Origin of the sequence: Paraburkholderia sp. BCC1885, from assembly GCF_900996235.1 — a bacterium.
Classification (GTDB): Bacteria; Pseudomonadota; Gammaproteobacteria; order Burkholderiales; family Burkholderiaceae; genus Paraburkholderia.
Map to the genome: position 1 here is coordinate 396,467 of NZ_CAAJGM010000111.1, position 458,155 is coordinate 854,621.

Annotated in this window: 405 protein-coding genes, 3 tRNA genes, 1 rRNA gene, 3 pseudogenes and 1 riboswitch (1 of these 413 only partly in view); of the genes and pseudogenes, 163 read left to right on the forward strand and 249 right to left on the reverse strand. The window is 63.0% G+C overall.

Annotated features, from left to right (window positions below; genetic code table 11):
* Positions 1-161: the start of a mannose-1-phosphate guanylyltransferase/mannose-6-phosphate isomerase gene (locus FQ755_RS10820; RefSeq protein WP_144153906.1), read on the reverse strand. 1,417 nt of this gene lie to the left of the window's left edge; the window shows 161 of its 1,578 coding nt (coding positions 1-161); its start codon is at positions 159-161; the stop codon falls past the left edge of the window.
* A 212-nt stretch (positions 162-373) separates the two neighbouring features.
* A complete protein-coding gene (locus tag FQ755_RS10825) occupies positions 374-931 on the reverse strand; it encodes a GNAT family N-acetyltransferase (protein ID WP_186308482.1) in 558 nt (185 codons plus the stop codon).
* A 1,056-nt stretch (positions 932-1,987) separates the two neighbouring features.
* Between FQ755_RS10825 and FQ755_RS10830 the strand changes: the two genes are divergently transcribed.
* The 5 genes from FQ755_RS10830 to FQ755_RS10850 all read left to right on the forward strand — a co-directional run bounded on the left by FQ755_RS10830 (position 1,988) and on the right by FQ755_RS10850 (position 17,417).
* The gene (locus tag FQ755_RS10830) at positions 1,988-2,722 is read left to right on the forward strand and encodes a Crp/Fnr family transcriptional regulator (protein ID WP_144153910.1); all 735 of its coding nucleotides are present in this window, start codon (positions 1,988-1,990) and stop codon (positions 2,720-2,722) included.
* A 7-nt stretch (positions 2,723-2,729) separates the two neighbouring features.
* A complete protein-coding gene (locus tag FQ755_RS10835; RefSeq protein WP_260858483.1) occupies positions 2,730-3,512 on the forward strand; it encodes a 4'-phosphopantetheinyl transferase family protein in 783 nt (260 codons plus the stop codon).
* 317 nt (positions 3,513-3,829) lie between these two features.
* On the forward strand, positions 3,830-13,906 hold the full coding sequence (locus tag FQ755_RS10840) for a non-ribosomal peptide synthetase/type I polyketide synthase (protein ID WP_144153912.1): 10,077 nt from the start codon (positions 3,830-3,832) through the stop codon (positions 13,904-13,906).
* 3 nt (positions 13,907-13,909) lie between these two features.
* A complete protein-coding gene (locus FQ755_RS10845) occupies positions 13,910-16,273 on the forward strand; it encodes a condensation domain-containing protein (protein ID WP_144153914.1) in 2,364 nt (787 codons plus the stop codon).
* A gap of 55 nt (positions 16,274-16,328) precedes the next feature.
* Complete coding sequence (locus FQ755_RS10850) at positions 16,329-17,417, forward strand: SGNH/GDSL hydrolase family protein (RefSeq protein ID WP_260858485.1); 1,089 nt, start codon at positions 16,329-16,331, stop codon at positions 17,415-17,417.
* A gap of 31 nt (positions 17,418-17,448) precedes the next feature.
* Here the strand turns inward: FQ755_RS10850 and FQ755_RS10855 are convergent, their stop codons facing one another.
* The 3 genes from FQ755_RS10855 to FQ755_RS10865 all read right to left on the reverse strand — a co-directional run bounded on the left by FQ755_RS10855 (position 17,449) and on the right by FQ755_RS10865 (position 20,481).
* Positions 17,449-18,525: a glycosyltransferase gene (locus FQ755_RS10855; RefSeq protein ID WP_144153918.1), complete on the reverse strand. Its 1,077-nt coding sequence runs from the start codon at positions 18,523-18,525 to the stop codon at positions 17,449-17,451.
* Positions 18,526-18,666: 141 nt separating this feature from the next.
* Entirely contained in the window at positions 18,667-19,704 is a 1,038-nt protein-coding gene (locus FQ755_RS10860; RefSeq protein WP_260858486.1) for a glycosyltransferase family 4 protein, read from the reverse strand.
* A gap of 111 nt (positions 19,705-19,815) precedes the next feature.
* Positions 19,816-20,481, reverse strand: a complete 666-nt coding sequence (locus FQ755_RS10865) for a glycosyltransferase family 2 protein (protein WP_260858541.1) — start codon at positions 20,479-20,481, stop codon at positions 19,816-19,818.
* On the opposite strand from FQ755_RS10865, the gene FQ755_RS38080 reads away from it, so the two are divergent.
* Positions 20,419-20,700, forward strand: coding sequence for a hypothetical protein (locus tag FQ755_RS38080; RefSeq protein ID WP_260858549.1), 282 nt, complete (start codon positions 20,419-20,421; stop codon positions 20,698-20,700). The two genes, FQ755_RS10865 and FQ755_RS38080, sit on opposite strands and share 63 nt — an antisense overlap.
* Positions 20,701-20,965: 265 nt before the next feature.
* Here the strand turns inward: FQ755_RS38080 and FQ755_RS10870 are convergent, their stop codons facing one another.
* The 7 genes from FQ755_RS10870 to FQ755_RS10900 form a co-directional block, all read right to left on the reverse strand.
* A complete protein-coding gene (locus tag FQ755_RS10870) occupies positions 20,966-21,799 on the reverse strand; it encodes a glycoside hydrolase family 16 protein (protein ID WP_260858487.1) in 834 nt (277 codons plus the stop codon).
* The gene (locus FQ755_RS10875; RefSeq protein WP_144153922.1) at positions 21,784-22,875 is read right to left on the reverse strand and encodes a glycosyltransferase family 4 protein; all 1,092 of its coding nucleotides are present in this window, start codon (positions 22,873-22,875) and stop codon (positions 21,784-21,786) included. Before FQ755_RS10875 ends, FQ755_RS10870 begins: the two co-directional genes overlap by 16 nt.
* A gap of 277 nt (positions 22,876-23,152) precedes the next feature.
* A complete protein-coding gene (locus FQ755_RS10880) occupies positions 23,153-24,322 on the reverse strand; it encodes an acyltransferase family protein (protein ID WP_186308483.1) in 1,170 nt (389 codons plus the stop codon).
* A gap of 61 nt (positions 24,323-24,383) precedes the next feature.
* A complete protein-coding gene (locus tag FQ755_RS10885; protein WP_144153926.1) occupies positions 24,384-25,682 on the reverse strand; it encodes an oligosaccharide flippase family protein in 1,299 nt (432 codons plus the stop codon).
* On the reverse strand, positions 25,675-27,087 hold the full coding sequence (locus FQ755_RS10890) for a hypothetical protein (protein WP_260858488.1): 1,413 nt from the start codon (positions 27,085-27,087) through the stop codon (positions 25,675-25,677). Before FQ755_RS10890 ends, FQ755_RS10885 begins: the two co-directional genes overlap by 8 nt.
* Positions 27,088-27,150: 63 nt before the next feature.
* Entirely contained in the window at positions 27,151-28,368 is a 1,218-nt protein-coding gene (locus FQ755_RS10895; RefSeq protein WP_144153928.1) for a glycosyltransferase family 4 protein, read from the reverse strand.
* Entirely contained in the window at positions 28,356-29,459 is a 1,104-nt protein-coding gene (locus FQ755_RS10900) for a glycosyltransferase family 4 protein (RefSeq protein ID WP_144153930.1), read from the reverse strand. Before FQ755_RS10900 ends, FQ755_RS10895 begins: the two co-directional genes overlap by 13 nt.
* Positions 29,460-29,859: 400 nt before the next feature.
* Between FQ755_RS10900 and FQ755_RS10905 the strand changes: the two genes are divergently transcribed.
* A complete protein-coding gene (locus tag FQ755_RS10905; protein WP_144153932.1) occupies positions 29,860-30,741 on the forward strand; it encodes a cupin-like domain-containing protein in 882 nt (293 codons plus the stop codon).
* A 1-nt stretch (position 30,742) separates the two neighbouring features.
* On the opposite strand, the gene FQ755_RS10910 is transcribed toward FQ755_RS10905, so the two are convergent.
* From FQ755_RS10910 to rnr, 8 genes are all read right to left on the reverse strand, one after another.
* A complete protein-coding gene (locus FQ755_RS10910; protein ID WP_144153934.1) occupies positions 30,743-31,582 on the reverse strand; it encodes a methyltransferase, TIGR04325 family in 840 nt (279 codons plus the stop codon).
* A gap of 36 nt (positions 31,583-31,618) precedes the next feature.
* Positions 31,619-33,781 carry a GNVR domain-containing protein gene (locus FQ755_RS10915; protein ID WP_260858489.1) on the reverse strand — a complete coding sequence of 721 codons (2,163 nt, stop codon included), beginning with the start codon at positions 33,779-33,781 and terminating at the stop codon, positions 31,619-31,621.
* A gap of 159 nt (positions 33,782-33,940) precedes the next feature.
* Positions 33,941-35,161, reverse strand: a complete 1,221-nt coding sequence (locus FQ755_RS10920; protein ID WP_144154642.1) for a polysaccharide biosynthesis/export family protein — start codon at positions 35,159-35,161, stop codon at positions 33,941-33,943.
* A 258-nt stretch (positions 35,162-35,419) separates the two neighbouring features.
* Positions 35,420-36,499: a sugar transferase gene (locus FQ755_RS10925; protein ID WP_144153938.1), complete on the reverse strand. Its 1,080-nt coding sequence runs from the start codon at positions 36,497-36,499 to the stop codon at positions 35,420-35,422.
* 654 nt (positions 36,500-37,153) lie between these two features.
* Positions 37,154-37,576, reverse strand: coding sequence for a type II toxin-antitoxin system HigA family antitoxin (locus tag FQ755_RS10930; RefSeq protein ID WP_144153940.1), 423 nt, complete (start codon positions 37,574-37,576; stop codon positions 37,154-37,156).
* Positions 37,577-38,209: 633 nt separating this feature from the next.
* Positions 38,210-38,905, reverse strand: coding sequence for a ribose-5-phosphate isomerase RpiA (gene rpiA / locus FQ755_RS10935; protein ID WP_144153942.1), 696 nt, complete (start codon positions 38,903-38,905; stop codon positions 38,210-38,212).
* A gap of 103 nt (positions 38,906-39,008) precedes the next feature.
* On the reverse strand, positions 39,009-39,758 hold the full coding sequence (gene rlmB / locus FQ755_RS10940; RefSeq protein WP_144153944.1) for a 23S rRNA (guanosine(2251)-2'-O)-methyltransferase RlmB: 750 nt from the start codon (positions 39,756-39,758) through the stop codon (positions 39,009-39,011).
* Positions 39,759-39,944: 186 nt separating this feature from the next.
* A complete protein-coding gene (gene rnr, locus FQ755_RS10945; protein WP_144153946.1) occupies positions 39,945-42,446 on the reverse strand; it encodes a ribonuclease R in 2,502 nt (833 codons plus the stop codon).
* A 259-nt stretch (positions 42,447-42,705) separates the two neighbouring features.
* Here rnr and FQ755_RS10950 point away from each other — a divergent pair.
* Positions 42,706-42,792 (forward strand) — tRNA-Leu (locus FQ755_RS10950).
* Between the two features lie 240 nt (positions 42,793-43,032).
* Positions 43,033-43,119, forward strand: a tRNA-Leu gene (locus FQ755_RS10955).
* Positions 43,120-43,254: 135 nt separating this feature from the next.
* On the opposite strand, the gene FQ755_RS10960 is transcribed toward FQ755_RS10955, so the two are convergent.
* From FQ755_RS10960 to FQ755_RS10970, 3 genes are all read right to left on the reverse strand, one after another.
* Positions 43,255-44,100 carry a hypothetical protein gene (locus tag FQ755_RS10960; protein ID WP_186308484.1) on the reverse strand — a complete coding sequence of 282 codons (846 nt, stop codon included), beginning with the start codon at positions 44,098-44,100 and terminating at the stop codon, positions 43,255-43,257.
* A 222-nt stretch (positions 44,101-44,322) separates the two neighbouring features.
* A complete protein-coding gene (locus FQ755_RS10965) occupies positions 44,323-44,931 on the reverse strand; it encodes a response regulator transcription factor (RefSeq protein ID WP_144153951.1) in 609 nt (202 codons plus the stop codon).
* Between the two features lie 273 nt (positions 44,932-45,204).
* Entirely contained in the window at positions 45,205-46,905 is a 1,701-nt protein-coding gene (locus FQ755_RS10970) for a tetratricopeptide repeat protein (RefSeq protein ID WP_144153953.1), read from the reverse strand.
* Between the two features lie 272 nt (positions 46,906-47,177).
* Here FQ755_RS10970 and FQ755_RS10975 point away from each other — a divergent pair, with 272 nt between their 5' ends.
* On the forward strand, positions 47,178-48,995 hold the full coding sequence (locus FQ755_RS10975; RefSeq protein ID WP_144153955.1) for a glycosyl transferase family 1: 1,818 nt from the start codon (positions 47,178-47,180) through the stop codon (positions 48,993-48,995).
* 104 nt (positions 48,996-49,099) lie between these two features.
* On the opposite strand, the gene FQ755_RS10980 is transcribed toward FQ755_RS10975, so the two are convergent.
* Entirely contained in the window at positions 49,100-50,200 is a 1,101-nt protein-coding gene (locus FQ755_RS10980; protein ID WP_144153957.1) for an OmpA family protein, read from the reverse strand.
* Positions 50,201-50,248: 48 nt separating this feature from the next.
* Positions 50,249-51,310, reverse strand: a pseudogene (locus tag FQ755_RS10985) (YadA family autotransporter adhesin); the annotation flags it as partial.
* Here FQ755_RS10985 and FQ755_RS38085 point away from each other — a divergent pair.
* Both FQ755_RS38085 and FQ755_RS10990 read left to right on the forward strand, forming a co-directional pair.
* Positions 51,274-51,681 carry a hypothetical protein gene (locus tag FQ755_RS38085; protein ID WP_260858491.1) on the forward strand — a complete coding sequence of 136 codons (408 nt, stop codon included), beginning with the start codon at positions 51,274-51,276 and terminating at the stop codon, positions 51,679-51,681. The pseudogene FQ755_RS10985 and the gene FQ755_RS38085 sit on opposite strands and share 37 nt — an antisense overlap.
* Positions 51,611-53,056 carry a YadA family autotransporter adhesin gene (locus FQ755_RS10990; protein ID WP_260858492.1) on the forward strand — a complete coding sequence of 482 codons (1,446 nt, stop codon included), beginning with the start codon at positions 51,611-51,613 and terminating at the stop codon, positions 53,054-53,056. The genes FQ755_RS38085 and FQ755_RS10990 overlap by 71 nt, the downstream gene beginning before the upstream one ends.
* Here the strand turns inward: FQ755_RS10990 and FQ755_RS10995 are convergent.
* The gene (locus FQ755_RS10995) at positions 53,043-54,587 is read right to left on the reverse strand and encodes an ESPR-type extended signal peptide-containing protein (RefSeq protein WP_144153961.1); all 1,545 of its coding nucleotides are present in this window, start codon (positions 54,585-54,587) and stop codon (positions 53,043-53,045) included. The genes FQ755_RS10990 and FQ755_RS10995 overlap by 14 nt on opposite strands.
* 1,111 nt (positions 54,588-55,698) lie before the next feature.
* On the opposite strand from FQ755_RS10995, the gene FQ755_RS11000 reads away from it, so the two are divergent.
* Positions 55,699-56,043 carry a type 1 fimbrial protein gene (locus FQ755_RS11000; RefSeq protein ID WP_144153963.1) on the forward strand — a complete coding sequence of 115 codons (345 nt, stop codon included), beginning with the start codon at positions 55,699-55,701 and terminating at the stop codon, positions 56,041-56,043.
* Positions 56,044-56,170: 127 nt separating this feature from the next.
* Here FQ755_RS11000 and FQ755_RS11005 read toward each other — a convergent pair whose 3' ends face one another.
* The 5 genes from FQ755_RS11005 to FQ755_RS11025 all read right to left on the reverse strand — a co-directional run bounded on the left by FQ755_RS11005 (position 56,171) and on the right by FQ755_RS11025 (position 62,274).
* Positions 56,171-56,755: a fimbrial protein gene (locus FQ755_RS11005; protein WP_144153965.1), complete on the reverse strand. Its 585-nt coding sequence runs from the start codon at positions 56,753-56,755 to the stop codon at positions 56,171-56,173.
* 208 nt (positions 56,756-56,963) lie between these two features.
* On the reverse strand, positions 56,964-57,956 hold the full coding sequence (locus FQ755_RS11010) for a fimbrial protein (protein ID WP_186308485.1): 993 nt from the start codon (positions 57,954-57,956) through the stop codon (positions 56,964-56,966).
* A 117-nt stretch (positions 57,957-58,073) separates the two neighbouring features.
* Positions 58,074-60,647, reverse strand: a complete 2,574-nt coding sequence (locus FQ755_RS11015) for a fimbria/pilus outer membrane usher protein (protein WP_144153969.1) — start codon at positions 60,645-60,647, stop codon at positions 58,074-58,076.
* A gap of 132 nt (positions 60,648-60,779) precedes the next feature.
* Positions 60,780-61,619 (reverse strand): fimbria/pilus periplasmic chaperone, encoded by an 840-nt coding sequence (locus tag FQ755_RS11020; protein ID WP_144153971.1) that lies wholly within the window; start codon positions 61,617-61,619, stop codon positions 60,780-60,782.
* 115 nt (positions 61,620-61,734) lie between these two features.
* A complete protein-coding gene (locus FQ755_RS11025) occupies positions 61,735-62,274 on the reverse strand; it encodes a fimbrial protein (RefSeq protein WP_144153973.1) in 540 nt (179 codons plus the stop codon).
* 333 nt (positions 62,275-62,607) lie between these two features.
* Between FQ755_RS11025 and FQ755_RS11030 the strand changes: the two genes are divergently transcribed.
* Positions 62,608-63,723, forward strand: coding sequence for an acyltransferase family protein (locus FQ755_RS11030; RefSeq protein ID WP_144153975.1), 1,116 nt, complete (start codon positions 62,608-62,610; stop codon positions 63,721-63,723).
* A gap of 48 nt (positions 63,724-63,771) precedes the next feature.
* Here FQ755_RS11030 and FQ755_RS11035 read toward each other — a convergent pair whose 3' ends face one another.
* Complete coding sequence (locus tag FQ755_RS11035) at positions 63,772-65,220, reverse strand: chloride channel protein (RefSeq protein WP_144153977.1); 1,449 nt, start codon at positions 65,218-65,220, stop codon at positions 63,772-63,774.
* A gap of 319 nt (positions 65,221-65,539) precedes the next feature.
* Here FQ755_RS11035 and FQ755_RS11040 point away from each other — a divergent pair, with 319 nt between their 5' ends.
* From FQ755_RS11040 to FQ755_RS11075, 8 genes are all read left to right on the forward strand, one after another.
* Entirely contained in the window at positions 65,540-66,757 is a 1,218-nt protein-coding gene (locus FQ755_RS11040; RefSeq protein ID WP_144153979.1) for an MFS transporter, read from the forward strand.
* A gap of 334 nt (positions 66,758-67,091) precedes the next feature.
* On the forward strand, positions 67,092-68,048 hold the full coding sequence (locus tag FQ755_RS11045; RefSeq protein ID WP_260858493.1) for a TetR/AcrR family transcriptional regulator: 957 nt from the start codon (positions 67,092-67,094) through the stop codon (positions 68,046-68,048).
* Positions 68,049-68,192: 144 nt separating this feature from the next.
* Complete coding sequence (locus FQ755_RS11050; protein WP_144153981.1) at positions 68,193-70,691, forward strand: acyl-CoA dehydrogenase; 2,499 nt, start codon at positions 68,193-68,195, stop codon at positions 70,689-70,691.
* 54 nt (positions 70,692-70,745) lie between these two features.
* Complete coding sequence (locus FQ755_RS11055) at positions 70,746-72,182, forward strand: 3-oxoacyl-ACP reductase (protein WP_144153983.1); 1,437 nt, start codon at positions 70,746-70,748, stop codon at positions 72,180-72,182.
* Between the two features lie 2 nt (positions 72,183-72,184).
* Positions 72,185-73,120 carry a MaoC family dehydratase gene (locus tag FQ755_RS11060; protein ID WP_409937362.1) on the forward strand — a complete coding sequence of 312 codons (936 nt, stop codon included), beginning with the start codon at positions 72,185-72,187 and terminating at the stop codon, positions 73,118-73,120.
* A 32-nt stretch (positions 73,121-73,152) separates the two neighbouring features.
* On the forward strand, positions 73,153-74,454 hold the full coding sequence (locus FQ755_RS11065) for an acetyl-CoA C-acetyltransferase (RefSeq protein WP_144153987.1): 1,302 nt from the start codon (positions 73,153-73,155) through the stop codon (positions 74,452-74,454).
* A 103-nt stretch (positions 74,455-74,557) separates the two neighbouring features.
* Entirely contained in the window at positions 74,558-76,327 is a 1,770-nt protein-coding gene (locus FQ755_RS11070; protein ID WP_144153989.1) for an AMP-binding protein, read from the forward strand.
* 53 nt (positions 76,328-76,380) lie between these two features.
* Positions 76,381-77,379 carry a DUF1571 domain-containing protein gene (locus FQ755_RS11075; RefSeq protein WP_260858494.1) on the forward strand — a complete coding sequence of 333 codons (999 nt, stop codon included), beginning with the start codon at positions 76,381-76,383 and terminating at the stop codon, positions 77,377-77,379.
* A gap of 66 nt (positions 77,380-77,445) precedes the next feature.
* On the opposite strand, the gene FQ755_RS11080 is transcribed toward FQ755_RS11075, so the two are convergent.
* The 6 genes from FQ755_RS11080 to FQ755_RS37275 form a co-directional block, all read right to left on the reverse strand.
* Entirely contained in the window at positions 77,446-77,844 is a 399-nt protein-coding gene (locus FQ755_RS11080) for a hypothetical protein (protein ID WP_260858495.1), read from the reverse strand.
* A gap of 73 nt (positions 77,845-77,917) precedes the next feature.
* Positions 77,918-79,495, reverse strand: a complete 1,578-nt coding sequence (locus FQ755_RS11085; protein WP_144153993.1) for an FAD-binding oxidoreductase — start codon at positions 79,493-79,495, stop codon at positions 77,918-77,920.
* An 84-nt stretch (positions 79,496-79,579) separates the two neighbouring features.
* Positions 79,580-80,044 (reverse strand): hypothetical protein, encoded by a 465-nt coding sequence (locus FQ755_RS11090; RefSeq protein ID WP_260858496.1) that lies wholly within the window; start codon positions 80,042-80,044, stop codon positions 79,580-79,582.
* Positions 80,045-80,332: 288 nt separating this feature from the next.
* Positions 80,333-81,130, reverse strand: a complete 798-nt coding sequence (locus FQ755_RS11095; RefSeq protein ID WP_144153995.1) for an anti-sigma factor family protein — start codon at positions 81,128-81,130, stop codon at positions 80,333-80,335.
* Positions 81,127-81,648 carry a sigma-70 family RNA polymerase sigma factor gene (locus FQ755_RS11100; RefSeq protein ID WP_144153997.1) on the reverse strand — a complete coding sequence of 174 codons (522 nt, stop codon included), beginning with the start codon at positions 81,646-81,648 and terminating at the stop codon, positions 81,127-81,129. The genes FQ755_RS11095 and FQ755_RS11100 overlap by 4 nt, the downstream gene beginning before the upstream one ends.
* Positions 81,649-81,672: 24 nt before the next feature.
* The gene (locus tag FQ755_RS37275; protein WP_186308486.1) at positions 81,673-81,822 is read right to left on the reverse strand and encodes a hypothetical protein; all 150 of its coding nucleotides are present in this window, start codon (positions 81,820-81,822) and stop codon (positions 81,673-81,675) included.
* A gap of 309 nt (positions 81,823-82,131) precedes the next feature.
* Here FQ755_RS37275 and hfq point away from each other — a divergent pair, with 309 nt between their 5' ends.
* Positions 82,132-82,602: an RNA chaperone Hfq gene (gene hfq / locus FQ755_RS11105; RefSeq protein ID WP_144153999.1), complete on the forward strand. Its 471-nt coding sequence runs from the start codon at positions 82,132-82,134 to the stop codon at positions 82,600-82,602.
* A gap of 18 nt (positions 82,603-82,620) precedes the next feature.
* On the opposite strand, the gene FQ755_RS11110 is transcribed toward hfq, so the two are convergent.
* A complete protein-coding gene (locus FQ755_RS11110; protein ID WP_144154001.1) occupies positions 82,621-82,848 on the reverse strand; it encodes a hypothetical protein in 228 nt (75 codons plus the stop codon).
* A gap of 171 nt (positions 82,849-83,019) precedes the next feature.
* Between FQ755_RS11110 and FQ755_RS37280 the strand changes: the two genes are divergently transcribed.
* Positions 83,020-83,193: a hypothetical protein gene (locus FQ755_RS37280; protein ID WP_186308487.1), complete on the forward strand. Its 174-nt coding sequence runs from the start codon at positions 83,020-83,022 to the stop codon at positions 83,191-83,193.
* A 152-nt stretch (positions 83,194-83,345) separates the two neighbouring features.
* Entirely contained in the window at positions 83,346-84,572 is a 1,227-nt protein-coding gene (locus FQ755_RS11115) for a low temperature requirement protein A (RefSeq protein ID WP_144154003.1), read from the forward strand.
* A 156-nt stretch (positions 84,573-84,728) separates the two neighbouring features.
* On the opposite strand, the gene FQ755_RS11120 is transcribed toward FQ755_RS11115, so the two are convergent.
* From FQ755_RS11120 to FQ755_RS11185, 14 genes are all read right to left on the reverse strand, one after another.
* Positions 84,729-85,451 carry a DUF2968 domain-containing protein gene (locus tag FQ755_RS11120; RefSeq protein ID WP_144154005.1) on the reverse strand — a complete coding sequence of 241 codons (723 nt, stop codon included), beginning with the start codon at positions 85,449-85,451 and terminating at the stop codon, positions 84,729-84,731.
* A gap of 58 nt (positions 85,452-85,509) precedes the next feature.
* Positions 85,510-86,901 (reverse strand): sigma 54-interacting transcriptional regulator, encoded by a 1,392-nt coding sequence (locus tag FQ755_RS11125; protein WP_144154007.1) that lies wholly within the window; start codon positions 86,899-86,901, stop codon positions 85,510-85,512.
* A gap of 10 nt (positions 86,902-86,911) precedes the next feature.
* Positions 86,912-88,738, reverse strand: a complete 1,827-nt coding sequence (locus FQ755_RS11130) for a TadG family pilus assembly protein (RefSeq protein WP_144154009.1) — start codon at positions 88,736-88,738, stop codon at positions 86,912-86,914.
* 1 nt (position 88,739) lies between these two features.
* Positions 88,740-89,111: a DUF3613 domain-containing protein gene (locus FQ755_RS11135; RefSeq protein WP_144154011.1), complete on the reverse strand. Its 372-nt coding sequence runs from the start codon at positions 89,109-89,111 to the stop codon at positions 88,740-88,742.
* 24 nt (positions 89,112-89,135) lie between these two features.
* On the reverse strand, positions 89,136-89,954 hold the full coding sequence (locus FQ755_RS11140; RefSeq protein ID WP_144154648.1) for a pilus assembly protein: 819 nt from the start codon (positions 89,952-89,954) through the stop codon (positions 89,136-89,138).
* 57 nt (positions 89,955-90,011) lie between these two features.
* Positions 90,012-91,028: a type II secretion system F family protein gene (locus FQ755_RS11145; protein WP_144154013.1), complete on the reverse strand. Its 1,017-nt coding sequence runs from the start codon at positions 91,026-91,028 to the stop codon at positions 90,012-90,014.
* Positions 91,028-92,059, reverse strand: coding sequence for a type II secretion system F family protein (locus FQ755_RS11150; protein WP_144154015.1), 1,032 nt, complete (start codon positions 92,057-92,059; stop codon positions 91,028-91,030). Before FQ755_RS11150 ends, FQ755_RS11145 begins: the two co-directional genes overlap by 1 nt.
* The gene (locus FQ755_RS11155) at positions 92,052-93,410 is read right to left on the reverse strand and encodes a CpaF family protein (protein WP_144154017.1); all 1,359 of its coding nucleotides are present in this window, start codon (positions 93,408-93,410) and stop codon (positions 92,052-92,054) included. Before FQ755_RS11155 ends, FQ755_RS11150 begins: the two co-directional genes overlap by 8 nt.
* A gap of 3 nt (positions 93,411-93,413) precedes the next feature.
* The gene (locus tag FQ755_RS11160; protein ID WP_144154019.1) at positions 93,414-94,655 is read right to left on the reverse strand and encodes a fimbrial protein; all 1,242 of its coding nucleotides are present in this window, start codon (positions 94,653-94,655) and stop codon (positions 93,414-93,416) included.
* Positions 94,656-94,803: 148 nt separating this feature from the next.
* The gene (locus tag FQ755_RS11165) at positions 94,804-96,240 is read right to left on the reverse strand and encodes a type II and III secretion system protein family protein (protein WP_144154021.1); all 1,437 of its coding nucleotides are present in this window, start codon (positions 96,238-96,240) and stop codon (positions 94,804-94,806) included.
* Between the two features lie 40 nt (positions 96,241-96,280).
* On the reverse strand, positions 96,281-97,213 hold the full coding sequence (cpaB, locus tag FQ755_RS11170) for a Flp pilus assembly protein CpaB (RefSeq protein WP_144154023.1): 933 nt from the start codon (positions 97,211-97,213) through the stop codon (positions 96,281-96,283).
* A gap of 91 nt (positions 97,214-97,304) precedes the next feature.
* Positions 97,305-97,802 (reverse strand): TadE/TadG family type IV pilus assembly protein, encoded by a 498-nt coding sequence (locus FQ755_RS11175; protein ID WP_260858497.1) that lies wholly within the window; start codon positions 97,800-97,802, stop codon positions 97,305-97,307.
* On the reverse strand, positions 97,799-98,296 hold the full coding sequence (locus FQ755_RS11180) for a prepilin peptidase (protein WP_144154027.1): 498 nt from the start codon (positions 98,294-98,296) through the stop codon (positions 97,799-97,801). The genes FQ755_RS11175 and FQ755_RS11180 overlap by 4 nt, the downstream gene beginning before the upstream one ends.
* Before the next feature lie 171 nt (positions 98,297-98,467).
* Positions 98,468-98,734, reverse strand: coding sequence for a Flp family type IVb pilin (locus tag FQ755_RS11185; protein WP_313957447.1), 267 nt, complete (start codon positions 98,732-98,734; stop codon positions 98,468-98,470).
* Positions 98,735-99,289: 555 nt separating this feature from the next.
* Here FQ755_RS11185 and FQ755_RS11190 point away from each other — a divergent pair.
* The 4 genes from FQ755_RS11190 (at position 99,290) to FQ755_RS11205 (ending at position 104,953) form a co-directional block, all read left to right on the forward strand.
* Positions 99,290-100,723 carry a collagen-like triple helix repeat-containing protein gene (locus tag FQ755_RS11190; RefSeq protein ID WP_144154029.1) on the forward strand — a complete coding sequence of 478 codons (1,434 nt, stop codon included), beginning with the start codon at positions 99,290-99,292 and terminating at the stop codon, positions 100,721-100,723.
* Positions 100,724-100,859: 136 nt separating this feature from the next.
* On the forward strand, positions 100,860-102,299 hold the full coding sequence (locus FQ755_RS11195; RefSeq protein WP_144154031.1) for a collagen-like triple helix repeat-containing protein: 1,440 nt from the start codon (positions 100,860-100,862) through the stop codon (positions 102,297-102,299).
* Positions 102,300-102,514: 215 nt separating this feature from the next.
* Positions 102,515-104,215 carry a ShlB/FhaC/HecB family hemolysin secretion/activation protein gene (locus FQ755_RS11200; RefSeq protein WP_144154033.1) on the forward strand — a complete coding sequence of 567 codons (1,701 nt, stop codon included), beginning with the start codon at positions 102,515-102,517 and terminating at the stop codon, positions 104,213-104,215.
* Between the two features lie 252 nt (positions 104,216-104,467).
* Positions 104,468-104,953: a DUF2147 domain-containing protein gene (locus tag FQ755_RS11205; protein ID WP_144154035.1), complete on the forward strand. Its 486-nt coding sequence runs from the start codon at positions 104,468-104,470 to the stop codon at positions 104,951-104,953.
* 158 nt (positions 104,954-105,111) lie between these two features.
* Here FQ755_RS11205 and FQ755_RS11210 read toward each other — a convergent pair whose 3' ends face one another.
* The 6 genes from FQ755_RS11210 to typA form a co-directional block, all read right to left on the reverse strand.
* The gene (locus FQ755_RS11210; protein WP_144154037.1) at positions 105,112-105,567 is read right to left on the reverse strand and encodes a transposase; all 456 of its coding nucleotides are present in this window, start codon (positions 105,565-105,567) and stop codon (positions 105,112-105,114) included.
* Positions 105,568-105,726: 159 nt separating this feature from the next.
* Positions 105,727-106,824 carry a cell division protein ZapE gene (gene zapE / locus FQ755_RS11215; protein ID WP_144154039.1) on the reverse strand — a complete coding sequence of 366 codons (1,098 nt, stop codon included), beginning with the start codon at positions 106,822-106,824 and terminating at the stop codon, positions 105,727-105,729.
* A 92-nt stretch (positions 106,825-106,916) separates the two neighbouring features.
* On the reverse strand, positions 106,917-108,347 hold the full coding sequence (gene lpdA / locus FQ755_RS11220; protein WP_144154041.1) for a dihydrolipoyl dehydrogenase: 1,431 nt from the start codon (positions 108,345-108,347) through the stop codon (positions 106,917-106,919).
* 174 nt (positions 108,348-108,521) lie between these two features.
* Positions 108,522-109,796: a 2-oxoglutarate dehydrogenase complex dihydrolipoyllysine-residue succinyltransferase gene (gene odhB / locus FQ755_RS11225; protein ID WP_144154043.1), complete on the reverse strand. Its 1,275-nt coding sequence runs from the start codon at positions 109,794-109,796 to the stop codon at positions 108,522-108,524.
* Between the two features lie 136 nt (positions 109,797-109,932).
* Positions 109,933-112,794: a 2-oxoglutarate dehydrogenase E1 component gene (locus tag FQ755_RS11230; RefSeq protein WP_144154045.1), complete on the reverse strand. Its 2,862-nt coding sequence runs from the start codon at positions 112,792-112,794 to the stop codon at positions 109,933-109,935.
* 341 nt (positions 112,795-113,135) lie between these two features.
* On the reverse strand, positions 113,136-114,962 hold the full coding sequence (gene typA, locus FQ755_RS11235; RefSeq protein WP_144154047.1) for a translational GTPase TypA: 1,827 nt from the start codon (positions 114,960-114,962) through the stop codon (positions 113,136-113,138).
* A gap of 451 nt (positions 114,963-115,413) precedes the next feature.
* On the opposite strand from typA, the gene FQ755_RS11240 reads away from it, so the two are divergent.
* Genes FQ755_RS11240 through FQ755_RS11255 form a run of 4 tightly spaced genes read left to right on the forward strand, consistent with a single transcriptional unit; the run spans position 115,414 to position 120,432 of the window.
* Positions 115,414-115,935 (forward strand): MarR family winged helix-turn-helix transcriptional regulator, encoded by a 522-nt coding sequence (locus tag FQ755_RS11240; protein ID WP_144154049.1) that lies wholly within the window; start codon positions 115,414-115,416, stop codon positions 115,933-115,935.
* Between the two features lie 52 nt (positions 115,936-115,987).
* Complete coding sequence (locus FQ755_RS11245) at positions 115,988-117,559, forward strand: efflux transporter outer membrane subunit (RefSeq protein ID WP_144154051.1); 1,572 nt, start codon at positions 115,988-115,990, stop codon at positions 117,557-117,559.
* A 55-nt stretch (positions 117,560-117,614) separates the two neighbouring features.
* Positions 117,615-118,838: an EmrA/EmrK family multidrug efflux transporter periplasmic adaptor subunit gene (locus FQ755_RS11250; RefSeq protein WP_144154053.1), complete on the forward strand. Its 1,224-nt coding sequence runs from the start codon at positions 117,615-117,617 to the stop codon at positions 118,836-118,838.
* A gap of 31 nt (positions 118,839-118,869) precedes the next feature.
* A complete protein-coding gene (locus FQ755_RS11255) occupies positions 118,870-120,432 on the forward strand; it encodes a DHA2 family efflux MFS transporter permease subunit (protein WP_144154055.1) in 1,563 nt (520 codons plus the stop codon).
* Positions 120,433-120,565: 133 nt separating this feature from the next.
* On the opposite strand, the gene truB is transcribed toward FQ755_RS11255, so the two are convergent.
* From truB to FQ755_RS11300, 9 genes are all read right to left on the reverse strand, one after another.
* Entirely contained in the window at positions 120,566-121,501 is a 936-nt protein-coding gene (gene truB / locus FQ755_RS11260) for a tRNA pseudouridine(55) synthase TruB (RefSeq protein ID WP_144154057.1), read from the reverse strand.
* Positions 121,502-121,557: 56 nt separating this feature from the next.
* On the reverse strand, positions 121,558-121,923 hold the full coding sequence (gene rbfA, locus FQ755_RS11265; RefSeq protein WP_144154058.1) for a 30S ribosome-binding factor RbfA: 366 nt from the start codon (positions 121,921-121,923) through the stop codon (positions 121,558-121,560).
* Positions 121,924-122,084: 161 nt separating this feature from the next.
* Positions 122,085-125,036 (reverse strand): translation initiation factor IF-2, encoded by a 2,952-nt coding sequence (infB, locus tag FQ755_RS11270; RefSeq protein WP_144154060.1) that lies wholly within the window; start codon positions 125,034-125,036, stop codon positions 122,085-122,087.
* Between the two features lie 93 nt (positions 125,037-125,129).
* Positions 125,130-126,605 (reverse strand): transcription termination factor NusA, encoded by a 1,476-nt coding sequence (nusA, locus tag FQ755_RS11275; protein ID WP_144154062.1) that lies wholly within the window; start codon positions 126,603-126,605, stop codon positions 125,130-125,132.
* Positions 126,602-127,060: a ribosome maturation factor RimP gene (gene rimP, locus FQ755_RS11280; protein ID WP_144154063.1), complete on the reverse strand. Its 459-nt coding sequence runs from the start codon at positions 127,058-127,060 to the stop codon at positions 126,602-126,604. Before rimP ends, nusA begins: the two co-directional genes overlap by 4 nt.
* Before the next feature lie 394 nt (positions 127,061-127,454).
* Positions 127,455-129,323: a 23S rRNA pseudouridine(2605) synthase RluB gene (rluB, locus tag FQ755_RS11285; protein WP_144154065.1), complete on the reverse strand. Its 1,869-nt coding sequence runs from the start codon at positions 129,321-129,323 to the stop codon at positions 127,455-127,457.
* A 60-nt stretch (positions 129,324-129,383) separates the two neighbouring features.
* Positions 129,384-130,556 (reverse strand): SMC-Scp complex subunit ScpB, encoded by a 1,173-nt coding sequence (gene scpB, locus FQ755_RS11290; RefSeq protein ID WP_144154067.1) that lies wholly within the window; start codon positions 130,554-130,556, stop codon positions 129,384-129,386.
* Positions 130,557-130,911: 355 nt separating this feature from the next.
* Positions 130,912-132,114 (reverse strand): pyridoxal phosphate-dependent aminotransferase, encoded by a 1,203-nt coding sequence (locus FQ755_RS11295; protein WP_144154069.1) that lies wholly within the window; start codon positions 132,112-132,114, stop codon positions 130,912-130,914.
* A gap of 126 nt (positions 132,115-132,240) precedes the next feature.
* Positions 132,241-133,143, reverse strand: coding sequence for a LysR family transcriptional regulator (locus tag FQ755_RS11300; protein ID WP_144154071.1), 903 nt, complete (start codon positions 133,141-133,143; stop codon positions 132,241-132,243).
* A 409-nt stretch (positions 133,144-133,552) separates the two neighbouring features.
* Here FQ755_RS11300 and FQ755_RS11305 point away from each other — a divergent pair.
* Both FQ755_RS11305 and FQ755_RS11310 read left to right on the forward strand, forming a co-directional pair.
* Positions 133,553-133,948, forward strand: a pseudogene (locus tag FQ755_RS11305) (transposase); the annotation flags it as partial.
* Positions 133,949-134,300: 352 nt separating this feature from the next.
* Positions 134,301-134,552, forward strand: a complete 252-nt coding sequence (locus FQ755_RS11310; protein ID WP_144154073.1) for a hypothetical protein — start codon at positions 134,301-134,303, stop codon at positions 134,550-134,552.
* A 324-nt stretch (positions 134,553-134,876) separates the two neighbouring features.
* On the opposite strand, the gene FQ755_RS11315 is transcribed toward FQ755_RS11310, so the two are convergent.
* On the reverse strand, positions 134,877-135,191 hold the full coding sequence (locus tag FQ755_RS11315) for a hypothetical protein (protein WP_144154075.1): 315 nt from the start codon (positions 135,189-135,191) through the stop codon (positions 134,877-134,879).
* A gap of 313 nt (positions 135,192-135,504) precedes the next feature.
* Here FQ755_RS11315 and FQ755_RS11320 point away from each other — a divergent pair, with 313 nt between their 5' ends.
* From FQ755_RS11320 to FQ755_RS11330, 3 genes are all read left to right on the forward strand, one after another.
* A complete protein-coding gene (locus tag FQ755_RS11320) occupies positions 135,505-136,182 on the forward strand; it encodes a YdcF family protein (protein ID WP_409937377.1) in 678 nt (225 codons plus the stop codon).
* A 400-nt stretch (positions 136,183-136,582) separates the two neighbouring features.
* Entirely contained in the window at positions 136,583-136,825 is a 243-nt protein-coding gene (locus FQ755_RS11325; RefSeq protein ID WP_144154079.1) for a hypothetical protein, read from the forward strand.
* A gap of 217 nt (positions 136,826-137,042) precedes the next feature.
* Positions 137,043-137,300, forward strand: a complete 258-nt coding sequence (locus FQ755_RS11330; RefSeq protein ID WP_074264996.1) for a DNA-binding protein — start codon at positions 137,043-137,045, stop codon at positions 137,298-137,300.
* Between the two features lie 110 nt (positions 137,301-137,410).
* Here the strand turns inward: FQ755_RS11330 and FQ755_RS11335 are convergent, their stop codons facing one another.
* Entirely contained in the window at positions 137,411-137,701 is a 291-nt protein-coding gene (locus tag FQ755_RS11335) for a putative quinol monooxygenase (RefSeq protein ID WP_144154081.1), read from the reverse strand.
* Positions 137,702-138,100: 399 nt separating this feature from the next.
* On the opposite strand from FQ755_RS11335, the gene FQ755_RS11340 reads away from it, so the two are divergent.
* A complete protein-coding gene (locus tag FQ755_RS11340; protein WP_144154083.1) occupies positions 138,101-139,393 on the forward strand; it encodes an EAL domain-containing protein in 1,293 nt (430 codons plus the stop codon).
* A gap of 61 nt (positions 139,394-139,454) precedes the next feature.
* Here the strand turns inward: FQ755_RS11340 and arfB are convergent, their stop codons facing one another.
* Positions 139,455-139,859, reverse strand: coding sequence for an alternative ribosome rescue aminoacyl-tRNA hydrolase ArfB (arfB, locus tag FQ755_RS11345; RefSeq protein WP_144154085.1), 405 nt, complete (start codon positions 139,857-139,859; stop codon positions 139,455-139,457).
* 194 nt (positions 139,860-140,053) lie between these two features.
* Between arfB and FQ755_RS11350 the strand changes: the two genes are divergently transcribed.
* Positions 140,054-140,695 carry a VC0807 family protein gene (locus tag FQ755_RS11350; protein WP_144154087.1) on the forward strand — a complete coding sequence of 214 codons (642 nt, stop codon included), beginning with the start codon at positions 140,054-140,056 and terminating at the stop codon, positions 140,693-140,695.
* 187 nt (positions 140,696-140,882) lie between these two features.
* Positions 140,883-143,414, forward strand: coding sequence for an FUSC family protein (locus tag FQ755_RS11355; protein ID WP_144154089.1), 2,532 nt, complete (start codon positions 140,883-140,885; stop codon positions 143,412-143,414).
* A 107-nt stretch (positions 143,415-143,521) separates the two neighbouring features.
* Here FQ755_RS11355 and FQ755_RS11360 read toward each other — a convergent pair whose 3' ends face one another.
* Complete coding sequence (locus tag FQ755_RS11360) at positions 143,522-143,719, reverse strand: hypothetical protein (RefSeq protein WP_144154091.1); 198 nt, start codon at positions 143,717-143,719, stop codon at positions 143,522-143,524.
* Between the two features lie 247 nt (positions 143,720-143,966).
* Here FQ755_RS11360 and FQ755_RS11365 point away from each other — a divergent pair, with 247 nt between their 5' ends.
* Positions 143,967-144,764: a sulfotransferase family protein gene (locus tag FQ755_RS11365; protein ID WP_144154093.1), complete on the forward strand. Its 798-nt coding sequence runs from the start codon at positions 143,967-143,969 to the stop codon at positions 144,762-144,764.
* A gap of 70 nt (positions 144,765-144,834) precedes the next feature.
* On the opposite strand, the gene FQ755_RS11370 is transcribed toward FQ755_RS11365, so the two are convergent.
* Positions 144,835-145,449 (reverse strand): thioredoxin fold domain-containing protein, encoded by a 615-nt coding sequence (locus tag FQ755_RS11370; protein WP_144154095.1) that lies wholly within the window; start codon positions 145,447-145,449, stop codon positions 144,835-144,837.
* A gap of 514 nt (positions 145,450-145,963) precedes the next feature.
* Here FQ755_RS11370 and FQ755_RS11380 point away from each other — a divergent pair.
* From FQ755_RS11380 to FQ755_RS11390, 3 genes are read left to right on the forward strand one after another with little or no spacing between them, the layout of a single operon-like run.
* Entirely contained in the window at positions 145,964-146,593 is a 630-nt protein-coding gene (locus tag FQ755_RS11380) for a transcriptional regulator (RefSeq protein ID WP_144154097.1), read from the forward strand.
* On the forward strand, positions 146,583-147,551 hold the full coding sequence (locus FQ755_RS11385; protein WP_144154099.1) for an ornithine cyclodeaminase family protein: 969 nt from the start codon (positions 146,583-146,585) through the stop codon (positions 147,549-147,551). The genes FQ755_RS11380 and FQ755_RS11385 overlap by 11 nt, the downstream gene beginning before the upstream one ends.
* A 50-nt stretch (positions 147,552-147,601) precedes the next feature.
* Complete coding sequence (locus FQ755_RS11390) at positions 147,602-148,564, forward strand: threo-3-hydroxy-L-aspartate ammonia-lyase (RefSeq protein WP_144154101.1); 963 nt, start codon at positions 147,602-147,604, stop codon at positions 148,562-148,564.
* Positions 148,565-148,625: 61 nt separating this feature from the next.
* Here FQ755_RS11390 and FQ755_RS11395 read toward each other — a convergent pair whose 3' ends face one another.
* Complete coding sequence (locus FQ755_RS11395) at positions 148,626-149,108, reverse strand: Lrp/AsnC family transcriptional regulator (protein ID WP_144154103.1); 483 nt, start codon at positions 149,106-149,108, stop codon at positions 148,626-148,628.
* A 130-nt stretch (positions 149,109-149,238) separates the two neighbouring features.
* Here FQ755_RS11395 and FQ755_RS11400 point away from each other — a divergent pair, with 130 nt between their 5' ends.
* Positions 149,239-149,910 (forward strand): cysteine dioxygenase family protein, encoded by a 672-nt coding sequence (locus FQ755_RS11400; protein ID WP_144154105.1) that lies wholly within the window; start codon positions 149,239-149,241, stop codon positions 149,908-149,910.
* Between the two features lie 30 nt (positions 149,911-149,940).
* Here FQ755_RS11400 and FQ755_RS11405 read toward each other — a convergent pair whose 3' ends face one another.
* Both FQ755_RS11405 and FQ755_RS11410 read right to left on the reverse strand, forming a co-directional pair.
* The gene (locus FQ755_RS11405; protein ID WP_144154107.1) at positions 149,941-152,544 is read right to left on the reverse strand and encodes a mechanosensitive ion channel family protein; all 2,604 of its coding nucleotides are present in this window, start codon (positions 152,542-152,544) and stop codon (positions 149,941-149,943) included.
* A gap of 134 nt (positions 152,545-152,678) precedes the next feature.
* A complete protein-coding gene (locus FQ755_RS11410) occupies positions 152,679-153,143 on the reverse strand; it encodes a hypothetical protein (protein WP_186308488.1) in 465 nt (154 codons plus the stop codon).
* Between the two features lie 246 nt (positions 153,144-153,389).
* Between FQ755_RS11410 and FQ755_RS11415 the strand changes: the two genes are divergently transcribed.
* Positions 153,390-153,971: a DJ-1/PfpI family protein gene (locus tag FQ755_RS11415; protein ID WP_144154109.1), complete on the forward strand. Its 582-nt coding sequence runs from the start codon at positions 153,390-153,392 to the stop codon at positions 153,969-153,971.
* Positions 153,972-154,049: 78 nt separating this feature from the next.
* Positions 154,050-154,376 (forward strand): hypothetical protein, encoded by a 327-nt coding sequence (locus FQ755_RS11420; protein WP_144154654.1) that lies wholly within the window; start codon positions 154,050-154,052, stop codon positions 154,374-154,376.
* Here FQ755_RS11420 and FQ755_RS11425 read toward each other — a convergent pair.
* Positions 154,363-156,009 carry a sensor histidine kinase gene (locus tag FQ755_RS11425; protein WP_144154111.1) on the reverse strand — a complete coding sequence of 549 codons (1,647 nt, stop codon included), beginning with the start codon at positions 156,007-156,009 and terminating at the stop codon, positions 154,363-154,365. The genes FQ755_RS11420 and FQ755_RS11425 overlap by 14 nt on opposite strands.
* 225 nt (positions 156,010-156,234) lie before the next feature.
* Positions 156,235-156,297, forward strand: a riboswitch (Fluoride riboswitch).
* Positions 156,298-156,370: 73 nt separating this feature from the next.
* Here FQ755_RS11425 and crcB point away from each other — a divergent pair.
* The 6 genes from crcB to FQ755_RS11455 all read left to right on the forward strand — a co-directional run bounded on the left by crcB (position 156,371) and on the right by FQ755_RS11455 (position 169,843).
* On the forward strand, positions 156,371-156,751 hold the full coding sequence (gene crcB / locus FQ755_RS11430; RefSeq protein WP_144154113.1) for a fluoride efflux transporter CrcB: 381 nt from the start codon (positions 156,371-156,373) through the stop codon (positions 156,749-156,751).
* Between the two features lie 509 nt (positions 156,752-157,260).
* Positions 157,261-160,047: a TonB-dependent receptor gene (locus FQ755_RS11435; protein ID WP_144154115.1), complete on the forward strand. Its 2,787-nt coding sequence runs from the start codon at positions 157,261-157,263 to the stop codon at positions 160,045-160,047.
* Between the two features lie 633 nt (positions 160,048-160,680).
* Positions 160,681-161,517 (forward strand): IclR family transcriptional regulator, encoded by an 837-nt coding sequence (locus tag FQ755_RS11440; protein WP_144154117.1) that lies wholly within the window; start codon positions 160,681-160,683, stop codon positions 161,515-161,517.
* A gap of 416 nt (positions 161,518-161,933) precedes the next feature.
* Positions 161,934-163,334 (forward strand): MdtA/MuxA family multidrug efflux RND transporter periplasmic adaptor subunit, encoded by a 1,401-nt coding sequence (locus FQ755_RS11445; protein WP_144154119.1) that lies wholly within the window; start codon positions 161,934-161,936, stop codon positions 163,332-163,334.
* Between the two features lie 17 nt (positions 163,335-163,351).
* A complete protein-coding gene (locus tag FQ755_RS11450) occupies positions 163,352-166,504 on the forward strand; it encodes an MdtB/MuxB family multidrug efflux RND transporter permease subunit (protein WP_144154121.1) in 3,153 nt (1,050 codons plus the stop codon).
* Between the two features lie 3 nt (positions 166,505-166,507).
* Entirely contained in the window at positions 166,508-169,843 is a 3,336-nt protein-coding gene (locus tag FQ755_RS11455) for an efflux RND transporter permease subunit (protein ID WP_144154123.1), read from the forward strand.
* A gap of 685 nt (positions 169,844-170,528) precedes the next feature.
* Here FQ755_RS11455 and FQ755_RS11465 read toward each other — a convergent pair.
* The 3 genes from FQ755_RS11465 to FQ755_RS11475 form a co-directional block, all read right to left on the reverse strand.
* Positions 170,529-170,993, reverse strand: coding sequence for a hypothetical protein (locus FQ755_RS11465; protein WP_144154127.1), 465 nt, complete (start codon positions 170,991-170,993; stop codon positions 170,529-170,531).
* A 71-nt stretch (positions 170,994-171,064) separates the two neighbouring features.
* Positions 171,065-171,628, reverse strand: a complete 564-nt coding sequence (locus tag FQ755_RS11470; protein ID WP_144154129.1) for a peroxiredoxin — start codon at positions 171,626-171,628, stop codon at positions 171,065-171,067.
* Between the two features lie 189 nt (positions 171,629-171,817).
* Positions 171,818-173,155, reverse strand: a complete 1,338-nt coding sequence (locus FQ755_RS11475) for an EAL and HDOD domain-containing protein (RefSeq protein WP_144154131.1) — start codon at positions 173,153-173,155, stop codon at positions 171,818-171,820.
* 372 nt (positions 173,156-173,527) lie between these two features.
* Here FQ755_RS11475 and FQ755_RS11480 point away from each other — a divergent pair, with 372 nt between their 5' ends.
* Both FQ755_RS11480 and FQ755_RS11485 read left to right on the forward strand, forming a co-directional pair.
* Positions 173,528-175,291, forward strand: coding sequence for a putative bifunctional diguanylate cyclase/phosphodiesterase (locus FQ755_RS11480; RefSeq protein WP_260858544.1), 1,764 nt, complete (start codon positions 173,528-173,530; stop codon positions 175,289-175,291).
* Between the two features lie 97 nt (positions 175,292-175,388).
* A complete protein-coding gene (locus FQ755_RS11485) occupies positions 175,389-176,846 on the forward strand; it encodes an HDOD domain-containing protein (RefSeq protein WP_144154135.1) in 1,458 nt (485 codons plus the stop codon).
* A gap of 114 nt (positions 176,847-176,960) precedes the next feature.
* Here FQ755_RS11485 and FQ755_RS11490 read toward each other — a convergent pair whose 3' ends face one another.
* Complete coding sequence (locus tag FQ755_RS11490) at positions 176,961-178,463, reverse strand: EAL and HDOD domain-containing protein (RefSeq protein WP_144154137.1); 1,503 nt, start codon at positions 178,461-178,463, stop codon at positions 176,961-176,963.
* 296 nt (positions 178,464-178,759) lie between these two features.
* On the opposite strand from FQ755_RS11490, the gene FQ755_RS11495 reads away from it, so the two are divergent.
* On the forward strand, positions 178,760-179,497 hold the full coding sequence (locus FQ755_RS11495; RefSeq protein ID WP_144154139.1) for an acetoacetate decarboxylase: 738 nt from the start codon (positions 178,760-178,762) through the stop codon (positions 179,495-179,497).
* Between the two features lie 138 nt (positions 179,498-179,635).
* Here FQ755_RS11495 and FQ755_RS11500 read toward each other — a convergent pair whose 3' ends face one another.
* The 11 genes from FQ755_RS11500 to FQ755_RS11550 form a co-directional block, all read right to left on the reverse strand.
* Positions 179,636-180,430 (reverse strand): ABC transporter substrate-binding protein, encoded by a 795-nt coding sequence (locus tag FQ755_RS11500; protein ID WP_144154141.1) that lies wholly within the window; start codon positions 180,428-180,430, stop codon positions 179,636-179,638.
* 219 nt (positions 180,431-180,649) lie between these two features.
* A complete protein-coding gene (gene astE, locus FQ755_RS11505; protein WP_144154143.1) occupies positions 180,650-181,696 on the reverse strand; it encodes a succinylglutamate desuccinylase in 1,047 nt (348 codons plus the stop codon).
* The gene (gene astB, locus FQ755_RS11510; RefSeq protein WP_144154145.1) at positions 181,680-183,020 is read right to left on the reverse strand and encodes an N-succinylarginine dihydrolase; all 1,341 of its coding nucleotides are present in this window, start codon (positions 183,018-183,020) and stop codon (positions 181,680-181,682) included. The genes astE and astB overlap by 17 nt, the downstream gene beginning before the upstream one ends.
* 9 nt (positions 183,021-183,029) lie before the next feature.
* Positions 183,030-184,493 (reverse strand): succinylglutamate-semialdehyde dehydrogenase, encoded by a 1,464-nt coding sequence (gene astD / locus FQ755_RS11515; protein ID WP_144154147.1) that lies wholly within the window; start codon positions 184,491-184,493, stop codon positions 183,030-183,032.
* 2 nt (positions 184,494-184,495) lie between these two features.
* Positions 184,496-185,536 (reverse strand): arginine N-succinyltransferase, encoded by a 1,041-nt coding sequence (gene astA, locus FQ755_RS11520; protein ID WP_144154149.1) that lies wholly within the window; start codon positions 185,534-185,536, stop codon positions 184,496-184,498.
* Positions 185,533-186,594, reverse strand: coding sequence for an arginine/ornithine succinyltransferase subunit alpha (gene aruF / locus FQ755_RS11525; protein ID WP_144154151.1), 1,062 nt, complete (start codon positions 186,592-186,594; stop codon positions 185,533-185,535). The genes astA and aruF overlap by 4 nt, the downstream gene beginning before the upstream one ends.
* A gap of 42 nt (positions 186,595-186,636) precedes the next feature.
* Positions 186,637-187,896, reverse strand: coding sequence for an aspartate aminotransferase family protein (locus tag FQ755_RS11530; RefSeq protein ID WP_144154153.1), 1,260 nt, complete (start codon positions 187,894-187,896; stop codon positions 186,637-186,639).
* A gap of 108 nt (positions 187,897-188,004) precedes the next feature.
* Positions 188,005-189,045: a GlxA family transcriptional regulator gene (locus FQ755_RS11535; protein ID WP_144154155.1), complete on the reverse strand. Its 1,041-nt coding sequence runs from the start codon at positions 189,043-189,045 to the stop codon at positions 188,005-188,007.
* Positions 189,046-189,080: 35 nt separating this feature from the next.
* Complete coding sequence (locus FQ755_RS11540; RefSeq protein WP_144154157.1) at positions 189,081-189,905, reverse strand: ABC transporter ATP-binding protein; 825 nt, start codon at positions 189,903-189,905, stop codon at positions 189,081-189,083.
* A gap of 56 nt (positions 189,906-189,961) precedes the next feature.
* Positions 189,962-190,675 (reverse strand): ABC transporter permease, encoded by a 714-nt coding sequence (locus tag FQ755_RS11545; RefSeq protein WP_144154159.1) that lies wholly within the window; start codon positions 190,673-190,675, stop codon positions 189,962-189,964.
* An 8-nt stretch (positions 190,676-190,683) separates the two neighbouring features.
* A complete protein-coding gene (locus FQ755_RS11550) occupies positions 190,684-191,373 on the reverse strand; it encodes an ABC transporter permease (RefSeq protein WP_144154161.1) in 690 nt (229 codons plus the stop codon).
* Positions 191,374-191,749: 376 nt separating this feature from the next.
* On the opposite strand from FQ755_RS11550, the gene FQ755_RS11555 reads away from it, so the two are divergent.
* A complete protein-coding gene (locus FQ755_RS11555; protein ID WP_144154163.1) occupies positions 191,750-192,361 on the forward strand; it encodes a class I SAM-dependent methyltransferase in 612 nt (203 codons plus the stop codon).
* A 12-nt stretch (positions 192,362-192,373) separates the two neighbouring features.
* Here FQ755_RS11555 and FQ755_RS11560 read toward each other — a convergent pair whose 3' ends face one another.
* From FQ755_RS11560 to FQ755_RS11575, 4 genes are all read right to left on the reverse strand, one after another.
* On the reverse strand, positions 192,374-193,327 hold the full coding sequence (locus tag FQ755_RS11560) for a patatin-like phospholipase family protein (protein WP_144154165.1): 954 nt from the start codon (positions 193,325-193,327) through the stop codon (positions 192,374-192,376).
* A gap of 9 nt (positions 193,328-193,336) precedes the next feature.
* Complete coding sequence (locus FQ755_RS11565; RefSeq protein WP_144154167.1) at positions 193,337-193,894, reverse strand: hypothetical protein; 558 nt, start codon at positions 193,892-193,894, stop codon at positions 193,337-193,339.
* Positions 193,895-194,424: 530 nt separating this feature from the next.
* The gene (locus tag FQ755_RS11570; protein WP_144154169.1) at positions 194,425-195,633 is read right to left on the reverse strand and encodes an acyl-CoA dehydrogenase family protein; all 1,209 of its coding nucleotides are present in this window, start codon (positions 195,631-195,633) and stop codon (positions 194,425-194,427) included.
* A gap of 77 nt (positions 195,634-195,710) precedes the next feature.
* Positions 195,711-196,736 carry an ABC transporter substrate-binding protein gene (locus tag FQ755_RS11575; protein ID WP_144154171.1) on the reverse strand — a complete coding sequence of 342 codons (1,026 nt, stop codon included), beginning with the start codon at positions 196,734-196,736 and terminating at the stop codon, positions 195,711-195,713.
* Positions 196,737-197,056: 320 nt separating this feature from the next.
* On the opposite strand from FQ755_RS11575, the gene FQ755_RS11580 reads away from it, so the two are divergent.
* Positions 197,057-197,971 carry a LysR family transcriptional regulator gene (locus FQ755_RS11580; protein ID WP_144154173.1) on the forward strand — a complete coding sequence of 305 codons (915 nt, stop codon included), beginning with the start codon at positions 197,057-197,059 and terminating at the stop codon, positions 197,969-197,971.
* Between the two features lie 106 nt (positions 197,972-198,077).
* Here the strand turns inward: FQ755_RS11580 and FQ755_RS11585 are convergent, their stop codons facing one another.
* From FQ755_RS11585 to FQ755_RS11600, 4 genes are all read right to left on the reverse strand, one after another.
* A complete protein-coding gene (locus FQ755_RS11585; RefSeq protein WP_144154175.1) occupies positions 198,078-199,679 on the reverse strand; it encodes a rhodanese-related sulfurtransferase in 1,602 nt (533 codons plus the stop codon).
* Complete coding sequence (locus FQ755_RS11590) at positions 199,676-200,284, reverse strand: cysteine dioxygenase (protein WP_144154177.1); 609 nt, start codon at positions 200,282-200,284, stop codon at positions 199,676-199,678. Before FQ755_RS11590 ends, FQ755_RS11585 begins: the two co-directional genes overlap by 4 nt.
* 285 nt (positions 200,285-200,569) lie before the next feature.
* Positions 200,570-201,430 carry a class II aldolase/adducin family protein gene (locus FQ755_RS11595; protein WP_260858503.1) on the reverse strand — a complete coding sequence of 287 codons (861 nt, stop codon included), beginning with the start codon at positions 201,428-201,430 and terminating at the stop codon, positions 200,570-200,572.
* A gap of 11 nt (positions 201,431-201,441) precedes the next feature.
* Positions 201,442-202,521: an LLM class flavin-dependent oxidoreductase gene (locus tag FQ755_RS11600; RefSeq protein ID WP_144154179.1), complete on the reverse strand. Its 1,080-nt coding sequence runs from the start codon at positions 202,519-202,521 to the stop codon at positions 201,442-201,444.
* Between the two features lie 264 nt (positions 202,522-202,785).
* Here FQ755_RS11600 and FQ755_RS11605 point away from each other — a divergent pair, with 264 nt between their 5' ends.
* Positions 202,786-203,754, forward strand: coding sequence for an ABC transporter substrate-binding protein (locus tag FQ755_RS11605; protein ID WP_144154181.1), 969 nt, complete (start codon positions 202,786-202,788; stop codon positions 203,752-203,754).
* 105 nt (positions 203,755-203,859) lie between these two features.
* Here the strand turns inward: FQ755_RS11605 and hpnK are convergent, their stop codons facing one another.
* Genes hpnK through hpnI form a run of 3 tightly spaced genes read right to left on the reverse strand, consistent with a single transcriptional unit; the run spans position 203,860 to position 207,416 of the window.
* The gene (gene hpnK, locus FQ755_RS11610) at positions 203,860-204,726 is read right to left on the reverse strand and encodes a hopanoid biosynthesis-associated protein HpnK (RefSeq protein WP_144154183.1); all 867 of its coding nucleotides are present in this window, start codon (positions 204,724-204,726) and stop codon (positions 203,860-203,862) included.
* Positions 204,723-206,168 (reverse strand): hopanoid biosynthesis associated radical SAM protein HpnJ, encoded by a 1,446-nt coding sequence (hpnJ, locus tag FQ755_RS11615; protein ID WP_409937391.1) that lies wholly within the window; start codon positions 206,166-206,168, stop codon positions 204,723-204,725. Before hpnJ ends, hpnK begins: the two co-directional genes overlap by 4 nt.
* A 33-nt stretch (positions 206,169-206,201) precedes the next feature.
* Positions 206,202-207,416: a bacteriohopanetetrol glucosamine biosynthesis glycosyltransferase HpnI gene (hpnI, locus tag FQ755_RS11620; protein WP_144154187.1), complete on the reverse strand. Its 1,215-nt coding sequence runs from the start codon at positions 207,414-207,416 to the stop codon at positions 206,202-206,204.
* Positions 207,417-208,273: 857 nt separating this feature from the next.
* Here hpnI and FQ755_RS11625 point away from each other — a divergent pair.
* Complete coding sequence (locus FQ755_RS11625) at positions 208,274-209,269, forward strand: LLM class flavin-dependent oxidoreductase (protein ID WP_144154189.1); 996 nt, start codon at positions 208,274-208,276, stop codon at positions 209,267-209,269.
* Positions 209,270-209,359: 90 nt separating this feature from the next.
* Here FQ755_RS11625 and FQ755_RS11630 read toward each other — a convergent pair whose 3' ends face one another.
* Positions 209,360-210,472: an alpha/beta fold hydrolase gene (locus FQ755_RS11630; RefSeq protein ID WP_144154191.1), complete on the reverse strand. Its 1,113-nt coding sequence runs from the start codon at positions 210,470-210,472 to the stop codon at positions 209,360-209,362.
* Positions 210,473-211,050: 578 nt separating this feature from the next.
* Between FQ755_RS11630 and glgC the strand changes: the two genes are divergently transcribed.
* The 3 genes from glgC (at position 211,051) to pdxY (ending at position 215,144) form a co-directional block, all read left to right on the forward strand.
* The gene (gene glgC / locus FQ755_RS11635; RefSeq protein WP_144154193.1) at positions 211,051-212,322 is read left to right on the forward strand and encodes a glucose-1-phosphate adenylyltransferase; all 1,272 of its coding nucleotides are present in this window, start codon (positions 211,051-211,053) and stop codon (positions 212,320-212,322) included.
* 57 nt (positions 212,323-212,379) lie between these two features.
* Entirely contained in the window at positions 212,380-213,840 is a 1,461-nt protein-coding gene (gene glgA, locus FQ755_RS11640; RefSeq protein WP_144154195.1) for a glycogen synthase GlgA, read from the forward strand.
* Between the two features lie 440 nt (positions 213,841-214,280).
* A complete protein-coding gene (gene pdxY, locus FQ755_RS11645; protein ID WP_144154197.1) occupies positions 214,281-215,144 on the forward strand; it encodes a pyridoxal kinase PdxY in 864 nt (287 codons plus the stop codon).
* Positions 215,145-215,266: 122 nt separating this feature from the next.
* On the opposite strand, the gene FQ755_RS11650 is transcribed toward pdxY, so the two are convergent.
* Complete coding sequence (locus FQ755_RS11650) at positions 215,267-215,461, reverse strand: hypothetical protein (RefSeq protein ID WP_144154199.1); 195 nt, start codon at positions 215,459-215,461, stop codon at positions 215,267-215,269.
* Positions 215,462-215,774: 313 nt separating this feature from the next.
* Here FQ755_RS11650 and FQ755_RS11655 point away from each other — a divergent pair, with 313 nt between their 5' ends.
* Together FQ755_RS11655 and FQ755_RS11660 are read left to right on the forward strand one after the other, a co-directional pair.
* Positions 215,775-216,236 carry a hypothetical protein gene (locus tag FQ755_RS11655; protein ID WP_144154201.1) on the forward strand — a complete coding sequence of 154 codons (462 nt, stop codon included), beginning with the start codon at positions 215,775-215,777 and terminating at the stop codon, positions 216,234-216,236.
* Positions 216,237-216,799: 563 nt separating this feature from the next.
* Complete coding sequence (locus FQ755_RS11660) at positions 216,800-217,954, forward strand: branched-chain amino acid ABC transporter substrate-binding protein (RefSeq protein WP_144154658.1); 1,155 nt, start codon at positions 216,800-216,802, stop codon at positions 217,952-217,954.
* Positions 217,955-218,025: 71 nt separating this feature from the next.
* Here FQ755_RS11660 and FQ755_RS11665 read toward each other — a convergent pair whose 3' ends face one another.
* From FQ755_RS11665 to FQ755_RS11675, 3 genes are all read right to left on the reverse strand, one after another.
* Positions 218,026-219,987, reverse strand: a complete 1,962-nt coding sequence (locus tag FQ755_RS11665; RefSeq protein WP_144154203.1) for a DUF3857 domain-containing transglutaminase family protein — start codon at positions 219,985-219,987, stop codon at positions 218,026-218,028.
* Positions 219,988-220,066: 79 nt separating this feature from the next.
* Positions 220,067-221,455, reverse strand: coding sequence for a DHA2 family efflux MFS transporter permease subunit (locus FQ755_RS11670; RefSeq protein ID WP_144154205.1), 1,389 nt, complete (start codon positions 221,453-221,455; stop codon positions 220,067-220,069).
* 87 nt (positions 221,456-221,542) lie between these two features.
* Positions 221,543-222,754, reverse strand: coding sequence for an aminotransferase class I/II-fold pyridoxal phosphate-dependent enzyme (locus tag FQ755_RS11675; RefSeq protein WP_144154207.1), 1,212 nt, complete (start codon positions 222,752-222,754; stop codon positions 221,543-221,545).
* A gap of 101 nt (positions 222,755-222,855) precedes the next feature.
* Between FQ755_RS11675 and FQ755_RS11680 the strand changes: the two genes are divergently transcribed.
* Positions 222,856-223,710 (forward strand): LysR substrate-binding domain-containing protein, encoded by an 855-nt coding sequence (locus FQ755_RS11680; RefSeq protein ID WP_144154209.1) that lies wholly within the window; start codon positions 222,856-222,858, stop codon positions 223,708-223,710.
* 94 nt (positions 223,711-223,804) lie between these two features.
* On the opposite strand, the gene FQ755_RS11685 is transcribed toward FQ755_RS11680, so the two are convergent.
* The gene (locus FQ755_RS11685; protein WP_144154660.1) at positions 223,805-224,479 is read right to left on the reverse strand and encodes a hypothetical protein; all 675 of its coding nucleotides are present in this window, start codon (positions 224,477-224,479) and stop codon (positions 223,805-223,807) included.
* A gap of 332 nt (positions 224,480-224,811) precedes the next feature.
* Between FQ755_RS11685 and FQ755_RS37285 the strand changes: the two genes are divergently transcribed.
* Positions 224,812-224,949, forward strand: coding sequence for a hypothetical protein (locus tag FQ755_RS37285; protein WP_186308490.1), 138 nt, complete (start codon positions 224,812-224,814; stop codon positions 224,947-224,949).
* A 218-nt stretch (positions 224,950-225,167) separates the two neighbouring features.
* On the opposite strand, the gene hutG is transcribed toward FQ755_RS37285, so the two are convergent.
* The 10 genes from hutG to FQ755_RS11735 form a co-directional block, all read right to left on the reverse strand.
* On the reverse strand, positions 225,168-225,983 hold the full coding sequence (gene hutG / locus FQ755_RS11690) for an N-formylglutamate deformylase (protein ID WP_144154211.1): 816 nt from the start codon (positions 225,981-225,983) through the stop codon (positions 225,168-225,170).
* Between the two features lie 88 nt (positions 225,984-226,071).
* Positions 226,072-227,478, reverse strand: coding sequence for a formimidoylglutamate deiminase (locus tag FQ755_RS11695; protein WP_144154213.1), 1,407 nt, complete (start codon positions 227,476-227,478; stop codon positions 226,072-226,074).
* Between the two features lie 22 nt (positions 227,479-227,500).
* Positions 227,501-228,727 (reverse strand): imidazolonepropionase, encoded by a 1,227-nt coding sequence (gene hutI / locus FQ755_RS11700; RefSeq protein WP_144154215.1) that lies wholly within the window; start codon positions 228,725-228,727, stop codon positions 227,501-227,503.
* An 87-nt stretch (positions 228,728-228,814) separates the two neighbouring features.
* The gene (locus FQ755_RS11705) at positions 228,815-229,423 is read right to left on the reverse strand and encodes a HutD family protein (RefSeq protein WP_260858505.1); all 609 of its coding nucleotides are present in this window, start codon (positions 229,421-229,423) and stop codon (positions 228,815-228,817) included.
* Positions 229,424-229,425: 2 nt separating this feature from the next.
* Positions 229,426-231,114 (reverse strand): urocanate hydratase, encoded by a 1,689-nt coding sequence (gene hutU, locus FQ755_RS11710; RefSeq protein ID WP_144154219.1) that lies wholly within the window; start codon positions 231,112-231,114, stop codon positions 229,426-229,428.
* Positions 231,115-231,180: 66 nt separating this feature from the next.
* Positions 231,181-231,876 carry a histidine utilization repressor gene (hutC, locus tag FQ755_RS11715; protein ID WP_144154221.1) on the reverse strand — a complete coding sequence of 232 codons (696 nt, stop codon included), beginning with the start codon at positions 231,874-231,876 and terminating at the stop codon, positions 231,181-231,183.
* A 29-nt stretch (positions 231,877-231,905) separates the two neighbouring features.
* A complete protein-coding gene (gene hutH, locus FQ755_RS11720; RefSeq protein WP_186308491.1) occupies positions 231,906-233,429 on the reverse strand; it encodes a histidine ammonia-lyase in 1,524 nt (507 codons plus the stop codon).
* Positions 233,430-233,756: 327 nt separating this feature from the next.
* Positions 233,757-234,128 (reverse strand): hypothetical protein, encoded by a 372-nt coding sequence (locus FQ755_RS11725; RefSeq protein WP_260858506.1) that lies wholly within the window; start codon positions 234,126-234,128, stop codon positions 233,757-233,759.
* A gap of 7 nt (positions 234,129-234,135) precedes the next feature.
* Entirely contained in the window at positions 234,136-234,978 is an 843-nt protein-coding gene (locus FQ755_RS11730) for a hypothetical protein (protein WP_144154223.1), read from the reverse strand.
* A 192-nt stretch (positions 234,979-235,170) separates the two neighbouring features.
* Complete coding sequence (locus FQ755_RS11735; protein ID WP_144154225.1) at positions 235,171-236,064, reverse strand: LysR substrate-binding domain-containing protein; 894 nt, start codon at positions 236,062-236,064, stop codon at positions 235,171-235,173.
* A gap of 106 nt (positions 236,065-236,170) precedes the next feature.
* Here FQ755_RS11735 and FQ755_RS11740 point away from each other — a divergent pair, with 106 nt between their 5' ends.
* On the forward strand, positions 236,171-237,079 hold the full coding sequence (locus FQ755_RS11740) for an NAD-dependent epimerase/dehydratase family protein (RefSeq protein WP_144154227.1): 909 nt from the start codon (positions 236,171-236,173) through the stop codon (positions 237,077-237,079).
* Positions 237,080-237,187: 108 nt separating this feature from the next.
* On the forward strand, positions 237,188-237,370 hold the full coding sequence (locus FQ755_RS11745) for a hypothetical protein (RefSeq protein WP_144154229.1): 183 nt from the start codon (positions 237,188-237,190) through the stop codon (positions 237,368-237,370).
* Positions 237,371-237,462: 92 nt separating this feature from the next.
* On the opposite strand, the gene FQ755_RS11750 is transcribed toward FQ755_RS11745, so the two are convergent.
* Positions 237,463-238,866: a hypothetical protein gene (locus tag FQ755_RS11750; RefSeq protein ID WP_144154231.1), complete on the reverse strand. Its 1,404-nt coding sequence runs from the start codon at positions 238,864-238,866 to the stop codon at positions 237,463-237,465.
* Positions 238,867-239,085: 219 nt separating this feature from the next.
* Here FQ755_RS11750 and FQ755_RS11755 point away from each other — a divergent pair, with 219 nt between their 5' ends.
* Positions 239,086-240,150, forward strand: coding sequence for a glycosyltransferase family 4 protein (locus tag FQ755_RS11755; RefSeq protein WP_144154233.1), 1,065 nt, complete (start codon positions 239,086-239,088; stop codon positions 240,148-240,150).
* A gap of 65 nt (positions 240,151-240,215) precedes the next feature.
* Here the strand turns inward: FQ755_RS11755 and FQ755_RS11760 are convergent, their stop codons facing one another.
* Positions 240,216-241,598, reverse strand: coding sequence for an NCS2 family permease (locus tag FQ755_RS11760; RefSeq protein WP_144154235.1), 1,383 nt, complete (start codon positions 241,596-241,598; stop codon positions 240,216-240,218).
* 524 nt (positions 241,599-242,122) lie between these two features.
* Between FQ755_RS11760 and FQ755_RS11765 the strand changes: the two genes are divergently transcribed.
* Complete coding sequence (locus tag FQ755_RS11765) at positions 242,123-243,100, forward strand: PRC-barrel domain-containing protein (RefSeq protein WP_144154237.1); 978 nt, start codon at positions 242,123-242,125, stop codon at positions 243,098-243,100.
* The gene (locus FQ755_RS11770; protein WP_144154239.1) at positions 243,097-244,347 is read left to right on the forward strand and encodes an MFS transporter; all 1,251 of its coding nucleotides are present in this window, start codon (positions 243,097-243,099) and stop codon (positions 244,345-244,347) included. Before FQ755_RS11765 ends, FQ755_RS11770 begins: the two co-directional genes overlap by 4 nt.
* A gap of 74 nt (positions 244,348-244,421) precedes the next feature.
* On the opposite strand, the gene FQ755_RS11775 is transcribed toward FQ755_RS11770, so the two are convergent.
* A complete protein-coding gene (locus FQ755_RS11775; protein ID WP_144154241.1) occupies positions 244,422-245,315 on the reverse strand; it encodes a LysR family transcriptional regulator ArgP in 894 nt (297 codons plus the stop codon).
* Positions 245,316-245,413: 98 nt separating this feature from the next.
* Between FQ755_RS11775 and FQ755_RS11780 the strand changes: the two genes are divergently transcribed.
* From FQ755_RS11780 to FQ755_RS11800, 5 genes are all read left to right on the forward strand, one after another.
* Positions 245,414-246,070: a LysE/ArgO family amino acid transporter gene (locus FQ755_RS11780; protein ID WP_144154243.1), complete on the forward strand. Its 657-nt coding sequence runs from the start codon at positions 245,414-245,416 to the stop codon at positions 246,068-246,070.
* 172 nt (positions 246,071-246,242) lie between these two features.
* Positions 246,243-247,148, forward strand: a complete 906-nt coding sequence (locus tag FQ755_RS11785; protein ID WP_144154245.1) for a LysR family transcriptional regulator — start codon at positions 246,243-246,245, stop codon at positions 247,146-247,148.
* A gap of 200 nt (positions 247,149-247,348) precedes the next feature.
* Positions 247,349-248,539, forward strand: coding sequence for a CaiB/BaiF CoA transferase family protein (locus tag FQ755_RS11790; protein WP_144154247.1), 1,191 nt, complete (start codon positions 247,349-247,351; stop codon positions 248,537-248,539).
* A gap of 22 nt (positions 248,540-248,561) precedes the next feature.
* Entirely contained in the window at positions 248,562-249,518 is a 957-nt protein-coding gene (locus FQ755_RS11795; RefSeq protein WP_144154249.1) for a hydroxymethylglutaryl-CoA lyase, read from the forward strand.
* Positions 249,519-249,901: 383 nt separating this feature from the next.
* Entirely contained in the window at positions 249,902-250,063 is a 162-nt protein-coding gene (locus FQ755_RS11800; protein ID WP_074265082.1) for a DUF1328 family protein, read from the forward strand.
* A 146-nt stretch (positions 250,064-250,209) separates the two neighbouring features.
* Here the strand turns inward: FQ755_RS11800 and FQ755_RS11805 are convergent, their stop codons facing one another.
* From FQ755_RS11805 to FQ755_RS11825, 5 genes are all read right to left on the reverse strand, one after another.
* Complete coding sequence (locus tag FQ755_RS11805; RefSeq protein ID WP_260858507.1) at positions 250,210-250,599, reverse strand: hypothetical protein; 390 nt, start codon at positions 250,597-250,599, stop codon at positions 250,210-250,212.
* A 12-nt stretch (positions 250,600-250,611) separates the two neighbouring features.
* The gene (locus FQ755_RS11810) at positions 250,612-251,253 is read right to left on the reverse strand and encodes a GNAT family N-acetyltransferase (RefSeq protein ID WP_144154251.1); all 642 of its coding nucleotides are present in this window, start codon (positions 251,251-251,253) and stop codon (positions 250,612-250,614) included.
* Positions 251,254-251,352: 99 nt separating this feature from the next.
* Positions 251,353-251,973, reverse strand: a complete 621-nt coding sequence (leuD, locus tag FQ755_RS11815) for a 3-isopropylmalate dehydratase small subunit (RefSeq protein ID WP_144154253.1) — start codon at positions 251,971-251,973, stop codon at positions 251,353-251,355.
* On the reverse strand, positions 251,966-253,384 hold the full coding sequence (gene leuC, locus FQ755_RS11820) for a 3-isopropylmalate dehydratase large subunit (RefSeq protein WP_144154255.1): 1,419 nt from the start codon (positions 253,382-253,384) through the stop codon (positions 251,966-251,968). Before leuC ends, leuD begins: the two co-directional genes overlap by 8 nt.
* A 35-nt stretch (positions 253,385-253,419) precedes the next feature.
* A complete protein-coding gene (locus tag FQ755_RS11825; protein WP_144154257.1) occupies positions 253,420-254,298 on the reverse strand; it encodes an alpha/beta fold hydrolase in 879 nt (292 codons plus the stop codon).
* A 91-nt stretch (positions 254,299-254,389) separates the two neighbouring features.
* On the opposite strand from FQ755_RS11825, the gene FQ755_RS11830 reads away from it, so the two are divergent.
* Entirely contained in the window at positions 254,390-255,286 is an 897-nt protein-coding gene (locus FQ755_RS11830; RefSeq protein WP_144154259.1) for a LysR family transcriptional regulator, read from the forward strand.
* A gap of 75 nt (positions 255,287-255,361) precedes the next feature.
* Here FQ755_RS11830 and rfbC read toward each other — a convergent pair whose 3' ends face one another.
* Both rfbC and FQ755_RS11840 read right to left on the reverse strand, forming a co-directional pair.
* The gene (gene rfbC, locus FQ755_RS11835) at positions 255,362-255,913 is read right to left on the reverse strand and encodes a dTDP-4-dehydrorhamnose 3,5-epimerase (RefSeq protein WP_144154668.1); all 552 of its coding nucleotides are present in this window, start codon (positions 255,911-255,913) and stop codon (positions 255,362-255,364) included.
* A gap of 128 nt (positions 255,914-256,041) precedes the next feature.
* Positions 256,042-257,289, reverse strand: a complete 1,248-nt coding sequence (locus FQ755_RS11840) for an oligosaccharide flippase family protein (protein WP_409937401.1) — start codon at positions 257,287-257,289, stop codon at positions 256,042-256,044.
* A 165-nt stretch (positions 257,290-257,454) separates the two neighbouring features.
* Between FQ755_RS11840 and FQ755_RS11845 the strand changes: the two genes are divergently transcribed.
* Positions 257,455-258,666, forward strand: a complete 1,212-nt coding sequence (locus tag FQ755_RS11845; RefSeq protein WP_144154263.1) for a glycosyltransferase — start codon at positions 257,455-257,457, stop codon at positions 258,664-258,666.
* A gap of 81 nt (positions 258,667-258,747) precedes the next feature.
* Here the strand turns inward: FQ755_RS11845 and FQ755_RS11850 are convergent, their stop codons facing one another.
* Positions 258,748-259,875, reverse strand: coding sequence for an acyltransferase family protein (locus FQ755_RS11850; protein WP_186308492.1), 1,128 nt, complete (start codon positions 259,873-259,875; stop codon positions 258,748-258,750).
* Positions 259,876-260,159: 284 nt separating this feature from the next.
* On the opposite strand from FQ755_RS11850, the gene FQ755_RS11855 reads away from it, so the two are divergent.
* Together FQ755_RS11855 and FQ755_RS11860 are read left to right on the forward strand one after the other, a co-directional pair.
* Positions 260,160-261,359: an acyltransferase family protein gene (locus FQ755_RS11855; RefSeq protein ID WP_144154267.1), complete on the forward strand. Its 1,200-nt coding sequence runs from the start codon at positions 260,160-260,162 to the stop codon at positions 261,357-261,359.
* 54 nt (positions 261,360-261,413) lie between these two features.
* Entirely contained in the window at positions 261,414-262,103 is a 690-nt protein-coding gene (locus FQ755_RS11860; RefSeq protein ID WP_260858509.1) for a class I SAM-dependent methyltransferase, read from the forward strand.
* Positions 262,104-262,127: 24 nt separating this feature from the next.
* Here FQ755_RS11860 and FQ755_RS11865 read toward each other — a convergent pair whose 3' ends face one another.
* From FQ755_RS11865 to FQ755_RS11880, 4 genes are all read right to left on the reverse strand, one after another.
* Complete coding sequence (locus FQ755_RS11865; protein ID WP_144154269.1) at positions 262,128-263,273, reverse strand: acyltransferase family protein; 1,146 nt, start codon at positions 263,271-263,273, stop codon at positions 262,128-262,130.
* Positions 263,270-264,448, reverse strand: coding sequence for a glycosyltransferase (locus tag FQ755_RS11870; RefSeq protein ID WP_144154272.1), 1,179 nt, complete (start codon positions 264,446-264,448; stop codon positions 263,270-263,272). Before FQ755_RS11870 ends, FQ755_RS11865 begins: the two co-directional genes overlap by 4 nt.
* A gap of 5 nt (positions 264,449-264,453) precedes the next feature.
* On the reverse strand, positions 264,454-266,220 hold the full coding sequence (locus FQ755_RS11875) for a GMC family oxidoreductase (protein WP_144154274.1): 1,767 nt from the start codon (positions 266,218-266,220) through the stop codon (positions 264,454-264,456).
* Positions 266,221-266,340: 120 nt separating this feature from the next.
* Positions 266,341-266,958, reverse strand: a complete 618-nt coding sequence (locus FQ755_RS11880; protein WP_144154276.1) for a DapH/DapD/GlmU-related protein — start codon at positions 266,956-266,958, stop codon at positions 266,341-266,343.
* Between the two features lie 285 nt (positions 266,959-267,243).
* Here FQ755_RS11880 and FQ755_RS11885 point away from each other — a divergent pair, with 285 nt between their 5' ends.
* Positions 267,244-267,675, forward strand: coding sequence for a hypothetical protein (locus FQ755_RS11885; RefSeq protein ID WP_144154278.1), 432 nt, complete (start codon positions 267,244-267,246; stop codon positions 267,673-267,675).
* A gap of 50 nt (positions 267,676-267,725) precedes the next feature.
* On the opposite strand, the gene FQ755_RS11890 is transcribed toward FQ755_RS11885, so the two are convergent.
* The 9 genes from FQ755_RS11890 to FQ755_RS11930 all read right to left on the reverse strand — a co-directional run bounded on the left by FQ755_RS11890 (position 267,726) and on the right by FQ755_RS11930 (position 280,146).
* Complete coding sequence (locus FQ755_RS11890) at positions 267,726-269,069, reverse strand: glycosyltransferase WbuB (RefSeq protein WP_144154280.1); 1,344 nt, start codon at positions 269,067-269,069, stop codon at positions 267,726-267,728.
* Between the two features lie 34 nt (positions 269,070-269,103).
* Positions 269,104-270,246, reverse strand: coding sequence for a glycosyltransferase family 4 protein (locus FQ755_RS11895; protein WP_144154671.1), 1,143 nt, complete (start codon positions 270,244-270,246; stop codon positions 269,104-269,106).
* 4 nt (positions 270,247-270,250) lie between these two features.
* Positions 270,251-271,207, reverse strand: coding sequence for a GDP-L-fucose synthase family protein (locus tag FQ755_RS11900; RefSeq protein ID WP_144154282.1), 957 nt, complete (start codon positions 271,205-271,207; stop codon positions 270,251-270,253).
* Positions 271,208-271,212: 5 nt separating this feature from the next.
* Positions 271,213-272,331: a GDP-mannose 4,6-dehydratase gene (gene gmd, locus FQ755_RS11905; RefSeq protein ID WP_144154284.1), complete on the reverse strand. Its 1,119-nt coding sequence runs from the start codon at positions 272,329-272,331 to the stop codon at positions 271,213-271,215.
* Positions 272,332-272,469: 138 nt separating this feature from the next.
* On the reverse strand, positions 272,470-274,698 hold the full coding sequence (locus FQ755_RS11910) for a polysaccharide biosynthesis tyrosine autokinase (protein WP_144154286.1): 2,229 nt from the start codon (positions 274,696-274,698) through the stop codon (positions 272,470-272,472).
* Positions 274,699-274,784: 86 nt separating this feature from the next.
* Complete coding sequence (locus tag FQ755_RS11915) at positions 274,785-275,963, reverse strand: polysaccharide biosynthesis/export family protein (RefSeq protein ID WP_409937403.1); 1,179 nt, start codon at positions 275,961-275,963, stop codon at positions 274,785-274,787.
* A 19-nt stretch (positions 275,964-275,982) separates the two neighbouring features.
* Entirely contained in the window at positions 275,983-277,383 is a 1,401-nt protein-coding gene (locus FQ755_RS11920) for an undecaprenyl-phosphate glucose phosphotransferase (protein WP_144154288.1), read from the reverse strand.
* 51 nt (positions 277,384-277,434) lie between these two features.
* Positions 277,435-278,913 carry a mannose-1-phosphate guanylyltransferase/mannose-6-phosphate isomerase gene (locus FQ755_RS11925; protein ID WP_144154675.1) on the reverse strand — a complete coding sequence of 493 codons (1,479 nt, stop codon included), beginning with the start codon at positions 278,911-278,913 and terminating at the stop codon, positions 277,435-277,437.
* A 228-nt stretch (positions 278,914-279,141) separates the two neighbouring features.
* Positions 279,142-280,146, reverse strand: a complete 1,005-nt coding sequence (locus FQ755_RS11930) for a GlxA family transcriptional regulator (RefSeq protein WP_144154290.1) — start codon at positions 280,144-280,146, stop codon at positions 279,142-279,144.
* A gap of 1,221 nt (positions 280,147-281,367) precedes the next feature.
* Between FQ755_RS11930 and FQ755_RS11935 the strand changes: the two genes are divergently transcribed.
* Positions 281,368-283,905 carry a hypothetical protein gene (locus FQ755_RS11935; protein WP_144154292.1) on the forward strand — a complete coding sequence of 846 codons (2,538 nt, stop codon included), beginning with the start codon at positions 281,368-281,370 and terminating at the stop codon, positions 283,903-283,905.
* Between the two features lie 202 nt (positions 283,906-284,107).
* Entirely contained in the window at positions 284,108-284,560 is a 453-nt protein-coding gene (locus tag FQ755_RS11940) for a GDP-mannose mannosyl hydrolase (protein ID WP_144154293.1), read from the forward strand.
* Between the two features lie 114 nt (positions 284,561-284,674).
* Here the strand turns inward: FQ755_RS11940 and galU are convergent, their stop codons facing one another.
* Entirely contained in the window at positions 284,675-285,568 is an 894-nt protein-coding gene (gene galU, locus FQ755_RS11945; RefSeq protein WP_144154295.1) for a UTP--glucose-1-phosphate uridylyltransferase GalU, read from the reverse strand.
* 353 nt (positions 285,569-285,921) lie between these two features.
* Here galU and FQ755_RS11950 point away from each other — a divergent pair, with 353 nt between their 5' ends.
* The 7 genes from FQ755_RS11950 (at position 285,922) to FQ755_RS11980 (ending at position 294,804) form a co-directional block, all read left to right on the forward strand.
* Positions 285,922-286,296, forward strand: coding sequence for a hypothetical protein (locus FQ755_RS11950; protein ID WP_409937452.1), 375 nt, complete (start codon positions 285,922-285,924; stop codon positions 286,294-286,296).
* 329 nt (positions 286,297-286,625) lie between these two features.
* Positions 286,626-287,549: a LysR family transcriptional regulator gene (locus FQ755_RS11955; RefSeq protein WP_144154299.1), complete on the forward strand. Its 924-nt coding sequence runs from the start codon at positions 286,626-286,628 to the stop codon at positions 287,547-287,549.
* Between the two features lie 28 nt (positions 287,550-287,577).
* Positions 287,578-288,252 carry a response regulator transcription factor gene (locus FQ755_RS11960; RefSeq protein WP_144154301.1) on the forward strand — a complete coding sequence of 225 codons (675 nt, stop codon included), beginning with the start codon at positions 287,578-287,580 and terminating at the stop codon, positions 288,250-288,252.
* A 226-nt stretch (positions 288,253-288,478) separates the two neighbouring features.
* The gene (locus FQ755_RS11965) at positions 288,479-291,736 is read left to right on the forward strand and encodes an efflux RND transporter permease subunit (RefSeq protein WP_144154303.1); all 3,258 of its coding nucleotides are present in this window, start codon (positions 288,479-288,481) and stop codon (positions 291,734-291,736) included.
* Positions 291,726-292,943 carry an efflux RND transporter periplasmic adaptor subunit gene (locus FQ755_RS11970; protein WP_144154305.1) on the forward strand — a complete coding sequence of 406 codons (1,218 nt, stop codon included), beginning with the start codon at positions 291,726-291,728 and terminating at the stop codon, positions 292,941-292,943. Before FQ755_RS11965 ends, FQ755_RS11970 begins: the two co-directional genes overlap by 11 nt.
* Complete coding sequence (locus tag FQ755_RS11975) at positions 292,936-294,366, forward strand: efflux transporter outer membrane subunit (RefSeq protein ID WP_144154307.1); 1,431 nt, start codon at positions 292,936-292,938, stop codon at positions 294,364-294,366. Before FQ755_RS11970 ends, FQ755_RS11975 begins: the two co-directional genes overlap by 8 nt.
* 165 nt (positions 294,367-294,531) lie before the next feature.
* Complete coding sequence (locus tag FQ755_RS11980; protein ID WP_144154309.1) at positions 294,532-294,804, forward strand: DUF4148 domain-containing protein; 273 nt, start codon at positions 294,532-294,534, stop codon at positions 294,802-294,804.
* Between the two features lie 14 nt (positions 294,805-294,818).
* On the opposite strand, the gene FQ755_RS11985 is transcribed toward FQ755_RS11980, so the two are convergent.
* From FQ755_RS11985 to FQ755_RS12000, 4 genes are all read right to left on the reverse strand, one after another.
* A complete protein-coding gene (locus tag FQ755_RS11985) occupies positions 294,819-295,205 on the reverse strand; it encodes a YybH family protein (protein WP_144154311.1) in 387 nt (128 codons plus the stop codon).
* A gap of 97 nt (positions 295,206-295,302) precedes the next feature.
* Positions 295,303-296,007: a response regulator transcription factor gene (locus FQ755_RS11990; protein WP_144154313.1), complete on the reverse strand. Its 705-nt coding sequence runs from the start codon at positions 296,005-296,007 to the stop codon at positions 295,303-295,305.
* Positions 296,008-296,116: 109 nt separating this feature from the next.
* Complete coding sequence (locus FQ755_RS11995) at positions 296,117-297,514, reverse strand: sensor histidine kinase (protein WP_144154315.1); 1,398 nt, start codon at positions 297,512-297,514, stop codon at positions 296,117-296,119.
* Positions 297,515-297,525: 11 nt separating this feature from the next.
* Positions 297,526-298,203, reverse strand: coding sequence for a response regulator transcription factor (locus FQ755_RS12000; protein ID WP_144154677.1), 678 nt, complete (start codon positions 298,201-298,203; stop codon positions 297,526-297,528).
* 468 nt (positions 298,204-298,671) lie between these two features.
* Between FQ755_RS12000 and FQ755_RS12005 the strand changes: the two genes are divergently transcribed.
* The 6 genes from FQ755_RS12005 to FQ755_RS12030 all read left to right on the forward strand — a co-directional run bounded on the left by FQ755_RS12005 (position 298,672) and on the right by FQ755_RS12030 (position 303,883).
* The gene (locus tag FQ755_RS12005) at positions 298,672-299,022 is read left to right on the forward strand and encodes a DUF4148 domain-containing protein (protein WP_144154317.1); all 351 of its coding nucleotides are present in this window, start codon (positions 298,672-298,674) and stop codon (positions 299,020-299,022) included.
* Between the two features lie 1,016 nt (positions 299,023-300,038).
* The gene (locus FQ755_RS12010; RefSeq protein ID WP_144154319.1) at positions 300,039-300,740 is read left to right on the forward strand and encodes an energy transducer TonB; all 702 of its coding nucleotides are present in this window, start codon (positions 300,039-300,041) and stop codon (positions 300,738-300,740) included.
* An 81-nt stretch (positions 300,741-300,821) separates the two neighbouring features.
* The gene (locus FQ755_RS12015) at positions 300,822-301,742 is read left to right on the forward strand and encodes a MotA/TolQ/ExbB proton channel family protein (RefSeq protein WP_144154321.1); all 921 of its coding nucleotides are present in this window, start codon (positions 300,822-300,824) and stop codon (positions 301,740-301,742) included.
* A 3-nt stretch (positions 301,743-301,745) separates the two neighbouring features.
* Positions 301,746-302,171: an ExbD/TolR family protein gene (locus FQ755_RS12020; protein WP_144154323.1), complete on the forward strand. Its 426-nt coding sequence runs from the start codon at positions 301,746-301,748 to the stop codon at positions 302,169-302,171.
* A gap of 67 nt (positions 302,172-302,238) precedes the next feature.
* Positions 302,239-302,667, forward strand: coding sequence for an ExbD/TolR family protein (locus FQ755_RS12025; protein WP_144154325.1), 429 nt, complete (start codon positions 302,239-302,241; stop codon positions 302,665-302,667).
* A 16-nt stretch (positions 302,668-302,683) separates the two neighbouring features.
* On the forward strand, positions 302,684-303,883 hold the full coding sequence (locus tag FQ755_RS12030) for a tetratricopeptide repeat protein (protein ID WP_144154679.1): 1,200 nt from the start codon (positions 302,684-302,686) through the stop codon (positions 303,881-303,883).
* A 312-nt stretch (positions 303,884-304,195) separates the two neighbouring features.
* Here the strand turns inward: FQ755_RS12030 and FQ755_RS12035 are convergent, their stop codons facing one another.
* The 12 genes from FQ755_RS12035 to uvrA form a co-directional block, all read right to left on the reverse strand.
* Entirely contained in the window at positions 304,196-307,405 is a 3,210-nt protein-coding gene (locus tag FQ755_RS12035; protein WP_144154327.1) for a multidrug efflux RND transporter permease subunit, read from the reverse strand.
* Positions 307,406-307,416: 11 nt separating this feature from the next.
* Entirely contained in the window at positions 307,417-307,971 is a 555-nt protein-coding gene (locus tag FQ755_RS12040) for a GNAT family N-acetyltransferase (protein WP_144154329.1), read from the reverse strand.
* Positions 307,946-308,518 (reverse strand): GNAT family N-acetyltransferase, encoded by a 573-nt coding sequence (locus FQ755_RS12045; RefSeq protein WP_144154331.1) that lies wholly within the window; start codon positions 308,516-308,518, stop codon positions 307,946-307,948. Before FQ755_RS12045 ends, FQ755_RS12040 begins: the two co-directional genes overlap by 26 nt.
* Positions 308,519-308,522: 4 nt before the next feature.
* Positions 308,523-309,887: a TldD/PmbA family protein gene (locus tag FQ755_RS12050; protein WP_409937409.1), complete on the reverse strand. Its 1,365-nt coding sequence runs from the start codon at positions 309,885-309,887 to the stop codon at positions 308,523-308,525.
* On the reverse strand, positions 309,884-311,320 hold the full coding sequence (locus FQ755_RS12055; protein WP_144154333.1) for a TldD/PmbA family protein: 1,437 nt from the start codon (positions 311,318-311,320) through the stop codon (positions 309,884-309,886). Before FQ755_RS12055 ends, FQ755_RS12050 begins: the two co-directional genes overlap by 4 nt.
* Positions 311,317-312,960, reverse strand: coding sequence for an ABC transporter ATP-binding protein (locus FQ755_RS12060; RefSeq protein ID WP_144154335.1), 1,644 nt, complete (start codon positions 312,958-312,960; stop codon positions 311,317-311,319). Before FQ755_RS12060 ends, FQ755_RS12055 begins: the two co-directional genes overlap by 4 nt.
* On the reverse strand, positions 312,960-314,072 hold the full coding sequence (locus tag FQ755_RS12065; RefSeq protein ID WP_144154337.1) for an ABC transporter permease: 1,113 nt from the start codon (positions 314,070-314,072) through the stop codon (positions 312,960-312,962). The genes FQ755_RS12060 and FQ755_RS12065 overlap by 1 nt, the downstream gene beginning before the upstream one ends.
* The gene (locus FQ755_RS12070; protein ID WP_144154339.1) at positions 314,026-315,078 is read right to left on the reverse strand and encodes a microcin C ABC transporter permease YejB; all 1,053 of its coding nucleotides are present in this window, start codon (positions 315,076-315,078) and stop codon (positions 314,026-314,028) included. The genes FQ755_RS12065 and FQ755_RS12070 overlap by 47 nt, the downstream gene beginning before the upstream one ends.
* An 8-nt stretch (positions 315,079-315,086) precedes the next feature.
* Positions 315,087-317,027, reverse strand: coding sequence for an extracellular solute-binding protein (locus tag FQ755_RS12075; RefSeq protein ID WP_144154683.1), 1,941 nt, complete (start codon positions 317,025-317,027; stop codon positions 315,087-315,089).
* Positions 317,028-317,362: 335 nt separating this feature from the next.
* A complete protein-coding gene (locus FQ755_RS12080) occupies positions 317,363-320,005 on the reverse strand; it encodes a TonB-dependent receptor (RefSeq protein ID WP_144154341.1) in 2,643 nt (880 codons plus the stop codon).
* A gap of 372 nt (positions 320,006-320,377) precedes the next feature.
* Positions 320,378-320,953 (reverse strand): helix-turn-helix domain-containing protein, encoded by a 576-nt coding sequence (locus tag FQ755_RS12085; RefSeq protein ID WP_144154343.1) that lies wholly within the window; start codon positions 320,951-320,953, stop codon positions 320,378-320,380.
* A gap of 510 nt (positions 320,954-321,463) precedes the next feature.
* The gene (gene uvrA, locus FQ755_RS12090) at positions 321,464-327,355 is read right to left on the reverse strand and encodes an excinuclease ABC subunit UvrA (protein ID WP_144154345.1); all 5,892 of its coding nucleotides are present in this window, start codon (positions 327,353-327,355) and stop codon (positions 321,464-321,466) included.
* A gap of 286 nt (positions 327,356-327,641) precedes the next feature.
* On the opposite strand from uvrA, the gene FQ755_RS37290 reads away from it, so the two are divergent.
* Entirely contained in the window at positions 327,642-327,788 is a 147-nt protein-coding gene (locus FQ755_RS37290) for a hypothetical protein (protein WP_186308494.1), read from the forward strand.
* A 51-nt stretch (positions 327,789-327,839) separates the two neighbouring features.
* On the opposite strand, the gene FQ755_RS12095 is transcribed toward FQ755_RS37290, so the two are convergent.
* Both FQ755_RS12095 and FQ755_RS12100 read right to left on the reverse strand, forming a co-directional pair.
* On the reverse strand, positions 327,840-328,202 hold the full coding sequence (locus tag FQ755_RS12095; RefSeq protein WP_144154347.1) for a single-stranded DNA-binding protein: 363 nt from the start codon (positions 328,200-328,202) through the stop codon (positions 327,840-327,842).
* A gap of 101 nt (positions 328,203-328,303) precedes the next feature.
* Positions 328,304-329,095 (reverse strand): SDR family NAD(P)-dependent oxidoreductase, encoded by a 792-nt coding sequence (locus tag FQ755_RS12100; RefSeq protein WP_144154348.1) that lies wholly within the window; start codon positions 329,093-329,095, stop codon positions 328,304-328,306.
* A 302-nt stretch (positions 329,096-329,397) separates the two neighbouring features.
* Here FQ755_RS12100 and FQ755_RS12105 point away from each other — a divergent pair, with 302 nt between their 5' ends.
* From FQ755_RS12105 to FQ755_RS12120, 4 genes are all read left to right on the forward strand, one after another.
* Positions 329,398-330,372 carry a LysR family transcriptional regulator gene (locus tag FQ755_RS12105; RefSeq protein WP_144154350.1) on the forward strand — a complete coding sequence of 325 codons (975 nt, stop codon included), beginning with the start codon at positions 329,398-329,400 and terminating at the stop codon, positions 330,370-330,372.
* A 116-nt stretch (positions 330,373-330,488) separates the two neighbouring features.
* Positions 330,489-331,283, forward strand: coding sequence for a hypothetical protein (locus FQ755_RS12110; protein WP_144154352.1), 795 nt, complete (start codon positions 330,489-330,491; stop codon positions 331,281-331,283).
* A gap of 242 nt (positions 331,284-331,525) precedes the next feature.
* Positions 331,526-332,080, forward strand: coding sequence for a carboxymuconolactone decarboxylase family protein (locus FQ755_RS12115; RefSeq protein WP_144154354.1), 555 nt, complete (start codon positions 331,526-331,528; stop codon positions 332,078-332,080).
* 177 nt (positions 332,081-332,257) lie between these two features.
* Positions 332,258-333,121: a helix-turn-helix domain-containing protein gene (locus tag FQ755_RS12120; protein ID WP_144154356.1), complete on the forward strand. Its 864-nt coding sequence runs from the start codon at positions 332,258-332,260 to the stop codon at positions 333,119-333,121.
* Positions 333,122-333,178: 57 nt separating this feature from the next.
* On the opposite strand, the gene FQ755_RS12125 is transcribed toward FQ755_RS12120, so the two are convergent.
* Entirely contained in the window at positions 333,179-333,586 is a 408-nt protein-coding gene (locus FQ755_RS12125; RefSeq protein ID WP_144154358.1) for a PPC domain-containing DNA-binding protein, read from the reverse strand.
* 86 nt (positions 333,587-333,672) lie between these two features.
* The gene (locus tag FQ755_RS12130; RefSeq protein WP_144154359.1) at positions 333,673-334,593 is read right to left on the reverse strand and encodes a LysR family transcriptional regulator; all 921 of its coding nucleotides are present in this window, start codon (positions 334,591-334,593) and stop codon (positions 333,673-333,675) included.
* Between the two features lie 145 nt (positions 334,594-334,738).
* Here FQ755_RS12130 and FQ755_RS12135 point away from each other — a divergent pair, with 145 nt between their 5' ends.
* On the forward strand, positions 334,739-335,680 hold the full coding sequence (locus FQ755_RS12135) for a DMT family transporter (protein WP_144154361.1): 942 nt from the start codon (positions 334,739-334,741) through the stop codon (positions 335,678-335,680).
* Between the two features lie 154 nt (positions 335,681-335,834).
* Positions 335,835-337,406, forward strand: a complete 1,572-nt coding sequence (locus FQ755_RS12140) for an amidase (protein WP_144154363.1) — start codon at positions 335,835-335,837, stop codon at positions 337,404-337,406.
* A 121-nt stretch (positions 337,407-337,527) separates the two neighbouring features.
* On the opposite strand, the gene FQ755_RS12150 is transcribed toward FQ755_RS12140, so the two are convergent.
* Entirely contained in the window at positions 337,528-338,790 is a 1,263-nt protein-coding gene (locus FQ755_RS12150) for a phospholipase D-like domain-containing protein (protein ID WP_144154685.1), read from the reverse strand.
* A gap of 247 nt (positions 338,791-339,037) precedes the next feature.
* On the opposite strand from FQ755_RS12150, the gene FQ755_RS12155 reads away from it, so the two are divergent.
* From FQ755_RS12155 to pstS, 3 genes are all read left to right on the forward strand, one after another.
* Positions 339,038-340,435 carry an MFS transporter gene (locus tag FQ755_RS12155; RefSeq protein ID WP_144154365.1) on the forward strand — a complete coding sequence of 466 codons (1,398 nt, stop codon included), beginning with the start codon at positions 339,038-339,040 and terminating at the stop codon, positions 340,433-340,435.
* A gap of 372 nt (positions 340,436-340,807) precedes the next feature.
* On the forward strand, positions 340,808-342,295 hold the full coding sequence (locus tag FQ755_RS12160) for an MFS transporter (RefSeq protein ID WP_222105728.1): 1,488 nt from the start codon (positions 340,808-340,810) through the stop codon (positions 342,293-342,295).
* Between the two features lie 69 nt (positions 342,296-342,364).
* Complete coding sequence (gene pstS, locus FQ755_RS12165; protein WP_260858512.1) at positions 342,365-343,456, forward strand: phosphate ABC transporter substrate-binding protein PstS; 1,092 nt, start codon at positions 342,365-342,367, stop codon at positions 343,454-343,456.
* Between the two features lie 67 nt (positions 343,457-343,523).
* Here the strand turns inward: pstS and FQ755_RS12170 are convergent, their stop codons facing one another.
* Positions 343,524-343,742, reverse strand: coding sequence for a hypothetical protein (locus FQ755_RS12170; RefSeq protein ID WP_144154367.1), 219 nt, complete (start codon positions 343,740-343,742; stop codon positions 343,524-343,526).
* A 157-nt stretch (positions 343,743-343,899) separates the two neighbouring features.
* Positions 343,900-344,589, reverse strand: coding sequence for a hypothetical protein (locus tag FQ755_RS38655; RefSeq protein ID WP_409937413.1), 690 nt, complete (start codon positions 344,587-344,589; stop codon positions 343,900-343,902).
* A 315-nt stretch (positions 344,590-344,904) separates the two neighbouring features.
* Between FQ755_RS38655 and FQ755_RS12180 the strand changes: the two genes are divergently transcribed.
* A complete protein-coding gene (locus FQ755_RS12180) occupies positions 344,905-345,852 on the forward strand; it encodes an aldo/keto reductase (protein ID WP_186308495.1) in 948 nt (315 codons plus the stop codon).
* 27 nt (positions 345,853-345,879) lie between these two features.
* Here FQ755_RS12180 and FQ755_RS12185 read toward each other — a convergent pair whose 3' ends face one another.
* Entirely contained in the window at positions 345,880-346,437 is a 558-nt protein-coding gene (locus FQ755_RS12185) for a YbaK/EbsC family protein (RefSeq protein ID WP_144154369.1), read from the reverse strand.
* Between the two features lie 240 nt (positions 346,438-346,677).
* On the opposite strand from FQ755_RS12185, the gene FQ755_RS12190 reads away from it, so the two are divergent.
* Complete coding sequence (locus FQ755_RS12190) at positions 346,678-347,547, forward strand: alpha/beta hydrolase (RefSeq protein ID WP_222105729.1); 870 nt, start codon at positions 346,678-346,680, stop codon at positions 347,545-347,547.
* 70 nt (positions 347,548-347,617) lie between these two features.
* On the opposite strand, the gene FQ755_RS12195 is transcribed toward FQ755_RS12190, so the two are convergent.
* The 4 genes from FQ755_RS12195 to FQ755_RS12210 are packed head-to-tail and all read right to left on the reverse strand — an operon-like array spanning position 347,618 to position 350,488.
* On the reverse strand, positions 347,618-348,376 hold the full coding sequence (locus tag FQ755_RS12195) for a GGDEF domain-containing protein (protein WP_144154371.1): 759 nt from the start codon (positions 348,374-348,376) through the stop codon (positions 347,618-347,620).
* Positions 348,377-348,387: 11 nt separating this feature from the next.
* Positions 348,388-348,774: a DUF1987 domain-containing protein gene (locus FQ755_RS12200; RefSeq protein ID WP_144154372.1), complete on the reverse strand. Its 387-nt coding sequence runs from the start codon at positions 348,772-348,774 to the stop codon at positions 348,388-348,390.
* Positions 348,775-348,794: 20 nt separating this feature from the next.
* Positions 348,795-349,358: a SiaB family protein kinase gene (locus FQ755_RS12205; protein ID WP_144154374.1), complete on the reverse strand. Its 564-nt coding sequence runs from the start codon at positions 349,356-349,358 to the stop codon at positions 348,795-348,797.
* A gap of 14 nt (positions 349,359-349,372) precedes the next feature.
* Complete coding sequence (locus FQ755_RS12210; RefSeq protein ID WP_144154698.1) at positions 349,373-350,488, reverse strand: SpoIIE family protein phosphatase; 1,116 nt, start codon at positions 350,486-350,488, stop codon at positions 349,373-349,375.
* Between the two features lie 475 nt (positions 350,489-350,963).
* Between FQ755_RS12210 and FQ755_RS12215 the strand changes: the two genes are divergently transcribed.
* A complete protein-coding gene (locus tag FQ755_RS12215; protein WP_144154375.1) occupies positions 350,964-352,100 on the forward strand; it encodes a glutathione-independent formaldehyde dehydrogenase in 1,137 nt (378 codons plus the stop codon).
* Between the two features lie 135 nt (positions 352,101-352,235).
* Here FQ755_RS12215 and FQ755_RS12220 read toward each other — a convergent pair whose 3' ends face one another.
* Both FQ755_RS12220 and FQ755_RS12225 read right to left on the reverse strand, forming a co-directional pair.
* The gene (locus tag FQ755_RS12220; RefSeq protein ID WP_144154377.1) at positions 352,236-352,577 is read right to left on the reverse strand and encodes a DUF4148 domain-containing protein; all 342 of its coding nucleotides are present in this window, start codon (positions 352,575-352,577) and stop codon (positions 352,236-352,238) included.
* 346 nt (positions 352,578-352,923) lie between these two features.
* Positions 352,924-353,382, reverse strand: coding sequence for a hypothetical protein (locus FQ755_RS12225; RefSeq protein ID WP_144154379.1), 459 nt, complete (start codon positions 353,380-353,382; stop codon positions 352,924-352,926).
* A gap of 86 nt (positions 353,383-353,468) precedes the next feature.
* On the opposite strand from FQ755_RS12225, the pseudogene FQ755_RS12230 reads away from it, so the two are divergent.
* Positions 353,469-353,775 (forward strand): annotated as a pseudogene (locus tag FQ755_RS12230) (Crp/Fnr family transcriptional regulator); the annotation flags it as partial.
* A gap of 64 nt (positions 353,776-353,839) precedes the next feature.
* Here FQ755_RS12230 and FQ755_RS12235 read toward each other — a convergent pair.
* Entirely contained in the window at positions 353,840-354,961 is a 1,122-nt protein-coding gene (locus tag FQ755_RS12235; RefSeq protein ID WP_144154700.1) for a sensor histidine kinase, read from the reverse strand.
* Between the two features lie 131 nt (positions 354,962-355,092).
* Between FQ755_RS12235 and FQ755_RS12240 the strand changes: the two genes are divergently transcribed.
* Entirely contained in the window at positions 355,093-355,509 is a 417-nt protein-coding gene (locus FQ755_RS12240; RefSeq protein ID WP_144154702.1) for a response regulator, read from the forward strand.
* Between the two features lie 182 nt (positions 355,510-355,691).
* On the opposite strand, the gene FQ755_RS12245 is transcribed toward FQ755_RS12240, so the two are convergent.
* Together FQ755_RS12245 and FQ755_RS37295 are read right to left on the reverse strand one after the other, a co-directional pair.
* Positions 355,692-356,228, reverse strand: coding sequence for a hemerythrin domain-containing protein (locus FQ755_RS12245; protein ID WP_144154381.1), 537 nt, complete (start codon positions 356,226-356,228; stop codon positions 355,692-355,694).
* A 127-nt stretch (positions 356,229-356,355) separates the two neighbouring features.
* Positions 356,356-356,532 carry a hypothetical protein gene (locus FQ755_RS37295; RefSeq protein WP_186308499.1) on the reverse strand — a complete coding sequence of 59 codons (177 nt, stop codon included), beginning with the start codon at positions 356,530-356,532 and terminating at the stop codon, positions 356,356-356,358.
* A 505-nt stretch (positions 356,533-357,037) separates the two neighbouring features.
* Here FQ755_RS37295 and FQ755_RS12250 point away from each other — a divergent pair.
* Entirely contained in the window at positions 357,038-357,592 is a 555-nt protein-coding gene (locus FQ755_RS12250) for a DUF4142 domain-containing protein (RefSeq protein ID WP_144154383.1), read from the forward strand.
* Positions 357,593-357,791: 199 nt separating this feature from the next.
* Here FQ755_RS12250 and FQ755_RS12255 read toward each other — a convergent pair whose 3' ends face one another.
* The 7 genes from FQ755_RS12255 to FQ755_RS12290 form a co-directional block, all read right to left on the reverse strand.
* Entirely contained in the window at positions 357,792-358,961 is a 1,170-nt protein-coding gene (locus FQ755_RS12255) for a zinc-dependent alcohol dehydrogenase (RefSeq protein ID WP_144154704.1), read from the reverse strand.
* Between the two features lie 482 nt (positions 358,962-359,443).
* Positions 359,444-359,647, reverse strand: coding sequence for a hypothetical protein (locus FQ755_RS12265; protein WP_409937453.1), 204 nt, complete (start codon positions 359,645-359,647; stop codon positions 359,444-359,446).
* 290 nt (positions 359,648-359,937) lie between these two features.
* The gene (locus FQ755_RS12270; RefSeq protein WP_144154387.1) at positions 359,938-360,687 is read right to left on the reverse strand and encodes an ABC transporter substrate-binding protein; all 750 of its coding nucleotides are present in this window, start codon (positions 360,685-360,687) and stop codon (positions 359,938-359,940) included.
* Between the two features lie 116 nt (positions 360,688-360,803).
* Positions 360,804-361,589, reverse strand: a complete 786-nt coding sequence (locus FQ755_RS12275; protein ID WP_144154389.1) for an SDR family oxidoreductase — start codon at positions 361,587-361,589, stop codon at positions 360,804-360,806.
* A 30-nt stretch (positions 361,590-361,619) separates the two neighbouring features.
* Complete coding sequence (locus tag FQ755_RS12280) at positions 361,620-361,934, reverse strand: non-heme iron oxygenase ferredoxin subunit (RefSeq protein ID WP_144154391.1); 315 nt, start codon at positions 361,932-361,934, stop codon at positions 361,620-361,622.
* Between the two features lie 23 nt (positions 361,935-361,957).
* Entirely contained in the window at positions 361,958-362,962 is a 1,005-nt protein-coding gene (locus FQ755_RS12285) for a 2Fe-2S iron-sulfur cluster-binding protein (RefSeq protein WP_144154393.1), read from the reverse strand.
* Positions 362,963-363,082: 120 nt separating this feature from the next.
* A complete protein-coding gene (locus FQ755_RS12290) occupies positions 363,083-364,027 on the reverse strand; it encodes a LysR family transcriptional regulator (protein WP_144154395.1) in 945 nt (314 codons plus the stop codon).
* A gap of 114 nt (positions 364,028-364,141) precedes the next feature.
* Here FQ755_RS12290 and FQ755_RS12295 point away from each other — a divergent pair, with 114 nt between their 5' ends.
* The 7 genes from FQ755_RS12295 (at position 364,142) to FQ755_RS12325 (ending at position 372,263) form a co-directional block, all read left to right on the forward strand.
* On the forward strand, positions 364,142-365,404 hold the full coding sequence (locus FQ755_RS12295) for an aromatic ring-hydroxylating oxygenase subunit alpha (protein ID WP_409937417.1): 1,263 nt from the start codon (positions 364,142-364,144) through the stop codon (positions 365,402-365,404).
* 3 nt (positions 365,405-365,407) lie between these two features.
* Positions 365,408-365,881, forward strand: coding sequence for an aromatic-ring-hydroxylating dioxygenase subunit beta (locus tag FQ755_RS12300; protein WP_144154397.1), 474 nt, complete (start codon positions 365,408-365,410; stop codon positions 365,879-365,881).
* A 49-nt stretch (positions 365,882-365,930) separates the two neighbouring features.
* A complete protein-coding gene (locus FQ755_RS12305; RefSeq protein WP_144154399.1) occupies positions 365,931-366,956 on the forward strand; it encodes an aldo/keto reductase in 1,026 nt (341 codons plus the stop codon).
* Between the two features lie 107 nt (positions 366,957-367,063).
* Positions 367,064-367,888 (forward strand): alpha/beta fold hydrolase, encoded by an 825-nt coding sequence (locus tag FQ755_RS12310; RefSeq protein ID WP_144154401.1) that lies wholly within the window; start codon positions 367,064-367,066, stop codon positions 367,886-367,888.
* A 64-nt stretch (positions 367,889-367,952) separates the two neighbouring features.
* Entirely contained in the window at positions 367,953-369,353 is a 1,401-nt protein-coding gene (locus FQ755_RS12315; protein ID WP_144154403.1) for an MFS transporter, read from the forward strand.
* Positions 369,354-369,518: 165 nt separating this feature from the next.
* Positions 369,519-370,562: a porin gene (locus FQ755_RS12320; RefSeq protein ID WP_260858547.1), complete on the forward strand. Its 1,044-nt coding sequence runs from the start codon at positions 369,519-369,521 to the stop codon at positions 370,560-370,562.
* A 105-nt stretch (positions 370,563-370,667) separates the two neighbouring features.
* On the forward strand, positions 370,668-372,263 hold the full coding sequence (locus tag FQ755_RS12325; protein ID WP_144154407.1) for a methyl-accepting chemotaxis protein: 1,596 nt from the start codon (positions 370,668-370,670) through the stop codon (positions 372,261-372,263).
* 510 nt (positions 372,264-372,773) lie between these two features.
* Here the strand turns inward: FQ755_RS12325 and FQ755_RS12330 are convergent.
* Complete coding sequence (locus tag FQ755_RS12330; RefSeq protein WP_144154408.1) at positions 372,774-373,016, reverse strand: helix-turn-helix domain-containing protein; 243 nt, start codon at positions 373,014-373,016, stop codon at positions 372,774-372,776.
* Positions 373,017-373,131: 115 nt separating this feature from the next.
* Here FQ755_RS12330 and FQ755_RS12335 point away from each other — a divergent pair, with 115 nt between their 5' ends.
* From FQ755_RS12335 to FQ755_RS12345, 3 genes are all read left to right on the forward strand, one after another.
* Positions 373,132-374,301, forward strand: coding sequence for a hypothetical protein (locus tag FQ755_RS12335; protein WP_260858513.1), 1,170 nt, complete (start codon positions 373,132-373,134; stop codon positions 374,299-374,301).
* Between the two features lie 54 nt (positions 374,302-374,355).
* Complete coding sequence (locus tag FQ755_RS12340; RefSeq protein ID WP_144154410.1) at positions 374,356-374,919, forward strand: hypothetical protein; 564 nt, start codon at positions 374,356-374,358, stop codon at positions 374,917-374,919.
* Positions 374,920-375,252: 333 nt separating this feature from the next.
* Positions 375,253-375,906, forward strand: coding sequence for a hypothetical protein (locus FQ755_RS12345; protein WP_144154412.1), 654 nt, complete (start codon positions 375,253-375,255; stop codon positions 375,904-375,906).
* Between the two features lie 233 nt (positions 375,907-376,139).
* On the opposite strand, the gene traD is transcribed toward FQ755_RS12345, so the two are convergent.
* Positions 376,140-376,469: a conjugal transfer protein TraD gene (gene traD / locus FQ755_RS12350; RefSeq protein WP_144154414.1), complete on the reverse strand. Its 330-nt coding sequence runs from the start codon at positions 376,467-376,469 to the stop codon at positions 376,140-376,142.
* Between the two features lie 205 nt (positions 376,470-376,674).
* Here traD and FQ755_RS12355 point away from each other — a divergent pair, with 205 nt between their 5' ends.
* Positions 376,675-378,111: a MobA/MobL family protein gene (locus FQ755_RS12355; protein WP_144154416.1), complete on the forward strand. Its 1,437-nt coding sequence runs from the start codon at positions 376,675-376,677 to the stop codon at positions 378,109-378,111.
* Here the strand turns inward: FQ755_RS12355 and FQ755_RS12360 are convergent.
* The 44 genes from FQ755_RS12360 to FQ755_RS12565 all read right to left on the reverse strand — a co-directional run bounded on the left by FQ755_RS12360 (position 378,103) and on the right by FQ755_RS12565 (position 408,913).
* Positions 378,103-379,575: a DUF6538 domain-containing protein gene (locus FQ755_RS12360; protein ID WP_144154418.1), complete on the reverse strand. Its 1,473-nt coding sequence runs from the start codon at positions 379,573-379,575 to the stop codon at positions 378,103-378,105. The genes FQ755_RS12355 and FQ755_RS12360 overlap by 9 nt on opposite strands.
* Before the next feature lie 267 nt (positions 379,576-379,842).
* Positions 379,843-380,403: a lysis system i-spanin subunit Rz gene (locus tag FQ755_RS12365; protein ID WP_144154420.1), complete on the reverse strand. Its 561-nt coding sequence runs from the start codon at positions 380,401-380,403 to the stop codon at positions 379,843-379,845.
* Positions 380,400-380,879, reverse strand: a complete 480-nt coding sequence (locus FQ755_RS12370; RefSeq protein ID WP_144154710.1) for a lysozyme — start codon at positions 380,877-380,879, stop codon at positions 380,400-380,402. The genes FQ755_RS12365 and FQ755_RS12370 overlap by 4 nt, the downstream gene beginning before the upstream one ends.
* Positions 380,879-381,097: a hypothetical protein gene (locus FQ755_RS12375; RefSeq protein WP_144154422.1), complete on the reverse strand. Its 219-nt coding sequence runs from the start codon at positions 381,095-381,097 to the stop codon at positions 380,879-380,881. The genes FQ755_RS12370 and FQ755_RS12375 overlap by 1 nt, the downstream gene beginning before the upstream one ends.
* Positions 381,094-381,423 carry a hypothetical protein gene (locus FQ755_RS12380; protein WP_144154424.1) on the reverse strand — a complete coding sequence of 110 codons (330 nt, stop codon included), beginning with the start codon at positions 381,421-381,423 and terminating at the stop codon, positions 381,094-381,096. Before FQ755_RS12380 ends, FQ755_RS12375 begins: the two co-directional genes overlap by 4 nt.
* A gap of 86 nt (positions 381,424-381,509) precedes the next feature.
* Positions 381,510-382,370, reverse strand: a complete 861-nt coding sequence (locus tag FQ755_RS12385; protein WP_144154426.1) for a hypothetical protein — start codon at positions 382,368-382,370, stop codon at positions 381,510-381,512.
* A gap of 43 nt (positions 382,371-382,413) precedes the next feature.
* A complete protein-coding gene (locus FQ755_RS12390) occupies positions 382,414-382,728 on the reverse strand; it encodes a hypothetical protein (protein WP_144154428.1) in 315 nt (104 codons plus the stop codon).
* A gap of 13 nt (positions 382,729-382,741) precedes the next feature.
* Positions 382,742-383,488 carry a hypothetical protein gene (locus FQ755_RS12395; protein WP_144154430.1) on the reverse strand — a complete coding sequence of 249 codons (747 nt, stop codon included), beginning with the start codon at positions 383,486-383,488 and terminating at the stop codon, positions 382,742-382,744.
* Positions 383,488-383,811 carry a hypothetical protein gene (locus FQ755_RS12400; RefSeq protein ID WP_144154432.1) on the reverse strand — a complete coding sequence of 108 codons (324 nt, stop codon included), beginning with the start codon at positions 383,809-383,811 and terminating at the stop codon, positions 383,488-383,490. The genes FQ755_RS12395 and FQ755_RS12400 overlap by 1 nt, the downstream gene beginning before the upstream one ends.
* Positions 383,811-387,086 (reverse strand): host specificity protein J, encoded by a 3,276-nt coding sequence (locus tag FQ755_RS12405; protein ID WP_144154434.1) that lies wholly within the window; start codon positions 387,084-387,086, stop codon positions 383,811-383,813. Before FQ755_RS12405 ends, FQ755_RS12400 begins: the two co-directional genes overlap by 1 nt.
* Positions 387,087-387,088: 2 nt before the next feature.
* Positions 387,089-387,664, reverse strand: a complete 576-nt coding sequence (locus FQ755_RS12410; RefSeq protein WP_144154436.1) for a tail assembly protein — start codon at positions 387,662-387,664, stop codon at positions 387,089-387,091.
* A gap of 23 nt (positions 387,665-387,687) precedes the next feature.
* Positions 387,688-388,440, reverse strand: a complete 753-nt coding sequence (locus FQ755_RS12415) for a C40 family peptidase (protein ID WP_144154438.1) — start codon at positions 388,438-388,440, stop codon at positions 387,688-387,690.
* A 6-nt stretch (positions 388,441-388,446) separates the two neighbouring features.
* Positions 388,447-389,127 (reverse strand): phage minor tail protein L, encoded by a 681-nt coding sequence (locus FQ755_RS12420; protein ID WP_144154440.1) that lies wholly within the window; start codon positions 389,125-389,127, stop codon positions 388,447-388,449.
* A complete protein-coding gene (locus FQ755_RS12425) occupies positions 389,124-390,413 on the reverse strand; it encodes a tail fiber domain-containing protein (RefSeq protein ID WP_144154442.1) in 1,290 nt (429 codons plus the stop codon). The genes FQ755_RS12420 and FQ755_RS12425 overlap by 4 nt, the downstream gene beginning before the upstream one ends.
* A gap of 5 nt (positions 390,414-390,418) precedes the next feature.
* Complete coding sequence (locus tag FQ755_RS12430) at positions 390,419-390,769, reverse strand: phage tail protein (protein WP_144154444.1); 351 nt, start codon at positions 390,767-390,769, stop codon at positions 390,419-390,421.
* On the reverse strand, positions 390,769-393,561 hold the full coding sequence (locus tag FQ755_RS12435; protein WP_144154446.1) for a phage tail tape measure protein: 2,793 nt from the start codon (positions 393,559-393,561) through the stop codon (positions 390,769-390,771). The genes FQ755_RS12430 and FQ755_RS12435 overlap by 1 nt, the downstream gene beginning before the upstream one ends.
* A 79-nt stretch (positions 393,562-393,640) precedes the next feature.
* Complete coding sequence (locus FQ755_RS12440; protein ID WP_186308500.1) at positions 393,641-394,024, reverse strand: HK97-gp10 family putative phage morphogenesis protein; 384 nt, start codon at positions 394,022-394,024, stop codon at positions 393,641-393,643.
* 13 nt (positions 394,025-394,037) lie between these two features.
* Positions 394,038-394,343 carry a hypothetical protein gene (locus tag FQ755_RS12445; RefSeq protein WP_144154450.1) on the reverse strand — a complete coding sequence of 102 codons (306 nt, stop codon included), beginning with the start codon at positions 394,341-394,343 and terminating at the stop codon, positions 394,038-394,040.
* A gap of 2 nt (positions 394,344-394,345) precedes the next feature.
* Complete coding sequence (locus FQ755_RS12450) at positions 394,346-394,732, reverse strand: hypothetical protein (protein WP_144154452.1); 387 nt, start codon at positions 394,730-394,732, stop codon at positions 394,346-394,348.
* A 61-nt stretch (positions 394,733-394,793) separates the two neighbouring features.
* Positions 394,794-395,228: a phage tail tube protein gene (locus FQ755_RS12455; RefSeq protein WP_144154454.1), complete on the reverse strand. Its 435-nt coding sequence runs from the start codon at positions 395,226-395,228 to the stop codon at positions 394,794-394,796.
* An 8-nt stretch (positions 395,229-395,236) separates the two neighbouring features.
* Positions 395,237-395,590 (reverse strand): DUF3168 domain-containing protein, encoded by a 354-nt coding sequence (locus FQ755_RS12460; protein ID WP_144154456.1) that lies wholly within the window; start codon positions 395,588-395,590, stop codon positions 395,237-395,239.
* Positions 395,583-395,930, reverse strand: a complete 348-nt coding sequence (locus FQ755_RS12465) for a phage head closure protein (protein WP_186308501.1) — start codon at positions 395,928-395,930, stop codon at positions 395,583-395,585. Before FQ755_RS12465 ends, FQ755_RS12460 begins: the two co-directional genes overlap by 8 nt.
* Complete coding sequence (locus FQ755_RS12470; protein WP_144154460.1) at positions 395,930-396,271, reverse strand: head-tail connector protein; 342 nt, start codon at positions 396,269-396,271, stop codon at positions 395,930-395,932. Before FQ755_RS12470 ends, FQ755_RS12465 begins: the two co-directional genes overlap by 1 nt.
* Positions 396,272-396,274: 3 nt before the next feature.
* A complete protein-coding gene (locus FQ755_RS37300; protein ID WP_186308502.1) occupies positions 396,275-396,439 on the reverse strand; it encodes a hypothetical protein in 165 nt (54 codons plus the stop codon).
* A gap of 70 nt (positions 396,440-396,509) precedes the next feature.
* Positions 396,510-397,784 (reverse strand): phage major capsid protein, encoded by a 1,275-nt coding sequence (locus FQ755_RS12475; protein ID WP_144154462.1) that lies wholly within the window; start codon positions 397,782-397,784, stop codon positions 396,510-396,512.
* Between the two features lie 2 nt (positions 397,785-397,786).
* Positions 397,787-398,629, reverse strand: a complete 843-nt coding sequence (locus FQ755_RS12480; protein ID WP_144154464.1) for a head maturation protease, ClpP-related — start codon at positions 398,627-398,629, stop codon at positions 397,787-397,789.
* A complete protein-coding gene (locus tag FQ755_RS12485) occupies positions 398,607-399,914 on the reverse strand; it encodes a phage portal protein (RefSeq protein WP_144154466.1) in 1,308 nt (435 codons plus the stop codon). Before FQ755_RS12485 ends, FQ755_RS12480 begins: the two co-directional genes overlap by 23 nt.
* A 7-nt stretch (positions 399,915-399,921) precedes the next feature.
* Entirely contained in the window at positions 399,922-401,637 is a 1,716-nt protein-coding gene (locus FQ755_RS12490; protein ID WP_144154468.1) for a terminase large subunit, read from the reverse strand.
* A 3-nt stretch (positions 401,638-401,640) separates the two neighbouring features.
* Positions 401,641-402,111 carry a terminase small subunit gene (locus tag FQ755_RS12495; protein WP_144154711.1) on the reverse strand — a complete coding sequence of 157 codons (471 nt, stop codon included), beginning with the start codon at positions 402,109-402,111 and terminating at the stop codon, positions 401,641-401,643.
* Positions 402,112-402,273: 162 nt separating this feature from the next.
* Positions 402,274-402,657 (reverse strand): HNH endonuclease, encoded by a 384-nt coding sequence (locus tag FQ755_RS12500; protein WP_144154470.1) that lies wholly within the window; start codon positions 402,655-402,657, stop codon positions 402,274-402,276.
* 5 nt (positions 402,658-402,662) lie between these two features.
* Positions 402,663-403,022, reverse strand: coding sequence for a hypothetical protein (locus FQ755_RS12505; RefSeq protein ID WP_144154472.1), 360 nt, complete (start codon positions 403,020-403,022; stop codon positions 402,663-402,665).
* Positions 403,023-403,133: 111 nt separating this feature from the next.
* Positions 403,134-403,601: a hypothetical protein gene (locus FQ755_RS12510; RefSeq protein WP_260858517.1), complete on the reverse strand. Its 468-nt coding sequence runs from the start codon at positions 403,599-403,601 to the stop codon at positions 403,134-403,136.
* On the reverse strand, positions 403,598-403,846 hold the full coding sequence (locus tag FQ755_RS12515) for a phage portal protein (protein ID WP_144154474.1): 249 nt from the start codon (positions 403,844-403,846) through the stop codon (positions 403,598-403,600). Before FQ755_RS12515 ends, FQ755_RS12510 begins: the two co-directional genes overlap by 4 nt.
* Complete coding sequence (locus tag FQ755_RS12520) at positions 403,843-404,094, reverse strand: hypothetical protein (RefSeq protein WP_144154476.1); 252 nt, start codon at positions 404,092-404,094, stop codon at positions 403,843-403,845. The genes FQ755_RS12515 and FQ755_RS12520 overlap by 4 nt, the downstream gene beginning before the upstream one ends.
* On the reverse strand, positions 404,091-404,438 hold the full coding sequence (locus FQ755_RS12525) for a hypothetical protein (protein WP_144154478.1): 348 nt from the start codon (positions 404,436-404,438) through the stop codon (positions 404,091-404,093). Before FQ755_RS12525 ends, FQ755_RS12520 begins: the two co-directional genes overlap by 4 nt.
* Complete coding sequence (locus tag FQ755_RS12530) at positions 404,435-404,773, reverse strand: nuclease domain-containing protein (RefSeq protein WP_144154480.1); 339 nt, start codon at positions 404,771-404,773, stop codon at positions 404,435-404,437. Before FQ755_RS12530 ends, FQ755_RS12525 begins: the two co-directional genes overlap by 4 nt.
* A gap of 98 nt (positions 404,774-404,871) precedes the next feature.
* Positions 404,872-405,237, reverse strand: a complete 366-nt coding sequence (locus tag FQ755_RS12535) for a DUF4406 domain-containing protein (protein WP_144154482.1) — start codon at positions 405,235-405,237, stop codon at positions 404,872-404,874.
* Positions 405,234-405,587, reverse strand: a complete 354-nt coding sequence (locus FQ755_RS12540; RefSeq protein ID WP_144154484.1) for a hypothetical protein — start codon at positions 405,585-405,587, stop codon at positions 405,234-405,236. The genes FQ755_RS12535 and FQ755_RS12540 overlap by 4 nt, the downstream gene beginning before the upstream one ends.
* A complete protein-coding gene (locus tag FQ755_RS12545; RefSeq protein WP_144154486.1) occupies positions 405,588-406,199 on the reverse strand; it encodes a DUF1064 domain-containing protein in 612 nt (203 codons plus the stop codon).
* A 165-nt stretch (positions 406,200-406,364) separates the two neighbouring features.
* On the reverse strand, positions 406,365-406,595 hold the full coding sequence (locus tag FQ755_RS12550; protein WP_144154488.1) for a hypothetical protein: 231 nt from the start codon (positions 406,593-406,595) through the stop codon (positions 406,365-406,367).
* Positions 406,592-407,050, reverse strand: coding sequence for an SAM-dependent methyltransferase (locus FQ755_RS12555; protein ID WP_222105731.1), 459 nt, complete (start codon positions 407,048-407,050; stop codon positions 406,592-406,594). The genes FQ755_RS12550 and FQ755_RS12555 overlap by 4 nt, the downstream gene beginning before the upstream one ends.
* Positions 407,051-407,112: 62 nt before the next feature.
* Positions 407,113-408,192 carry a helix-turn-helix domain-containing protein gene (locus FQ755_RS12560; protein ID WP_186308503.1) on the reverse strand — a complete coding sequence of 360 codons (1,080 nt, stop codon included), beginning with the start codon at positions 408,190-408,192 and terminating at the stop codon, positions 407,113-407,115.
* The gene (locus FQ755_RS37305) at positions 408,189-408,470 is read right to left on the reverse strand and encodes a hypothetical protein (RefSeq protein WP_186308504.1); all 282 of its coding nucleotides are present in this window, start codon (positions 408,468-408,470) and stop codon (positions 408,189-408,191) included. The genes FQ755_RS12560 and FQ755_RS37305 overlap by 4 nt, the downstream gene beginning before the upstream one ends.
* Positions 408,467-408,913, reverse strand: a complete 447-nt coding sequence (locus FQ755_RS12565) for a phage regulatory CII family protein (protein ID WP_144154492.1) — start codon at positions 408,911-408,913, stop codon at positions 408,467-408,469. Before FQ755_RS12565 ends, FQ755_RS37305 begins: the two co-directional genes overlap by 4 nt.
* Before the next feature lie 361 nt (positions 408,914-409,274).
* Between FQ755_RS12565 and FQ755_RS12570 the strand changes: the two genes are divergently transcribed.
* The 21 genes from FQ755_RS12570 to FQ755_RS12665 all read left to right on the forward strand — a co-directional run bounded on the left by FQ755_RS12570 (position 409,275) and on the right by FQ755_RS12665 (position 421,369).
* Positions 409,275-409,532: a hypothetical protein gene (locus FQ755_RS12570; protein WP_144154494.1), complete on the forward strand. Its 258-nt coding sequence runs from the start codon at positions 409,275-409,277 to the stop codon at positions 409,530-409,532.
* A 71-nt stretch (positions 409,533-409,603) separates the two neighbouring features.
* Positions 409,604-409,915 carry a hypothetical protein gene (locus tag FQ755_RS38660; protein ID WP_409937428.1) on the forward strand — a complete coding sequence of 104 codons (312 nt, stop codon included), beginning with the start codon at positions 409,604-409,606 and terminating at the stop codon, positions 409,913-409,915.
* Positions 409,908-410,417 (forward strand): hypothetical protein, encoded by a 510-nt coding sequence (locus FQ755_RS12580; RefSeq protein ID WP_144154498.1) that lies wholly within the window; start codon positions 409,908-409,910, stop codon positions 410,415-410,417. Before FQ755_RS38660 ends, FQ755_RS12580 begins: the two co-directional genes overlap by 8 nt.
* Before the next feature lie 501 nt (positions 410,418-410,918).
* Positions 410,919-411,629: a hypothetical protein gene (locus FQ755_RS12585; RefSeq protein WP_144154499.1), complete on the forward strand. Its 711-nt coding sequence runs from the start codon at positions 410,919-410,921 to the stop codon at positions 411,627-411,629.
* Between the two features lie 215 nt (positions 411,630-411,844).
* Positions 411,845-412,054, forward strand: a complete 210-nt coding sequence (locus FQ755_RS12590) for a hypothetical protein (protein ID WP_144154501.1) — start codon at positions 411,845-411,847, stop codon at positions 412,052-412,054.
* Between the two features lie 143 nt (positions 412,055-412,197).
* Positions 412,198-412,365 (forward strand): hypothetical protein, encoded by a 168-nt coding sequence (locus tag FQ755_RS37310; RefSeq protein WP_186308505.1) that lies wholly within the window; start codon positions 412,198-412,200, stop codon positions 412,363-412,365.
* A gap of 24 nt (positions 412,366-412,389) precedes the next feature.
* Complete coding sequence (locus FQ755_RS12595; RefSeq protein ID WP_144154503.1) at positions 412,390-412,599, forward strand: hypothetical protein; 210 nt, start codon at positions 412,390-412,392, stop codon at positions 412,597-412,599.
* Between the two features lie 130 nt (positions 412,600-412,729).
* On the forward strand, positions 412,730-412,891 hold the full coding sequence (locus FQ755_RS38095; protein WP_260858519.1) for a hypothetical protein: 162 nt from the start codon (positions 412,730-412,732) through the stop codon (positions 412,889-412,891).
* Positions 412,892-412,920: 29 nt separating this feature from the next.
* On the forward strand, positions 412,921-413,457 hold the full coding sequence (locus FQ755_RS12605; RefSeq protein ID WP_144154506.1) for a PRTRC system protein E: 537 nt from the start codon (positions 412,921-412,923) through the stop codon (positions 413,455-413,457).
* Between the two features lie 11 nt (positions 413,458-413,468).
* Positions 413,469-413,858 (forward strand): PRTRC system protein C, encoded by a 390-nt coding sequence (locus FQ755_RS12610; protein ID WP_144154508.1) that lies wholly within the window; start codon positions 413,469-413,471, stop codon positions 413,856-413,858.
* The gene (locus FQ755_RS12615) at positions 413,855-414,901 is read left to right on the forward strand and encodes a PRTRC system protein F (RefSeq protein ID WP_144154510.1); all 1,047 of its coding nucleotides are present in this window, start codon (positions 413,855-413,857) and stop codon (positions 414,899-414,901) included. The genes FQ755_RS12610 and FQ755_RS12615 overlap by 4 nt, the downstream gene beginning before the upstream one ends.
* Positions 414,898-415,611: a PRTRC system protein B gene (locus FQ755_RS12620; RefSeq protein WP_144154512.1), complete on the forward strand. Its 714-nt coding sequence runs from the start codon at positions 414,898-414,900 to the stop codon at positions 415,609-415,611. The genes FQ755_RS12615 and FQ755_RS12620 overlap by 4 nt, the downstream gene beginning before the upstream one ends.
* 4 nt (positions 415,612-415,615) lie before the next feature.
* Positions 415,616-416,407 (forward strand): PRTRC system protein A, encoded by a 792-nt coding sequence (locus tag FQ755_RS12625; protein WP_144154514.1) that lies wholly within the window; start codon positions 415,616-415,618, stop codon positions 416,405-416,407.
* Positions 416,404-417,141: a PRTRC system ThiF family protein gene (locus FQ755_RS12630; protein WP_144154516.1), complete on the forward strand. Its 738-nt coding sequence runs from the start codon at positions 416,404-416,406 to the stop codon at positions 417,139-417,141. Before FQ755_RS12625 ends, FQ755_RS12630 begins: the two co-directional genes overlap by 4 nt.
* Positions 417,138-417,497, forward strand: a complete 360-nt coding sequence (locus FQ755_RS12635; protein WP_144154518.1) for a hypothetical protein — start codon at positions 417,138-417,140, stop codon at positions 417,495-417,497. The genes FQ755_RS12630 and FQ755_RS12635 overlap by 4 nt, the downstream gene beginning before the upstream one ends.
* Positions 417,497-419,002, forward strand: coding sequence for a hypothetical protein (locus tag FQ755_RS37315; protein WP_186308506.1), 1,506 nt, complete (start codon positions 417,497-417,499; stop codon positions 419,000-419,002). Before FQ755_RS12635 ends, FQ755_RS37315 begins: the two co-directional genes overlap by 1 nt.
* Entirely contained in the window at positions 418,999-419,331 is a 333-nt protein-coding gene (locus FQ755_RS12645) for a hypothetical protein (protein WP_144154520.1), read from the forward strand. Before FQ755_RS37315 ends, FQ755_RS12645 begins: the two co-directional genes overlap by 4 nt.
* The gene (locus FQ755_RS12650; protein WP_144154522.1) at positions 419,312-419,572 is read left to right on the forward strand and encodes a hypothetical protein; all 261 of its coding nucleotides are present in this window, start codon (positions 419,312-419,314) and stop codon (positions 419,570-419,572) included. Before FQ755_RS12645 ends, FQ755_RS12650 begins: the two co-directional genes overlap by 20 nt.
* Positions 419,569-419,847: a hypothetical protein gene (locus FQ755_RS12655; RefSeq protein WP_144154524.1), complete on the forward strand. Its 279-nt coding sequence runs from the start codon at positions 419,569-419,571 to the stop codon at positions 419,845-419,847. Before FQ755_RS12650 ends, FQ755_RS12655 begins: the two co-directional genes overlap by 4 nt.
* Positions 419,848-420,107: 260 nt before the next feature.
* Positions 420,108-420,317 carry a DUF4224 domain-containing protein gene (locus tag FQ755_RS12660; RefSeq protein ID WP_260858521.1) on the forward strand — a complete coding sequence of 70 codons (210 nt, stop codon included), beginning with the start codon at positions 420,108-420,110 and terminating at the stop codon, positions 420,315-420,317.
* Positions 420,318-420,550: 233 nt separating this feature from the next.
* The gene (locus tag FQ755_RS12665; RefSeq protein ID WP_260858522.1) at positions 420,551-421,369 is read left to right on the forward strand and encodes a tyrosine-type recombinase/integrase; all 819 of its coding nucleotides are present in this window, start codon (positions 420,551-420,553) and stop codon (positions 421,367-421,369) included.
* Positions 421,370-421,444: 75 nt separating this feature from the next.
* Here FQ755_RS12665 and FQ755_RS12670 read toward each other — a convergent pair.
* The 4 genes from FQ755_RS12670 to acs form a co-directional block, all read right to left on the reverse strand.
* Positions 421,445-421,535 (reverse strand) — tRNA-Ser (locus FQ755_RS12670).
* Positions 421,536-421,638: 103 nt separating this feature from the next.
* Entirely contained in the window at positions 421,639-423,657 is a 2,019-nt protein-coding gene (locus FQ755_RS12675; protein WP_144154530.1) for a sodium:solute symporter family protein, read from the reverse strand.
* Positions 423,658-423,661: 4 nt separating this feature from the next.
* Complete coding sequence (locus FQ755_RS12680; protein WP_144154532.1) at positions 423,662-424,027, reverse strand: DUF4212 domain-containing protein; 366 nt, start codon at positions 424,025-424,027, stop codon at positions 423,662-423,664.
* Positions 424,028-424,199: 172 nt separating this feature from the next.
* A complete protein-coding gene (gene acs / locus FQ755_RS12685) occupies positions 424,200-426,182 on the reverse strand; it encodes an acetate--CoA ligase (RefSeq protein ID WP_144154534.1) in 1,983 nt (660 codons plus the stop codon).
* A 661-nt stretch (positions 426,183-426,843) separates the two neighbouring features.
* Between acs and FQ755_RS12690 the strand changes: the two genes are divergently transcribed.
* The 8 genes from FQ755_RS12690 to FQ755_RS12725 all read left to right on the forward strand — a co-directional run bounded on the left by FQ755_RS12690 (position 426,844) and on the right by FQ755_RS12725 (position 433,449).
* Complete coding sequence (locus FQ755_RS12690; protein ID WP_409937433.1) at positions 426,844-427,398, forward strand: TIGR00645 family protein; 555 nt, start codon at positions 426,844-426,846, stop codon at positions 427,396-427,398.
* 56 nt (positions 427,399-427,454) lie between these two features.
* Positions 427,455-428,978 (forward strand): fumarate hydratase, encoded by a 1,524-nt coding sequence (locus FQ755_RS12695; RefSeq protein ID WP_144154538.1) that lies wholly within the window; start codon positions 427,455-427,457, stop codon positions 428,976-428,978.
* Between the two features lie 239 nt (positions 428,979-429,217).
* Entirely contained in the window at positions 429,218-429,697 is a 480-nt protein-coding gene (gene bfr, locus FQ755_RS12700) for a bacterioferritin (protein WP_074297671.1), read from the forward strand.
* Between the two features lie 92 nt (positions 429,698-429,789).
* Positions 429,790-430,689 carry a glutamate racemase gene (gene murI / locus FQ755_RS12705; RefSeq protein WP_144154540.1) on the forward strand — a complete coding sequence of 300 codons (900 nt, stop codon included), beginning with the start codon at positions 429,790-429,792 and terminating at the stop codon, positions 430,687-430,689.
* A gap of 302 nt (positions 430,690-430,991) precedes the next feature.
* A complete protein-coding gene (locus FQ755_RS12710) occupies positions 430,992-431,228 on the forward strand; it encodes a bacterioferritin-associated ferredoxin (protein WP_144154542.1) in 237 nt (78 codons plus the stop codon).
* Positions 431,229-431,464: 236 nt separating this feature from the next.
* On the forward strand, positions 431,465-432,199 hold the full coding sequence (locus tag FQ755_RS12715) for an energy transducer TonB (RefSeq protein ID WP_144154544.1): 735 nt from the start codon (positions 431,465-431,467) through the stop codon (positions 432,197-432,199).
* Positions 432,200-432,282: 83 nt separating this feature from the next.
* Positions 432,283-433,014: a MotA/TolQ/ExbB proton channel family protein gene (locus FQ755_RS12720; protein WP_144154546.1), complete on the forward strand. Its 732-nt coding sequence runs from the start codon at positions 432,283-432,285 to the stop codon at positions 433,012-433,014.
* Between the two features lie 15 nt (positions 433,015-433,029).
* Positions 433,030-433,449, forward strand: a complete 420-nt coding sequence (locus tag FQ755_RS12725; RefSeq protein WP_144154548.1) for an ExbD/TolR family protein — start codon at positions 433,030-433,032, stop codon at positions 433,447-433,449.
* A 390-nt stretch (positions 433,450-433,839) separates the two neighbouring features.
* On the opposite strand, the gene FQ755_RS12730 is transcribed toward FQ755_RS12725, so the two are convergent.
* Positions 433,840-434,916 (reverse strand): LysR family transcriptional regulator, encoded by a 1,077-nt coding sequence (locus FQ755_RS12730; protein WP_260858527.1) that lies wholly within the window; start codon positions 434,914-434,916, stop codon positions 433,840-433,842.
* Between the two features lie 123 nt (positions 434,917-435,039).
* Between FQ755_RS12730 and FQ755_RS12735 the strand changes: the two genes are divergently transcribed.
* The 4 genes from FQ755_RS12735 (at position 435,040) to hemP (ending at position 437,373) form a co-directional block, all read left to right on the forward strand.
* Positions 435,040-435,912, forward strand: coding sequence for a pirin family protein (locus FQ755_RS12735; RefSeq protein WP_144154550.1), 873 nt, complete (start codon positions 435,040-435,042; stop codon positions 435,910-435,912).
* 105 nt (positions 435,913-436,017) lie between these two features.
* Entirely contained in the window at positions 436,018-436,416 is a 399-nt protein-coding gene (locus FQ755_RS12740; RefSeq protein WP_144154552.1) for an OsmC family protein, read from the forward strand.
* A 62-nt stretch (positions 436,417-436,478) separates the two neighbouring features.
* Complete coding sequence (locus tag FQ755_RS12745; RefSeq protein WP_144154554.1) at positions 436,479-436,961, forward strand: SRPBCC family protein; 483 nt, start codon at positions 436,479-436,481, stop codon at positions 436,959-436,961.
* 145 nt (positions 436,962-437,106) lie between these two features.
* The gene (hemP, locus tag FQ755_RS12750; RefSeq protein ID WP_144154556.1) at positions 437,107-437,373 is read left to right on the forward strand and encodes a hemin uptake protein HemP; all 267 of its coding nucleotides are present in this window, start codon (positions 437,107-437,109) and stop codon (positions 437,371-437,373) included.
* 294 nt (positions 437,374-437,667) lie between these two features.
* Here the strand turns inward: hemP and FQ755_RS12755 are convergent, their stop codons facing one another.
* The 5 genes from FQ755_RS12755 to uvrB form a co-directional block, all read right to left on the reverse strand.
* The gene (locus tag FQ755_RS12755) at positions 437,668-439,095 is read right to left on the reverse strand and encodes a 4Fe-4S binding protein (RefSeq protein WP_144154558.1); all 1,428 of its coding nucleotides are present in this window, start codon (positions 439,093-439,095) and stop codon (positions 437,668-437,670) included.
* Positions 439,092-439,937, reverse strand: coding sequence for an FTR1 family protein (locus FQ755_RS12760; protein WP_144154560.1), 846 nt, complete (start codon positions 439,935-439,937; stop codon positions 439,092-439,094). The genes FQ755_RS12755 and FQ755_RS12760 overlap by 4 nt, the downstream gene beginning before the upstream one ends.
* A gap of 86 nt (positions 439,938-440,023) precedes the next feature.
* Complete coding sequence (locus FQ755_RS12765) at positions 440,024-440,356, reverse strand: cupredoxin domain-containing protein (RefSeq protein WP_144154562.1); 333 nt, start codon at positions 440,354-440,356, stop codon at positions 440,024-440,026.
* Between the two features lie 42 nt (positions 440,357-440,398).
* Positions 440,399-440,944 carry an iron transporter gene (locus tag FQ755_RS12770; RefSeq protein WP_144154564.1) on the reverse strand — a complete coding sequence of 182 codons (546 nt, stop codon included), beginning with the start codon at positions 440,942-440,944 and terminating at the stop codon, positions 440,399-440,401.
* 407 nt (positions 440,945-441,351) lie between these two features.
* The gene (uvrB, locus tag FQ755_RS12775) at positions 441,352-443,445 is read right to left on the reverse strand and encodes an excinuclease ABC subunit UvrB (protein WP_144154566.1); all 2,094 of its coding nucleotides are present in this window, start codon (positions 443,443-443,445) and stop codon (positions 441,352-441,354) included.
* A 356-nt stretch (positions 443,446-443,801) separates the two neighbouring features.
* Here uvrB and FQ755_RS12780 point away from each other — a divergent pair, with 356 nt between their 5' ends.
* Positions 443,802-445,001 (forward strand): amino acid aminotransferase, encoded by a 1,200-nt coding sequence (locus tag FQ755_RS12780; protein WP_144154568.1) that lies wholly within the window; start codon positions 443,802-443,804, stop codon positions 444,999-445,001.
* Positions 445,002-445,170: 169 nt separating this feature from the next.
* On the opposite strand, the gene FQ755_RS12785 is transcribed toward FQ755_RS12780, so the two are convergent.
* Both FQ755_RS12785 and FQ755_RS12790 read right to left on the reverse strand, forming a co-directional pair.
* Entirely contained in the window at positions 445,171-446,409 is a 1,239-nt protein-coding gene (locus FQ755_RS12785; RefSeq protein WP_144154570.1) for a DUF3734 domain-containing protein, read from the reverse strand.
* 10 nt (positions 446,410-446,419) lie between these two features.
* Complete coding sequence (locus FQ755_RS12790; protein ID WP_144154572.1) at positions 446,420-447,217, reverse strand: 3-hydroxybutyrate dehydrogenase; 798 nt, start codon at positions 447,215-447,217, stop codon at positions 446,420-446,422.
* 255 nt (positions 447,218-447,472) lie between these two features.
* Between FQ755_RS12790 and FQ755_RS12795 the strand changes: the two genes are divergently transcribed.
* Both FQ755_RS12795 and FQ755_RS12800 read left to right on the forward strand, forming a co-directional pair.
* Positions 447,473-448,444 carry a potassium channel beta subunit family protein gene (locus tag FQ755_RS12795; RefSeq protein WP_144154574.1) on the forward strand — a complete coding sequence of 324 codons (972 nt, stop codon included), beginning with the start codon at positions 447,473-447,475 and terminating at the stop codon, positions 448,442-448,444.
* Positions 448,445-448,675: 231 nt separating this feature from the next.
* Positions 448,676-449,521 (forward strand): 23S rRNA (adenine(2030)-N(6))-methyltransferase RlmJ, encoded by an 846-nt coding sequence (locus FQ755_RS12800; RefSeq protein ID WP_144154576.1) that lies wholly within the window; start codon positions 448,676-448,678, stop codon positions 449,519-449,521.
* A gap of 83 nt (positions 449,522-449,604) precedes the next feature.
* Here FQ755_RS12800 and FQ755_RS12805 read toward each other — a convergent pair whose 3' ends face one another.
* The 3 genes from FQ755_RS12805 to cueR all read right to left on the reverse strand — a co-directional run bounded on the left by FQ755_RS12805 (position 449,605) and on the right by cueR (position 451,106).
* The gene (locus tag FQ755_RS12805) at positions 449,605-449,919 is read right to left on the reverse strand and encodes a hypothetical protein (RefSeq protein WP_260858530.1); all 315 of its coding nucleotides are present in this window, start codon (positions 449,917-449,919) and stop codon (positions 449,605-449,607) included.
* Positions 449,920-450,235: 316 nt separating this feature from the next.
* A complete protein-coding gene (locus FQ755_RS12810) occupies positions 450,236-450,382 on the reverse strand; it encodes a DUF3563 family protein (protein WP_144154578.1) in 147 nt (48 codons plus the stop codon).
* A gap of 301 nt (positions 450,383-450,683) precedes the next feature.
* A complete protein-coding gene (gene cueR / locus FQ755_RS12815) occupies positions 450,684-451,106 on the reverse strand; it encodes a Cu(I)-responsive transcriptional regulator (RefSeq protein ID WP_144154580.1) in 423 nt (140 codons plus the stop codon).
* Positions 451,107-451,252: 146 nt separating this feature from the next.
* On the opposite strand from cueR, the gene FQ755_RS12820 reads away from it, so the two are divergent.
* Positions 451,253-451,456: a heavy-metal-associated domain-containing protein gene (locus FQ755_RS12820; RefSeq protein WP_144154582.1), complete on the forward strand. Its 204-nt coding sequence runs from the start codon at positions 451,253-451,255 to the stop codon at positions 451,454-451,456.
* A 13-nt stretch (positions 451,457-451,469) separates the two neighbouring features.
* Positions 451,470-452,420, forward strand: coding sequence for a dTDP-4-dehydrorhamnose reductase family protein (locus tag FQ755_RS12825; protein ID WP_144154583.1), 951 nt, complete (start codon positions 451,470-451,472; stop codon positions 452,418-452,420).
* Positions 452,421-452,429: 9 nt separating this feature from the next.
* On the opposite strand, the gene FQ755_RS12830 is transcribed toward FQ755_RS12825, so the two are convergent.
* From FQ755_RS12830 to rrf, 4 genes are all read right to left on the reverse strand, one after another.
* A complete protein-coding gene (locus FQ755_RS12830; RefSeq protein ID WP_144154585.1) occupies positions 452,430-455,579 on the reverse strand; it encodes an error-prone DNA polymerase in 3,150 nt (1,049 codons plus the stop codon).
* A gap of 6 nt (positions 455,580-455,585) precedes the next feature.
* Positions 455,586-457,067, reverse strand: coding sequence for a Y-family DNA polymerase (locus FQ755_RS12835; RefSeq protein WP_144154587.1), 1,482 nt, complete (start codon positions 457,065-457,067; stop codon positions 455,586-455,588).
* A complete protein-coding gene (gene imuA, locus FQ755_RS12840; protein WP_144154589.1) occupies positions 456,997-457,704 on the reverse strand; it encodes a translesion DNA synthesis-associated protein ImuA in 708 nt (235 codons plus the stop codon). The genes FQ755_RS12835 and imuA overlap by 71 nt, the downstream gene beginning before the upstream one ends.
* 330 nt (positions 457,705-458,034) lie before the next feature.
* Positions 458,035-458,148: ribosomal RNA gene (rrf, locus tag FQ755_RS12845) — 5S ribosomal RNA — on the reverse strand.
* Positions 458,149-458,155: the final 7 nt, after the last annotated feature.

The following is a 458,155-nucleotide window of genomic DNA, read 5'->3' on the forward strand; positions in this document are numbered from 1 at the left end:
TCACCGAACAGGTTGATCAACTGTTTCGGACTTTGCTCGCGCGATAGCGGCCATAGCCGCGTGCCCGAACCGCCTGCGAGAATTACCGGCTGGACGGTGCCGCTGGCCAGCGCCTCGCATGCCAGAGCGTGTTGCGTAACCGGCAATGCTAAATCGTTCATTCGAGTCTCCCCAAAGCACAACGATCCGGGCCCCCGTGACCCGGATTGAATTCGACACCTCAAGCGTCATGAGTGGATTGGAGCATGCGCGGGTGGCCCGCCTCTGTACGCGCCACCACACTGCGAACCGCTCGTGCAAGCTGGGGGATTCATCATCCGCGTCATCACCCGCGTCATCGCTCATCAGCGCGCGACGCTCAGAACGACGGTGCTTAGAGCGACGACGAATTAATCAGATATCCTGATTGATTGTATAAGCCGTTCGGCGCGATGCCGGGCATGCGCCGTCCATGAGCCGGCAGCGAGCGCCTGTGAGGTGCCCGGCACGTCAGGCAGACGGACCACTCGCCGTGGGCGAGGAACGGTCCTTCTTCCTGGCGAAAGCCGAACGGTTCATAGAAGGCGCCCAGACTCGCCGGCGCGGTCATCCGCACCACTGCGCCGGGCCAGCGCTCGCCGGCCGCCAGCAGCACCCGTTCGATCAGCGCCTCGGCCGTGCCGTCGCTGCGCCTCGCCGGGCTGGTGAGCAGCTTGTCGAGCACCACATGCGCCGCGCCCGCAGCACCGGGCCGCACCCGCGCATAGGCGACGATGGGCATGGAGCGGGACATGTCTTCGGTGGCGAAGATGTGCAGCGCGGTTTCATCGTGGCCATCGGCATCGAGACATAGATGCGACTGTTCGATGACGAATACCGCACTGCGCGCCCGCATGATCAAATACAGCTCACGTACCGTGCATTGGTCGAATTCGAGCGTTTTCCAGTTCATCAGCATCCCCTGCGATTCATCCGACGAGACCTGTCCGTCGACATGAACCAAAGGTACGCCGCCCCACGGCTGCAACTCCGTTCGCAAGCACACCGACGCCGGGACGTCGCGACTGCAATCTTGCGCCATCCGTCACGCAGACGGATTCTCTCGCCGATGTTCCACCTGACCGAACGATTCGTTGCGCACGGTCGTCACGCGGTTTCACTGCGAGTGCCGAAGCAGTGAATGGCCGCTCATACCCAACTGTTAAATCGCGCCGTTTTACACGATAGATTCACATTGGCGAGCCGCATTTTTACGCCGCCGTCACGCGATTTCGTCACGCGTCAGGTCGTTCAGGAACGATCCAGGCACCTCGATGAACGCGGACGATACACATGCCGCAGGGAGTACGAGGTATGCGAAATCGATACACGTCGCGCTATTTTCTTTTGTTTAGTTCGCGCGCGGCATCATTGAACCGCGCCGCGACGCGCATGAAACCTCGCTCTACGTGAATTGCCCCAGTCGATTCGCAAAACGTGTTTCGCAATCTCGCGGCTCGCCAAAAATCGTTTCCGTGCGACAACCCACGCAATGGGTTGAACACATCTGAATCAATTCTGAGTCATCCCGGACGGCCACGATTTTCGCCCGTATCGCTGCCCTCACGGCATTTAACGTTCCGCCATCCGCACCGGAAAAATTCGATTTAATTCATAAAAATCAATCACTTGAAACGACAAATTTACGCCCTGCGAAGATTCCGGCCGCCACCATAGGGTGTGCAGAACTGAAACAAAAATACATATTTTGCGGCGCATTGCACCAATGCCAACTTCGCTGCGCCGCACCAGCGCTCACTTCTCAACCCGCTGGCACAGTCCTCGCTAAATGAGCAGCGCAACACTAGCGCCGGCGTACATAACCTTAAATAGCGCTGGCGTGCAAAGGCCATACGGGGCCCGCACTGTTTATCCATAGCCGCTCGCCAGGCGGCAACAGAACACGGATGCAGTGACGGCTAGAAAATCAAGGCGCTGCAAAAACGCAGCGCCGCGCGAGGACCGAATCATGCTCACACTTCAATCCGATCTGCACGGCAATCATTTGCTTGGCGCATTGCCCTCCCATGAGTGGCAAGCCATCGCCCCGCATCTCGAACTCGTCCATTTGCGCACGGAACAGCTTCTGTGCGATTCAGGGCAACGTATTCATCACGTTTATTTTCCGACCACCGCCATTATCTCCATGCTGTCGACGATGGAAGACGGCAGCTCGGTCGAGATTGCCGCGGTTGGACGTGAAGGCATGACCGGCGTGCCGGTATTGACAGGTGGCGAAACCATGCCGAACCGCGTGCAGGTACAAAGCGCCGGTTTCGCGTATCGCATGACGGCGCAGGCGCTCAGCCAGCAATTCGCACGCTCCGATCTGATCCGCCGCCTGATGATGCTCTACATGCACGCGCTGCTGACGCAAGTGGCGCAGACCGCCGCGTGCAACCGCCATCATTCGCTGAACAAGCAGTTGTGCCGCTGGCTGCTGATCGAGATCGACCGGGTCGCCACGAATGAGCTGACCGTCACCCAGCAACTGATCGCCGATATGCTCGGCGTGCGCCGCGAAGGCATCACCGAAGCCGCCGGCAAGCTGCATGATGAAGGCCTGATTCATCACAGCCGCGGTCATATCAAGGTGCTCAACCGCAAGGCGCTGGAAGCGCGCGCCTGCGAATGCTACGGGCTCGTCAAGCGCGAGTTCGACCGGTTGCTGCCGCGCCTGCATCAAGCCGAGACGGTCAGCTAGGCAGTCGATGTCTCTCGTCACGGATCGCAGCGAGGCCGGCATCGCGCAGGTCGAAGCCGGGCATTGCCTGTCGTCTTCCCGCCTGACGCTGCCTTCCGCGCAAGACGTGCAGGTGTGGCAATGGGATCTCGATGTCCACGCTCACGATTTCGACCGCTACTGGGCAACGCTATCGATGCAGGAGCGCGAGCGCGCCGACCGATTCCGCTTCGAACGGCACCGACGCCGTTTCGTGGCAGGGCGCGGCGAACTTCGGCGCATCCTCGGCCGCTATCTCGGGCTACGGCCTGAAGAGGTCGCGCTCGGCTATGGTTCGGACGGCAAACCTTTCTGCACGCGCCAGCCTGCGAGCCTGCCGGATGGATCGAGTATCTGCTTCAATCTCAGCCACAGCGGGAATGTAGCGGCGCTGGCCATCGCGAACGGTTTCGAAGTCGGCATCGACGTCGAACAGGTGCGCCCGCTCGATGACAGTGTGCCGCTCGAAGTCTTCTCCGCGCGCGAGCGCGCGGCATTCCGCGCCTTGCGTGAATCGGAGCGTCAAGCGGTCTTCTTCGAAAGCTGGACCCGCAAGGAAGCCTGCCTGAAAGCGCTCGGCACCGGCTTTATCCTGCCGCCCACGCATTTCGAGTTCGATCTTGCCCTTCACGGTGACACGACGCCCCATCGCGTCGGCGGCGCAGCGGAAGAAGCGGCGCATTGGCGCGTCCGTTCCCTGCCCTGCTGCCCGGCCTGCGTGGGTGCGGTAGCGGCCCGACGCGCCGACTGGTCGATCGTCAACATGCATTGACGGATCGCGCTCCCGCCAGACCTGACCCCTCCTTGCTTTTCCGGTTCAAGCGGCCCGCTCCGCTCCGAAAGCACGCGCGCTTCGACATGAAGTGTTGTTGCATCGTTCCTGTGTGCGACGGCGAACGGATACACAGAGCGCGAAAGATTAACTTTGACTTACAGCAGATTCGCGCTTGAGGAGAGACGGACCCGGCGCGGACAGCCTCGTGCTGCTTGCGCCTGCCGGGACCGGCCGCCGTTTTGTGCGCTTGCTGCTCGCTGATGGCGAGGCGTAGCTCAGTAGAGGGCCTTCATCCAAATATTAGAGAGCGGCAAATGTCACACAGAGATCAATACCCCGTCGACTTGCCGAGCGGGACGGGTCATAGGGCCGGGGTCGTCGCGCGCTTCGACGACGCATGCGCGGCGTTCGCCAGCCATCTTGCTGCGATCGATTCAACGGGTGAAGAAACCTATGCCGCCCTCGCCGAGCGCTCGGCGCGGCTTGCCACCGTGCTGTCCCAACAAGGACTCGAGCGCGGCGAGCGTTGCGCCGTCATGGTCCCGCGCAGCCGCGACACGCTCGCGTTGATGCTCGCAATCCTGCGTCTGGGCGCCGTCTACGTGCCGCTCGATCCGGCCTATCCGCGCGCACAGCTCGATTTCATCGTGGCCGATTGCACACCCAGGCTCATCGTCGCCGAAGCGGCGGTGCTTGCAAGCACCGGCGCGCTGGACGGCGTGAGCGTCGACCTTGCGGATCTGGTGGCCGCATCGCAGACTGCCGGGTTCGCTGCGGCGCAGGCCTGCGCCGGCGACGACCCCGCCTACATCATGTACACCTCCGGCTCGACCGGCAAACCGAAAGGCGTGATCGTGCCGCACCGCGCGATCCTGCGCCTCGTGCAGGGCCAGAGCTTCGCCGAGCTGTCGCCGCAAACGCGCTTTCTCAATCTCGCGCCGCTCGCCTTCGATGCCAGCACGCTGGAGATCTGGGGCCCGCTCCTGAACGGCGGATGCGCGGCGATCATCAACGAAGTTCAGCCTTCGCTCGACACGATCGCCGGCGAGATGGCCCGACTCGGCGTGACGAGTGCATGGTTCACGGCGGGTCTTTTCAATGCGCTCGCCGACTATCGGCTGGAGGCCTTTGCTCCGCTCAAGGAAGTGCTCACAGGCGGGGACGTGCTGTCGCCCGTTCATGTGCGCAAGGTGATGGAGGCGCATGCGGAGCTGCAGGTCGTCAACGGCTACGGCCCGACCGAGAACACGACCTTCTCCTGCTGCTACCGCATTCCGCGTGACGGCGCGGCTTTGCTCAATGGCGAGGCGATTCCCATTGGCCACGCCATCGCGGGTACGAGTGTGTATATCGTCGACGACCAGCTCGTGCCGGTTGGCGACGGCGAAGTGGGCGAACTCGTCGTGGGCGGCGACGGCGTCGCGCTCGGCTACCTCAATCGCCCGGAACTGACGGCGCAGAAGTTCGTCGACGACGTCTTCAAGCCCGGCGCCAGCCTCTATCGCACCGGCGACCTGGTGCGCCGACGCGCGGACGGCGCCATCGATTTTCTTGGCCGCAACGACCGGCAGATCAAGATCGCCGGCAAACGCATCGAACTCGATGAAATCGAGCATGCCCTGCGCGCGGCGCCCGGCGTCGCCGATGCGGCCGTGGCGGCGTTCGAAGGCCGCAACGGTAAGTCCATCGCCGGCTTCGTGAAGGCCGAGGCAGCGGCCGCCGGAATTTTCCTCGATCGACTGCGCGCCCATCTCAAGGCCGCCTTGCCGCACTACATGATGCCGGCGGAATTGCGCGTCCTGCCGGACTTTCCGCTCACGCCGAACGGTAAGGTCAACCGCAAAGCCCTGCTGGAAGGACTCGCCACGCCGGCTGCCACACCGGCCGCAAGCGGGCCGGCCGGCGACGACATCGCCGGCAAGCTGGCGGCGGTATTCGAGGGGCTGCTCGGCGGCCCCGTCGAGCGCCGCGCGAACTTCTTCGACCTGGGACTGCGCTCGCTCGATCTGATGCGAGCCCACGCCATCATCGCGCGCGACGTGGCGGCCAAGGTGGCGCTGGTGGATCTGTTCCGCCATCCGAATGTCGAGGCATTGGCCACGCATCTGCTCGCCACGCTGGGAACGACCAGGCATGAAGCCATTCGCCCGCGCCGCGACGTGCAAGGCGCGGACGTCGCCGTCATCGGCATGTCCGGACGCTTTCCGGGCGCGCGCAACGTGGCCGAACTGTGGGCCAACATCGTCGCCGGGCGCGACTGCGTCACGCGTTTCGACGTGGCGGAACTGGAAGACAGTTTCGACGACGCCGCCCGCCGCGAAGATCGTTATGTCAAGGCACGCCCGATCCTCGCCGACGTCGACCGCTTCGACGCCGGCTTTTTCGGCATGCTGGCGCGCGAGGCGGCGCTGACCGATCCGCAGCAGCGCCTGTTCCTCGAAATCGCCTGGGAGGCATTCGAAGACGCCGGTTACGATCCGGCGAAAATCGCCGGCGCGGTTGGGGTGTTCGCCGGCACCTCGATGAATACCTACTTCCTCAAGCATGTCCTGACCGACCGTGGCGTCATCAACGAATTCACCAGCCAGTTCCAGATCGGCGAGTACCAGAAGCTGGTCGGCGCCGGCGATTTCGTCGCCACCCGCACCGCCTACAAGCTCGGCCTGAACGGACCGGCCATCTCGGTACAGACGGCGTGCTCGACCTCGCTGACCGCGATCAGTCTCGCCGTCGAGAACCTGCGCTCGGGACGCTGCGACATGGCGCTGGCCGGCGGTGTCTCGGTTACCTTCCCGCAAAAGCGCGGCTATTTCTACGAGGAAGGCGGCATGGGCGCCCCCGACGGCGTGTGCCGCCCGTTCGACGCCGAGGCCAGGGGCACGGTGTTCGGCAGCGGCGCCGGCGTGGTGTTGCTGAAACGGCTCGACGACGCCATCGCCGACGGCGACCCGATCTATGCCGTCATCCGCGGCGTCGGCATCAACAACGACGGCTCCGGCAAGGTCGGTTTCACGGCACCTAGCGTCGATGCACAGGCCCGCGCCATCGCCATCGCCCACGCCGAAGCGGGCATCGATCCGGCCTCGGTGGGCTATGTCGAAGCCCACGGCACGGCGACGCCGCTCGGCGACCCCATCGAGTTCGCCGGTCTTGTGCAGGCGTTTCGCCTGGGCGGCGTGGAAGGCGGCCAGTTCTGCGCGCTCGGCTCGGCGAAGGCGAATGTCGGACACCTCGATGCGGCCGCCGGCGTGACGGGCTTCATCGCCGCCACGCTCGCCTTGCGTGAGCGGGTCTTGCCGCCGCTCCTGCATTTCCGTGCGCCCAATCCTGGCATCGACCCATCCAGCAGCCCGTTCTTCTTCAACGAGACCGCGCGCCCGTGGGCCGAGGGTCCGGTGCCGCGTCGGGCGGGTGTAAGCTCCTTCGGCGTCGGTGGGACCAACGTCCACGTGGTGCTGGAAGAAGCGCCCCGCCGTAACGACGTCGTGGACGAGGCGCAGGCCGCGCCGCAAGAGCAATTGCAGATCCTGCCGCTCTCGGCAAGGAGCCCAGCCGCGCTCGAACGCGCCAAGGCCAATCTCGCCGCGCATCTGGCGACCCATCCCGGCCTCGCACTCGCCGACGTAGCCGCGACGCTGCAAACCGGACGCCGCGACTTCGCGCATCGGGCCATCGTCGTCGCCGATAGCCTCGGCGAGGCCCGGGCCAGGCTGCAAAAAGGCGCGCTCGAAGCACAGGCTCCCGATCAGGCCGCCAACAGCACGCCCGCCGTCGTCTTCATGTTCCCCGGCCAGGGCGCGCAGTATCCGGGCATGGGCGAAGCGCTGTATCGCACCGAACCGGTCTATCGTCAGTGGATCGATAAGGGCGCCGAGGTGCTGGCGCCGCATCTCGGACTCGACATCCGTACCCTGCTGTTCAGCGAGATTCCGCACGGCGAGGACACCCCGCATCCGATCCGCTCGACCCTCTACGCGCAGCCCGCCCTGTTCCTGCTCGAATACGCGCTGGCGCAACTCTGGATCGCGCGCGGCGTCAAGCCGGCGGCGATGATCGGCCATAGCGTTGGCGAGTTGGTCGCGGCCTGCGTGGCCGAGGCGATCGGCTTCGACGACGCGCTGTATCTGATCGCGAAGCGTGGCGCGCTGATGCAGTCGGCCGAACCGGGCGCGATGCTGGTGGTGCGTCTATCCGAGGCCGAACTCGCGCCCCTGCTGCCTGGCGACGTCGACCTGGCCGCCCTCAATGCGCCGTCGTTGAGCGTCGTGGCGGGCCCCTTCGCGGCCATCGAAGCCTTCGAGGCCACACTCAAAGCGGGCGATATCGAGCATCGGCGGCTGCATACCTCGCATGCTTTCCACTCGCGCATGATGGCCGGCGTCGTCGAAGACCTCGCCACACTGGCGGATGGCCTGTCTTTCGCCCGGCCGAAGATCCCGTATGTGTCCTCGGTGACCGGCCAGTGGGCCGCAATGGATCAACCGGTGACGGGACGCTACTGGGCCAGTCATTGCCGCAATGTGGTTCGTTTCGGCGACGCGCTGGCCACGGTGACCGAAGCGGGCAAGCTCGAAGGCAAGCCCCTGCTGCTCGAAATTGGCCCGGGCCGCACGCTCTCGACCTTCGCCGCGCAAGGACTGCCCAAGGACCGCTATCAGGCTGCGCTTGCTTCGCTGCCCGATTTCGCGCTGCGTGAGCGCGAGCTTGCGGTCCTCGCCGAAGCAACCGGGCGGCTGTGGCTGAACGGGCTCACGCCGGACTGGAAGGCCGTTCAGTCCGAAGCCGCGCGCCGGATTTCGCTGCCGACCTATCCGTTCGAACCGGAGCGGCACTGGATCGACGCCCCCGCCGCCGTTTCCCCAAACAACACGACGACGAAGGCCGCGGCGGCGCTTGCCGCGCCCGCCTCGTCGCACGCCATCACCGTTATTGCCCAGACCGCCATGACTCAAACCGTCCAAATCGACCGCAAACCGCGTCTCATTGCCGAACTGGCGTCACTGCTCGCCGAGATGTCCGGCGAAGCGCCGGACACGTCCAATCCGGACGTGACCTTCTGGGACCTCGGTTACGACTCGCTGTTCATGGGACAGGTATCGCGCCAACTGCGCCGCCGCTACGACGTCACGATCAGCTTCCGGCAGATCATGAGCGACTATCCGACGCTGCCTGCCCTCGCACAGTTCCTCGACGGCGCCTTGCCGCCCGACCCGGAACCGCAGGCCGAACCGGCCGTGGCTGCGGCCGCCGTCGATGCCGCGCCGGTTACCATGCCCGCTGCCATGACGGCAATGGCTGCGCCCGATGCGGCGGCTACGGTCGCCGTTGCGGCAACGGCCGCGCCGTTCGCAGTCGCGGCGCCGGCTACCGGCGAGATTCAATCGGTGTTCCGCGATCAGCTCGCGGCAATGCAGTCGCTGATGTCGCGTCAGCTCGATCTGCTGCAAGGCGCGCCGCTGGCGCTCGCGCAGACCGTCGGCGCGAGCGCCGCGCCCGTCCCGACGCCTGCCGTACCCGCCATCCCCGCCGTGGCTCCGAAGCCAGCCGCAGCCGCAGCGGTCGCGAGCAGCGCGCGGCCCACCGTCCCCGAGATCAAGTTCGAAGAAAACCGCCCGACACGTTTCACCGCCTACAAGCCGGGCGCATCCAGCTCGGCGCAGATCACCGAGGCGCAGACCGCGTTCATCGCCGACCTGTCGGCGCGCTACTCGGCAAAAACCGCCGGGTCCAAGAGCCGCACGCAGTCCTATCGTGCCGTGCTCGCCGATCCGCGCACCGCCAGCGGCTTTCGCGAGGAATGGAAAGAACTCGTCTATCCGATCGTCGCCCAACGCTCCAAGGGTTCGAAAATCTGGGACGTCGACGGTAACGAATACATCGACGTGGTCAACGGCTACGGCCAGACCGCCTTCGGCCATACGCCGGACTTCGTCGTGGAAGCGGTCAACGCGCAGATGGCGGAAGGCTTTGCCATCGGACCGCAATCGCCGCTCGCAGGCGAGGTCGCCCAGATGTTCGCCGAGATGACCGGGCATCAGCGCGTCACCTTCTGCAACACCGGCTCTGAAGCCGTGATGGCGGCGATGCGCCTCGCGCGCACCGTCACCGGCAAGGAAAAAGTCGTCTGCTTCGACGGCGACTATCACGGCCAGTTCGACGAAGTCCTCGTCAAGCCGGGCAGCGAAGCCGGTGTGCCGCGCGCGTTCCCGCTCGCGCCGGGCATCCCGCAGAGCGCCGTCGGCAACATGGTGGTGCTGCCTTATGCGCGCGCCGAAAGCCTCGAATGGATCAGGGCCAATATCGACGACATCGCCGCCGTGCTGATCGAGCCGGTGCAGTCGCGCCATCCCAATCTGCGGCCGAAGGAATTCGTCCAGCAGTTGCGCGAGCTTACCGCGGCCAACGAATCCGCCCTGATCGTCGACGAGGTGGTGACGGGCTTTCGCGTCCATCCGGCCGGCATGCAGGGCTATTGGGGCATCAAGGGCGACATGGCGACCTATGGCAAGGTGGTCGGCGGCGGCCTGCCGGTGGGCGTGCTGGCCGGCAGCGCGCAATACATGGACGCGCTCGACGGCGGCCAATGGCAATTCGGCGACGCCTCGGTGCCCGAAGTCCCACCGACCTTCTTCGCCGGCACGTTCGTGCGTCATCCGGTGGTGCTGGCCGCGATGAAAGCCGTGCTTCTGCATCTGCAACAAGCCGGCCCGGCGCTGCAGGAAACGCTCGGCTCACGCATGGACGGTCTGGTTCAACGCATCAATGCGCATCTGGAGAAAGCCGGCATCGCCACGCGGGCGGAGTCGTTCTCGAGCTGGTTCTATATCAGCTTTGCTGGCGAAGACCGGCTGGGCAGCCTGTTCTATGCCTATATGCGCTACCTCGGCATTCACATCATGGAAGGCTTCCCCTGCTTCCTGACAACCAGCCATTCGGATGAGGACGTCCGCAAGATCGGCGATGCCTTCGTCGCCAGCATTTCAGCACTCCAAAGCGTCGGCATCCTGGCCGGCACGCAGCAGGCTCTTCCCGTCACGCCGCCCGCTGAACCGCAACCGCTGACCCAGTCCGCGCTCACCGAACCGCAGAAGGAAATCTGGATGTCGGCCCAACTGGGCAACGAAGCCTCGCTCGCGTTCAACGAATCCTTCACGCTCGAACTGACAGGTCATCTGAATGAGGCCGTGTTCGAACGCGCTTTCGCGGCGACGATTGCGCGCCACGATGCCTTGCGCGCGCACTTCTCGCGCGTCGGCGACAAAATGTTTGCGGATGCGGACACCACCGTCCCGCTGGAAAAAATCGACCTCTCGGGCCATCCCGATGCAGCCGGCGAACTCCAGGCCCTCATCGATGCCGAAGCGCGCGAGGTCTTCGATCTGACCCGCGCTCCGCTGGTGAGCGCCGCGCTGGTGCGGCTCGAAGCGCAGAAGTGGGCCTTCGTGTTCACCGCCCATCACATCATCTGCGACGGCTGGTCGATCAACATCGTGCTGCGCGATCTGGGCGCCCTGTACGCGGCCGGCATCTCGGGCAAGGCGCCCGAACTGGACGAGGTGCAGAGCTTCCTCGCGTTCGCCAAGGCCCAGGACGAAGCCGGCGTCGACCAGGAGACACGCGAATTCTGGCTCAACCTCCATCGCGACCCGGCGCCGCAACTCGATTTGCCCGGCGACCGTCCGCGCCCGGCGCTCAAGAGTTTCCGCGGCGCCTCGACGACCCGTCAGTTGAATGCCGCTCTGCTCAAGCAGGTCAAGACCGCTTCATCGAAGCAGGGCTGCTCGCTGTTCGCCACCCTGTTCGGCGCGGCCCAGGTGCTGTTCGGGCGGCTCTCCGGCAATGACGACGTCGTCATTGCCGCGCCGATGGCCGGCCAGACGCAAGCCGGCGAGGCGCTGCTGGTTGGGCATTGCGTCAACTTTCTGCCCTTGCGCGTGCGCTTCGAGCGCGACAAACCGTTCGCCGTGCATATGAAGGCGGTGCGCGATCACGTCTTCGATGCCAGCGACCGGCAGAACTACACCTATGGCGCGCTGGTGCGCGATCTCGGCGTCAAGCGCGACTTCAACCGATTGCCGCTCACCGATCTGCAGTTCAATCTGGAGAAGGTCGACGAATTGCTCGACATGGCCGGCGTCGCCACGCGCTTCACGCCGAACCCGAAGGCCTACAGCAATTTCGACCTGTTTTTGAACGTCATCGAATCGGCCCAGGGCCTGCGTCTCGATTGCGACTTCAACACCGACGTCTATGACGAGACCACCGTACAGCGCTGGCTCGGCTGCTACGAAACCCTGCTGACGGCGATCGCCCGCGACGCCGAAACGCCGGTCGCGGCCCTGCCGTTGCTCAACGAAAGCGAGATCCATCACCTTCGCGACGCGCTGAACGATTCGCAGCGCGACTACGATCTCTCGCAGACCACCCCGGCGCTGATCGCCGCGCAGGCGCGCCGCACGCCCGATACGACGGCCGTCTCCGACGCGACGTCGAGCCTCGCATATGGCGAGCTCGATGCGCGCGCCGACCTGATCGCGCGTGCGCTGGTGGCGGCGGGCATCGCGCCGCGCGAACGCGTCGCCATCGCGATGGACCGCACCGCGATGACCGTCGCCGCCATGCTCGGCGTATGGCGGGCCGGCTGCGCCTACGTGCCTCTCGACATGACGATGCCGCCCGCACGCCTGCGTCAGATTCTCGATGGTGCAGAACTCGCCGCGATCCTCAGCGACGCGGCAAGCCGCGCGGTGCTGGAAGCGGGCGAGCACCGGGTACTGGAGCTGGAGACGCTGCTCGCGTCAGGCCGCATCGACGAGGACAGCGACGACGAAGCCGTGGCGCTGCCTGTCGTGTCGGATGCCGATTCGGCCTACGTGATCTTCACGTCGGGCTCGACGGGTCAACCCAAAGGCGTGGAAATCGGCCATCGCGCCCTGAGCAACTTCCTGTTGTCGATGGCACAAACGCCGGGCTTTACGGCGCGCGACCGCATCGTCGCGGTTACTACGTTCTCTTTCGATATTTCCGGCCTCGAGCTATTCCTGCCGCTCGTCACCGGCGGCCAGACCTTTATCGCCGGGCATGAAGAAGTGCGCACCGGTTTCGAGCTGGTGACCCGGCTGAAGGAAGAAGCCGCCACCGTGTTGCAGGCGACGCCGTCGCTCTGGCGCATGTTGCTGGAGGCCGGCTTCAAGGCGCCGAAAGAGTTCAAGATTCTGTGCGGCGGTGAGGCCCTGCCGCGCGATCTCGCCGACGCGCTGCTGGCAACCGGCGCGCAGGTATGGAATCTCTATGGCCCGACCGAAACGACCATCTGGTCCGCCGCCGCGCGTGTCGTCGCGAACGGGCCGGTGGTGATCGGCGCGCCGCTCGCCAATACCGACCTGCACGTGCTGACCGACGACCTGCGACTCGCGCCGCAAGGCGTGAGCGGCGAGCTGTGGATCGGCGGCGAGGGCCTCGCGAAAGGCTATTTCAACCGCCCCGATCTCACCGATGCCGCATTCAGGACGGTGGCCATCGAAGGCGCCGCGCCGCGCCGCCTGTACCGCACCGGCGACCTTGCGAAGCGGCTTGCCGACGGCTCGCTGCAACACCTCGGCCGGCGCGACCAGCAGATCAAGCTGCGCGGCTTTCGCATCGAGATCGAGGACATCGAGGCGGCCTTGCGCAAGGCGCCCGGCGTGGCCGCGGCCGCCGTCGCCTTGCATGTCGTCGACGGCAATCCGCGCCTCGCGGGCTATCTCGTCGAGACGGCCATCGACAAGGCCGACCAGGCAAGCGTCGCGGCGCATGTCGCCGGACAGTTGCCGTCCTACATGGTGCCGACTTTGTGGATGACGCTCGACGCGCTGCCGCAGACCAGCAATGGCAAGCTCGATCGCAAAGCCCTGCCCGTGCCGACCGCCGACATGGTGGCGATGCCGGCTCCGGTGCGTCAGCCTCACGCCGCGCTGAAGGTGGTTCCGCTGCCGTCCCTGCCGGCCGAAGCGGCCGCTGACGAAACCATTGCTGACGAAGCCATTGCAGACGAAGCGACGGCAGACGAAGCCGTTGCAACTGAACCGGCCGTGGCCGAAGAACCCGCCTCCATGACGCCGACCGAGGCCAGCATCGCCGCGATCTGGGCAGACGTACTCGGCCTCCAGCAGGTCGGCATCGACCAGCAGTTCTTCAGCCTAGGCGCGGACAGCCTGCAACTGTTCCGCATCGTCGCGCGGATGAACGAGCGCGGCCTCGGCGTGGATGCGCGCCAACTCATGAAGAACGTCACGATCGCCGAACTGGCCGCGAGCCTCGACGGCAACGAGTCGACCGCGCCGGTGGAAGCGTCTGCCGCGACCCGGCCGTCGATCCTCAGCTTCAAGCGCAGAACTGCACAGGGAATCTGACCGATGAACGCAATAGCCTTGAAGATCGCCCCTGCTCACGAGATCGAGACCCGCTACGCCCTGTTTCCGGCGACGGCCTGTCAGGTCCGTTGCTGGGATGAACAGCGGGCGTCGCCGAAGGCCTCTGCCCTCAACATCGCCTTCCGGCTGCAATTGTCGGGACCGCTTCATGCCGTGAGTATCGAGCGGGTGCTGTGCGAACTGGTCGCGCGGCACGAGATATTGCGTACCGGCTTCCTGATGACGGGAGCGGGACTGCGCCAGCAGGTCTGGAGCGACGCGCCCTTTCGGCTCGACGTGGTCGATCTCGGCGGTCTCGAAGAAAAGGCCGCCCTTGCCGAAGCCGAGCGGGTGGGCGGACTTCAGGCTCGCACGCCTTTCGCGCTGTCGTCACCTTCATTTTTCCGGGCGGTGTGGCTGCCGAGGTCGGCCACTCAAGGCGAATTGCAGCTGACCTTCCATTCGCTGGTGATGGACGGCTGGTCCTTCGGGATCCTCGTGCGTGAACTCGTGGAAGGACTGGCGGCGCTACATGCCGGCGATGATTTCGCCTTCCCCGAGGCCGAGCTGCACCATGGCGACTACGCGCTGTGGAAGGAAGAGTTCCTCGCCAGCGGCGCGCTCGATCCCGCTCGCGCCCATTGGCGCCGTGAGCTCGCGGACTTCAGCCGCTTCGACGTTCCGGGCGATCGTCCGCGGCCGCCGCAGCGGCGTTTCCACGGCGCGATTCGCTCCATGCTGTTGCCCGGGGCGCTGAGCGAGCGTCTGATTGCCGCCGCCAAGGCCCAGGGCGTGACCCTGTTCAGCGTGGCAGCCGCGGGCCTCGCGCTGGCGCTGCGCGCGGCGGCTGGAACGGCCGGCCAGAGCAAGGTGATCCTTGGCACGCAGATGTCGGTGCGCGATCAGCAGGAACTCGAAGGCGTGGTCGGACCGCTCATCAACACGGTGATCCTGCGCCTCGATGTGCCCGACGGCAGCAACATGGCCGCCGTCACCGCGCAATGCGGCGCCAAGCTGAGCGACGCCATCGAGCATCTGCACCTGCCGTTCGAAGAGATGATGCAGATGGCAGGCGAATCGTCCGACATGGATCGGCCGCCGCTCTGCTCGGTCAACTTCGCGCTGCAACAGAGCTTTGTCGGCATGGGCGACGAGGTTCGCCGCGCGGATTTCGCCGCGACGACTTCGCCCTCGTTCAATGCAGGCGCGCTCTACGACCTCAACTTCTTCATGGTGCGGCGCCCGGATGGCTGGCGCATTTCCTGCGAAGGCGACACGGATCTCTATGACATCGAGACGATCGACCGGCATCTGGCCAACTGGCGCGACATGCTGGAGACCGTCGAGATCGATGCGAAACCGCCGCTGACATCCGAACCCACGCCCGGGCGCGAGGCGGCCCACGTCGCAGCAGTCGCCGCAGCCGTGGCAGGTGTCGGCGTGAGCGGTTTCATGAGCCAGGCCGAACTGGCGGCGAGAGCGCGCAATATCGTGCGCTTCAACGAGGACGCGCGAGGCAAGCCCATCATCGTGCTCAACAATACGGCCGTGTTCTATGAACTGGCCCGGCAGATCGGCGCCGAGCGGCCCATTATCGACATTCCGATGGTACCGGACGGCCCGCCGCGCGAATTCCCGCAGCGGGCTTTCCAGGACATTGCTGCGGACGCCGTGCGGCTGATCAGGCTGGCGCGGCCCCGCGGCCCGTATATCCTGATGGGACACTGTGTGCTGGGTTCGCTGGCGCTTGAGGCCGCCCATCAGCTGCGGCGCGAAGGTGAAACGGTGGAGCTCGTCGTCCTCAACGATTCCTGGTGCCCGGGTTATCGCGAATCGATGCCTTGGTACGATCAGCAGTTGCGCCAGATGCAGGTGCGCGCGGACAACATTCCGCGCGATTTCCGCAAGGCCATGCGCGGCGAGCTATCCATGGTCACCTTCCTGAAACAGTATCGGCTGGTCCGCTGGCTCGGCATTGCGGACCTCGCGCACAAGCTCGGCCTGATCAAGGGAAATGCTTCGGAACACATCGTTTCCGAGAATCGCTGGTACATCGACTATGCGCTGGCTCAGCAGGCGCGCTACCGGCCTGCGTCCTATGACGGCGACGTGCAGATCTTTCGCAGTGCTCAGGTGCTCAACGGGCGTCTGTTCGCGCGAGAACTGGGATGGCGTCCGGTGGTGACGGGCAAGCTGGTCGTCACCGACGTTCCCGGCCTGCACGACCAGATCTTCCGCGCGGCCGGCGCCGCCGTCATCGCGAAACAACTGCGTGAGCGCCTCGTCGGCGGCGAGGCTGCCGACGCACCCGCCCGTCCCGGCGAGCACGCGAGCCCGGCTACGTTCGTGAGCCATGCCGAAGCCTAGGCGCACCAGGGCCCGGTCCCTTCTCCGTACCGTGCTGCTGGTCGCGGCTTGCGGCATGTTGACGGTGGCCGGGCTGGTGTTTGGCCGGCTTGCCGTGCCCTACCTGAACCGTCGCCCGCCGGCCGCCGTCGAGACCGGCTCGGCCGTGCTCTCCGGCAGGTTGCGGTTCGCCGTGCTCGGAGATTCCGACAGCCAGTCCTACCATGACACGCAGTCGTCGAATGAACCGGGCATGCGAGGCGGCAACCGGCGCGCTACCACCTGGCAGTGGACCGAGATTCTGGCGCGGCTGCGCGGCAACCAGATCGATCTCGGCGAGTGGGGAACCTGGGGGACCGGAAAGTTTCGCGCCTACTTCGACGAGGCGGCCGGCCTTCCTGTGCGAACGCCTCCCAAAGACGACTACCGCTACAATTTTGCCGTCAGCGGCGCCACTTGCGGCCAGTTGATGCAGCATCCGCTGCGCGAGGCGATCCGTCTCGTCAGCCTGATGGACACCGAGCCCGAAGCCTGGAGAGGCGGCGTCGTGCTGATCCGGATCGGCGTCAACGATATTGGGGCGGATGGTGTGCTCGACGAGATGTCGCGCGATCCGCATGCGGCGCGGCCTGCTGCCCTGATCAACGCCTGTCTCGGCGAAATCGGCGCGGCGGTCGCCCTGATTCGCAACAGGCATCCGGACACCCATATCGTGCTGGTGGGCGTGCCCAACGACGCGAACTGGTCGGGCAATTTCGACAATTGGCGATCCGCGAAAGCCATGGCCAATCTCGACGCGGGCCTCGATCTTTTCGACAATGGCTTGCGCAAGCTGGCCGCGACGGATCGCCGGGTTGCCTTTCTCGACGATCGCGCCTGGTTCAGGAGCGTGTGGGGCACGCGCGATGAGCAGGGGCGTCCGCTCTACAGAACGGTGCATCTGTCGCCCGGCTGGGCCATCACCAACACGTCCGGCGACGATCCGCACAACGCCGTTCTTTCCGACGGCCATGCCGGGGTCGTCTGGAATATGCTTTGGACGCAGCACCTCGTCATCGCCCTGAACGCCGCGTTCGGACTGAAGCTCAAACCGATCACCGATGCCGAGGCTATCGGCTTTCTGCAACCGAGTTTTGCCGCCAGCGCGCAGCCGGTTCTGCAATGAACGAGCCGCGCGTGCGACGCCATGCCGTGCTTCAGGCAATTCTCTCGACCAGCGCTCTCCAACTGGCAAAGATCGGCTCGCGAGCAAAATTCAGCAAATGTGCGCGGGCCTGGGAAATTCTGCGGAACCGTTCGTTGTCCTGCATTTCCGCTAGCTTGCGCATACCGGCGGCGATCGACTCCCGATCCAGTGGATCGGCGTCGAGCATGGCCTCGCCGCCGACCTCGGTCAAGATGCTGGAACGGGACACAAGGCATGGCAGATCATGCTCGATGGCCTCGATAACCGGCATTCCGAATCCTTCCAAAAGGCTCATCAACACAAAGCCGGACGCATGGCGGTACAGCCAGCGAAGCTCGTCATCGCCGGTATATCCCGGCATCACGACGCCCGGGGTTTGCCGCGCCAGCTGGATAGCGGTATCGGCGCCGGGTTCGCGGCCGCCGGCAATCGCATAGCGCCAGCCGCGCTGGGCGAGCCCGCTTGCCGCGAAGGCCTCGATACAGGCGGCCTGGTTCTTACGGTCGCCGATACTTCCCACCGTCAGGAGAAAAGGGGCATCAAGCCCCTCCACCGGACGCCCTTCTCCCTCCGTGATACCCAACCGGGTCGGAATGTAGATGACCTCCGATGAAGCAAACCCTTCGCCGTACAGCCGATGAAATTCCCGCTGGGACGTCTTGCTGACGAATACCATGTGCGGCTTGACGCGCCGGATCTCGTCATAAGCCTGCCTGTACATCTCGCCCACCCCCGCGGCAAAGTATTGGGGATGCGTAATCGGGCCGACGTCATGGCAGAGCACGATATCCCTCGCCTCCAGGCGATGACGCACGACGCTCAGCGGGTCCAGATGCAGGGTGGCACGGGGATGGCGGATTGCCGGCAACCATGTGACCAGCGGAGAGCCGCTTACCCTTGCGACGGTTTCCGTGTGGGTCAGGCGCCCCACGACGCGACGCATGAAATCGTTGTGCGGGTAGGCCTGAAATCGCCCGTAGCGGACCTTGGCGATTCTGCTGCCGAGCGATGAAATGATGTCTCTACCTAAAAACAGCTTGCCGGTACGATCGTTCAGCGCCAGTGAGAAATCGACATCGATAGACATTCGCTGCTCCAGATAGCCTCCTCGGTTTCCCTCTCGGCAAACCGCGTTTAACGTCAATACGATTGTGTACTTCCGGCGCGCTGCCCCATTCCGGCACGGCCGTGTCACGCGCAAGCTGTCTTACGCGAAATTGCAGGCGCTTCAGGTCAGGGCGTTCATGGCCTCGGAGAGGTTGCGCGCCGCCCGTTCCCACGTAAAGAGACTCGCCTGGCGACGCCCGTTGCCTATCAGGGTACGACGCGCCGCTTCGTCGTCGAGCGCCGTGTGGATCCTGGCACTCCACGCCTGTGGGCTGAAAGGGTCCGCATAGAGCGCGGCGTCGCCGCAAACCTCGGGCAGCGCACCCAGCGGAGCCGCCACCACCGGGCAGCCCAGCGCCATGGCTTCCAGTGGCGGCAAACCAAACCCTTCGGTCAACGATGGGAAGGCAAGCGCGCCGGCGTTGACCATCAAGCCCACGAGTTGCGAATCCGTAATCCGGCCGGTGAACCGCACATTAGGCGGCACGACATGGCCCAGATTTTCAAAATCAGCCTGGGTGGCGCCACCGAACAGCACAAGGACTTCGTCCTTGAGCTCTGGTCGGGCGAACGCCTGCAGCAGGACAGCAATATTCTTGTGCTTCTGGGTGTTTGCGAGCGCCAGCACATAGCGCGCCGGCCTGAGGTTCAGGCTCGCGAGCAGCGTCTCGTCAGGCCGTACCTGCAAGACATGGTCGCAACCATTATGGACTACTACGATCTTGTCGGCGCTCGCAACGCCATAACGCACCAGTTCTTTTTTGGAGAACTCCGATACCGTAAAGATTATCCTGTGTCGCCTGCCAATAAAAAAAAAGATGAATTTGTAGCGCAGCCTGAACGATAGCGAATAGGACTCCGGCGTCGAATACACCTGCGCGTCATGGATCATCGTCGCGGAGTTGCGATGGAACAGCGGGCCGAGATTGCACAGGTTGAGAATGAAGTCCTTTCTGCGGGCCAGCGGAAAATACAATTGCTCCCACGCCATCTTCGGAATCCTGCGGACCAGCGGATTCTCCTCGACACAGGTGATGTTGTGGTACGACGGCACCTTGACGTTATTCCTGATCACGATTGCATAGTCCGATTCATTACCGGACTGCTGGGTAATCAAGGCATCGGTGGCGGCGATGATCTGCTCGGCAACCCTGTGCACACCGGTTAGCGCCGCCCCGAAAAATTTGCCGTTGAATGCTATTGTCTTATACATACCGCAACACCTGTCCCGGCATCCCGCTGTTCCCGCCACACGCGGATCGCGGCGCGTTCATAACTTTTCAGCGCGTTCGGGCGTCAGCCTGCCGCGCACGAAATCCCAAAAGCCGATCAGATTGCCGCTCAAACGCCCACGGCGATCGACCCAAGGCTCCGGCGCGATGCTGCGCACAATATTGCTCGCGACGTTGCGCGCCACATGATCGAGCGCATCGCGCAAAGGCATGGTCTTCTTTCTGACCAGATAGAGCGGATTGATGACCTGCGAATAGCCGAGCTTGCGCCCGGACACCCTGCCCCGCTTGACGCCCAGGTGCACGCCGAGCGCGGTATTGATGCGCACGATGCGGCATCCGCGATTGCGGATCTGGCCGCCGAAATCACGATCCTCCTGCCAGCCGTAGAGAACGAGGCGCTCGTCGAAGCGAACCCCGGCAATGCTGCTGGCGCGAAACGCCATGTTGCAGCCGTAAGGGCCGCCGGTCGTCACGGCGACCAGCGTTTCCGGGAGATCGTTCACTCTTGCCAGGATGGCACATCCCTCTTCGTAGGAATAACCCGGCCCGTGAATGCCATCCGCGAGTACCGTTCCGGTAATGCCGGCAATGGAGGGATCGCTATTCATTGCCCTGAGAATTTCGGCGATCCAGGTTTTGTGCATGAGGAAATCGTCGTCGAGGAAAATCACGACGTCGAAGTCGGCCGGTACGTGGTCCAATGCCGTATTACGTTGCGCGGAACTGCCGGGCTTTCCCTTGATCAGGAGCAGGCCGGGCCGAGTCGTCAGGCTGCCCGCGTCCTCGTCCGATACGCACGAGATGATGATCAGGTGCGGCTTTACCGTCTGCAGATCGACGCATTCGACAACGTGCCTGAGCAGTTCGGCGCGGCCGCGCGTGGCGAAGATCACGCAAACTTTCGGTTCATTGCTAGGTGATAGCTGGCTCATTTTCCTGGACATGGTTATCCGCGTTGATACTCGAATCCGTCATTGACATCGTTGGCGATCAATCTCGTCGCATGCCGTAGCCGGGCGCGATCGTGTGCAGTCAGCCGTTGCGATATCACGAACATGTAAGACGCACGATATCGGCGCGGCAGAAACGGCACTGCTGTTTACCGCACGCAATTTCCGCGCTCGCGCGGCATGCGTGTTCGCACGCCCATGGTTTTCGCACGCCCTTGCGGACTTACGGGCCGGGCTAATCCCGGGCGCATGACGCCGGATGACCCGGCGCGTAGACCCTGACGTATTTCACTTTGAGCACCGATGGGTTCGGCGTGTCCGAAATCGGATAGCCGGATCCCAGCGCAAGATCGACCATCGGATAAAGCGGGAATTGATGCTCGGGAGGCGTCGGCCTCTCCCAGACCGCGACGCGATCCAGAAACCACGTCATCCTGGTTGGCTCGACCAGCACGCCGTAGGTGTGGTACGCACCGACGAGCGACCCATGTGGAACCTGAATGGGCGTGGTGGCGTGTTGCGACCGGTCCTGCTGCCCCTGCGGATACCAGACATGCAACGCGGACATGTAGTTCGTGTCGTCGTGCCCGTAATACTCGATCACGTCGACTTCAACGCCCGGCAATTTCTCGCTGACCGGTTTGAGGCTCGATAGCCAGAATGCCGGCCACGTACCCGGTCCGGGAGGCATCCGCATCTTCGCCTCGAAGTATCCATACTGGACACCCTCCCCCCGTCCGCTTTCGTCGGCTGCCGCCATCAGGCCGGACTTCCATTGTCCGGATGCGGAGCGGCTTGCCGTGATGTGCAATTCCCCGTCGACTACCGAGAAGGGGCCGCCCGGACCCGGGTCGCTGAACGAGGCATCGCCGAAATCGCCGTTCCACGGCGTGTGTGCCGTCCAGCGGCCGTTACCCAATGCCCGGGAGGCGATACTGAAATCGTGAAAATCCTCGGAAAACACCAGCCGATACCGGCAGATATCCAACGACTCCCCGCGCCCGAAGGCTGTGCCATGCATGACGGCCAGAACGACGAGCAACAGCGCGGCCCTCACGAGCCGCCCCACTGCAGGATCTCGTGACTCAACTCCACATGCTGCCGGATATAGGTTTGCGCGCCGATATCGCCCCGCTCCGACATACGGGCTTGAGCGCGCGAGGCCCGCTCAAGCGCCTGCGCCGGGTCGCGGGAGATTTCCTCGAAGGCGGCGCGCAGCGCTTCAGGGTCGCCGGCGGGTACATAGCGGATTTCGTCGGTAGAAAAATACGCCGAGACGCCGCCGATGTCCGTTGCCACAACCGGCACCCCGGACAGCACGGCCTCCTGAATCACGGTGATACCGCTTGCGTGAAGATTTTTCTTGAGGGGGACACAAACCAGCGTCGCATCGTCGAACGCCTTGCGTAACTCGTCATTGCTGCGCGCACGGACCACTTCAATATTTTCCCGGTTCTTGACGAGCCCCTTCGGGACCGAACCCGAAAGAATTTTCAGCCTGTAGTTCGGCATGCCGCTCACCGCGTCCACCAAGGTTTTCCAGTCGCGATGACGGTCGTTGCCAAGCGCGAGGATACTGACGACCTCGCCGCGCGGGCGCTCGAGCGGCGCCTGCTTCGTCTCCGCCGGAATGCCGAATTTCACCAACCTGATATTCGCGGCAGGAAACAGTGCTTTCGCACGCGCGTAATTTTCCGGGGAGTGAAACGTCAGTACGTCGACCCGCGCAACGAGCCATCGAAACAGGGCCTTTTTAGGCAAACTGAGCGCGTCCCAGCTATCGATCAGCCAGACAGATTGGCCAATTATCCTGACCCGTTTGCCGAGAAGCCGTCCCACCATCGCGACGGCAAGATATTGCGACTCGGTGTGGGTCCAGACGATATCCGAGTTCAGGATGGCGGTACGGTTACGCCAGGCGTGAACCACGTCGGCGCCCAGAATCGCCCGCCAGCCGAGACGGAACAGTTTCTGGAGCCTGTTTTCCCGGCCCGACTTCGAGAATGTCACGCGGCAGCCCATCTCCTGGGCGCGCCCATATCCATAGGGCGTCGGATCGTTGATACCGACCAGGTCGCCGGACTCCCGCTTTCTGCTCCATTCCACGGCGTCTTTGTCGACCGCGAGGTGGACATAGACATTCATCGCAGATTGCCGCGACTCGCGCCCGCTCTGTGAAAAAGAGGTCCGTGCGTTTTCCGCCGATTCGACGGAGGCTGTCTCAATCGGGCAATCCGCGACGGTCAGCTTATCCGAAATCATCAGGATTCCTTTGTATCACTCATTTACATGGCGGGATTGACCAGCCACACCGTGCAATCCATACGCCCCTGAGTGTTGCAGATGTTCGCCGTGACGAATGTTCGCCGTCGCTCATGCCGCAAGCGTTCGCGCGTTCGGGGGATGCGTACCGCCGTCCGGCTTATTTCAGCCTGGCGACGACCCGTTTTCCCAATGCCTGCCCGGGTAGTTCAACCCACCGGTATCCCGCCACGGAGAGAACCAGCGTTAGCAGGACACAGGTTGCGGAAAAGAGGCTCGACGGCACCAGCGCACTCGCGAGACCCATGGCAAGCGGATGCAGGAGATAGGTCGAGAAACTGATGCTGCCTAGCCATCCGGTGACGCGATTGGTGACGAGCGGCGACTGACGCACACGCGCAATGCCCGCGACCAGCATGAACAGAATGGGCGCCGCCAGCCATGGAAAAAGCGCTTCATTCATGGTTATGTTGGGATGGCGGTAGTAGCCAAAGGAGACGATGTTCGAAATCGCCATGGTGACGATAAAGACACCGGTATCGATGCAAAGCCGCCGTAGCCCCAGTTGACCATTTTGAGCATGGAATGCCCGGCAACCCAGGATCGCCACGTAGATCATGCCGATCCGGGCGAGTGGCAGGCGATGTCCCAGCAGAAGAGAAACGACCACCAGGGCCAGTTGCACCAGCGGCGCGATGACGACGAGCCTGTCATCGAAACGACGGCCGAACGTCAACAGCCCAAGTGCGAAGATGGCGTACCAGGCGAACTCGATGCTGAGCGTCCAGGTCACGCCCAGCAGCGGTGTCGCGCCCAGATAATCCTGGGCCAGCAGGAGATTGGCCAGCCAGTCATGCAAGGTGGCGGACTTCACCGCGGAGAAGTCGGCGAGATTCGTGCCGTAGCCGAGCAGCGCCATGAGTGCAAAGGCCACCAGCACCAGAGGATAAATGCGAAAAACGCGCCGGATGACGAAGGTCTTCAAATCAAACCGGCGCCCCGCCGCCATGGGAATGACGAAGCCGCTGACGACGAAGAACAGGACCACGCCGAACACCCCCGGCGACAACATGGCGACGGCCCATTGACCAAATTTTCCGGTCTTCTCGACCACATGCTGAAACAGCACGGCGCCGGCGGCAATAAAGCGCAATGTGTCGAGAAAGGCCACGCGCGCGGCCGCCGCCACGGGCCGGCTCGTCGCGTCCGCGCCGGCGCCGGTGCCCGCCTCCGCTGTGGCAGGGGGTGTCGGGAGCGGGAAGATGCCAGCCTCTTCCAGTCGCCCCGGAAAAGGTTCTGCGGAGGAAACCAGCGGCTGATCAGGCGACATGATGGACTCCCGAAACCGTAAATCAGGCGATGCCATATCGATCAACGAACCATGCGGGCCGTTATTCGAGCCATCGACCGAATCTCGTATGCAACGAGAATTCTTCGCCGATTCCAAGAATTTCCCGCACCAGCCCGGCCCGCCAGACGCCGATCATCAGCATGGCCAGCAATGAAACCTCGCCCAGCACCCGAGCCTCGGCCATTCCCATGGCGCCGAAATATTTGGCTAACGGTATGGCCGCCGCCACATTCACCAAGGCGCCGATGATCCCGCAACGCACCAGCACCCGCTCCAGTTTGCGTGGAATCAGGAAGTACACGCCCAATATCTGCGTACAGACACTGACCGGCAGAACCAGCACCATGAAGTTCAGGACGGGCACCGCGCGGCTGAATTCCGGCCCGAATACCAGCGGCACGATCCATCCGGAAAGCGATCTCGTGACGATCACGCCGACCACCGCGCCCAGAAAGAACACGACAAAAATCCGTCGGGCGATCAGATTGGCGCGGGCGTTGTTGCGACCGACCAGATACATGACCTTGGGCACCAGAATCTGGCCGGCGGGCCCCATCAGGCTCAATGCGGCGCCGATCAGCCGTTCCGGCACGCCGAAGGCGCTCACCTCGGACGGCGCTGCCAGCAGAGACAGCATGTAGGCCGATGCGCCGATCAGCAGCATCGAGGTTCCACCGTAGATGAAGATGGTGGTCGAGCGCTTGATCACATCGACCGCCTTGCGCAGATGCGAGATGACCCCGGAGAACTCTTTTCGAACAACCCAATAAGCCAGCAGCGACTGAACCAGGCTGGACAAAAACGTCAAGGGAAAAACCAGATCGATGTCTTGCGGCTTGCGAATAATGGTGAATATCAGGGCAGACGAAAGCAGGAATCCCAGCACTTCAATCAGCACACTCGTCTGGGCCCGTCCGGTAGCCGTGAAATACCAGCCCAGGTTGAAGGCTGCCAGCATGCCGCCGGCGACCACCAGAATGCCGGCGCCCGGCACGTGGGACAAGAGCTGCGACTTGGCCGCCGCCAGCGCCCCGATGATCAGGCCCGGAATGCACAGCAACAGCCTCGCTGTGAACTGCTCGCGAAAAATCGGATCGCGTTCGCTATCGTTTTCGGTGTGAACGATGTCTCTCGATCCGACGGTCGAAAATCCATAGCCCACGAACATCCAGATGGTGTTGCCGAGCGACATCCCCGCCAACACCACGCCATATCCGCCGGTACCGAGCACTCTTCCGTAATACGGCACCAGAATCAACGGGTAGAGATAGCGAAAAGCATAGGAAAGGTAAACCGCCAGCAGCTCGATCTTCGACAACGGCATCCGGATCTTATTCATGAGCGCCCCTGGCAAGCCACTCCTCACGTTTCGGCGCGCGCTTCGGTACGCGTACCGACAGCGCCCCCACGGCCGCTGCCGATAGATAGAACAACGAACCAAGTTCGAACACCCCGGCCGAAGCCGAAGCGCAGATCAGGGTCGAAATCATGTAATGCCGCGCCGCATAGGAGACAGCGCGCTCGTCGAATGGGTAATCGGCGGATACTGGCACCAGCACGGAGCGGGCAACGAACATCCCGAAGCAGACCACGCCCACCACGCCAAGATTGGCCAGCAACACGACGAGGAAGCTCGATGCGCGAATGCTGCCGAGGCCAACGCCGATTCCATAGGTATCGAAGAAATTGGTTATGCCCTGCGTATTCCAGCTCATCCGTTCAACGCCGGATGAACTGCCGGCCTTGCTCAGCACCACGCTGTCGAAAAACCCTGAAAGCACGTTCACCACTGCGGGCATAAAAAGAATGGCGTAGATCGTTGCCAATACCCCCATGCAAACGGAGATGGTCCACATGCGCCGCTTGCGCGCGACGGCCGAGCTTGAAATAAGGCCGGGCTTGCTGAACAGCAATACCGCCAGGTATCCTCCCAGCCCGACGAACGCGGTCCCCGACGTGCTCAGCAACAGCAGCACGCCCGCCGCCACCGCAAGCGCGCCAGCTAGCCGGGGACGATAGCCGACCAGCCAGAGGTTGAGGCAAAACACAAAGAGCGGCAGCGTGAAGGCTGCATACGCGGAAGTCTCGCTGAAGGTTCCGCTGATACGCACCAGGCCGTCCAGTTCGACACCGCTAAGCATGGAGAACTGCGCGGTCTTGAAGATCGACAGGACGTCGAGGCCGACCGCGTGCGAAGCGATATCGACCACCCCAGCGATGACGTCGAGCAAAGTGAGCAGAAAAAAAGCGCCCGCGAGCGTCCGGTATGAGCCGCGATATTTGAGGAACGCATACATGCAGCAGTACACCACCACATCACTGACGCAATAGACCGATTGCGACAAATTTCCGGAGACGGGTCCGAGCGGCTGCAACAGCAGCAGGCCGGAATCCGCGGCGCCCCCGCGATCGACCGGAAACACGAGGGTCGAACCGCTCAGCAGGCGCGGCAGCAGGATGGCCCCGGCCGCCCCCCATATGCAATTACACAATAGCCAGAAGCCCGGTTTGTCGAGCGCGAACGCCTCTCCGAGTTTTTTCCCGCCCGCGAGGTTAAAAGCCCGCAGCGCGAAAAAGCCGAGAAAGAGTTGTGCCGGCATGACGCCGACACTGCCCAGCGACAGCGCCAGCGCGCAGCCGAACAGCGAATACACCACGATTGCGTAAATCGCGGTGCGATGCGACGTGTAGAGCGCCACCAGTCCAGTGACGAACACCACGATCCCGAATATGGTCAGTCCCACTTTCGCAAACCCCCATCCATGCGCAGCACGTTCATACGCGCGCGATCTTGTTGTGGCGCCGCCTTAGGCGGATCGCCAGCGCCGAAGCACCGGCGGCGTATCGGCAAACTCTTTTCCTGCATCCATCGCCTGCTCCACCACATCCATGAACTCGCGCTTGAACCGCTCCGCCGTGAAGCGCAAGGCGTTGCGTCGGCAAACCTCCGAACGGAACGCCGGACGCTGCTCGAAACGCTCCACGGCGTCGACGATGGCCGCCACGCTTTGCTCGCCGAAAAAGAGGCCCGTGCCGCGTTCGGGATCCGCCGAGTCGACGACGATTTCCCGCACGCCTCCCCGGCCGAGGGCGATGACCGGCGTACCGCACGCCTGCGCTTCGACCACCGAAATGCCGAAGTCTTCTTCCGCGGCAAAGACGAACGCACGCGCCCGTTGCATGTAGTCCACCAGCACCGCGTCGGGCTGGTAGCCGAGCAGGGTCACGTTGGGCGTCGCGCATGCTTTGGCGCGCGCGAAATCCGGGCCATCGCCGATCACGATGAGACGCCGCGACGGCATCGCCGCAAAAGCCTCGACAATGAGCGGAATACGCTTATACGGCACCATGCGCGACGCAATCAGATAGAAGTCCTCATGTTGCTCACCGAGGGCAAAGCGCTCGACGTCGACCGGCGGATACACCACGGTGGCTTCGCTGCCGTAGGCCTTACGGATGCGCCTCGCCACGAAGGCCGAATTGGCGACGAAGGCATCCACACCGTTCGCGGTGCGCTGATCCCAGATCCGCATGTAATGCAGCATCAGGCGCGCAATCCAGCTTTTCATGCCGCGCTGCATGCCGGCTTCGGCCAGATACTGATGCTGCAGATCCCACGCGTAGCGAATCGGCGAATGCACGTAACTCACGTGGAGCTGATGCGGTCCGGTCAACACGCCCTTGGCCACGGCGTGACTCGACGAAATCACCAGATCGTAGGACGAAAGATCGAACTGCTCGATCGCGAGCGGCATCAACGGAAGATAGGCGCGAAACGATTTGCGGGCGCGCGGCAAGTGCTGGATAAAGGAGGTCCGGGCGCGTTTGCCGCCCAGCGCGCCGCGTTGCGCTTCCGGGAAGAAATCGACGACGCTGTAGAGATCGGCCTGGGGGAACAGTTGAAGAATCTGCTCCACCACCTTCTCCGATCCCGCATAGGCAACCAGCCAGTCATGCACGAGCGCCACGCGGCCAAAACCGCGCGTGTCGTGAACGACGGTCGAGGCGAGTGTTATGTTAGCCACGGCGAAATTTCCTCGATTAGTTTGACGGCCGTGGCGCGCCAGGTCAGTTTTTCGGTCAGCAGCCGGCCCCGCTCGCGCAGTTGCGCACGCAGCATGGCGTCCCCGGTGATTTGCTCGAGCAGGCGCGCCAATTCTGCGGGATCGTCGGGCGAGGTGTAGAGAACCGCGTCCCCGCAAGCCTCCTGCACAGGCGGCAGGCGCGAGGCAATCACAGGACAGCCGAGAGCAAGCGCCTCGACGGGCGGCAGCCCAAAACCCTCGTAACGCGACGGGTAGACGAAGCACGCGGCACGCCGGTACAGCGACGCCAGTTCGCTGTCGCTCACGTAGCCGAGATGCTTCACGAATTCGGGCAAGGCCTCCTGGCTGGCGCCGTACACCTTCGCGTCGCCGCCGCCCACCACCACGATGTCGAACTGCGCGTCCCGGATCAGGCGAGCCGCCTCGCCCACCAGCCCGAAGTTTTTATGCCGGTTGCTGCTTCCCACCGCCAGCACGAACGGACGGCCGCCGAGCGTCGGCGCGATTGCGCCTTCGTCCTGTGGCACGCGTAGCATGTGCTCGCCGCTCTCCGGCACGACGCCGATCTTGCCGGCGGGAATCTGATAGGCGTCGCTCAGCTCGCGCCGTGAGAACTCCGAAACGGTGATCACTCTCTTCGAGACCCGGCCAATGCGTGGCGCCATCAGGCGATACCAGGCCACAAAAGAACGGCTATAGCTTTCCGGCACGCGCGCAGGCGCCGCGTCGTGCAACACCGTCACCTGACGCCCGTATAAAAGCGGCCCGGAGTTGCAGAGATTGAGCAGCAATTGGCCGCGGGCCGCGTGCGGCAAGGCCAATTGCTCCCAGCGCAGACCGCCGCCCTTGCCGGCTGCCCGCAGCCCGACGTGCCGAAACTGATTCGGCATCGCGGCAAGCGCCTCAGGCACGATGATTTCGGCACGCAGTCCGGCGACCAGCGGATCATGCAACTCGATCATTTGATCGAGCGCACGGATGGTCTCGAACGCGAACCGATCGACACCCGTCGCGCGGCGGCCGAGAAAGCGGCCGTTGATTAGCAGATTGGGGGCATGCAGGGATTTCATCACCAGATTCCAGGGCGCCGCTCGTGGGGTGGTCGTCATCCGTGTGCCACGGTTCGCTCGGCACGCAACCAGATTCGAAAGTTCACAACATGCAAATTATCTGGTTCAGAGTGTGACCGATCCGCCCTGCCGAGGAATGTACGCCCTCGCTCATACGCTGCCAGTTCGCCCCGGCGCGCAAGGCCCGATAAGCGAACCGGCGGCGCTCACGGCCGGACCTTGCAGACGCCGATTGACGTGACATGAGCGACGGCGAACATTCGCGAGCGCAAACATGGTCCACATTCGTCGCCATGCAAGCTGCATGGCGTGAACTGTCGAAGCCGCGCACGCCGTTCAGCTTCAGTTAGCCTGACGCGTTGCTCTTCCTGCGGCTACTTCATGTCCACGGAGCAAGTCTATGTTGACCAGCCTCTCCCCTGTCCAGACCAAGGAATGGAGCACCGTCGATCCGCTGGCGGATTGCCGTCGCGAGCTTCACAAAAAGGCGTTCGCCGCGATTCATCCGCTTGCGGGCCATCCGCTGTTCACCATCGACGCGCTGGCGAAGGTGGCCGAGCACGCTTCGAGGCGCCCGGGCGACCTGTATGTCGACGCCGGCGACCTCAGTTTCGCCGACAAATGGGGCACCACGCCCAAGCCGAACATGACGATCCCCGAGATCATCGACCGCATCGAAACCGCCGGTGCCTGGCTGGTGCTGAAACATGTCGAGACGGACGCGGCCTATCGGGTGCTGCTCGACGAATTCAAGGCATTCCTGCTCGAGATTGCGGGACCCGAGGGCGCGAAGATCCTGAGAAACGCCGAGATGATCGTGCTCATCACCTCGCCGCGTCGCAAGTCGGCTTTTCATTTCGACGCCGAGGTTAATTTCCTCGCGCAAGTTCAGGGATCCAAGGACATCTGGGTGTGCGATCCAGCCGACCGCAGCATGACTACTGAAGAAGAAATCGAGAACTACTACTCGGTCTCGAATAGCGCGGGCACCTTCAAACCCGGCGCCGAGAAAGCGGCCCGCCACTTTACGCTGCGTCCCGGCGACGCCTTGCACATTCCGACTTACGGCGCGCACTGGGTGCAAAACCACGACAGCGTATCCATCTCGGTCAGCCTCAACATGGAATTCCCGCAGCACTATGGCGACATTTACCGCGCCAACTATCATCTGCGCCGCCTTGGGCTGAAACCTCGGCCACCCGGCAATTCGGAGCTTGTCGACCGCTCCAAGGCCGCGGCGATAAGCGGCATGCGGCGGGTACGGGCCCTGATCAGGCGATAAACTACCGATACTCAAGCCACAGGCCCGCATAGGCTGCGACGCTGGAGGAAGGTCGATCCAGCACGGAAAGCCGGAGTTCGGGCGCCTGCCACTCACCCAGCACGCCATAGCCCAGCCGCTCGAACTGAGCAATCAGTTTCGAGCGATTGTAGAGCTTGCAACCGACGCGGATATGCCCCGCATCCTGGACCACCGCAAAGTCCGGACCGTCGATCAGCGGCGTCCGGTTGATCAGGATATAGCGAGGACGCTGGCCGATGCTTTCCAGCAACTCGGGCAGCGACCGGTCGAAATACTGCAGCGAGCCGCTGGCGATAAATAGATCGGCGCCACTCGCCTGCTGCAGATCGTCGGTAAACTGGAGATTGGGTACGTTACGGCTACTTGCCAGGGTTCGCCCGCGCGAAATGGTTTCCGGCAAATCGAAGACAGTCCAGACCACATCCTTCCTTAGCGGCAAATAATCTCTGTAGCAGTAGTAAAGATTGCCGACGTTGCCACCCAGATCGAAAATCTTTTTGACGCAAAGCAGCGGGTCGCGCAGGTAATAGAAGGCGGCATAGTCGCTCGGCCGCGCCATGCGATTGAGTTCGAGATGCAAGGCCACGTTAGCGGGATTTTCATGGCCGCCTCGCGCATACGGCTTGACTGCCCGCTTCACTTCGTCGAGCGTCCCGAAGCTGCGCCGGTATCCCAGCAGCCACCCCAGAATCACGCTCCCCACGCGGGTGCGTCCGGCCCCTTCTATCAATCGGCGACCGTACCCGAACCTGCCAAGCACGCTGAAAATCTTCGCAGTCGAGACGATCTGAAGGTCGCGTAGCTTATTTCGTATGCGCATCGAAGTGCTCCGGCCTGGGATTGAGATTCGCCAGCATCAGCTCGCCCGTCCCGCATCGTCGGCAAAGCCGGAATCCGGATACTTGTACGCGTCATACCCGGTGCCATAGCGGCCCGGCCGCGATGCCACGTCGTTAAAGATCACGCCCCGAACCGATACGCCGATCTGCTCGAACCGGCGAGTCGACTCGCGCAGTTCCTCCACGGTCGTCACGCCGTGGCGGGCAACCAAAAACACCATGCCCGCGACAGACGCCACAATGCCCGAGTCGGCCACCGGCAGGACCGGCGGGGCATCGATCAGGACTACGTCATAATCGCTATCGGCCTGGGTTGCAAACGCCAGGAAGTTGCGATGCTTGAGAATTTCGCTGGCGTTTTGTACATATCCACCGTTGGCCAGGAAGTCGACACCCGGCAGAATGTTTCGATGCACGGCATCTTCGAACGTGCGGCCACGCGTCACGATATTGGTGAGACCCGGGCTGCACGGAACCCCAAGATACTGATGCAACGTCCCCCTTCTCAGGTCGGCATCGACCAGCAACACGCGCTGCCCCGACGCGCCGATCAGAGTGGCGAGATTGACTGAGACGAAGGACTTTCCCACAATCGGAGTGGGCCCGGCGAGCAGGACAATCCGGTTAGTGGCATCCAGCAGGGCAAATTCGAGCGCGCTTCTAAAACTGCGCAGACTTTCGATCGCGGCGTCGCCCGAGGACGCCCGCGCCAGCACCAGGTTTAAGACGGTATTGCCCGACAGCTTGCGTGTCAGCATTTCCTGCGTCTTGCTGCGCGGAACCGTTGCGTAGACGGCCAGCCCCGTACCGGCTTCGATTTCGTCCTGCGCGGCCACCCCGTCGACCAGTTTCCGCTTGATCAATACGAGCGCGACGCCCACGAACAGACCGGTCATGAGCGAGCCCGCCACGGCAAGCGAACGCTTCGGCCGGATGGGACGGTCCGGCACGATGGCGGTATCCACGAGGCGCACATTCGATACTTTGCCGGCCTTGAGAAGCCGCAATTGTTCACGCGTGTTGAGCAGGTTCGTGTACAGATTGGTGTCGACCTGCACCTCTCTTTGCAAGCGCAGCAGATTTTGCTCCATCGGAGGCAATTGGCGCGTCACGGCGGCAATGCCGCCCACTTCTCTTTGAGCTTCGTTCAATTCGTCGTTGACCGCGATCACCGCCGGATTTTCTTCGGTATAGCGCGCGAGCAGCAAGGCACGCTGCTGCTGGAGATCGGCGACCTTGCCCTGCGCCATCGCCGAGCGCTGCAAAAGCGCCGCCGCTTCCGCAGTCAGATCCACCGTGCCGTTCTTGGCGCGGAAAGTGTTGAATTCGTTTTCCGCCGTCTCCAGTTTGGACTTCAGTTCAGGCAATTGTCCGTCGAGAAACGAAATCGACTTTTGCGCTTCTTCCTGAGTACGCAAGACATTTTGCTGCACATACGCCGCGCCGATTGCGTTGAGGATCGCGCTAATCTTCTTCGGATCCGTGCCCTCCAGAGCCACACCGATCACATCCGAGTCTTTACCCTTCTCCAGAATCAGCAAACCGTCCTGCACATTCTGGATCGCCGAAAGCTCAGAACTACGAACGAGTTCAAAACCGACGCCCGGCTTGCCGACGATCTGGTCGACGAGCAGATCGATCGTCCCTGCGCTGGTTTCCGCATGCAGCAGTTCACCCACTCGTCCCGACAGTTCGATGTCCTTGTACTTCAACGAATAATTGCCGTTCTCGCGCTGCGTCACGATGAACTTCGCGCCATCCAGTTCGTCGGGGACATCGAATTTCGACACGGAGATGTGCTCGCGGCCCCACGCATATCCGCCCATACCGGAATGGGTCAGGTCCTTCAACTGGCTCGCGAGCCACCGGCCGATCACGGGGAAATAGCGCGGCGTCGCGCTGATGTCGAGTTGCGCGCTTTTCACCGCGCCCGCGATCACCAGTCTCGAACGCAAGACCTCGATCTCCGCTGAAGCCGCCGTCTTCACGGCGAACATGGATTTCACGTCGCTCAGGGCGTCCTTGGCGGTGTTCGGGGTTTCCTCGACCTGGATCAGGATGTCCGCCTGATAAACCGGCGCCGAAAGCAGCGCATACGCTACGCCAAAAAAGACGAAGCAGGCCGTGACGATGACGATCATGCGGCGGTTCTGGTACAGCACGTCCAGAAGACTACCCATGTGATTCTCCTGCCCGGGTCCAGCATCGATCATCTCGAATGACGGTTTGCGGTAATTCATACGTCCTCCCCCTACATTGCCAGGCGTTCCCGCTCTGCCTGTTTTATTTTCAGCACTGCTGGATTGATTGCCGCCAAACCACGCAAAAAATCCTGCTCATCAATAACCGACCGCTCGTGTAGCCGCCGCCGCCTGGGTGCTCGGCACCAGCAGGCCAATCACACGGCTCCACCTCACAAGCGCCGACGCGTCGACGAACACGACGTCGTTGGGTCGTAGCTCGAAGCCATCCGCGGTCGCCATTGCCGCCGGCGAACCCGCGTTCAGATGGAACACCACCGGCTTGCCCGCGTCACGCCCGCGAACGACGAAGACCTGCGATGCATCGCCGGACGTTTGACTGATGCCCCCCGCGTCGCCTAGCGCCTCGTTCAGGCTCATCCGGCCATTGTTGAAAGTCAGGCTGCCGGGCCGCGTCACTTCGCCGAACACATACACCTTCGTGTCGGTCTGCGCGAAAACGCGCACCATGTCGCCCCTGCGCAGTTCGATGTTGTCCGGGTTCACACCCTTGGCGATCATGTCGGGAATGTCGACCACCACTGTCTTGTCACCTCGCGTAATCGCGACCGACGAGCGGTCGGCCGTGGGCATGAAGCCGCCGGCGCGATTGATGGCCTCGGGCAAGGTCATCGGCATGTCGTTCAGAACCAGCACGCCGGGATTCTTGACCGCACCGTCCAGATAGACGCGTTTGCTGCGGTAGGTCTGAATCCGCACCGTCAGTTGGGGCGCCCGCACGTAACGGCTCAACTTTTCGGCGAGCAGATCGCGCGCTTCCATTTCGGTGAGACCTTCGACCTTGATCGGACCGATATAGGCATACTGGATCCGGCCGCCCGAGTCGACCGTATAGCCTGAGGTCATCGAGTCCGAACCGTTTGCTTCCGGGCCGGCCGAAGGCGACGCGCCCGGCATGTTCAGTTCGGGGTGATCCCACACCACGATGCTCAGAATGTCGCCTGGCCCCAGCGTGTACGGAGCCGGCTTGGCGAACAATTGCGTGACATCGGGCGGAACGGTTTTCGAACGTTCGGACCGCTCCTTCTCGACCAGATCGTCAGTGATCTCGATCATCGAGCCGACCGGCGGAGCGTCGGCACTTTTGCCCGAGCGAGCGTCGGTCGAATGCACGGTGGTGCTCAAACCGCTCGCGGCCGAGGTCTGTTCCGACCCGGCGGATGGAGGCGGGGAATTAAACGACATCCCCGGCGACCACGAGCAGCCTGCGACGCACGCCGCGAGCGCCATGCCGCCTAGCACGGTCCTGAAGTGCGGCCGGCGTTTGCCGGCGTGAGACTGAGTCGAACAATCGCGCATGCCGGCTGCCTGCTTTGCCGGCAAGCCGCTCAACTCATCCGCGTTCCTGGTCCTTACCGAATTCAACTTGATACCTGACATCGTCGCTACTCCCTTCCGTCGCGCGTTCAACCTGAAGCCCCCGTTGCAACGCGCCCCGCTATGTAGAATTTATTGGCTGCTTTCGTCTGGACTGCGTACCATGTGCTTACCGCTGTTGCCACCCCGCCCCATCATTTCGTCTTTGATCCATACGTGACACGCATTCGTGACACGCCTTCAATAAGCGCCGCTTCCCTTGAAGACGACTTTGAAAGTCTTGAATAAAATCGTCACGTCGCGCAGCAACGACCAGTTCTGCACATACGCCACGTCGAGCGACACGCGCGTCGCATAGTCCGTCGTGCTGCGCCCGCTGACCTGCCACAGGCCGGTCATGCCAGGCTTGGCCATCAGGTAGTACATGACGCTCGCGCCGTAGCGCTCCAGCTCCTGATCGATCACCGGTCGCGGACCCACCAGGCTCATGTCGCCGCGCACCACGTTCCACAGTTGCGGCAATTCATCCAGGCTCGTGCGGCGCAGAAAACGGCCGATTCGCGTGACCCGCACATCGTTCTTCAGTTTGAAATCGCGCTCCCATTCGGCGCGGGCCAGCGGATCGCTTTCGATCAGAGCCTTGAGCACCTGATCCGCGTTGACGACCATCGAACGAAACTTCAGGCAACGAAACCGCTTGCCGTTCCGTCCCACGCGGACATGTCCAAACATGGCGGGACCACCGTCGCTCATCACCAGAAGCGCCAGCAACCCAAGCACAGGCAGAAACACCACTATCAACGATGCGCCCAGCACCACGTCGAAGCTGCGCTTGACGAAGTTGCGTGCCGCGCCGGCGTAATTAAGACCTTCCGCGGGCGCGGTCGTCTCACGCGGTGCGCGCAACGAGCCGCCACGCACCAGCCGCAGACCGGCCTGACGGGCAAGATTGAATTCAGCAAAAATCAGCGTATGCGAGCCGAGCAACGAGATGCCCGTCATCAGCGTCCAGTAGAGAAACCACGTCAGCGACAAGTGGTTCTCGCGATGAATCGCATACAGCAAAGCGAGGCCGCAAAGCTGCACGGCAAGCCAGGCAAATGCCGTTCGGCTTGCCGTGCCGACCACCGAGCGGGTTCGCTGCGGCGGATAGGTTCCGCAAGCGGGAAACACGGACAGCGCCAGGGCCGCGACAAACGCCACGACCGATGGATCGAGCTCGTGTGGATGGCCCACCTGGGGCAGATTCAGATGTAACGCGCCAAACGCACCCAATACAATCAGTGCGATGTCGATGACTCGATGGATTAGTACAGACATTTCGGTTACCCCAAACCTTAACGTTCCCGCGCCGAGCGCTTCGCTCGCCGCCGCACACGGCTGCCATGATTTCCGCCTGGCGGATCGCACGCCAGTAGCGCAAACCTCGCCTCCTTTTAACGCTGGTAGCGAGACTCCCCCTACTGTCCTCGCCGACGTTTTCCATCGACCGCACCTTGTTGAATACGAACACCGCAGCGTCACCGTGGGGCGTGCATGGCTGTCCACACGCCTTCTGTTTTCGGTGCACGCCGCCTTACGGTTCGTCCGGCAAGCAGTGCTTCATTCCATGTCGATAAACTACGTCCTCAGGTCCAAGGATTCCGTGCGGCATCACACCAACGATGCTGTTTCATTCGCAACACGGGAAATGCCCTAAGACACGACGACGCGGTTCAGGCGCCCGTTATGGATGCGCGCGGATCGGCTTCGCTCAGGCAACGAGCGAAGTTCGCGTTCTGGAGGCGTAGCGATGCGAAAACCACCAAGGGGCGGCCGGCCGTTCGGCGACGAACGGCGAACGGCGCTACTCAATTGGCTTCCGGCTCAGGAAATACGGCCTATTTTCTTTAGTAATACGAAGTATCAATGTTTTAAGTACGGTTAAAACATCCCTTTACTTCGCATTGTTACGTCATGAATTCTGGCGGAGCGTTACAGAAAAACCCTGACGTCCGTGCGAAAACGCACGGCGAGTGCCTTCGCCACATTCTTGCTGATCGCACGGCGCCCGGCGAGGATGTCGCTTACCACGGTGGGCGATGCGATATCCGCGAGGTCTTTTTGCTTGAGGCCGTGCGTTTCGAGCAGATGGCGCAGCACTTCGCGCGGCTCGGCTTCGGGCAGCACCACGTGGCGATTTTCCCAGACACCGATCAGGTCGGACACGACACCGAGCAGATCTGCAAGCGGATTGCCTGTGTCGCCCTGAAGATGATTCTTCAGCGCATGCGCGAGCTGTCCCATCTCCTCGTATTCCTGCTCGTTGCGAATCGGCTTGATAAATACCTTGCTCTGCAACGCAGCCCAGGCTTCAACGATATCGGGGACCTGGCCCGAAAGGCGATCGGCATTCATATTATTTGAATTTTCCTGTTCAGAAGTTTGTATTCTTTAGACATCGGTCAATGCCAGACCGAACGCACCGGCATGTTTGCGCAAGTCCCCTATGACGACACCGCGCGCCGTTCGTCCGCGATTCCTTCGGCATTGCCTGCTCCTCTCCATTACTTAGGATGACGAATTTTTTGCAATTCGCCGTCCCGTTCTGACCGACATATGGCGTCGTATCACCCGACGGATAAGTCACCTACCCCGCCGGAACGGGAGCGGTCCGCATGGTTCACACGCGGGTCACCGGAAAGTCATACCGGTCGCACCCAATACGCGCGGCAGTCCAACGCCACGCAACCGAGTTTAAAAGGAGCGCCGTCGGCCGAGCGTGCGCACGACCACACTCCGCTATCGAGAGATGACAAAAAGTGAAGGTTCGTGGCTGTGGCGTCGATGCCAATCACGATATGGGCGAGAACGGCCTGGCAGGCGGTCCGGGGCGGCTAGAGGCTTAAATGGGAGCGCAAGCGCAGGAATGAGCGCTATCAGGCCGCCTGCAAGACAGCGCTATGTGTGACTGGAGACAAAAAGGCATCGCGCTGCGCCCGACGCGCCGCGCGATGCCCTTGCTTGCATACCGCGTTACTCGCGGCGATCCTAGCCGCGGCTGTAGCGAACCGTTTCGACACCCGTATCCGTGCCGAGCAGACACAGATTCGCGCCGCGTTCTGCGAACAGACCCACGGTTACGACGCCTGGCCACGCGTTGATCCGTGCTTCGAGTGCGCGCGGATCGGCAATCTGCAGACCTTTGATGTCGATGATCTCGTTGCCGTTGTCGGTGATGAAAGGCGCGCCGTCCTTCGTCACGCGCACGACCGGCACGCCGCCCAATGCGGTCACGCGGCGGCCGATTGCGGTGCGGGCCATCGGCACCACTTCGAGCGGCAGCGGAAACTGGCCGAGCACGGCGACGCGCTTGCTGGCGTCCGCGATGCACACGAACACGTCCGACACCGACGCCACGATCTTTTCGCGCGTCAACGCCCCGCCGCCGCCCTTGATCATCGCGCCGCTGTGGTCGATTTCATCGGCGCCGTCCACGTACACCGGCAGCCCTTCGATCTCGTTCAGATCGAACACCTTGATGCCGTGCGATTGCAGCCGCGCCGTGGTGGCGTGCGAACTGGACACCGCGCCGCGATAGCGCTGCTTCGTCGTGGCGAGCGCGTCGATGAAACAGTTGGCGGTCGACCCGGTCCCGACGCCGATCACGGCGCCTTCGGGCACGTTCGCATTCACATAATCGGCGGCGGCCTGGCCGACCAGTTGCTTGAGTTCGTCTTGAGTCATGGCAATTGCTAAGAGGCGGAAAAAACGGAAGTCTACCGGACTAGCATGCGCCGCGCGGCTTGATCCGGCAAGCACGAAGGTTTCGTCAGCCCCCTCTTTGCCCTTAGGCCTGGACCTTGACGGAGCGTTGCCGCACCGCTTCGTACAGGCAAACACCGCTCGCCACGGAGACGTTGAGACTTTCGACGCTACCCGCCATCGGAATCTTCATGACGATGTCGCAGGTGTCCCGCGTGAGACGGCGCATGCCCTCGCCTTCCGCCCCCATCACCAGCGCGACCGGGCCGTCGAGTTTGGTTTCGTAGACGCTGGCGGTGGCTTCGTCGGCTGTGCCTACGACCCAGACGCCGGCGTCCTTCAGTTCGCGCAGCGCGCGCGCCAGGTTCGTCACCGTGATGTACGGTACGGTGTCGGCCGCGCCGCTGGCCACTTTCGCCGCCGTGGCGTTCAGGCCGACCGCCCGGTCGCGCGGCGCGATTACCGCATGCGCACCCGCCGCGTCCGCGACTCGCAGACAGGCACCCAGGTTGTGCGGATCGGTCACGCCGTCGAGCACCAGGATCAGCGGCGCGCCGGCGATGCCGTCGAGCAGTTCCGCGAGATTCTGCGCCAGCGGCAGGTCACCGGCGCGCGCGACCACGCCCTGGTGGCGCTCGGTGTGCGCGAGGCCCCACAGGCGCGTTTCGTCGGCTGCAATCAGACGCACGCCCGCTTCCTTCGCCGCGTGGAGAAACTCCGTCATGCGGCGATCTTTACGCGTCGCGTCGTAATACACCTCTTCGACCGTGGCAGCATCGTGGCGCAGACGTGCGGTTACTGCGTGGAAACCGTATAGAACCTTGAGACGTGACATGACTGAAACAACCTTTGATTGAGCGCTCCGCAACGCGGATGCACTACTGGGATAAATACAAATCAAATGCAGACCGCGCGCAACCGGCACATGAACATGTACCCGTTGCGCGCGGCGGACCCGCTGCGGCAGGACCTACGCGGCAACCGCGATGAATCGCGGCGCCGTGCACATCCTGCCGCGGAATCAGCGCTTCTTGCGCGCCTGTGGCTTCGACGACGCCGCCGACTTGGCCGAGGCGCCGTGCTTTCTGGCCGCCCCGCGCGCGGCGCGGGCTTCCTTGACGGCGAGCGTGGGCGCAGGCGCCGCCTTCTTGCTGCGACGCCCTCCCGCGCCGCCCTCGGCCGGCGGCAGCGAGCGAACCCGCGGACCACCCGGCTCGGAGGCGGATTTGTCGACCAGCGCCGGCCGCGAGCCCGGCGACTTGATGGGCGTATCACGCACCAGCCGGAAGTCGATCTTGCGTGCATCCAGATCGACGCGGCTCACCTGCACCCGCACCCGGTCCGACAGACGATAGCGAATACCCGTGCGTTCGCCGCGCAACTCGTTCTTGATCTCGTCGTACTGGAAGTAATCCGAGCCCAGTTCGGTGACATGCACGAGGCCTTCGATAAACAGCGCATCGAGTTGCACGAAGATGCCGAACGAGGTCACGCCGCTCACCATGCCGCCGTACTCTTCGCCGAGCTTGTCGCGCATGAAATAGCACTTGAGCCAGGCTTCGACGTCGCGCGAGGCTTCGTCGGCGCGGCGCTCGTTGGCCGAGCAATGCAGGCCGAGTTCTTCCCAGATCGCCACGTTGTTCGAACGCGTGCGGCCGCGCTTTTCGTCATCGGCCTGCTGCATGGCGCGGGCGCGCGGCGACAAGGCGGTGTTCAGATCGACGCCGTGCGGCGCTTCCGGCGTGTACTTGCGGCCCTGCAGGATCGCGTAGATCGCGCGGTGGGTCAGCAGATCGGGGTAGCGGCGAATCGGGCTCGTAAAGTGGGCGTAGGCCTCATAGGCGAGACCGAAGTGGCCAATGTTGTCCGGGCTGTACACCGCCTGCTGCATCGAGCGCAGCAGCATGGTTTGCAGCATCTGGGCGTCGGGACGGTCGCGAATTTGCGCCATCAGCGCGGCGTAGTCGCTGGCGTGCGGCGAGTCGCCGCCGCCCAGCGTCAGGCCCATGCCGCGCAGGAATGTGCGCAGGTTCTCGAGCTTCTCGGCGGTCGGGCCGGCGTGCACGCGGTACAGGCCGGGATGCTTGTTGCGCTTCATGAAGTCGGCCGCGCAGACGTTGGCGGCCAGCATGCATTCTTCGATCAGCTTGTGGGCGTCGTTGCGGGTGCGCGGGATGATCTGCTCGATCTTGCCCTGGGCGTTGCAGACGATGTAGGTCTCGGTGGTGTCGAAGTCGATTGCGCCGCGTTTCTGGCGCGCGGCGAACAGCGACTTGTACACGCCATACAGATTCTGCAGTTGCGGCAGCAAGGCCGCGCGACGCGTCGCTTCGGGACCCTTGGTGTTCTTCAGCACCGCGGCGACTTCGGTATAGGTCAGCCGCGCCGACGAATGCATCACGCCCGGATAAAACTGATACGCCTTGATCTCGCCGCGCGCGGTGATCACCATGTCGCACACCAGCACGCAACGGTCGACGTGCGGATTCAGCGAACACAGGCCGTTCGACAGCTTCTCCGGCAGCATGGGAATCACGCGGCGCGGGAAATAGACCGACGTGCTGCGTTCGATCGCATCGACGTCGAGCCCGCTCTTCGGATGCACATAGTGCGAGACGTCGGCAATCGCCACGATCAGGCGGAAGCCCTCGCCCTTGCCCACCGCGATCGGTTCGCAATAGACGGCATCGTCGAAGTCGCGGGCGTCTTCGCCGTCGATCGTGACGAGCGGCACGTCGCGCAGGTCGACGCGATGGCGAATGTCGGTGGGACGCACTTCGTCGGGCAGCCTGGCGGCGTCATCGAGCGCGGCCTGGCTGAACTCGTGCGGCACGCCGTACTTGCGCACGGCGATTTCGATTTCCATGCCCGGGTCGTCGATATCGCCCAGCACTTCCACCACGCGGCCGAGCGGCTGTGAATGACGGCTCGGGAAGTCCGTCAGTTCGACCACCACCACCTGACCGACCTTGGCCTTCTTGGTGTTCTGCGTGATGAGAATATCGTGGCCGATGCGCTTGTCTTCGGGCGCCACGATCAGCGCGCCGTTTTCGTTGAGCAGACGTCCGATCACGCGCTTGTTGGCGCGGTCCGTGACTTCGACGATATGGCCTTCGGGCCGGCCGCGCCGGTCATAGCCGACGATGCGCGCCAGCACGCGGTCGTTGTGCATGACCTTTTGCATCTCGCCGGTGGGCAGGAACAGGTCGTCCTGGCCGTCGTCGCGCACCAGAAAACCGTAGCCGTCGCGATGGCCCTGCACCCGGCCGCCGACGAAATTGGAGGGATGCGTAAGCTGGTAGAGATTGCGCTGATCGAGCCGGATCTGGCCGTCGCGCTCCATCGCCGCCAGGCGCTTGAAAAATCCTTCGCGCTCCTGGCGCTTGATCGACAACGCTTCGGCGATGTCGTTCGCTGCAAGCGGCGCTTCACTCGTGCGTAGCACGCCGAGGATTTCTTCGCGGCTCGGAATCGGATACGGATATTTGCTCAAGGGCTTGTCGATGATTTTTTCTCGTTGCATGGACGTCGGTCGGCGTAATGACGCGGCTGTTGCACCTGCGATTGACTGCTCGGGTCTGGCTCGTTCAAGGCTGAGTCCGACGGGCTTGTGCACCGTGCCAACGAACTACTGCGAGGCATTCTAACACCCGTATTGCGCGCTACGCGCCGTGTCAGAAGGCGCTCAGGGGCACAATCGGCGGGCGTTTGGCGGTTTTCTCGAAATGCTTGACAGGTACGATTGCGTCGCTATAATAGCGGTCTCTGTTCTACAGACACCTGCCCAGGTGGCGAAATTGGTAGACGCACTAGGTTCAGGTCCTAGCGGTGGCAACACTGTGGAGGTTCGAGTCCTCTCTTGGGCACCAGATTCAAAAGTAAAGCCGCTTCCGAGCGGCTTTACTTTTTGTGTGAGGCTTCACCGCGAGTTTGAATACATCCGAACGCGTGACGAAGTCTCTTTAGCAGAATTTAGCAGGACGGGAAGCCTCGTATCGAAGTTAATGCTTCGAATGGGCGGTCCAGACGGGTTTGAATGAAGCGAATGTTAAAGTCCCCATTGACACGCTAATTCATCCCGCTAAAATAGCGGTCTAGCTTCAAGACGTGCCCAGGTGGCGGAATTGGTAGACGCACTAGGTTCAGGTCCTAGCGGTGGCAACACCGTGGAGGTTCGAGTCCTCTCCTGGGCACCATGAGTTGTTCCGGCGTAAGCCGAAGAAGTTCGAGAAACCCCGTAAGATTCCTGTCTTACGGGGTTTTTTGTTTTCTGCTGCGCAAACGGTGTCTGCAGGCGGACGGCTGCCTCGGTCCTGCGTCCTGGTTCCTGGCTATTCGCCGCGACTGCCCAGAAAGGCATCCGGGTCGTCCATGACCCGGCGCTGCGTCATGTGGCCGTCCCAATGCTCATCCGACGACGGCGCGGCATACACCTCGACCGGCGCACGCTGATGACGCGCAGCCCACACGAGCGAACCGACCTGCTCGCCGCCCTGCCCGTTCGACGCAGCGCCGCGCGTCCACTCGGGTTGTGCCGACGCAGAAGGATGCACCACCGGACGAGCCTTCCGGTTCAGCCGCATGCGCGCCTGCACATGCGCGTCGCTCAGATGCGCAACGCCGACGCGCGCGCCCGCCTTTTGCGGCGCCAGGACGAATTTCTCCTGAGCAGCAAACGGCATGAGCTTTCGATTGCCGACCTGAGGTACGTCCCAAGTCTGACCGTCGGGTTTCGCGGTACCGGCAGAGGCCTGTGTTACGGCGGGTTCCAGCTTCGTCGCCGCACGCGGCGGCGTCCGCGGCGTTGTCTTCAGGGGTGTGATTGTCGACGGCCTCTGGCCGCTGACATTCGGTGCCATGATGAGGCCAGGCTTCACGGCCGTCGGCTTCGACTTTTCCATTTCAGGCATCGAGGAAGTCGCCAGCAACCATGACAGACCAATACCGTATCCGACAAAAATCGCCGCTCCGAGGAGGTAGTCGGAGCGCGACGACTTATGCCGCACCGTCTCCATAGACAGATAGCGTCGCACCTCCTCCATTGCCGCGTCGAAATTGCCGGCCTTGGCACGCGGTGGCGCGGGCTGATAGAAGAAGGTGTGCCGGACCTTGGTTGGACGCCGCCCGTCCCCCGACTCGTCATTCTGACGCACGGCCTTTTGCGCGGCTGCCTTCATCGCCGTCCCATATGCGCCGAACGGCGGAGGCACGCCGTCGAACGGACGCAGCAACGGGAGCGCGAGGTCGCCTCCGATCAAAGCAAAGGGTCCGTTCATGAGGTATTTCTCCAATGCGGCGCAGCCGCGTTTCAATTTGCGTAGCCGGCAATCCGGGCGCCGTCCGGGCCCGAATTGCCGCGATTTCGTGATGCCGGATTAAAAACACTTACGTCAGCCAAACTAACCGGCCAACCGTTGATTCATCGTGAATTCAATCAAACCCGCCACCGACGACACGCCTAGTTTCGTCTGGACACGGGTTTTATAGGTACTCACGGTTTTAGGACTCAGTTTCAGCAGTGCCGCGATTTCTTTGTTATTAATACCGCGCACGATATGGTGCAATACTTCGAGTTCACGCGACGACAGCGAGTTCAGGCCACTTTCTTCACCCTGCTCGGTGACATTTGCCGCGAAACAGTCATAGCCGTATAACAACGACTTGACTGCCGGCAGCAGTTCATTGACGTTCCGCACCTTGCCGAAATAACCATTGGCGCCCGCCAGCCGGGCATGCGGCGCCATCAGATGCTCCGGCTTGGCGGACAGCACAAAAATACGGATTTTCTGATTAACTTTACGGACATGCCGAATAACGGTTAGACCGTCAATTTTCGGCAATTCAAGATCGATAATCACCAGATCCGGGGCCGTGGAAAGAATCAGTTCAAGACCTTCGCTGCCATCTTCCGCCTCACCGATGATTTCGAGTTCCGGATCGGTGCATAGAAGCTGTGACACCACAGCGCGAATCAGCGGATGGTCGTCGACAATAACGATTCTTTTCACTTAACTATCTCCGGACGGTTCTGGCATGGGATTAACCGCGGATTTCAGGTTTCGGGAAATTTTCGGCGTTTTCTGGACGGGCGATTCCCTATGACTCCGCGGATACGACCGGTGGTTTTTTATCAACGCCACCGCGATCTCAGATTTAAATTCTGACGGCTTCGATCCCACGCGCACATCGGAATAAGCCGAAATCTTGTAGGACGCATGTAGGCGACGCTGCCACGCCTGATGGTCGGCAATCGGGCGTGGAGGTGCCGCGGGGAAACGCGCTTATGCCAGGCCTTCCAGCAATGCCTGTTTGAGACGGGTCACGACATCGCCCCATTCACCCAGCGTCTCCTGCCGGAATAAACGCGCCGTCGGATACCAGACGCTATCCGTGCGGTGCAGCATCCAGCGCCAATCCGGCTGGGCGGCCAGCAGAATCCAGACGGGTTTGCCCAGCGCGCCGGCGAGATGGGCAATCGAGGTATCGACCGTTATCACGAGGTCCAGCGCGTCGATCAACGCCGCCGAAGCGGCGAAGTCATGCAGTTCGTCGCCCAGGCTGTGGATAGGCCAGTCTGGGCCGACGCTCGCAATCTCGTTTTGCGCTGGCCCTTTCTGAAGCGCACACCAGCTTATCCCCGGTAGCTCGCCCAGCGGGGCAAGTGTGCGCAATGGCACAGACCGGAAAGCATCGAAATGATGCGCCGGATTGCCGGCCCAGACCAGGCCGATCTTGCGCATACCACCGGCTATCGCCTGCAATCGGGCCGACCAGTCCGAGGCCCGGGTCCGATCGGCGAACAGGTAGGGCACGGTCGTGGGAATCGGCGTACTGGCGGGAAGCACGGCCGGCACGCTCATCAGGCGGCACCAGTAGTCATAGCCGGCGGACGGCGGTTGACCCAACGCCTCATTCACGCCGGACGCCGAGCGGCATAGGTCGACCAGATCCTCCTGCAGCCAGACATCGACGCTCGCCCCCAGATCCCGCAGCACGGCGGCATAGCGGACGAACTGCAACTGGTCTCCGGCGCCTTGCTCACGCGCCAGCAAAAACCGCTTTCCCTGCAGCGGCTGCCCCTGCCACTCCGGAAAAGGCAGCGGCGCATAGTTGCGCACACCCCGCGCCGTCGTCTTGCGGTGCTCGAAGTGCCGCCAGCCTTCCGAATAATCTCCACGCCGCAGCAACAACATGCCCAGCTGATTATGGGCCTCCGACAAGGTCGGCTGAAGCCGGATGGCTTCTCGAAAATGCCGCTCCGCTTCCTCGTAGCGGGCGAGTCCTACAAGGGTGAATGCGAGATTGTTATTCAGAGGCGCCGAGTCGGGTTGCAGGACCAGCGCCTTCCGGTACGCGGTCAACGCCGCTTCGAAACGTCGTTGCGCATCGTAGGCATACGCCAGATCGAACCAGGCATTGACATCATCAGGCACGAGCGCGACCCGCCGTTCGAGATAGACACTCGCCTCCGCATAGCGATGGATCTGCCTCAACATCCTGCCCAGACGCAGCAGCAGTTCCGGCTCGTTTGGCCACACGGCAGCGGCGTTTTCGCAGCACGAAATCGCTTCATCGTAGCGACCGAGGCGCTCGAGCAGCGCAAGCAATTCATGGACGGCAACGGACGAATCCGCTCGCAGCTTCAGCACGCGGCGGTAGTGATCGATGGCTTCATCGACCTGCTGCAATGCCGTTAGTGATCTGGCGATGCCGAGATGCGCATCGGCAAGATCCGGTGCGACAGATAGCGCCCGACGATAGGCGTCAATTGCTTCGGAATGCTTATCGAGTGACGAACATGTCAAAGCGAGGCCGAGCAACGCCTGCACATGAGTGGGCTCAGCCGAGACGACGCGGCGATAAATCTGCTCCGCCTCGGCGAGGCGGCCCGCCCGATGATGCGACAGCGCCAACTCGAAAACTTCGGAGACAGCAATGGATTCGGGTTGCCCCGTCGGCGGGTGACACGGCTCAGATTGCATGGCTCATGGTGGGAATGTCGCGGGCAGTTCGCGCACGTTGCGAACCCATTGCAGTTTCGCACCTCGCCTTCCGGTTTTGCAAAAATTCTTCAGGACTGTCGTTGCAGTCTGTCAGCCTCTCGCATCGAAGCACGCCGGCATTTCTCAAAGAGAAACAATCGCAAAGGGTTGCTCAAACCGCATGCTTCTTTTGCCTAAAATGAATCGTCCAATTGCTGTACGTCGGCAAATCGACGTCACGCAATCCAATTCCCACTTACATCGCCAGACCCATGAATACCGACGTGTCGATTGACCACCTTGAACGACTTGTCTTCAGTCGCGCTTATGATCCAGCCGTTACGCAATTGGAGCGGCTGTTCGAGGCGCTTCAGACGAATGGGAAAATTTCGGCCTCTGGCATTGCGCACTTACCACTGGAACTGCAACGAGCAAGAATCTGCACGCGCGCGGCGGGTGCGGTGTCCGCGCTGTTCGCGGATTCTGCTTTCCGTCCCAATCCGGCCCAGGTGAAGTCCTTGTTCACGCACCATTCATGGTTCGGGACGATTTTCGCGGCCACGCCTTTTGGCAACGCCGACCATATCATCCGCACGCTGAATCCTCGTGGCCCTGACGACAAACACTTCCTGGCTGGCGATTCATTTGTCGAAAAGCTATGCCTGCTTTATTCGATCCAGTCGGACGTGGTAATCGATCTTGATGCCCTGTGGAGACACGACTCGCTACTTGCCGCAAAACTGGCGGTTGCCCTTGTCGCCTCGCCGTTTCTCGGAACGCAGACGGCGCATCTGAAGCGCGAGACCTTGCTGAAATGGCTACCTGAGAAGCTGGCGCAGATCCGGAATCTCGATGACCTGGCACCGGATATTCTGCCGGCCGCTTACATGCACTGCAGCTATGCAGACCTGCCCGAGCGGCATGCCATCAAGAAGGGAATCAATCTGCTCGTGCGCCGCAAGCTCGATCAGATCGGCTGGAGCAGCCCGGTTTCGCCAGCGCGGCCCAAGCGGCCCAAGCGGTCGAAGCCGCTGATGATCGTCGTAGTGGAGTGGTTTACTCGCGCGCACTCGATCTATCGCACACATTCACGAACGTTGGAAGCGGCGAGGCAGCACTTCGAGGTGGTGGGCTTTGGTTTTCCTGATGTCGTCGACGACGCGGGCCGCGCGATCTTCGACCAGTTTATCGAGCTGGGTGAGCAGAACGACATCGTTCACGCGCTGGACACGATCCGGAAATTCGCAGCCGCTCGACAACCCGACGTACTTTACATGCCAAGCGTGGGTATGTTCGTGCTCACGGTTTTCATGGCGAACCTGCGCGTCGCACCCTTGCAGATTGCCGCACTCGGCCACCCGGCCACCACGCATTCGGACATGATCGATTACATCAGCGTCGAGGAAGACTTCGTCGGCGATCCTGCGTGTTTCAGCGAGAAGCTGCTGACGCTGCCCAAGGACGGGCAACCGTACATCGCACGCGCCCGCCCCGATTTTATTCCGGGTGTTCCGCCGCGACGCGAAGCGGTGCACGTCATTGTCACCTCGACGCCCATGAAGCTCAATCCACGCTTTCTGGACGCTTGCCGGCGAATTGTTGAAAACGCGGGCATACCCGTCCAGGTCCACTTCATGACGGTGTTTCCCGCGGGTCTGCGGCTGGTACATATCGCGGAAACCATCCGGCAAATCGTGCCGGGCGCGATCGTGCACGGCGAACACGACTACCCATCCTATCTGCGGCGAGTGCACCATGCCGACCTGTTTCTGAGCCCGTTTCCGTTTGGCAATACCAACGGGATCATCGACGCGTTTTCGGTCGGCGTTCCAGGTGTTTGCAAGACGGGGGCAGAGGTGTTCGAACATATCGACGGCGCGCTGTTCGCCCGTGCGGAAATGCCCGCGTGGACCACCACCCGTTCCGTTGACGACTATGTCGAGGCGGCCGTGCGCATGATTACCCAGCATGACGAGCGCGAAGCATTACGCAAGCGATTGCTCGACACTCAGGCGGTTGAACGTTTTTTTGTGGGACGACCCGAGTCCTTCGGACAAAAGGTTGCGCAATTGCTGCAGCAGGATCGTTAAAGGGACCATCATGAATACGCGGTCCACCGCGCTGTACGGCCCTCGCGCCTGGCGAGGGCCGTCCTTGATGAAGCAACTACAACAGCGGCTTAAGCGCTACAGCCTCAATGCGCCCCGCTCTTGCCAACCAGACGGATTTCAACGCGACGGTCCGGCTGGAGGCAGTGAACCAATGCATCCTTGTCACGCATCGTGCAATCCGTTCCAGGATGTGCCTTACCGTAGCCGCGAGCTTGCGCGTCGATCGGCATGGTGACGCCCTTGGCCTGCAGATATTGCTTCACCGAGTTAGCCCGTTGCTGCGACAGCTTCAGGTTGTAGGCGGTACTACCCAGCCGGTCGGTGTAGCCGGAAATCTCGACCTTTTCGATCAGATCGGTGCCACGCAACTGCGCGCTGATCTCATCGAGCTTACGGCGGCCTTCAGTCTTGATGCCGGCCACATCGCCGCGATCAAATACGAAGAGCGCGTCGGCGGATAGCGAAATGACCTCGGGCAACGGCGCCGGTACGGGTGCCGGCGGTATCGGCAGCGTGCAGCTTGCCAACGCCTGATCCGAGTGCGCCAGTTGCGACTGGATCTTTTCCACGCGCTTGTTGGCGTCGCCGTATGCGCGCGTCCAGGCTTCATGTCCGGCATGCATCAGTTCCACTTCGGAACAAGCGATGAGTGCCTGAGCCTGCGGGCAATGCGGGAAACGCGGATCAGCGCTGATCTTGCTCAGCTGCTCCCAAAGATCCGGACGGAGCGTTGCGACAGTGCGCAGCGAGGGGTTCGCCGGTGTCAAACCGTTCCCCGTTTCGAGCGAACCTGTCAAACGAGACGCTTCACCGATGGCTTCTTCAACAAAACCCCAATTGTCATGCAGGGCATATTCCTCCTTGCCTGCATTGATCCAGCATTGAGCCTTCGAACCGAAGTAGTTGTCTTTCGCAGCACCCAGTTTGTCGAGTCGGGTCTGCAATGCGTCAAGCCTGTCGCCGCGATGATTCATGGGCGTATAAGTGTCGGTCCACTGCTTTACCGCTGCGCCAGCCGGCACGCTTTGCTGTGCGTTGAGGCCGCTTTGCAGGACTGTAGGGTCCTGGATATTCAACTGATCGCGCGTTGCGGAGTTCGCGCAGCCAGTAAGGGCGGCGGCAAGTGCCACCACCAGAATTGAGTATTTCATATCTTTCCCCGGAACGGGCGTCACGAAGTTCACACCGCGTGACGCCACTACTTCCGTAAGTTGTTGGGCTAGCCCGGTTGATTAGTCACCGAAAACGATGCCAATACCGGCGCGGACGATCGTGCTGTTGCCGCCAGCGGTGGACACGCCAAGGTTGTAGTTGACCGTGCCCTTCTGGTTCCAGCGCGACACGCCGACACCCACCGCTGCCGTGCCGCGGTATCCCGCGACGCCAGCGTTAAGCGTCGTGCGACCCGGCAGATACGGCGTCACGATCTGCAACGCGGACGCCGCAGCAATACCCTTGCGGGTGCTCTGGTCGAGGTCGTTAATCGCCTGGCTTGCCTGATTGAACTTCTGATCCGTGTAGCCGTTGGCCGCAGTCGTTGCCGAAGAAGCGGCTGCATTCAACTGGTCGAGGTTGACCGCGTCCGTACCCTGCGTACCCGCCGCCACGTTGGTGATCTGGCGTTCACCGCCGACCGTACCAACAGAGACCGAGTTCGCACGATCCGCCACCGAACCGGCACCCAACGCGACGGAGTTATCCGCTGTAGCCTGGCTGTTCGAGCCCAGTGCCGTGGAGTTGTTACCCGTCGCCACCGCGCTTGCACCCACTGCCGCAGCCTGCGTACCGGTTGCGCTCGCCGCCTGCGTATCGCGGTCACCATTGACGCTCACGAACGGGTTGACGCTGTTCGAAATGTCGTTGTTGACCTGATTGAGCGCATCGTTCAACTGACCAAGGTTCACCGCATCCGAATCCACCGCGCCGTTTGCGACGTTGTGAATGACCGTACCGCCCGCAGCGCCGCCACCCAACGTGATGCTGTTGTAGTTCGTCGTTCCGTCCGCGTTGTTGTCATAGGTCACGGCCGTGTTGGTGGTGCCGTTCGGGTTGATGATGCCAGCCTGCTTCAACTGCGATACGTTGACCGCATCCGTGTCCGCCGTACCCGCCGCGACGTTCGTGATCTGACGCTCCTGCCCTGCAGCGCCAACCGAAACGGTGTTCGCACGATCCGCTACCGAACCGGAACCCAACGCCACCGAGTTGTCGGCCAGCGCCTGAGCGTTGCCGCCAATCGCCACCGAATCCATACCCAATGCCGACGAATCAGCCAGCGTCGAGTTGGTGTGGAAACCCGACGTACAACATCGGCGGCAACACGTACAACAACGTGGGCGGTGCGCTGACGAACCTGGACGACCGCGTGACGAATGTCACGAATGTCTTGAACAACATCACCAACGGTGGTGGCATCAAGTACTTCCACGCGAACTCGACCGCAGCGGATTCGTCGGCTACCGGTACTAACGCAATCGCAGTAGGCCCCTCCGCGGTGGCAAGCGCGACTTCGGCTGACGCATTCGGTTTGAATGCCCAGGCGACAGGGAACAATAGCAATGCTATCGGCGGTGATTCCGTTGCGAGCGCGACGGGTGAGCCAGTTGCAGTCGGCGGTGGCGAACAGCACAGCCAACGGCGTGCAGTACGACGATTCGACCCATAGCACCGTGACGCTGGGCGGCAAGGGCTCGACGACACCGGTGAAGCTGCACAACGTGGCCGACGGTACGCTGGCAGCAGGCAGCACGGACGCGGTGAACGGTGAGCAGCTGTACCAGACGAACCAGAACGTGGCGAACATTGCAGGCAACGTCACCAACATCAACAATACGGTGAACAACATCACCAACGGTGGTGGCATCAAGTACTTCCACACGAACTCGACGCTGGCTGATTCGTCGGCAACGGGTACGGACGCGGTGGCAATTGGTGGCAACGCCAAGGCCACGGCGAACAACTCGGTGGCACTGGGTTCGAATTCCACGACCACGGCCAACCTGTCGGCTCCTGGCTATAACCCGGGCAGCAGCACGCTGTCGGGCACGGCTTCTGCCGCAAACGGCGAAGTGTCGGTAGGCTCGGCAGGCGCCGAGCGCCGCATCACGAACGTGGCGGCCGGTGCGGCACCCACGGACGCGGTGAACGTGAGCCAGTTGATGTCGGAAGACGCGAAGATCAACGCAGCGGGCGCGGACGCAGCTTCGTCGCTGGGCGGTGGTTCGACCTACAACAAGACGACGGGCGCGATCACGAACCCGACGTACAACATCGGCGGCAACACGTACAACAACGTGGGCGGTGCGTTGACGAACCTGGACGGCCGCGTGACGAACGTCACGAACGAAGTGACGAACATCACGAACGGTGGCGGGATCAAGTACTTCCATACGAACTCGACGTTGGTTGACTCATCGGCAACGGGTACGGACGCGGTGGCAATTGGTGGCAATGCTCAGGCAACGGCAGCGAACTCGGTGGCGCTGGGTTCGAACTCGACGACCACGGCCAACCTGAGCGCGGCGGCGTACAACCCGGGTTCGACGATCCTGGACGGCGCGACGGCAGTGGGCGAAGTGTCGGTGGGTTCGGCAGGTGCGGAACGCCGCATCACCAACGTGGCCGCCGGTTCGGCAGGCACGGATGCGGTGAACGTGAGCCAGTTGCAGGCAACGGTGGCAGCTAGCGTGGCCAACGCAGTAACTTACGACGATTCGACCCATACCAGCATTACGCTGGGCGGCGAGGGTTCGACGACACCGGTGAAACTGCATAACGTGGCGGACGGTGTGGTTGCGGCAGGCAGCACTGACGCTGTGAACGGCGAAGAGCTGTACAACGCGGCACAAAGCACGGCGGATGCGCTGGGCGGTGGCTCGACGGTGAATAGCGATGGCACGATCACGAACCCGACGTACAACATTGGTGGTGATACCTACAACAACGTAGGTGGCGCGCTGACGAACCTCGACGACCGCGTGACCAACGTCTCGAACGAAGTCAACAATATTTACAACGGTGGCGGCGTCAAGTATTCGTGATCGCGCCCGTCGTCTTGTTGTAGGTCGAACCACCGCCCAGCGACGAAGCTGCGTCCGCGCCCGCTGCGTTGATCTTCGCGTCTTCCGACATCAACTGGCTCACGTTCACCGCGTCCGTTGCCGCCGCACCGGCTGCCACGTTCGTCAGGCGACGTTCCTTGCCTGCCGAGCCTACCGACACTTCGCCGTTTGCGGCAGAAGCCGTGCCCGACAGCGTGCTGCTGCCCGGGTTATAGCCAGGAGCCGACAGGTTGGCCGTGGTCGTGGAGTTCGAACCCAGTGCCACCGAGTTGTTCGCCGTGGCCTTGGCATTGCCGCCAATCGCCACCGCGTCCGTACCCGTTGCCGACGAATCCGCCAGCGTCGAGTTCGTATGGAAATACTTGATCCCGCCACCGTTGGTGATGTTGTTCACGGTGTTCGTGAGATTCGTCACGTTACCCGCGACGTTCGCCACGTTCTGGTTCGTCTGGTACAGCTGCTCACCGTTCACCGCGTCCGTGCTGCCTGCTGCCAGCGTACCGTCGGCCACGTTGTGCATCTTCACCGGTGTCGTCGAGCCCTTGCCGCCCAGCGTCACGGTGCTATGGTCCGAATCGTCATACGTTACGCTATTGCCCGTGCCGGCTGCCACCGCCGATTGCAACTGGCTCACGTTCACCGCATCCGTGCCTGCTGCACCGGCTGCCACGTTGGTGATGCGACGTTGTGCAGTTGACGAACCCACCGACACTTCGCCGGCTGCCGTCGCGCCTGCCAAGGTACCCGTGCCCGGGTTGTACGCCGAGGCGCTCAGGTTGGCCGTGGTCGTCGAGCTCACACCCAGTGCTACCGAGTTCGCTGCCGTCGCCGTACCACCAATTGCGATCGAATTCGCAGCGGATGCGGTAGAGCTGGTGCCCAACGCGGTTGAATTTGCTCCGCTGGCAAGCGCCGAGCGGCCCACCGCCGCAGCATTGGCGGCCTGGGCATTGGCCAGGGCACCCATTGCGACACTCGCCAGTCCAGACGCAGCAGAAGTGTCACCCAGGGAAACGGACGAATTGCCGGACGCTGAGGCCTTGTACCCTATCGCAGCCGCAGCGATTCCGCTGGCCGCTGCGTCGCTGCCCACCGCCGTCGCGGAGCGTGCGGTTGCACTGGTCCGGACACCGAATGCGGTTTGGTCCCAGTCGCCGGCCGCCCCACCACTGATGTCAGTACCCGTGCCCGCGCCGCCAGCGACGGAAGAGGATCCGATCGCCACTGCGCTTACCCCTGTGGCATTGGCACAGTAGCCGGTGGAGGCGCCGTCGATTGCAATACCGCTGCTTGCAGCGCTACCGCCATTGTTGGTGTTAGTACAACCACCGATCATCGTTCCATTACCCGCAGCCAAGGCATCAACCGATACACCCGCGCTCATTGCCAGCATGGCAAGCGCCAGCACCTTCTTGTTCTTGCTCGCCTTCCCGCGGCTCTTCGCTACTTCCGATGCGGCGACATAGGTGCCAGTAGTTTCATTCCAAACGGTTTTGTACGACTTGTTCACAGTTTCATCCCATCATTAAAAAAGACTGATAACGAGTTCTGCTCAGCGAAAAATGCCCCTCATTGGGATTTACGCGGATCAGTTGGATGCCGAAGGAATGAAAAAGCGTGATCGTTCGAATAGAACTGCCTGACTATCTCACTAGCTCCATCGGCTCAGCAAATGAACTATATCCATCGGTCTTTTCCGGGATAATAGGAGCACTCCTAAAAAAAGATTATTTTGGTGACATTTTTTCATTTCTCACTGGATCGCAGTATGCTGCCGAAACGCCTTGCGGACGGGGTTTCACGCGATATGGCAGGGCACGGATGACGTAAAAATTTGCGTATTTCAGCCTGAGAAATTTGAAAAATTAGGTCACAGGAACGGGAATTTTTAAGACAAGATTCGCGCAAATTCATCGCGCAAAATTTGTCAATTTTTTGACAAATTCACCTGTCAAAATTTCATTTTCAATGAAAGACATAAAAAAGAGATCTCAGAGAATGGTAAATTCTCGATAATAAACAGGAAAATTCTGATTTTTATTCAGATCGTGCGTCCATTGTTTATCGTGCCGCCCCTTCTTTTATTCGCCTTTTTCAAAACGTCGGCGTCCCTGACGCCTATGCCGGCTCCCTCACCCGTCAGACGCGGCGAACTCAGGGCTCGGCCAGATCGGCACCGATCGACATGCGAGTGAAACGCAGTGCCATGACGAAGCGACGGCCAGCCAACCCATCAACTTTGTCGTGGGTGGCGGCCGCTCGCAGATCATGGATTCAGCCATCACGCGCATTTGGACGTTGTGAGCGTGCACATGGCGGCGGCCACTTCAAAGATCTATCCGTGAAGTGGCCTGGCAGGTCGATCAGTTTTTGCAACGATCAAGTGTCACGCCGCCACTTTTGGTGCGGTGAATCAGCAAGGCTCCCGCTTCGAACCTCATGGTTCCCCCCTAAGTACATGCCGCCCTTTCATTCCACTTGCATTAATGGGATAGCCATCTTAAATTTAAGCCAATCGTCTAACGAAACGGATACTCGTCTGGTGGCAATGGACGAGCGGCGCACCGGGGCCGCACCGGTCCCCGGTTGATAAAAGTAAGTCGTGGTTTTCGGAGAGTCCTATGCGTTTCGCCAATATCTTCGGCGTGGCTTTGGCCACAGCGCTTGTCGCAACACATGCGCACGCGCAGTCCGGAATAATTCAGTTTTCCGGAGCAATTGTTGACCCCGCATGTTCAGTGGCCGCGGGTGACATGTCGACGGGTGCTGCATTGCCTTCCAGCGGCGCTGGACATCTAGTTGTCAATTGCGCGCGACCGGCAGGTTTCACCGCTGCAATCGTTGATCTTCAAAATGGGCATGCTCAACAACTGGCTTCGCATGGGCATAGCTATGGCATATCCACGCTTCCTGTTCCGGACAAGAAAGGTTCACAGAACATGGTGGTCGTGGTCAGCTATCTTTGAGTCGGACGCAGGCCGCGTAAACCGCGCTACGACACATCTGGCGTCTCCACGCTGACGTGATGTGCAGCATCAAACTGAAGCAGGAATAGTCCTGCTTCAGTTTTTTGTACCAATCAAACCCTGCCGCCTACTGATAACTCATCACGAATTGAAGCGCTCCGTTGGCGGCGCCCGGCGTTACAGCGACCGCCGTCTGAACATACCGGGCCATCATTCCAACCGTGAAATCTGCAACCGCTGTTGGCGGACCCGCTGCACCCATAGCCACGGCCTGATTCAGTGGAAAAGGAGCCGTGCCGGCCGCATTGAGCATTTGAATGGCAACGCCCGTTGCTCCGCCGCTCGTCAATGCAAAGGTGCCGTTGGTCGCGGAGACGACATTGCTCGTCGGCTGCAGGTTAATGCTGATTTGCGCACCGTTGCAGTTATGAAGGAGAACCGAGACGGGCTTCGAAGGGCTGGTAGCGCCAATTCCGGTAAAGGTTTTCGCGGATTGATAGCTACCCAGACCGATGGTTTGATTGGCCGAGGCACTATCCACCGTGCAACCCGGCACTACTGGCCTGATGACCCTCGTTCCTGCTGAGACCGGTGTTCCCGTCATATTCCCCGAGACGTTATATCCAATGTCGTGCCAGATACTTTGCCATATCGTGCCGCCTGCCAGGGAGCCCGCACCCACGGTCCCGGTAACGACCAGATCGTATTTCACGGCAAAGGTTATCGCACTGAAGTTACTCGAATAGGTTGAGTAATACGCGTCCTACTGACCGCTGGTGAGATACGTTAGTTGAACACCATTTGTGTTTGTTGTACCGGTGATGCGAATACCGATGCCTGGAACATTGGTTTGCCACGCATGCGAGCCATCGGGCAAACTGAACCGCCCCGGGGCGGTTCATTGATTATATGTAATGCTACTATTGATAATTCATTGTAAACGTTGCAGTTGAGCTTACGTTTCCGGCTGTCACGGTTGCATTGCTTTTATAGTATCGCGCAGTCATAGGTATATTGACTTGCTGGGCGCTAGTGGTTGTGGTGATGTATATCGCGGAAAGTGTACCCAAAGTAATGGGATTCGATCCCTGCAATACCTGGACGCCAACCCCTGTGGCCATACCTGAACCCGTTTGATTGGCCAGCACACCAGGGGCATTTGACGCATCGGGCGTTCCATCAATCTCGTATGCGACATTGATGCCGGGATCACACGTCAAAGGAATATTAAACGCTGAAGGAGCGACTGTCGAGCCAATAGCAGACAAATCCGACGTTTTTATCTTATTCAACAAAACTGTAATATTATTTTGCGTTACTGTACAACCCGATACCTGAACGTTAATTGATGAATTAGTAAATGTTGTGGAAGTCATTTGAGACGATCCATACATTGAATTCACAGTCGGGTTCGGGAGGGTCATTGTTCCGGAGCCAAGCGTTCCAGTCTTGATAAACTGAATACGATATTGGGCGCCCGGAATATATTGGACGGCTGAAAGCGCGCCGCCATTGGTTCTTGGCCACTCCATCCACATGGTTCCCATGCTGGGGTTAACTGTATTAATGTCTGACGGCAAGTAATTTGGATTGTTTGACCAGACTGCTTTGATGCCTACGCCGGGCACTCCGGTTTGATACACGTGAGCAATGCCGGTTGCAATCATTGGAGACACGTAGCCATAGGTCCAAATTTCACCACCGCTGCAATAGGTCGACCCTCTTGCGCTCCCTCCCGTCCACCCTGAGTCGTAAAGAATGCTGCCAGTTGCCGAATCCCGCGCAACCGTTAAGGTTGCGGGCAAATTAACGGTTGTTACTATTGGCGTTCCAGCCGTGCATGCAAGTGCTGTTTTGCCAAGCGCAAACAAAGCAAGCAGTACAATATATTTGGTTATACGCATTTGATTCATCCCTTCATTCGTTGACTGGCCGTGCATCATTTACTCTGGCCATTATTGGAGCAATAACGCACGGCCTTGCCGTTACCCACCTTTCTCGAGCAGACCTCAGGCGGCCGGCCGCCTCAATCAATTCCCGCACATCGAATCGACCACCGTCCAGGTAACGGTCTTGCTATCTGCCGCCGCAGGCAATGCATAGGACAACTTGCACTGCTGATTCCCGGCGTCGCCCCACTTGACATTGAAGCTGCCGGCATCGCTCTTGAGCCCATGAATGACAATGCGGCCGGTTTGCGCCACGGTGCCGACTTCCTGCCCAGACGCATCGGTCACCTGAGCGCCAAACGGCACCGGCGAGCCGTCTGCCATCTTCGCCCGCATGATCACAGAGCGGCCACCGCCCTCGGTTTCGAACTTGAGCCACACAACCGCACCCGCCGTCGGCGCGGTATGTTGCGCGCTCTCCTTCAGTTCCACGCTGATCGGCAAGCCCTTCGGGTCGATCTCGACCTCGTTGTCCGAGAACGGCGTGAGGTTCGACACGATTGCGTGACCCCACGGATCGACCCGCAGGCCGCTGGCGTTCGCCACGCGTGCGCCGCCCGCATCTTTCGCTTCGACAATCGCAATGGTCTCGCCCATCGAAGGTGTAAATGCGACCCCTCCACCGTATGCCACGATGCCACCCGACAGACCCGCGCCATACTGCGCGTTATTGTTAGTTGTCGAAGCACTGCCCGTGATTGTTGCCACCGGCGATATGTATGCGGCGTTACCGCCCGCGCTGGTTACGGAACCACCCGCACCGCCGCCGCTGTTGCTTACGTTCAGCCCATACGTGAATGCATTGTCGACGCCCAACGATCCAGTGAGCGATTCCTGCGCCGTCGTCGCGCCCCTGGAATCGTGCTGCAGACTCGTGGACGAATACGGCGAATGGACGGCGTTGCCCAGCGGGACGGAGACCGTCAACATGACGGTGTTGTCCCATTTCGCCGTGGTCAGGTCCTGCTGCCGCGCCGCCGAAATGCCATAGTTAATCCGCTTGAAGTTATTGTTATAGCCAGCCTGGAATTGAGTGGTGCGGCCGGTGGCGTTCCAGTAGTCCTGCGTCGACCCCGACAGATAAAACGACCCCCATCCGCTCGGCAGGGTCTGGTTCACCGTTATCTGTAACTGGCTGCGCTGCACGTTGTTGATCATGAACTCGTTCAGGCCGCGCGAGCTCACGTCGCGCAATCGCATCGCGTCGGCCAGGCCCAGATAGCCGCTGCTCGAATAGCGATATGCGGCGACGGTCACGTTGGTGTCCGTCGGCGCGATCAACTTGCTGTAGGCGAGCCTCAAGCTCTGACCGCTGCGGCTTGACGCGTTGGGCAGATTCGTATTGGCCTGTGTGATGTCAAGCGCAAACGCGCCGAAATCCGTGGTCAGGGCTGAGCCCAGCAATTCGGCCACGTATCCGTCGGCCGCAACAAAACCGGCGTAGCCGGTAATTGCGTTTGTGAAACCGTGCTGCACCGTGCCCTGAAACAGCATCGGGTGGGCATGCACAAGCTGGTCACGATACTGGCCCGCGGTGAGGCTATAGCGCGTGATGCCCGGTCGCAGCGCGTTCACCGCAGGTGCGTAAGGCACCTGAGAGACGTGCTTGCTACCGTCAGCTTCGGTAACGGTCACGGTCAGATTGCCGCCGTAACCCGTCGGGTAGAGGTCGTTAATGACAAACGGCCCCGGCGCGACGTTGGTTTCGTAAATGATATTGCCGTTCTGGCTGACCTGCACCAGCGCATTGCTGTTCGCAATGCCGTGAATCGTAGGCGCATAGCCGCGCTGCGATTCCGGATACATCATGTCGTCCGTGGCCAACTGCACGCCCCGGAAACCATAGCTGTCGAATACCGTGCCGTCAGTGAATCCGTCGCCGATCGTCAGTTGGCTCTTGAGCGGGACAATTGAGCGCTGCAATTCGGTCTGGACATCCTGGTAATGCGTGCCGGCGTCGGTTCCGGATGTCAGATTGCCGTTGTGACGGAAACGCCACGGACCCAGATTCAGCCCGGCGGTCAATCCCACGTACCCTTGCGTGGAAGAGACTCCCTGCGCCTGCGCCTGATAGACGTTCGCATTGTATTGAAGCAGCGCAGCGGGCACGCCTTCATCCCAATAGCGCGGATCCACGTAGCCGCGCGCCTGACGGTTCATCGAGGCCTGCGGCACGCTGATATCGACACGCTGCTCGCCGTTGTCGAACGAAGCAATTGCGTCCGGCACGAGGTCAGGCAGCGGCACGCAGGCGCCGGCCTGCGTAATCTGGTCAGTGGCCTGCACCGAGAGCTTCGACAGGTCCACGCCAATACGTTCGAGCAGTGCGCGGTTAAAGCACGGCTGCACGTTGTTGACATCTGAGCCAACCTGCTTAAGGGTTATCTCCGCGCGGCCCAGCCAGCCCTGGTTGACATACAGGTCGGCCCGATACTCGCCCGGAGCGGCCAGGTTACCTTTTTCGAAGCGGCTAACGTCGACCGGAGCTTCACCCGGACGCTGCAGGAACAAATCATTGAATTCGACCTGCGCCGTTTGAGTAGCGCCGCTGGCGCCGGCTGCGAGCGCGTTCGTGCCTGTGACGAGCAGCAAGGCAACGGAACCAAGGGGACGCAGGCGAAAGGACAGAGGAAAAGCGTGATTTTTACTTTGCATCGTACTACCACAGCCAAATTTCTGGACAAAGTCGCCCCTGCCGTCAAATGCGGCATAAGCGTTCGTTTTCTAAAGCGATTACCGGGAAGCCGGGCACGCCGCAGCGGCGCGCTATTCGCTATGACGAGCGAGTCATTTAACCGACTCGCCGGCACCTTGAGCCGGCAGCACCTCGGTTGTGCTTTCTGTAGCGGACTGCGTCTTCGCTAGTTGCGCAGAGCCTTGCGTCAATGCCGCGTCGCCATCGATCGGGCCGCCAAAGTCGTTCAATGCGTGGTAATGCACCTTGGCATCAACGGCTCCAGCCACTTCGCCTTTCAGCGGAAAGGCTTTGGTTTCACCCGGCCCCACCATGCCGCCGTCGTCGAACCCGGCCGTCTTGCCAGCCGCACTGACTTCTATCGCAGTGAATGACACGTGGAACGGCGTAGGATTGTTCGCTTCAATTGCCAGTTGGTTTCCTGCCTGCGTCAGGCGCCAACCGATCTGTGCAGGCGCCTCCTCCGCCAGACCCTTCAGGCCAGTGGGACGGAAGAACAATTTGATTCTCGAACGGAACGCCAACTGAAGTTTGTTCGCGTCTGCCTCGTCCGGGCCGGGCTTGGGCGGCACTTCCAGCACATTGAGCCAGAACACCGATTCCTTGTCTTGCGGCAATGGCTCGCCGGTATAGACCACTCGCAACGTTTGCCCTTTGGCCGGGTCAATACGTGAAATAGGGGGAGTCACGACGAAAGGTACCTCGGCCGCCGAGGGTGCAATTTTTGAGTCGCCCGCGTCGATCCAGGCCTGTACCAGTGCCGGAGATTTACCTTCGTTCGACAGCTTGATTGTTTCTTCGGAATCTTTCGCGTTATAGACCACCCGTGTACCCGCGATAACCACCGATGCCTGCGCGTGAATCGCCCCTGCAAGTCCAAACGCCACACATGCCGTAGCAATGATGGACCTGAATAATTGTCTTTTTTTCAAGGCGACCCCGTCTAAATTTTAAGCAAAATTAAATTAGGATAGCGAAGCAGGAAAAAGCCCGCTTCGCCCCGAACAGAGTGAGGCCTGCTAACGCATACCCACCCTCTGCGCGTACTTACTGATACGACATCGTGTACATCACGCTCGAATTCGCTGCGCCGGCTGTTGCCGCGCCCGTTGCAACGTATTGTGCGTAGTAGTTCAGCGTTGCCTTGCCGCTGTTAATGGCAACCGACTTCGAGTTCTGCGATGCGTCGGCCGCGCCAGCCGTGATGTTGGTGAAATCGAAGTTTTGCAGGCCAATTTCAACGTTGGTTGCGCCGCCGGCGTTAACGACCAGGTTGCCAGTGGTGGTGTCGACCGTCGGACCTGCTTCGAAGAACGTATGGACGTTGCCCGAATTCGGCGTGCAGTTCGTCAGCGCGATGCTGAACGGCGTGCGGCCGGCGGTTTGACCTGCAGCGGCGAGCGTGCTTGACGACACCGTGGGCAGCGTGACGGTAAAGTTGTTGGAACCCGACCCATTGCCGTTGATGGTGCAGGTCTGTGCGGTGATCGTGCCGTTGAACGTGATCGTGCCGTCAGCAGCGGCAGCGAACTGCGATGCCATGGCAGCGCCGGCGAAAATCACGGCGGAAATCAGCTTGGTTTTCATTGTGGACAGGCTCAAAGAAATGGTTGAGAAAGACAAACGAAACAGGCTTATGCCCCCCTTTTCGTTCGCGGATGATTATGCATTCGCGCTGAGCGTGAATCGGCGCGACAATTCCTAAAATCGTCACCTAAACGGCTGACTGAATACATGCAGCCAAATCGCGCCCAAGCCTAGATTAACTCTGTCAGATTACCTCCGCGTCGACGCTCACCGTGGGACAGCGCACAGTCATTCGCGCTCGGCTGACCCATCCTGCAGGCTGGTGTTTTTATCGAAAGCCTGCTGCCCTGACCGCTCGCCTCGTGGGCCGTTCATCCTGAAGGAGACGCTGCGATGTATCCGCTTTCGCACGCGCTCGCGCGCAAACGAAACAACTTCGACCTGCTGCGACTATTCGGCGCCATGGCGGTGGTCTATGGTTACGCGTTCCTCATCCAATCGCCCGATGGCCGAGCCGATCCCGTCTGGGCCGCGTTCGGTTTCGACAGCACCGGCAGCCTCGGCATCTATGCCTTCTTTCTGATCAGCGGGATTCTGGTGACAGCGAGCTTCGAGCGGCAGCGCTCAGCCGGGCGCTTCGTCATGCTGCGGATTGCGAGAGTCTGGCCGCCGGTGATGGCCGGAATGCTGCTTGTCATTTTCGTGGTGGGTCCGGTATTGACCACCTTGCCGCTGCGCGACTATTTCGCCTCCAGCGCGAGCTGGGCCACCCTCGACAACTTCTCCAGCATCACACGCCACGAGTTCCGGCTGTCGCCTGGCGTGTTCACGCACGGCCAGCTTCCCGATGTCATCTCTCAGCCGCTGTGGACGCTGACAGAGTGCTACTTCATGGTGCTGGTTGCAGGCATGGCAGGGCTGCTGTCGAGCCGCTGGCGCATCCTCGGCGCCGCATTGCTAGGCGTCGCCGCGTGGAGCCTGCGCGTGCACTTCGACGGCCTGCATGATTTCGGGATCGGATTGCGGGACTTTTCGAGCAAGCCCGACGGCTACTCGTTCTGGCCGGAGTTCTTCTTCCTGCTCGGCATGGTGCTGTACGGCTGGCGCGACGGGATTCGCGTGGATGGATGGTCGGCCTGCCTGCTCGTGATGACGTTTCTGGCGTTTCGCGACACTGCCGGCGCGCAGCCGCTGTTCTATCTGACCTTCGTGTATGGGCTGCTATGGCTGGGTACGACGCCGATGCTGCGCCGGTTCGCGCCGCGCCACGACTACTCCTTCGGCATCTGTATATATGGCTTGATCGTGCAGCAGACGCTGGCGAGCATCGCGCCTCAACTGAATCATCTGGCCGCGCTGGCGATTGGCGCGCCGTTTATTTTCGCGTTCGCGTACCTGTCATGGCACGGCATGGAGCGGCCCGTCCTGAGCTGGTGCCGACGCCGGCTCGCACGTGCGCCGAACGCCGTGCGCGCCGCGCCGCTGGTCAGCGATGCGAGCGCCCGCTAAGCACTGGCAGCGCCCCGTCCAAAAGATTCTCAAGACTTCCCCGAGACTTCAAACCTTTGTACCGACGCCGGTCGCCGCGGTCTGGGTGGCCGCGGTCTGGGTGGCCGCGGTCTGGGTGGCCGTGGTCTGAGTAGCCGTGGTCTGAGTAGCCGTGGTCTGAGTAGCCGTGGTCTGGGCGGCCGCGGTCTGGGTGGCCGGAGCCAGTTTGACGGCCTCTGCGGCACGCAGGGTCGCCAGTAGCCTGAAGGTCGACACCGACCCCGCCACCGCGAGCAGAACCGGGATCAGGAAGTCGTGGCTCACGCGCGTGAATTCCAGCAAGAGCACCACTGCCGTAATCGGCATCTGCATGGAAGCCGCGAGAAATGCGCCCGCACCGACAATCGCAAACGCACCGGACGCCGTGCCCGGCCAGATCATGTTCCATACTCCGCCCAGCACGATGGCCAGCAACGCGCCATTCGCCAGCCCCGGCGTCAGCAGACCGCCTTCGGCGCCGGCACGCAGACTGCCCGCGGTGATGAGCACCTTGAGCACCAGCAGCGTGGCCGCGAGTCCAATGGTCAGGTCACTATTGAACGAGAGGCCCGCCGGCCCCTTGCCGTTGCCGAGCAGTTGCGGAAAGTAGATGGCGAGGCCGCCGATGATGGCAAAGTTGAGCAACGCGGCAACCGGCAGACGCCAATCCTTCGGCGCCGCGGCGCGGGCCCGCGCGGTGAGTTCAGTGAAGCCCCATGCCGCCAGCCCGAAGACCGGCCCACACAGCACGGCCCAGATAACCAGCGGCGCGCCGAACGTCAGTTGCTGCACTTCGTATTGATGTTCGTTGCCAAGTCCGAGCCACGCGACCACGGCGGCAATCGACGAAGTTGCAATCGCCGGCACCAGCGCCGCCCAGCCGAAGGTGCCGAGTAACACCTCGAGCACAAAGACCGCGCCGCCGAGCGGGACGTTATAGACGGCCGCCAGACCCGCGCCCGCGCCGCACGCCACCATGATCCGGCTTTCGGCCACCGAAAGCCCCGCGCGATGCGACAGCCAGCCGGCCCACACCGAACCGATCTCGCGCGGCGCCACTTCGCGGCCCAGCGGCGAACCGAGCGCGACCGTCACGATCTGCAGCACGGCATGCACCACCGTGCTGACAATCGGCATGCGCGGATCATTCGACTTGACCGCCTTCTTGATGCTGACGAGCGGACGCCCGAAGCGATACAGCGCGCCCCATCCAAGCCCGGCGACGAGCCCGCAGACCACCAGCACCAGCACACGCCGCTCAGGCGACGCGGCACTCACGCCTTGCAGAAAAGTCTCGTTGCTGATGACCTGCGACACGCTGTAGCCGTAGGCGATGTGCTGGATCCAGTGCAGCAGCAACGCCAGCGACATGCCGCCCAGGCCGGCGCCGATGCCGGTCAGGACCGTCACCGCCGCGAGTACGGCGAAGGAGCTGGGTTCGCGAGGCGCGGGCTCGCTGACGGTCGGCGTGGCGGACATGATTGAAATGAATAAAAGGAACCAGAGTTAGGACCGGATTCAGGATGCCATTATCGTATTACGCAGCAAACTATGAGGCAAATTGATTTTTCAACTTCACTAATGATCATCATGCATGGATACGTCGCATGACATTGCCGCAAATCGGCCCGAAACCCGCTCCCCGCTTAGGGACATGTACTAAGAAGCGCATTTCAAGCATGCAGACGCTTAATGGTCGGCGTACACTCCCTCGGAGCCCGCACCAGGGGGCGCGCGGGTCGCCGGATGGCCGCCCGCCGTTAGGCGCGGGTTGTTCGGAGACTTGGAGAAAAAACACATGAGTTGGACTCGGGAACAGAAAAACGTCACGATTGCGGCGTATCTCGGCTGGACACTGGACGCGTTCGATTTCTTTCTGATGGTGTTCATTCTGAAAGATATTGCGAGCGATTTCGGTACTGACGTCAAGACTGTGGCGTTTGGGATCACCTTGAGCCTGATGATGCGCCCCGTCGGCGCGCTCATTTTCGGCTGGCTCGCCGATAAATTCGGCCGCCGTCCGACGCTGATGGTCAACATCGCGTGCTATTCGCTGATTGAACTGCTGTCGGGCTTCGCGCCCAATCTCACCACCCTGCTCGTGCTGCGCGCGCTGTTCGGCATCGCCATGGGCGGCGAATGGGGCGTCGGCGGCGCGCTGACCATGGAAACCGTGCCGGCGAAATCGCGCGGCATCGTTTCCGGTCTGCTGCAAGCGGGCTATCCGAGCGGCTATCTGCTCGCCTCAATCGTGTTCGGCGTGCTGTTTCAATACATCGGCTGGCGCGGCATGTTCATGGTCGGCGTGCTTCCCGCCCTGCTGGTGCTGTACGTGCGTGCGCACGTGCCCGAGTCGCCGGCGTTCAAAACGCTGGAAAAGCGTGTCAGGCCAGGGTTGCTTGCCACGCTGAAGAAGAACATCGGCCTGTCGCTGTACTCGATCATCCTGATGACCGCGTTCAATTTCTTCTCGCACGGCTCGCAGGATCTGTATCCGACCTTCCTGCGCGTGCAGCAGCACTTCGACGCGCACACCGTTTCGCTGATCACCATCGTGTTGAATATCGGCGCGATCTGCGGCGGACTGTTTTTCGGTTTCATCTCCGAGAGAATCGGCCGCAAGCGCGCCATCTTCATCGCCGCCCTGATCGCCCTGCCGGTGCTGCCGCTGTGGGCGTTTTCCAGCACGCCGGTGCTGCTGGCGGTCGGCGCCTTCCTGATGCAGATTTCGGTGCAAGGCGCGTGGGGCGTGATTCCGGTCCACCTGAACGAAATCTCGCCGGATGAAATCCGCGCCACCTTCCCCGGCCTCGTGTACCAGCTCGGCAACCTGCTCGCCTCGGTCAACGCGCCGCTGCAGGCCGGGCTCGCCGAGCAGCACGGCAACAACTATGCGCTCGTGATGGCGGTGGTGATTGGTATTGTCGCCGTGGTGATTGCCGTGCTGATCCCGTTTAGCCGTGAACGTCGTGGCATAGATATGACACAATCTGCCAAAGAGGTCGCAGCGGTTTAAAATGACCTGCGGCGGTTTCAAACCGCCGAACGAACACGAGCAGCACGAAACTTATACAGGCGGCCACAGGCCGCCACGCCAGGCAGTATGACGAGGCCGTTCCAATTTCGATTGGAACGGCCTTTTTTATTTCGCGCCTGAAACGGCGTGCGGCGCTGGAAGTCACGTCGCGCGGCGCGCTCGATGCACCGCAGCCGTGCCTTTTTAGAGGAGTCCACCCACAGAGAACCTTGCCCAATGAACCTGATCCTTCTTATCCTGAAAAAAACGCGTGTTTCAAATGCGCATTTGAATCGCTTGTTTGCGGCCGGGCAACCGGCATAGGGAGCGCAAAATGGCAGTTCGCACGACAGGCCGGCACACCGGCGACACGAAGTCACGCATCCTCGACGCCGCAGAGACGCTTTTCATCGAATGCGGTTATGAGGCCATGTCGTTGCGTCAGATCACCTCGCGCGCCGAGGTCAATCTCGCAGCGGTCAACTATCACTTCGGCAGCAAGGAAGCGCTGATTCACGCGATGCTGTCGCGCCGCCTCGACCGCCTCAACCAGGAACGGGTCAAGCTGCTCGACCGCTTCGATACGATGCTCGGCCCGCGTCTGACCTGCGAGCACGTGCTGGGCGCGATGTTCATTCCGGCGCTGCGCCTCTCGCGCGATCCGCAGGTGGGCGGCAAGGCGTTCCTGCGACTGCTCGGGCGCGCATACACCGATCCGTCGTCGTTCATTCGCGACTTCCTGAACGGACACTATGCATCGGTAGCCGAACGGTTCTTCGAGGCGTTCCAGCGCGCCTTGCCGCACCTGCCGCGCGACGAACTCGGCTGGCGTCTGCACTTCGCGATCGGCGCGCTCTCGGGCGTGCTGGCCGGCACCGACACCGACAGCCTGATCACCGAGTTCTCGCAGGGCAAATCGATGAACGACCTGCAACTGATCGCCCGGCTCGCCTCGCTGATGGTGGCCGCGCTGAAAGCGCCGCTGCCGGACACCAGCCAGCTGGCCGCCTTCGCTGCCGTGCTCGGCGACGCCGCCGATGGTTCGCCGGAGGGTCCGCAAGGCGCCTGCGGCGGCTTGCCGGATACGGATACGCCCGGCGCCGCCGCCGAGACAAACAGCAACGACGCGGCAGCGCGGGCGACATCGCACGACGCATCAGGCGGGCCATCCGTTGAGACGCGCCATCAACGAGATGAAACCGCGCAGCGCAGCAGCGCCGGCGGCGACCCAAGCAGTGCTCCAGGCGGCACCACCAGCCCCTTGCGGCACCTCGCGCACGGCGCAGCCTGACCCAGGCGTGCCGGGACGTTTAGAGGTTTACGTCCCGGCGCCGCGGTGCAGCTGGCACCGCGTGTGCTGTCAAACCACCGAAGCGAGCCTTCCGTATCGTGCGGAAGCGTTCGCACGCACCATCAAAACAGGGAGGGAGACGTCATGTCGTGGTTCTTCTTAGTGCTGGTCGTCGCCGCGGCGGCGCTCGTCTATGTTCAGGCCCGCGCCTCGTGGTGGCTCGCTTTCCTCGTCGTGTGGGTCGCGGCCGCGCGTCTGAGCGGCGCGGCGGGACCGCTTGCCACCGTCATCCTCGCGATTGTCTTCGTGCTGCCCGCGCTGGTGCTGGCAGTGAAGCCGCTGCGCCGCGCGTGGCTCGCCAAGCCTGTACTCGATATTTTCCGCAAGATCCTGCCGGAGATGTCGCCCACCGAGCGCGACGCCATCGAAGCCGGCACGGTCTGGTGGGACGCCGCCCTGTTCTCGGGACGCCCGCACTGGGACACGCTGCTCGCGCACGGCCCGGCCACCCTCACGGCGGAAGAACAGTCGTTTCTCGACGTCGAATGCGAGCACCTGTGCGATCTCGCCAACGACTGGGAAACCACCGCGATCTGGCAAGACCTCTCGCCGCAGACGTGGCAGTACATCAAGGAGCGCGGCTTTCTCGGCATGATCATTCCGAAGCAGTACGGCGGCAAGCAGTTCTCCGCCTACGCGCATTCGCAGGTCATCATGAAGCTGGCCACGCGCTGCTCGGCGGCCGCCGTTTCGGTGATGGTGCCGAACTCGCTCGGCCCCGCCGAACTGCTGATGCATTACGGCACCGAGGAACAGAAGAACCACTATCTGCCGCGTCTCGCGCGCGGCGCGGAAATCCCCTGCTTCGCGCTGACGAGTCCCTACGCCGGTTCGGATGCAGCGGCGATTCCCGACATCGGCGTCGTCTGCAAGGGCAGCTTCGAAGGCCGCGAGACACTCGGTTTTCGTGTCACCTGGGACAAGCGCTACATCACGCTGGGGCCGATCGCGACCGTGCTGGGTCTCGCCTTTCGCGCGCTCGACCCGGATCATCTGCTCGGCCCGGCGGACGAACCCGGCATCACCTGCGCGCTGATTCCCACCTCGCACCCGGGCGTGAATATCGGCCGCCGTCACTGGCCGCTCAACGCGGTGTTCCAGAACGGTCCGAATTCGGGCAAGGACGTGTTCATTCCGCTCGACTGGGTGATCGGCGGCCGCGCCCAGGTGGGTAACGGCTGGCGCATGCTGATGGAATGCCTCGCTGCGGGGCGGGCCATTTCGCTGCCGTCGTCGAATGTGGGCATGGCGAAAATTGCCGTGCGCGGCACCGGCGCGTATGCCGCCGTGCGCCGCCAGTTCCGCACCGCCGTCGGCAAGTTCGAGGGCGTGCAGGAAGCGCTCGGCCGCATGGGCGGCAATCTGTACGTGATGGATGCGGCGCGGCGGCTCTCCGCGCATGCGGTCGACCTCGGCGAAAAACCCTCGGTGATCTCCGCGATCGCCAAGTACCACATCACCGAGCGCGCCCGCCAGGTGATCAACGACGGCATGGATGTCGCCGCCGGCAAGGGCATCTGCATGGGGCCGTCGAACTTCCTCGCACGCGCCTATCAACAGGTGCCGATTGCGATTACCGTTGAAGGCGCCAACATTCTCACGCGCTGCCTGATCATCTTCGGCCAGGGGGCGATTCGTTGCCATCCGTATGTGCTAAAGGAAATGGCCGCGACGCGCGAAGAGGACCACGGCAAGGCGCTGGTCGATTTCGACGCGGCGTTCTTCGGTCACGTCAGCTTCACCTTGTCGAACGTGGTGCGCAGTTTCGTGTATGCCGTCACGGCCGGCGCGTTTATCCGCAAGCCGCAGCGCGCCCATGCGCCGCTCGCCCACTACTACCGCGCGGCGACCCGCATCTCCACCGTGTTCGCGCTGCTCGCCGACGTCTCGATGTTCGTGCTCGGCGGCGACCTGAAACGGCGTGAGCGGATCTCCGCGCGTCTGGGCGACGTGCTCTCCCAGCTTTACCTGATCTCCGCCACGCTCAAGCGCTTCGAAGACGAAGGCCGCCAGGAGAGCGACTTGCCGCTGGTGCAATGGGGCGTGGAGGACGCGCTCAATCGCGCGCAAGAGGCGATCGACGGCGTGCTCGTCAACTATCCGAACCGCCTCGCCGCGGGTCTCGTGCGCGTGCTGGCGTTTCCGTTCGGCCTGCCGCATCGCGCGCCGGCGGATCGACTCGGCGGCGCCATCGCCGAGTTGATGCAAACGCCGGGCGCCGCGCGCGAGCGGCTCGTCTCCGATTCCTACGTGCCGCATCCCGACGTCGATCCGCTCGGCTACGGCGAATTGCTGTTCGCGCTCAATCCGCGCATCAACGCCATCGACCAGAAACTGCGCGAGGCTGTGAAGCAAGGCCGGCTCACGCCGATGCCGCAAAGCCTCGCGCATCTGGCCGCGTGGACGGAAGCGGCGCAACGCCAGGGCCTGCTCGACGCCGACGAGCGCCAGGTGCTCGACGACTACGCCCGCTACGGCGCCGAAGTGGTCAAGGTAGACGACTTCGCGCCCGACTTCGGCATGCTCGACGGTCTGCAAAAGCGCAAGGAAGCACTCGAAAAAGCGATGCAGCTTGCAGCTTGAGCATCGCGCCATGCACACTGAGGGAAACCCGACCGGCCAGCGGAGCAACAGAAGATGAAAGACAGCTACCTGAACTTCGTCAACTCGCCGTTCGGTGCGCGCCTCGCGCGCTCGATCGGCTTGCCGAAGCCCGAGGTATTGCGCCGCTATCGCGCGGATCGGCCCGAGTTCGAAGGGCTCGTGGCGATCGGCGCGGGGCGCGCGCCGCATCTGCTCGACGCGCTCGCGGGGGTGATCGCACGCAGCGGCTTTACCAGCGTGGCGCACGAAAGCGCGCTGGGGTGGATTCCGCTGGCGGCGCGGCATGGCCTGATGACCGGCCGCTTCGAGCCCGCCGATAGCGGCTCGCAGGGACGCCTCGTCGCGCTGCTGTTCGACGCCAGCGGGATCGAGGACAGCGGCGAGCTCGACAGCCTGTTTGCCTTCTTCCACGACACGCTGCGCTCGCTCGGCAAATGCGGGCGAATCGTCGTGCTGGGCCGGCCGCCGCAAGCCTGCGCGACGCCGCGGCAATGGACCGCGCAACGCGCGCTCGAAGGCCTGACGCGCTCGCTCGGCAAGGAGGCGCGGCGCGGCATCACCGCGAATCTGATGTATGTCGCGCAAGGGGCCGAAGACGAGGCCGAAGCAACCTTGCGCTTTTTCCTGTCGCCGCGTTCGGCGTATGTGTCGGGGCAGGTGGTGCAGATCGCGGGCGTCACTGCTTCGCCGCAAACCACAGCCACAGAGTCAACCACGGCCACGGCGATTGACTGGGCGCAGCCGCTCGCCGGCAAGCGCGCCGTCGTGACAGGCGCGGCGCGCGGCATCGGCGCGGCTATTGCGGCGGCGCTCGCGGCCGAAGGCGCGCACGTGATCGGCGTCGACATCCCGTCCGCCAGCGACGCGCTCGAAGCAACCATGCGCCCGCTATCCGGCAGCGCCCTCGCCTTCGATATCGCCGCGCCCGAAACGCCCGCCCAGATCGCCGCCGCGCTCGACGAACTCGGCGTCGATATCGTCGTGCACAACGCCGGCATCACGAAAGACAAAACCATCGCGCGCATGACTGAAGCGGCGTGGCATAGCGTGATCGACATCAACCTGGCCGCCCAGGAGCGTCTCGACGACGCCCTGCTCGCCGCCGGCACGCTGCGCGACGGCGGCCGCATCGTCTGCGTGTCGTCGATCAGCGGCATTGCCGGCAACATGGGTCAGACCAATTACGCGACCTCGAAAGCCGGCGTGATCGGCCGGGTGCAAAGCATGGCCGCGCCGCTCGGCGAACGGCGCATTACGATCAACGCGGTCGCGCCGGGTTTCATCGAAACCCAGATGACCGCGAAAATCCCGCTGGCGATCCGCGAAGCCGGCCGCCGCATGAATTCGCTGAGCCAAGGCGGCCAGCCGGTGGATGTGGCCCAGACCATCGCGTGGCTCGCGCATCCCGGCTGTGCCGGCGTCACCGGCCAGGTGGTGCGGGTGTGCGGCCAAAGCCTGATCGGAGCATGAGCATGGGCGAGCCCTCCGGCCTCGGTCAGCCGTACAGCGCGGCACGCCCGCGCACCGTGGTAATCGAGCAGTTGCCCGCGCCGGCCAGGCTGTATGGGCGCGCCCTGTCCGGCGTGCTCAAGCGCGGCCGCATCGCGCAGTTGCCGGCGCTGCGCCTCGTGCGCCCGGCGGCGCCGCTCGAACCGATTGCCATCGAACGCTATGCGCGCGTCTGCGGCTTTATTCCCGAGCACGGCGTGCCGTTGACCTTCCCGCATCTGCTCGCCTTTCCGCTGCATCTGCTGATGCTGACGGACCCCGCTTTCCCGTGGCCCGCGCTCGGGCTCGTGCATCTCGCCAACCATGTGCGTCTACGGCGTCCGCTCGCGTTCAACGAAGTGTTGCGTGTCGAAGTGGAATTCGGCGCGCTGCTGCGGCATGACAAGGGCCAGGCGTTCGTGCTGCACACGCGCCTCTATCGACGCGGCGAGGCGGTCTGGGACGGCGACAGCGTGTACCTGAAACGCGGCGCTGCACCGGCGGGCGATCCGCTGGCCATGCTGGAAATCAACCGCGACGATTTGCAACGCGTGGCGCGCTGGCAATTGCCCGCGCAACTCGGGCGCGATTACGCGCACGCCTCGGGCGACTACAACCCGATTCACCTGACGACGCTCTCCGCCAAGGCGTTCGGTTTCCCGCGCGCGATCGCGCACGGCATGTGGACCCTCGCGCGCGCGGCGGCCGCCTTGCAGCCGCCCAAGCCGCTCGCCGAGGCCGCCGTCAGCGCCGAATTCAAGCTGCCGATGCTGCTGCCCGGCGACGCCTCGCTATGGACCAGCATCCCGGCGACCGCCGCCGCGGCCACCGCGCCCACCAGCACGCGCGATCTCGAAGTACGCGATGCCGCCGGCGACAAGCCGCATCTGCGCGGCCGGTTTCAGTGGACCACTCAATGATCGATTACGCCCGCTTCTGAAAGGAGTTATGCATGTCCCACCCGCTTCCCGCTGTGCGGCGCGTCGCCATCCTGGGCGGCAACCGGATTCCGTTCGCGCGCTCGAACACCGCCTATGCCAACGCGTCGAATCAGGACATGCTGACCTTCACGCTGCAGGGGCTGATCGACCGCTTCAACCTGCATGGCGAGCGTCTGGGCGAAGTGGCGGCGGGCGCGGTCATCAAGCATTCGCGCGACTTCAATCTCACGCGCGAGTCCGTGCTCTCCACCACCCTCGCCAAAGAGACTCCCGCTTACGACGTGCAGCAGGCCTGCGGCACCGGTCTCGAAGCGGCTATTCTGGTCGCCAACAAGATCGCGCTCGGGCAGATCGAAGTGGGCATCGCAGGCGGCGTGGATACGACGTCCGACGCGCCGATCGGCGTCAACGAACGGATGCGCAAGATCCTGCTCGAAGCGAATCGCGGCAAGACCACCGGCCAGCGTGTCGGGGCGCTGAGCAAGCTGCGTCCGGGGATGTTGTTCAAGCCGCTGTTACCGCGCAACGGCGAACCGCGTACCGGCCTTTCCATGGGCGAACATTGCGAACTGATGGCCAAGCGCTGGGGCATCGCCCGCGAGGCCCAGGACGAACTCGCCTGCGACAGCCACCGCAAGCTCGCCGAGGCCTACACGCACGGCTTTCTCAACGACCTGATGACGCCGTACCGCGGCCTCGCACGTGACAATAATCTGCGCGCGGACCTGACGCTGGAAAAGCTCGCGGGCCTCAAGCCGGTGTTCGATCGCGACGCCGGCACGCTGACAGCCGGCAACTCCACGCCGCTCACCGACGGCGCCTCGGCCGTCCTGCTCGCGAGCGAAGCGTGGGCCGCCGCGCACGGCTTGCCGGTGCTGGCCTACCTGACGTGGTCCGAAACTGCCGCGGTCGATTTCTTCGACAAGAAAGAAGGCCTGCTGATGGCGCCCGCTTACGCCGTGCCGCGCATGCTGGCGCGCGCCGGCCTGACCCTGCAGGACTTCGACCTCTACGAAATTCACGAGGCGTTCGCGGCGCAGGTGCTGTGCACGCTCACCGCATGGCAGGACGACGAGTATTGCCGCACGCAACTGGGCCTGCCCGGCCCGCTCGGCGCCATCGATCGTGCGAAACTGAATGTCAACGGCAGTTCGCTGGCGACCGGGCATCCGTTTGCGGCAACCGGCGGGCGCATCGTCGCCGGGCTCGCCAAGATGCTCGCGCAACTCGACAAACCGGCCGGCACCGCACGCGGCCTGATTTCGATTTGCGCGGCGGGCGGCCAGGGGGTGGTTGCGATACTCGAACGTTAGCGGCCAGCAGGATTGTTGACGTGGTTGTTCACAGATTATCCAGCCATCCAAATAGCAGCTATAAACAGACATAGACGAAGCATTGCGCTTCAGGAGACAAGCCATGAACCAGCCTACCCAAGCGGCGCCGAATCCTTCCGTCGGACACGAGGCGCCGCCGCGCGCGCCGAACACCGACGGCATCTGGTACCACTCCTATCCGCCCGACGTGCCGCACGAAATCGACGTGCGGCAGTACGAATCGATCGTGCAGTTCTTCGACGAATGCACGGCGCAGTTCCGCGAGCGCGTCGCCTATGTGAGCGTCGGCGCGGATTTGAGCTACGGCGAGCTGGCGCGTAAAGCAACCGCTTTCGCGGCGTATCTGCAGAGTATCGGTGTCAAGCCGGGCGAGCGTGTCGCCATCATGCTGCCGAACACGTTTCAGTATCCGGTGGCTTTGTTCGGTGTCCTTAAGGCGGGTGCGGTGGTCGTCAACGTGAATCCGCTCTATACGGTGCGGGAGCTGGCGCATCAACTGAAGGACAGCGGCGCGCAAACCGTCATCGTGTTCGAGAACTTCGCGAAGACCGTCGAAGAGGCGCTGCCGGGTACGCGCGTGCAAAACGTGATCCTCACCGGTCTCGGCGACCTGCTTGCCGACGGCCTGAATCTGAAAGGACGGCTGCTCAATTTCGTGTTGCGCCACGTCAAGAAGATGGTGCCGAAATATCATCTGCCGAAGGCCGTGCGCCTGCTCGATGCACTCGCCATAGGCTATAACCGGCCGCTCACGCCGGTGCGCCCGAACCGCGACGATCTCGCCTTCCTGCAATACACCGGCGGCACCACCGGCGTCGCCAAGGGCGCGATGCTCACGCATCAGAACATCATCGCCAATCTGCTGCAGGCGAAAGTGTGGTCGCAAGGACAACTCACCGGCGAGATCGAAACCGTGCTCACGCCGCTGCCGCTTTATCACATCTATTCGCTCACCGTGAATGCGATGATTTTCATGGGACTGGGCGGGCGCAACATCCTGATCGCCAATCCGCGCGACACCAAACGTGTCATGATGATCATTCGCAACGAGAAATTCACCGGCATTACGGCGGTCAACACGCTATATAACGCGTTCCTCGAAAACGAAGAGTTCCGTAAGCGCGATTTCTCCGACCTCAAGCTGGCGATGGCCGGCGGCATGGCGACGCAAAAAGCCGTCGCCGAGCGCTTCAAGGCCGTGACCGGGCAGCCGATCATCGAAGGCTATGGGCTGACCGAGTGCTCGCCGATCGTCTCGATGAATCCCGTCGACCTGAAAAACATGCGCGATTTCGAAGGCTCGATTGGATTGCCCGCGCCCTCCACCCAGGTGCGCTTCCGTAAAGACGACGGCAGCTGGGCCAATATCGGCGAAGCGGGCGAACTGTGCGTCAAGGGTCCGCAGGTGATGAAAGGCTACTGGAACCGCCCCGACGAAACCGCCAAGGTTTTCGTCGACGACGGCTGGCTCGCCACCGGCGATATCGGCGTGATGGACTCGCGCGGCTTCATGCGGCTTATCGATCGCAAGAAGGACATGATTCTGGTGTCGGGCTTTAACGTCTATCCGAACGAGATCGAAGACGTGATCGCCATGCATCCCGACGTGCGCGAGGTGGCGGCCATCGGCATTCCCGACGCTGCGCAGGGCGAACGCGTCAAGGTGTTCGTCGTCTCGCGCAATCCGGCGCTCAGCGCCGAACAGGTCATCGCGCATTGCCGCAAGAATCTGACCGGCTACAAGGTGCCGAAGGTGGTCGAGTTCCGCGATGAGCTGCCGCAGACCAATGTTGGCAAAATTCTGCGACGTGCCTTGCGCGACGAGGAACTCGCCAAACAGAACGGTGCCTGACAGATAGCAGGATCACGATCGATTCCATGGATTCCGGATCTGGAGGAGAGGCAATGAAGCACCGTTTTTTCATGCACTCGAAACACGCTGGCAATCTGCTGCGCCCCTGGCTTGCCGCAACGGCCCTCGCCTGCGCCTCGACGCTGGCGTTTGCACAAGCCGGCACGCAGCCACCCGCGAATCCAGACGCCACGGCGACCGCGCCGGGCACTGCTGCAAACCCCGCCGCCAACTCCGCCGCGGACACCGCCAGCGCCGTGCAGGCGCCCGCCACGCCGCCTTCGCAGGCGGGCAAGCTGACACTCGACCAGCAGGTGCACTGGCTGCGGCAAGCCCAGCAAAGCGGCGCGCTGGAAAAGCTCGACGACGCCCAGCTCACCGCGCTGTTCCAGTCGCTCGATCCGCTCGCGCTGCCGCGTTATATCCAGGAAGGACCGAATGGCTATCCGTCGTATGAGTTCACGATGCTGCGCTGGGAACGCATCAAGGGTGACTGGCCGGACAAGCCCGATCACATGCTGGTGCGCATCGCGCACGACCCCTTGCGCATTTACGCCAAATGGCTGCCGGACGGCGGACACGCGGGTCAGGAAATCATCTACGACGAGTCCAGACGCAGCGACGAAATGTATGGACACCTGGGCGGCCTGCTAGGCGTAGTGCCGGTCTGGACGTCCACGACGGGGTCGCTGGCGCGGGCGCAATCGAATCATCAGGTGCGCGATCTGGGCACTAATTACATCGCCGGGCAGTATCTGAGCGAGGGCAAGAAGTACGTCGAAGCGGGCGTGCCACGCTCCACACAGATTGCCGTGCAGACCATCGAAGGCGTGCGGGTGGTCACCTTCACCTATGAGACGCCGATCGGCCAGCCGCAGTTCTATGCCAAGAAGGAGACGCTCGGGCTCGATCTGCGGCACCCGTATTTCCGCACGGTCGAGTCGTATGCGAATGACGGCAAGATCTTCGAGAAGATCGTCTTCGAAAACGTCACGCCGAAGAGTTTCGACGATGCGGCGTTCGATCCGAAGAATCCGGCGTATAAGTTCTGAGGTTCTACGAGGTCACGCTACGTGACGCTTGCTGCATGCTGCGTGCTGTGTGCTGCGTGCGGAGGCTCATGCGAGCCTTCCACGCCCGGCAGACGGCCCAAGCAGAAATGCCACTGGCGCGTGCAGTCCGGTGCAGCGTTCGCATTGATGCTCGGCCATGCGCCCCGAACGTAACGCCAACTGTCCCAGCACAAAGTAATCGGATGCACGCGCAAGGCCGACGACGAAACCCGGCGCCACCGCAAGACGCGGCGCGAGCGTCGTGTGCCATAGCATGCCGATGTCCGCGCCGCTTTCGAGGCTGATGTCGAAGATCGATGACCCTCTGCGCGCGGCGTCGCGCGCGAATGCGCGGCCGTCCCCGAGGCTGGTATCGACGAGCGCCAGCGTGCCGGGTGCCGCCACGGCCTGCGTCAGCCACGGCAACCCGACTGCCGCCGTGGAAAGCCACGCACCGGTCATCATAAAAGCGCGCCTGTCCATGGCTTTTAATCCGCTTCTCGCGCGTTATACGCCAGCGCCGCGGCCGTGCCGTCGCTCACGTATAACCCCGCCGATCCCGCCACTTCGCCGGCCACACGCCCTGCTTGCCGGGCGACAGAATGCCGGCCGGGTCGAGCGTGTCCTTGATGGTCTCCGCGAGGCGCAGCAACGCGCCGTCGTTGAAACTGTATTGAGCTGCGGCCAGGTCCATATACGCCAGATGTGACCGATATTCGCCGTAACCCGCCGCACGCGCGTCGCTCATCAGCACACGCAACAGATCGCCCGCGGCATCAGCCTGGCGCGCATCGTCACGATCGAAAATAGCCGCGAAGATATGATTCAGATGCCGCGTGCCGGCCGTAAAGCCGCCGTAGTAATCGAAGCCATATTCGGCTGCACGGGCTTTCGTCATCGTGTACTGGCGCATCGCATCGCGCCCGGTCGCCGGGCACACCGGCGAGAAGTCGACGTGCGCGCCCGCGCCGCCGCGCCAGTCGAGCATGCGAAACGCGGTCATGGCCGGAATGCCGGCGAGGTTGCGATCGCCACCGCCGGCAGGTTGCTCGTCGCCGCGATAACGCTGCGCTCGCAGGCGCGCGTGCGGCACCTGCGCGAAGGCGCGTTTCACGGCCGCGTATTGCGCGTCGATCACGTCAGGTGTGCCGTATAGCGCGAAATGCAGATTCCAGCGGCCAACGTCGAGCTTTTTGAGCATCGCGTCGATGGCCGCCTCCGGCATCGGCCCCGCGCCTTCGTACCATTGCGAGCGCGGCGTAAGGCCGGCCGCGCGGCGCAGACCGCCCTCGATCACGGCGTTGTTGCGGATGGTCTGATCGAGTCGCAAGGGCCGCAGAATGTCGACGATCGCTTCCAGATCCTCTTCATGCTGAAACTGGATTTCGCCGAGCAGATACGCCGGCGGCGCGGGCATCAGCCAGATGCCCATCTTCGTGACCACGCCATAGTTGGACTGCATGAACATCGCATCGAACGACGGCCCGAAGCCCGGCTGAAAAGCCTGCCACGAAGTGCCGATTTCAATGCCGCCCATCCCCGTGCGCACGACGTCGCCATTAGCCAGCACCACTTCCATGCCGCATTGATGGGCCGCATGATCGCCATAGGCCGTGTAGCCGAAACCGCGCTCAAGCGTGTTGCCGACCACGCTGCCCCAACCCGCGGCAGGCGGATCGACCCACAACTTGTGACCGTTGCTGCGCAGATACGCATACAGGTCGAAGTAGCTGACGCCCGGTTCGACCAGCGCGTAAGCCAATGTTTCGTTGACCTCAATAATGCGGTTCATCCGTTGCAGGTCCAGCACCACCGAGCCCGTCAGCCGCGGCGCGGCGCCGCCGTAGGCAAGGTTGCGGCCGGTGGAGACGGTCCAGAGTGCAATGCGGTACTGGGTGGCCACGCGCAACACGGCGCGCACGGCTTCGACCGAATCCGGCTGCACCGCGGCGGACGCGGCGAAGGCCGCCGCCGCGCCAGGCGCGAACGGATCGCGATAGGACGCAAGATCGGGCTCGGTGGCGATCACCTGCTGCTCACCCACGATCGCGCGCCATTCCGCGAGCGCCCGCTCGAACTGCGCCTCGGACACATCCGGCGGCAAAATACGTGTCAAGTGCTCTCCTTAAGCTGCGTGGGGCGGCGGACCGGCCGCCCCAGGCGCCGCTCAAGCGCCGCCGCCCTGCGATGCGCTTGCGCCTTAACGACGCCCGCCTCCGCCGCCCCATCCTCCATGCATTCCGCCGCCATGCCAGCCGGCGGAACCGTGCCAGCCGCCGCGCGCACCCACGCCGAACGAGGCGCGGCTGAAATGCACATAGCCGACGGGATAGCGATGATGAAACCGGTCGACGAAAATAAACGGCCCGCCGAACCCGACCGACACGACGCCGCCCCAATACCAGGGATCGTAGTACGGATAAAGCCCCGCCGGATACAGCGCCACGCTGTTGTCGCCGCCCTGCACGATCTGCCAGGTGCCGTCCGGCTGCAGGCACGCGAGACCGGTGATCGGCTGCATGCTGCCGCCGATTTCGGCCTGCCCAGCGATCGTCTGGCACGGCGGCCCTGAGTTGGCCAGACTGTCCGTGACCTGAGCCGCCACGGGTCCCGCGCACGCCAGCAACAGACCCAGTACGGCGCAACGTCCTTTGAGATTACGCATGATCTTGTCCTACCCGACGGTCCGGCGTTGCGACCACCCACGCGGTCGTCACCGTGAAGACCCCATCGTTTTGCCTCGCTTTCGTCTGCGCTGCCGGCTGCGTGCTCATGCATCAGTCGCAGCGGCAAAACAGACTCGCTATAACTAAACGACGCGCCGCCGAGCACTATTCCGCCCGCACGCCAACTGCGCGCAACGTGTGCGTTACGGCGTGTTTCAGGCGTCAAAATGACGGAATCCGGGCAGAAAGATGGCAGACGGACGGTCGCCGGCGCGGGCCATGCGGCGCTATTGCCAAGACGACGGCTTGCCGCCCAGATCGCCGCAGACGTCGATGGCCATCTCGCGCAGCTTGCCCTCCGAGATCGGTCCGGACATCGCGTAGCCCATGTGATCGCTGACCCAGTAGAAGGTGCGGCGGTTGCCGTCGCGGAACAGGCGGAACGCGGTTTCGTCCTCGGGAATGCCGGTCACATAGAGCGTGAGGCGCGCGCCTTCCTGGTTCTCGTACATGAACTGCGCCGCCGGTCCCGCTTCGCCCGGCAGCAGACGGCCGCCCACCAGCGAATAGCCGTATTCCTGCAGCGACGGCACCGAAAGCGGCCGGTTCAGGCGTTTGGACAACCAGGTGACGAGATGCTTTTCTTCGCTGGCGGCCACCTCGACCGGATGACGCTGCTCGGGCGTATAGACGGCGTAGGCGACGTCGGCGCGCTTCGCAAACGTCGCCGGCCCGAGACCGGGCAAACCGCCCGGCAGGCGCGCGGCTAGCGGCCCGAGCGCCAGCGCGAGCCCCGCACCGGCCACCAGCCAGCAGGCGGCGAGGCCGGCGCGCCGCCACAACGGCGCCCGCACGCGCACCAGCACGAACGACGGGTCTTCGGCCGCAGGCGCGCCGCACAGGGCTTTCAGCGCCGACTTCTGGGCGAGCCAGTCCTCGACCCGGGCAGCCGCGTGTGGATCCTGCGCGAGATGCTCGCGCACGGCGGCATGCGCCTCGTCCGGCAGTTCGCCGTCGACGAACGCCGACAGCGCCTGCAGGTCAGGCGGCTTGGGCACAGCAGGATCGCGGTCGTCGTGGCTCATCCCGGATTTCTCACTATCTTGAGCGGCGCGGACTTACGCGTCGGGCCTTCGGTCAACAGCACGCGCATGTGCTCGCGCGCACGCGACAAACGCGACATCACCGTGCCAACCGGCACGCTCAGCGCAACCGACGCTTCCTGATAAGTTAGTTCCTCCACGCACACGAGCAGCAGCACTTCGCGCTGCTCGAGCGGCAAGCAATATAACGCCCTTTGCAGATCGCGCAAAACCAGGCCGTCGACGACACCCGACGGCGCCTCCAGATTGCGCCACGGCGCGCTTTCCTCGTCAACCGCGATTTCGCGGCGAGCCCGCAACTGATCGATGTAAAGATGACGCAAAATCGTCAGCAACCACGCCCGCAGGTTGCTGTTTGGACGAAACGCCGCCCAGCGCGCCAAAGCGCGCTCGGCAGTGTCCTGCACCAGATCGTCCGCCCACGCGGCATCCCCCGTCAGTGCGCGCGCATAGCGGCGCAACTGCGGGAGCCACGAAATCACTTCCGCTTCGAACTTCACGCGGCGAACGTTACGCGCGGGCGGTCAATAACCGCCGGCGCCTGTGCTCATGCTGCCGCTGCTGCTGGTGGATGAACCCGACTCGCCGTCCGTCGCGCACCCCGTCAGGGTGAGCGTGGCCAGCGTCAGCGCAATCAGCGCGCACGCAGTCGAAACGATACGGAAAGGCTTCATATACTGTCTCCTGATAGGGGCAAGGCCGGCTGGCAACGCACGAAATGTGCGCCGCTATGGAGACTTAACGTAGGCAGAAGGCGTTTTATTCCGCCCACCTGGAGATAACAGTGTTGCAGGCTGCGCGCGGCCAGTGTTCCTCGGCCAGATCCCTAGCCAGATTCGTAACTCAACGTTACCGCGGGCAGTTATCAGATGCTTCTGAGCGCGCAAGCCGTTATAGTGGACCCACATCGCTCACCCGCCCGCGCTTTTCCTCGAAAAGGGTAGAATCGCGGCGAGCAACTGTCCTTCTTACCTGACTTGTCCATGGCATCCGCAGAATCGCATCCGCAAAACGACTTCATGAACGCAGCGCGCAAAGAACGAAAGCGCGTCGAAATCTATCTCGTCAACGGCATTCGCCTGACGGGATGCATTGAGTCGTTCGATCAGTATCTGGTGATGCTGCGCACGCCGGTCGGCCTGCAAGGCATCTACAAGCGCGCCATCTCCACCGTGCAACTCGACACCGGCACCCGGCCCGCGCCGCGCGCCGGACGCCCGTCGCACGGCGAGCACACCACGCGCGGCCCGCATGGTTCGCGCGAACCGCGTGAGCATCGTGAACCGCGCGAGCCACGCGAACCGCGTGAACCCTACGGCTCCCAGCCTGGCGGCGAGCGGCCGGCGTCGCCGGAGCGCACGCCCTCGGACGGTCCGGTGGTCGTCACGCGCCGCCGGCGTCTGTTCGGCACCGGCAATGGCGAAGGTAACGGCGGCGGCAACAGCCACGAATAAGCCGTCACGCGCGGCGGGCTACTCCACCGGATCGCCCAGCCGCCGCAAGATCTGCTCAATACGCAAACCCTGCTGGTGTGTCAGTTCGTAGCGGCATTGGATCGCCTGCACGCGGCGGCGCCAGTAGCCGGCACTGAACACGCGTAGCGTCGGTTGCCGCGTGGCCCAGTCGAGATGCTCCAGTTCCGCCTCCACGACGTGCGACGCGCTCAAGCGCGGCATCTGCCGCGACCGGTCCGATTCCATTGCGTCACCTCGATTCTTCCGCACGGTCTGCCTCTGCGGCAGGCCTCTGCCGCGACACACCCAAGACGAGCCACCCGCCGTCAATTTCAAGGTTTTATCTGGCGTCATGCAGCTTCGCGCGGCACCTTGCGCTATCCTGACTGCTCGATACCCCCTCACGCGGAGGACGCCATGTCCAAGCCGAAGCCCACTGCCCCGCCCGCCGCTGACACGGCCGAAGACCGCCTCGACGAGGCCCTCGACGAAACCTTCCCCGCCAGCGACCCGATCGCGATCGATTCGGGCGAACCGCCCGCCGCCGAGGAGTCGACGCCCGCGCCGGCCACACAAAAGAAGCGCCACTAGCCGCATCGGCGTCAGCGCCCGCCGCGTCATCGTGTAAAACGCGTGACTGCGCCGTCGCAGCCGCGCGAGCATTCGCGTGCGCGACGCCGCGAGACACGCGGCGCACGGCGCGCGGAATCAACCTGCCCGCTCCCGCCAGAAGGAACGACAGCATGCCCAACCCCGCCGCTCAACCATCCCGTCCGGCGCCCACCTCTGCGCGCTTCCTGCGCGAGCGTGACGGCCGCGAAGCCCGCGTCACCAATGTCGAACTGTTCTTCGACCTGATCTACGCGTTTGCGGTCACGCAGCTCTCGCATCGGCTGGTGCATCACCTCAGCGCTTTCGGCGCGCTGGAAACGCTGGTGCTGTGGTTCGCGGTATGGCTCGGCTGGCAATACACCTGCTGGGTGACCAACTGGTTCGATCCCGAGCGCCTGCAGATCCGGCTCCTGTTGTTCGCCGTGATGGTGGTCGGCATGGTGATGGCCGCGAGCCTGCCGCTCGCCTACGGCGAGCGCGGCCTCGTCTTCGCCATCAGTTATGTGACGATCCAGGTGGGCCGCAGTCTCGCAGTGCTGGTTTTTTTGGGCCGTCACCACGCGCTCACCGCCAACTTCCGGCGTATCTGCGGGTGGCTGGCGATTTCCGGCCTCGCGTGGCTCGCCGGCGGCTTGCTGGATGGGATGCCGCGTTTCGCCTGCTGGAGCGTGGCGGTGCTGTGCGAATACCTCTCGCCGATGTTCGGCTTCCCGCTGCCGGGGCTCGGCCGCTCGAGCGCCGCCGACTGGCGCAGCACCGAAGGCGGCCATATCGCCGAACGCTGCCAGGCCTTCGTGATTCTCGGGCTCGGCGAGTCGGTGGTGGTGACGGGCGGCACACTATCGGATCTGGGCAACTGGAACGCGCCGTCGATCATTGCCTTCCTCGTGTGCTTCGCCGGCAGTGTCGCGATGTGGTGGATCTACTTCGACACCAGCAGCAGCGCCGGCAGCCGCGCCATCGCGCGCTCACACGAACCCGGCCTGATGGCGGCGTATTTCCATTACGTCCACGTGATCCTGATTGCCGGCGTGATCGTTTCGGCCGCCGCCGACGACCTCGTGATCCTGCATCCACCCGAGCCCATCGACTGGCCGAGCGCCTGGCTGCTGCTCGGCGGCCCGGCCATCTATGTGGCGGGCAATGGCCTGTACAAGCGCGTGGTCTACGGCTGGTTTCCGCTCTCGCACTGGATCGGCCTCGCGCTGCTTGCGCTCGTCGCGCCGTTCGCGTTCCACACGGATCTACTGATGACGGGCGGCCTCACCACCGCCGTGATGATCGTAGTGGCCGGGTGGGAAAGCGTCTCGCGCCGCAAGACGGCGCCGGGCGAGCCGGAATCGCTCAGCGCGGAATAAATAGCCTCAGAAGATGCCAAGGCAAGGCGCGCGGCCGCAACACCCGCCTCGCCGCTGCCAAATACCGCGCCGCAAACAACAAAACCTCGCGCGGCGAACCGGGCGAGGTTTTGTTCTGCCGCCAGCCGCGCCGGCGGCGCGCGGCGCAGCGCTGCGTCAGTGTTGCGAACCCGGCAGACCGGTATCGAGCTGGCGCTGCAGTTCCTGCACCTGGCGTTGCGCTTCGCGCAACTGCGCCTGGGCGGCGGACTTCTGCTGCGCGAGCGCGGTGGCTTCCGCACGCGTCGTCTGCTGCTGCGTATTGACGATGGTCTGTTGCTGATGCGCCACGTCAAGGTCCGCCTGCAGGCGATTGGCGCGATCTTGCGACAACGCGATCATCCGTTCCGTGAAGGCCTTTTGCGCTTCCAGCCGGGTACGGCGAATCTCGATGTCCGACAAAGACAACGTTTGCCTGACGAAGTCTTTATAAATCATGTCGGCGCGCGTTTCGTCCTCGGTCTTGATGACCCGCCAGAAGGTCTTCTGCTGGAACAGCGCGACGTAGTAGGTCAGTTCCTTCGGGTAGAACAGCATGCTCGCGCCGTAGCTACCGTTGTAGGTCGTGCGCAACTCCCGCAGATCCGAACCCCGGATCATCTGCTGAAGCTCTGCCACGTTGCCGGCGGCGGATTGCTTCGCCTCGTCGGGCGTAAGCGCCGTCGACTGCCCGGGCTGTTCCTGGCTCGTGCCCGGCAATGCTGTCGTCGTAGCCGGCTGGGAAACGACGGCGGCGCTCGCCCCATTATCCGGCAGAGACTGTGCATAAAGGCCCCGCACGGTCCCAAGCGCAACCAGAGCGCCCAAGGCAATCTGTCGAAGTTTCGACTTATGGTCCATGTAAATCCTGCTTGAACAGTTTTTGTTTTAGTACATCCACCTCATATCCATCTCATTATTACTCACTTTCGCGTGTTTCGGGTTCCTCGTCGAAAATTTGGTACTTGCGCATTTTCTCCCACAACACCTTCCGGCTGATGCCTAGCGTGCCAGCCGTATCCTGCCTGCGCCAACCGTTTGCGTCCAGTGCGGCAAGCACGCGATTACGCTCGGTCATGTCCCATTTGCTGCGATCCACCAGCACTTCGGCGGCGCTCTCGGCCGGCACCGGCTGGTTGCTGCGGGCGAGCGCCAGCAGCCGTTGCAGACGCGCCGCATCCCAGCTGCCGACCTGGCGCACCGTCACGCCGATCCGCTCGGCGAGGTTGCGCAGTTCGCGCACGTTGCCGGGGAAATAGGTGTCGGCGACCGCGTCGGCCAGCCAGTACGGGATGTCGGGCAAGGCGGCGAGTTTCTCCGCCCCCACCACCGAAGCGATAAAGGCCTTGAAGATGGCGATCTTGTCGACCGCGCCGCGCTCCTCCAGCGACGGGATTTTCAGCTCAATCACCGCCAGCCGGTAGTAAAGGTCGGCGCGAAAAGCGCCGTCCTTGACGAGTTGCGGCAGGTGCCGGTGGCTGGCGGCCACCAGCCGGAAGTCGAGCTTGATGGGGGTGGCCGAGCCGATCCGCGTGACCGCGCTGTCCTCCAGCACGCGCAGCAGCTTGACCTGCTGATAAAGCGGCAGGTCGCCGATTTCGTCGAGGAATAGCGTGCCGCCGTCAGCCTGTTCGAAATAGCCTTTGTGGGCGACCACCGCGCCGGTGAACGAGCCTTTCGAATGGCCGAAGAACAGCGACTCGAACAGGCCGTCCGGAATCGCGCCGCAGTTCACCGGCACGAACGGCCCCTGGCCGTAACGGCGATGCTTTTCGTGCAGCAACTGGGCGATGCGCTCCTTGCCGACGCCCGTCTCGCCGTGCACCAGCACGCTGGTGTCGCAGTCGGCGAAGGTGTCGACTTCGTGCAGCAGCGCCTGCATGCATTCGGAATTCGCCACCAGCGCGCTCGATTCGAGCGTCTGCGCGGTGTGCGCGCGCATTTGCAGCACCAGCTTGGTGACCATGCCGCGCAGTTCCGCGCAGGTGAAATCGAGTGGCAGGATGTGCGAGTACTCGGACGGATACATGGCCGGATCGTGGTCGCGCGGCGCGGCGCCCACCCACACCACCGGTATGCCGTGCGCCGCCTGCCAGTCGCGCAGGATCAGCGCGCCGCTGTCGATAACCGAGACGCTGATGATGGCCAGCGACGGCCGCAACGCGGTGCGCTCGGGAGAGATGGCGAGATCGTCGGCGCGGATCACCTCGACGTCGAAGCTCGCCATGCAGCGCGCGACCCGGTCGACGATGTCGGCCTTGCCTTCCCAAACGTAGATATCGAGTTCGTCGATTTTGGCGGTGGTTCTCATTGGCGAGGAATCAGTAAACCAGTTGGGCCTGACCGCAGGCGAGTCCGAGGTCGTGGACCGTGCTGACGCCGATCTGGACACCCAGCAATTGCAATAGAGGGACGAGGAGTGCGTCGAGGGAGATCAGGACGGGGCTGAGCAACGTATTCACGGCAGTCAGCAGCGGCTGCAGTACCGCTGCGAGGACACTGCCGGGGTTAGCGCCCGCCACGGTCAAGGACAACGACGAAAGCAGGTTGTTGCTGATCTGTGTCAACAGGTAGCTGGACTCCGCACCCACGGCGTTGGAGTTGCTGGACTGATAGTCATCTGAATCGCCCCAGATGCCATTGAACGTCAACGGCGTCGGAGCAGGCGGCTGAACCTGGAATTGCAGCCCTTGATTGGTGGCGGTGTTGCCGACGGAAATATCGATCAGCGAAAGATTGAGCAACAGAGGCACCGAAAGACTGGCGCTAGTGATCACCGCAGGCTGACTACAGGTTGGCGCCGTCGTCGTATTGGCAAAATCACTGGCGACATCGCCGCCGACGCATACGTAAGCGAGGCCCGGTTGCGCGCCGATCACGCTCTGGCTCGTCGCCTTGCTGGCGGTGCATTGCGTACTCTGCAGCGTAGCCGTACCCGGTCCGACTTCAATATAGACGGGAAGGTTTAGCGCATTCACCGTCACCAGCCCCAGGTTCAGATTGACCAGATTGATGTTCAGATAAAGCCGCACATCCGCCGAATGCGCACTGGTTCGCCACGTCCCGTCGGCATTTTGCCCCGCCTCGCCCACCGCGATCACCGGCGGCTCAATAATCTTGACCTTCGCCGTCACGCTCGCCAGCGGCGCCAGATTGAGCGCCGTGCCGAGGTCGATGGCCGATTGGCCCTGCTGCGCGACCTCGGCGGCCACCAGCAGCGTGTCGAGCAGATTCACGGTGGCGCTGGCCGCGGCTTGCGGATCGTTGAGCGCCACGGCGAGCAAACCATTGGTGCTCCCCGTACTGCCGAGCGCCACGTTCAGACCGGGCGGAATCGCCGCCTGGATCGTGCCCAGATCGGTGATCGCGGTGACACCGAGCGTCGCGCTCTGGCCGGCGGCCGTAGTCATCGCCGATACGAGTTTGGCGAGCGATACCTGAGCCCCGAGCAACTGGCTCATCGAGCCGACGCCGAGCGCGGTCGCCAGATCGCCCAGCTTGATCTGGGTCGTCGCCAGCCCCTGATACGACGCCACGCTCAGGTTCAGATTGCTGCCGCCGAGCAAGCCGTTCAGCAGCCCGTTCAGTAAACCGCCCGACAGGCTCGCCACGGTCGGCGTCAGCGAAAACGAGCGGATATTGGTCGCCTCGGCGGTGGCCACCGCCTGCACCACCCGCGCCGGCCCCACAAAGAAATACGGCACGGTCTCGCTGACCGTCACCTGCACCGCGTTCAGCGGTGCGCCGCTGGTCGAGAAATACGATTGCCCCGCGTTGGCCGTTGGATCCCAGCGGCCGCAGACGACCGCCACGCTCGCGGTACTATTGGTCAGGCCGTTGCCCTTCACGGCATTGTTCTGCGCCGAGGCGGTGGCCGCGGCGCAACCGTTGCCATTGCTGATGGTCTGCGCGCCGGCCGACGCGGCCAGATCGGCGGTGCGCTGCATCTCGCGGCGCACGAAATAGAGGTTGCCGACGTCGATCGCCCCCAGCGCCGTCAGCATGACGCCAAGGCAGAGCGCCGCGACGATCGCGGTCACGCCGCGCTGGCGTCGCGCCGACACGTGGCCCGAGCGGCCACGGCGCGTGACACGCGCGAGGCGCACGAAGCACGCGGTCCGCGAGGAGGACGATGCGGAGGCCGGCATATCAGTTCGACGACGGCGCGCCGCCCAACGAAGCGCCGCCGTTGCCCTGTCCGATCGACGAGCCGTAGAAATCGGGGATCTTCGAATTGAACGACTCCAGATAGCGCTTGTAGGCGAGACTCGCTTCCGAGCCGAGCATCGGCTGCTCGGGCGCGGCCTGCGTATTGCCGCGCTGAAGCGCGAGCCACTGGCTCGTCGCATGGTCGATTTCGCTTGCGCGCACCGGCGCCGCCGACTGTGCGCCGTCGCTCTGCGCGCGCGCCGCCTGCATGCCGCCTATTGCCACGAGCGCGAGCACCAGCCACGCCGCTCCACGTCCGCGTCCGCGTCCGGCAAGATGCCGGGTGACCCGATTCGTTTGCTGTTTTTTCATGTTCCCTCCCCCTTGCACCGCCCGTTATTGCGAGAACCGCTGCAGCAGGCGCGGCGCGGGCCCGGCGGCCGGCGCGCTGACCACCGGCGTCGCCCGGGCTTCCTGCTGCACCTGCGCCGCGCGTTGCTGCGCCCAGCGGGCCGCCGTCACTTTGACGGCATCCCGGCGAATCGCCGCGCGCACCTCCGGCGTCAATTTCTGCTGATCCATCAGCGCGGCGGCGTGCGTCTCGTCGCCATTGGCGATCAGATACAGCGCCACATTGCTGGCAATCTTCTGATTGCTTCCGTCGAGTTGCGCCGCCTGCATGAGCGGCACCCGCGCGCTGTCGATGTCGCCTTCACGCAGCTTTGCGTAACCAAGATCCGACAGCGTCGACGGATCGGTCGGCGCGAGGCGCGCCGCCTCCTGCAACTGCCGCGCGGCGCCACCGAAGTCGCCCGCCGCGCCGGCAATCAACCCGAGTCCACGGTAGCCGCGCGCCGCCAGCGGCGTCTGCAGCAGCTTCGTGTAGGCGTCGGCGGCCGGACCCGGCTGGTCGGTCATGCGCAGCGCGTCCGCGCGCATCAGGATCGTGTCGGGCCGTGCGCCGTACTGCTTTTCGAATGCGTCGATGTGGGCGAGCGACGCGTAGTACAGCCCCTCCGTCTGCATCCGGCTGATAAGGTCGAGATACACAGCCGGCGTGTCCGGCGCGGGTTCGCGGCCAGCCTGCTGGATCTGCGCCTGACGTTCGGCCTGCGGCCCGACGCCATAGCCCGCCAGCGTCGAAGCACAACCGCCGAGCAGCGTCAGCGCCAAACTCGCGGCCAGATACGCGCCGCCGCCGCGCGCCAGCCGCATGGCAGCCTGGCGCCGCAGGAGAAAAATCGAGGTTGCGTCGTCATTCATTAGCATTGCCTAATGTTTCGTCATCACTAGCGAGTGCGTGACCGACAGCACGCCGGGACCGGCGGTCACGATCAGGAGCGCCGGCAGCAAGGTCAGGATCATCACGCCCGTCATCTTCACCGCGAGACGTCCGATCTGCTCACGCAGCATGGCGCGGCGGGTTTCGCGCAGGCGTTCGCCGAACTGCTTCAGCGGTTCCTGCACGGCGCCGCCGTGACGGTCCACCTGCACCAGCAGACGCACGATCGCGCGCAGATCTTCATTGCCATAACTCGTGGCGAGCCGCTGCAGCGACTGCTCGCGGGTGCGTCCGGTGGCGAACTGGCGCTGGGCAATTTCCAGCTCGCTCGACAGCACCGGCAGCACGCCGCGGAAATCGCTCACCATCACCTGCAAGCTCTGATCGATCGACAAGCCGACGCCCTGCAACAACCGCAACAGGTCGACCAGCATCGGCAATTCCTCGATCACGCCGCGCCGCCGCTTGCTGGCGCGCCGCTGGATAAACACCTTCGGCAGCATGAAACCGACGATCAGCGCGGCCACCACCAGGGCGATGTAGCGCCGCCCGTCGATTTGGCCGCCCGCGAGCGCGCCGGCGATAAACGGCAAGCCCAGCGCGCAACCGACCCGCGCAAACAGAAACAGCCCGCGCGCCCGCGTATCGACGAACCCGCATTGTTCGAGCATGCGGCGGTCTTCATCGGCAACCAGCTGCCGGCCGAACGGTGTGTCGAGCCAGCGGATGCCGGTGTGCGCGAAGCGTTCCAGCATCGCTTTCCAGCCGGTGGCACGCAGCGTCTTCTGAACCTTTTCCGGCGCATTGGCGAGCCCTTCCGCACGCCGGGCCGCGGCGCTGGCGGCGGCCAGCGCCGCGCTTTGCTGCGCGCGTTCGTCGAGCGCGTGCACCAGCGTGCGTTCGCTGCGGCGCGCGGCGGCCAGCTTCACCAGCAGCAACCCGCCCAGCAACAGCAGCGCCAGGGCAACCAGCGCGAGTGCAAGCGCGGCGATCAGATCGGCACGCATCAGGACCTCCGCAGCCGCGTCAGGCGGTACAGCAAAAAGGCGCCGCCAATCTGCAGCGCAAACGCCACGTAGATCAGCTCGCGGCCGAACGGATCGAACCACATCGCGCCGAAATAGCGCGGATTCGACAGCATCAGGAAGCCGCCGATACCGACCGGCAACAGCGCAAGAATCCATGCCGACAAGCGCGTCTCCGCCGACATCGCCGACAGTTCGCGCTCGGCCTGTTCGAGGTCGCGCATGAAGGACGCCATGCGGTCGAGCATGACATCGGCGCGGCCGCCGTATTTGACCGACAGACGCAACACGGCGCCCACCAGTTCGAGCTCCGTCGCGCCGTACAGCACCGCGGCCTGCGACAGCGCGCGGTCGATTTCGACGCCGGTGCGCAGCATCCGCGACACATAATCGAGGCACTCGCGCAGCGGCGTCTCGGTGTTCTGCATCGCGCCCTGGAACGCCGCCGGCACGCTATTGCCGAGGGTGATCAAACGCACGATGCCGTCGAGAAACGACGGCAATTGCCGCAAGATCGCCTGGCGGCGTTTCTGCGTGCGCATCGAGACGATGAAGGCAACGAAGCACAGGCAGGCCATCAAGGTGACGGCCGCGGCCAGCCAGCCGCCCTCGCGCGCCGCCCAGAAGCACAGCCAGATCGATACGCCGGCCACGATCAGGAGGGTCGTGCGCACGTTGGCAATGCCCGCGCGGCTCATGGTGTTGTCGATCTGGAAACGCGCCCGCGCCGTCAGATAAGTCAAACGCGCCCGCGCACCGGCTCGCGCTTCGGGTGCCGACGGCGCCACGCCGCCGTGGCTCGCGGCCGCCGGCCGCGACGCTGCCACCCGGGTCGTGCCGCCGACACCACTGACACCGCCGACACCGCCTGGCGCCGTCGACGCCATCCGGCTGTCGATAAACCGTTGCGTGCTCGCGCGCTCCTCGCGTTGCGCGCCGCGTTGCCATAACAGCAACGCCGCGGCCGCGCATAGCAGCGCGAGCGCCGCGAAGAGCACGGTGGAGCTAGACATTGAAGCCCCCGCCGAAGCCGCCACCGCCAAAGCCGCCGAACCGGCCGCCCTGCTCGGGTGTGCCGCCAAGCGCCTGCCGGAAACGCGAGAGCTTCGGCGAATGCGGATGGATGCCGAGCGAGACCCACTGGTCGAGTTCTTCGCCTTCCTGCGACAGGACCGGCTCGTAGCGGTATAGCTCCTGCGAGGCGATGATGTTGTCCGATAGCCCCGTCACCTCGGTGACCGACAGGATGCGCCGCCGCCCGTTCGACAACCGGCCGATCTGCACGATGAAGTCGATCGCGTTGGCAATCTGCCGGCGCAGGCTCGATTCCGTGCCCTGAAAGCCCGCGAAGCCCGCCAGCATTTCGAGCCGGTACAGACACTCGCGCGGCGAGCTGGCGTGCACCGTGCCCATCGAACCGTCGTGGCCGGTGTTCATCGCCTGCAGCATTTCCAGCACTTCGCCGCCGCGCACTTCGCCGACGATGATGCGGTCGGGCCGCATCCGCAAGGTGTTGCGCAACAGGTCGCGGATCGTCACCACGCCCGCGCCGTCGAAGCCGCCCGGCCGGCTTTCGAGCCGCACCACGTGCGGGTGGTTCAGCGAGAGTTCGGCGGTGTCTTCGATCGTCACCACCCGTTCCGCTTCGGGAATATGAAACGCCAGCGCGTTGAGCAGCGACGTCTTGCCCGAACTCGTGCCGCCCGACACCAGCACGTTGCAGCGCGCCGCCACCGCCGCTTCGAGCAGCGCGCCGATCTCCGCGTTGTAGGTGCCGTTGCCGAGCAGATCCTCGGGACGCATCGGGTCTTTGCGGAATTTGCGGATCGAGACGATCGGCCCGTCGATCGAGAGCGGCTCGATCACCACGTTGACCCGGCCGCCGTTCGGCAGGCGCGCGTCGACCATCGGATTCGATTCGTCGAGGCGTCGGCCGATCGGCGCGAGAATGCGCCGCACGATGCGCAGCAGATGCGCGTTGTCGGCGAAACGCACGGGGATTTTGGTGAGGATGCCGTGACGCGAGACGTAGACGTCGTTGTAGCCGTTGATCAGGATGTCTTCGACGGCGGCGTCATTGAGCAGGTCCTCGATCGGACCGAAGCCTGCCAGTTCCTTGGTGAGCGCCTCGGCGATCAGCCGCACCTCGCTCTCGTTGATCGGAATGCGCCGCAGCCGCACGAAGCTGTCCATTTCCAGGTCGACGAACTGGTTGATCGCGTTGCGCGACCAGCGGCCGAACTCGGCGCCGAGTTCCTCGATCCGCGTGAGCAGGTGCTCGTGCGCCGCGTTCTTGATGTCCTGGAACTGCTGGCTATGCGCGAACGCAGGCGCGTCGTCGGCAAATTCGATGTCTTTAGCCATCGTCTATGACCGCTTGTTGGAAGTTGGGATGAAGCGCTTGAAAGCGCCGAGCGCGGACTTGCCGCGTGCCTGCGCGGCGGCTCGCGCCGCGCCGCCGAGGCGCTCGACCAGCGGTTCGAGCGCGCGCACGTAGGGGTCGCGCGCGGACGCCTCGATCAGCAGTTGTCCCTGATTGACCGCCTGGCCGAGCGGCACGCGCCGCTCCGGCAGCGTGCCGAGCAGGGGGATGTCGAGCCGCTGGGCGATCTGCGCGGCGGTGAGGCCGAGATCGGGATCGAACTTGTTGACGAGCAGACGCACCTGGCTCACGTCCACGCCCTCTTCGCGCAAGGCGTCGAGCACGCCGACCGCCGAGACGATCGACGCCACGCCCTGGTCGCACAGCAGCCACGTTTCGTCCGCGGCCTTGACGACGTGGGCGATAAATTCGCTGTTGCTGAAACCGCCGAGATCGACGATCTGCTGGTCGAAGAAAGCACGCAGCCGGTTCAGCAGGCTGATGGAACTGGAGTAGGACACCTCGCGCATGTCGGCCAGATTCGGCGGCAGCGAGCTCAGCGCGAGACCGCTCGTATGATGCGAGAGCGCGGTGGTCACGAAGGTCTGGTCGAAGCGGCGCAGGTTGCGCACGGCTTCGACGAAATTGAATTCGCTGCGCGTGTTGAGCAGCAGCGAGCCGTCGCCGGCCGGCAAGCCCAGATCGAACAGCGCCGTCTGCCGGCCCTGCGACGCGTCGCGCCGGTGCAACATGGCCGAGAGATTCGCCGCCAGCGTGCTCACGCCCATGCCCACCCGCGCGCCGAGCAGCACCGTGAGATGACCGTGACGGCTGACCGGTTCGACCAGATTGTCGATCACCTGGCGCGTGATGCGCAGCGCGTCTTCAGCCGGCGCGGACAGATCGACGAAATCGCGCACACCGGCGCGCAGCGCGGCGAGCGCGCTTTCCGGCTCGGCGAGCGAACCGACCGCGACGATCTGCATGCCCGGATAGGCGGCGCGGGCCGCACTCGCCGCGGCGCTCGCGGCGGCCGCGCGGCCGCCGGTGAAATCGACGAACACCAGCGACGGGTTCAACGCCGCGATGCGCTGGGTCAGCATCGACGGATCGAGCGTCACCTGTTCGACCGCGCCTGCCGCCACCAGCGTATCGGCGAGCCATTGAACGTGCTCGTCGGCCAGCGACGCGAACACGAAGTAGTCGGTGATCACCCGTTCAGTCAATGAATGCGTTCTCGCGTTCATGTTGGACATCCCTTTGCGACCGGAACTTCAAGGCCGCCAAATCCTGCCGCTCACCTCTACGGCTGGCCGGCGCCCATGCGCCGTGTGCCATCCGCCCTTCCGGGCGCGACGTCGCGCGGCAGTCGCCGCGCCGCGTCGCGCACCATGCTCACTTCGAGAAACCCGGCGCGGCATCCGGCGACGCGACGCCGCCCAGCACCGAGCGCCACACCGCGCCGTCACGCTGCTCCGACTGCTCGCCGGGTGTCGAGGGCAACGCGGCGCCTCTGGCAATCGGCGAGACCAGATGCGGCGTGACGATGATCACCAGTTCCTTGTCGGCCTGCGAATAACTCAACTGCTTGAAGAAGGCGCCGATGATCGGCAGGTCGCCGAGCAACGGCACCTTCGACACATTCGAAATGGTCTCGCGGTCGATCAGGCCGCCAATCAGGAAACTCTCGCCGTCGCCCAGTTCGACCGTCGTGTCGGCGCGCCGCGTCGTGATGGCCGGCACCGAAATGCCGTTGATCGTGATGGCGTTCGTGAAGTCGAGTTCGCTCGCCTCCGGCGCCACCTTCAGCGCAATCCGCTCGGGGCTCAGGACCGTCGGCGTCAACGTCAGACCCACGCCATAGGGCTTGTATTCGATCGACACCGTGCCGAGCGCCTGCGGCACCGGCACCGGAATCTCGCCGCCGGCGAGGAAGCTCGCGCTTTGGCCCGACAGGGCGACCAGCGTCGGCTCGGCCAGCACGCGCGCGAGGTTGTTGCTTTCCATCAGGCTCAGGTCGCCACTGATGCCATGCGTAACCGAGTTGAACACCAGGTTAAAGGCCGACGAAATCGGCGCAGTGGAGTTGAAGGTCGGCGACGATCCGAAAGTTGCCGAAGTCAGCGCGGACGGCGCAAACGAGCCGAACGAGAAGCCGTTGTTCGACTTGAGGATGTTCAGCCCGATCTGCTTCAACACCGTCCGGCTGAACTCCACCACCCGCACGTCCACCTGCACGACGGAGCGCGTGGCCACCGTCGAAGCATCCACCACAATCCCCTCGCCACCGCCTGCCGCCCCTCCTGCCGGGCCGCCGCCGTCCTTCCCGCCTTTGCCGCCCGCCGCGCTATCCAGGCCGCTGCCCTGCGCCGCCGAACGGGCGCGTGCTTCGGTTTGCGCCACCGCAACGGCGCGCTCGTGCTGCTCCATCGAGGCCGCCGAACCCGAGATCAAGGCCGTGTCGCCCGCCGTCTTCACGTCCGGCGTGCCCGGTCCCAGCAAAGCGGTCGAAGCCGCCGTGGTCACGTTGACGGTGTAAGACATCGGTGCGTCATGGTTACGCTCCCAAAGCAGCAGATTGGTCGTACCCGGCGATTTGCCGATGAGCAGCACGCCGCCGCGCCTGTCGCCGCGCACGATCAGGACGTCGGCCACCGTCGGGTCGCCGACCGCGATCCGCTGCAAGCTATGGCCGAGCGCCAGCGACTGCTGCGAGCCCACCGTCACGCTGACCGTCTGCGACCCGTCGGCCGCCTCGCTAACCGGCGCGATAGCCAGCGACGCCACGCACAACCACGCCGCCATCCCGCACGCAAGAATCCGTTTTGTCATTTTCTTATGGGCTCAACCGCCCGCCCGTTCCCTGAAGCTGCTATCGGGCGACCGTTTCGGCGCGCCCACCCCGTATCACTTCGATACCATCGTTTGTCCTCGCCGCGGCCCGCGTGGTGGGTCGAGCTACCGGCGTGACCGGCTGTGCATGCGCGCCTGCATTGCCTGCGGCGCCGGCCAATTGATCGAGCGCGACGCCGGCCGCGGCGCGCGTCGAATCCTGGGTCGCATCCGCCGCCGGTGCATTGGCGGCAATCTTCAGCACGCCTGCCGGCTGGGCGAACGCAGCCGGATCGACTACTTCGTCATCCTTCGGATTGCGCAAGGCGAACACGAGACGTCCTGAGGTTTCAGCGAGGGTCAACTGGTCGACCGCGGCGACCGGCACGGCCAGCACCGCCGTGCGTATCATGCCGTTCGCGTCGCCCGGGTTGTCCGCGCCCGGCGTGGCATTGCCGAACGCCAGCACACGCACCTTCGACATCAGCAGACGCGCCTGGCTGCGGTCGACTTCAGCGCCGCTCGCGCCGTTGCCTTCGCGCTTGAGCGTAAAGAACACGTCGACCAGGTTGCCCGGCCGCAGGCGGTTGCCGACGGCGTTGCTTTCATCGACACGTACCGCCACCGCGCGCTGTCCCGGCTCGACCTGCTCGGCCATGCCCGACGACAACTGCGCCTCGAGCACCGGCGACTCGGCGCCGATGTCGGAAGTCGGCACGCGGCCCACCAGCATCGACGGATCGCCGAATGCGCCGTTCGGGTTGATCGGCAGCGACTGCACGCGCAGCGCATCGACGGTGATGGGTTTGCCCGCGGGCAGCACGCGCGTGGCCACCACGACCGGGAAGGTGGCCTGCGCCACCGGCGCGACGGGATGCGACACCGGCCGGCGCGACAGCGTCCACGCGAACACGCCGAGCAACAGCGCGAGCGCGATCAGCACACCGGCGAGGATGCGGGTCAGATTCGGCATGACGTCGCGCCCTGTCGTTGCCGCGAGATCTCACCGAAGGCAAACTGACGTCGATCACGCATGAACGGAAACCCCGCAGCCAATGCACACATCACAGTATGTTTTCCGGGTTGAGTTGCACGGTCGCGCTGCTCACCAGCGAAGCAGGCAAGGCGAAATTCGTGAGCGGCAAGGTGGGCACCAGCGGGCCGTTCTTATAGTCGTAGGTCAGCGTGACGATCACGCAGTCCATGGTTCCGTCATAGCTGCACGGATTCGAAGTGGAGACGCATTTAGCCGAACTCATCAACGTGGCCACGAGTCCCTGCGCCGTGCTGCAGGCGGCGGACGTGCGCGCCGCCAGGGCCGCGGCCGGGGTGGTGGCGGATTTGTAGTTGAGTGCGGAGCGCGCGCCTTCTTCGGCGGCCAGCGTCAGGTTCTGCTGCGCGACGAAGATCAGCGTATAGGTCACGATCCCGTAGAGCATGACGAAGAACAGCGGGAAAACCATCGCGAATTCGACGCCAGCGGTGCCGCGCATGCGGCGCGAGTGCGGCGCGGTGGTCCGACCGGATCGGCGCTTCGCCCGTTGATAAGCAGTCCGTTTCATTGCACACCCGCCGCGAAGGCGTGCCATGCCATCCAGCTCATGGCCGGTACGGTGAGGCAGGCTACATAGGGAGTGGCGCGCTTGCCGGCCACTTCGAAGGTCGGTGCGCCGGCGCGCCCGATGGCGGCCAGCCGTGTGCGGGTGGACATCAGCAACCAGACTGCATGGATGCCCGCCAGCAGACTCGCGGCAATCCATAGCCCAACCAGTGCATGCATGCCGCACCAGGCGCCCAGCACGGCGAATACCTTGACGTCGGCGGCGCCCATCACGCCCATCGCGAAGAACGGCAACAACGCGCCAAGGCCAATGAGCGCGCCAAGCACCGCCTGATCCAGGGAAATGCCGAATGGGCCGTGGCCGAGCGCGGCACACGCCAGCGCCGCTGCCAATCCGGCAACGACGAGCGCGTTCGACACGCGCCGGCTGCGGCAGTCGCAAACGGCAACGCTCGTTGACCACGCAACGAATAGAGAATCGCTAAGCAGATTCATGTCGGACTCGACGGACGAGATAAACCGATACGGGTTGCATGCGCAACCCGTATCCGCTTTATTTGGCAATGCTCTTCTGAGGCGCAACAAGGCAACCGGCACGCAGGCCGATGATTAACTCAATACGCTTGCAGGAATTGCCGCCGCCAAACCTTTAGCTGTGAATAGCGATTAGGTCCCCGTCGGAGTCAGAGCGGTGACGATGCTGGTGAATACACCTTGCAGCGCCGTCTCAACATTCTTCAGGCTCGTGACAAGAACCACCGCGATCAAACCGGCAACGAGTGCGTACTCGATTGCCGTAACCCCTTTGTTATCTCTCAGGAAACGTGTTGTGAACTTTCTCATTTTCGCCCTCGGACTGGCAGTTTGATTCGTATTAACGCTGCTCGTGATGACTGTGTAGTCGGTGCCGTGATCGATGATTCTCTCGTTCATCGAACCGGGTCTATCGCACCGCACACCTTGTTCATCGCAGCCGGCTTCAAAGCAGAAAAATAATCTGGGCCGTCTGTTCGATATCGCACCTCCCTCGTCAATCTTTGATGCTTCCGGCTTTTATAGCGTACCAATCGTATTAAAGCAATTGCCGACTGTTGCGTGCGCGCTATTTTGTTTGAAGCCATCTGTCTAGCTAGATTAACGGCAGTTCGTGCGTTGCAACACATAGGACTAACCATAGGTTAGATTCGCTCCACTAATTATCTGTTTCAACAGGCCGTTTCAAGCAATCCGCCTCACACGTTACGCATCCCACCGTAACGCGCAGTCCGGCTCGTTACGTTACGCGGAACGCGAAACGCATTTCAAACGCGCTTATTCAGGCGCGCTTCCGATTCGATAAGCACTCCATCAATCGCGCGCAAATCCCTATCGCGCCTCGTTCACAGCCCTTTGCGCAAAAGCCGCCGCGCATTCCACAGTTGAAATGGCACGGGTGTTGCAGAGACAGGCACGCGGCACCATCCAAAACACATGCGATTCGAGGGCGACATGAACATTCAAACGGCTAACCTCACGGTACGGGCAACATTCATCGCGGCAGCGGTGGCAGCGGCGCTGTCATTGAGCGCTTGCGGAGGCTCGGGAACCCTGAGTTCGGGGACGGGAAGCAGCGGTAGCGGCAGTGCCGGGGGCGCACTGACGACGAGCAGCGGCGGCGGTTCGATGGGTGCGACGTCGGGCGGATCGGCCGGCTCGGGCGCAGGCGACATCACCGGTGGCGGCGGCACGACGACGACTACGACGACGGGCGGCGGCTCCACCACCACGGCTACGGCAAATGCACTCGGCACCGTGGCCGGCAATGCGGGCAACGTCGTCAGCAACGTGGGTTCGACTGTCTCGGGCATCGGCTCGGTGATCGGTTCGCAATCGCTGCCGGGCGTCAGCGCGGCAACGACTCAGGCAGCCGCAGGTATCGTGGAGAACGTGGGCGCGGCCGTCTCCACGCTCGGCAATGGTGTGACCTCAGGTCTCGGACAACTCGGCACCGGCGGCAATGCAATCGGCACCACGGTGTCGAGCGTCGGTGGCGTGGTCGGCAATGTCGGCGGCGCAGTGACCAGCGCCGGCAATCTCGTGACGAGCCTCGGCAGCGGTCCGCTCGCTCCGCTTGCCGCGGTGACCTCGCCGCTCGGCGGCCTCGTCGACACGCTCGGCGGCGCCGTCACCCAAGGTGGCAGCACGCTGACCACCGCCCTCTCGACCGGTCCGGTCGAACAGGTCACGCAGACACTCAGCACCGCCATCACGCCGATCACGTCGATGGTGGCTTCGACCACGCAAAGCGTCGGCACGGCAACCGGCCTCGGCGCACCGCTCGCCGGTGTGCTGTCGACGGTGGGCGGCGGACTCGGCAAGGCCGGCAGCCTGCTCGCCGCAGCCGGCGGCAACCCGGTCACGACCGGTCTCGGCAATGTCGTCAGCAGCACCGGCACCACGGTCAGCTCGGTGGGCGGCCTGCTGACGGGTGGCAGCAGCAACCCGCTGGCGCCGGTGACCGGCCTGCTCGGCGGCCTCACATCGGTTGCCGGTGGCGGCGCCGGCAGCGGCAGCCCGCTCGCTCCGCTGACCGGTCTGCTCGGCAGCGTGACGGGCGCCGCAGGCGGCGCCTCCGGCAGCAACCCGCTCGCCCCGGTGACGACACTCGTGTCGAGCCTGACCGGCGCCCTCAGCAGCGCGACCGGCGGCAGCAGCAGCCCGCTGGCTCCGGTGACGGGTCTCCTTACCTCGGTCACCGGCACGCTGACCGGCGTCACGACGACCGCAGCCAGCACGGTCAAGAGCACCACGACGACCACCGCCTCGACCAGCCCGATTGCCGGCCTGTCGTCGACCAGCGGCAGCGGTTCGGCCGGCGGCCTGCTCTCGCCTGTGACCTCGCTGGTGAGCGGTCTGCTCGGCGGTGTGACGACGAAAAAGTAACGAGGCCAACGAGCGGCCGCGCATGCGTGGCCGCTCGCCTCACCTGAACTGGGCGGCGCCGCTCAGAAACCGTTGCACCGGCGCGCGGAAACCATTCATTCAGACTCAAGACTCACGAGAGACCGAGGAGCACCCTATGTCCACCCCACGTTTTTTTGTTCCCGATGCGGCCTGCGCGACACTCTCGTCGCTGCGCATGCCGCTCACGGCACTCGCCGTCGCCTGCCTCCTCGCCGCTTGTGGCGGCAGCGACGTCACCGCGCCGCCGAGCGCCTCCAACGCCGGTAGCGGCGCGAGCGGCGGCACCACCAGCACCACCGGCACGGGCAGTGGCGGCGGCACAACCACCGGCAGCACCGGCAGCACCACGACGACGGGCGGTTCGAGCGGCACCGCGGGGGCCGTGACGACAGCCGCGCAAGCCGTCAACGATCTCGGCAACACGATCGCGTCGCAGTCGCTGCCGGGTGTCAACTCGCAGGTGACGAAGGGTCTCGGCAACACGGTCTCGGCCACCAGCGGCACGCTGACGTCGCTCGCCAACGCGGTGAGCAACGGCATCGGCCAGACCGGCTCGACGGCCAATCCGGTCGGCACCACGGTCGCGGGCCTGGGCTCGGTGGTGTCGTCGACGAGCGGGGTTGTGCAGGGCTTGAGCACCACGGTCGGCGGCCTCGGCAGCGGCCCGCTCGCTCCGCTGGCGCCGCTCACGACGCCGCTCGCCAGCACGCTCAGCACCGCCGCCAATGCACTCGACACAGGCGGCACGACGCTTGGCAACGTGTTGTCGTCGGCACCGGTGCAACAGATCACCCAGCCGGTCAGCACCGCCATCACGCCGATCGTGCAGAGCGCCGGCATCCTGACGCAGACGGTCGGCACGACCACCGGCCTCGGCGCACCGGTCTCCGGCGTGCTCGCGCAAGTGGGCGGCGCGCTCGGCTCAGCCGGTTCGACCCTCGCCTCGGCGACAAAAAATCCGCTCGGCACCGACGTCGGCAACCTGGTCGGCTCGCTCGGCAACACCGTCACGAATGCCGGCGGCCTCGTCAATCCGAACGGCCCGAACGGCGCCGCGCCGATTCCTGGTCTCATCACCAGCCTGTTGGGCAGCACCAGCGCCGTCGTGGCTAGCGGACCGCCCACCGGCGCCGCCGCCGGCGGCCTGCTCGGACCGTTGAACGCCACGCTGACGAGCCTTGGCCTCGGCGGCACGCCGCTCACTTCGGTGACCTCGCTGCTCGGCGGCTCGCCGCTCTCCGCGCTTACCTCGGCCACGGCGGGTACGCCGCTCGCGTCGGTCACGGGCCTGCTCGGCGCCGCTCCGCTCGGCTCGGTCACCTCGACGCTCGGCGGCGCCACCGGCGGCTCCAACCCGCTCGCCGCAGTGACGGGCGTGCTCGGCACCGTCACCACCGCCGCCAACGGCACGCCGGCCGGCTCGCTGCTGAGCCCGGTCACGGGCCTGGTTGCAACGGTCACCGGCACGCTCACCGCCGCAACCGGTTCTTCCGGCGGCACCACCGGCGGCGCGACCTCGCTGCTCGGCGGACTGCTGCCGACACAACATAAGTAGTCCACATTAGTGTCCCTATGATTGACGTGTGAAAGCAACACGACATCTCAGTAGAAACACGCAGTCAGCATCAGTCACGTGCTCCGCAACGCACGGAGCACGTGACGTAACGCGCGCGGGCATGGCAGTATGCGCGAAGCCGCACACAGCGTTCACGATCAGCCTGGCCGGGCCACGCGGACGCACGATAAGAACAGCAATACGAGGGAATACCGATGAAACTCGGGTACGGCAGATGGACACTTCTGCTCGCGGTGGTCGCTGCGGGCGCAGTGCAGGCGCAATCGCGCCCGGTGGTGGGCGGCAACCCGATAGGGGGCAATCCGCTCGACTCGATCCCGCAGGTCAACGCGCCCGACAAAGGGCCTAATGTCACCGTACAGGTCCAGCAGCAGGCACCGCAACTGCAAGCCCTGCTCGCCACGCATCTGACGCCCACCAAGTTTCAGGTCGAAGGCGTCAAGTCCATTCCATTCGATGAAGTCGCGCAACGCTTCACGCCGCTCGTCGGCAAGGACATCACCATTGCCGACCTGATGCAGGTGGCCGACGACGTCACCAGGCTGTATCAGGCGCGCGGCTATGCGCTGTCGTTCGCCTTCATCCCGGCGCAGACCTTCGAGAACGGCGTGGTGCGCGTGACGATCGTTGAAGGCTATGTGTCGGAGGTGAAGATCACCGGCAATCCGGGACGCGAAGAAGACAAGATCCGCGCGATCGCCGAACATATTCGTGCCGACCGGCCGCTGCGTCACGCCACCTTCGAGCGCTACATCAATGTGCTGGGCATTTTGCCGGGCATCAAGGTGGCCGCCAACGTGCCGCCGCCGCAGAATACCGACGGCGCCACCACGCTCGAACTCAAGGTCGAACACAAGCCGGTCAACGTCAGCACCGGGGTCAATTTCAACCAGCCCGGCGTGCAGGGTCTGCTGACCGCGACCGAGAACGGCCTCACCTCGCTCGGCGAACAGTTGAGCGTCTCGGCGCTGTTGCCCAAGGGGCGCGACAACGTTACGTACCTCGCCGCGCACGCCGCAGTGCCGATCGGCAGCGACGGCCTCGTGGCGAAAATCGACGCCACCCACTACCGCGGCAATCCGGTGGATAACCCCGGCCTGCCCAACTACGTCGAGCGCACCGTGATCAACGACAAGCTCGCCGGCTCGCTCGCCTATCCGCTGCTGCTTTCGAATAGCCAGAGCCTGCTCGGCACCGTGTCGGCGTATGCCTCGCACGACGAAGACGACTATCACAACACCATCAACGGCGCGCAGATCGGCTTGCGCTCGCAAGTCCGCGTGCTGCAATTGCAGGCCGACTACACGAGCGTGCAGACCGGCCAGGTGCGCAAGGCGAGCGTCAACGTGGCGCAGGCCTTCAATATCCTGGGCGCGTCGAAATCCGGCGATTCGAACATCCCCGGCGTAGTGGAAACCAATCCCGTTTCGCTCACCTTCACGCGCACCGGCGCGAGTTTCTCGCAGACCAACGAGTGGCCGCTCAAGATCGGCACGGCCGTCGCCATGACCGGCCAGTACAGCCCGGACTCGCTGCCCACTTCCGAGCAGATCTCGTTCGGCGCGCAGCATTTCGCGCAGGGCTACGAGCCGGGTGAGGCGTCGGGGGATTCAGGCTGGGGCGCCTCGGTTGAAGTCAATCGACCTTTCACGCCGGGCTTCACCTATCTGCAGAGCTTCACACCCTACATCTCGTTCGACATGGCGCGCGTCTATCTGCATGCGGGCACGCCGTCGCCGTCGAAACTCTCGTCGATCGCCTTCGGTTTCCGCATTTCCGATTCGAAGTACTACACGCTCGATCTGTCGGTGGGCAAGGCGGTCGGCGATGCGCCGGTGGAAAGCACCTCGCGCAGTCCGCGGATCAACGCCACCTTCTCGTATAGCCTGAATTGAGCCTCCCAGGGCGGCGCGCTGCCCGCATGCGGGTGCGGGGGTACGCGGGTACGCGGTCAGGCACGCGGCGCCGGTTTGACTAGAGGGTCCACTATCAAACGGCGCGGGCACTTTCACGTATTCTGCGCTGACCAACCTGCAAGCCTGAGACAACCCGGAGCAACACGCGGCATGTGGAGGCAACGCATCGCCTGACATGCCAATAACGCCGCGCGACCATGATCGCGCCGACTTTTATCAAGGAGGAAGACAATGACGCGATTCACCCAACGCAGCCGCGCCCTGATGCTGCGCGGCGCCCGCCAGGCGGCGCTAGCCGGCGTGCTGCTAGCCAGTGCCGTGAGCGCCATGGCGCAGGCCGACAGCCCGGTCGGCACGTGGCAGACCATCGACGATCATACCGGCCAGCCCAAGGCGCTGGTACAGATCACCCAGGACAGCAGCGGCGCGCTGGACGGCAAGGTGATCAAGGGACTCGGCCCGAACGACCAGCCCGATCGCCGCTGCACGGAATGCACGGACGCGCGCAAGGATCAGTTGATCCTCGGCATGACGATCATCAACGACATGAAAAAGATGGATGACGGCTGGGATGGCGGCCAGATTCTCGACCCCGAAAACGGCAAGGTCTACAAGTGCAAGATGCACCTGGAAGACGGAGGACAAAAGCTGGTGGTGCGGGGATATATCGGCGTTTCGCTGCTGGGCCGGTCGCAGACCTGGATTCGCCAGCAATGACGCTTAATCGCGCTCAGATGCTGCCAGGTGAATGACTTTGCATGACGCACCGGCGCCCGGCTTGCGATAAAAAACCGTAGCCAGAAAAGAAAACCGGCCGACGATCGATTCGTGCGGCCGGTTTTTTATGCGTGGGCATAATCCATTCATTGAACTCGTCATGCAGCGCGCTTATAAGCCCCTGCAAGATTGAACAGGGAAGGCGACGCCGGCTGCGCCGGTGCCGGACTATAGACGGCCGGCAACGACGGCGCGATGGACGCAGCGGCAACGCGCGCCGCCTTTTCTTCCGGGCTGACGTGCATGCGCATACGGGCTTCCATCATGCCGCACAATTCGCCGCTTGCAGCACCGAACAACTGATCCATCACGCTCTGCAACACGCCCGAATCGTGCCACGCCTTGAAGCGGCGATGGCAGGTTTGATACGACGGGTATTTGCGCGGCATGGCGGACCAGGTGGCGCCGCTATACATCACCCACAGTACGCCGTTGAGCACGGAGCGCGTGTTGGCCAGCGGCCGGCCACGCAATTCGGAACGCGGACGCAGTTCGGGAAGCAGCGGTGCAACACGTTGCCATTCTTCATCATTGATATCACGGTACGGGGTCATGGATTTCTCCTTCGTCAAAATCTATGACTTAGAAGATATCGGCTTGCCCACGGACCGAATATAAGACCAATCCGAATCTTGAAAATGCGGCGCGGCCCGGCGGGAATAGGCCGCGCGGGTCTGATCTATCGCAATAGATAGCGGTTCGAAAGGAACCGCTCAGGTCAACGACGTATCGACGATCCGGCGCGGCGCGTCCAGATACTCCTTCGATTGCATCTCGACGATGCGCGATACCGTGCGCGTGAACTCGTTGGCCATCGGACCGTCGGTGTAGAGCTGCTCGGGCGGCACGGCCGCGGACATCAGCAGCTTGACCTTATGGTCGTAGAACACGTCGATCAGCCAGGTGAAGCGGCGCGCTTCCGAGGCCATCCGCGCGCTCATCTGCGGCACGCCCGACAACACCACCGCGTGAAAACGGCTCGCCAGTTCCAGGTAGTCGTTCTGCGAGCGCGGGCCGCCGCACAAGGTGGCGAAATCGAACCAGACCACGCCATCCGCCTTGCGCAACGCTTTTAGTTCGCGCTTCTCGATATGCAGGATCGGGCTTTCATCGGGCACCGCGGCGAGGCTTGCGAAGGCCGCGCGCAGCGCCTTGTCCGCCGCCGCGCCGAGCGGCGTGTGATACACCTCGACCTGGGCCAGCGTGCGCTGCCGGTAGTCGACGCCCGCGTCCACGTTAATCACGTCGAGCTTCGATTTGATCAGCTCGATTGCCGGCAGCATGCGGTCGCGGTGCAGGCCATCCGGATAGAGCATGTCAGGGTCGTAGTTGGACGTCATCACGAACTGCACGCCGTTCTCGAACATCTTGTCGAGCAGACGGTACAGGATCATCGCGTCAGCGATATCGGAGACGTGGAATTCGTCGAAGCAGATCAGGCGGTAGCGCTTGCCGATGCGGCGCGCCAGTTCATCGAGCGGATCGGCCTGGCCTTTCAGTTCTTCGAGCTCGCGATGCACTTCGCGCATGAACTCGTGGAAGTGCAGACGCGTCTTGCGCTGCACCGGCACCACGGTGAAGAAGCTGTCCATCAGGAAGCTCTTGCCGCGCCCCACCCCGCCCCACATGTAGACGCCACGCGGCAAGTCCGGGTGAATGATCAGCTTCTTGAACGCGTTCGAGCGGCGCGATTTGTATTCCACCCACTCTTCATAGCACCGCTGCAGACGGTCGACCGCCGCGCGTTGCGCCGGGTCCGATTGATAACCCCGCGTCTGCAGTTCTTTTTCGTAGTATTCGGTGACGTTCATTTTCTGGCTACAAAAAAGAAGGCGGGAGGGATTAAACCCGCCCGCCTTCGTCGTAAAGCTAAGCTGCTGCGATCAGTCAGGCGTGCGCGTGATTACATGTTCAGCGCGCGCTTGTCCACGGCGAGCGCCGCTTCGCGCATCACTTCGGACAACGACGGGTGCGGATGGCAAATGCGGCCGATGTCTTCCGACGCCGCCTTGAATTCCATCGCCACCACGGCTTCCGCAATCAGGTCCGAGGCGTTGGCCGAGATGATGTGCACGCCGAGCAGTTCGTCGGTCTTCGCGTCGGCGATCATCTTGACGAAACCATCCGCCTTGTTGATGCCGAGCGCGCGGCCGTTGGCCATGAACGGGAACTGACCCGTCTTGATCTCGCGGCCTTCCGCCTTCAGCGCCTGTTCCGTCTTGCCGACCCACGCGATTTCCGGTTCGGTGTAGATCACCCACGGAATGCAGTTGTAGTCGATATGCGGCTTCTGGCCGTCGATGATCTCGGCCACCAGCACGCCTTCGTCTTCAGCCTTGTGCGCGAGCATCGGGCCGCGCACCACGTCGCCGATTGCATAGACGTTCGGCACTGCGGTGGCGCAATGGTCGTCCACGTCGATGAAACCGCGCTCGTTGGCCTTCAAACCGATGGCTTCGAGACCGAGGTTGTCGGTGTTCGGCACGCGGCCGATCGACACGATCAGGCGGTCCGCTTCCAGCTTCTGCGCGTTGCCGTCCTTGTCCGTGTAGTTCAGCGTGACGCTGCTGTCGGTCGTGGTGACTTCACCGACCTTCACGCCCACGTGAATATCCAGACCTTGCTTCTTGAACTGCTTGGCGGCTTCCTTCGCGAGTGCCTGGTCAGCCGCGCCGAGGAATTCCGGCAGCGCTTCGAGCACCGTGACGTCCGCACCCAGACGACGCCACACCGAGCCGAGTTCCAGACCGATCACGCCGGCGCCGATCACGGCCAGCTTCTTCGGCACGGAATCGAAGCTCAGTGCGCCTTCGTTGTCGGCGACGATCTTGTTGTCGACCGGGATGTTCGGCAGATGGCGCGCCTTCGAACCCGTGGCGATGATCACGTTTTTGGCCGTAACCGTTTCCGTCTCGCCTTCGCCGCTCACTTCGATCTGCACGCCGGCGTCCGTCTTGCCGGTGAACTTGCCATGGCCCTTGAGCCAGGTGATCTTGTTCTTGCGGAACAGGAATTCGATGCCCTTGGTCATCTTCTCGACGATGCCTTCCTTGCGGGCCAGCATCTTCGCGATATCCACCGAAACGTTTTCCACGCTGATGCCGTGGTCGGCGAGGTGGTGCGAGGCGTTTTCGAATTCTTCCGACGACGCGAGCAGCGCCTTCGACGGAATGCAACCCACATTCAGGCACGTGCCGCCGAGCTTCAGCGCGCCGGCCGGGTTCTTCCACTTCTCGATACAGGCTACGCTCTTGCCGAGCTGCGCAGCGCGGATAGCTGCGATATAGCCGCCGGGACCGGCACCGATCACGACGACGTCAAATTCTTTGGACATGACAATCCTTTTGATGACGGGACGACGCGCGGCCACGCTTCGTGGCGCGCATCGTTCCAGTGCTACGGAATGCTAGGGACGTGCTGCTTGCGCTTTACTTATATGGCGCCGGCTGGTGCGATCACAAGCGATCAAAAGCGCGATCGCAAGCCGGCATCCATGCCGTTGCGCGGCTTACAGGTCGAGCAGCAGGCGTGCCGGGTCTTCCAGCGCGTCCTTCATGGCAACCAGCGACAGCACCGCTTCGCGACCGTCGATGATGCGGTGGTCGTAGGAGAGCGCCAGGTAGTTCATCGGGCGAATCACGATCTGGCCGTTTTCGACCACAGCGCGTTCCTTCGTAGCATGCACGCCGAGAATCGCCGATTGCGGCGGGTTGATAATCGGCGTCGACAGCATCGAACCGAACACACCGCCGTTCGAGATCGAGAACGTACCACCCGTCATTTCTTCGATCGACAGCTTGCCGTCCTTGGCCTTCTGGCCGAATTCGGCAATCTTCTTTTCGATGTCGGCGAGGCTCAGCTGATCGGCGTTGCGCAGGATCGGCACCACCAGGCCACGCGGCGAACCGACCGCGATACCGATGTCGAAGTAGCCGTGATAGACGATGTCGTTACCGTCGATCGACGCGTTCACCAGCGGGAACTTCTTCAGCGCGTGAACCGCCGCCTTGACGAAGAACGACATGAAGCCGAGCTTCACGCCATGTTCCTTCTCGAACTTGTCCTTGTACTTGTTGCGCAGATCCATCACCGGCGCCATGTTCACTTCGTTGAACGTCGTGAGGATGGCGTTGGTTTGCTGCGACTCGAGCAGGCGTTCGGCGATACGCGCACGCAGACGCGACATCGGCACGCGCTGTTCCGGACGATCCTTGAGCCATGCGTCGGCGGAGGCTGGGGCCTTCACGTCCGGCAGCGACGGCCTGGCGGCCTTCGGTGCAGCGGCCGGTGCCGGGGCAGCCTTGGCAGCCGGTGCGCCGGCGCTCAGCACGTCGCCCTTGGTGATACGGCCGTCGCGGCCCGTGCCGGACACGTCGCCGGCGCCCAGACCCTTCTCAGCCATGATCTTGCCGGCGGCCGGCGAGGCGGCGGTGTTTGCACCCGTTGCGGATGCAGCTTGCGCGGCAGGCGCGGCGGCCGGTGCGGGAGCCGCAACCGGAGCCGGCTTCACTTCTGCTTCGACGGCAGCGGCGCCAGCCGTGCCTTCCGTGTCGATCTTCGCGATCACCTGATCGGCGGTGACGGTATCGCCGTCGTTGGCGATCACTTGCGCGAGCACGCCGGCCGAGGGGGCCGGCACTTCCAGCACGACCTTATCGGTCTCGATTTCGATGAGGATCTCGTCTTGCGCGACAGCCTCGCCGGGCTTCTTCTTCCACTGCAGCATAGTGGCTTCCGAAACCGACTCCGAAAGTTGCGGGACCTTGACTTCTACAATAGCCATTTTGTGATTTTCCTGAATACGTATCTGGTGACAACGAACCGTCTGCGAACCTCGATCTGCCGCGTCTCACTAGGGGAGGCCGCGCCCGATGCGGTGCGGGAAAGCGCACTGCGCTTTCCCGGTCCGGTTCAATAAGTTATTTAGCGATCGACGCGCTCTTCAGACGGCCGAATGCACCTTCGATCAGCGCCTTCAGCTGCTCGTAATGCTTCGCGTAGTACCCGACTGCCGGTGAAGCCGAAGCCGGACGGCCGCTGTATGCCAGCTTCTGTCCGTCCTTCATGCCTTCCTTCAGGTGATGCTCGATGTAGAACCACGGGCCCTGATTCTGCGGCTCGTCCTGCACCCAGACCACTTCGGTCGCATTGTCGTACTTCTTCATTTCCGCTTCGAACTGCTTGTGCGCGAACGGATAGAGCTGTTCGATACGGACGATCGCGACGTCGTTTGCCTTGACTTCACGGCGATGCGCGATGATGTCGTAGTACACGCGGCCCGAGCAGACGATCACGCGCTTGACCTTCTTCGCTTCGATCGCTTCGTCGGTTTCGCCGAGGATCGGCTGGAACGCGCCCTTCGCCAGTTCGGACAGGTCCGACACGGCTTCCTTGTGACGCAGCAGCGACTTCGGCGTGGCGACGATCAGCGGCTTCCTGAACAGGCGGATCATCTGACGGCGCAGCAGGTGGAAAATCTGCGCCGGCGTGGTGGGCTGAACGACCTGCATGTTGTGATCTGCGCACAACTGCAGGAAACGCTCGATACGCGCCGACGAGTGCTCCGGACCCTGACCTTCGTAGCCGTGCGGCAGCAGCATCGTGAGACCCGACACGCGACCCCACTTCACTTCGCCCGACGAGATGAACTGGTCGATCACGACTTGCGCGCCGTTCACGAAGTCGCCGAACTGCGCTTCCCACGCGACGAACGTGTTCGGTTCAGCGGTCGAGTAACCGTATTCGAAACCGAGCACGGCTTCTTCCGACAGCACCGAGTCGATCACCGTGAACTTCGCCTGACCTTCAGCGATGTTCTGCAGCGGCACATACGTGCCGTCGTTCCAGCGTTCGCGGTTCTGGTCGTGCAGCACCGCGTGACGGTGCGTGAACGTGCCGCGGCCCGAATCCTGACCGGTCAGACGAACTGCGTAGCCCGACGCGACCAGCGACGCGAATGCCAGGTGTTCGCCCATGCCCCAGTCGAGCTTCGCTTCGCCACGGCCCATCGCGCGACGGTCGTTGATGACGCGCTCGACCAGCGGGTGAACCTTGAAGTTTTCCGGGATCGTGGTGATGCGCTCAGCAAGGCGCTTCAGTTCCGCGAGCGGCACTGCGGTGTCCGCGGCGTCGGTCCACTTGCGGTTCAGGAACGGCACCCAGTCCACCGCGTACTTGCTCTTGTAGTTCGAGAGCACCGGGTCGATGGTGTGATGGCCTTCGTCCATCGCCTTGCGGTAAGCCTTGACGTACTCTTCCGCGTCAGCGGCCGTGATCACGCCCTGCTGCACCAGCTTTTCAGCGTACAGTGCGCGCGTGCCCGGATGCTTGGCGATGGTCTTGTACATCAGCGGCTGCGTGACCGCCGGCGTGTCCTGCTCGTTGTGGCCGAGCTTGCGGAAGCAGACGATGTCGACGACGACGTCCTTGTGGAACTGCATCCGGAAGTCGATGGCGAGCTGCGTAGCCAGCACCACTGCTTCAGGATCGTCACCGTTCACGTGCAGCACCGGTGCTTCGATCATCTTGACGACGTCCGAGCAGTACAGCGTCGAGCGCGAGTCGCGCGGGTCCGACGTGGTGAAGCCGATCTGGTTGTTGATAACGATGTGCAGCGTGCCATGCGTGCCGTAACCACGCGTTTGCGCGAGGTTCAGCGTTTCCATCACCACGCCCTGGCCGGCGAAAGCCGCGTCGCCGTGAATCTGCACCGGCAGCACTTGCAGGCCGCTGTCGTCGCCGCGACGGTCCATACGGGCCTTGGCCGAGCCTTCGACCACCGGGTTGACGATTTCGAGGTGCGACGGGTTGAACGCGAGCGACAGGTGAACCGGGCCGCCTTCGGTCGAGACGTCCGACGAGAAACCCTTGTGGTACTTGACGTCGCCAGCCGGCAGATCGTCGACGTGCTTGCCTTCGAACTCGGCAAACAGGTCAGCCGGCATCTTGCCGAGCGTATTGACCAGCACGTTCAGACGGCCGCGGTGGGCCATGCCGATGACGATTTCCTGAACGCCACGAGCGCCGCCATGGCGCACCACTTCGTCCATCGAGGCGATGAAGCTCTCGCCGCCTTCCAGCGAGAAGCGCTTCTGACCGACGTACTTGGTGTGCAGGAAGCGCTCGAGGCCTTCAGCTGCCGTCAGGCGATTGAGAATGTGCTTTTTCTTGTCAGCCGAGAAGTTCGGCGTCGAACGGATCGACTCGAGCTTCTCCTTCCACCAGCGCTTCTGTTCCGGATCGCTGATATACATGTACTCGGCGCCGATCGTGCCGCAGTACGTGTCGCGCAATGCCTTGACGATTTCACGCAGCGAGGCGCGCTCGAAACCGAAGTACAGATTGGTTGCGCTGAACTCCTGGTCCATGTCGGCTTCGGTGAAGTCGTAGAACGCGGGTTCGAGTTCGGGAATGGCGGGACGTTCGCGGCGCTTAAGCGGATCGAGATTGGCCCATTGCGTGCCAAGGAAGCGATATGCGCCGATGAGGGACTGGACGTAGACCTGCTTGCGTGCGGTGGCGATATCGTCGCCGCCGGCTGCGGTGCGCGGGATGAAGGCGTTGGCCTTGGCGCGTTGGGCAAACGATTCGACGATCGGGCCGTGGGCCACGTCGTTGGCATTGCTGCCGTCCGATGCAGGAACGTTCTGCAACGCGTCGAAATAGCTGCGCCAGTTCTCGGGCACTGACGCCGGATTATCGAGATACGCTTCGTACATTTCTTCTACGTACGGAGCATTGCCGCCGAACAGATAGGAGTTCGACTGGAATTGCTTCATCATTTTTACGCTCACCTTTCTTCGAGTTTCTCGAGAAATAGCGGGTTACCGAAACCTTCCGCGACACGGCCTGACCGTTTGGCGGATTGCGCGAATCAAGTCTTGCTTGGAAGGACCTTAACTTGCATCCGCGCAAGCATATCACATAAGTGATAGTGCAGATAGCAGGCACAGTGCCGCGGAACCCTTTGCTGGCGGGCTTTCGCGGACCTTTCCAAGATACGCAATAGCGTTATTCAATCCCCGTCGAAATGACGCGTTGCAGAATCCGGAATAACAAAAGCCGCCCGAAGGCGGCTTTTGTGTTGCGCTGCACGATGGCAATGCGCGGCCCTGGCGGCTGATTAATCCACCGCGCCCTTACGGCTGGCGCTACGGCGCTCATGTTCCTTCAGGTAACGCTTGCGCAGACGGATGGATTGCGGCGTGACTTCGACCAGTTCGTCGTCGTCGATGAATTCCACCGCGTATTCCAGCGACATCTGGATCGGCGGCACGAGGCGCACCGCTTCGTCGGTACCCGACGAACGCACGTTGGTCAACTGCTTGCCCTTGATCGGGTTGACGACCAGGTCGTTGTCGCGGCTGTGAATGCCGATGATCATGCCCTCGTACAGCGGCTCGCCCGGCGACACGAACATGCGGCCGCGATCCTGCAGCTTCCACAGTGCGTAGGCCACTGCCGCGCCGTCGTCCTGCGAAATCAGCACGCCGTTGCGACGCTCGCCGACCGCGCCGTCCTTGACCGGCTGATACGAGTCGAACGTGTGGCTCATCAGGCCCGTGCCGCGCGTGAGCGTGAGGAATTCCGACTGGAAGCCGATCAGGCCACGCGCCGAAATACGGTACTCGAGACGCGTGCGGCCGCGGCCGTCCGACGCCATGTCGAGCATTTCGCCCTTGCGGCGGCCCAGTTCTTCCATCACGCCGCCCTGGTGGCCGTCTTCCATGTCGACCGTCAGGTTTTCGTACGGCTCGTGCTTCACGCCGTCGATTTCCTGCATCACCACGCGCGGACGCGACACGGCCAGTTCGTAACCTTCGCGGCGCATGTTTTCCACCAGAATGGTCAGGTGCAGCTCGCCGCGGCCGGCCACTTCGAAGGTGGTTTCGTCGCCGGTTTCCTTCACCCGCAGCGCGACGTTGTGGTTCAGTTCCTTGAACAGACGGTCGCGGATCTGGCGGCTCGTCACGAACTTGCCTTCACGGCCCGCCAGCGGCGACGAGTTCACGAGGAAGTTCATCGTCAGGGTCGGTTCGTCCACCGTGATCATCGGCAACGCTTCCGGGGCTTCCGGTGCGCAGATGGTCACGCCAATGCCGATTTCTTCGATACCGTTGATCAGCACGATGTCGCCGGCTTCAGCGGAGTCCACCTGGACGCGCTCGAGGCCCTTGAACGACAGCACCTGGTTGATCTTGCGGTTCAGGATTGCGCCATCCGGGCCCGAACGCACGGCCACCGCCATGCCCGGCTTGATACGGCCGCGCGTGATCCGGCCCACGCCGATACGGCCGACATAGGACGAATAGTCCAGCGAGGTGATCTGCAGTTGCAGCGGCGCTTCCGGATCGGCCGGGCGAACCGGCACGTGTTGCAGCACGGCTTCGAACAGCGGACGCATGTCGCCTTCGCGCACGTCGGGGGTCAGGCCGGCATAGCCGTTCAGGCCCGAGGCGTAGACGATCGGGAAGTCGAGTTGTTCGTCGGTGGCGCCCAGCTTGTCGAACAGGTCGAAAGTCTGGTTGATCACCCAGTCGATCCGCGCGCCCGGGCGGTCTACCTTGTTGACCACCACGATCGGCTTGAGGCCGAGAGCCAGCGCCTTCTTCGTGACGAAGCGGGTTTGCGGCATCGGGCCTTCGACGGCGTCGACCAGCAGCAGCACCGAGTCGACCATCGACAGCACGCGCTCCACTTCGCCGCCGAAGTCGGCGTGGCCCGGCGTGTCGACGATGTTGATGTGGGTGCCTTCGTATTCGACCGCGCAGTTCTTCGACAGGATCGTGATGCCACGTTCCTTTTCAATGTCGTTCGAGTCCATCACGCGCTCGACAACCGCCTGGTTGTCGCGGAACGTGGCAGTCTGACGGAGCAGCTGGTCGACGAGGGTAGTCTTGCCGTGGTCGACGTGGGCAATAATGGCGATGTTGCGTAGGGCGCGAGTCATAGGAACCTGAAGACAGTTGAGTGCGCCAGCTGCAGCATTGTGTACAAAGCCAACAAAGCCCAAAGCGCACTTTTGGGAACCCAATATTGTAGCACGCGTAGATTAAGGTTCTCTGGTATTCCCTTAGTTGCCCCTTATTTGCCCCGCATTTGTCGTCTCATTGGCCCTCGCTTTGCCTTCTCACGCACCGTCATCCATCCTCGCCGCACCCGCGGCGGCATGCCGTTCGCCTGACAGATTTTTCTTTCTTTTTCCCTCAGCGCCTTGCAGGCGGCCTGCCCCGACACGCCGCGATGGCGGCCCCTGTCGGGCCGCCCCTCGCATATTGGCGTGCGCATTTGAACCGGCCGGACTGAGAAAGACCCTTACCCGAACCGCAATAACGCTTGCCGCGTCAATTAACGGCCCTCTATAATCCTGCTTAGTCAACCATTGCAGTCGCATGAGAATCATGAGCGATCAGAACCTTACGGTGTCGTCGGAAATCAGTTCCTATCAATTAGGCGAAAGCGTCGGCTATCTGATTGCACGCGTGCGATCGACCATGGCGAACCTGGTCACCCAGCGCACCATGGCCGAGCTGGGCATCACCAGCCAGCAAGGCAGCATCCTGTTCATGGTGGCCAGCGGCAAGTGCCTGCTGGCGGCGGAACTAGCCCGCGAATATGGCATCGACGCCAGCGCAGTCACCCGTCTGGTGGACCGGCTGGAGAAACGCGGCCTGCTCAACCGGGTGCGCAGCGTCGAGGACCGGCGGGTCGTGCGGCTCGCCCTGACCCCCGAGGGCCACGCCATCGCCGCCCGCATGCCGGCGATCTTCAACGGTGTGATCGACCACCTGCTGTCCGGCTTCACGGCGGAAGAGGTCGGCTTTCTGAAGAGCATGTTGCGCCGCGTGCTGACCAACAGCGGCTGCGATCTATCCGGCATAACCCGTGATGCGACAACAAATTTGGACGCTAAAACGTCATAAGCTGTTTGCAGCGTCCACCATTACAATTTACTGACACTCAAAGAGTCGAGAGATGAAATCCCTTTCCCTGTCCGCGCCCGGGATCTCGTGCCGGGCCGCCGTCACCGCAGCGGTGGCGGCGCTTGCCTTCACGGGATGCGCGAACTACAGCGGTATCAAGAGCGACAAGCAGATGTCCTCGCCCACGCAGTACGAGTCCAGCCAGAGCGTGCCGTCGCAGGGCGGCCAATGGCCGTCGCTCGACTGGGCTAACCAGTTCGGCGACCCGCAGCTGCCGCAACTGATCGCCGAGGCGCTGCAAGGCAATCCGTCGATCGCCCAGGCGCAGGCGCGCATCGCCAAGGCCTCGTCGTATATCGAAAGCTCGCGCTCGGCGCTGTTCCCGAAGGTCAACGGCAGCTATTCGTGGAACCGCGAGATCTTCTCGGCCAACTCGATCTACCCGCCGCCCTACGGCGGCACCTGGTATAGCGAAAACAACGTGCTGGCGAGCGCCTCGTGGGATCTGGACCTGTGGGGCAAGAACCACCAGCGCCTCGGCCAGGCCGTGTCGCAGGAAAAAGCCGCCGAAGCGGAGATGCAGCAGGCGCGCGTGACGCTGGCGGCGTCGGTCGCCAGCACCTATAACCAGCTTGCGCAGCTGTACGCGCTGCGCGACATCGCCGCGCGTGAAATCGCCAATCGCCAGGATATTGGCCGCATCACGAATGGCCGCGTGGTGGCCGGCCTCGACACCAATGTCGAGCGCCAGACCGCCAACGGCAACATCGCTTCGAGCGAGGCGAACGTGACGGACCTCGACGGCCAGATCACCACCGTGCGCTATCAGCTCGGCGCGCTGCTCGGCAAGGGGCCGGACCGCGGCCTGCAGATCGCCAAGCCGGTGCTGACGGCCGGCAACGCCGTGACGCTGCCGGACAACGTCCCGGCCGATCTGGTGTCGCGCCGCCCGGACATCGTGGCGGCACGCTGGCAGGTCGAAGCCGAACTGCATGACGTGAAAGAAGCCAAGGCGGAGTTTTTCCCGGACATCAACCTGTCGGCCGGCATCGGTTTCGACGCGTTCGGCTGGGGCCGCTTCCTGACCTCGGCGAGCCGCAACATGCAGCTCGGGCCGGCGATCCACCTGCCGATCTTCGACGCCGGCGCACTGCGCTCGCAACTGAAGGGCCGCTACGCCGACTTCGACCTCGACGTGGCGAACTACAACCAGACGCTGATCAACGCGCTGTCGGACGTGGCTACGCAAATCGCCACGATCCGCTCGATCGACCAGCAGTCGGGCGACGCCCAGCGCGCGCTGGACGCCTCGGCCAAAGCGTATCAACTGGCGGTGATCCGCTACAAGGCCGGCCTGTCGGAGCAATTGCAGGTGTTGAATGCGGACCAGAACCGCCTCGCCGCCGAACAGACCGTGACGAACCTGAAGATGCGCCGCCGCGACATGCAGATTGGCCTGATCAAGGCGCTGGGCGGCGGTTTCGACGCCACGCAAACCGGTCTTGCCGTGCCTGCCGACAGTGAAGCCGCCGCGCAGGCCGCCCCTTCAGCCAGCGCACCGGCCGCCGCGGCGAACCCGCCGGCGGCATCCGCAGCACCGGCCGCGCAGGCCGCAGCGAACTGAATCCGAGTGCCCACCCGAATAAACGACGCAGATTGAAAGAATACGGAGCATATCAATGAGCACCCCCCAGCAACCTGCCGCCAGCGCACAACCGGCGAACAACAACAAACGCAAGCGCCTGATGACGCTGCTCGTCATCGTGATCCTGATTGCGGCAGTCGCCTACGGTCTGTACTACTTCCTCGACGCGCGCTTTCACGAGTCGACCGACGACGCCTACGTGAACGGCAACGTGGTGCAGATCACGCCGCAGGTGACCGGCACGGTCATCGCGGTCAACGCGGACGACACGCAGACGGTCAAGGCAGGCGACCCGGTCGTCGTGCTCGACCCGGCCGACGCCCGCGTCGCGCTGCAGCAGTCCGAAGCCGATCTCGGCCAGGTGGTGCGCCAGGTGCGCGGCCTGTTCGCGGACGACAACCAGTATCAGGCGCAAGTCGAAGTGCGCGAGGCGGATCTGTCGCGCGCCCAGGACGACCTGCGCCGCCGCATGATGGTGGCCCAGACCGGCGCCGTCTCGCAGGAAGAAATCTCGCACGCCCGCGACGCCGTGAAAAGCGCCCAGGCCGCGCTCGACGCCGCCCGGCAGCAACTCGCCTCGAACCGCGCGCTGACCGCCAACACGACGATCGCCGACCATCCGAACGTCCTCGCCGCGGCGGCCAAGGTGCGCGACGCCTACCTCGCGAACGCCCGCAACACGCTGCCGGCGCCGGTCACCGGCTACGTCGCCAAGCGTTCGGTACAGGTGGGTCAACGCGTCTCGCCGGGCAATCCGCTGATGGCGATCGTGCCGCTGAACGGCGTGTGGGTCGATGCCAACTTCAAGGAAGTGCAGCTCAAGCACATGCGCATCGGCCAGCCGGTCGAACTGACGGCGGACGTGTACGGTTCGTCGGTGGTGTTCCACGGCAAGGTGGTCGGCTTCTCGGCCGGCACGGGCTCGGCCTTCTCGCTGCTGCCGGCGCAAAACGCCACCGGCAACTGGATCAAGGTGGTGCAGCGTCTGCCGGTACGGATCCAGCTCGACCCGCAGGAACTCGAAAAACACCCGCTGCGTATCGGCCTGTCGATGGACGTCGACGTCAGCATCAAGGACGAAAACGGCGGCCAGCTCGGCGACGCGCAGAACACGGTCTATCAGACCAACGTGTTCGACAAGTACGGCGACGAAGCCGACGCCGAAATCGCCCGCATCATCGCGCAAAACGCCGGCCCGAACGGCGGTGCGCAGAAGTCGGCCGAGCGCGACGCGAAGCCCGCCGCCAAGGCGATGTAAGCCGCGCCACGCTCAAGAAGGTTTCCTAAACATGGCTCAGGCTCAGGCGCCCATCCCTCATCCGCCATTAGAGGGGGCGCAACTGGTGATCGGCACCATCGCGGTGTCGCTCGCCGTTTTCATGAACGTGCTCGACACTTCGATTGCGAACGTGTCGATCCCCTCCATCTCCGGCGATCTCGGCGTTTCGTCGGACCAGGGCACGTGGGTGATCACCTCGTTCGCGGTGGCGAACGCGATCTCCGTGCCGCTGACCGGCTGGCTCACCGAACGCATCGGCCAGGTGCGCCTCTTCATGGCGTCGATCATCCTGTTCGTGATCTCGTCGTGGATGTGCGGTCTCGCGCCCACCCTGCCCTTCCTGCTCGCCTCGCGCGTGCTGCAAGGGGCCGTCGCCGGGCCGATGATTCCGCTGTCTCAAACACTTTTGCTCGCCAGCTACCCGCGCGCAAAGGCGCCCATGGCGCTCTCGATGTGGGCCATGACCACGCTGATTGCACCGGTGGCCGGCCCGATTCTGGGCGGCTGGATCTCCGACAACATCTCGTGGCCGTGGATTTTCTACGTCAACATTCCGGTCGGCACGATCGCCGCCATCGCCACGTGGACGATCTTCCGCAACCGCGACTCGGTGATCCGCAAGGCGCCGATCGACGGCGTGGGGCTCGCCTTGCTGATCATCTGGGTCGGCTCGCTACAGGTGATGCTCGACAAGGGCAAGGACCTCGACTGGTTCGCCTCCACCACCATCGTGGTGCTGGCGCTGACCGCGGTGATCGCGCTGGCGTTCTTCATCGTCTGGGAGCTGACGGCGGAGCATCCGGTGGTCGACCTGTCGCTCTTTAGCAGGCGGAATTTCACCGGCGGCACGGTGGCGCTGTCGATCGGCTATGGCCTCTACTTCGGCAACCTCGTGCTGTTGCCGCTCTGGCTGCAAACCGATCTCGGCTACACCGCCACCAACGCCGGCCTCGTGATGGCGCCGGTCGGCTTCTTCGCGGTGCTGCTCTCGCCGATCACCGGCAAGATCTTGCCGCGCACCGATCCACGCTATATCGCCACGGCGTCGTTCCTGGTGTTCGCGCTGTGCTTCTGGATGCGCTCGCGCTATACGACCGGCGTCGACACCTATTCGCTGCTGGTGCCCACGCTGATCCAGGGCATCGGTATGGCCGGGTTCTTCATTCCGCTGGTGTCGATTACGCTGTCGGGCCTGCCGGGCAACCGGATTCCGGCGGCGTCGGGCTTGTCGAATTTCGTGCGGATCATGTGCGGCGGGATCGGCACCTCGATCTTCCAGACCGCCTGGGATCACCGCACGATCCTGCATCACGCGCATCTGAGCACGCAGGCCAACCTGTACAACCCGGTATTCGACCAGTCGATCCGGCAAATGGGCGCGGCCGGTTTCAGTCAACCGCAAGCGTATGGGCTCTTCAATAACATGGTGACGCAGCAGGCGGCACAGTTGGGCGTCAACGATCTGTTCTATGTCTCAGCAGGGATCTTCGTGGCGCTGATTGCGCTGATCTGGATTACCAGGCCGGAGCGTGCGGGTGGCGACGCGGGGGCAGCGGCTGCGGCGGCGCATTGATGCATTGATGTTTTGGCGCGTGAAGCGTGGTGTTCGGACCACGCCCGCTCGCAGCAAAAGAAAAGGCGGCGCCGCAGTGATGCGGCGCCGCCTTTTTTGTGTCTACTCAGCGCGTGACGATGAGCCCTGTCGTTCAGGACTGCGCCGTGACGACCAGCCGCTCCGGCGCCAGCACGCCCTCGCCTAGCCTCGCGACCCCCAGCAGCCGGCCCGCTGCCGCGTAGACCCGCACGCGTTCGGCAGTCGCCGCCTCGTCGTCCAACGTCAGATCGGCGAGCCGCAGACGCTGGCCGTGCAGAAAACGCCGTGTCGCGTCGGCATCGAGTTCGACCGAGGGGAAAGTCGACAGCAGCGCGTCCACGGGTTGCAGCCACCGGTCACGCTCGCCCTCGGCGGCGTCGGACAAGGCGTCGAGCGTGATCGCATGGTCTAGTGTCAGCGCGCCGACGCCGGTACGCCGCAACGCCACCAGATGCGCGCCGCAACCGAGCGCCTCGCCGATGTCCTCGGCCAGCGTGCGCACGTAAGTGCCCTTGCTGCAGGTCACGCGAAACGTGACGTCCGGCAATGCGCAGGCCAGCATCTCGAGCGCGTGGATCGTCACCTGGCGCCCTTCGCGCTCCACCACCTGGCCGGCGCGCGCGTACTCATACAAAGGCTTGCCGTCGCGTTTGAGCGCCGAATACATGGGCGGCACCTGGACGATCTCGCCGCGAAAGCGCGCCATTGCCGCCAGGACCGCCGGCTCGTCGCACGTCACCTCGCGGGTCTGAATCGCCTCCCCTTCGGAGTCGCCGGTGGCCGTGCGGATGCCGAGGCGCATGGTGGCCTCGTAGGTCTTGTCGGCTTCGAGCAGATCCTGCGAGAACTTGGTCGCCTCGCCGAAGCACAGCGGCAGCAGACCGGAAGCGAGCGGATCGAGCGTGCCGGTGTGGCCGGCCTTTTTCGCCAGATAGAGACGCTTGGCCTGGATCAGGGCGTCGTTACTCGACAGGCCGATGGGCTTGTCGAGCAGCAACACGCCGTCGAGCACGCGACGCGGCACACGTGGCCGTTGAGGTACGGTCATGGCAGAAAAATAAGGACGAACGGAGAATCGGCAACCATAGGTAAAACCACGCGCGATCAGTCTTCTTTCGCGCGGGTGGCGTTCGCCTCGTCGATCAGGCGCGACATTTCCACCGCCTGTTCGATCGTCTTGTCGTAATGGAAATGCAGCGTCGGCACCGTGTGAATGTGCAGGCGCTTGAACAGTTGATTGTGCAGATGGCCGGCCGCGTGGGTCAGCGCTTCAAGCGTTTGCTGCGGGTCGCCGGTCAGCGTCGTGAAGAAGACCTTCGCGTGCGCATAATCCGGCGTCAGTTCGACGCTCTGAATGGTGACCATGCCGATGCGCGGATCTTTGACATCGCGCAGCAGCTCGGACAGGTCGCGCTGGATCTGATCGGCGATCTGCACGTTACGATTGGGGGAAGAACGTTTCTTAGGCATGGTGAATCCGTAATCCGCTCTGGCGGATAGCAATGAGGTTCGCGCCGCGGCAGCGAGGCCGTCAACGCACGCGAGCACAAACAGGCGCAAGCGAGCCCGCAAAAAACAAGGGGCGGGAGGGGCGCAAGCGCCCGCCCCGCCCCTTCAGCGTTGCGCCTGACTTACAGCGAACGCGCCACTTCCGTGACTTCGAAGACTTCGAACTGGTCGCCTTCGATGATGTCGTTGAAGTTCTTGATCGACATACCGCACTCGAAGCCCTGACGGACTTCCTTGACGTCGTCCTTGAAGCGCTTGAGCGAATCGAGCTCGCCGGTATGAATCACGACGTTGTTGCGCAGCACGCGCACCGACGACGAGCGCTTGACGAAACCGTCCGTGACCATACAACCGGCCACCGCGCCGACCTTCGGCACCTTGAAGACCTGACGCACTTCGACCATACCGGTGACGACTTCGCGCTTCTCCGGCGCCAGCATGCCCGACATCGCGGCCTTCACTTCATCCACAGCGTCATAGATGATGTTGTAGTAGCGAATGTCGATACCGTTGGACTCCGCCAGCTTGCGCGCCTGGGCATCCGCCCGGGTGTTGAAGCCGATGATGACCGCCTTCGAAGCCGTTGCCAGGTTGACGTCGTTTTCGCTGATGCCGCCCACCGCGCCGTGCACGATCTGCACGCGCACTTCGTCGGTGGAGAGCTTTTGCAGAGACTGCACCAGCGCTTCCTGTGAACCTTGCACGTCGGCCTTGACGATCAGCGGCAGGTACTGCACTTCGCCTTCGCCCATCTGTTCCAGCATGTTCTCGAGCTTCGCGGCCTGCTGCTTGGCCAGCTTGACGTCGCGGAACTTGCCTTGACGGAACAGTGCGACTTCACGCGCCTTGCGGTCGTCCGGCATGACGATGACTTCTTCGCCGGCCTGCGGCACTTCCGACAGACCTTGAATCTCAACCGGGATCGACGGACCGGCCGACTTGGTCGGCTTGCCGGTTTCGTCGAGCATGGCGCGCACGCGGCCATAGGCGCTGCCAGCCAGCACGACGTCACCACGGTTCAGCGTACCCGACTGGACCAGGATCGTTGCCACTGGACCCTTACCCTTATCGAGCTTCGCTTCGATGACGAGACCCTTGGCCGGTGCATCGACCGGTGCTTTCAATTCCAGCACTTCGGCTTGCAGCAGCACGTTTTCGAGCAGATCGTCGATGCCTGCGCCGGTCTTGGCCGACACCGGCACGAACGGCGATTCGCCGCCGTATTCTTCCGGCACGACGCCTTCCGCGACGAGTTCCTGCTTGACGCGGTCCAGATTCGCATCCGGCTTGTCAATCTTGTTGATGGCGACGACGAGCGGCACGCCGCCTGCCTTCGCATGGGCGATCGCTTCCTTCGTCTGCGGCATCACACCGTCGTCGGCGGCAACCACCAGAATCACGATGTCGGTTGCCTTGGCACCGCGGGCACGCATGGCTGTGAAGGCCTCGTGACCCGGCGTGTCGAGGAACGTGATCACGCCGCGCGGCGTTTCCACGTGATACGCGCCGATGTGCTGCGTAATCCCGCCCGCTTCGCCCGCTGCAACCTTGGCGCGGCGGATGTAGTCGAGCAGCGACGTCTTGCCGTGGTCGACGTGACCCATGACCGTCACAACCGGCGGACGCGGCAGCAATTCTGCGTCGGACGAAACTTCGCCTTCCACCAGCATGGCTTCCGGATCGTCCAGCTTGGCCGCAACCGCGTGGTGGCCCAGTTCTTCGACGATGATCATCGCCGTTTCCTGGTCCAGCATCTGGTTGATGGTGACCATCTGGCCGAGCTTCATCATCGACTTGATGACTTCCGATGCCTTCACGGCCATCTTGTGCGCCAGATCGGCAACCGTAATGGTTTCCGGCACATGCACTTCACGCACGATGGGTTCGGTCGGCGCCTGGAACGTGGTGTTCTGATCCTGATGCTTGCCGCGCCCCTTCGGGCCGCCGCGCCAGCCGCGATCGACACCGCCGCTCGTATCGCCACGCGTCTTGATACCGCGGCGCTTGGCTGCGTCGTCTTGCCAGCCGCCCTTGCCTGCGCCCGGCTTCTTCTTGTCGCCCGCCGACGGCGCCGTCGTGGCAGCCGGTGCGGCCGCTACCGGCTTCTTCGCAGCCGGACGTGCCGGCGCCGCGCCTTCCGGACGAGCCGGCTTGTGCAGCGTGCCCTTGGCTTCCGCAGCCTTGGGCGCTTCCACCGGCTTGGCCGCCGGCGCCGGTTCCGGCGCCTTGACCTGCGCCTTGCGCGGCGTGTTCATCATCTCGCGAATCGCACGTGCTTCGGCTTCTGCCTTGGCGCGGCGCTTGCTGATTTCTTCCTGCTCGGCACGCGTTTTTTCCGCGGCCTGACGCGCGGCGTCTTCCGCCTTCTTCGCGGCTTCGCGTTGCGCGGCGCGTTCTGCTGCGGCGCGTTCGTCGTCCTGCTCGCTCGTGGCGGCTGCCGGCGCAGCCGGTGCCGCGGCGGCAGTTTCAGCCGCTTGCACGACCTGTTCAGCCTTCTTCTGCACGGCCACTTCCGCGGCGGCGGCAGCGCGCTTCTTCGCCGCTTCCTCTTCCGCACGGCGGCGTTCGGCTTCCGCAGCCTGCTCGCGCGCCTGGCGCTCGGCTTCTTCGCGTTCGAGCTGTTCCTGACGCGCCTTCAGTTCCTGAGCCTGCTTTTCGAGCAACTCGGCTTCGTGACGCGCTTCTTCCTCGCGACGCTGAAGTTCCAGCTCGTCCGTGTCGTTCTCGACCTCGGCCACATGATTCGATGCATCGCCGCCTTCGCCACCCGCTTCATCGCGGCGGACGAACGTGCGCTTCTTGCGCACCTCGACCTGAATGGTACGAGCCTTACCCGTCGAATCAGACTGCTTGATTTCCGACGTATGCCGTTTCGTCAGCGTGATCTTGCGCTTGTCAGCATCAGTTGAGCCGTGAGACTTGCGCAAGTGGTCGAGCAGACGCGCCTTGTCCGTCTCGGACAGGGTGTCGTCTTCGCTCGCTTTGGTAACGCCTGCTGCCTGCAGCTGCTCAAGCAGCACGCCGGCAGGCATTTTCAGTTCCGCGGCAAATTGGGCTACGTTGTTACTCGCCATTCATTCCTCTTAATGCAAGGACCGATTCCTTGCGGTTAGCATCGGGTCATGCGGCCTGACGGCCGCTTCAATTTAGTGCGCCATGGTCATTTCTCACTGGAACCAATGTTCACGTGCTTTCATGATCAACGCCTTAGCGGCATCCTCTTCCATTCCGGTCATCTCGACCAATTCATCTACAGCCAGCTCGGCCAGATCGTCACGTGTGTGAATCTGATGTTCAGCCAGCTTGGCGAGCAGGTCGGCGTCGATGCCGTCCAGGCTCTTCAGGTCGAGTGCGACATTCTCAACCTTTTCTTCGTTTGCGATTGCCATCGTCAACAACGCATCGCGTGAGCGATTGCGCAGTTCGTGCACGGTGTCTTCGTCGAACGCTTCGATCTCGAGCATCTCGTTGAGCGGCACATATGCGATCTCTTCGAGGCTCGTAAAGCCTTCGTCGATCAGGATGTCAGCCACTTCTTCGTCGACATCGAGACGCGCCATGAACAGGTCACGCAGAACACCGCGTTCCTGATTCTGCTTTTGTGCAGATTCGTCCGGCGTCATGATGTTGATCTGCCAGCCGGTGAGTTCGCTGGCAAGACGCACGTTCTGGCCGCTACGGCCGATTGCGACCGCCAGTTCGTTTTCGTCGACGACGACGTCCATCGAATGCTTTTCTTCATCGACGACGATCGACTGCACGGCTGCCGGCGCGAGCGCGCCGATCACAAACTGGGCGGGATCTTCCGACCATAGCACGATGTCGACGTTTTCGCCACCGAGCTCGTTACGCACCGCCTGCACGCGCGAACCGCGGATGCCCACGCAGGTGCCGATCGGGTCGATGCGCTTGTCGTAGGCGATCACGCCGATCTTGGCACGCACGCCCGGATCACGCGCCGCCGCCTTGATTTCGAGCAGGCCCTGCTCGATTTCCGGCACTTCCATCTCGAACAGCTTCATCAGGAATTCGGGCGCCGTGCGCGACAGTTCGATCTGCGGACCGCGCGCGGTGCGATCGACCTTGGCGATATAAGCGCGCACGCGGTCGCCCACGCGCAGGTTTTCCTTCGGAATCAGCTGGTCGCGGCGCAAGAGCGCTTCGACACGGCCCGATTCGACGATGAAATTACCCTTGTCGAGACGCTTGACCGTACCGGTCATGATGTTCTCGCCGCGTTCCAGGAAGTCGTTGAGGATCTGCTCGCGCTCGGCGTCACGCACCTTCTGCAGGATCACCTGCTTGGCAGCCTGCGCGCCGATGCGGCCGAACTCGATTGACGGCACCGGTTCCTCGATGAACTCGTCGAGCTGGATTTCGGGCTTTTGTTCGCGTGCTTCGAACAGCAGGATTTCCTGATCCGGCTCCTGCAGACCGGCTTCGTCCGGCACCACGCGCCAGCGGCGATACGTTTCGTGCTCGCCGCTTTCACGGTCGATATGGACGCGGATGTCCGCATCTTCTTCGAAGAGTTTCTTGGAGGCCGAAGCGAGAGCCGCCTCAAGCGCGGCAAATACCACGTCTTTGTCGACGTTCTTCTCGCGTGCCAGCGCATCCACCAGCATCAACACTTCGCGACTCATTGTTTGCGGCTCCTAAAGTCAACTTTCGGAACGAGGCGTGCTTTATCGATGTCCGCGAGCGTGAAATCGAGCATCGCGGCGCCTTCCTTCCCTTCAAATTCCAGACCGATCGTCTCGCCTTGCGGGGCATGCAGGATACCCCGGTACGATTTCCGTCCGTCCAATGGCTTTTTCAATGTAATGGCCACTTCGCTGCCTGCGAAGCGTTCGAAATCCGCCAGTTTTTTCAGCGGGCGGTCGAGACCCGGCGACGACACTTCAAGCCGCTCGTAATCGATGTTTTCGACCGTCAGAACGTGCTGGAGCTGACGCGTGACCTTCTCGCAATCCTCGATTGCGATGCCGGCCGGCTGGTCGATGTAGATACACAGCATGCCGCGCCCGGTGCGCTCAAGGTCGACGAGCTCGTAGCCGAGACCCACGACCGTGGTTTCAATCAGTTCCGTCAGTTGCACAGTGCCCTCTAAGATGTTCGCGCGGCAAGCCTGCCGGTTTTACCTGCAAACAACCTGCGGGCCGCGCGCCAAGCCGGCGCACGTTCCTGCTACCCGAGATGCCGAACCACAAACGAAGCGGCAAAAAAAAATGGGCGAAACGCCCATCATCTTATTGCCGGTGGTCGCATCTGAGCCGCACATGAAAAGCCGCACGCCCAGCGACTCTGCGATTGTAGCCATTTTTCGGGACAAACGCAAACCGGCGGCGCGCGCAAACTCCGCATTTCCGCTTGATTTCACTGCAATGTTTGGCGCAGATGGGGGCGCGAAGCGCCCTCTGCAAGCTATCCCGCGCGGCTCAAGGGGTTCGATCGAAACGGGATCGTGCCCCTATCCGGCAATGAGCCGCAGCCTAGCGACCGCGCGAGCGGCCACGCGGCGCGCCACCGCGATTGGCGCCGGCGCCCGGATTGCCGCCGCCCGAGCGATTCGGACCGCTGCCACGATTGCCGGCCGGACCACGGCCGCCACCGTTGCCGGGGTTGCCGCCCGGCGCACCGGCACGCTTGCCGGCGCCGCCGCCTGCGGCGCGATTGCCGTTGCCCGACGGCGCGCGATTGCCGTCGACATCACGTCCGCCGCCGCCACGCGGCAGGTTGGCGCCGCTGCCGCTGCTCATCGGGCCGGTGAAGCCCGTGCTGGCGCCGCGCCCGGCGCCACGGCCATAGCCGCCGCCCGCACCCGCGCCGCCGCCGAAACCGCCGCCCGCCGCGCCGCGCCGCGGACCGCCGCCACGCGGCGGCTGCTGGTCGAAACGGCCATGCGACATCAGCACCGGTTCGCGGTTGATGAAGCCCATCGAGGTCTGCATCGGATCCGGCTGCTTGCGCTCCGGGGCCGCACTGCGACCGCCCTTCTCTTCGCTGGTGGCCTTCAGCCCCACCGACGCCATCAGGGCGCGCACCTGATTGTCTTCCAGCTCTTCCCAACGGCCGCGCTTCAGACCCTTCGGCAGCGAAATCGGACCGTGACGGGTGCGGATCAGGCGGCTCACCATCAGGCCGGCCGCTTCGAACATGCGACGCACTTCGCGGTTGCGGCCTTCGGCCAGCGCGACGTGATACCAGTGGTTGGTGCCCTCGCCGCCGCCATCGCGGATGCGCAGAAAATTCGCCGGACCGTCTTCCAGTTCGACGCCGTGCAGCAGCTTCTGGCGCATCCCTTCGGCCAGCTCACCGACTACGCGCACTGCATATTCACGCTCGACGCTGTAACGCGGATGCATGAAACGGTTCGCCAGATCGCCCGAGGTGGTCAGCATCAGCAGACCTTCGGTGTTGAAGTCGAGGCGGCCGACCGCGAGCCACTTGGCGGTCTTCATCGGCGGCAGCTTGTCGAACACTGAAGGACGGCCTTCCGGATCGGCATGACTGACGATTTCGCCGGTCGGTTTGTGATACAGCAGCACGCGCGGCGGTTTGTTCTGCAACTTGCGCTTGACCGGCTTGCCATTGATGCGGACCTGGTCGGTCGGCATGATGCGCTGGCCGATATGGGCCGGCTCGCCATTCACCGACACGCGGCCGGCGATGATCAGCTCTTCCATGTCGCGGCGCGAGCCCATGCCGGCTTCGGCGAGCACCTTGTGCAGCTTGGGCGCGTCGTCGTCGGCCGCGAGCACGCGCTTGGGCGCGGCCGGCTTGCCACGGCGCAGCATCGGGGCGCGCACGCCGCCGGTGGCGCTATTGTCCGCGTCGAACGCGGGCGAGGTGACATACGAAAACAGATCGTCCTGGCCGACATCCGCCGCCGGGGCGGCTGCCGCTGCGGCCGGCGCTTCGCCGCGCCGGTTCTGGCGGCCACGGCCACCTTCACGCGTTTGACTACCTTCACGCGGGCCGGCTTCACGCGGACCACCTTCGCGGTTGGCGCCGCCTTCACGCTTGACGCCGGCATTGCGGCGCGGGCCTTTGGCGCCCGGTTCCTTGCGCGGCATGCGGACTTGCGCCACCACTTCGCCGTCCGGCGGTGCTTCCGTCACGACCGCTTCGGGCGCGCCTTCCGCCGCCTTGTTCTTGGCCCCCGCGCGACGGCGCGCGATCAGGCTGCGCGGACCGCGACGCAGTCCGCGGCGCGGACGTTCTTCGCCCTCGGCGCCTTCTGCCTGCGCCGGGCGATCGGAGTCGCCAGCCGCTGCTTGCGAAGTACGCGTTTCGCCGGCACGCGCGGTTTGCACGGCGTGCTCGGATTCGGACGAATCGGTATCGTGGGTATCAGTCAAAACAACCTCAAAATGTCAGGTCGCGCGCGCCCATTGCGGGCGCGGCAAATGTTCGTTACGTCAGGCGCTGCGCGACTCGTTTTCGTCGTCGGTCAGTACGCCCGCGTCCCGTGCGGCATCGCGGCGATCTTCGGAATCGCCGTGCACCACACGTGTCGAATTCGACTCGACAGCGTGCTCCGTACTGCTGAGCTCGCCCGAGTCGTGCGCGGGTATTGCGGGACCGGCCTGGGAGGCCGTATCCTGGTCTGGTGTTGCGGGTGCGGTGCTTGTGGCAGCGTCCGCTTCGGGTTCGGCGTGTGCGCCTGTCTGAGCTTCGGCGGGTGTTTTTGCCTCAGCCGCTGCAACGGCCACATCAACGGTTACCTCAACCACCTCAGCGGCCGGTTCATTGGCCGCCTCTGCCGACCCAGCTATTTCTGTTCCTGCCAAAGTCGCCGCTGCTTCGGCATGGTCGCCTGGCGAATGAACAGCCTCGTCAAATGTTGGCCCGATGCTGTCGTGAGCGCTGTTCAGCGCGGCTGCAACGGGCGCTTCGACTGCCGCCGGCAGCTCTTCTGCGCCACTGGCTGCTGCCGCTTGCGCGGAAGCGTCTGCGTCGGCATCTTCAGCCAGCTCATCCACGGCGATTTCCGCGCTCGCCTCTTCGCCGTCGCCCTGCGCGTTGGCATCCGGAAACTCGATCGCATGCTGGCCCAGCAGGTCGGCATTCAACTGCGCCGACGGATCGTCCAGCGGCGGCAATTCGTCGAGCGCCTTCAGACCGAGGTCATCGAGAAACTGCCGGGTGGTCGCGTACAGCGCGGGACGACCCGGCACGTCCCGATGGCCGATCACTTCGATCCAGCTACGATCCTCGAGTTGCTTGACGACCTGCGTGTTCACGGTCACGCCACGAATCTCTTCGATATCGCCACGCGTGACGGGCTGCCGGTACGCAATAATCGCCAGCGTCTCAAGAACGGCGCGCGAATATTTCGGCGGTTTCTCGGGATGCAAACGATCGAGATACGAACGCATCGCAGGCTTACTTTGAAACCGCCAGCCCGACGCTAGCCCGACCAGCTCCACACCCCGTCCAGACCAATCCCGCTTCAGGTCTTCGAGCAACGTGCGAACCGTATCTGCCGACACGCCGTCGGCAAAGAGCTTGCGCAGGTCACCGAGCTTTAACGGCTCCTGCGCGCAGATCAAGGCAGTCTCGAGGACGATCTTCGCCTCTTGGGTATTCATGCAGCTAGGTCAGACCCTGTGGTCAAAGAACCGGATCAAACAGACGATGTGGAACTGAAGACGCGCTCGCCCGATTCTGATCGGTCATATTGATGGGAGCACGCACCGGGGGGAGGCGAAACAGGCAATCGAGCCATACCCAGCCGGACGGAGCAGCGATATTCCTGAAAGGAATCGCGTGACTGAGCGCCATATTACGCAAAAACATTCAGTGCGTAAAGACGAATCCCGCCGATTGCACGCTTTTCGTCCCCGGTTTTCGTCCACTTTCACTCTTTACCGGCGCAGCGGTTCGGAAAGCGCATCAAACATGGGCCGCACGGCAGTCGGAGTGGACGCCTCGCCGCGGATCGGCTCAGTCCGCGGCATGCAGGCCGAGGAACCTCCGCAGCCGCGCGACGCCCGCATCCAGCCGGGCCGTGTCGCAGGCGTAGCACCAGCGCACGAAGCCCTCGCCTTCGGGACCGAAAGCGCTGCCCGGCGCGACGCCGAGCCCCACCTCGCGCACCAGCGCCTTGCACAGCGCGAGACTCTGCGCCGCGCCCGGCAAGGCGAAGAACAGATACATCGAGCCGGCCGGCGCCTTCACGTCGACACCCGGCAGCGCCGACAACGCCTGCACGAGGTGATCGCGCGAAGCCTTGAGATCGGCCACCAGTTGCTGCGTGAAAGCCTCGCCGTGCTGCACGGCGGCGACGCCCGCCTGCTGCACGAATGCCGGCGCGCAGGAGGTGTTGTATTCGACGAGCTTGCCCAGGTCGTCCATCAACGCGGCCGGAGCGACGATCCAGCCGAGCCGCCAGCCGGTCATCAGCCACGCCTTCGAAAACGAATTCACGCAGATCACGCGCTCGTCGCGCCCGGCCAGATCGAGAAAGGATGGCGCGCTGCGGGCCGGGTCGTCGGCGTAATAGAGACGCTCGTAGACCTCGTCCGCGACAATCCAGATGCCGTGACGGCGGCAATGCTCGAGCACCGCGCGTTGCTGCGCGGCGCTCATCACCCAGCCGGTTGGATTATTCGGCGAGTTGAGCATCAGCAGCTTCGTGTCCGGCGTGAGCGCGCTCAGCAGGCGTTCCAGGTCGAGCGTCCAGCCCTGTGCACCGTAATCGAGCGCGACGGTTTCGACGTGCGCGCCGAGAATCTTCGGAATCTCGACCAGGTTCGGCCACAGCGGCGTCACGGCTACTACCCGATCGCCGGCACCGACCACCAGTTGCGCCGCCAGCATCAGCGCATTGACGCCGGCGCTCGTGACGGCGACGTGGTCGACCGAGGTTGCGCCGTGCAGGCGCGTCACGTAGTCGGCGAGCGCCGCGCGCAACGGCGCAATGCCGAGATTGTGCGTGTAGAAGGTGGCGCCCTGAGCCAACGCCTCGCTCGCGGCGCTGCGGATGAACTCCGGCGTCACGCGGTCGGACTCGCCGAACCAGAACGGCAACACATCCGCGATACCGAAACCGGCATTGGCCACTTCACGAATTTGGGAAGGTCGCAGCGCGCGCACGGCGTCGCGTGCATTGGGCAGAAGGGGCGTCGGCAGGTCGGGTTCGCTCATCGAGGCATCCGGGTGGGTCAGTGGGTCAGGTCGCGGGGTCGCGGGCGCGCGCGGGGTATCGCGCAGGGCGACAGTTTAGCGCGCCGGGCCGTTTCAGAACCCTCGCACGCAAGCCGCGCTGGCTGACTAGCCCAGATCCTCCGCCCGCGCCGGCGACTGCCGGATCAAGCCCCACACCGCCTCCGCCGCCGGTGACAGCGACCGGTCGCGCCGCCGCACCAGCTCGACCGTGCGCTCGGCGCGCGGCACCAGCGGCCGCGCCACCAGCGAGGTATCCGCCGGCAACGGCAACGCCAGCCACGGAAGCACGCTCACGCCCACGCCCGCCTCCACCAGCCCGAATACGGTCGCCGAATGCCCCAGTTCCTGCACCACGCTGGCGCTCACGCCATGCTGGCTCATCGCCGCGTCGATGATCGGCCGGCTGCCCGAGGCGTAATCGAGCATCACCAGCCGCTCGCCCTCGAGATCGGTCCACGCCACCTGATCCTTTGCCGCCAGCGGATGATCGTCGCGCGAGACCACACAGAACGAATCGGTCATCAGCGGCTCGCTCAGCAGATCGTCGGCGGCGAACGGTCCGATTACGACACCAAAGTCCACCTCTCCCGACTTGACCTTGCGGACCACGTCGCTCTGCACGTCGTCGCGCAGCCCCATGGTAATAAAAGGGAACTGCTGACCGCAGGCCGCCACGACGCCGGGCATCAGCCGGCACGCCACCGTGGGACTCGCCGCCACCACCACCCGTCCGCGGCGCTGCTCGCCGATCTCGCGGATCTCGCGTAGCGCGTCGTCAAGATCAGTCAGAAGACGCGACACGCTTGACACCAGATTGCCGCCCACATCGGTCAACTGCACCTCCCGCGTGGTCCGGTCGATCAGCTTCAGGCCAATCTCCGCCTCCAGCTCGCGGACACACCGGCTCACCGCCGACTGCGTCAGCCCGATTTCGTCGCCTGCCCGGCTAAAGCTCTGCAAGCGCGCGACCTCAATGAAAACCCTTAGCTGGCGCAGCGTGACATTCATCCCGACTCCTCATCAATGGTGATGTTTGATGAGCATTGTATTGTTTCTTGACACACTACACACGTTTGTCATCGTTTCGCTGCGATGCAGCAATAAGGCGCAAACGCACGTTGCGCGGGCCTGATTGCACAAGATTGGTGATTGTCCCGATTTGCGGGACGGGGTTTTTGGATTCTTATACGCCCCTGACTAACGCCCGCGCTGGCCCGCTACTACGGGGCTTCGAGGAAGTTTTTAACAAGATGGCACACTTCGTGCATTTGGATGCGCACTGGGTCGGCGCCATGGACCTGACTGCACAACCAGAACCGTGGCAAGCCCGACCCCGCCTGGCACTCGCGATTGAGTGCATGGAGAGTGCGCGGCGCGGGGCAGCGCACCGGAGTTAGCTTCGCTGAGGTGAGACATGATGCTGTTCGACGATTTGAGAGACAACGAGTGGGCGCTGGTCGAGGCGTTGTTCTGTGCGGAGCCAGCACGGAGCGAACGACGTGGCCGGCCACGTGTGGAAGCGCGCGCGGTTGTCAATGCGGTTCTTTGGGTACTCTCGACGGGAGAAGGCTGGTCCAAGCTCCCCGGCCGTTACCCCTCGCCGCCGACCTGCCGCCGCCGTTTCGACGAGTGGCAAGCCGATGGTACGCTCGCCGAAATAGTCAAGCGACTCGGCACAAGCGGCCGGGAAATCTCGCTGCGCGGCCGGATTGGCGCAACGGCTGCGAAGCCGCCTGCACCGCCGAGCCGCGACCGCCTGCGCGGCGCATTCTGGACCAATCCGGAATCGTGGCGCGCGCCGGTCAAGATGGCCTGACACTGTTACTCTGCCGCCGGGCGCCTTCGGGCGCCCGCTGTCTATCTGGTGGACGTATCGGGTGAACGGAAACGCTGCAGCCGGAGATTTGCAAGCGGCGGTCAGCGGACCGGGTCTTCGCAGACGGAATATGGCCGCAAATTATCTGTCCGACCTGAGTAACGATGCACCGTCGAGGGCCCTGCGAGCCGATGCGGCAACCTGTCGGTGCCGTGCGGCAATCGCAATAAAGCGGCTCGCCGACATGTAGTGAAACATCCATTTACGATTACTTACAGCGCGCTTTCGCTCCTGGGCATACCGTACAAGTATGCACACAGACCTGAATCAGGTTTGAACGGAGCCCAGCATGAAACCAATGTCCCTGCTTCTGTGCGGCATTGTCGTTTCATTGACCGCCGCACCCACCTTCGCCCAGCAACGGCCCGCCGGCTGGAACTGGCGGCCTGACCGGGCCGCCACGGCCGAGGCCTGGCAACAGGGCGAGCGCCCTCGCGAATTCACGCCGCCGACGCCACGCGGCGATTTACGGGGCGATATCGCCAGTAATGTGCGCACGCGACCGGAACCGGCGCGCGAGGACGGTCAGCGTCGCCACTAACGGCGCGCCGATTCGATATTTGATTCCTTCGGAAAATCGCGGTGTGACGAGCGGGTGAATAGGCGAATAGCCCTGCGATGCAGCCAGAACTCGCGGGAACCACCAAAGGTTGAGCCAGTCTCACCCATGCCATTAGCACAGCGTGGCAGTAGTAATTCCGGTACGCCCGTATCCTTGCGATACGGGCTTTTTTTCGCCCGAAGGCGCAACGCCCCGCGGCGTTTGGCTAACGCCGACGGCTTGTATCCAGCCGCGGCGCGCGTGCCATCCACTGCGTGCCAGTTGCTGGCATGCCGGCGTATCGAACACCAGCAGCACATCTCGTTACGGACGGGCTTCCAGGTCGGCCGTGCGGTGCTCCGCCGCGACATAGCCGGTCATCTTGCGCGTGGTCCAGTTCAGCGAACGTTCGTCGCGTTCGAGACGGGCAAACTCGGCCCGCCCGCGATCGGTCAGCACGGCGATATCGACCGGCGCATGGAAACCCGGAGCGGGCGCCACGGTGCGCTGCCGAACCGTCTCCATCAAGCCGAGCGCGCGAAGATATTCGAATACGCCTGGACGTCTGGCCCACGGCACCTGACGGTATTGCGCCCGCCGTAGCGCCTCGAGAACTACTTCGTTGGAATACGTGGTCATCTCACTTCTTTCTTAAAGTGCAGCCATGACACATCTTTGCGCAGCACGTCACCGCGCCACCAGCGACGCGCGTAGCACCCACCCATGGCGGACAGACTCATCGCAAGGGCGATATCACTGTCTTCCGCCAGGCGCCACCTGTTATGCCTGTTTTCGGGGTCCCCGTTCGAACCGTATGTTAGCGTTCGCTCCACGTGCCTGTGATGCAACCGAGGCGGCGCGATTAGCGGCAGCGTGAATGCCCCAAAAACCATACGTTACCCCATTTAAATTGATTCTATTCACTTTATTGGCGCTTTTTTTTGCAGCAATCGTGCTAACGCGGCGTGCGCGCATTCCGCTCGCATTCGCCGCTTTGGCCCTGTTCTGGCTGCTCGCGGCAGGCTGGCTGAGCGCCCCGCTGCTCTACCTGGCGCAGCGGGACACGCAGTCCTTGGCGCCGCCCACGTATGGCGCGCGCACCGTGATCGTTCTGCTGGGCGGCGGCACCCGATACGACGACGCCCACAGGCTGGTGCCGCGGGCAGACGTGCTGCCACGAATCGCAACGACCGCGGCGATCTACTCGGCCTGCAAACAGACCGGCGCCCGTTGCGAAGTGGTGATCAGCGGCGGCAATCCGCAGCATCACGAAGCCGCGGAGGCGGATAACTACCTGCCCTATCTCCTGCAAAAACAGGTGCCGCGCGCGGACGTCGTGCTGGAAAACCGCAGCCTCACGACCTACGAAAATGCTCGCAATGTCGCCGCGCTTTTGCAAGCCGAGCGCTACGACGCGTTGATTCTCGTCACGTCCGCGTATCACATGCCGCGCGCGCTGCTCGATTTTCACCATTTCGGACTCGCCCCGCAGCCGGTCATTTCCAGCGCGCGACATGTGCAGGTTGGTGTGCTGCCACGTTACGAAAATCTGGTGAGCGCGAACATCGCGCTGCATGAATTGATCGGCCTTGCGCAGTTTTATGTGTACCGCTCGCTTGGCTGGTTTTGACTTCGACAGACATGGCCATGCAGCTTCACCGTGACGATATGCGGCGGCATGCGCGCGTGAACAGGGAACGCGTGCCATATGTCGCGACAATTGATCAGTTATGCCAATTTATTTTGCCTGCCCGCCTGAGGCCCCACACTCACCCCGCAAACGACACTTCCCCTATCCGCTCATATTGCAGCTTCTTCCGATGCCAGCGCGTTTGCCGGCGCCACACGGCAATAACGCCCGTTGCAGCGAAAACGCCTCGGCCGACGAAACGGCACAATTGCAACCAAATGTAACTATCTGTCAAAAATGTTGCAAAGCGTCGGTTGGAGCGGATATTGCTCGCTAGAATGCACTGGTCCTTCAGATCGGACAGGCATTACTGAGCCACAACCACTCTACGGAGGTAACGATGAAGAAAGTGTCCCTGGCGATCCTGGTTTCCCTCTCGGCCCTGACGGGCGCAGCCTATGCACAGACCGACAACGGCGTCACGATGAGCACCGATCCGGCCAAGGCCGCCGACGTCGAGCAACGTGCGCAGGACTTGCAGTCGCAGCAGCAAGCCGCCGAAAGCCGGCCGGCCATGTCGTCCATGCACCACAAGAAGGCGCCGCATCACAAGGCGGCCAAGGCGGAAGCGGCCAGCCAATAAGCCGGCCATCGCGCCTGGCCGCGCGCCGAGCCGGCGTGCCAGGCGGATGAGCGGCATTCTCGCGGCGCCACTCGCGGCCGCAGCGCAAAAGTAAAAAAAGCCGAAGCGGGCCATGCCTGCTTCGGCTTTTTGTTGTCCGGCGTGTACTGACGGTATGCTAAAGTCGCGCACCGAAGAACCACCCCCAACCCGTGCGCACCCTGGTGCGGAGGACAGAATGAGCAACATCCAGCTAGACATCGAATGGACCGAGGCAGCATCCCGCAAAATCGAAAAACTGATGCCGCGCGGCGGCCAGGAAGCGTATCTTGCGCTGCCGCCGGTTGAATGTCTCCCCATGGAAGGCGACGTGCTGTTTCTCGGCCCGGACGGCAAGCAGCAACCCTTTATCGTCGCGGAACGCCAGTACCATCATGATGGCGATGCGGACTGGACCATCATCCTGATTCTCGACGTCCCGCAGTCGACGCACTAGGCGTCATCGCTCACGCGACGGGCACGCGGCCTTGCGCCGCTGCGTGTCTGTCTGCCCGCGTGACGCATCAACCGTGATACGTCAGTCAGCCGTGACGCCGTGAGACAGGCTCAGGCGATCTTCGACAGCACGCGAATTTCCGAATGCTCGACCCAGTCCGCGATGGCTTCCCGATAGGCCGCGATATGCTCGGACTTTGCGTGGGCAGCCAGCGCTTCCTCGCTTTCCCAACGTTCCACGAACACGAAGCGGCGCGGCTCGCGCAGATCGCGGTGCAGGTCGTACTGAAGCGCACCCGCCTCCTTGCGGCTCGGCCCGACAATTCCTTCGACCGCCGCACGCAACTTCTCCTCATCACCCGGCTTCGCCACCGAGATTGCCACTACTGCGATTTCCGCCATGCTGAACTCCGTTCGGGAAAAATCGCAGCATACCTGCCGCACGGCAAATCTGCTCGCGACCTGACCGCCGCCCTCGCTGACAGGGCAGGTCCAACGCGCTGTCGGAACCGATTGCTGCGTCGCCGGCCCGCAGGTTCGCCTGGACTTTGGCGGGCATCCTGCAGGCGCGCGTGCTAGCTTTGAATCTGGCGGCTGGCAGCCTTCGTCCGTGTGTGATAACCCGTACATTCAGGCCAGTTTCGAACTGCTAGACTGTTTTTTGACCTATCCGTCAGGGGCCAGCGTGGCTGGGATTCATCTCCGTCTCTTCGGGCAGCGTCCTCGCCCCACCAGCGCCACGGCCCCGTGCCTGTGCGGTGCGGGACTTATTGCGCACCGCATGCCTGAGGCCACGCCATCATGCCCACAGTCGAAGAACTGACGCTCAGCGGCGTTCTGCCCCATCTCGTGCTCGAAGAGTCCGGCTGGACCGCCACGTGGCGGGCACTCACGCTGCACAGCGTGTTTCAACCGGTGCTGTCCATCACCCATCAACGCATCGTCGGCTATGAAGCGCTGTTGCGAGCCTTCGACCCGGTCGGCCTGCCCGTCACGCCCGACGTGCTGTTTGCCAGCACCCGCACGGCCGGCGAAGCGCGCGAGCTGGACCGCATCGCGCGCTGCCTGCATGTTGCCAACTTCATGGAACAGAACGTCGAAGTCGGCTGGCTGTTTCTCAATACGCGGCCGCAGGTATTCGAAACCGGCTGGCCGCAGCGCACCTTCATCGACGAATTGTCTGCACATTTCGGGCTGCCGCAGGAGCGCATCGTGATCGAGGTGCTTGAGCAACCGGCGGACGACGAGTCCGCAGTCGCCAGCATGCTGGACGCCTCGCAGCCACGCGACTTTCTGATCGCCATCGACGACTTCGGCACCGGCTTCTCCAACTTCGACCGCGTGTGGCGCTTTCGCCCCGACATCGTCAAGCTCGACCGTTCGCTGGTGGCGCGCGCGGGCAAGCGCCAGGGCGACGAGTCGCTGATCAGTCATCTGATCGCCATGTTGCATCAGTCGGGCACGCTGGTGCTGGCCGAGGGCGTGGAGACCGACGACGAGCTGATGATCCTGATGCAGGCCGACGTCGATTTCGTGCAGGGTTTCTGGCTCGGTCAGCCGAAGGGCTCCGTGCAGGCCGCGTGTGCGCGCGTGCCGGCCCTGATCGATTCCATGTGGCGCAAGTTTGCCGAATACGAACGCAAGTACGCGGGCCACCGGCAACTCGGCTTCGATGGCTTCGCCGAAGCGGTACTGCGGGCAGCCGCCACTTATGCGACGAGCGGCGACCTCGCGGAAGCCGCGCAGCGCGTGTTTCACATTCCCGAAGCGCGCCGCGTGTTCGTCACGGATGCGCAGGGCGAGCAGACAGCGCCATCCATCAGTGCACCCAATGTTCCGCCACCGCCCCAGCGGCTCGCGCCGTTGCTCGCGACCACCCGCAGCAACTGGTCACGCCGGGCCTACTTCAAGCACGCGCTGGCCGCACCCGGCCGCGTGGCGATGATGGGCCCGCACTATTCGCTGATCGACGGCCAGGATTGCTACACCGCCGCCGTCACGCTCGATCGCGGCGGCAAGACCACGATACTGTGCGTCGACTTCATGCCGGGCGCACCGCGCAAGCCAGCCACGCACGGCTCGCGTAAGCGCTAAAGCGCTGTCAGGATCGCAGCGGAACTGCTGTCACGTCGAGCGCATCGATCATGTCCAGCGCTCAATCCTCTATGCGCGAGCGCCCCGACTTGATCTCGCTGCGCCGCGCCTTGGTGTCGAGCCGGCGCCGGTTCGATGCCCGCGTGGGCCGCGTTGCCACCCGCGGCGTGCGGGTCACGCTGACGCTCTGAATCAGCTCGTCGAGGCGCGCCAATGCCGAAGCACGGTTCATCTCCTGGGTACGATGCTCCTGCGCCTTGATGATGACCACACCGTCACGCGTCAGGCGACGGTCTGATAACGCGAGCAAGCGCATCTTCAGGACCTCGGGCAGCGACGACGCGCGCACGTCGAAGCGCAGATGAATCGCGCTCGAAACCTTGTTGACGTTCTGCCCGCCCGCCCCTTGCGCGCGCACGGCGGTCAGTTCGATTTCATTGGGCGGGATCGGGTAACGGGATGTCATGGCATGGTATGGAACAACGAACACGCAAGTGTACACACGCGCCCTGTGAACGTCTCGCGCGTCAAAAGCCTGCGCCGGAATACGGACAGGCGTAGCACGCGGCGAGCCACGCCGTTGCACGCCGCACAATAAACGTTGCCGCCAGCCGGCGCCTCACCGATACTCGCCCCTATCGCTTCCGACGCATCTAAAACATGAAACTGCGCCCCGCCTTTGTGCTCGAACTTGCGGTCAATCTGCTGCTGCCGTGGCTCGCCTACAAGATCGCCCTGCCGCGCTGGGGCGAGACCGGCGGCCTGATCGCCTCGGCCGTGCCGCCGGTGATCTGGAGTCTCGTCGAACTGGCGCGCTTTCGCCGCGTCGACGCGCTCAGCCTCGTCGTGCTGATCGGCATCGTGCTGTCGATCGGCGCGATGGCGCTGGGCGGCAGCCCGCGCATGTTGCTGCTGCGCGAGTCGCTGGTGTCGGGCGCGGTGGGCGTGGCGTTCCTCCTCTCGCTGCCCATGCGCCGGCCGTTGATCTTCTATCTCGCGCGCGCCACGGTTGCGCGCGAGGTTGCGGGCGGTGGCGCCCGCATCGACGCCCTCTGGAACGAGCGCCCGGCCTTCGCCGCCTCGATGCGCCTGATGACCGCCGTCTGGGGTGTGGGCCTCACCACTGAAACCGCCATTCGCTCCTGGATGGCGTGGACATGGACAGTGGAACGCTTCCTGGTGGTCTCGCCGTTTGTCGGCTACGGCATCTATGGCGCGTTGCTGGCGTGGACGCTGTGGTATCGCAAAACCTTGCGCAACGGTTCCGGCAGCGCAGCGCCAACAGACACCATCCTTGGCTGAAAGGCTTCGCTTACCCTCACCGCGCTCAGCCGCTCGCTTCGGAAAACAGCATAACAAAGGCATCGCCACGGCGTAACTAGCCAAACGGCCGAGGTCAGGTGCACCCTAAAATCAGTTAGACTCATCCTCAATTTGGGGCTTCCCCGCAATCTCATTATTGTCGTGGTACGAAACCTCCAGGCAGTCGATGCGTTATTCGGTCGAAATCAAAAAATTCCTATATAGCCAGTACTTTTACGGCGGCCTGCGGATCGCGGTCGGCGTATCGCTACCGGCCGTTGTTTGCCTGCTGCTGTTCCATGAGCGGGAGCTGGGCTTCACCATTGCGACCGGCGCGCTCGGCGCGTGCGTGGTGGATATGCCGGGCCCGCTCAAGTACAAGCACAACGAAATGCTGGCGTGCAGCGTGATCGGCTTTCTGTCGGCGCTGGCAACCGGCATCGCCACCGTCAACCCGGTGGCGCTCTGGTGCACTGTCGTGCCGCTCACGTTCGTGCTGTCGCTGATCGTGGTGTACGGCAACCGCTGGCCGCAAATCAGCTTCGCGACGCTCTTCATGATGATCATGACGCTCGAGGAGCATTTCACGCCCATGCAGGCGCTCGTCAATGCGGCATGGATACTCGGCGGCGGTCTCTGGTACACCTATTGGTCGACCTTCGTGAGCCGCTGGCAGTTGCACCGCATCGAACAGCAGGCGCTCGCGGAAAGCGTGTTTGCCTGCGCCGACTATCTGCTCGCGCGCTCCGATTTCTACGACCTCGATAACGACCTCGACGACTGCTACCGCAATCTGGTCGCCAAACAGATCGTCGCGGTCGACCGTCAGGAGGCAGCGCGCGACATCGTGCTGCGCAATCTGCCCAAGCTCAAGCGCGGCAAGCTCGAGCCGCGCCGCGCCATGCTGTTCAATCTGTTTATCAATACGGTCGACCTGCACGAACTGTTCGTCGGCGCGCATACCGATTATCCGATGGTGCGCAATACCTTCGGCGGCTCGGACATGCTCACCTTCTATCGCGACCTGATCCGCAAGGCTGCGGCGGATCTCGAAGAGATCGGCCTTGCAGTGCTGCAAAACCAGCCGCCGCGCAATCGCGTCAATGTGAAAGCCGAACTGCGCGCCATCGAATTCGAAATCGAGCTGATGCGCAAGCACGATATGCCGGCGAAAAACCCGGAGGCTTATTCGGCGGTGTCGGCCACCTTCCGGCGCATCTGGAGCGCCACGCGGCTGATCGACAAAATGCGCAAGAGCCTCTCCAGCGAGGCGCGCACCACGGAAACCGAACTGCGGCTCGACCAGGCGCTATCGCGTTTCGTGTCGAGCCGGCGCGTGCCGTTCGGACAGATTTTCTCGAATCTGACGATGGCCTCGCCGAGCTTCCGGCACGCGCTACGCGTGACGATCGCGGTGGCCGTCGGTTTCTGGCTGGGGCGTCTGCTGCCGCTCACCAACGCGTACTGGATCGTGATGACTACCGTCATCATCCTGAAGCCCGGCTATTCGCTCACCAAGCAGCGCAACAGCCAGCGGATCGTCGGCACGCTGATCGGCTGCGCGGCCAGCATCGCGCTGATGGTGTTCGTCAAGGAACCGCACATCCTGCTGGTGGTGATGTTCGCTTCCATGGTGATGAGCTATAGCCTTCTGCTGTTCAACTATACGGCGAGCGTCGTGTTCACGTCGGCCTATGTGCTGCTGATGTTCCACCTGCTGGCGCCCGGCAGCATGCGCATCATCGGCGAGCGCGCCATCGACACGGTGGTTGGCTGCGCGATCGCAATTGCCGCCAGCCACCTGTTCCCGTACTGGGAATATCGCCTGATGGGCAAGCTCGTCAACAGCATGATCGCCGCGACCCGGCAATATCTGGAAGCCAGTTGGTGGTGGAGCGGCAAACCCGTCGAAGTCACCACGGCGGTCGTGACCGAGGCCGGTGCGCGCGCGCCGGCGGCGGCGATGGCCAATCCCGCGGGGAGCTTTGGGGCGGCCGGTTTTAGCGGCGCGAATTTCGCTGCAACCGGGTTAGCGGCGGCGGCCGGCGCCAAAGCTGACGCCCATGCACGTACTGCAATGGCCGGCGTCAGTTCCACTGAGGTGACGGCCGAAGGCGCCGCCCAAGCCGCGGCGAACGTCGCGGCCGCTGCCATTGTCACCGCCACGGCTCCCGCAACGGCAGCCACTGGCGCCACTACTCCGGCCGCAACGGCGGCCGCCATCGCGCTCGAGCGCGACTATCGCTACCGGCTCGCGCGCAAGAATGTGCACGTGGCGTTCGCCAATCTCGGCCAGGCGTTTCAGCGCATGATGCTCGAGCCGAAAGCGGCGCAAAAGTTTGTCCCTGAACTCAACGATCTGCTGGTGCGCAGCCACGTGCTGGCCTCGCAGATCACCGCGGCCGCCCCCTTGCTGCGTACTTCGGCGCAACAGCCCGAGTCCGTTTCACTGCAGCCGCTGCAGCGCGTGTTGAGCGTGGTACGGGACAACCTCAGCGAAGCCGAGGCCGGCGCCGCGCCGCCGCCCGATCAGGCCGACGTCACGAAGCAGCTCTCGCGTGAGCTCGATACCATGGTGGTCGAAGCCGAGAAATCGGCCGACTATTCGGCGGAAGCCGTGCATGAACTGAAACTGCTCGCGCATCAATGCAAACAGATGCTCGCAGCGGCCAATCAGATTCGCAGGGATGCCAGCGTGATTCGTCTGCCGGACGAGTGAGTGGGGATAAAGGCGGAAAGCGGCGAAACCACGGCGCCCCCGCACTTGCCCGCACTTGCCCGTCCCACCCTACGCGTATCGGCTCTTCACTCAAGCCCTGACGCTTTTCACTGCGAACCGCCGCTCGCCGCGCCCGCTGTTGCAGCCGCAGCCGAAGCCACGCTGGGCGGCGAAGCATTCTCGCGGTCGAAGTCGCGCTTGCCGCTGATCGCGTTATACAAAAGCGTCGCAATCACCAGCAACACCGCAACGACAATAAACACGGCGATGCCGAGGGTCGGGTTCTTCTTGCGCGGTGGGTTCATGAGGCGGCTCGATTCTCGCGTGATGTCCTGGAAGGCAGGCATTTTACGCCCAGCCGCCTTGCACGTCGCTTGCAAACTCCGAACAGCAACGTAACGGCAACAGCATACCGCCACGACCGTTCGAACCCGCACATTTGCACGTAGAAGAAAACCCGGATAAAGAGCAATTCTGTACTCGCTCGATCGCGCTAACCGCCATCGACGTCGCCGCCTATGCTCTAAAGCAGAGCATCGATGGGAGCGCGAAATGCAACCGGGTCCCCTGTTTATCGTCGGCGCGCCGCGTTCGGGAACGACGTTCCTGTGCGCGCTCCTCAATACTCATCCGCTCATCGAGCTCACCAACGAGTGCCGGATTTTCGCGCCGCTGAAAAATATGCTCGAGGTCGAAAGTCATCGGCCCGACCTGCTGGCGGCGGCCCATCGCGAGCGTTTCGAGTCGTTTGGCCGGCGCACGCTCGGCGCATGGGTCGAACGCTTTTACCGCGATGCGCTTGGCGTCGAGGCGCCCATCTGGGGCGACAAGCATCCCGCGTATGGCGACCCCACCGTGCTGTCGGGCCGCACCGGATCCATCGAATGCATGCCGCGCTCGGGGTCGTGCCTGCGGCTCATCCGCGACGCGCTGCCGCACGCACGCTTCATTCATATTCACCGCGATCCGCGCCATGTCGCGAACTCGCTGATGCGCAAACGCTGGGCAGCGTCGCTCGAAGACGGCGTGCGCGTCTGGGGGCAGTACGTTGAAGAGATCACCGGTTTTTTCGATGAGTTGCCCAATCAGCAGACGCTTACGCTCCCCTATCGCCGTCTCGTTGAAGACGGCAGCGCGACGGTCGAGAAAATCGGCCGCTTTCTCGGACTCGCCGACGCCTCGCCGATCAGCGATTTTCTCGCCTCGCAACACCGTGCACCCACGCCGTTCAGCGATCCGGTGCGGGATATCGGCGACCTTTATATCGTGCCGGACTCCGCCGACGCCGACGACCCGCTGCTCGAGATCGCGGGCCATGCGGCGGTGCATCTGGGATATGCGGCGGCGTGAAAACGTCCGGGCGCGGGTGGATGATGCCTGGTCGAGGCCTGGTCGGGGCCTGGTCGGACCTGGTTGAGGCCTAGCGGAACCGTTGCAAGGACGGATCCGTAACCGGCTGTTCCGGCAGATTCAGCATGCCCGGCAGCGAGCTCAAAGGCGGCAAACCGCTAATATCCGCCCAACGTCCGCCGCTGGCTTTATAGATGATGGTCGGCGTGCCGTCGAAGCCGAGATTCTGAAACGTCTTGATGTTACCGTTCAACTTTGTCTGCGTGGCGGGCTCCATCTTCGCCAATGGCGCAATGCCGCCGGATTCTTCCTTCTCGTTGAATTTCGTCTCCAGCTCACGCAGCAGCGCCGGCCCGTTCTGCGCCTCCAGCAATGCAGCGGCCTTGCCCGGCGAGTCGGGTTTCAGGAAGCCCATTGGAATCCAATGCACCTGCAAGCCGGCCGCCTCATACGGCTGCAATGCTTTCCACGCGTAATGGCAGAAGATGCAATTCGGGTCCATGAAGACATACACCATCGATTTAACGTCTTTGCCCGACGCCCCTTCGACGATTGCCGGCGCATTCACGAACGACGTCGCCGCCGACGCGGGCAAATAACTCGGCGCCGGCTGATCCGCCGCCATGGCAAAACCGGACAACATAACCGCGACTGAAGCAACGACAAGCCTTGCAGGTTTGAACATCGGACACTCCCATTCGGTACAAGACGGACTGTTTAACTGCAAAAGTGCGTCAATTGTAGCGATCTCAGCCTGAGGCCGCAGCGAGCGGCGCGCTGCAAGTTTTACACCCGCGCAACCAGGTTTCGTACTGCTTCCACGTGATCGATAAAATTTATTTGGATATCTAAATAAATTTTTATTTAGGGGATTTATCGCACATGACGCGCGCGCCAGCCGTCCGTTGACGATCGCCGGTGGTTACCGCGGCCTCAATGCGGCGCAAAGCAGGATCCCGCTCTCGCAGGACAGCCTCGCTTCGACGGAGTCGCTATCGCGGCAGACCACCAATCAGTAGCTCAAGAACCCGGAGAGCCAAAAGATCTGAGCCTGAAGTCCGGGGAAATCGCGATTCTGGATTTTGACCGCCTGCGGGCGGCAAGCCTCCGTGGGACCGAGCCGTGAGTCACGCACGAGTCTTTTCGCGGACCAAAACCGCATCATTGACAAATATTCCAATAATAGATATTGTGTCCAGATGGCAAAATCCTCCAAAGAACAGCAGGTCCTGGTCGACCAACTGAAGCAGGTGGCGAAAGGCCTCGGCGAGACCTTTGCGCCGTTCTGCGAAGTCGTGCTGCACGACTTGCGGCAGGCCGATCATTCGATCGTCGCCATCCACAACAATCTCTCGGGACGGGAAGAAGGCGACCCCACCACCGAGTTGGGTCTCGCGCGCATGGCAGACGAGACCTATCCGCAAATCATCGCCAACTATGCCAACCAGTTCGCGGACGGGCGGCAGGTCAAAAGCACCTCGATCGGCATCAAGGACTCCGACGGCCGCTACGTGGCCGCGCTCTGCATCAACGTCGATCTGACGCTGTTCGGCAGTCTGCAAAACATGATCGGCCGGTTCGTCGCGACGGATGACGCCTCCAATGTGGCGGAGTCCCTCGACCCGCCGGGCGCAGACAATATCCGGCAGCGTATCGACCAGTTCGCCGCCCGGCTCGCGACCACGCCGCGCGCCTTGAAGGCGGCCGAGCGGCGTGCGCTCATGAGCGAACTGCGCGAGTCCGGCAGCATGGAAGTGCGGCGCGCGATGGAAATTGTCGCGCTTCATCTAGGTGTATCGCGTGCCACGGTGTACAACGATGTCAAATGATGCACGCTTAGTCCTGCTGGATAAAAACGTCGTCGAGTCGCTGCTGATTCCCGACGATGTGCTTGCCGCCGTGCGTGAAGCCTTCGTTCTGCACAGCCGGCGGGAAGGACGCGTTTTCCCGCTCGTTCGTGAAGCGCTCAAGACGGGCGGCGTGTTCGGCATCAAGTCCGGCGACGTGCCGCAGCAAAACCTGCTCGGCTTCAAGGCTGCCGGGTTCTGGCCCGGCAACCGGGCGCTCGGCGGTGAACCGCATCAGGCCACCATCGTTTTGATCGATCCGGCGAGCGGCCGTCCGCTTTGCATCGTCGACGGCAATGCGGTCACCACCATGCGCACAGGCGCCGCGGGCGCTTTGGGGCTGCAGCGCCTGGCCCGTGCGGAGAGTTCGCGCGTCTGCGTGTTCGGCACGGGCGTGCAGGCCAGGGTGCAGTTGAGCTTTGCCCTGCGCTTGATGCCTCGCCTGCAGAAAGTCCGCTACGTGACGACATCAGGTCAGCCGAATCGAGACTTCGAGACGCGCTTCGCCGATCGTTGCGACATCGCCCTCGCGCCTGAACGCAACGCCGCGGTCGCCGAAAGCGACGTCGTGATCACCGCCACGCCAGGCGCCGGCGCGCTATTCGATGCCGACGCCGTGCAGCCCGGCACGCATCTGAATTGCGTCGGCGCCGACACCAAAGGAAAGCGCGAACTCCCCGCTGGGCTTCTGCAACGCGCACGCGTGTTCGTCGACGATCGCACCCAGGCCAGCCAGATCGGCGAGATGCAGTGGGCTGTCAATACGCCCTGCACGGAGCTCGGCGATCTGCTGACCGGCCAGGCGTTCAATCGCACGCGAGACGACATCACCGTTTTCGACATGACGGGTCTCGCCTTGCAAGACCTGACCGTGGCTCGCATGCTATTCGACCGCGCCAGCCAGCTCCAGCTTGGCACCGCCCTTTCGTGGCCGTGGTGACGGCCCGCCCTTACGCGTCGTCCGACGCACGAACCTTTGACGGACTCAACATGCTGAATCTCCCGACTTACCAGGACGTTGCCGACGCCGCCGGGCGCATCGCGGCCACCGCCAACCGCACGCCGGTCCTGACCTCGCGCACCGCCAACCAGGAGATGGGCGCGGAAGTTTTCTTCAAGTGCGAAAACTTCCAGCGCATGGGTGCATTCAAGTTTCGCGGCGCGATGAACGCGCTGTCGAAATTCGACGCGCGTCAGCGCGCCGCCGGCGTGGTGGCGTTCTCATCCGGCAATCACGCCCAGGCCATTGCGCTGGCGGCGAAGCTGCTGGGCATTCCCGCCACCATCATCATGCCGCTGGATGCGCCGGCGGCCAAAGTCGCCGCTACCAAGGGCTACGGCGGCAACGTCGTGACCTATGACCGCTACACGGAAGACCGCGAAGCGATAGGCCGCGAACTCGCCGAGAAGCACGGCATGACGCTGATCCCGCCCTACGATCATCCGGACGTTCTCGCCGGCCAGGGTACGGCCGCCAAGGAACTGATCGAGGAAGTCGGGCCGCTTGACGCCCTGTTTGTGTGTCTGGGCGGCGGCGGCCTGCTGTCGGGGTCGGCGCTCGCAGCGCGCGAGCTCGCGCCGAACTGCCTGATCTATGGCGTGGAGCCCGCGGCGGGCAACGACGGGCAGCAATCGTTCCGGACTGGCTCGATCGTCCACATCGACACGCCCAAGACCATCGCGGACGGCGCGCAGACCCAGCACCTCGGCGAATACACCTTCGCGATCATCAAGCGCGATGTCGACGACATCCTCACCGCCACCGACGACGAATTGATCGCCTGCATGCAATTCTTCGCAGAGCGAATGAAAATGGTGGTCGAGCCCACCGGTTGCCTCGGCTTCGCGGCTGCGCGCGCCATGAAGGACCGGCTGCAGGGCAAGCGGGTGGGCGTGATCGTGAGCGGCGGCAATGTCGATCTGCAACGCTATAGCGAGTTCCTCGCCGCTTGAGGGCTCGACTGCGCGACGGCGCGGCGCCTGTTATGCGCCGCGCCCGCCTCGCAACCTGCCGTCACCGGCCTTCCGCCACCGCCGTAGCCCGCACCGGCAGCGCGGTCGAATACTTGATCTGCTCCATCGCGAAGCTCGAACTCACGTCGTAAAGCGGCACGGCGGCGATCAACAACTTGTAGACGCGATCGTAGTCGTCGATATCCGAGACCACCACGCGCAACAGGTAGTCGGTCTCGCCGCTCATCCGGTAAACCTCCACCACCTCGGGAATCTCCTGGACAGCGCGCGTGAACGTGGCCGCCCATGCTTCGGTGTGCTGGTTGGTCCGCACCGCGACGAACACGGTGGTGCCGACGCCGAGCTTGCGCGCATCGCACAGCGCCACCTGTGCGCGAATCACCCCCGCTTCCTTGAGCCGCTGCAGGCGCTTCCAGCACGGCGTCTGCGACAGATTGACCTTCTGCGCCAGTTCGGCGATCGGCATGGTCGCGTCCTCCTGGAGCAACTCCAGCAGCTTGCGATCGATGATATCCATTCCCATGATTGCCCTCGAATAGGAAATTATTCTACTTTTAAACAACATGGGGGAATTATATGAAAACTCTTTCTCTGCGCAAACCGGTATAAATATTTCCGTCCGATAACCGTCTTCAAGCGTTTGCGCCGCCCCTATGAGCCACGAAATATCCCCGTCCGCCGCCGACCGTTGTACGATTTCTGTTGCTGAGGAAACGGCGCGCGCCTTATCCGTATCGGCGGCGGCGCCCATCTGCGCCGCGCCGGCCGTCCTGCGTCTGTGCGAGGCACTGGACGCGGCCTTCGAGCAATCCGCCCACTCCAACGATCCATCGCAACGCGCGTCCTTCGCCCTCGGCATCCGGACGGCGTTAGCCGAAGCCGCCGCCGATCCCGCGCTGCTCGCCCCCGCACAGCGCGAGGGAGCCGCGGACACCTACCGGCGCCACCTGCTCGCCGCCGATCCGCACGGCCGCTATGCCATCGCCGCGCTGGTCTGGATGCCCGGCCAGGCGAGCCCCGTACACGCCCATCAGACGTGGTGCGGCTATGCGGTGCTGGACGGCTGCTTGTCGGAAACGGTGTATGACTGGAACGAAGCGCAGCAGCGCGCGGTCGAGACACGTACCCAGCCGCGCGCGAGCGGCGCGGTATCGTTCGTGCGCGCGGGGCGCAGCGGCATCCATCGGCTCGGCAACGCGAGCGGCGCGCCGGCGGTCTCGCTGCATATCTACGGTGTCGAAGGCTCGCATATCGCCACGCACGTCAACGACGTGCTCGAAGTTGCCGCTCGCGCAACTCGCGCCGTGGAACCCGCCGCCGCCTGAAGCGGGATCATGAAAGTGCGGCGGGTACGCCTAGCTTTTGCCCGCTTCGCCCGCCGTGGGAATCTGCGGCGCCACCGGTTCGGGACCGGTTGAGGGCGGCGCCGGGCGCGGCTCGTGAGACACATCGCGGGCCGCCACGCTCAAACCAGCCGGCCGCATTGAACCGGTCACTCCGCCATGAGGCGCGTGATCTCGTCCGGCTGAAGACGCCGGCGAAGGCGCCGGCACTTCGTCATCCGGCAACGGCTGCCCTTCGTTATCCTTGGACGACGTGAACACCCGCATCTGCGGCACCGGAATCTCGATACCGGCTTCGTCCATCTTGCGCTTCAGCCGTAGGTTAAAGGCGCGCGCGACGCTCCATTGCTGCAGCGGCCGCGTCTTGATCTGCCCTTTCACGACCATCCAGTTCGGATCGAAGCGGTCGAGTCCCCATACTTCGATCGGACCCAGCATTTCGCGCCGGTAACGGAAATCGGCCATCAGATCGGCGCCCACCTCGCGGATGAGCTGGGTCACCTGATCGACGTCCGCGGAAAAACCCATGCGCACTTCGAACACCGCATAGGCAAAATCGCGCGACAGGTTTTTCACGATCTTGATCTGCGAAAACGGAATGGCGTGAATCGCGCCCTGCCCGTCGCGCAGACGCACCGTGCGGATCGACAGATGCTCGACCGTACCCGCATGCCCGCCATCGACGTCGATCCAGTCGCCGACCGAAATCGTATCTTCGATGATGATGAACAGGCCCGTGATCAGATCGGTCACGAGCGACTGCGCGCCGAAGCCGATAGCCAGGCCGATCACACCGGCGCCCGCGAGCAGCGGCGTCACGTTGATGCCGAGATTCGCTGCGGTGACGATGCCGGCCACCGTCACGAGCGTGACGAACAGCGCATTGCGCACCAGCGGCAACATGGTGCGCGCCCGCGTGCTGGCGTTGCGCGATTTGCTGCGCGAACCGCTCGGCGTGAGCGCTTCCCGGATCGCGGTGTCGACCAGAATCCACAGCAGCCAGGCAATGAACCAGGTGGTGAGAATCGCCATCACGGCATGAGCGATGCCGCGCGCCGCGACGTTCTCCTCGATCATGCTCGCGAGCGACACGCCCCACAGCCGCGCGGCCAGTTCGAGGAAGCCGAGCCAGATGAACAGCGTCACCAGCGTGCCGACGAATTGCAGCAGCCGGCGCAGATAAGGCGAGCGGCGATGCCGGCGAATATCGCGCGGCCGCGTCACCCGCAACACGACGGCCGACAGGAAAAACGCCAGCACGAGGAACAGCGCGGTCACCACCGAGATCTGCAGCACGTTCTCGTTCGAACCCGAGCCGCCGATGGTGGCAATCACCGAAGCGCTCGCCAGCAGCAGCACCGGCACATGCCAGAGCGAGGCGAGAACGTCGAACGCATCGGTCGCGGCTTTGTGGTCGTGGCGCGGCTCGTAGGCGCGATTGCGGATCAGGTGCGCCACCGGCCGGCGAAACGCCAGCGCAAAATAAGCGGTCAGCACGGCGGCGACCATGTTCGCCACGGTCGAAATCAGCTCGGCCAGATTGGGGCCGAGCTGATGCGCGACATCGTAGTTCACCGCGGCGTCGCCCAGCGCGGCGCACACACCGATCACGAACAGCAGTTGCCGCGCATGGTCGATCAGCACCCGCACCGCGACACGCCGATGTCCCGAGCCGAATAGCGAAAACATGATGAGACAGATGCCGGAAAACACCGCCCCGGCGACGATCGCATAGGCCACCACCATGCCCAGCGTGCGGCCGAGCGCGTCGGGCATGGCGCGCGCGAACACCAGCGCGGCCAGAAATGCGACGATCCACGGACCGACCCGGCGCAGCGCGAACAGCAGCAGCTCAATGCTCGACGGATTCGGCTTGAGTTCGAAGGTGAGACGGTAGCGTTCATGCAGGCGGCGCTGCAGATAGATCAGGGCCCATGCGCACAGTCCCCAGCCGGCCAGCATCGCGGCCATGTCGAGCAGGATCTTGCCGGGACTTTCGGGCCCCTGCCCCGTGACGATCGTGAACAGCTCATTGGCGGCTGCATTGAGGCGACCGCCCCAATAAAGCAGCGGCGTGCGGCCCTGATGCACGCCGGACTCGAACGAGGCGATACCCGAGGCGATGGCGCCCAGCAAACCGGGACTCGGTTGCGCGGGCGGTGCGGGCGCGACATTCCGGCTGACGTCGCGCAACTTCTTGAGCTGGGTGACGAGGGCGCTGCGCTGACGGTCGTTGTCGAGCGTCGAGATCACGCTGTCGAGCGAACGGGCCAGTTCGGCCTGGCTGGCCGGCGACGGCGCGGAAGCCGCTTCGGCTGCCGACGCGGCATCGGATGCCGGCGTCGCCGTGGCGCTGTTGATCAGGCTCTGCAGGGCCGGAATCACCGGCGTCGGAGCCGCCGCCTGGGCGAGCCGCGGCGTCGCAACCAGACACGCGAGCGCAATCAGGCAGACAGCGAGTGACCACGCGAGCGCCCACGGCCGCACCCGCATGGCGCGGCGCGGCCAAGGGTCGGCAGCCGAATGGCGGATAAATTGAAATGTAGTGCGAAATGCCCGCAGGCCGCCGGTCGACGGCGCAGCCCCGGACTCACACCGCTGGTGGCATGACTTCATGGCAATCCGTAACAAAACGGCAGACGCCAAGTGTAGCCGCACTTGTCTCGACAACGCGCATCCTTGCGTAACGGAATGTTAGGACGCTTGCGCATTGCGGTGCGCGAGGCACCGGTCTACCCGAACCGCGGGCGTCACTTGTTCATCTGCTTTTGCGCGTCGCTGCTGTCGGTGGTGTCGTTCGAGGCAGCGGATGCAGACGAAGCCGCCGTGGTATCGGACCATTGCTGCAGCTTGCGCCCCGCATTCTGCAAACCGGCGCCGGTCAGGGACGCCGCCTTGTTGAACTCCGCGCTGGTCTCGCTTGCCGCGCTCTGCAGATTGGCCTGCGCGCCCGAGGCGAGTGCCGACGGGTCGATGTTGATCGTCGTCGGCGCCGAAGCCGCCGAATCGATGTTCTGCCTGGCCGCATCGACCTGCTGGCCGACGTAGCTCGCGGCCTGGTCCAGAGACTGGCCGGCCTGTTGCGCAGCATCATTCACCTTGCCGGCGAGCTGGCCCGCCGAGGCGTCATTTTTCTGGCACGCGGCCAGCGCGCCGAGCAGGACCACGGCAAAGGCGGCACGGCGGATGAGGGGACGATGGTTGAACGAAGTCATTGATGAAATCTGAGCCGACTCGAGCGGCTTCCGCATACGTAAACGAGCCCATGATACGCCCTCGCGCCATCCGCCCCGCAGTTCCGGCGGCGGCCCGTCACGCGCGGCCCCCAGGAGGCTGCGCCGGCGGTGCGTCCGCCGCAAAGGCAGACGCCGGCAGCGGCGCGCGTCGTCTTGCTGTCAAAACGCATTGGAGTAGACTCGCTGGACGTCCGATGTGTTCCGCAGTTCAACAGGAGGCATGCGATGGCAGCGAAGAAAATTCTGTTCCTGACCGGCGATTTCGCCGAGGATTACGAAACCATGGTGCCGTTTCAGGCATTACAGGCAATTGGCCATATCGTCGACGCGGTGTGTCCCGGCAAGTCGGCAGGCGAGCGCATCAAGACGGCCATTCACGACTTCGAAGGCGACCAGACCTATACCGAGAAGCCAGGCCACCAGTTCACGCTGAACGCGAGCTTCGACGACGTCGATCCCGGCCAGTACGACGCGCTGGCGATTGCCGGCGGACGGGCGCCCGAATATCTGCGCCTGAACCAGAAGGTCATCGACATCGTGCGGCAGTTCGCCGAACAGCGTAAGCCGATTGCCGCGATCTGCCACGCCGCGCAACTGCTCGCCGCCGCCGACGTGATCCACGGCAAGCGGATTGCCGCCTACCCCGCGTGCGCGCCGGAAGTGAAGCTCGCGGGCGGCGAGTACGCCGACATTCCGGTCGACGCCGCCATCACCGACGGCAACTTCGTCACCGCGCCCGCATGGCCGGCGCATCCCGAATGGCTGCGGCAATTTCTGGTCGTGCTTGGCACCCGCATCGAACTCTAAAATGTAATTGAGAGTAATCCGATAGTTCATTACGAAGGGCCTCCTTATAGTCGACGGTTGACTTTGGAGCGCCTTTCGATGGAATTGACAGACTGGGTCGTCATCCTCGCGATCACACTTATTGCAATCACCTTCTTCTGCCGCCGCGCGCCGCGCCACTGGTCGCTTGAAAATCGCGCGCGCCGCGTCACCGCCGCCCGCCTGCTAGTGCAGGCGGCGCTCTGCCTGTGGGCCGCCTCGCTGCTTCTGGTACGCGGCCTGTTCGTGCTGGATGGCCTGCTGGGCTTGCGTCCGCAGCCGCAGATAGTGATGACGGGCGCGCTTGTGCTGGTCGGGTTCGGCTGCTATTGGTCGATTCGCGGCAGCAAGCTGCTCAAACCGCGCCGGCTGTTCACCGCGTACTGAACCCCGGCGCGCCCAGCGCCAGCATCTCCGGCTCGGCGCGCGGCGCAAGCAACTCCGCTTCCGGCAGCGAGAAATAGAACGTCGTGCCGACCCCCTCGGTCGACTCCGCCCAGATGCGGCCGCCGTGCCGCTCCACCACCCGGCGCACCAGCGCGAGGCCAATTCCCTCGCCGGTGGCGACATTGCCGTGCAAACGCTGAAACGCGCTGAATAAGCGTGGAATCGCAATCGCCGGGATCCCCAGCCCGTTGTCTCTTACATAAAAAATGCGCAACGTATGAACGCCGGGCGGCGCCGGCGTCGTGCCGATTTCGACGCGTCCGTCGCGCGACCCATCCAGATAGTTGATCGCATTGCCCAGCAGATTGGCGAACACCTGCTCGAGCGCGGTGGCGTCGCCCCATACCGCGGGCAGATCGTGAACCACGACGCGCGCGGCGCGCGTGCGGATCGATACCTGCATGGCGTCGATCACGCGCTGGACGATGTCGCGCACCTGCACCTTCTGGCGCCGGTACTCGACACGGCCGACGCGCGAGAGCCGCAGCAGCGCATCGATGATGTGCGAGGCGCGCAGCACGGCGGTCTGCAGATAATGCAAGGCCTCGCCGATATCCTCGTCGACGAGCCGCTCGATATTCTGCCGCCGCGCCGGCGTCAGCGACGACTGCCGGACCGCTGCGCGCAGATCGTCGCACGCATGAATCAGTTCCTTCGAAAAACCCTGCAGGTTGACGAGGGGCGCGCGCAGATCGTGCGACACGCTGTAGATGAACATCTCGTTTTCCTGGGTCTGCTGCCGCAAGGTCTCGTTGATGGCCGCAAGCTCGTTGGCGCGACGCGCGAGATCGGCCTGGAAGCGGGCCTGAATGCGCTCGGCCTCGATCAGGCGCCGGCTGGTTTCGTGCAGCGCCTGATCGAGCCGGGCGATCTCATCCGAACCGTGGTCGATCGGCGCCAGCGGCTCGTTGCCGGCGAGGCGTCCTGCATTGTCCGAAAGCAGCGCGAGGCGGCCGCGCACGCCGCGCGTGAAGAGCCATATGGCGAGGGCGACAAACAGCAGCGAGCCGAGCACGGCGGCCACCACCAGCACCTGCTGACGGCCGCGCGCCGCTTCGGCCTCGGTCGACCGCTGCGCGTCGAGCAATCGCTCCTCGTTCTGGAATGCTGCAATCTGGACGCGGAAACGGTCGAGCACATCGGTATTGGCGAGTTCCCGGAAGCGTTCGACGACGTCACGGCGACGGCCCGAATGCAGCAGATCCTGCACGCGATCCGACCATTGCCGGTACGCCTGCACCGTCTGGCGAATCTGCGCCGCGCGTTCCACCTGCGGCGGATCGTCGGCCACCAGCTCGGCCAGCTGGTCGATACGCCGGTCGATGTCCACCCACAGGGTGACGGGTGTGCTGACGTCGGCGCGATTGCTGAGCACCGCGCCGCGCAGACGCACCGAGTCGAGCAGCACCGGCTCCAGAATCGCCGTGGTCTGGCGCAGTACATCTTCGCTGTGAGTCGCCCAGCGCTCGGCCTGCTCGGCGTCGACCTGCGCCTTGACCAGGCCCGAAAGGAGCGCGAGCTCGAATACGGCAGGAATCGCGATTAGCAGCAATCCTTTAGTTGTCAGTCTCATGCGTGCGCGAAGGAGTTCGGAAACCCGGCAGGCCACGCCGGGCACAGCACATTATGTCGGCGTTTGTGCTGGATGACAAAGACTCCCGGCACGGAGAATTGCCGAATAGCGTGATATCCCGCCCACTATCTTGGCTGGCGCAACACGCCCTATGCGCGGGGCATGGAATGCGCCGGCGGCTTCGGGCCGGCCGCCCGTCCTGAAATGTTTGCAGCGATGATAAAATCGCGCGCTGGAGATGGCATTCTCCCTTAACCGCCCGCGTGGGCTGATGATGCCTGCATGTCCGGATGTCTGCGGATTCTATCTGTCTGCGTTCACCCGGTTTGTCGACCTGATGGCCTGACGAGGCATCTTTTCCATGTATTTATCGATTCTCGCGGTTGGGATTGGCGGCGCATTGGGTTCACTGTTCCGCTGGTTTCTCGGTATGCGTCTAAATGCGGTATTCCCCGCCCTGCCGCTCGGCACGCTCGCCTCCAACGTGATTGCCGGTTATGTGATCGGCGTCGCCGTGGCGTTCTTCGCGCGCGTGCCGTCGCTCGCGCCCGAATGGCGGCTCTTTGTCATCACCGGTTTGATGGGCGGCCTGTCCACCTTTTCGACCTTCTCCGCGGAAGTCGTGCAGCGTCTGCAGGAAGGGCGCCTCGGCTGGGCCGCGGGTGAAATTGCGATTCACGTTTCGACTTCGCTATTGATGACCGTACTCGGCATCGCCACGGTCTCGCTGGTGTCGCGATAAGGCATGCCCGAAAGGCCATGACTTACGGCGGGTTAGCACCGCTGCCTTTTCTACAAGCTGGGCGTGAACCAATAGCACTACGCGAATAGCACTACGCCCAGCCACCTCCTTGCGCCTCCCCCTCGCTGAAAAACGCTTTCTTGCAGCGTATGCATTGTCATTGCATTTTCCCATTGCGAGCGGTGAATCACGAATTCTATTTACGCAATACGCCGTGATTGAGTAACGAATTCTGCACCCCGGTTATTCCATTCATCTTAAAAAATTTACTTCTGTCAAATTTTTTTGAATGCGGCATTGTGCGGTCATCGTTTTGTTACGACCCGTTTGACACGCGTTCCCGATAGCGCGCGATAACCGGCGATATGCAAATCGAAAGTGAACTCAAGCATTTGGTAAGGATAACTAAAAATCATGACATTAGAAAGATCGTGAATGGATCAGCGTGGCCGTCCACAAGACGGTCCTTCGCACAACGGTGTGGCCTTACTAACAGGTATGGGGGAAAGATGAAGCAAAGAGTTTTGGCGACCGCCATCAAGAGAATCATTTGGGCTGAACTTGCATTGTCAGCCGCGTTCGCCGTGCCGGCGCTTGCGCAAAGCCAGCCGGCCGCAATAGGAGCAACGGGCGCCACGCCGCCGGCCGGAGCCACGGGCAGCGCGGCGTCCGGCGTGCCCGCTACCAGCACGGCACAAAACGGCAGCACGGGCACCGCGGGTACAAGCGGCGCCGCCAGCACAAACGGCACCAGCGGCAAGTCCGGCGCGGTCAAGCAGTTGCAAACGTTCCAGGTGACGGGCTCACTGATCCGCAGCTCGGACAAGGTCGGCTATAACCAGGTGCAGACTGTCAGTCAGAAGGACATTCAGGACAGCGGCGCGAACAGCGTCGCCGACTACCTGCGCTCCACCACGGCCAACTCGGCCAATAGCTGGAGCGAAGGTCAAACCGGCAACTTTGCGCCGGGTGCTGCGGGTCTCGCCCTGCGCGGCCTGAGCGAGAAATACACGCTGGTGCTGGTGGACGGACAGCGCGTTGCGCCGTTCGCGTTCTTCTCCAATAGCGTGGACAACTTCTTCGACCTGAACACGCTGCCGCTGAACGTCATCGACCGTATCGAAATCGTCAAGACCGGCGCCGTGTCGCAATACGGCTCCGACGCGGTGGCGGGTGTGGTCAACATCATCACGAAGCACGACTATCAGGGCCTGCAACTGGACGGCAGCTACGGCAGTTCGGTCAGCAACGGCGCGGGCAACGGCACCACCAAGTTCAGCGTGCTCGGCGGCTTCGGCGACCTGAACTCCGACCGCTTCAACATCACGGCGGCGGCGAGCGTCTATCAGGACGCCGGCTCCACGCTCGCCGATCGCGATTCGACCTCGGCGCAGGATTTCACCGGCAAGCCCGGCGGCCTGTCGCTGCTCGCGCCGTCGTTCTGGAACACGCCCAACGGTCCGCAGGCGTTGAGCAATTGTCCGTTCGGCGGCTCGGTGCATCCGGCGGCCAGCAATTTTCTCGGCGCCTTTTCAGGCGGCCCCGGCACGGTGTGCGCCTTCAATTCGGCGAACAGCACCTCCATCGAGCCGCAGACGCAACGTCTGAGCGCGAAGGTGCATGCGGACTTCAAGATCGACGATACGACCACCGCATTCGCCGACCTGTGGGAAAGCCACAACGAGACCACCTACAACCTCGGCCTCGACGGCAATATCGTGGGCAGCCCGCAAACGCCGACGCTGGTGCTGGGTCCGGGCGGCGCATTGGCACCGTTCAACAATGTCGTGCCGGTGACCAACCCGTTCAATCCGAACGGCGTGGCCACCCCGCTGACTTACGCGTTTCCGAACACCGTGGCCGAAAAAACGGATGCCAACTACTGGCGCGCCTCCACTGGCGTCAAGGGCTCGTTCACGCTGCCGTATGGCGACTGGGACTGGGCGACATCGATCAGCCACTCGCAAAGCACGGTCGACAACACCTATACGAACCAGTTGAACGTCAACGCGCTCAACAACATCTTCCAGAACGGCGTCTTCAACTTCGCCAACCCGGCCTCGACACCGAACGGACTCAACGGCCTCTACCAGAACGCGACCAACGAGGGCATCTCGAAGCTCGATACGGTCGACGCAACCCTCTCGACGCCGAACCTGTTCCATCTGCCGACCGGCGACGTAGGCCTCGGCTTTGGCGCACAGTTCCTGCATGAGAGCGAGTTCCTCAACCAGGGCAGCGAGTTCCTGACGGGCCAGGTGGCGAACCCGAATCTGGAGTCGGTCAACGGCGAGCGCAATGTGGCCGCCGTGTATTACCAGGTCGACGTGCCGATCGTCCGCAACCTGACCTTCAGCCAGTCGGGACGCTACGACCACTACAGCGATTTCGGCGGCGCGTTCTCGCCGCGCTTCGCCCTGCGCTACCAGCCGGTGCAGGCGCTGACGATGTTCACGTCGTACACGCGCGGCTTCCGTGCGCCGACCTTCGTGGAAGACAGCACCTCGCAGACGCTGGGGATTCAGGACCTGCCGAACGGCACGGTTACGACGATCACCCAAGGCAACCCGAACCTGCAGCCGGAACGGACCAAGAACTACGATATCGGCTTCCAGCTGTCGCCGACCCGCACGACCGACGTGGGCCTCGACTGGTACAAGATCCATATCGACAACGTGATCGGCGAGGCGCTGAATCCGTCCCAGGTAGTCACGAACCCGGCGAACGGCCAGATCCTCTTCGAAGATTTCCCTTACGAGAATCTCGGATCGCTCGATACCAACGGCTTCGAGGCCACCTTCCGTCAGTCGCTGCCGACGAAGATCGGTACCTTCACGCTGTCGGCGGACTGGGCTTATGTCAACGACTACAACCTCGATACGCCGAACGGCAAGATCAACGCCGCGGGCAATAACTTCACGCTGTCACAACCGTTCGGCGGCAGCTTCCCGCGCTGGAAGGGCAATACCACGCTCGACTGGAATTACCACCAGTTCAACGCGGCGCTCTCTTGGCAGTTCGTCGGCCCGTATGCCCAGGCGCTGGCTTCGGCCGATCAGGCGTTGAATTCCACACCGTCGGGCAAGGTCGGCTCGTATAGCGAGTTCAATCTGATGATGACGTACACGGGCTTCAAGCACTGGACCATCTATGGCGGCATCGACAATATCTTCAACCGCACGCCGCCGTTCGATCCGCTGTTCGCCGACAGCGAACTGGATCAAACCGGTTATGACCAGTCGCTGTATTCGTATATCGGACGCTTCGTGCAAGTGGGAGCGACGTATAAGTTCTAAGCACCGGTTTAAATAAGCCCTCTCGTTTTCGCTGCAGCCGCTCCGACATCCCCTTCTCACTTGTCACGCCGGAGCGGCTTTTTTTTATTTCCGCGAATTTCGAAAAAGCGTCAATATGCTGCGCGCATCGACTATCCTCAAAGTCAGGTCCTTACGGGATATTACAGCGCACTCAATTTCCCCTTTTCCAATCCCATTCGTGAATGCGCGAACGAAAAAAAAGGCGTCACGTGACCGTGACGCCTTAAAAGTTCTAGCCATTCCGAGGGCCGTGCTAGAACCTGAGAGAGGGGATTCGAAAGGGCTGCCTGACGGCGCCGTACCTGCACTAGAGTGCCACCGGCGCCCTGCTGCCCGGGCCTTACAGCATGCTGGGCGAGGCTCCAACTGCCGTGCGCTACTCACACGACAGCCTTCCTTTCGAAATAAGATTCCATTTTTTACGGTTATCCTGACTAAGTCAAGCAAAATCTATCGGAGCGGAGACTTGTTAGCGACAGCCTTCTATTACAATGAATTGTCATACCAAATTTAGCCAGCGTGCGTCATTATGGTGCAAGTTCGGCACCGCAATTTGCGGTTCGGCGGAACGGCACAAATGCATAAATTGAAACTCAGTTTCATATTAATGAGATGACCCACGAATCCACGCTGTCTCGCGGTACCGATGCCGCCAAAGAAAAAGACGGTTCAGGCGATGAAGTCACGGCGCTCGCCCGCGGCCTGACCGTGTTGCGTTGTATTGCGGCGGCGGATGCGCCGCTCAGCAATCGCGAACTGACCGAACTCACCGGCATTCCCAAACCCACTGTTTCGCGCATCACGGCCACGCTCGTGAGCGCGGGCTTCCTGTTGCGCCTGCCGGATAGCGAGCGTTTTGTACTGACCTCGTCGGTGCTGGAATTGAGCAATGGCTTTCTGCGCAACTTCGATATTCGCGCACGCGCAAGGCCATTCCTGATCGACCTCGCCGAACGCACCTCGCTCTCCGTGCATCTGGCCGTGCGCGACCGGCTCGACATGGTGGTGATCGACGCCATCAAGCCCCGTTCGGCCGTGCTGGTGTCGCGGCTCGAAGTCGGCTCGCGGATGAACCTGAGCCGCACCGCCGTCGGCCGCGCGTATCTGGCGGTGCTGGTGGAACCCGAACGCGAAAAGCTGCTGCTCGGACTACAGGCGGCCGAAGGCGACGACTGGGGGCATATTAGCGACCGGCTCGACCAGGCGTTACGCGAAACCGCGGTCCAGGGCTTCGCCATCGCCACCGGCGAATGGCACGACGGCCTCAATGCGATTGCCGCCGGGTTTGTCGGTCCATCGGGCGAGCGCTATGCCGTCAATTGCGGCGGCTCGGCTCATCAATGCCCGCGCGACTGGTTGATGTCGCGCGCGGCGCCGCTGCTGCTCGAGTGCATCGCCAATATCGCGCTCGAAATCGGCGGCACGCCTGGGCGGCGGCTCGACAATTGAGCGGTGCGCGCCGGCTTGTTCGCGGCCGGCCGGCACCCTCGCCGCGGGCCTCGCGCCGACACTCGCCGCGGGCGAAATTCCGCGTGCTGTAACGCGCGTAACCAACCGAAAAATACATCACTGGACGGTAACGAAGCCAGGGACGTAGGATCATGCTTTCGTCTAGCTTGCTGCCACCGATCCGCATGTTCAAAGCAGTCCGCGCGGGTCGCATCCGGCAGGCGCCGCAGTCCACGCGGCTGTCACGAAACCGCTTTGCAACTGGATTTTTCCCGCGTCTTGCGTCGCCACGCGCCGAGCATCTGCGTGACGTGTGCGGTCGACGCAGCCTGCCTGTCATGCCGGCGCGACGCATTTACCCCGAACCGGCATTTCGCACCCCTGCCTAACTCCACGCCAGCCACCTGAACGAATCGATGGACGAACAACAACAGCATCCGGAAACTTCACGCACACAAGCCCCGGCCGGCCAGCCGTCCGCCGGCGGGACCGGCCCGATGCACAGCGGTGGCAAACGGCATCGGGGGCGCACCGTCGGGCTGATCGTCGCGGCATTGGTCGTAGCGGGCATCGTCGTGTGGCGCTGGCATCCGTGGGGCGGCCCGGCCGGCGGTGCAGGCGTGGGCGCGCAGAGTGAACGCGGCGGCCGGCATGGCCGCGGCGGCGCAGGGTTCGGCAACCAGCCGCAGCCGGTGCACGTCGCCACGGCCACGCAAGGCGACATGCCGGTCGTGCTCACTGCGCTCGGCACTGTCACGCCGCTTGCCACCGTCACCGTGCAGACGCAATTGAGCGGCACCCTGCAAACGGTCGCCTTCCAGGAAGGCCAGATGGTCAAAAAGGGCGACCTGCTTGCGCAGATCGACCCGCGCCCGTATCAGATTTCGCTGGAAAATGCCGAGGGCGCGCTGGCTCGCGACCAGGCGCTGCTGCAAACCGCACGTCTGGACCTGAAGCGTTATCAGACGCTGCTGGCCCAGGATTCGATCGCAAGCCAGCAGGTCGACACCCAGGCGTCGCTGGTCCAGCAATATATCGGCACCGTGAAGTCGGATCAGGCCAACATCGATACCTACAAGCTCGATCTGATTTACGCGCGCATCACGGCGCCCGTGTCGGGCCGCGTGGGGCTGCGCCAGGTCGACCCCGGCAACTACGTCACGCCGAGCCTCGCCAACGGCATTGTCGTGATCACGCAACTGCAGCCGATCAGCGTGATTTTCACCGTCTCCGAAGACAGCCTGCCGCAGATCATGAAGCAGGTGCAGGCGGGCCAGAAACTTTCGGTCACCGCGTATGACCGCAGCAATACCACCTCGCTCGCGGGCGGCGCGCTCGAAACGCTCGACAACCAGATCGACACCACCACCGGCACGCTCAAACTGCGCGCCATGTTCAACAACGACGACAACCTGCTGTTCCCGAACCAGTTCGTCAACGCGCGCCTGCTGGTGAATACGATTCACGACGCCGTGATCGTGCCGACCTCCGCCGTGCTGAACGGCTCGATGGGTCAGTTCGTCTACGTCGTGCAGGATGACAGCACGGTCACCGTGCGGCCGGTCAGGATCGGCCCGGTGGATGGCGAACGCACCAGCATCGCCTCCGGCCTGCAAGCAGGCGAGCGGGTCGTGATCGACGGCTCCGACCGTCTGAAGGAAGGTGCGAAGATCACCATTCCTGCCGATCGTCCGCGTGGCGCGTCGGGTGCCGCGGGCGCTTCGGGCGCGCACGGCTGGCGTGGCGCGTCGGGAGCGTGGGGCGCGTCCGGCGCGCATGGGCATCATCACAGACACGCGGCGCAAGCCTCGGAATAAAGGCTGACTGAACCCGCATGAATCCATCCCGCGCCTTTATCCTGCGCCCGGTCGGCACCGCCCTTCTGATGGCGGCGATCATGCTGGTCGGGCTCGTCGCGCTGCGCTTCCTGCCGCTTTCGGCGTTGCCCGAAGTCGACTACCCGACCATCCAGGTGCAAACCTTCTATCCGGGCGCGAGTCCGGACGTGATGACTTCTTCGGTCACCGCGCCGCTCGAACGGCAGTTCGGCCAGATGCCGTCTCTGAACCAGATGTCGTCGCAAAGCTCGGCGGGCTCGTCGATCATCACGCTGCAGTTCAGCCTCGACCTGCCGCTCGATATCGCCGAGCAGGAAGTCCAGGCCGCCATCAACGCCGCCGGCAACCTGCTGCCGTCCGACCTGCCCGCGCCGCCGATCTACGCCAAGGTCAACCCGGCCGACGCGCCGATCATCACGCTCGCCCTCACCTCGCCGACCATGCCGTTGACGCAGGTGCAGGATCTGGCCGACACGCGCCTTGCGCAGAAGATTTCCCAGGTGGCGGGCGTGGGTCTGGTGAGCCTGTCAGGTGGCCAGCGTCCTGCGGTGCGAATTCAGGCCAACCCGCGTGCGCTGGCTGCCTACGGTCTGAATCTGGACGACTTGCGCACCACCATTTCGAATCTGAACGTCAATACGCCGAAGGGTAATTTCGACGGCCCGACACGCGCCTACACGATCAACGCCAACGACCAGTTGACCGACGCCAACGCCTACAAGAGCGCGGTGATCGCCTACAAGAACGGCCGGCCAGTCATGCTGACGGACGTCGCCACCATCGTGCAGGGCGCGGAGAACACCAAGCTCGGCGCGTGGGTGGACGGCACGCCGGCCATCATCCTGAACGTACAGCGCCAGCCGGGCGCCAACGTGATCCAGGTGGTCGACAGCGTCAAGGCGCTGCTGCCGCAACTGCAGGCGTCGCTGCCCGCCGCGCTGAACGTGAGGATCGTCACCGACCGCACCACCACGATCCGTGCCTCGGTGCGCGACGTGCAGTTCGAACTGCTGATGTCGGTAGTGCTGGTGGTGCTGGTGATGTACCTGTTCCTCGCCAACCTCTACGCCACCATCATCCCGAGCCTGTCCGTGCCGCTTTCGCTGATCGGCACGCTCGCCGTGATGTATCTGTGCGGCTTCTCGCTCGACAACCTCTCGCTGATGGCGCTTACCATCGCCACCGGCTTCGTGGTCGACGACGCCATCGTGATGATCGAGAACATCGCGCGCTACGTCGAAGAAGGCGAGACGGCGCTCGAAGCGGCGCTCAAGGGCTCGAAGCAGATCGGCTTCACGATCATTTCGTTGACCGTATCGCTGATCGCCGTGCTGATTCCGCTGCTGTTCATGGGCGACGTGGTCGGGCGTCTGTTTCACGAATTCGCGATCACGCTGGCCGTGACCATTGTGATTTCGGCGGTCGTCTCGCTCACGCTGGTGCCGATGATGTGCGCGAAGCTGCTGCGCCACACACCGCCGAAGGACGCCCACCGCTTCGAAACCAAAGCGCACGCCTTCATCGACTACATCATTGCGCGCTACGCAGTCGCGCTGACCTGGGTGCTGGACCGTCAGCGCTCGACCCTGTTCGTCGCCGTGCTCACGCTGGTGCTGACCGGCGTGCTATACGTGTTCATTCCGAAGGGCTTCTTTCCGGTGCAGGACACCGGCGTGATCCAGGCCATCACCCAGGCGCCGCAGTCGGTCTCATACGAATCGATGGCGGAGCGTCAGCAGGAACTGGCCGCGCAAATCCTGAAGAACCCGGACGTGGAGAGCCTGACCTCGTTCATCGGCGTGGACGGCAATAACATCACGCTGAACAGCGGCCGCATGCTGATCAACCTGAAGCCGCGCGACGACCGCAGCAACACCGCCAGCGACGTGATCCGGCAGCTACAAAAGGACGTGGCGCATATTCCGGGCGCGTCGCTGTTCATGCAGCCGGTGCAGGATCTGACCATCGACGCCACCGTCAGCCCGACGCAGTATCAGTTCATGCTGACCGATCCGAACATCGCCGAATTCGCCACCTGGGTGCCGAAACTGGTCGACCGGCTCAAACAGGCGCCGGAACTGGCCGATGTCGCCACCGACCTGCAGGAAAACGGCTCGTCGGTCTACGTGGAAATCGACCGCGCCAGCGCGTCGCGCTACGGCATCACGCCGGCCACGGTCGACAGCGCGCTGTACGACGCATTCGGCCAGCGCATCATCTCGACCATCTTCACGCAGTCGAACCAGTACCGCGTGATTCTCGAAGCGCAGCCACAGGTGCAGCATTACGCGGACTCGTTGAACGCGATCTACCTGCCCTCTTCCACGTCGACGGGCGGCCAGGTGCCGTTGTCGTCCATCGCGAAGTTCGTCGAACAGCCGGCGCCGCTGCTGGTCACCCACCTGAGCCAGTTCCCGGCCACCACGGTGTCGTTCAACCTCGCACCGGGCTCGTCGCTCGGCGCCGCCGTCAAGGCGATCAACCAGGCGGAGCAGGACATCGGCCTGCCGGCCTCGTTCCAGACACGCTTCCAGGGCGCGGCGCTGGCGTTTCAGGCGTCGCTCTCGAACGAACTGTTCCTGATCCTTGCCGCCATCGTCACCATGTATATCGTGCTCGGCGTGCTGTACGAGAGCTTCATCCACCCGATCACGATTCTCTCGACGCTGCCTTCGGCCGGCGTCGGCGCGTTGCTGGCGCTGCTGATCACGGGGCATGATCTCGACATCATCGGCATCATCGGTATCGTGCTGCTGATCGGTATCGTGAAGAAGAACGCCATCATGATGATCGACTTCGCGCTCGAGGCCGAACGCGAACAGGGCAAGACGCCGCGCGAGGCGATTTACCAGGCGTGTCTGCTGCGCTTTCGGCCCATCCTGATGACCACCATGGCGGCCCTGCTTGGCGCGCTGCCGCTGATGCTCGGCACCGGCGCGGGTTCGGAACTGCGCCGCCCGCTCGGGATTGCGATTGCCGGCGGCCTGATCGTGAGCCAGATGCTGACGCTGTTCACCACACCGGTGATCTACCTCGGCTTCGACTCGCTGGCGCGGCGCGTCCGCGCCCGCTTTCATCGTGACGATCACGACCGTCACGACCAGGACGGCCGCCCCACCCCGCCACCCGCCACCGACGCGGGGAACTAGGCGATGAACCTGTCGCGTCCGTTTATCGCCCGGCCGGTTGCCACGACGCTGCTGGCGATCGGCATTGCGCTGTCCGGCGTGTTCGCCTTTACGAAACTGCCGGTCGCGCCGCTGCCGCAAGTGGACTTCCCCACCATCTCGGTACAGGCCTCGCTGCCGGGCGCGAGTCCGGAGACGGTCGCCACCAGCGTGGCGAGCCCGCTCGAACGGCACCTGGGGTCGATTGCCGACGTCACCGAGATGACCTCGCAAAGCTCGGTGGGCTCGTCGCGCATCACGCTGCAGTTCGGCCTGAACCGTGACATCGACGGCGCCGCGCGCGACGTGCAGGCAGCCATCAACGCGGCGCGCGCCGACCTGCCCGCGAGCCTGCGCAGCAACCCGACGTATCACAAGGTCAACCCGGCCGACGCGCCGATCCTGATTCTGGCCCTCACGTCCAACACGCTGACGGCCGGCCAGTTGTACGACTCGGCCGCGACCGTCTTGCAGCAGTCGCTTTCGCAGGTGGACGGCATCGGCGAAGTCGACGTCAGCGGCTCGGCCAATCCGGCGGTGCGCGTGGAACTGGAACCGCAGATGCTGTTTCACTACGGCATCGGGCTCGAAGACGTGCGGGCCGCGCTCGCCTCGGCGAACGCGAACAGTCCGAAGGGCTCGATCGAGTTCGGCGCGAACCACGTGCAGCTTTACACCAACGACCAGGCGAACAAGGCATCGCAGTACAAAGACCTGGTCATCGCCTATCGCAATGGCGCGGGCGTCCACTTGTCGGATGTGTCCGAGGTGGTCGATTCCGTCGAGGATCTGCGCAATCTCGGTCTCTACAACGGCAAGCGCTCGGTGCTGGTGATCCTGTATCGCCAGCCGGGCGCCAACATCATCGATACCGTCGACCGCGTCAAGGGGATGCTGCCGCAACTGAAGGCGTCGCTGCCGGCGGACGTCGACGTGATCCCGACCGTGGACCGCTCCACCACCATCCGTGCCTCGCTGGTCGATACGGAGCACACCTTGATCATCGCCGTGGCGCTGGTGGTGATGGTGGTGTTCCTGTTCCTGCGCAACTGGCGCGCCACGCTGATTCCCAGCGTCGCCGTACCGATCTCGATCATCGGCACGTTTGGCGCCATGTATCTGATGGGTTTCTCGATCGACAACCTGTCCTTGATGGCGCTGACGATCGCGACCGGCTTCGTGGTCGACGACGCGATCGTGGTGCTGGAAAACATCTCGCGGCACATCGAAGACGGCGTGCCGCGCATGCAAGCCGCGTTCCTCGGCGCACGCGAAGTCGGCTTTACGGTGGTGTCGATCAGCATCTCGCTGGTCGCAGTGTTTCTGCCGATTCTGCTGATGGGCGGCATCGTCGGACGCCTGTTCCGCGAGTTTGCGCTGACGCTTTCGCTCGCGATTGCGGTGTCGCTGCTGGTCTCGCTCACGCTCACGCCGATGATGTGCTCGCGCCTGCTCAACGAGCCGCACGAGCGCAAAGAGGAAGGCCGCGTCGCGCGCTGGCTCGAACGCGGCTTCCAGTCCATGCAGCGCGGTTATGAGCGCACGCTCGGCTGGTCGCTGCGGCATCCGCTGCTGATCCTGCTGGTGCTGATCGCCACGGTCGTGCTGAACGTCTGGCTCTACGTGATCATCCCGAAAGGCTTCTTTCCGCAGCAGGACACCGGCCGCATGGTCGGCGGCATCCAGGCCGACCAGTCCACCTCGTTCCAGGGCATGAAGGGCAAGTTCGCCGAGATGATGAAGATCGTCGGCGAGAACCCGGCGGTGGATGGCGTGGTCGGTTTCACGGGCGGACGGCAGACCAACTCGGGCTTCATGTACGTGCAGTTGAAGTCGAAGCCGGGGCGCCGTGTCTCGGCGGACGAAGTGATCCAGCAATTGCGCGGACCGCTCTCCAATGTCGCGGGCGTGCGCACTTTCCTGCAGGCCGTGCAGGACATCCGCGTGGGCGGGCGGCAATCGAACGCGCAGTATCAGTTCACGCTGCTAGCCGATTCGACCTCCGACCTGTACACGTGGGGCCCGAAACTCACCGAGGCCTTGCAGGCGCGCCCGGAACTGGCGGACGTCAATTCCGACCAACAGCAAGGCGGGCTCGAATCGATGGTGACGATCGACCGCGCGAGCGCAGCGCGCCTGAACATCCAGCCGGCGCAGATCGACAACACGCTCTACGACGCCTTCGGCCAGCGCCAGGTGTCGACGATTTATAACCCGCTCAACCAGTACCACGTGGTGATGGAAGTAGCGCCGAAATACTGGCAAAGCCCGGACATGCTGAACCAGATTTACGTCAGCACGTCGGGAGGCAGCGCGAGCGGCGCGCAGACCACCAACGCGACAGCGGGCACGGTGACGCCGCCGGTCGCCAATACCAGCAGCACGAGTACGTCCGGCACGTCGGGCGCCTCGGGCGGCGGCACGGCGGGCACGACGGCATCGAGCGCGGCGGCGATCGCCGCGGATTCGGCGCGCAATCTGGCGATCAATTCGCTGGCAGCGAGCGGCAAGTCGAGCGCGTCGTCGGGCGCGGCGGTATCGACCGCGAAGGAAACGATGATTCCGCTCTCGGCGCTGGCGAGCTTCGGTCCGGGCAGCACGCCGCTGTCGGTGAATCACCAGAGCCAGTTCGTGGCGTCGACGATTTCGTTCAACCTGCCACCGGGCAAATCCTTATCGGACGCGACCCAGGCGATCTACGACACGATGGCGCAGATCGGCATGCCGGGCACGATCCACGGCAGCTTCCAGGGCACGGCGCAGGCGTTCCAGCAGTCGCTCTCGGACATGCCGCTGCTGATTCTGGCCGCGCTGGCGGCGGTGTATATCGTGCTGGGGATTCTGTATGAGAGCTACATCCATCCGTTGACGATCCTGTCGACGTTGCCGTCGGCGGGCGTGGGGGCACTGCTGGCGCTGCTGCTGTTTCAGACCGAGTTCAGCATCATTGCCTTGATCGCGGTGATTCTGCTGATTGGCATCGTCAAGAAGAACGCGATCATGATGATCGATTTTGCTATCGAGGCGTCCCGCCAGGGTTTGTCGTCCTACGATGCGATTCATCAGGCGTGCCTGTTGCGGTTTCGGCCGATCATGATGACGACCTGTGCTGCTTTGCTGGGAGCTTTGCCGCTGGCGTTCGGGAATGGCGATGGGGCGGAGCTGCGTGCTCCACTGGGCATTGCGATTGTTGGCGGTTTGATTGTTAGTCAGATGCTGACGCTCTATACCACGCCGGTTGTTTATCTTTATATGGACCGGATTCGGGTTCGGTGGGAGAGGCGCTCGCGCGGGCGGTTGGGGCGGGTGGCTGGGGGGTGATGGGGGGGTTGTTTTTTTGTCTTGCCGACGGGGTGGTGGGTTTTTTAGGGCGTTGGCCTTTCCTTGCTGTGTTAGTGGTTTGCTGGTGATGCCCCTGTGCGGGGCGGCACTTACTTTCTTTGCCGCCGCAAAGAAAGTAAGCAAAGAAAGCGGGCTTCACACCGCTAGCTTGTAGGTGTCCATCTCTTGCCTGATCTCGGAGTGGTCCGAGACGAGACCGTCCGTCGCATTTCCCATCTTCGTGACACAGCGCTCATTCATCCCGCGAGCACACTTCGCGTGCCGCGGATGGGTAGGCGTGGGAAAACTGGGTCTGCGTCTATAACGTTAAGACGGACTTTTATGCATTACACGACACACCAAAAGCCCGACGAAACAACCACAAAGCGCTATACCCAACGGCGGGGCGCGCAGCGCAACGCCGGAGCGGATGAGCCCTGTGTCATTAGGAGTTGGAGGCGCGAGGGCACATCTCGTCTTGGGCCGTTTCCCGTTGCAAACTGGGATGGCTCACTACCGGCTAGCGGTTGCAGCCCGCTTTCTTTGCTTACTTTCTTTGCGGCGGCAAAGAAAGTAAGTGCCGCCCCGCACAGGGGCATCGCCAGCAAACCAATAAGAATGCAAGGAAAGGCCAAAACAGCAAAAACAACCACCCAAGCGCCGCACAGGCAAAAAAAGCAAAACCTCAAAGCCTCTGCTCAATAGCCAACCCAAACACCCTCCCCCACCGCTTAGCCTCTCCCTCATTCCGCATGGGCAAATTCCACAGAGAGCGTTTAGCATCCCGAACTTTCAAGGCAAGCTGAAACCCGCCATCAATCCGCTCGACCTCAGCCCCTTGAATATCGGCAAAAATATAATCGCCATGCACACCGTGGAGGTCCACCGTACATAACCGCTTCCCGGCGGCGAGCCGGACAAATCCCCAGTCGGCCTTGAGCTCATGGGTCCAGTCGCCGTCATGGATATTGGCCGCCACTTCCCGCCGACGCCGCAGCCAATACACCACCGCCGCCGCGACCCCAGCAGCAGCAAGCACGGCCGCGCCAACCGCAACCCCAAGCCCAAAATGCGCCCACAAAGCATCGAACGACCACACCGCGCCATAAATCAGCGCGGCCAAAACGGCCAGACCCACAACGATAGGCATTTGGCATTACCCCGCAGAACGAACCGGCTATCAGCGTAGCACGGCAGGTCCGCGGGATCATCGGCAAGACACTATTGCGCCTTGTGCGTCGCCGCCCATTGCTTGACCGCTTCCAGCGTGTTCTCAACGTGCTTGTCCGGCGACAGGCTCGTGTATTCGTAAATGATCTTGCCGTCCGGTGCGATCACGTACGACACCCGGTTCGCCATCGGGGCATGCATCGGCAGGCCCGCGTCGTAGGCGCCGATCACCTTCGCGTCGGCGTCGGCGGCCACCGGGAATTTGCTGCGGCATTCGCTTACCGAGAACTTCGTCAGCGTGTCGATGTTGTCGTGCGAGACGCCAATCACCGTCGCGCCGTACTTCTTGTATTCGTCCACGGCATCCGCGAATTCATGCGCCTCGATCGTGCAACCCGTCGTGAAAGCCGCCGGATAGAAGTACAGCACCACCGGCCCCTTCTTCAGTTCGTCGGCCAGCGAGTAGGTGTAGGTCTTGCCGCCCAACGATGCCTGCGTGGTGAAATCCGGTGCGGCGTCGCCTGGCTTGAGCGTCGCGGACGCCGTCAGCGAATGCAGCGCAAACCCGGCCGACAACACGGTCGCCAGCAATACCGGCATGAACTTTTGTTTCATCTCAAGCCCCTTCAAGCGTTGACGCACGTTGGCCGTGCATTGGATGGAACCACACCCTGCCGCACCTCATGAGGCGCGTCAAGTCATGACTTATCCAGTATTGGACCACGTCCCGAAAAAGCACGCCGGATGACCCGGCAAGGGCTCCGCGTCCTCGCGGCCGTTGAGAAAATAGTGAGAAACCGCCGGCTACTCCAACCCCGCGTGCGCGCCAAACCACGCCGCCGCCGACAGGTTCAGTTCCGCCAGCACCTCGGGCGTCAGCGCCGCGAAGCCGGCCGGCGCCTCGGCGCTGCGGGCAAGCGAGGCCGGATCGGCATGCTTGTCCACGCCCTGGTCGGCGGCCGACGCGATCTTCAGCAGCGCCCCCAGCGCGCCGCGCTGCTCGACGATCGCATCGCGGATCTGCGCAGCGAGGCCGAGCTTGTCGAGCGCCTCGGCGGGCGTCGTGCCCAGCACCACGTGCACCAGGGAAAAGATCCCCGTCATGAAGGCAGCGTCGGCATAGTCTTCGTCTTTCGGACGCAGCCAGCGTGCCGCCAGTTCCATGAAACGCGAGCGCGTGCCGGCCAGTTGCACCAGCGGATCGGAGCGCCACGGCAGGTCGCCGCCGTCCGCGTACAGCAGCAATTGCGCCCAGCGCGCAATCTGCCGCGTGCCGGTGGCGATGATCGCCTCGCGCAACGAGGCGATATTGCGCCCCAGCCCAAACGCGCTCGAATTGACGAGGCGCAGCAGTTGCACCACCACGTTCGGATTGCGCTTTAACTCCGCTTCGAGCTCGACGATGCCGGCGTCGCTGGCAAGCAACGCGAGGAGGCGCAGCAGCGCCGGGCGCGACGAGCGGTTGCGCGGCGCGGTCAGCACCTGCGGACGGGCGAAGAAGTATCCCTGGAACAGGTGAAAGCCGAGATCTTTCGCCAGCGCGAAATCTTCCCGCGTCTCCACCTTCTCGGCAATCAGCGTCTTGCCCTCGGCGCGCACCGCCGCCGCCAGCTTCGGCAGAGCCGCGCGGGGCGTCGCCAGAAAGTCGATCTTGACGATGTCCGTATGCGGCAATACCGAACGTAAGCCGTCCGTCAACTCGCAGACGTCGTCGAGCGCCACCTGGAAGCCCGCGCGGCGCAGCTCGCCGAGCCGGCGCACGAGGCGCGCGTCGAAGCTGACGGTTTCGAGGATTTCCAGCACGAAGCGTTCGGGCGACATCAGATGGACGATATCGTCGAACAGCAGCCCACGGCCGATGTTCACATAGCCGCGATGCTGGCCGAGCACCGCCGAGACGCCGATTCCGCCGATCGTCCGCGCCACCACCTGGGCGGTCGCCTGAGCGTCGTCGCTGACTTCGGCATAGTTGTGGGCGCCGGCGCGAAACAGCAGTTCGTAGGCGTGCAGCGCACCGTCGCGGTCGAGAATCGGCTGCCGTCCCAGATAGACAAAAGGCGTCTCAGCCGCCGGCGTGGCGCCCTGCGCAGATTGCACCTCGGCATGCCCGGGCTTGCCCCGGGCAGAAAAAGGTTCAGACATGGCTCATCGGTGCATGAATTTAGAAAGACTGCGCAGCGGACGCGATAGGCCACGGCCGCCCTCGAATGTCAGGCTTGCTATCAATAACGGACCGCCAACGGCGCCACTTTAACCGAATCCACCAGGCATGGATCAGAAGCGCGGCCACAAATCCTTACCATCGGCTTTTTAACCCTAAGTTTTGCAGTAAAGCGCTAAAGATTTCGCCGTGCGGGTCGTTATCTCGTTTGATAGGCGGTCTCATACCTCCCGACCATCCGCGCCGGGCAGGCGGAGTGAGCCGTACCGCCTGCAGACGAACACAGGTTGCCAGCGAGAAACATGGAAGCGAACAGGATCACCGCGCCCCGTCTGGGCTCCTTGCGCACGGTCATGGACCGGGTTCGTGCGTTTGGCCGGCGCGCGGAAGTCTCACCCCCGCCGAGCGCCAGCCGCTCGCCCTTCGAGCAGGCCGTCGGTGCAGTCGACCTGCTTGCCCACGTCGACAGGGAACTGCATTTTCTGTACGTGTCGGAAGCCAGCCTGCGTTTTATCGGCTACCACCGCGAGTATCTGCAAACCATCACGCTGCACGACCTGGTCGCGCCCGCCGACGCGGAGCGCCTCGACGCCCTGCTCGCCCGCGCCTCGGCCACCGGCGGCGTGGAAAAGACCACGCTCGACCTGATCAAGTCGCTGACCTATCCGGTCACCGTCGAATTGCGGGTGGTCCGCAGCAGCCACAACGGCATCGAAGGCTTCGCGATTGCCGGCTTCGACGTCTCGGCCTGGCGCGCCATCGAAGAGCGCCTCACGCACGCCCTGCACCACGACCGCCTGACGGGTCTCGCCAACCAGTCCGCGCTGGTGCCGGCCCTGCTCGACGCCCAGCAGAAAGCCGACGCGCACGGCACGCCGGCCGCCCTGCTGCTGCTCGACATCGACGATTATCAGCGCGTGAACCGCGCGCTCGGCTACGACGCCGGCGACGAAATGCTGCGCGAAACCGCGCGGCGCCTGTCCAATACCGCGACCCAGGGCGAAAAGATCGCCCGCGTGGCCAGCGACGAATTCGCCATCCTGATGCCGGCCGCGGCCTCGCGCACCGATGCAGTCAGCGCCGCCGAAGCGCTGTCCCGGCGCCTGTTGACCGCGATCCAGCAGCCTTACGTATTCAACGGCCAGCAGGTGCATCTGTCGGCGAGCATCGGCATTGCGCTCTATCCGGACGTGCAGCACGCCAACGACACCGCCGCGCGCGACAACCACCTGCTGCGCTGGGCCGACCACGCCCTGCTGCAAGCCAAGGCGGCCGGCGGCAACACCCTGGCGTTCTACGTGCCGGACGACAACCCGGCCGACGCCGAACGTCTCAAGCTCGAAGCCGACCTGTACGACGCCGTGCGCAACGGCGAGTTCTCGCTGCATTTCCAGCCCATCACCAGCAGCCAGAGCCACGGCGTGGTGGGAGTCGAGGCGCTGATCCGCTGGCTGCATCCGGTGCATGGCCTCGTGCCGCCCTCGATGTTCATTCCGCTCGCGGAGTCGGTCGGGCTCATCAATTACCTCGGCAACTGGGTGCTGAAGATCGCCTGCATGCAGCTGATCCAGTGGGATACGCGCGGCATCCGGCTGCAATACGTGGCGGTCAACGTCTCGCCGCAGCAGTTCCGCGACCCGCGTTTCAAGGACAGCGTGCGCGAGGCGATCGAGCTGACCGGCATCGACCCGCGCCGCCTCGTGTTCGAGATCACCGAAAGCCTGCTGATGCACGACCCGGCGCACGCCAAGGGGCTGCTGGAAGAACTGACCGCCATGGGCATCCGCTTCGCGGTCGACGATTTCGGCACCGGCTACTCGAGTCTGGCTTACCTGCAGCGGTTCCCGCTGGCCAAATTGAAGATCGACCGAAGCTTTGTCGAGAATCTGCTAACCTCCCGAAACGATCAGGCAATCGTTAGCGCGGTTGTCGGGCTCGCCCAGACGCTCGACCTCGAACTGGTCGCGGAAGGCGTGGAAACCGAAGCGCAGCGCACGCTCCTGACCGAAATGGGATGCGATCATATTCAGGGGTGGCTCGTCTGCAAGGCGTTGCCATCCGAGGAACTGGCGCAGCGTTTCGAGGCCCAAACGCTGCATCTGCACGAAGCGGCCTGATGCAGCCCGGACAGAACAGGCGTTTGCGCATCGCACACCGGCGGCTTGACGCCGGTCTGCCACTCACTGGAACAGGTATGGCTTTAGCGGGAATCACATGGTAAAGGCAGCGGTGCTCGACAGGCTCTGGTCTCGAATGAGCGAGCGCGGCGATTTCCCGATGCTGTCGCAATCGCTGCGCACAACCATGGCTGCAATGAACAACGACGACCTTGATTTCTCGGGTCTCGTGCAGGTCGTGCTGTCGGATTTTGCGTTGACCCAGAAGGTCCTGCGCCTCGCCAACTCGGCGATGTACATGGCCTTCGGCGGCAACATCACCACCGTGTCGCGCGCCTTGATGGTGCTCGGCATGGATGCAGTCGGCCATCTGGTGGTCGGACTGAAGATCGTCGACCACTTCCATCACAGCGTGCCGCGCCGCATCGACGCGAAGCTCGAACTGAACCGCACGCTGCTGTCGGGCTGTGTCGCACGCAAGCTGACCGAGCGCGGCGATTTGCGCGCCGGCGAAGAGGCAGTGGTCTGCACGCTGATGCGGCAAATCGGCAAGCTGCTGGTGGTGTTCTATCTCGACGCCGAGTGGGACCAGATCCGCCGTCAGATCGAAACCAATGTCGACGAGGCGCAAGCCTGCGTGGCGGTGCTGGGCGTGACCTTCGACGAAATCGGCGCGGAAGCCGCGGTGCGCTGGCGCCTGCCGGACGTGATCCGCTCCGGCATGGGCGAGTTCGATCCGCTCGAAACCGACGAGCCGAAACAGGTGCTATGGCTGCGCGCCATCACCAACTATTCCACCGACGTCGCCAGCGTGCTGACCACGCCGAACATGCCGGAATGGCAGCGCGAAGCCCGCATTGCCGAGCTTGCGCACCGCTACGGCCGCGCGCTCAACACCGATCCTGAAACGCTGGTGGAAATGAGCGTCGCCCTCGCCCGCGAAGAAGACGGCGAAGGCGTGATGCGCGAAATCGTCGAGCTGCGCGCCAACGCCGACGCGATTGCCCGCGAGGCGCGCGATCCCGAGGCACGCATCAGCGCCGGCGTCGAAGACTTACGCGCGCTGAAATCCGGCAGCGCACTTGGGCCGGCGCTTGCGCTCGCCTCCGAAACGGTGCACGCCGGCCTCGGCTTCGCGCGCACCGTGATGTTCGTGCGCCACAGCAGCGGCACGTTCAAGGCGCGCATGGGATTCGGTCCGCAGATCGAGGAAGCCCTGCCTACCCTGACCTTCAACACGGCGTTCGAGCCTGACGTGTTTCATCTCGCCATCGCCAATTCGGTGGGTATCTTTATAGAAAATGCCCGCGACCCGAAGATGGTGGCGCGGCTGCCGGAGTGGTTCAAGCGCAGCTTCGCCGATACGCGTTCGTTCGTGCTGCTGCCGGTGATGGGAGAAAATCAGTCGACCGTCGCCCTGCTCTACGGCGACTGGTGCCAGGCCGACGAAGCCAGGCGGATTTCCCAGGGCGAGATGGCGGTGCTCAATGAACTGGCGCGGGAGTTAGGGCGTTTTTTTTCCCACGCGCCGATGCAGGAGATGGAGATGCTGTGAAGGGGTAAGCAGTCCGGCTTCCTGCCGGGCTGAAGCGCCGCGCACCGGAGTTCGGACGCGCCGCCTCCTTCACCGCCTTGTCGAGATTAGTCCACCGGGTTTAGTCCGCCGGGTCTAGTCTTCGATACGCTCCAACCCTTTTGCTTCGGCGCTGCGATCCGCAACGCCAGCCCACGCCGCCGCGGCCAGCCCCAGCTCCGCGACGTCGCTCACCGTCAACGGCGCGAGCCGCACGCACGCGGCTTCGATCTCCGTCCACGCGCCGCGCTCGAGCGCATCCACGGCGGACAGCAGCAGGCCCAGCACGCCTTCGCGATGCAAGATGGCCGATTGAATCGGCTTCGACAAGGTCAGCACATTGAGCGTGTTTTCCAGCGACCCGCCGAACACCGCATCCACGAATGAAAACACGCCGGTCAGGAAGGCCGCGTCGGCCTCGTCGCGGCCGGCTTCCGGCAGACGCAGCACAGCCAGTTCCATGAAGCGCGCGCGAGTGGCAGCCAGTTGCAGCAAGGGGTCATCTTCAAGCGCGACCTTGCGGCCGTCCGCGTAGAGCAGCAGTTGCGTCCAGCGGGCAATCCGGTTCGTGCCGGTGGCGTTGATCGCCTCGCGCAGCGTCGTCACCTTATGGCCGACCGCGAGACCACTCGAATTGGCCAGCTTCATCAGGTGCATCACCAGCACCGGGTTCAGCTTCAGCTCCGCCTCCAGTTGCGCCACGGTCGGGTCGCCCGCCAGCAATTGCAGCAGATTCAGCAACGCGTGACGCGGCGCACTCACGCGCCGCAAGGTGGCCGTGTGCGCGCGAGCAAAGAAATAGCCCTGGAATTTGTCGAAGCCGAGACTCTGGGCCGTTTCGAAATCCGCCTGAATGTCGATGCCGTCGGCGATCAACAACTTGCCCGCCGACTTCAGCACCGTGGAGAGCTTCGGCAACAGCGCGCGCGCGATATGCGGGAAGTCGATCTTGACGCCCTCGGCATACGGCAGCAGGCGAGCAAAGGTATCGTTGGGCACCTTCACGGCGTCGAGCACGAAGCGGTAGCGGCGTGCATGCAAGACGACGATGCGCGCGATCAGCTCGTCGTCCACCGCGATATCCGGCTGGATCTCGAACATGAAGCGCTCGGCCGGTACGCGTTCGATTGCGTCGTCGAACAGCATCTCGCGGCTCACGTCGAGATAGCCGGGATGGCCGTTCAGCGCGCCGCGCATGTTCGAATGCAACAAGGCGGCGACGATGGTTTGCGTCACCGTGGGCGGTGCGGCGGGACGCAGTTCGACGCCGGGGTCCGCTGCATCGGCTGCATCGGCTGCGCCGGCCGCATCGGCACTTGCATCGGCTGCGGCGTCCGTAGCCTTAGGCGCCCCGGACGACGCCGCCTGTGCCGATTGCGCCGATTGCGCCAATTGCGCGGCTGATTCGGCCGGAGCGCCATCCGCGCCCTCTGGCACCGGCGGTTTGTCCACGCAGTAGAGCTTGAGTTCGAAGCCGCATAGCATCCCGTCCCGATCGAGGATCGGCTGGCGGGCGAAACAGGCTGTGACTGATGCGCCGTCCGTCGTGCCGGGCATAGCGCCAGGCCGGCTAGGATCGTCGACTTCGATGCTGGTCATTCAAACTCCCCCGGTAAGCGCGGTGGCGCTTACTGCTGTTTTCTGTTCTGACTTGCGGCGTGATCGCGCCCGAAATTCAAGCGCGACGCGGCTGCGAACGCCGCCAGGCGCCACTTTGCGACGCCCGCCGATTTTAGCGCAGGCCGCAGCAATCGGGCATGGCAAGCCGGAAATTTCAGAAAATATTCAATTCCCCGTTCGAGACTGCGAGCGTCACGCGAATCGACGATACTCTTCTTGTGCAGTGCAGAAGCGTTCCAACCCGCGCAATCCTCGCTTAACCACCAAGGAAAACCATGGACGTCAAAAGCGTGCTAGAAAATGCCTTCGCCATGCCGATTACGAGCCCGGCGTTCCCGATCGGCCCCTACCGGTTCATCAACCGGGAATTCCTGATCATCACCTACCGCACCGACCCGGCCAAGCTGCGCGCCGTCGTACCGGAGCCGCTGGAAGTGGGCGAGCCGCTGGTGCACTACGAGTTCATTCGCATGCCCGATTCGACCGGCTTCGGTGACTACACCGAAAGCGGTCAGGTCATCCCGGTGTCATACAACGGCGTCGCGGGCAGCTATACGCTGGCGATGTACCTCGACGACCATCCGCCGATCGCGGGCGGCCGCGAACTGTGGGGCTTTCCGAAGAAGCTCGCCAAACCGGTGCTCGAAGTGCATACCGACACGCTGGTCGGCACGCTCGATTACGGTCCCGTGCGCATCGCCACCGGCACGATGGGCTACAAGCATCGCCAGCTCGATCTGGCGCAGCAGAAAAAGCGCCTCGAAGCGCCCAACTTCCTGCTCAAGGTGATGCCGCATGTCGACGGCACCGCGCGCATCTGCGAACTGGTGCGCTTCTATCTGCAGGATATCGACCTCAAGGGCGCATGGACCGGCCCTGCTTCGCTGCAGCTCTCACCGCACGCGCTCGCACCGGTGGCCGAGCTGCCGGTGCTGGAGATTGTCGAAGCGCGTCATCTCGTGGCGGATCTGACGCTCGGGCTGGGTGAAGTGGCGTTCGATTATCTGAAGTAGTTTGAGCGGAGGCGGCGCCCTTCAAAGCATGAGACGTGGCGCGTATTAACGCATTATCGGACGCATCAAAGACAACGGCCGCAAACGCGGCCGTTGTCTTATCGGCTGCCGGCGTGACGCCGTAGCGCGAGAACCGTCTTACTTCACCACCACCTTGACGCTGAAATACTTCGCCGCCAGACGGTCGATCGTGCCGTCCGCCTTCAGCTCTTTCAGCGCTTCGTTGAGCGCGTCCTTGAGCGGCTTGTCACTCTTGCGAAGGCCAAAGCCGACGCCACCGCCCAGCAGCTTCGCGTCGCTGACCGCCGGCCCGGCGAATTCGAAGCCCGCGCCTTGCGGACGCATCAAAAAGCCCTTCGATGCCGCTTCGGCGTCCTGGAATGCCGCGTCAAGACGGCCCGAGGCCAGGTCCGCGTAGATCTGGTCCTGGGTCTGATACGGCACGACGTCGACGCCAGCCGGCGCCCAGATCGCCTTCGCATACGTCTCCTGGATCGTGCCCTGCAGCACGCCCACATGCTTGCCTTTCAGCGAGGCCGGCGTGGGCAGCAGGCCGCTGCCCTTCTTCGCGATCATCTGGTTGGGGATGGTGTAGATCGGGTCGGTGAAGTCGATCGCTTCGCGGCGCTGCTCGGTGATGGTCATATCCGAGTTGATCGCATTGAATTTGCGCGCCTGCAAGGCGGGGATCAGACCGTCGAACGAATTCTCGACCCACACGCACTTCGCCTTGAGTTTGGCGCATACCGCATTGCCGATGTCGATGTCGAAACCTTGCAGCTCGCCGGCCGGCGTCTTCGATTCGAACGGCGCATAGGATGCCTCGACGCCAAAGCGGATTTCCTTGATGTCGGCGGCCGACGCGTTGCCCGCAGTCGCAGTCGCCGACGCAAAGACGGCCAGCGCGGCCATGTTTCGCCAATTCATTTTCATTCGATGTCTTCCTCTACTGGTATGAAATCAAACAGAGCTGAATCCGCGCGACATGATTGCCGCGCCAGATACGCGATTCAAACTCGCGCGGCGGCTGTCATGCAGCACAGCCGCCGCGAGGGCGGGATTGTACAGGGCTGGGAAACCGGTGCCACGGTGCGAGGTGCCGCGGTGCGCCGCGTGGATGCACCGAAGGGACTTAAGCAGACATAAGCAGACCTAAGCAAGCGCGGCCAGCGTCTCCCCGGTCGTCTCCACCACTAGCAAACCCGCGCGCAAACCCGGCTTGACCGTGGGATTCGGAAACACGATGCGCTCTTCCGCGTGATGCACCTCGTAGCGATACTCGCCATCGCGCGCCAGCAGGGTGCCCTGTTCATAGGGCGTGAAATTCGCCACGTCCGCGGCCACCAGCAGTTCGAACGCTTCGCTCTGCTTCGTCAGTTGATCGATCACGGTAAACACGCGCGGCAACGGAGCCGCCGCATCTCCTTCGACGCCTGCCAGCAGATGACGCAGCGCCTTGTCCGTGCCCGCAAAGCGCGTCAGATCGTTCTGGCCGAACGGCCTCACCTTGCCGAGTTCGAGCGTGCAGGCTTCGGCGCCGCACACCTCGGCGGTGAAATGCGAATACGTGTTGCCTTTGGTGGTGTGCAGCAGCACGGCCGCAATCGATGCATCGCGCAGCCATTCGAACATCGCCCGCGAGAGCGGCGCGCCCGTATGCGGCAGCAGCGCGAACTGCTCGAACACGGAAGCGCGGATGGCCGTGTGCATGTCGATGTGCCAGCGCGCACCAGGTGCACCCGAGGCATTGCAGAAGAACTGCGTGGCCGCCTGTTCCAACGCTGCGGCGCGCGGCGCTTCGTGACTATGCGGCGTCTGTTGGTGGCGGCCGCTGAAGAGGCGGTTCAGATCGTCGTCGAGATAACGGCAGGCCGAGCGCATCGCGTCGATGTTGCCGAGGATCACCAGCAGACGGCATGCGAGCGGCGCCTGCCCTTCGGCGATATCCCGCACCAGCAGCGAGAGCAATTCGATCGGCGCGGTTTCATCGCCATGGACACCGGCGGAGGCAAGCACGCTGCGCACGCCGGTCGAAGCCGCCGGTTCGAATTGCAAAATGCCGTCGTCCAGCCACGTCCAGCGCACGCCGTTCGCGCAGACACCCTGCGCCTCGTCCGCAGCCGGACGCGTTCCCGCCAGCGTGTACGCAAGAAAATCGTCGAGTAGTGCGTTCATGCCGTGCTCAGCGCTGGAAGTCATACAGCGAACCGAGGCCGAGAATCTGCGTCAACTCGTCGAGCGCCGTGCGCGATTCGAGCAACAGGCTCGGGTCGGTCAGATCAGCCGGCGCGAGACGATCGCGGTAATGCTTTTCGATCCATGCATCGAGCTGTCCGAACAGCGCATCGTTGATCCACACGCCGGAGCTCACTGCCGCCCGTTCCGCATCATTTAATACCACCCGCAGACGCAGGCACGCCGGGCCACCGCCATTTTTCATACTCTCGCGCAGATCGAATACCAGCACGTCGTCGATCGGGCCGCTACGCGATGTCAGGCTATCCAGATAATCGGCCACGCGTGCGTTCTCGCGGCACTCCTGCGGCACCACCAGCACCTGCTTGCCGTCCGGGCGCGTCAGCAGCTGGCTGTTGAACAGATACGACGTCACCGCATCCGCCACGCGCACCTGCGCGTCCGGCACTTCGATGACGTCGAACGTCGCGTTGAGCCCGGCGAGTTTGGTGCGCAACTCGTCGTACACGGCCGTCTGATCGACGAACGCGAGTTCATGGCAGAACAGCGTGTTGCGATTGCCGACTGCGATCACGTCGTTGTGAAACACGCCCGCGTCGATCACATCCGGATTCTGTTGCGCGTAGACGGTGGCCGCTTCAGCAAGGCCATGACGTTGCGCGACCGCGCGGCTCGCCTCGAAGGTCTGCCGCGCCGGATAACGCTTCGGCTCCGCTCCACGACGATATTCGCTACGGCCATAGACGAAGAATTCCACTCCACGCTTGCCATATTCCGTGCAAAAACGCGTGTGATTGGCCGCGCCCTCGTCGCCGAGCGCCGGGGTGCCAGGCAGCGCTTCATGCACCTCGAAATGGTCGCGTTGCGCGAAAATCGCCCGCAGCGTGCGGCGCGTCGATTCATGTTCGATTGCACGGTGCAGCTTGCTGCACAGATTGGCCGGGGTGAAATGCACGCGGCCGTCGTGCGTGTCGGCGGATGGGCTGACCGTCGCCGCATTCGCGGTCCACATCGCGGAGGCCGAACTCGCTGCGGCGAGCAACTCCGGCGCATCGCGCGCGACGCGGGCAATCACGGTGGCGTCGTCGCCGGAAAAACCGAGCTCACGCAGCAGGCGCATCGAGGGCCGCTCCTGCGGCGGCAGCACGCCCTGATGAAAACCGAGGTCCGCCAGTTGCTTCATCTTGCGCAGACCTTGCTTCGCGGCGGCCTTCGGATTGGCGACCGACTTCTCGTTGTTTTGCGACGCCACATTGCCGAACGACAAGCCGGCATAGTTGTGGGTCGGACCGACGAGCCCGTCGAAATTGGCTTCTGTGGCTTGCATCGTCGATCCTCAGAAATGAAGGCCCGGCGAGACACTCGCGGGCATTTGCAGTTGCGCGCTTTCGACCGAGGCCATCGGGTAAGCGCAATAGTCGGCAGCGTAGTACGCGCTCGGACGGTGGTTGCCCGAGCGGCCCGTGCCGCCGAACGGCGCCGCGGACGAGGCGCCGTTGGTGGGCCGGTTCCAGTTGACGATCCCGGCGCGAATCGCGCGCTGGAAATGCGTCCAGAGGGTTTCGTCGTCGGCGAGCAGACCCGCGGACAAGCCGAATTGCGTGTCGTTGGCACGCACGATGGCTTCGTCGAAGTTGGCATAACGAACGATCTGTGCGAGAGGCCCGAAGTGCTCCTCGTCGGGCAGATCCGCGAGGCCGGTGACGTCGAGAATAGCCGGCGTCACGAAACCGAGTTGCGGGTCGCGCTGCGCCATTGTCAGCAGCGATTTCGCGCCGGCTTCGAGCAATTGCGCCTGGGCTTCGACAAGCCGCTTCGCGGCGCGCGCCGAGATCACGGCGCCCATGAACGGCTGCGGCTCGGCGTTGTACTCGCCCACCGTGATACGCGAGGTGACGTCCGTCAAACGTTCGACGAAGCGATCACCGAACACGTCGTTGGGCACGAAGATGCGCCGCGCGCAAGTACAGCGCTGCCCCGCCGACAGAAACGCCGATTGGATCGTGTGATGCACCGCTGCGTCGAGATCCGCCACCGGCCCGATGACGAGCGGATTGTTGCCGCCCATCTCCAGCGCCAACACGATCTCCGGACGGCCGCCGAATTGCTTGTGCAGCAGCGTGCCGGTGTCCGAGCTGCCGGTGAAAAACAGGCCGTCGATCTGCCGATGATTCGCCAGCGCAATGCCGGTGTCCTTCTCGCCGTGCACGAGATTCAGCACTCCGGCCGGCAAGCCGGCATCGCGCCAGACTTCGACGGTCGCCTGGGCTACGCCGGGCGCCAGTTCGGATGGCTTGAAGACCACCGCGTTGCCCGCGATCAACGCAGGCACGATATGTCCATTCGGCAAGTGCCCCGGAAAATTGTACGGCCCGAACACCGCCACCACGCCATGCGGACGATGCCGCAGCACGGCCGTGCCATCGGCCATCGGCGCGCGCTTTTCGCCGGTTCGTTCGTTGTACGATTGAATCGAGATCTCGACCTTGGTCGCCATCGACGCCACCTCCGTGCGCGCCTCCCACAGCGGCTTGCCCGTCTCGCGGCCGATCGCTTCGGCGAGCGCCTCTTTACGCTCGCTCACCAGTGCGGCGAAGCGGCGTACAACGCCGCAGCGGTCGTCCAGACTCAACGCCGACCACGCCGCAAACGCCTGCCGTGCGCTACGCACCGCGAGGTCGACATCCTGCGCCGAAGCGCTGCGGCCTTCCCAAACCGTCGCGCCCGTGCCGGGGTTGCGCGAGGCGAAACGGTGTCCTGTGCCGGCGACCCATGCGCCGTCGATGAAAAGCTCGCTCATGATCATCCTTGTTTGTGTTTCAGCGGCAGCACCCGTACCGGGTCGCCTGCCTTCACGTCGAGGGCAGCGGCTTCGTCGGCGGTGAGACGGAACACGCCGTCCCGCACCACGCCCGCCGCCACGCCGACGCGAAAATCGCCCAGCGACGTGTTCGACACCAGCGACTTCGGTCCATCCTGCGGCGCGGGCGTCGCTCCCAGCGCGAAGATTTCGACCGGCGCCACCACGCTTTCGCGTACCGTGCGCAAGTCGGCAATATGGCATTCCAGCACCGGGCCCGCATCGAAGATATCGACATGGTTCTCGTAGCGCAGCCCTTCGGCTTCGAGCATGCGGCGCGCGGGGATCGTGTCGTTATGCGTGAGGCCAACGCAATCCTGCGCCTCCTGCGGCAACAGTTCGACGTACACCGGATAGCGCGGCATCAATTCGGCGAGAAAGGCTTTGCGGCCATGCGAGCTGAGATAATCGGCGGCGTTGAAATCGATCTGATAGAAATGCGAGCCGACCGCGCGCCAGAACGGCGAGGTGCCGTTGGCGTCGAAATGCCCGCGCAGTTCGGCGCACAGCCGCTGCGGAAAACGTTCGCGGAACTGCGCGAGAAACATGAAGCGCGAGCGCGACAGCAGGCCGCCCACGCCGCTTGCGCGATAACGCGGGCTGAGAAACAGCGAGCACACCTCCGTATAACCGGTCAGGTCGTGCGAGATGTTGAGCGCGCGCATGCGCGTCCAGATGCCGAGGTCCTGGCTCGCGTGCACCACCGTGCTCACGCGGTAGTTGTAAAACGGCTGCTGCAGACCCACTGCGGTTTCGATGCCGCATACGCCCGCCACGTCGCCAGTGGCGGTATCTTCCATCACGAAGAAATAGCCGGCCTCGTGCGGCTCCGCCTTGTCTTCCATGGTGCGGCGCGAGCGCGCGACACGCGCCGCGAGTGCATCGCGATCCGGCTTGAAGGTGGTGAGACCGGGACCGGTCTCCTGAGCGAGCGCGACGAGCGCGTCCACATCGCCCGTCTGCACGACGCGAACGACGATCATGGTGCCTCTCCCGAAAGTTCATCCGGCTGTTGCGGCGGTTGATGCAGCGGCACGCAGCGCACCGCGTCGCCATCCTGTACGCCGAGCGCCGCGCGCACCGTCTGGGGCAACGGCGCCCCGGCGTTCTTCTCTACAGGCAGCCCGGCCAGCACACAGCGAAACTCGCCCGCGCGATTGCTGGCGACCAGATAAGTGGCGTCCGGCCCGCTCGCCATAGCCGCACGCACGGCGCGCGTTTCGTTGCGCGCGACACAGGCGCTGCGCTCGATCTGCGCGGTCAGCACCGGACCCGCATCGAAGATATCGACGAAGCGGTCCGTCTCGAAGCCTTCTTCCATGTGAATGTCATAGGCGAGCAAGGCGCCGTCATCCGGCTCGCCCAGCACGCGCTGCGCCGACTCCGGCAGCAGCGGCACGTAGACCGGATAGCTCGGCATCACCTCGGCGATAAAGGTGCGGCTGCGACCGCCCGACTCGATTTCGATATCGGCGAAATTGCGGCCGAAAAACTTGCGGCCCACCGCTTCCCAGAACGGCGACACGCCGTCGTCGTCCGTCACGCCGAGCAGCAGCGAGAACACCTCGGAGGTGAAGCGCTTGCGATTGGCGGCGATATACATCATCCGCGCGCGCGACATCAGATGCGCGGCGGGCTCGCCGCGCAGCGACGGGTCGATGTAAAAACCCGCCAGCCGGCTTCTGCCCGTCAGTTCATGCGACATGGTCAGCGCGTGAATCTTGCGGTTCACATGCAATTCGCGCGAGGCGTGAATCAGCGCGTCGTTGCGAAATGCATAAAACGGTTCGGAATAACCCGCCGCGGCGACGATGCTGGCGGTGCCGAGCAACTTGCCGGTCTCGCTGTCTTCGAGCACGAAGAGATAAAACTCCTCGCCCGGAAAATCCACTTCTGCACGAAACGAGTCCTCCGACAGCGCGACGCGCGCTTCGAGCGCACGGCGGTCATGCGGCAGCGAGTGCAGCACGGGTTGAGCCGTGCGCGCCATGTGTTCGAGCGCATCGAGATCGGCGAGGCGGCCGGGGCGTACGAAGAGCATCGTCGTTCCAGTGGTTAGGGTGAAGCCGGTGATGAGGCGAGCCTAGCGCGCTGCTGCGTCAGTGGTTTCCGTTGCAGCGGCCGTGGCACCGAGCACCGCCGCGACCGCTTTCGCGAGCCGCTCGAAGCCTTCGCTCATGTCGTCGAGCGGCATCACCAGCGACGGCACGAAACGCACCACGTCCGGGCCGGCCATCAACATGATCACGCCATGCTCGCCGGCCGCAGTGACAAAATCCCTGGCGCGGCCTTTATAGGCATCGGCCAGTTCCGCGCCGATCAGGAGGCCCTTGCCGCGCACTTCCCTGAAGATGCCAAAGCGCTCGTTGAGCTTCGCGAGATGCCCCTTCAGCGCCACGCTGCGCGAACGCACGCCTTCCAGCAGCGTCGGATCGCTGATCAGTTCGACCACCTTCTCCGCAATCGCGGCGCCGAGCGGATTGCCGCCATAAGTGGTGCCATGCACGCCCACCTTGAAATGCGCGGCGAGCGCCTTGGTGGTCAGCATCGCGCCAATCGGGAAACCGTTGCCGAGCGCCTTCGCCGTGGTCAGGATATCCGGCGTCACGCCGGTGTCCTCATACGCGTAGAAAAAGCCGCTGCGGCCCACACCCGTTTGTACCTCATCAAAAATCAGCAGTGCGCCGTGCTGATCGCAGGCTTCGCGCAGCGCCTTGAGAAAAGCCGGATCCGCCGGGATCACGCCGCCTTCGCCCTGGATCGGCTCGACGATCACCGCGCAGGTTTTCGCGCCGATCGCCTTGCGGGCCGCTTCGATGTCGTTATAGGGCAAATGCACGATGCCTTGCGGCACCGGACCGAAGCCTTCCGAATACTTCGGCTGGCCGCCGACGCTGACGGTGAAGAACGTGCGGCCATGAAACGACTGCGTAAACGAAATGATTTCGTCTTTCTCGATGCCGTGCCGCTCGAAGGCGACGCGGCGCGCCAGCTTCAAGGCCGCTTCGTTGGCTTCCGCGCCCGAATTGGCGAAGAAGGCGCGATCGGCGAAGGTCAGGTCTTCGAGACGTTTGGCAAGACGCAACACCGGCTCGTTGGTGTAACCGTTTCCAATGTGCCAGAGCTTGCCGCCCTGCTCCGCCAGCACCTTCAGCAGTTCCGGATGGGCATGGCCGAGCGCCGTGACGGCGATGCCGCCGGCGAAGTCGATATAGTCGCGGCCTTGCGTATCCCAGACGCGCGACCCGAGACCGCGGTCCGGCACGAACGGGGCGGGCGCAAACACCGGCACCATCACTTCGTCGAAAGTCTGGCGCGTCACAGTCAGGTCACGGTCGTTCATGGCGAGTCCTCGTTGCAGGTAATGACGGTATAGCGTTAGTGTAGGAAACCGCGCGTGAAACGTCTTGCGCATACGCGACGGGTTCTATCGCGCTTGTGGCGCAAGCAACTACCGGCCGGTTTCATCGGGACGCTCGATCAGCGCGGCCGGACGCGGCTCGCTCGCCGCGCCGGTCTGTTTTTCGATCCAGTTGCGGCGATCCTCGCGCGGCGTGACGCCAAACCGCTCACGATACGCATTGGAAAAATGCGCCGCCGACGAAAACCCACACGCGAGACTGATCTGCATCACCGATTTGCTGGTGCGCTGCAATTGCGTGCGCGCCTTCGACAGACGCAGCCCCAGGTAGTATTTGGACGGCATCGAGCCGAGATACTGGCGAAACAGCCGCTCCAGTTGCCGCCGCGACACACCGACCAGGCCCGCGATTTCGTCGCTGGTGAGCGGGTCTTCGATATTCGCTTCCATCAGCAGCAACGCGTCGTTCAGGCGCGGATGACGCTCGCCGGGCGCGGTGACGAAGGGAATCCGCTGCCGCTCCTCGCCCGCGCGCAGCACGCCCACACCGAGCGTATCGGCGATGCGGTCGGCCAGTTCGGGACCGTGCTCGCGCGCGATCATCGCCAGCATGAAGTCGACGCTCGCCTGGCCGCCCGCGCAGGTGGCGCGATCGCGGTCGATTTCGAAGATCTGCTGGGTGACGATCGAGCGTTCGAACTGTTCGGAGAACTGCTGATACGTCTCCCAGTTGACGCTCACGCGATAGCCGGACAGTTGCCCCGCCATCGCCAGCCACCACACGCCATGATGGATGCCGGTGACGAGCGGCGTGCGCTGCCCGACCCGCGACAGGCTGGCGAGAAACAGCCGGTAGTCGGCGAACTGCTGAAACCGCTCGCTGACGACGATCAGCCAGTCGCAGGCAATCGCGTCACCGAATGCGGCGTCCGCGGGCCATTGCGCACCGCCCGCAAGGGGCACCGCACGGCCGTCCCACGAACACACCTGCCAGCGGTACAGCGCGCGGCCGTCGATTTCATTGGCGAGATTGAGCGCGTCGACAATCGGCCCGACGCCCGACATCGACACCGGCGGCAATGCAACGATTGCCACCTGCGTGGTGCGGGTCGGACTGGACGGTCGAGCCATCAGCGAAGTGCCATGCGGGAAGTGCGGCGAACGCGTTACTTGAGGCTGCCGGAGAGGAACTGCTTGAGCCGTTCGCTGCGCGGCGTGCTGAGCACCTCGGCGGGCAAGCCCTCTTCCTCGGTGCGGCCCTGGTGCAGGAACATCACGTGATTCGACACGTTGCGCGCAAAACCCATTTCGTGCGTCACGACGATCATGGTGCGGCCTTCTTCAGCGAGCTTCTGCATTACCTTTAGCACTTCACCGACCAGTTCCGGGTCGAGCGCGGACGTCGGTTCGTCGAACAGCATCACATCCGGATTCATCGCAAGCGCGCGCGCAATCGCCACGCGCTGCTGCTGGCCGCCGGACAGATGCGACGGATACTGTTTTTCCAGCCGCGGCGCGAGACCCACCTTCTCCAGATACTCGCGGGCACGCTCCTCGGCCTCGCGCCGCGATAGACCGAGCACATGAACCGGCGCCTCGATGATGTTCTCGATCACGTTCATGTGCGCCCACAGGTTGAAGTGCTGGAACACCATCGCGAGCTTGGTGCGGATGCGTTGCAGCTGCTTGTGGTCGGCCACTTCCAGATTGCCGCTGCGATCGGCCCTGGTGCGCACGGTCTCGCCATCCACGACGATTTGCCCGGCGTTCGGCCGTTCCAGAAAGTTGATGCAGCGCAGGAACGTGCTCTTGCCCGACCCGCTCGCGCCGATAATGCTGATCACGTCGCCCTTGTTGGCGTTCAGCGACACACCCTTGAGCACTTCGTTATCGCCGTAGCGCTTGTGGATGTCCTGCACGGCGAGCTTGCAGGCTTCAGTTTGAGTCGTGTGGAGCAAGTTGCTCTCCCAAGGTGAATACAGATGCGTCATGCAGCAAGCGAGACCGGCGCGACGCCGTCACGCGCGGCCCGAACCGGAGGCGCCGCCTAGCGCGGCCGCGCCGCCAGATACGCCAGCCAGTGCCGCTCGGCGCGCCGGAACAGCGCCACCAGCGCGAACGATACAACAAGATAGATCAGCGCCGCGATCCCGAACGCGCTGAACGAGTCATACGTAGCCGAATTGGCGTCGCGCGCCACCTTCAGGATGTCGGGCACCGTCGCGGTGAAGGCCACCGTGGTGGCATGCAGCATCAGGATCACTTCGTTACTGTACAACGGCAGCGCGCGGCGCAGCGCGGACGGCAGGACGATCCGGCGGTACATGGTGAACCAGCCCATGCCGTAGGCCCGCGCCGCCTCCACTTCACCGTGCGAAGTCGAACGGATTGCCCCGGCGAAAATCTCCGTTGTATAGGCACAGGTGTTCAGCGCGAACGCGAGAATAGCGCAATGGAAACCGCTGCGGAAGAACGCATCGAGCAGTTGATGCGAGCGCACGAACTCGAGGCTGTACATGCCCGTGTAGATCAGCAGCAACTGCACGTACAAAGGCGTGCCGCGAAACACGTAGGTGTAGACGCGTACCGGCGTGGACAGCCAGCGCTTCTTCGAGACCCGCGCCACCGCGAGCGGAATCGCGCCTACGAAGCCGATGCCGATCGACGCCACCAGCAGCCACAAGGTCACCGCGAGGCCGGACATACGCTGGCCGTCCCAGTAGAGAAACGCCCGGCCGAATTGCGCAAGAATTTCGCTCATGGTCTCTGTCAAAGCTCCGCGTGGCGCACGCCAATCGAATAACGCCGCTCCAGCCAGATCAGCACGAGATTCGACAAGGTGGTGATGGCGAGGTAGATCAGCGCGGCGATAAGGATGAAGAAAAACATGTTGAAGGTGCTTTTACCCGCGTCCTGCGCGGCCTTGACGACGTCGGCAAGACCGATGATCGACACCAGCGCGGTCGCTTTCACCAGCACCTGCCAGTTATTGCCGATGCCTGGCAGCGCGAAACGCATCATCTGCGGAAACAGGATGCGGGCGAACACGCGCGCCCCGCTCATGCCGTAGGCCGCGCCCGCTTCGAGCTGGCCACGCGGCACGGCCAGAAAGGCGCCGCGAAACGTCTCGGTGAAATACGCGCCGTAAATGAAGCCGAGCGTGATCACGCCGGCCACGAACGGGTCGATGTCGAATTGCGGCAGATTCAGCGCGTCGGTCAGATTGTTGACCGCGATCTGGATGCTGTAGAACAGCAGCAGCATCAGGACGAGATCGGGCACCGAGCGGATCAGCGTCGTATAAGCCGTGCCGATCATACGCAGCGGCCGGTTCAGCGAGAGCTTCGCCGCCGCGCCTGCCAGTCCGAGCAGAACCGCGGCCGCGAGCGACAGAACCGACAGCTCGATTGTCTGGATCGTACCGGCGAGCAGCACCGGACCAAAGCCATAAAGGAACACGTTTGTCTCCATCCAGGTTTGCAAAGCTCAGGCGGCGTTCGAGTGGCACGGCTGTCGCCGGCTGACGCATCCGCATTGGTGCGGATACTCGCAAGTGAAAATGGTTTGCTCAAACGGGTGGGTCATGACGTGTTGCGACGCAACATTGACTGATTCACCGCCAGCGCGGCGCGAGACCCCTGTTTTAGCGGGCGATATGTTTTTGAAGGCGCGTGGCGGCGCCAAGGTATGCGCCGCGATTTAGCAAGTTTCGGGTCGCTTTTTCGATAGACGAGGCGGCGCGCGGCGTACTGCGTTTTGGCGTCACGACCAGGGCGAACCCCGCTACACTGCGATGGCGGTAGCACTTGCACAACCTTGACCGAGGGCCTGCCGTATGACCTCCCGCTACGATTCCGCCACGCTCGTCGCCTACACCAATGACGCCGCGCGCTACAGTCAGGAATGGCTCGACCAGCCCCCGCCCAACGACCTTTACGCGCTGCTGGAAACGCATCTGGTGCCGCAAGGGACGACGGCCGAGATCGGCTGCGGCAACGGCCGCGACGCGGCGTGGCTCGCCGGACACGGTTACAACGTGAGCGGCTTCGATGCCTCGCCAGGCCTGCTCGCCGAAGCCCGTCGTTTGCATCCGGAGATCGTGTTTCGGGAGGCGACGCTCCCCGCCCTCGCGGAGATCGACGAGCGCTTCGACAATGTCGTGTGCGAGACGGTGATCATGCATCTGCCGGTCGAATCGATTCCGCTCGCCGTCGATAACCTGCGGCGTCTGTTGCGGCCCAACGGCGTGCTGTATCTGTCGTGGCGCGTGACCGAAGGCGCGGACCAGCGCCAGGCCGACGGCCGGCTCTACACCGCGTTCGAACCGAAGCTCGTGGTGGAGGCGCTGGTCGATTGCGCGATCCTGCTGTTCGAGGACGTGACGAGCGAAAGCTCGGGCAAGCGGATCTGCCGGGTGATTGCGTCGAAGAATGCCGGCGGGATCTAGGATCCGCCCGGTTTATTCGATCCCTAGCCGCGAGCGGATTGCCGGCAGCATCTGTTCGACCGCCGCGCGCCCTTCCGCAATCGCGGGCGCCGCGCGGTGAAAATCGAAAATCCCCATGCCGCCGAGACGTGGCTGAATCAGGATGTCCGCCGGCTCGCCCGCGAGGCGGCTGCGCGTGATGCGCACCTGCATGATGTCGATGCTCTGCGCCACCGAACTCAGCATCGACGGCACGCGCGCGCTCGGCGCCGGCGCCACCCGCACATCGTTCGACACCACGTCATTGGCTGGTGCGAGCCAGCGCGGCCATGGCTTGCCGTTTTTGCGCAGCGTGCCGGGCGGCGGCGCATCGGGGTCGAGCGGCGGCGCCGCGGCGGTGATGCCGCCGAAGTCGCGCCCGTTGAGAATGTCGTTATTCAGATCCACGGCGATCACGCAGTCGGCGCGCATACCGCGCGCCACCGACACCGGCACCGGATTGCTCAGGCCGCCATCGACGAGCCAGACGCCGTTGTGCCAGACCGGCGTGAAGATGCCCGGAATCGCGATCGAGGCGCGCACGGCGTCCACCACGCTGCCGTCCTGCAACCAGGTTTCGCGGCCCGAATCGAGTTCCGTCGCCACCGCCGCGAAGGGCATCTGCAACTGGCCGATCTCGCAACCGTTAAAGCGGTTGGCAAACACCTGAATCACCTTGCGGCCGCCCAGCAGTCCCCCGGAGATGCGCAGGTCGAGCAGCCGCACCACCGTTTGCCAGGTCAGGCGCGATACCCATTCCTCGAGCCAGTCGAGATCGCCGTTCGCATAGACCGCCGCGACCAGCGCGCCGATCGAGGTGCCGCACACCACGTCGGGCTTGATGCCGGCGTCATGTAGCGCGCGAATCGCGCCGATATGCGCCCAGCCCCGCGCGGCGCCGCCGCCGAGTACGAGACCGATGCGCGAATGAGGACGTCGCCGCAGCATGTTTTCTCCCTATCGTCCGCGAATCACGTCGGAACGCGACGTGGTGTAGACCTTGTGGAATGCGTCGAAGTGCACGTTGAAGATGCCCTCTTCGGTCACGCCGCCTTCGCGCCACTTCCAGCTCCAGACGGTTTCCGGCTTGAGCGGAAACACCGCCACCTGGCCCGGTTTGCCGAGCAGCCGCCGCACCTCGTCCTCGCTCATGCCCATCTGCACCTTGGCGAAATTGGCCGCCGTCAGCACCTGAGTGATGGCCTGCAGTTTGCCGTCGCGGTCGATGTCGACCATGTAGGTGTTGAGGCCCTGCGGGCCGCGCGGATATTCGAGGCGTTTGGAGCCGTCGGTGAAATCGCGCTCGGTTTCCGGCTTGCCCATCTGACGGCGAATCTGCTCTTCGGTCGAAACGCCGGGCGTGAGGTCCTTCAGCAGCAACGCGTCCGGTTTGACGGCGTTGAACAGATCCTTGAGTTTTTGCACGGCGCGTTGGCCCTGTTGGTCGTCGCAGCCCGCCAGCGCGAGCGACACGGCCAGCACGGCGACGGTAAGCAGGCGGAAGCGGAAAGCCATCTGTCGGTCGGAAATGCGGTCTGTTTAATTACGGTTGGACGACAGGATAGCAAAACCGCCGGCGCGCACGCAGCGAGGCAGGCAGCGGGGGTCGACGGGTAACGGCATTGAGCGAAGGCACGGCATGGGCGGCTGTGTCACGCGCCGTTGGTGCCGGGAATGGAAAACAGCGGGAAATGAGACGAAAAGCGGGGACGGAAGCGGGGACGAAAAGCGGCGCCGGCAAATCACCCGTGGCGCAGTCTGGAAACCCGCCGACTTTCGATCAGGACGCGAGGATGCGTGGCGAAAGACCCGCGGGCGGACGACACGCAGCGGCCTGCTCCGAACGAAGCAATCAGCCGCCGACCGCAGCTGATCATGCGCTTTCGCCCGAAACAGACCGCTGCACACGGCCGTCTGGTCCCTCGACTATTTTGCCCAGGTGGCGATAATTTAGACGCATTGCGCGGATAAGGCGAGCCAGCGTTTACACCGAATTGGCTGAAGAATAGCCGCTCGTTCGCGGCGCGACGACGCGCGGCTAACGTTTAACGGTTTAACGCCTGGCGGTTTGCGAAGCCCGCCCGTCCCGCGCCCTGCAAGACCGAATCGTTTTGCGGCGTATGGATGCGCGCGCACAGCACGTCGCGGTAATGACGTTCGAGCGGATTGTCGCGGCTCAGGCCCGGATTGCCGCTCGCCTCGACGGCGAGCTGCACGGCTTCGATTGCCTGATTCGTCACCGTGTATTTGACGAGCGGCGCTTCGTCGAGCGCGACGCGTTCGGCGTGCGCGGTGGCGTCGAGCAACACGCGATTGCTGAACAGCAGCGCGTCGATGCGGCCGAGTGTCAGCTGGAACGACGCCAGACTCGCAAGCGGCGCGCCGAGATTGGCGGGCACACGCGACGCGGCCCAGCCCGCGAACCAGTCGCGCGCGGCACGCGCCACGCCATCGTAGACGGCCGAAAGCAGCACGCTCATCCACGCCACGCCGAGCGCGTCGAGTCCGGCGCCCGCTTCGCCGGGCAACTGGATATCCACGGCATGCGCGGCCGGCACGAAGACGTTCTCGAAGACGATTTCGTGGCTGCCAGTGGCACGCATGCCGAGATGATTCCACAACTCGCCGACCCGCACGCCGGGCGTGTCGCGCCGCACCAGCCACACGCCGACGCGCGGCGGGGTCTCGTCGCTGCGCGCCCACACCGCGAGCCACGTCAAACCGGGGCTGCCGGTCGAATACAGCTTGCGCCCGTTGATGACCCAGCCGTCGCCGCTGCGCACCGCAAGCGTAGCGGGCAAGCCGCCGCGCGCGGGCGTGCCGAGTTCCGGCTCGACCCGCAACGAGTTGATCAGCGCGCCGTCGCGCACCGCTTCCCCGGCGACCCGTTCGCGCAGATCGCGAGGCCAGCGTGCATTGCCCTGCAGGCGATGATGAAACAGATACTGCATGACGAGGACGAGCGCCGTCGACGGCTCGCCGCGCGCCACCGCGCGCACCACCTTCAAGGCCTGCGACAGGCTCGCGCCCGCGCCGCCGAGCGATGCGGGCACCGTCAGCGACAGCAGGTCGTATCCGTGCAGACGGGCCAGATTGGCGTGCGGAAATTCACCGCTGCGATCGTGCGATTCGGCGCCGGCGGCGAATTCGGCGCTGAGTTGTGCCAGCAGGGCGTCAAACGCGCTGCTATCAAGCGGTGGGTGGCGGCGTGCCGCCGGGCGGACTCGGGCGGCGTCAAAATCGGGGGCGTTCATTCGGACTCCGTGGCAATGCGCATCAAGCCATCCGGCTATTTACTCAGGAATGCGTATGGATTTAAGGACGCAGCCTGCTATGGCAAAGGAAAACTGCGATCAAAACTCGCACGCACATCGAGATGCGTCGGGATCACGCTGGCCGCTTCGTAGGTATCGGCGGTGCGCTGCTGGGCGGCCACCACGCTGTCGTCGATTGCGACCGGGTGCACCTGGCCACGCTGATACACCGTCTTCAGCACATCAGGCGGCAAGCCGGTGACGCGCGATTGCATCGCCGCGACCTCGTCTGGATGCGACAGGGCCCACTGCTGACCGAGCGCCACGCGTCGCAGGAAGTCAGCGAGAAGCGCGCGTTTGCTGGCAATCGTGCGATCGGTGGCGACCTGATAGCTCAGGCCTTCCGACAAACCGACCCCGTTCGCGAGGATGCGGTCGTGATCGCGCGATTCGCCGAGCGCGGTGTACGGGTCCCACACGGACCACGCGTCCACGCTGCCCGACGCGAGCGCGGCCTTGGCGTCGGCTGGGGCGAGAAACACCAGCGTGACCTGCGAGAGCGGAATGTTGGCTTTTTTCAGCGCCGCCAGCGCGAGGAAATGCCCGATCGAGCCGCGCGTCGTAGCGATGCGCTTGCCCTTCAGGCTCGCGACGTCGGTCAGCGGCGAATGCGCGTTGACGACGATTGCGAGGTCCACGGGATGCGAGCGGGTCGCGGCAACTGCGCGCACCTGAGCGCCCGCGGCGAGTGCAAACACGAGCGGCGCATCGCCCAGGCCGCCTACGTCCACGGCTCCTGCGTTCAGCGCCTCGCCGAGCGGCTGCGCGGCCGGAAAGTTGAACCATTCGATCTGGTACGGCAGGTTTTTAAGCTGGCCTGAGGCTTCGAGAATGCCACGCGTCTGCAAGGCCTGATCGCCGACCCGCAACACCGGAAGGTCGGCTGCGAAGGCCGTACTGGTCCGCGGCGCGGTAAGGCTCGTTGCACAGAGCACGAGCGCGGCGCTTGCGAGTGCTTTGAAAAACACGCGCCGCGCGGCGCCAGCCGCAAGCTCTTTGATCTGTTTGGCAGACCTACGGAAAACAAAACGTGTCGTCGTCATATCGTTCGTTGCGAATCAGTGAGCGCTTCTGCAAAGCCCGTCAGGATGCCTCGACGCCGCTCATGGCGCGCATGAAGCCAGAACCAGCAATGACGATACGGCACGCACTTGTATAAGACAAACGCATTATTCTGCTAAGCAAATATGCAGATCTTGCGAGGTCGCGCACGTTGCGCGGCGGCTATTGCAGGTATCATCGAACGCACGCCTACGGGCCGTTTTATTTGCTGCCTTATTTGGCACCTTACTTGAGCGCTACGTGGCGCCTTATTTGGCACCTCATTTGGCACAACCGCGGCCCTCTTACCTCATCGCTCATCATGAAGATCGACGATATCGAAGCCTACGTCGCCGTCATTCGCGCCCAGTCGCTGCAACAGGCGGCGCAGGCGCTCGGGCTCACACAACCGGCCATCACGCGCCGGCTGCAGAATTTCGAGGAAGCCCTCGGCGTGGAACTGCTCGATCGCAATACGCGTCCGTTGCGAGCCACGGCGACGGGGCGCGTCGTCTATGAGCAGTGCCGCGTGATCCAGCGCGAGATCGGCGTGCTACGCGAGTTGGTCGCGAACGACACGCCGCCCGTCGGCGCGCTGCGTCTCGGCGTCGCGCAGACAATCGCCGACATCGCCCTCGCCGACGCAATGCGCGAGTTGCGCGCCGCCTATCCCGACCTGCAGCCGAGCGCGTCGAGCGGCTGGGGCAGCCAGTTGCTGCAACGGGTCGAAGCGGGCGAACTCGATGCCGCCGCCATCCTGCTGCCGGCCAACAAGAGCTTCGCCGAATCGCTTGCCGCGCGCTCGCTGGGACGCGTCAAGCTCGCGGTGGTCGCGCCCAAAGGCGTGCTGAAAAAGCGCGTGCATGCGCTGGCGGAATGCCAGTCGATTGGCTGGGTGCTCAATCCCGATGGCTGTGGCTTTCGTGAGGGCCTGCAGCGCGCACTAACCGGCCAGGGTCTCGCATTGAAACTGAATCTGGAGACGCTCGGCACGGAATTGCAACTGCAGCTCGTCGCCGATGGCAACGGGCTCGGTCTGGTGCCACTACCCTTGCTGCAAGCGAGCCGTCACGAGGCCAAACTGGACGTGCTCACGCTCAGCGATTTCAAACCGCTGACCGATATCTGGCTCGTGCATCCGCGCGTGCTCGGCAAATTGCAACAGCCGGTGGAACGCTTCGGGGCGGCGGTGGAACAGCAATTCAAGGCAGTGCAACTGCAGCAGCACGCGGCGTAAATGCCAAATGCAAAGGGCGCAGCCACCGCGTTCGCGGCTGCGCCCTTCTCACTTCACCTCTACATAAACGCGTTGCTGGCTCACCCGCGACGCCGCGCCGTGCCCCTTAGATCACATGAAACCCATGGGTTCCGTCACGCGCCAGCTGCGCGACGAGTCCGTATTCCCAGTCGAGATATGCCTGCATCGCTTCATGGGCGTTATCCATGCCCTCATAAGGACGGCGGTAACGATCGATGCGCGGCGAAGCGAGATGCGTCTCGCCGCTCTCGACAGGCAGCCCGGCCGCAATCCATGCCGTCGTGCCGCCCGTCAGCACCTGCACCGGCTTGCCGGTCAACGCGGCCAGATCCGGCGCCGCGAAACGCGCAAGGGCGCTCGTCCAGCAGGTCACGACATACCGCTCGGCATCCGGCAGGCTGGGCAATGCGTCGGCCAGTTGACCGCGCAACGCCCACCATGCCCCGGGAATATGCTGCTTGACGTAGTTGGCGCTCGCCGTGAAATCCAGCACGACGGTGCCGGGCGCTTGCAACAAGCTAGCCAGCGCCGCCGCCGAAATTTCTTCGACAGCTGGCGGCGGCACCGCGTTTCGCACCACCGGCACGGCGCCCTCTTCCGTGAAATCCGCAGGCGTCAGGCCGTCGATCACGTACACCTCGACGTTCATCTGCGCGAGCCACGAAGCCGTCATGTTGGCACGCACGCCGTCGCTATCCGCGAGAATCACGCGGGCGCCGCGCACCGGCGCGAATATATCGGTCTCCTGAACAAGCTGACCGCCTGGCGCGCTGCGAAACCCCGGCACGTGGCTCGCCTGATATTCCTGCGGCGTGCGCACGTCGAAACGGTAGATGGTGCGCACCGCTTCCTCAGCCCAGCGGCGCGCTTCGTCACGCGAGGTACGGCCCACTTCCGCGCGATCGGCTACTGCGCGCGCCGATGCCGCCGCGGTGGCGCGCACTGCGTGGTCGGCGACCGGATCGAAACGTTTCGCACTGCCATGCGCCAGCGACTGCCCTGCCAGCGTCCAGCCGATCGTGCCGTTACGTAACGCGGCGACGGGATTCGGCACACCCGCATTGATCAACGATTGCGCGCCGATGATGCTGCGCGTGCGCCCCGCGCAATTGACGACGATCTGCGTCGCCGGATCCGGCGCCAGTTGCCGCGCCCGCAACACCAGTTCCGCGCCCGGCACGCTGACGCTGCCGGGGATGTTCATGGTCTGATATTCGTCGAAGCGGCGCGCGTCGAGCACCACCACGTTCGCTTCGGCGTCGAGCAAGGCCTGCACTTGCGGCGCTTCGAGCGAAGGGGTGTGCCGCTCGCTTTCCACCAGTTCGCCGAACGCCTTGCTCGGCGCGTTGACGTCCTGAAACAGTTCGCCACCGGCCTCGGCCCAGCCGCGCAAGCCGCCGGCGAGCAGCGAGACATCGGTATAGCCCAGTTCGACGAAGCGGTTTGCCGCACGCACGGCGAGCCCTTCGCCGTCGTCGAACACAACAATCGGGACGCTGCGGCGCGGCAGGCGCGTCGGCGCTTCAAGTTCAAGTTTCGATAACGGCAGATTCGCCGCGAACAACGGATGGCTGCGCGCGTGCGGGTCTTCCTCGCGCACGTCGAGCAGCGCGATTTCGCGGCGCTCGAGCAGTGCGCGGCGCACGTCTTCGAATGAACGGGTACGGAATTCAGTTGCAACGGTCATGAGATGGCAATCTCCTTCGATACATTCCAGATATTCGGCAACACGTCGTTCGAGTACCCGGAGATAAATCCCTTGCGGCCGCCGTGCTCGGCATAAACCGAGCGCGACACCGCGCCGATATTTGCACCATAAACGTGAATGCTGATCGACACGCGGTCTTCGTAAGCATTGCTGACACGATGGATGTCGCCAATGCGCGGCGATACGGCATCGACGGCACCGGTTTCGAGCCGCCTCGCAGTATGTGAAGCAATCAACGTGCCTCGTGCATCCAGCTCATAGGGCTGGGCGATTTCCGCGCCGCGTAGCACGCCGATCAGGCCCCAGACGGTGTGGTCGTGCACCGGCGTGGCCTGCCCGGGGCCCCAAACGAAACTCACGACGGAAAAGCGCTGACGCGAGTCGACGTGCAGCAGGTATTGCTGATAGCGCGTGGGGTCGGGGCGTGCGTAAGCGTCGGGCAACCAGTCGTCGTGTGCGATCAGGTCGGATAGATGCGCGCCGCCCTTTTGAAGCAGATCGGCTTCGGGGGCCGCATCATCGAGCAGGGTGGCGATTTGCCCGATGAAGGTGCGCAAGCGGTCCGGCCGCGAGATTTGGCTCATGGTGTGATTGAGGAGTCGGAAGTCGAGGGACGCGGCGCAGCGTGCGCGCCGCCATGGCGCCTGGCCAGGTCAAGGGATCCACGCCGGAATTTTGATTACCGGCGGTCCGGCGTATGACGCGACGCGTGCGGCGCAAGGCCCGCAATGCGCAGCGTGGCGGCTTGGGCGGCACACCCTACGGCAGCCGCCAGCGGGTTTATCTGTTCAGGTCCATGCCCCACGCACGTATGCTGCAGCGTCGGCACGAAGGCCGCATGAAGAAAACTGCCGCCGCTCGCGGGGGGCTCAGTCGAAAACATCCGGCTCCGCTTCGACCAGCCCTTCCATCAGGCTTTGAAACGCAAACAATGCGCCGCCGGCACGTCCCACCTGCTCGTGGGTAAGCGAGGCAATCTCATGAGGAATGGATTGCGGCTTACCCGCCGCTTCCGCGAGCAATTGCGCGTGACACGCGTTGTCCAGCGCGATGTACCACCACGCCGCCGCTTCGACGGTCGGACCCGCCGTGAGAATGCCGTGATTCTTCAGGATCACGGCCTTGTTATTGCCCAACGCCGCGGCAATGCGCGCGCCCTCGTCAGTGTCGAGCACGACGCCGCGAAAATCGTCGAACAAGCTGTGGTCCTGATAGAACGCGCACGAATCCTGGGTCAGCGGGTCAAGCGTGCGACCGAGCGTCGACCATGCCTTGCCGTACAGCGAATGCGTGTGCGCGGCGGCCACCACGTCCGGCCGCGCTTCGTGAATCGCGGCATGGATGGCGAAAGCCGCCTGATTCACGGGTCCGTCGCCCACCACGATCTCGCCTTGCGCATTCACCAGCAGCAGATCGGAAATGCGAATGCGGCCGAAATGCTTGCCGAACGGGTTGACCCAAAAGTGGTCGGGCCACTCCGGATCGCGTGCCGTGATGTGGCCCGCGAGCCCCTGATCGAAGCCGTAGCGCGCGAACAGGCGAAACGCGACGGCCAGACGCTCCTGCCGGTAGCGGCGTTCGTCAGCGACGCTCGCACGCGGCGGGACTTCGTCGAACCAGTATTTGCGCAGCGGCACATGCCGTTGCACGGGCGCTTGCAGCGGCGAGGGTTGCGTCTGCGAGGTCAAAGCATCCGCGGGATGGGCGAGCGTCAGGGATAAATCCGTCATCATCACTCCGTTCAGGCTGCCGCGCGCGCGCCGAGCGCGATGCGTTCGCGTGTCGCGGGAATCAGGGCGCGGCCATAGTCGATCGCATCTTCGAGCGGATCGAAACCGCGAATCAGGAAAGTGCTTACGCCCAGAGCATAGTACTCAGCGAGCGTATCCGCCACCTGGTCCGGTGTGCCCACCAGCGCGGTCGAATTCGAGCGGCCGCCGATTTCCTTCGCAATCGCGGTCCACAACCGCTCATCCGCGCGATCCGCCGTACCGGCCGCCGCCAGCAAGCGGCGCGCGCCTTCGCTCTGCGCCGGTCCGCCGACGCCGAGCCCCTGGGCGGCGCGCAAGCGCTTCGTCTCTTCGAGAATATGCTCGGCGCGTTCCCACGCCGCGGCCTCCGTGTCGGCCAGAATCGGCCGGAACGACACCGAGAATCGCACCGTGCGGCCATGTCTGGCGGCTTCGGCGCGCACCCGCGTCACCTGCTCGCGCACCTGGGCCTTCGATTCGCCCCATAGCGCGTAGACATCCGCGTGACGGCCGGCAATTTCGAGCGCGGGCGCCGACGCCCCGCCGAAATACACCGGAATATGCGGCTGCTGCACCGGCTTTACTTCCGAGAAACCGCGTTCGAAGCGATAGTATTTACCCTCATGATCGAACGGCGTGTCCGAGGTCCAGATGCGACGCAGGATCGACACGTACTCGTCGGTGCGGGCGTAGCGCTCGTCGTGCGACAGGTAATCGCCATCGCGGCGCTGCTCGGCGTCGTCACCGCCGGAAATGATGTGCACGGCGAGCCGGCCGCCCGAGTAGTGATCGAGCGTGGCCAACTGACGCGCGGCCAGCGTCGGCGCGACGAACCCCGGCCGGTGCGCGAGCATGAAATGCACGCGCTGCGTGACGCTGGCCGCGTGCGCGACAGTCAACAGCGCGTCCGGACTCGTGGAATGATGCGGCACGAGCACGCGGTCGAAACCCGCATCCTCGTGAGCGCGCGCAAACTGCTCCACATAACCGATATCGATTGCCGGACCTTGCGGCGCGTGCGTTTCCGAGACCTTGCGGGTCTGGATCATGCCGATGAATTCGACTGCCACGATGTGTCTCCCAGATGATCGACAGAACGCCGGTGGGCACAGGGCACGATCCGGCGGCGACACCCATGACGGGGCGTCAGGCGAGCATCAAAGGTAGCACTGCAACATGCGTTCGTTAAATATTGATAGTCGATAAAGATATCGTAATTGCATGTTTGTGACGGGCGGGGGCGATTGCTAATCTCGCTTCGCTGCGGCGCGTTGCCGGTTAAGACAACGCCGCGGTGTTCTCGTCGATCCTCCCTTCTCGTGGAACCATGCCCGATGACTGCCTTTCGCCCCGACCGCCGCCGGATTTTGCGGACCCTCGCCGCGTGCAGTGTGGCGCCCGCCGCTGCATGGCTGGGCGCGGAGAACGCGCATGCGGCTGCCCCGGAACTGGTGTTTGGAGATCAGGCAGGCGGTTTGCGCGCACTGGCTGAAGCGGCCCATGCACTCGACGGTGCGCCCTATCCGTTTCGCTGGGCTAACTTTCAGGGAGCAGCGCCGCTGTTCGAAGCGCAGCGCGCCAATGCCGTGGACCTCGCGCCGGCTGGCGATTTGCCCGTGCTGGCTGCGGCGATCGGCGATCCGTCCTTGAAAATCGTCGCGACGCGGGTGGGGACGGCTAGCTCACTCGGCATTGTCGTGCAGGCGGATTCGCCGTTGCGGCATGTTGCGGATCTGAAGGGTAAGACGGTGGTGGTTTCGTCAGCACGTGGAAGTATTTCGCAGTACCAACTGTATGGCGCGCTCGCCGAGGCGGGACTCAAGCCTGATGATGTGAATGTACGGTTCGTGCTGCCCGTCGATGCGTTTGCCGCTTTCGAGTCGCGGCAGCTCGATGTGTGGGCAACGTTTGATCCTTATTACGGCGCGGCGGTGCAACGTGGCGCCCGGGTCTTGCGTGACGGCACGGGTATCAATACCGGGCTGGCGTTCATCACTGCGTCCGGCGCGGCTGCGGCGGATCAGGCCAAACGGCCGGCGCTGAGTGATGCCTTGCAACGGTTTCAGCGTGCCGGAGCGTGGGGAGCGGAGCATCCCGAGGCTTATGCACAGGTCTATGCCGGCTTGACCCGGCTGCCTATTGAGGCGGCTCGGGTTATTACCGTCAGGTCTGCGCTTAAGCAACGGCCGGTGAGTGATGCTGATATTGCCGCTTTGCAGCGGGTTGCCGACCATGCTTTTGAGCAAAGGATGTTGCCGGCTCGGGTGGATGTGCGGGGTGTTAGTTTGCAGGGCGTGGGATAGAGGCCGCCGGCAGACAAGATATTTATGGGGTTAGACGAGACGCCACGGCATGAAGTCAAACTGAAGCCTTTCGCGTTGGCAAAATTCGACGTCATTGCAGCCGCTTCATGACGACTGCACGCGCCGCTCATGCGTCATGTGAAATACATCGGCAAAGCCGCCGCGCGTGGCGCCCGCCGCTTCGATCGCCGCTTGCACGCGCGGCGACAGCAGCGCGGCCAGTTCGTCCGCGTGACGGTAATCGCGCATGCCTCGCGTCAATGCACCTTCGCCTTCCACGGCCGGGTGGCAGTAGATTTCGCCCACGCCGTCGGGCAAGCGCGCCAACCTATCGAGCAGCACGCCTTCGGTCATCCGTCCAGTATCGGCAATACCGATCACGTAGTCGTTGTGCGCAATGCCCTCCCGATCGAGGCGGTCGCGCACGAGGCCGATCCATGGTTTCAACCAGAACGGCTCGCGTGATTCGCAAGGCAGACGCATTGCGCGCATGCCGTAATCGCGGCCAATTTCGATAATCATGCCAAGCACCGTGGGATGCAGATGAAAATGCTTATGGGTGTTCACGTGATCGAGCGCCAGCCCGGTTTTCGAAAATGCTTCGAACTGCGCACGAATTTCCAGAGCCAGCTGTTTGCGAACCTGCGGCAGAAAGAAAAACCGCACACCGTCGCGCACCATGTTGTCGCCGAATCGTCCATGCGCGTCGAGCAGTGCCGGAATCGCCTCGCGCGGCAGGAGCGCCGCGCCATCGGCTAACACCAGATGCAGGCCCACGCGCAGGTCCGGCAGCCGGCGCGCACGCGCCACGGCATCGCGCGCGGCAGGCGCGGCGACCATCAGGCTCGCCGCCGTGAGCACGCCATGCAGATGGGCGCGCTCGACGGCCTCGTTGACCCGCTCGTGCAAGCCGAAATCGTCCGCCGTGATGATCAACGTCCGCTGCGAAAGCGGAGCCTCGCGCCGCATCATGCTTCGTGAGCGCGCAGGAACCGGAAGAACTCGACGCCTTCGCGCAGGCGCCGCTTCATCATGTCCCAGCTCATCAGCATCTCGCGCACAATCTCCCAGATTTTCGAGGGCCGGAAATAGAAGCGCTTATAAAAACGCTCCACATGGTGATAAATCTCTTCGCGCGAAAGATGCGGATAACCGATGGCAGCAAGCTGCACGCCTTCCTTGCTGACGAGATTGATGACCTTGTTCTCTTCCATCCAGCCGTTTTCCACCGCCTGCCGGTAAAGCGTCGTACCCGGATACGGCGCGGCGAGCGACACCTGGATCGTGTGCGGATTGATCTCTCTGGCGTACTCGATGGTCTTTTCGATCGTCTCCTGGGTCTCGCCCGGCAGCCCCAGAATGAAGGTGCCGTGAATCTTGATGTCGAGCTTGCGGCAGTCTTCGCTGAAACGCCGCGCGATATCCGTGCGCAGCCCTTTCTTGATGTTCAGCAGGATCTGGTCGTCGCCCGACTCATAGCCCACCAGCAGCAGACGCAGGCCGTTTTCCTTCATGATCTTCAGCGTCGCGTAAGGCACGTTCGCTTTCGCATTGCAGGACCACGTCACGCCGAGTTTGCCGAGGCCGCGGGCGATCTCTTCGACGCGCGGTTTAAAGTCGGTGAAGGTGTCGTCGTCGAACATGATCTCCCTGACTTCGGGCATGTTGTCGCGAATCCACTTCACTTCTTCCAGTACGTTTTCCACCGAGCGGGTGCGGTAGCGGTGACCGCCCACCGTCTGCGGCCACAGACAGAACGTGCACTTCGAGCGGCAACCGCGGCCCGTGTAGATCGAGACATACGGATGCTTCAGATAGCCGATAAAGTAATTGCCGATCTTCAGGTCACGCTTATAGACCGGCGCGACGAACGGCAGTTCGTCCATGTCTTCGAGAATCGGACGTGCCTCGTTGTGTTCGATCGAGCCATCCGCCGCGCGATAACTCAGGCCCTGGATCTGCGCGAGCGGTTTGCCTGCCGCGACTTCCTGGCAGGTGAAATCGAATTCCTCGCGGCAGACGAAATCGATTGCGTCGCTCGCCGTAAGCGAATTGTGCGGATCGACGGCCACCTTGGCGCCCACCATGCCGATCATGACCGACGGCTTGCGCGCCTTCAGGTCCTGCGCAAACATCGCATCCGTGGGAAACGACGGCGTGCTGGTATGAATGATCACCAGCTCATACTGCTGCGCGATTTCAAGCGCCGCGTCCACCGACAAACCATCCGCCGGCGCATCGAGCACGCGGCTCCCGGGCACCAGCGCCGCCGGTTGCGCGAGCCAGGTGGGATACCAGAAGGAGCGGATCTCGCGCTTCGCCTGGTAGCGCGAACCCGCGCCGCCATCGAAACCGTCATACGATGGAGCCTGCAGAAATAAGGTTTTCATGTGTGTTGCTCCGGCTATTTTCATTAATTCTAAAGACTACTAACGGATCAAACCACGCTATCCACGATCGGACATCTCCACAATCGAGGTCTGCGTCGGCGCGACCCGATTGACCACCGGCATCCGCGCACCGCGCCACACGACGTGCGAGCCGAATACCGCACCGAGCCATTGCAGCGCGAGCAAGGTGTCGCGCAAGGGCACGAGCGGCAGATCGCGCCAGAAGCTGCGCGAAATGCGCGCGCTGCGCGCATGCAGCAGCACGCGTGCGATGAATCCAGCGCCGGTGCTGACCGACAGCAGCAACGACATCAACGGATCACCGCTGCCTGCGCCGATAAACCCGCTGTTCAGCCCGGCCGCCAGCAATGCGCCGGTCAGCAGCCAGGGCGTGGTAAATGTGATGACCAGCGAGGCGAAGCCCGACGGATTCACCGAGCGGATCGTGCGCAACCAGCGCATCTCGCGTAGCCACAATGTGGTGAAAGTGGGCTCGATCACGTCGGTGGCCACCAGCACCGGCGACAATACGGTGTTCAGGCCGAGTGTGCGCGCGTGTTCGGCCAACCAGTAGTCGTCGGCGAGACAGTCTTTGAGTGTTTCGAAGCCGCCGATGTGCTCGAGCGTCGTCCGGCGCAACGCCAGGGTGGCGCCAAAACCGAAGCGCCGCGAGCCGCCGGCATGCGCGACGCGCACCGACGGCGCAAACCATTCGTTGATGAACATCGCCCCCACGCGCGGCCAGAAGCCACCCACGCTCTGCGCCCGGTAGAGGCAGGTGACGACGCCGGTATCGGCGTCGGCGAGCGGCGCCGTGACCGTATCGAGGTAATCCGGCCCGACGGCGATATCGCTATCGGCCAGCACAATCACGTCGTGACGCGCGCGCTGCGCCATGTTGATCAGATTGCTCACTTTCAGATTGCTGCCGTGGACGCGCGAATCCACTACGAGCTCAATCGCGCATTGCGGGTACGCGGCCTGCAAACGCCGCACCACGGCAATTGCCGGATCGGCCGCGGACGACACGCCAAACAGCAGTTGAAAGCACGGATGCGCCTGCTCGCAGAACGTCACGAGGTTTTCGTACAGACGCGGCTCGATCCCGCACAGCGGCTTGAGCACGCTCACCGAAGTCCAGCCCACATGACGCGTGCCGGGGCGTTTACCGAAAAACGGCATCGCCACCGCGGCAACGCCGGCATAGACCGTAGCGGCGCAGCAAAACATCGCCAGCAGCCACTCCATGGCAGAGAGCGAATGCACCGTCATTGGCCTGCGCTCCGGTTCGCTGCTGCCCACGATCCAACCAGCGCGGCTCCGGCGGCATCCGTCGACAAGACGCACAGATACAGAAATCCACTCGTTCGCACGTTCGGAACTCCTTCTGCCTTCTGCAGAACAATCGACTCGCATGAAGTCGAATTGTCTGAAAAACGCACGCAAAGGCTTTACCGTAATTTCCGGTAATATTCAAACGGCAATATGACAGATAATTGAAAGTGAACAGACAGAGATCAACCGCCAATTGCTGCCGTTAATCTGCCCACGCCTCTGCCAACGGCCGTAACGTCTCGAAACTAGGAGAATTAATGCACCGCTTACAGGCGAGACTCGGCCCCGGCCGCAAGCTCGGCGAAAACCAGGTTTCGTCAGGCTTGGCGCGCCTCTGAACGGTTATTGCAAGCATGCTGCCAGTCGCAAAAATTGTAGCAGCGCCTGAATGAATTTGCTCGCAATGTGTACTCGACAGATCTGCGCTTTATTGCCACGGCACTTAACTCTTTGCATTCGCATTTGCCCGGTAGTTGATCTGAGGATAATCGTCACATTCAGACAATAATTCTGTGTTTGGCGTGAACGATCTAATCGGTCCGGCCAATTGCAATACGTCGTCCTTTCGTGGATTGCTTAAAGCGTCAGGGTATTGATATGAAGAGCCAGCCCGGCTTGCGGCGCTTGCCAAGGCGCGCAACACCCTGCCGGGCATGTGGACTTGTGCAGCCGGCCAGCGAGAATGAACGCGCTTTGGCACAATCCGCTTTTGCCTTTGCTGTCGGCGGCCTTACGGCGTGCGAGCACCTCGCTCCATGCGAACCGGGCGGCGCAGGGCTTCGGACGAATTTGCCATGATCCCTTTTTCGGTTCTCGACCTCTCCCCCATCAACGCCGGCGCGAGCGCGGCAGAGGCGTTCGCTCACACGCTCGATCTCGCCCAGCACGCCGAAAAGTGGGGTTATCGGCGCTACTGGCTCGCCGAGCATCACAACATGACAGGTATCGCCAGCGCGGCGACCTCGGTGGTGATCGGTTATGTGGCCGGCGGCACGAAGACCATTCGCGTCGGTTCGGGTGGCGTGATGCTGCCGAACCACGCGCCGCTCGTGATCGCCGAACAGTTCGGCACGCTCGCCTCGCTCTACCCCGATCGCATCGATTTGGGCCTCGGCCGCGCCCCCGGCACCGACCAGACCACGGCGCGGGCCTTGCGTCGCGATCTGCAAGGCAGCGCGGACTCGTTCCCGGACGACGTCGTCGAGCTGCAGCGCTATTTCGCCGACCCGGTGGCGGGGCAACGCGTGCGCGCAGTGCCAGGCGCGGGGCTGCACGTGCCGCTGTGGCTGCTCGGTTCGTCGCTGTTCAGCGCGCAACTGGCGGCCGCGCTTGGCCTGCCGTTCGCGTTTGCTTCGCACTTCGCGCCGGACCATATGCTGACCGCGCTGCGCCTGTATCGCGCGCAGTTCCGTCCGTCGGCGGCGCTCGACAAGCCCTATGCGATGGTCGGCGTGAATCTGTTCGCGGCCGATACCAACGAAGCCGCCCTGCGCCTCTTCACGTCCTTGCAGCAGCAGTTCATCAATCTGCGCCGCGGCACGCCGGGGCAGTTGCAGCCGCCGGTCGACCGGCTCGACGCGCCGGAGATGGAACTGAACAGCGTCGCGCATTCGCTGGCGTGCTCGGTGATCGGCGATCCGGAGACCGTGCGGGCGGGACTGCTATCCGTGATCGAACAGACCGGCGCCGACGAATTGATGCTGACCGCGCAGATCTACGATCACGCGGCGCGGCTGCGCTCGTTTGAAATCGCCGCGCAGGTGCGCGAGGCGATTGTGAGCGGCAAGTAGGCCGTATCAAGCTGAGCGGCGCTTGCAAGGGCGACGCCGCGAGGCTGCCACCGTCCTGTGCCACGGCCAGGCGGCGCTCGCCCACTCCGCTTAAGGATTGCCCGGCAACGCCGCCAACCCATCCAGCAGCGCCTTGTGAAACGCTTGCGGATCCTGCATCTGCGGCGCGTGACCCAGATCCGCGAACTCGACCAGCGTCGCGTGCGGAATCGCCTGCGCCGCTGCCTTGCCGAGCTGCGGATAGTCACCGAGTTTCGCGCGCACCTCGGGCGGCGCGGCATCCTTGCCGATCGCCGTGGTGTCCTTCTGGCCGATCATCAGCAGCGTGGGCATCTGCAGTTGGCCGAGTTCGTACACCACCGGCTGGGTGTAAATCATGTCGTATAGCAGCGCGGAATTCCACGCCACGATCTGCTTGCCCGGCCCGCGATACATGCCCGCCAGCATCTGCACCCACGGCTCGTAATCCGCGCGCCACTGCCCCGCGTAATAGGTGGCCTGCTCGTAGCGGCGGATGCTGTCGGCGCTCGTTTTCAACTCGCGCTCATACCATTGATCGACGGATATCGACGGCACGCCCTTCGCCTTCCAGTCCTCGAGACCGATCGGGTCCACGAGCACCAGTTGCTGCGTCTGTTGCGGATACATCAGCGCGTAGCGGATCGCCAGCATGCCGCCGGTCGAATGGCCGATCAGCGTGGCGCGGCTCACACCGAGCGATTCGAGCAGCGCATGGGTATTGCGCGCGAGTTGCTGGAAGCTGTACTGATAGTGCTCAGGCTTGCTCGATTTGCAAAAGCCGATCTGATCCGGCGCAACCACCCGATAACCCGCTTCGCTCAGGCGCCGGATGGTGGGCCCCCACGTGGCGGCGCAAAAATTCTTGCCGTGCAGCAGCACCGCCGTGCGGCCGTTCGCGTGCTGCGGCTGGATATCCATGTAAGCCATGTGCAACGCGACGCCCTGCGAGGTGAAGCCGAACTGTTCGACCGGCTCCGGGTAATCGAAACCTTGCAGTTCGGGGCCGTAAGCGGGGCCGTCGTTGCCGGCGGCAGCAGCGGCACCGGCGCCGCTGGCAGCGGCTATTGCGGCGGGTTCGCTAGCGCTCGCGGCATGCGCCGCGCCGGTCAAAGCAAAGGAGGCAGCCGAAGCCAGCGCGCAGGCGCACAGCAAGGCAACCAAGGGATGACGGCGAAAGTTCATAGGCAATGGTGTCCGGCGGAATCGGTATGGGCTCGCGTGCAGGCCATCCCGGCGGCCTCATGCCCGGCGGCCAGGCAGCCACGCCTCGGCCAGGATCGAAGCCGCCGATTCTACGTGGCCGCACGAAATCCCGCTCCGGGCCCGGCTCACCTCGCGTCGCCGGCACCACGCCGGCATCGCCTCGGATCTGTGGCACACATATTGCGCTCCTCTACCGCGCTCTTGCGTATTAACCATCGCCGGGCTATGCGCCATGCCGCACGGACGCAACGCCCGCCGGCTGCGATCTTGTCAAGGACACCGATATATTGCGCCACGCCAGAGATAAGTCAGACATCCACACAATCCAGACTATTCGCGGGTGGCAGTTCGGTGCTAAAAATAGCAGGCCACCGTCAAGGCACGACGATACCTGGCAGCATCTGGACCAGAATCGACAAGAACAACAACCAGCATGACCATCCGGGGCACACCAACAGCAACCCGGGTTTGTAGCCAGATTGCATCGGCACAAGCCGGTTGCACGAGAGCGGAGTCAGGCGCCGACGCGCCCACCCCCTCGACAAAGGAGACACAGCATGGAAACTCCGGCAAGCCTCAACGATCTGCAACGCAGCACGCTCGCCATCGTTCTCGCGGGTGGACGCGGCACCCGGCTCGGGCCGCTCACCAACAAACGCGTCAAGCCGGCCGTGCACTTTGGCGGCAAGTACCGCATCATCGATTTCGCGCTGTCCAATTGTCTGAACTCCGGCATCCGCCGCATCGCGGTCGTCACGCAGTACAAGGCGCACTCGCTGATCCGCCACGTGCAGCGCGGCTGGGGTTTCCTGCGCGGCGAGTTCAACGAGTTCATCGACCTGTGGCCCGCGCAGCAACGCGTCGAAGGCGCGCACTGGTATCGCGGCACGGCGGACGCCGTGTTCCAGAACCTCGACATCATCCGCTCCATCCGGCCGAAGTACGTCGTGGTGCTGGCGGGCGATCACATCTACAAGATGGACTACACGCGCATGATCGCGGATCACGTCGAAAGCGGCGCGGACTGCACGGTGGGCTGTATCGAGGTGCCGCGCATGGACGCGGTGGCCTTCGGCGTGATGCACGTGGACGAGAAACGCCGCGTCACCGGTTTCGTCGAAAAGCCCGCCGACCCGCCGGCGATGCCGGGCCGCCCGGACATCGCGCTCGCCAGCATGGGCATCTACGTGTTCAATGCGGATTACCTGTATTCGCTGCTGGAAGAAAACATCTCCACCGCCGACACCGATCACGACTTCGGCAAGGACATCCTGCCGCGCGTGGTCACCCAGGGTCATGCGATTGCCCATCCGTTCAGCATGTCGTGCGTGTCGTCGGACCCGAACGTGGAGCCGTACTGGCGCGACGTCGGCACCATCGACGCCTACTGGGCCGCCAATCTGGACCTCGCCTCCACCATCCCGACGCTCGACCTGTACGCCCCCGACTGGCCGATCTGGACCCAGCAGCAGCAGTTGCCGCCCGCCAAGTTCGTGCGCGACATGAACGGCCTGCAGGGTTCGGCCACCAATCTGATCGTCTGCGGCGGCTGCGTGATCTCCGGCTCGCAGATTTCGCGCTCGGTGCTGTCGTCGAATGTGCTGGTGAATTCTTTCTGTAACATCAATGAGGCAGTCTTGTTGCCGCAGGTCACCATCGGCGCCAGTTGCCGCTTGCGCCGCGTCGTGATCGACCGAGGCTGCACGATTCCGGACGGGACGGTGATCGGCGAAGACCCCGTGCAGGACGCCGAGCGCTTTTACCGCACCGAAACCGGCATCGTGCTCGTCACGCCGGACGCATTGCGCGGCCACAAGGCGCAAGACTAGCGCGCCGGCCCGCACAGCCGCCGTCGTACCACGCCTGCCACAACCGGAAAACTGCCCATGACGATTCGCGCCCTGCACGTCGCAAGCGAGCTATATCCCCTCCTGAAAACAGGCGGTCTTGCCGACGTGGCGGGCGCGCTTCCGCCGGCGCTCATCGAGCGCGGCGCGGACGTCCGGGTGCTGCTGCCGGGCTTTCCGGCGGTGCTCGCCGGCCTCTCCGAGCTACGCACGGTGGCGCAGCTCGGGCGCCGCTTCGACGCGCCGCACGTGACCCTGCTGCAGGGTACGCTGCCTTCCAGCGACCTGGTGGTCTATGTGATCCGCGCCGACACGCTCTACGACCGTCCCGGCAACCCCTATCTCGACGCTGAGCACGTGCCTTACGGCGACAACGCCCAGCGTTTCGCGCTGCTCGGCTGGACGGCCGCGCAGCTCGCCCAGCAAATCGATCCGCAGTGGTCGCCGCAGATCGTCCACGCGCACGACTGGCATGCCGGCCTCGCTCCCGCCTATCTGCGGGCGGCCGAGCGCCAGCAGGGCCGCACGCTCGCGCACAGCATATTCACGGTGCATAACCTCGCCTATCAGGGGGTGTTCCCGGCGCATCTGTTCGGCCAGCTCGGGCTGCCGGCCGATTTCTTCCATATGCAGGGCATCGAGTTCTACGGCCAGTTGTCGTTTCTGAAAGCCGGCCTGTTCTATAGCGACCGCATCACCACGGTAAGCCCCACCTACGCCCGCGAGATCCAGACGCTCGCCCAGGGCGGCGGCCTCGACGGACTGCTGCGCAATCGCACCCATGACCTGTCGGGCATCCCGAACGGCGTCGATTACACCGTCTGGAACCCGGCCAACGACGCCCTGCTTCCCGAGCACTACACGGCGTCGCTGCTGTCCGGCAAGCACGCCTGCAAGAGCACGCTGCAAAAGCGCTTTGGACTTGCCGTCAAGAGCGACGCCCTGCTGTTCGGTGTCGTTAGCCGACTCACCGAGCAGAAAGGCCTCGACCTGCTGCTCGCGGCGCTGCCGGAGATCATCCGGCGCGGCGGCCAGCTGGTGGTGTTCGGCACCGGCGACGCGGCGCTGGAGAAAGGCTTGCAGCGGGTGGCGCACGCGCATCCGGAATCGGCGGCGGTGGAACTGGGTTTCGACGAAGCGCTGGCGCACGCCATCATCGCCGGCAGCGACGTGGTGGCGGTGCCGTCGCGCTTCGAGCCCTGCGGTTTGACGCAGCTCTATGCCCTCGCCTACGGCTCGCTGCCGCTCGTGCATCGGGTAGGCGGCCTCGCGGATACGGTGGTGGATGCGTCGCTGGAAAACCTCGCCGACGATCTCGCCACCGGTTTCGTCTTCGAGCGCTTCGAGCCGGACGCGCTGGGCGCCGCGATCCGCCGCGCTTTCGCGCTGTACGCGCGGCACACCGAGTGGAAAGCCGCCCAGCGGCGCGCGATGCGCCAGGACTTCGGCTGGGGCGCCTCGGCCGAGCGCTATCTGGCGCTGTATCGGGAGCTGGCCTGAGGCGCGGCCGCCTGACGCGCGCCGCCGGGACACGCTTCGGTCGTCGGGTGATCGCGCGGCAGTGATCCCGCGGTCACCCTTATATGACCGTTCGATGATGGCTCGGCACAACACTACGGGGACGGATCATGCCCGCCCGGCGAAAACTCATGTATCGTTGCCTGATAGGCATGCCGCATAGGGTTGCCGGATCGTAAGGACTGCTCGCCCGGCAGCGCAACGGTTGAACGTGTGCGTGCCGGCCTCGTCGTGTAACTCGCGCTGGCCAGGATGCCGGCGCCGTCCGGCGCGGCGGCGAGCCCTGCGGTTAGCTCCACGGTTAGCCTGGCAGCACCCAAACCAGACCCATCCATCGAACCGGCCGCGCGCGATCCGCAACGATCCCCGTGGCCATAAGCGACCATAAACGGCGCCCAACGGATCGCGCCGGCGAAGACATTATGAAAAACGTTCTGAGTATCCAGTCACATGTCGTGTTCGGGCACGCGGGCAACAGCGCCGCGGTGTTCCCGATGCGCCGCCTCGGCGTCAACGTCTGGCCGCTCAATACCGTGCAGTTCTCCAATCACACGCAATACGGCCATTGGACCGGCAGCGCCATCGACGCCTCGCAGATGGAAGAACTGGTCGAAGGCATCGGCGCGATCGGCGTGCTGCCGCGCTGCGACGCGGTGCTCTCCGGCTATCTGGGCACGCCCGAGCAGGCACGGGCCGTCATCGAAATCGTCAAGGCCGTGAAGGCGGCCAATCCGCGCGCGTGGTATTTCTGCGATCCGGTGATGGGAACGGCCACCGGCTGCAAGGTGGAACCCGGCATCCAGGAATTTCTCGTGCGCACCATGCCCGAGGTATCCGACGGCATGGCGCCGAACCACAGCGAACTGCAGCGCCTCGTCGGCCGGGAAATCGAAACCGTGGAAGAAGCCGTGACGGCGTGCCGCGAAATCATCCGCCGCGGGCCGCGGATCGTGCTGGTGAAGCACCTGCTCGACCGCAACAGCCCCGCCGACCGTTTCAACATGCTGGTGGTCACGCCCACCGAAGCATGGATGGGGCAGCGCCCGCTCTACCCGTTCGCCCGCCAGCCGGTGGGCGTCGGTGACCTGACCAGCGCGGTGTTCGTCGCCCGCCGGCTGCTCGGCGATTCGATCCGCGTGGCCTTCGAACACACGCTCGCGGCCGTCAACGCCGTCGTCAAGACGACCTGGCAGGCAGGCCGCTACGAACTGGAACTGGTCGCCGCGCAGGACGATATCGCGCGGCCGCGCGAGTGGTTCGACGCGTGGTCCATTGAATCGATCTAGCGTCTGCCGAAAGTGCGAATGCGGCTGGGATACCGCCTGAAAGGCCGCATCTCAAACGCCTCACCCCAGACGCCACACCTCAAACGCCACACCTCAAACGCCACGCCTGAAAAATACCGCGCTCAAAGCGCGCGAGCGGCCCAACCGAGCGGCTGCTGTGGCCGCGCCGGCTGCATTGCCAGGGCGTGCTGGCCGGCGATCTCGGCCAGCACCTGGGCCTTCGTCAAACCCGCAGCGTGTGCAATCGACGGCGCCACGCTCACCACGCCCGCCACGCCCAATGCGAGCGCGACCAGCGAAAACCAGACTCCCTTCATCGTCTTTCTCCACTCATGGTGTTTCTCCACATTAATCAGATCAATACGCCGCCCCCCGCATGACCCACGCGCGCGGCGCAACAGCCGGGCGGAGTTTACCGATCCGCGCGCCATCGCGCATCCCCTTTGGATGGAAAACACCATTCGCGCCGCGCCGGACAATCCCGTTCATGCACCTGCGCGGGGCATGCGGGGGCGCCTCGTCGCGAGTTGCCGCCCGTGATGCTCGCTTGTCAGCGGCTCGTCCTATAATGCGTGCCGCGTGGTGCACGCATCCCTTTTCAAGCACCCGCTACAGGCACGCGAGGCACAGATGGACGGTCATATCCGCAGCGAGCGGGAAGAGTATTTCGAAGAGTTGTGCATCAGCGTCGATGCCGACGAAACGCACGAGCAGGAAGCCATCGAGTTCTTCGAGAACCAGTTCGAGGAGAAGGATTTCGACCCGGCGCAATGGCTCGACATCGCGCTCTACTACTCGCCGGCGGTGGCGCGCGGCATCATCGACCTGGTCGGGCCGGACGACAAGGCGCGCAGCAATATCGCCGAAGTGATCGCGGACAATCTCGACATCTCCTACGGCGAGGACGAGTGCCAGCAGTTCGCCGAGACGATCCAGTTCGCGCTTGCCAACGGCGTGCCGGTGGACCTCGATCTGGTGCTCGACGGCTGCCAGCGCGCCATCGACGATCTGGAAACCTGGGCCGACGACGACACCAAAGAGCCGCTCATGCGTCTGCGCGAAGAAGTGCTGCGCCTGCAAGGCGAGCAGTAAGCGGCTAACCGCGGATTCCCCTTGATGCTTCTGCGCGAATGCGTAGAAGCAGCCGATCCCCGCACCTTTCCTCTGCTTTAACGCATCCTCTTGCGTCGCGCCCCGGCCCGCCACCGACACGTCCCGGCACGTCCCGGCACGCCCCGTGTGCCGGCATCCGCACGCCCCAGCAGATCAAGACACGCCCGCCGCCCGCCCCGTTCTGAGCCTATGCTGAAATGCTCATCCAAAGCGCCGCGATCTGCCAAGACGGCCTCAAATTGGCTTTCTATATTTCGGCCAGATCGATGGACACGTTGATGCACGTCTGACCGGGGCCGCAACTTTTCTCATACGACGCCTGGCGCGCCGCTTACCAGGTGTTCCCCGCAGTGCCGCGCACCGCTTATTTTCCATCGTTGTTTCCGAAGTACGATCGTCGGTACCCCGAAACAGTTCGGGACTCTCGAAGGAGACCTCACCGCACAACGCCGCGCCCGAGCGTGACAGCCGTACCCGGCCGCACGGCCGGCTGCACCTTGACCGATATTCATAACTCGAACCTGTCGATGGAAGGAGTGACCATGAGCTTTCGCAAGACGCTGAAACCCCTCGCCGTGATGCTGGGCGCGATCCTCGCCGTGGCGCCGCTGTCCGGCTTCGCGGACGACCTGCCGGTGAAGGTCGGCTTCGCCGCGCCGCTCACCGGCGTCAACGCCGGCTACGGCAAAGATCTCCAGAATGGCGTGCAGCTCGCCCTCGACGAAGCCAACGCGCAGAAGATCAAGATCGGCAACCAGGTCGCCAACTTCCAGATCGTCGCCGAGGACGACCAGGCCGACCCGCGCGTCGGCGTGCAGGCGGCGCAGAAACTGGTGGACTCGGGCGTCGCGGTGGTGGTGGGCCATTTCAATTCGGGTACGACGATTCCCGCCTCGCAGCTCTATGAAACGGCCGGCATTCCGGTGATCGATCCGGCCGCCACCAATCCGATCATCACCGGCCGCGGCTTTGCCAACGCCTTCATGGTGATCTCCACCGACGCGCAGAATGCCGGCAATGCGGGCGCCTACGCGGTCGAGGTGACCAAGGCCAAACGTATCGCGATTCTCGACGACCGCACCGCGTTCGGCCAGGGCGAGGCCGACGAGTTCGAGAAAGCGGTGAAGGCGCACGGCGGCAGTATCGTCGCGCACGAATACACCAACAACCAGGCCGTCGACTTCAGCACGCAGCTCACGGCGATCAAGGCCACCAACGCGGACCTGATCTTCTTCGGCGGACTCGATACGCAAGCTGCTGGCGTCGCCAAGCGCATGAAGCAACTCGGTCTCACCGCGCAACTGGTGGGCGGCGGCGGCGTAATGGATGACGATTTCATCAAGCTCGCAGGCGACGCAGCCGAAGGCTCGATGGCATGGGAATACGGCCGCCCGCTCGCGCAGTTGCCGGGCGGCAAGGACTTCTCCGCCAGGTTCAAGAAACGCTTTGGCGTGGACATCCTCTCCTATGCGCCGTTCGGCTATGACGCGGCATGGGCGGCGATCAAGGCCATGCAGCAGGCCAAATCGACCTCGCCGGCGGTATATCGTCCGGTGCTCAAGGCAATCAGCTTCGAGGGCGTGACCGGTCCGATTGCCTTCGAGGCCAACGGTTCGCTGAAAAACGCCGGCACGACGTTGTATCAGGTGAAGAACGGCGCGTGGGTGCCGATCGTCACCAAGGGCGGCGGCAACTAACCAGGCCCTGCGGGCGCGGGCGGCGTCCCCTGGCGGCCTCGCTCAGCGCCGTCGCGCTACGGCGAAACGGTTCACCTTTGCGCCGTCGATCCGGCCTGCTGCGCGAAGCGGTAGGTTGGCGGCGTCGCCCGCACCACCACTTGCGCCGAGGTATCGCGCTCGATCTTCACCAGCGACGCCTGCGCTTCGTTGAACATATCCGCCGAGCACACCTGGTGCGTGAACTTCGTATGCAGACGGCGGGTGATCTGCAGCACGCGTGTGCCTGGATCAAAAACGTAATGCGACGCGTAATCGAAGTAGGGGTCGTCGACGCTGGCATCGACCGGCAGATCGGTCACACGCACCGTCGCGGGCAAGGTGATCTGCGCGGTTTCGTCGAAATCGCCGCCGACGCACACCCACGGCTGCGTGCGTTGCGGTTCGGCCAGCCACGTCTGCACCTGGCTGGCAATGCCGCCCGAGAGACTCGTGAGCGCCGGCAAGGCGGTGGTGCCGTCGGTCCAGGTGAAGTGTTCGAGCGTGCCCTGGATCGTGGTGGCGAACGGGCCTTCGCTGGTCGTCACGTCGCTGGTGTGTAGCTGCGCGCTACCGTGCAGGCCCGTTTGCAAAAGCCGGCTGGCGGCAATCTGCTGCGCCCGCTGATGCGTGGCGCGGCGGAACATGTTGCGTTCGAGTTCGGCGGTGGCGCCCGCATCTTCCACCCGGTACGCGTAAGACGCCGCCCCGCTGTCGTTCACCTCGATCTGCAAGCGTACCGAGCGCGAGCGCGGCTGCACGGCGGGCGTGCGCGACATCACGCCGTCGTCGACCAGCAATACGGGCCGGTCCATCACAACCAGCGGCAGATAGCCGAAGGCGATGCCACCCGCGGTCGTGTCCGCATACAGCCCAAATTGAGGAATCCATACGATTGCGTGATTGATCGCGCTCTCGCCGTAACCCGGCACGTCCGGCAACGTGTAGTACGGCCCGAGGTTGAGCAGCACCGCCTCGCTATGAATGCCGACGGCCGCGAGCAGCGCGCCATACAGCGCCACGTGATCCTTGCAGTCGCCGTAGCGGTTGTGCAGAATATCGACGGCCCGGTGCGGCACCGCCGCGGTCTCGCCTAAAAACAGCGCCACGTAGCGCACATTCAGGCGCACCCAGTCGTACAGAATACGGGCCTTGTCGCGCGGATCGGCCGTGCCGGCTGTCAGCGTCTGCGCGAGCTGGACGATGGCCGGGTCGCTCATGGTGGCGTCCGTGGCCGGCCCTTTGTAGCGCGCGGCGAAGGTGGCGTAGTCGGGCACGGTCGACACCATCAGCCGGTCGCCCCACGTTTCATAGCCGACCGCGCCGGATTCGATGGGCGCATACGGCCCGTGTTTGTAGTCGAACTCGTAGCGCGTGCGGCCGTTTTCCGTGACCGGCGGCAACGCCGCGTAGCCGCGAGTGTCGGCATGCAGCGGCACGTCGGCGGGCAGGTCGAAGATCAGCCGCTGCAGTTCGACCGGATCGCGGGTCGGTTCGACCAGATACGAAAACGTGCCGGCCTGTAGCGCTTTCGTGCGCGTCTTGCGAAACGCCAGATGAACCCGCGAGCCCGGTTCGACGCCCGGAAAGATTACCGTGCGCAATACGCCGTCCTCGAAAGTGGGCGCGCCCGCCGAGCGCGGCTCCTGCACGTCGCGGATGCCATCCGGGCCGACCTTGCGAACCGTGCCGTCGGGGTCGATGGTTTCGGCGGCCAGCAACTGCACCTGCTCGATATCCTTGTTGAACCAGACATAGCGCTGCGCGATGTCGTCGACGCCGCTTGTCGTATTCGCACGCATGACCGTGTCGTCGCGCTCTTCGGCGGAACCGTCCTTCTGGATCACGAAGTAGTGAACGTCGCTTTCGACGGTGGACGGCGCCAGGTCAGTCGCCGCCGGAGCGTCGCTCGGTGCGATGGACGCACCGAATGCACCAAACGCACCGAATGCGCTGCACGCGCCGCACGTCAGCCAGGCGATTGCGGCGCACCAGCGCCGTGTAGAGCGCGTCATTGAGACCTCGTCCTGATGGGTAGAGTGTTTGTAGCACATCGGCGCGGCTCGCGTCCCCGCCCGCCTTATCGACGCCGGCCTAACGCGCCCGCAATTCCGCCCCTTCGTCATGTGCGAGCTTCGTAAAGAAGAACAGCGAGCAGAACGTCAGCACGCCGACCACCGCAAACGCCGGCGAGAAATCGCGTGCCGTGAGATGCGCCGCGCTGCCGCCATGCAGATGCGCCGTCAATGCCAGCAGCGAGGCGGCGAACGCAACCCCGACGCTGATCGACAGTTGCTGCGCCATGCTCGAAAGCGCGGTGGCGCGGCTCATCATCGGCTTGGGCATGTCGGAATAGCCGAGCGTGTTGAGCGTCACCATGCCGAGCGAATTGAACAGGCCGCCGAACAGCAGCACGACGAAGATCAGCAGATGCGGCGTGCTCGGCCGGAACAGCCCGTAGCCCGCGTAAAAGCAGCCGGTCAGCAAGGTCGCGCCGATCAGCAGCGTGCGAAAGCCGATGCGGCGAATCGCCTGCTGCATCACCGCCCGCACGCTCAGCGACCCGACCGCCGTCGCCACGCTCAGCGAACCCGATTGCAGCGGCGACAGCCCGAAGCCCAGTTGCAGCATCAACGGCAGCAGAAACGGCGAGGCGCCGATGGCGATACGCAGCGGCATGCCACCCACGACGGCGGTACGGTAGGCCTTGAACCGCAGCAGGCCGGGATCGATGATGGCGTCGTCGTGGCGGCGGCTGTAGCGCCAGTATGCGAGGATCGACAGCAGGCCGAGCCCGGCGAGCGCGAAGGTGACTTCCTGCGGCACCAGTCCGCGCCCCGCCGTATCGAGACCGCCGACCAGCCCCACAAGCCCGGTCGAAAGCAGAATGAAACCGGCCAGATCGAAGCGCTGGTAGACGGGCTCGTGGGTGTCGTCGATGAAACTCATCGCCATCAACACGCCCAGCACGCCGAAGGGAATGTTCAGCAGGAAGATCCAGCGCCATGAGGCGATGGTCACCACGAGGCCGCCGAGCAGCGGCCCGGCGAGCCGTCCGATGGCGCCCGGCACCGTGAACCAGACCATCGCCGCCACCATGCGCGCGGGCGGCACGCTGCGCAGCAGGATCAGGCGCCCCACCGGCACCATCATCGCGCCGCCCATGCCCTGCAGGACGCGGAACACGACCAGTTGCGGCATGCTTTGCGCGAGGCCGCACAGCGCCGAGCCGAGTGAAAACAGCGCAATCGCCGTGCAGAACACCCGGCGCGCGCCGAAGCGGTCGGCGAGCCAGCCGCTCGCCGGCAGAAACACCGCGAGACTCAGCAGATAGGAAGTGATCGCCAGATTCAGATGCAGCGTCTGCACCTGCAGCGAGCGGGCAATCGACGGCAACGCCGTCGCCATGATCGAGGTGTCGAGGTTTTGCAGGAACAGCGGACAGGCGACGATGATTGGGATGAGTCGGGAGCGATCGGTCATGCGCTCCCTTTTACCGCAAAACGCCGCGCCGGCACAACCTGCACCGACGCGGCCGCGCGGCGCTGCGTGCCGCGCCGCCTCCGCGCGTCAGGCCAGTTCCAGGGCTCGCCGTAAGGATAAGGCAATCCCCTGCGCCGCCACCCGCACGTCCTCCAGCGACGGAAACGTAGGCGCGATCCGCAAATGCCGGTCCTGCGGGTCGCGTCCATACGGATAAGCCGCGCCCGCCGGCGTCAGCACGAGGCCCGCCGCTGCGGCCAGCGCCACGGTGCGCTTCGCGAACCCCGGCGGCGTATAGAGGCTGATGAAATAGCCGCCCGCCGGCTCGTTCCACGTCACGCCTTCGAGTCCGCCCAGCTGCTCGCCGAACTGCGCCGCAATCGCCGCGAATTTCGGGCTCAACAATTCACGGTGACGCTCCATCAAGCGCTCCAGACCGGCGCGGTCGCGCAGGAACCGGACATGCCGCAACTGATTAAGCTTGTCCGGTCCGATCGTGCGCACCGAGACCCGCTGCTGCCACCAGTCGATGTTGCGCCGCGACCCCGCCAGAAAGGCCATCGCGCCGCCGCCGAGCGTCACCTTCGAAAGCGACGCGAACACCAGCGCGCGATCCTCGTGTCCGGCGGCGGCGCAAGCGGCGAGTACGTCGAGCGTGGTGTGCTTCTGTCCGGTCAGATGATGGAAGCGATACGCGTCGTCCCAGAACAGCCGGAAATCCGGCGCTGCGGCAGGCATGGCCGCGAGACGCCGCACCACCGCGTCCGAGTAAATCGCGCCGCTCGGGTTGCTGTAGAGCGGCACGCACCAGATACCCTTGATGGCCGGATCGCGCGCCATCTGGGCTTCGACGAAATCCATGTCCGGGCCGTCGTGGTTCATCGGCACGTTGATCATGCGGATGCCGAGCGCCTCGCAGATCGCGAAATGCCGGTCGTAACCCGGCACCGGGCACAGAAAGGCGACGTCGTCCCGCTTACGCCACGCCTCGCCGCCCGGCAGGCCGAACAGCATGGCGAACGCCAGCATGTCGTGCATCAGTTCGAGACTCGAATTGCCAGCTGCGACCACCTGGGCCGCCGGCACGTCGAGCAGCGTCGCGCCGAATTCGCGCGCCTCAGGCAGACCCAGCACGTGGCCATAATTGCGGCAGTCGATGCCGTCGCGCGACAGATAACCCACCGTACCCGCTTCATCGAGCAGCGCGCGCGAGAGGTCGAGTTGCTCGGGCGCGGGTTTGCCGCGCGACATGTCGAGGCGCATGCCCAGTTGCTTGAAGTCGTCGTAAGTCATCGCCATCGCGAGGGTCTCCGGGTTATTGAACCGAGCCAGTATGCCCACCGCCCCCCATTCAGACAAACGCGTTATATTGAACGTTTCGATCAGCTTTTCTGATACCTATGAAAGCCCTGGATCTTGACGTGCTGTCGATGGTGGTCGCCATCGCCGATGCCGGCAGCTTCGTGCGCGGCGCGGCGCTCGTGCATCGTTCGCAGTCCGCGCTCAGCATGCAGATCCGCACGCTGGAAAACGCGCTCGGCAAGACGCTGTTCGTGCGCGGCCCGCGCAGCGTCACACTCACCGCCGACGGCCAGATCCTGCTCGCCTATGCGCGCCGCATGCTGGCATTGCGCGACGAAGCCTGGGCGTCGATGGTGCATCCGGAGGTCAAGGGGCGGGTTGCGATCGGCGTGCCGGACGACTACGCGTCGTCGCTTTTGCCCTCGGTGCTGCGCAAGTTTTCGGCGAGCTATCCGAAGGTCGAGATTCAGGTGATCGGCCTGCCGAGTCACGCGCTCGCCCCGCTCGTCAAGGACAACAAGATCGACCTCGCCTGCGTGACGCGCATGCGCGGTCTGAGCGGCGCTTTTATCCGCTTCGAACCGATGGTGTGGGCCGGCGCCGTGGCAAGCGGCCGCGAGATCTGGAAAGAGCGGCCGTTGCCGGTGGCGCTGTTCGGCGCGGGCAGCGTCGCGCGCGCCAATGCCATTCATGCTTTGGAGCGCGCCAAGATCGCCTATCGCACCTCGTATGAAAGCCCGAGCCTGATGGGACTGTTCAGCATGGTCGAAGCCGGCCTCGCCATTGCGCCGCTCGCACGCTGCGCGGTGCCCGGCCATTTCGTGCAATTGGGACGGTCACATGGCTTGCCGGTCTTACCGGAACTAGAAATCGTGCTGGCCCGCAGCGCCCGCTCGAATCGGCCGCCATGCGATTTTCTGGCCGAGCAGATTCTCAGCGAGTTGCGCCTGTGAAGAAAATCGTGGCGGCGGCAGAGCACGGCACGGCACGGCACGGCACGGCACGGCCCAAGCATATGACCGCGCCGCAGCGAGCGGCTGCCTGGTCTTACTCGCTCTCGCCTAGCCTCACCAGCAGCGCCTGAAGTTTCTCCACATGCCGCATCAGCAGATGACGATGCTTTTCGATCTGCTCGAGCCGGCCGGTGAGATCGGCGTGCTCGGCCTGATCGGCATCGAGCTGGTCGGACGCGGCAATTACGTCCTCCACCTTGGCGCGCAGCACATTCAGTTCGACCGGCGGACTTGCCAGATGCCGCTCGAAACGGCGCACGTCCTGCACCGCCAGTTCGCGGACCTTGCGAAAGTGCGCCTGACGCCGATGCGCCTCGACATCGAAACTCTCCTCTTCGATACGGCGCACGGGCGCGGGTTGGCCGAAGATCGGCTCGGGCGGTCGCAACACCGATCGCTTGCGCGCCGGATGCGCGGTGCCGCGAAACCGCGCCAGCGGCGTTTCGTTGTCGATCGCCTCGCGGGCGTTGGCAGGAATCTCATGCTCGTCGTGCGCCGAGTTCATCCAGCCCGCCGGCAAACCGGTGACTGCTTCGACACCGCGCACGAACTCCTCGTTGAATTCGCGTTGTCCCGACAGCATCAGCTTCAGATAGCTCGCGGAGAACGTCATCATCCGCGCTAGGCGCGTTGCCGCGCCGACCTCCTGGGTCAGTACCACCAGATTTGCCCGCCAGATCGGAAGCAGCGACTCGTCGGAATCTTCCATTACTGGGTCTTCCATCTTTTCTCGTCCGATTAGTCTGTTGTGTCACACCTTCGCGCAGACTCGCAGCCCGCGCGTGACGTGTTGGTCAAAGGGTAGTCGCTTCGCCGTGCCACGCGCAACCGGTATGAGCCGCAGAGTGTGACCTAACGTAACTAGCGTAACTAACGACGACGGAGAACGGGCGCCGAGTCGAGTCCTTTCGGGGCCTGCGGGTTGACAAGACGTGCGCGGGCGCGTTCCTGCACTGGAGAGGGCGGCATTGTTCAGAGGGATGCGGCACGAATCGTGCTGCGTCAGGTTTGCTGTCAAACCCTCTGAACAAAGGAAACACAATGAAGAAAGCGATCCTTGCTTGCGCCGCGGCGCTGACCACCCTCTGCGTCATGGTGCCGGCCCATGCTGACGACCATCACCACCCGGTGTGCCATAAGGTCCACGTGCACGGGCATTGGGTGAACCGCTGCCATTGATTCCGACGGACGGTCCCCGCTTCGCGCGGGGACTTTTCTGTTGTGCGCCCGGTTTAGGGCGTGAAATCGTTCCGGTCTGGAGCGGCGTAACCGGTGTCGAGAGTTACAGTCAGCGCGTAAATAGCGAACAGCGCGCGGTAGAAATGCCCGCTTCGTTCGATCCGGACTAAGCCATATGGTGGCTTAAGGGTCAGGGCTTAAGGCCTAAAACTCAGGACTCACGCCACGCCCACATGCTTCATCGCCGTCTGCACCAGCTTATTCAGCAGCGGTTCGATCTTCGCCGCCAGCGTGGCGTCATACGCATACGGCATCTGCTCTTCCATATACGTCACTTGCGTCAACTCCAGCTGAACCGCGTGCACGCCTTCAGCCGGCCGGCCATATTGGCGCGTGATATAGCCGCCCTTGAAGCGGCCATTGGCGATGGCCGTGTAGCCGCCGCCGTGCTGTTCCACCACCGCGCTCAACGCTTCAGCGAGCCCCGCCGCGGCGCTCGCGCCGTTCGAGGTGCCGAAGTTGAAATCCGGCAGACGCCCCTCGAAAAAACGCGGCACGTGTGAACGGATCGAATGCGCTTCCCATAGCAGCACCTGGCCGTGCTTTGCCTTCAGCGCCGCCAGATGCGCGGCGAGGGCTTCGTGATACGGCTTCCAGTACAGCTCGCGACGGCGAGCGACTTCGGCGTCGTCAGGCAGATGTCCGTCGAGATAGAGCGATTCCTTGTCGAAGGTATCGACGGGCAACAGACCGGTGGTGTCCTGACCCGGATAGAGATTCGCGCCGTCGGGCGGACGGTTCAGGTCGATCACATAGCGCGCGTTGTGCGGCATCAGGATCGAAGCGCCCTGCTCGCGCGCGAAAGCGTACAGGCGGTCGAGATGCCAGTCGCAGTCTTCGGTGCGCTGGGCGATGGGAGTCATCGTCGCCGCGATGTCCGCGGGAATCTTCGTGCCCACGTGGGGAATCGAAATCAGCAGCGGCAGGCTGCCTTCGTGCAGCGAAAAAACCGGTGGTGTGTTCGAAGCAGTCATGTCAGTCCAGAAGCAGTGGAGATGCGGTATGTCAGCAGCTTACCCGAGTCGCGGCCTGGCGTATTTCAGGCGGGCAGCGCATGCCGCGTCATTTGAGCAATTCCGCCAGCGCGAGGCGATATTGCGCATAGGCGCGCTCTTCGTCGCGGTGCCGGCGATTCTCGACGACCTTCACGCCGCCCGCGTACACGTCGCGGATCGGCGTCTCGCCGTGCTCGCAAAACACGACGCCCGACAGCCAGGCCTGCGATGCGTGTTCAGCGATGCTCGCATGATCCGCGTCGAGCACCAGCAGGTCGGCGCGTTGTCCGGGCTGCAGGCCGTTGACTGCACGGCCGGTGGCCCGCGCGCCGCCGTCGAGCGCGGCGTCAAACAGACGATCGGCGACGAACGGCGCCTCAGCCGAGGCCAGCACGTTGCGTTGACGGCGCAGCAGGCGCTGACCGTATTCCAGCAGCCGCAGCTCGGCACGCCAGTCGACGCCGATATGGCTGTCCGAGCCGATCCCGAAGCGGCCCTTCTCGTCGAGATAAGTGTGCGCCGGGAAAATCCCGTCACCGAGATTCGCTTCGGTGGTCAGGCACAAACCCGCGACCGCGCCGCTGTGCGCGAGCGCGCGGGTTTCATTGGCGTCCACATGGGTCGCATGCACGAGACACCAGCGCGCGTCGACATGGAAACGATCGAGCAGCCATTGCACCGGCCGCGCGCCTTCGGTCTCGAGACAGGCATCGACTTCGGCGGTCTGTTCGGCGACGTGGATGTGCACCGGCGCGCCCGGCAGATCCGTATCGAGACCATCCAGCAAGCTCCGCAGCGACGGCTCCGAAACCGCCCGCAACGAGTGCGGCGCCACGCCGTAACGCAGGGCCGCGCTTTCGGGGCGTGCTTCGCGCAGCGTGCCGAGCAGATCGAGCAGGCTCTCCGGCGTGTTGATGAACCGGCGCTGATCGTCGCTCGGGGCGCGCGCGCCGAAGCCGCCGTACTGATAAAGCACCGGCAACATCGTCATGCCGATGCCGCTCGTCTGCGCGGCGTCCACCACCCGCTCGGCCAGCTCAGCCGGATTGCCGTAGCGGCTGCCGTCCGGCGTGTGATGCACGTAATGGAATTCGCACACCGAGGTATAGCCCGCTTTCAGCATCTCGATGTACAGCCACTGCGCCACTGCAGCGAGCCCCTGCGGCGAGATTTTCGCGGCGAAGCGGTACATGAGGTCGCGCCAGCTCCAGAAGTTGTCGGTGGCGTTGGCGCGGTATTCGGTGAGCCCCGCCATCGCGCGTTGAAAGGCATGCGAATGAAGGTTAGGCATGCCAGGTAAAACCGGTCCGGCGGCACGCGGCACATCCGCCGCCGGCAGCGCGGCAGCGCTTTTGACATGCGTGAGCGTGCCGCTCGCATCCCACTCCAGCAGCACGTTGCGGCGCCAGCCGTCCAGCAGATAGGCGTGGTCGGCGAACAATGCCTGGTTCGAGGTTCGAGTGGATTCAGTCATCTTCAGACCTTGATGGATTCAGTCAGCCGGCGTAAGCGCGTTTCGTATAGACCGTCTCGCCGCCGCGCACCACCCGCGCGCACAACGGACGGCCGATGCAATACGCCAGTTCAGCAAGCGTATCAACCGGCCATACGGCGAAATCCGCTGCACGGCCGACCGCCAGCGAGCCGTGACGATCCGCCTGACCGAGGGCGCGCGCCGCGTGCCGCGTCACGCCTTGCAGCACTTCGGGCACGGTCATGCGAAACAGCGTGGCGGCCATGTTCATCATCAGCAGCAGCGAGGTGGTGGGTGAAGTGCCGGGGTTGCTGTCGGTGGAGATGGCAATGGGCACTTCGTAGCGGCGCAGCAAATCGAGCGGCGGCAATTGCGTCTCGCGGATAAAGTAGTACGCGCCGGGTAGCAGCACGGCGACGGTGCCGCTCGCCTTCATCGCGGCCACGCCCGCTTCGTCGAGAAACTCCAGATGATCGGCGGACAGCGCGCGATGACGCGCCGCCAGTGCCGTGCCGCCGCTATTCGACAACTGCTCGGCATGCATCTTCACCGGCAGCTTGTAGCGCTCGGCGGCTGCGAAGACACGTTCGCTTTGTTCGAGCGAAAAGCCGATGCGTTCGCAGAAGACATCGACGGCATCGACGAGACCTTCATCGGCCAGTGCGGGCAACATCCGTTCGCACACCTCAGCGATGTAATCGTCGGGCCGCCCAGCAAACTCAGTTGGCAATGCGTGCGCGCCGAGAAAGGTCGTATAGACCGACACCGGGTACTGCTCGCCGAGACGGCGCGCCACGCGCAGCATCTTGCGCTCGCTCGCCAGATCGAGGCCGTAGCCGGATTTGATTTCGATGGCGGTGACGCCCTCGGCAAGCAACGGTTCAAGGCGCGCCGCCGCCTGGCGTACCAGACTGGCTTCGTCGGCGGCGCGCGTCGCCCGCACCGTCGAAACGATGCCGCCGCCCTGGCGCGCGATTTCTTCATAGCTGACGCCGGCGAGCCGTTGCGCGAACTCGTCGGCGCGCTGGCCGCCGTACACGAGATGCGTATGGCAATCGACGAGGCCGGGCGTCACCCACGCGCCGCCCAGGTCTTCGCGTGACCACGCGGTGTAGTCGGCGGGCAGTTCGCCGGCCGCGCCGAGCCAGGCAATCTGCCCGTCGCGCACGGCGATCGCGGCATCGGCCAGTGTGTGATCAGGATCGCCCTGCGGGCAAAGATTCAGGTTGTGCCAGACGGTTTGCTTCATCGCATGCCTGTTTTGCTTCGTTGCGCTTTCGCTGGGTTTTCAGTGCGTTTTCGTTTCACTTCTCGCGTTCGTTGCAGACGGGGACGCTCACAGGTACTGCAGGCGAATGGCGAGCAGCGCACCCTTCCCGCTTAGCTTGCACGTCAACGCCTCGGGTGCGTCGATACGCAGCGTGTCGTCCATGCCCAGCGTCACCGGCGCGGTGTCGCCCAGCGTCACGTCGAGTGATCCGGCTGCGCAAAACAGCAAGACGACGTCTGCGGATAACACGCGCGAGGAAACGCCTTCGGCATCGCCCTTGCTGCGCCATAATTCAAGTTCGCCGGTTGCCGCGCCACGCCGCACCATCAGGTTGAAGTCGCGCGTCGCACCGTCGACGAGACGTGCGTCGATCGCCGTCTCGCCCGCAAAGCGCGCGATGTCGAGCGGTTGCGTCAATGCATGCGTCGCACCTTGCTCTTCATCGAGCAGCATACCCGCGCCAGCTAACAGCACCAGCGTGCGGTCGATGCCGGCAAAACGCGAGAACGCCCCGGCCTGCGCGACGTCCGCAATGCTCACGCGCCAGACGAAAGCGTCGAGCCCCGCAGCGTGCGGAAACGCGGCGATCTCGCGCGTGAGGCCGCCGCCATTCTTCCATGGCGCCGCCACCAGATCCGCGCCACGCAGCAACGTCGCCACGGCGTTGGGCCTCACGATCAGCGGCCCAGCATCGGCAAGTGGAGGCCCACCTCGCGGGCGGTTTCCTGCGCGAGTTCGTAGCCGGCGTCCGCGTGACGCATCACGCCCGTGGCCGGATCGTTGAACAGCACGCGTCCGAGACGTTTGGCGGCTTCGTCCGTGCCGTCGGCGACGATCACCACGCCCGAGTGCTGGCTAAAGCCCATGCCCACACCGCCGCCGTGATGCAGCGAGACCCACGTCGCGCCGCCCGCGGTGTTCAGCAGTGCATTGAGCAACGGCCAGTCGCTGACCGCGTCCGAGCCGTCTTTCATCGATTCGGTTTCGCGGTTCGGGCTCGCGACGGACCCCGTATCCAGGTGATCACGCCCGATCACAACCGGCGCTTTCAGCTCACCGTTCCTGACCATTTCGTTGAACGCCTGGCCAAGGCGGTAACGATCCTTCACGCCCACCCAGCAGATCCGCGCCGGCAGCCCCTGAAACTCGATGCGGTCGCGCGCCATGTCGAGCCAGTTGTGCAGATGCGCGTCGTCGGGGATCAGTTCCTTGACCTTCGCATCGGTCTTGTAGATGTCCTCAGGATCGCCCGACAGCGCCACCCAGCGGAACGGGCCCTTGCCCTCGCAAAACAGCGGACGGATGTACGCCGGCACGAAGCCCGGGAAATCGAAGGCGTTTTCGACGCCCATTTCCAGCGCCATCTGGCGGATGTTGTTGCCGTAGTCGAGCGTGGCGGCGCCGCGTTCCTGCAGCGTCAGCATGGCTTGCACCTGATTCGCCATTGATTGCTTCGCGGGCTTGATGATGCTGTCCGGCGCCGTCTTTTGACGCTCGCGCCAGTCTGCCACGCTCCAGCCTTGCGGCAGATAACCGTTGATCGGATCGTGCGCGCTGGTCTGGTCGGTGACGCAGTCCGGCGTGATGCCGCGCGCGACGCACTCGGCGAACACGTCCGCCGCATTGCCGACGAGCCCGACCGACACCGGCTTGCCGGCTTTCTTCGCGTCTTCGACAATCGCCAGCGCTTCGTCGAGCGTCTTCGCTTTACGATCCACGTAGCGCGTTTTCAGACGCAGGTCGATGCGCGTCTCGTCGCATTCCACCGCGATCATCGAAAAGCCGGCCATGGTCGCCGCCAGCGGCTGCGCGCCGCCCATGCCGCCAAGGCCACCCGTCAGAATCCAGCGGCCCTTCGGATCGCCATTGAAATGCTGGTTCGCCACCGAGAAGAACGTTTCGTAGGTCCCCTGAACAATTCCCTGGCTGCCGATATAAATCCAGCTCCCCGCCGTCATCTGGCCGTACATCATGAGGCCCTTGCGGTCGAGTTCGTGGAAGTGTTCCCACGTCGCCCAATGCGGCACGAGGTTCGAATTCGCCAGCAGCACGCGCGGCGCGTCGGCATGGGTTTTGAACACGCCGACCGGCTTGCCCGACTGGATCAGCAAGGTTTCGTCGTCGTTCAGATCCTTCAGCGAGGCGAGAATCTGGTCGAAGCAATCCCAGTTACGCGCGGCGCGGCCGATGCCGCCATATACCACCAGCGCATGCGGATGCTCGGCTACTTCGGCATCCAGATTATTCTGGATCATCCGGTACGCGGCTTCCGTGAGCCAGCTCTTGCAGGTCTTTTCCACGCCGCGCGGCGCGCGGATGGTGCGGGTCGGGTCAAGACGCGGATCGATATGCTTGGGGTTGTTCATGGTGGCCCTCGGAGGCTGGAAAGTGCTGGGAAATCAGGTCAAAAAACGCAATTCGGAACAACGAAATCAGAAGTGTCCGGTGAAGCGATAACGGCTGCCGGGATGCCACAGATTGGCCACGGATGCGACCACGCTCTGCGACCACGTGCGCCGATGCAGCACGAGGCAGGGTTCGAGTTCGTCCATGGTGAGCAGTTGCCGGGTCTCGGCATCCGCCACGGACGCTTCAATGCGGTATTCGACGCGCTGCAGCGGCGCGACGCGAACGAGGTATTGGTTCGGCGTGGTGTTGGTGAAGTCCTGCAAGGCATACTCCGGGGCAACCGCCGGATTGACCCAGCGCTCTTCGAGCTGGACGGGTTCGTCATTCTCGAAGTGCAGCACGCGCGAGTGAAACACGGGGCTGCCGGCGCTCACCTGCATCTCGTCGGCGAGCGCCTCGTCGGCAATTGCTGCGCCGATATGCAGCACGTTCGCCTGATAGCGATGGCCGCGCGCGACGATCTCATCGGAGATGCTGCGGATCGCCACCAGGGTCGACTCGTATTTCGGCCGCGCGACGAACGTGCCCGAACCCTGCACGCGCGTGAGCACCTGCTCGGAGGTCAGCTCGCGCAGCGCGCGGTTGACCGTCATGCGCGCGACGCTGAATTCGCGCGCCAGTTCGTTTTCCGACGGGACCTGGTCGCCCTCGCCCCATTCGCCCGCGTGAATACGGGCGAGGATGAAGTCCTTGATTCCCTGATAGGCCGGTGCGTTCATGCTCGATCTGCCGTATGGGCTGCGTGTGCTTACTGTTCGGATGGGAACGCGAGCGGGCTGTGCGCGGCAATCGTGCCGTTCTGCACGAGACGCGTGACGGCGGCGATATCCGGCGCGAAGTAGTGATCGATCTCGTAGTGCGCGACTTCGTGGCGCACCGTGTTCATCACATGCTGCAGGCTGGGACTCGTCCGATGCGGCGCGCGCAGGTCGACACCCTGGGCGGCGGCGAGCAGTTCGATCGAGAGAATGTTGGCGGTGTTTTCGGCGATGTCGCCGAGCTTGCGCGCAGCAAATGTCGCCATCGACACATGGTCTTCCTGGTTCGCCGAAGTAGGCAGCGAATCCACCGAAGCCGGATGCGCCAGCGTCTTGTTCTCCGACGCGAGCGCCGCAGCCGTGACGTGCGCAATCATGAAACCGGAGTTCACGCCACCATCGCGGACCAGAAACGGCGGCAACCCGGACAAAGTAGAATCGATCAGGAGTGCGATTCGACGCTCGGCGAGCGCGCCGATTTCGGCTGCGGCCAGCGCGAGGTTGTCCGCGGCGAACGCCACCGGCTCCGCGTGGAAGTTACCGCCCGACAGCACTTCGCCGGTGTCCGGGAAAATCAGCGGGTTGTCCGACACGCAGTTCGCTTCGATCAGCAGCACGTCGGCTGCGTGACGCATCTGGTCGAGGCAGGCGCCCATCACCTGTGGCTGGCAGCGCAGGCTATACGGGTCTTGTACCTTGCCGCAATCGCGGTGCGAGAGATTGATGGCCGAGCCTTCCAGCAGCGAGCGGTAGGCCGCCGCCGCGTCGATCTGGCCTTGATGACCGCGCAGTTCGTGGATGCGATGATCGAACGGCGCGACCGAACCCGCTGCCGCATCCACCGACAGCGCGCCCGCCACCAGCGCGGTGCGGTACAGGTCTTCGATGGCGAACATGTTGTAGAGCGCGAGCGCGGTCGAGGCTTGCGTGCCGTTCAGGAGAGCCAGGCCTTCCTTGGCCTGCAGCGTGAGCGGCTTCAGGCCGGCGAGACGCAAGCCCTCGGTGGCGGCCATGCGCTCGCCCTTGACGATCACGTCGCCAACCCCGAGCAGCGCCGCCGACATATGCGCGAGCGGCGCGAGGTCGCCGGACGCGCCCACCGAACCCTTGACCGGAATCACCGGCAGCACGTCTGCATTGAACAGCGTGATCAGCGCGTCCATCACTTCGCGGCGGATACCGGAATGGCCGCGGCCGAGGCTCGACAGCTTCAAGGCCATCAGCAGACGCACGACCGGACGCGACATCGGCTCACCCACACCGACCGCGTGCGAGAGCACCAGATTGCGCTGCAGCAGTTCGAGCTGCTCATGCGGAATATGCGTGCTGGCGAGACGCCCGAAGCCCGTGTTGATGCCGTATGCGGGCTCACCTTTCGCGGCGATGTCGGCGACGGCCTGCGCGCAGGCGTCGATGGCGGCAAAGCTGGCGGGATCGAGTTGCAGCGTAACCTGTTCGCGAGCGATCCGGCGCAGTTGCGAGAGAGTCAGGTGGCCGGGCTTGAGAGTCATCATGGAAAGAGTCCTGTCTATACAATTTGAGAGAAGTCTAGCGGCCTCAGCTTGTATATACAACTCATTTTTAATAGACCGGCGTCAGGAGTTTCCCGGAGGCGGCGATGAGCCGGGCGATGCTTCTGGCATGGTTTTAGCAGGGATTCACGCGGGTGGTGCGGGATGTTGCGCCAGAGATGGGCGCACGGATCGTGGCGACGCGTCCAGCCAACTTGTATATACACATTAAGGAACGCGAATGGCAAGTGAACAAAATTAGCCGCAGGGCAGGCGCGAACTCAGCCGTGCCGCCTGCTCGCCCGATCTCATACCCTTGGCGCGTTTGAGTTAATCGCCCACCGAAGGCGTCACGATGAGGGAATCAAATTCAATCGCCAGTTCGGCGCCAAGGCTGGAATACAGGAATGCGACCTGGGAAGCCTTGCGTTTCGAAAGTCGCTCCCCCTTGTTAAGGGCAGCAATCACCGAGTCGTAATTTTTGTTGGCTGCATCGATAAGCCGCAGGCTGTACACGATGTTAAGCAGCCCAAGGCCATCGACACTAAAACACGTGACTCCGTCGAATCTTATTGTCGCGCGATCGCTTCCGAAATAAAGGCCCAATGTCAGTGAACGCGGCTCGTGATTCGGCCCGATACGTATGCTGTCAAGATACCAGTCGTGGAAATGATTCCAGCGTGCAAGGGTTGCGTCGGTCATTTCGTTATCAAGGGAGCAATGAAACGGGCGCGCCCTCGTCACGGTCATAACCGATCCAATTGTGCGCGTGTGGGTTAGGGTTCCCGTGATGCGCTTCCAGATCGAAGTCGACCAGTGGGGTTCCTTCCTGGCCATATCGCCGCATTTGCGGCATCGTGCCTGGCATACTGGATATCCATGATCCCGGCGTGCCATTGAAAGGCATGCCAGCAATATCATTACTCTCACCACTCGCCGCATCTTCGCGATACTCGAACGCCTGTGCGTCGCGAAGCAACGCGGGCGCCCCACCACCATCACTGGCAGTCGTAACGCCACGCGCGCCGATGATTTCGGTTCCTTGCGTAGCCGGATCATGAAGCACGGTCAGGATGGACCCATCGCCGATCGTCGACAGCGCGCGATCGGCGCTCCTGAAAGCGGGCCGGATCTGACTGCCGCCGCTCGACAGCCATCGCAATGGCGCCGGCGTGGGGCGAGACGCACGGCCTGGCGATCTGCATTCGCGATTGACGAGCGGCACCAACTGGCCGAGCGCCACGGCTTGCCTGAGCATGTATTCGACCGCCGCGTCATCAGTCGGCAAATTCCAATGGACCACATTCAGGACGTCGCTCAGAAACGCGCGAATCTCGCCTAGCTCGGCCGCGCCGCTGACAGTCCTTCGGTCCCAGCGCGGACGGAAATACCGGTCAAAGTCTCGCCGGTCATCTTCAAGCGCGGCGACTCCCACATCATTTCGCAAGAAACGTAATGCCTGCCTTGGCGAACTGTCGTATTGCGAAGCCGACATCAGCGTACATTGCCAACCGTTTTCCAGCGGGACCGAGAGCGTATTCCATTGCGACATGGGCAAACCTATCTTGCGCGTTTTAACAGGCAATTGAGCGCCCGGCTTTTTGCGTACCGATACCTCGCCAGGCTACGTCAATCTTGACGGCGTCACCCTAGCAGATAGTTGTATGCCCTTGTTTTTGGGATATTTGCCGCGATTCATTTGCGCGGCACGCCCAACATAACTATGGCGACGCCCCGTCCGCCCTCAAAGCCGCACCTTCCCGCCAATAAAATCGAGAAACGCCTGCACCCGCCCCGCCAGCGCGGCGCTCTGATAAAACACCGCGCTAACGGGTTGCCGGTCATCGATCAGTTCGTCTTCCAGAATTCGCACGAGCCGCCCGTCGTGCACATCCGCGAGCGTCATGAAATCGGACAGGCAGGCGATGCCGCTATCCGCCAGCGCCAATTGGCGGATCGTTTCGCCGCTCGACGCCGTCATGGCAGGCGCAATCTTCAGCATGGCGCGCTCGCCGTCGCGTAGCGGCCAACGGTTCAGATGCTCGGGCGCGGTAAAGCCGATCAGACGATGCTCGTGCCCGCGCAACGCCTGCGCCGATTCCGGCTCGCCGTGCTCCGCCAGATAGCCCGGACTCGCGACGATGCGCCGCTTGCTGCTGCCAAGCGAACGCGCGTGCAGCGTCGAATCCTGCAGCGCGCCAATCCGGATCGCAATGTCCACGGTCTGTTCGAGCAGATCGACGATGCGCTCGTTGCTGGTCAACTCCAGCTGGATCTCGGGATAGAGCGCCGCAAACGCCTTCATATGCGGCGCGATGCAGTGGAGCATGAACGGCGACGCCGCATCCACCCGCAACCGCCCGCTGGGCCGCTCACGCCGCCGCGCGACCGACTGCTCGGCCTCCTCCATGGCGTCGAGAATCGCCCGCGCGCGGCCAAGAAACAGCGCACCCTCTTCCGTCAGTTGCAGACGGCGCGTCGTGCGGCGGATCAAGGCGGTGTCGAGCTTCTGTTCGAGCCGCGTCAAGGCACGGCTTACGCCCGATACCGTCTGCTGCAGCTTTTCCGCCGCCGCCGTGATCGAGCCGCTGTCGATGACGGTGACGAAGACCAGCAATTCGTCGGTGGAAGTCTTCATTGTTGATTTCAAATCAAGATTGATTTGAGACTAACACGCTTTTTGCCAGAATCAAGTCGGTGGATACTGGCTCCATTGCAGTTATCCCCCTCACCAGGAGAACGTCTTGAACATCTTTATTACCGGCGCCAGCGGTTTCATCGGCGGCTCGCTTGCCGCCGGCCTTGCGCGCGCCGGGCATCATGTACGCGGCCTGATCCGCAATCCTGAGCATGCCGCCGAACTGCGGCGCCTCGGCATCGAACCGGTCATCGGCACGCTCGACGACCGCGCGCTGCTGATTCGCGAGGCGCAGGCCGCCGACGCCGTCATCAACGCGGCCAGCAGCGACCACCGCGCGGCCGTCGAGGGATTGATCGAAGGGCTCGCCGGCTCCGGCAAGCCGTTTCTGCATACGAGCGGCTCGAGCATCGTCGGCGATGCCTCGGGTGGCGAAGCCGGCGCCGCCGCCATCTATCACGAAGGCGCGCTGCCCGAACCCACGGCCGACAAAGCGGCGCGGGTCGGCATCGACCGTCTGGTGCTCGACGCGGCGCAGAGGAATATTCGCTCAGCAGTGCTATGCAATACGCTGATCTACGGTGACGGCGCCGTGAGCGGCAGCGCCAGCGTGCAATTGCCGCGGCTGGTGCGCCAGGCGCAGAAAAGCGGAGTGGTGCGGCATGTCGGCAGCGGCGGCAACATCTGGTCGAACGTGCATATCGATGATGTCGTCGAGCTATATCGCCTCGCGCTGGAGAAAACCCCGGCGGGTACTTTCTATTTCGTCGAGAGCGGCGAGGCGTCGTTTCGTGACATGAGCGCCGCCATCGCGCGGGCGATGAAACTTGGGCCGGCGCAGGACTGGCCGCTTGCCGACGCCGAGCGGGAATGGGGATACGAAATGGCGAACTACGGGCTCGGTTCGAATAGCCGCGTGCGTGGCGAGCGCGCCCGCAAGCTGCTGGGCTGGCAGCCGCAGCGGACCTCGGTGATCGACTGGATCGAGCAGGAAATGCAGCCGTCCGCGGCGTAATCGCTGTAAGCGAAGCTGTTGCGAATCCGTAAGCTGCGCTCGTTAGAATCCCGCCAAATTGACGGACGATTCGCAATTGCGAGTCGTCCCCAACGCCCGGATTCTTCAATGAGCCTCGCGCTAAATTTCGATTGGCTGACCAACCTGCTCGCGATCCTGTTCATCGTGGCGTGCCTCTATGATGCGCGCTACGATGAATACGGCACCTTGACGCTCGCGGCCGCGGCGATGGGACTCGTCGTTATGGCGATCCAGCTGTTTCTGCGCCCCGCCTTCGAAATGTCGCTGTAGCAAACGCGAAATGCCACCGCGCTATCCGTCAACTCGGACAGCGCACTCTCCCCGCAGTGTTCCGACACACAGACTCGCGCATGGCTTCAGACTCAGCCAAGCCGTCCGTCCGTCAGTTGCGGGTCCGGATGACGACCGAACGGCGACGGCAGATTCGCCGCTCCGCCCAGCGGGACGACGTGCGCGACCGGCCTGATCGCGGCATGGTGCGCCCGCCGACGGGCCGGCGCCGCTTGCGACAGGCGCGCATAGCAGGCCACCAGCATGCCGAGCCCAAAGCCGAACACGAGCCCGGAAAAACGCGGCCCCAAAGGATTGCCGCCAATCGACATCGCCAGCAGGCTCATCACCATCATGAGCCCGCGCCCCATCACGGGTAAAAACGGCATGTCCGGCGCCACCCGCCGCCAACGCCGATAAGCGATGCTGCCGCGCACCGCCGCATACAGAATGGCGGCGGGCAGCCCGATGCCGAACAGCAGGCCGCCGCTAAATAGCTGATACACCCAGAAGTTATGGCCCGCGCCCCATTCGTGGATCTGGTAGAACTCCTTAGCAGTCATCTGGCCGGCGAGCGCCCACAGATAGGTGGGTGAATAGCGATACCAGTGGCCATACCCCATGCCGAGCAGCAGCGAACTGGGCGAGGCCGTCACCTGATCGTACTGGTCGCGCATTTCTGCGAGGCGCGTGACGGTGGTCGGATCCATACCCGACTCGGTCATCTTCGCGGCATAGACACGCTGGGTCCAGTGCGCGGCCACTTCCGGCACCAGTGATGCCGCGGCGATCGCCGTACCCGCGATGATCGCCGCCACCATCGTCGCGCGCATGGCCGAGGTGATCAGACGCCAGGTCGACGCCGCGCCGAGCCACGTGGCGTAACCGAACAGCAGCACGGTGCCCACCGCGAGACTGCGCGTCACGCTGAACAATTCCACCAGCACGGTACCCGCAAAAATCAGCAAGGCGAATTTGGTAAAGCGCCGCGAGATCACGAATTCGTGCAGCAGCATGGCCTGCAGGGCAAGCAGCGTCGGCGAGACGATGCGAAAACGCACTTCCTCGAGATTGTGGCTTTCCAGCATGCCGTTGACGAAGCTGAAGACCAGCGAGACCGACATCGCATAGAACAGCACGCGCTCGAACTGGGCGATGCGTCTTGCGTCCCACGCGTGACAGGCAACTGCGTAGCCGAGATAGAACAGCGCAAACGGCAGCACCACCCGCAGATAGTTGCCCATGTCGTTGTGCTGCGCGAGTTGCGTCACCGCGCTGCCGAGCAAGGTCAGCGCGAGGCCGCCGGAGACGAACTTGCGCAGTTTCGACTGGCTCGCGATACGCGGGCCGGTCAGCATCAGGATCAGGCCGGCGGCAATCGCCGGCCCGGCCAGAAGGATCTGCGCCAGGTGGCTGCCGGCTTCTTCGCCCTTGTAGTCCACCGCGAGTGGACATAGGAACAGCCAGACCCAGACGAACAGGTAACGGTTGCGCATGCGATCCCCTTTTCTTTTCAGCCGCGACGTCCGGCTCAGCGCCGGTGGCCGCATCCACCCGCAAGCGGCGCGCGCCGATCCAACGCCCAAACGGCGTCACTGAGGTCAAGGTAACGAAAAACGTTGCCGCGGTGCCGCATCGGGCTGAATTCGGCTAGGAGATGGCGGCACCCGCATAAGTAGCCGCGCTACCGTCTTATTACAAACAAGGGGAAACCAATGCGTATTCTTCATCTCGTGCTGGCGCCGCGCCTTTCGGGTGCGGAAGTGCTGGCCAAGGATCTCGCCATTCACCAGAAATCGTGCGGGGAAACGGTGGCGATGGCTTCATTGCAACCGCGACACGCGGATTTCGTGCCGTTGCACGCGGAGCTCGAAAACCGCGAGGTCATCTGCATGTTTCCCGACCAGCAGTACGGCAGGGTTGGCCGGCTCTGGTGGCTGCATAAAGTCGTGCGCCAGTTCAAGCCCGACGTGCTGCTCGCCCACTCAACGATTCCCGCCTTCTACGCCCGCGTGCTGCCGCTCGGCGTGCCGGTGATCTACGTGATGCATTCCGCGTCCAATGACTTCGTGGCGCCGCGCGTGCGGCAGATCGAACGGATACTCTCGAAACGGGCGCGCGCGGTGATCGGCGTATCGGAGAACAACGTCAAGGAATACCTCGAGGCAATCGGCCGGCATCGGATGATGCAGGTGATCCCGAATGGCGTCGATACCTCGCGTTATATCTGCACGACCGGCATCGAAAACAGCGGCAGGCCGCCGCAGATTCTTCAGGTCGGCCGCTATAACCCCATCAAGAGCCATCTGCAGACAGTCCGTGCTTTCGCGCGAATCAGCAATACCGTGCCCGATTTGCGCCTGCGGCTGGTGGGCGTGATCGAAGATCCGTCGTATTTCGCGGCGGTCAAAGATCTGGTGCAGCAGCTCGGACTCGAACAGCGCGTGACCGTGGACGGCCCGCGTTCCGATATTTCGCAGCTGCTCACGGATTCGACGGTGTACGCCATGCCGTCGCTTTCCGAAGCACATAGCATTGCGTTGCTCGAAGCCTTGGCAACCGGCATTCCGGTGGTCGCCAACACGATTCCGGGCTTTGCCTACGCGCGCAATTTTCCCGGCGTGCAACTGATCGATACGAACGACACCGAGGCGTATGTGAAGGCGCTGCTCATCGCGCTGCGGCAACCGCGCGTCGAGCGTCCGCTGGCGGGTCTGACGTTAAGCGACGCGGCGGAGCAGTATCTGGCTATTTCACGCAAGGTCGCGTTCGCGGCGTGAACCTGAATCGAACCGGCCCTGCCCGCGCATCACACGCCACGCGTGAGCATGGCTGCGTTTAGAAATCAGATCGCCCAGCCGCCGAGATAAAACGCCGCCAGCACCACGGCAATCGCCACCGTGCCGACGTTCAGCTTGCGATACTCGCCGCTCACCACACGGCCGATCACCAGCGTGCTGAAGCCGAGCATGATGCCCGTCACGATGTTGGCGGTCAGCACGATAAACACAGCGCACACCAGACCCGACATCGCATCGACCATGTCGTCCATATCCAGCTTGCTCACGCTCGACAGCATCAGCAGGCCGACATACATCAGCGCCGGCGCCGTCGCATACGAAGGCACCAGCCCCGCGAGCGGCGAGAAAAACATCACCACGAGGAACAGCAGACCCACCACCGCCGCCGCCATGCCCGTCTTCGCGCCCGCCGCTACGCCGACCGTCGATTCGATGTACGCCGCCGCCGGCGCGCCGCCGAGGAAGCCCGAGAAAATCGAGCTCAGCGAGTCCGCCGTCAAGGCCCGGCCGCCGTTGATGATGCGGCCGTTGGCGTCGAGCTGACCGGCCTGCCCTGCGACGGCGCGGATCGTGCCGGTCGCGTCGAACACGGCCGTCATCACCAGGGCCAGCACGCTAGGCAGCACCGCCAGCGAAAGCGCGCCCTTGATGTCCATGGCGCCGATCAGCGAAGCGTGTCCCGGCGCGCTCAATGAAGGCAGGGCAAACACGCCGTGGTACGACACCGCCGGATCGACCAGCAAGCCGATCGCCGAGATCGCGACGATCACGATCAGGATCGAACCCGGCACGCGACGCCGCACCAGGCCGAAGATCGCCGCCAGCCCCGCCACCGACATCAGCGCCGGCAAGGCGGTGATATTGCCGAGCGACACCGGCAAGCCGGCGCCCGGGTTCTTGACTACGAGGCCCACGTCGTTGGCCGCGATCAGCAGCAGAAACAGGCCAATGCCGATTCCCGTGCCGTGCGCCACGCCCGAGGGCAGATTGCGCAGGATCCACGAACGCACGCCCGTCACCGAAATGCCGGTGAAGACAATGCCCATCAGAAACACCGCGCCGAGCGCGACGGTCGGATGCAACCCCTTGCCGAGCACGAGGCCAAAGGCGGTAAAGGCAGTCAGTGAAATGGCGCAGCCGATCGCGATGGGCAGCTTCGCCCAGACGCCCATCAGCAGCGAGCCGAAGGCGGTGGTGAGACACACGGCCACGAACACCGCGCTGGTGTCGAAACCCGCCTTGCCGAACATGCCCGGCACCACGAACACCGAATAAACCATCGCCAGAAACGTGGTGACGCCGGCGATGATTTCCTGACGCTGGGAACTCCCGCGCGAGGAGATTTCGAAGTACCGGTCGAGAAAGCCCCTGGAGTCGAAGGTTTCGATACCGACTTCGGAAATCGGCTGGGCGTGGGGTTCCATCATGATGACTGCCTCCTTTATCAGCGTGCTGAAACAGCCGCTGGAGCGGCTGTCGTCAGGGTCGTCTCGTTACGTTGGTCTAATGTCGTGGGGCAAGTTTGGAACGTTCGCTTCAGCGGGCAGTCTGTGATGCAGACCGGTCGCGTCAGAATCGTCCGTCAGTTGCTGTCTCGAAATGTAGGCGAATACCAATATGCCTCCCATCGCATGAATGGCATGCCGGTCATGTCGCGATGCTTATATCGTCCAAGACACGGCGGCAGGCGGGTTCAGCCCGCGTGTTAACACCTACGGTCTGTCACGCGCCTGTCGCATGCCTGGTGTTCGGCGGTGCATTCGGCGGTGCGCGCTTTGCGAAGCCGGCCACGCCACGCGGGCAGCCCTGCTCTGCTGTTTTCGTGCCAATCCGGGCCGGAACACGGTGCGCCGCAGGTTAAACTCTGACGCATACGCCGTTTTCAATTGCAGCAGCGGCGGGAATGGCAAGCCAGGCGCGCCTCCCGCTCTCGCCCATGGAGTCCTTCTTGATGAGTGGCGGTTTTCCACGTCCAGCTTGCCGTTATCCGGTCCTTCTCGTCCTTGCGGCTCTCGCCCTGTCGGGTTGCAGCCTGCTGCGCGGACCCCAACAGGCGCCGATCACCGAGGCCGTGCCGGTGCTGGTCTCGCCCGACGGTTCGACGCTCGTCGCCGGACCGGCCGAGACCACCGTGCAGACGGAAACGACCCGGCCCGAAGCGCCGCCCAGGCCGAAGCGCCCGGCCGCTCCGCCGCATAAGGTCGAAGAGCCGCCTCCGCAGCCAGTCGCGCCGCCCGCGCCGCCGCCCGCGCCGGCGCCGCTGATCGTGACGCGGCTGATCGACCGCAACCAGGCGCATGGCCTGCTCGACGCCGAAGTGCAGAAGCCCGACGGCAAGGTGGTCGGACGCGCGGTCGACCTCGTCACCGACGCAAGCGGCAGGCCGATCGAAATGGTCGTCAACCTGCAAGGGTTCCTGGGTGTCGGCGACCGCAAGGTCAACTTCCCGTGGAACGTCTTCCGCTTCACGCCCAACGCGAAGGCCGCCACCATCACGCTCAATCTGGCGCCGGGCCAGGCGCCGCCAGCGGATCGCTCGAAAGCGGCCGCGGCGGCGGCCGGCGCCGCCACCGCGACGCGCCTGCCGCTGCTCGATGCCACCGTGGAGCGGCCGAACGGCGCCAAGGTGGGCCGGGTGGTCGACGTGCTGATCGACAGCAATGCCCAGCCGCAAGCCGTGGTGCTCGACGTCAGCGGCATCATCAGCACCGACCGGCGCACGATTGCGGCGAACTGGACGGCGCTGCGCTTCGGCATGCGCGACAAGGCGCTCTATCCGCTGCTGGACCTGAGCGATGCGGCGATCGCCGCGTCGCCCGCCTACGAGTCGAACCAGCCGATCCGCGCCGTGTCGCCCGCGCCACCGCCGGCTCCGGCCGCAGCTTCGCCATCCACAGCGGCGGCTTCGACCGCACGGGCGTCGCGATGACAGGCCGGCTCATGGTTAATGCGCGCAGCCTGCGTGCGCTCGACTGGATGAACTTCTTCGTCGCCAATGTGCAGACGGGCTTCGGGCCGTTCATCGCTTCCTACCTGGCGTCGCACAAGTGGACCCAGGGGGAGATCGGCATGGCGCTGTCGGTCGGCACGATCAGCGCGATGGTGAGCCAGGTGCCCGCCGGCGCCGCGGTCGACGCAATGAAGAACAAGAAAGGCGCCGCCACCTGGGCGATCTTCGCGATCATCCTCTCGGCGGTGCTGCTCGCCAGCAGTCCGACCCTGCTGCCCGTGATCGCGGCCGAGGTGTTCCACGGCTTTGCCAGTTGCATGCTGGTGCCGGCGATGGCGGCCATCTCGTTCGCGCTGGTGGGACGCCAGAATCTCGGCGACCGGCTCGGCCGCAACGCGCGCTGGGCCTCGATTGGCAGCGCGGTGGCGGCCGGCCTGATGGGACTGTTCGGCGAGTACTTCTCGTCGCGCGCGGTATTCTGGCTGACCGCCGGCCTCGCCATGCCCGCGCTGATCGCCCTGAGCATGGTGCAGAACACCGGCACGGTCGATCCCACGCCGCTCGCCAAACCCAAGCCACTGCCGGATGAAAACGAAAAGCGCGAAAGCCTGCGCGAACTGCTGCGCGATAAACGCATGCTGATCTTCGCGGCCTGCATCGTGCTGTTCCACCTGTCCAATGCGGCCATGCTGAATCTCGCCGCCGGCGAAGTGACAGCCGGCATGGGCGACAACGTGCAGTTGGTGATCGCCGCCTGCATCATCGTGCCGCAGGCAATCGTGGCGATGATGTCGCCGTGGGTGGGACGCTCCGCGCAACGCTGGGGGCGCCGTCCCATCCTGCTGTTCGGCTTCGCGGCATTGCCGGTGCGCGCCCTGCTGTTTGCGGGGATCAGCAGCCCGTATCTGCTGGTGCCGGTACAGATGCTCGACGGCCTGAGCGCCGCGGTGTTCGGGGTAATGCTGCCGCTGATCGCCGCCGACGTGGCCGGCGGCAAGGGACGTTACAACCTGTGTATCGGGCTGTTCGGCCTCGCGGCCGGGATCGGCGCTACCTTGAGCACCGCCGCGGCGGGTTTTATTGCGGACCGGTTCAGCAATACGGTCAGCTTCTTTGGTCTCGCGGCGGCGGGTGCGCTGGCGGTGCTGCTGGTATGGGCGGCCATGCCGGAGACGCGCGAAAGCGAGACGGTGCAGCAGGCGGAAGGTGTGCCGGAAGCACGATAGCTTTGGCCCGCGAGCAACCGGCCGGTCGTGACAGTCACGATACTGCACGACCGCCGGCTGGCACCGTCCGCTGCTTAATCCAGAAACTGCGCCGCCTGCTTGCGCAACGCCGCGCCGAAATCGTCGAGCCAGCCAATCGACAGACGCCAGCTCTGCCAGTAAAGATCGACGTCGATCGGCTTGCCCGGCGCCATGTCCACCAGCTCGCCGCGCTCGAGATGGGCCGCGATCATCCGCTCGGGGCATAGGCCCCACCCCATCCCCGTCACGCACGCCCGCAGAAAACCCGCCACGTGCGGGATCCAGTGAAACGGCGGATCGAGCTCCGCGCGCGTGATCCGCCGCATGAAGCGTTTCTGCAGCTGATCTTTCGGATTGAAGTCGACGCACGGTGTGCCGCGCAGCGTCTCGCGCGTCACGCCCTGCGCAAAGTAGCGCGCGTAGAAATCCGGCGCGCACACCGCCAGATAACGCATCCGCCCAAGCCGCACCGAGCGGCAGCCCTGCACCGGCTCGGCCTGGGTGGTGACCGCGCCCTGCACGCTGCCGTCGCGAATCCGCTGCGCGGTGTGATCCTGATCGTCGATCACGAGATCGAGCAGGATCTCGCGGTCGACGCAAAAGCCCGCCACGGCATCGATAAACCACGTCCCCACGCTGTCGTCGTTGACCGCCACGCGCAGTGTGGGCCACGACTCCGCCAGAGCGCCCGGCAACGCGGGCAAGCGCCCCGTCAGCTCCGATTCGAGCAATTGCACCCGCTCGGTATGACGGCACAGCAAGGCGCCGGAGGTGGTCGCCACACACGGCTGGCCACGCTTGACGAGCACGCTGCCCACCCGCTCCTCCAGCAGTTTCACGCGTTGCGATACCGCCGACGGCGTCACGTTCAACTCGTTCGCGGCGCGGTCGAACGAACCGTGACGCACCACGGCCGCCAGCGCATCCAGCAAGGCGTAGTCCAGCATTAGCGTTCCTTAATCGGCATTACGTAAATTAGCTTCTCTTATGAGACGCGAAACCGCAGACTAGCGCCAATTCGTCTCACCCGTCTACTGGATCTCTTATGGATTGGCTCGCTTTCTCCCACGGAGCGGCGCTGTGCGCGTCGCTGATCGTGACTATCGGCGCGCAAAACGCCTTTGTTTTGCGGCAAGGCATCATGCGCTCGCACGTCGGCAAGATCGTGCTGCTGTGCGCGTTGTCGGATTTCATCCTGATCGGCGCGGGCGTCGGCGGCGCGTCGGTGCTGGTGGAGCGCTATCCGGTTTTCGTCCATACCATGCTGTATGTCGGGCTCGCCTACCTCGCGTGGTTCGGCTTGAATGCGCTGCGCCGCGCGGTGCGACCCGGTCATGCGGTGCTGGACGTGAACGCCCCCGGCGATGCGAGCGCGGGCCACGGCAGCGCCGCCGCGCCGGATGCCCCTGCCGCGCAACGCGCCATGCCGGTCATCCTGATGACGCTGGCCTTCACGTGGCTCAACCCGCACGTGTATCTCGACACCTTTTTGCTGATCGGCACCGCCGGCGCGCGTGAAGCGCTGAACGGCCGGGTCGCGTTCGCACTCGGTGCGATGACGGTCAGCGCCGTATGGTTCGTCGGCCTCGGCTACGGCGCCCGCGCGCTCGCTCCGCTGTTTCGCCGCGCCACGGCCTGGCGCGTGCTGGATGGCGCAATCGGCAGCATGGTTCTGCTGCTCGCCGTCACGCAGTTGCGCTGAGCCTGCCGCGAGGCGTGGCCGCGACGGCCGGCCGGTCATCAAGGGCGGCCACGACGACCATCCACGAGGCACGCAAAGACGCATAGACGCCTCCGGGCACCTCAAACCAAAAGCGCGACAGGAAGCCGTAGAATCGGTCTTCCGTCCCGCTTTTTCATGCGCCCTCGCCCTCATGGTCAATCCGACGCACTTCGATCTGCACTCTCTGCGCGTCTTTCTGACGGTCGCCGAAACCGGCAGCCTGACGCGCGCCGCCGAACGCAGCCATATGACGCTCTCGGCGATCAGCAAGCGCATCGCCGACCTCGAACGCGCCACCGATTGCGCCCTGCTGGTGCGTCATCCACGCGGCGTCGAACTGACGCCGGCGGGTCATGGCCTGCTGAATCACGCGCTGCAGGTGCTCGACCAGGTCAACCGGATGGCGAGCGAAATGAGCGACTTCGCGGTGGGCGTTCGCGGCCACGTGCGGATCTGGGCCAACACTTCGGCGATCGTGCAGTTTTTGCCCACGGATCTGCAGCGCTTTCTCGCCGACAACCCCAGCGTCAAGATCTCGCTCGAAGAACGCCTGAGCGGCGAAGTGATCGAGTCGCTCGGCGCGGGTCGCGCGGATCTCGGCGTGTTCGCCGACAACGTCCCCGCGCCGCTGGTCGACAAGCGCCTGTACCGGCGCGACCGGTTGATCGTCCTGGTACCCGCGGACCACGCGCTCGCCGGCGTCAAGCAAATCGCCTTCGCCGACACGCTGGAATACGACTACATCGCGCTCGCCGCTGGCAGTTCACTGCTGCTGCGCATGATGGACGCCGCCCTCGCGGTCGAACGGCCGCTGCGCCTGCGCATCCAGATGCGCAGTTTCGACGGCATCTGCCGGATGATCGAAGCGGGCCTCGGCATCGGCATGCTGCCCGCCACCGCCGTGCGCCCGGAGATTCTCGCGGCCGGCCTGCGCGCGGTCCAACTGACCGACGCATGGGCCGAACGCACGCTGTGGGTCGGCGTCAAGGACGCCCAGACGCTGACGCCGGAAGCGGCCCGGCTGTTCGACTTCATGTCGGCCGCGCCGGCGGGTTGACAACGGCGCATCGCGCCAAAGCGCGGCAAGGAAAGCCAAAGCACGGCAAAGCACACCAACGAACGCCGAGGCACGCCGAACCTCGGCGCAGCAGGCGCCCTTTCCCCCCGGGAAAGGGTCCGTGAACAATCCGACATTCCCAAGGCCGCCGCGCTGCGTCACTATTCTCTGCATCGCAATACACAGAATGGAGACACGGCATGGCTGGACCGCTCGACGGAATCCGCGTCCTCGAACTCGGACAACTGATTGCCGGCCCGTTCGCGAGCCGCCTGCTCGCCGAGTTCGGCGCCGACGTCATCAAGATCGAACCGCCCCACACGGGCGACCCGCTGCGCAAATGGCGCATGCTGCACGACGGCACCTCGGTCTGGTGGGCTTCGCAGTCGCGCAACAAGCGCTCGGTCACACTCGACCTGCGCGACCCCGAAGGTCAGGCAATCGCCCGCCGCCTCGCGGCCGAGGCCGATGTCGTGATCGAAAATTTCCGCCCCGGTGCGCTCGAAGGCTGGGGCCTCGGCTGGGACGCGCTACACGAATTGAATCCCAAGCTCGTCATGCTGCGGGTCTCGGGCTACGGCCAGACCGGCCCGTATCGGGATCTGCCCGGCTTCGGCGTGATCGGCGAAGCGATGGGCGGCCTGCGTCACCTCAGCGGCGAACCGGACCGCACGCCAGTGCGCGTCGGCGTGTCGATCGGCGATTCGCTGGCCGCTCTGCATGGCGTGATCGGCATTCTGCTGGCGCTGCGCCATCGCGACCAGCAAGGCGGCGAAGGCCAGATGATCGACGTCGCGCTGTATGAATCGGTGTTCAACATGATGGAAAGCCTGCTGCCCGAATACTCGGTGTTCGGCGCGGTCCGGCAAGCGGCGGGCAGCAGCCTGCCGGGCATCGCGCCCTCCAATGCGTATCGCTGCCGCGACGGCAAATATGCGCTGATCGCGGGCAATGGCGACAGCATCTTCCGCCGCCTGATGGAAGTAATCGAGCGCCCGGATCTCGCCGCCGACCCCGCGCTCGCGCAAAACGACGGCCGCGTGGCCAACGTGGAACGGCTCGACGCCGCCATCGGCGCCTGGACCGGGCAGCACTCGCTCGACGAAGTGCTGGCCCATCTGAACGAAGCGCGTATTCCGGCCGGCAAGATCTACGACGTCGCCGACATCGCCGCCGACCCGCATTACCGCGCCCGCGAGATGATCCTCAATAGCACGCTCGACGACGGCACGCCGGTGCAATTGCCGGGCGTGCTGCCCAAGCTCAACGCCACGCCCGGCACGGTGCGTAGCCGCGCGCCAGCACTTGGCGAACACACCGACGAAGTGCTCGCCTCGCTCGGCCTGAACGACACCCAACGCGCCGCCCTGCGCGAACGCGGCGTGATCTGACGCATTCTCACGGAGCCCCATCATGAGCGCCATCCGCCCGCGCCTGTACATCCAGGAAGTCGCCACCCGCGACGGCTTCCAGAACGAAGCCCGCTTTATCGAAACCGACGACAAGGTCGCCCTGATCGATCGCCTGAGCGCCTGCGGCTTCGCCAAGATCGAAGTGACGTCGTTCACCTCGCCGCGCGCCATCCCGGCCCTGCTCGACGCCGAGGCGGTGATGCATCGCATCGTGCGCGCGCCGGGCGTCGTCTATACCGTGCTGGTACCCAACGTGCGCGGTGCCGAACGGGCACTGTCGTGCGACGTCGACGAGGTCAATCTCGTCATGTCGGTCAGCGAAACGCATAACCGCGCCAATCTGCGCATGAGCCGCTCGGAATCATTCGGACAACTACGCGATGTGATCGAGGTCGTCAGCAAGACGCGGGTGGCGATCAACGTGTCGTTGTCGACGGCGTTCGGCTGTCCGATGGAAGGCGATGTGGCCGAGGACGAAGTGCTGGCGTGGGTAGGACGTTTCGCCGAGCTGGGCGTGCATGGCGTCACGCTGTGCGACACCACCGGCATGGCGTATCCGAATCAGGTGCGGCAACTGGCGCGACGCACGCGTGACGCATTCGCCGCGCTCGACACCACCCTGCACTTTCACAACACACGCGGCATGGCGCTCGCCAACACACTGGCGGCGCTGGACGCGGGCATCGACCGCTTCGATGCATCGCTTGGGGGCTTGGGTGGCTGCCCGTATGCGCCGGGCGCAAGCGGCAACGTCTGCACGGAGGAACTCGTGCATATGCTGGAGCTGAACGGCTACGACACGGGCGTCGACCTGGCGGGCGCGCTGGAAGCGGCCGCGCGCCTGCCGGGCTTGATCGGCCACGACGTGCCGAGCCAGTTGCTCAAGGCGGGACGGCGGCTCGATCTGCATCCCGCGCCTGAGGCCGGCACGCAGCGTCCGCCTGCTGCCGGGCATTGAGGCACGCCTCACATAGGGTTACCCACGGCGGAGGGGGCGAAGGGACACACAGGCGGCCCGCTTTTACGACCGTTGTGGGTATCAAGCTGTAAAGGCCTGGCGCCCCTGGGCGCATCCGCGCAAATCCCGGCCCGGCCCACGCCGACTGTCTGCAATGCACCATCCGTGACGTATCGCGTCAGACCGTCTACGCAGATTTTCCGCACCGAATCCGTGCTCGATCGAGTCCAACGCAATACATCGAGACAAATCACCTCCTTAGGCACAGGAGTTGCTCCTAAGGGAAACGGCGGCACACATGCGCAGCCCTGCATCGATGCAGGCGCGCGGCTCACGAAGGCCCGCCGTTTTACTTATTCCAGCAATCCATCGAGGAGGGGCCCATGCTTCGCTACGCAGCTATTTTCTTCATCATCGCCATCATTGCCGCCGTGTTCGGCTTCGGTGGCATTGCCGCCGGCGCGGCCGAAATCGCCAAGGTCCTGTTCTTTATCTTTATCGTGATCTTCCTCGTGACCTTGCTGATGGGTGTCGTGAGACGCTGAGGCAGCAGGCGCGCCTCGTCCGGCACGCCGCGTCGTGAGGCGTGGTCGTGACGCTGTGACGGTCAACATGGCCGCCACCGCGCCGCAACAGATTGCAATAGTTACCGCGCACGCTTGCAATAGCTGCGAGCCATGCGCGGTTGACGTCAGCCAGGCATGGCGGCCGGATTCAGTTCGCAATGCAGGACTACCAGCCAGCGTCGCGGGCAATCGGCCGCGATGCGTGGTTCTGACTGTCCGTCGCGTGCGGCGGCCACAAAGCCCTTCTCTTTCGCAAGACCGAACGCGCGGCGCGCATCGGCCTGCAGCCACATCGAAATCAGCCCGCACGTTACGAAGCCGAACACGGAAATGATCTGTGGCGACAAGCCCGCATCGATCTGCTGTGCCAGCAGCGTGAAGGCCGTCGTCATAATCTGGCTCGCCACGATCGCAATCAGCGCCACCTTGAGCATGCCGCGCAACATCATCCCGGGTCGAGAACGCGCCATCTGTTTCTTGGGATCTTCCAAGGGCTTTTTCGAAGGGTCTTGCATGATGCTGATTTCCTACGCCGCGCGGGCAATCTGGCGGTGCGGCAGTTCGAGGCGTCGCGCCCATGTCGCGAGCGTCCGGGCCACGACCGCGGGTCTGCTGAGAATGGCACTGTCGTAGCGCTTACCATCAAAGCGCGCGAAATCGACAATGCGAAAGCCCTGGCCGCGATAAAACGCAATCAGATGGGCGGCCGGCTGAGGGGCGTCGAGGGCGAGTTCCGCGTAGCCGCGCGTGGCCGCCCAATGATCTGCGAACGCCAGCAGCAAGGTGCCGATGCCGCGCGTCTGCCAGGCCGGTTCGACACCGAACTGGCGCAGGCTGGCAATCTCGCCATACCGGTACAGTTCGCACGGCGAATCAGGCTCCGGTGCATAGAGCGTCATCGTGCCGACGATGCGCCCGTCGCACACCGCCACGTAGCAGTCGCCGCGCATGGCCCGTGAACGGGTTAGCGCGACGCTCTGATCCACGCAGGTGCAGTTGAGCCCCATCTCGCCGAGCCGCGCAAACGCTCGATGCAGCATGCCTGTGAGCGCATCGAACGAGTCACGCGCCGGATCGAAGCGCCGCAGTTCGATGCGGCCGGGGCCGCGCTGGACATAATCGATCCGTTTGGGCTGCTGCGTGGCTGCGTGTTTGTTCACCTTGACCATCCGGGTTCATCAGGGTGATCGAAGTGTAGGTTTGGGCAGGGTTCGCCCGCAAGAAAAAATCTCGTAAAAACTGCGGCTTTGATGGCAACACGGCCACGCTCACATCACCGCCGCCCACGGCTGGCGACTAAAATGCGCGCGCTCGAAGGCTTCGATTTCCGGCAGGGCCGCGAGCGTCAGATCGATCGTATCCATGCCGTCCATCACCATGCGTTTATGGCGTGCGCCGAGCGGAAACGAAAACGCACGACCGTCGGCGGTGCTCACCTTCTGCTGTTCCAGGTCGATGCGCAATGACGCCGCCTCAGTCTGCGGCGCCTCGCTCAATTCCAGTAATTGATTGACCTCGCCGCGTTCGAGCTGCACCAGCAGCAGGCGGTTGTTCATTGCATTGGAATAGAAAATCTCCGCGAAACTCGGTGCGATAACGGCATCGAAGCCATACTGCTGCAGTCCCCACACGGCATGCTCGCGGCTCGAGCCGCAACCGAAGTTCGCACCGCCAATCAGCACGCGCGCACCGCGATAGCGCGCCTGGTTGAGCACGCAAGCGTCGCGCGCTGTGCCTTGGGCGTCGAAACGCAAGTCGTAGAGCAGGCCGTTTGCGAGACCCGCCTTGTCGATGATGCGTAAAAACTGCTTCGGCATGATCTGGTCGGTGTCGAGATTTTCGATCGGCAAAGGCACGGCAAAGCCTTCGATCATGGTGAGCTTAGTCATGGCGCGGCTCCAGAGTGCGGACATCGGTGATGCAGCCAGTCAGTGCGGCGGCGGCGGCCATGGCGGGACTCATCAGGTGAGTGCGCCCACCGCGCCCCTGGCGGCCTTCGAAATTGCGGTTGGTGGTCGAGGCGCAGCGCTCGCCGTCGGTGAGCACGTCGTCGTTCATCGCAAGACACATCGAGCAACCCGGTTCGCGCCATTCGAAACCTGCCTCGGTCAGGATTGCGTCGAGCCCTTCGGCCTGGGCCTGGCGGCGCACGCTGCCGGAACCCGGCACGACCATGGCCCGCACCTTCGGCGCGACGTGGCGGCCGCGCACAAGGTCCGCGACGATACGCAGGTCTTCGATACGGCCGTTGGTACATGAGCCAATGAAGACCCGGTCGACCGGCGTACCCGCAATCGCCTGGCTCTCCGTAAGATCCATATAGGCAAGCGCGCGGCGCAGCGCCGCGGCGGCCTCGGGGCTCGGCTGCGCGGCGGCGGCGGGTATCTGCGCATCGACGGCCATGGCCTGATCCGGACTCGTGCCCCACGTGACGAACGGCACGACCTCGCGGGCGTCGAAGCGGAACTCGGCGTCGAACGCCGCGCCTTCGTCGGAGCGGAGTTCGCGCCACGCGGTTTCGGCAGCGTGCCATGCGGCAGCGTCGAGCGAAACCGCATGCTTGCGGACATAAGCGAGCGTGGTGGCGTCCGGGGCGATCAATGCAGCGCGCGCGCCTGCTTCCACGGTCATGTTGCAAATGGTCATGCGCGCTTCCGCCGACAAGGCGCCAATCGCCGAGCCGGCGAATTCCACCGCATAGCCGCGTGCGCCTTGTGCGCCGATGCGGCTGATGATCCACAGAATCAGGTCTTTCGACGAGGTCCCATAAGGCAAGACGCCGTCGATCACGATCCGCATGGTGTCGGCGAGCCGATACACCAGGGTCTGCGTCGCCAGCACGTGTTCGACTTCCGACGTGCCGATACCGAAGCCCAACGCTCCGAGCGCGCCATACGTGGTGGTATGGCTATCGCCGCACAGCACGACCATGCCGGGGCGGATCAGGCCAAGTTCCGGCGCGACGATATGCTCGATACCCTGCAACGGATCGTTGGCCGCGAGCAGGCGGATGCCTTCGCGCCGGCAGTTGCGCGCCAGATTCTCGGCCTGCAGAAACGAGGCGGCATCGCGAATCACGCGCGGCGTTTCCGCGTGCGTCGGGATGATGTGACTCACCACCGCGAGTTGCTGGCGCGGCCGCCGCACGGCTCGATGTTTCGCTTCGAGCCCGGCAAATGCCTGCGGGCTGGTGTATTCGTTCATCAGATGCAGGTCGACATAAAGAAGCACGTTCTGTTCGTCGACTGACGTTACGGTGTGCGAATCAACCAGCTTCTGATAAAGCGTTCGGCTCGACATGATGGACTGACCTTTTCGAACAGTAGGCGCCACGATCAGGCGCACAGAAACGGCAAGGCTTGCGCGAGCAGTAACTCGGGCGCCTCCTCCGCGATGTAGTGGCCACACGGCAGCGAACCGCCGCATACCTGCGGCGCCCATGTTCGCCATTCGCTTAGGGCATCGAAGCACTTTTCGATCACGCCCTCGGCGCCCCACAAGGCCATCAGCTCGCAGACGATCTTGCGGCCTGCGGCAAGATCCTCGCGGTCGTGCTCGAGATCGATCGTCACGCTCGCGCGATAATCTTCGCAGATCCCGTGCGCGGTGAGCGGGTCGCGCAGGCAGCGCAGGTATTCTGCATACGCCTGCGGCGCGAACGGCTTGAGCCCGGCACTGCGCGCACCGATGGTCTGCTGGAGATACAGGTCCGGGTCGGCGCGAATCAGCGTCTCCGGAAACGGCGCGGGCCGCACCAGAAAGAACCAGTGCCAATAGGCCCGGGCGAACTCGAACGAGGTGTTCTCGTACATGGCGAGCGTCGGTGCGACGTCGAGCGTGACAAGCCGTGTCACCGTGTGCGGATGATCGAGCGCCATGCGCGCCGCGACCCGGGCGCCGCGGTCGTGCGCCAGCACCGCGAATTGCGAAAAGCCCAGCGCGCGCATCAATTCCACCTGATCGAGCGCCATGCGGCGCTTCGAGTAATTGCCGTGGTCCGCGTCGCCCGCCGGCTTGCCGCTGTCGCCATAGCCGCGCAGGTCCGCCGCGACCACCGTGAAGTGCCGCGCCAGCGTCGGCGCCACCTTGTGCCAGATTGCATGAGTCTGCGGATGTCCGTGCAACAACAGCAGCGCGGGCCCGGCGCCGCCGCGAATCGCGTGAATCTTCACGCCGTCGACCATCGTGCTCACATCGCTGAACTCATCGAACACCGCGCTCTCCCGAGGTTTTGTAGTAGTTTAATTGCTGCCTGACGCGATATGGTTTCGGCAAAAGCAATCCATCCTTAACTTCGAGGCAACAATGGACAGCCTTTCCGATCTCGGCTTTTTCGCGCTGCTCGCTCGCCAGCAAAGCCTTACGGCCGCCGCACGAGAACTCGGCGTGACCACGCCCTCCGTGAGCAAGCGGCTCGCCCAAATCGAGCGGCGTCTCGGCGTGCGGCTCCTGAACCGCACCACCCGGCGCGTCAGCCTGACGAGCGAGGGCGAGCTGTATCTGGGCAACGGCGCGCGCATTCTTTCCGAGCTGGCCGAACTCGAGCAACTCGTCACCCGCAGCCGGGCCGAACCAACCGGCTTGCTGCGCGTGAACGCCTCGTTCGGCTTCGGGCGCACGCATATCGCGCCGGCCATCGCGGCGTTCGTCGAGCGCTATCCCGGCATGGAGATTCAGCTGCATTTGACGGACCGGCCCGTCAGCCTGCAAGACCACGGGTTCGACCTGGGGATTCGCTTCGGCGATGTGCCCGACGCGCGCATCAACGCGCGCCTGCTGCTGAAGAACCGGCGGCTGGTGTGCGCCTCCCCAGCTTATCTGCGGCGGCGCACGGTGCCGCTGACGCCGCACGACCTGACGCAACACGATTGCATCGTGCTGCGCGAGAACGAATCGGCCTATGGCACGTGGTATTTCTCGCGCGGCAAGAAGGTGGAGACGGTGAAGGTGAACGGCCCGTTGAGCAGCAACGACGGCAGCAGCGTGCTGAACTGGGCGCTTCAGGGGCGCGGCATCGTGATGCGTTCGCAATGGGAGATCGGCGAGTATCTGAAGCGCGGCAAGCTCGTGCCGCTACTCGAAGACTGGGCGCTGCCGAATGCGGATATTTATGCGGTGTATCTGGAACGGCACCGACTGTCGGCGAAGTTGCGGACGTTCATGGAGTTCGTCGGTGAACGGTTGCAGGCGAAAGGCTTGTGAGGTTGCAAAGCAGCGCGTTCAATTCAGACGGGGTTCTCAGGCGTGGCATTGATGCGCGGCGTTCAGGCGTGGCGTTCAGGCGTAATACTCCGCCTCATATAAGCGCCTGCCGGCCTCGTCCTTCGCGGCGAGAATCGGCGCAAACTCGATGGGCCAGTCGACGCCGATATCCGGGTCGCTCCACAGCAGGCTGCGTTCGTGCTCGGGATACCAATAGTCGGTGGCCTTGCACAGGCATTCGGCCATATCCGACATCACCACGAAGCCGTGCGCGAAGCCCGGCGGCACCCACATCTGCCGACGGTTGGCGGCGCTCAGATGGACGCCGATCCATTTTCCGAAGTTGTGCGAACTTAGCCGGATATCCACCGCCACGTCGAACACATCGCCCGCCACCACCCGCACGAGCTTGCCCTGCGGATGCTGGATCTGATAATGCAGCCCGCGCAGCACCCCACGCCGCGAACGCGAATGATCGTCCTGCACGAACTCTACGTCCGGGGCGATGCGGCTCGCGAATTCGTCGGCGTTGAAGGTTTCGAACGCGCTGCCCAGCTCGTCGTAAAACATGTCGGATTCGACAATCACGACTTCTGGCAATGCAGTCCGGATCACCTTGATACCCATACCGCTCAATCCATGAAGTGTTGCTACCGTGTCGTAACCGAGGCGCTGGACCCGCTGGGCAAGCCGCTCACAACCGCGCCGCGCGGCGTGCGCCGCACCCAGCCTGCCCGCGTGCAGATAGCGTGCGCTCATGTGGCCGCACGAGCGGCGAGGCGCGCGCCCAGCACGGTACGATAGAGCATCCAGGCGGCGCTCACCGAGAGACCGGCGGTCATGCCCCACGCCACGCCCGTCACCCCCCACCAGTGCGTTGCCGGCGGCACGATAATCAGGAGTACGATGACTTGCAGGATGGAGGCCTGGGTGGCCGCCTTCGGCGCGCCGACCGCGCGCAGATACGCGACCAGAATCGCGATCTCCGCGCCGATCGCCATGTTGATCACGAAGATGCGGAACAACGGCACCGCCGACATCCACGCCGGCCCTAGCACCAGCATGAAGAGCGGCCCGGCGGTCAGTCTGAGCACCAGCACGACCACCACGAGCCCGACGCTGATCACCGCGAAATAGCGCATGAAAAGCCGGGTCGCGGAGCCGTCTTCGCGACGATAGTGCGCGGAAAAAGTGGGAAACAGATACTGTCCCAGCGCGATCGCCGCGTCGGCGAGCAGCATCTGCGCGAGCTTGGAGGACATCTGATAAGCGCCGAGCGCGACCGGTCCGAGCAGTTTCGCCACCAGCACCTTGTCGAACTGGTTGAGCAGCAGATTGACGACGCTACCCGCCCAGATCCAGCGGCTGAAATTCACGTAGTGGCCGATGCCGTGCCACGCGAGACGCACCGGCGGTCGCGGCGACATGGTGGTCCAGGTAAGTCCGGTCTTCAGGCTCTCGCCCACCATCATGCCAAGCAGCACCGCATAAGCACCGGCGCCGGCCCAGGCGGCGGCGAGCCCGAGAGCGCAATCGGCAAATGCCGCGGCGATTTCGACGCCAGCCAGTTGCTGGAAGCGCCGTTCGCGCTGGACCATGAAATAAGCGGGAGAAGCGAGGCCGCGCAGCAATGGCAACGCGGCAGCCAGTTGCAGCAGCGCCAGCGATCCGCCGAGATGGAACTGCGCGTTCATCAATGGCGCGAGCGCCACCAGCAACAGCGCGATCAACGCGCCGCGCGCCGTGAGCGTGGTCCACACCGCACCGAGTTCGGAGCGCGTCGGCGTGCTCTTCGCCTGCACTACCGCCTGCGCGAGGCCGGTGTCGCTCAAGGCTTCGGCAATCGCCACGGAAAGCAGCGCCACGCTGACGCTGCCGATCGCCGCCGGCCCCAGCATGCGGCCAATCGCGAGAAATTTGACCGCCACGAGCCCGCGCACCAGCACCTGCTGGATCAGCACCCAGGTTGCCGCGCTGCCGCCGAAAGCAGAAGCAGGCCTCATCGAGACAAGCGGAACCCTTATCGATCTCACTGAAGCCTCCCCTTGCCTGCATGAGTCAACCATTGTCTGACACGGTAACGCGGCCGTTTATGCGGGGACCGCCATCTCATAGCCGATTTCGGCCCCGCCCAGGCTCGCGGGGATGTTTTTCGCTACCGTTGGGGCATGACAAACGATACTGTGCTGGTCATCGAACCCAATTTCACCGGCCATCGGTGGCGCTACGCCGAATGGGCCGCGGACGCCTGCGTCGAAGCGGGCTACCGCTGCCTGATCGTGACGGCCTCGGCCAACGCCCCACACGCGCTCGCCCAGCGGCTCGCCGCCGCCGGCAACCCCGCACTGCAGATCGCCTTTGTCGATCCGCCGGCACCCTCGGGCCGCCGCGGTCTCGACTCGATCAGCTACGTTCGCTTTCTGCGATTTTTCGAGCATATCTATCGCAGCATCAACCGCGAACGCGGCGTCGCGCTCGTAATCGTCCCTTACGTCGACTACTTTTTCTACGCCCTGCCCTTTCTCGGCTCGCCGTTCGGCACGACGCCGTGGATCGGCATCACCATGCGGGCGTCGTTCCATCACACCCAGGTCGGCGTGCGCGCGCCGCGCCGCCCGCTCGTGAATGCACTCAAGGCGGCGCTGTTTCGCCGCGCGCTGCGCTCGTCGGGCATGAAGACGCTGCTGTCGATCGATCCCACCTTGCGCGACTGGTACACCGGCACGGCGGATCAGCGCGGCGCGGCGCTCGGCGGCGCGGCCGTGCTCTATCTCGCCGACCCGTTCCCCGACACGGTGGCGGGCGACCCCGCCGAGGCACGCCGGCGTCTGCAGCTCGAAAGCGGCCGCTATCTGCTGGTGTACGGCGCGATCACCGAGCGCAAGGGCATCCACGAACTGATCGATGCGCTCGCTGAACGGCAGGACCCGGTGCGTCTCCTGATTGCCGGCGAACAGGACGCCGACACGCGTGCCTACCTGCAAAGCATCACGAGCGCGCTGACGCCGCCGCCCGTGATCCTGGACCGCTTTATTCCGGACGATGTGGAGCGCGATCTGTTCTCCGCCTGCGACGCGGTATGGCTCGGTTACAAGGGACATTACGGCATGAGCGGCGTGCTGGTGCAGGCGTATCGCTTCAACAAGCCGGTGATCGCCACTTCGGATGGCCTGATCGGGTGGTTTTGCCGTAACGGCGAACTGGGTCCGGTGGTCGACGAACTGTCGGGTGCGGCTATCAACGCGGCGCTCGACCAACTGTTTCCGGACGACACGCCAGGTACCGCCGTGAGGCCTCTTTTGGGCGCGCCCGCAGGCCATCTGCTGGCGCAGAACACGCTTAGCCAGTTCAAGAAGACGCTGCAACTGGCGATTTCCTAGCAAGCTCGCAGACACGCGGCTCAAGAAAACCACCCGCCGCCGTGCGCCTCACGGTACAGCGGCGGGTGTGCGCGGCTTGCCTCACGACATGACGAGCTTGCTGCGTTTCGTGGTCAGCGCCTTGCCGAGCGCCATGAAGGGCCGTTCGATCAGATGAAAGCTCACCAGCGACACCAGCACCGCCAGCGTCAGCGCAATCGCCATGACGACGGCGAGCGGCAACGACGCGCCCAGCAGCTTGATCGTTGCAATCAGGATCGGCACATGCCACAGATACAGGCTGTACGAGATATCGCCGAAGAAACGCGCCACGCTGTGCTTCAGCACGCGGCCGGTGCGCGCCGAGCTGATCGCCACCACCATCAGCAAGGTGGCCGCCGCGCCCTGCCCATACTCGACGATGCTGCTGACCCACATCGGCGTCGCTTCGTTCGTCCGCACGTAATAGATGACGAGAAAGGCGCCCGCCGCGCAGCCGAGCCTGAATGCCATGGACCTGGCAAGAAACCACGCGGAGCAGGCCGGCAGATGCATCGCCAGCAAAATTCCGAACATGAATACCGGCACGTACTGGAGCGTCGCACCGTAGCTCGCCGAATAGAACTGCAGCAGTATCGCCAGCGGCACGGTCAGCACGGTCACGAGCAGAACGAATCGAGGCGGACGCCGCGCGACAAACACCGCGAGAAACGGGAAGATGATCGAGATACGCATCTCGTGCACCAGCGACCAGACCACCGGATTGACGCGCCCGGTATCGAATTGTCCGATCAATAGCAGGTGGCTCAGAATCACATCGAGCGTGGGAGCCGGTTGATTCTCGACGCCGGTAAACCAGTCGCTTAGACGTGTATCGGCATAGCCGCCCGGCAACGCCGTTTCCAGCGCGCAGGCCGCGAGAATGGCGACCCAGTAGGCGGGCATGATGCGCAGCACCCGTCTGACCAGATAAGTCCCATATGCGACTTTCTTACCGCCCAGAAATGCCTGGGCGAGCACGAATCCGCTCAAGGCGAAAAACAGCACCACGGAGCCGTGACCGCCGAGAAGAAAATGGAACGGCGTGTATTTTAGTAATACTGACAACCAGCCGCTGTGCAGCGTGACGCCGCTATAGAACTGCGGCAGGACGATGAGGAAGTGAGTGCTGACGACGATGAGCGCAGCAATGCCACGCAGTGAATGCAATTCGGCGTAGTTAGTTTTCACATCGCCCCCCGTTCGTATGTCACCGATCTTACCGACTGCACTTCAATGGGGTTCGTACGCGGCGTGAACAGCCTATTGTTAGTCGGTAAGAAACTGAGCCTGCTGCAAGCAATCTGTCGGAAAAACGTGCCGCTATGGCGGAAAAGCAAGAAGGTTGGCGGGTAGTGTGGAGGACACCGGGTTCCAGGTAGACCGGCGTTGGACGTCAAGGCCAGGCCGGCCGCCTCACGTCGCCATGCTCATCCTTGCGGCGCGATCGGAAAAAAATACTCAGGAGGGAGTCGATGGGCGCCACTCAGCGGTTTGCAGTCCTCGACGCTGGTCGCGCTTTGGCTATAGCAGGTGTCATTGCGATTCATCTGGCGTTGTTTCTGCCGAATTTGCCTGTCGCGCTGCAAAACGCAGCGGAGTACGGTCAATACGGCGTGCAGCTGTTCTTCGTCATCAGCGCCATTACGATCTGCAAGACACTCGAAGACGCGGAGCACGAGACCGCCAGCACGCGCGAAGCCGTGCGCGTTTTTTACATCAAACGCTTCTTCCGGATTGCGCCGCTCTATTACATCGGTGTGGCGGTGTACGGCATTCTCGATCTGGCCGGCACGCGCCTTGTCCATGCGCAGGTGCTCGCCCCTCATCAGTTGACGGACGTCGTCGCCAATCTGCTGTTCATTCATGCGTGGGTGCCGACGGCCATCAATAGCGTCGTGCCTGGCGGCTGGTCGATCGGCATTGAAATGTTCTTCTATGCGATCGCGCCGCTGCTGTTCTTCGTCGCGAAGTCACGTCATGGCTTGTGGGCCATCACGGCCTGCACCGCGCTGCTCTGCGGCGTGTTCGTGTATGCCGGCGCCTGTGAGGGTCACGCAGGATGCGCGATACCCAACAACACCTTCCTCTATTACTGGCCGCCGACCCAGTTGCCATGCTTCATCGTCGGTTTCTGGCTATGGCATCTGGGCAGGCCGCTCCTGTCCGGTGCTCGCCTTTCGTCGCGCTTGACCACAGGAACAGCCACCCTTGTGGCCGCCGGCTTCGGCTGGTTGCTGGCGGCCGCCATCCATCGCGAGGCGTTCGCCGTGGTACCCGTGATCGCCGCGCTCGCGTCCGCCTTGCTGCTGGTCGCGCTGTGCGGCGTGCCGGTGCGACTGCTGGTGGCGCCGGCCGTGCTGCGTATCGGCCAGAATAGTTACGGCATCTATATCTGGCACTTTCTCGCCATCTTCGTCGTGCGCATGGTGCTGAAGACGCCCCTGGGAGAAGCTGCACGGCACTATCCGGTTACCGCCTTCGTAATCGGCGCGCTCGTCGTCCTGCTGCTTGCCCACACCGCGGCGCTCGTCACCGCGCGCCGGATCGAACAACCCGTTTCGCGCTGGGCGCGGCGCCGTCTGATCAGCCGCCGAAAGCCGCCCCGCCCGCTTCCCGTCCCGCCTCCAACGGCCACCACCAGCCCCCGCGCCCAGTCTGCTACGGAGTACTAAGTCCTCCTTCGCCGAGCCGCGGTCATATAAAGCCAGACAAATCGGGAGAACACCATGCGAGAGATCTCTTACGCCAGCCAAACGGTCGAATCGGCTAATCCTCTGGCACGCTACGCCCACCGAGCCCGCATTGCCCTTGCATTAAAACTGGTCGAGCGGTTCTGCTCGAACTCCGCAACGGTGGTCGATTTCGGCTCGGGTCCCGGGCTATTCCTCCATACGCTAGGCGAGCTTCGTCCTGATCTGTGCCTCGTCGGCCTCGACCCTTACGTCCAACCGTCGTATCCGGAGATCCGCTACGAGGCGCGCCTCGATAACCTCGAGCCGGGCTCGGTCGACGTGCTCACGGTGCTGGAAGTTTGCGAGCATCTTTACCCGAACGAACTCGACGCGCTGCTTGCCGACGCCGCGCGAATCCTCAATCTCGACGGCGTTCTGATCATCTCGGTGCCGATCATGTACGGCGCGTCCGTGATTCCGAAGCTGATGAACTGGGCGATCCGTGGCCGCGACTTTCATGTCGGCTATTCGCCGGCTGAAGTATTACGCTCGGTGGCAGGGTTCAGGATCTCGCGGCCCGAGAATCCCCGTACCACCCATAAGGGCTTCGACTTCCGCGAATTGCGCGCGCTCGTCAGCTCGCAGTTCATGGTCGAGCAGGTGTTTCGCAGCCCGCTTGCCTGGTTGCCATGGTGGATGAGCTCGCAATACTTCATGATCTGCCACCGGCGTTCGTTGCCGTAATGGCGTGCATCACACGCTGCCGCATCACGCGGTCATGGCGGGACTCGGTGCAGGCGCTGCACGTTGCGCGTAACGCCGCAGAATCGCCGAACGCATGGGCCGCTCGATGCTGACGAACAGAATCACGCTCAACGCCACCATGCCGGCCAGCAGCGCAAGCGCGCCGCGTTGCCCGACACCGGCGAGTTCAGCGAGATGAATCAGCGGGACGTGGATCAGATACAGAGAAAAACTCGCCTCGCCCAATAGCACCATCGGCCGCACGTTCAACAGTCCCCACGCGGGCTGTTTCTGCATGGCGATGCTGCCGACCAGCAACGCAAAGCACGGCGACAGCAGGTAGTAAGCCGGTTCAATAGGACGCCACACCGACAGCACGCCGATCGCGAGTATCGCCAGCAGCGACGCAACCCGCGCGCCACGCTCATACGAGCGAGCGCCACGCTGCAATTCACGGCAATAGCACTGCACGCCGATTCCCAGCGCGAACTCGAACAGATGCGTGAGCGGAAACTGCGAGACCAGAAAACCGCTGCGCGACAGTGGCAGAAACCGCAGCAGCGCGACAATCCACAAGCCTTGGGCGCAGAACCCCGCGAGCAACACCATGCCACGTTGAGCGGCCGTCAGACGTTTAATGAAGGCCACCAGCAGGGGAAACGCCAGATAGAAAAAAGCCTCGCACGAGATACTCCAGGTGGGTCCATCCCACGGCTGATTAACGGCGGCAAACGGCAGCCAGGCCGTCAGGCCGAGCAGTTGCGCAACCAGGCTCGTGATCAAAGGCAATAGCGGATTACCTGGGATTCCATACCATTCGAACAGATGCGTGTGGTCGTCCGAGATCAGCAAAATGGCGGTGACCGGCGCGGCAAGCATTAGCGAGAACACCAGCATCGGATAAATGCGCGCGAAGCGGGCGACATAAAAGCGCCTGATACCCTCGCTATCGAGGCCGTCGCCATAGTTGTGCGCGAGGATGAAGCCCGACAGCACGAAGAAGAATGTCACCGCCGGACGGCTATCGCCCGCAACCCAGCGCACCGGCGCGGAGAAATTCACGTAGCCCATCACCGCCAGATGCGACACCACCACCCACAGCGCCGCAAAAAAACGAATGCTGGTGAGCGCGGGCAAGGCGCTGCGCGGCTCGCGTGAGTTCTGTCTCATGCGTGCAGCCCCGCCGTCAACGTGAACGGATCGCGTTCCAGCACGTTCAGCAGATCGCGCGCCATTGCTTCGACGGTAAAGCGTGCCTTGAACAGCGCCCGCCCGCGCGATCGCATTTGCGCGCGCGCATCGGCATCGAGCGCAAGCCAGCGCCGCAGATTTTCTTCCGTGCCTTCGACAGTGTCCGCTGCAACAAAGCCCGCGCCATCCGCGGCGATTTCGCGCCAGATGTTCACCTTGTCCGAGATGAGCGCGGGCAAGCCGCAAGCCAGCGCCTCGGCCACCGCCACACCGAAGTTCTCCTGATGCGATGGCAGCGCGAACGCCTCGCTCGCATAGAAAGCGCCCCACTTCAGCGGCCCCTGCAACATGCCGGTCCACGTGACGCGCGCGTCCAGGCCCAGTTGCGCCGTCTGTGCGCGCAAGGTCGCGAGCCAGCCGTTGCCGTCGGGGCCCGCCATCACCAGATGCAGGCCGGGGTCCAGCGCGGCCACGTTCGCAAAGGCGCGCAGCAGCAGATCGCAGCCCTTCTTTTCGTGGATGCGGCCGAGAAACAGGATCAGGCGCTTGCCGCGCAAATGCGGGTACGCTGCGAGAAACCCTTCACGCAATTCGGCATCGTTGCGCGGCGGCGCGTTCGTGCCATAAGTCGAGACCGCCTCGGTTGCGCGGTAAAGCCAGAACGATTCGTGCGCCGCCAGACGTTCGTCCTCGGTCGTGTACAGCACCGCGCGCGCGTCGCGCAACACGCGATATTCGGCCCATGGCCAATACAGCCACTTCTTCAGATGCTTGAGCGGATAGGTCCGCTTGAACCACGGGTCGAGCATGCCGTGCGCGTACACGTAGTACGGCACCTCGGAACGGCGCAGCGCGCGCCACGTGCCGAAGCTGTGATATTGCCAAAGCCCGTTGACGATGACCGCATCGTAGTCTCGCACGTAGCGTTGCAGCCAGGGTACGAGTTGCTCGCAATAGGCATAGTTGCCGCGCACCGGCCCGAGGATATGCAGCGGCAGCGGAAAGTCCCGCAGGAACGCAGCGTCGGGGCGATCGAGCGTCAGCACCTCGACCTGATGCCCCATTGCCCGCAACATCACGCCGCCTTGCCGCACGCCTTCGGCGGGGCCGCCGGCGCGCGGATCGAGTGAGGCGAGTAAATGCAGAATTCTCATCGTGCTTATCTCTTGCCGAGTGACAGCAGTCCGCTCGCGGGCGTGGTCGAAAGCGCCGCCCACGCAATTTCGTCCTGCGCCGACGCCGCCTCGCCGTGCACCTCGCCGTGCACCTCGCCGCGCACCTCACCGAAGCTCGGCTGAGTGGCGATGATCGCCTGCGGGCGGCTCAGTTCCACCGCCATGTGGCCTGCCAGCCGCAGCGCCAGCGCGACGATAGTGATGGTCGGAAAATTGGCGCCGACGGTCGGAAACACCGAACTGCCGGCAATGTACAGATTGGTCATGCCATGCACCTTGCAGTTGCGATCCACCACCCCCTCTTTCGGCGAATCGTGCATGCGGGTGGTGCCCATATGATGCCAGGTCCCTTCGAGTCCGATCGGCCAGAGCCGCCCTTCGATGGGCGCATCGAGCCTCACTCTCGCCACGCCGCTACGCTCCAATTCCTCGCCCACTAACGCAAACGTGCGGTCGAAGGTACGCTGCACATTCGAAGTCAATTGCCAGGCAACGCGCACCCGGTTCATGCCGAGCTGGTCGCGCTGCTGCGACAGCGTCACGCGGCTGTCGGGATTCGGTTCGGCTTCGACGATGGCCTGCAACTTGACATTCCTGATCAGCGAACGCGGATGCAGGATGCGCGTGAGCGCAAACCCCACCGTATCCGCCGGATGCGAGGCCATGGTGACGAGGTCGCGGCCCAGACGCCAGCCTGGCTGGTCCTTGCGCAACAGCCCCTGCTTGCAGCGGATCAACGCCTCGGCCGCCTTGCTGCCTTCGCCGGCGAACATCGAGAAAAACCACACGCGTGCATTCAACAAACGCTCGCGCTGCAGCAGTTCTTCGGTCAGCGCGAACTGCGAGGCGATGCGCGTGCCGTGCGCAGACACAGCGGCGTTCTGGTAGTGATACTTGATGTCGTACAGCTTGTTGCGCGACCACTCGTGACTAAACTGGATATCCGCCGACATCAGCCGTGGATGATCCATGTAAAAGCGCCCGACCAGGTCGTTGCCGTTACCAAGTCCCGCCGGACGAATGCGGTTCGAAGCCAGCAGAAGACGCGCGTTTTCGATGCCGCCGGTCGCCAGCACGAACAGTTTCGCCCGCACGCTAATGTGCCGCCCGCTCAAGGTCGCGACCTCCACTTTCGTCACCGTGCGAGCGTCGCTATCGGAATCGATATTCACCACGTTCGCATACAGATAGACGTTCACGTGCCGCGAATTTTCAAGGTCCTGGCGATATAGCCTGCCAAAGCGCGCCGGTGGACTGAACTGCGAAATCGTATCGCGGACCTTGCCGGTGACGAGCGGCAAACGACGCACGTCGCTGCGGCCGATTGCCGTCTCCCAGAACTGCGGCTCGAAGTTATTCGGACCGAGCTTGAGCACCGCATGCGTGCGCGCGTAGAACGGCGCGAGTTCGTCGAGCCCGAACGGCCAGCCGCTATGCGCTACCCAATCGCGCTTTTCGAAATCCAGCGGATCGAGCGGACGACACCAGCCGCCCCAGCAATTGCTGCTGCCGCCCAGATAACGGCTGCGGCTACCGTCGGCGAACTGATACGGCAGCCCCGCGTTCTCGCCGCGATACAGGTCGCGTGTGAGTTCATCGGGCTTGTAGCCACCGCTTTCGAGCACACAGGTTGCGATGCCAAGACGATCCATTTCAAGCGCCAGCGCGATGCCTGCAGCGCCCGCGCCGATTATGCACACTTTGGTCTCAACGCACGTACCTTCTTCGACACTACGGGTATCAATAAACATCCCGTTGCCTCCCCGTTTAGTACAACTTCTCATTCACCGATGCTGATCTATCATCGGTCACGCTTCCAGATACGGCACGACAAGAACGCAGCGCGGCCCGCCATGCCATGCTGACGGACTTCAGGAGCTAAAACGCTGACGAATGTAGCGGCAAGGATTGCCGCCATAGATGCCTGCCGCGGGCAGCGAGCGATGCACCACCGAGAGCGGCGTGACCACGGCCGAACGTCCAATGGTCACGCCCTTTTGCACCACACACTTCGAACTGACCCAGACGCCGTCCTCGATCACGATGGGCGCCACCTGCAAATCCATCGTGCCCGCCACATCGTGCGAACCTGAGGTCAGAAACACGCCCTGCGAAATGCACACATTGCTGCCGATCCGGATTGGCGCCTGGTTATAGATCCACGCGTCCACACCGAACCAGCAATTCGCGCCCACCTCGAGATTCCACGGCGCCTTCACGCGCACCGGATGCACAAAACGGCACCCTGTACCGATCTTCGCGCCGAACAGGCGCAAAAGCGCCACACGTAAGGCGGAAAATGGCACCAGCTTGTTGTTGATCACGCAGGCTTCGACGACGAACCAGGCCGCTTCCACGAGCCGGCTTTTGCGGCGCACGTAATTGCCCTTGCCGGCGAGGCTCAGGTCGATCACGCGTGGTGGGGCAAGCGCCGGGCCGTCCCCGGCCGGGTCCCACTCCAACGGGCCGTCGAGCTCGTCGCGCTTCATCCGAATACCCCGCTTCAGTTGATGCTGCTCACCCGAACATCCGGATGACAGATTGGCCGTCGACGCGTCGAGCGGTCACGCCGCCGTGTCGCGTCAGCAATAGTGATATGAAGGAAATTTTGCACATGCCGGAGCGACTTTGATTCCCGCTTCCGGCGATTGGCTCCTGTTGCACAGGCTTTGTCGGCTTTGAACTAGCATCGCGCGTAAAGCGTGTCCCGATAGCCACTACCATAGCGATATCGCGCTCCAAAACGGGCATGGCAACGAGCGAAGGAACCCGACATGAGCCACATCGTTCGACGCGTTGCACTCGGCGCATTCTTCGCCCTCGCATGCGGTCTGTTTCCCATTGACGCGGCGCGCGCCGCCGGCGGCGATGGTGCGGCCGATCCCGGCGCCGCTGCCCTGCGCCCGAACGACAGCAACGAAGCCCAACTGACGGGCGGCCCGCAAGCCTACGAGGACATCTATCAGACGCAGACGGGCGGCGCGCAGCCCGGCGGTTTGCCCGGCATGCAGGCGGTGCGCAATCCCACGCCCGAAGAACACATGCTGACGGCACCTGGCGTACCGCAGGCCGGCGGCGGCGCGCCCGCCGCCGCCAGGAACGCCCGAGCCAGAGTCGACGATCCATACGCCATGGGCGGCGCCGCGGCACAGCAGCCTTATGGTCTCGGTACCGGCGCACGACCGGTTTACCGCTTGCCTTACTAGCTTCCAGGAAGCGACGCGCGGGCGTCGCTTTCAAACTCAGTCTTCCAGTCTCAATCCACCTGGGTCGATTCCAGACTCACGGCAACGACGGGCTCTTGCGTGGTGCTACCCACTACCGCCGCCTCCACGACCGCGCCGCCCGCCGACTCATCACCGCTCGCCTCGTGCTGCCCCGCCAGCGCACGCAGCTTCGCGTCAAGGCCGCCCAACACCATCTCGCCCGACAAGGCCCGTTCGGCGTATTCGCGCGCGGCTTTGCCGAGTGCGACGCGGCGTGCCGGATCGGCCGCCAGCGCCTCGATGGCCGCGACCAGCGCGGGCGCGTCTTCGGGCGGTATCGTCACGCCACGCGGCGCGACCACGTTGAACAGTTCCGTGCCGGGACACGCCATCGCCACGATCGCGCGGCCGCTCGCCAACATGCCGCCGAGCTTGGACGGCATCACCAGATCCGCTGCGCCGCCGCGTTGCGGCAGCACATGAATATCAGCGAGATTGAGCAGATCGTTGAGGCGCTCGGCGGGTTGCAGCGGAATGAAGTGACAGTTTTTCAGGCCGGTGCAACGCTGCTGCAGTTGCGCCTGGGTCGGCCCGTTGCCGCAAAACACAAAGCTGATATCGTCGCGCCTCTTCAACGCCAGGGCCGCATCCGCAACGACTTCGAGTCCCTGCTTCGCACCCATATTTCCTGCATACAGCACCACGGTCTGCGCAACCGGCTGATCGAGTCCCATGATGCGGCGGTAAGGACTTGCTTGCGGCAAAGGCGAGATCACCCGCGTATCGACCCAGTTGGCGAGGCACCATGCCTTGAGCGGGTCTACACCCTTCTGCACGGCGCGCTGCACCATCTTGTCAGAGAGACTCGAAACCACCTCGAAGCGGCCCAGCAACCAGCGTTCGACCGCGAGTGCGTAGCGCCGCGCCCGTTCGCCACGGATCATGCCTAGTTCGAACGCGGCATCTACCTCGTAGTCCTGAATATGCAGCCAGGCTTTGGCGCCGCTCGCCCGCGCCAGCAACAATGCACCGGGCGCGCTCATCAAGCTAGGCGCGATGCACATGACCACCTGCGGACGCCAGCGCACCTGCGCCGCCAGCGCCGGCAGCGCGCCGAGCGCGAAGCTGGCGAGGTGCAGCAGACGCTTCGCCCCACTGGGAACACGCGGTACCCACAGCGGTACACGCCGAAGGTGCACGCCGCGCCGCTCTTCCGACGCATAGCGCCACGCATGGTAGCCCTTCGCAATTTTCCACTGCGGATAATACGGCTGGCCGCAAACGACACGTACTTCGTGCCCTTGTGCGACCAGCGTCTCCGCCATCTCGGCGGTGTATTTGCCAATGCCTGTCAACTCGGGGGCATAGTTCAGCCCTACGATCAAAAGCCTCATACGTATCCCTCTTAGGCGCGCGGACGTCGCCAGTCTAACTCGTCAGCATCGTGGCGCAGCCTCGCGCGATATTTGCGGCGGCGTTCGGCGGGTCGAAGCGCTGGATCACGTTCATGCACTGCGTGGCGGTGGCGCGCGTGTCGGCGAATGCTTCGAGCGCGCTCAGCATTGTGCGGCGCAGCGACGCAAGATCGCCTGACCGGAACGCATAACCGGTGACGCCATCTATCACCAGCTCGGGAACGCAACCGCAGTTGTCGCTGACCACCGCGGGGCAGCCATGATTCAGCGCCTCGTTGACGACCAGACCCCACGGTTCACTGAAACTCGGCAAGACGAGACAGCTCGCCGCGAAATACTCGCGTGACAAGGCTTCGTCCTGCAGGCTACCGAGAAAACTGACCGCGTCGTCCAAGCCGGCTTCGGCCACTTTCTGTTGCAGCCCGGAATCCAGCGGTCCGGTGCCGACGATACGCAGCATCGCCTCCGGCACCTGCTGCTTCACCGCAGTAAATGCTTCGAGCAGCGCGTCGAGGCCTTTTTCCTGCGACAGGCGGCCGACGAACAGAAACACCGGCTTCTCACCCGCACGCGCCATGAGCCGATCATCGAGCGCGCGCTCAGGCACGAACGACCACGGCAGCGCTGCCGCCTGGCATGGAATGAAAATACGTTCGCGCTTCGCGCCCAGCGACATCAGATATTCGCGGCTGCGCTCGCCGAAACCGAAATAACCGTCGCAGAGCGAGAAAAATACCCGCTTCGGAATCGAGGTCAGCATGCGCCTTGGACGATCGCGCCCGGTCGAATCGCAGAACACGGCGCGGCGCTTTCCCGTAACAATGCAGGCAAGCAGCATCGCCCAATACTCCGGGCGATGATAGCCGGGCAGCACGACGAGATCAGCCTTGGTCTTTAGCACTTCCATCGTGAGACGCGACATCATGCGCCAGCCCGGCACGTCTTCGTAGCAGCCGTCGAAGAGCTTGGTCATCGGATAGCGGTGATACGAATAGTCCACATCGGAAAATCCCAGCCTAAATGTTTCGGTATCCGAAATTTGTACGATCGAATATTTGATGGGACTCGCGGCCGAGATGGAATGCAGGGCTGAAAACACGACGCCCTTATGGCGCGACCAGACCACGTTGTGGAAAATCGTCACCGAATTGGCCATCATGTCAGACCGTCCCTTCAGAGAGCACTTTCGCGCCGAAGCGTTCGGCAAAGTCCCGATAGGTCGCCTCGATCCCTTCCAGCAAACCGATGCGGGCGCGCCACCCCAACCGGGCAAGACGCGAGACGTCGAGCAGCTTGCGCGGCGTGCCGTCCGGCTTCGACGTGTCGAAGACGATCTCGCCGTGGAAGCCGACCGCGTCGGCGACGCGTTGCGCCAGTTCGCGGATCGACAGATCTTCGCCGACCCCGACGTTCAACAACCCGTCCGCGACGCCCTGCTCGAGCACGAACGCGGTGGCCGCGGCCAGGTCGTCGACGTGCAGGAATTCGCGCCGCGGCGTGCCGGTGCCCCACACGCTCAGCGTGGCGTCGCCGCGCAATTTGGCCTCATGCGCCTTGCGGATCAATGCCGGCAGCACATGGCTGTTCTGCAGGTCGTAGTTGTCGTTCGGGCCGTACAGGTTGGTGGGCATCAGGGCGATGAATTTCGTGCCGTACTGCCGGTTGTACGCTTCGCACAACTTCAGGCCGGCAATCTTGGCGATCGCGTAGGGTTCGTTGGTCGCTTCGAGGGACGAACTCAGCAGATACTCTTCCTCGATCGGCTGCGCGCACGCCTTGGGATAAATGCAGGACGAGCCGAAAAACACCAGTTGCGTCACGCCCGCCTGATACGCGGCATGAATCACGTTGGTTTCGATTGCCAGGTTTTGATAGATGAATTCCGCCGGTTGCGACGAGTTGGCGAGAATCCCGCCCACTCGCGCTGCCGCCAGCAGCACGATGTCGACGGCCTCGGTGGCGAAAAAGCGGCGCACCTGCGCCTGATCGAGCAGGTCGAGTTCGGCGTGAGTCCTCGTCAGGAGGTTCGTGTAGCCATCGGCCCGCAGCCGCCGTACCAGGGCCGAGCCGACCATGCCGCGATGGCCGGCCACGAAAATGCGCGCGCTTTTGTCCATGGCCGTTACTCGTGATGTTCGAGAGCTTTGAAGCCGGCCAGCGTCACCAACGCATCGCGGCGCGCAATCTGGTAATCCGCCCGCACCATTTCCTTAACGAGGCTCTGGAACGGCGTGGCGGGCTTCCAGCCGAGCTTGGCGTGCGCCTTCGACGGATCGCCGAGCAGCGTCTGCACCTCGGTAGGCCGGAAGTAACGCGGATCGACCCGCACGATCACATCGCCGGGCGCAAGACGCGTCTCCTTGGTTTCCACCTTGTCGACCACGCCCACTTCGTCGACGCCTTCGCCTTCGAAACGCACCGTCACGCCCAATTCACCCGCTGCGGCCTGGATGAATTCGCGCACACTGTATTGCTGGCCGGTGGCGATAACGAAGTCCTCAGGTTCTTCCTGCTGCAGCATCATCCATTGCATCTCGACGTAATCGCGCGCATGACCCCAGTCGCGCAGCGCGGACAAATTGCCGAGATACATGTCGTCCTGCAAGCCCACTGCGATGCGGGCAATCGCGCGGGTGATCTTGCGCGTAACGAAGGTTTCGCCCCGCACCGGCGATTCGTGATTGAACAGAATGCCGTTGCATGCGTACATGCCGTATGCTTCGCGATAGTTGACGGTGATCCAGTACGCGTAGAGCTTCGCCACAGCGTAGGGGCTGCGTGGATAGAACGGCGTGGTCTCTTTCTGCGGCACTTCCTGCACGAGCCCGTAGAGTTCGGAGGTGGACGCCTGATAAAAGCGGGTTTTCTTTTCCAGCCCGAGAATGCGCATGGCTTCGAGAATCCGCAGCGTGCCGAGGCCGTCGGCATTGGCGGTGTATTCCGGTTCCTCGAACGACACCGCCACGTGGCTTTGCGCGGCCAGGTTGTAGATCTCGTCGGGTTGCACGCGCTGGATGATGCGCACGATGCTCGACGAATCGGTCAGATCCCCGTGATGCAGGAAGAAATGCCGGTCGGCCACGTGCGGATCGCAACACAGATGGTCGATGCGATCCGTGTTGAACAGCGACGTGCGCCGTTTGATGCCGTGTACGTCGTAGCCTTTGGCGAGCAGCAGGTCAGCCAGATATGAGCCGTCCTGCCCGGTTACGCCGGTAATCAAAGCGACCTTCCGATCCATTGTGTTCCCCTCGACGAGCGTTTGACTGCGGTGCTGCGCGTCCGCGCGGACCCACTGCGGGTCCGCACGAGACGCACTTCATGATTCAAGATGCGAGAAAGGCGTTACGTGGCTCACGCGGCGCGAGCCATGTGTATTTCAGTCTGCACGGCTTTCGTACCCGTAGTAGCCGGTGTAGCCGCCCAGATTGAGCTTGGGCGGCGGCACGTCGGTCAGCAGTACGCCGTGCAGCGACACGCCCGCATTGACCAGGCGTTTGACGGCCTCGGAGATCTCCATGGCCGGATGACGCCCGTGGCGCACCACCATCAGCGTGGTGCCGGCGTGCTTGCCGATCAGGGCGGCGTCGGTTACCGCCAGCACCGGCGGCGTGTCGACGATCACAAGGTCGTACACCTTGGAGAAGTGGTCGAGCAATGTGCGAAAACGCTCGCTCATCAGCAATTCCGAAGGATTGCCAGGCAAACCGCCCTTGGTGAGCACGTCGAGTCCCGGCAGCACGTCGCGCAGCACGCACTCCTGAATCTCCGCGCCGTTCAGCACGTCGGCGAGACCCGGCGTATGCGGCAAGCCAAAATGCTTGTGGATGTCGCCACGCCGCATGTCGCCGTCGATCAGCAGCACGCGTTTGTGAGCGGACGCCACTAGCGCCGAGAGATTCACCGACATGAACGACTTGCCGGCATCCGGCCGCGAACCCGTCAGCATCACCACGTTGTTACGCGCCGAGGTCAGCGCGTACTGCAGCGTGGTGCGCAGACTGCGCACACCTTCCACCGCCACGTCGTCCGGCGCCTGCGCCGCCAGCACGTGCACGCCTGCCCGGCGCAAGCCGACGTTGCGTTGCACGCGCAGTTGCAGTGTGCTGCGCGGCACCACCGCGCACACCGGCACGCCCAGCAATGCTTCGATCTCGGTGGTCTTTTGCACGCCGCCGTACAGGGTCCTGCGCGTGAAGGCGGCGCAGATGCCCAGCACCAGACCGAGGCCACCGGCGATGGCAATGATCATCGCGCGCTGCGGGCGCACGTGATCGTCAGCGGGCTCGGCGTAGTCGACCACTCGCACACTGCCTACCTGCCCCGCCTTGATGATGCGCAACTGCTGCGCGCTGTTCAGTAGGTTGGTGTAAAGCTCGGTATCGACGCGCACGTCGCGCAACAGACGCAGCGCGGTCTGCTCGGTATCGGGCAACGTCGACACGTTATGTGTCAATCCGCCCTGTACGCTTTGCAGCGCGGCGATCTGCGCATCGAGTGCCGCGACTGCCGGGTGAGCCGCCGTAAACCGCGTGGCCATTTCCGCGCGCTGCTGCTGCAGGTCCACCAGCTTGGTCTTGTTCTCGACAATCTGCTGCAGCAGCAGACGGCTTTCCTCGCTCAAGTCGACGGTGCCCTCGCGATTACGGAAGGTGTTGTAGCGCTGTTCGGCCTGATCGAGCTCGGAGCGCAACTGCGGCAACTGCTGGTCGAGGAATGCGAGCGTGTGTTCCGCCTCGGCCGACTTACGGTCGATGTCCTGCTGCACGTACTGCCGCGCAATGCTGTTGACAATGGCCGCCGTCAGTTCGGCATTGGCGCCCTCCAGCGTCACCGCGATGATGCCCGACTGCACGCTCGTCTCCACCACATTGAGGGCTTTTTGCAGCCTGTTCACCGTGTCGAGCGTCGAAGCGCGCTTCAGATCGAACTGCGTGCCGGGACGCCCCGTCAACTGATCGATCTGCAAACGCACCGGGCCATGCGACGTGACACCCACCGCCATCTGTCCGACCCGGGCGCGCAATACCTCAGCGCCGTTTGCGTCGGTCACGGCATACGAGTCGTCAGGCTGCACGGTCAGCACGAACGGCTTGCCGTACATTTCCTTGGGCGTATCGAAGACCGACACGGCAATCTGCTCGCCGCCCCAGCCATATTGCGGCATGCCGAAGAGCGGCGGCGCGAGGCCGTCGCTGCCGCGCCAGCGGGCGAGTAGCGGACCGATCACCGGGAACAGCCGCGGCGCCGCCGCAATGTCCAGATGCAGCTTTCTGACTGTCTCATCGATCACGAGCCTCGAACGGATCAACTCGATTTGCGCCGAGGTGACCGCCTTGGTATCGAAGATCGACGCCATGGTCTGCAAGGCGTCCTTGTTGCCGTTGGCGTTGCCATCGGCACCCGCGGTGTCTTCCACCTGGATCATCGCGTCCGCGCGGTACACCGGCGTCTGCACGAACGCCACCGCCGCGCCGATCAGCAGCGCCATCACCGTGACCGTGAGAATCATGCGCCAATGCTGCGCCACCACGGACAGGTAATCCGATAAACGCAGTTCGTCCGCGCTCTGGATATCGACGTAACGGTTTTCAAAGTTGGTAGCCATGGTGTCATCAATCCTGCACGTCTATTGCGTTGGATCGGCGCGCAAGCGCCTGGACCTGAACAGTCATACTCTCGTCCTGCATACGTTCACTTCGCGACCACTGCGCCGGTCACGCCTGCATTGACCAGCGGCAACAGCAGATCCAGCACACGGCTAAAGCGCACCAGACCGCTGGCGTCGACATACACCACGTCCTTGGGTTGCAGATCGAACTGGTTGGCAAGCAGCATGGCCACCGGCGAGCGCGCGTCGAGGTGATAAATCTGCGGCTGGCCGTTGGGTTCGCCGCGAATCACATAGAGTTCCTTGGGATCCGATGTGGCGGGGTTCACGCTGCCCGCCTGCGAGATCGCTTCGCCCAGTGTCAGCGTGCCGTCCTTCATCGGCGTCACCGTGGCCGGCTTGCCGACTTCGCCCATCACGTAGACGCCGTATTCCTCACGCCCTTCGATGCGCAGCAGGTCGCCGTTTTTCAGCACGATGCGCGAGGGGTTCTCGCCGTTCTTGAGCATCTGCGCCACGTTGATTTCATACGTCTTGTCGTCGCGCACGATTGTGACGTGGCTCTGATCCGCGTTCGGGCTATATCCGCCGGCACGGTTGATGGCTTCGGTCAGCGTCATCGGAATGTCGTTGATCGATTGCGCACCGGGCGTACGCACCTCGCCGTCAATGTAAATCTGCGCCGCGCGGAACGAGGCGACCCGCACGGTCACCTGCGGCTTGACCATCACCTTGCTGAGATCGGCCGTCACCCTGCGCTGCACCGTTTCGGCACTGTCGCCTGCCACGTGGATCGTGCCGATGTACGGAAACTGCAGATTGCCTTCGTGATCCACGATGAAACCCGAGGCCGCATCCGCTGGCCGGTTCGGGGTATTCGGCTGCTGGCCGAGAGCCGCAGCCAGTTCCGGGTGGTCCCACACGGTAATCTGCAACACGTCTCCCGGCCCGACCCTGTACGGACCGGGATCGCCGAACAACGCCGTTGCTCCGCTCGCGCCCGACGGCGTCACGGTCTGTCGCAGCCGCTTGACCGAGGCGATCGTGATGTCGGTAATCGGAATCTGCACCGTTTCGCCGCTGGCCTTGCCATCGTCAGTATTGCTAACCGGTAGCGTGGGCGGCTGGATCATGCGCTGGCCCGGCGCGAACGTGCAGGCCGACAGCATCGTAATGGTCATCATCATTCCCAGCACACGCGCACGGTGGGCCGTGGTGTGCGTGACGCTGGACCGGTACTTTCCCGCTGTTATTCCATACATGTGTGTCTCCCTCACCGCGTCAATACGCATTGTTATTCACCAGGCCCTTAACGATGGTGGCTGCGATGATGCGCATGTCCAACCTGAAGGACCAGTTACCGAGGTAATACAGGTCATGCTCCACACGCCGCTCCATTTTTTCGATCCGGTCGGTCTCGCCCCGAAAGCCGTTGATCTGCGCCCAACCCGTAATGCCCGGTTTGATGCGGTAGCGCTGGATATAGCCGGCTACCACCTTCTGATACAGATCGTCATGCTCGAGAGCGTGCGGGCGCGGTCCGACGACCGACATATCGCCGCGTAGCACGTTGAAGAATTGCGGCAGCTCGTCGAGACTGGTGCGGCGTAAAAACGCGCCGACCGGTGTGACGCGCGAGTCATGGCGGGTCGCCTGGGCAAGCTCACCGGGTTTCTCGGTGTGCAGGCGCATGGAGCGGAACTTGTAGATGGTGAAGACGCGGCCGTCGGCGCCCTTGCGCTTTTGCCTGAACAGCACCGGCCCGCGCGAAGACAGCTTGATGGCGATCGCGATGGCGCACAGCAGCGGCGAAAGCGAGATCAACGCGACCGCAGCGAACAGGCGGTCGAACATTTCTTTTTGCAATTGCGAAGTTTGCGAGAGCGGCGACGCCACCAGGTTGATGGCAGGCACACCGAGCAGATCGATCATCGTGCTCTCGAACATTGCGACGCTGCGCAGGTCCGGCATGAAGCGGATGTTGATGAGGTCGTCGCGCAACTCTCTCACGCACTCGTAGATGGTGTGCTCTTCGGAAAGCGGCAACGCCAGCCATAATTCGTGTACGTCCTGGGCGCGGATGTACTCGGCGAAAGCAGGCAGATTGTCGAAGGCACGCACGGAAGGAAACTGACCGCCCGCGACCCCGCCAAGGAACGGTTCGTCGTGCGATACGTCGAGCACCGCCGCCGTGCGAAACCCGGCCGCCGTGCAGCCGTCGATCTTGCGCACCAGTTCCGCGGCATGTGCGCCGCGCCCCACCACCGCCACCTGCCGCAGATTCATGCCGGCGAGCCGCACATGGGCCAGCACGCGGTGCACCACCACCCGCGAAACGATCATCAAGGCGCCGGTGATGCCGGTCCAGTAGGCAAACCAAAGGCGCGATACGAAGTCGCTACGATGCAGGGTGAACATCAACACGAGCGCGCAAATCTGCACGGTGACCCATGCGAGCGACACCTGACCGATCAGGCCCATCTTCGAGCGGCCGCGCCACGATTGATAGACGCCGAAGGCCGGAAAAAGCGCGAGCGCGAACGCCGCCGAAAACGCGACGAAAGCGTAATAGATATTGCGTTGCCCGATGTCGTCAAAGCGTATCTGCGACGCGATTGCCGCGCCCGACACGACCAGCACGGCATCCACGAGGCGTGCGGCCAATGCTGAAGGCTTGATCATTGTTCTCTCCCCACCACCTGCATTGAAACGATTGCGCCAACTACGCCAAACTCAAGTGCAGCGGCCGTACGTATCGTCGAACCGCACGATGTCGTCCTCGCCGAGATACGATCCGGATTGCACCTCGATGATTTCGAGCGGCACCTTGCCGGGGTTTTCGAGGCGATGACGCACGCCCAGCGGAATGAAGGTCGATTCGTTTTCGCTCAGAAGAAAACGCTCTTCGCCGCGCGTGACCATGGCGGTGCCGCGCACCACCACCCAGTGTTCGGCGCGATGGTGATGCAGTTGCAACGAGAGCCGTGCGCCGGGTTCGACGACGATGCGCTTCACCTGGAAGCGGTCGCCGTGATCGATCGAGTCGTAAAAGCCCCAGGGCCGGCGCACCTTGCGGTGATCGTCTGCTTCGGGCGAATGCTCGGCCTTGATACGCGCCACCAGGCCCTTGACGTCCTGCACGCGCGAGCGGTCGGCAACCAGCACCGCATCCGCCGTTTCAACCACCACGATATTGCTGGTGCCGACGCAGGCCACCAGACGTCCTTCCGAGTGCGCATACGACGCGCTCGCGCCTTCGAACAGCACCCGGCCGCGTCCGACGTTGCCGGCCTCGTCCTTGTCGAGCGCGTCCCACACGGCATCCCATGAACCGAGATCCGACCACCCCGCCACCAGCGGCACGACCACCCCTTCGAACGGTTCGCCGTCGGGTCCGGCGGTGCCGAGCCGTTCCATCACCGCGTAGTCGATCGAATCGGAAGGCGCCTTGCCGAAGGCTTCGGCTTGCGGCCGGAAGAACGGGCCATCGGCCTTGCCGGCATTCACCGCAGCGCGGCAGGCTTCGGCCATGGCCGGCTGCAGACGTTCGACGAGCGCGAGCCACACCGAGGCACGCACGACGAAGATGCCGCTATTCCACCAGTACGCGCCTGAGGCGACATACTGCGTGGCCAGTTCGAGCGCGGGCTTTTCGACGAAACGGTCGATGCGGTAGGCATCCTGCTCGATTTCGTCGCCGAGGCGGATGTAGCCGAACGCGGTGTCCGGCCGCGTAGGCGGCACACCTAGCGTGGCGATCGCGCCACGTTGCGCATGCACGGCGGCACGCGCGACGGCGTGCTGAAACGCGGCGGCGTCGAGCATGGCGTGATCCGCCGGCATGGCGACCAGAATCGCGTCTTCGCCATCCAGCACCGCGAGAGCCGCCGCCAGCGTCAAGGCGGGCGCCGTGTCGCGCCGCGCCGGTTCCACTACGACATGCGCGGTCACGCCGCTTTCGCGCAACTGCTCGGCCGTGACGAAACGATGCTCGTCACCGCACACGATGATCGGCGTGGGACGCACCGTCCAGTGCGCGGGAAAGCCGGCCATGCGCCCCACCGTGTCCTGCAGCAGCGAGTGCGAACCGATCACGTCGATCAACTGCTTGGGGTAATGCTCACGCGAAAGCGGCCAAAGCCGGGTGCCCGAACCGCCGGCAAGAATCACAGGGGCAATGCTGAGACTACTGGCCGGCAGGGCCGCCTGCATCAGTTTTGCAGCGCCATGACCGGCGCTTCCATCCTGATCGGCTTCGTCGCGGAACGCATTTACCATTTTTAGTACTCCTACACCAAAATAGGATGTTCTTCTATCCCTGTGAAGCCGAGGCGCACTCAGGTCGTGCCTGAGTCGCGCGTCCGACCCGGCGCCCGCGGTGCTGACCGCGCCGGCGCCTGTCGACCGCATGGCGAGTAGCGCTCGCCGCGCGTCAATCCATTACGTTTGCTCCTGCGAGGAAGTGCGGCTGCGCGCACGATATTCCGTGGGCGAAAGCGCCATGCGTTTGCGGAAGATCTTTGCGAGGCGGTCGCCGTTGCCGGTGCCGCTGCGCCGCGCGATCTTGTCCACCGGCAGTTCGGTTTCCGTGAGGAAGTTGCAGGCAATCCGCAAGCGGACCTGCAACAGGTAATCCGACGGCGTGACGTGCATCTCATGCTTGAAGCGGCGCAGGAAATTACGTTCGCTCATGGCCGCCACGTGAGCCGCGTCGGCCACCGAGACCGGACGATCGCAGTTCGCCTCCATCCAGCGGGCCGCCGCGCGGATTTTCTCGCCCACGCTCATGGTGCCGCCTTCGGCCAGCCGCGGCACCAGCGCCGCGCCCATGCCAGGCATCACGCGATCGGCGACGCTGCGGGCGACATCGAGACCCAGATCGCGCTTGATGAACATCAGCGCGCTCTTGCTCGAATCGTGGCGATCGTTGACTTCGCCATGCGCGTGGTCGTTCGCGACATGCGTCAGATAAGGATTGCTGTGGCGGATATCGTCGTGTTCGGCGAGGCCCGCTGCAGCCAGAACCAGACGGCCTTCGGCGATGGGTTCGATGGTTCGGGTTCGCGAGCGCACCGAGCGCAGCCAGCCGAGCATGCGCTCGTCGCGTGCCGCGGCGTTGGCGCCGTAACCGCCCGCCACGAACAGCACGTCGAAGCCCGTGCTGTAGCGTGCGTCGACACCATCCGTCCACATGCGTGCCGACGATGAACTGGCGACGCTGCCGCCTTCCATCGAGAGAAACTGCACTTCATAGGGAGGGTCGTCGCCATCGTGAGCGGTGGCGATTTCGTTGGCCGTATGGAACATCTCGGCGACGATGCCTGCGCCCAGCAAACCGAATCGATCGAACAGCAGGATGCCTACGCGGCGGGCCGCACAGCGCACATTGACGCTAGGCGTATGCAGCCAGGTGATCCTCGCAGTATCAACGGACATATGCGGCATGATCTTCCCCTACCATGTCATTCGTTGTGGGCCGAGTCTTCTGATTTTCTCGCTTTTTAATATCATTGCACCGCATCATATCCACGCCGAAAATCGCCGTTGATGACAGTGACCGAAATGCGCGCGATGTTGGCGGATTGCGTCGCTATATATAAATTCGCAAATCAGAAATTTGATGCGAACGTACAACAGCTTGGCTTATCGCGACATTTGACCCGTTTGATATGCGTGCACGGCCCGTATTACAACGGGGCGACACTTATATGACGAATCGACGATCTACTGGACGAGCGCAAACCGGTACGGCAGGCGAAATCACCGGGAGGCGGCGATGTTGCGCTGCGTGGGATAGGAGTCCACTGGGGGATTCCTCGTACAATGGCCTGATGTGAAACTTTTTTGATGCATCGCAACAAGCACGCTCCGTACCAGTCTTGATGGCATTGGGATTGCGCGGGGCGCTCCGCTTCATCACACGGCTAATCCGCACAAAACGTTTCAAACATGAAATTTACACGGGCATTCGCCATGACTTTAGATGAAACGGTGAAGCACGACGGGATTATCTGTTTTCTAAAAATCGCTGCAATAGCGCATTTATAACCCGCCGCAGAATTTGTATCAAAACTATACAGAGAAATCGGTGGTGGGAAATGTTTCAACCTTGAAACAGCGGATTGATTTAATACGTCTGATCTATTCACATCCTGCTATTTTCAGCAGGCGGCGCATATACCCCTCGTTATGTCCGCCAGGCACTAGCCGCGCGACACCGCAAGCCAGGCGGTTTCGGCCAGCGCGCGGCGAGCCGCGGATCATTCGTACTTCATACTAATTCGGCTGAACACGGCAAGCGTCGCGGGCCGCTCAGCGTCTTGCGATCGCACCCTTGCATCGTTCGTCAAAAGCACACGCCGGCTTGCACGCAGCGCGACGTCGCGTGCCTGCAAGACCTGGCCTTTGTCGTGTTACGCCAGGTGGGCATCGGCTATGCTTGACGGAGACGTCGTGGACGGGGCATTCGCCGGCGATAAAACGGGGGCACGCTGCACCACATCGACTCAACCGGAACTGAGGGTACGCGGCGCAGGTAGCAGAAACACGCGTCGAACGTGGCATAGCGCACACGTCGGGGGGACGCATGCGTGAATCATGTGAATATTGCCGCCGCCATCTTTACGGTGCCGCCCTGACGCTGTTCTCTGTCACCTTCCAGGCATCATGAGACATCCGCCAGCTTCGGAGCATGACGCGGCACGACCGGCGTTCCCACGCCGGTGCATCGGCTTGCCGCTGGCGAAGCTCATGCTGCGGCTCGCGGTGACGCTCGGCGTCGCCGCCTGCAGCCAGCACGACCATGCCGCCGACAGCGCCCAGCAAGCCGCCGCGACCGCGCCGGCCTCCCCGAATCAGGCGGCCAGCGCAGCCGCCGTCACGCTATGCGCCGCCGAGCGCGGCGTGTGCCGTTTCACCGGCACGCAGCAGGTTCGCTACGGGACGGTGAGCCGTTACGTCGTCCTCACACTCAACGGCGGCACGCCCTGCGACAACACGGTATTTGGCGACCCCGCACCCGGCGCGCTGAAAAGTTGCTGGATCGTGCATCCCGCCGCGGCGGCGCCGGTCACAGCCGCACCGCCTCCGGTTGCCGACAGACCGAGTGCGCGCGCGCCTGAAGCGCCCCCCGGCACGACGGCCGCAGCGGCACACCGCCCCGCCATCACGTGGACCGCGTGCGCCAGCGAGCGCGGCACCTGCGCGTTTTCCGGCAAGCACGACGTCAAGTACGGCAGCGATACACAATACGTGATCCTGACCTTTACCGGCGGCACGCCGTGCGACAACACCGTGTTCGGCGACCCCGCGCCCGGCACGCAAAAGCGCTGCTGGTACGACAGCGGCATCGCGCCCGCACCGAGCGCGCAGTCGATCATCGCCACGCCCGGCACCAGCACGCTCACGTGCGGCGCGCCGTCCGAACCCGCCAACGCGACACCGGACGGCGCCACGCTCGAAGCCGATACGCTCGGCGGCGACGGTACGCGCATCTTCGCCAACGGCCGGCCGTTCTCGGTCGCGCTCACGACTCGCGCGCGCGCGAGCGATACGCTCGCCTGGCAGATCCTCGACACATGGGGCAACGTGCGCGCCGCGGGGCAATTCGACATCGCGAGCGGCCCACAGGTTGTCTCGCTGAGTTGCGTTTCGACCCTCGCCGGTTACTTCGCGATCTCCGCCACCCTCAGTTCAGCGGGTACCGGACTGCCGATGCGCGGCACGCGGCCCGCAGGCATAGCGACCTTCGGCGTGCTGCCCGACCTCTCCAGCGTGCTGCCGCCGCCCGCCTATGCGCATGAGGACCTGCACCGCTTTGGCGGCCAGGGCGCGGCCTACGTCACGCCGGGTCAGAGCTGCTGCTCCGGTGACGGCTACCGGCCGCTTTATCCCGATCTGGGACTGCGCTGGACCAACGACAACCGCAACTGGTACATGCTCGAACCCAACGGGCCCAACACGTTTAACGCCGCCATGTACCCCCTCGCGCCATTCTTCAAGGCGGGCGACCTGATGCGCCTGATCCAGCTCGACGGCATTCCGGCATGGGCAAGCCCCACGCACGCCGCCACCCATAGTTATCTGCCGGTGTCGCTGCCGGCGTATCAGAGCTTCCTGAACCGGGTCGGCCAGGAATCGGGCCAGGTGCGCGCGCAACGCTTTGCGCATCAGGCGCACAACTATTATCAGGTGACCTGGGAGCCCGACTACAACAGCGGCCTGCCGTGGAAAGACACTGACGCGAATCTCGTCTCGCTGTATCAGGCCACCTGGGAGGGCATTCATGCGACCGATCCCGATGCGGTGATCATGGGCACCACCAACGCCGCGGTGTCCAGCAACACCGAATGGCTGCAACGGCTCGCGCCGCTCGGCATCGCGCGCTATCTCGACGGTGTGTCGATTCACGGCTACTACGACATCGGCACGTCGCCTTCGCATCCGCCCGAGCGGCTGGTCGGCGACAGCGATCCGGCGCAGGCGGCGCAATCGCTGCCGGCGGCAATGCGCGCGCTGCGCCAGCAGATCGCCGCGACGCTCAAGCCGGGCGCGCGCCTGTTCGTCACCGAAACCGGCATCAGCTACGACCTCGGCGCGAAATACGGCGCCAACTATCCGACGCCCAACGTGCTGTATGCGCAGGGGGCGGTGGTCGCGCGCACGCATCTGATCCTGCTCGGCGAAGGCGCCGACGTGACCTTCCTGTTCTACGCCACCGACTTCCCGCACCAGATCGGCTTCGGTCTGTTCTTCGACCTCGCGGACGCGCAAGGCGGCTATGGCCCCTCCGCGATCAGTCCCAAGCCCGCGGCCATGGTCACCGCTGCGATGACGCGCATCGTCGACGGCACCAACACGCTCGGATCGCTCAATGGCCTGCCGCCCGGCGTCTACGCATACGCATTTCAGCAACTGAATGGCGGCCCGGTGATCACGGCGCTGTGGACTCACAACAATGCGGTCTGGAATACCAGCAAAGGCTTCAGCTCGACTTACCAGGTGCCGTACAACCTGCAGGTGGATGCGCCGGGCAGTTCGGGCCAGGTGAGCGTGCTCGACGTGATGGGCAATCCGTCGAACCTGTCATATAGCAACGGCGTGGCGGCGCTCATGCTGAGCGAGACGCCGATCTACGTCATCTCGACCAATGCCGCGGTCGCCCGCGCCAATGTCACGACACCGGCGGGATACGTCGCCCAGTAGCGTTGTCCTGATGCGCAGAGAGTTCGGCGCATTTGGCAGGGATGCCGCGCGCGGCGGGGAAGAACAAAACGCTAGACTGAAAGGTACGCGGCAAAGTTGTTGGCGCCCATTGAAGCGGTGGGCGCATTGCGCGCCATGCCGGCGTGCGCAGGTTCCCGAATGGCCCGTGCGCAGTGAGATATACAGCGAGATAAATGAGACCATGCTTGCCCGACCCGAATTTCTCGACGTCGTTCGCCTGACGCCGCTTATTTCGATCGACCTGATCGTGGTCGACGATCGCGGCCGCGTGCTGCTCGGGCGCCGCGTCAATCGACCGGCGCGCGGCACGTGGTTCGTGCCTGGCGGGCGCATCCGCAAGGATGAGTCGCTCAATGGCGCGTTCAGCCGCGTCGTCAGCGAGGAACTCGGCTTGGATGGCGTCACGCAGAATACGGCCTGTTTTCGCGGCGTATTCGAGCATCACTACGACGACAATTTCGCCGGCGCAGCGGATATCTCGACCCACTACATCGTGCTCGGCTATATGCTGGTGCTACGCGATGCGGCGCCGGTGGGCCGCTTCGAGCAGCACAGCGACTATGCATGGATGGCGCCGTCGGAACTGCTGGCCTGCGCCGACGTGCATGAAAACACCAAGGCGTATTTCCGCTGACCAATCACGGCGGTTCGGGCGCTGCGAAGCGGCATTGCGCGGCACTGCGGCAAAACAGCGTGACGGGCGGCGCACACCTCGTGCGCCCCATGTCTGCGTCTATGTGCCGTCGCTTTACGCCATCATCTCGGGACTTCTCTGCGCGAGCTTTGCATTCAGATAAGCCTCGAAACCGGCTTTCACCTCGGGATGCCTGAGCGCGAATTCCACCGTGGCTTTCAGATAGCCGATCTTGCTGCCGCAATCGTAGCGCTGGCCGCGATACCGGTACGCCAGCACCTGCTCATCCGCGAGCAGCGACTGGATGGCGTCGGTCAACTGGATCTCGCCACCGGCGCCGGGCCGCGTTTTGCGTAGATGCTCGAAGATGCCGGGCGTCAGCACGTAACGCCCCACTACGCCAAGATTCGACGGCGCCTGGGCCGGTTCCGGCTTCTCGACCACGCCCGAGATGCGAAAGATGCGCTCGTCCCACGCCTTGCCTTCGATCACGCCATAAGAGCGCGTGTCCTGCGCGTCGATCTCCTCCACGCCGAGCACCGAGCAGTGGTAATGGTCATACACGCCGATCATCTGCGAGAGCACCGGCGGATGGGCGTCGATCAGATCGTCGGCGAGTATCACCGCGAACGGCTCGTCGCCGAGCAGTTTTTCCGCGCACAGCACGGCGTGGCCGAGACCGCGCGGTTCGGCTTGCCGCACATAAAAACAGTCTACGTGGCTCGGTTTGATGTTGCGCACCAGTTCGAGCAGATCGCGTTTGCCCCGTGCGATCAGTTCGGCCTCGATCTCGTAGGACTTGTCGAAATGGTCTTCAATGGCGCGCTTGCCGCGCCCGGTGACGAAGATCAACTCCGTCATGCCCGCGGCAATCGCCTCTTCCACGGCATATTGAATCAGAGGCTTGTCGACGATCGGCAACATCTCTTTCGGACTTGCCTTGGTGGCCGGCAGGAATCTCGTCCCGAGTCCGCCAACGGGGAACACTGCCTTGTGCATGTTGCGCATGGTTCTAAAGCCCCTTTGTTGTCTAAGTTGAATGTCGTTCGGTGCGAGGCCGGGCGCGGTGACGCTCTCACTATCTTCAGTATCACGCGCCTTGGGTCCGATACATCCCGCTATATGAATCGAGCGTATTCGTCGGATTTAGAAGCCGCCTGCCAACAGTTCGCCGTTTCCCGCCGGATGCCCCTATGGTGCCGCCGGACCCGGCACGCGCCGATGAATGAACAAACGCCGACCACGCGCCGCCCGCTCCTTAAAGAAAGTTTCATCAAACGATCGCCCTCTTTCAGCTTGCGCTGCGGATAGTCGCTCCATAATTTCCTCATCGAGACAGGTGTAAGGAGTCGGACATGACGATGAGCATCGAGATGATGAACGAGTATGGCACGCATGCGGTGCGGGTCGCGATCGGCGAGGCTGCGGTTCTTCTGGAGGCGCAGGAAATCGATGCCGTCATCGAACGGCTCAGTCTGATGCGCGCGGCGATGCGCCCCGAAGTGCCGAAAGAGCCGTCGCGCACGCATCAGTATGTGATCGAGATGGATCCGTGCTGGCATACCGAGAAGCATCCTCTCTACGACGGCGGCGTACTGTTCATGCGCCATTCGGGTTTGGGCTGGACAGGCTTCGCGCTGCCGACGTCGAGTCTCGCCACGCTGACCGAGGCCTTGTCGAAGCATCTGCAAGTATTGGAACGGGAAGAAGCCGACACGCACGCGTTGATGAACTAAGCCACGGCACCGCGCTGCAGGGCGATTTGTTCCAGTTTGCACAGCACTGTCTTTCAGCGTTCGTTCCCCTCGCAGGCAGGCGACGCCCTATACTGGGCTGTCCGCATCACTGCGGTCTTTTTCAAGAGATCTCCTTAGCAGCGCGGCTTCGTCCGCGCTCTTTTTTTGCCTGTCGCATTCAGCATGGGACGCATCGCCGCACGCACGGCACGCGCGCGCGCCAGTTCATGAACATTGCACAAAATTAAAAAAGACTTAATCAACCTAGCTGTTCCGTTTTACCTGACACCGGCGATGATGCACGCATCGTCCTTTCCTAGTGTCAGATCATGAACCAGCTACAAGCGATGCGTGTCTTTACACGCGTAGTCGACCTCGCCAGCTTCAATCTGGCTGCGCGGCAACTGGGCATGTCGGCGGCTGCCGTTACGCGCAGCGTCAGCATGCTCGAGGCGCATCTGAACATGCGCCTGCTCAATCGCACGACGCGCAGCCTTTCGCTGACGGAAGTCGGCAAGGAGTATCTGGACGGCTGCCGCACGATCATCGAAAAGCTCGATGAAATGGAATCGAATCTGCTGCAGACCACGCGCGATCCGCGCGGCACGCTACGCATCGCCACGCCGATGACGTTTGCCACCTCTGGGCTCGGCAATCTGCTGGCGACGTATCGCACACTGCATCCGCGCGTCGATTTCGACGTCACGACTTACGACACGCATATCGACATGGTCGAAGGCGGCTTCGACGTGTGCTTCTCCGACGACCGGCGTCTCACGAGCTCGACGCTGGTGAGCCGCACACTCACCAGCATGGCGGAAGTCACCGTGGCCTCGCCCGCGTATCTGGCGCGTCACGGCACGCCGCGCGATCCGGCCGCGTTGAACCGGCACGGCTTGCTGACGGTTTCGGACGGCAGCTCGCGCACGTGGGAATTCGCGGATGCCAACGGCGTCTACCGCGTCAACACGGGCAGCGCGCTGACGGCCACCAGCAGCGCGATGGTGCGGGTAGCCGCGCTCAATCACATGGGGATTGCCTTGCTGCCCATGCCGTCTGTCAGCGACGACCTCGCGCAAGGCGCGCTCGTCCCGGTGCTCGAAGACTACGAGGTCAACGGCGGTCCGCGTCAGGTGTCGATCCTGTATTCGGGCCGCAACTATCTGTCGATGAAGGTGCGCAGTTTCATCGACTTTGCGGTGAGCCAGTACCGCGCCCCCGACAAGCCCGTCACGCTGCGGGCGGTGGCTTGATAGACCAGAACCGGGGCGAGGGCGAATCATGCCTAAGATACTGACGATCGAAGACGATGAAATGATCGCCGACGACATCGTGCGCACGCTCACCTCAAGCGGCTTTTCTGTCGACGTGGCGCGTACCGGCCGCGAAGGCATGGCCAAGGTCATGGCAGGTCAATACGATGTGGTCACGCTCGACCGCATGCTGCCCGATCTCGACGGCCTGAGCATCGTCGCCACCATGCGCGGCGTCGGCATGGAAACGCCCGTACTGGTGATGAGCGCCATGTCCGACGTCGATCATCGCATTCAGGGACTGCGCGCCGGTGGCGACGATTACCTGATCAAGCCATTCTCCGCCGACGAAATGTTCGCGCGCATCGAAGTGCTGCTGCGGCGGCGTCCCCGCCACACGCAAGTCGAGACACTGTTACGGACGGGCGCGCTGGAACTCGACCTCGTGCGCCGCCGCGTCACGCACGGCAAACGCGAACTCGACCTGCAGCCCACCGAATTCCGCGTGCTCGAATTCATGATGCGGCATGCGGGCCAGGTGCTGACCCGCACGATGATTTTCGAAGCCGTGTGGGGCTGCCGTTTCGATCCGGGCACCAATCTCATCGACGTGCACGTGGGACGCCTGCGCAAGAAAGTGGACGCCCCCGGCGAACGGCCAATGATCCGCACCATTCGCGGCTCGGGGTATCTGTTCGGCTGACGGGCAAGCGTATTTATGACGCGCTGCCCATTTTTAAGCGCCCGCGCTGCATGCAGCGCGCGGCGCTTTCGGTCCTGAAGCCGGTCGCACACCGCGCACCTAAAACTTGTTTCATTTTTTTCGGCTCCGCGTGTTAGGGCCTGCTCTCCAGAATACCGTCATCGGGTGAATCACGATTCGTGCTTGCCCTCACTGCACATCGCGTATCTGAACGGAGCAGCTTTCGATGTTAAAAATTGTCCGGCTCGCCTTAACGCGGCCCTACACGTTCATCGTGCTGGCGTTGCTGGTCCTCGTGATCGGCCCGCTATCCGCGCTGCGCACGCCGACCGATATCTTCCCCGATATCCGCATTCCGGTGATCAGCGTCGTATGGAATTACGCCGGCCTGCAACCGGATGACATGGCCGGACGTATCGTCACTTACTACGAACGCACGCTCGGCACCACGGTCAACGATGTTCAGCACATCGAATCACAATCGTTTCGCGGCTATGGCATCGTCAAGATCTTCTTTCAGCCGAGCGTCGACATCCGCACGGCGACGGCCCAGGTCACGTCCGTTTCGCAAACCGTGCTCAAGCAGATGCCGCCCGGCACCACGCCGCCGCAGATCCTCAACTACAGTGCCTCGACGGTGCCGGTGCTGCAACTGGCGCTGACCAGCAACACGCTCGATGAGCAGAAGCTCGCCGACTACGCGACCAACTTCATTCGTCCGCAACTACTGAGCGTGCCAGGCGTGTCGACTCCCACCGCCTACGGCGGCAAGACCCGCGAAGTGCAGATCGACCTCGACCCGCAGGCGTTGCAAGAGAAAAAGCTCTCCGCCCAGGACGTCGCCAACGCGCTCGCGCAGCAGAATCAGATCATTCCGGCGGGCACGGAAAAAATCGGCCGCTTCGAATACAACATCAAGCTCAACAACAGCCCGCTCGCGCTGCAGGAACTGAATGCCCTGCCGATCAAAACCGTGGACGGCGCAACTATCTACATTCGCGACGTCGCTCATGTGCGCGACGGCTATCCGCCGCAAACCAACATCGTGCGCGTCGACGGTCATCGCGCCGTGCTGATGAGCATCCTGAAGAACGGTTCCGCGTCGACGCTCGACATCATCGCCGGCATCAAGGCCAAACTTCCGTTGATTGAAGAGACGCTGCCGCCCGGACTCAAGATCGTCACCATGGGGGACCAGTCCACCTTCGTGAAAGGCGCCGTCAGCGGCGTGGCGCGCGAAGGCGTGATTGCGGCCGCGTTGACCTCGCTGATGATCCTGCTGTTCCTCGGCAGCTGGCGCTCCACGCTGATCATCGCGGCATCGATTCCGCTCGCGGTGCTGGCCGCGATTGCCGCGCTTTCGGCAATGGGCGAAACGCTCAATGTGATGACCCTCGGCGGCCTCGCGCTGGCGGTCGGCATCCTGGTGGACGACGCCACCGTGACGATCGAAAACATCAACTGGCACCTCGAACAAGGCAAGGATGTCCGTAGCGCGATCATGGACGGCGCTGCGCAGATCGTCGGACCGGCCTTCGTTTCGCTGCTGTGTATCTGTATCGTGTTCGTGCCGATGCTGCTGCTCGACGGCATCGCCCGCTTCCTGTTCGTGCCGATGGCCGAAGCGGTGATCTTCGCGATGGTCGCCTCGTTCGTGCTGTCGCGCACCTTCGTGCCGATGCTCGCGCAATATCTGTTGCGCCCGCATGCATCGGGGGGTCATGCGTCGGGCGAACTGGCGGCCGTCATGGCGCCGCATGGGCACGACGGCCATCACGCCGCGCCGCCGTCGCGCAATCCGCTGGTACGGTTTCAGCGCGGCTTCGAACATCGCTTCGAGCGGGTACGTGGCATCTATCGCATCGTGCTCGGCCTGGCGCTCACGCATCGCAAGCGCTTCGTGGTGGGCTTTCTGATGGTGGTGGGCGCGTCGTTCATGCTCGCGCCGTGGCTGGGCCGCAACTTCTTCCCGAGTATCGACTCCGGTGAAATCACGCTCCATGTCCGCGCGCCGATCGGCACGCGCATCGAAGACACCGCCGCTGAATTCGATGCAATCGAAAATGCCGTGCGCCGCGTCGTGCCGCCCGATCAACTCGCCAGCATCATCGACAACATCGGCTTGCCCAATAGCGGTATCAATCTGACCTACAACAATAGCGGCACCACCGGCCCGCAAGACGGCGACATCATGATTTCGCTGAACGACAATCATGCGCCGACCGCCGGCTACGTGACGCAGCTGCGCGAACGGCTGCCACGCGAATTTCCGGGTACTTCGTTTTCCTTTCTGCCGGCCGATATCGTCAGCCAGATTCTGAACTTCGGTGCACCCGCGCCAATCGACCTGCAGGTGGCCGGCCCCGATCAGGACGGCAATCAACGCTATGCGACGGAAGTCATGCGCAGGATGCGCCTGATTTCCGGCATTGCCGATACGCGCATCCAGCAGGATTCCACCTACCCGCAATTCACCGTATCCGTGGATCGCTCGCGCGCCGACCAGTTGGGCATCACCGAGCAGGATGTCACCAACTCGGTGGTGGCGAGCCTCTCGGGAACGAGCCAGGTGTCGCCTACCTACTGGCTGAATCCGCATAACGGGGTGTCGTATCCGATCGTGGCGCAGACGCCGCAATACCGGATGGAGTCGCTCTCGGCGCTGAGCAATCTGCCGGTGACCGGCAAGGACGGGCAGTCGCAGATTCTCGGCGGCATCGCCACCATCGAGCGCGGCGTCGGCGATGCGGTCGTCTCGCACTACGACATCGAGCCGCTCTACGACGTGTTCGCGACGACGCAAGGCCGCGATCTCGGCGCCGTGGCCGCGGATATCCAGCACGTCCTGCAGGCGACGGCGAAAGACGTGCCGAAGGGCTCGGTGGTCACCCTACGTGGCCAGGTGGAGACCATGAACAGCGCATTCCTCGGACTTTCGCTCGGTCTTATCGGTGCGATCGCGCTGATCTACATGCTGATCGTCGTGAACTTCCACTCGTGGGCCGACGCCTTCGTGATCGTCACCGCCCTGCCCGCCGCACTCGCCGGGATCGTCTGGATGCTGTTCACCACCCATACCCCGCTCTCGGTGCCCGCGCTGACCGGCGCGATTCTCTGCATGGGCGTCGCCACCGCCAACAGCATTCTGGTGGTGAGTTTCGCCCGCGAACGTCTCGCCGTCACCGGCAATGCTCTCGTCGCGGCAATGGAAGCCGGCTTCACGCGTTTTCGTCCGGTGTTGATGACCGCGCTGGCCATGATCATCGGCATGGCGCCGATGGCGCTCGGTCTCGGCGACGGCGGCGAACAGAATGCACCGCTCGGGCGCGCCGTGATCGGCGGCCTGATCTGCGCGACCTTTGCCACGCTGCTGTTCGTGCCGGTGGTGTTCAGCCTCGTTCACCGTCGCGACGCGGCGCTGCCTCCGACCGTCAAAGATAAAGATCATCCACCTTCAGAAACCGGAGTCGTTCATGTCCACTGAGATCGAAATCAATTCGCCCAAGCGGCTGCGCCATCTGAAGCTGGTGGGCATCGTGGTATTGCTGGCGGCGGCAGGTGTCGTGACGACCGGCATCTTCTCGCGCGTGCACGCCAGACAGGAAATGACCAGCTGGTCCGCCGATCAGGCCATTCCGACGGTGACCGCGTATACGCCGAGCCACCAGGGCGCGACCCAGGCGCTGATACTGCCGGGCCATCTATCGGCCTTCGTCAACGCGCCGATTTACGCGCGCGTGCCCGGCTATCTGCATGCCTGGTATGCGGATATCGGCACGCATGTGAAAGCGGGTCAGTTGCTCGGTCTGATCGACACACCCGATCTCGACCAGCAATTGCTGCAGGCCAAGGCCGATCTGCAGAATGCGCAGGCCAACGAAAAGCTCGCGGCGTCCACGGCCAAACGCTGGACCGAGATGCTCAGGCAGGATTCGGTCTCGCAGCAGGACACCGATGAGAAGACCAGCGACTTCACCGCCAAGCAGGCCACCGTCGCCGCGGCGCAGGCCAATGTGAACCGGCTTGAGGCACTCGAATCGTTCAAGCGCATCACCGCGCCGTTCGACGGCATCGTCACCGCACGCAAGACCGATATCGGCGCGCTGATCGATGCGGGCGGCGGCGACGGTCATGAACTCTTCACAGTGTCCGACGCGCGCCAGTTGCGCGTCTATGTGAGCGTGCCGCAAAGCGACGCCGCCGCCATCGCGGCAGGCATGCGCGCGACGCTCACCGTGCCCGAGCGGCCCGGCATGAAATTCGAGGCGAAACTCGTCGACACCGACGATTCGATCACCCCGTCCTCCGGCACCCTGCTCGTGCAACTGGCGGTCGACAATCAAAACGGCCTGCTGATTCCCGGCGAATACACCGAAGTGCATTTCGCCATGCCGACCGATCCGCATGCCCTGCTGATTCCGGCCAGTTCGTTGATCTTCCGGCAGAACGGCTTGCAGGTGGCGGTAGTTGATAAGGACAACCATGCAATTCTCAAGACCGTCACGATAGCCACCGATCTCGGCACCCAGGTCGAAATCGGCTCGGGCCTCGACGCCGCCGATCGCGTCATCGACAACCCGCCGGACTCGATTGCCACCGGCGACGCGGTGCGGCTCGCCTCGAAGCAGACCGCCAACACACCGGCTACCGCGCTTGCCGACCGGCGCGACGCGGAGCGCGCTCATGGTTGAGCCCAGATTCCCGCGCCGCCTGTGCGTGACGTTCGCGCTCGCCGCGCTGTTCAGCGGCTGCTCGCTGGCGCCGACCTATCAGGTGCCGTCCACGGCGATTCCGACGGCCTTCAAGGAAAGCGGCGCGTGGCAGGCGGCGCAACCGGCCGATCAGCTCCCGCGCGACGCCTGGTGGCAGGTGTATCACGACCCGGTGCTCGACCGGCTCGAAGAGCAGGTAGCCACGGCGAATCCCGACGTGGCCGCCGCTGTCGCGCGCCATGACGAAGCGGTCGACTACCTGGCGCAGGCGCGCTCGGGCCTGTTTCCGACCATCGGCGCAAACGCCAACGTCTCGACCAACCGGCAGTCCGACAATCGTCCGTTACGCGGCTCGGGCGAGCCCTCGGTGTATGGCTCGAATACGCTCGACGTCGGCATCGATTACGACCTCGATCTATGGGGCAAGGTGCGCAATGAGGTAAGCGCGGGACGTGCGGCCGCCCAGGCCGCCGACGCCGATCTCGCCTCCGTGCGCCTCAGCCTGCAGGCGAGCCTCGCCGACGCCTATTTCAATCTGCGCGGCCTCGATCAACAGCAGCAACTGCTCGCCGACACCATCAGCACCTATGAGCGCGCATTGAAACTGACCGTGAGCCGGCATGCCGGCGGCATCGCCTCGGATCTGGACGTCTCGCGCGCGCAGACCCAGCTCGCGTCGGCGCGCGCCGCGGCCGAGGACGTCAAGGCACGCCGGGCGTTGTATGAGCATGCCATTGCATCGCTGACGGGCGTGCCGGCCTCGTCGTTCTCGCTCGCGCCGTCGACCGGGTTAGCGTATTTGCCGTCGATTCCGGCCGGCCTGCCCGCAGCCTTGCTGCAGCGGCGTCCCGACATCGCGGCCGCCGAGCGGCGCGTCGCACAGGCGAATGCGAAGATCGGCGTGGCGAGAGCGGCCTTCTTCCCCGACGTTTCGCTGGGACTCGACGGCGGCTTCCAGAGCGACACGCTGTCGCCGTGGATCATGGCGCCGAACGAAATCTGGTCGATCGGCCCGAGTCTCGTTATGACGCTGTTCGACGGCGGACGCCGCGAGGCCATCACGCAGGAAGCCCGCGCCAGGCTCGCGGAAAACGGCGCGAAATATAAATCGACCGTATTGCAGGCCTTCCAGCAGGTCGAAGACAATCTGGCGCAATTGCATCACCTGGGCGACGAAGCCACCCAGGAAAACGCCGCCCTCGCTGACGCGCAGCGCACCTTGACGCTTTCGATGTCGCGCTATCGCGATGGCGTGGTCAGCTATCTGGATGTGGTGACCGCGCAGACCACCGAACTGAATACGCAGATCCTCGCGTTGAACGTGAATACGCGGCGCCTGCTGGCTTCAGTGGGCTTGATCGAGGCGTTGGGCGGGGGCTGGTCCAGCGAGACGCGAGGATGAATTTCTTTTCATCCTCGTAGCGTCGTTCCGCTATACCCCGGTGACTATCCTACTCATTAACCAGACGGCGAATCGTTGCTGATCGTTGCCACGCTACGCGTCTGGACTCAATCTGAGCTCACCCCGCCGGATCCCGGCAAACTGAATATATTGAGGACTACCAACATGAAAACCCTGCTGATCGCTATTGCATTCGTCGGCGCCACCGCTACGGCTTCGGCGTTTGCCCAAACCACAGCCACGGAGAATCAGCAAACGGCGGCTTCGACGCAGGTCGCCGCGAACTCAGGCTCGCCGATGGGCCAGGCCGGGCAATGGGTCTCGCCGGACGCTCAGGCCAACACGGGCAAGACGCGCGCGCAGGTCTATCAGGAACTGGTGCAGGCGGAGAAAGATGGTCAGCTCGATTACCTCAATTCGACCATCTACGCGCACTAAGGCGCATCGGGCATTCAGACGTCGAGCACCAGCGGTCCGAGGGAATTGTCGATCAGCACTTTCCAGCCGCCGTCCGCCTGCTGGCGAAAGACGGTGGTTGCGACCAGTTCGCGTGAGGTGATCTCGCCGCTCGGCGCCTGGTAATCCAGCCTCCAGCGGGACAGAAACAGCGCAATGCCATCCGCTTCGATGACGTGAGTTTTCAGCTGCGTGGCCGACACGCCGGACTTCATCGCGAGTTCGAAAAAGTTGCGCAGTTCCGCGCGTCCACGAATGGTTCGTCCCGGCTCCGTGACGACAACCGCGTCATCTTCGTAGAAGCCGACCACCGCATCGAGGTCGCGGCCGTTGAACGCGCGGTCCAACAGCTCCACAGCATGCTCCGGGCTTCTGGCAATCATGTTCAATCCTCCGAGGGGTCTTACATGATAGGCGAGAGCCTGGGCGGCTGGCTAGAGCCGTCCGCGCGAGATCCTGGCGAGCCGGCCTGAACTGGCCCTAAGGAGAAGCCGTCGCGATCTGATAACCGTAGCGGCTGACGGTGTCGATACGCACGCCCGGCAATTGCTGAGCGAGCTTGCGGCGCAGCCGCGAAACCACCAGATTGACGCTCGACGGATCCACGTCGTCCTTCTCCGGCCACGCGTAGCGAATCAGTTGCTCGCGCGGCACCGGCGCGTTCAGTTGCCGCATCAGGCATTCGAGCAGCAGGTACTCGCGCCGTGTCACCACGAGGCGCTGCACGCCGTCCACCAGTTCGCGCGTCAGCGGATCGAGCGTCAAGCTCACGCTCGCGGCGGCGGCCGCGCCTGCCGGCTGGTCGTGCGCGGCGCGTGCGGCCGCGGTGCGCCGCAGCGCCTGCATCCGCTCGTGCATTTCGATGAACGAATAAGGTTGCCCGAAGCAGGCGTCCGCCCCGGCACGCAACGCGCGGGTGCGGTCCTGCGAACCTGACTGGCCCAGCACGACGACGATCGCCGCGCCCGCACCGGCCGCGACGAATTGCGGCAACGCCTCCAGCAAGCCGCGATATGACGGCGGATCGAGCGACATCACCACGATCGTATCGAAGGGTTCCTGGGCCGCGAGAAACGCACCGTCGCGCAGGTCCTCGGCGCGTTGCAGACTATGCGCGCTTTCCTGCAAAGCCTTGTAGAGCCAGGCGGATTCGGGGTGAGGTGCGGCGACGAACAGGATGCGCATTTAGCCACCGGTCAGGGCAGGAAGCAATCGAAGTGAGAGGCAAGACGGGACGCGTGCTGATAAGCCGGATGTAACGCACGCGCAAACGCGCGACGGCGGGCGCGGGCGGTCATGCCAGGGTCCTCGACCAGCACTCGATGCTGATACGCGCGCCGGGTTCGGCATTGCCGATGCGCAGCGTGAAGTCATGCACCCGGATCACCGCCGAAACGATGCTGAGTCCGAGACCCGAGCCGGCCAGATGGCGCGTGCCCTCGCCGCGATAAAAGCGCTGCAGCACCGCGTCGCGCTCGTCCAGCGGAATGCCCGGCCCATTGTCGACGATCTCCGCCAGCGGTCCGCCCGGCGTCTGCCTGAGCGCGAGGCGCACCGCCCCGCCTGCCGGCGTGAACTTGAACGCATTGTCGAGCAGGTTGCTGAAGGCTTCGAACAGCAACGCGCGGTCGCCGTGAATCGTCGCGACCTCTTCCGCTTCGACCGCGAAGCTCAGCGAACGGATCTCGGCAAGCGGCTCATACAGCTCACCCACTTCCTCCACCAGCACCTTCAGGTCCACCTCGGCAAAACCGCCACGCCGCTGCAACGTGCCGATCTCGGAGATGCGCAGCATCGCGCGAAAACGGTCGAGTAGCGCGTCGGTCTCGCTGCGGGCGCGCTGCACCAAGGTCGATAAGGCCACGTCATCGACACTGCCCGAGCGCTCGGCGATATGTCCGAGCAAGGTCCTCACGTGGGCGAGCGGCGTGCGCAGATCGTGGGCAATGCCGTCGCAGGCGCCCTTGACCTCGTTCATCAGGCGCTCCACTTCTTCCAGCATGTGATTGACCAGATGCGCCAGCATGTCGATTTCGTCGCGCCCGCCAATCGGCAGACGCTGACCGAGATCGCCCTGGGCGATGCGCTGGGTCACGCGCCGGATCGCTTTCAGGCGGCGCATCTGCCGCACGCTCAGGACGAGGCCGCCCAGCACGCCGGCCGCGAGGCAGAGAATCCCGCCGCCGACCAGCGCGTTGATGATGGTCTGGCGAATCCGCAAGATGTGGGTGAGGTCGCGCGCGAGCACGAGGACCTCGCCGTCGTGACGGCGCTCGGCCATCGCGCGCACCACCGGCGCCGCCTCGCCGCCGTCGATCTGCAGCGAGTGATCGAGCGTCACGCCGAGCCGGTTGACGGGCAGATCCGCCGGCATGCTGAGCAGGTCGCCGGCGACGTGGGTGCCGTCGGCCTTGAACAGGCCGTAGTAATTGGTGTGCATCCGCTCGTGCTCGAGCCGCCGGTGAATGGCGTCGGCCAGTTCGCCATGCGGCATCGAATCGAAGTAGATGAGCTGCCATTCCATCACCACGTCGGTCTCGCGCTCCATGTCGCCCGTCACCGCCCAGCCGATATAGCCGAGCAGCACCATCACCGAAAAGGAGAAGATCACGGCATACGCCGTGATCAGACGAAACGTCGTGGAATGCCAGCGGCGCCCCAGGGCGGACTGCGCGGGGAAAGAGGTGTCCATCAAGGTTGTGCTCACGCGAGGAGGTAGCCCGAGCCCCGCACGGTCTGGATCATCTGCCGGACGCCGGGCGGGTCGATCTTCTTGCGCAGACGGCCCATGTGGACGTCGATCAGATTGGTGCCCGGATCGAAGTGGTAACCCCACACCGCTTCGAACAGCATGGTGCGGGTGATGGTCTGGCCGGCGTGGCGCATCATGAATTCGAGCACCCGGTATTCGGTGGGCAGCAGCACGATCTCTTCGCCGTCGCGCTGAACCTTGCGCGAGATCAGATCGAGTTCGAGCGGACCGACGCGCAGCGCCGTCTCGAACGGCGCCGCCGGGGTTTGACTGCGGCGCAGCAGTACTTCGAGGCGCGCAGTCATTTCTTCGGGGTCGAAGGGTTTGGTCAGATAGTCGTCGCCGCCCGCGCGCAGGCCGCGCACGCGTTCGTCGACGTCGCCGAGCGCGCTCAGCATCAGCACCGGCGTGCGGATGCCGATGCTGCGCATGGTGGTGAGAATGGTCAGTCCGTCGACGCCCGGCAGCATGCGGTCGAGCGTGATGACGTCGTATTCGTCGCTGATGGCGCGCGCCATGCCGTCGCGGCCGTTCGCCACCCAGTCCACGGTAAAGCCGCGGCTTTTCAGCTCACCGACAATTTCGTTGGCGGTGATCTCGTCATCTTCAATGGTCAGCACTCGCGACATGATGATTTCACGCATAGCGGCGAACTCAGCCAGCTTGAGCGGCGTGCGCGATGCGTTATCAGTAAAAAGACATGATGCCATATCCGGCTTGCGGGTCGAGTTCGGGGCGGGCGGCTCGCGAGGCGCCGCAGCTTGTGTGGGACAGCGATGCACAGGCTACGCGCGCGCCCGTAAAGGGCGAGCATCGGTTTCATTAAAAAATATTTAAGTTCGACTGCCAGCCCGACGCCTGCAGAGGGCGAGCGGGCGGCGAACTCGCAAGGTCAGGACCGTCTGCATGGACGACGCGCGCACGACACCCGGATAACCCGCGCGCGGTGCGATCCTAAAAGATCTTTCACGGTTTCGAGGGCGAAACGGTATCGCCCTTCCACTAGCCTGTTTTGCATCCGGCAGATGCGCCTTTTCTGCTCTTTTTTCTGCGCTTCTGCCGACCTTTGTCTGACCTGACCCATGGAGGATGCAAACATGAAATTCGCGACCCGTTCCGCATTGATGGCCCTGCTGCTCGCCGGCAGCGCTTCGGCGATGGCCGCTCCCGGCCTCACCGCGCAGCAGTGCAATGCCTACCCATTCACGCACGTCAAGGGCGAGATCACGCACCGGCAACTGATGCGCGAACTGGGCGAACTGGAGGCGGTGGGCTACGACCCGACCGGCAACGACAACAACTACCCGAACGACATCGAAACCGCCGAGAAGAAGCTGCAGGCCGAATACCGCGCCGACTGCAAGCCGGCGGCGTCCATGACAAATGCTCAGGGAACCGGCAGCGCCGCGATGCCGGCGGCGACGGACGGCGCCAATCCGGCAAGCTGAGGGCGAACAGATCAAGCGGGCAGGCGCATGTAAGACGTGCATGCACCTGGCCCGTTGGCCGGGGTGCCTATATAAGAGGCATAGATACCGGCCCGTTCAACGGCACCTGCGCCGGGCCCGGATGTTTAGAGCCACCTGCCCAAAAGATTTCTCTCTGCGCCGTCGCGGCGCTGGCCTCTTCGCCCCACGCGCTCATCGCGCTCATTGCCGCCGCACCGCTCTCATAGTGAGCAAGCTCCGCCCTCGCTGCGCACGAACTGAGCGACGTCCCTCGGCGCTCACTTGACATCTCAGGAAGCTCGGGACGGCGGCGGGTTTTTTTCCTCGTGCAGCCAACCACTCACCTGCTTTAGAATCCATCCGCGCAGGAGCGAGGCTCGGTACCGTTTTTTAAGGCATGTCAAATCCGGATTAAAGCGAGCCTTCAATTCCTTACAACATGATTCGGCACCTCGTTGAACGCAAACGAATTTCCTGTCGGAACCATTCAATGTTGTAAGCAAACGGCCTGATCAGCCCTTTTACGATTAGAGCGTATCCTCTAAACAGAGTATGCCCCTATCAAAAAAAGTTTGACGCGCGATTTTGAACTGATATCGTTCCGTCGCAGGAATCACAGCCGTGGAGCGCTGGCCTGTGAAATACGTGTGACGTTCGAACAAGTTTTCGTCTGTCGCAGCCTGTGCCAAACCGAAGGGGATGCATCAAATACCGTCTATTAGTACTTCTACGCAGACAGATTACCGGCTGTTTCCGCTCATCCCCGCGGGCCGCCCAGAATCTGTCCGAAGCGGGCATGTGCCTTGCACATAAACGGCACGACGCCGTCGCAATCCGGAATATGAATAGCAGGCGCAAGCCTTAAAGTCCGGGTCGAGTGGTACGGCGGCACCCCATCTGGAGTCCACAAGAATGTTGCGCGCCCTCTTTGGGGCTGAAGTGAACAATGTTTCGACGTAGCACGCACGCTGCAGTCACGGAAATGGGCGGTTTACGCCGGGAGGAACGAGGTGGTTATGAAAGTTGAAGGGCAGTTTCCGGCGGGCTCGACCGCGATTCAGAGACCGGGTCGCCCGCGCGAGTTCGGGAAAAAGCAGCAGAACCCCGTGCGCCGCTTCGGCGGTATTGCCGCCGTTCTTCTCCTCCACGTAGTGCTGATTTATGCACTGCTCAATGGCCTTGCCACCAAGGTGGTGCAGGTCATTCAACATCCGATCGAAACCAAGATCATCGAGCCCGTGAAGCCGCCGCCTCCGCCGCCGTTGCCGGTCGTGCAGTTGCCGCCGCCGAAGTTCGCGCCGCCGCCGCCGCCGTTCGTGCCGCCGCCGGAAGTCAACGTGCCGACCCCGCCGCAACCGACCATCACGCACCAGGCCGCTCCGGTCGTGGCGCAGCCGGCCCCGCCGCCTGCCCCGCCCGCACCGCCGGCGCCGTCCAAGCCGGTGAGCGCGCAGGTCGACGTGGCATGCCCGAACTCCGATCAGGTCCGCTCATCCGTGGTCTATCCGAAGGAAGCGCAGGAAAACAACGTCACGGGTGACGTGCTTATCGAATTCGTAGTCGATCCGCAGGGCCATATTACGGATGAACGTGTCGCGAAGTCGTCGGAAGACTCTTCTCTCGATCGCGCGGCATTCAATGCGGTAAAGAAGTTTAGTTGCGTTTCCCAAGGCCAACCCGTTCGTGTCCAGGTTCCGTTCTCGTTCAACCTGAACTGAAACTGAACCCACGAACTGAGCGGTACCGGTAGCGATTTATTAGTCACGTTGTACAAGTTCAACGCATGAACTGGAGCAGACATGAAGAAGCGTTCTCTCGCCGCAGTGGCGGCAAGCATGGTGTTCGCCGTAACCACGGCGACGACCTTTGTCGCACCGCAAATTGCCTACGCGCAAGCCAGCGACGCAACCGCAGCAGCATCGGCAACCGACGCCGCACCGACGGCCACACCTGCCGCAGCACCGGCTGACCAGGCTGTGCCGCCGCCGGCGCCGGCTACGTCCGAAACCGTCAACAACCCGTATGGCCTCGGCGCCCTGTGGAAAAACGGTGACTTCGTTGCCCGCTTCGTGCTGATCCTGCTGGTGATCATGTCGATGGGCAGCTGGTACATCATGATCACGAAGTTCTTCGAGCAATACCGTGCCAACCGCCGCGCCAAGAGCGCCGACGAACAGCTGTGGACCGCTCCGTCGCTGGCTGAAGGCGCCAGGCTGCTCGACGAAGCCTCGCCGTTCCGCTTCATCGCCGAAACCGCGATCGAAGCCGGCGAGCACCACGACGAAGCGCTGCTCGAAGCTGTCGACCGCAATACGTGGATCGACGTGTCGGTCGAGCGCGCCATCACCAACGTGTCGAACCGCCTGCAAGACGGCCTCGCCTTCCTCGGTACGGTCGGCTCCACGGCGCCGTTCGTCGGCCTGTTCGGTACGGTCTGGGGTATCTATCACGCGCTGACGGCAATCGGTATCGCTGGCCAGGCATCGATCGACAAGGTTGCAGGTCCGGTCGGCGAAGCGCTGATCATGACGGCAATCGGTCTGGCAGTGGCAGTTCCGGCCGTGCTCGGCTACAACTTCCTGGTTCGCCGTAACAAGTCGGTGATGGAACGTGTGCGTGCCTTCGGCGCACAACTGCACACGGTTCTGCTGGCCGGCAGCCGCCGCTCGACGCGCGGCGCCGCAGCTCAAAAGGCGGCGTTGGCCGAACAGGCGGGCTAAATCATGGCTATGAGCGTTGGGCAAGATGGAGATGAAGACGAAGTCATCTCCGCCATCAACACCACGCCGCTAGTCGATGTGATGCTGGTTTTGCTGATCATCTTCCTGATCACGATTCCTGTTGTTACGCATACGGTGCCGGTGAAGTTGCCGAATGAGGCAGTCCAGCCGCTGCAGACCACGCCCAAAAGTATCGTGATCGCGGTCAACCGCGACGGCGATTTCTTCTGGAACGAGAAACACGTGGATGCAGCGACGCTGCTCACGCAGTTGAAGACCGTGTCGGTGATGCAGCCGCAACCGGAAGTCAACGTGCGCGGCGACCAGAACACGCGTTACGAGTTTATCGGCCGCGTGATCACTGCGTGCGAACGTGCTGGCATCGCCAAGGTGTCGTTTATCACTGAGCCGCCGCCGCGCGGAGGCTGAGCGTTCGTTGCATGGGACCCGGGTGAGCACTGAAGCGCTCGTCCGGGTCGACAGGAAGGAGCAGATTATGGGAATGAATGTATCTTCCGGCGGCGGTAGCGAACCGGATGTGATGGTCGATATCAACACCACGCCGCTGATCGACGTGATGCTGGTGTTGCTGATCATGCTGATCATCACGATTCCGATTCAAACGCACGCCATCAAGATGAACCTGCCGGTCGGCAACCCCCCTCCTCCGGCGGTGCAGCCGGAAGTGGTGCAGATCGATATCGACTTCGACGGCACGATGATGTGGAACGGCACGGTGATCCCGGACCAGGCCACGCTCAACTCCAAGCTGTCTCAGGTTGCTGCTGAGCCGGTGCAGGCCGAGATTCATCTGCTGCCGAACAAGCTGGTGCCGTACAAGGACGTCGCTGCCGTGCTGGCCGCGGCACAACGCGTCGGCGCCACCAAGATCGGGTTGATTGGCAACGAGCAGTACATGCAATAAGGAAGTGGGAGTGCTAATGATCCATCAACGGTTCAAGCGCGCTGTGATCGCGGCCGCTTTCGGGGGCTTGTCTGCCCTCGTCGTGCTGCCGAACGCATATGCCGCCGACACGCTGCGCCCCGAAGTGGCCAAGCCGCTGAACGCGGCGCAGGACTCGTACCGGGCTCACAAGTATCAGGACGCGCTGGCGAAGATCGCCCAGGCGGACGCCGTGCCGAACAAGACGCCATATGAAAGCTATATGGTCGAAGAGATGCGCGGCGCGGCTGCCGCTGCGGCCGGCGATTCCGGCACCGCGGCCAAGGCCTACGAAACGCTGCTGGCCTCGGGCAAGCTGACGGGCGCGGACGAACAGCGCACCACCGCTGCGCTCGCCGGCATCTACTTTCAGGAAAAGAGCTACCCGCAGGCTATCAAGACTGCACAGCGCTACCTGAAGGCAGGCGGCACGGATCCGGACATGCGCGTCCTGCTGATTCAGTCGTACTACCTGTCGGGCGACTGCACCAACGTGGTCAACCTGCTCAAGCCGACCGTGGACGCCCAGGCGCGCGCCGGTCATGCGCCGGACGAGTCGCAGTTGCAGTTGCTGGGTACGTGCGCGCAGAAGTCCAACGATTCGGCCACCTATCGCGGTGCGCTCGAAAAGCTGGTGGCGTACCACCCGAAGCAATCGTACTGGGACGACCTGTTCAACGCGATTCGCAGCAAGCCGGGCTACTCGTCGGCGCTGGATATCGACACCTATCGTCTGCGCCGTGCTACCGGTTCGCTGGCGACGGCTGACGATTACATGCAGATGACGCAGTTGTCGATCGTTGCGGGTACGCCGGTGGAAGGCAAGCAGGTGATCGATCAGGGCTTCACGTCCGGCGTGCTGGGTCACGACGCCGGCGCGGATCGCGAGAAGCGCCTGCAGGCGCTGGCTACCAAGCGCGCGACGAGCACGGTCGACAGCAACGGCGTGCCGATTCCGGCATTCGATCTGGCATTCGACCAGGTCTTTGCAGGTCAGGCGCAGCAAGGCCTGGCGGCAATGGAAGCGGCAATCGCCAAGGGCGGTCTGGATCACCCGGATCAGGCGCAACTGCATCTCGGCGAAGCGTATTTCATCGCTGGACAAAAGCAGAAGGCGATTCAGGCATTCAAGGCCGTCAAGGGCGACGACGGTTCGGCCGACCTGGCCCGCTTGTGGGTTCTGGTGGCGTCGAAGTAAGCACGCCTTCACGCTGCATCGTTACAACGCGCCGCAAGCTGGACTCTCAGGTCCCGGTTTGCGGCGCGAATTCTTTTGTACTCCCCTCCCCTCGCCGCCGCTGCGCTCGCTCAAACGCGCGTGAATCAATCTGGTTCTTGCTCCCATTTCTTGAGGCTTGACTCAATCCAGGGCCACGCCTGAATCATTGCCGATTCATTTTCATCAGGGATTTGACCCGCTGGATCAAGGACGGCCCGTCAGCGAATCAAGAAGCGGCGAAGGCACCGGTTCATCGTGGACAGACGAACCCACACCGGCACCGCCCTATCCTCACTGCTTTTCCATTTCCCGATCCGTCAGTGCGGGCCGTGCCGGATCAGGCTTGCGTCCGTCCGCAGCCGCATGCTCGGGCGCCGCCGGCCGCCGGCGCCGCCGCTGCGTGAGCGACACCACCGCGTGAAACGCCACCGGTGCGAATACCAGCCCGAGCAGCGTCGCCGCCAGCACGCCGCCGAACACGCCCGTGCCGATCGACTGCCGGCTCTCGGCGCCCGCCCCGCTCGACACCACCAACGGCGCCACACCCAGCAGAAAGGCCGCGGACGTCATCACGATCGGCCGGAAACGCGCGCCCGCCGCGTCGATCACGGCCCGCGTCAACGGCAAGCCGCGTGCGTGCAGGTCGCGCGCAAACTGCACGATCAGAATGGCGTTCTTCGCCGACAGGCCGATCACCGTGATCATCCCCACCTTGAAGTACACGTCGTTCGGCATGCCGCGCATCAGCACCGCCGACACCGCGCCGATTACTCCAAGCGGCACCACCATCAGCACCGCAAACGGGATGGTCCAGCTTTCGTAAAGCGCCGCGAGCGCCATGAACACGGCCAGCAGCGACAAGCCGATCAACAGCGGCGTCTGCTTCTCCGCGACGGTTTCCTCTCGCGCGGCATCGACCCAGTCGTAGGCCACGCCCACCGGCAGTGCAGCCGCGAGCCGCTCCATCTCGGCCATCGCCGCGCCCGAGCTATAACCGCGCGCCGCGCGGCCGCTCACGTCGAGCGACGGATAGCCGTTGTAGCGCGACAGCGCCACCGGCCCGACTGACCACGTGCGCGAGGCGATCGCCGACAGCGGCACCATGTTGCCCTGCGCGTTCTCTACGGACAGCGCCATCAGGTCGTCGTCGGTCATGCGCGCCGAGGCGTCGCCCTCCACCACCACGCGCCGCATGCGCCCGGAGTCCGGGAAGTCGTCCACATAGGTCGAGCCGAAGGTGCTGCCCAGCAGGTCGGAAATCTTGTCGAACGACACGCCGAGCGCGTAGGCCTTGGCGCGGTCGATGGTCAGTTCGAGACGCGGTGCATCGGGCAGATCTTCGGAGTGCACGTCGGCGAGCGCCGGATCCGACCTGGCCTTGGCAAACAGCGCTTCGCGCGCGGCTTTCAGGCCGTCGAGCCCGACCCCGCCGCGGTCCTCGAGACGGAACACGAAGCCGTCCGAGTGACCCACACCCGGCACCGAGGGCGGCAATTGCGCATCCACCCGGCCGTCCAGAATGCTGGCGAACTCCGCGTTCAGTTTGTCCTGCAATTCCATGGCGCTGATCTTGCGGTCGTCCCAGTCCTTCAGTTCGACAAACGCCATGCCGACGTTCTGCCCCGTGCCCTGGAAGCTCCAGCCGATCAGGCTCGTCACGTGCGCAATCTCAGGATGACGATGCAGGATCGCTTCGACGCGTTTGATCACATCCAGCGTGCGCGCCTGAGTCGAACCTGCCGGCAACTGGATCATCACCTGCAACTGGCCCTGATCTTCCGTGGGCAGGAAGCCGCCGGGCATCTGCCAGTAAAGCAGCCCGCAGATGCCCACCAATACCGCGTACAGGACCAGCACGCGCCCGATGCGTTGCACCGTGCGGGCAGTTAGCCAGCGATAGCCGCGCGACGCGCTGTCGAAACCCTCGGCGAAGCGCGACGCGCCACGCGCAAACAGGCCGCGCAGGCCGCGGCGGGCCTCGCGTTGATGCGGCGTGGTGCCGGTCGGCTTCAGCAGGTTGGCGCACAGCGCGGGGGTGAGCGAAAGCGCCATGAACGACGACACCAGCATCGAGGCGATCATCGCCACCGAAAACTGCCGGTAGATGCCGCCGACACTGCCGGGGAAAAACGCCATCGGCACGAACACCGCGGTCAGCACCGCCGTCACGCCGACGATCGCGCTGCCGATCTGCGACATCGCCTTGCGGGTCGCCTCGCGCGGCGGCAGCCCCTCTTCTTCCATCACACGGTGCACGCTTTCGACCACCACGATCGCGTCGTCCACCAGAATGCCGATGGCCAGCACGAGGCCGAACATCGTGAAGACGTTGATGGACAGGCCGAACGCCCACATCGCCAGAAACGCGCCCATCAGCGTGACCGGAATCACCACGGTCGGCACCAGCGTGTAGCGCAGATCGCGCAGGAACAGCCACATCACGAAGAACACCAGCACCACGGCTTCGATCAGCGTATAGACCACCTCACGAATCGCGATCTGCACGAAATGCGCGCTGTCGAACGGAATCTCGATCTGCACGCCAGGCGGCAGGCTGATGGACAATTCGGCAAGCCGCGCGCGAATCGCATTCGAGGTTTCCAGCGCGTTGCCGCGCGGCCCGAGCTGAATGCCGACGGTCGCCGACGAGCGGCCGTTCAGACGCGACCAGAATGAATAATCGTCGCGGCCGAGTTCGACGCGCGCCACGTCGCGCAGACGCACCGCGGAGCCATCCGGCTTGGCCTTCAGCACGATCTGGCCGAATTCCTCAGGCGAGACCAATTGCCCTTTGACGGTGACCGACGCCACCATCTGCTGGCCCGGTACGAACGGGGCGTCGCCGAGCGTGCCGGCCGTCACCGAGGCGTTCTGCGCCATGATCGCGGCATTCACGTCGCCGGCGGCGAGGCCGTACTCGCGCAGCTTCATGGGATCGATCCAGATTCGCAACGCCTGATCCGAGTCCCATAGCTGCGCCGAGCCCACGCCCGGTGCGCGCTTCAGCTCGCGGATCAGGTAGCGGTTCAGGTAGTTGCTGAGCTCAGTCGAATCGCGCAGGCCGTCGGTGGAGGTCAGCGCCACCAGCATCAGGAAGGTATTCGACGCCTTGAATACGCTGATGCCGTTCTGCACGACCTGTTGCGGCAGGCGCGGCTCGATCTGCTTCAGGCGGTTCTGCACGTCCACCATCGCGATGTCGGGATTGGTGGCGGGCGAGAAAGTGGCGTCGATTTCCAGATTGCCCTGACCGTCGCTGCTGGTTTCGTAGTACAGCATGCCGTCCGCGCCATCGAGACTTTCCTCGATGATGCTGCCCACGTCGCCGTCCACCACCTCCGTCGCGGCGCCCGGATAGCTCGCCACGATCACGATGCGCGGCGGCGACAGGCGCGGATATTGAGCCACGGGAAGCTGCGGAATGGCGAGCGCGCCCGCCACGACGATGGCAAGCGCGACAATCCAGGCGAAGACCGGTCGGTCGATAAAAAATGAGGGCACTCAGATTCCTGTCAGTGCTGCGCGAAGGACGGCGCGTCAGCGAGGCGCGCCATGTGCAAAACGTCGGCCAGCATGCCGTCGCGCATCGCATAGCCGCGCGAGCGCCCTTCCTCGACAAAGCCGAAGCGGCGATAGAGCGCGATGGCTGGCGCGTTGTCGGCGAACACCGTCAATTCGAGGCGGCGCAGACCGAGCGAGCGGTCGGCACACTCGATGAGCGCGCTCATCAAAATTTTGCCGACACCGCGGCCCTGCCAGGCGTCGTGCACCGAGAGGCCGAGCCCTGCGCAATGCGCGCGACGCGCCACGGCGGGTTCAAGGACCGCATGCCCGACGAGCTGGCCGTCGAGTTCCGCACACAGGTTGATGCTGCTCTTCGGCACCTTGGCAAACCAGCCGGCCATGTTTTCAGCCGTGCGGTAGCCGATCGTCAGCGTGCCGCGACGCACGCCCGGCAAACTGCGCAGCGCGGCAATCGCTTCCATGTCCGACGTTTCGCATGCGCGTACAATCACGCGCCCGGTGAGTTGTGCTGCTCTCTCAAACCTCTCGCTGCTCGTGTTCATTATTCTGGTCCGTTGCGAATGGCATCGGCTCACGCAACCGTGCCATGAAGTAGCAATCGATCAGCACGCCCTCGCGCAACGTCTCGCCGCGATGGATTGCTTCTACTTCGAAACCGTATTTCCGGTACAGCGCGATGGCGGGCGCATTGTCGGTGAACACCTTGAGTTCGACGCGCCGCAGACCCAGCCAGTTATCCGCCAGATCGAGCATCTCGGCGACCAGCGCACTGCCGATGCCGCGGCCATGCCATGCTTCATGCACGCCGAGCGAAATCGACGCCGCGTGCGCACGGCGCAGCCGGCCTGGCGACAACATTCCGAAGCCAACCAGTATATCGCCGACCATCGCGGCCATGGCGAGGTCCGGCGTAGCAATTTTTTCGATCCACTCGCGGGTTTTTTCGAGGGTCGGATACGGCGCGATGGGATTGTTATGCGCCATGGCGGCTTGCCGCTCCAGCGCGTGGAGCTGCGCCGCGTCCGCTACCCGCAAGGCGCGCAGCGTCAGGTTCTCAGGTCGGGATGTCGTTGCGATGTCCGGGCCCATTCACTCACAGCGTCAATTCGAACGAGCGCGCCAGCAGCCCCGGCAGATGCATGCCGCCGGTGCCGCGCTCGCCCCACGTGGAGTCGTTCAGCAGCAGTTCGGGCTGGGCGCCGAGGCGCTCCAGCTGATCGCCGAGCAGCCGGAACATGCTGTCGTCGAAACGCATGGCTTCCACCGGCGCGACGATCTGGCCGCGCTCGACCCAGAAGGTCGCGAAGCGCGTCATGCCGGTCAGGCGGCAATTCATCCGGTCCGAAAAATTCACATACCAGAGGTTGCCGATGTAGAGACCCGTATCGAGCTGCGCCAGCACATCGTCCTCGGCGAGGTCGTCGCCTTCCATCGACAGCGCCACCGGTGCTTCGGAGTCCAATGCACCGTTCGGCTGCAGGCCGTATTCGCGGGCGCTGCGGGCATTGGTCAGACGCTCGACGCTGCGGCCGTCCTGAATCAGCGGCACGCTGGCGCGCAGATAACCGTCGTCGTTGAAACCGGGCGTGATGCCGAGACTCAGGTCTTCCGTGAGCGTGACGCGCGGATCGAGCGCCACTTCGCCGGTATGCAGCTTGTAGAGTTCGCTGCGCGAGGTGGCCTGCGCGCGCGCGGAAAAGCCGCCCCATGCGGTCACGCCCAGCAGTTCCTCAAGGGCGGCCGGCGCCAGATACGAACGGTAGCGTCCGGGCGAAAGCGCGCGCGGCGTCTTCGCAAGAATGGGCAGGCGTGCGGCGGCCTGCTCGACCTTGCGGGCGAAGGTCGCGTCGCTCCAGTGGTCGCCGGCGTAGCTCGTCTTGATGGCGCGGCCGCTCGGATCGTAGAGCGACCAGCTGAAGTTGAAGTTGCTGACTTCGTACCAGCCGCGGCTTCCCTTGGTGGATGCAAAGCCGCGCACGATCGTGCCGCCTGCATAAAAGCCCACGAAATCGAGGCCTTTCGCGCATTCGGCGACGGTGCGCACCAGCGCTTGCGGGTCCGCTACCTTGCCGTCGCGCCGGGTCGAACGTTCCCACTGCGAGGTGTCGAACAGCAGATGCGGGTCGTCCTGGGCATCGCGCAGCCCTTCGCGCAGCGTGGCGAGGGCGCGTGTGACGTCCTGCAGATCGGCGTCGGCATCGCCGCACACCGTCAGCGTGGAATAGGCCTGGCGCGCGCCGTCGATCAGACGCAGCGTCAGCTTGCCCTGCGAGACGCTGCCGATCTGCCGCACCTTGCCCGCGTTGAAGCGGATGAAATCGGATTGCTCCGCCGAGAACGAGGCCAGCGTGATCTCGCCGCCCAGCTGGGCGCGTTCGATCGAATCGGCGAGCAGCAGGAAATGACGATGCCAGTCCACCGCGGCGCCGCTTTGCATCGACAGGGAGTCGCTCATCATGCGCCTCCGAATACGTCGATATTGCTGAACACGCAGGCCGGCGACGCATGGCCGACGCGGATCACCTGCGCCGGTTCGCCCTTGCCGCACATCGGCGTGCCGAACACCTGGCGGGTGCTCGCGTCGCCGACCGCAGAAAGGCTGCGCCAGAAATTCGCCGAAATGCCGCGATAGTTCGGCTGCTTGACGACATCCGTCAGCTTGCCGTTTTCGATCAGTTGGCCGAACTCGCAGCCGAACTGGAATTTGTTGCGATGGTCGTCGATCGACCACGACGTATTGGAGCGCATCAGAATTCCGTGTTCGATATTGGCGATCATCGCGTCGAGCGACTGGTCGCCCGGTTCGATGTTCAGATTCGCCATGCGGTCGATCGGCGGCCGGTTCCAGTTCGAGGCGCGCGAATTCGCCACGCCCGGCATGTGCGCGCGCTGCTGCGAGAGCGCGCCGCCCAGCGGCCGTTCGAGCACGCCGTCGCGGATCAGATACTGCTTCTGTGCCGGCGTGCCGTCGTCGTCGAATGCGTAGGACGCGGCTTCCTCGCGCAACTCCGGATCGAACGTGACGTTCAGCAGATTCGAGCCGTATTGGTAACTGCCGAACATCTCCGGCTTCACGAAGCTCCAGCCGGCGAAATTGCGCTCGTCGCCGAGAATGCGGTCCAACTCGAGCGGATGACCGATCGACTCGTGGATCTGCAGCATCATCTGGTCCGGCATCAGCAGCAGATCGCGCTTGCCGGAGGGACAGTTCGGCGCGGCCAGCAGTTGCAGCGCGTCATGCGCGATGCGCACGCCGGCGCCGTCGAAACCATAACGCGCCAGCACTTCGAGGCCGCCCTGCGCGAGCGTGCCGTAGTCGCCGCCCAGCGTGCGCACCTGGGTGTCGCCGTTGGCGTGCGCGGCCACGCTCAGGTGCGGCATCAGGAAACGGAAATGCTGGTCGATGCGCACGCCGTCGCTGGTGATGTAAAGCTGGTCGGTGTGCGTCACCTGCACGCCGGCCCGGCGCTCGACGATGCGCGGATCGATATTGGCCGAGGCGCATTCGCGCGCCAGCCGGTCGAGCCATTCGCGCCGGCTCGGCAAGGCATGCTCCGCGTTCGGCGATACATAGCGGCCGCTCGCCGTCGGGCGCGCCACGTCGCGGTGATCGATCAGCGAGAGCGCGCCGCTTGCGCGCGCGCGTGCAGTCGCGATATCCAGTGCCGCCTGCAAACCGGCGGCCGACAGGTTGGCGCTCGCCGCATAGCCGGCGCCCGCGCCGACGTAAGCGATCAGCATGGCGCCGCGATCCCGCACGGTGCGCAGCGGCTGCGCGACGTCGTTACGGACCTCGTGATCGTCGATCGTTTCGTCGACGATGCGCAGCGACCAGAAATCCGCGTCGCTTTGCAGCGCGCGGGCAGCGTGCGCCCACCGTTCGTCGATCATGCGATGTTCTCGTGGATATCGGATTCCGGCGTCATCATCGACGACGCCAGCAACGATTGCGTATAAGGGTGCGACGGCGCGTGCAGCACGTCGAGCGTATTGCCGGCTTCGACAATGCGGCCCGACTTCATCACGATCACGCGATGCGCCATCGCCCGCATCACCGCCAGATCGTGGGTGATGAACAGATAGCTCAGCTTGTACTTTTTCTGCAGATTTGTCAGCAGATTCAGCACCTGTTTCTGGATCGAAACGTCGAGCGCGCTGGTCGGCTCGTCGAGCACCAGCAGTTCGGGTTCGACGGCGAGCGCGCGGGCGATTGCAATACGCTGGCGCTGGCCGCCGGAGAATTCGTGCGGATAGCGCAGCATCGATTCGACCGGCATGCCCACTTCTTCGAGCAAGGCGCCGACGCGATCGCGCCGCATCCTGGCGTCGACGTCGGGACGATGCACCGCAAGCCCCTCGCCGATGATCTGCTCGACCGTCATACGCGGCGACAGCGAGCCGAACGGGTCCTGAAACACCACCTGCATGCGCGAGTACAACGCGCGCTTCGCCTTGGCGTTTTTCAGCGACGACAATGCGAGCCCGTCGATATCGATGGTCCCTTCGGCCGGGCTTTGCAAACCGAGCACCGTCGCGGCAAGCGTCGATTTGCCCGAGCCCGATTCTCCGACGATGCCAAGCGTCTCGCCGCGCCGCAAGCTCAGGTCGACACCGTGCACGGCGCGGAAGGTCGACTTGCCGAAGATCGAGCGCAGGCCTTTCGCCGCGACGTGATAGTCGACGGCGAGGCCCTTCACGTCGAGAATCTGCCGCGCGCCCTCTTCCACCTCGTCGACGTTGCGCTGCGGCTCGCTGTCGAGCAAACGCTGCGTGTAGGGGTGCTGAGGATTCGAAAACAGCGCCTGGGTGGTGTTGGTTTCGACCAGCACGCCCTTTTCCATCACCGCGACACGCTGCGCAAAACGCCGCACCAGATTCAGGTCGTGCGTGATCAGCAGCACGGCCATGCCGCGCTCGGCCGCTTCCTGTTCCTGCAGTTCGATCAGCAGATCGACGATCTGCTGGCGCACGGTGACGTCGAGTGCGGTGGTCGGTTCGTCGGCCAGCAGCAGACGCGGCCGGCACGCGAGCGCCATGGCGATCATCGCGCGCTGGCGCTGACCGCCGGACAACTGGTGCGGGAAGCTGTCGATGCGCCGCTCCGGCTCGGGAATGCCGGTACGGCGCAGCAGTTCGATGCCGCGCTCGCGCGCCGCGTTCGGGCGCATGCCCTCGTGCAGACGCAGGCTTTCGGCGATCTGCTTGCCGACCGTGTAAAGCGGATTGAGAGCCGTCATCGGCTCCTGGAACACCATCGCGACATCCGCGCCGCGAATCCCGCGCATCTGTTGCTCGGTTTTTTGCAGCAGGTCTTCGCCGTCGAGCAGCATGCGGCCACTGAGTTGCGCCTGGTCCACGAGACGCAGGATCGACAGGGCGGTGACGCTCTTGCCCGAGCCCGATTCGCCGACCAGCGCGACGCGTTCGCCGCGCGCAATCGACAGACTCAGTTCCTGCACCGCGACCTTCTCGCCGAAGCGCACCGAGAAGCGGTCGATTTCCAGCAAGGGCTTGTTCACAGACTGATTCATTACTTGCCACCCCCGAACGCCGAGGCGCGCATGCGTGTGTCGAGCGCATTGCGCAAGGCGTCGCCCATGAAGGTCAGCAACAGCAGCGTGATCACCAGCGCCGAGAACGCCGAGATCGAGATCCACCATGCATCGAGGTTGTTCTTGCCTTCGGCGAGCAGTTCGCCGAGGCTCGGCGTCGGCGGCGGGACGCCGAGGCCGAGGAAGTCGAGACTCGTCAGCGAGAGAATCGCCGCGCTCATGCGGAACGGCAGGAACGTGATGACCGGCGTCAGGCTGTTAGGCAACACGTGTTTCCACATGATCTGCCAGTTCGACAGGCCCATGGTGCGCGCGGCCTTGACGTAGTCGAGTGAACGGTTGCGCAGGAATTCCGCGCGCACGTAGTCCGACAGCACCAGCCAGCCGAACATCGACAGCAGGATGAAGAGCAGCCACAGCGTCGGCTCGAAAATCGAGGCGAAGATGATCAGCAGATACAGGTCCGGCATCGAGCTCCAGATTTCGATCAGGCGCTGGCCGATCAGGTCGGTGCGTCCGCCGTAGAAGCCCTGAATGGCGCCCGTAAGCACGCCGATCACCACGCCAGAAATCGTCAACGCAAACGCCATCAGCACCGACAGACGGAAACCGTACAGCAGCCGCGACAGCACATCGCGGCCGAACTGGTCGGTGCCGAGCCAGTTGCTCGACGACGGCGGCGCCGGATACGGATGCGCCGCGAAGTAGTCGATGGTGTCGTAGTGGTAATGATTCGGCGGATACACCGCGAAGTTGCCGTTGCCCTGGAAGCGCGAACGGATATACGGATCGAGGTAATTGGTCTTGGCCGGGAAGTCGCCGCCGAACAGCGCCTCCGGATAGTCCTTCACGATCGGAAAGTAGTAGTGGCCGTCGTAACGCACGATCAGCGGACGGTCGTTGGCCAGCACCTCGCCGAACAGGCTGATGACGAACAGCGTACTGAAAATCAGCAGGCTCCAGTAACCGAGACGCTGGCTCTTGAAACGCAGCCACGTGCGCCGCCACGGCGACACCGAAGCGACGAGCGTGACGGCCGACGGGTCAGCGGCCCAGGCGGTTGAATTGGATGCGGGGGTCGACGAGGACATAGCAGACGTCAGCAATAAGTTTGGTTACAAGACCGATCAGCGTGAACAGAAAGAGCGAACCGAGTACGACGGGGTAATCGCGGCGGATCACGGAGTCGTAGGACAGTTGGCCCATGCCGTCGAGCGAGAACAGGGTTTCGATCAGCAGGTTGCCGTTCAGGAAGGCGCCCACGAACGCGGCGGGCAGACCTGTCAGCAGCGGAATCGCAGCGTTGCGCAGCACGTGCTTCCACAGCACGTCGCGCTCCGGCGCCCCTTTGGCTCTTGCGGTCAGCACGTATTGCCGGCCAATTTCCTCAAGGAAGGTGTTCTTCGTCAGAATCGTGACGATCGCGAAGTTGCCGACCACCGATGCGGTGACAGGCAGCACGACGTGCCACAGGTAATCCAGCAGCTTGCCGAACAGGCTCAGGTCCTGGAAGTTATCCGAGGTGAGGCCGCGCATCGGAAACACCTGCCAGAAGGTACCGCCGCCGAACAGCATCAGCAGCAGCACGCCCAGCACGAAGCCTGGAATCGCGTAACCAGCCAGCACCAGCACGCTGGTCACGGTATCGAAACGGGAGCCGTTGCGCACTGCTTTCGCAATGCCCAGCGGCACGGAGACAAGGTAGGTGAGTATCACCGTCCATAAGCCAAGCGTGATGGACACCGGCAGCTTGGACTTGATGACCTCCCACACGCTTTGATGCTGATAGTAGGACTGTCCGAGATTGAAGGTCGCATAGTTCTTCATCATCAGGGCGTAGCGCGTGAGCGGCGGCTTGTCGAAGCCGAACTGCTTCTTGATCTGCTCGAGCTGCTGGGGGTCCACGCCCTGGCTGCCGTGATAGCCGCCACCGCCTGCCCCCGCCTCTCCGCCACGGCCTTTGCCGTGGCGGAGTTGCGTCATCACCTGTTCGACCGGCCCACCCGGCACGAACTGCGTGACGACAAAGGTCAGGGTCACGACGCCGATCAAGGTCGGCACCATCAACAACAGACGTCTAAGAATGTAAGCAAGCATGGTGAACCTCAGTTTGCTGCGGACGGCGCGGAAACCGGCGTGGCTGCGGAGAGCGCCGCCTGCGGCTTCTTGTACCAGTAGTCGATGATCCAGTCTTCCGCCTGGTACGTGACAGGCGTGGTCTTCGGATACGCCAGCGTCGTCTTGTAGCCGATGCGGGAATTCGCGTTGTAGTACTGCGGCACGAGGTAATACTCGTTGATCAGCACCCGGTCCAGCGCGCGCGTAGCCGCTTCGAGATCGTCGAGGTTATTGGCGGAAAGCGCCGCGTGAATCAGCGCATCGACGGCCTTCGATTGAATCCCCGGCCAGTTTTCCGAACCCACCTGGGTCGCCGCCGCGCTGCCGAAACGACGTTCCAGTTCCGCGCCCGGGATCGTCACCGGGTCGTAGATCTTGGTGGTCATGTCGTATTCGAAATTGTCGAGGCGCTTCTCGTACAGCGCACTGTCGATCTCACGCATATGCGCCTGGATCCCGAGCGTGGCGAGCGCCTGCATGTACGGCAGGATTAGACGGTCCATACCGGGCTCGTCGTCCATGATCTCGATCGTCATCGGATTGCCGTTGGCATCGCGCAACGCACCGTCACGATAGTGCCAGCCGGCTTGCGCCAGCAGATCGCGCGCTTGTACCAGATTGCCGCGCAGCGAATTCGGCGGCAGCGTGTTGGCCTGCTTCACCGCCGGGCCGAACACTTCAGGCGGCAGGCTGGCGCGGAACGGTTCGAGCAAAGCGAGTTCCTTCTGGCTCGGCATGCCTGTCGCGCCGAACGGGCTGGCGTCGAAGTAGCTGTTCAGACGCACGTACTGGCCGTAGAACATCATCCGGTTCATCCAGTCGTAGTCGAAGGCCAGCGCGAGAGCGTGACGCACCCGCACGTCCTTGAACATCGGCCGGCGCATATTGATCAGGAATCCTTGCATCTGGGCCGGACCGTCCGGCACGTTGACCTGCTTCAGCAGCCCCGACTTGAAGTTCTTGCCGACGTATTTGCGCGCCCACTGCGTGGCGCTATATTCCACCCGAACGTCCGCGTCGCCGGCCTTGAAGGCCTCGAGCATCGTGTACTGGTCAAGGTACAGCTTGAAACGGATACGCTCGAAACGGAACATGCCGCGCCGGGTCGGCAGATTGGCCGCCCAGTAATTCGGATTACGAACGTATTCGATGTCCTTGTCGTTCTTGCGCTGGGCGATCAGGTAAGCGCCACTGGCGATCGGCGGCGTTGTTGCGATCTGGTCGAACGGAGGGCGTTTGCCGTCGGCTGTCATGCCCCACTTCGGCGAGAACACCGGCAGGTCGCCGGCAATCAGGGGGGCGTCGCGCTCGGCTCGCTTGAAATCGAAGCGGATCGTCATCTTGTCGACGACCGTCGCGCTCTTGATGATCGAGAACTGCGCGTTGAACAGCGGCGAAGCCTGCGGGCTCGTCAGCGTGTCGAAGGAATATTTGACGTCGGCGGCCGTGATCGGGTCGCCATTCGAAAAGCGCGCGGCGGGATTGATGTGAAAGGTCGCGGAAGTCAGGTCCGGCGCCACCTCCACGTTATCCGCGATCAACGCGTATTCGGAGGCCAGTTCGTCCCAGCTACGCTGCATCAGCGTGTCGAACATCAGGTTCTGGATGTCCGGCGCAGGCGCGCCACGGACCAGAAACGGATTGAGCGAGTCGTAGCTCTGCAGTTCGTTGTAGTTCTCGAAACTCAGCGTGCCGTTATTCGGCGCAGCCGGGTCCGCGTAGTCGAAATGCGTGAAATTAGCGGGATATTTGGGCTGATCGTATTGGGCGATCGCGGAGGCGGCGTGGGCCGGCGTGGCCACCAGGCTGAATGCGCCCAGCAGTGCAGCCGCGAAAACCGGCACGGCGCGCAAGGCGGCCTGCCGTGTCGCCGATGTGCACGAGATCGTCCATGCAGCGCGCGGCAACCGAAACTTCACAAGTCTCATCATCAGTATGCGTAGGTCGCACGCCGGCTTATGGCCAACGCGCGGTTCGTCGGATCGACCTGGGGCGATGCCAACGGTCATCGTCCGGAGTCACTTAAGGCGTCGCATGGCGCCTAGGGTTATAGGTTAGCGCGGCAGGCGGGGTCGGCACGAAACCACCCCGTCGCCCACAACAATCCCTGCGTACTTCTCGCGCTGGCCGGGTCGGCGATACGGCAAGGCTGGCCGCGGCGACGGACGGAGAAGCTCACAGTGTGCTACTTAAAATAAAAAAGAGTCGCTCCGGCGGCACAAAGAATGCCGGAGCGACCAATCGTCAACAAGCTTACAACTTCTTAGAACTTATAGGTTGCGCCGATCTGACCGTAGCGGCCAACGTAGTTATACAGCGACGAATCGTAACCACTGTTGGTGCCTTCGAATTCCCACGTCGGGTCGAACGGAGGCGCACGGTTGAAGATGTTGTTGATACCAGCATACAGCGTCCAGTGCTTGAAGCCCGTGTACTGGGCATACAGGTTGAACTGGCTATACGACGGCACCGAAGGCGTACCCGGCACGATCACCTGGGTGTACGGCGACGTGTACTGCCACGTTGCGGTCACGGTCCACTGGTGGTATGCCCAGCTCAGGTCCGTGTTGCCGCGCCAGCGCGGCATGGAGGCACCGAACACCGTATCGATTGCGCCGTTGTTGCCCGCGTAGTTGACCCCGACGCCGTTCTGCGGCATCACGAACTTGTACACGTAAGCCCAGTCAGCGGAGAAGGTGAACGTACCCACTGCGGTCGGCAACGCCTGGCGCAACGTCGTCTCAAGACCTTCCGTATTCAGGTAGTTGAGATTTTCGAACGGCAGGTTATAGACCGACTGACCCGGATTGGCGGCGATCAGCGAAGCAATATTCGCTTCGGCGATCACGTTGGTGACGTTGATCTTGTACAGATCGAGACCAATATCCGTCGTGCGGGTCGGCGACAGTTCGAAACCAATGTTGTAGTTCTTGGTACGTTCCGGTTGCAGGTTAGGATTGCCGACCGTGTTCTCGTTGATATCCTGTCCGTTGACCGACTGATACACCAGGTCGGCCTTTTCGGACGTTTCAACCATCGTCGGCGCGCGGAAACCACGATTGTACGAAGCGTACATCGTCAGCATCGACACCGGCTGGTAGCGCAGTGCGAAGCGCGGCGAGAACGCACCGCCGAAGTCATCGTAATGGTCGTAACGGCCCGACTGGCTGAACGTCAGGTTGTGGATGATAGGTACGTCGATCTGGTAGTAAACCGCGGCGACGTTACGCTCACCATCAACCGACTGGGTAATCGGATTGATCGTCGCGGTGCTTCCCGGACCGATATATTCGCTCTGGTGCTGGAATTGCGCACCGAAGCCAATACCCACGTCGCCAGCCGGCAGCGTAAACAGGTTCGGAGTCGAAATCGTCGCATCGATGGTATCGAGCTTCGAAATCGCCAGATCCTCACTGTTCTGGAACAGGCCCGGCAGGTTCTGCATGGTGGTCGGATTGAACGTAGCCTGGGTCACGCTGCCCAGGTAGTTCGCGAGCACATTGCCGTTGAGCTGGTTGGTATAGGTGTTCGCCACTTCGCTTTGCGAATGGCCGTAGGATGCTGCCCAGTTCCAGTCACCGAACCCTGGCGTCGTGAAGTCGCCCTTCAGGCCAGTCGACAAACGATAGAAATTCGATGTCGAGTTCAGGCCGACGTTGTTGTTCGGGAAGTAATAGGTCAGACCCGTGCCGTCGCCCAGCGTCGCAGGGAACGGTGCAATCGCGCCGCCCGCGTAATAGAGCGAGGGCGGCACATTCGTCAGCGTGCCACCGTTGAAGCCTTGCGGACCCGTCGTGTAGTCGGTGGTGTTGTAGCTTTCCCATCCGTCGACGAAGGCCTGAATATGATCGTTGATCTTGAAGTCAGCGTGAACCTTCAGGTTGGTCCGGTCGGTTTGCGGGTCCAGGTCGAAGTTATTCGCACTGTTGAACGCGCAAATGGTGCCGGGTGCCAGTCCGGACGCTCCCAGGTTCGTGGTCGAGGTCGTGACGTGACCGTTCGCGCAGGGCGTCGCCTGCGGAATTCCGCTGGCGGGCAGGAAGAACGAAGGCGGCTGGACGATGAAGCCACCCTGACTCTGATCTTTCAGGAAGTTTTCGCCACTGGTCGTGTCGCGCTCACCCAGCGTGAAGCCACTCGACTGATAGTGGCTCAGAGCAGCCGTGACGTTGTAACCATCCGAGGCCAGATTGCCGAATCCGCCAAGCGCGCTAAAGGAGCTGGTACCCTGGCCACCCTGCGACGCGCCACCCAGACTACCGTCCAGTTGCAGACCCTGAAAGTCGTGCTTCGTGATGATGTTGACCACGCCGGCGATAGCGTCGGAGCCGTACTGCGACACAGCGCCCGTCTTGACGATTTCGATGCGGTCGACCATGTTGATCGGCAACGAGTTCAAGTCGAAGAACGAGTCGGTGCCGTTCACCGGCAGAGCGTAGTTTGCAACGCGCTGGCCGTCCACGAGCACCAGGGTGTACTTTTCGCTCATGCCGCGCAGCGCAATACCCGCGCCGCCCGGCGACGTGCTCGAGGCCGTGCCCTCGCCCCAGCTGCTAGCCGAATTGGCGCTGGTCGAGCGCAGGAAGTCGGTGACAGTAGCGGCGCCGCTGTTCTTGATGTCCTGCTGCGTAACCCGCTGTACCGACTGGAAACCGGTCTTGTCGGATTGACGGATCAGCGAGCCGGTCACTTCAAACGTCTTCAGCTGCTTGACGTTCTTATTGGATGTCGTGGCTGCCGCGCCCGAAGCGGCTGCCGGAGCGGCCGCAGCTGCGGTACCCGATGCAGCCGCTGCCGGCGCTGCCGGTGTGCTTTGCGCAAACGCCGGAGCGGCGATTGCAGTCGTCAGTGCCAGCTCAGCCCAGATGATTCGTCTGATGGCCAACGCCAATGCCCGTTGTTTCATTTTTCCCCTTCTCACTCGTCAGTAAGGCCACACCTGTTGTGCGAAGAGAGGTCTCTTGAACCTCTCTACTCTTTTGCGGCGACGTTGCGCCGCGTTTGCCGTCAAAGTTGCTCCGTGGCCGCCCAACTCCACGGCCCGTTTACGTCTAGCAGCGAGATAGACGGAGCACTCCGATTGTTTAATTTTGTACTGCTAAAGACCTGCTCATTTCACGCTTTTCTTTCAACTTCATTTCGGCCGCTTGATGAATGCCAGCTCGTGGCCGGACCGTTCATGAGTCGACTCGTTTTGTGTATTCATGCTCCGGGTTAACCTGTAGCACTACTAATGGATGGATTCCGATTGACCCATCTCAAACACAAGCACTTTCGCCTAAAACAATCTTGGTGTTCCAACCCAGACCAGCACCGTCTCTTCGCCAGCGGTGTTCGCCCAGGCATGCGGCACGGTCGACTCGTAATGCGCGGTGTCACCGGCCTGCAATATGAACGTCGTACCTTCAAGGGTGAGAGCGATCTGGCCGCTCATCACGTACAAAAATTCTTCGCCCGCGTGTGTCGTCACTTCCGACGGTTGCTGCCCCGCCGGCATCTTCACCAGAATCGCTTCGAGCTTCCGGTCCGATGCCAGATTGGTCAGCCTGCCAAACAGGTTTGCCGAATCGGCAAAGCCAAAAAATTTCAGATCTTCACCGCGACACACCGACCTCGCTTCAGTCGGCGTATCGACGAAATACTGCACCGTCACGCCCAGCGCCTGCGCGATCCCGACTAGCGAAGTAATCGACGGAGTGGCCTGCCCCCGTTCCACCTGCGACAGGAACGGTTTGGAGATGCCTGCTGCTTTCGCCGTTTCATCGAGCGTGCGCTTGAGCCGTTGCCGCAACGCGCGAATCTTGCTGCCTATTGCGAGTGCGGCTGATGCCTTCTTATCAAGTGGCGGAACCATAGCAAGACAGAATCCAGTAGTCAAAATTTGTTTGATATAACCAAATTAAGTTTCATCGGGTGCGCGACGTCCGGCACGAAGTCGGCTAAAAAAATTGGGTGGGCGTTCGACCATGGTGAAAACCGGATGGGGCCGGTTACCTGGGCGACGGACAAATTCATCCAGTGTCACTGGAAGGTTGAATGCACAACTACAGTGCGACTGCGCACCCTTCCAGGCTGAAATCATTGAGTTGATAAACGAAATCGGTGCACGCGGAGCCGGCGAAAAATTCGCCGGTTTGGCGCGAGCGCTTTGATGCGCCTGACGAATCGGACGATATCAAGACAAAATCGTCCGTCAAACTTTTTTTGATAGGAACAGACAGTGTTTAGAGCTTTTCCTCGAATCGAGAGGTGAACTCCAGGCGTCAAAGCGTATGTAAAACGCATTTGAGAGTAAATGACGCCGTCCGCCGCAAGCCGGGAAAACCCTCGTCGCAAATTTGCGACAAAGGTTCCCCCGAGGGCATTAGCCGTTGCTAGTTTCGCCGGCTTCGACAGAGACGGACACCTCTGCGGCCTCACGTTCCAGCACCGGGCGCAGCGCGGCGCCCGTATGGCTTGCACGGACCTTTACGAGCCCCTCCGGGTCCGTGGCCGCCACGATCGACCCGCCGCCCACGCCGCCCTCCGGACCGAGGTCGATGATCCAGTCGGCTTCGGCGATCACGTCGAGGTCGTGCTCGATGACCACCACGCTGTGACCGCCATCCGCGAGACGGTGTAGCACGCGAATCAGCCGCGCCACGTCCGCCATGTGCAGCCCGACCGTCGGCTCGTCCAGCACATACAGCGTATGCGGCGGCTTCTGGCCGCGCCGCGTGACGTCGTCACGCACCTTGCTGAGTTCGGTGACGAGCTTGATGCGCTGCGCCTCGCCGCCCGACAGCGTCGGCGAAGGCTGGCCCAGCGTCAGATAGCCAAGGCCGACGTCTTTCATGAGCTGCAGCGGATGGGCAATGTTGGTGATCGGCGCGAAAAACTCGACGGCTTCGTCGATCTCCATGGTCAGCACGTCGCCGATGTTTTTGCCGCGCCAGGTGACCGCCAGCGTTTCCGGATTGAAGCGCTGGCCGTGGCAAACGTCGCAGCCGACCTTCACGTCCGGCAGGAAGCTCATGCCGATGGTCCGCACACCCTGGCCTTCGCAAGCCGGGCAGCGGCCCTCCCCCGTATTGAACGAGAAGCGCGACGCCGTGTAGCCGCGCGCGCGCGCCTCCAGCGTGCCGGCGAACAGCTTGCGGATCGCGTCCCACACGCCGATATAGGTGGCAGGACACGAACGCGGCGTTTTGCCGATCGGCGTCTGGTCGACTTCGAGCACCCGGTCGATGCTCTCCCAACCGGTGATCGCGTCGCAGCCTTGCCACGCGTGCGTGACGTTCAGTTGCGCGCGCGGCGCGCTGCGGGCCAGCACGCTGGAGCGGCGGTTGGCAGCCGGTTCGTCCTGCGCGGCCTTACGGGCCCGGCGCGTGGCCGGCGACGACAGCACCGAGCGCCCCACCGCGTCCAGCAGGTTCGCCATCAGGACGTCACGCGCGAGCGTCGATTTACCCGAGCCGCTCACGCCCGTCACCGCGACAAGCCGCGATAGCGGCAACCCGACGGTCACGTTACGCAAGTTGTGCAGCTTGCCGCCGTGCACGGTCAGCCATTGCTCCGGCACGGCTGCGGCGGTTTTGGTCTTGAGCTTGACCGGACGGCGTGGCTGCAGCGGATGCACGATGGGGTGGGCGAGGAACTGCCCGGTGAGCGAATCCGCCTGCGCCGAAAGATCCGCCACACTGCCCTGGGCGACCAGCGTGCCGCCGCGCTTGCCCGCGCCCGGCCCGATATCGATGATGTGATCGGCGCGCCGGATGGTGTCCTCGTCGTGCTCGACCACCACCAGCGTGTTGCCCTTCTCGCCGAGCTTGCGCAGCGCGCTCAGCAAAATCTGGTTGTCGCGCGGATGCAGCCCGATAGTGGGTTCGTCGAGCACGTAACAGACGCCCTGCAGGTTGCTGCCCAGTTGCGCCGCCAGCCGGATGCGCTGCGCCTCGCCGCCCGACAGGCTGGGCGCCGCGCGGTCGAGGCTCAGATAGCCGAGCCCCACTTCTTCCAGAAACTGCAGGCGGCTGCCGATCTCGCTCACCACGTCGCGGGCGATTTCCGCGTCGCGCCCCGACAGTTCGAGTGCGTCGATCCAGCGGCGCGTGTCGCTCACCGTCCATTGCGCGACGTCGACAATCGGCTGCGCGTCGAACGTGACCGCGCGGGCGGTCGGGTTCAGGCGCGTGCCGTGGCAATCCGGGCAGGGTTCGTCCGCCACGCCTTCCGGCTCCTGCTCTTCCGAAGGCAAGCTCTGTTCACGGCCGCGGCCGTCTTCGGCGATCACGGTGTCGTCATAGGCGGCGCGCTGTTCGCGCGTCAACGCGAGACCCGTGCCGACGCAGGTCGTGCACCAGCCGTGCTTGCTGTTGTACGAGAACATGCGCGGGTCCAGTTCCGGATAGCTCGTGCCGCACACCGGACACGCCCGTTTGGTGGACAGCACCTTGACCGCGCCGAGCTTCGCCGTGGCGCGGCCGCTCGTCAGGGCATTCTGCAGACCGTCGAGCGGCGCCAGCAGATGCATCACCCCCTTGCCGAGTTCCAGCGTTTCGTCGAGCCGGCGGCGCAACTCGGCCTCGTTATCCGCCGAAACCACGAGGTCCGCCACCGGCAGTTCAATGGTGTGTTCACGGAAGCGGTCGAGCTTCGGCCACGGGTCGACCGGCAGGAATTCACCGTCCACCCGCAGATGCGAATTGCCGCGCGCCTTCGCCCATTTGGCAAGGTCGGTATAGACGCCCTTGCGGTTCACCACCAGCGGCGCGAGAAAACCGACGTGCTGGCCCTTGTGATCGCGCAGCAGTTGCGCCGCGATCGATTCGACGCTCTGCGCGGTCACCGGCGTGCCGTCGTGGATGCAATGCTGCAAACCGAGCTTGACGTACAGCAGGCGCAGGAAATGCCAGACTTCCGAGGTGGTCGCCACGGTACTCTTGCGGCCGCCGCGCGAAAGGCGCTGCTCGATTGCCACGGTTGGCGGGATGCCGTACACGGCGTCGACCTCGGGACGTCCGGCCGGCTGCACGATGGAGCGCGCATAGGCGTTCAGCGATTCGAGATAGCGGCGCTGGCCTTCGTGGAACAGGATGTCAAATGCGAGCGTCGACTTGCCCGAACCGGACACGCCCGTAATCACGTTGAATTTACCGTGCGGAATATCGACGTCGAGCGATTTCAGGTTGTGCTCGCGTGCATTGACGATCCGCACCACGTCCTCGCCTTCCACCGCGCGACGCGCCCGCGCCGCCGTCAACGCCTTTTGCAACGGCATGCCTTGCGCGGCGGGCTCGGCTGCCGCGCTCATGGCCGCGTCGTATTGCAGCAGCGCCTGGCCCGTATACGATTCCGGGCAGGCTTTGACGTCTTCCGGCGTGCCCGCGCACAGCACCCGGCCACCGCCGTCGCCGCCTTCCGGCCCGAGGTCGATCAGCCAGTCCGCCGCGCGGATCACGTCGAGGTTGTGCTCGATCACGATCAGCGAATGGCCGCCCGCCAGCAGCTTGCCGAACGCCTGCATGAGCTTGGCGATGTCGTCGAAATGCAGGCCGGTGGTCGGCTCGTCGAACATGAAAAGGCGTGCCGCCGGCGCCTGCTTCGCGGCGCGCGCCGTTTTGGCCTGGGCCGTTTCCGCGAGAAAGCCCGCGAGCTTCAGACGCTGCGCTTCGCCGCCCGACAGGGTCGGCACCGGCTGGCCGAGTTTGACGTATTCGAGACCCACGTCGACGATCGGCTGCAACACGCGCAGCACTTCTGCGTCGGCGGCGAAATACTGGATGGCTTCGCTGACTGTCAATTCGAGCACGTCGGCAATGCTCAAGGCCCGCGCCGGCGTGCCGCGCTCGATCTTCACTTCGAGCAGTTCGGCGCGGTAACGACGGCCATCGCAATCCGGACAGCGCAAATAGACGTCGCTCAGAAACTGCATCTCGATGTGTTCGAAGCCGGAGCCGCCGCAAGTCGGACAACGGCCGTCGCCCGAGTTGAAGCTGAACATGCCGGGACCATAACCGCGCTGCTGCGCGAGCGGCACCTTGGCGAACAGCTTGCGGATCTCGTCGAACGCGCCCACATAACTGGCCGGATTCGAGCGCGCCGTCTTGCCGATCGGCGACTGGTCGACGAACACCACTTCGTTGACCTGCTCCGCGCCGACCAGACGCCGGAACGCGCCGGGCGATTCGGTGGCGACGCCGAGATGGCGCGCCAGCGCCGGATAGAGCACGTCCTGCACCAGTGTCGACTTGCCCGAGCCGGACACGCCGGTCACGCAGACGAGCCGCTGCAACGGAATCTCGACGGTCACGTCCTGCAGATTGTGTTCGCTCGCGCCCTCCAGCACGATGCGCGGCGTGTCTTTCCTGACCGGCCGGCTCGACCAGTGTGAGACGTCGGCCACATGCCGGTGGCCACCGAGATATTCGCCGGTCAGCGTGCCGGACGACCGGATGTCTTCAGGCGCGCCGTCGTAAATGATCGTGCCGCCCCGCTCCCCGGGACCGGGGCCCATGTCGATCAGGCGATCCGCCGCGAGCATCACCGAGGGATCATGCTCGACCACCACCAGCGTGTTGCCGGCATCGCGCAGACGATGCATGGCTTCGACGATACGGTTCAGGTCACGCGGATGCAGGCCGATGCTCGGCTCGTCGAGCACGAACAGCGTCTTGGTGAGCGAGGTGCCGAGCGCCGTGGTGAGATTGATCCGCTGCACCTCGCCGCCCGACAGCGTGCGGCTTTGCCGGTCCAGCGTCAGATAACCGAGCCCGACGTCGCAAAGATACTTCAGGCGCGTGCGCACCTCGGCCAGCAATAGCTTGAGCGCATCGTCGAGCAGCGCGCTGGGCAGGCTCAGGTCGTCGAAGAAACGCCGGATGCGCTCGATGGGCAGCAGCATCAGGTCGTGCACCGTCAAGCCGGCCAGCGCTTCGAGTTGCGCGCGGTTCCAGTCCACGCCGCGCGGCAGGAAGCGCAGTGCGGGATCCAGCACGGCGTCCGCATTGGACCTGGTGCCGAGCCGCCACAGCAGCGATTCGGTTTTCAGGCGCGCGCCGCCACAGGTTTCGCACGGCGTATAGCTGCGGTACTTCGACAGCAGCACGCGAATGTGCATCTTGTACGCTTTCGATTCGAGGTATTCGAAGAAGCGCTTCACTCCGTACCAGTGCGTCTGCCACTTGCCGTTCCAGTCGGGCGAGCCATTGATGACCCAATCGCGCTGCGCCTGAGTCAGCCCGGACCAGGCCGTGTCGCGCGGAATGCCGGCCTTCGCCGCGTAACGCATCAGGTCGTCCTGGCACTCCTTCCAGGCGGGTGTCTGCATGGGCTTGATGGCGCCGCCGCGCAGAGTCTTGCGGCCGTCCGGAATCACGAGGCCAAGATCGACGCCGATCACCCGCCCAAAGCCGCGGCAGGTCTCGCAGGCGCCATAGGCAGAGTTGAAGGAGAACAGCGCGGGCTGCGGATCGGCGTAGCGCAGGTCGCTGTCCGGATTGTGCAGGCCGGTGGAGAAGCGCCAGATCTGCGGCTCGGCGGTGGTTTCGGCAGCGCCCTCCTGGGCTTGCGGCAGCACGTAGACATTGACGCGCCCGCCGCCACGCTTAAGCGAGGCCTCGATGGCTTCGACCGCGCGCCCTTTGTCCACCGCGCTCAGGCGGAACCGGTCCGCCACCACGTCGAGCAGTTTGCGCGGGCCGGTGGGCGACTGCACCTCGCGCTGGGCCTGCACGCGCGTGTAGCCGCTCGCGGACAACCATTGCTCGACCTCTTCTTCCGTCGCGGATTCGGGCAGTTCGACCGGAAACGTGACCACGAGGCGCGGATCGTCCTGCGCGGTGCGCGCCACCAGATCGCCGTAAATCGTCTCCGGCGAGTCGTGCCGCACGGCCTGCGCCGTCTTGCGGTCGAACAGTTCGGCCGCGCGCGCATACAGCAGCTTCAGGTGGTCGTTGAGCTCGGTCATCGTGCCGACCGTGGAGCGCGAGCTGCGCACCGGGTTGGTCTGGTCGATGGCGATGGCCGGCGGCACACCGTCGACGCGGTCCACCTGCGGGCGGTCCATGCGGTCGAGGAACTGCCGCGCGTATGCGCTGAAGGTTTCGACGTAGCGCCGCTGCCCTTCCGCGTACAGGGTGTCGAACACCAGGCTGGATTTACCGGACCCGGACGGGCCGGTGACGACCGTCATCTCGCCCGTGTGCAGGTCGAGATCGAGGTTCTTGAGGTTGTGCTGACGCGCTCCGCGAATGCGGATTTTTCCTGTAGATGACAATTTGCCCGACCGTCTGAATGAGTTGGCCACATCTTACGGCCGCTTTGCGACCGACGTGATTCACCGCGCCCGACCATGCAGATCAATCGCCGCAGGGCCGATTTGAAGTGAATACTATACTGTATATTTATACAGTTTTCTACCGACGCGAGACGCGCCGCTGCTGGCGAGGCGCAAGCGGCGCGCCCGCCCCGGCAAGGCGGCGTAAGGCGTCGATAGTTTCGGAAAGCCTAATCCAGACAGGGACTTGCTACGATGCCCGCGATACATACGGGGGAGTCAAAGCATGCGTCGCGTGATCGGAATGGTAGTGCTGGCGGGACTGCTCAACCTGCAGGGATGCGCGTCGTCGGTCGAGTCGCTGGCGGTGGGAGCGGTGGTCGGGGCGGTGGCCGGCGTGGGCGCGATCACCTGCGCGGTCGTGTGTCACTGAGGCCAGTGAGGCCACTGAGGTCAATGAATCACTGAGGCCACCGCGCGAAGCTCAAAGCGGATCGTCCGGATGCGCGCCGTCCTCCGCTTCGCCGCCCACCACCGCGCGCTTGCGCCGCACGTTGTAGGCGGTCAGAAGCCCATGCGCCACCATATCGAGCGCCGGCTTTACGAGCCCGTTCTTGTCGGTCCAGACTTTCGGCGTCAACGCCCCGCTTAAGGCCACGCTGTCGGCGTCGCTCAGGGCCAGCAAGCCGGTCTGCACCGCGTCGTCGAAAGCGATCACGTTGACGAACAGCGTGTCGCCTTCGCCGGTGGTCGCGCGCACCTTGCAGGTCACATAACGTTTGCCGTTCTGTCCCGTGCGGATCTGGGCTTCCCCATAGAGCCGCCCGCCTACCAGTCCATCGATCATCTCGTCCGCTCCGGTTTTGCTGCGCGTGATTTGCTTCGGTCCGCGAGACGTCGGCGCCTCGCGAAAGCCGTATGATCCCACGAGCGGCCGCCGAAGCCTCGTTAGAACGCGCTCTTGACCACGCCGCCATCGGCGCGCAACGCGGCGCCCGTCGTCCCCGAGGCGAGCGGGCTCGCTACATAGGCCACTAGCGAGGCAATTTCTTCGGTCGATTCGAAGCGCTTGATCAGCGAAGTCGGCCGCATATGCTCGAAGAAGTCCCGCTCGACCTGTTCCGGCGATTTACCATCGGCCTTCGCCAGACTGTCGACGAAGTCGGCCACGCCGCGCGACTTCGTCGGTCCCGGCAGCACGCTATTCACGGTGATGCCGGTGCCCGCCACCGATTCGGCAATGCCGCGCGCCACGGCAATCTGCGCGGTCTTCGTCACGCCGTAGTGGACCATTTCCGCCGGAATCTGCAAGCCGCTTTCGCTCGAAATGAAAATGATGCGCCCCCAGTTGGCGCGCTTCATCGACGGCAGAAACAGGCGTGCCAGCCGCACGCCGCTCAGCACGTTGACGTCGAAAAACCGCAGCCAGTCTTCATCCGGAATCTCTTCGAACGGCTTCGGCTCGAAAATGCCGAGGTTGTTGACGAGAATCTCCACGTCCGGATAGCGTTGCGCGAGTTCATTGGCCGCCTCGGCTTTGCTCAGATCGCCAGCGAAGCCCAGCACGTCCGTGCCGGTGGTGGATTGCAGATGCGCAACGGCTTCATCCACGGCCTTTTGCGAGCGGCCATTGACGATCACGCGCGCACCTTCCTGCGCCAGCGTCGTGGCAATGGCGAGACCGATGCCGGCAGTGCTGCCGCTTACCAGCGCCAGCTTGTCTTTCAGTTGCAGATCCATGCTCGTTCCTCTCTGTCAGTAGCGGCAGCCGCGCCGCGGATGAATGGCACTCCCAGCCAGCCGCATGGCGGCGGGCGCTCAGCGCGTGATGGGATCAAAAGGCTGCAGCCAATTTACAGCAGGCCGCCGCGCGGCGCTCGCCGGCGACTGCAAGGCCATCGCGAACGATCCGCGACCACCACGGCAATTCGCGGTTGCAGGTTGGCATCCAAGCGGTTTAGCGCTGTGACCAAAGTCTGATTGGAGGCCGCCCGTTTGATAATTGGCGTAGCATTTGAATAACTTTCAAATCCACACAGACAATGGCAACCGATCGACTCGGCGATATGGCGTTATTCGTGGAAGCGGCCGCGCTCGGCAGCCTCTCGGCGGCGGGCCGCAAACTCGGGCTGTCACCGGCCGCGGCGAGTGCGCGGCTGCTCAAACTCGAGGCGTCGCTGCATGCGCGCCTGTTCGAGCGCACCACGCGCCAGCTACGCGTGACCGACGAAGGCCGCCTCTACCTGCAGCACTGCCGCATCGCGCTGCAAGCCATTGAAGATGCCGAAGCCGCGCTGCAGGAAGGACAAAACCGCGTACGCGGCAAGGTGCGGATTTCGGCCACCTCGGACTTCGGCCGCAACCTGCTGTATGGCTGGCTGGACCAGTTCAGCGCGCTGCACCCGGAGGTGAGCTATGCGCTGACGTTGTCGGACTCGGTGTCGAACCTGCTGCAGGAAGACATCGATCTTGCGATCCGCTTCGGTCGTCCGCTCGACAGCACGCTGGTCGCCCGTCGCCTCGCGCCGAACCGGCGTGTGCTGTGCGCCTCGCCGGGCTATCTGGCGCAGCACGGCGAACCGAAGACGCCAGCCGATCTCGCGCGGCATCGGTTCGTCGTGCTGGTGACGGCAGCCGGTCCGCAGAACGAATTCCACTTCGCCCAGGACGCGGAGCGCATGACGTATACCGCGCCCGTCGACCAGGTCTGGGAGACCAACGACGGCGCGCTGGCCCGTGCGTGGGCGCTCAGTGGTCACGGCATTGCGCACAAGTCCATCTGGGATGTGGCCGCCGACGTGCGCGCCGGCACACTGAAGATTCTGCTGCCGGACTGGAGCAGCAACGAGGCCGGCGTCCATGCGCTGTTTCACGGCAACCGCTATATGGCGCCGCGCGTGCGCGCGCTGCTGGATTTCCTGCTCGAACGTTTCGCGCAGGCGAGCGACGAGTTGCTCGGCGATTACGCCTATCTGCCGGAACGCTTGCAGGAAGATCTGGCGCGGCCGCCGCGCTGACGCGAGGCGCGCCGGCAAAGAGTCGCGCGTGGAACAACCGGGCATGCCATGATGGCGCCTGAATCCGCGGCGGCACACGCCCGCCGCACAAGCCACCCGAGGCACTGGAGTTGTCCATGACCGAACGCGAGATGCTGCATCCGTTGCGCCCCATGCTGAAGAACTTCGTATGGGAGCATGGTCGAATCGGCACGCGCTATCTCGACTGCAGCAACGGCGAAATCAGGTTCGACGACGGCAAGAAGTCGCGCTTCGCCGCCGAGAAATACCTATATGTGCCGCTCGGTAAAGATGCCGTCGACGATCCCAAGGTCGAAGGCCCGGCGATCCGCGAGGCCCAACTGGACCGCTTTCTGCGCGCCGCCCAGCTGGGTAAGCCCGAGGAAGCCGGATCGCCCGCCGACGTGCAGCGCGCGGCGCAAGACTGCATGGAACTGGCGGTGTTCAGCGCCTATCAGCAGGACGCGCTGGAGGCGCAAGCCCGCTACGCGCAGGAAGCGATGTTCGACGACGAGATCCGCGCGGCGGTTGTCGCCGATATCCGGCGCATGTATGGCGGCATGCGCGAGCACCTCGCCCTGTATGACTTCACCGTCCTCTACGGTTTTCCCGCGCCGCTGCTGTTCAGCGACATGCCGTTCGTCGACTGGCGCGTGCGTGTGAAGCCGGCGCTGCCGCTCGTCTCGCTGCCGCTCGGCCCGTATGCGTTGCTGGTCGGCACGCCGTCGGGCCGCACCAGCCGGGTTGCGCCTGTGGCATGGAAAACCGCTGTGTCGATGGGTTCGCTGAAAGACCATAACCGCTTGCAGGTCGAGCGCGCACGGCTATGGATCGTGGCGACATCGGATGATCAACTGGTAGCGGTGCAGGCGCGTTTTCTGCCGCCGGAAGCCGAGACGCCGCCGGCGTAATTGCCGCTGTCACGTCTCGCGCGTACCGCAGGCCACGCCGTACTGCGGAGGCCATCTTCCTAGCCCCACGCGCCGAGCCTGAATCCGCGCCCGGGGGCCCCTCCTTATTACCTGCGACGTAATTGAACTCCTGCGTGCGATCGCTACCATGACAGTCATCTCCTCTCGACGCCGATGCAAAAAAGCACCGGCACGGAGATACGAATGCAGTCATGTTCAATCAATGCGGCAAGGAGTTAGGAATGCAAACTTTTACCCTTCACACCATCGACTCGGCACCGGAACAATCGAAGCCGACCCTGCAGGCACTGACGCAGAAATTCGGCTTCCTGCCCAACGTGATGGCCACCATGGCCGGCAACCCCGTTCTGCTGAACGGCTTCGCCGGCAGCTTCGGCAGCTTTCACGGCGGCAGTCTCGACGAATGCGAAAAACAGGCCCTGCTGCTCACCAACGCGGTGACCATCCAGTGTCCGTGGACCGTGGCCGCTCACTCGACCTTCGCGCTCGAGGACGGCATGGCGGAAAGCGACGTGCGGGCTATCCGCGAGGGGCGCTTGCCGGCTCACCCGAAGTACGCGGCGCTATCGGCACTCACGCGCGCACTGATCCAGAAACGCGGCCACGTGAGCGAGGCGGAGATCGACCGCTTTACCGCTGCGGGATATTCGCAAAGCCAGATCTTCGAGGTGATCACCAGCATCGGAATTTCGACCATGGCGGCCACCACGACTAACATGGCAGGGACGCCGGTCGAAGAGCGCTTCAAGGCTCAGGCGTGGATGCCGGGACATTAAGTGGTGCATTAAGCGGGACACCAAACGGGACACTAAGGGGCGCATAAAGCGTCGCATAGGCAGCATGCGCAGGGCTGGCTTCGCGCCATGCCCTGCTCGCCATTTTTACCTGAGGCCGTCGGATACGAAAACGCGGCACGTATGAGCCGAAAAACCTACCTCAACAGATAGCGCGCGATGAATTCACCGAATCTCAATTCAAAGCTGCCGGCCACCGAGCTGGGCGTGCTGCTGCGCCGCTGGCGCGACACGCGTGGCCGCAGCCAGATCGACCTGTCGCTCGATACGGGCGTGTCGCAGCGGCATATCAGCTTCATCGAAAGCGGACGCAGCGTGCCGAGCCGTCAGACCTTGATGGATCTGGCCCAGGCGCTCGACGTGCCGCTGCGCGAGCGCAACGGCCTGTTGCTGGCGGCGGGCTATGCGCCGCTCTACGCGGAAGGCGCGTGGAACGCGCAGGAAATGGACAGCGTCACGCGCGCCCTGGAGCGCATCCTGCGCCAGCACGAACCGTTTCCAGCCATTGTGATGGATCGCTACTGGAATGTGCTGCTGACCAATGACGCCGCGCCACGCTTCTTCAATTGCTTTATCGACATGGCGGCGCGCAAGGGTCCGCGCAACATGCTGCATCTGATGTTCGATCCGCACGGCATGCGTCCGTTCATCGCCAATTGGGAAGCCGTCGCCAAAAGCCTGATCCAGCGCGTGTATCGTGAATCGGTGGGACGTGTCATCGACGATAAAACACAAGAACTCCTAAGTACCCTGCTCGCCTATCCCGATGTGCAAAGCGAGTGGAAAAATCCCCAGGCGCTGGGCGCGATGCCAGCGGCGACGGTGTTGCCGTTCATCCCACTCAGCTTTACCAAAGGCAGTCAAACGCTGAGCTACTTTTCGATGGTCTCGACGGTCGGCACGCCGCAGACGATCGCCGCACAGGAACTGCGCATCGAATGCCTGTTCCCCGCCGACGAGCAGACGGAAAAGCAGCACAAACGGCTGCTGGACGACGTCGCACACGGCGACGACGGCCGCTAAAACGCGGGCGTCGCACGTGAAGTAACCATCCCAAGCCAGGCTGATCGGTACGGTCTTTCAGACCTTATCTGGCTCAGGCCGGATCACCAGTTCCACGAAACCGGTCCGCTCGTCATGCTCGCGCGCAAACCGATGGCCGGGCAACAGCGCGAGCAGAATCTCCGCCGTCGTGCGAACCCGGCAACCGTGCGCCACATGTCCACCGAACACTTGCCCGCGCGCGTCGGCAACGGACATGTGCAGATGCGCCCCATCCGGCGAGATCGAGCCGGCGAGCGTGAGAATCTCCAGATCGCCGCGCAATTCGGCCGGCTGATCGACACCCGCGAAGCGCAATTGCGCCACGCTCAAACTGCCGATGCCCTGCAGCACGTAAGCCGCCGCCAGATCGAGTTCGCGCAGCACGTCTTCGAGCGCGCCGCGCAGATCGTCGCCCGGTACAAGGCGGATAGGATGAATTTGCATCGCTCGCTTCCTGGTTAGCCGCGCTCAAGCACAATGAGACGGCACGCCGCGCGTCGCGTGCTTATGGTGATTGTGCCAGCGGCACGTCAGCCCAGACCATCCAGGCGCTCAACCAGATAATCGATCAGCGCCCGCACCTTGAGCGGCAAAAACCGGTTCGGCGGATACAGCAGCCATACCGAGCCGACATAAGCCTGTCCTTCGAGCGTCCAGTCTGCCAATACCTCCACCAGTTCACCGCTTGCGAGCGCGTTTGCCGCCGTGAATTCCGGCAGGTTGGCGATGCCGAAACCCTGCTGCGCCGCTTCGAGCCGCGCGCCGGCATGATTGGCGATATAGCGGCCGCGCACCTCCACGGTCTGCGTGTGCGTGCCGCGACGCATGCGCCAGCGGTTGTCGTCAGGCGTTTCGCCAAGGTAGAGGCAGTCGTGCTGGGCCAGCTCGCGCGGCGCTTGCGGCGTGCCGCGTGCGTCCAGATAAGCCGGCGACGCGCACAGCACCCAGCGCACCTTGCCGAGCCGCCGCCCCGCGAGGCCCGGCGGCGGCTGCTCGGTCATGCGAAGCACGAGATCGAGATCGTCGTCGAGCGGATCGACGGCGTGATCCGCAAACAGCAATTGCAGATCGACCTCGGGATAGGCGCGCAAAAATCCCGGCACCAGCGGATGGAGCACGGTTCTGGCGAACTGCGTCGGCGCACTCACGCTCACCTTGCCGCGCGGCCGGCCAGCCAGTTGACCGGCGGCGTCGACCGCGCCCGAGGCGGCGCTCACCATGTCGCGGCAGTAGCGCGCTACCTGCGCGCCCGATTCGGTGACCCGCACCTTGCGCGTCGAACGCTCCAGCAAACGCGTGGCCAAGGCTTCCTCCAGCCGCTTGATCTGGCGGCTGACCGTCGACGGCGTGCTGCCCAACTGGCGTGCCGCCACCGAGAAATTGCCCGTCTCGACGACGCGCGCAAACACGGCCAGGTCGGGCAACAGCGCGAAAAGTTCGTTGGGATTCATGGTGGGTCGTGATCGTGCCTGGATGTGCGCCACAAAAAGTCGCGCCCGAATTAGTGCATTTGCGACATAAAACCTGTGCGCCGCACCCCGATTATCACTCTACACGCAACACCGGACAATACCCGCTCATACTCCGAGATTCGCCATGTCCCGACCAGAACGCCTGCAATTCCTCTCCGACCTGATGCTGCTCGCCGTCGCGGTGGTGTGGGGCACCAGCTACGGCGTCGCCAAAAGCGCGCTCGCCTATTACCCGGTGCTCGGCCTGCTGGCGCTGCGCTTCGGCATCACGTTCGTACTGCTGTCGCCCGCGCTACGACCGCTACGTCATGCCAATGCCCGCGCGCTGCGCGGCGTGGTCGGCGCCGGCTTGTTGCTGTTCGGCATTTTCCTCTGTGAGACGTTTGGCCTGCTGCTGACGCGCGCCGCCAACGCGGCGTTTCTCATCAGCCTGTGCGTGGTGATGACGCCTCTGGTCGAGTGGTTGCTTCTGAAGCGACGGCCGAGCGGCATCGAATGGGCCGCCGTCGGGCTGTCGTTGCTGGGCGCGTGGTTGCTGGCGGGGCAAGGCGAATTCACGCTGAGCGCCGGCGACGCGCTGATTCTCGCTGCCGCCGCGCTGCGCGCGGTGATCGTCTGCGTGACCAAGCGGTTGATGCGCGACGCCGCGTTGCCGCCGCTGACCGTGACCGCCGTGCAATCCGGCGTGGTCGCCTTGGGCAGCGCGGCGGCGGCACTCGTGTTTGCGCGCGATCAGTGGCGTGCCGTGCCGTCGTTGGCGGAGCATCCGGCGTTCTGGGGCAGCGTGTTGTATCTGGTGCTCGCCTGCACCCTGTTCGCATTCTTCGCGCAAAACTATGGCATCAAGCGCAGCAGTCCGACGCGCGTGGCATTGCTGATGGGTAGCGAGCCGGCGTTCGGCGCCCTGTTCGCGTGTCTGTGGCTGGGCGAGCGAATCTCCGTGACGGCGTGGCTCGGCGGCGGGCTGATCGTGGCGGCGTCGCTGCTCGCGACCGTGCGTTGGCGTATGCCCGTGCTTCGATCAAAACCCGCCCCTGCTTATCCCGAGGCGACACCGCCGCGCTGATTCACTTCTCTTCCCTGCGACTTTCGCCGCCATCTAATTTTGTTAAGGTAATCTCGCGCGATTGCGATGCGCCGCCACCGTGCCCGGGAACGGCACCGGTCGACCAGCACCTCGCATGGCGATTTCCGCGTTCACCTTCAACAAGAACCTCCCTATGAGACGACGCAGTTTTTTCGCTTCACTTGGCTTGCTGGCATCCGCAGTCTCCACCCGGAATGCATCCGCCCTGCCCTCCAACCTGACACGCGCCGACGGCGCCCTGGGCGCACCTGATCCGGCCAATGCGGTGCAAACCAGCCGCCACTATCTGCAACGGATCGCCGCGCTCGACCGGCAAGGTCCAGAGTTGCGCAGCATCATCGAACTCAACCCGGAGGCACTGCAGATTGCCGCCACGCTCGACGCCGAGCGTGCCGCCGGCAAGCTGCGTGGACCGCTGCATGGCATCCCGGTAGTGGTCAAGGACAACATCGCGACCGGCGACCGCATGTCGACCAGCGCCGGATCCCTCGCGCTCGACGGCGTGCAGGCCGCGCGCGACGCGCATCTGATCGAACGCCTGCGCGCAGCGGGCGGAGTGATCCTCGGCAAGACCAATCTCAGCGAATGGGCCAACATCCGCTCCTCGCGCTCGACGAGCGGCTGGAGCGGACGCGGCGGGCTGTCACGCAATCCATACGCGCTCGATCGCTCCACCAGCGGCTCCAGCTCGGGATCGGCAGCGGCCGTGGCGGCCAATCTCACGCGCATGGCGATCGGCTCGGAGACCGATGGATCGATCGTCTCGCCATCGTCGATCATGGGGGTGGTGGGGCTGAAGCCGACGGTTGGGCGCATCAGCCGCGACGGCATCATCCCGATCTCGCACACTCAGGACACGCCCGGACCGATCACCCGCACCGTCGCCGATGCCGCCCTGCTGCTGGCCGCGCTGGCCGGTCCCGACCCGCGCGATCCGGCGACGCACGACGCCCCTGCGCCTGACGATTACGTCGCCGCGCTCGACAAGAATGCGCTGCGCGGTGCGCGCATCGGCGTGGCGCGCGAGTTCTTCACCGGCCACGACGAAATCGACCAGCGCATCGAATACGCGCTCGCCCAACTGGTTCTGCAAGGCGCCGTGCTGGTCGATCCAATCGATCTGCCGAAGGTCGGCTACGAGACCGAAGAGCAGTCGGTGCTGCTGCACGAGTTCAAGCACGACCTGCCGCTGTGGCTCGCGACGTTCGCGCCGCACGCACCGATCCGCACGCTCGCCGATCTGATTGCCTACAACAAGGCGCACAGCGACCGCGAGATGCCGTACTTCGGCCAGGAACTGCTGATCCAGGCGCAGGCGCTCGGCGATCTCGATAGCGACGTTTATCTCCAGGCGCTGGCCGCCTGCCGCAAAGGCGCGCGCGAGGAGGGCATCGACCGTGCGATTCGCGAGCATCGGCTGGACGCGATCGTCGCGCCGACCGGTGGCACCGCGTGGCTGACCGACTTCATCAATGGCGACAGCGGCGGCGACGGCTTTTCCACACCGGCGGCGGTGGCCGGCTATCCGCATCTGACGGTGCCGGCGGGTCTGGTGCGCGGCATGCCGATTGGTCTGTCGTTCGTCGGCCCGGCCTGGAGCGAAGCGCGGCTTCTGGCGCTCGGCTATGCGTTCGAGCAGGCTACGCAATGGCGCGAGGAGCCGCAGTACATCCAGCACTCGAGCATTCCGCCCTTGCGGACCTGAACCTGTAGCGGGCTAACTTTCAGGGCCGCTGATGCTCATGCTCATGCTCATGCTCATGCTCATGCTCATGCTCATGCTCATGCTCATGCTCAAACGAGCCTATGCGTGGCGGCCCTGCTTCTCAAAGCTGCCCATCGAGCAAGGCGGCAACCCGCTCGATGAGCTTCTCTTTGGTCGGGCGACGCAGCCAGTCGTCCAGCGTGATGCGCTCCGCCTTCGCGAGATCCGCGCCAAAAATCGCGGTTTGATGGCGCGCGAAATCGCGGTCGTAGATATTCAGATTCGCCTCGTCGTTGAGCTTGAACGAGCGGCTGTCGAAATTGGTGGACCCCACCGACACCAGGTATTCATCGACCACCAGCAGCTTGCAGTGAAACATGGTCGGCTGATACTCGTACATTTCGACGCCCGCCTTCAGCAGATCGCCCCAGCAGGCCCGCGACGCCTCGCGCACGGTGTGCGTGTCGATGCGTTTGCCGGGCGTCAGCACCTGTACCTTGACACCACGCCGGGCCGCTTCGACGAGGGCGTTGATGGTGAGCTTGTCGGGCACGAAATAGGCGCTCGCCAGATGAATCGAGTCGCTCGCCGCCGTAATCGCCATCAGATACATCAACTGCATGTCGTCGCTGCCGCCCGACGGCGAACTGCTGAACATATGCGCCACGCCGTCGCCACACGGCTCGATGGCGGGGAAATAATCCGGCCCGTGCAGCACGTTGCCGCTCGCCTTGACCCAGTTGTCCATGAAGACTGCCTGCATGTGCCCGACCACCGGACCTTCGACGCGAAAATGCGTATCGCGCCAGTGCTGCGGGTCCTGGGCATGACCGGTCCATTCCTCGGCGATACCCACGCCGCCGGTAAAACCGGTGTGGCCGTCGATCACCAGCAGCTTGCGGTGCGTGCGGTCGTTCATACGGCCAAGTCCGGTCCAGTGCGGCTTGTGATAGCGGAACACCTCGGCGCCGCCTTCGCCTAGCATCTGCAGATAGCGCTGGTCCATCTTCGACGAACCCATCCAGTCGAGCAGCACATGCACCGCGACGCCGGCGCGCGCCTTGTCGGCAAGCGCCTGCGCCATCTGTTCACCGATCTCGCCCGACCAGTAGATAAACGTCTCGAACGTGATGGTTTTCTGCGCCGAGCGGACCGCGGCGAGCATCGACGGAAAGATCTCGTCGCCGTTCAAGAGCACCTCGAAACGGTTGCCGCCGATCACCGGCGGCCCGAGCAACAGGCCCATCGAACGCAGAAACTGCGGGTCGTCACTGGAATAGAGCCGCTCGATGTTGTGCTCGATCTTCTTCTCGCCGCTCGACAGATTGGCGATGACCAGCACCACGACGAGCGTCGCAACAGCGGTGAGCAGAATCGTCAGCATGAGCAATCCGGTTTGACTCGCCATGGCGAGCCGCGTGGGAACCATGGCTTGGGCAGCACGGTTCGTGCCGCGCTTGGTGCCACCCTTCGTGCCACCCTTCATGCCGCGCTTCGTGATGGTGGAAAGTGCGCCGTCCATGTATTGCCGCAGCCATCCGCGCGTTTCATGTAGGGAGCACTTCATAGCAAATCCGCGCGTTACGGTGCCATAATCGCACTTCGCAGCCCTTCCGCCGACCGTTTTACCCATGACACTTGTCCAGAAAGCGCTTCTTGCCCCGCTCATCGTCGCGTGCGCGATGTTTATGGAAAGTGTCGATGCCAATGTGATCGTGACCGCCCTGCCTTCGATGGCACGCGACTTCGCCCGCGATCCCGTCACCCTGAAAATTGCCGTCACGAGCTATGTGCTCGGCCTCGGCGTATTCATTCCCGTCTGCGGCTGGCTCGCCGACCGCTTCGGCGCGCGTACCGTGTTTCGCACCGCCATCGGCATCTTCGTGGCCGGGTCGCTGCTGTGCGCGGCGTCCAATTCGCTCGCCACTTTCACGGTGGCCCGTTTCATTCAGGGGGTGGGCGGCGCGATGATGGTGCCGGTCGGGCGCATCATCATCTTCCGCGTCGTGCCCAAATCCGAGTTCATTCGCGCGATGAATTACCTGAGCGTGCCGGCCATGCTCGGACCGGCGGCTGGCCCGCTGCTAGGCGGCTTCATCACCACGTACCTGCACTGGCGGCTGATTTTCTTCATCAACGTGCCGGTGGGCGTGCTCGGCATCTATCTAACCAATCGCCATATCGTCAATACCCGCGAGCCGCATCCGGGGCCGCTCGACTGGATCGGCTTCTTTCTCTCGGCGGGTGGGGCATCGCTGTTTCTGCTCGGACTTTCGCTGATTGGCGGCGAGATGATTTCGAACAGCAACGCGGTGGGCATGTGTCTGTGCGGCGCGTTTTTACTGGCTGTATACGTGCCATATGCTTTACGCATCAAACTGCCGCTGCTCGATCTGCGGTTCCTGCGCATTCCCACTTTCCAAGCCAGCGTGGCGGGCGGCTCGTTGTTTCGCATCGGGCTCGGCGCCATTCCGTTCCTGTTGCCGCTGCTGCTGCAGGAAGGGCTCGGGCGCAGCGCGTTCGAGTCTGGGCTGATTACCTGCGCCTCGGCATTCGGCGGGATGTTCATGCGGACCATCGCGTCGACGGTGTTGCGGCGCTTCGGCTTTCGCAATGTGCTGGTCGTCAATGCCGCGCTGTCCGGTATCGCCATTGCCGTCTGCGGCGTGTTTTTCCCCGGCACGCCTACCTGGTTGATCTGGCTCGTGGTTCTGCTTGGCGGATTCTTCCCCGCGCTGCAGTTCACCTCGCTGAACTCGCTCACCTACGCGGAGATCGCAAGCCGCGATGTGGGCCGCGCGACCAGCCTCGGCAGCGTCGTGCAGCAGATGTCGCTCGGCCTCGGCGTGACGGTGGGTGGGATCGCATTGCAGATTACGCAGATGCTGCACCACCACACGCACGTGGCGTGGACCGATTTCTGGCCCGCCTTCCTCGTGGTGGGGCTGTGCTCGTTCGCTTCCATTCCGGTTACGCTGCGCCTGCCGCTACGAGCGGGTGAAGAGATTTCGCGCGGCAGCCGCGGGTAGTGCGGCTAGTTAATGGCGTGGGTAGTGGCGGATAGTGGCGGGCAACAACCCCACCACTCATAACAAGCAGCAACAATTCCCATCACCCCGACGCGGGGTTTCCCCTGGCCAGGGTCGCGCTGGCCGCTTCTGTCATCCGAACGACACCCACGCCCGGCACCATGGCCTTGGCATCGCATTTCCCTGCGAGGGCGTCGTGCCGCTCCTCAACCCGCTTATCACAGCGGCCCGCCTCGCACTCGCCAGATCCCAGCAGATTCACGCCCGATCCGGGCGCACACGACACGCAGCGAAGCACGAGTGCATGGATTGACGACAAGCCTTCTGCCCCCATCGCGAGCGCAACAGCAGCACATCCACAAGGAGATTGGTATGCAAGACGTGGCAGATCCCGACCGGTTGCAGCGCGCCCAGACGAAGTCCGTCCAGCAATATATCGACGAACGCCCGATGTGGCCCGACGGCACGCATCTCCCCTCCGTACCGATGACCGGCATGCAATGGCGCATCTGGGCGCTGGCGGCGGCCGGCAAATTCTTCGAAGGCTTCGTGGTCTTCATGACCGGCGTGGCCTTGCCGCTGATCTCGCGCGAGTTCGGCATCGGCGCGGCGCAAAACGGCCTGATCAGCGCGGCCAGCCTGATGGGGATTCTGGTGGGTGCGGTAGGTCTGGGCGGCATGTCCGATTACTTCGGACGAAAGCGCATGTTCATCGTCGAGATGGTCATCTTCGTGGCGTTTCTCGTGCTGCTGGTGATGTGCACCAATTTCGTTTCGCTGGTGATCTGCCTGTTCGGTCTGGGCGTCGCGCTCGGCTGCGATTATCCGACCGCGCACATGATCATCTCCGAAAGCATTCCCAGCACGAGCCGCGGCAAGCTGGTGCTGGCCGCCTTCGGCTTCCAGGCGCTCGGCGCGCTGGGCGGCACGGCGGTGGGCTTTCTGGTGCTTTCGACGGTGCCGAATCTCGACGCATGGCGCGTGATGTACGGCACCGCGATCATTCCGGCTCTTGCGGTAACGATCGGCCGCTTCTACATCACCGAAAGCCCGAGCTGGCTGCATATTCGCGGCGCGGTGGATCGTGCCGAAGCAGCGGCCACGCGTCTGCTGGTGCGCAAGCCGCAGTATCCGGCCAGCATCGCCCTGTCGCGCGAAATCGACAACGCCGCCACCGGCCACGGCGGCCAGGGCAGCTTTTTCGCGCTGTTCGCCAAACGCAACCTGCGGGCGACGATCCTCGCCTCAGTGCCGTGGTTCCTGCAGGATCTGGGCACTTACGGCATCGGCATTTTCACGCCGACCATCCTCGGCGCGGCTTTCGGCGCCAAACAGGATCACGTGCGCAGCATCACCGATCTGATTCTCAACGACATCCTCGCCGCCAAGGGCGCGGCGTTGATCACGATGCTGCTGATCGTGGGCATCATCTTCGCCGTGATTCTCGCGGACAAGGTGGGGCGGATCTGGTTGCAGGTGATCGGGTTCGTCGGCTGTGCGGCGGGTTTGCTGCTTGCTTCGTTCTCCGATGGATTCGAGGGCACCAGTAAAACCGCCATCATCTTCGCCGGCTTCATGCTGTTCAACTTCATGACCAACCTCGGTCCGAACGCACAGACCTATCTGCTGGCAGGCGAAGTCTTCCCGACCGCAATTCGCGGTACAGGTGCCGGTTTTGCGGCGGCAGTCGGCAAGATCGGTGCAGTGGCGACGGCGTTTCTGTTTCCGATCCTGCTGACCGGCATCGGCACCGGCCCGCTGCTTTATATCCTCGTGGCCACGTCGCTGCTCGGCGCGGTAGTGACCTGGATCTTTCGCATCGAAACGAACGGCGTGAGCCTCGACGAGATTGGACACTAGACGCATCTACATAGCATCCCGCCTGCTGCATACCAACGAAGACTTCCACGAATTGCGACGGAGAGAGGCATGACTCACCACGTTAAACAACCGGCGCGGCGCTCGCGCTGGCCGCGCCTGGCCGCCGCGCCGCTATGCGCCGCCGCGCTCGTTCTGATGACGGGCACGCTGGCCCAGGCGCAAGACCTCACGCTGACTGAAACCGGCTCGACCTTGCTGTATCCGCTCTTCACGACCTGGGTGGATGCGTACACGAAAACGCATCCGGGCATCCACATCAGTGTGGCCGGAACCGGCTCGGAGGCCGGCATCCAGCAGGTGCTGGAGGGCAAGGTGGAGGTGGGTGCTTCGGACGCCTACATGTCCGATGCGCAGATGCGACAGCATCCGCAGATCATCAACGTGCCGCTGGCGATTGCCGCGCAAACGGTCAACTACAACCTGCCGGGTCTCAACACCGGACATCTCAAGCTCGATGGCCCGGTGCTGGCGGGAATCTACACGGGGGCGATCCGTAGCTGGGACGCACCGCAGATCGCGGCGCTCAATCCGGGCGTGGCGCTGCCGCATCATGCGATCGTGCCGATCCACCGTGCCGAAGGTTCCGGCGACACCTTCGTGTTCACCCAGTTCCTCTCGTTCGCGACACCGGACTGGGAAAACGATCGCGGCTACGGCACCACCATTACGTGGCCGGAAGTAGCCGGCAGCGCGACGGCGACGGGCAATGCGGGGATGGTGCAGGCGTTGCAGTCGACGCCCTACTCGATTGGCTATGTGGGCGTCAGCTTCATCGACAAGGTCGCTACCGCTCAGCTTGGCGTGGCCGCACTCAAGAACGGCGCCGGAGAATTCGTGCTGCCCACCAGGGAGACGATCACGGCAGGCGCCGCGTCATTGGGTCCGCGCACGCCGGCGGACGAACGGCTGAGTCTGGTCTTCGCGCCGGCCTCGGGGTCGTATCCGCTCGTCAACTACGAGTACGCAGTGGTATCGACGAAGCAGGCCGATCCGACGACCGCTGCGGCGCTGCGCCGCTTCCTGCTGTGGTCGATCGTGCCGTCCGAGACCAATGAGGCGTATCTGGATACCGTGCACTTCATTCCGTTGCCGCCACATACGTGGGAATTGAGCCAGGCGCAGATTCAGACGATCAAATGATCAGGACACCCTGGTTTCCGGACGGCGCTCCCGTTTCGAGTGCGCCGCCCGGACAATCCAGGCTCAATCAGTGACCGCTGTGCAGATGCGCTGCTTTCTTGGCGGCATGCTCGGCGTGCTCGCTGGCATGCAGACCATGACCATGCGCGAGATGGGCATGGTGGCTGGCCGCCTCGTGATCGCCCGACTCGGCATGCTTCGCGGCTTCGCGATGATGCTTCGCGGCGGAATCGAGGTGCTTGGCTGCTTCGTGGTGATGCTGATGAACTTCGTGTTGATCGCTCATGGAAGTCTCCGGTTGCTGCTACGAGGCTCGCTCCACGATAGGAGTGAGCCTTTCCACGATAGTGAAATGCAGTGTCACTTGCGTGACCTTCACCGTGGAATCCGTAGACAGGACCTTCGAGCAGCCGATACGAAGCGGGGCCGATACGACCCTTACGTTACGACTTCGTCGGGCGGCCGGTCTTGACCGTTTCCACGGCCGAGATCGCGGCGAGCAGACGATTCGACGTTGCGCCTTCGAGCAGCAATAGCCCTGCGCGCAGCACTTCGCTCTTCTTCACCGACACGCCCGCGTCCAGACACTTTTGCTTCAGGGCCGCGATTTTGTCGTAATCGGATTTGGGCATCGTGAAGCTGTCGCGGACGACTTTGTCTTTCTTCGCGGCGTCTTTTTTGGTGGTCGCTTTCTTCGCGGTTTCTTTTTTCGCCGGGTCTTCTTTCTTCGTGGACACTTTCTTCACGGCGTCTTTCTTTACAACGTCCTTCTTTACAGCGTCCTTCTTTGCGCGCCCGGGTTTTCCGGCTGCGCCAACGGGTGCTTCGGACGCTTGATCTTTCGCTGCGGCTGCGGCTGCCGTTTTGGTTATGGGCGCGGGCTTCTGCTTTGCCGGCGACTTTGCCTTAGGTGCGGCCTTTTCTTTGGCGACGGCTTCTGACTTCGGTGCTGCGTCAGCCTTCGGGGCCGACTTGCGACGCGAGGCTTTCGGTTCCACGGCGAGTTTGGCCTTTACGGTCGCTTCGGCCGGCGCGGCGACTTGCTTGTTGTCCGTCACTGCGGTTTCTTCCGTTGCCGTCTTCGGAAAGTGGAAGGTCTTCCTGGTCGGCTTTTTGATGCTGGGTTCGCTCATTGTCATCTCCATGTCATAAACAATATAAACAGTATATACGGTTTATATTGTTTGATCGATGAATCGATTTATTGCGAACGGACGGAAGGCAGCCCTGAAAGTTGTCCACACATTCTGTGATCAAGGATGTGGACAACTCGCGGGCAACCCGGGCAAGTGATTGAAGCAGAGGGATATTTACGAGGCGCGCTCGGGTTGCGCACGAGCGGGCAGCCGCGCCCGGACGCTGCCCACGCCATTTCATGCGAGCATGGCGGTGAGGCGCCCCAATGAGTCACCGATAACGATGCCCGGAGGCAGGGCAAGGAGGTATGCATGACGCCAACCCCAACCACCCCAAGCAGCACGCGCCGCGCCTTCCTGCGCCTTGCAGCAGGCAGCGTGCTCGCTTCGCCGCTCGGCTCGCTGGCCACCGCGCAGCCCGCCCCCGCCACGCCCGGCATGCACACCCGCCTGATTCCCAGCACCGGCGAGCCGCTTCCGGTGATCGGCTGCGGCACGTGGCGCACCTTCGACGTGGGCGACGACCCCGCAGGCCAGGCGCGCCTCGCCGACGTGTTGCGCGTGCTATTCGCCGCCGGCGGCTCGGTGATCGATTCATCGCCGATGTACGGCAGTTCCGAAGCCGTCGCCGGCACCCTGCTTACGCGGCTCGACGCCCATCAGAAGGCCTTTGTGGCCACCAAGGTATGGACGCAAGGCCGCGAGGCCGGCATCGCGCAGATGGAAGAATCCATGCGGCGGCTGCAACAGCCGCGCATCGACCTCATGCAGATCCACAACCTGCTCGACTGGCGCACGCAACTCGCAACACTACGCGAATGGAAAGCGCGTGGCCGGATCCGCTACCTCGGCATTACGCACTATACCTCCGGTGCTTTCGATGAAGTCGAAGCGATCATGCGCAGCGAGAAGCTCGATTTCGTGCAGATCGATTATTCGGCGGACGATCGAGAAGCTGAAGAGCGCATCCTGCCGCTGGCCGCCGAGCGAGGCATTGGCGTGGTGATCAATCAGCCGTTCGGCGGCGGCAGCCTGCTGCAGCGTCTGCATGACCGGCCATTGCCGGGCTGGGCTGGGGAGATTGGCTGCACCTCGTGGGCCCAGGTTCTGCTGAAGTTTGTGCTGGCACAGCCGGCCGTGACCTGCGTGATTCCCGGGACCGGACGCCCCGACTACATGATCGACAACGTGCACGCCGGTCTCGGCGAGTATCCCGATGCGGCGCTGCGGCAGCAGATCGCGGCGGCAATCAGCGCCTGAAAGCCCGGTCACACTCTTTCACGCGACTTATTCTGACTGCGCCGGCAAGGTCAACGCCGCGACCTCGCAATTGCGCAAGCTGCGCAACACCGCAGGCGCCAGCAACAGCTTGGCGGAGCGCACGCCGGCGCCCATGACCACTTGCGAGCGCTCCATCACGGCTGCGTCGACGAGCACACGCCAGTCCTGCGGCACGCCGAACGCCGTGATGCCGCCGAACTCCATGCCGCTATGCTCGACCGCGACCTCCCGCTTGGCAAACGATAGCCGTTGCGCGCCGAGGTGCGCCTTGACCGCCCCGTTGATATCGAGCCGCAGCGAACCGAGAGTGACGATCGCAGCGTATTGCTCGACGCCTTCCTTCTTGTAGCGGATCACGATGGTATTCGCGCAGTCCTCCAGGCCAAAGCCGTAGCGCTCGCTGAAGGCCGCCGTATCCGAGGCGTCGTCGGTGACGGCAAATACGGTGACTTCGCCCGGCGGCAAATGCGCGATGACGTGAGCCGGCAAATGTCCGGCGAGCTGATCGGCGGCGATGACGTCCAGTTGATGGAGCGATGCGGATTGGGCTTCGTTTGAGTGCATGGCGGTCGGTCGATTGAGCGTGACTCCATTCTAACGGCTCGCTTTTCAAGGTGCAGCACGTGAGTCACAGGCCGGTTCCGGCCACGATTGCGCGGCTTCGAGGCGCCGCCCTCCCATATTCACGAGATATGGCAACCGCCTCCCACAGGTATTTTCTATTTGGCGCGATGTCTCGTATGCTCGCTTTGTCATCCACCGGGGTGAAGCAAGTTCTGAAGACATCTGATCGAGAGGCTTTACGTGTCCGTGTTCTCGCATAAAACTGCTGCTCTACGCTCGTCCCTCGTCGCCGCCACGCTATGCGCGTTTGCAGCGACTTGTGCATCCGCATCCGAATTTGAAACGCATCATCACAAGCTCGCCAATGAAGAAGCCGTCAGCGACGCGCCGCAAGGTGGGGTGATCGTGCGCGATCTGCCGCTCGAAGGCGGCCAGTTCCAACGCGTACTGTACGACGCGCCGCCGTCGCGCGTGCGCGGCATCATCGTGATGTTTTCGGGCGGCGCCGACGATATCGGCATCGAGAAAGATGGCGTGATCAGGCACGGCGATAACTTCGTGGTCCGCTCGCGTGATCTTTGGACTGCGAAGGGTTATGGCGTCGTGCTGGTCGACGCCATCGATCATCAGTCGATGCGCGGCAAGCGCAGCACCGACGCCTACGCCGCGGTCACGCGTGAAGTGGTCGCCTTCGCCCATGAGCAGGCCGACGCGCCGGTCTGGGTGATGGGCACGAGCCAGGGGTCGATTGCGGCGATGAACGCGGCCTCGCACGCGCGAGGCGAGGAGCTCGCGGGCGTGATCCTGACCGAATCGGTGTCGATCCTGGGCGCCTCGCACGAGACGGTATTCGACGCTCACCCGGAGGACGTCCATGTCCCCGCGCTGGTCGTCGCGAACAAGGACGATCGCTGCAAGGTGGCCCCGCCGAGCATGGCCGACGCCATTGCACACTCGATGCGTAATACCCGCGCTACGGTTCTTTTCGAGCAAGGCGGCGAGGTGCGTTCGTCGAACGAATGCGCGTCGCTGTCGCCGCATGGCTACTATGGCATCGAAGACAAGGTGGTCAACGACATCGCTGAGTGGATGGCGCACGTGGGCGCGTGATCGGGCATGGCGGCCGCCACAGCCTGGGCGCTGCCGCCTGCTTCATTCAGTCTGAAGACTCAGCCATGGGTCACTCCCCCTCCGGCATCACGCCCAAAGCCTCTTCCGACTCCGCAAACTCCACGCGATTACGCCCGCCACGCTTGGCCTTATAGAGCGCCGAATCCGCGAGACCATACGCGGTATCGAACTCCGTTCTCACCGGATTGGCGCTCACGCCAAAACTCGCCGTAATGCGCCGATTCACCGGCGCGGCAAAAACGTGACTGCCGATCGCCGCGCGCATTTTCTCCGCCAACAGCAGCGCGGCGGCAAGATCGTGGCCCGGCAACAGCACCGTGAACTCTTCGCCGCCGACGCGCCCGATCACCCCCTGCTCGCCCACGATGCGCCGCAGGCAATCGACAATGCCAAGAATCACCATGTCGCCGACCGGATGGCCGAAATCGTCGTTGACCTTCTTGAACTCGTCGATGTCGAGCAGGATCATCACAGCCCGGTCGGCGCGCAATGCCTTGCTGGTCCGCTCGATCACCGCGCTACGATTCAGCACGTCGGTCAACGCATCGTGCGTCGCGCGATATTGCAACTGTTGCGTCAGCGCATGCATCTCGCGCTCGGCACGGTCGCTGCGGCCAATCAGGCGGCGCGTCTCGCGCATCAGGCGTTCGAAGTGGCCGATCAGTTCACCGAGCGCAAGGCGGCTCTGCTCCGCGTCAGCGTCGCCATTCGCATGAATCGCGCGTGCCTTCTCCAGCGCATCGCTCTCGTTTCTGAACAGATCGGGAGCATCGTTTGCAGGCACGTCCGAAGAGGATGTTGGTGCCACCTTAGCCGTCCTTACGTCGCAACCGGACAATCGGTGAATTCGATCGCCGTGAAATCGGCTTGCAATTCCTCGCCGAATTCCAGAATGGTTTCGTCCTCGGCGTCGCGATACCATCTCACCATGACGCGGTTGCCCGATGACGCCGCCTGATCCAGCGCATCGAACACGCTGAACAGCATCTTGGTGCTCGAACTGTTGAAGTACGTCAGCGTCACTTCGACCGTGATGACGGCGTCGCTGCAGTTCGCGAGGTACGTGCGCAGGCCCTCGATGACGGGAGCATAGAAAGCCGCCGCATTCTCGGGATAAGACTCTCCCCGAAACGTCAGCAGGTTCTGGTCGAACTTGAAATCGATTTCCGGCGACGTAGTCGTGGCCGCAATGTACAGATTATCCATGGCGCGTTCCCGTCCCTTGGTCAGATGATGGTCTTGAGGCAAAACAGCGTGGTTTCCGGGGCATCGGCACGCGGATAAAAAGCGAACTCGAGCGGCGCGCTCGCGTCCCGTGCCATCGTCAGGAAACCTAGTCCAGCGCCCTTGCTCTCATCCGGCGTATCGGCACGCAGCGATTGCTTGTAGGCCTGCTTGATTTCATCAAGCGACATGTTGCACAACGGTTCCAGCTTCTCGCGCAGACTGCCCACCGCGGTCGTCGCAACCGGATTGACGCACATCATGAGGTGACGCTCGCCCTCGGTGCTGATGCATACCGCACCCTCGCGCACGGCTCCGCCCTTGCCGTCTCCCTCGACAAGCGAGTCGGACGAATAGTGGACGATATTCTGCGAGATTTCGATAAAGGACGAAAATAATTTACGCCGGGTGGGCGCGCTGACCCCGGCCACTTCGAGTTGCAGCTTCACGACCTCGCTCATCGCCGAGACGATGCTGTGAGAGAAATAACCCTTGTGATAAAAAATCAGGTTGCGCCGCTGAGCCAGTTCGAAGAACGCGGCATCCTGCTCTAAAAGTTCAAACATGTTCATGGGATACCTTAAACACGGGCAAAAAACAGCGTGACGTCGTCGCGACGCGCCTGTCCGCCCTGCCAGTCGGCCAACGCGCGCCACAAGGCGTCGCATACGGTGGATGGCGATTGCTCGCGGTTCTCGGCGATGAGATCGAGCGCGCGTCGCTTGCCAAAGGAAATCTTTCGCGGGCCGCCGATCTGGTCGATCAGCCCGTCGGTCGAAACGAACAGCAGGCTGCCCGGCGGCAGCGCCACGGCGTTCAGCGCCCACGTATAGTCCGCAAGGCTGTCGACGTAGCCCACGCCCATCCGTTCGCCCGCAATGCTTTCAAAGTGGTCGGCATTTGGCCGTAATACGTGCAGCGCGATGCGTGCACCGGAGAAACGGAGTTGCTGCTGCGCCGCGTCGAACCAGAAGAAAGCCGCATCGAGCCCGTCGTTCGACTGCGGCGACTCGCCGGTGCCGTGCACCTGTCCGAGCAAGCCCTTGACGTTGCGGTTGACCGCAGCCAAAAGCGCCGACGGATCGCGCGGGCCGATCCGCTCCAGCGCCTGCGAGAGCGACGCCGAGGCAAGCAGCGTCATGAAAGCGCCTGGCACGCCATGCCCGGTGCAATCGGCGACGGCGCCGAACCAGCCATCGGCAAACGAAGCGAAGTGGTAAAAATCACCGCCCACCACGTCGCGCGGCTCCCAGACCAGCGTGGCATCCGGCAACATGGACGAGAGCGCATCGCGCGAAGCCCGCAGCATGGCCTGCTGGATCACGCTCGCATATTCGATGCTCTGCATGATCTGGCGGTTCTTTTCCGCCTGCATTTCGGCCACCGCGCCCAATAGCTGAAAGCCGCTCGCCAGTCCGGCAAAGCGGCCCTCCCGCGTGACGATGAAGCCGTCGGACAAAGCCTTGTTGCCCACTTCGACCGTCTTGAAGGTAAGCGCCTCGATGCTCATGTCCGCGTCGACGATGAGCGGTTCCTTGTCCATGAAGGCAATGCAGCTTTTCTTGTCGTAGAGTTCGCGATGAAACGGTTTGCTCATCTGCGACAGGAAAATATCGCGGTTGATCAGTCCGATGGGACGGCCGCCTTCGAGCACGGCCAAACTGACCATGTCGCGCCGCGCGTAGAAGATCTCCATTGCCAGGGAGTTCGAATCAGCTGCGTCCACGGCCGGGACGTCCTGACACAGATCGCCGGCGCAACGCGGACTTCCGGGTACGCCGGGGTGACGAAACTGCGCAAGCGCGGGGTGCATTTGACGACTGCCCGTTGAACGAGAAATCAGCACGCTAAAGGGTCTTTATGACAGTTTCGTTACACCCCCACATTAAAGAAATCCGCCCCTAAACGCAGGCTGGAAGCGGCTGAGCCGGAAGCCGCGTTGCAAACGTTTTCCTCCTGTTATTGCCGCCCTGGGCTGCCGAGCCGTGCGTTGCGTGCCTGCCACGGTTGCATTTCGCTTGACGTAATCGCCCGAAGGAAGGCGTCACGAATTTACCGATCGCCGGCTTCCCTGAAAAAAGACGGCATGGATGCACGAACGGGCATGCGCGCTGCTCGCCTTCTGGCGTGGCCGTCACATCGACGACCGTGTTCATTCCGAGGAGAGCAGCATGAAAGCATTGGTTTATGAAGGTCCACGTAAAGTCGTCGTGAAGGAAATGCCGGACGCGAAGATCGAGCGGCCGAACGACGTGCTCGTCAAGATCACTACCACTAACATCTGCGGCTCCGATCTGCATATGTATGAAGGCCGCACCGACATGGAGACGGGACGCATCCTCGGACATGAAAACCTCGGCGTGGTCGTCGAGGTGGGCAAAGGCGTCGAACGTATCAAGGTGGGCGATCGTGTATGTCTGCCGTTCAATATCGGCTGCGGATTTTGCAAAAACTGCGAACGCGGCCTGACCGGCTTCTGCCTGACCGCCAACCCCGGCATGGCCGGTGCGGCCTACGGATTTGCCGGCATGGGTCCGTACAGCGGCGGACAGGCGGAATATTTACGCGTGCCGTTCGGCGATTTCAACTGCCTCGTGCTGCCGCCGGACGCCGAAGAAAAAGAAAACGACTACGTTATGTTGTCCGATATATTTCCTACCGGCTATCACGCCACCGAGTTGGCCGGCGTCGAGCCCGGCGACAGCGTGGCGATCTATGGCGCCGGGCCGGTCGGATTGATGGCCGCGCTGTCTGCGTCGCTGAAAGGCGCAAGCAAGGTGATGGTGGTGGACAGCCATCCGGACCGGCTCAAGCTCGCGGAAAAACTCGGCGCGATTCCGATTGACGATAGCGACGGCACGTCCGCCGATCAGATACTCGAAATGACCGGCGGCGAAGGGGCGGATCGCGGCTGCGAATGCGTCGGTTATCAATGCACCTGCAAGGGTCACGAAGTGCCGAACGCGACCATGAATAACCTGATCAAAGCGGTACGCCCGACCGGTGGCATCGGCGTGGTGGGTGTGTTCGTCGCGCAGGACCCGAACGCCGAAGACGATCTTGCGAAGGAAGGCCGGCTCGCGCTCGACTTCGGGCAGCTATGGATGAAGGGCCAGCACATCGCGACGGGCCAGGCCAACGTCAAGGCGTATAACCGGAAACTGCGCGACCTGATCGCGGCGGGCAAGGCGAAGCCGTCACAGATCATCTCGCACGAATTGCCGCTCGAAAAGGCCGCGGAGGGCTATAAGCACTTCGATGAACGCGAGGAAGGCTGGACGAAGGTAGTGTTGAAACCAGCGGCTTAAGGGCTTTAGTGAAATGGCCGTCGCATGGGGAATGGGAATGCGACGGCTTTTCTCTTGAGCGGACCAGCGGCGTTTTGTTTCGACGCCGCTCGCCGCGCGCGATTGCAACACGGCTGCTGCGGCGTTCCCTTTGCTTTATTGCCCGTTTGCTTTCTTTTCGGCGTTCTGAATATTGTCTGGATAATCGTGCTGTTCGCCGGACGGGTTATAGCCGTTCTTTTCCAGTTTCTGCAGTTCCGCGTCCTTCTGCGCGCGGTTGGATTTACGCGCGGCCTTATTGGCAGCCCGCTTCTGAGCCGATGAAGTCGCAGACGCGGCTGGCGGCGTATTGCTTTGTGCGGTTTGTGTCGCGGTTTGTGTCGTGCTACCGGCGGGCGGTGCTGCTGTCGATTGGGCGAAAGCGGGTGTCAGCGGGCCCAGGCAAGCGGCGGCGGTCAGCGCGAGCAAAATACGGTCACGGCGGTTCGAATGGGGCATTTTTTTCTCCCTGGCTTGAGTGGCTCCGAACCCGCCGCAAGGGTTGTGCCTGTGCCATTCGTTTGCACGCGTGATCGAATCAAGCCGATTTATCCGACGGACGTTTGGGTTGTCATGCACCGCGACTCGCGCAGAATCGCAGAATCCGGCTGATACGTGATCGCCTGGTGGCGGAGGTGACGCGTTACGCGCAGACCCGCCACCATAGAGCGTAATGACGGCGCCGGTTACTACTGTCTGTCCGGCCCCGGTCCGACGGCGCAGTGATGTGCGTCAAGTACCTTAGCCGGGCGCCACAGCGGCGGCGCCCGGTTAGCGAATACATCATCAGAGCATCTTTGGTGTCTTAGTGAACCGGTTCGATCTTGAAAGCATCCACCGCTACGCCGAGATTCAAGCCTTCACCGCTGCCGCTTAACGCCATCGACGTCGTTCCCTTGGTCAGTACCTGGGCAGTGCCGCTATTTCCCACGCCGGCCGAAGCACCGGCCTGCGCATAACTGCCGTACACATCTCTAATGCTATAGACGTTGCTGATATCGCCGTGGCCGCTGACGTGAAACTTGCCTGCCGTCAAACCGCCTCCGTGCACGCTGATCGTGACAGCGGCCCGTTGCCCGTTATCGCAAGTGACTCTGCCGTGGCCTTCAGCGTGCTGATAAATCGCTGACCACCCGGCCATGCTGAAAGTCAGATGGCATTTCACCGGTGCGCCGGCTGCCTGGGCCGGGACGGCGGTCAAGCTCGTCAGGGCGCCCGCGCACAGCAACGTGGCGGCAGTCGATACAAGGGTACGCTTGCTCATAGAAGTCTCCTGGCACATGAAGATGGGGTATGTAGTTTAACCGTCATTCGCAGCGGGTCGGTAGACGGTTATTGGAATGTCCGTTTGGTGATTATGGCGTTCTCGGCGTCATGCTCTTTTCGGGCGGCGACACGACATCCAACCGCGCAGTCGTGCAAAGCGCGGCAGAAGCGTATCGCCTTAGCGCTCAATGCCATTAAGGAATTTGCGCGCGGCGGCTACTTGCAGCGGCTGCTTCTAAGTTGCACGCAAGCGCTTGTCACCCAGATGGCGCAGACCGCAGTTTGCAATCGCCATCATTCGATTGCACAGCAGTTTTGCCGTTGGCTGCTGCTGAGTCTGGACCGCCTCCAGACCACCGAGTTAAACATGATGCAGGATCTGATCGCGAACACGCAGAAGCGGAGCCTATATTTAGCGGAGTAGTGTCCGTGGCTTCGAAAGACGGCGCAGCCAATCAACAGCTACGCGGCAGTCGTACCTCAAATTTGGTTTCACCCTGTTCGGACCGCACTTCGATTTCGCCTCCATGCGCCCGCGCAATTTCACGCACGATATACAGACCCAGACCGAGGTGCCGGTCCTCCTCATATCCTTCGCTCTGACTCGCGCCGCGCTTCAGGGGTTCGAACATCTGTTCCAGAGCTGACGTTTCAATTGCCGGCCCTCTATTCGCAACGACGATACGCACGTCATCTTTCTGACCGCTCACCATCACCCAAACCGGCGTGTTCGGCGCCCCGTATTTGACTGCGTTCAAGACGAGGTTTCCAAGCAATTGCTGCAGACGTGGGCCGTCCCAGACTCCATCATTATTTCCCCGCACGTGCAGCTCAATCTGGCGATCGGGATGGATCGTGCGAAGCTGGTCCAGTTCGTCACCGAATACGACGGCCAGGTCGACGCGGGTCGGAGCGATGTTGATGCCCAGACCCAGCTTCGTCCGGTTGAAGTCGCATAGATCGTCCAGCAGCGACTGCATGCGGGCGCCACTTCTGATAAGCCGACCGGCGGCGCTTGTCACGCTCTCGCCGGCGTTCAATGCGGCAAGATGCGAAGCCGTTATCTGGATGGCTTGAAGTGGACTGCGCATGTCATGCCCGAGCATCCCAAGCAGCAGGTTGCGCGACTGTTCCACCTGAGCGCTGAAATGGTCGAGCGATTCCGCAAGCGCCTGATCGACCGCCTCGTTGAGTCTGATCGCGTCGTCCATGCTCAGCGCGTCATGTGGGCATTCATCCATCCATAGACGAATGACGCTGGCGCGCAGTGCCCGGTATTCGGCTACTACCTGCCGGACGTCGAAGCCGCTTCGCGCCCGCAGGATCGCGTGCGTCTGCGCAGCAGTCTCCGGCGCATCTATCGGGCTTGGGGCGCGCCCCTGCGACTTTTCAATTTGTGCGTCCCTCGTCTGCGCGGCCGAGATATCCTTTGCTATCGCCTCCAGTATCTGCTGTGCGTGGTCGCGTAAAGCCGGAGAATTCATGTTCGCTGCCGCCGGCAATAGCGAGCTGGCAAACGTCTCCCATTGCGCCACGATCGCTTCCATGTTTCGCAAGATGAAGTCAGCCAGCCGCATGTGGCCCTCTGATAATTGGCAAAAATCCGAGCGCCGGATATCTCTGCCTTCCATGGTACGCGGAAAATATCGTTATATCCGGGCGGGCCCACCGATTGCGATGAAATGAAGGACCGCCTGGAGAAACCGTGATGCTCCCCATCCACACTCACCACCTACTCGTCGCGGATGACGATCCTAATTTGCTCGCCGCATACGTTCAGTACTTCGAACTTCATGGTTACGACGTCAGGGCCGCACAAGACGGAGCCGACGCGTTGACCGAATACAGCCGATGGTTTCCGGCACTCGTTATTCTCGACATTCAGATGCCCAGGCTCGACGGTAGAGCGGTGGCCCGCGAAATCCGGCGTTTCGCGCGCCCGTCCGCACCCTTACTGTTGGCGGTATCCGGGTTGTGGTCACCGTCCGAAAGAGCTGACTCCCTGAAGGCCGGTTTTGATCATCACTTCGCAAAACCCGCCGACCTGTCTGTCATTCTTGCCATCGTCGCCTCTCGCTCGCGCATTGGTGATCCGGATATCGCCAGAACCCAGAGTCGCTATTGACCCGACCGTGTTCGATAAAGCAGAGCGAGCAGCGGCTTCTTTTCGTGGCGGCGGAGTCAATGATCGAGTTTCAGGGTCGGCCTTCCGAATTCTGTGTGCCGCCGCCCAAGCCTCTCCAATGGCACGGCACCAGCGCCTTGCGGCACCGGTGGTCTGAACGCGTGCTTATCTCATCGCCAGATTTAATAAAGCATCCCGGTCTTGTCGCCCACCGATCGGCTACCGACCGCGTCCAGTTTGCTTTGTAGCTCTGCCTTGCGCGTGGCCAGCCTGGCGCCCAACCTCTGAAGATCACATTTTGATTTGCGCAATTCTGGAAAAAGTTCCTGCTCCTCTTCTTCCACGTGATGCTCTACCATCTCGCTCATTACCTTGAAAGTCGCATCGAATCCTTTGTCGCCGGCTTTCAGCGTTTCAAATTTCGCGATCAACGTCTTGACGAGAAAGTGCTCAACATATGCTTCGTCGACGTCGACCTTATCGCTATCGGGCAATGCCTGCTGTGCGGCCGGATAGAGAATTTCCTCTTCGAGGATCGCGTGAATGGACAACTCTTCGCAGGCGCGCTGTGCAAGAGCCGCCTTCCTTTCAAGATCGGCGTCTTCAGCCTTCCTGAAAGCCGTAAACAGCTTTTCGACCGCGCGATGTTCCGCCTCGAGAAAGGCCAATGCGTCCCGCGAGGTGGAATTTTCATCCGTTGTGCCAACTTTAGCTTCCATGATGATCTGCTCCTTTGTACGGTTGGATTGCAACCGGTGATGCATTAAAAGACGTTACGCGCCAAGGTGGTTGCCACAACAACCATCCCGCCGCCGTCCGGTCGGGCGCCATGCGCGCTAGAACCTGTTACCGGCCGCGCTGCTCGTCAATGTTCTTGCTCGATGAGTTTGACCCTTCGGTGTCGGGCTTAGCAGTCTGGTCTTCCCCCGATTCAGTTGTCGACACGTCGACTTCATCAAGAACCTTATCGATCTTCTGGTTGTCACCTTGATCCAACGCTGTCCGCGCTTCTTGGTCCGACATGCCTCTGTCCTCATTTTCCCCATTCCTCGGCTGTTCCGAGGTCGCGACGTGGTTCGCCGCACTCGCTGTACCTGTTCTGTCCGACATAGAGATCTCCATAAGTGATGGATGCGCCACTCCTCATCGTCGATAGAGCGAAAGCCAGTTTTTATAAGTGAAGCGCGCGGTTCCGAATGACTCGACGCAAGCGCCGTTCCGCGACGTTCTTCGCAGGGTATTCACCTATCGTTTGCGTCGATTTTTCGTATTTATTTCGCTTTCCTTATGACTGCACGACCCGCATCTCTCTGCCGCATGTCGGCAGAGCGGCTTCGAATTGCGTCACCGACCAACCGGCAGCCGCCGTGAAACGGTTTTGGTTTTTGGACAATCAATGACTCGTGCGTTGAGTGCGGCGCATCCGGCCGACGGCTGCGTTTGATGGCACGCGCGTTGCGCAGTGCATCCGTGAGTCAACACAAATGCACTTGCGACCGTCCACTCCACACGTAATGAGGAATCAGCGATGAAACACAATCTACGGAATATCTCGATCATTGGCGCCCTTGTCTCCGGCACCTGCTTCATTCCAAGCGGGGCATTTGCACAAACCGAGGCGGCGTCGACGACCGCGGCCAACCCATTACCGACAGCCGACAGGGATTTTGTACAGGCCGCATCCATGTCCTCATCGACGGAAATCGATGCATCGAAATTGGCCATGAGCAATTCCAGCGATAAGGACGTGAAATCCTTCGCCCGTCACATGATGATCGACCATACGAAGCTGAGCGCTCAGTTGAAAATGGCAGCGCCCCACGGCGTCGAAGTGCCCAAAGACAATTCGGATACCGCAGTACTTGATTCATTGAGACCGCTTAAGGGCCCTGACTTCGACAAAGCGTATATCGCAAAGGTTGGCGTCGATGGCCACAAGCAGGCAATCGCTGCTTTCGAAAAAGAGGTATCTGACGGCCAGAACGCCAGCTTGAAGAAAGCCGCACAGAAAGCATTGCCAACGATCAAGGAGCATTACGCGATGGCACAGCAACTTGCCAGCAAGAAAGGCGTCAGCGAATAACGGGCCGGCCAAAAAATAGGAAACCTAGCGGGGAATCTCCATCGCGGTGGCATTTGACTGACTGGTTCACAGCGGCCTCCGCGATGCCCCGCAGCGGCGCTGCGCGCAACATAAAGCAGACACTGCCGCAAAGGAAAGATGATATCCGGGGCCGCTTTCGCTACGAGCGGCCCCGATCGCATCAGAATCGACAGCGGACTTACGGCTTTAGCACAACCTTGATGCAGCCGTCCTCCTTGTCGCGGAAGGTTTTGTACATTTCCGGCCCCTGTTCTAGCGGCACGGTATGCGTAATCACAAAGGACGGATCGATCTGCCCCTCGACGATACGGCGCAGCAGGTCGTCGGTCCATCGGTTGACGTGCGTTTGGCCCATTCTAAATGTGAGGCCTTTGTTCATCGCCGCGCCAAACGGAATCTTGTCGATCAGGCCGCCGTAAACACCGGGAATGGACAGCGTTCCCGCGGGCCTGCAGACATAGATCATTTCGCGCAAGACATGGGGACGGTCGGTCTCGAGCATCACAGCCTGCTTCGCCCGATCGTACATCGCGTCGATTGAGCGCGTCGCGTGAGACTCCATTCCTACCGCGTCGATACACTTTTCCGGTCCCTTTCCTTGCGTGAGCTCATTAAGCCGCTCTATCACGCTCTCATTTTCGAAGTTGATGGTGATTGCACCCGCCGCGCTTGCCATTGCAAGCCGCTCCGGCACGCGGTCTATCACCACGATCTGTTTTGCACCCAGCAATATCGCACTGCGAATAGCAAACTGGCCAACCGGGCCCGCGCCCCAGATCGCAACGGTATCCGTGGGCTGAATGTCGCATTGCACGGCCGCCTGCCATCCGGTGGGAAAGATGTCGCCGAGAAACAGCACCTGTTCATCCGTGAGTCCTTCGGGCACTTTCACCGGTGTGAAATCCGCGAACGGCACGCGTACATATTCTGCCTGCCCGCCAGGGTATCCACCGGTCAGATGCGAGTATCCGAACAGGCCCGCCGTGGAGTGGCCGAATACCTTGTCCGCCTTTTCCTTGTTGCGGTTCGAACGCTCGCACACCGAAAAGAAGCCGCGTTTGCATTGGTCGCACTCACCACACGCAATCGTAAATGGTACGACCACCCGGTCGCCCACTTTGAGTTTCTTGTTGTCCGCTCCCACTTCGACGACCTCGCCCATGAACTCGTGGCCCATTACATCGCCGGATTCCATGGTCGGCATGAAGCCGTCAAAGAGATGCAGATCGGAGCCGCAGATTGCGCAACTCGAGACTTTAATCACCGCATCACGTGGATGCTCAATCTGCGGATCGGCAACGGTGTCGTAACGGATGTCCTTTTTGCCATGCCAGCATAACGCTTTCATCTTTCGCTCCATCTTCAGGAAGGAGCGCAGCTGCTGACAGACAAACTCGCAAGCCGCCGCGCGCGGACCGGGGTATTAGCGCCGGTACTACTGACGCGCAAGCACCATGCCGCCCCGTAGCGCCATACCAGGCGAATACTGATGCCGATTGAATTCAACTCCTGTGGCCGTCGATAGCGAGGCTGGAGAGCGGGACACGAATGATCTAGGCCGCAGCGAGTGGATGCCGCCGGCAGTGTTCCAGGTAGGCGCTTTCGTGGCTTGCGACGAGCTCCACAACGCTACTCCAGAGCCATGACGGTGCATCGATCGTTTTGGAGCGGTTCCGCCGTAATTCTTTGAGCCACGCGCCTCGTTCGCCGGGGCCCATTTGCCGACCATGGACCTTCCCGGCCACTTGCGCAAGGAAGCGGACAACGTCCATCGCAATCGGCGGGCGTAGTGGCGGCTTCGGCGAGGCACCGTCGTTGTATGAAACTTTCTCAAACCTTTCCGCCGCCATCGATTCCTGCACCTTTACGCCAAACTTGTTTGCCTTCGTCTGACAGCTCGCCGCTGCTGTGCTGCTTATCGGATTCCGACCCTGGAACGGCCATATCGCCCCCAGATTGTTCATGCGCCTTCTGCTTTTTTTCCTGCCGTACCGCGACCTTGTCGTCGTGAGACTTTCCTGTATGGGTGTTCATCATTCCCTCCGTTGACATGGACTGACTTACTCTCAACCGTAGGCCCGCATGACTTGTGCCTGCGCCGAAACCGCCTGACCGCTGTGTGATTTCCCCAAGTGGCCGAGGTACGAGAGCGGCGACGTGAACCTTGTGGCTTCGTTCAAATGCGTTGAATAAAAAGCGTGGAGCCCTGAACTGGCGCCCAGCAAGTTCGCGAAGCGCCGTTCAAATCGTCGTTGCAACGCTGGCGGCCGAAGCAGGCAGTATTGCGGTCGCGTCTGGATGGTTTGGCAGGACGGCCCTGAGTGTCAGGCAGCAGGCGCCACCGTTGCTCCAACAATCCCGTGACGCGCCAAGGCGTCCGCCACGAAGCCTGACGATTTCATGGCCTCGACAAACGCGCGCAACGTGGCAGCGGCTGCGTCGCCCCGGCTTTTGGGCGTGCCCATTGCCTGCTGGATGACCATGAAGCGCTCACCGAGCAATCGCAGTCCCGGCGTGCTGCGCGCGTCGGCCTCGAGTTGTTGCCTGACACCCGCCGCGACCTCCAGCCCTTGCTCGACAAAAACCTGGATCACCGCTGGCGAAGTGGATGCCCGCACGATCTGCGCGTGCTTCAGTTCACGCGAGAGGAACAGGTCATACGCGCTTCCTTTGCCAACTGCTACACGGTTATGTGGCTGGTCAACCTCCGCGTTCTCAAGAATGGGCGAGTCATGGCGGACCATGTAGCAGCCTTCAATCAGCACATAGGCCGCCGTAAAGGAGATTCCCTCGCCGCGCAGTGGATCGATGGCAAAAAAGCCGATATCCGCTTCGTCTGCGGTGACCGCCGCCACCGACTCGCCAGCGGATTCGAACACGCGCAGATCGAACGGGACGCCGAGCATCCGCGCGAACGCCGTCGCGAGATCGATGGATACACCGTATGGTTCACGGGTGGCCGTGTCACGATTCGCAAGAATCGGATTCCCGACGTTGATTGCGACGCGCAGTGTGCCTGTCGGTGCGAGCGCGCGGACCACTGTTTCGTCCGCGCGCGTCAGGTGATCGGTCATAAGATGTGCTCGATTCAGAATGGAGATTTCGCCGCTTGATGTACTTCAAAGCGCGTTTCAAAGCGCGCTCAATTAAACCCGCGCCTGAAGCCGCACGGCAATTTCAGTACTGCGACTTATATTGCCCGGGTCTCGCCGCCGTCGACGTCGAGAATCGCGCCCTGTGCGAACGTAGCGGCGCCGGACGCGAGAAATGCCACGGCGTGACCGATTTCGTCCGGCGTGCCAAACCGCTTGATCCCGCATTCCTTCAAAAGAAGCACGGTGGCTTCTTCTGTGTCGAGCGAAGACGCCTCTGCGATGCGCTGGATGTTGCGTGTCAACCGGTCGGTCTGGATTCTGCCGGGATTGACAGCACAGACGCGCACGCCGTCGCGCTTGCCGATATCGGCCATCGCCTTGGTGAAATTCATCAGCGCGGCATTGACGACGCCGCCGATGGTAAATTCGCCGACGCCCGTCCACGCGCCGATGCCGACGATGTTGACAATCGTGCCCTGCACTTCGACGAGCCGCGGCCACACGGCGCGCGTCATCCGCACATATCCGTGCAGCTTGAGCGCGAGGCCGTCCTGCCAGTCCTCGTCGGTCAGATCGAAGAAGTCGGCCCGGCGTGTAGCACCGGCGTTGTTGACCAGAAGATCGATCCGCCCAAACGCGTTGAATGTCTGCTCGACGACCGCCGTCGCCGCTTCGGGCACTCTCAGGTCACACGGCAGCGTGATCACTTCGCGACCCGTGCTTTGCCGGATGCTGTCCGCTGTCTGGCCGAGCTTTTCTGCGTCGCGCGCCACCAGTGCGACATTCATCCCCTCAAGTGCCAGTTGCTGGGCCACGCCCGCGCCAATGCCGCGATTCGCGCCGGTGACGATTGCCACTTTATCCTTCAGGTTGAGTTCCACCTTGTCTCCTGGTTCTTTTCTTGTCGCCGCCTACTCGACCTGCACCCATACGCGGTTATCGACGATCCGCACCGGAAACGACCGCACGTCTTCGGTAAGCGGACTGCACAGCGCCTTGCCGGTACGGATGTCGAAACGCCCTTGATGGAGCGGGCACTCGATTTCCGTTCCTTCGAGGAAGCCGTCGCAAAGCCTGGCGTGTCCATGCGTGCAGATGTTGTCTGTGGCAAATACTTCGCCATCAACCGCATAGAGTGCGATCTCGCGGTTTCCCGCGCGTACGGCAATTACATCGTCCGCGGGCAAGTCCGCCTGGGCGGCAACGTCCATCCATCCTTCGCTCATTTAGCAATCCTCTTGATAGTCGTTCAGGCCGGCAGGGGTGCTGTCTCGGGCTGTGAAAAAAACGCATCCGCGTAGACGTGTTCGTAACCGAGGCCCTTCGCGATCAGCGTCTGGCGCACCGCATCCACCATGGGCGGCGAGCCGCATACGTAGGCACGAAAACCGTCGAGCGTGCCCCAGTCGGAATCGAGTGCGTCGGTCACGAGACCTGCGCGATGTCTATCACGTGCGGGACCAGTCGCGATGACCGTATGCACCGCCAGGTTCGGGAAGCGTTCGGCAAGTTCGGAAAGCGTGCCCGCGCCATACACGTCCGCTTCCGATCGCACGCCGAAGTAGAGATGGATAGCACGACGGTCACCGCCCTCAAGCAGGGCGCGCACGATGGACAGAACCGGCGCGAGGCCCGTCCCGCCCGCGACGCAGATGACGGGGCCATCGTGCTGCCGTCGCAGGTACGATGTGCCGAGCGGCCCGCTGATGCGCGCGGTGTCGCCGCACTTCAACTGCGTCGCGACGTGTCCGCTAACCGCGCCGCCTGGCACGACACGAATGTGGAATTCGATCAGCGCGTCGGTGTCGACGCCCGCCATCGAGTAAGGTCTTTCCCGGCCTGGCATGAACTGCACGTTCGCATACTGGCCGGGTGAAAACGACAGCGGACGGTTCAGACTCATCCTGACAATGCGAACGTCACTAACGGGCGCATCGATCGACACCACCGTGCCCTTGACGATGCGGGCGGGATGAACGACGACTTCGTCGGGCTCCGGAATTTCGATCGCGCAGTCGGCGGTCAGCGTCGCCTGGCATGCCAGCACGCTCATGCCGGCCGGATGCGGATTCTCCTGTGTCACTGCAGACGTTGCCTCGACGGAGCCTTCGATTACCTTGCATCGGCAAGTCCCGCAGCGCCCCGCCATGCAACTGTATGAAACCGGAACCTCCGCCTGGCGCAACGTCTCCAGCAGATTGGCACCCGGTTGGAATTCAATCGTTTTACCGAGTGGTTGCACGAGCAACTGCATGATGTCTCCCGCCTTAAGATCTGTTTTTTCGATCTTAGGCGGGACGGGTCAGCGGAGGAACCCAATGCCAGGAATGGACGTTATTCGCGAACCGAATAACGCAGGACAACGCTCGGGAGATCAGGGCGTGGGTACCGTCGCGCCGGGCGGCGCGTTCGGGTCGCCTTCCCGGAAAGTGTCGAACATCATGTTGCGCAGCCACTGGTTCGCCGGTTCGCGGTGATATTTGGCGGACCAGAACACGTTCAGCGGAATCGGCTCCAGCCGCATCGGCGCAGGCGCCCACGCGAGATTGAACGGCGTGATGCTGCGATTGACGAGCCGTCCAGGCAAGGTGGCAATCAGTTCCGTCTCACTCAGGATATGTCCGACCGCCGCAAAATGCGGGATTTTCAGCTTGACGTTGCGCTGCACACCCATGCGCTCGAGGTCGTGATCGACCATCATGTGGCCTGTGCTGGCCGCGACCACGACGAGATGGTCGGCGGCGGAAAACTCCTCCAGCGTGACGACGCCCTTATCGAGTGCATGCCCCTTGCGGAACACGCAGACATACTGGCTCGAGGTCAGGCGCCGCTGGAAAATACCCGCATTCAGGTCCGGCAGCCAGCCGACCGCCAGATCGACGGCACCGGTCTCCAGGTCGTCTTTCAGATTCGAGGCCACCTTGCGCACCGTGCTCAGCGAAACGCGCGGCGCGACGCGCTCAAGCCCGCGCATCAGGTTGGGCAGGAAGTCGATCTCGCCGATATCCGTCATGGCAATCGTAAAGCTGCGATCGCTCGTAGCCGGATCGAAATCCATCTCCATGTTCACGACGCCGTGGATCAACCGCAGGGCCTCATTCAACGGACCCGCAAGACGCTCGGCGTAAGGCGTGGGCTGCATGCCGCGACCGGTGCGCAGCAGCAGATCGTCGCCGAGCAGCGTGCGCAGCCGGTTTAGCGCGTTGCTCATGCCGGGCTGCGACATGCCGAGATTCAGCGCGGCTTTCGACACACTCTTCTCTCGGACCAGCTCAGCAAACACCAGCAACAGATTGAGGTCCAGGTCGTGAAGTTCCATCGCAGATCGTCCTGATATTGCTGCGGATTATATCGTGCATTCGCGGCCCTTTATGGATCGTCGAACCGCTCTGACGGATCATGTGTCCAGCAAGAACTACTCAGGAGACGTCGCATGAGCATGGAACCTGTTCCGATTTCGTTTGTTCCGAAATGGAAGGACGAAGGACAGAGCCGCATCCCGTTCTGGGTCTACACGGACCCATCCGTTTATCAGCGTGAACTCGAACTCATCTTCTACGGCAAGCACTGGAATTTCGTCGGCCTTGAAGCCGAACTGCCGAATTCCGGCGACTTCAAACGCACGTGGGTGGGCGAGCGGTCCGTCATTCTCGCGCGCAATGAGGACGGCACGATCAGCGCCGTCGAAAACATCTGCGCCCACCGCGGCGCCGCGTTTTGCCGGGAACGCAGCGGCAACCGCAAGGAATTTCTCTGCCCCTACCACCAGTGGACCTATGACCTCAAGGGCAACCTGACAGGCGTTCCGTTTCGCCGTGGCCTGAAAAAGGATGGCGAAGTACGCGGCGGTATGCCGGCCGACTTCAACACCGCCAATCACGGTCTGAACAAGCTGAAAGTCGGCACGCGTCATGGCGTGATCTTTGCGTCGTTCGACCACGATGTCGAACCGCTCGAAGACTACCTGGGTCCAGAGATCCTGCCTTATTTCGACCGCACCTTCGACGGCCGCAAGCTGAAGATTCACGGTCACGCGCGCCAGCGCATTCCAGGCAACTGGAAGCTGATGCAGGAAAACATCAAGGACCCCTACCACGTCGGCTTGCTGCATACGTGGTTCCTGATGTTCGGCCTGATTCGCGGCGACCAGAAGTCGCGCATCGTGATGGACGCGCACGGCCGGCACGGCGCGATGGAGTCGACCCGCGAGGCCACCGGCAAAGGCGCGGTCAGCGAGGGCCTGCATAGCTTCAAGGAGGACATGCAGCTGAACGACGACCGCATCGTCGACATCAAGCCGGAGCCGTGGTGGAACGGCCCGACCGTGGTGATGCTCACGCTGTTCCCCAACCTGATCGTGCAGCAGCAGTCGAACAGCATGTCGGTGCGCCAAATCATTCCGCGCGGTACGGGTGCCTTCGATTTCGTCTGGACCCACTTCGGTTTCGAAGAGGATGACGAAGACATGGAGACGCGCCGCTTACGTCAGGCCAACATGTTCGGCCCCGCCGGTTACGTCTCGGCGGACGACGGCGAGGTGCTGGAGTTCTGCCAGGAATCTTACGAGCAGGGCGACAGCGCGCGCACCACCATCGCCGAGCAAGGCGGCAAGGACTGGAGCGGTTCCACTCATACGATTACCGAGAACGTCCTGCGCGGCATGTATGCGTACTGGCGCAAGTTGATGGAGATCTAGGCGATGCAGAGTCAGAACGATTTCATGGACGTGGTGGCGCTGCACAGTGAGTATTCCGCCTGCCTCGACGCCGGCGAATTCGAACGCTGGCCGGATTTCTTTGTCGAGAACTGCGATTACCGGATTCAGTCGCGCGAAAACTTCGACGCGAAGCTGCCGCTCTCGATCATGTGGCTGGAGGGTCGCGGCATGCTCAACGATCGCGTGTATAGCGTGCGGGAAACGCTCTATCACGATCCGTACTATCAGCGGCACATTGTGTCCGCGCCGCGCATCGTCTCGGTGAATGGAGATGAAATCCAGGCAGAAACCAACTACCTGGTCATCCGAACGAAACGAGACACGTTTTCCGAACTGTTTAACGTGGGCCGCTATCTCGACTCGATCCGCCGCACGCCTGACGGACTGAAATTCAAATCGCGCGCATGCATATTCGACAGCGAGTGGATCCGCAACTCGATCATCTATCCGATCTGACGCATCGACGCAGCGGTAAACCGCACACGGACGCACCTGTGAGGAGACAATGAAATACACGAAACTCGGCAATAGCGGTCTGAGCGTGTCGCAAATCGCGCTGGGCATGATGTCGTTCGGCTCATCGGAATGGCGTCCGTGGGTGCTGGACGAGGCACAGTCGCGACCGCTTGTGCAGCGCGCCATAGAGTTGGGCATCAATTACTTCGATACGGCCGACATGTATTCCGCCGGACGCTCCGAGGAGCTGACGGGGAAGTTTGTCCGCGAGTTTTGCCGGCGCGAGGAAGCGGTGATCGCAACCAAGGTCTTCTACCCGGTCGAGATGGGCTTCAAGGGCGGCGCCGCGGGCGGCGCAAAACCGGCCAGACGGCCCAACGCCGACGGCCTCTCGCGCAAACATATTCTGCACGCGGTCGACGCCAGCCTCGCACGGCTTGGCACCGACTACATCGACCTTTACCAGATTCATCGGCTCGATCCCGAGACGCCGCTGGAAGAGACGATGGAGGCGCTGCACGACGTCGTGAAATCCGGCAAGGTGCGCTATCTCGGCGCAAGCAGCATGGCTGCGTGGCAATTCGCCAAAGCGCAGCAGATTGCGCGTGAGCACGGCTGGACGCGATTCATCAGCATGCAGAATCATTACAACCTGGCGTATCGCGAGGAAGAGCGCGAAATGATTCCGCTTTGCCGCGATCAGGGCGTGGCGGTGATTCCGTGGAGCCCGCTTGCGCGCGGTTTTCTGGCCGGCAACAGAGATGCGGCCGACACGTCGCGCAGCGCAACCATCCGCGCGCAAACCGATGACGTGGCGCAGAAATATTATGGCAGCGCGGGCGACCTGCGCGTGCTGGCGGAACTCAGCAGGCTTGCACGGCAGAAAGCCGTCAGCAATGCGACGCTGGCCTATGCGTGGCTGCTGCACAAGGGTGTGACGGCGCCGATCGTCGGCGCAACGAAGTTGCCACACCTCGAGCAAGCGGTAGCAGCGCTGTACGGCCAGCTCACCGATGAAGACGTGGCGCTGCTGGAAGCGCCGTATGAACCGCATCGGGTGATTGGGCATACATGACGAGGCCCATTCGTGCCGCTGGCACATGAGGCTGAAGCGGGCTCACGCCAGGCGCAGCAAGGGCGAAACCGGACACCTGCATCATTCATTCAACGAGAGAGTTTGAGATGGACACTTTGTCTGACATGAAGTCAGGCCATCTGCGCGTGCGAGACGGTACGCGGATTGCCTACAGCCTTGCCGGCGACGTAGACAGCGACGCGCGGGTGGTGCTGCTACATTCACTGGGAATGGACCGCAATTTCTGGCAGCCCGTGGTGGAGCGCCTGATGGGCAAGGCGCTCGTGCTGACCGTCGACTGTCGTGGACACGGTGCGTCCGACAAACCGGAGGGACCGTATACCGTCGAACTGTTTGCTCGGGATCTGTTCGACCTGGTCTCTGCCTTTCGCTTTGACGACGTGGTCGTGGCAGGCGCGTCGATGGGAGGCTGCGTCGCGCTGCAGTTTGCTGGCACATGGCCTCGCCTCACGCGCGCAGTCGGCCTGTTCGACACGACCGCCTGGTACGGCGAAGCGGCGCCGCAAAACTGGGAAGAGCGGGCGGCGAAAGCAGAAAGCGGCGGCCTCGCGCCCTTGGTCGAATTTCAGACCACGCGCTGGTTCAGCGACGCCTTTCGCGCGGCGCACCCGGAAATCGTGCAGCGCTGTGTCGACACGTTTCTGCGCAACGAAGTGCACGCGTTCGCCTCGACCTGCCGGATGCTCGGCGCGTTCGACGGCCGTGTGCTGCAGTCCAAGGTGCGCGCACCGTGCAGCGTGATCGTGGGCGAAGAAGACTACGCGGCGCCGGTAGCCATGGCGCGCGCGTTACATGACGGCATCAACGGTTCGTCGCTGACCGTCATTCCTGCCGCGCGTCACCTGACGCCGCTGGAAACACCGGATATCATCGCTCGCGAACTCGTTACGCTGCTGGCACCGAAACCCTAGTGCTGGATGGGGCGGTGCAAGCGGCGGCAAGCAAAAAGACCAGAACAAGCCATGGAGACAATCAATGCAACATCCTGCAGGTAACCCGGGGAGAGGAGCGGCCAAAGGCGCGTCCCTGACAGGCGAGCCGCCAGCCGCCGCCGCAACCTTGCCCGTCTGGTATCGCTCGCTGAACAGGGCGCAGTGGAGCGCGCTTTTTGCGTCCAATCTGGGCTGGCTATTCGACGGCTACGAAACCTACACGCTGATCCTGACCGTTGGCGTTGCGCTGCGTCAGTTGCTGCAACCTGCCATGTATGGGCAGATTCCGTTCTATGCCGGACTCACGATCGCGCTCACGTTGCTGGGTTGGGGTGTAGGTGGGCTCGTGGGCGGCGTGCTGACCGACTACATCGGCCGCAAGCGGATGATGATGCTCGCCATCCTCGCCTATTCATTGACGACGGGTCTGAGCGCATTTGCATGGAACTGGGAGTCCTTTGCGGTGCTGCGTTTTGTCGTCGGCCTAGCAATGGGCTCCGAGTGGGCGACGGGAACGGCCATGACCGCCGAGTTGTGGCCCGATCGCCACCGTGGCAAGGGCGCAGGCCTGATGCAGTGCGGATTGGGCATGGGCTTCTTCGTCGCCTCTCTCGTCTGGCTGTTCATGAGCCAGACCGGCGACCACGCATGGCGTTACATGTATCTGCTCGGCGTGCTGCCGGGGCTGGTCACGCTATGGATGCGCAAAGGCATTCCCGAATCGGAACAATGGGAGCGCGTGAACGAAGAGCGCAACCAGACTCGTGCACGCAAGCGCGAAGGCGGCAGCCTGTCGGCCCACGAAGAAGCACTGACCCGCTTCACATTGGTCGATCTGTTTTCGGCACCTGCACTGCGCCGCCGCACGCTGATTGCCGTCTTCATGTCGCTCACGACGACGCTCGGATGGTGGGGCATTTCCACCTGGGTGCCGCCGTACATCGGCTCCGTTGCGGCTCATGCCGGACTGTCTGCGGCGCGTTGGGCCAGTTTTGCGGGCATGGCCTACAACGTGGGGGCGATTGCCGGATATATCGGTCTCGGCTTTCTCGCCGATGCATACGGCCGCAAACGTGTCACGTTTGCATTCTTTCTGATGGCGTTCCTTCTGACGCCCGTGCTGTTCCTTTGGACACACGATATTGGGCTACTGTTGCTGGTTTCGGCCGTCACCGGATTCTTCAGCCTCGGGCAGTACACGTGGATGCCGACATGGCTTCCAGAACTGTATCCGACCCGCGTGCGCGGCACGGCAATCGCGTTCTGCTTCAACGTGCCGCGCCTGCTGGCGTGGTCCGGGCCGCTGGTTGCCGGAACGCTGATCGCCCGATTCGGCGGATATGGACACGCTGCCGTGACCGTCGGATTCATCTACGTCATTGGCATCGTGCTGACACCGTTCCTGCCCGAGACCAACGGCAAACCTCTGCCTGAAAACGTATAGCGCAACCCAGGTAGGCAGGTTCGTAGACGGCGCCGGCAATCCGGCGCCGTCTACACATCCCCCTTGCAGGACGGCGGCCTGTGTCGCCAACAGTTTCACCTAGATCAATAAAATCGGAGACAGTCGAAAATGAAAAAATTATATTTAGGTATCCTTGTCATATCGATGAGTTGTGCATCGGCATGGGCGCAAAGCAGCATGACGTTGTACGGCAGTATCGATGAGGGCGTCACGTTCAATACCAACGCGCAAGGCAGCCATACCGCCACCGTAGGCCCTGTTGCGGTTCCTGACTTCTACGGTTTTCGCGGCACCGAAGACCTCGGCAATCAGTTGAGCGCCGTCTTCGCCCTGCAAAATGGCTTTAAATCCAACACGGGACAAGGGACGATTGCCGGCGATGCTTTCAGCCAGTTTGCGTGGGTCGGCCTTTCGAGCCCTCAGTACGGAACGCTCACGCTCGGCCGCCAGTTGGATCTGGCCGCAGACGCGCTGCGGGTGAACGCAAACGGCAGCATCCAATACAACTTTTATCTGTTCCACCCTGCCAATCTCGACAATCTCGGCATTACCGGCGACTCGATCAACAACTCCGTGAAATACGCCACGCCGAACTTTGGCGGCTTCAGCGCCACGGGCCTGTACGGCTTCGACGATTCGAGCACGCAACCCGGCCGGGTCTACAGTGCGGACGTAGTCTATTCCCACGGACCGTTCCGCGCATCCGCCGTGTATACCAGCTGGCGAAACCACGTGATCAATCTCGTCACAGGTCTCGGCCAGAGCAGCTTCCTCCGCGAATCGCTTGCCGGGGGCGCGCTGTTTACCGCGCAGCATCAGGACATCGCAGGCTTGTCCGCCTTCTACAAGGCCACCGACAAGCTCCAGTTGCATGGCGTGGCCACCCAGGTCAACCTCGCAAGCGCGGCCGACTCCACACGAATGCGCACGGTCGAACTTGGCGCCGATTACAGCACCAACTTCGCGAATGCCGTGACGTTAGGAGGTTATCTGTCCTGGCTAGGGGAAACGCGGTATGACGAAGTCGGTCTGGGGGACACGTATTCGCTCTCCAAGCGCACGGTCGTTTACGCTCAGGTGACGTACCAGCACGCGGACGGCGTGGGCAATGCGGCGATGCCACTTCTGGCAGCGGCGAACGGGCCCAACCAGACCGCTTTCCGCGTGGGTGTGCACCATTTCTTTTAATGGTTGCCGGTTTGCGCCAGCCCGCACGATGCGTGGCGGCGCAACTGTCCGGGATCGACGAAAACAAATCCAGTCACCGTCCGACGGAACAGTTACGGGGGAAGTATGCTGAGTAAAGGCATCACGATAAAAGCACGGATCGGCCTGACGATGGCGTTTCTCGCTGCGCTGCTGGTGATCAGCAGTGTGCTCGGCCTGATTGGCATGGGCCGTTCGAACGCTTTATACAACGAAACGTTGACGACCCAGATGCCGAGCGCGGTCGCCATCGCCAACGCCGAAATTTTTGCCGGACAAGAGCGCTTTGCGGTCGACCGGGCGGCGGTCCTGAGTGGAACGCCAGACGCCACCGCAGCACTCGAACGCGCACGCACGATGCGTGCAACGTCCGGCCTGTGGTGGAACAAATATCTCGGTCTTCCGCGCGGCGCTGAAGAAGACCGGCTCGCGCAGGATGTCGCGGGCAAGCGCCAGGCGCTGCATCAGACGCTGGACGCGTTCGCTTCCCGCATCGCGGCAAACGACACAGCAAAACTGGGCGATGGAGTGAAACAGGTACAAGCCGCATACGAGGACATGACAGCGTCGGATGACGCCTTACGCAAATTCCAGTTCACCGAAGCCCATGAGGGCTACCGTGCCGCGCAAAGTGCTTTTGCAACATTCCGACTCTTCAGCCTGGTGGAACTCCTGCTCGGCCTCGCGGCCGCGATATTCTCTTACCTGACGCTGCGTCGCGCGATCACCCGCCCGCTCGCGGACGCGCTCGAGCACTTCAGTGCCATCGCCGCGGGCGATCTGCGCCGCACAGTGACGGTGGGCTCGCGTGATGAAATGGGTCTCCTGCTCTCCGGCATCGCCAGCATGCAACGTAGCCTGACTGAAACCGTGCGCTCGGTGCGCGGCGGCAGCGAATCGATTGCAACGGCCACGCGCCAGATCGCAGCAGGCAACCTGGATCTGTCTTCGCGCACGGAAGAGCAGGCCTCCGCGCTGCAGCAAACCGCGTCGAGCATGGACCGGCTGACTGGAACCGTAAAGCAAAACGCCGACAATGCCCGTCAGGCGAGTTCGCTAGCCGGGAGCGCGTTCGAGATCGCCAATCGCGGCAACGCGGTCGTGGGCCAGGTGGTCGGCACCATGGGCGAGATCAATCAGAGTTCCAGCAAGATTGCCGACATCATTGCGATCATCGAGGGCATTGCTTTTCAGACCAACATCCTCGCGCTCAACGCCGCGGTTGAAGCCGCCCGCGCCGGCGAAGAAGGCCGTGGCTTTGCCGTGGTGGCCGGAGAGGTACGCGGTCTCGCGCAGCGCTCGTCGGCGGCGGCGAAGGAAATCAAGGAACTGATTGATACCTCGGTGAACCGGGTGCAGTCCGGCGCAGTGCTGGTCGACGAGGCGGGCCGCACGATGAACGAGATCATCACCGCCGTGCAGCGCGTCACCAACATCATGGGCGAAATCGCCGCCGCCTCCGAGGAGCAGAGTTCGGGACTCGATCAAGTGGCGCGCGCCGTCACGCAGATGGATGAAGTGACCCAGCAGAACGCCGCGCTGGTTGAAGAAGCGGCGGCCGCTGCCCAATCGCTCGAAGACCAGGCTGGCAAGCTGCGGGCAACGGTTGGCGTATTTCAGCTCGAAGACGATGCGTTCAATGCGCCCTCTCGCGAGATCGGCGCAATTCGTGCAGCGAGGTGACAGGCCTCGCGTGCTGGCCAATGCGAAGGGTGTATGTCAGCATGAAAAACTGTCCGGCAACCACGTTCCGCGATAAGTATTAATACGGGAATTTGCGCATCCAGACCTTACGGCCGCACGATTTACGATCTGGTCTGGCGGTTCCATTCATCCCAGCGACGCCGTGCTTGCTGAAAGGCTGACCGCTTCTCGTTGGCGAAGCATTGGTCATATAGTGACGCGGTAGCGTTTCGCGCTTTGTCCGCTCGTCGGCACGCCCTCGACGAGTTTGATAGTCGTTTCGTGAGCCAGAAAAACAAAAAGCCGTTGAATCACTTTTAGATTCAACGGCTTTCTATTTGAGCAATTTCTGGCGGAGAGACGGGGACACGGTTGCCTCTTCGCCACGAAAGCCTTACAGCGTATGGGCTCCGGCGAAAAGTGTCCCCTCGCGGTGTCCAACTGGAAACGAGGTTACCACAGCATTCTTGTCGGATGCTGCGGTGACTGGGAGTAGACATATCCCCGGATCTATCCGCCTACTTCCATGAGGATAACCACGGCCTTGTCTGGATCGATGCCGCACGCCTTGCACCAATCGAGATAAAACAAAACGTCCATATAGCTTTCACCACGCTCGATTTTCGACAAATACGATTGACCTACTTTCAAGCGTTCGGCCAACTGCACTTGGGTAAGTCCCGCGTTTTTACGCAAAGTTTTCAAATGAGCTCGGAGAGCCCGATAGCGAGGATGATGGACGGATGGAAGCATGGCGGAATGCTCCCTGCACACTCAAAATAGTCCATTCCCGACTTTTTCGAGTTATTATCGCGCCCAGCATGGCCCGTGCCGTGCCCCGTCCAATCAACAAGAAAATGGGTGCGAAATGTCTGTCAAGTTTGCAGCAATAGCAGTTCTCGGGGTTTCACTGGCCGCCTGCGGCGGTGGAGGCGGCAGCGGTAATAGCGGATCATCCGGTAGCATGAGCAGCCCTACAACCAGCAGTAACGGCGCGGCGTTGCTCGCCGCATATAACCCTCCTGCGGCGATAGTCGCGGATGTGGTGCAAAACTACACCGGCCCCGCTTTCAGCGGCTACGACTCCGCTGTCCAGGCGCGCTGTGCAAGTCCCAGCATTGTCAGCAGCACCGTTGTGGTCGCCCCGGACGTGATCGTATTCAGCGCCGGTGCGAGCGTGAAAGCGCAGGAACTGGCCGCAGACCTGACGGAGCAGGCCGTCACTGAAATCCGCACAAAGCTCAATCTGCCAACCACCGGAACGGCATTCGACGGAACAAACCGGATCGAGCTTTGCGTCGATACCACTTTGGGCCAGAGCGACGGCGAAACCGGGACGTCACTTGTCGGCCAGACTGGTTCTGGTGTCGGCCCGGTAATGCAACTGATGTCAGCCGACGCCCCGGCGTTCGACATCCGGTATCCGGGTGCAAGCAGTTATAACGCACCCGTAGGGACATCCTATTACGACCTGTTCCGCCACGAAACTACACATGCGGCTTTGTTTTCGTTAAGCGAACCCTTTACCGGACTTGAAACGTGGTTTCAGGAAGGAATGGCAACGACGATTTCTCAGTTGCCAATGCCAGCAAAAGCGACCGTGCTGGGTTATGTGAGCAGCAACGATCTCATCAGTGCCAATAACGCGAACACCAATGGCAACGTTTATCCAGCTTATGAAGCCACCATCGGTTATTTGACTTCAAATGCGGCAGGCGCGCTGAACTTCGGCCTGACGAACATTCCCGCATTCGTGACTGCGTTCAAGCAAAACGCAATCGCAGTATGCGGAGCAACGTATCCCCAAGGCAACACCCCACCGGCATACCTGACAGTGGGAATGCCTGCCGGGCAGATGAACCAATGCAGCTCGCCGAACGGCGAAATCGATCCACGCCTGGAAACCGTCTTTGACCAGACGTTCAATGCAACATTTAAAGACAGCAACGGACAACCCCTGTTACTGCACACCACAGACAGCGCGAACTCCTCACTCGAAGCAACGCTTTACAGCAGGTTAAACGGTTTTTTGCAATAAACGCAGTCGGCATAGTGCCCGCTCTCCATCACACCGCCACAAACGGGGAATAAAATGGCTAAATCACTCTACGACGTTGAAAAACTAGATACGGAAACGGTGAAGTTCACGGTTCGCCCATTGTCAGCTTTGGGCGTGTTTAAAAAAATCGTAGTGGCGCTGCTGGTGATTGCCGAGTTCGCCGCCTTCGCTGCGATCAATCCCCGGTTGGGTTTTGTCGCAACCGCTCTTCTTCTCCTTTTTCTGTTCTGGATGATGAAGGGGGCTTCGTGGAACCGTGGACGGCGCTTTACGCAGTTCACGGTCGGGCCTACCGGCATCACCATGCTTGAAAACGGAGCAACAGCGACAACCTTTCCGATCGCTGAAATCGAGCGGATGTATATCACTGCACCGAAGGCCGGAGAACTCACCGTCCACACGGCGATTGGAGCGGGAGGAACATATACGGGCGTGAGCAGCAGTGGTGGTGTCAATGCAGGACTGGCGGCCAGATCATGGCAGGTGGTAGTTCAGGTTCGTGGGGTAGAGCACTGGCTTGCTGGTGGTCTGACACAATCAATGGCAAGCTCCCTCTCCATGCAGGTGCAAAAGGCACTACCTGTGTCTTGGAGATAGTCTCCCTTTAAAGAAGGGAAAGACAGAAGAGGAAGAGGAGTAGCCTGCTTCTCCTTATAGAACCTGGACTTTACGTCCCAAATCTGGGACGAAACGTCCCAGCCGGAACGCTTTGCCGTGTCTGCTCCGGGACGTTTTTCCCACACTCGCGACACCCCGCCGGGACGGCGGGCCGCATCTCCCCCGGATGCCGCCGTGCGGCATCCCGCCCCCGCTGGGGGCTCCTGCTTGCGCCTCTTACCCTGACGTTGGCCCTTTGTCAAAAAACCGCGTTATTTGACGACTTGCCCGCGAACTGCGACCGTACAAGTCCCCATCAACCGGAGACTTGCCATGCCCAACCAGCCCCAAAACCTCGCAGCAGGCAGCACAGAAGTCCCGCGCGCGCAGGTCTTCGACCTGAACGCCCACGTCAGAAGATTGCCACCGAAACCCAAGGCGAAAGGCGAAGAACAGAACCCATTCGTGGCGGGCATGACCATCAAAACGAAAAAGCGCCGGAGCACCGTCGAGGGCAAGACCTTCACCGACGAAGACGGGCGCGAACACGATGCCGAAACCAACCTCGTCGAGTTTCTTGACACCGCTCCCTTCATCAAACTTTTCACCGAAGACCTGACGCCTTTTCTTACCCTCTCGCACAACGGGTTCAAACTGCTCATCCTGATCGTATCGGAACTGGCGAAATCACCGGGCAAAGACGAAATCTACCTGCACGCCAACACCGTTACTGACGTGGAAACCGGCGCTGAAATCCTCAGCCGTAGTGCGTTCTACCGGGCCATTCCCGATTTGGCCCAACATGGCTTTATTGCGAAACAGAAAACCCGTCCGCATATGTTTTTCGTGAACCCTAATCTGGTCTTCAATGGCGACCGCGTGAAGTTCGCGAATACCTACATCCGGAAGCACGCCCATCTCTCCGATGAGGATAAACCGAAGGTGCTGAAAAACACGGCGAAGACAACTCAACAAAAAGCCGCCTGATTGCCTGCATGGGCTTGGGGTAGCGACGGCTACCCCAAGCCCATCGCAGAGCGTATCGGCACTGCACAGGCGTCAAGGCCAAGCCGCGATGCGGTCGCTGCGCGAGCCTTGACCCCTGCTCCGTTTTCTCGCCCTGTAATCTGCTGTCGAGATTGAACCCGTGCAGAAACGCCAGCACCCGCCACCAGCCGCTATTGCGACGGCGCTGGCAGGCGTGTTGTGCTCTGGCATCGTCACGCATCGTTTTGCCCTTGCGTGCCTGTCGGGCGCTTTCGCATGAGCACGTGCCCGAACTTTTCCCACCTGGCAACCCGCTCGGCATCGCCGTTCGCCAGCGCTTCGGTGATCGCACCTACCAACGCAGCAGGCGTCGGGTTCACGCCAGTTTTGCGCAGGGCGATAAGCATCAATCCGCCGAGTTCGATTTTGCGGCGCGTGTCGGCTTTGCGTGCCGCATCTTTCACGCGCTTTGCTTCCGCCTGCTCTTTGAGCATGGCGAGCGCCTGCGCTCGCGCAAGTTGTGAGGTCAGTTTTTCGATGCGCTCGTGCAGTTCGCCCGACATATGCCACTCCGTTGAAACGCCAGAACCCACCTTGCGCTTTTTGGAAAAACTGTCAAGTTAGTAACGGGCGACGCGAGCGACAGCGAGCCGCCAAACCGGAGCAGCGCGAAGGTTTTCTCTGCAAGAGCGCACTTATGCATTGCCCTTCGGGCAACGCGCGCGGTCAGGGGCAAGCCCCCGACACCCGGAAAACTGACACCACACCATGCCCCTTTACCACGCTCACGTTAAAACGTTCAGCCGGAGCAAGGGCGATAGCGCCGTGGCCGCGTGCGCGTATCGGCTCGGCGTTGCATTGAAAGACGCACGCACTGGCCTCACACACGATTACACGAAGCGCAAGGGCGTATGGGGTAGTTTTGCCTGTGTGCCCGATAACGCGCCCATGTGGGCACATGATCCCGGCGAGTGCTGGCAAAAAGCCGAAGCCGCTGAAAAACGAAAGGACGCGTGTGTCGCGCGCGAGTTCGAGTTTTCACTACCGCGCGAACTCACGCCAGAACAGAACGAAATACTTGCGCGTGACGTTGCACAGCACCTGGTAGACCGCTTTGGTTTTGCCGTGACCGTTGGGCTGCATGATTTCGACACCCAGCCCCATGCTCACGTGCTCGCCACCACGCGACAAATCGACGCACACGGGTTCGGGGCAAAGACGCGAGAACTCGATAACCGCACCAGTGGTGCAATCGAAGAAGTGCGCGCGATGATCGCAGTGCGCACGAACGAAGCGCTTGCAGCGGCGGGGCATAACACGCGCGTCGATCATCGGTCAAACGCTGCGCAGCAAATCGAAGCCATCGCGCGCGGCGACCTCGCACGCGCGGCGGAACTCGACGGCAAGACAGCGATGGTTCATGAGGGTAAAGGGCCACGAGCGCGGCAGCGCCGCGCCCGCAACAGGCAGGTGAGAGAGCAGAACGCCCACCGTATCCAGACGCTTGTAACAGCCCTAGAAACGGTCGCAAGCACCGAACCCACCCCGACCTACGAACAGGCCGCGACAAGCCCGCAGATCGCATCAGCTACGGCAGAACACGCCACCAACATTCACCTTGGAGACCAGAGCATGAAACCCCTCCCTACCGACATTCAGGACGTTGATTTCGCCGCGAACGGAAGCGCGCTATTCGTGTTCGAAGATGAACCCAAAGTCACACGCGGAAACAGTCCGAGGTATTACACCGGCTTGCTCACCGCGCAAGCCTACGCTTGGGCATTGCAGCGCTACGGCGATCTCGCGCATGTCAACTCGATCGATCCGTCACGCGCCGTTCTGGTATTCGCCGACAGTTCGATCGTCACCGATCACGGCAGGACGCTGAACGCGAGCGGCGGCACGCCGCGCGATCAAGCCCAGCGCCTCTGCGCTCTCGCTCTGGCGAAGAACTGGACGACCATCGCGTTCACCGGAAGCGAGGATTTTCTGCGCGAAGCGTTCGAATATGCTTTGCTTCACGACCTGAAAATCCAAGCCCGTGACGACAGGCAACGGGCGTTGCTAGCGCAGATCGAGGAGAAGAAAAAGACCGTGCCGAAACTGCTGACACGTTCCACGCTCGCGTCAAAACTCGATGCCAAAGAGCGGAAACAGGAACCCACCGCACCCGCTTCACGCCGTCGCCCGGGGCATTCAAGGTGACTTTGAAGTGCTCCGCGTTTGCGTTGCCGATTGCGCATTTTTACGGGCCGGCTTACGACCGGCCGGCAACTCAAATAGCGTTGCCCGGACGGCAGCGAGATCAAGAGACCACCGTAACGCGGGACCGACCACGGCCAATAGCTCTGCGGCCGTGTATTGTCGGCTATAAACCGTGTGATGTTCGTCATCCAGTTCGTGCCCTACGAACTGCGCGCGATGCTCAGAGGACACGTTTGCTGTTTGCATGGCCTGAATAACTGTCTTGCGCAGGGAGTGGAACCCGACCTTACCAACACCGCTTTCGGGTTGAACTTTGCAAGCTGCCAGATGGCGAGTAAATGCCTTGCTCAACCAGTTACCCATACCGTTCACGCCGTCCACCTTGACCCCTGGGAAAAATCGCGTTTCGCCTCGCTCTCGCAGCTCTCCCACCCGAGCCATTACGCCAAGTTCGATCAGGTCAGGATGTAGCGGAACCGTGCGCTCGCTGGCCTTGTTTTTCAGACTCTGTCCCTCGCCATCGTCGGTAAAGCGAACACAGAACACACCGTCAATGGTCAGAAAATCCGCAAGCGTTAGTTGCCCGATTTCCGCAACACGCGCTCCGGTGTAAAGACCGAGCAATGCGCCCCAGCGGGCAGCATCTGAAAGACCGATGAATGCCTTGGGTTCATACAGCGCCCGAACCTGTTCCATGGTCAACGCCTTAAATCCAAGTTTGCGCCGTAACCGTTTTTCCCGATGCGAGTAGGTGAGTTGCCCGGTGGAAGGATTGTCTGAACTGATGTAGTGACCCGCGCCCTTCGCCCATTCGAAGAAGCCTTTAAGGTAGGACAGTTTGTTAACGATAGTCGGCGTCGAAAGACCTGCATTGCGCAGCGCCTGCACCCATCCCGCCACATCCGTCCGTGTAATGCCATTGATGGGCTGGGCCCGCCCTGCGTGTTCAACGAACAATGAGACTGCGGAAGATTTGATTGACAGCGTTTTGCGGATCGTGGACGGGGCTATGAACTGGACCCATGCTCGGTGGGCCGCCGCCAACTTCATACCTGGTGGCGTTTTTGAAGGCTGCGGCGTGGCGGGTGCCACGTCGAGAGGCGGTTGTGCCACGAGCAGTTTCAATGCTTCCATCGCGCGCGCGTGATCTGCTGCATCGGTCGCTTTGATCGACACCCCATTGGGTAATGCCAGTTCATATGGGCGGGTGTCGGCTGGATCAACATGCGCGAGCAAATCGGCAACAGTTGGTTTCGTCATCTCACCAGATCTCACGGCATGAAAAACGGCATCATACCGTGCAGCCAAGACATAGGCCCAAGCCTGGGCAGTCTTCGGGCAACGCGTGCGCAACGACTTTTTGATGACTTTGCGACCAGTGACAGCTTGAAGTTCAAGCGGGATTTTCTGGCGGTAGTGAAAAATGCCCGAGGGGTGCCGGACAAGGTGATGCGGCAGGCGCATGATGGCTTGAAGTGTCCAAGCCGGTGTCCAACACGCCGATTTCTCTGACTTCCCGCAAAGCCTTATGGGATAAGGCTTTGGAGTTCGGTGGCGGAGAGACGGGGATTCGAACCCCGGATAGGTTATTAACCTATGCCACCATTCCCCGGAATGCCTTTTCAATCACTGCACTAGATTTCGGCCCATGTACCTTTGATTGAAAAGATAATCGCCCGGAGAGCCTTATTGGTATTGATTTGCTCTTTTCCTAAGGTACGGAAAATGGCGCTATCTGGCATCGCAACCCGGCGTCGCCGGTCGGATCGCGCAAACATACGCCTGCAGCGCCTTCACTTTGCTGATTTCGTTGTCGTCGTCTCCGGCGACCCTGAAAACGCGTTCTGCAACCGCTGGGTCGAGGTCTGCGCTGGCGCTGGCGCCATCGCCCACGCTGGCGGCGCCGGCGGCTCCGGACACGTTGGCGGCACTGGCGGAAGAGCAGTTGCGGACTGCGACGCGCACCCGTTGAGTGCCAGCAGCGAGAGCAGCGCGATAGTTGCGATTGTCGGTTTCATGGGCATCCTTTTCCTTTGTGGTTTGTGCATCCGCCGCAGCGATCGCGGCTTCCGCTTTGTCGTGCGCGTCGACCGCGCGCTGCTCGCCATCGAGTGCCGCACGCGAGACGGCTAACATGTCGTTCGCATGCTGCTCGTTGTCTTTCGCGTGCGCAGCCTTCTCGGTTGCCAGCTGCGCCGCGTAGTGACCGGCATCGAAAAAATGTGTGCCGCCTGCGCCGATCGCAATGCCGAGCGCGCCGGCAACAATGCCGGTGATGAAATAACCATTCATTGAGTTTTCCCCTCGCACATGGCGCGCTCGATCGCACGCCGCTTGACGAGCCCCGGCAGTTGCCGGCCGCTCGCATACGTCCAACGCGACAGCTCGGCGCAAGCGCCGGCGTAGTCGTTGGCCTTTACCTTCTTCGCCATCGTCGATCCGCAGTAAGCGCGGACGCCGGCGTTGTATGCGAAGTCGACGAACGCGACTCGCTGATACCAGGCCATCGGCGCAAGCGGCGTGCAGCGGTCGACGCCCTGCGCCGTTTCGGCGAGTCGCGCCTCGAGGCGCTGCTCACATTCCTGCGGCGTGAAGCGCTGGCCAAGCCTCACGTCTTTGGTGTCGCCCATGCACGCGGTGACGATGCCGACCGGGTCGGGCTTTGCAACCAGCACCGTTCCCTCAAACTTCGGCACGATGCTGATCAGCGCAGCGGCGGCCGCCGCGCCAGCGATCGCCGCGAGACTTCTCTGTCGTAGATCCGCCATCATTCCCCCAGCGCCGACTGATGCGTGTACGCGGCCCATAGGCCAAATGCGAAAATCGCTCCGCTCACGGCGAACGGCACCCACATCGGCAAACGGGAAACGTAGGCGTCAGGCAGCGTCGCCCATGCGCCGCCGGCAGCCTGCACGACTGCGCCGACGATCAGCGCGCGCACGCTGTTTCGCCTGTGCGCCTTACGCCAATAGGAAACTGGTTTCACGATGTCACCTTGGATTTGAAATACGCCCATAGCGCCAGAACGAGCGTGCCGGCCAGCGCCCATAGCCCCCGCTTCGCCAGCTCGACGCGCAGTTCCTGATAGAACTTCGAGCGCGCCTCGGCCTTGGCGATCAGGGTTTCGTGATAGCGGCGGTGGCCGTCCCAATCGCCACCGGGAAACGCCTTGTGCAGGTCGTCAATTCGACGGATCGCCTCGTCGACCTTGTTATTCGTCACCGCGGCCGATGTCGTGTTTTCTGAGTGGCGCTGATCCAGCTCTTCGCGCAACCCATTGATCGCAGTTACGATTTGCTCGTGGCCTTCCATTGGCACTCCGGAAATGAAAAAGCCGCCCGCGGCGGCTATAAAAAAAGCCAGCTCGAAGGCTGGCTTTGGTACGGTTGTGGCTCGCGCTACGTCCCGCTTGCTGATGCTCCGCTAGCCGGGCTTGCGGTCGATGGTTGCTGATACGCCAGCGCGATCGTGTCTGCCGTTGCATCCACTACGAGATTCTGTAGATAGGCGTCAGGCGTTCGACAGTCGGCGCCGAGGTGCGATAGGTCTTGACCGGGCAGTGCGACTGCCGTTCCGTCCGGGTCAAATCCCACCTGAAAGGCGGTCTCGGAAATAGTGCGGATGGGCGCGCCATTGCCGGCCGCGTTCGTGATCGCGGTACTCAACCCGAGCGCCGCCGAGTTAAATGTGTCGCAAGTAATAATAGGCATCACCACGAACACCGCTTTGCCTGCCACGGCCGCCCATTGCGAAAACACGAGCAGATCCTGCGAGAACTGCGCGACGGCCGCTTGCTGGCTCGGATCGTTCCACGACGTCACCATGTCGTCTAGCTGGAAATTAACGATCATCCATTCGCTAGGATCGGACTGGAACTGATCCGGGTTCGGCGGAGCGCCGTTGTACTGAGTCGTCACGATCTCATGCAACGCAGTGGCATCCATTACCTGCGGCGCGATGTCTGCGGTTACGCCGCGTGCGGCCAACGCAGCCTGAAGCGACTGCACCGTTGCCTGCGTATCAGCCGTCGACGGGTCGGAGGCCGCTTTTGCGACCACAGCGACCTGCGCATGCGATACGGGCGCAGTCGCCGACACGATCGGCTTGCCATACATGGAGATCGTGAGCGCTTTTGCCGTGGGCTGCGAATCGCCACCGCCCCCGCCGCATGCCGCCAGACAAATCGCGGCCGCAGAAACCAATATCGTTTTAATCATTTTGTTCCCCGGATGGTTATTGTTAATTCTTGAACTGCCCACAAAGTTTACATCCAAATTTCGACTTTGTAATCAACCGTAAGGCTCAATCGACGACGGCCGCGCCGGCAAACGCATAGCGACCTGGATAGCTAGACGCACTCCCGTCCGTCGGCGCGGCAGCGGCAAGCTCCGTCTCGGAAAATGCTCTCGCATCCGTGCCGCTTGCAGGGAGCGCCGCGACCTGGATCTGCTGTGAGTACATCGGAAATTTTCCAGCCGCGAGCGCATCCTTGCTGAGATACGAAGCAACCGTTGCATTGGTGATGCTCGATGCATAATCTAGGGAAACCTGCTGTACAACGTGATAACTGGCAGTTGCGCCGGTCGACGGCGTCACATAGTCGAGCTGAAGTGGCATTAGATGATTCCTTTTAGAGATTACTGAGATCGATCGCAATAAACCGCCAGTCGAACGCCGAACCGTAGCAAACGACGTCGCCCGGGTGCGACACGCTCCCTTGCTGAAAATACTGGTACGCGAAATCGATGGTGTTGCCGACCGTTTGCATGCCGCTCATGTTGTACCAGCCGTTATTGGTGCCACCGGTCGGCGCGGAAAGGAACGCATTCCCCACGCATGCGACGCCTACCTTGCTAACGCCCGCGTAGCTAAAGGAGGTTGTCCACGTGTCGACCTGGTTCCACTGCCCCCAGCCTGCGCCGGCGTTGTTGATGTTTCCAGCCTGAGAGTCCAGTACGCGGGCCAGCCGCTGACGCGCATCGGCAATCAGGTTTCCGCTTGCGTCGAACACCTGCAGTCCGTATCCGGCGCCAGCGGGCGCCGCAGCTGCAGACTGATCAAAAACATAGAGCGTCAGGCCGACCGCCGCGCTCGACCATAGGCGCACGGTCCAGCTATTTCCACCGTTATTCACACATTTGATGATCGTCGCATATGCACTCGGGCTGTAAATTGCAAACAGCGGCTGCACAGCGGACACGGTGACGTCGGCGATATTCGCGCGCAACGTGTACATCGCGCCGGAATTGGCCTTACCGGCGTTCATGTCTCCGGCAGCGGTCGTGACGCCGATGGTTTGGCGCAGCGCGTAGTTTTGCGTCGTTCCGTCGATCTGCACCAGGCCGCTATCCGTGTACGCCTGAAATCCTGCGGTCATCAGTAAGAGCCCCAAAACACAGTGCCGCCCTGATAGGTATCCATCGCGCCGTTATTGCCGGTCGCGTACGAGTAGGTCAGCGCGCCGCCGGAATAGGTGAAGCGCGGAGATACAACGCCGCGATTCAGGTACCCGTCGCCGGCCGTCTGCGCGGGTTGAAATGACACCCAACATCCTTGCGCCAGTCTGGAGTCCGTAGAGAGAGTTCCACTTAATCCACTACCGCCAGCGATGATCGCGGCGGATACGATCCGCATCACGCGGTACGTGGCGTCGAGCACAATGTTTCCGGACGCATCGAAGATCTGCAGGCCGACTGCCATTACCAAAGCCCCAATCGGACGCGCAACGTTCCGTTGCCGTCGTACACCAGCAGCGTCGAGTCGTTTAGCGTCATGTAGCCGCTGCCAGCATTCGCTCCGTTCAGCGTGATCGAACCGTTTTTGTCGATGATCCATCGCGGCTGGCCATTTGCGCCGAGCACGGTCGACTCAATGACGTTCCCGATCATTGCGTTCGTGATCCAACCGGTACCAATGAGCGCCTGGCTGATGAACACCTGACCACCCTGCACCACAAAGGGTGCTGTCACGGCCGCGCCGTTCGGATCGATCACGGCAAACCGGCTTGCCGAAACCAGCACCTGCGACTCGACCACCCCGCTGTTGTTGTCGACGCCCACACCGATACCGGCGATATAGGTGCGCCCATTGCTCGTGATCTGCGTCTTGATCTGGTATGACGCAGCAACACGGCCATTCAAATCCGCATACGAACTGGCGACCGTCTGCACCGCCGCGGTGTTTTCGTCGGCCTGCGCCTGGATCGTTGTGATCTGCGTCGCCTGCGCGCTGTCGGCGTCGATGCGAGCTTCGGTCTCGGTCTGGATGTCCGCGCTTAGCGTGGATTGAGCCGTCTGAACCTGCGCTGCGACGGTGTCGGTGCGCTGAGCCTGCGTGAGGTCGGCTTCCTGGGTTGCGGACTGCAACGACCAGACGCCGGCATACGACGTATCGTCGCCAGCGTAAATGTCCGCCTGCCCGGCCATCGGCGGCGTGATCGACTCGATCGGTGCCAGCAGGTCCGCGCCGAGCGCCGATTGCGTGATCTGGCCTGCGAAGTAGGCTTCGTATTCCGTTTCGTCGCTACTGCTCTGGCCGTTGATGCCATCGCCGTCCGGATACCACGGCCCGATGTTTCCGGACGTGTCAACGAGGCGCGCCCAGAAAAAGAATGACTGGCCAGCGGCAAGCCCCTGGTATGACGTCGACGCCTGCGGGAATGCGAAATCGGAAAACTTGATGGCATCAGCGAGCAGCGGCGTGCGGCTGTACCAGATTTCGGTGCGCTGCGTGTCGCCGGCCGAGCCGTCCGCCGGAAACGTCCATGCCAGATTGATACCGAACACAATCGGCGTGGCCGTCAGCGATGTGACCTGTGGCGGCGGACTGGTTTTGCCGGTCAGGTTCGTCAGCACGCCATAGGCCGGTATCGACGTCACGCCCATGCCGTTCACGGCGCGCACGCGCGCGAGGTATGCACCCTGGTAAATGCCGGGCACTTCCGCCTGCAGGCCGCCCACGGCGTTCATGGTCACCCACTCGCCGCTGTCCTTTTGCCACTCCGGCAGGTACGAGACAGCGTTCGCGGCCGCGTTCCACGAAATGACCATCGTGGTTTTGGAAATGCCCTGGTCGATCGCCGAGAACGTCGACAGCGTCACGTTCGTGGGCGGCACCTGCGCGGACGGCGGAATGACAGTAACCGGCCGCGTCTGGATGGCCGCGCCATTATCGATCGCGGCATACTTGCCCGGCTCATACTGCGTGGCGTTGACGGTGTAGGTGATCTGGCCGTTGTCGTCGCTTTCCTGAATGCTGACCACACGGAACAGTTGCGACAGCAGGTCCGCACTTTCGAGCATCCACACCGCGCCCGGAACCGGCGCCGAATCGAACACCTCGGTTACAGTGATCACGTCGCCATCGACCGATTGCACGGTGCGGCCCTGCGCGATGCCGGTCGGCAGCACGGCGGTTAGCGTGTCGCCGGCGGCGGCGGCCGCCGGCGCCTTGTCGAGCGTCACGGATTGGCCGGCCGCAGCGCGCACGCGGCCGCCGATGCGCTTTCCTGCTTTCGCCGGATCTGCCACTGCGATGATTTCGCCTGGCGGGCAGAGCGTTCCGTCCAAGCCCACCGAAAACGAAACGGTGGCCGTCTCGTAACGGCTCGTCAGGCACGTCCACATGCCGAGGCGATGCGCCTGACCTTGCGAGGTTGTTCCAAACGCGGTGATCTGCGCTTTCACGACGCCATAGCGAGCTACACCGTCTTCATCAATGTACGGCTCAACCGCCTGTTGATAACCGTTCGACGGATCGTTCCAGCTGACGAGTGCCGTCGTATAGCGTGTGCCGCGTGCCGACCCAACGTAGGTGAACGCGCCGCCCACCACGTTCGCCGCGGTATAGACGTAGGACACGTCGGCCGGCATGTCGGCGCGCGCCACAACCTGCCCAGGCCCCCAATAGGCGATTCCGCGAAAGACAGTGGCGAGATCCTGCAGCACCTTGTACGCGTCGGCCTGCGACTGGATGTAGGCGTTGCACGTGAAGCGCGGTTCCTGACCGCCCTTGCCGTCGGAAACCATCACGTCGCAATACTGCGCGATCGTGTAGAGCCCCCACTTGTCGATCATCGACGCGTCGACCCGCTTGCCGAGACCGTACAGGTCATTCAGCACCAGGTCATAAAAAATCCACGCCGGGTTGTCGGTCCACGCCTGCTTGAAGGTGCCGTCCCACGTGCCGGCATAGTCGCGGGTCGTCGGATCGTAGTTCGACGGCACGCTGATGATGCGCAGGTACAGGTCGTACGCACGCGTCGGCACATCGCTAAACGACTGTGCATCGAACGACAGCCCCATCAAGGCCGACATCGGGTACCGCAGCTTCCGGTCGATGATTTCGGTGATCGCCTCGATATTCACCGTGTCGGCGATTAGCGCGCTATGCGCATTGGCTGTCAGGCGCCTCACGCGCACGAGCCAGCTCGTCGTGGCCGCCGGCAACTCGATCCGAATGCTGCGTTCGTACAGCGTCGTCGTCTTGCCATCAAATGCGCCGGTAACGACCTGGGAATATGAGCCGCCATCAACAGCCAGATCGATCGCATACTCGATCCGGTAACCGGTCACGTCCCCGGTCGTCGGATTTGACTGCTCAAGCTCAGGCACGCCAAAGCGAATGCGTGCAGCCGTGAGCTGCGTATTCTCGATCTCATACACCCATGGCGTGTCGGACGTCAGCGCAATGCCGATCGCAATTTCGCTTTCGACCGCGGGAAACCCGGACATGAACGTCTGGTCTTGCGTGCCGAGCCGCCAATCGGCGGTGTAGTTCGTGAAATTGGTCGAGCCGTCCGGGTTCTGGATCGGTGTATCGTCCAGGAAGATCGACTGAAGGCCGTTCACGAGACCCTGAATCGGGCCTTCCGACACCAGGTCGAGCACCGTCGCGGTGGCCACAGAATGCAGGCTGTCGGGAGACTCGGTCGGCGTGCTGCCGGAGCTACCGCCCTTCGAACCGGATATACGCATGCTTATTGGTCCGCTGCCGAGATGCTTGCGCTGATGACCTTCGAGCCCACTCGCATGCGGCCGTAGCCGATCGGCACGCAGTCGCCCTGCGCATTGCTGTTGACCGCGCCGTTGAAGTAGTACGACGTGCCATTGTCCGGGCCGCTATTCGATGCGAGGCCGCTCTGCTGCGGACTGAGCATCTGCACGACACCACCGAGCGCCATCGATGCGCCGATCCCGACAAGGAAGCCGCCACCGTATTCGCTGGTCACAACGCCGACCACCGCCAGCGCCGTGCCGAGGATGGTCGAAAAAAGGCCGCTGTTTTTGCTGCCGACGATAATCGGCGCAATGCGGATCTCTTCACTGCCGACCGGGTACGCCAGCTCGCTGGCGTCAAGGTTCCGCTTGCCGTTGAACACAGCAAACGTGAGGCCGTTGTCTTTGGCGTTAATCAGGAATTTCTTGAATCCGGCGATCTGCGAGCACAACGCGCGCATTGCTTCCGCCGTCGACGAAACAGCAAAGCGATGCACGCGGCCAAACAGGCGTCCAGCGATCCCGTAAAGCCTCACCGTCCGAACTTTCTGGTTCAATGACTCCCTTCGCACCTTGTCGCTCACGCTGGTTCCCCTTTGTATCGAAGCACTGTGCGCAGGCAGCGCGCCCACATGCCGCCCCAGACAGTGCGGCCGGAGAGCTTCCCGCACATGTGGTGCAGCAACACGTTGTTGCCGAGATAGATGCCGGCGTGATTCGGCACGCCGTTCCTGCTCCTGACCTGCATCAGCAGCACGTCGCCGACCTCGATCTCCGCGTCTTGGCCCATGTCTGCGAAGCCGGCCGCCTCAAAGTTGTCCAGATAGAGATTCGAGACGCCGTCTTCCCACCAGTTGTCCGGACGCTCGAAATTCGGCAGTGTCACGCCACGCTCGAGCTGGTAGTAGCTGCGGATCAGGTCGTAACAATCGTGGACGCCGTGAACAAACGCGCGGCCGATCAGCGGCGCGACATAACCGGACGGCGAGAATTCGCACCATCCGTCAATGCCAATCGAGCCGTCCGCCTGCACGCCGAGCGACACGATTACCCATTTCCCGATGCCGGCCTGCTCGCACATCGCCCGATCGGCGCCCGACGGACGCGCCGAGCCACCAGGGTGCGAATGCACGAGCGCGTCGACGACGCCAAGGTCTTCTGCGTTCGCAAAGTCTTCCGGCGAAAGGCTGAAATTCTCGGTCGGTGCGGCCGCGACGTTCCGGCATGGCACGTACACCTCGGCGCCGTCGCGGATGCAAACAAGCCCCACGCACTCGCGCGGGTACTCCGCCAAGGCGTGCTGCGCGATGGCGGCCTTCGTGGTTTCATTCATGGGTTGCTACGAGAAGTTGTCGCTCAGGAAGCCGCCGAACGGCAGCGGCTCATTGACGCCGAACCGGCATTCGCAACCGGTCGTGCGCTTGCTGCACTGGTCGAGCGCCGGGTTGTCGGTGGCGACATCCGCGATAGTGAAATAGGTCGTCCCGGTCCAGCCGCAATATGGGCCGCGGTAGTCGAACTGGCACAACGGCGCGATCTGGCGCGCCGGCAATTGCTGGCCGCCGAAATCCAGCGCCGACGAGAGCGTAAATTCGACCTGGACGTTTGTTTCGCTGGTCTTCTGCTCGATGTACCAGAGCTCGACCGCCATTTCCTCAGTCGGATCTGCTGTCGGGTTGCCCGCGGCGAAGTTTTGCGCGTCGAGGTACTTTGATAGCGTGCGATGCCGCGTCACCTTCGCGCCGACCAGGTCGTCGAGGAACACGCACAACGCCGAGATCGTTCCACCGGTGTTGCCAACAGTAAGCGTGGGCGTCGGCTGCTGCGCATCTGACGTGTGCTCGAAACCGCTGCCCTGAATCGGCCACGGCTTGTATTCGTTCCCCTGCCAGAAAATCGACGTCGACTGCAAGTGACCGTGAAAGCGCAGCATGTCGCCGCCGATCGCCGTGCAGTCCATCTCGAAAAGCTCGATCAGATTGCCCGGCTCTAGCTGCTGAATGTCGGCTGTAATAGTCATTGTTTGCCCTCCAGTGCTGCTACGCGCCCGCGCAAATCTTTAACAGCCTCCACAAGAATGCCGATGACAGCCATAGGATCAACGTGGAGCATATTTGGTACTGAGCCGCTATCGTCAGACTGACTAATAGACGTGGCGCACGCCAAAGCCGCTTGCACCTCTTGGGCAATGACACCCGCGTAGGTTCTATCTGTGTCCGCAAGGTCCGTGCGATTAAATGTAACCCCGCGGATACCGTCCAGCTTTTCACCCGCCTCCGGGATTACCGCTATATTTGTCTTGATTCGGGAGTCGGACGCTTGAGACAGGGCGCCTGCGATACTTAGGTTACCTACTGTGTCCAGGGTGGCGCGCGTAAGAACGTTGCTTGTATTCCCCCCCGTGCTACAGAAAACCATATTACCGGTGTTCTGCATATAAATCATAGAGCCAGACACCCCGGCCACGATTAGCTCGTAGCCGACTACAGAACTACCCGTCCCGTACGATTGATAAACTGCCTGCAAGGTTCGAGTGTTTGCCCCGTCGCCCCGGATGAACGTGCCAACACCGCCGGTTGGGTTGGCGAGTTTGGTTGCCAGACCTCCATCTACATATGACTTATTTGCTGCGTCCGTTGCGTTGACGGCTGCGCCGACGCTGGTAATAGCCTTGCCACCACAAGATAACCCGGCTGAAAATGCCGCTGCTCCGGTAATGGCTAGCGTCCCGCCTACGGTTACATTCCCCGTGTATGCAGCGCTGACCCCTGAGTATGCGCCCGCTGCCGATATGGCAGCCTGACCATTCGCACCGAAAGACAACCCGCCCACTAGCGTTGCCAGTCCTGCTACCGTGAGCGCTCCGCTTACTACCTCATCGCCCGAGTTGGTTCGCCCGCGCATCAGCACCGTCCACCCATGGACGCCGTCCGTGTCGAGCAACGCCGTCTCGCCCGGGTTCAGTGCTGACAGTGAAACGGTATCGCCCGAACCGTCTGCGGCTGGCAGCGATACGACGGTCACTCCAAGATTGCGCAGCAAAATAACGCTATCGGCCGCGCAGGTCGACGCCGGAGGCGGACTGACAGAGCCGGCCGCCGCCAGATTGATATTCACCCGTTTGCCCAGGTGCGTCGCCGCAACAAGCGTCTGAGGTGCCGTGACGGCTTCCGGCGCGCTCCCGAGTGCCGCTTGCGTATTCAGCACATCAACGTTCGAATTTACCTTCGTGTTTGCGGTTCGCGTTGTGTCGCCGTCGTTGCCGGTCGGTGGCGTGCCAAGAGCGATTTTTTGGAGAACGGTCATAGTGGTCAGGAAGCCGAGGTTGTGTCGAACGTCTGGTCGAACATAGCGCTGATCGTGTACACGTTGCCGTCTTTTGTCGGCTCGGAATACGTTTCACAAGTGAAGAGCGATTGCTCGCGCAACAGCGGCGCCCAGTAAAACGCCGTCGCGCCAGCGTGCGCATCAAGGAAGGCGAGGATCGCGGAGATCGTCGCGGCGTCCCTCACGAACTGCAGGTTGAACGACGAAGATCGATTGTTGATTCCGTCAGGCGCCCGCTGCGTGTAGCCGTCGCCAAACTGCGATTTCCGGACGAGCAGCGTCGCAGTGCCCGACAGGTTTGCGACTGTCGGCACCCACGTGAAAATGTCAGGCATTACGCGATCCCGTTTTGCATCTTCCAGAGCGTGCCGCCCTGCTTGCGCTCGTTCTGAAGGAAGGCTTTGAGCATCTGGTCGAGTTTCTTCTGCAGTTCGGCGCCCCCACTCTGATTCGCCGCGGCGCTCGGGCCGCCCTGCACGCTCACCGGCGCATCAATGTGGATGTCGCCCGCACCGCCGCTTGTGGCGGCAGCAGCGCCCGACCCGACGTAACCGCCGAGCGCGAATCGCAACATGCCATGAGCACTCCCTCCCCTTAGCGCATCAAGCGCGGGCACGCCGACGCGTTGCACCGCCGAAGCGGGCAACACGTACTCGCCAGCCGAAAGCATGGCCGGAATGCTGTCGCTGGTTGACGAACCCGGCCCATACACGGCGCCGCCGGCAGCGAGATGGAATGCGCCGGAAAACGACGTGGCGGCGCTGCTCGTGCCAATCCCCAGCGCACTTAAGGCCGCGCCGAACAACTGCGACTCTGCCGCCCTCGCGGCCATACGAGCAATGTCGGAAATGACGCTGGTTGCGAGACTAGTGAAACTGAGCTTCCCCGTCGTGACGAAAGTCGCGAACGCGTCGGCCATGCCATTGAACGCATCGGTAAAGGCCGATGAAACTTGGCCAGCAACGTTCGCGGACTGGTCGGCGAGATTCTGGTAAGCCTGGGTCGCCCCATTTTCCCAATTGCCTTGCGCGACCTTCATCCGGTCAAAGCCGTCCTGCGTGATGCTCACGGCCTTGTCCTGTGCGGCCTGAAGCGCCGTAAGCTGGTTGTCGTACATAGCCTTGTCGTCGGGCGACGTGGCCTGACTGCGCTGGCCGAGCAGCGTCGTTCTCTGTTGGTCATACTGACGCATCACGGAATTGAGCTGCGATGCCTGCTGCGATTCGAGCGTGCCCATGCCCACACTGGACACCTGAAGGTCGGCCGAATTTTGCATGGTAGCTAGCTGCTGCTTCAACCCGTCGGTATATTTCACGACGCTTTCCATGCGCTGCACCATCGCAGCATCCTCGGCCTGCCAGCTCTTTTGCGACAAGGTCGATGAATCGGCCCTGGCGTTCGCCAACTGCGTCTCGGCATCCTGAATCTGCTTGTTGATCCGGATCTGCTCGGCGCCGCTCGCCTGATGTTGCTTGAGGGCTGCAATTTCCCCCTCCAACTGCCCCTCACGCGCACTTTCTGCTTTGGCAATATCGGCGCGCAGCTGATCGTAATAATCGGCGTCCGATACAGCGCCAGCTTTGTGCGCGGCGTCCAGAATTGCCACGCTGTTGGTATATTCGGTGTTGATCTGGCTCAGCGCCTGCTTGACGGCATCGGCTTGCTGTTGCAAACCAGCGGTATCGATGGACTTCGTTCCGATCGCGTTTTGATATTGCTTTTCGATCTGGGCGAGATCGGCTGCGTGCCGGGCTTCATCTTGATTAAAAATCGTCGAATTTTTGTCGACGCCCGCGATGGCGACGGCGTAAGCCGCATTCTCTTTCTCGATAGCCAAGTTACGCTGCTGCAGCGGCGTGGCGTAATCGGTCGAGTTAAGATATTTATTCGACGCCACCTCGCCATCGCCGGCCGCTGCAATACTCGCTTGCTGGTCTGCTGCCCTCTGACTATCGGAGATCTGCCGCATGGTGTCGGAGAGAGCGGCTTGCGCTGCCGACAAGCCCTTTTGAGCGGCCTGTGCGCCGAAGCTGCCCGGCATGGATGCTGTTTTGGCGACGTTCGCCTGCGCTTCGTCAACCCGCTGCATTGCGGCGGCAAGTTTTTCTGTGTCAGTAGCTGCTACGCCAATGCCATTGATGCGGTTGATCGTATCAACAACAATGGACTTCAAACCGAGCCATGCACTCTGAACGATCCCGATATTCTGCGTCGCAGAATCCTTGAATTTGGTGTGCGCGTCGTCCATGCCCTGCAAAATGGCTTTGTACGCATCCGCGCTGTCACCGGTCTTGATGTAATTTTCGATAACATCGACCTGCGCCGCCGTGAACGTGTGGTACTGCGTCTGCAAGTCCTGAAGCGCTTTTTGGGGATCCTGGGCAAAGCTGATCATGGCCTGCGCCGCCTGATCGGCCGATTTACCCGTATCACTCGCAAATTCCGCCGTCACCTTCGTGGCGAGCGCTAGCTGATCGGCGGCCACCTGACCGCTAGACACAAGCGCCGTCATGGCCGCCTGCACGTCGGTGATAGATTGTCCAGAACCAGCGATGTTTTTCGACATATCCTCGAGGTTGCTAGAGGTTAAGCCGATATACCCATTGGTCACTTGAGCCGACTTGCCGAGCGCATCAAACGACGACGCGCCTTTGATGGCCTCATACGCAAAGCCAACCACAGCAGCAGATGCCAAGCCGATCGCAATGCCTGCTGGCGACATCAGCTTGCCCATAATGTCGACCTTCTCACCCAGCACCTGGGCAGAGCCGGCGAAGTTCCCCCAATTGCCGGTTGACGCCTCGTGGATCAGCCGAACAATCTCCAGGCGCGCACCGGCGCTCTTTACCCCAAATCCCTCAGCCGCTTCGCCGGCCGCGCTACTCTGCTGTTCGAACGCGCGCAGCGCGGCGATCGATGACGCAGCCGCATCCGAGACGCCGAGCTGAGCCGCCTTCATCTCGAGCAATTGCGATTGGGTCTTGCCGGCAGTGTCAGCAGCACGCGTGAGCGACGAGATGAACGAATTGATAGAGCGCGCGCTGGCATTGCTGCCGTTCGCCGCGGCCTCGGCGATCGCCTGCTGTGCCACGACCACGCGCGCAGCCGCCTGGTCCTGCGTCTGCATGAATGCGGCTGCGGACTTGCGCGCCGAGTCCAACTCGGACCGATAGCCGCTCGCGTCTGCTGTGACGCGCGTGATGCTGTCATTTGACACGGATTGCCGCCCCTATCTGTGCATCAATGGAATCAACGACGGCTTGGGCCGCCGCGGTCTTCTTCGCCTCATACGCCGGGCGCTTGAACGGCTCCGCAGCCATTTTCGACGTTCCGTATTCGATAAATCGCAGGTAATACGCGCTTTTCAGCCACGTCACGATGTACGAAGCCAACTTGCCCGTCACGGACTCTTCCTGGTCATAGGCGATGATTAGCGCGCGTTCGCCGTCGCCCGTGTCCTTCGGGATGCGCAGTTTCTCTTCGGCAAGGAAGATATTCGCGCCGGCGAGCGCCGCCTTGCGCAAGGTAGACTCGTTGACGGCGAGGCTGAGCGCGTCCAGCTGCGCGGTGAGCGCCTTGGGGTTAGCCATCTCGAACGCTCTCCTAGCCATTCGCGACCTTCCCGAACAGTGCGGCGCAAATCAGATTCGATTGCGCGGTTTTGTCGGCCAGAAGAACCGGGCTCGCATCCTCTTCCGGCTCGGTGCGATTCAGCCACGGCACGACATCAACCGGGCCGAACGGTTTCCGGGCTTTTTTCGTGTCGCGGTGCACGTTGTACGTCGCCGCCGTCACGAGGCCGCAGCGAAGGTCGTCCATCTCAGCGGTCAAGCCGTCGATATGGGAAAACGCAATCCACTCGACGAACTCCGCACTATCGACCTCGCGCTGACAGCGCCGCACGGACATTTTCAGTTCGCGGGCGAGTCGGAACCAAAAGAGCCGCTCTGGGCGGCTTCGGAGTTTTTTTCTGCCGCCTCCACCGCGTCGGTCCCGAATCCGTTGAGCCGTTCGGCTACCTTCACGACACGCGTGACCGCAGCAGCGCTTTTCAGGCGCAGCGCGTCGATGTCCGCCATCGTGAAAACGCGCTGACCGCCATCGTCGATGACGGTCGACACGAGCAGGCTCGATTGGAAATAGCCAATCGACTTGTCGGACGCCTGCATCGATTCGTTGAAGGCGTCGCGGTCGACGCCGCTCATAACCGACACCTTCACCGAACCGCCCCATTCCGGGACTTCCACTTCTTCCGACTTCAGGTCGTCGGCTGCGAGAATCTGTTCACGAGTCAGCATGTTTTGTGCTCTATATAAGGTTGAAAATGCGCGCTACGATCGACGCAGGCCTGCGTGCCTGTCAGGCCGGAGGTGCCGGCGGTGTGATTGTGACGTCGCCGCTGATCGCCATCGCGACGGTGGCCGTGAGCAGCGCGTCGGTGCCGCCGGCAATCGGAAAGGAAGTGACCGAGGCGAGGAACGTGGCGACGTCGCCGCTCGGAAGCGTCAACTGGTAATTTTTCTTCGTGCTCGCGCGCTTCGATGCGAGCATTGCCGCCTGGCCGGGGTCCGAATAGTCGATGTTGATGTCGATCGAGAAGCTGCCCCAATCCTGCAGGCCCAAGAGGTTCTCTTTCGCGACCGAATCGAGGTCGGTCGTGTCGAGCGACGTGGCCGATCCGTCGAAGCCGCTGTAGCTTTTGACGTTCTTGACCTTCGTCCAGACTGTCGGGTCTGCGTCGTCGACGTTAATTGCGAGTGCGCTGCCCTGTGCGGAAATTGCGGAGCTTGTCATGGTTTCCCTCAGATGTTGAACCAGATTGATACGTCGGCGCGACTGCCATACAGCTTTGTGTCATCCTCGTACACGCTCACCGGCGCGCCGACCGGCGTGCCGAGAACAGGCGCGGCAGTCAGCGCCCCGAGAATCTGTTGCATGAGAAGCGCGACCGACAAACGGTCTTCGCCCCATACGGCGACCTGCATGCGGTTGTTTTGCCATTCGTTGAGGCCGTCGAAAGTCGTTTCGTCGACGCCGCCGACAGACTGGTAGACGACAAACGGCTTGGCCGCGCCGGCCGGCGCCACGTCCGGATAGATGCGGCCGCCGGCGAACGGTGCGAGCGCCGTATCAACGAGCGATTCAGCGCTAGCCATTGTTCGAAAAGGCCGAGCAGGCCAGATCCGTATATTCCCTGCTCGCCACATCAGGGAGCGGCGAGAGGATGTTGAAAACGACATCGTCGACGGGCGCGCCGTCAACAAACTTCAATAGAACCGCGCGCATGCCGTTGGTAATGTCCGTTCGATACCGGATTCGAATGCTCGCCGTGGTCTGCGCAACGTCGGCATCGGCCAGGAGCGTTTCTTTTCCAGTCAGCATCTTGACGTTGCACCAGACGGTCGCGAGCGGCGCCCAAGTAAGCGGATCGTTCAAGGTTCCTGTGCCTGCGCGCTGGTCGATGCGCACGCGCCGATTCAGGTCGCCGGCACGCATCAGACGCCCGGCACAATTCGGTGCGGCCGCAACAGCGTTCGCGCATTGAACGGCAATTCGACGAGTTTCGAGACAGACGAATCCTCGCGATTCGAATACAGCTCTGCGGTCGTCTTGAGAATTGCCGCCTTGATCGCGCCGTTGACCACCATCGGATAGTCGCCGGCGGTGCCGGCCGTCTGCGCAGCTTCCAGCGAGTCCTGATCCTCGAATACCTGGCGATTCAGATAGTCGATCGCCGACTGCGTCGCGCCGTCGAGCAAAGCCTGCACAACGTCATCTTCAACGCCGGCATCCTGACGCAGAAAACCAAGCGCGAGGCTAATATCGACGAGCGGCATCGCTTACTTCTTCGCCGGAACGGTTTTCTTGTCTTCCGAACCCTCGAGCGCGCCCAGCTCACGCGCGCCTGGCTCAAGCTCCGACGGACATTCGTCGCCCGCTTCGAACTGCTTCGGATAAATCTCGCCTTGCGGCACACCCTTGAATGGCTTAATGAACTTCGGCACGGCGTTCCCCTAAAAAGAAGGGGCGCCACAAGGACGCCCCCAAACCAACACCCACCCCTGAAGACTCGTGTTACGCGTCGACGGCGACCTGCAGCGCGCGCAGCGGTTCCGGATTCACGACGCCGCCGCCGACGCGCTTGGTCGTGTAGAACGAGACGAACGGCTTATTCGTGAACGGGTCGCGCAACACGCGCACGCCGATGCGGTCGATCACCAGGTAACCCTGCTTGAAGTCACCGAACATGATGGGCGTCGCATTGGCCGCCACGTCCGGCATGTCGGGCACTTCCGTGAGCGGGAAGCCGGCGAGCGTCGCCGGCTGGCCCGCGACATACGTCGGTTGCCACAGGTAATTGCCCTGGCCATCCTTCAGCTTGCGGATTGCGCCCTGCGTCGCACGGTTCATGATGAAGCGCGCGTTGCCGGTATAAGCGCTCGGCAGGTCATAGATGATGTCCATGATACCGTCCGACGTGATCGCCGCGGCTGCGCCGCTGTTCACCACTTCGATAGCACCGAACGGATGCGTCGCGGCGTTCGCACCGCCGGTGATGTACGTCAGAATGCCATTCGGCTTGTTCGCGCCGTCGCCGGCGACGAAAGCCGCGCCTTCCTGACGCGCGAACTCGGTCTGCACTTCGTTGGCCAGCCACGTTTCGAGATCGATCAATGCATCATCGAGCAGCTGCTGCGTCGCAGCCGGATTCGCATACAGCTCACCGGTCGTGAAGCCCAACGACGCGAACGTCGGGCCATTGGTCGCAGCGCGAGCAGCGGCCTCGCCGACCCAACCGCTCGCGGTGCCGCCGAGGTTAAACAGCTTCGTATAGCCGTTCGTCGAAATGGTCTGCGTGCCGCAGATGGCGCGCATCGGCGAGATGAGAACCAGCTTGTCGGTTACGGTCCGATCCCATTCGACAGGCGCCAGATAGCCGCCATCGGCGTCCGTGCCCTTGCTGAGGGTCGCCTGAATCTCGCCCTTGCGCATGTGCGCCTTGAAGGCTTCGGTGTATTCCTTGTCCTTCAGTTGCCGGCCGCCAGCCATTTGCGCGGCTGCGATCTTGATGTTGGTGTCATCGACGGCCTTCTGCAGCGCGTCGAGATCCGCGCCGATCTTTTCGACCTTCGCCGTCACATCGGCCGTCGGCAAGCCGGCCTTCACGGCGTCGAGCTGCTTCGTATGCTCGGTTTTGTACTCGGCGAACGCCTTCTGCAGGTTTTCGATCAGCGCCTTGACCTCGGGCAGGCTGCTGTCAGCGCGAACAGCAACGATACCGCGAGGCACGAAGCCAGCGGTGCCAGCCAGGGTTGCCGCGATAGCGGCGATCAACAGATTTTTGCTCATGATTAGCCTTGAATTGCGTTGAGGAGGTTTTGCAGCGATGCCGCAACATCTTCGCCAGCGCTCGGCGTGGCAGGATTCCCGGTAGCGCCCGGCGTACCGGTGAAAAGGGCTTTGAAGGCCTCGCGGCGCTGCGAACGTGAATAGCCCGCCTTCGCCATTGATGCCTCAACGAGCGCCAGCGCTTTTCTGCTGCCGCTGGCACTCGCGTTTTTGTCGATTTTCGTGCTGTCGACAAGGCCGGTTGCAAAACCGTCCGCGACGGCCTGATCGGAACCGATCCAGGTTTCACGATCCATTAGCGTCGCGGCCGCGTCCTGACTGATGCCGGCGCGCTTCGCATAAAGGTTCGCCATGGCGGCGTCGAATGGCTCGAGCGTTTGCGCGGCCTGCGCCAAATCGTGCCGGTTGCCGATAGCGACCGTCCACGCGTTGTGGATCATGAGGAACGAGCCCTCACCCATCAGAATTTCGTCGCCAGCCATCGCGATAACGGACGCGGCCGACGCCGCGAGGCCGAGCACCTGTACGGTTACCTTCGCCTGATGCTGCCGTAACAGGTTGTAGATCGCGACGCCTTCGAAAAAATCGCCACCAGGCGAATTCACGTTCACCGTGACCGCCTGATTCGCGCCAATACTGCGCAGCGCTGCCGAAATGCGCGTCGCGGTTACGCCCGTGCCTTCCCAGTTGTCGCCGATCGTGTCGTAGATGGAAATCGACGGCGAGCCGTCGTTCGCTGCACGAACCTCGGGTTCCCATCGCTCGAGCGCGTCCGGGCGCAGGTCGAACTGCGCCGAATTCAGGCGATGGTCGGCGCGGATTTCAGGAAGCTGCAGGAGGCTCATTGCTCGGTCCTTTCGGTTGCTGAGTCATTGGGTTGCGGAGCTGGTCGGTCAACGGATCGCTCGATTTCGGCAGATCCGCGAGCCCGCGCACTTCGTTTTGCGACATCCACGGCGCCTGACCGCCCGCGCCAAGCGCCTTCGAGAAAAATGACGCCTGATCGTTGAGCGTGCCGCGCAGCAGCGCGCCCTCATTGAATTTGTATTGCAGCAAGCCGAGCTGGTTGTCCGGGATGAAGCTGCGCGCCGCCGCCTGTTCCCACGACACAAACCAGTGCGCGAGGCCATACTGGATGAAGAAAATCGCCAGTTGCTCGATGCCGCTGCCCCAGCTCGTGTCATCCATCATCAAGAGCGGTCGCGGCACGCCGTACATGCGCGCAACCTCTTCGATCTGGTGATTGCGCGTTTCGATCTGCTGGGCAGATACAGCAGTGGTCGTGAATTGCTTCGCCTGGCCGCCCTCTTCGATCAACATCCAGTTACCGGCGTTCTGCGCGCCGGAATAGTTGTCAGTCAGCGACTGTTTCATGCGCGCATAGGCGATGTCAGACAGTTCCTTCGGAACCTCGATTGCGCCACCGGCCATAACGCCGTTGCGGAAAGTGCGCGACGCGGCTCTCTCAGCCTGTTCCGCAAGCTCCATCGCTTCACGTGACAGGCGGATGCGGGAAATCCCGTTAATGCCGTCAAGCGACAGGTCTCGAAGATGGAAAACCTCGTTCGCCGGCAGCGTGATCATGTTGCCGCCCGGCGCCGTATAGTCGTATGTCATCTGCCACGACGAACTAAGGTGCGGCACGGTGCATCCGCGCTCCATCGGGATCAGCCGGATCGGGCGATTTCCAGACCAGATAATTCGCGCAAACGACTGTCCGTCGAGCAAAGCGCGAAGCTGCAAAAGGCTCTTGAACTCAATCGGCGTCTGCCAGTCATTGGGCTTGTACTTCAGCAGCCGGTGTGCCGGGTTGTTGATCTGAATCTGCTTCTGGTCGTCACTGCTCTGCAGGTTGAACGGCAGCATGCCGATCGATTCGGAAATCAGCGTCACGCATCGGAGAACGGCCATATTGCGCAGCGCACGGGCGCCGCGTGGATCGCCGCCGTCGATCTCGCCGCGCCGGATGTAATCGAGCAGCCGCGGGTCATCAAGGCCCGTGAACGTCGAACCGCCTGACGGCAACTCTGCACGCGGAAGGTTCGGTTCAACGCGCCCTGTAGCGCTTTCCTTCGAACGAGTTTGTGCCTCCGGCTGGTTACCTCGCCGGAAGTAGTCGATCAAACCCATTCACACCTCAAAGGAATCGGATACCGCGCGACTCATACACCGACGGCCCTTGAGCCGGCGGATTAAGCGCCATCAGCGATACCGCATCGAAAATTGCCATGAGCGGGTCGATTTTCCCCGTCCCGCTGGCCTGTTTTGTGATGTTCACCGCGTTGCCGACCGGCACAACGCGTGCATTTCCTACGCACCACGCCATCATTCGCTGGCCGCCGTGAATAAGCGTGCCATCCGGCTTCTCGCCGCCGTCTTCGGCCTTTCTTCCGCTCGCCGCTGCGACGCGCCGTTCGGTTGTCTTGATCGCGCCCGACAATTTCCAGCCCTGCGAGATGCCGATCACCTTGTCTTCCGGCACGCCGGCAGCGCTGAGCGCATCGAGCACACCGCCGATTCCAGCCGGGTCCGCGCCGACCTTATCCAGCAATCCGGCCTTGTGGATCGCCGCGACGATCTGCGCCACGTCCTCGACGTCGTCGCCAATCTGCTCGACGACGGTCAGGTCGCCCTCTTTCTCGAAGTCGCGAAGCGTGTCCGCGATCTCTTTGCGGCGCTCGAACACGGACGGATGCGCCCATGCGTGCGTCCACGCGATCCAGTTGCGCGTGCGGCGCTCGCGCCCGACGAGAGCGAGCCCAAGCAAGTCATCCAGGCCGCCGCCGTCAACCCCTGCAACAATCACTTCGCAGCGCTCAATCAGATCTTCGGGCGATACGCCGGGCGCCAGCGCCGCCGCCTCCCAAAACTCGGCGCCTGACCAGCGATCGCTGCGCAGCGCAAGACCGATTTCGACATTGGCGTGCTTCGCGAGGAAGCCGCGGAACGACTCTTCGCCGCTCTCTTGCGCCTTGCGAAACTCGCGCTCCAGGTACGCCTGATCGACCGAATAACCGAAATTCGGATTGACCATCGCGAGGTTTTCTACCCGCAAGTGCTCTTTGCGCTTCACCATTTCAGGCGGATGCTCGAAGATCACCGGGACGAAACACGGGTCATTGATCTTCCCGTCACGCACGTCGCGTGCATAACGTAGCTTCTGCAGGAACACGCCGGCCGGCGGATCATTCGACTGCGTTGTCAGGTAGATAACAAAGCCTTCAGGACGCGACGCCAGGCCGCCGGTCGCTTCACGCAGCATGTCTTCGGCGTTCGGCTGCTTTCCGAACAGCCAAAGCTCGTCGATCAACGTCCCGACGCTTTTCTTGCCGCTGACCGTGTTCGCGTCAGCGGCGACGACCTTCAACGCCGCGCCGCTGACGCGGTGCGTGATCGTCTTGATGTGCGTTTGCACCTGGAACAGCTCGTCGAGGTCTTCCTCGTGCTTCACCATGTCCCGGCTAGGCGCGAAACTGTTGTTCGCGACCTCGATTGTCGGTGCAAGGATCGCGTATTCGGCAGACTGGCGCCAATTGAGGATCATCGCAGTCATCATGATCCCAGCCGCAAGCGTCGACTTGCTGTTCTTCTTGGGGATGCACACGAACCACTCGGTAATCAGGCGTCGCCCACTGTCCGGGTCATACGCGCCGAAGATCGAAGCGACGAGATCAAACACCCACTGCGCGCACGATTCGCCAAACGTCGGGCTACCCGGTGCGTCGACGATCTTGAGCTGCCTGAAAACGTTCAGTGCAATCTCGGCCTGCTCTGGAAAGATCGGCGGCGGGATGATCGAGCGCCCGGACCGAAGCCGCTCGGGCCAGTCCAGGCATGCGGTTGACCATTCCATCCGCTATTTCCGGTTGTTGACGACAAGTTTCGGCGTCGCAAGCGACGCAAACTTGTTAGCCGCTTTCTCGGCGGCCGCGCCTTTCGCATCCTTCTTTCCAGTCTCGCCCACCTTCGCATGCACGAATGGCATGAGCGCTTTTGCGGCGTCGACGCGCAGTTTCGGTTCGGTCCGACCGTCGTTCATCGCGGCAATCAGGAACGCCTTCGGATCGGTGAAGCTGGTCATCGCGCCGATGTCTAAATCGACTGGCTTGCGAGCGGCGCTCCCCGACTTTTCGACCGGAGCGGGTCTCGCTTCGCTCTGGATGCGTTGCGCAGCGAGATAAAGGGACACATCCTTGTCTTTAACAAGGCGTGATCCCGCTGCCGATGCTGTCGCGGCGCTGTAACCCGCCGCAATTGCCGCGTCCTTATTGGCTTTGCCGGCCAAAACAGCGTCGGCGAAAAGCCTCTTTTTCGCTGTTAAAGCCATTAACAAAAACTCCAAACGGGAAAAAATTCTGCGCGTGCGGGAACGGTCGGTCGAGGCGCAAAATAGCCTCAAACTTTCAATACCCCCGCCCGGTAGGTTTTGACTAATGTTGCTTATTTACAACATTCGTTGAGAATTGTCGTATTTTCGCAACATTTGTTATCAGCGACGCTCAAGGCGCGCTTTTTCGCCGTCGTGGTGCGGTTTGCACAGCGTCTGAACGTTGGTCGGGTCGAGACGCAGCGTGTCATTGCCGCGATGCGCAACTATGTGGTCACCGATCGTTCCAAGCGGTTCGGCAACGCCACGTTCGGCACATGCGAGCACGACATCAACCGGCGACAGATCAAGCATGCCGAGATCGCGAAGACAGAACACGCAATGCGGATGCATCGCGAGATGTTTGGCACGCAGTTGCTGCCAGTCGTAACCGTAGCCACGTGCCGCGCTGCTCGTCTTGCCTGTTCGCCACGACGGCGATTCGGCAATCGCGACTCGGCTTGGCAATGACTGCAAGCGAGTCGCCAACGTGCGCAAGCGCGGCATGTGGTTTACGCCGCGACCGGATACGCAGCAGCAAGCGCTGCATTGGTGGCCGCCTGAATGGCTTCCACCGACAACGATGCGTCGATCGTCTTAAGTGCAAGCGCGATCTGCACTGCGGTGTTGACGTTGCTGCCAGCGTTTGCTGCCGGTTGAGTTGCCGCTACGGGTGTGCTCATGATCAATCCTTTAAGATCGTTGGAAATGGGCGCATTGCCGATCAACTTCGACAACGCGTCGAGCGTCGCGGCTACATCGGTTGTCGCGTCGACCTTGATTTCGGAAGCCACGCTGTCGGCTTTCTGTTCGATGGTCGACTTTTCGCCCTTGAACCACGAGGCGATCTTCTGAATGATGGCTTTGAACATGGTTTCTCGAGGCGAAAATAGAAAAACCCGCAAGGCTTTCACCTGGCGGGTTTCGTTTTGTCTGGACGCGACTGTGCGCTCAGACGGGATAATTCCACAATTTTTCGGAGTTTACAAGTACTTTATCAAGCCTTTTTCGACAAGCGCCGGTCGCATGATCGCTTTGGCTTGGGCGTAGTCACTTTCCTGCGTCTCGGGATTGCGAGGATTCGCAAAAACGAGTGCGCCAGCGGCAAAGTTGCGCACCGCTGTTGTCACGGCAATTCGATGGCGCATGCCGAGTGCGAGCACGATTGGCTCAACCGCATTGCCAGTAACCGCCGAAAGCTGGAAATCGACCAACTCCGACAGATCCTCATAATCCATCCATTGCCGGCTGATCTGGAAGTTTGAGCACGACGAATCAGAGCCGTTGTAGCCGGCAACAGGCCGGTATGCCTGGCTCCATTCGTACCAGTCCGTCAGAACGGCGTCGATTTCGTCCATCGGCATCGCGTCATATGTCATGTGTTGTTGCCCCTTTCCGCATTGCTCTGCCCGCATGTCGCGCGCCGCTTCCGCCGTATAAATCGCTGTCACATCACCACCGAAAAGTGAATTCCCCAATGCATGAACCACTGCACGAGCTGGCTGCGCAGATCCTCGTTGCGCGGGAACGGGTATTCGACCTGCAGACGATCGCCAACAGGATCGAGCTGGCCAACTAACGGGCAACCGTCAAACGCGATCAACTTCGCTTTCGTGACATCGTCGACATGCTGGCGGCTCGACTTGGCTAGTTCGTCGGGAACGTCGGCGTATTGGATGTAGGCGTGCGCGCTCACAATGAATCACCGACTTGAGGCGCTGCGGAATGATCGACGGTGATCGTGACAATTCCCTCGTTGATGATGCCGTAGTTGCCCATCCGCGAAGAGAGATTGCACTGCACTCGGACGCACGAAGCGTCCGGATTGACGCCAGCCGCAGCCGCAACATGCTCAATGATGACGCGCTCGAGGGCGGCCGAATCGAGAACGGCGCGATGCGTCGTCGTGTTGGTGCGCCCGGTGTTGATCTTGATTTCACTCACACTGCCTCCTTTACTATCCATTCGAGCTCACCGCTGTCGACAAACGCCGCAAGCACATGCGCGTCGCGCCCCTTCCGATTCATCGAAATCGGTGCATTCACCCAGCAAAGCTCTTCATTGACCCAGCCCTTGTCCGACCGCGGAATGTGAATGCGATCGGACAACGGAATGAAGGCGAGTGCTTTTACCATGGAGACGCTCATATCGCCGCCGCTGTATGCGATGCGTTGGAGACCATGCACCATCGTTTCGAAATCGAAATCGATAGGCGCGGTGACCGACCGACTGCGATACCTCCGGCCGGTGAAAGTGACGCTGCTCGCGATGTAAATCCGCACCGTCATGACGATTGGTCGCACGTTTCCCCCTTCAAATCCAGCTTTGCGGCGCGTTCCGGCTGCCAGCGCGCGAATGCCGCATTCCACATGTCGCGCTTCTGCTCGCGCAGGAAACGCTTTCCCTGATCGTATTCGTGGTGGCATGCCGCGCAGGCCGGCACGGTAAGCACGTCAGCCGTTTTTAAGCCCATGCCCTTCCCTTCGTTGCGGTGCGCCGGCACGCTCGTTTTCGGATTGCTCTCGCAAATGCCGGCGATGCGCAGATAACAAGGCTCGTCCCGGCAAGCGTCGCGCATCACCTTGTCGTCACCAGCCTTCGGACGTCGCGCGCGCTTCTTCATCGCCGAGCGCTGCAGCGCTGTCTTGGCCGACGCGAGACTGCTAAACGGCGAATGCGGCTTTCGCTTGAATCCCGTTCGGCGCAATGGCGTGGATCTCTTCAAGCTGCCTCCGTGTCGACCAGCTCGACAACCGCGGCCTGCGAGATCACGGGCATATCGCCAGCGAGGCCGATCAGATGCGCAGCGCGGAACACGCGCAAGCCGAGGTCACGAATCAGGTTGTGCTCGATCGGCGCGCCACGCGATTGCTCCCACCCCGGCAAAAGCGCAATGCCGTCACAATCGACAGCCGCCTTGATGTCGACGCGCATGCATGCGAGCCAATCGCCATCGCTGTGCGCATTTAGCTCGGCCGGATTGACGACGTCAAAGCCGAGCGCGCGCAAACGCGCAGCCTCGGCGTGGAACGCCGGAAAATTCAATTCCGGGTAACCTGTCATCGGGCCGGCGAGATATATTTTCATGTGGCGGACCTCCCAACCGTCACCATCTCGTACATCGCATCGGCCACCGGATCAACGCAATCGGTCTGCCTTGCGCGCCGCGCCTTGAGCGCCTTTTGTGCCTCGTACCGTGCGCTTGGCCGATATGCGGCAAGCCTCGGAAACGGCGCGCCGGTCAACTGGTACGTCGCGCGATAGTTCGCCTCACTGCCCTTCACGTGGCCGCTTTCCTTGAGAATGCGAAGTTTTTTCTTGACGGCGTCGTATGAGAAACCTGTGCATGCGACGATGTCGGCGCTGGTCGCACCTGGCTTGAGCATCAGGAATTCGCAAATCTGACGCTGCTGCACGCTCATGATCCTGTTTGCCATTTACTGAATCTCCACGATGTCGATGTCGTGCACCGTCTTCATGAGGTGGCGCTTGAATTGGTACATGGCCGTCTGCATTCCCTTGACGTCCTCGACGACTTGTTCGCCGGCGGCCGTCAGATAGACGAAATCGGCGACATACGTGCGGGCGCGCCGTTTCTTTCCGGCCACGACGGCAGGCGGCGCGATGACGAATGGCACCTGCAGGCGCAGTTCGCGGATCTCGCCAGCCGCCTGCAGCTGGATCAGATGAAACCAGCGCGACCGCTCGCGCTGGCTATCGAACTTGATCCCTTCGTGCTCGCATTTCGTGTTTCGGTACTTGGGCGGCTTGGCCGGCTTCGTCATGCCGGCGATTGCGCTGCTCATTGGCGTTGGCGCGCCAATCTCAGCCGCTGCGCGCGCAGACCGCGAGATGCTGAGCGCAATCGGATCGGCGCCGACGCCAGCGGCGATCTCGTCGAACTCGCTGTTCGGCAGCGTGCCGAACTTGCGCGCCAGAGCGCGCTGCTGCGAATCGCGACCGACCGTCATGTCTTCGCGCACGCGCGCCGTGCCCACCGTCGTCGTGCCGGACGGAACAACCATCGGCCAAGGTGCTCGCTTCGTCATGCCTTTGCCTTCCAGCGAATCGGGTTGAAGTTGCACGCCATGTGGCCCGGCACAAATGCAGACGCGTCCTTGTGCGCGCAATTGCGGTATCCCCGCGCATACATCTTTTCGTGGCCTGGCGTAGTGATGGAGTATTGGCAGGTGCGGCACGTGGGTGCGGCTATCTCAGAATGGGATTTCATCTCGTGAGTCCCTGGTGAATGTGGTCCGCTGCATGTCGTCGACTCGGCGCGCCACGGTCGCCTCGAGCACGACGAACAACTGGCCCCGGTGCTCGCGCGCCAGTCGCTCGGCCTCTGTGACCGCCGAGCGCTCGGTTGCGTGCCTATACTTCGGCGGCCGCACGCCGGTCGGCGACCACACGAGCCAAAAGGCCTTTTCCGTTTGCGCGTTCAAGTCGCCTCCGGTTTCATGAAGACAAGCCAGTGCGTAAGGCCTTTCCGGCCGCTGAGATGGCCAAACAGCGGAGCTACTTCGGTGAGCGCCAACACTTCGCCGATCTTGACTTGCGTTTCGTTCCATTTGAAAACCAGCACGCCGTCAGTTGCGAGCACGCGGAAGCACTCGGCGAAGCCGCGGCGCAGGTCATCGCGCCAGTCGTCACCGAGCTTTCCGTATTTCGCCGCAAGCCAGCTCTTCGGGCCTGCGCGTACCAAATGCGGCGGATCGAATGACACGAGCTTGAAAGTGCCGTCTTGATAAGGCAGATAGCGGAAGTCGAACATCACGTCAGGTTCGATACTTATCGTCCGCGTCCCCGGCTCATTGCCATGCGAGCGGTCAGTGACGGTCAACGTCTCGCTGCGTCGGTCGCCAAAGATCACGTTCGGATGGTGGCGGTCGAGCCACATCATTCGACTGCCGCAACAGGCGTCGAGCACTTTCTTTTCGATCGCTGTTTCGTGCTCGATGCTCACGCGACCTCCGCGGGCGCTTTCTCGCGCGGAATGTCATTGAAGTAGGCGTACAGCGCCTCGTAACGCTCTTCGCTCTCGCGGCCCACCGTGCGCAAAAGCTCTTCCATCCATTCACCCGGCCCGGACGCCTTGCACACCTTCGCCTTGAACTGCTCGAAGAATTGAAACTTGGATCGATCGATGCCGAGCTGCTGACCGCGAGACAGATAGCCGCTTTCCGTGAGCCACCAGTTCGCCGGCGCGCTGGGCGACCCGACAGCAGCTTGCACGTCTTTCACCGGAAACAGTCCGGTCCAGCCGCGGAGCACAGCTTCGTCGACGCACGCAGCCGGGTCGTGGCCAAGCTCACGCAACTTCGCCAGCCGCTTGATCGACACCGACGCCGCTGGTCGCGTCCAAGGCGCCGACTTGTCGGCCGCTTTCGCTTCGCGGTGCTCGCACCAGTCGAGCCACGTGTCATCGCTCAACCAGTCGGGCAGTTCGATCGATCGCAGTTCGACATGCAACGCAACTCGCGGCGCTCGCCGCGCAGGTTGGTCGTTGCCTTTCTGTTCCTTTGATAGTTCCTTGGTAGTTCCGTGTCCCGTTTTTGGGACTGTTTCGGCGGAAATTTGGGACTGTTCAGCCGGAAAAACGGTACCGTTAGCAGGAAAATTTGGAACTGTTCCGTTTTTGGAACTGTTCCGTTTTTGGGTGTGTTTAACGGTGCCGTTTTCGGAACCGTTCCCGATTTGGGCTAGCTTTGACGGAGGCGGTCCGATCTCAACGACTTTGCCTTCGCGATTGGTCATCAGCACTTTCGGTGCGCCAGCCGGCCGCGTCATCTGATACACGATCACCTGCCCGGTTTTGCCGGTGCGATCGCCTGTGTCTTCGAGATAGCCCAGTTCCTTCAGGCGCTTTATGTTCGCGAGGATCGTCTTGCGATCCTGCTCAATGAACTGCTCGACAGCTTCCATGCTGGCCCATACACGGAAGTCCTCACCGGCGAAATCGGCCAGCGCAATAAGAACGGCCTTAGGCGATCCCTTGCCAACCCGCTGCGCCCGAACCCAGAATGTTGCTGTGACGCTCAAGCGGCCACCTCGACCGGCAGACCGACAATTTCGTTCTGGACGCCGGTGGCGACGCACTCGCGCGTGCCGCAGACCTTGAGCGCTTCGTCGTCGAGCAGCTCGCGAACGCGGCCGCACACGCTCGACAGACGCAGGTTCGTGCGGTCGGCGATCTCCTGTCGCGTGAGCGCCAATTTGGGCGCATCGAACAGATCCATGATCATCTGCTTCTGCGTGCGGCGCAGGCCGCCGGCAAGCGCGTCGTGTGCAACGGTTTGGGTGTGAGTGGCTCGCATCATTTGTCCTCTGCCATGCCTTCAATGCGGCCGACCAGGCCGAATAGCGTGCTGATGTGCGACCAGACGCGGTCTTTTACGCGACCTACCTCACGGCGCTCGACGCGGCCATCCTCGAAAGTGCGATTTACTTCCTTGCCGATCTCGCCGTTTGTTTCCCACGTCTTCGCCATCAGCTCGAGCACGGCACCATCGGAGCAATGCGCTGCATCCGGCAGCTTGACGAGCACATAGCCGCGCTCGCGCGCCCATGCCTCAAGGATTCGATCGTCGTTCGTCATGTCCGTCACGGCAACGGCGTTCATGAGCGTGAACTGATGGGTATCGGTATTGGGATTGACCTTGCTGCGGAGCACCGCCGCCGACATCCCAACGCGCGGTGCCAGCGACTCGCACCCGCCAGGGTAGTCATGCGCAACTGCGTGCGCCGTATCGAGAATGTTCAATTGCCGCTCCAGACAAACGTGTTTCGATAGGGTTAGTACTACTAAAGTGCAACCCAACAACTGCAAACGGGGAATAACAAAAAATGAAAACGTCGCGGCCGGTTACCGCCGGAACTGCTTCGGGTCGTGCCAATACGACCTTTTCGGATCGAGGCGCGGGGACTCGCCTCGCATTCGGTTCGCCGGCTCCGTTCTATGGAGCCGTGCGAACTCTTTCAGCGTCAACAGCCAGTGAATCAGCCGCATCGATTACCTCGCTCCTGCTGCTCGCGGCGCTTCAGCCGCTCGCGATTTAAGGCGGGATCTCCACCCATGTCAGAATCAGGTTTGCACACCACGAAACCAACTGAACGGAGATCCCATGAACCACGAAAACGAAAAACTTTTGCTCGAGCTCGACAGCTTCCGATTTGGAATGCTCGCCGCTCTGCACTCGCTGAAGGCCTCACTTCAGGAATCGCCTCACTTCAATCAAACGGTGCTCGAAGACGCGATAACTTTTTTCCTCGCACAACCGGCAAGCAGGGGCGACCGGGGGTCATTCGAGAGCCCTCTCAGGGCTCTTTTGACCGACGAGACAGAATTTCTGAAGGCGATTCTTCAGAAGCCCCAAAGCTGAAGCCCCCGTCTTTCGAGATCGACCACAGCACACGGCCGGTCGTCGGATCGGTCATCGTGATGCGATTCGCAATGAAGACGAAGCCCGAACTCGGCCGCCTGCAAAACACCCGGCGGACCGCCCTGCGGATGCGCGCATACAGTCGTTTCATATCAAGCCGCCTCTCGTTGTTTGGCGACGAGCTCGGGCCAAATGTCGCGCCAATCGTCCGGTCGGAGATCGAGCCGCGTCACCGCACCGCCGCTCTCCCTCTCAATGAGAACGCTGAGTTTCTCCCCGGCGACGCGCTGACCATAGGCGATGTTCCGCAAAAAGGCCTTCGTCGTTCGACAGCGGCGGGCGAACTGATCGCGCTCTTCGGGAGGAAGGCTGGCAATGAATGACTTAAGCTTGTCCATGCGCGCAATATTACACCGTTCGGTGAAATCTTCAACACCAACCGGTGAATTTCACCAAACGGGTACAGATGCTCTAATCGGGCGCATGGCAAACGATCTAACTGACATCCGCGACGTTATCGAGCAGCGGCGCCGCGCCTTGGCAAATTTGGTCGAGGCGCACACGCAAGCCGTGGTGGCGCGTCGCACATTGAAAGCAGACCGCCAGATAAGTGATATGGTCGCTGGCCGCAAAACGTTCGGTGAGAAGGTGGCGCTTGAGATGGAGTTGGCTTGGAATAAGTCCGGACCGCCCGACGATCGGATCGATCTACTCGCCCCTAGGCCGTTGCCGGTCGCAGCTGCACCGCAGGGCTGGGAAAGGTTAAGCGAGATTCAGCGTATCAAGGCCGAAGCGTTTATTAGCGGCTTGCTGGCTCAGGGTGAACCACGGTTCGACGCGCCCGGCTTTCGCCCGGAGCTACCCAATCTTCCGCACAAAGGCTAGGACGATTGTCGCTGACCGGCCTAATAGGCTCTAGTGATGAGTCATAGAAAATGACTTGGCTTGTGATTGGGCACCACGTGCCACGGAGTGTCCATCCGGCCGTGGGGTCGCCCAAGAGCAAAACTACCCATTCCCTCTCAGAACAGGCGTAAAGAACGAGAACGCGACGACCGACCATGGATTGATCACTGGACCGAATGACCTGCGCCAAATCACCGGACCTGCATCGCAATCCAGTTCGTTCGCCACTCTCACGCCGCATTATTAAACCCCGGAAGCCAGACGTTTTTCTAACTGATTACTGTATGTAAACACAGTATCAGGTCTTAAGTTTGCACGCCAGAGCGCGACAGGCGCGATCTCTCGCAAACCCAGCAAAGTCGGGAAGGCGTCCGGGTATACCATGACTCACCGCGATTTCACCTTACTGTCTAATGGCGTGCTGCTTACCTTGAAAGGTTCGCGTAGGCACTATTACGACAAAAAGACAGCGGGGGTTTAATGAAAAAATGCAGAAGAGCGGCTCACGGCTTCATCCGCACGAGCGTTATCGCAACCATTATTGTGTGTGCGCCCTTTGCCAGTGCGCAGCCTAAAGCGAAGGCTAAGGCCGCCCAGCAAGCATCCGCAGTTACTCAGCCCGCGGTGGCCCAGCCTACGGGACCTACGGGGATTGGCGCACTAAAACTCGGTATCGACCAAGATACTCTGGAGGCGCTGAAGTCCGCTGACGGGATTTATCTTCTCGAGCCGCTCACAATTGACGTGCAACGAACCGAAGCCGAACAAAACGCGTTGCTCTATAAGGCACGGATCATGACACCACTTTCCACAGACTCGGCGCCGGCACGCTTTACATTTACTTCCGGGAGGCTTGCGGGCTTCACCGTGGACCTGGATGAAAATCAGTTTCAACAGGCCATGTCGCAACTGCAGGAGAAATACGGGCACGGCTCTGTGACTGACGACCGAAAAGATGAGCAGTGCATTTACCATAACGGCGCTAGCTTCAAGGTCAATTCCGGCGCGGTTTCTAGGCGTTGGATTCAACGAATCACAGACACCGAACACATCAGCGCAACTATCGTAGAGTTCACAGTCGATATTTGCCCTCCTAGCTTGCTGGGGCCGCGCATCGGACCGCAGACGTCGAGATTCATTTCTTTTTATGATGTGCATTCTGACGCCAACCCAAAGCCCAACCCCTTCTAGTCGGCCCTAGCACAAACCCAAACCCCGAGCGTTTAGCCGGGGTTTTATTTTGCCCGGCGAGCGTTGGCGGTAGCCGGGCATCTGGGGCGCGGCAGCGGTTGAACGCAGGGCTGTTACAAATTTTCTCCCCTCATTCACCAAATGGTGTTGACTCAAAAGACACCATTTGGTGTAATCCATCTCACGCACTCACCGACCTACCGGGAGACCTTGAGATGGAAACGACGAAAGTGCCCGCGCTGCGCTTCACCGAAGCAACGCGACCGGTCGACGAGATCAAGTACTTCGAAAACGGCGGCATGACTGACGCGGAACTCGCGCAATACGCACGCCGTACCGCGAAGCGCCCGCTGCTCTGTTTCGCTGCTATCGCCGCTTCACCGTTCGTTGCCGAACTGATCTGCCGCATCGCGGGTGCATGGTAATGCGCCAGTATGCAAAAGCATGGGGAATCGCCCTTCTCGTTCTCGTCGTCTACTGCGCAGTCACAACCGCGATAGACGCTCACGAGACCCGTGGTGACCGCTGCAGCGCAATTCGCTGCACTTAATCCCGTAAAGGCTCACCGATGAATTCCTTTCCGATGATTTTAGTACTCCTTCTGATTGTCCTGTTTGCAGGCGCCTTCATGGGATTCATTGCGGCGAGCCTGTGCATTGCGGCAAAAGACGCTGATGAAGCCTGGAAGAAGTTCGAAAACGAGTCCGACGCGCCCTATCCGCGCATTGGCGACTAACCGAAAGTCGCCGGAGACGCTGACATGGCCGACGCTATCGCCGTCACTGACGACATGGTTGCGCGCGAGTTCCGACTGCAGCGCGCCCGCGGCTCGGCCGTCGATGCAATCACGAACCCGCTCGTTCGCCGCGTGCTGGAAATGGGCGCACGTGCGCGTGCCGCCCGCGAGGCAAACGGGCATCCCATCAGCCACCGCGACGGCAAGCTGCGCGCCGCTAACGATCTCGATTGATATGCCACGTTGCCACGTCCGATGCCGCCATTGCGCGACGCGCCGATGCTTGCGGCGCCATCCGAACCGCTACGAACGCCTGCCCGCTTGCTCCGTTTGCGGCAAGCGAAATTACCGAATCGACCGCTGGATGAACCGGCGCGACACCGGCAAAACCCGCTGCGATTGCCCCGCTTACTCGTTTCCGCACCGCCGCGGCTCGCTTTTCTGCTGGATGCGCGTCGATGGCACTGGCCGATACCCTGGCGATCCCGACTTCGCCGACCGCAATTACGACGGCCTCGCGGCCTGACACAACCCGCTTCAACCCTGGAGGTAACCATGTCACTGTTTGCATCGCTTTTCCCGCTTGCGCAGAAAACGACGCTCACGCTGCTCATCACTGTTGAAGGTGACGAGCTGCGCGTGAATGTCACTCCGCGTCCCAACGACGACGCCAAAGGCGAAAAGACGCTTTACCCGCTTTCGCTGCTCGGCACGCCCGACGAACTCGACCGCGATTTCGCCGAAGCCGTCTCGATCTATGAGCCGAGCACGCTGTCTGTGCTCGACCAGGCGCGTGCCGCCAGCGCGGCGAATGGAAAGGCCAGTGATGCGCCCAAGGCACTCCCTGCGCCGACCGCAAAGGCCAAGCGCGGCCGCAAGCCAGCTGCCGACGCTGCTACAGCGACCAGCACCGGCGAAGACGGCGCACAGGAAGGCGAAGATACACCGCCCGTGGACTCGCGTCAGACTTCGATTCCCGGCATTGATCCGGACGCGGAGCCGGCCGCCACGGAAGCGCCTGCAGAAGCCGTCGAGCAGGATTCGAGCACCGCACAGCCCGCCGCCGAGGATGACGGCGTCGACCTTCTCTAAGGGGAGTGCGAATGAAAACCGAAACGCTCACCCGCGAATTCCGCTACAACGGCGCCAAGCTCACGGATCCGTCACCGGCCTTTTCGCTCGCGCAGGTCCGCGACTTCTATGGCAACACCTATCCGGAGATCGTCAACGCCGAGATCGAAGGCCCGGAAGTCGTTGGCAATAAGAACGTCTTCACGTTCCGGCGCGCTGTCGGAACCAAAGGCGCCAGCATGACGCTCGACGAGCTGCGCGACGAACTCGCGTCCGGCCCGCTGCATTCGTCCGGCGAGCACCACATCGACGAGCAGAGCGCCCAAAGCGCGCTTGCGCACCGGATGCATGCCGTTGCGTCACGCCGCGCCACTGGTGTGCGCGTGAGCCTGCCTGTTTCCAGCATGCCGGTGCTGCCATGAGTTTCGCGCCGCTCGCCGTTCCATCGCTGGATGACGTTCCGGGTTCGTACACGATCAACTCGGGCGAATCGTTTTCGTATCCGCTCGCAGTGTCGCTTCTCGAATCAGGCGTCATCGGCGCGGAAGACCTCACGCGCCGCCCGCGCTCCGAACTGGCGCTGGCCACGACGGCACTGTCGAGGCACTGGAACCGAATTACCGAAGGCATGCAACTGTTCGACTGGAATCTTCGGCTCGAACAGGGCCTCGGCGGATTCTTCGCCGAGATGCCAAAATTTACAGACCAGGTGTATGCCTTGATCCAGACTGATCGCGGTCCGGTGTCTTGTCAGCACGTCTGTATCGGCGGCGCTATCGCAGCGCTAGAGGGCGTCGGCGAAGGTCTTGGGCAGACGGTCCTGGCCGCGCTCTACGACGCCTGCAGCATGCTGCCCACCGTGTGCACGCCGGAGCGCACGTTCTGGCTTGCGTCCTATACCTACTGGTGCGGCGAAATCGATGAAGACTTGGCGATCGAAGAAGCCATGGCGCTGCACGACTGCAAGTCGCGTGAAGAGCTGATCGACACATTCGATTTCTTCACGCCCACCAAGTTCTTCGCTGAGATGCCCAGATGGGCTGCGACGCCGAAGCGCGTTCTTTCGCGCGCGCAGGTTCGGCGTGCCGCCGGTCGCGACGAGTTCGCGAGCGAAGTGGTTGATGCAATGGACACGGTTTGGGGCATTGCCTGCCACTATGGGCCGTTCGCTGAAGTGGGCACCGCCGGCGCAGGACTCGATGCGATCGATTTCGCGCTCATCATCCGATGGAAAGAAGATGACGTCACGGACCGCGTGGTCGACGACTTTCTGCAATACGTGTCAGATGGGGACTGTTTGATTGCGTCGTCGGCGACGCCGCTGAAGATCGAAGGCGGCGATATTGCCAAGTGGCTCAAGGAAATGGGAGCGACCGCGCTGCTGGCAAAGGCCGTTGAGCGCCTCCTCTCGATTCTTGGCCGCGAAGAGTTTCAGACGAGAACGCTGGTACGGGTGTTCGCATGAAAAGCGTCGTGATCGCCCAGGAAAATGACGTTGAGCTTGCGCTCGACTGCGCGCTGCTGTTCTACCGCTCGCAGGGCACGAACCATATTTACGCGACGCAGCATACCGCCCGGCTCGTCGATGGACGGCCGACGCTGCTGGCCGGCGTGCCGATCACGCTCGACCAGTTGGCCGACATCGCTGACATAGCTGCGAAGAAAACCAGCTATCGCGGCTTCGTACACGATCGCGTCGTCTACTTCGCACCGAACCAGCTCGCATGGTGGGTTCCCGCATGCACGCGCCGCGTGTGGTTCAAGTCGAAAGACCTGATCGGCGAGCGTGCCGGCGACGCCAAACACCCGCCGCTGGTGTTCATCGTCAACCGCAGCAGCTGGTCGGTTTTCGCCCTTCGCGAAAACGCGCGGCCGGGTCCGACAACCAAGCTCTACACGGCGCCCTACTACAACGTTTGGGAAAACGGCGAGATCTGCGAGGGCAACGTGCAAACGCCTGAAGCGATCAACACGGCCAGCATCAAGCCATTTGAAGATGCCTTTTTCCGCAGTCGCTTCACTCATCCGAACAACGAACGACTTATCCACAGGCGCGGTGGCGCGGAACGCTTGTGGCTGGATTTGCTCGACGGCGCCGAATTCCCCCTAGACCGTCTGATCGACGCAAAACAGACTCTCGCCGAAGCGATCGGCGCCAACACCACTGAGGATTGATTCCATGGAAAAGCTACTCGCCCTGTTTCAAGACGCTACCCAATCGGGCCTGCGCGACATCGCCACTGCGCTCGACCGGTTTTCGCAAGGCGTCGCTGACGAACTCGCCAACGCGAAGCCGCGGGCGATCGCCGCGGCCGACGACGACGCGCAGCTGCCGCTCGACGTCGCGCTGTTCGATAGTGCGCCGACGGTCGCGGTACCGAAGCATGCCGAATTCGCGCCGCTGCTCGAGGTTGGCCACCGGTTCCTGATGACGGCCGAGGGCGTCTTCGTCGAGGTACGGCGTCCGTGGCTCCACGTGATTCAGCAGATGGCGAAGCACAACGAGACAGGCCCGCGGCCACCGTACGGTTTAATCATGCCGAAGATCGAACTTGCATTCGGTCGACTCGGCGTCGCGCTCCCGTTCGTGCAGGCGTTCGCGGAAGAAGCGCAAAGCGCACTGCCGAACGAGCACGCGGCATGGATCGTGTGGGATAACGACAAACAGGAACTCGCTTACAAGGCGATCCATGTCTCGTCTGCTTCGCCGGGCGCGATCACGTTCGAGCGCCCGGAGCTGCAGCCCCACGAGTCGCTCGCGATCGACCTGCATAGCCACGGCGCTGCGCCGGCGTTCTTCAGCGCACAAGACGATTCCGACGACGCCGGCGAAGTGAAGATCTCCGCGGTGCTCGGTGGCTTGGGCGACGGCGGCACGCCGAGTGTTGCATTCCGCCTATGCGTGCTCGGTATTGTCATCCCGCTTAAGGTGCCGGCGTCGGCCGTGTTCAAGGTCGCGGAGCCGGCATGACGCACATCACGCCCGCGCACTTTCTCGATCGGCGCGTAAATATCGCGCTGATCGGCTGCGGCGGCAATGGCTCGCAGATGCTGACGGGCCTCGCGCGACTCAACCATGCGCTGACCGCGCTCGGCCATCCCGGCTTGCACGTCACCGCGTTCGATGGCGATACCGTCAGCGAGGCGAACATCGGCCGCCAGATGTTCAGCCCGGCCGACGTCGGCCAGCACAAGAGCGTCGTGCTGGTTCACCGCCTGAATGCATTTTTCGGGCTCGATTGGACTGCGCGACCCATTCACGCGGGACCGAGCGAACTGGTCAACGTGGGACCGGGCGTCGCTGTGGTGTGCGTCGATAGCGCAGCTGCTCGAGCAAAGATCGCTCCGCTCCTCGCGCGGACCGCAGCGTACGTGATGGATCTCGGAAACCGCGCCAGCGACGGGCAAGTGATCTTCGGACACTTCCGCCAGGCTGATCCGGTTGGCGGAAGTGTCGCGCTGCGCTGGCCATACGACGTGCTGCCGGAGCTTGTCGACGAGTGGGCGATCGAAGACGACACACCGAGCTGCGGCCTCGCCGAAGCGCTCGAGCGCCAGGAGCTTTTCATCAATCAGGCGATCGTCACGCCGGCGCTCGGGATTCTGTGGGAGTTTTTCCGGCACGGCCGGCTCAGCTGGTGCGGCGCGTTCGTCAATCTGAAAACCGGGCACGTGCGCCCGCTGCCTGTGGATAGCCCGGCATGACTCTCGACCTTGTCGGCGGCCACCACGCCGGCCCATTGTTCGTGCCGGTGAAGCGCCGCTCGCCGATCCTGCGCACGAGCCGCCAGCACGGCATGCGCCGCCGGGCACGTGAGCGGCGCGCCACGCCACCATGGGCCGACAAGGCGAAGATCCGCGCGATCTACGCAGAGGCCGAGCGGCTAACGCGCGAAACGGGCGAACAGCACGTCGTCGACCACATCGTGCCGCTGGCCGGCAAGCTGGTTTGCGGGCTCCACGTCGACTACAACCTGCAGATCATTCACTGGCTGCCGAACGCCCGCAAAAGCTGGATGACGTGGCCCGACATGCCTTTCGAACAATTGGAGCTTTTGTGATGAATCTAGGCTATGACGACGTTGTTTCCATCTGCGACGCGCACGGCATCTGCTTGCCTGTTGAGTGCGTGGAAATGGTCGTGTCGATTTTCGACCACGCGGTAGCGCAGCAATCGGTGTGCGACTGCGAGAATCCTGAGCCTGAATCCGGCGCCGCGCTCGTCAGTAACGAATGTCCGGTCCACAACTTGAACCCGCAGCCAGCACCGCAAGATGGCGCGGATGAGCGGGCACGATTTGAGGCGCACATGTCCGTTGACAGCGGCCTCGACGGGGTATCGCTTTTCCGGAACGGCGACGGCAAATACGTCCAGCGCGAAATGCAGGCAGCTTGGGTCGGATGGCAAGCCGCTCTCGCTTCCAAGGCCGCACCAATAGCTGCGGCAGAGCCGAACGTGCTGCCTCAAGCCGTTTTGGATGCGCTGCGCTTCTATGCGCACAGTCACCACTTCAACATCGATGCCGATCACCAGCAGTTCGATACCGTCAGCGGCGAGCCACAGAACTGGTTGATGAGCGAGAAGGATGACGACTGCACGATGATCGAAGACGGCAGCGTCGCCAAGGCCGTTCTGCTTGGCGGATTGCCGGGATTCGAGGAGCCCACCGAACCTATCGAGGGCGAAGCGTTCGCCGCCAGCCCTCCCGCCCCAGTAGCGTCAACCGAGGAGGCGGTGCTGGTTGCCTGGGTCCGCATCCGTAGTGACGGTTCATTCGAAGGCCCGATCATGGATAGCGATTCCCGCATGGATGGGGTGCGCCGGACATGCGGCGCATGGACGCCCCTCTACACCCATCCCGAAACAGCGCAATCGAGGGAGCCAGTGAGCAACGATCAGGTCGCGAAGTGGGCACGGCGCATAACTCTGCCTTTGGACGATTCCGAGTGTGTCGCGCTTGTGCAGGAAATTCTCGCCACCCAGCAGCCCTCTCCGACTGCCGTGGTGCTGGACTATGAGCGGGCAGCGCCATCCTGTGAATATTTCGTTTATGACCAGAACGGCGGACATGTCGAATTCTATGAAACGGACGCGCAACGCGCAGAGGGACACGCAGAAGGCATCGCTGAATATCGGAAGGAATCGATTAGTGACGGCGAATGGCCTCTGGACGTTGAATGCATCGTATCTGGCGTCGTCACACACAAGACTGTTTCGGTGAACGACGATGGCGAAACTTGCGATTACGAAGCCCGCGCCACATCTCCGCAACCAGCAGCGCAACCATCAAGGGCGGAAGTGCTGGAGACGTGGCAGCCGATAGAGACAGCCCCCAAGACCGGACGCACGCTGTTGCTCGGCTATCCCAACGTTCCAGGCAAATGGCGCACCGTCCGTGGGCAGTGGATGTCCGAGGCATACATCGCGGAAAATTGGGAAGAATCTGACGACGCGGAGGCCGGATGGTACGAGACATCAGCAGAGGCTGACGACGTCCCCAACTGCTGGCCGGTCACGCCCACACATTGGATGGCTCTGCCCATCGCACCAGGGGAAGCGCAATGATGACTCTCTCGCAGTATTACCTCATCAAGGTAGCCGAAGAAGCCGCGGAAGTAGCGCAGATCGCACTCAAGGCAGCGCACTTCGGGCTGAGCGAGATCCAGCCGACACGCGCCGAAACGAACGCTGAGCGCATCTATGCCGAGCTGAATGATCTGCTCGCCATGGTCCATCGCCTCGGCGAAGTGTCGAACGGAGAGTTCTGGTTCGACATCGGCTCGCCCGATCACGTGGCAATCGCTACGAAGCTGGCAAAAGTCAGTCACTACCTGGCTTACTCGCAATCGCTCGGACTCGTCGAGGAGGTCGGCAATGCTGATTCGACGCATTGAAGGCGCTACGCGCAACCTCGGCGCACCGCCGAATTGGGATGGCGACATCTCGAAATGCGACGTGCTGCCTATTCTGGACGTCACGACCGACCAAGGGCCGTTCATGGTTTCTTCGTGGGAGCCGACGCCGGCCGAGTTGGCGGCGCTCAACGCCGGCGCATCGCTCAAGCTCTGGATCGCCGGGACCGCCCATCCAGTTGTTGCGCTTACCGTCGCCACCATCGAGCCGGGCCGGCCGTGACACTCCCCGAACTCTTCATGTGGCACCGCGAACAGGTCGAGCGCTTCGCATGGCTCGCGGACAACCACAAAACGACTGGCGGCGGCACGAGGCATCGAGCAGCCGTCACGCGGCGCAATCAGAAGCTCGCCGCATTCCATGCCGACGCGGCGTCGCTGCTGAAGCTGATGATGCAAACGACTGGCGTGCTCGAGCAGGCGGATGCCGTTATCGACTCATTGCAGGATCGGAAAACGGGTTACCGAGAACTCGCTCCGAGACGCAGTAACGATTAGAGCCGTCGGCGCGTTTGGTGATGGTGCAGGTGTCGTGAGTCCATCGATCCCAAACCACGTAAGGAAGAACCGGCTCGAATCGAGTCATCCAAGCAGCGACGAAAACGGCCACCGCCATAACGAAGACTGCGGCCCAAGCGGGCGTGATTCGGCGCATGCCAACTCCGTTTAAGAATTTTTGTGAATCCTAGCATGGCCGAAGCAGCACAACGAGTAATCGAAACAACGCGCAAACAGTGGGGTATCCAATGATCGGAGCTATGTTTTTGACGGCGGATGAACTCGTCGAGCTGACCGGCCGGCGCCAGCGCGAATCGCAGGCACAAGCGCTGCGCACGATGGGCATTGAGCACAAGGTGCGCGCCGACGGGCGTCTTGTCGTGTCTCGCCGGCATGTCGAGCAGAAGCTGGGTGTCGCGGCAGCCGGGCCGGTCGACGTCGACGCGCTGATTGACTGGAGCGCGGCGTAATGCCAAAGCCCCGAAAAAAAGAGAACAAGGGGCTTCCTGCGCGCTGGCGCATTGCGCACGGCGCGTACTACTTCCAGGTTCCCAAAGGATTTGAATCGAAGTGGGACGGCAAGCAGTTATTCCGGCTCGGCAAAACGCTGCCTGAGGCATATCGCACCTGGGCGGACCGCGTCGCATCGATCGACGACGCGAAGACAATCGCCGAGCTTCTGGATCGGTATGCACTCGAGGTCGTGCCGAAAAAGAGTGTCACCACGCAGGCACAAAACGCAGTCGCCATAAAACGCGTGCGCGCGATGCTCGGCAACGTTCCGTTGCTCGGACTGAAACCGCGGCACGTGTACCAGTACATCGACAAGCGCACAGCCAAGACCGCGGCGCGCCGCGAAATGGAGATCCTTTCCCACGCGTACACAAAAGCCGTCGAGTGGGGTTATCTCGACCGGCACCCGTTCAAGGGAGAGGTTCGCCTCGATGGCGAGCGGCCACGCACGCGATACGTCGAAGACTGGGAGATTGTCGAGTGCCTGGCGGTTGAATCGCGCCGCAAGGCGGGCAGTGTGCTGGCGATTCAGGCCTACATGCGCGTCAAGCTGCTCACGGGCCTGCGCCGCGGCGACCTGCTGCGCCTGACGATGTCAAACCTGCAGGATGACGGCATTCACGTCACGCCCGGAAAAACCGAACACTCCACCGGCAAGCGCCTGATTATCGAGTGGTCGGACGAGCTGCGCGAGGCCGTCGCGATGGCGAAGGCAGCGCGCCCGGTGAAACTGGCGCCGTGGCTTTTCTGCAACATGCGTGGCGAAGGTTACTTCGATGAAGAGTCGGGGCGCGCCGGCGGATGGGACACGATGTGGCGCAACTTCATGGCCAAGGTTCTGGAGACAACCAAGGTCAAAGAGCGATTCACCGAGCACGACATGCGGGCTAAGTGCGCGAGCGACGCGGAGACTTTGGAGCATGCCAGAGCCCTACTCGCGCATGCCGACGGGAAGGTCACTGAGAAGATTTACAGGCGAAAACCGGAGCGCGTGAAGCCGTTGCGATAGCGCGGCCAAAGGTACAAGGCCGATTCTTAGGTACAGCGCGGGAAATCGATCGGCCGCAAAGCGTTGTTGGTGTTCTGGCGGAGAGACGGGGATTCGAACCCCGGATAGGTTATTAACCTATACACGCTTTCCAGGCGTGCGACTTAAACCGCTCATCCATCTCTCCGGCGGGAGCCGAATTATAGCAAACTCTGGGGCGCACGCCAGCCCTGCCGGAAAACGCCTCTCAAACGCCCTGAAAACTCCCGCCACACGCTCACCTGGCCGACTCAAGGATGCCGGATGTAGTCCACCAGCGCCCGCGTATAAGCATCCGGTTTGCGATCGACGAGGCTCACCAGGATCGCCACCAGAAAGCCCGCCGGCACGCCGAACACCCCCGAGCTGATGGGCTCGATGCCAAACCACCTCGGCCCCGCGAACCCGGTCATCTGCGTAAAGAACGGATACGTCGAGACGATGTAGTAGACGCACACCCCGAGCCCCGCCACCATCCCCGCCACCGCGCCGCGCCGGGTCGTGCGTTTCCAGAACACGCCCAGCACCAGCACCGGAAACAGGCTGGACGCCGCCAGCGAAAACGCCGCTCCCACCAGAAACAGGATATTCCCCGTGTTTAACGACGCCACATACGAAGCGAACAACGCCACCCCCAGCAGCAGAATCTTGGAGATCGTCACGCGCCGTTGGCTCGATGCGGCCGGGTCGACCATGTGATAGTAGACGTCGTGCGAAAGCGCATTCGCAATGGTCAGCAACAGGCCGTCCGCGGTCGAAAGCGCTGCGGCGAGCGCCCCCGCAGCAATCAGCCCCGACATCACATATGGCAGCCCCGCAATCTCCGGCGCCGCCAGCACGATCATGTCCGGCTGCATCTGGATCTCGCTCCACTGCACGATGCCGTCGCGATTCGTGTCGGCGACGCTGATCAGGTTCGGCTCGATCCTGAGCCACTGCGTCAACCATTGCGGCAGTTCGGCAAACGGATGTCCGACGAGGTTCGTCAATATCTCGTACTTCATCAGCACCGACAGCACCGGCACCGTCAGATAAAACAGCGCGACGAAGAATAGCGTCCAGCCGACCGAGCGCCGCGCCGACGCCACCGAAGTCGTCGTGTTGTAGCGCGTCAGGATATGCGGCAAGCTCGCCGTCCCCAGCGACAAACACAGCAGCAGCGACAGAAAATTGCGCTCGTGGGTCTGCCGGTCTGCACCGCTGAGCGCGGGAAACGGCTCGGACATCGGCACCGGCGCCGAGGCGCGCATCAGCAACGCCTCGCGCTGCTGCGTCCAGACAATCTTCGCGGCCGTCGCGTCGTGCGGAAACTGTTCGAGCGCGCGTTCGCCCGTATTGATGTCGCGCAACGGCCCGTTATGGCGTCGCAGATCCGCCACCTTCGCGCTCAGTGCCTGCTTCGCGTCAATGAACGATTGCGGCAGGCGGTCGATCTGCGTTTGCAGCTTCGCCGCCTGCAGCCGGTAGTCGGCGCGCACGCTCTGATCCTGCGGCGCATCGCGCACCTGGCGCTCGAGGATTTCGACGCGCGTCAGCAGGCGCCCATAGCTGAACTGCGGCACCCAGCCGAGACCGTCCTTGTGCGCGATCATCGACACCGGAATCAGGATCGCAAAGATCAGGATGATGTATTGCGCGACCTGGGTCCACGTCACCGCGCGCATGCCGCCCAGAAACGAACATACGAGAATGCCGGCCAAGCCGCAGAAGATGCCCACCGCGAAGTCGACGCCGATAAAGCGCGACGCGATCAGCCCCACCCCCTGGATCTGCGCCACCAGATAGACGAACGAGCACAGGATCGCGGCGAGGGCGGCAAGTCCGCGCACTGCGTTGCTCGAGAAACGCGTGCCGAGAAAGTCCGGAATCGTGTAGCGCGCGAGCTTGCGCACGTATGGCGCGAGCAGGAATGCCGTCAGGCAATAGCCGCCGGTCCAGCCCATCAGATACGCGAGACCATCGTAACCCGTCGCGTAGATCGAACCCGCCAGCCCGATAAAGGACGCCGCCGACAACCAGTCCGCCGCGGTCGCCATGCCGTTGAAGGCGGACGGCACGCGCCGTCCCGCAACGTAATACTCCACCAGGTCCGACGTGCGTGACAGCAGGCCGATGACCGCGTACACGGCGATCGGCACGAACAGGAACACGTAGCCGATCCACACGCCCGGTCCGGTCACCGCTTCGATGCGCCACATCACATAGATGAAGACGAGAAAGCCGAGCGTATAGAGCGCGTAAGAGCGGATCAGCCGATGCGTAAGCGTCATCGGTTCAATTTCCGCGTGCGGCTGTCAGGCCGGCGACCGCCGCGTCCGCGTCGAAGGCGCGTTGCAGCGTGCGATCCGCCCGCCGCATCAGCACGATATAGACGACGATCAAGCCGACGTAGACAAGGATCGCCCCTTGCGCGCCGAGATAGAACGGCAGGCTGAAACCGGCGAAGCGGACCTGCGTGAGCGCGGGCGCCGCGAGCGGCACGACGAACGACACCACGAAGCCGAGCGTCATCAGCACGGCAATCAGTATGAGGTTGAAGCGCCAGTAGCGCTGGTGCGCGCGCGCCATCGCGTCCGAGACCGGCGGCGGTTCGGGCGGAGAATGCAACTCGGCTGGGGAGGGGGTATGCGGCGCGGCCATGCGCCTATGTATCAAAAAGGCACCGGGCAGGCAATCGGGATTGTCCGCGCGGTGGCCGCAGTGGCTGCACTGGCTTTCAGGCCTGTGGCTCTTGCCCAGTGGTTTTAACAGGCTCTACGAGGTGAGCCGAAGCTCACCCGCACAACTAATCCACCGCAATAGGGCTGCAATCTCAGAGCGACTCGCCGAGCTGATCGAGAATCGCCGGGTTCTCCAGCGTCGACACATCCTGCGTAATCTCTTCGCCCTTTGCGAGCGAACGCAGCAGACGGCGCATGATCTTGCCGGAACGCGTCTTCGGCAGGTTGTCGCCGAAGCGGATGTCCTTCGGCTTGGCGATCGGACCGATCTCCTTGCCGACCCAGGCGCGCAGTTCGTTGGCGATCTTCACCGCTTCCTCGCCTTCCGGACGCGAGCGCTTGAGCACCACGAAGGCGCATACAGCCTCGCCGGTTGTGTCGTCGGGGCGCCCCACCACCGCCGCTTCGGCGACGATCGGGTTGGACACCAGCGCCGATTCGATCTCCATGGTGCCGAGCCGATGGCCCGACACGTTGAGCACATCGTCGATGCGGCCCATGATCGTGAAGTAGCCGGTTTCCTTGTCGCGCACCGCGCCGTCGCCGGCGAGATACAGCCTGCCGCCGAGCTCTTCGGGGAAATAGCTCTTTTTATAGCGGTCCGGATCGCCCCACACGTTGCGCAGCATGGAAGGCCACGGCCGCTTGACCACCAGGATCCCGCCCTGCCCGTTCGGCACGTCCTGGCCGGTCTCGTCCACCACCGCGGCCATGATGCCCGGCAGCGGCAGCGTGCATGAACCCGGCACCAGCGGCGTGGCGCCCGGCAGCGGCGTGATCATGTGACCGCCGGTTTCGGTCTGCCACCACGTATCGACGATGGGGCAACGGCCGCCGCCGACGTTCTCGTGATACCACATCCACGCTTCCGGATTGATCGGCTCGCCGACCGTGCCGATCACACGCAGCGACCCCAGGTCGTAGCTCTTCGGATGAATCTTCGGGTCGGCTTCCGCGGCCTTGATCAAGGAGCGGATCGCGGTCGGCGCCGTATAGAACAGCGACACCTTGTGCTTGGCGATCATGTCCCAGAAGCGGCCCGCGTTCGGATAGGTCGGCACGCCTTCGAACACCACCTGGGTGCCGCCGAGCGCCAGCGGGCCATACGTGATGTAGCTGTGTCCGGTGATCCAGCCGATGTCGGCGGTGCACCAGAACACGTCGGTCGGCTTCCAGTCGAAGGTCCACTTCAGGGTCTGCGCGGCCCACAGCAGATAGCCGCCGGTGCTGTGCTGCACGCCCTTCGGCTTGCCGGTCGAACCCGAGGTGTAGAGGATGAAGAGCGGATGCTCGGCGCCCACCCATTCCGGCGCGCATTGGTCCGACTCGCCCTGGGTAATCTCATGCAGCCACAGGTCGCGGCCTTCGTGCCATGCGACCTTGCCGCCGGTGCGCTTGTACACGATCACACTCTTGACGGCGTCGCAGCCGCCCATCGCCAGAGCTTCGTCGGCGATGTTCTTCAGCGGCAATGCCTTGCCGCCGCGCATCTGTTCGTCGGACGTAATCAGCGCCACCGCGCCCACGTCGACCAGACGCTCGTTGAGCGACTTCGACGAAAAGCCGCCGAACACCACTGAATGCGTCGCGCCGATCCGCGCGCAGGCCTGCATGGCGACGATGCCTTCGACCGACATCGGCATATAGATCACCACGCGGTCGCCCTTCTTCACGCCGCGCTTTTTCAGCGCGTTAGCGAAGCGGCTCACGCGCTGCAACAGATCCTGATAGGTGACGTTGGTGACGGTGCCGTCGTCCGCTTCGAAGACGATCGCGACGCGCTCGCCATGGCCGGCTTCGACGTGACGGTCGAGGCTGTTATAGGAGGCGTTCAATTCGCCGTCCTCGAACCACGTATAGAACGGCGCCTTCGACTCGTCGAGCACCTTCGTGAAGGGCTTGTGCCAGCTCAGCGTCTCTTTCGCAAGACGCCCCCAGAAGCCTTCGTAATCGCGTTCCGCTTCGGCGACGAGCGCCCGGTACGCGTCCATGCCGGAGACCGTCGCGCCTGCCACTGCGTCGGCAGAGGGAGGGAAAACGCGGCGTTCCTGAAGAACCGATTCAATCGCAGACATCGACTACCCCTTGGTGAAGATAAACGTAAATCCTGTGCCGGCGCGCCGGTCGCGCGCCATGTCATGGCGACGCCGCAAGGCAACTACGCGGCGCCTGTCTCCAACCCTCGCGGAGCCTTCACTCTCCGCGCAGCCGGGCGGCGCATCCGCGTGCGGCACTGCAATATGCCCGCGAGGCGACGCCCGACCCGTTCATCGCTCACGATAAACGTTGCAACTTACCGGCCACTTACGCAAGCCTCGACAGGCCCCATAGAGCGCGATGCTACTCGCTTAAGCCTTGCTGCGGGGCCGGTACGGGCCCGTTGCCTGAACCGGCGCGCACTCCGGCGGCGAACGCCTGACGGTGGCGTGCCATATCCGCTGCCATACCCGCCGCCATGTACGAGCCCTTTTACAATGTTAACTGAACTCGCCGCCCAGCTTCAGCCAACGGCACCGGCTGCCGGTTTGCCCGTCTCCACGAGGTATACCCGGGTGTCGCTGTACAATAGCGCGCCTGCACAAGCTCCGCGAGTTCTACGCCGCTTGTCTGCGGGTGGTCCGCCGTTTGTCCGAAGCGCCCGGCCGTCCCGTGCCGTCCGCCTCCATCGCCCTGACGCCCTGACTCTTGCCCATGTCCGCTCCGCGCCCCGACTCTGCTGGTAGAACGCGCCGCCCGATGCGCCCGCTGCCCGCCATCATCTTCATGAGCCGCTGGCTGCAGGTGCCGCTTTACCTCGGCCTGATCATCGCGCAAGGCGTCTACGTCGTTCTGTTCATCAAGGAAGTCTGGCATCTGGTCACGGCTTCCATGACGCTCGACGAAACCAACGTCATGCTGGTCGTGCTCAGCCTGATCGACGTGGTGATGATTTCGAACCTGCTGATCATGGTGATCATCGGCGGCTATGAAACCTTCGTGTCGCGTCTGGGCGTCGAAGGTCATCCGGACGAGCCCGAGTGGCTCGATCACGTGAATGCCGGCGTGCTGAAGGTGAAGCTCTCCATGGCGCTCATCAGCATTTCGTCGATCCATCTGCTGAAAACCTTCATCAGCCCCGACCAGAATACGACGCATACCATCATGTGGCAGGTGATCATCCACCTGGCGTTCCTGGTGTCGGCGGTGGTGATGGCCCTCGTCGACCGTCTGACCACGCATACGCATCCGGCGCATTTTCATGAGCCGGCGCGCGAGCAAACTGTTTCCACTCCCCTGAAGGCGCATGACTGAACCCGCAGCCGTTGCGATCAGCACCATAAGCGCCCATTGTCCCCACTGAGCTACTCATGACCGTCATCAAACAGGAAGATCTGATTCAGAGCATTGCTGATTCGCTTCAGTACATCAGCTACTACCACCCGCTCGATTACATCCAGGCCCTCGGCCGCGCCTACGAACTCGAACAGAGCCCGGCCGCGAAGGATGCGATCGCGCAGATCCTCACCAACAGCCGCATGTGCGCCGAAGGCAAGCGCCCGATCTGTCAGGACACCGGCATCGTCACGGTGTTCGTGAAGGTGGGCATGGACGTGCGTTGGGACGGCGCGACGATGAGCGTCACCGACATGATCAACGAAGGCGTGCGCCGTGGTTATCTGAACCCGGACAACGTGCTGCGCGCCTCGATCGTGAGCCCGCCGGAAGGTGCGCGCAAGAACACCAAAGACAACACGCCGGCCGTGATCCACTACGAGATCGTACCGGGCGACAAGGTCGACGTGCAGGTTGCGGCCAAGGGCGGCGGCTCGGAGAACAAGTCGAAGTTTGCGATGCTGAACCCCTCGGACTCGATCGTCGACTGGATCCTCAAGACCGTGCCGACGATGGGCGCCGGCTGGTGTCCGCCGGGCATGCTTGGCATCGGCATCGGCGGCACCGCTGAAAAGGCGATGCTGATGGCGAAGGAATCGCTGATGGATCCGATCGACATTCAGGACGTCATCGCGCGCGGCCCGCAAGACTGGATCGAAGAACTGCGCGTCGAGCTGCATGAGAAGGTCAATGCTTTGGGCATCGGCGCGCAAGGTCTCGGCGGACTGGCCACCGTGCTTGACGTCAAGATCATGGCGGCGCCCACGCACGCGGCTTCGAAGCCTATCGCGATCATCCCGAACTGTGCGGCTACCCGTCACGCTCACTTCACGCTGGATGGCTCGGGCGTCGCGAAGCTCGAAGCGCCGTCGCTCGACGCATGGCCGAAAGTGCAGTGGGAACCGGACACGGAAAAGAGCCAGCGCGTCGATCTGAACACGCTCACGCCGGAACAGGTTGCCGGCTGGAAGCCGGGCCAGACGCTGCTGCTGTCGGGCAAGATGCTGACGGGCCGCGACGCGGCCCACAAGCGCATCGCCGACATGCTCGCCAAGGGCGAAAAGCTGCCGGTCGACTTCACCAACCGCGTGATCTATTACGTCGGCCCGGTCGATCCGGTGCGTGATGAAGCCGTAGGTCCGGCAGGTCCGACCACCGCGACGCGCATGGACAAATTCACCGAGACGATGCTATCGCAAACAGGTCTCATTTCGATGATCGGTAAAGCCGAGCGCGGCCCGGTCGCCATCGAAGCGATCAAGAAGCACAAGGCCGCGTATCTGATGGCCGTCGGCGGCGCCGCGTACCTCGTCTCGAAGGCGATCCGCAGCGCCAGGGTGCTGGCGTTCGAAGACCTCGGCATGGAAGCCATCTACGAATTCGACGTGCAGGACATGCCGGTGACGGTGGCTGTCGATTCGCACGGCACCTCGGTCCATCAGACCGGCCCGAAGGAATGGCAGGCAAAGATCGGCAAGATTCCGGTCGCGACGGTTTGAAACCAGCCATGAAGCCTGGTTCAAGGCCAGCTTCAGCGCCCGCGGCCTCTTGATCAAGGCAGACGGCAAAGCCGGGACCGCGAGTCCCGGCTTTTTCATTGCGCTTTTTCATTGATACGCGACGGACGGCAGTTCCTGGCCGTCGCGTCAGTCAAAAAATGCTTCGATCCTTGGCTTTTTTGGACCGGACGTTTATTGTTGTTGAAATTCGTATTTCAGAGCCCCACAAGGAAAAAATCATGCAAGGCGACAAGAAGGTCATCGAATATCTGAACTCGCAGTTGAAGAACGAATTGACCGCGATCAACCAGTACTTCCTGCACGCCCGGATGTACAAGCATTGGGGTCTGGAAAAACTCGGCAAGCACGAATACGACGAATCGATCGGCGAGATGAAACACGCTGACTGGCTTATCGAACGTATTTTCATGCTCGACGGCCTGCCGAATCTGCAAGACCTGCACAAGTTGCTCATCGGCGAGGAAACCAAAGAAATCCTCGAATGCGATCTGAAGCTCGAACAGATTTCGCAGAGCACCTGCAAGGAAGCCATTGTGTATTGCGAATCAGTACGCGATTTCATCTCGCGTGAAATCTTCGTGAAGATTCTCGACGACACTGAAGAACATATCGACTGGCTGGAAACGCAACTGGATCTGATCGACAAGGTCGGCATCCAGAATTACCAGCAAAGCGGCATGGGCTCGATCGAATCCTAAGCCGTGCAGCCCGCGCATCGCTTCATGCATTGCGCGGGCGTTATAGTTCTGTTTTGTCCTCGCTGCCCTCGTCCGCTTCCGTGACCGCATCCATGCCTACCGCCTCGTCAGACGCAGCTTTTACCGCGCCCGTCTCGCGCGCTGCCAGTGAGCTTCACCCGAAGCACGCGCCGGTCGGCGTGTTCGATTCGGGACTGGGCGGCTTGTCGGTGCTGCGTGCGGTACGCGCGCAAGTACCCGACGAATCGATCATCTACGTCGCCGACTCGCTCTACGCCCCCTACGGCGAACGCGACGACGACTTTATCGCCGACCGCACGCTGGCCATCGGCCAATGGCTCGTCACGCAAGGCGCCAAGGTGCTGGTGGTGGCCTGCAATACGGCGACGGCGCAGTCCATCGCGCTGGTGCGTGAGCGCCTGAGCATTCCATTGATCGGCGTCGAACCGGGTATCAAACCCGCCGCCTTGCAATCGAAGACCCGCGTGGCCGGCGTGCTCGCCACTCAGGTGACGCTGCGCAGCGCCCGCTTTCAGACACTGCTGGAACGTTACGCCGCCGACTGCCGCTTCCTTTGCCAGCCGGGCCACGGTCTCGTGCAGGCCATCGAGCGCTGCGACGTCGGCTCGGCCGAATTGCGCGCGCTGCTCGGCAGCTATCTGCAGCCCATGCTCGATGCCGGCGCCGACACACTCGTGCTCGGCTGCACGCATTACCCGTTTCTCGACGCGGCGATCCGCGATATTGTCGGCGAGCGCATGACGCTGATCGACACCAGCGTGGCCATCGCCCGCCAACTGGAACGCGTGCTCGACCAAAACGGCCTGCGCGCCGAGCCCGGTCGCCCGGCCGATCTGCCCCGTTTTTGCTCGACCAGCGACGGCGCGCATCTGCAACAGCTCGCCGCGACGCTGCTGAATCTCGATGCTCCGGTGGAAACCGTGCTTATCCCGTCGCGGCGCACCGTTGCGCCGGATTCACAGGCCGCCTGAGCCTCTTTGTAGCGGCTGGCTCTGCGGTTTTGCCCCGGCCCGGCCCTTGCCCTGCTGCCTGAGGAGCGGCGCTGACGTGGCCCCAAGGTGGCCCCAAGCGGACCAATACCCGCAAATTACCCGCAATCCCCCGCGACCATCCGTCCCATCCAGGTGCCTCGCCGCCCATCCGGCCCCATCCCCGCCCCAGGTTACCCCTCCTAACAGGCTGGTTTTGTTACAAAAATTCCCGCCGGACGCTTGCCAAATGCAGCAAACATAATGATAATAATTCGCATTAACGTTAGCTATTGCGCCCAACCATGATTGTCTGCGTGTGCAAGTCTGTATCCGACCGGAAGATCCGTGCCTCGATCGCGGAGGGCGTCGATTCCTTCGACGAACTCCAGTTCGAGCTGGGCGTCGCCACCTGCTGCGGCAAGTGCGAAGAGTCCGTGCGCGATGTGATGGCGCAAAGCGGCGTCTGCGCGAGCCATTGCGGGGTCGAGCATCACGCGCATCCGGTTCCGCTCACGTTTTACGAGCGCAAGGCCGCCTGATCCTGCCGGCCCGGCGTTCGCCGTGCCCTGAGTCCGTCGCGGCCTCACGTTTTAGTCCACTGCCGTCAGCAAGCCAGTACACGTTACCAGCCAGCTACCCGCTCACCCCGTAACAGGAGTTCGAGATGGAATTGCTGATTGGTTTCGTGACCACCCTGTGCATTTCGCTGCTGATATTCCGAAAATGACGTTGTTTTGTCGTAGACCCGGTGTCGACGGCGCACGGTCGCGCTGACATGCGCACCTCGCCTTCCGTCCCAGCCGGCTTCGAGCCGGCGCCTTCAACCCGCAGGAATTCCCGCACCCTCACGGCAACCGCCGCAGTCGCCGCGATTCATCTCGCGCTGCTCGCGGTGATTCTAAGCATGCGTCACGAGCCGCCGGTTCGTCCGCTCGAATCGCGCACCATGACCGCCGAATTGCTGAGCCCGGCGCCCGTGGCCGCGCCGGTCGCGCTGCAGTCGATCGCCCCGCCGCCGCCCAAACCGACGCCGCCGGTCCCGCACGTCAAGCCCAAAGTGCAGCCGCGCCCGACGCCCAAGCCGACGCCGGAGCCCCTGCCGATGGCGGCGAGCCCGTCACCGACGGCGCCCGCTCCGGCCGAAGCCGCGCCACCGACATCGGCAGCCCCCGCCGCGCCGGCCGCCGCCGCAGCACCGGCGATCGGCCGTCCGACCATGGAAATCAGCGCGCCGAAGAACGTCTCGCATCTCGACTGCAATATCGCCAAACCCGATTACCCGGCCATGTCGCGGCGGCGTGGCGAAAGCGGCACGGCTTACGTCCGCTTCGTCGTGGGCCTGACCGGTAACCTCGAGAACATCGAGCTGAAAAAGAGCAGCGGCTACGACCGCCTCGACCAGGCCGCGCTGGACGCCGTCAGGGAAAGCTCATGCAAGCCCTATCTCGAGAACGGCGTGCCGATCCGGGCCGCCTACACGCAGCCTTATCAGTTCGGCCTGAGCGACTGAGCGCGGCGAACGCGAACACTGACCACAGCGAGCCGCCAGCGCCTCCAGGCGGCTCCAGCAAAAGACTTTAAAAAGGAATAGCCATGCAGAACTACGGTTTGGCCCACGTCTGGGCACAAGGGGATTTCGTGACGCGCGGCATCGCGCTCGCGTTGCTGATCATGTCGGTGCTGTCGTGGACGGTGATCGTCGTCAAAGGCTGGAACGTGATGCGTCTGAAGCGCCTGACGCGCAACGCCGAGCAGTCGTTCTGGCATTCGGACGATCTCTCGGATGGCGTGCAGAAACTCGGCGCCGGCGCTTCGTCACCGCAGGACAACCCGTTCCTCGCGCTCGCGCTGTCGGGCCAGGAAGCCGCTGACCACCATCACCAGACGCAACCGCATCTGCACGACCGCATGGACGTGTCCGACTGGATCACGCGCTGCCTGAAAGACACCATGGACGACAGCGTCGCCAGCATGCAAAGCGGCCTCGCCATCCTCGCATCGATCGGCAGCACGGCGCCGTTCGTCGGCCTGTTCGGCACGGTGTGGGGCATCTATCACGCGCTGGTGGCGATCGGTGCGAGCGGCCAGAGTTCGATCGATCAGGTGGCTGGCCCGGTCGGCGAGGCGCTGATCATGACCGCGTTCGGTCTGTTCGTGGCGATTCCCGCCGTGCTCGGCTATAACGCGCTGACGCGCGCCAACAAGGCAATCGTCACCAAGCTGAACCGCTTCGCGCACGGCCTGCATGCCTTCTTCGTGACGGGTGCCCGCCTGTCGTCGTCCAGACGCGGCGACGGCCTGCGTCTTGCCACCCGCACTCACTGATAGCGAGGTCCTCAGATGGGAATGAGCCCCTTCGCCAGCGACGACGACGATGGCCTGATGAACGAAATCAACATGACCCCGCTCGTCGACGTCATGTTGGTTCTCCTGATTGTTTTCATGGTGACGATTCCGGTGATCCGCCACGCGGTGAAAATCGATCTGCCGCATGCGAGCAGCCAGAAGGAAGAGACCAAGCCGGCGCAGGTCAGCGTATCGATTCAGGCTGACGGCACTGTGTTGTGGGACGACAAGCCGGTCAGCAGCGACGACCTGCGCGCAAAGATTGCGCAAGCCGCGCAGGCCGATCCGCAACCGGAACTGCATCTGAACGCCGACCGCAAGGTAGCCTATGAAAAGGTGGCCGAAGTGATGTCCGCCGCCCAATCCGGCGGGCTCACGAAAATCGGCTTCGTGACGCAGCCGCTGAGCCACTAGCAACGGCTGATGTGCGACTCGCTAAAGGCGTGAAACACCCTTGTTTTAGGGGTTAAATGCAAAAGGCTGCGCGCGAACTCAGGCGCCCAAAGTAAAAGGCCTTCATCGTCGGATGAAGGCCTTTTTTTGTGCGCACTCGGCGCCTTCGGGCGGCGAGATCACCAGCCATCGGATGAGTGGCCAGCGACTCCACATGCGACAGCCGTGGTCGACACGGACAGCGCGGTCAGCCCTATCAGGCTCGCTATGATAGCGGCCATGAGTTTTCGCTCAGGAGACTCCTTGGCGAAGGGATTTCACTATAGGCCCGCCGGCTCGTGCATTCAAGCAAACGCCGATTGAAAGTACTCATTGCAGACGGCGCTTAAATGCCAAAACGATATGACGCCGTCATACAGCCGTTTGTGCAATCGTGTGTTCTGCCACTTCATGTGCCGCTTTAACTGCCGCTTCATCTGCCACTCCAACTGCCACTTCATCCGCCACCTTGGCCGGTGCCGGCTGCCCCGCCTTGCGCTTTTCTGCAGTCGTAGGACACTCGTCGATCTTATGCTTGCCGGTATCCGGGTCCAGCATCTCAACCAGATAATCGACAAACGCGCGCACCGCGGGCACCATCCCCTGGCGCGACACGAACACCGCGTAGAGCTGCGGCGTGGGCAAGGTCCAACCCGGCATCACCGGCGACAACCGGCCGGCGCGTAACGCGGCGCCATACATCATCTCCGGCAACGCGGCGATGCCGACACCCGCCAGCACGGCTTCGCGAATCGTCATCAGATCCGCGCTCACCAGCCGTGGCTCGTGCTCGAGCGCGTGACGAGTGCCTTCCGGCGAGATCAGTTGGAACACGTGACGGCCGTCGGTGGTGGGCGTATCGAGTGTCTCGAAGCGGTTCAGGTCGGCGGGCAGCAGCGGCGGCGCGTTCTGCTGCAACAGGCTCGGCGCGCCGACCAGCATCTGCTGGGTGCGCCACAACGGCCGCACGACGATGTTGGCGTTTTCAGGCGGCTCCGAGCGGACCCGCAGCGCAACATCGATGGCGTCCTCGAACAGGTCGACCACGCGATTGGTGACGTGCATCACCACCCGCACTTCCGGATAACGATGCATGAATTCCGGCAGGATCTGCGACAGCAGCGTCTGCGAGACGGTGACCGGCACACTGACGCGCACCGAGCCGCGCGGCGACGAACGAAGCTGCTGCACCACGTTGACGGCCGCCTGTGCTTCCGAAAGCATGGCCTGACAATGCTGGTAGAACAGTTGACCGGCCTCAGTGAGCGCCAGCTTGCGGGTGGAGCGCTGCAACAGACGCACGCCGAGCGACGCCTCCAGCTCGGTCAAACGACGCGACAGACGCGACTTCGAGATGCCCAGCACGCGTTCGGCGGCGGAAAACCCGCCGTGCTCGACGACCTGCGAAAAGTACATCAGGTCGTTCAGATTATGCGAATCGATCTTCATCTCGTCGTTCCATGAATAGAACAATCCATTGCGTCACGGTGGCTGGCACCTCGAAAAACGGTCCCTATAATAGCCCTATGTTTCAGAAATAACGCTATTCCCCATTTTTCAAGGTGACTTTTGATGAGCTCGACACGCACGATCGAACGCACGTATCCGGCGGTTCGCACCACCGAAGGCGGCGGCTTTATCGTCCATCGGCCATTCCCGACCCGCATGCTGATGGATTTCGACCCGTTTCTGCTGCTCGACGAAATGGGCCCGGTCGATTACGCCCCCGGCGAAGCCAAAGGCGCGCCGGATCATCCGCACCGTGGCTTCGAGACCGTCACCTATGTGCTCGAGGGCCAGTTCGGCCATAAGGATTCGGCCGGCCACTCGGGCACGCTGCGCGCCGGCGACGTCCAGTGGATGACCGCGGGCGCCGGGGTCGTCCATAGCGAAATGCCGGACCCGGAATTCGTGCGCACCGGCGGCCGCGTCCACGGCCTGCAACTGTGGATCAACCTGCCGCGCAGCGACAAGATGATCGCGCCGCGCTACCAGGAAATGCCGTCCGCGCAGATTCCGGTCGCGACCTCCACGGACGGCCAGGTCAGCGTGAAAGTGATCGCCGGTGAAGCGCTGGGCGTGACGGCGGCCATCGAAACGCGCACGCCGATCCTGTATCAGCATTTCACGCTGCAGCCGGGCGCGCAGATCGTGCATGCCGTGCCGGCCAATTACCGCGTGTTTGCTTACGGGCTGTCGGGCAAAGGCTTCTACGGCGAAGGGCGTCATGAAATCGAGGCGCGCCAGATGATCGTGTTCGGCAACGACGGCGAAACGGTGACGATCGCAGCCGGCGAGGAACCGCTCGACGTGCTGCTGCTCGGCGGCGTGCCGCTGAAGGAACCGGTGGTGCGCTACGGCCCGTTCGTCATGAATACTGAAGACGAAATCCGCCAGGCCGTAACCGACTACCAGGCAGGCCGCATGGGGCAAATCAGCCACTGACCTCTACGGCACGAAGCCGGACAATTTCGTTCACAATAGCGACTCATGCCGCGCGCCGCAGACTCTGCACCGCGCGGCGCATCCCGTCCCTGTTCAGGAGCGCGCATGGCCGAGTCCAACGTCACCGCCCATATCGGCTCGACGAATTTCCAGGTTCTCCTCGACGACGGCAGTCACACGTGGCTCGCCGACGAACCCGAAGCGCAGGGCGGCGGCGACCGCGGCCCCGCGCCGGTGTCGATACTGCTGTCGAGCCTCGGCGCCTGCACGTCGATCACGCTGAAGATGTATGCGCAGCGCAAGGGCTGGCCGCTTGCGGACGTCCACGTGACGCTCTCCATCGAAACCGGCGACGAAGGCTCGACCATCGACCGGCGCATCGTGCTCGAAGGCGATCTGTCGGACGAGCAGCGGGAACGTCTGTTGCAGATTGCCAATGCGTGCCCGGTGCACAAGATCCTGACGCGCCCGATCTCGATCCGCTCGGGCCTTGCAGCGGCCTGATTTCGCCCGCCTCGCCGGCACCTTGTCCAGCCGGCTCATTGCTTTAAAAGGAAGGCATCGTTTTGAATTTCGAACATCTCGTCCAGATCAACGATCCGTTGAATCCGTTCGTCGACACCATGACGCGCGATCAATTGTGGGAAGGACTGGTGCTGCGCGCCGAACAGCCGCAACTGTTCGTGCTGGGACTCGATACCTGCACGATCCTGTCGCGCACCGACAGCACGCTCGAACGCGAGCTGCATTACGGCCAGGTGTCCGTGCGCGACCGCGTGACGCTCACGCCCAACGACAGCGTGCGCTACGACATCCTCGCCACCGAAACGCACGTCGGAGGGTCGCTGACCATGACCATCGAGCAGCCCGACGAACTGCAACTGTTCCTGCGCTTCGAATACAGCACCACCCTGCCCGTCTCCGACGACCAGGATGCGCGTCAGACCCAGGAAATCGTCAAGTCGGCGTACCGCGAATCGGACATCGACACGGTGCGCCTGATTCGCCAGTACGTGCAAGGCCGCAAAGCGCCCGACGCGCTGCATTGAGGACCGGGGGCGTTCTGCCCCTTCCCTCGCGGTCCCTGACAATCCCCTGACTATCGAAACTTCATTCCGATGAATTTATCGTCTTGTAAATGGGAACGATTATCATTTAGAATCACTCCATCGAATCGACAAACCGACGGAACGAATGAACGACCTCACGCGCTCTTCTACGCTTAGCCTGCGCCGCCCGGCGGCCGCTGCGCTGACCAGCCGTCCGAAAGCCACGGCCGCCGCCGCGCCGAGACCGTCAGGCGAGCGCAGCAACGCCGCCGCGCCGAAAGCCACCACGGCCGCGCCGTCGGTACGCAGCGAAACGCTGTTGCAAGGACACAGCCACGTGAGCATCGTGCATAACGGCGAGACCTACCAGTTGCGCGCCACACGGCTCGGCAAGCTGATTTTGACGAAGTAATGCAGGACGTACCGGGTATTGTGGGGACCACCTCTTCGCGAGGTGTTGGGGCATTAGCCAGCAAGACGGCTTGCACGTGAGAACTAGACCCCTTCGTGCAGATTACCAAGCCAGCCGTCGCAGCAAGCCGTGCCACTTTTTTGGTTCTCACTTGATGCGGGCAGGCGCCATGAGGCGTGCCGCAATTGCTGAACGAACGAAGCCGTGCGGATGGCGACATCCCACGGCTTTCGTGTTTCTGCTTTTAGGGCCACGCTTTTAAGGCCACGCCACCGCGCCCGTCACTTCGAGCCGTCAGCGCGCCCAGCCCCAGAACATCAGCCACCACGCGCTATCGACCACGGCTAATGCGGCGATGAACCACACCATTGCAAAGCCGCGCTGGAAAAGCCGCGCGCTGTAGCGTCGCGTGATGAGCCACGCGAGCCAGGCGCTCCACAGGTTCGCCACCGTGAGAATCGCGATCCGCAGATCCGTTGCCCACCATAGCGAAAGATGCTCCGCGCGCAACAGCGACAGCGTGGTGGCCGAGAGTCCGAGAAACACGCCCGTGCCGGCAATCGGAATCAGGCCTTGCACGAGATGATGCAGCCGCACCGTGCTGAAGCGGCCCAGCGTGCGCGTGGCGCCCATCAGCAACGCGAGCAGGATAGTGCCGTAGACGAGCCCGGTGGCAAGGATATAGCCGATCACCAGCGAGCCGTCGAGCCACGAAAACACATCGTTTTGCTCGGGATAATGCGTGAAGAGGAACCACGGCGCGTTGGTCGCGAGCGGCCATGTAACGTCCTGATCGATTAGCCACGTCGCAAGGAACATCTTCAGCTGGACAAACCATGGCGAAGCCGTCCAGTGAAACGCGCCGATCGCGATACCGAGCAGGCCGTAGAGAATCAGCGCGGTGTCCCAGCCGCTCGCCTGGCGGTCGCCGAGTTCCACCACTTCTGAAGACGGCGCTCGCCACGTTAGCGCAATCGCATCGCGATGGCCGCTACAGCGCCCGCACATGTGGCACGCCGCGGCGCCCTTCATGTTGCGCAGGGGTAAAAGCGGCGCACAGTTGATCGGAATCACGCGATGGCCGTGTTCGCCCTCTTTATACGAGCGTCGCCAGGCGTCTTCGTCGACCTTGTAGTGAAATGGCGCGAGCCGCGCCAGAAGCGCAAAAACCCCGTTGACGGGGCACAGGTATTTGCACCAGACGCGCTTCTCGCGCCCATACAGCAAGCCGATGATCATGGCTGCGAAGGTCGAGCCGCCCAGCACCAGCAACACCGCTTTGGGATACTGATAGACGCTCACCATCTGCCCGTAGAGGGTAGTCAGGCCGAAGGCGACGAATGGCCAGCCCCCCCAGCGCATCCAGCGCGGAATCGCCTTGCCGCGCCCATAGCGGCTGGCGAACTCGGCGAGCGCGCCCTCCGGACACAACACGCCGCACCACACGCGGCCCAGCATCACCATCGAGAGCAGCACGAAAGGCCACCAGATGCCCCAGAACACGAACTGCGCGGCCAGCGTGAGGTTGTTCCACAGATGCGCCGTGTCGTCGGGCAAGGGCGTAAAGGCCGGCACCAGAATCAGAAACGCGTAGACCGCCACCACGCCCCACTGGAGGCCGCGAATCAGCGCGCCATGCCGCTGCATCCATTGACCCGCCGCGGCGAGCCGGCCAGGGCCTGGCTGTCCGCCATGCTCGAGGCGGCGCGACGCCTGGCTCATGCTACGCGTCCTGCGGCCGGCTGGACCGGCCGCCGGTTGGCCCGGCGCACCAGCAGGCCGACGACGCCCCAGTAGACCGCATACGCCAGCAGATTCATCAACGCCGGATGGGCGCGATACCCCGTGAGCGTGGCGACCAGCGAGCCGAAGGTGCTCGAGTCGTCGAGCAGCGCCGACGTGTTCCACAGCTGGTCGACGAGCGTGGGCAGAATCTCCTTGTCGATCAGCTTGTCGACGCCGGTCTCGAACAGGCCCGCGCCGAGAAACAGCAGCACGATTTCGGTGACGCGGAAAAAGAGCCGCCACGAGAAGAACTTGCCGCCAAGCTGCAACACGTAGAACGTCAGGAATGCCAGGCCCAGACCGAGCAGCACGGCCAGCATCTGGCTGCCGTCCACGTGGCCCGACTGGCCGAAGCCAAGGCCGTAGAGAAAGATGACCGTCTCGCTGCCTTCGCGCGCAATCGCCAGCGCGACCAGCACGGCAATGCCCCACCAGTTCGAATCGCGCGTGCTCCGTTGCAGCGACTGTTCCATATCGCGCTTGAGCGTGCGGCCGTGCTGCTTCATCCACAGCACCATCTGCACGATCAGCACGCAGGCGACCAGCACCATCGCGGTCTGGAAATAGTCCTGCGCGTCGCCGGACAGCACCTCGGTAAAGCCGATCAACGCCGCACCGAGCGCGAGCGCCGCGAGGATGCCCACGCCGACACCCGCCCACAGATACGGCAAGCCGCGCCGCGCATTGTCGTCGCCGTTCTTCAGCCACGCGTACAGAATGCCGACGACCAAAAGCGCCTCGACGCTCTCCCGCCACACGATGAACAACACCTGACCCATCGAACTTCTCCTGCTGCTTGAGCGGACGCCGCACCTGCGCGTCCGGACCCGTTACCGCCACGGCGCAGCACAGCGCCGCGCTGCGACTACTTCGCGACGATCACGCCCTGCGCCTGCTGGTGGAAATCGTCGAAGAACTTGTACTCGCCCGGCGACAGCGGCGCGATCACCACGAACGAATCCGCGCCCGGCGCCAGCACTTTTTCCTTGCGCAACTGCACGCTTTCGAACTCGGCCGCGCCCTTGCCTGTGTTGCGCACTTCGATCTTGATGCGCTGCCCGGCCGGCACCTCGATGCGCGCCGGATTGAGCTTGCCGTCCGCCATTTCGAGCTTGAAAGTCGGCAGGTCCGCGGCATGCGCGGCGCCGACGAGCGAGGTCGTCATGGCGAGAATGGCGATTTTTCGGTTGATTCTCATGAGTCTTTCCAGAAAAGCCGGTGCGTGAATCCGCAGCGTGAATCAGTACCCGCCCTTCTTGCCGATGCCTGCATACGTGAAGTCGTATTCGAGCGTGAACGGCTTGAACCACGGACCCACGCCGGTTTCCTTGTCGACGTGACGGCCGAAGGCCATGTGGCCGGTTTGCATCGGCGGTGCAATGAACAACTTGAGATGGTATTTGCCGGGGCCTTGCAGCTTGACGTTGTCGCCGTAGTGCGGGCCGTCGTTGGCGACCATCGCCATCATGTCGCCTTTCTGCGGCTGGGCGGAACCGGCCTTGGTCAGCTCATAGCTCACCTGCAGATAGGGCATCCAGTCGCCTTCGGCAAAACCGGTGGGATTGTTCTTGACGGCGTGAATGTCGGCTTCCAGATGGACGTCCGAATCCGACGCCTTGCGCATCATGCCTTCCGGTTCCATCGTGATCGGCTGCAGATAGACCGCGCCGATTTCCATGCCGCCCTGAATCTGCTGCTTGCCGATGGGATACTCCGCGGCCATTGCCGACACCGCGACCGCCGCCGCGGCGATCACACCGCCGCGCAGAAATGAAGAGACTCGCATTGAAACTCCTTGTTTTTTTGGACCAAGACGACAAAAACCCACCGCAGAACAGCGCGCCGCGTTCCATTCAGAATCATTTCTTGAATTTACTAACGTTAATGCGAACCATTCTCAATATTGAACGAAGTTTATCATCGTTCAGCAACGAGAACAAATGATGGCGGGCGAAAACCCTTTTGTACAAAGGATTCAGCGCATTGGATGACGCGCGCGGGGGTTCCGACAGAACCCTCGTCACGGTCTTACAGAAGAGTGAGACTCGGGGTCAGAAACAAGCGGAACGAATGAAAGTCACTTCCTACGAAATGACGTGACGCGCGGAAAGAGGAGGTCCACAACGGTAGCCAGCCGCGCGGCTAAGCCTCCGGCGCGGCAAACCGGCCGGCGCGATGCGCCGGCCGTCAATCTCAATGAGTGCCGGTCAGATGGTCGCCGACATTCGCGCCGAACACGCGCTGCCGCAACAGCGCGAGCTGGTCGCGCGTCTGGGCCGCCTTTTCGAATTCGAGGTTCCTGGCGTGCTCCATCATCTGCTTCTCGAGGCGCTTCAGTTCCCTCGACAGCTGCTTCTCGGACATGTCCTCGAACTTGGCGCGCTGTTGCTGCTCCTTCAGCTCGGCGCGCGCCTCGTCGACGTTGTAGACACCGTCGATGATGTCCTTGATGCGCTTGACCACCCCGCGCGGCGTAATGCCCATCTTCAGGTTGAAGGCAACCTGTTTGGTGCGGCGCCGCTCGGTTTCGTCGATGGCGCGGCGCATGGAATCGGTGATGCGGTCCGCGTACAGGATCGCCCGGCCGTTCACGTTACGCGCCGCCCGGCCGATGGTCTGGATCAGCGAACGTTCGGCGCGCAGGAAACCTTCCTTGTCCGCGTCGAGAATCGCCACCAGCGACACTTCCGGAATGTCGAGCCCTTCGCGCAACAGGTTGATCCCCACCAGCACGTCGAAGGTGCCCAGACGCAGATCGCGGATGATTTCGACGCGCTCCACCGTATCGATGTCGCTGTGCAGGTAACGCACCTTGACGCCGTGATCGGCGAGGAACTCGGTCAACTGCTCGGCCATGCGCTTGGTCAGCACGGTGACCAGCACACGGTCGCCCGCCTTGACGCGCTCGTTGATCTCGGAGAGCACGTCGTCCACCTGGGTGCGCGCCGGACGCACCTCGATCTCCGGGTCGACGAGGCCGGTTGGCCGCACCAGCTGCTCGGCCACCTGCCCGGCCGTCTTCTGCTCGTAATCGGCGGGCGTGGCCGAAACGAACACCACCTGGCGCATCTTGCGCTCGAACTCGTTGAACTTGAGCGGGCGGTTGTCCAGCGCCGAAGGCAGACGGAAGCCGTAATTGACGAGATTTTCCTTACGCGCCCGGTCGCCGTTGTACATGCCGTTCAACTGGCCGATCAGCACGTGCGATTCGTCGAGCAGCATCAATGCGTCGCTCGGCAGGTAGTCGACCAGCGTCGGCGGCGGTTCGCCCGGCGCCGCGCCCGAAAAGTGCCGCGAATAGTTTTCGATACCTTTGCAAAAGCCCAGTTCCTGCAGCATCTCCAGATCGAAACGGGTGCGCTGCTCCAGACGTTGCGCCTCGACCAGCTTGCCTTCGCTGTAGAAAAATTCGAGCCGCTCGCGCAGTTCCGCCTTGATCGTTTCCACCGCGCGCATCACGGTCTCGCGCGGCGTCACATAGTGCGACGACGGATACACGGTGAAGCGCGGAATCTTCTGACGCACCCGGCCCGTGAGCGGATCGAATAGCTGCAGGGTTTCGATTTCGTCGTCGAACAGTTCGACGCGCACCGCCATTTCCGCGTGCTCGGCCGGGAAAATGTCGATCGTGTCGCCGCGCACGCGGAACGCACCGCGCTGGAACTCGGTCTCGTTGCGGTTGTACTGCATGGCGATCAGCCGCGCGATGATGTCGCGCTGGCCGATCTTGTCGCCAGTCCGCAGCGTCAGAATCATCTGATGATATTCGGACGGATTGCCGATACCGTAGATCGCCGATACGGTCGCCACGATTACCACATCGCGCCGCTCCATCAGGCTTTTCGTGGCCGAGAGCCGCATCTGCTCGATGTGCTCATTGATCGACGAGTCTTTCTCGATGAACAGGTCGCGCTGCGGCACATACGCTTCCGGCTGGTAGTAGTCGTAGTACGAGACGAAATACTCGACCGCATTGCGCGGAAAGAACTCGCGGAACTCCGAGTAAAGCTGGGCCGCCAGCGTCTTGTTGGGCGCGAAGACAATCGCCGGGCGGCCGAGCCGCGCGATCGTATTGGCCATCGTGAAGGTCTTGCCGGAGCCGGTCACGCCGAGCAGCGTCTGGAACGACAAACCGTCCTCGACCCCTTCGACGAGCGTGTCGATGGCGGTGGGCTGGTCGCCGGCGGGTGGGTACGGCTGGTAGAGCTGGAACGGCGAGCCTTCGAACGTCACGAATTTCGACTCGTCGAGAGCGTCGTTGACTTCAGTCAGATGATGTTCGGACATGTGTGCGGCACCGGGGCCTGGGCAAAGGACTATTCTAGCGGTTTGCGGGAGCGCGGGCCGGGCGGCGAGGCTCCGTCCGCTTGTGGAAACTGGTGCCAAAGCGCTGTTTTTCAAGCAAATAATCGGTTGCGGACGGCCTCGCGGTCCGAAAAACGCCCCAGGATTCGCTACAATGGCATGCTGCGCCCGTTGCCGCTGTGTCCGTGCTGCTCCGTGTAACCATTGCGGTCTGCGTCGATCTGCCGGATTTTTAGCCAGGCCTATGCCAGGCTCTCCGCGCAGACACGCTCCGCCTGCACCGCCAGTACCACAGCCGTGTCGGAAGCCGTCCCTCTTTTCACTACTGCCGAACCATCATGTCTCTGTTCTCCGCCGTCGAACTTGCTCCCCGCGACCCGATTCTGGGCCTGAACGAAGCCTTCAACGCAGATACGCGCACCACCAAGGTCAACCTGGGCGTGGGCGTGTACTTCAATGAAGAAGGCAAGATTCCGCTGCTGCGCGCCGTGCGCGACGCGGAGAAGGCTCGTGTCGAAGCGGCGCTGCCGCGCGGCTACCTGCCGATCGAAGGCATTGCGGCCTACGACGCGGCCGTGCAGAAACTGCTGCTTGGCAACGATTCGCCGCTGATCGCCGCCGGCCGCGTGGTCACGGCGCAGGCGCTGGGCGGCACGGGCGCGCTGAAGATCGGCGCGGACTTCCTGAAGCGCGTCAATCCGGCCGCCAAGGTCGCGATCAGCGACCCGAGCTGGGAAAACCACCGTGCGCTATTCGAAAGCGCCGGCTTCGAAGTCGTCTCGTATCCGTATTACGACGCGAAAACCCATGGCGTGAACTTCGAAGGCATGCTGGCCGCGCTGAACAGCTACGCAGCCGGCACGGTCGTCGTGCTGCACGCGTGCTGCCACAACCCGACCGGCGTCGACCTGAGCGCGGCCCAGTGGCAACAGATCGTCGAAGTCGTCAAGGCACGCGCACTCGTGCCGTTCCTCGACATCGCCTACCAGGGCTTCGGCGACAACATCGAGTCCGATGCGGCCGCCGTGCGTCTGTTCGCGCTTGCTGAACTGAACGTGTTTGTCTCGTCGTCGTTCTCGAAGTCGTTCTCGCTGTATGGCGAACGTATCGGCGCGCTGTCGATCATCACCGGCAGCAAGGAAGAAGCGTCGCGCGTGCTGTCGCAGCTCAAGCGCGTGATCCGCACCAACTACTCGAACCCGCCGACTCATGGCGGCTCGGTGGTCGCCGCCGTGCTCGGTTCGCCGGAACTGCGCGCCACGTGGGAAACGGAACTCGGCGAAATGCGCGACCGCATCCGCGCGATGCGTAATGGCCTGGTGGAACGCCTCAAGGCAAGCGGCGTGGACCGCGATTTCAGCTTCGTGAATGCGCAGCGCGGCATGTTTTCGTACTCGGGTCTGACGGCCGCGCAAGTGGATCGTCTGCGTGAAGAATTCGGCATCTATGCCGTGAGCACGGGCCGTATCTGCGTGGCCGCGCTGAATACGCGCAACCTCGACGCGGTGGCCAGCGCGGTTGCTCAGGTATTGAAGTAAATCGCTTTGCAGGGACGTGGCGCCGTTGGGCGCACGTTCTTTTCGTGAGGTCAGGTTTGAGTTTTGGCTCTGGTTTTGCGATAGCCATACAGAAACGGCGCCCTGTTGATGACAGGGCGCCGTTTTTCCTGGGCGCTAAAACCTCGACGCTTTCAGTCAGTGCCGTAATTCAGCGCTTGTCGCGATGGATGTCGTGCGTGACGAAACCGGCATCGTTATCGGGCATGGCCAGCCAGTCAGGCTGCGCCAGCGAATTGCGGATGTCCTGCAAGCCGCTTTCCCAATGTTCGCGCATAGTGGACAGGCCGAACTGGAAGTCCTTGAAATGCCCTTCGTACTCCTTCTGCCGATAGATCAGATGGATGACGTTGTAGCGCTTCGAACAGGACAGGTCTTCAGCCAGCTTGCACCATGGGTCGTCGCGATGCTCGGGCGCGACGCGGTCCAGAACTTCGCGCAATACGTGCCGGAACCGTTGCGAACGCTGCAGCATGTCGGTGACAAGACGCGTGCGGCTCGAATACTGAATGTCCTTCATGCGGCCCTGCACGTCGGTGATGTTGTCCGGCACCGGCCCGATGGCGCTCCATAGATCCACCTGAAACGCGAGCGTGTCGTGACGCGGCGTAGTCTGGATGACTTCGTAGAGCGGCGTATTCGACATCAGACCGCCGTCCCAGTAATACTCGCCGTCGATTTCCATGGCGCCGAAGCCTGGCGGCAACGCACCCGAAGCGATGAAATGCTCTGGACGCAATTTCATGCGTGTGTTGTCGAAATACGCGAAGTTGCCGGTACCGACATTCACCGCGCCCACCGAGACGCGCGTTTCGCCCGAATTGATGCGGTCGAAATCGCACAGGGCTTCCAGCGTCGACTTCATGGGCGAAGTGTCGTAGTAGCTGGCGTTTTGCGGCGGCCCCGACACGGCCGGCATGGGCGGCGGAAAGCGCGGCACGAAGAAGCCTTTCTGCCCCTGCACGATCGCCCCGGTGGCCTGCAAGGCGGTAAAAGCCTTACGGACCGTGTCGTTGGAATTGAACAGGGTTTGCTCGAGGAACGCTGGCAAGGGCGGCGCGAAAGCCGGTTGGCAAATGGTTTCCCAGAATTCGAGCAGGCGGGTGACGCGGTGCTCCGGCGCATTGCCGGCAATGATGGCCGTATTGAGCGCGCCGATGGAAATGCCGGCGATCCAGTTCGGGTGAATGCCGACCTCGTGCAGGCCCTGATACACGCCGGCCTGATAGGCGCCGAGCGCGCCGCCGCCTTGCAGCATCAGCGCGATGGTTTGATATTGCGGCAACTGGAGATGCCGGCCGGCGCGAACGCCAGCCGCCGCTCCGGCGTGCTCGCCGTCCCCGTCGTTGAGGGTGCCGGCACGCGCCCGCTTGACATTGCGTTGCGCCATCACGGCCCCCTTATTGCATGAACCAGCCGTGGCTCACAATGAAGGATTGGCCGGTCAAGGCCGCGCTCGGGAAAGTGGAGAGAAACAGCACGGTTTGCGCGACGTCTTCCACCGTGGTGAAGATGCCGTCCACCGTACCGCCCAGCATGACGTTGCGAATCACGTCTTCTTCGCTGATGCCGAGCTCTTTGGCCTGCTCGGGAATCTGCTTGTCGACGAGCGGCGTGCGCACGAAACCCGGACAGACCACGTGCGAGCGCACGTTGTGCTTCGCGCCTTCCTTGGCGAGCACGCGCGCGAGACCCAACAGCGCATGCTTCGCCGCCACATAAGCCGATTTGAGCGGCGAGGCTTCATGCGAATGCACGGAACCCATGTAGATCACAATGCCGCCGCGATCGTCCTTGTACATGTGCTTGAGGGCCGCCTTGGTGGTGAGGAACGCACCGTCGACGTGGATGGCCTGCATCTTTTTCCAGTCGGAAAAAGCATAGTTTTCGATGGGATTGACGATCTGAATGCCGGCGTTCGAAATCAGGATGTCGACCGAGCCGAATTCCGCGGCCACCTTGTCGATACCCTGATTGACGGCGTCTTCGTTGGTGACGTCCATGGCGACGCCAATGGCCTTGCCGCCGGCCTGTTTGATCTCTTCAGCCACGGCGTTCGCGCCGTCCTGGTTCAGATCGGCAATCGCGACTGCGGCACCCGCTGCCGACAAGGTCAGCGCGATCTGCTTGCCGATTCCGCTTGCCGCGCCCGTAACGACCGCGACCTTGCCATTCAGATTCGTGTTCAGTGACGACATCCAGAACCTCCATACAGTTGATGAGCAATGACACCACGGCACGCAAGCGGCGTAAAGCTGACCAAACGGCATAGGCCATTCAGACGAATGCTGCACTGCGGCCAACTTTGCTATTGTGCATGAACCCTGCGAAAGTCATGGGGAAATCGCGCACAACTTCGTATCTCTTTAAACTGTCGGGATTGCGCCCGATTTGGCGCTGCTTTCGCTGCCAGCATGGGATGCCGGTTGCATCAAACACGCAAGGAGAAATGCATGAACTATCGACGACTCGGCCGCTCCGGTCTGCAAGTCAGTGAACTGTCCATCGGTTCCTGGGTGACTTATGGCAATCAGGTGGACACGCATGCGGCACGCGAATCGCTGGCGGCGGCACGCGACGCCGGAGTCAACTTCTTCGACAACGCCGAGGTCTACGCCGGCGGCAAATCCGAGGAAATCATGGGCCAGGCCTTGAAGGAACTGGCATGGCCGCGCATCAGCTACGTGGTGTCGACGAAGTTTTTCTGGGGCCTCCAGGAAGCGCCGAACCAGTACCACACGCTAAACCGCAAGTACCTGCTGAACGCCGTCGACGCGTCGCTCAAACGCCTGCAACTCGACTACGTGGATCTGGTGTTCTGCCACCGTCCCGATCCGAATACGCCGGTCGAGGAAACCGTCTGGGCGATGAGCGACATGATCACGCGCGGCAAGGCGCTCTACTGGGGTACGTCCGAATGGAGCGCGGACGAAATTCGCGCGGCCTACGACGTCGCCGAGCGGCATCACCTTCACAAACCTGTCATGGAACAGCCGCAGTACAACCTGTTCCATCGCAAGCGCGTCGAGCAGGAATACAAGCGGCTTTATGAAGACATCGGTCTTGGACTGACCACGTGGAGCCCGCTCGCCTCGGGGCTTCTGACCGGCAAGTACCGCGACGGCGTGCCGGCTGACAGCCGCGCTCAATTGCAGGGTTACGACTGGCTGAAAAAGCAGGTCACGGATTCGGGCAAGAACGGCGTAGTCGGCAAGCTCGGCAACCTCGCGGACGAACTCGGCTGCACGGTCGGCCAGCTTGCAATTGCATGGATTCTGAAGAACCCGCATGTCAGTACGGTGATCACCGGCGCGTCGCGCGTCGAGCAGATTGCGGAGAACATGAAGGCTCAGGACGTGGCCGCGAAGATCACGCCGGAGATCAAGCAGAAAATCGAAGAGATCGTCGGCGATTCCTACGAGTAAGCTGCACGGCAAGCTGCACTTATAACCGCGCTGCGAATTGCACCGCGGACCCCGGCGGCGGTGCGGCAACCGGCCGCCGCCAGGGTAGCAAGGCCGGCTCGCGTACAATACGCGACCGCATTGCACGCGCCGCTCCGGTCGCAACGCGGCGCCTCCCGCGCGAACGGACTCCCCCGGGTCCGCCGCGGAGCCCAATCGACCGGTACGCCCTCTTTCGAGTCTCATCTCATCATGCTCAGTTACCGCCACGCCTTCCACGCAGGCAATCATGCCGACGTCCTGAAACACGCCGTCGTCGTGCAGTTGTTGCGCTACCTCGCCCAGAAAGACAAGGCGTACTGGTATATCGACACGCACGCGGGCGCCGGCGTCTATTCGTTGAAGGAAGGCTACGCCACCAAGACGGGCGAGTTCGAAACCGGCATCGCGAAACTATGGGGCCGCAAGGACCTGCCGCCGATGTTGTCCGATTATGTGGACGAAGTGGCGGCCCTCAATCCGGACGGCAATCTGCGCTTTTATCCCGGCTCGCCGTATCTCGCATGGCGGCTGATGCGCGAGCAGGATCGCATGCGTCTGTTCGAACTGCACAGCACCGAAATCGACGTGCTGCAGCACAATTTCCGCGATGCCGGCCGGCGCGCCATGCTCTACGCGGGCGACGGTTTCGACGGTGTCAAAGCCCTGCTGCCGCCGCCGCCGCGCCGCGCACTGGTGCTGATCGATCCGTCATTCGAGGACAAGCGCGACTACTCGCGCACGCTCAATTGCGTCGAGGAAAGCCTCAAGCGCTTTGCGACCGGCACCTATGCGGTCTGGTATCCGCAAGTGACGCGTCTTGAATCGCAGCGCTTTCCGGATCAGTTGAAACGTCTGCAGGAGCGCAACTGGCTGCATGTGTCGCTTACTGTGAGCAATCCGCCGACGGACGGTTTTGGCCTGTTCGGAAGCGGCATGTTCATTCTGAACCCGCCTTACACGCTGGCGAAAACGCTCAAAGACACCTTGCCGTGGCTGGTGCAGGCACTTGGGCAAGATAAGGCCGCGCAATTCAAGGTGGAATACCGCGGCGATTGATGCGGTGCATCTCGGGCAGGTGAACTGCCATACCGCATCCGCCCCGAGCCGGCTGTCGTTCGTTACAGCCGCCTCAGCGCCGCCTACTGCGTCGACGGCGCGAGACGCGGCTGCGGCTTCGTGTGCGAGCCCGACGTACCGCTTCCGCCCCCGCCTCCATTCCCGCTCCCGCTCCCGGCAGGTAACTGCACATACGGGGCAACCACAATCGGTACAGACGAATTCGGCGTCAATTCCGTCGGCGTCGCCATTTGCTTCGCCTGAACGATGCGCTCGTGCGAAAGCGGCGCTGTCTGCAGCACCGTGCCGCTATGGCCGTCGCTAATGCCCGATTGCGTATCGAGTACCAACGGGGCGGCAAACGCCCCTGGTGCGGCGAGCGTCAGCAAGGAAACCATGGTGAACAGCGGGGCAACTAAGGGGGCAACTAAGGCGCCTTGCAAGGCGCGGATCAATCTGACTGGAGCCATGAGCGGACCGGGTGAGTTGTGAGAATGCCGGATTGCGCAAAAAACGCTTTACCTTACCGCGGTGGGAACGTTCAAGCTAGTCGATATTGAAAGGCAACGGCGTGGCAGGACGAAGTCGCGCGGGTGAATCTTTGGGAAAGCGCCCGCCAGATGTGACAAAGCCCCGTCTATACGGGGCCTTACGCTCTACCGCTGCGACCGCGCTTGCGCTGCTGCCGCTCGTGCAATGTACTTCTGACTCGACTTACAGCGAATAGCCGTCGGTTTCGAGCGAGCGAATACGTTGTTCGAGTTGGACGATATCCGACGACGAGGCAAGGTAAGCCTCACGACGGCTACGTTCGGCGGTTTCAAACCAGGTGCTTAGCTTTTCAACGACATATGCAAACATGATGTTCTCCAAGGATCAGAATGAACCCCTGGTGAATTGGCATCAGGGATTTCCCTTATAAAGGGTTAACCCCGATTATAGACTTCCGGTGCAACCTGGCTAGTGAAATGCCCGAATGACGTGCATTCCGTTTTGGAATGGTGCATTGAAAACACAACCACAAGCGACTGATTTTTATAGATTAAATCGTTATTCAAGCGGGTTTTACGGCAACTCGGCCATTTTTTCGCACCATTTAAGTGCAAAATGAGGACTCATTGCGCCGATCCCATCGGGTCATTCCGGGTTGCACCTTTTGCCGTCAATGAGCGTGGCAACTGTGATTGATAGCCATATCGGGATCGGCGAGACCTTCGATGATCGGGCAGTCGGGCCGGGCGTCGCCGTGACAGTGGTCTGCGAGGTGGGACAGCGTATCGCGCATTTCCGTCAGTTCCGCGATGCGGCGGTCGAGATCCGCGACGTGTACGAGCGCGATGGCTTTCACCTCCGCGCTGGCGCGCGAACGGTCCTGCCACAACGCCAGCAGACGGCGAATGTCCTCGACCAGGAAGCCCAGCCGCCGAGCCTGGCGGATAAAGCGCAGCGAATGCACTTCCTGCGGGCCGTAGACGCGATAGCCCGCCGTCGTGCGAGCTTTCGCCGCCAACAGGCCAACGCTTTCGTAGTAGCGAATCATTTTCGCCGTAACGCCCGATGCGCGGGCCGCTTCACCGATGTTCATAGCTGTTTCCCCTGTCGACCATGCAAGCCGCTTGCCGTGTCTGGCGATCGTACACCTTCCCATGATGGGAAGGTCAGTCACTCAGATGCGCGCCGGCAGGCATAATTCAACCATCGCAACATTCACATTTTCTCGAGGCAAAGCAGATGACGATCGAATTTCAGGTAGAAGGCATGAGCTGCCAGCATTGCGTGGCGGCGGTCACCAACGCGATCCGCGAACAGGACGCCGCGGCGCAGGTCAAGGTGGATCTCGCAACCGGCCGCGTGGCGGTCGACTCGGCACAATCGGCCGATACCCTCAAGGCGGCCATTGACGAGGCCGGCTACACCGTCGTCGACACTCACTAAGGCGGCGACGCGCATGTTCAAGGTTGCAGTGATCGGCGCGTCGGGCCTGCTCGGCCGTGCCCTCGTCGACGAGTTGGCGCAGCAGGCCGGCTGGCAGGTCGTGGCCACGGCGTTCCGGCGGGCCGCCCCGCGCACAGTCGCGCTCGACATCCGCGATGAGCAGGCGGTCAGGCAGTTTATCGGGCGTGAAAAGCCCGACGCGATTGTGATTGCAGCGGCCGAACGCCGTCCGGATGTCTGCGAACACAATCCGGCGTTCGCGCGGGCGTTGAATGTCGATGCAGTGCGCACCATCGCGACGGCAGCGCGGTCACTCGGCGCCTGGGTGCTGTCGATCTCCACCGACTACGTCTTCGACGGCACGCAACCGCCCTACCACGACGAGGCGGCGCCGTCGCCGCTCAATGCTTATGGCCATAGCAAGCTCGAAGGTGAGCGAGCGCTCACTGCAGCGACCGAACTCGGCTGCGTGCTGCGTTTGCCGCTGCTGTATGGGCCTATCGTCGATTGGACGGAATCGGCGGTGACGAGCCTCGTGCCGGCCATTGCGGCGTCGGCGAAGAAGCCGTCGCCCGATGCAGCGGCGGCCAGCATGGATGCGTGGGCAATCCGCTACCCGACTTTCACGCCCGACGTCGCGTTCGTCATCCGTCAGATGCTCGAGCGGCATGCGCGTGGCGAAGCGATTCGCGGCATCGCGCAATGGTCCGGCGCCGAGCCGATGACGAAGTACCAAATTGCGCTGCGCCTCGCCGAGGCGCTGCAACTCGAGCCCCGGCTCACGCCGCAGTACACGCCCACGGATGCAACGCCGCGCCCGCACAACTGCCATCTGGATTCGGGCCGTCTGGAGGCGCTTGGGATCGGCCGCCGTACACCGTTCGATACGGCGATCCGCCAGGTGCTGGCGAAGTTTCCGTGGCAAGACGGTGGTCGCGAGGGCGGCGGCGTCGGCCCGGCATAGTCCAGTCCGTCAGCAGAAATCCCTGCTGGTGGACTGCAATCCATTCAGCAGATGCGACATATCAACCAGATATTGCGCAACGAGGTGCCGCACTTCCCCTTCGCATTGCCACACGCCGTACACCGCGAGCAGCGACGCGCTTAACACCTCTTTGCGCTGCCTCTCCAGCAAAGCCGGCCACACGATCACATTGACGTTGCCGGTCTCGTCCTCGATGGTCACGAAGATCACACCTTTCGCCGTGCCCGGCCGCTGCCGGACCGTGACGATCCCGCAAGCACGTGCCAGCCGTCCGTTAGGATAACTATAAAGTGTCGCCGCCGGCATCAGCCGATTGGCCAATAGTTGCGGCCGCAGCAGTTCGAGCGGATGGCGGCCGAGCGTCAGCCCTACGGCCCGGTAATCCGCGACGATTTCATTCGCCTCGGAGGGGGCGCCGAGTTCGGGCGTTTCGTCCGGTACAGCGGCGCCGGCTAACATATCCTTATCGGGCACAGCGGTCACCGAATGCCACAGCGCTTCTCTGCGATTGCCCGCGAGCACTACCAGCGCATTCGCGTCGGCCAGCACCTGCAGATCGTGCCGGTCGAGTTGGGCGCGATGGGCAAGATCGTGCACGTTCCTGAACGGACGCACGGCACGTGCATTCTCGATGCGTTCCGCCGCGCCGTCCTTCATGCCGCGCAGCAGCGACAGGCCAAGACGCACGGCCGGACGCGCTGCGCCTTCGATCGATTCGAGCGTCGAATCCCAGCCGCTGACGGTCACATCGACCGGCAACACCTTGACGCCATGCCGCTGCGCATCCTGCACGAGCTGCGAGGGCGAGTAGAAGCCCAGTGGCTGGCTGTTGAGCAGACCGGCGAGAAATGCCTCCGGCTCGTGGCACTTCAACCAGCTACTCGTGTAGACAAGCAAGGCGAAACCTGCCGCGTGGCTTTCCGGAAAGCCATATTCGCCGAAGCCCTTGATCTGTTCGAAGATTGCTTCGGCAAAGCTGCGCTCGTAGTTATTTTTCAGCATCCCGTTGATGATGCGGTCGTAGTACTTCTCCAGACCACCTTTGCGCTTCCATGCTGCCATTGCACGGCGCAGTTCATCGGCTTCGCCTGCCGTGAAATCGGCCGCGATCATTGCGACCTGCATGACCTGCTCCTGGAAGATCGGCACGCCAAGCGTGCGGCCCAGGGCAACCTCCAGTTCTTTACTAGGATACGTGACGAGTTCCGACTTCTGTCGCCTGTTCAGATACGGATGCACCGCGCCGCCCTGAATCGGTCCTGGTCGCACGATGGCCACCTCGATGACGAGGTCGTAGTATTTGCGCGGCCGCAAACGCGGCAGCATGCTCATCTGCGCTCGCGATTCGATCTGGAACACCCCGATGGTGTCAGCGCGACAAATCATGTCGTATGTCTTTTCATCACCCTCCGGTATGTCTTGCATCCTGATGCGCTCCCCGCGTCGCTCCGATACGAGATCAAGCGTGCGCCGGATCGCCGACAGCATGCCGAGCGCCAGGACATCGATCTTTAGCAATCCAAGCGATTCAAGATCGTCTTTGTCCCATTGGATCACCAAGCGATCCACCATCGCTGCATTCTCGACCGGCACGAGACGTGTGAGCTTGCCGCGACTGATCACGAAGCCGCCGGAATGCTGCGATAGATGCCGCGGAAAGTTGAGCAATTGCGCCGCGAGTTTCGCCCAGCTCTGAATCAACGGCTTCCCCGGATCGAGGCCTGTCTCTTCGAAATGCTTCAGCAGGTCCTGGCTGTTGTCGAACCAGTGGTGGGATTTCGCGACCGCGTCGACGATCTGCGGATCGATGCCCAGCGCCTTGCCCGTCTCACGCAATGCTCCACGCGGCCGGTAGGTGGACACAGCCGCGGCAATCGCCGCGCGATCATGCCCATACTTTTTATAGATGTATTGGATCACCTCTTCGCGACGCTGATGCTCGAAGTCGACGTCAATATCCGGTGGCTCGCCACGCTCTTTGGAAATGAAACGCCCAAATAGCATGTTGCTGCGTTTCGGATCTACCTCGGTAATGCCCAGGCAAAAACATACGACAGAATTTGCCGCCGACCCTCGCCCTTGACACAGAATGTGCTGGCTGCGTGCGTAACGAACGATGTCATAGACCGTCAGAAAATATGGCTCGTACTTCAGGTCCGCGATGAGCGCCAGTTCGTCCTCAATCTGTTGCCGGATGTTGGCCGGAATGCCGGAAGGAAAGCGCCACTGTGCGCCGGTATACGTTTCCTGGCGAAGGTACTCCGTAGGCGTGCAACCTTTGGGCACGAGTTCATCAGGGTATTCGTAACTTAAATCGCTCAGCAGGAATGCGCAGCGGCCCAGTATGTTGATCGTTTCACGCACCGTCTGCTCGGGATACAGATTCGCGATACGCACCCGCGATCGCAGATGCTGCTCAGCATTCGGCGCGAGTTCATAACCGCATTCATGAACCGGCCTGCCGACGCGAATCGCCGTCATCGTGTCCTGCAAAGGCTTGCGCGAACGCACATGCATGACGACCTTGCCGAGTGCGACGACCGGCACATTCTGACGATCGGCGACATATTCGACCGCGCCGCGATGGATATCGTCCATCGCACGCTGATGTAGCACGAGACCCACCCATGCGCGGTCCGGGAAGGTCTCGTCGAGCCATTCGATTTGCGCTTCGAGTGCCTCTTCCCTGGCGGGAAATGCGGGCACCAGGATCGCCAGGCAATCAGGCATGCCGCGCAGATGGGCATTTTCGCGATCCGGCCGTGACAGGTCTTGCGGCGTCAGCCGGTATTCGCCCTTCGGCGCGCGGAGTCGCGCAAGCGTGATCAATTCCGACAGATTGCCGTAACCCTCGCGGTTCTGTGCAAGCAGAATCAGTCCAAACGCGGGCGAGCCATCGGCATTGCGCAACTGAAAATAGGAGCCGATAACAAGCGGCAGCCCCACTTTCTGAGCCGCGACATGTGCGCGAACCACGCCCGCGAGCGAGCACTCATCCGTGACGGCAATTCCCGAATAACCGAGTTGCTTGGCGCGCTCGACGAGTTCCTCCGCATGCGACGCGCCGTGCAGGAACGTGAAGTTGGAGAAGCAGAATAGCTCGGCATATGCCGGCAATGTCGTGAAGGTCGAGTCCATTGCGCGTCATCCGAACAGGCCATGAAGAAACCAGCGCGGCGCTTCTTCGGCATCGCGGCTGCTGATGCGTTCGAGATAAATCCAGTAGCAACTGCGGTCCTCGGCTTGCGCGACGAAATAGTCGCGCGTCACGAGCTGGCCGTCGAACCAGCCGGCTTCGATACGCTCAGCCGGCGACATCAGCCGCAGCGACGAGCCATAAAACGGCCGGTGCTGACGCATCAAAAGACGCAGGGGCGTGGCCAGCATCCATGTCGGACGCGGCAGGCTATCGGGTAATGCGATCTTCGGCGCTCCCTGGCTGACCGGCACCCAGCGGTTCGCAACCTCCGGCCGATAATCCGCGGTCGGTGCGGGACGCAGCACGTTCTCATCACCGAGGCGCGCGATCAGCAATTCGATCAGACGCGCGTGCTCTTCCGGCGAGCCGCCGGGTTCGGGAAACAGGCTATCTGTATCAGGTGCGGCCGCTTCCACTTTCGATGCGTCAAGCCGCAACACAATGGCAGGCGCCGCAAGTTCCACGCGATGCAGCCGCTCCTTCACGAGACGCAGCAGATGCTCTTCGCGCCATGCGGGTTCGCCCAGCGCGATTTCGATCAGCGTGGGCGGGATTGCCTGCCTGCCGCGTTCATGTTCGAAGCATAGTGTGATCGCGGAGACCGCCAGTTGCTTCGCACATAGCCAACCGCACAACTGCACGATTAGCCGATGGGCGGCGAATACTGCGCCGTCGGCATGTTCGAGACGATCGGGTAGTTCGAGGCGCGCGGAAAACGTGGGCGGCAACTCCAGCCAGTCGAACAACTCAGGCGCTGAGCCGAAAGCGCGATCCAGCGAATCCAGCAGATGTTCACCGCAGCGACGCTGCAGGCCCGCGCGCGGCAGGCGCCGCACGTCGGCGATCGTCTCGCAACCGAGACCCGCGAACCAGTCGGCGAATGGACGGACCTCGGGTACTGCGAGCATGGGCAAAGGCAGCAGGACGCGCTCGAGCGAAGCCAGCTGGAATACGCGCCGCGCGTTTGGCCCCCTTGCGTGCTTCGCCAGCAGCCACGCACCCTGCCCGGTCGGCGCTGCACTCACGCTGGCGGTCAAGCCGACTGTGGCGAGTAGCGCCTTCGCCTGCCGGCAAAGCGACAGCAAACCGCCGAAGAGCCGCAGACTCGCGCCGACTTCGACGATTATCGTGGCCTCATCGAGCAGCGCGACGTCAGGGGAAAACTTCATCAACGACATACCGACTTCGCGTTGCGCAGCGGCTTCGCGTGCGGCATCGCGCTCGTACAGCGCGGTCTGTGGAGACAGCGTCAGCACACCGCCGCGCTTCATGCCGGGCAGCACACCCGCCTCACGTGCCGCGCGGTCCGCGATGACGACCTTGTCTTTCTCGAGCACGGCACTGCCATGAGCCGGCTCAGACATCCACCTCGGCCGGAAGACTTCGAGGGACAACTTCGGTAAGTGGACGGCGAGAAAGACGCGCATGACGGGAAAACAAAACTGGAGTGGGTTGGAGAGAAATCGACAGAGGTTCCGCGCGTGTTGGACCTCGTCGTTTCACGATATCGACCAGGAGGCCTTCTGCAGCAGGCCTCAAAGCCAGCCGCAGCAAGGCCGGCGATGAATCCTGAGCCGTTGTGAGAGGCCTGACCATGATGAACAGCGTCTCCGACATCTGCGCGGCCAGATGCAAACGCCGCAACGACGATGACTTCGCGTGATCTGCCCACAAGATCAGCGCCCCACAACTGCCGGCACGCAGAATCTGCTCGGCCGACCAGAAGGCGTCGGCGGCATTCGGTGTCTTGATGTGCAGCAGTCGATCGAGCGACAGTCCGATATATCCCAGCCCTAGCCCGTCCGGGATGTGCGGTGGCTGGACCAGCGCGACCGGGCGGTCGGCTAACGTGCCGAGCGCGGGCCGCAAAAGCCGCATTTCACCGACACCGGGCTGCTGGACCAGCAGATCCACCAGCACACCGACCGGCCAGCCGCCCCCCGGCAGTTCCGCCGACAGCACGGGGTAGCCCGTATCCACGATGTGTCCGCGCCCTTTGGCGAGCTGAGAAGCTCGCCAGAGCGACGGATGGATCTCTTCGGCGCTGGTAGCGGAGATTGACATTGAGCGTGTAGGATACTGTATGTATATACAGTATCCTACACGCAAATGGTTTGATACGAATTGGCACTTTACGCGGATTACTGTCAGACGAACGTGCTGAATAGCGTCGAAGATCTCTTTTAAAAAAGAGAAAATTACTGTGCGTTTATACAGTGGTTTGTAGGGGAAGCGGGCTTGAGGATGTAGCCGGCGCTATGAATGCGGAGGGAGTGTGTTGCTGGTAGATCTTCTATGCGGATCTGAGGGCAGTAGAGTTGCGGTCGTTTTTTATGCCGCGTAAACGCAGAAACCCCACCTTGTTGGGGTGGGGTTTCTGTTTTCTGCGAGGGAGCCTGACGATTACCTACTTTCACACGGGTAATCCGCACTATCATCGGCGTGGAGTCGTTTCACGGTCCTGTTCGGGATGGGAAGGGGTGGTACCGACACGCTATGGTCATCAGGCATGACT

What these genes read in the sequence shown, in the direction of transcription:
- FQ755_RS10825 (WP_186308482.1), bottom strand. Translation starts at nt 931, where the DNA reads ATGAACTGGAAAACGCTCGAATTCGACCAATGCACGGTACGTGAGCTG.
- FQ755_RS10830 (WP_144153910.1), top strand. Translation starts at nt 1,988, where the DNA reads ATGCTCACACTTCAATCCGATCTGCACGGCAATCATTTGCTTGGCGCA.
- FQ755_RS10835 (WP_260858483.1), top strand. Translation starts at nt 2,730, where the DNA reads ATGTCTCTCGTCACGGATCGCAGCGAGGCCGGCATCGCGCAGGTCGAA.
- FQ755_RS10840 (WP_144153912.1), top strand. Translation starts at nt 3,830, where the DNA reads ATGTCACACAGAGATCAATACCCCGTCGACTTGCCGAGCGGGACGGGT.
- FQ755_RS10845 (WP_144153914.1), top strand. Translation starts at nt 13,910, where the DNA reads ATGAACGCAATAGCCTTGAAGATCGCCCCTGCTCACGAGATCGAGACC.
- FQ755_RS10850 (WP_260858485.1), top strand. Translation starts at nt 16,329, where the DNA reads ATGTTGACGGTGGCCGGGCTGGTGTTTGGCCGGCTTGCCGTGCCCTAC.
- FQ755_RS10855 (WP_144153918.1), bottom strand. Translation starts at nt 18,525, where the DNA reads ATGTCTATCGATGTCGATTTCTCACTGGCGCTGAACGATCGTACCGGC.
- FQ755_RS10875 (WP_144153922.1), bottom strand. Translation starts at nt 22,875, where the DNA reads ATGAATGTCTATGTCCACCTCGCGGTCGACAAAGACGCCGTGGAATGG.
- FQ755_RS10880 (WP_186308483.1), bottom strand. Translation starts at nt 24,322, where the DNA reads ATGTCGCCTGATCAGCCGCTGGTTTCCTCCGCAGAACCTTTTCCGGGG.
- FQ755_RS10885 (WP_144153926.1), bottom strand. Translation starts at nt 25,682, where the DNA reads ATGAATAAGATCCGGATGCCGTTGTCGAAGATCGAGCTGCTGGCGGTT.
- FQ755_RS10900 (WP_144153930.1), bottom strand. Translation starts at nt 29,459, where the DNA reads ATGAAATCCCTGCATGCCCCCAATCTGCTAATCAACGGCCGCTTTCTC.
- FQ755_RS10905 (WP_144153932.1), top strand. Translation starts at nt 29,860, where the DNA reads ATGTTGACCAGCCTCTCCCCTGTCCAGACCAAGGAATGGAGCACCGTC.
- FQ755_RS10910 (WP_144153934.1), bottom strand. Translation starts at nt 31,582, where the DNA reads ATGCGCATACGAAATAAGCTACGCGACCTTCAGATCGTCTCGACTGCG.
- FQ755_RS10915 (WP_260858489.1), bottom strand. Translation starts at nt 33,781, where the DNA reads ATGGGTAGTCTTCTGGACGTGCTGTACCAGAACCGCCGCATGATCGTC.
- FQ755_RS10920 (WP_144154642.1), bottom strand. Translation starts at nt 35,161, where the DNA reads ATGCGCGATTGTTCGACTCAGTCTCACGCCGGCAAACGCCGGCCGCAC.
- FQ755_RS10925 (WP_144153938.1), bottom strand. Translation starts at nt 36,499, where the DNA reads ATGTCTGTACTAATCCATCGAGTCATCGACATCGCACTGATTGTATTG.
- FQ755_RS10930 (WP_144153940.1), bottom strand. Translation starts at nt 37,576, where the DNA reads ATGAATGCCGATCGCCTTTCGGGCCAGGTCCCCGATATCGTTGAAGCC.
- rpiA (WP_144153942.1), bottom strand. Translation starts at nt 38,905, where the DNA reads ATGACTCAAGACGAACTCAAGCAACTGGTCGGCCAGGCCGCCGCCGAT.
- rlmB (WP_144153944.1), bottom strand. Translation starts at nt 39,758, where the DNA reads ATGTCACGTCTCAAGGTTCTATACGGTTTCCACGCAGTAACCGCACGT.
- rnr (WP_144153946.1), bottom strand. Translation starts at nt 42,446, where the DNA reads ATGCAACGAGAAAAAATCATCGACAAGCCCTTGAGCAAATATCCGTAT.
- FQ755_RS10960 (WP_186308484.1), bottom strand. Translation starts at nt 44,100, where the DNA reads ATGAAGGCAGCCGCGCAAAAGGCCGTGCGTCAGAATGACGAGTCGGGG.
- FQ755_RS10970 (WP_144153953.1), bottom strand. Translation starts at nt 46,905, where the DNA reads ATGCAATCTGAGCCGTGTCACCCGCCGACGGGGCAACCCGAATCCATT.
- FQ755_RS10975 (WP_144153955.1), top strand. Translation starts at nt 47,178, where the DNA reads ATGAATACCGACGTGTCGATTGACCACCTTGAACGACTTGTCTTCAGT.
- FQ755_RS38085 (WP_260858491.1), top strand. Translation starts at nt 51,274, where the DNA reads ATGCCGACGAATCAGCCAGCGTCGAGTTGGTGTGGAAACCCGACGTAC.
- FQ755_RS11000 (WP_144153963.1), top strand. Translation starts at nt 55,699, where the DNA reads ATGCGTTTCGCCAATATCTTCGGCGTGGCTTTGGCCACAGCGCTTGTC.
- FQ755_RS11010 (WP_186308485.1), bottom strand. Translation starts at nt 57,956, where the DNA reads ATGAATCAAATGCGTATAACCAAATATATTGTACTGCTTGCTTTGTTT.
- FQ755_RS11015 (WP_144153969.1), bottom strand. Translation starts at nt 60,647, where the DNA reads ATGCAAAGTAAAAATCACGCTTTTCCTCTGTCCTTTCGCCTGCGTCCC.
- FQ755_RS11025 (WP_144153973.1), bottom strand. Translation starts at nt 62,274, where the DNA reads ATGAAAACCAAGCTGATTTCCGCCGTGATTTTCGCCGGCGCTGCCATG.
- FQ755_RS11030 (WP_144153975.1), top strand. Translation starts at nt 62,608, where the DNA reads ATGTATCCGCTTTCGCACGCGCTCGCGCGCAAACGAAACAACTTCGAC.
- FQ755_RS11035 (WP_144153977.1), bottom strand. Translation starts at nt 65,220, where the DNA reads ATGTCCGCCACGCCGACCGTCAGCGAGCCCGCGCCTCGCGAACCCAGC.
- FQ755_RS11040 (WP_144153979.1), top strand. Translation starts at nt 65,540, where the DNA reads ATGAGTTGGACTCGGGAACAGAAAAACGTCACGATTGCGGCGTATCTC.
- FQ755_RS11045 (WP_260858493.1), top strand. Translation starts at nt 67,092, where the DNA reads ATGGCAGTTCGCACGACAGGCCGGCACACCGGCGACACGAAGTCACGC.
- FQ755_RS11050 (WP_144153981.1), top strand. Translation starts at nt 68,193, where the DNA reads ATGTCGTGGTTCTTCTTAGTGCTGGTCGTCGCCGCGGCGGCGCTCGTC.
- FQ755_RS11055 (WP_144153983.1), top strand. Translation starts at nt 70,746, where the DNA reads ATGAAAGACAGCTACCTGAACTTCGTCAACTCGCCGTTCGGTGCGCGC.
- FQ755_RS11060 (WP_409937362.1), top strand. Translation starts at nt 72,185, where the DNA reads ATGGGCGAGCCCTCCGGCCTCGGTCAGCCGTACAGCGCGGCACGCCCG.
- FQ755_RS11065 (WP_144153987.1), top strand. Translation starts at nt 73,153, where the DNA reads ATGTCCCACCCGCTTCCCGCTGTGCGGCGCGTCGCCATCCTGGGCGGC.
- FQ755_RS11070 (WP_144153989.1), top strand. Translation starts at nt 74,558, where the DNA reads ATGAACCAGCCTACCCAAGCGGCGCCGAATCCTTCCGTCGGACACGAG.
- FQ755_RS11075 (WP_260858494.1), top strand. Translation starts at nt 76,381, where the DNA reads ATGAAGCACCGTTTTTTCATGCACTCGAAACACGCTGGCAATCTGCTG.
- FQ755_RS11080 (WP_260858495.1), bottom strand. Translation starts at nt 77,844, where the DNA reads ATGATGACCGGTGCGTGGCTTTCCACGGCGGCAGTCGGGTTGCCGTGG.
- FQ755_RS11090 (WP_260858496.1), bottom strand. Translation starts at nt 80,044, where the DNA reads ATGCGTAATCTCAAAGGACGTTGCGCCGTACTGGGTCTGTTGCTGGCG.
- FQ755_RS11095 (WP_144153995.1), bottom strand. Translation starts at nt 81,130, where the DNA reads ATGAGCCACGACGACCGCGATCCTGCTGTGCCCAAGCCGCCTGACCTG.
- FQ755_RS37275 (WP_186308486.1), bottom strand. Translation starts at nt 81,822, where the DNA reads ATGAAGCCTTTCCGTATCGTTTCGACTGCGTGCGCGCTGATTGCGCTG.
- hfq (WP_144153999.1), top strand. Translation starts at nt 82,132, where the DNA reads ATGGCATCCGCAGAATCGCATCCGCAAAACGACTTCATGAACGCAGCG.
- FQ755_RS11110 (WP_144154001.1), bottom strand. Translation starts at nt 82,848, where the DNA reads ATGGAATCGGACCGGTCGCGGCAGATGCCGCGCTTGAGCGCGTCGCAC.
- FQ755_RS37280 (WP_186308487.1), top strand. Translation starts at nt 83,020, where the DNA reads ATGTCCAAGCCGAAGCCCACTGCCCCGCCCGCCGCTGACACGGCCGAA.
- FQ755_RS11115 (WP_144154003.1), top strand. Translation starts at nt 83,346, where the DNA reads ATGCCCAACCCCGCCGCTCAACCATCCCGTCCGGCGCCCACCTCTGCG.
- FQ755_RS11120 (WP_144154005.1), bottom strand. Translation starts at nt 85,451, where the DNA reads ATGGACCATAAGTCGAAACTTCGACAGATTGCCTTGGGCGCTCTGGTT.
- FQ755_RS11125 (WP_144154007.1), bottom strand. Translation starts at nt 86,901, where the DNA reads ATGAGAACCACCGCCAAAATCGACGAACTCGATATCTACGTTTGGGAA.
- FQ755_RS11130 (WP_144154009.1), bottom strand. Translation starts at nt 88,738, where the DNA reads ATGCCGGCCTCCGCATCGTCCTCCTCGCGGACCGCGTGCTTCGTGCGC.
- FQ755_RS11135 (WP_144154011.1), bottom strand. Translation starts at nt 89,111, where the DNA reads ATGAAAAAACAGCAAACGAATCGGGTCACCCGGCATCTTGCCGGACGC.
- FQ755_RS11140 (WP_144154648.1), bottom strand. Translation starts at nt 89,954, where the DNA reads ATGCGGCTGGCGCGCGGCGGCGGCGCGTATCTGGCCGCGAGTTTGGCG.
- FQ755_RS11145 (WP_144154013.1), bottom strand. Translation starts at nt 91,028, where the DNA reads ATGCGTGCCGATCTGATCGCCGCGCTTGCACTCGCGCTGGTTGCCCTG.
- FQ755_RS11150 (WP_144154015.1), bottom strand. Translation starts at nt 92,059, where the DNA reads ATGTCTAGCTCCACCGTGCTCTTCGCGGCGCTCGCGCTGCTATGCGCG.
- FQ755_RS11155 (WP_144154017.1), bottom strand. Translation starts at nt 93,410, where the DNA reads ATGGCTAAAGACATCGAATTTGCCGACGACGCGCCTGCGTTCGCGCAT.
- FQ755_RS11160 (WP_144154019.1), bottom strand. Translation starts at nt 94,655, where the DNA reads ATGAACGCGAGAACGCATTCATTGACTGAACGGGTGATCACCGACTAC.
- FQ755_RS11165 (WP_144154021.1), bottom strand. Translation starts at nt 96,240, where the DNA reads ATGACAAAACGGATTCTTGCGTGCGGGATGGCGGCGTGGTTGTGCGTG.
- cpaB (WP_144154023.1), bottom strand. Translation starts at nt 97,213, where the DNA reads ATGCCGAATCTGACCCGCATCCTCGCCGGTGTGCTGATCGCGCTCGCG.
- FQ755_RS11175 (WP_260858497.1), bottom strand. Translation starts at nt 97,802, where the DNA reads ATGAAACGGACTGCTTATCAACGGGCGAAGCGCCGATCCGGTCGGACC.
- FQ755_RS11180 (WP_144154027.1), bottom strand. Translation starts at nt 98,296, where the DNA reads ATGAATCTGCTTAGCGATTCTCTATTCGTTGCGTGGTCAACGAGCGTT.
- FQ755_RS11185 (WP_313957447.1), bottom strand. Translation starts at nt 98,734, where the DNA reads ATGAACGAGAGAATCATCGATCACGGCACCGACTACACAGTCATCACG.
- FQ755_RS11190 (WP_144154029.1), top strand. Translation starts at nt 99,290, where the DNA reads ATGAACATTCAAACGGCTAACCTCACGGTACGGGCAACATTCATCGCG.
- FQ755_RS11195 (WP_144154031.1), top strand. Translation starts at nt 100,860, where the DNA reads ATGTCCACCCCACGTTTTTTTGTTCCCGATGCGGCCTGCGCGACACTC.
- FQ755_RS11200 (WP_144154033.1), top strand. Translation starts at nt 102,515, where the DNA reads ATGAAACTCGGGTACGGCAGATGGACACTTCTGCTCGCGGTGGTCGCT.
- FQ755_RS11205 (WP_144154035.1), top strand. Translation starts at nt 104,468, where the DNA reads ATGACGCGATTCACCCAACGCAGCCGCGCCCTGATGCTGCGCGGCGCC.
- FQ755_RS11210 (WP_144154037.1), bottom strand. Translation starts at nt 105,567, where the DNA reads ATGACCCCGTACCGTGATATCAATGATGAAGAATGGCAACGTGTTGCA.
- zapE (WP_144154039.1), bottom strand. Translation starts at nt 106,824, where the DNA reads ATGAACGTCACCGAATACTACGAAAAAGAACTGCAGACGCGGGGTTAT.
- lpdA (WP_144154041.1), bottom strand. Translation starts at nt 108,347, where the DNA reads ATGTCCAAAGAATTTGACGTCGTCGTGATCGGTGCCGGTCCCGGCGGC.
- odhB (WP_144154043.1), bottom strand. Translation starts at nt 109,796, where the DNA reads ATGGCTATTGTAGAAGTCAAGGTCCCGCAACTTTCGGAGTCGGTTTCG.
- FQ755_RS11230 (WP_144154045.1), bottom strand. Translation starts at nt 112,794, where the DNA reads ATGATGAAGCAATTCCAGTCGAACTCCTATCTGTTCGGCGGCAATGCT.
- typA (WP_144154047.1), bottom strand. Translation starts at nt 114,962, where the DNA reads ATGACTCGCGCCCTACGCAACATCGCCATTATTGCCCACGTCGACCAC.
- FQ755_RS11240 (WP_144154049.1), top strand. Translation starts at nt 115,414, where the DNA reads ATGAGCGATCAGAACCTTACGGTGTCGTCGGAAATCAGTTCCTATCAA.
- FQ755_RS11245 (WP_144154051.1), top strand. Translation starts at nt 115,988, where the DNA reads ATGAAATCCCTTTCCCTGTCCGCGCCCGGGATCTCGTGCCGGGCCGCC.
- FQ755_RS11250 (WP_144154053.1), top strand. Translation starts at nt 117,615, where the DNA reads ATGAGCACCCCCCAGCAACCTGCCGCCAGCGCACAACCGGCGAACAAC.
- FQ755_RS11255 (WP_144154055.1), top strand. Translation starts at nt 118,870, where the DNA reads ATGGCTCAGGCTCAGGCGCCCATCCCTCATCCGCCATTAGAGGGGGCG.
- truB (WP_144154057.1), bottom strand. Translation starts at nt 121,501, where the DNA reads ATGACCGTACCTCAACGGCCACGTGTGCCGCGTCGCGTGCTCGACGGC.
- rbfA (WP_144154058.1), bottom strand. Translation starts at nt 121,923, where the DNA reads ATGCCTAAGAAACGTTCTTCCCCCAATCGTAACGTGCAGATCGCCGAT.
- infB (WP_144154060.1), bottom strand. Translation starts at nt 125,036, where the DNA reads ATGGCGAGTAACAACGTAGCCCAATTTGCCGCGGAACTGAAAATGCCT.
- nusA (WP_144154062.1), bottom strand. Translation starts at nt 126,605, where the DNA reads ATGAGTCGCGAAGTGTTGATGCTGGTGGATGCGCTGGCACGCGAGAAG.
- scpB (WP_144154067.1), bottom strand. Translation starts at nt 130,556, where the DNA reads ATGAATACCCAAGAGGCGAAGATCGTCCTCGAGACTGCCTTGATCTGC.
- FQ755_RS11295 (WP_144154069.1), bottom strand. Translation starts at nt 132,114, where the DNA reads ATGAGCGAACCCGACCTGCCGACGCCCCTTCTGCCCAATGCACGCGAC.
- FQ755_RS11300 (WP_144154071.1), bottom strand. Translation starts at nt 133,143, where the DNA reads ATGAATGTCACGCTGCGCCAGCTAAGGGTTTTCATTGAGGTCGCGCGC.
- FQ755_RS11310 (WP_144154073.1), top strand. Translation starts at nt 134,301, where the DNA reads ATGAAACCAATGTCCCTGCTTCTGTGCGGCATTGTCGTTTCATTGACC.
- FQ755_RS11315 (WP_144154075.1), bottom strand. Translation starts at nt 135,191, where the DNA reads ATGACCACGTATTCCAACGAAGTAGTTCTCGAGGCGCTACGGCGGGCG.
- FQ755_RS11325 (WP_144154079.1), top strand. Translation starts at nt 136,583, where the DNA reads ATGAAGAAAGTGTCCCTGGCGATCCTGGTTTCCCTCTCGGCCCTGACG.
- FQ755_RS11330 (WP_074264996.1), top strand. Translation starts at nt 137,043, where the DNA reads ATGAGCAACATCCAGCTAGACATCGAATGGACCGAGGCAGCATCCCGC.
- FQ755_RS11335 (WP_144154081.1), bottom strand. Translation starts at nt 137,701, where the DNA reads ATGGCGGAAATCGCAGTAGTGGCAATCTCGGTGGCGAAGCCGGGTGAT.
- FQ755_RS11340 (WP_144154083.1), top strand. Translation starts at nt 138,101, where the DNA reads ATGCCCACAGTCGAAGAACTGACGCTCAGCGGCGTTCTGCCCCATCTC.
- arfB (WP_144154085.1), bottom strand. Translation starts at nt 139,859, where the DNA reads ATGACATCCCGTTACCCGATCCCGCCCAATGAAATCGAACTGACCGCC.
- FQ755_RS11350 (WP_144154087.1), top strand. Translation starts at nt 140,054, where the DNA reads ATGAAACTGCGCCCCGCCTTTGTGCTCGAACTTGCGGTCAATCTGCTG.
- FQ755_RS11355 (WP_144154089.1), top strand. Translation starts at nt 140,883, where the DNA reads ATGCGTTATTCGGTCGAAATCAAAAAATTCCTATATAGCCAGTACTTT.
- FQ755_RS11360 (WP_144154091.1), bottom strand. Translation starts at nt 143,719, where the DNA reads ATGAACCCACCGCGCAAGAAGAACCCGACCCTCGGCATCGCCGTGTTT.
- FQ755_RS11365 (WP_144154093.1), top strand. Translation starts at nt 143,967, where the DNA reads ATGCAACCGGGTCCCCTGTTTATCGTCGGCGCGCCGCGTTCGGGAACG.
- FQ755_RS11370 (WP_144154095.1), bottom strand. Translation starts at nt 145,449, where the DNA reads ATGTTCAAACCTGCAAGGCTTGTCGTTGCTTCAGTCGCGGTTATGTTG.
- FQ755_RS11380 (WP_144154097.1), top strand. Translation starts at nt 145,964, where the DNA reads ATGGCAAAATCCTCCAAAGAACAGCAGGTCCTGGTCGACCAACTGAAG.
- FQ755_RS11385 (WP_144154099.1), top strand. Translation starts at nt 146,583, where the DNA reads ATGTCAAATGATGCACGCTTAGTCCTGCTGGATAAAAACGTCGTCGAG.
- FQ755_RS11390 (WP_144154101.1), top strand. Translation starts at nt 147,602, where the DNA reads ATGCTGAATCTCCCGACTTACCAGGACGTTGCCGACGCCGCCGGGCGC.
- FQ755_RS11395 (WP_144154103.1), bottom strand. Translation starts at nt 149,108, where the DNA reads ATGGGAATGGATATCATCGATCGCAAGCTGCTGGAGTTGCTCCAGGAG.
- FQ755_RS11400 (WP_144154105.1), top strand. Translation starts at nt 149,239, where the DNA reads ATGAGCCACGAAATATCCCCGTCCGCCGCCGACCGTTGTACGATTTCT.
- FQ755_RS11405 (WP_144154107.1), bottom strand. Translation starts at nt 152,544, where the DNA reads ATGAAGTCATGCCACCAGCGGTGTGAGTCCGGGGCTGCGCCGTCGACC.
- FQ755_RS11410 (WP_186308488.1), bottom strand. Translation starts at nt 153,143, where the DNA reads ATGACTTCGTTCAACCATCGTCCCCTCATCCGCCGTGCCGCCTTTGCC.
- FQ755_RS11415 (WP_144154109.1), top strand. Translation starts at nt 153,390, where the DNA reads ATGGCAGCGAAGAAAATTCTGTTCCTGACCGGCGATTTCGCCGAGGAT.
- FQ755_RS11420 (WP_144154654.1), top strand. Translation starts at nt 154,050, where the DNA reads ATGGAATTGACAGACTGGGTCGTCATCCTCGCGATCACACTTATTGCA.
- FQ755_RS11425 (WP_144154111.1), bottom strand. Translation starts at nt 156,009, where the DNA reads ATGAGACTGACAACTAAAGGATTGCTGCTAATCGCGATTCCTGCCGTA.
- crcB (WP_144154113.1), top strand. Translation starts at nt 156,371, where the DNA reads ATGTATTTATCGATTCTCGCGGTTGGGATTGGCGGCGCATTGGGTTCA.
- FQ755_RS11435 (WP_144154115.1), top strand. Translation starts at nt 157,261, where the DNA reads ATGAAGCAAAGAGTTTTGGCGACCGCCATCAAGAGAATCATTTGGGCT.
- FQ755_RS11440 (WP_144154117.1), top strand. Translation starts at nt 160,681, where the DNA reads ATGACCCACGAATCCACGCTGTCTCGCGGTACCGATGCCGCCAAAGAA.
- FQ755_RS11445 (WP_144154119.1), top strand. Translation starts at nt 161,934, where the DNA reads ATGGACGAACAACAACAGCATCCGGAAACTTCACGCACACAAGCCCCG.
- FQ755_RS11450 (WP_144154121.1), top strand. Translation starts at nt 163,352, where the DNA reads ATGAATCCATCCCGCGCCTTTATCCTGCGCCCGGTCGGCACCGCCCTT.
- FQ755_RS11455 (WP_144154123.1), top strand. Translation starts at nt 166,508, where the DNA reads ATGAACCTGTCGCGTCCGTTTATCGCCCGGCCGGTTGCCACGACGCTG.
- FQ755_RS11465 (WP_144154127.1), bottom strand. Translation starts at nt 170,993, where the DNA reads ATGCCTATCGTTGTGGGTCTGGCCGTTTTGGCCGCGCTGATTTATGGC.
- FQ755_RS11470 (WP_144154129.1), bottom strand. Translation starts at nt 171,628, where the DNA reads ATGAAACAAAAGTTCATGCCGGTATTGCTGGCGACCGTGTTGTCGGCC.
- FQ755_RS11475 (WP_144154131.1), bottom strand. Translation starts at nt 173,155, where the DNA reads ATGTCTGAACCTTTTTCTGCCCGGGGCAAGCCCGGGCATGCCGAGGTG.
- FQ755_RS11480 (WP_260858544.1), top strand. Translation starts at nt 173,528, where the DNA reads ATGGACCGGGTTCGTGCGTTTGGCCGGCGCGCGGAAGTCTCACCCCCG.
- FQ755_RS11485 (WP_144154135.1), top strand. Translation starts at nt 175,389, where the DNA reads ATGGTAAAGGCAGCGGTGCTCGACAGGCTCTGGTCTCGAATGAGCGAG.
- FQ755_RS11490 (WP_144154137.1), bottom strand. Translation starts at nt 178,463, where the DNA reads ATGACCAGCATCGAAGTCGACGATCCTAGCCGGCCTGGCGCTATGCCC.
- FQ755_RS11495 (WP_144154139.1), top strand. Translation starts at nt 178,760, where the DNA reads ATGGACGTCAAAAGCGTGCTAGAAAATGCCTTCGCCATGCCGATTACG.
- FQ755_RS11500 (WP_144154141.1), bottom strand. Translation starts at nt 180,430, where the DNA reads ATGAAAATGAATTGGCGAAACATGGCCGCGCTGGCCGTCTTTGCGTCG.
- astE (WP_144154143.1), bottom strand. Translation starts at nt 181,696, where the DNA reads ATGACTTCCAGCGCTGAGCACGGCATGAACGCACTACTCGACGATTTT.
- astB (WP_144154145.1), bottom strand. Translation starts at nt 183,020, where the DNA reads ATGCAAGCCACAGAAGCCAATTTCGACGGGCTCGTCGGTCCGACCCAC.
- astD (WP_144154147.1), bottom strand. Translation starts at nt 184,493, where the DNA reads ATGAGCGAGCTTTTCATCGACGGCGCATGGGTCGCCGGCACAGGACAC.
- astA (WP_144154149.1), bottom strand. Translation starts at nt 185,536, where the DNA reads ATGATCGTCGTTCGCGTCGTGCAGACGGGCGATGTGGACGCGCTCGTC.
- aruF (WP_144154151.1), bottom strand. Translation starts at nt 186,594, where the DNA reads ATGCTCTTCGTACGCCCCGGCCGCCTCGCCGATCTCGATGCGCTCGAA.
- FQ755_RS11530 (WP_144154153.1), bottom strand. Translation starts at nt 187,896, where the DNA reads ATGAACGACCGTGACCTGACTGTGACGCGCCAGACTTTCGACGAAGTG.
- FQ755_RS11535 (WP_144154155.1), bottom strand. Translation starts at nt 189,045, where the DNA reads ATGGCTCGACCGTCCAGTCCGACCCGCACCACGCAGGTGGCAATCGTT.
- FQ755_RS11540 (WP_144154157.1), bottom strand. Translation starts at nt 189,905, where the DNA reads ATGACGCATCTGTATTCACCTTGGGAGAGCAACTTGCTCCACACGACT.
- FQ755_RS11545 (WP_144154159.1), bottom strand. Translation starts at nt 190,675, where the DNA reads ATGAGCGAAATTCTTGCGCAATTCGGCCGGGCGTTTCTCTACTGGGAC.
- FQ755_RS11555 (WP_144154163.1), top strand. Translation starts at nt 191,750, where the DNA reads ATGACCTCCCGCTACGATTCCGCCACGCTCGTCGCCTACACCAATGAC.
- FQ755_RS11560 (WP_144154165.1), bottom strand. Translation starts at nt 193,327, where the DNA reads ATGCTGCGGCGACGTCCTCATTCGCGCATCGGTCTCGTACTCGGCGGC.
- FQ755_RS11565 (WP_144154167.1), bottom strand. Translation starts at nt 193,894, where the DNA reads ATGGCTTTCCGCTTCCGCCTGCTTACCGTCGCCGTGCTGGCCGTGTCG.
- FQ755_RS11570 (WP_144154169.1), bottom strand. Translation starts at nt 195,633, where the DNA reads ATGAACGCCCCCGATTTTGACGCCGCCCGAGTCCGCCCGGCGGCACGC.
- FQ755_RS11575 (WP_144154171.1), bottom strand. Translation starts at nt 196,736, where the DNA reads ATGACGACGACACGTTTTGTTTTCCGTAGGTCTGCCAAACAGATCAAA.
- FQ755_RS11580 (WP_144154173.1), top strand. Translation starts at nt 197,057, where the DNA reads ATGAAGATCGACGATATCGAAGCCTACGTCGCCGTCATTCGCGCCCAG.
- FQ755_RS11585 (WP_144154175.1), bottom strand. Translation starts at nt 199,679, where the DNA reads ATGACCGTTGCAACTGAATTCCGTACCCGTTCATTCGAAGACGTGCGC.
- FQ755_RS11590 (WP_144154177.1), bottom strand. Translation starts at nt 200,284, where the DNA reads ATGAGCCAAATCTCGCGGCCGGACCGCTTGCGCACCTTCATCGGGCAA.
- FQ755_RS11595 (WP_260858503.1), bottom strand. Translation starts at nt 201,430, where the DNA reads ATGACGGATTTATCCCTGACGCTCGCCCATCCCGCGGATGCTTTGACC.
- FQ755_RS11605 (WP_144154181.1), top strand. Translation starts at nt 202,786, where the DNA reads ATGACTGCCTTTCGCCCCGACCGCCGCCGGATTTTGCGGACCCTCGCC.
- hpnK (WP_144154183.1), bottom strand. Translation starts at nt 204,726, where the DNA reads ATGATGCGGCGCGAGGCTCCGCTTTCGCAGCGGACGTTGATCATCACG.
- hpnJ (WP_409937391.1), bottom strand. Translation starts at nt 206,168, where the DNA reads ATGAAAATAGCCGGAGCAACACACATGAAAACCTTATTTCTGCAGGCT.
- hpnI (WP_144154187.1), bottom strand. Translation starts at nt 207,416, where the DNA reads ATGACGGTGCATTCGCTCTCTGCCATGGAGTGGCTGCTGGCGATGTTT.
- FQ755_RS11625 (WP_144154189.1), top strand. Translation starts at nt 208,274, where the DNA reads ATGATCCCTTTTTCGGTTCTCGACCTCTCCCCCATCAACGCCGGCGCG.
- FQ755_RS11630 (WP_144154191.1), bottom strand. Translation starts at nt 210,472, where the DNA reads ATGAACTTTCGCCGTCATCCCTTGGTTGCCTTGCTGTGCGCCTGCGCG.
- glgC (WP_144154193.1), top strand. Translation starts at nt 211,051, where the DNA reads ATGGAAACTCCGGCAAGCCTCAACGATCTGCAACGCAGCACGCTCGCC.
- glgA (WP_144154195.1), top strand. Translation starts at nt 212,380, where the DNA reads ATGACGATTCGCGCCCTGCACGTCGCAAGCGAGCTATATCCCCTCCTG.
- pdxY (WP_144154197.1), top strand. Translation starts at nt 214,281, where the DNA reads ATGAAAAACGTTCTGAGTATCCAGTCACATGTCGTGTTCGGGCACGCG.
- FQ755_RS11650 (WP_144154199.1), bottom strand. Translation starts at nt 215,461, where the DNA reads ATGAAGGGAGTCTGGTTTTCGCTGGTCGCGCTCGCATTGGGCGTGGCG.
- FQ755_RS11655 (WP_144154201.1), top strand. Translation starts at nt 215,775, where the DNA reads ATGGACGGTCATATCCGCAGCGAGCGGGAAGAGTATTTCGAAGAGTTG.
- FQ755_RS11660 (WP_144154658.1), top strand. Translation starts at nt 216,800, where the DNA reads ATGAGCTTTCGCAAGACGCTGAAACCCCTCGCCGTGATGCTGGGCGCG.
- FQ755_RS11665 (WP_144154203.1), bottom strand. Translation starts at nt 219,987, where the DNA reads ATGACGCGCTCTACACGGCGCTGGTGCGCCGCAATCGCCTGGCTGACG.
- FQ755_RS11670 (WP_144154205.1), bottom strand. Translation starts at nt 221,455, where the DNA reads ATGACCGATCGCTCCCGACTCATCCCAATCATCGTCGCCTGTCCGCTG.
- FQ755_RS11675 (WP_144154207.1), bottom strand. Translation starts at nt 222,754, where the DNA reads ATGGCGATGACTTACGACGACTTCAAGCAACTGGGCATGCGCCTCGAC.
- FQ755_RS11680 (WP_144154209.1), top strand. Translation starts at nt 222,856, where the DNA reads ATGAAAGCCCTGGATCTTGACGTGCTGTCGATGGTGGTCGCCATCGCC.
- FQ755_RS11685 (WP_144154660.1), bottom strand. Translation starts at nt 224,479, where the DNA reads ATGGAAGATTCCGACGAGTCGCTGCTTCCGATCTGGCGGGCAAATCTG.
- FQ755_RS37285 (WP_186308490.1), top strand. Translation starts at nt 224,812, where the DNA reads ATGAAGAAAGCGATCCTTGCTTGCGCCGCGGCGCTGACCACCCTCTGC.
- hutG (WP_144154211.1), bottom strand. Translation starts at nt 225,983, where the DNA reads ATGACTGCTTCGAACACACCACCGGTTTTTTCGCTGCACGAAGGCAGC.
- FQ755_RS11695 (WP_144154213.1), bottom strand. Translation starts at nt 227,478, where the DNA reads ATGACTGAATCCACTCGAACCTCGAACCAGGCATTGTTCGCCGACCAC.
- hutI (WP_144154215.1), bottom strand. Translation starts at nt 228,727, where the DNA reads ATGAAGCAAACCGTCTGGCACAACCTGAATCTTTGCCCGCAGGGCGAT.
- hutU (WP_144154219.1), bottom strand. Translation starts at nt 231,114, where the DNA reads ATGAACAACCCCAAGCATATCGATCCGCGTCTTGACCCGACCCGCACC.
- hutC (WP_144154221.1), bottom strand. Translation starts at nt 231,876, where the DNA reads ATGAACGCACCGGCCTATCAGGGAATCAAGGACTTCATCCTCGCCCGT.
- hutH (WP_186308491.1), bottom strand. Translation starts at nt 233,429, where the DNA reads ATGATGACTCTCAAGCCCGGCCACCTGACTCTCTCGCAACTGCGCCGG.
- FQ755_RS11725 (WP_260858506.1), bottom strand. Translation starts at nt 234,128, where the DNA reads ATGACCGACGCAACCCTTGCACGCTGGAATCATTTCCACGACTGGTAT.
- FQ755_RS11730 (WP_144154223.1), bottom strand. Translation starts at nt 234,978, where the DNA reads ATGTCGCAATGGAATACGCTCTCGGTCCCGCTGGAAAACGGTTGGCAA.
- FQ755_RS11735 (WP_144154225.1), bottom strand. Translation starts at nt 236,064, where the DNA reads ATGAAGACTTCCACCGACGAATTGCTGGTCTTCGTCACCGTCATCGAC.
- FQ755_RS11745 (WP_144154229.1), top strand. Translation starts at nt 237,188, where the DNA reads ATGAGCCTCGCGCTAAATTTCGATTGGCTGACCAACCTGCTCGCGATC.
- FQ755_RS11750 (WP_144154231.1), bottom strand. Translation starts at nt 238,866, where the DNA reads ATGCGCAACCGTTACCTGTTCGTCTGGGTCTGGCTGTTCCTATGTCCA.
- FQ755_RS11755 (WP_144154233.1), top strand. Translation starts at nt 239,086, where the DNA reads ATGCGTATTCTTCATCTCGTGCTGGCGCCGCGCCTTTCGGGTGCGGAA.
- FQ755_RS11760 (WP_144154235.1), bottom strand. Translation starts at nt 241,598, where the DNA reads ATGATGGAACCCCACGCCCAGCCGATTTCCGAAGTCGGTATCGAAACC.
- FQ755_RS11765 (WP_144154237.1), top strand. Translation starts at nt 242,123, where the DNA reads ATGAGTGGCGGTTTTCCACGTCCAGCTTGCCGTTATCCGGTCCTTCTC.
- FQ755_RS11770 (WP_144154239.1), top strand. Translation starts at nt 243,097, where the DNA reads ATGACAGGCCGGCTCATGGTTAATGCGCGCAGCCTGCGTGCGCTCGAC.
- FQ755_RS11775 (WP_144154241.1), bottom strand. Translation starts at nt 245,315, where the DNA reads ATGCTGGACTACGCCTTGCTGGATGCGCTGGCGGCCGTGGTGCGTCAC.
- FQ755_RS11780 (WP_144154243.1), top strand. Translation starts at nt 245,414, where the DNA reads ATGGATTGGCTCGCTTTCTCCCACGGAGCGGCGCTGTGCGCGTCGCTG.
- FQ755_RS11785 (WP_144154245.1), top strand. Translation starts at nt 246,243, where the DNA reads ATGGTCAATCCGACGCACTTCGATCTGCACTCTCTGCGCGTCTTTCTG.
- FQ755_RS11790 (WP_144154247.1), top strand. Translation starts at nt 247,349, where the DNA reads ATGGCTGGACCGCTCGACGGAATCCGCGTCCTCGAACTCGGACAACTG.
- FQ755_RS11795 (WP_144154249.1), top strand. Translation starts at nt 248,562, where the DNA reads ATGAGCGCCATCCGCCCGCGCCTGTACATCCAGGAAGTCGCCACCCGC.
- FQ755_RS11800 (WP_074265082.1), top strand. Translation starts at nt 249,902, where the DNA reads ATGCTTCGCTACGCAGCTATTTTCTTCATCATCGCCATCATTGCCGCC.
- FQ755_RS11805 (WP_260858507.1), bottom strand. Translation starts at nt 250,599, where the DNA reads ATGCAAGACCCTTCGAAAAAGCCCTTGGAAGATCCCAAGAAACAGATG.
- FQ755_RS11810 (WP_144154251.1), bottom strand. Translation starts at nt 251,253, where the DNA reads ATGGTCAAGGTGAACAAACACGCAGCCACGCAGCAGCCCAAACGGATC.
- leuD (WP_144154253.1), bottom strand. Translation starts at nt 251,973, where the DNA reads ATGACTAAGCTCACCATGATCGAAGGCTTTGCCGTGCCTTTGCCGATC.
- leuC (WP_144154255.1), bottom strand. Translation starts at nt 253,384, where the DNA reads ATGTCGAGCCGAACGCTTTATCAGAAGCTGGTTGATTCGCACACCGTA.
- FQ755_RS11830 (WP_144154259.1), top strand. Translation starts at nt 254,390, where the DNA reads ATGGACAGCCTTTCCGATCTCGGCTTTTTCGCGCTGCTCGCTCGCCAG.
- rfbC (WP_144154668.1), bottom strand. Translation starts at nt 255,913, where the DNA reads ATGGGTATCAAGGTGATCCGGACTGCATTGCCAGAAGTCGTGATTGTC.
- FQ755_RS11840 (WP_409937401.1), bottom strand. Translation starts at nt 257,289, where the DNA reads ATGAGGCCTGCTTCTGCTTTCGGCGGCAGCGCGGCAACCTGGGTGCTG.
- FQ755_RS11845 (WP_144154263.1), top strand. Translation starts at nt 257,455, where the DNA reads ATGACAAACGATACTGTGCTGGTCATCGAACCCAATTTCACCGGCCAT.
- FQ755_RS11855 (WP_144154267.1), top strand. Translation starts at nt 260,160, where the DNA reads ATGGGCGCCACTCAGCGGTTTGCAGTCCTCGACGCTGGTCGCGCTTTG.
- FQ755_RS11860 (WP_260858509.1), top strand. Translation starts at nt 261,414, where the DNA reads ATGCGAGAGATCTCTTACGCCAGCCAAACGGTCGAATCGGCTAATCCT.
- FQ755_RS11865 (WP_144154269.1), bottom strand. Translation starts at nt 263,273, where the DNA reads ATGAGACAGAACTCACGCGAGCCGCGCAGCGCCTTGCCCGCGCTCACC.
- FQ755_RS11870 (WP_144154272.1), bottom strand. Translation starts at nt 264,448, where the DNA reads ATGAGAATTCTGCATTTACTCGCCTCACTCGATCCGCGCGCCGGCGGC.
- FQ755_RS11875 (WP_144154274.1), bottom strand. Translation starts at nt 266,220, where the DNA reads ATGTTTATTGATACCCGTAGTGTCGAAGAAGGTACGTGCGTTGAGACC.
- FQ755_RS11880 (WP_144154276.1), bottom strand. Translation starts at nt 266,958, where the DNA reads ATGAAGCGCGACGAGCTCGACGGCCCGTTGGAGTGGGACCCGGCCGGG.
- FQ755_RS11885 (WP_144154278.1), top strand. Translation starts at nt 267,244, where the DNA reads ATGAGCCACATCGTTCGACGCGTTGCACTCGGCGCATTCTTCGCCCTC.
- FQ755_RS11890 (WP_144154280.1), bottom strand. Translation starts at nt 269,069, where the DNA reads ATGAGGCTTTTGATCGTAGGGCTGAACTATGCCCCCGAGTTGACAGGC.
- FQ755_RS11895 (WP_144154671.1), bottom strand. Translation starts at nt 270,246, where the DNA reads ATGGCCAATTCGGTGACGATTTTCCACAACGTGGTCTGGTCGCGCCAT.
- FQ755_RS11900 (WP_144154282.1), bottom strand. Translation starts at nt 271,207, where the DNA reads ATGGACAAAAGCGCGCGCATTTTCGTGGCCGGCCATCGCGGCATGGTC.
- gmd (WP_144154284.1), bottom strand. Translation starts at nt 272,331, where the DNA reads ATGGATCGGAAGGTCGCTTTGATTACCGGCGTAACCGGGCAGGACGGC.
- FQ755_RS11910 (WP_144154286.1), bottom strand. Translation starts at nt 274,698, where the DNA reads ATGGCTACCAACTTTGAAAACCGTTACGTCGATATCCAGAGCGCGGAC.
- FQ755_RS11915 (WP_409937403.1), bottom strand. Translation starts at nt 275,963, where the DNA reads ATGTATGGAATAACAGCGGGAAAGTACCGGTCCAGCGTCACGCACACC.
- FQ755_RS11920 (WP_144154288.1), bottom strand. Translation starts at nt 277,383, where the DNA reads ATGATCAAGCCTTCAGCATTGGCCGCACGCCTCGTGGATGCCGTGCTG.
- FQ755_RS11925 (WP_144154675.1), bottom strand. Translation starts at nt 278,913, where the DNA reads ATGCAGGCGGCCCTGCCGGCCAGTAGTCTCAGCATTGCCCCTGTGATT.
- FQ755_RS11930 (WP_144154290.1), bottom strand. Translation starts at nt 280,146, where the DNA reads ATGCCGCATATGTCCGTTGATACTGCGAGGATCACCTGGCTGCATACG.
- FQ755_RS11935 (WP_144154292.1), top strand. Translation starts at nt 281,368, where the DNA reads ATGAGACATCCGCCAGCTTCGGAGCATGACGCGGCACGACCGGCGTTC.
- FQ755_RS11940 (WP_144154293.1), top strand. Translation starts at nt 284,108, where the DNA reads ATGCTTGCCCGACCCGAATTTCTCGACGTCGTTCGCCTGACGCCGCTT.
- galU (WP_144154295.1), bottom strand. Translation starts at nt 285,568, where the DNA reads ATGCGCAACATGCACAAGGCAGTGTTCCCCGTTGGCGGACTCGGGACG.
- FQ755_RS11950 (WP_409937452.1), top strand. Translation starts at nt 285,922, where the DNA reads ATGAGCATCGAGATGATGAACGAGTATGGCACGCATGCGGTGCGGGTC.
- FQ755_RS11955 (WP_144154299.1), top strand. Translation starts at nt 286,626, where the DNA reads ATGAACCAGCTACAAGCGATGCGTGTCTTTACACGCGTAGTCGACCTC.
- FQ755_RS11960 (WP_144154301.1), top strand. Translation starts at nt 287,578, where the DNA reads ATGCCTAAGATACTGACGATCGAAGACGATGAAATGATCGCCGACGAC.
- FQ755_RS11965 (WP_144154303.1), top strand. Translation starts at nt 288,479, where the DNA reads ATGTTAAAAATTGTCCGGCTCGCCTTAACGCGGCCCTACACGTTCATC.
- FQ755_RS11970 (WP_144154305.1), top strand. Translation starts at nt 291,726, where the DNA reads ATGTCCACTGAGATCGAAATCAATTCGCCCAAGCGGCTGCGCCATCTG.
- FQ755_RS11975 (WP_144154307.1), top strand. Translation starts at nt 292,936, where the DNA reads ATGGTTGAGCCCAGATTCCCGCGCCGCCTGTGCGTGACGTTCGCGCTC.
- FQ755_RS11980 (WP_144154309.1), top strand. Translation starts at nt 294,532, where the DNA reads ATGAAAACCCTGCTGATCGCTATTGCATTCGTCGGCGCCACCGCTACG.
- FQ755_RS11985 (WP_144154311.1), bottom strand. Translation starts at nt 295,205, where the DNA reads ATGATTGCCAGAAGCCCGGAGCATGCTGTGGAGCTGTTGGACCGCGCG.
- FQ755_RS11990 (WP_144154313.1), bottom strand. Translation starts at nt 296,007, where the DNA reads ATGCGCATCCTGTTCGTCGCCGCACCTCACCCCGAATCCGCCTGGCTC.
- FQ755_RS11995 (WP_144154315.1), bottom strand. Translation starts at nt 297,514, where the DNA reads ATGGACACCTCTTTCCCCGCGCAGTCCGCCCTGGGGCGCCGCTGGCAT.
- FQ755_RS12000 (WP_144154677.1), bottom strand. Translation starts at nt 298,203, where the DNA reads ATGTCGCGAGTGCTGACCATTGAAGATGACGAGATCACCGCCAACGAA.
- FQ755_RS12005 (WP_144154317.1), top strand. Translation starts at nt 298,672, where the DNA reads ATGAAATTCGCGACCCGTTCCGCATTGATGGCCCTGCTGCTCGCCGGC.
- FQ755_RS12010 (WP_144154319.1), top strand. Translation starts at nt 300,039, where the DNA reads ATGAAAGTTGAAGGGCAGTTTCCGGCGGGCTCGACCGCGATTCAGAGA.
- FQ755_RS12015 (WP_144154321.1), top strand. Translation starts at nt 300,822, where the DNA reads ATGAAGAAGCGTTCTCTCGCCGCAGTGGCGGCAAGCATGGTGTTCGCC.
- FQ755_RS12020 (WP_144154323.1), top strand. Translation starts at nt 301,746, where the DNA reads ATGGCTATGAGCGTTGGGCAAGATGGAGATGAAGACGAAGTCATCTCC.
- FQ755_RS12025 (WP_144154325.1), top strand. Translation starts at nt 302,239, where the DNA reads ATGGGAATGAATGTATCTTCCGGCGGCGGTAGCGAACCGGATGTGATG.
- FQ755_RS12030 (WP_144154679.1), top strand. Translation starts at nt 302,684, where the DNA reads ATGATCCATCAACGGTTCAAGCGCGCTGTGATCGCGGCCGCTTTCGGG.
- FQ755_RS12040 (WP_144154329.1), bottom strand. Translation starts at nt 307,971, where the DNA reads ATGAACACGAGCAGCGAGAGGTTTGAGAGAGCAGCACAACTCACCGGG.
- FQ755_RS12045 (WP_144154331.1), bottom strand. Translation starts at nt 308,518, where the DNA reads ATGGGCCCGGACATCGCAACGACATCCCGACCTGAGAACCTGACGCTG.
- FQ755_RS12050 (WP_409937409.1), bottom strand. Translation starts at nt 309,887, where the DNA reads ATGATGAGCGACTCCCTGTCGATGCAAAGCGGCGCCGCGGTGGACTGG.
- FQ755_RS12055 (WP_144154333.1), bottom strand. Translation starts at nt 311,320, where the DNA reads ATGATCGACGAACGGTGGGCGCACGCTGCCCGCGCGCTGCAAAGCGAC.
- FQ755_RS12060 (WP_144154335.1), bottom strand. Translation starts at nt 312,960, where the DNA reads ATGAATCAGTCTGTGAACAAGCCCTTGCTGGAAATCGACCGCTTCTCG.
- FQ755_RS12065 (WP_144154337.1), bottom strand. Translation starts at nt 314,072, where the DNA reads ATGTCCTCGTCGACCCCCGCATCCAATTCAACCGCCTGGGCCGCTGAC.
- FQ755_RS12070 (WP_144154339.1), bottom strand. Translation starts at nt 315,078, where the DNA reads ATGCTTGCTTACATTCTTAGACGTCTGTTGTTGATGGTGCCGACCTTG.
- FQ755_RS12075 (WP_144154683.1), bottom strand. Translation starts at nt 317,027, where the DNA reads ATGAGACTTGTGAAGTTTCGGTTGCCGCGCGCTGCATGGACGATCTCG.
- FQ755_RS12080 (WP_144154341.1), bottom strand. Translation starts at nt 320,005, where the DNA reads ATGAAACAACGGGCATTGGCGTTGGCCATCAGACGAATCATCTGGGCT.
- FQ755_RS12085 (WP_144154343.1), bottom strand. Translation starts at nt 320,953, where the DNA reads ATGGTTCCGCCACTTGATAAGAAGGCATCAGCCGCACTCGCAATAGGC.
- FQ755_RS37290 (WP_186308494.1), top strand. Translation starts at nt 327,642, where the DNA reads ATGCGTCGCGTGATCGGAATGGTAGTGCTGGCGGGACTGCTCAACCTG.
- FQ755_RS12095 (WP_144154347.1), bottom strand. Translation starts at nt 328,202, where the DNA reads ATGATCGATGGACTGGTAGGCGGGCGGCTCTATGGGGAAGCCCAGATC.
- FQ755_RS12100 (WP_144154348.1), bottom strand. Translation starts at nt 329,095, where the DNA reads ATGGATCTGCAACTGAAAGACAAGCTGGCGCTGGTAAGCGGCAGCACT.
- FQ755_RS12105 (WP_144154350.1), top strand. Translation starts at nt 329,398, where the DNA reads ATGGCAACCGATCGACTCGGCGATATGGCGTTATTCGTGGAAGCGGCC.
- FQ755_RS12110 (WP_144154352.1), top strand. Translation starts at nt 330,489, where the DNA reads ATGACCGAACGCGAGATGCTGCATCCGTTGCGCCCCATGCTGAAGAAC.
- FQ755_RS12115 (WP_144154354.1), top strand. Translation starts at nt 331,526, where the DNA reads ATGCAAACTTTTACCCTTCACACCATCGACTCGGCACCGGAACAATCG.
- FQ755_RS12120 (WP_144154356.1), top strand. Translation starts at nt 332,258, where the DNA reads ATGAATTCACCGAATCTCAATTCAAAGCTGCCGGCCACCGAGCTGGGC.
- FQ755_RS12125 (WP_144154358.1), bottom strand. Translation starts at nt 333,586, where the DNA reads ATGCAAATTCATCCTATCCGCCTTGTACCGGGCGACGATCTGCGCGGC.
- FQ755_RS12130 (WP_144154359.1), bottom strand. Translation starts at nt 334,593, where the DNA reads ATGAATCCCAACGAACTTTTCGCGCTGTTGCCCGACCTGGCCGTGTTT.
- FQ755_RS12135 (WP_144154361.1), top strand. Translation starts at nt 334,739, where the DNA reads ATGTCCCGACCAGAACGCCTGCAATTCCTCTCCGACCTGATGCTGCTC.
- FQ755_RS12140 (WP_144154363.1), top strand. Translation starts at nt 335,835, where the DNA reads ATGAGACGACGCAGTTTTTTCGCTTCACTTGGCTTGCTGGCATCCGCA.
- FQ755_RS12150 (WP_144154685.1), bottom strand. Translation starts at nt 338,790, where the DNA reads ATGCTGACGATTCTGCTCACCGCTGTTGCGACGCTCGTCGTGGTGCTG.
- FQ755_RS12155 (WP_144154365.1), top strand. Translation starts at nt 339,038, where the DNA reads ATGACACTTGTCCAGAAAGCGCTTCTTGCCCCGCTCATCGTCGCGTGC.
- FQ755_RS12160 (WP_222105728.1), top strand. Translation starts at nt 340,808, where the DNA reads ATGCAAGACGTGGCAGATCCCGACCGGTTGCAGCGCGCCCAGACGAAG.
- pstS (WP_260858512.1), top strand. Translation starts at nt 342,365, where the DNA reads ATGACTCACCACGTTAAACAACCGGCGCGGCGCTCGCGCTGGCCGCGC.
- FQ755_RS12170 (WP_144154367.1), bottom strand. Translation starts at nt 343,742, where the DNA reads ATGAGCGATCAACACGAAGTTCATCAGCATCACCACGAAGCAGCCAAG.
- FQ755_RS38655 (WP_409937413.1), bottom strand. Translation starts at nt 344,589, where the DNA reads ATGAGCGAACCCAGCATCAAAAAGCCGACCAGGAAGACCTTCCACTTT.
- FQ755_RS12180 (WP_186308495.1), top strand. Translation starts at nt 344,905, where the DNA reads ATGACGCCAACCCCAACCACCCCAAGCAGCACGCGCCGCGCCTTCCTG.
- FQ755_RS12185 (WP_144154369.1), bottom strand. Translation starts at nt 346,437, where the DNA reads ATGCACTCAAACGAAGCCCAATCCGCATCGCTCCATCAACTGGACGTC.
- FQ755_RS12200 (WP_144154372.1), bottom strand. Translation starts at nt 348,774, where the DNA reads ATGGATAATCTGTACATTGCGGCCACGACTACGTCGCCGGAAATCGAT.
- FQ755_RS12205 (WP_144154374.1), bottom strand. Translation starts at nt 349,358, where the DNA reads ATGTTTGAACTTTTAGAGCAGGATGCCGCGTTCTTCGAACTGGCTCAG.
- FQ755_RS12210 (WP_144154698.1), bottom strand. Translation starts at nt 350,488, where the DNA reads ATGGAGATCTTCTACGCGCGGCGCGACATGGTCAGTTTGGCCGTGCTC.
- FQ755_RS12215 (WP_144154375.1), top strand. Translation starts at nt 350,964, where the DNA reads ATGAAAGCATTGGTTTATGAAGGTCCACGTAAAGTCGTCGTGAAGGAA.
- FQ755_RS12220 (WP_144154377.1), bottom strand. Translation starts at nt 352,577, where the DNA reads ATGCCCCATTCGAACCGCCGTGACCGTATTTTGCTCGCGCTGACCGCC.
- FQ755_RS12225 (WP_144154379.1), bottom strand. Translation starts at nt 353,382, where the DNA reads ATGAGCAAGCGTACCCTTGTATCGACTGCCGCCACGTTGCTGTGCGCG.
- FQ755_RS12235 (WP_144154700.1), bottom strand. Translation starts at nt 354,961, where the DNA reads ATGCGGCTGGCTGACTTCATCTTGCGAAACATGGAAGCGATCGTGGCG.
- FQ755_RS12240 (WP_144154702.1), top strand. Translation starts at nt 355,093, where the DNA reads ATGCTCCCCATCCACACTCACCACCTACTCGTCGCGGATGACGATCCT.
- FQ755_RS12245 (WP_144154381.1), bottom strand. Translation starts at nt 356,228, where the DNA reads ATGGAAGCTAAAGTTGGCACAACGGATGAAAATTCCACCTCGCGGGAC.
- FQ755_RS37295 (WP_186308499.1), bottom strand. Translation starts at nt 356,532, where the DNA reads ATGTCGGACCAAGAAGCGCGGACAGCGTTGGATCAAGGTGACAACCAG.
- FQ755_RS12250 (WP_144154383.1), top strand. Translation starts at nt 357,038, where the DNA reads ATGAAACACAATCTACGGAATATCTCGATCATTGGCGCCCTTGTCTCC.
- FQ755_RS12255 (WP_144154704.1), bottom strand. Translation starts at nt 358,961, where the DNA reads ATGAAAGCGTTATGCTGGCATGGCAAAAAGGACATCCGTTACGACACC.
- FQ755_RS12265 (WP_409937453.1), bottom strand. Translation starts at nt 359,647, where the DNA reads ATGAACACCCATACAGGAAAGTCTCACGACGACAAGGTCGCGGTACGG.
- FQ755_RS12270 (WP_144154387.1), bottom strand. Translation starts at nt 360,687, where the DNA reads ATGACCGATCACCTGACGCGCGCGGACGAAACAGTGGTCCGCGCGCTC.
- FQ755_RS12280 (WP_144154391.1), bottom strand. Translation starts at nt 361,934, where the DNA reads ATGAGCGAAGGATGGATGGACGTTGCCGCCCAGGCGGACTTGCCCGCG.
- FQ755_RS12285 (WP_144154393.1), bottom strand. Translation starts at nt 362,962, where the DNA reads ATGCAGTTGCTCGTGCAACCACTCGGTAAAACGATTGAATTCCAACCG.
- FQ755_RS12290 (WP_144154395.1), bottom strand. Translation starts at nt 364,027, where the DNA reads ATGGAACTTCACGACCTGGACCTCAATCTGTTGCTGGTGTTTGCTGAG.
- FQ755_RS12295 (WP_409937417.1), top strand. Translation starts at nt 364,142, where the DNA reads ATGAGCATGGAACCTGTTCCGATTTCGTTTGTTCCGAAATGGAAGGAC.
- FQ755_RS12300 (WP_144154397.1), top strand. Translation starts at nt 365,408, where the DNA reads ATGCAGAGTCAGAACGATTTCATGGACGTGGTGGCGCTGCACAGTGAG.
- FQ755_RS12305 (WP_144154399.1), top strand. Translation starts at nt 365,931, where the DNA reads ATGAAATACACGAAACTCGGCAATAGCGGTCTGAGCGTGTCGCAAATC.
- FQ755_RS12310 (WP_144154401.1), top strand. Translation starts at nt 367,064, where the DNA reads ATGGACACTTTGTCTGACATGAAGTCAGGCCATCTGCGCGTGCGAGAC.
- FQ755_RS12315 (WP_144154403.1), top strand. Translation starts at nt 367,953, where the DNA reads ATGCAACATCCTGCAGGTAACCCGGGGAGAGGAGCGGCCAAAGGCGCG.
- FQ755_RS12320 (WP_260858547.1), top strand. Translation starts at nt 369,519, where the DNA reads ATGAGTTGTGCATCGGCATGGGCGCAAAGCAGCATGACGTTGTACGGC.
- FQ755_RS12325 (WP_144154407.1), top strand. Translation starts at nt 370,668, where the DNA reads ATGCTGAGTAAAGGCATCACGATAAAAGCACGGATCGGCCTGACGATG.
- FQ755_RS12330 (WP_144154408.1), bottom strand. Translation starts at nt 373,016, where the DNA reads ATGCTTCCATCCGTCCATCATCCTCGCTATCGGGCTCTCCGAGCTCAT.
- FQ755_RS12335 (WP_260858513.1), top strand. Translation starts at nt 373,132, where the DNA reads ATGTCTGTCAAGTTTGCAGCAATAGCAGTTCTCGGGGTTTCACTGGCC.
- FQ755_RS12340 (WP_144154410.1), top strand. Translation starts at nt 374,356, where the DNA reads ATGGCTAAATCACTCTACGACGTTGAAAAACTAGATACGGAAACGGTG.
- FQ755_RS12345 (WP_144154412.1), top strand. Translation starts at nt 375,253, where the DNA reads ATGCCCAACCAGCCCCAAAACCTCGCAGCAGGCAGCACAGAAGTCCCG.
- traD (WP_144154414.1), bottom strand. Translation starts at nt 376,469, where the DNA reads ATGTCGGGCGAACTGCACGAGCGCATCGAAAAACTGACCTCACAACTT.
- FQ755_RS12355 (WP_144154416.1), top strand. Translation starts at nt 376,675, where the DNA reads ATGCCCCTTTACCACGCTCACGTTAAAACGTTCAGCCGGAGCAAGGGC.
- FQ755_RS12360 (WP_144154418.1), bottom strand. Translation starts at nt 379,575, where the DNA reads ATGCGCCTGCCGCATCACCTTGTCCGGCACCCCTCGGGCATTTTTCAC.
- FQ755_RS12365 (WP_144154420.1), bottom strand. Translation starts at nt 380,403, where the DNA reads ATGAATGGTTATTTCATCACCGGCATTGTTGCCGGCGCGCTCGGCATT.
- FQ755_RS12370 (WP_144154710.1), bottom strand. Translation starts at nt 380,879, where the DNA reads ATGGCGGATCTACGACAGAGAAGTCTCGCGGCGATCGCTGGCGCGGCG.
- FQ755_RS12380 (WP_144154424.1), bottom strand. Translation starts at nt 381,423, where the DNA reads ATGGAAGGCCACGAGCAAATCGTAACTGCGATCAATGGGTTGCGCGAA.
- FQ755_RS12390 (WP_144154428.1), bottom strand. Translation starts at nt 382,728, where the DNA reads ATGCCACTTCAGCTCGACTATGTGACGCCGTCGACCGGCGCAACTGCC.
- FQ755_RS12395 (WP_144154430.1), bottom strand. Translation starts at nt 383,488, where the DNA reads ATGACCGCAGGATTTCAGGCGTACACGGATAGCGGCCTGGTGCAGATC.
- FQ755_RS12400 (WP_144154432.1), bottom strand. Translation starts at nt 383,811, where the DNA reads ATGGCAGTCGGCCTGCAGATCTTCGATGCGTCCGGAAACATTGTGCTC.
- FQ755_RS12405 (WP_144154434.1), bottom strand. Translation starts at nt 387,086, where the DNA reads ATGCGTATATCCGGTTCGAAGGGCGGTAGCTCCGGCAGCACGCCGACC.
- FQ755_RS12415 (WP_144154438.1), bottom strand. Translation starts at nt 388,440, where the DNA reads ATGAATGAAACCACGAAGGCCGCCATCGCGCAGCACGCCTTGGCGGAG.
- FQ755_RS12420 (WP_144154440.1), bottom strand. Translation starts at nt 389,127, where the DNA reads ATGACTATTACAGCCGACATTCAGCAGCTAGAGCCGGGCAATCTGATC.
- FQ755_RS12425 (WP_144154442.1), bottom strand. Translation starts at nt 390,413, where the DNA reads ATGACCGTTCTCCAAAAAATCGCTCTTGGCACGCCACCGACCGGCAAC.
- FQ755_RS12430 (WP_144154444.1), bottom strand. Translation starts at nt 390,769, where the DNA reads ATGCCTGACATTTTCACGTGGGTGCCGACAGTCGCAAACCTGTCGGGC.
- FQ755_RS12435 (WP_144154446.1), bottom strand. Translation starts at nt 393,561, where the DNA reads ATGCAGACGCAGGACCAGGCGGCTGCGCGCGTGGTCGTGGCACAGCAG.
- FQ755_RS12440 (WP_186308500.1), bottom strand. Translation starts at nt 394,024, where the DNA reads ATGGCTAACCCCAAGGCGCTCACCGCGCAGCTGGACGCGCTCAGCCTC.
- FQ755_RS12445 (WP_144154450.1), bottom strand. Translation starts at nt 394,343, where the DNA reads ATGTCCGTGCGGCGCTGTCAGCGCGAGGTCGATAGTGCGGAGTTCGTC.
- FQ755_RS12450 (WP_144154452.1), bottom strand. Translation starts at nt 394,732, where the DNA reads ATGCTGACTCGTGAACAGATTCTCGCAGCCGACGACCTGAAGTCGGAA.
- FQ755_RS12455 (WP_144154454.1), bottom strand. Translation starts at nt 395,228, where the DNA reads ATGACAAGCTCCGCAATTTCCGCACAGGGCAGCGCACTCGCAATTAAC.
- FQ755_RS12460 (WP_144154456.1), bottom strand. Translation starts at nt 395,590, where the DNA reads ATGGCTAGCGCTGAATCGCTCGTTGATACGGCGCTCGCACCGTTCGCC.
- FQ755_RS12465 (WP_186308501.1), bottom strand. Translation starts at nt 395,930, where the DNA reads ATGCGTGCCGGCGACCTGAATCGGCGCGTGCGCATCGACCAGCGCGCA.
- FQ755_RS12470 (WP_144154460.1), bottom strand. Translation starts at nt 396,271, where the DNA reads ATGCCGCTCGTCGATATTAGCCTCGCGCTTGGTTTTCTGCGTCAGGAT.
- FQ755_RS12475 (WP_144154462.1), bottom strand. Translation starts at nt 397,784, where the DNA reads ATGAGCAAAAATCTGTTGATCGCCGCTATCGCGGCAACCCTGGCTGGC.
- FQ755_RS12480 (WP_144154464.1), bottom strand. Translation starts at nt 398,629, where the DNA reads ATGAGCCTCCTGCAGCTTCCTGAAATCCGCGCCGACCATCGCCTGAAT.
- FQ755_RS12485 (WP_144154466.1), bottom strand. Translation starts at nt 399,914, where the DNA reads ATGGGTTTGATCGACTACTTCCGGCGAGGTAACCAGCCGGAGGCACAA.
- FQ755_RS12490 (WP_144154468.1), bottom strand. Translation starts at nt 401,637, where the DNA reads ATGGAATGGTCAACCGCATGCCTGGACTGGCCCGAGCGGCTTCGGTCC.
- FQ755_RS12495 (WP_144154711.1), bottom strand. Translation starts at nt 402,111, where the DNA reads ATGGCTTTAACAGCGAAAAAGAGGCTTTTCGCCGACGCTGTTTTGGCC.
- FQ755_RS12500 (WP_144154470.1), bottom strand. Translation starts at nt 402,657, where the DNA reads ATGCCGCGCTTGCGCACGTTGGCGACTCGCTTGCAGTCATTGCCAAGC.
- FQ755_RS12505 (WP_144154472.1), bottom strand. Translation starts at nt 403,022, where the DNA reads ATGTTCAAAGCCATCATTCAGAAGATCGCCTCGTGGTTCAAGGGCGAA.
- FQ755_RS12525 (WP_144154478.1), bottom strand. Translation starts at nt 404,438, where the DNA reads ATGACGGTGCGGATTTACATCGCGAGCAGCGTCACTTTCACCGGCCGG.
- FQ755_RS12530 (WP_144154480.1), bottom strand. Translation starts at nt 404,773, where the DNA reads ATGAAGAAGCGCGCGCGACGTCCGAAGGCTGGTGACGACAAGGTGATG.
- FQ755_RS12535 (WP_144154482.1), bottom strand. Translation starts at nt 405,237, where the DNA reads ATGAAAATATATCTCGCCGGCCCGATGACAGGTTACCCGGAATTGAAT.
- FQ755_RS12540 (WP_144154484.1), bottom strand. Translation starts at nt 405,587, where the DNA reads ATGGCAAACAGGATCATGAGCGTGCAGCAGCGTCAGATTTGCGAATTC.
- FQ755_RS12545 (WP_144154486.1), bottom strand. Translation starts at nt 406,199, where the DNA reads ATGACGAAGCGAGCACCTTGGCCGATGGTTGTTCCGTCCGGCACGACG.
- FQ755_RS12555 (WP_222105731.1), bottom strand. Translation starts at nt 407,050, where the DNA reads ATGTGGCTCGACCGCCACCATCCGAACGTGATCTTTGGCGACCGACGC.
- FQ755_RS37305 (WP_186308504.1), bottom strand. Translation starts at nt 408,470, where the DNA reads ATGATGCGAGCCACTCACACCCAAACCGTTGCACACGACGCGCTTGCC.
- FQ755_RS12570 (WP_144154494.1), top strand. Translation starts at nt 409,275, where the DNA reads ATGAACCACGAAAACGAAAAACTTTTGCTCGAGCTCGACAGCTTCCGA.
- FQ755_RS38660 (WP_409937428.1), top strand. Translation starts at nt 409,604, where the DNA reads ATGAAGACGAAGCCCGAACTCGGCCGCCTGCAAAACACCCGGCGGACC.
- FQ755_RS12580 (WP_144154498.1), top strand. Translation starts at nt 409,908, where the DNA reads ATGAATGACTTAAGCTTGTCCATGCGCGCAATATTACACCGTTCGGTG.
- FQ755_RS12585 (WP_144154499.1), top strand. Translation starts at nt 410,919, where the DNA reads ATGAAAAAATGCAGAAGAGCGGCTCACGGCTTCATCCGCACGAGCGTT.
- FQ755_RS12590 (WP_144154501.1), top strand. Translation starts at nt 411,845, where the DNA reads ATGGAAACGACGAAAGTGCCCGCGCTGCGCTTCACCGAAGCAACGCGA.
- FQ755_RS37310 (WP_186308505.1), top strand. Translation starts at nt 412,198, where the DNA reads ATGAATTCCTTTCCGATGATTTTAGTACTCCTTCTGATTGTCCTGTTT.
- FQ755_RS12595 (WP_144154503.1), top strand. Translation starts at nt 412,390, where the DNA reads ATGGCCGACGCTATCGCCGTCACTGACGACATGGTTGCGCGCGAGTTC.
- FQ755_RS38095 (WP_260858519.1), top strand. Translation starts at nt 412,730, where the DNA reads ATGAACCGGCGCGACACCGGCAAAACCCGCTGCGATTGCCCCGCTTAC.
- FQ755_RS12605 (WP_144154506.1), top strand. Translation starts at nt 412,921, where the DNA reads ATGTCACTGTTTGCATCGCTTTTCCCGCTTGCGCAGAAAACGACGCTC.
- FQ755_RS12610 (WP_144154508.1), top strand. Translation starts at nt 413,469, where the DNA reads ATGAAAACCGAAACGCTCACCCGCGAATTCCGCTACAACGGCGCCAAG.
- FQ755_RS12615 (WP_144154510.1), top strand. Translation starts at nt 413,855, where the DNA reads ATGAGTTTCGCGCCGCTCGCCGTTCCATCGCTGGATGACGTTCCGGGT.
- FQ755_RS12620 (WP_144154512.1), top strand. Translation starts at nt 414,898, where the DNA reads ATGAAAAGCGTCGTGATCGCCCAGGAAAATGACGTTGAGCTTGCGCTC.
- FQ755_RS12625 (WP_144154514.1), top strand. Translation starts at nt 415,616, where the DNA reads ATGGAAAAGCTACTCGCCCTGTTTCAAGACGCTACCCAATCGGGCCTG.
- FQ755_RS12630 (WP_144154516.1), top strand. Translation starts at nt 416,404, where the DNA reads ATGACGCACATCACGCCCGCGCACTTTCTCGATCGGCGCGTAAATATC.
- FQ755_RS12635 (WP_144154518.1), top strand. Translation starts at nt 417,138, where the DNA reads ATGACTCTCGACCTTGTCGGCGGCCACCACGCCGGCCCATTGTTCGTG.
- FQ755_RS37315 (WP_186308506.1), top strand. Translation starts at nt 417,497, where the DNA reads ATGAATCTAGGCTATGACGACGTTGTTTCCATCTGCGACGCGCACGGC.
- FQ755_RS12645 (WP_144154520.1), top strand. Translation starts at nt 418,999, where the DNA reads ATGATGACTCTCTCGCAGTATTACCTCATCAAGGTAGCCGAAGAAGCC.
- FQ755_RS12650 (WP_144154522.1), top strand. Translation starts at nt 419,312, where the DNA reads ATGCTGATTCGACGCATTGAAGGCGCTACGCGCAACCTCGGCGCACCG.
- FQ755_RS12660 (WP_260858521.1), top strand. Translation starts at nt 420,108, where the DNA reads ATGTTTTTGACGGCGGATGAACTCGTCGAGCTGACCGGCCGGCGCCAG.
- FQ755_RS12675 (WP_144154530.1), bottom strand. Translation starts at nt 423,657, where the DNA reads ATGACGCTTACGCATCGGCTGATCCGCTCTTACGCGCTCTATACGCTC.
- FQ755_RS12680 (WP_144154532.1), bottom strand. Translation starts at nt 424,027, where the DNA reads ATGGCCGCGCCGCATACCCCCTCCCCAGCCGAGTTGCATTCTCCGCCC.
- acs (WP_144154534.1), bottom strand. Translation starts at nt 426,182, where the DNA reads ATGTCTGCGATTGAATCGGTTCTTCAGGAACGCCGCGTTTTCCCTCCC.
- FQ755_RS12690 (WP_409937433.1), top strand. Translation starts at nt 426,844, where the DNA reads ATGCGCCCGCTGCCCGCCATCATCTTCATGAGCCGCTGGCTGCAGGTG.
- FQ755_RS12695 (WP_144154538.1), top strand. Translation starts at nt 427,455, where the DNA reads ATGACCGTCATCAAACAGGAAGATCTGATTCAGAGCATTGCTGATTCG.
- bfr (WP_074297671.1), top strand. Translation starts at nt 429,218, where the DNA reads ATGCAAGGCGACAAGAAGGTCATCGAATATCTGAACTCGCAGTTGAAG.
- murI (WP_144154540.1), top strand. Translation starts at nt 429,790, where the DNA reads ATGCCTACCGCCTCGTCAGACGCAGCTTTTACCGCGCCCGTCTCGCGC.
- FQ755_RS12710 (WP_144154542.1), top strand. Translation starts at nt 430,992, where the DNA reads ATGATTGTCTGCGTGTGCAAGTCTGTATCCGACCGGAAGATCCGTGCC.
- FQ755_RS12715 (WP_144154544.1), top strand. Translation starts at nt 431,465, where the DNA reads ATGCGCACCTCGCCTTCCGTCCCAGCCGGCTTCGAGCCGGCGCCTTCA.
- FQ755_RS12720 (WP_144154546.1), top strand. Translation starts at nt 432,283, where the DNA reads ATGCAGAACTACGGTTTGGCCCACGTCTGGGCACAAGGGGATTTCGTG.
- FQ755_RS12725 (WP_144154548.1), top strand. Translation starts at nt 433,030, where the DNA reads ATGGGAATGAGCCCCTTCGCCAGCGACGACGACGATGGCCTGATGAAC.
- FQ755_RS12730 (WP_260858527.1), bottom strand. Translation starts at nt 434,916, where the DNA reads ATGAAGATCGATTCGCATAATCTGAACGACCTGATGTACTTTTCGCAG.
- FQ755_RS12735 (WP_144154550.1), top strand. Translation starts at nt 435,040, where the DNA reads ATGAGCTCGACACGCACGATCGAACGCACGTATCCGGCGGTTCGCACC.
- FQ755_RS12740 (WP_144154552.1), top strand. Translation starts at nt 436,018, where the DNA reads ATGGCCGAGTCCAACGTCACCGCCCATATCGGCTCGACGAATTTCCAG.
- hemP (WP_144154556.1), top strand. Translation starts at nt 437,107, where the DNA reads ATGAACGACCTCACGCGCTCTTCTACGCTTAGCCTGCGCCGCCCGGCG.
- FQ755_RS12755 (WP_144154558.1), bottom strand. Translation starts at nt 439,095, where the DNA reads ATGAGCCAGGCGTCGCGCCGCCTCGAGCATGGCGGACAGCCAGGCCCT.
- FQ755_RS12760 (WP_144154560.1), bottom strand. Translation starts at nt 439,937, where the DNA reads ATGGGTCAGGTGTTGTTCATCGTGTGGCGGGAGAGCGTCGAGGCGCTT.
- FQ755_RS12765 (WP_144154562.1), bottom strand. Translation starts at nt 440,356, where the DNA reads ATGAGAATCAACCGAAAAATCGCCATTCTCGCCATGACGACCTCGCTC.
- FQ755_RS12770 (WP_144154564.1), bottom strand. Translation starts at nt 440,944, where the DNA reads ATGCGAGTCTCTTCATTTCTGCGCGGCGGTGTGATCGCCGCGGCGGCG.
- uvrB (WP_144154566.1), bottom strand. Translation starts at nt 443,445, where the DNA reads ATGTCCGAACATCATCTGACTGAAGTCAACGACGCTCTCGACGAGTCG.
- FQ755_RS12780 (WP_144154568.1), top strand. Translation starts at nt 443,802, where the DNA reads ATGTCTCTGTTCTCCGCCGTCGAACTTGCTCCCCGCGACCCGATTCTG.
- FQ755_RS12785 (WP_144154570.1), bottom strand. Translation starts at nt 446,409, where the DNA reads ATGGCGCAACGCAATGTCAAGCGGGCGCGTGCCGGCACCCTCAACGAC.
- FQ755_RS12790 (WP_144154572.1), bottom strand. Translation starts at nt 447,217, where the DNA reads ATGTCGTCACTGAACACGAATCTGAATGGCAAGGTCGCGGTCGTTACG.
- FQ755_RS12795 (WP_144154574.1), top strand. Translation starts at nt 447,473, where the DNA reads ATGAACTATCGACGACTCGGCCGCTCCGGTCTGCAAGTCAGTGAACTG.
- FQ755_RS12800 (WP_144154576.1), top strand. Translation starts at nt 448,676, where the DNA reads ATGCTCAGTTACCGCCACGCCTTCCACGCAGGCAATCATGCCGACGTC.
- FQ755_RS12805 (WP_260858530.1), bottom strand. Translation starts at nt 449,919, where the DNA reads ATGGTTTCCTTGCTGACGCTCGCCGCACCAGGGGCGTTTGCCGCCCCG.
- FQ755_RS12810 (WP_144154578.1), bottom strand. Translation starts at nt 450,382, where the DNA reads ATGTTTGCATATGTCGTTGAAAAGCTAAGCACCTGGTTTGAAACCGCC.
- cueR (WP_144154580.1), bottom strand. Translation starts at nt 451,106, where the DNA reads ATGAACATCGGTGAAGCGGCCCGCGCATCGGGCGTTACGGCGAAAATG.
- FQ755_RS12820 (WP_144154582.1), top strand. Translation starts at nt 451,253, where the DNA reads ATGACGATCGAATTTCAGGTAGAAGGCATGAGCTGCCAGCATTGCGTG.
- FQ755_RS12825 (WP_144154583.1), top strand. Translation starts at nt 451,470, where the DNA reads ATGTTCAAGGTTGCAGTGATCGGCGCGTCGGGCCTGCTCGGCCGTGCC.
- FQ755_RS12830 (WP_144154585.1), bottom strand. Translation starts at nt 455,579, where the DNA reads ATGGACTCGACCTTCACGACATTGCCGGCATATGCCGAGCTATTCTGC.
- FQ755_RS12835 (WP_144154587.1), bottom strand. Translation starts at nt 457,067, where the DNA reads ATGCGCGTCTTTCTCGCCGTCCACTTACCGAAGTTGTCCCTCGAAGTC.
- imuA (WP_144154589.1), bottom strand. Translation starts at nt 457,704, where the DNA reads ATGTCAATCTCCGCTACCAGCGCCGAAGAGATCCATCCGTCGCTCTGG.